Annotated in this window: 394 protein-coding genes, 3 tRNA genes and 5 pseudogenes (2 of these 402 only partly in view); 213 read left to right on the plus strand and 189 right to left on the minus strand. The window is 61.4% G+C overall.

The window, feature by feature from the left end:
* Positions 1-103, minus strand: partial view of a DUF1456 family protein gene (locus tag D7241_RS10170; protein ID WP_408101424.1) — the beginning only. 356 nt of this gene lie to the left of the window's left edge; only the first 103 of its 459 coding nucleotides appear in the window; the start codon lies at positions 101-103; its stop codon lies off the left edge, out of view.
* A 275-nt stretch (positions 104-378) separates the two neighbouring features.
* On the opposite strand from D7241_RS10170, the gene D7241_RS10175 reads away from it, so the two are divergent.
* Together D7241_RS10175 and D7241_RS10180 are read left to right on the plus strand one after the other, a co-directional pair.
* Positions 379-1,110: a carbonic anhydrase gene (locus D7241_RS10175; protein WP_408101425.1), complete on the plus strand. Its 732-nt coding sequence runs from the start codon at positions 379-381 to the stop codon at positions 1,108-1,110.
* A 205-nt stretch (positions 1,111-1,315) separates the two neighbouring features.
* A complete protein-coding gene (locus D7241_RS10180) occupies positions 1,316-2,935 on the plus strand; it encodes an NAD(P)/FAD-dependent oxidoreductase (protein WP_408101426.1) in 1,620 nt (539 codons plus the stop codon).
* 72 nt (positions 2,936-3,007) lie between these two features.
* Here the strand turns inward: D7241_RS10180 and D7241_RS10185 are convergent, their stop codons facing one another.
* On the minus strand, positions 3,008-3,466 hold the full coding sequence (locus D7241_RS10185) for a DUF3859 domain-containing protein (RefSeq protein ID WP_408101427.1): 459 nt from the start codon (positions 3,464-3,466) through the stop codon (positions 3,008-3,010).
* Between the two features lie 195 nt (positions 3,467-3,661).
* On the opposite strand from D7241_RS10185, the gene D7241_RS10190 reads away from it, so the two are divergent.
* The 3 genes from D7241_RS10190 (at position 3,662) to D7241_RS10200 (ending at position 7,734) form a co-directional block, all read left to right on the plus strand.
* On the plus strand, positions 3,662-4,108 hold the full coding sequence (locus D7241_RS10190) for a DUF2147 domain-containing protein (protein ID WP_408101428.1): 447 nt from the start codon (positions 3,662-3,664) through the stop codon (positions 4,106-4,108).
* 108 nt (positions 4,109-4,216) lie between these two features.
* Positions 4,217-5,272, plus strand: a complete 1,056-nt coding sequence (locus tag D7241_RS10195) for a serine hydrolase domain-containing protein (RefSeq protein ID WP_408101429.1) — start codon at positions 4,217-4,219, stop codon at positions 5,270-5,272.
* A 329-nt stretch (positions 5,273-5,601) separates the two neighbouring features.
* Positions 5,602-7,734, plus strand: coding sequence for an autotransporter domain-containing protein (locus D7241_RS10200; protein WP_408101430.1), 2,133 nt, complete (start codon positions 5,602-5,604; stop codon positions 7,732-7,734).
* Positions 7,735-8,255: 521 nt separating this feature from the next.
* Here the strand turns inward: D7241_RS10200 and D7241_RS10205 are convergent.
* The 12 genes and pseudogenes from D7241_RS10205 to thiI all read right to left on the minus strand — a co-directional run bounded on the left by D7241_RS10205 (position 8,256) and on the right by thiI (position 27,962).
* Positions 8,256-8,510, minus strand: a complete 255-nt coding sequence (locus D7241_RS10205; RefSeq protein WP_408101431.1) for a hypothetical protein — start codon at positions 8,508-8,510, stop codon at positions 8,256-8,258.
* Entirely contained in the window at positions 8,507-8,872 is a 366-nt protein-coding gene (locus D7241_RS10210) for a hypothetical protein (protein ID WP_408101432.1), read from the minus strand. Before D7241_RS10210 ends, D7241_RS10205 begins: the two co-directional genes overlap by 4 nt.
* A gap of 200 nt (positions 8,873-9,072) precedes the next feature.
* On the minus strand, positions 9,073-9,375 hold the full coding sequence (locus D7241_RS10215; RefSeq protein WP_408101433.1) for a hypothetical protein: 303 nt from the start codon (positions 9,373-9,375) through the stop codon (positions 9,073-9,075).
* Positions 9,376-10,341: 966 nt separating this feature from the next.
* A protein-coding gene (locus D7241_RS10220; protein WP_408101434.1) for an IS3 family transposase occupies positions 10,342-11,615 on the minus strand; the annotation gives its coding sequence in 2 pieces (ribosomal slippage) (positions 10,342-11,264 and positions 11,264-11,615; 1,275 coding nt in all).
* 482 nt (positions 11,616-12,097) lie between these two features.
* Positions 12,098-12,568, minus strand: a complete 471-nt coding sequence (locus tag D7241_RS10225) for a hypothetical protein (protein WP_408101435.1) — start codon at positions 12,566-12,568, stop codon at positions 12,098-12,100.
* Positions 12,568-13,512 (minus strand): polymorphic toxin type 24 domain-containing protein, encoded by a 945-nt coding sequence (locus D7241_RS10230; protein WP_408102312.1) that lies wholly within the window; start codon positions 13,510-13,512, stop codon positions 12,568-12,570. Before D7241_RS10230 ends, D7241_RS10225 begins: the two co-directional genes overlap by 1 nt.
* A pseudogene (locus tag D7241_RS10235) lies at positions 13,501-18,894 on the minus strand (hemagglutinin repeat-containing protein); the annotation flags it as partial. The pseudogene D7241_RS10235 and the gene D7241_RS10230, both read right to left, overlap by 12 nt.
* A gap of 498 nt (positions 18,895-19,392) precedes the next feature.
* Positions 19,393-19,569: pseudogene (locus D7241_RS10240) on the minus strand (hypothetical protein); the annotation flags it as partial.
* On the minus strand, positions 19,566-22,493 hold the full coding sequence (locus tag D7241_RS10245; protein ID WP_408101436.1) for a filamentous hemagglutinin N-terminal domain-containing protein: 2,928 nt from the start codon (positions 22,491-22,493) through the stop codon (positions 19,566-19,568). The gene D7241_RS10245 and the pseudogene D7241_RS10240, both read right to left, overlap by 4 nt.
* Positions 22,494-22,584: 91 nt before the next feature.
* A complete protein-coding gene (locus D7241_RS10250; protein WP_408101437.1) occupies positions 22,585-24,297 on the minus strand; it encodes a ShlB/FhaC/HecB family hemolysin secretion/activation protein in 1,713 nt (570 codons plus the stop codon).
* A 216-nt stretch (positions 24,298-24,513) separates the two neighbouring features.
* The gene (typA, locus tag D7241_RS10255) at positions 24,514-26,337 is read right to left on the minus strand and encodes a translational GTPase TypA (RefSeq protein WP_255979698.1); all 1,824 of its coding nucleotides are present in this window, start codon (positions 26,335-26,337) and stop codon (positions 24,514-24,516) included.
* 170 nt (positions 26,338-26,507) lie between these two features.
* Entirely contained in the window at positions 26,508-27,962 is a 1,455-nt protein-coding gene (gene thiI, locus D7241_RS10260; protein WP_408101438.1) for a tRNA uracil 4-sulfurtransferase ThiI, read from the minus strand.
* Between the two features lie 341 nt (positions 27,963-28,303).
* On the opposite strand from thiI, the gene glnA reads away from it, so the two are divergent.
* The 5 genes from glnA to ntrC all read left to right on the plus strand — a co-directional run bounded on the left by glnA (position 28,304) and on the right by ntrC (position 33,734).
* A complete protein-coding gene (gene glnA / locus D7241_RS10265) occupies positions 28,304-29,710 on the plus strand; it encodes a glutamate--ammonia ligase (RefSeq protein ID WP_408101439.1) in 1,407 nt (468 codons plus the stop codon).
* A gap of 184 nt (positions 29,711-29,894) precedes the next feature.
* Positions 29,895-30,422, plus strand: coding sequence for a DUF4124 domain-containing protein (locus D7241_RS10270; RefSeq protein WP_408101440.1), 528 nt, complete (start codon positions 29,895-29,897; stop codon positions 30,420-30,422).
* A gap of 8 nt (positions 30,423-30,430) precedes the next feature.
* Positions 30,431-31,051: a DUF4124 domain-containing protein gene (locus tag D7241_RS10275; RefSeq protein ID WP_408101441.1), complete on the plus strand. Its 621-nt coding sequence runs from the start codon at positions 30,431-30,433 to the stop codon at positions 31,049-31,051.
* 167 nt (positions 31,052-31,218) lie between these two features.
* A complete protein-coding gene (glnL, locus tag D7241_RS10280; RefSeq protein WP_408101442.1) occupies positions 31,219-32,301 on the plus strand; it encodes a nitrogen regulation protein NR(II) in 1,083 nt (360 codons plus the stop codon).
* Positions 32,298-33,734, plus strand: coding sequence for a nitrogen regulation protein NR(I) (gene ntrC / locus D7241_RS10285; RefSeq protein ID WP_408101443.1), 1,437 nt, complete (start codon positions 32,298-32,300; stop codon positions 33,732-33,734). Before glnL ends, ntrC begins: the two co-directional genes overlap by 4 nt.
* 32 nt (positions 33,735-33,766) lie before the next feature.
* Here ntrC and D7241_RS10290 read toward each other — a convergent pair whose 3' ends face one another.
* The gene (locus tag D7241_RS10290) at positions 33,767-34,222 is read right to left on the minus strand and encodes a hypothetical protein (RefSeq protein WP_408101444.1); all 456 of its coding nucleotides are present in this window, start codon (positions 34,220-34,222) and stop codon (positions 33,767-33,769) included.
* Between D7241_RS10290 and trmL the strand changes: the two genes are divergently transcribed.
* From trmL to D7241_RS10365, 15 genes are all read left to right on the plus strand, one after another.
* Positions 34,221-34,682 carry a tRNA (uridine(34)/cytosine(34)/5-carboxymethylaminomethyluridine(34)-2'-O)-methyltransferase TrmL gene (gene trmL, locus D7241_RS10295; RefSeq protein WP_255979683.1) on the plus strand — a complete coding sequence of 154 codons (462 nt, stop codon included), beginning with the start codon at positions 34,221-34,223 and terminating at the stop codon, positions 34,680-34,682. The genes D7241_RS10290 and trmL overlap by 2 nt on opposite strands.
* A gap of 146 nt (positions 34,683-34,828) precedes the next feature.
* Complete coding sequence (hslV, locus tag D7241_RS10300) at positions 34,829-35,365, plus strand: ATP-dependent protease subunit HslV (RefSeq protein WP_408102313.1); 537 nt, start codon at positions 34,829-34,831, stop codon at positions 35,363-35,365.
* Between the two features lie 29 nt (positions 35,366-35,394).
* Positions 35,395-36,738 carry an ATP-dependent protease ATPase subunit HslU gene (gene hslU, locus D7241_RS10305; protein ID WP_408101445.1) on the plus strand — a complete coding sequence of 448 codons (1,344 nt, stop codon included), beginning with the start codon at positions 35,395-35,397 and terminating at the stop codon, positions 36,736-36,738.
* Positions 36,739-36,797: 59 nt separating this feature from the next.
* Complete coding sequence (locus tag D7241_RS10310) at positions 36,798-37,172, plus strand: gamma-butyrobetaine hydroxylase-like domain-containing protein (protein WP_408101446.1); 375 nt, start codon at positions 36,798-36,800, stop codon at positions 37,170-37,172.
* Positions 37,173-37,459: 287 nt separating this feature from the next.
* On the plus strand, positions 37,460-38,335 hold the full coding sequence (locus D7241_RS10315) for an alpha/beta fold hydrolase (protein WP_408101447.1): 876 nt from the start codon (positions 37,460-37,462) through the stop codon (positions 38,333-38,335).
* A gap of 271 nt (positions 38,336-38,606) precedes the next feature.
* Positions 38,607-39,377 (plus strand): bifunctional demethylmenaquinone methyltransferase/2-methoxy-6-polyprenyl-1,4-benzoquinol methylase UbiE, encoded by a 771-nt coding sequence (gene ubiE, locus D7241_RS10320; protein ID WP_408101448.1) that lies wholly within the window; start codon positions 38,607-38,609, stop codon positions 39,375-39,377.
* Positions 39,377-40,000 carry an SCP2 domain-containing protein gene (locus D7241_RS10325; protein WP_408101449.1) on the plus strand — a complete coding sequence of 208 codons (624 nt, stop codon included), beginning with the start codon at positions 39,377-39,379 and terminating at the stop codon, positions 39,998-40,000. Before ubiE ends, D7241_RS10325 begins: the two co-directional genes overlap by 1 nt.
* Entirely contained in the window at positions 39,997-41,607 is a 1,611-nt protein-coding gene (gene ubiB / locus D7241_RS10330; RefSeq protein ID WP_408101450.1) for a ubiquinone biosynthesis regulatory protein kinase UbiB, read from the plus strand. Before D7241_RS10325 ends, ubiB begins: the two co-directional genes overlap by 4 nt.
* A gap of 49 nt (positions 41,608-41,656) precedes the next feature.
* The gene (hisI, locus tag D7241_RS10335; protein WP_255979671.1) at positions 41,657-42,052 is read left to right on the plus strand and encodes a phosphoribosyl-AMP cyclohydrolase; all 396 of its coding nucleotides are present in this window, start codon (positions 41,657-41,659) and stop codon (positions 42,050-42,052) included.
* Positions 42,045-42,377 (plus strand): phosphoribosyl-ATP diphosphatase, encoded by a 333-nt coding sequence (locus D7241_RS10340; RefSeq protein ID WP_255979669.1) that lies wholly within the window; start codon positions 42,045-42,047, stop codon positions 42,375-42,377. Before hisI ends, D7241_RS10340 begins: the two co-directional genes overlap by 8 nt.
* A 24-nt stretch (positions 42,378-42,401) precedes the next feature.
* Positions 42,402-42,632, plus strand: coding sequence for a twin-arginine translocase TatA/TatE family subunit (tatA, locus tag D7241_RS10345; RefSeq protein ID WP_255979667.1), 231 nt, complete (start codon positions 42,402-42,404; stop codon positions 42,630-42,632).
* A 6-nt stretch (positions 42,633-42,638) separates the two neighbouring features.
* Complete coding sequence (tatB, locus tag D7241_RS10350; RefSeq protein ID WP_408101451.1) at positions 42,639-43,025, plus strand: Sec-independent protein translocase protein TatB; 387 nt, start codon at positions 42,639-42,641, stop codon at positions 43,023-43,025.
* On the plus strand, positions 43,022-43,822 hold the full coding sequence (tatC, locus tag D7241_RS10355; protein WP_255979664.1) for a twin-arginine translocase subunit TatC: 801 nt from the start codon (positions 43,022-43,024) through the stop codon (positions 43,820-43,822). The genes tatB and tatC overlap by 4 nt, the downstream gene beginning before the upstream one ends.
* A complete protein-coding gene (locus D7241_RS10360; RefSeq protein ID WP_408101452.1) occupies positions 43,819-44,526 on the plus strand; it encodes a 16S rRNA (uracil(1498)-N(3))-methyltransferase in 708 nt (235 codons plus the stop codon). Before tatC ends, D7241_RS10360 begins: the two co-directional genes overlap by 4 nt.
* A 227-nt stretch (positions 44,527-44,753) precedes the next feature.
* Positions 44,754-45,173 carry a UPF0158 family protein gene (locus D7241_RS10365; protein ID WP_408101453.1) on the plus strand — a complete coding sequence of 140 codons (420 nt, stop codon included), beginning with the start codon at positions 44,754-44,756 and terminating at the stop codon, positions 45,171-45,173.
* Positions 45,174-45,195: 22 nt separating this feature from the next.
* Here the strand turns inward: D7241_RS10365 and dtd are convergent, their stop codons facing one another.
* Together dtd and pip are read right to left on the minus strand one after the other, a co-directional pair.
* Complete coding sequence (gene dtd, locus D7241_RS10370) at positions 45,196-45,633, minus strand: D-aminoacyl-tRNA deacylase (RefSeq protein WP_255979658.1); 438 nt, start codon at positions 45,631-45,633, stop codon at positions 45,196-45,198.
* Positions 45,633-46,604, minus strand: coding sequence for a prolyl aminopeptidase (pip, locus tag D7241_RS10375; RefSeq protein WP_408101454.1), 972 nt, complete (start codon positions 46,602-46,604; stop codon positions 45,633-45,635). Before pip ends, dtd begins: the two co-directional genes overlap by 1 nt.
* 78 nt (positions 46,605-46,682) lie before the next feature.
* On the opposite strand from pip, the gene D7241_RS10380 reads away from it, so the two are divergent.
* Entirely contained in the window at positions 46,683-47,114 is a 432-nt protein-coding gene (locus D7241_RS10380) for a hypothetical protein (RefSeq protein WP_408101455.1), read from the plus strand.
* 69 nt (positions 47,115-47,183) lie between these two features.
* Here D7241_RS10380 and D7241_RS10385 read toward each other — a convergent pair whose 3' ends face one another.
* The 5 genes from D7241_RS10385 to D7241_RS10405 all read right to left on the minus strand — a co-directional run bounded on the left by D7241_RS10385 (position 47,184) and on the right by D7241_RS10405 (position 52,423).
* Positions 47,184-47,723 (minus strand): lipocalin family protein, encoded by a 540-nt coding sequence (locus D7241_RS10385; RefSeq protein ID WP_408101456.1) that lies wholly within the window; start codon positions 47,721-47,723, stop codon positions 47,184-47,186.
* Positions 47,724-47,732: 9 nt separating this feature from the next.
* Positions 47,733-47,987, minus strand: coding sequence for a hypothetical protein (locus D7241_RS10390; RefSeq protein WP_408101457.1), 255 nt, complete (start codon positions 47,985-47,987; stop codon positions 47,733-47,735).
* A 98-nt stretch (positions 47,988-48,085) separates the two neighbouring features.
* A complete protein-coding gene (locus tag D7241_RS10395) occupies positions 48,086-48,688 on the minus strand; it encodes a DUF924 family protein (protein ID WP_408101458.1) in 603 nt (200 codons plus the stop codon).
* Positions 48,689-48,691: 3 nt separating this feature from the next.
* Complete coding sequence (locus tag D7241_RS10400; protein ID WP_255979646.1) at positions 48,692-49,702, minus strand: class 1 fructose-bisphosphatase; 1,011 nt, start codon at positions 49,700-49,702, stop codon at positions 48,692-48,694.
* Positions 49,703-49,963: 261 nt separating this feature from the next.
* Positions 49,964-52,423 carry a glycogen/starch/alpha-glucan phosphorylase gene (locus D7241_RS10405; RefSeq protein WP_408101459.1) on the minus strand — a complete coding sequence of 820 codons (2,460 nt, stop codon included), beginning with the start codon at positions 52,421-52,423 and terminating at the stop codon, positions 49,964-49,966.
* Between the two features lie 203 nt (positions 52,424-52,626).
* On the opposite strand from D7241_RS10405, the gene D7241_RS10410 reads away from it, so the two are divergent.
* From D7241_RS10410 to D7241_RS10420, 3 genes are all read left to right on the plus strand, one after another.
* On the plus strand, positions 52,627-53,031 hold the full coding sequence (locus tag D7241_RS10410; RefSeq protein WP_408101460.1) for a YkgJ family cysteine cluster protein: 405 nt from the start codon (positions 52,627-52,629) through the stop codon (positions 53,029-53,031).
* A 132-nt stretch (positions 53,032-53,163) separates the two neighbouring features.
* Positions 53,164-53,616 carry a thioesterase domain-containing protein gene (locus tag D7241_RS10415; RefSeq protein WP_255979640.1) on the plus strand — a complete coding sequence of 151 codons (453 nt, stop codon included), beginning with the start codon at positions 53,164-53,166 and terminating at the stop codon, positions 53,614-53,616.
* A 261-nt stretch (positions 53,617-53,877) separates the two neighbouring features.
* Positions 53,878-54,666: a substrate-binding periplasmic protein gene (locus D7241_RS10420; RefSeq protein ID WP_408101461.1), complete on the plus strand. Its 789-nt coding sequence runs from the start codon at positions 53,878-53,880 to the stop codon at positions 54,664-54,666.
* A gap of 21 nt (positions 54,667-54,687) precedes the next feature.
* Here D7241_RS10420 and D7241_RS10425 read toward each other — a convergent pair whose 3' ends face one another.
* The 3 genes from D7241_RS10425 to D7241_RS10435 all read right to left on the minus strand — a co-directional run bounded on the left by D7241_RS10425 (position 54,688) and on the right by D7241_RS10435 (position 58,860).
* A complete protein-coding gene (locus tag D7241_RS10425) occupies positions 54,688-55,383 on the minus strand; it encodes a carbonic anhydrase (RefSeq protein ID WP_408101462.1) in 696 nt (231 codons plus the stop codon).
* Between the two features lie 236 nt (positions 55,384-55,619).
* A complete protein-coding gene (oadA, locus tag D7241_RS10430) occupies positions 55,620-57,434 on the minus strand; it encodes a sodium-extruding oxaloacetate decarboxylase subunit alpha (protein WP_408101463.1) in 1,815 nt (604 codons plus the stop codon).
* A 10-nt stretch (positions 57,435-57,444) separates the two neighbouring features.
* On the minus strand, positions 57,445-58,860 hold the full coding sequence (locus tag D7241_RS10435; protein ID WP_408101464.1) for an acetyl-CoA carboxylase biotin carboxylase subunit: 1,416 nt from the start codon (positions 58,858-58,860) through the stop codon (positions 57,445-57,447).
* Positions 58,861-59,055: 195 nt separating this feature from the next.
* Here D7241_RS10435 and D7241_RS10440 point away from each other — a divergent pair, with 195 nt between their 5' ends.
* The 18 genes and pseudogenes from D7241_RS10440 (at position 59,056) to D7241_RS10525 (ending at position 76,434) form a co-directional block, all read left to right on the plus strand.
* A complete protein-coding gene (locus D7241_RS10440; protein ID WP_272887306.1) occupies positions 59,056-60,003 on the plus strand; it encodes a LysR family transcriptional regulator in 948 nt (315 codons plus the stop codon).
* A 110-nt stretch (positions 60,004-60,113) separates the two neighbouring features.
* A pseudogene (locus D7241_RS10445) lies at positions 60,114-60,776 on the plus strand (GntR family transcriptional regulator); the annotation flags it as partial.
* Positions 60,777-60,911: 135 nt separating this feature from the next.
* Positions 60,912-61,844 (plus strand): 4-hydroxyproline epimerase, encoded by a 933-nt coding sequence (locus D7241_RS10450; protein WP_408101465.1) that lies wholly within the window; start codon positions 60,912-60,914, stop codon positions 61,842-61,844.
* Complete coding sequence (locus D7241_RS10455) at positions 61,841-62,995, plus strand: NAD(P)/FAD-dependent oxidoreductase (RefSeq protein WP_408101466.1); 1,155 nt, start codon at positions 61,841-61,843, stop codon at positions 62,993-62,995. The genes D7241_RS10450 and D7241_RS10455 overlap by 4 nt, the downstream gene beginning before the upstream one ends.
* Entirely contained in the window at positions 62,988-63,224 is a 237-nt protein-coding gene (locus D7241_RS10460; RefSeq protein ID WP_408101467.1) for a (2Fe-2S)-binding protein, read from the plus strand. Before D7241_RS10455 ends, D7241_RS10460 begins: the two co-directional genes overlap by 8 nt.
* On the plus strand, positions 63,221-64,501 hold the full coding sequence (locus tag D7241_RS10465) for an FAD-dependent oxidoreductase (protein ID WP_408101468.1): 1,281 nt from the start codon (positions 63,221-63,223) through the stop codon (positions 64,499-64,501). Before D7241_RS10460 ends, D7241_RS10465 begins: the two co-directional genes overlap by 4 nt.
* 72 nt (positions 64,502-64,573) lie before the next feature.
* Positions 64,574-65,341, plus strand: coding sequence for a helix-turn-helix domain-containing protein (locus tag D7241_RS10470; protein ID WP_408101469.1), 768 nt, complete (start codon positions 64,574-64,576; stop codon positions 65,339-65,341).
* 252 nt (positions 65,342-65,593) lie between these two features.
* Positions 65,594-66,403, plus strand: coding sequence for a transporter substrate-binding domain-containing protein (locus D7241_RS10475; protein WP_408101470.1), 810 nt, complete (start codon positions 65,594-65,596; stop codon positions 66,401-66,403).
* A 13-nt stretch (positions 66,404-66,416) separates the two neighbouring features.
* Positions 66,417-68,216: an aconitase X gene (locus tag D7241_RS10480; RefSeq protein WP_408101471.1), complete on the plus strand. Its 1,800-nt coding sequence runs from the start codon at positions 66,417-66,419 to the stop codon at positions 68,214-68,216.
* A gap of 3 nt (positions 68,217-68,219) precedes the next feature.
* Complete coding sequence (locus tag D7241_RS10485; protein WP_408101472.1) at positions 68,220-68,885, plus strand: amino acid ABC transporter permease; 666 nt, start codon at positions 68,220-68,222, stop codon at positions 68,883-68,885.
* A 10-nt stretch (positions 68,886-68,895) separates the two neighbouring features.
* The gene (locus D7241_RS10490; RefSeq protein WP_408101473.1) at positions 68,896-69,540 is read left to right on the plus strand and encodes an amino acid ABC transporter permease; all 645 of its coding nucleotides are present in this window, start codon (positions 68,896-68,898) and stop codon (positions 69,538-69,540) included.
* A complete protein-coding gene (locus D7241_RS10495; protein ID WP_408101474.1) occupies positions 69,537-70,259 on the plus strand; it encodes an amino acid ABC transporter ATP-binding protein in 723 nt (240 codons plus the stop codon). The genes D7241_RS10490 and D7241_RS10495 overlap by 4 nt, the downstream gene beginning before the upstream one ends.
* Before the next feature lie 9 nt (positions 70,260-70,268).
* Positions 70,269-71,306 (plus strand): trans-3-hydroxy-L-proline dehydratase, encoded by a 1,038-nt coding sequence (locus D7241_RS10500; protein WP_408101475.1) that lies wholly within the window; start codon positions 70,269-70,271, stop codon positions 71,304-71,306.
* A gap of 136 nt (positions 71,307-71,442) precedes the next feature.
* On the plus strand, positions 71,443-72,360 hold the full coding sequence (locus tag D7241_RS10505) for a dihydrodipicolinate synthase family protein (protein ID WP_408101476.1): 918 nt from the start codon (positions 71,443-71,445) through the stop codon (positions 72,358-72,360).
* A gap of 113 nt (positions 72,361-72,473) precedes the next feature.
* Positions 72,474-73,523, plus strand: a complete 1,050-nt coding sequence (gene dctP / locus D7241_RS10510; RefSeq protein ID WP_408101477.1) for a TRAP transporter substrate-binding protein DctP — start codon at positions 72,474-72,476, stop codon at positions 73,521-73,523.
* Positions 73,524-73,565: 42 nt separating this feature from the next.
* A complete protein-coding gene (locus tag D7241_RS10515) occupies positions 73,566-74,075 on the plus strand; it encodes a TRAP transporter small permease subunit (protein WP_408101478.1) in 510 nt (169 codons plus the stop codon).
* Complete coding sequence (locus D7241_RS10520; RefSeq protein ID WP_408101479.1) at positions 74,072-75,382, plus strand: TRAP transporter large permease subunit; 1,311 nt, start codon at positions 74,072-74,074, stop codon at positions 75,380-75,382. Before D7241_RS10515 ends, D7241_RS10520 begins: the two co-directional genes overlap by 4 nt.
* A 38-nt stretch (positions 75,383-75,420) precedes the next feature.
* Entirely contained in the window at positions 75,421-76,434 is a 1,014-nt protein-coding gene (locus D7241_RS10525) for an Ldh family oxidoreductase (RefSeq protein WP_408101480.1), read from the plus strand.
* Positions 76,435-76,476: 42 nt separating this feature from the next.
* On the opposite strand, the gene D7241_RS10530 is transcribed toward D7241_RS10525, so the two are convergent.
* Positions 76,477-76,665 (minus strand): PA3496 family putative envelope integrity protein, encoded by a 189-nt coding sequence (locus tag D7241_RS10530; RefSeq protein WP_408101481.1) that lies wholly within the window; start codon positions 76,663-76,665, stop codon positions 76,477-76,479.
* 111 nt (positions 76,666-76,776) lie between these two features.
* The gene (gene hexR, locus D7241_RS10535; RefSeq protein ID WP_408101482.1) at positions 76,777-77,643 is read right to left on the minus strand and encodes a transcriptional regulator HexR; all 867 of its coding nucleotides are present in this window, start codon (positions 77,641-77,643) and stop codon (positions 76,777-76,779) included.
* Positions 77,644-77,802: 159 nt separating this feature from the next.
* Here hexR and zwf point away from each other — a divergent pair, with 159 nt between their 5' ends.
* The 6 genes from zwf to D7241_RS10565 all read left to right on the plus strand — a co-directional run bounded on the left by zwf (position 77,803) and on the right by D7241_RS10565 (position 84,633).
* Positions 77,803-79,245, plus strand: coding sequence for a glucose-6-phosphate dehydrogenase (zwf, locus tag D7241_RS10540; RefSeq protein WP_408101483.1), 1,443 nt, complete (start codon positions 77,803-77,805; stop codon positions 79,243-79,245).
* A gap of 655 nt (positions 79,246-79,900) precedes the next feature.
* Positions 79,901-80,434, plus strand: a complete 534-nt coding sequence (gene ectA / locus D7241_RS10545; protein ID WP_408101484.1) for a diaminobutyrate acetyltransferase — start codon at positions 79,901-79,903, stop codon at positions 80,432-80,434.
* Positions 80,431-81,708 (plus strand): diaminobutyrate--2-oxoglutarate transaminase, encoded by a 1,278-nt coding sequence (gene ectB / locus D7241_RS10550; RefSeq protein ID WP_408101485.1) that lies wholly within the window; start codon positions 80,431-80,433, stop codon positions 81,706-81,708. The genes ectA and ectB overlap by 4 nt, the downstream gene beginning before the upstream one ends.
* Positions 81,709-81,718: 10 nt before the next feature.
* Complete coding sequence (locus D7241_RS10555) at positions 81,719-82,117, plus strand: ectoine synthase (protein WP_408101486.1); 399 nt, start codon at positions 81,719-81,721, stop codon at positions 82,115-82,117.
* A gap of 79 nt (positions 82,118-82,196) precedes the next feature.
* Entirely contained in the window at positions 82,197-83,105 is a 909-nt protein-coding gene (thpD, locus tag D7241_RS10560; protein WP_408102314.1) for an ectoine hydroxylase, read from the plus strand.
* 97 nt (positions 83,106-83,202) lie between these two features.
* The gene (locus tag D7241_RS10565; RefSeq protein ID WP_408101487.1) at positions 83,203-84,633 is read left to right on the plus strand and encodes an aspartate kinase; all 1,431 of its coding nucleotides are present in this window, start codon (positions 83,203-83,205) and stop codon (positions 84,631-84,633) included.
* A gap of 61 nt (positions 84,634-84,694) precedes the next feature.
* Here D7241_RS10565 and D7241_RS10570 read toward each other — a convergent pair whose 3' ends face one another.
* The 9 genes from D7241_RS10570 to D7241_RS10610 are packed head-to-tail and all read right to left on the minus strand — an operon-like array spanning position 84,695 to position 92,958.
* Positions 84,695-85,750 (minus strand): chemotaxis response regulator protein-glutamate methylesterase, encoded by a 1,056-nt coding sequence (locus D7241_RS10570; protein ID WP_408101488.1) that lies wholly within the window; start codon positions 85,748-85,750, stop codon positions 84,695-84,697.
* Between the two features lie 29 nt (positions 85,751-85,779).
* Positions 85,780-86,250 carry a chemotaxis protein CheD gene (locus D7241_RS10575; protein WP_408101489.1) on the minus strand — a complete coding sequence of 157 codons (471 nt, stop codon included), beginning with the start codon at positions 86,248-86,250 and terminating at the stop codon, positions 85,780-85,782.
* A 9-nt stretch (positions 86,251-86,259) separates the two neighbouring features.
* Entirely contained in the window at positions 86,260-87,087 is an 828-nt protein-coding gene (locus D7241_RS10580) for a CheR family methyltransferase (protein WP_408101490.1), read from the minus strand.
* A complete protein-coding gene (locus D7241_RS10585) occupies positions 87,080-87,607 on the minus strand; it encodes a chemotaxis protein CheW (RefSeq protein ID WP_255979612.1) in 528 nt (175 codons plus the stop codon). Before D7241_RS10585 ends, D7241_RS10580 begins: the two co-directional genes overlap by 8 nt.
* Positions 87,608-87,616: 9 nt before the next feature.
* The gene (locus D7241_RS10590; RefSeq protein ID WP_408101491.1) at positions 87,617-89,257 is read right to left on the minus strand and encodes a methyl-accepting chemotaxis protein; all 1,641 of its coding nucleotides are present in this window, start codon (positions 89,255-89,257) and stop codon (positions 87,617-87,619) included.
* Positions 89,258-89,259: 2 nt separating this feature from the next.
* Positions 89,260-91,476, minus strand: coding sequence for a chemotaxis protein CheA (locus tag D7241_RS10595; protein ID WP_408102315.1), 2,217 nt, complete (start codon positions 91,474-91,476; stop codon positions 89,260-89,262).
* Positions 91,467-91,796, minus strand: a complete 330-nt coding sequence (locus D7241_RS10600; RefSeq protein ID WP_408101492.1) for a lipid asymmetry maintenance protein MlaB — start codon at positions 91,794-91,796, stop codon at positions 91,467-91,469. The genes D7241_RS10595 and D7241_RS10600 overlap by 10 nt, the downstream gene beginning before the upstream one ends.
* A 2-nt stretch (positions 91,797-91,798) precedes the next feature.
* On the minus strand, positions 91,799-92,167 hold the full coding sequence (locus D7241_RS10605; protein ID WP_408101493.1) for a response regulator: 369 nt from the start codon (positions 92,165-92,167) through the stop codon (positions 91,799-91,801).
* A 47-nt stretch (positions 92,168-92,214) separates the two neighbouring features.
* Positions 92,215-92,958: a methyl-accepting chemotaxis protein gene (locus D7241_RS10610; protein WP_408102316.1), complete on the minus strand. Its 744-nt coding sequence runs from the start codon at positions 92,956-92,958 to the stop codon at positions 92,215-92,217.
* Here D7241_RS10610 and D7241_RS10615 point away from each other — a divergent pair.
* Positions 92,854-93,261, plus strand: a complete 408-nt coding sequence (locus D7241_RS10615; protein WP_408102341.1) for a hypothetical protein — start codon at positions 92,854-92,856, stop codon at positions 93,259-93,261. The two genes, D7241_RS10610 and D7241_RS10615, sit on opposite strands and share 105 nt — an antisense overlap.
* Positions 93,262-94,179: 918 nt before the next feature.
* Here the strand turns inward: D7241_RS10615 and D7241_RS10620 are convergent.
* On the minus strand, positions 94,180-97,026 hold the full coding sequence (locus D7241_RS10620) for a putative bifunctional diguanylate cyclase/phosphodiesterase (protein WP_408101494.1): 2,847 nt from the start codon (positions 97,024-97,026) through the stop codon (positions 94,180-94,182).
* A gap of 264 nt (positions 97,027-97,290) precedes the next feature.
* On the opposite strand from D7241_RS10620, the gene uvrD reads away from it, so the two are divergent.
* The 7 genes from uvrD (at position 97,291) to cfaB (ending at position 107,058) form a co-directional block, all read left to right on the plus strand.
* Positions 97,291-99,483, plus strand: a complete 2,193-nt coding sequence (uvrD, locus tag D7241_RS10625) for a DNA helicase II (protein WP_408101495.1) — start codon at positions 97,291-97,293, stop codon at positions 99,481-99,483.
* A gap of 56 nt (positions 99,484-99,539) precedes the next feature.
* Positions 99,540-100,649 (plus strand): TRAP transporter substrate-binding protein, encoded by a 1,110-nt coding sequence (locus D7241_RS10630; protein WP_255979602.1) that lies wholly within the window; start codon positions 99,540-99,542, stop codon positions 100,647-100,649.
* 141 nt (positions 100,650-100,790) lie between these two features.
* Positions 100,791-101,627, plus strand: coding sequence for a Tim44 domain-containing protein (locus D7241_RS10635; protein WP_255979600.1), 837 nt, complete (start codon positions 100,791-100,793; stop codon positions 101,625-101,627).
* 410 nt (positions 101,628-102,037) lie between these two features.
* The gene (gene selA, locus D7241_RS10640) at positions 102,038-103,447 is read left to right on the plus strand and encodes an L-seryl-tRNA(Sec) selenium transferase (RefSeq protein WP_408101496.1); all 1,410 of its coding nucleotides are present in this window, start codon (positions 102,038-102,040) and stop codon (positions 103,445-103,447) included.
* Positions 103,444-105,360 carry a selenocysteine-specific translation elongation factor gene (gene selB / locus D7241_RS10645; protein ID WP_408101497.1) on the plus strand — a complete coding sequence of 639 codons (1,917 nt, stop codon included), beginning with the start codon at positions 103,444-103,446 and terminating at the stop codon, positions 105,358-105,360. Before selA ends, selB begins: the two co-directional genes overlap by 4 nt.
* A 51-nt stretch (positions 105,361-105,411) precedes the next feature.
* Positions 105,412-105,507: transfer RNA gene (locus D7241_RS10650), tRNA-Sec, on the plus strand.
* A gap of 369 nt (positions 105,508-105,876) precedes the next feature.
* Positions 105,877-107,058 carry a C17 cyclopropane fatty acid synthase CfaB gene (cfaB, locus tag D7241_RS10655; protein WP_408101498.1) on the plus strand — a complete coding sequence of 394 codons (1,182 nt, stop codon included), beginning with the start codon at positions 105,877-105,879 and terminating at the stop codon, positions 107,056-107,058.
* Positions 107,059-107,106: 48 nt separating this feature from the next.
* Here cfaB and D7241_RS10660 read toward each other — a convergent pair whose 3' ends face one another.
* Both D7241_RS10660 and D7241_RS10665 read right to left on the minus strand, forming a co-directional pair.
* Complete coding sequence (locus D7241_RS10660; RefSeq protein WP_408101499.1) at positions 107,107-107,958, minus strand: universal stress protein; 852 nt, start codon at positions 107,956-107,958, stop codon at positions 107,107-107,109.
* Positions 107,959-107,972: 14 nt separating this feature from the next.
* Complete coding sequence (locus D7241_RS10665) at positions 107,973-109,460, minus strand: SulP family inorganic anion transporter (protein ID WP_408101500.1); 1,488 nt, start codon at positions 109,458-109,460, stop codon at positions 107,973-107,975.
* Positions 109,461-109,836: 376 nt separating this feature from the next.
* Here D7241_RS10665 and D7241_RS10670 point away from each other — a divergent pair, with 376 nt between their 5' ends.
* On the plus strand, positions 109,837-111,585 hold the full coding sequence (locus D7241_RS10670; protein ID WP_408101501.1) for an ATP-binding protein: 1,749 nt from the start codon (positions 109,837-109,839) through the stop codon (positions 111,583-111,585).
* 28 nt (positions 111,586-111,613) lie between these two features.
* Positions 111,614-112,972 (plus strand): sigma-54-dependent transcriptional regulator, encoded by a 1,359-nt coding sequence (locus D7241_RS10675; protein WP_408101502.1) that lies wholly within the window; start codon positions 111,614-111,616, stop codon positions 112,970-112,972.
* Between the two features lie 152 nt (positions 112,973-113,124).
* Here D7241_RS10675 and D7241_RS10680 read toward each other — a convergent pair whose 3' ends face one another.
* The 4 genes from D7241_RS10680 to D7241_RS10695 all read right to left on the minus strand — a co-directional run bounded on the left by D7241_RS10680 (position 113,125) and on the right by D7241_RS10695 (position 115,715).
* A complete protein-coding gene (locus D7241_RS10680; RefSeq protein ID WP_408101503.1) occupies positions 113,125-114,384 on the minus strand; it encodes an RNA polymerase sigma factor in 1,260 nt (419 codons plus the stop codon).
* A 17-nt stretch (positions 114,385-114,401) separates the two neighbouring features.
* Positions 114,402-114,758 carry a YciI family protein gene (locus D7241_RS10685; protein ID WP_131649367.1) on the minus strand — a complete coding sequence of 119 codons (357 nt, stop codon included), beginning with the start codon at positions 114,756-114,758 and terminating at the stop codon, positions 114,402-114,404.
* Positions 114,759-114,822: 64 nt separating this feature from the next.
* The gene (locus D7241_RS10690) at positions 114,823-115,293 is read right to left on the minus strand and encodes a YybH family protein (protein ID WP_408101504.1); all 471 of its coding nucleotides are present in this window, start codon (positions 115,291-115,293) and stop codon (positions 114,823-114,825) included.
* A 65-nt stretch (positions 115,294-115,358) separates the two neighbouring features.
* A complete protein-coding gene (locus D7241_RS10695; RefSeq protein WP_408101505.1) occupies positions 115,359-115,715 on the minus strand; it encodes a YciI family protein in 357 nt (118 codons plus the stop codon).
* 147 nt (positions 115,716-115,862) lie between these two features.
* Between D7241_RS10695 and D7241_RS10700 the strand changes: the two genes are divergently transcribed.
* Positions 115,863-117,068 carry a lactonase family protein gene (locus tag D7241_RS10700; RefSeq protein ID WP_408101506.1) on the plus strand — a complete coding sequence of 402 codons (1,206 nt, stop codon included), beginning with the start codon at positions 115,863-115,865 and terminating at the stop codon, positions 117,066-117,068.
* A gap of 13 nt (positions 117,069-117,081) precedes the next feature.
* On the opposite strand, the gene D7241_RS10705 is transcribed toward D7241_RS10700, so the two are convergent.
* Both D7241_RS10705 and D7241_RS10710 read right to left on the minus strand, forming a co-directional pair.
* Positions 117,082-117,777 carry a dienelactone hydrolase family protein gene (locus D7241_RS10705; protein ID WP_408101507.1) on the minus strand — a complete coding sequence of 232 codons (696 nt, stop codon included), beginning with the start codon at positions 117,775-117,777 and terminating at the stop codon, positions 117,082-117,084.
* A gap of 141 nt (positions 117,778-117,918) precedes the next feature.
* Positions 117,919-118,137: a hypothetical protein gene (locus tag D7241_RS10710; RefSeq protein ID WP_408101508.1), complete on the minus strand. Its 219-nt coding sequence runs from the start codon at positions 118,135-118,137 to the stop codon at positions 117,919-117,921.
* Between the two features lie 190 nt (positions 118,138-118,327).
* Between D7241_RS10710 and D7241_RS10715 the strand changes: the two genes are divergently transcribed.
* The gene (locus D7241_RS10715; RefSeq protein ID WP_408101509.1) at positions 118,328-119,779 is read left to right on the plus strand and encodes an iron-containing redox enzyme family protein; all 1,452 of its coding nucleotides are present in this window, start codon (positions 118,328-118,330) and stop codon (positions 119,777-119,779) included.
* Between the two features lie 28 nt (positions 119,780-119,807).
* On the plus strand, positions 119,808-120,755 hold the full coding sequence (locus tag D7241_RS10720) for a methyltransferase (protein ID WP_408101510.1): 948 nt from the start codon (positions 119,808-119,810) through the stop codon (positions 120,753-120,755).
* A gap of 56 nt (positions 120,756-120,811) precedes the next feature.
* On the opposite strand, the gene D7241_RS10725 is transcribed toward D7241_RS10720, so the two are convergent.
* From D7241_RS10725 to D7241_RS10740, 4 genes are all read right to left on the minus strand, one after another.
* Positions 120,812-121,744 (minus strand): AEC family transporter, encoded by a 933-nt coding sequence (locus D7241_RS10725; RefSeq protein WP_408101511.1) that lies wholly within the window; start codon positions 121,742-121,744, stop codon positions 120,812-120,814.
* Between the two features lie 962 nt (positions 121,745-122,706).
* Positions 122,707-123,231, minus strand: a complete 525-nt coding sequence (locus tag D7241_RS10730; RefSeq protein ID WP_255979567.1) for a transcriptional regulator — start codon at positions 123,229-123,231, stop codon at positions 122,707-122,709.
* 71 nt (positions 123,232-123,302) lie between these two features.
* A complete protein-coding gene (locus tag D7241_RS10735) occupies positions 123,303-124,475 on the minus strand; it encodes a zinc-dependent alcohol dehydrogenase (protein ID WP_408101512.1) in 1,173 nt (390 codons plus the stop codon).
* 356 nt (positions 124,476-124,831) lie between these two features.
* The gene (locus tag D7241_RS10740) at positions 124,832-125,692 is read right to left on the minus strand and encodes an NAD-dependent epimerase/dehydratase family protein (protein ID WP_408101513.1); all 861 of its coding nucleotides are present in this window, start codon (positions 125,690-125,692) and stop codon (positions 124,832-124,834) included.
* Between the two features lie 168 nt (positions 125,693-125,860).
* Here D7241_RS10740 and D7241_RS10745 point away from each other — a divergent pair, with 168 nt between their 5' ends.
* From D7241_RS10745 to D7241_RS10755, 3 genes are all read left to right on the plus strand, one after another.
* Entirely contained in the window at positions 125,861-126,781 is a 921-nt protein-coding gene (locus D7241_RS10745) for a hydrogen peroxide-inducible genes activator (RefSeq protein ID WP_408101514.1), read from the plus strand.
* Between the two features lie 3 nt (positions 126,782-126,784).
* On the plus strand, positions 126,785-128,860 hold the full coding sequence (gene recG / locus D7241_RS10750; RefSeq protein WP_408101515.1) for an ATP-dependent DNA helicase RecG: 2,076 nt from the start codon (positions 126,785-126,787) through the stop codon (positions 128,858-128,860).
* Positions 128,861-128,934: 74 nt separating this feature from the next.
* Positions 128,935-130,338 carry an HDOD domain-containing protein gene (locus tag D7241_RS10755; protein WP_408101516.1) on the plus strand — a complete coding sequence of 468 codons (1,404 nt, stop codon included), beginning with the start codon at positions 128,935-128,937 and terminating at the stop codon, positions 130,336-130,338.
* A gap of 81 nt (positions 130,339-130,419) precedes the next feature.
* On the opposite strand, the gene D7241_RS10760 is transcribed toward D7241_RS10755, so the two are convergent.
* The 9 genes from D7241_RS10760 to gspE all read right to left on the minus strand — a co-directional run bounded on the left by D7241_RS10760 (position 130,420) and on the right by gspE (position 137,983).
* On the minus strand, positions 130,420-130,932 hold the full coding sequence (locus D7241_RS10760) for a type II secretion system protein M (RefSeq protein ID WP_408101517.1): 513 nt from the start codon (positions 130,930-130,932) through the stop codon (positions 130,420-130,422).
* Positions 130,929-132,071, minus strand: a complete 1,143-nt coding sequence (gspL, locus tag D7241_RS10765; RefSeq protein WP_408101518.1) for a type II secretion system protein GspL — start codon at positions 132,069-132,071, stop codon at positions 130,929-130,931. Before gspL ends, D7241_RS10760 begins: the two co-directional genes overlap by 4 nt.
* 3 nt (positions 132,072-132,074) lie before the next feature.
* Positions 132,075-133,058, minus strand: coding sequence for a type II secretion system minor pseudopilin GspK (gene gspK, locus D7241_RS10770; RefSeq protein WP_408101519.1), 984 nt, complete (start codon positions 133,056-133,058; stop codon positions 132,075-132,077).
* The gene (gene gspJ / locus D7241_RS10775) at positions 133,055-133,759 is read right to left on the minus strand and encodes a type II secretion system minor pseudopilin GspJ (RefSeq protein WP_408101520.1); all 705 of its coding nucleotides are present in this window, start codon (positions 133,757-133,759) and stop codon (positions 133,055-133,057) included. The genes gspK and gspJ overlap by 4 nt, the downstream gene beginning before the upstream one ends.
* The gene (gspI, locus tag D7241_RS10780) at positions 133,759-134,160 is read right to left on the minus strand and encodes a type II secretion system minor pseudopilin GspI (protein WP_408101521.1); all 402 of its coding nucleotides are present in this window, start codon (positions 134,158-134,160) and stop codon (positions 133,759-133,761) included. The genes gspJ and gspI overlap by 1 nt, the downstream gene beginning before the upstream one ends.
* Entirely contained in the window at positions 134,157-134,732 is a 576-nt protein-coding gene (gspH, locus tag D7241_RS10785; protein WP_408101522.1) for a type II secretion system minor pseudopilin GspH, read from the minus strand. Before gspH ends, gspI begins: the two co-directional genes overlap by 4 nt.
* Before the next feature lie 3 nt (positions 134,733-134,735).
* Positions 134,736-135,170 (minus strand): type II secretion system major pseudopilin GspG, encoded by a 435-nt coding sequence (gene gspG / locus D7241_RS10790; protein WP_408101523.1) that lies wholly within the window; start codon positions 135,168-135,170, stop codon positions 134,736-134,738.
* Positions 135,171-135,175: 5 nt separating this feature from the next.
* Positions 135,176-136,390, minus strand: a complete 1,215-nt coding sequence (gene xcpS / locus D7241_RS10795) for a GspF family T2SS innner membrane protein variant XcpS (RefSeq protein ID WP_255979543.1) — start codon at positions 136,388-136,390, stop codon at positions 135,176-135,178.
* 78 nt (positions 136,391-136,468) lie between these two features.
* The gene (gene gspE, locus D7241_RS10800; RefSeq protein ID WP_408101524.1) at positions 136,469-137,983 is read right to left on the minus strand and encodes a type II secretion system ATPase GspE; all 1,515 of its coding nucleotides are present in this window, start codon (positions 137,981-137,983) and stop codon (positions 136,469-136,471) included.
* A gap of 508 nt (positions 137,984-138,491) precedes the next feature.
* Between gspE and D7241_RS10805 the strand changes: the two genes are divergently transcribed.
* The 3 genes from D7241_RS10805 to D7241_RS10815 are packed head-to-tail and all read left to right on the plus strand — an operon-like array spanning position 138,492 to position 141,395.
* Positions 138,492-139,613 carry a Re/Si-specific NAD(P)(+) transhydrogenase subunit alpha gene (locus D7241_RS10805; protein ID WP_408101525.1) on the plus strand — a complete coding sequence of 374 codons (1,122 nt, stop codon included), beginning with the start codon at positions 138,492-138,494 and terminating at the stop codon, positions 139,611-139,613.
* Between the two features lie 13 nt (positions 139,614-139,626).
* Positions 139,627-139,947: an NAD(P) transhydrogenase subunit alpha gene (locus D7241_RS10810; RefSeq protein ID WP_014851051.1), complete on the plus strand. Its 321-nt coding sequence runs from the start codon at positions 139,627-139,629 to the stop codon at positions 139,945-139,947.
* Positions 139,944-141,395 (plus strand): NAD(P)(+) transhydrogenase (Re/Si-specific) subunit beta, encoded by a 1,452-nt coding sequence (locus D7241_RS10815; RefSeq protein ID WP_408101526.1) that lies wholly within the window; start codon positions 139,944-139,946, stop codon positions 141,393-141,395. The genes D7241_RS10810 and D7241_RS10815 overlap by 4 nt, the downstream gene beginning before the upstream one ends.
* A gap of 66 nt (positions 141,396-141,461) precedes the next feature.
* Here D7241_RS10815 and D7241_RS10820 read toward each other — a convergent pair whose 3' ends face one another.
* Positions 141,462-142,046: an NAD(P)H-dependent oxidoreductase gene (locus D7241_RS10820; RefSeq protein WP_408101527.1), complete on the minus strand. Its 585-nt coding sequence runs from the start codon at positions 142,044-142,046 to the stop codon at positions 141,462-141,464.
* A 167-nt stretch (positions 142,047-142,213) separates the two neighbouring features.
* Here D7241_RS10820 and D7241_RS10825 point away from each other — a divergent pair, with 167 nt between their 5' ends.
* The 6 genes from D7241_RS10825 to D7241_RS10850 all read left to right on the plus strand — a co-directional run bounded on the left by D7241_RS10825 (position 142,214) and on the right by D7241_RS10850 (position 146,006).
* Positions 142,214-142,528: a putative quinol monooxygenase gene (locus D7241_RS10825; protein WP_408101528.1), complete on the plus strand. Its 315-nt coding sequence runs from the start codon at positions 142,214-142,216 to the stop codon at positions 142,526-142,528.
* A 170-nt stretch (positions 142,529-142,698) separates the two neighbouring features.
* On the plus strand, positions 142,699-142,899 hold the full coding sequence (locus D7241_RS10830) for a DUF1127 domain-containing protein (RefSeq protein WP_408101529.1): 201 nt from the start codon (positions 142,699-142,701) through the stop codon (positions 142,897-142,899).
* Between the two features lie 104 nt (positions 142,900-143,003).
* Positions 143,004-143,321, plus strand: coding sequence for a DUF2388 domain-containing protein (locus D7241_RS10835; protein WP_408101530.1), 318 nt, complete (start codon positions 143,004-143,006; stop codon positions 143,319-143,321).
* Positions 143,322-143,411: 90 nt separating this feature from the next.
* Positions 143,412-143,705 carry a DUF2388 domain-containing protein gene (locus D7241_RS10840; protein WP_255979529.1) on the plus strand — a complete coding sequence of 98 codons (294 nt, stop codon included), beginning with the start codon at positions 143,412-143,414 and terminating at the stop codon, positions 143,703-143,705.
* A gap of 25 nt (positions 143,706-143,730) precedes the next feature.
* Positions 143,731-144,051, plus strand: coding sequence for a DUF2388 domain-containing protein (locus D7241_RS10845; protein ID WP_408101531.1), 321 nt, complete (start codon positions 143,731-143,733; stop codon positions 144,049-144,051).
* The gene (locus D7241_RS10850) at positions 144,048-146,006 is read left to right on the plus strand and encodes a DUF4105 domain-containing protein (protein ID WP_408101532.1); all 1,959 of its coding nucleotides are present in this window, start codon (positions 144,048-144,050) and stop codon (positions 146,004-146,006) included. The genes D7241_RS10845 and D7241_RS10850 overlap by 4 nt, the downstream gene beginning before the upstream one ends.
* 487 nt (positions 146,007-146,493) lie before the next feature.
* On the opposite strand, the gene polA is transcribed toward D7241_RS10850, so the two are convergent.
* A complete protein-coding gene (gene polA, locus D7241_RS10855; RefSeq protein WP_408101533.1) occupies positions 146,494-149,238 on the minus strand; it encodes a DNA polymerase I in 2,745 nt (914 codons plus the stop codon).
* Between the two features lie 76 nt (positions 149,239-149,314).
* On the opposite strand from polA, the gene D7241_RS10860 reads away from it, so the two are divergent.
* From D7241_RS10860 to ppnN, 3 genes are all read left to right on the plus strand, one after another.
* Entirely contained in the window at positions 149,315-149,596 is a 282-nt protein-coding gene (locus D7241_RS10860; RefSeq protein WP_255979523.1) for a DUF2782 domain-containing protein, read from the plus strand.
* Positions 149,597-149,626: 30 nt separating this feature from the next.
* Positions 149,627-150,577: a homoserine kinase gene (locus D7241_RS10865; RefSeq protein WP_408101534.1), complete on the plus strand. Its 951-nt coding sequence runs from the start codon at positions 149,627-149,629 to the stop codon at positions 150,575-150,577.
* Positions 150,578-151,001: 424 nt separating this feature from the next.
* The gene (gene ppnN / locus D7241_RS10870; protein ID WP_408101535.1) at positions 151,002-152,375 is read left to right on the plus strand and encodes a nucleotide 5'-monophosphate nucleosidase PpnN; all 1,374 of its coding nucleotides are present in this window, start codon (positions 151,002-151,004) and stop codon (positions 152,373-152,375) included.
* A 137-nt stretch (positions 152,376-152,512) separates the two neighbouring features.
* On the opposite strand, the gene D7241_RS10875 is transcribed toward ppnN, so the two are convergent.
* Positions 152,513-153,295 (minus strand): MBL fold metallo-hydrolase, encoded by a 783-nt coding sequence (locus D7241_RS10875; protein WP_408101536.1) that lies wholly within the window; start codon positions 153,293-153,295, stop codon positions 152,513-152,515.
* 50 nt (positions 153,296-153,345) lie between these two features.
* On the opposite strand from D7241_RS10875, the gene D7241_RS10880 reads away from it, so the two are divergent.
* The gene (locus D7241_RS10880) at positions 153,346-154,350 is read left to right on the plus strand and encodes a GlxA family transcriptional regulator (RefSeq protein ID WP_408101537.1); all 1,005 of its coding nucleotides are present in this window, start codon (positions 153,346-153,348) and stop codon (positions 154,348-154,350) included.
* Positions 154,351-154,375: 25 nt separating this feature from the next.
* Here D7241_RS10880 and D7241_RS10885 read toward each other — a convergent pair whose 3' ends face one another.
* The 3 genes from D7241_RS10885 to D7241_RS10895 form a co-directional block, all read right to left on the minus strand.
* The gene (locus tag D7241_RS10885; protein ID WP_408101538.1) at positions 154,376-155,062 is read right to left on the minus strand and encodes an NrdJb; all 687 of its coding nucleotides are present in this window, start codon (positions 155,060-155,062) and stop codon (positions 154,376-154,378) included.
* A 62-nt stretch (positions 155,063-155,124) separates the two neighbouring features.
* Entirely contained in the window at positions 155,125-157,275 is a 2,151-nt protein-coding gene (locus D7241_RS10890) for an adenosylcobalamin-dependent ribonucleoside-diphosphate reductase (RefSeq protein ID WP_408101539.1), read from the minus strand.
* Between the two features lie 197 nt (positions 157,276-157,472).
* Positions 157,473-158,477 (minus strand): zinc ABC transporter substrate-binding protein, encoded by a 1,005-nt coding sequence (locus D7241_RS10895; protein WP_408101540.1) that lies wholly within the window; start codon positions 158,475-158,477, stop codon positions 157,473-157,475.
* 65 nt (positions 158,478-158,542) lie between these two features.
* Between D7241_RS10895 and zur the strand changes: the two genes are divergently transcribed.
* From zur to D7241_RS10915, 4 genes are read left to right on the plus strand one after another with little or no spacing between them, the layout of a single operon-like run.
* Positions 158,543-159,028: a zinc uptake transcriptional repressor Zur gene (gene zur, locus D7241_RS10900; protein WP_408101541.1), complete on the plus strand. Its 486-nt coding sequence runs from the start codon at positions 158,543-158,545 to the stop codon at positions 159,026-159,028.
* Positions 159,025-159,792, plus strand: a complete 768-nt coding sequence (gene znuC, locus D7241_RS10905; protein ID WP_408101542.1) for a zinc ABC transporter ATP-binding protein ZnuC — start codon at positions 159,025-159,027, stop codon at positions 159,790-159,792. Before zur ends, znuC begins: the two co-directional genes overlap by 4 nt.
* Positions 159,793-159,797: 5 nt before the next feature.
* Entirely contained in the window at positions 159,798-160,586 is a 789-nt protein-coding gene (gene znuB / locus D7241_RS10910) for a zinc ABC transporter permease subunit ZnuB (RefSeq protein ID WP_408101543.1), read from the plus strand.
* Between the two features lie 59 nt (positions 160,587-160,645).
* Positions 160,646-161,146 (plus strand): YgjP-like metallopeptidase domain-containing protein, encoded by a 501-nt coding sequence (locus D7241_RS10915; protein WP_408101544.1) that lies wholly within the window; start codon positions 160,646-160,648, stop codon positions 161,144-161,146.
* A 71-nt stretch (positions 161,147-161,217) separates the two neighbouring features.
* Here the strand turns inward: D7241_RS10915 and katE are convergent, their stop codons facing one another.
* Positions 161,218-163,362: a catalase HPII gene (katE, locus tag D7241_RS10920; RefSeq protein ID WP_408101545.1), complete on the minus strand. Its 2,145-nt coding sequence runs from the start codon at positions 163,360-163,362 to the stop codon at positions 161,218-161,220.
* 259 nt (positions 163,363-163,621) lie between these two features.
* Between katE and D7241_RS10925 the strand changes: the two genes are divergently transcribed.
* From D7241_RS10925 to D7241_RS10935, 3 genes are all read left to right on the plus strand, one after another.
* Complete coding sequence (locus D7241_RS10925; RefSeq protein ID WP_408101546.1) at positions 163,622-164,644, plus strand: methionine ABC transporter ATP-binding protein; 1,023 nt, start codon at positions 163,622-163,624, stop codon at positions 164,642-164,644.
* Complete coding sequence (locus tag D7241_RS10930) at positions 164,644-165,309, plus strand: methionine ABC transporter permease (RefSeq protein ID WP_255979482.1); 666 nt, start codon at positions 164,644-164,646, stop codon at positions 165,307-165,309. Before D7241_RS10925 ends, D7241_RS10930 begins: the two co-directional genes overlap by 1 nt.
* Before the next feature lie 178 nt (positions 165,310-165,487).
* Positions 165,488-166,261 carry a MetQ/NlpA family ABC transporter substrate-binding protein gene (locus D7241_RS10935; protein ID WP_408101547.1) on the plus strand — a complete coding sequence of 258 codons (774 nt, stop codon included), beginning with the start codon at positions 165,488-165,490 and terminating at the stop codon, positions 166,259-166,261.
* A 118-nt stretch (positions 166,262-166,379) separates the two neighbouring features.
* On the opposite strand, the gene D7241_RS10940 is transcribed toward D7241_RS10935, so the two are convergent.
* From D7241_RS10940 to D7241_RS10960, 5 genes are read right to left on the minus strand one after another with little or no spacing between them, the layout of a single operon-like run.
* Positions 166,380-167,012 carry an SCO family protein gene (locus tag D7241_RS10940; protein ID WP_408101548.1) on the minus strand — a complete coding sequence of 211 codons (633 nt, stop codon included), beginning with the start codon at positions 167,010-167,012 and terminating at the stop codon, positions 166,380-166,382.
* Positions 167,013-167,031: 19 nt separating this feature from the next.
* Positions 167,032-167,931: a heme o synthase gene (cyoE, locus tag D7241_RS10945; RefSeq protein WP_408101549.1), complete on the minus strand. Its 900-nt coding sequence runs from the start codon at positions 167,929-167,931 to the stop codon at positions 167,032-167,034.
* 17 nt (positions 167,932-167,948) lie between these two features.
* The gene (locus D7241_RS10950; RefSeq protein ID WP_408101550.1) at positions 167,949-169,016 is read right to left on the minus strand and encodes a COX15/CtaA family protein; all 1,068 of its coding nucleotides are present in this window, start codon (positions 169,014-169,016) and stop codon (positions 167,949-167,951) included.
* Between the two features lie 57 nt (positions 169,017-169,073).
* Positions 169,074-169,649, minus strand: a complete 576-nt coding sequence (locus tag D7241_RS10955) for a hypothetical protein (RefSeq protein ID WP_408101551.1) — start codon at positions 169,647-169,649, stop codon at positions 169,074-169,076.
* 5 nt (positions 169,650-169,654) lie between these two features.
* Positions 169,655-170,362 carry an SURF1 family protein gene (locus D7241_RS10960; RefSeq protein WP_408102317.1) on the minus strand — a complete coding sequence of 236 codons (708 nt, stop codon included), beginning with the start codon at positions 170,360-170,362 and terminating at the stop codon, positions 169,655-169,657.
* An 82-nt stretch (positions 170,363-170,444) separates the two neighbouring features.
* On the opposite strand from D7241_RS10960, the gene D7241_RS10965 reads away from it, so the two are divergent.
* Positions 170,445-170,645, plus strand: a complete 201-nt coding sequence (locus tag D7241_RS10965) for a twin transmembrane helix small protein (RefSeq protein ID WP_408101552.1) — start codon at positions 170,445-170,447, stop codon at positions 170,643-170,645.
* Between the two features lie 108 nt (positions 170,646-170,753).
* Here the strand turns inward: D7241_RS10965 and D7241_RS10970 are convergent, their stop codons facing one another.
* The 10 genes from D7241_RS10970 to D7241_RS11015 form a co-directional block, all read right to left on the minus strand.
* Positions 170,754-171,653 carry a cytochrome c oxidase subunit 3 gene (locus D7241_RS10970; protein WP_408101553.1) on the minus strand — a complete coding sequence of 300 codons (900 nt, stop codon included), beginning with the start codon at positions 171,651-171,653 and terminating at the stop codon, positions 170,754-170,756.
* Positions 171,650-172,231 (minus strand): cytochrome c oxidase assembly protein, encoded by a 582-nt coding sequence (locus tag D7241_RS10975; RefSeq protein ID WP_408101554.1) that lies wholly within the window; start codon positions 172,229-172,231, stop codon positions 171,650-171,652. The genes D7241_RS10970 and D7241_RS10975 overlap by 4 nt, the downstream gene beginning before the upstream one ends.
* Positions 172,232-172,459: 228 nt before the next feature.
* Entirely contained in the window at positions 172,460-174,088 is a 1,629-nt protein-coding gene (ctaD, locus tag D7241_RS10980; protein ID WP_408101555.1) for a cytochrome c oxidase subunit I, read from the minus strand.
* 12 nt (positions 174,089-174,100) lie between these two features.
* Entirely contained in the window at positions 174,101-175,234 is a 1,134-nt protein-coding gene (gene coxB, locus D7241_RS10985) for a cytochrome c oxidase subunit II (protein WP_408101556.1), read from the minus strand.
* Between the two features lie 226 nt (positions 175,235-175,460).
* Entirely contained in the window at positions 175,461-175,682 is a 222-nt protein-coding gene (locus tag D7241_RS10990; RefSeq protein ID WP_408102318.1) for a hypothetical protein, read from the minus strand.
* A gap of 359 nt (positions 175,683-176,041) precedes the next feature.
* Positions 176,042-177,106 (minus strand): PA0069 family radical SAM protein, encoded by a 1,065-nt coding sequence (locus D7241_RS10995; protein ID WP_408101557.1) that lies wholly within the window; start codon positions 177,104-177,106, stop codon positions 176,042-176,044.
* Positions 177,107-177,256: 150 nt separating this feature from the next.
* Complete coding sequence (locus tag D7241_RS11000; RefSeq protein WP_408101558.1) at positions 177,257-178,018, minus strand: DUF3658 domain-containing protein; 762 nt, start codon at positions 178,016-178,018, stop codon at positions 177,257-177,259.
* A gap of 17 nt (positions 178,019-178,035) precedes the next feature.
* The gene (locus tag D7241_RS11005) at positions 178,036-178,317 is read right to left on the minus strand and encodes a YheV family putative zinc ribbon protein (RefSeq protein ID WP_408101559.1); all 282 of its coding nucleotides are present in this window, start codon (positions 178,315-178,317) and stop codon (positions 178,036-178,038) included.
* A complete protein-coding gene (gene prlC, locus D7241_RS11010; RefSeq protein WP_408101560.1) occupies positions 178,314-180,362 on the minus strand; it encodes an oligopeptidase A in 2,049 nt (682 codons plus the stop codon). Before prlC ends, D7241_RS11005 begins: the two co-directional genes overlap by 4 nt.
* Before the next feature lie 132 nt (positions 180,363-180,494).
* Positions 180,495-181,484 (minus strand): bile acid:sodium symporter family protein, encoded by a 990-nt coding sequence (locus D7241_RS11015; RefSeq protein ID WP_408101561.1) that lies wholly within the window; start codon positions 181,482-181,484, stop codon positions 180,495-180,497.
* 82 nt (positions 181,485-181,566) lie between these two features.
* Between D7241_RS11015 and D7241_RS11020 the strand changes: the two genes are divergently transcribed.
* From D7241_RS11020 to D7241_RS11030, 3 genes are all read left to right on the plus strand, one after another.
* Complete coding sequence (locus D7241_RS11020) at positions 181,567-182,388, plus strand: helix-turn-helix transcriptional regulator (protein WP_255979447.1); 822 nt, start codon at positions 181,567-181,569, stop codon at positions 182,386-182,388.
* Between the two features lie 61 nt (positions 182,389-182,449).
* The gene (locus D7241_RS11025; protein WP_408101562.1) at positions 182,450-182,986 is read left to right on the plus strand and encodes a gamma carbonic anhydrase family protein; all 537 of its coding nucleotides are present in this window, start codon (positions 182,450-182,452) and stop codon (positions 182,984-182,986) included.
* Positions 182,987-183,214: 228 nt separating this feature from the next.
* Entirely contained in the window at positions 183,215-183,859 is a 645-nt protein-coding gene (locus D7241_RS11030) for an HAD family hydrolase (protein WP_408102319.1), read from the plus strand.
* 39 nt (positions 183,860-183,898) lie between these two features.
* Here the strand turns inward: D7241_RS11030 and D7241_RS11035 are convergent, their stop codons facing one another.
* Complete coding sequence (locus tag D7241_RS11035) at positions 183,899-185,833, minus strand: alkaline phosphatase D family protein (RefSeq protein ID WP_408101563.1); 1,935 nt, start codon at positions 185,831-185,833, stop codon at positions 183,899-183,901.
* A 239-nt stretch (positions 185,834-186,072) separates the two neighbouring features.
* Between D7241_RS11035 and oscA the strand changes: the two genes are divergently transcribed.
* The 6 genes from oscA to D7241_RS11065 all read left to right on the plus strand — a co-directional run bounded on the left by oscA (position 186,073) and on the right by D7241_RS11065 (position 191,022).
* Positions 186,073-186,252 carry a sulfur starvation response protein OscA gene (oscA, locus tag D7241_RS11040; RefSeq protein ID WP_255979435.1) on the plus strand — a complete coding sequence of 60 codons (180 nt, stop codon included), beginning with the start codon at positions 186,073-186,075 and terminating at the stop codon, positions 186,250-186,252.
* Between the two features lie 198 nt (positions 186,253-186,450).
* Positions 186,451-187,449: a sulfate ABC transporter substrate-binding protein gene (locus D7241_RS11045; protein ID WP_408101564.1), complete on the plus strand. Its 999-nt coding sequence runs from the start codon at positions 186,451-186,453 to the stop codon at positions 187,447-187,449.
* A 116-nt stretch (positions 187,450-187,565) separates the two neighbouring features.
* Entirely contained in the window at positions 187,566-188,384 is an 819-nt protein-coding gene (gene cysT, locus D7241_RS11050) for a sulfate ABC transporter permease subunit CysT (RefSeq protein ID WP_408101565.1), read from the plus strand.
* Between the two features lies 1 nt (position 188,385).
* Entirely contained in the window at positions 188,386-189,255 is an 870-nt protein-coding gene (gene cysW / locus D7241_RS11055; RefSeq protein WP_408102320.1) for a sulfate ABC transporter permease subunit CysW, read from the plus strand.
* 2 nt (positions 189,256-189,257) lie between these two features.
* Complete coding sequence (locus tag D7241_RS11060; protein ID WP_408101566.1) at positions 189,258-190,241, plus strand: sulfate/molybdate ABC transporter ATP-binding protein; 984 nt, start codon at positions 189,258-189,260, stop codon at positions 190,239-190,241.
* 331 nt (positions 190,242-190,572) lie between these two features.
* Entirely contained in the window at positions 190,573-191,022 is a 450-nt protein-coding gene (locus D7241_RS11065; RefSeq protein ID WP_408101567.1) for an REP-associated tyrosine transposase, read from the plus strand.
* Between the two features lie 229 nt (positions 191,023-191,251).
* On the opposite strand, the gene D7241_RS11070 is transcribed toward D7241_RS11065, so the two are convergent.
* The 3 genes from D7241_RS11070 to D7241_RS11080 form a co-directional block, all read right to left on the minus strand.
* Positions 191,252-191,974, minus strand: a complete 723-nt coding sequence (locus tag D7241_RS11070; protein ID WP_408101568.1) for a ferritin-like domain-containing protein — start codon at positions 191,972-191,974, stop codon at positions 191,252-191,254.
* 11 nt (positions 191,975-191,985) lie between these two features.
* Positions 191,986-193,161: a hypothetical protein gene (locus D7241_RS11075; protein ID WP_408101569.1), complete on the minus strand. Its 1,176-nt coding sequence runs from the start codon at positions 193,159-193,161 to the stop codon at positions 191,986-191,988.
* Between the two features lie 252 nt (positions 193,162-193,413).
* Positions 193,414-194,472: an aminopeptidase gene (locus D7241_RS11080; RefSeq protein ID WP_408101570.1), complete on the minus strand. Its 1,059-nt coding sequence runs from the start codon at positions 194,470-194,472 to the stop codon at positions 193,414-193,416.
* A gap of 135 nt (positions 194,473-194,607) precedes the next feature.
* Here D7241_RS11080 and D7241_RS11085 point away from each other — a divergent pair, with 135 nt between their 5' ends.
* The 4 genes from D7241_RS11085 to D7241_RS11100 all read left to right on the plus strand — a co-directional run bounded on the left by D7241_RS11085 (position 194,608) and on the right by D7241_RS11100 (position 198,098).
* A complete protein-coding gene (locus tag D7241_RS11085; protein ID WP_408101571.1) occupies positions 194,608-195,033 on the plus strand; it encodes a hypothetical protein in 426 nt (141 codons plus the stop codon).
* A gap of 113 nt (positions 195,034-195,146) precedes the next feature.
* Positions 195,147-195,557, plus strand: coding sequence for a hypothetical protein (locus D7241_RS11090; RefSeq protein ID WP_408101572.1), 411 nt, complete (start codon positions 195,147-195,149; stop codon positions 195,555-195,557).
* Positions 195,558-195,609: 52 nt separating this feature from the next.
* Complete coding sequence (locus D7241_RS11095) at positions 195,610-196,605, plus strand: LLM class flavin-dependent oxidoreductase (protein ID WP_408101573.1); 996 nt, start codon at positions 195,610-195,612, stop codon at positions 196,603-196,605.
* Between the two features lie 128 nt (positions 196,606-196,733).
* Complete coding sequence (locus tag D7241_RS11100) at positions 196,734-198,098, plus strand: cation:proton antiporter (RefSeq protein ID WP_408101574.1); 1,365 nt, start codon at positions 196,734-196,736, stop codon at positions 198,096-198,098.
* A 69-nt stretch (positions 198,099-198,167) separates the two neighbouring features.
* Here D7241_RS11100 and D7241_RS11105 read toward each other — a convergent pair whose 3' ends face one another.
* The 6 genes from D7241_RS11105 to D7241_RS11130 all read right to left on the minus strand — a co-directional run bounded on the left by D7241_RS11105 (position 198,168) and on the right by D7241_RS11130 (position 204,215).
* Entirely contained in the window at positions 198,168-198,383 is a 216-nt protein-coding gene (locus tag D7241_RS11105; protein WP_255979415.1) for a dodecin, read from the minus strand.
* A 236-nt stretch (positions 198,384-198,619) separates the two neighbouring features.
* Entirely contained in the window at positions 198,620-198,835 is a 216-nt protein-coding gene (locus D7241_RS11110) for a KTSC domain-containing protein (RefSeq protein ID WP_408101575.1), read from the minus strand.
* Complete coding sequence (locus D7241_RS11115; RefSeq protein WP_408101576.1) at positions 198,832-200,637, minus strand: ABC transporter ATP-binding protein; 1,806 nt, start codon at positions 200,635-200,637, stop codon at positions 198,832-198,834. Before D7241_RS11115 ends, D7241_RS11110 begins: the two co-directional genes overlap by 4 nt.
* Complete coding sequence (locus D7241_RS11120) at positions 200,634-201,788, minus strand: beta-glucosidase (protein WP_408101577.1); 1,155 nt, start codon at positions 201,786-201,788, stop codon at positions 200,634-200,636. The genes D7241_RS11115 and D7241_RS11120 overlap by 4 nt, the downstream gene beginning before the upstream one ends.
* 13 nt (positions 201,789-201,801) lie before the next feature.
* Positions 201,802-203,043, minus strand: a complete 1,242-nt coding sequence (gene glf / locus D7241_RS11125; RefSeq protein WP_408101578.1) for a UDP-galactopyranose mutase — start codon at positions 203,041-203,043, stop codon at positions 201,802-201,804.
* Positions 203,031-204,215 carry a glycosyltransferase family 1 protein gene (locus tag D7241_RS11130; RefSeq protein ID WP_408101579.1) on the minus strand — a complete coding sequence of 395 codons (1,185 nt, stop codon included), beginning with the start codon at positions 204,213-204,215 and terminating at the stop codon, positions 203,031-203,033. Before D7241_RS11130 ends, glf begins: the two co-directional genes overlap by 13 nt.
* A 410-nt stretch (positions 204,216-204,625) precedes the next feature.
* Between D7241_RS11130 and galE the strand changes: the two genes are divergently transcribed.
* On the plus strand, positions 204,626-205,690 hold the full coding sequence (gene galE / locus D7241_RS11135) for a UDP-glucose 4-epimerase GalE (protein ID WP_408102321.1): 1,065 nt from the start codon (positions 204,626-204,628) through the stop codon (positions 205,688-205,690).
* A gap of 288 nt (positions 205,691-205,978) precedes the next feature.
* Here galE and D7241_RS11140 read toward each other — a convergent pair whose 3' ends face one another.
* On the minus strand, positions 205,979-206,890 hold the full coding sequence (locus D7241_RS11140) for a LysR family transcriptional regulator (RefSeq protein WP_408101580.1): 912 nt from the start codon (positions 206,888-206,890) through the stop codon (positions 205,979-205,981).
* 122 nt (positions 206,891-207,012) lie between these two features.
* Between D7241_RS11140 and trpB the strand changes: the two genes are divergently transcribed.
* The 5 genes and pseudogenes from trpB to D7241_RS11165 all read left to right on the plus strand — a co-directional run bounded on the left by trpB (position 207,013) and on the right by D7241_RS11165 (position 212,211).
* Positions 207,013-208,230, plus strand: coding sequence for a tryptophan synthase subunit beta (trpB, locus tag D7241_RS11145; protein ID WP_408101581.1), 1,218 nt, complete (start codon positions 207,013-207,015; stop codon positions 208,228-208,230).
* Positions 208,227-209,036 carry a tryptophan synthase subunit alpha gene (trpA, locus tag D7241_RS11150; RefSeq protein WP_408101582.1) on the plus strand — a complete coding sequence of 270 codons (810 nt, stop codon included), beginning with the start codon at positions 208,227-208,229 and terminating at the stop codon, positions 209,034-209,036. The genes trpB and trpA overlap by 4 nt, the downstream gene beginning before the upstream one ends.
* Positions 209,037-209,150: 114 nt before the next feature.
* Positions 209,151-209,671: pseudogene (locus tag D7241_RS11155) on the plus strand (REP-associated tyrosine transposase).
* A 284-nt stretch (positions 209,672-209,955) separates the two neighbouring features.
* Entirely contained in the window at positions 209,956-210,795 is an 840-nt protein-coding gene (gene yghU, locus D7241_RS11160; RefSeq protein WP_408101583.1) for a glutathione-dependent disulfide-bond oxidoreductase, read from the plus strand.
* Between the two features lie 648 nt (positions 210,796-211,443).
* Complete coding sequence (locus D7241_RS11165) at positions 211,444-212,211, plus strand: hypothetical protein (RefSeq protein ID WP_408101584.1); 768 nt, start codon at positions 211,444-211,446, stop codon at positions 212,209-212,211.
* 258 nt (positions 212,212-212,469) lie between these two features.
* Here the strand turns inward: D7241_RS11165 and D7241_RS11170 are convergent, their stop codons facing one another.
* The 10 genes from D7241_RS11170 to D7241_RS11215 form a co-directional block, all read right to left on the minus strand.
* Positions 212,470-212,955 carry a DUF4126 family protein gene (locus D7241_RS11170; RefSeq protein WP_408101585.1) on the minus strand — a complete coding sequence of 162 codons (486 nt, stop codon included), beginning with the start codon at positions 212,953-212,955 and terminating at the stop codon, positions 212,470-212,472.
* A 107-nt stretch (positions 212,956-213,062) separates the two neighbouring features.
* Positions 213,063-213,467: a hypothetical protein gene (locus D7241_RS11175; protein ID WP_408101586.1), complete on the minus strand. Its 405-nt coding sequence runs from the start codon at positions 213,465-213,467 to the stop codon at positions 213,063-213,065.
* 356 nt (positions 213,468-213,823) lie between these two features.
* Positions 213,824-215,659: an ABC transporter ATP-binding protein gene (locus tag D7241_RS11180; RefSeq protein WP_408101587.1), complete on the minus strand. Its 1,836-nt coding sequence runs from the start codon at positions 215,657-215,659 to the stop codon at positions 213,824-213,826.
* 505 nt (positions 215,660-216,164) lie between these two features.
* A complete protein-coding gene (locus D7241_RS11185) occupies positions 216,165-217,565 on the minus strand; it encodes an autotransporter outer membrane beta-barrel domain-containing protein (RefSeq protein WP_408101588.1) in 1,401 nt (466 codons plus the stop codon).
* Positions 217,566-218,115: 550 nt separating this feature from the next.
* Positions 218,116-218,493: a DUF1993 family protein gene (locus D7241_RS11190; RefSeq protein WP_408101589.1), complete on the minus strand. Its 378-nt coding sequence runs from the start codon at positions 218,491-218,493 to the stop codon at positions 218,116-218,118.
* Positions 218,494-218,777: 284 nt separating this feature from the next.
* Complete coding sequence (locus D7241_RS11195; protein ID WP_408101590.1) at positions 218,778-219,206, minus strand: hypothetical protein; 429 nt, start codon at positions 219,204-219,206, stop codon at positions 218,778-218,780.
* Positions 219,207-219,537: 331 nt separating this feature from the next.
* Positions 219,538-220,449: a hypothetical protein gene (locus D7241_RS11200; RefSeq protein ID WP_408101591.1), complete on the minus strand. Its 912-nt coding sequence runs from the start codon at positions 220,447-220,449 to the stop codon at positions 219,538-219,540.
* A gap of 335 nt (positions 220,450-220,784) precedes the next feature.
* A complete protein-coding gene (locus D7241_RS11205) occupies positions 220,785-222,839 on the minus strand; it encodes an ATP-binding protein (protein ID WP_408101592.1) in 2,055 nt (684 codons plus the stop codon).
* 303 nt (positions 222,840-223,142) lie between these two features.
* Positions 223,143-224,141: an NAD(P)H-quinone oxidoreductase gene (locus D7241_RS11210; RefSeq protein WP_408101593.1), complete on the minus strand. Its 999-nt coding sequence runs from the start codon at positions 224,139-224,141 to the stop codon at positions 223,143-223,145.
* A 192-nt stretch (positions 224,142-224,333) separates the two neighbouring features.
* On the minus strand, positions 224,334-224,531 hold the full coding sequence (locus D7241_RS11215) for a DUF2934 domain-containing protein (RefSeq protein WP_408101594.1): 198 nt from the start codon (positions 224,529-224,531) through the stop codon (positions 224,334-224,336).
* Between the two features lie 265 nt (positions 224,532-224,796).
* Between D7241_RS11215 and D7241_RS11220 the strand changes: the two genes are divergently transcribed.
* Both D7241_RS11220 and D7241_RS11225 read left to right on the plus strand, forming a co-directional pair.
* A complete protein-coding gene (locus D7241_RS11220) occupies positions 224,797-225,609 on the plus strand; it encodes an AraC family transcriptional regulator (protein ID WP_408101595.1) in 813 nt (270 codons plus the stop codon).
* A gap of 95 nt (positions 225,610-225,704) precedes the next feature.
* On the plus strand, positions 225,705-226,091 hold the full coding sequence (locus D7241_RS11225) for a cupin domain-containing protein (RefSeq protein WP_408101596.1): 387 nt from the start codon (positions 225,705-225,707) through the stop codon (positions 226,089-226,091).
* A gap of 97 nt (positions 226,092-226,188) precedes the next feature.
* On the opposite strand, the gene treS is transcribed toward D7241_RS11225, so the two are convergent.
* Together treS and pbpG are read right to left on the minus strand one after the other, a co-directional pair.
* Positions 226,189-228,258, minus strand: a complete 2,070-nt coding sequence (gene treS, locus D7241_RS11230) for a maltose alpha-D-glucosyltransferase (protein ID WP_408101597.1) — start codon at positions 228,256-228,258, stop codon at positions 226,189-226,191.
* A 277-nt stretch (positions 228,259-228,535) separates the two neighbouring features.
* Complete coding sequence (gene pbpG / locus D7241_RS11235) at positions 228,536-229,474, minus strand: D-alanyl-D-alanine endopeptidase (protein ID WP_408101598.1); 939 nt, start codon at positions 229,472-229,474, stop codon at positions 228,536-228,538.
* A gap of 466 nt (positions 229,475-229,940) precedes the next feature.
* Here pbpG and D7241_RS11240 point away from each other — a divergent pair, with 466 nt between their 5' ends.
* Both D7241_RS11240 and D7241_RS11245 read left to right on the plus strand, forming a co-directional pair.
* Complete coding sequence (locus D7241_RS11240) at positions 229,941-230,252, plus strand: glycine zipper domain-containing protein (RefSeq protein ID WP_255979363.1); 312 nt, start codon at positions 229,941-229,943, stop codon at positions 230,250-230,252.
* Positions 230,253-230,266: 14 nt separating this feature from the next.
* Entirely contained in the window at positions 230,267-230,878 is a 612-nt protein-coding gene (locus tag D7241_RS11245; RefSeq protein WP_408101599.1) for an NAD(P)-dependent oxidoreductase, read from the plus strand.
* 16 nt (positions 230,879-230,894) lie between these two features.
* On the opposite strand, the gene aroE is transcribed toward D7241_RS11245, so the two are convergent.
* Both aroE and hemF read right to left on the minus strand, forming a co-directional pair.
* Positions 230,895-231,713 carry a shikimate dehydrogenase gene (gene aroE / locus D7241_RS11250; RefSeq protein WP_408101600.1) on the minus strand — a complete coding sequence of 273 codons (819 nt, stop codon included), beginning with the start codon at positions 231,711-231,713 and terminating at the stop codon, positions 230,895-230,897.
* A gap of 50 nt (positions 231,714-231,763) precedes the next feature.
* Entirely contained in the window at positions 231,764-232,681 is a 918-nt protein-coding gene (gene hemF, locus D7241_RS11255) for an oxygen-dependent coproporphyrinogen oxidase (protein ID WP_408101601.1), read from the minus strand.
* A 150-nt stretch (positions 232,682-232,831) separates the two neighbouring features.
* Between hemF and D7241_RS11260 the strand changes: the two genes are divergently transcribed.
* Positions 232,832-233,809 (plus strand): quinone oxidoreductase, encoded by a 978-nt coding sequence (locus D7241_RS11260; RefSeq protein WP_255979355.1) that lies wholly within the window; start codon positions 232,832-232,834, stop codon positions 233,807-233,809.
* Between the two features lie 40 nt (positions 233,810-233,849).
* Here the strand turns inward: D7241_RS11260 and D7241_RS11265 are convergent, their stop codons facing one another.
* From D7241_RS11265 to D7241_RS11275, 3 genes are all read right to left on the minus strand, one after another.
* Positions 233,850-234,407, minus strand: coding sequence for an L-threonylcarbamoyladenylate synthase (locus tag D7241_RS11265; protein WP_408101602.1), 558 nt, complete (start codon positions 234,405-234,407; stop codon positions 233,850-233,852).
* Positions 234,408-234,470: 63 nt separating this feature from the next.
* Entirely contained in the window at positions 234,471-235,562 is a 1,092-nt protein-coding gene (dprA, locus tag D7241_RS11270) for a DNA-processing protein DprA (protein ID WP_408101603.1), read from the minus strand.
* A 260-nt stretch (positions 235,563-235,822) separates the two neighbouring features.
* A complete protein-coding gene (locus D7241_RS11275; protein WP_408101604.1) occupies positions 235,823-236,848 on the minus strand; it encodes a LysM peptidoglycan-binding domain-containing protein in 1,026 nt (341 codons plus the stop codon).
* Positions 236,849-236,996: 148 nt separating this feature from the next.
* Between D7241_RS11275 and def the strand changes: the two genes are divergently transcribed.
* From def to D7241_RS11320, 9 genes are all read left to right on the plus strand, one after another.
* Positions 236,997-237,503 (plus strand): peptide deformylase, encoded by a 507-nt coding sequence (gene def / locus D7241_RS11280; RefSeq protein WP_408101605.1) that lies wholly within the window; start codon positions 236,997-236,999, stop codon positions 237,501-237,503.
* Positions 237,504-237,557: 54 nt separating this feature from the next.
* Complete coding sequence (gene fmt / locus D7241_RS11285) at positions 237,558-238,487, plus strand: methionyl-tRNA formyltransferase (RefSeq protein WP_408101606.1); 930 nt, start codon at positions 237,558-237,560, stop codon at positions 238,485-238,487.
* Positions 238,488-238,492: 5 nt separating this feature from the next.
* Positions 238,493-239,815: a 16S rRNA (cytosine(967)-C(5))-methyltransferase RsmB gene (gene rsmB, locus D7241_RS11290; RefSeq protein ID WP_408102322.1), complete on the plus strand. Its 1,323-nt coding sequence runs from the start codon at positions 238,493-238,495 to the stop codon at positions 239,813-239,815.
* Positions 239,816-240,127: 312 nt separating this feature from the next.
* On the plus strand, positions 240,128-241,501 hold the full coding sequence (trkA, locus tag D7241_RS11295; RefSeq protein WP_255983741.1) for a Trk system potassium transporter TrkA: 1,374 nt from the start codon (positions 240,128-240,130) through the stop codon (positions 241,499-241,501).
* Between the two features lie 334 nt (positions 241,502-241,835).
* Entirely contained in the window at positions 241,836-242,690 is an 855-nt protein-coding gene (gene ehuB, locus D7241_RS11300; RefSeq protein WP_408101607.1) for an ectoine/hydroxyectoine ABC transporter substrate-binding protein EhuB, read from the plus strand.
* A 238-nt stretch (positions 242,691-242,928) separates the two neighbouring features.
* Entirely contained in the window at positions 242,929-243,588 is a 660-nt protein-coding gene (gene ehuC, locus D7241_RS11305; protein ID WP_408101608.1) for an ectoine/hydroxyectoine ABC transporter permease subunit EhuC, read from the plus strand.
* Complete coding sequence (gene ehuD / locus D7241_RS11310) at positions 243,585-244,244, plus strand: ectoine/hydroxyectoine ABC transporter permease subunit EhuD (protein ID WP_408101609.1); 660 nt, start codon at positions 243,585-243,587, stop codon at positions 244,242-244,244. The genes ehuC and ehuD overlap by 4 nt, the downstream gene beginning before the upstream one ends.
* Entirely contained in the window at positions 244,241-245,074 is an 834-nt protein-coding gene (gene ehuA, locus D7241_RS11315; RefSeq protein WP_408101610.1) for an ectoine/hydroxyectoine ABC transporter ATP-binding protein EhuA, read from the plus strand. The genes ehuD and ehuA overlap by 4 nt, the downstream gene beginning before the upstream one ends.
* Positions 245,075-245,153: 79 nt before the next feature.
* Positions 245,154-245,471, plus strand: coding sequence for a tetratricopeptide repeat protein (locus tag D7241_RS11320; RefSeq protein ID WP_408101611.1), 318 nt, complete (start codon positions 245,154-245,156; stop codon positions 245,469-245,471).
* 27 nt (positions 245,472-245,498) lie between these two features.
* Here D7241_RS11320 and D7241_RS11325 read toward each other — a convergent pair whose 3' ends face one another.
* The 3 genes from D7241_RS11325 to D7241_RS11335 all read right to left on the minus strand — a co-directional run bounded on the left by D7241_RS11325 (position 245,499) and on the right by D7241_RS11335 (position 247,380).
* Positions 245,499-245,771 carry a PilZ domain-containing protein gene (locus tag D7241_RS11325; protein WP_408101612.1) on the minus strand — a complete coding sequence of 91 codons (273 nt, stop codon included), beginning with the start codon at positions 245,769-245,771 and terminating at the stop codon, positions 245,499-245,501.
* A 31-nt stretch (positions 245,772-245,802) separates the two neighbouring features.
* A complete protein-coding gene (locus D7241_RS11330) occupies positions 245,803-246,690 on the minus strand; it encodes a lysophospholipid acyltransferase (protein WP_408101613.1) in 888 nt (295 codons plus the stop codon).
* Positions 246,691-246,819: 129 nt separating this feature from the next.
* Positions 246,820-247,380, minus strand: a complete 561-nt coding sequence (locus D7241_RS11335; protein ID WP_255983733.1) for a DNA-3-methyladenine glycosylase I — start codon at positions 247,378-247,380, stop codon at positions 246,820-246,822.
* Positions 247,381-247,507: 127 nt separating this feature from the next.
* Between D7241_RS11335 and glyQ the strand changes: the two genes are divergently transcribed.
* Genes glyQ through D7241_RS11355 form a run of 4 tightly spaced genes read left to right on the plus strand, consistent with a single transcriptional unit; the run spans position 247,508 to position 251,808 of the window.
* Entirely contained in the window at positions 247,508-248,455 is a 948-nt protein-coding gene (gene glyQ, locus D7241_RS11340) for a glycine--tRNA ligase subunit alpha (RefSeq protein WP_408101614.1), read from the plus strand.
* On the plus strand, positions 248,452-250,506 hold the full coding sequence (gene glyS / locus D7241_RS11345; protein ID WP_408101615.1) for a glycine--tRNA ligase subunit beta: 2,055 nt from the start codon (positions 248,452-248,454) through the stop codon (positions 250,504-250,506). Before glyQ ends, glyS begins: the two co-directional genes overlap by 4 nt.
* A gap of 4 nt (positions 250,507-250,510) precedes the next feature.
* Positions 250,511-251,053: a D-glycero-beta-D-manno-heptose 1,7-bisphosphate 7-phosphatase gene (gene gmhB / locus D7241_RS11350; RefSeq protein ID WP_408101616.1), complete on the plus strand. Its 543-nt coding sequence runs from the start codon at positions 250,511-250,513 to the stop codon at positions 251,051-251,053.
* Positions 251,050-251,808: a lysophospholipid acyltransferase family protein gene (locus tag D7241_RS11355; RefSeq protein ID WP_408101617.1), complete on the plus strand. Its 759-nt coding sequence runs from the start codon at positions 251,050-251,052 to the stop codon at positions 251,806-251,808. The genes gmhB and D7241_RS11355 overlap by 4 nt, the downstream gene beginning before the upstream one ends.
* A 55-nt stretch (positions 251,809-251,863) precedes the next feature.
* On the opposite strand, the gene ahpF is transcribed toward D7241_RS11355, so the two are convergent.
* From ahpF to dnaA, 5 genes are all read right to left on the minus strand, one after another.
* Complete coding sequence (ahpF, locus tag D7241_RS11360; RefSeq protein ID WP_408101618.1) at positions 251,864-253,429, minus strand: alkyl hydroperoxide reductase subunit F; 1,566 nt, start codon at positions 253,427-253,429, stop codon at positions 251,864-251,866.
* Between the two features lie 227 nt (positions 253,430-253,656).
* Positions 253,657-256,071 (minus strand): DNA topoisomerase (ATP-hydrolyzing) subunit B, encoded by a 2,415-nt coding sequence (gyrB, locus tag D7241_RS11365; RefSeq protein ID WP_408101619.1) that lies wholly within the window; start codon positions 256,069-256,071, stop codon positions 253,657-253,659.
* A gap of 4 nt (positions 256,072-256,075) precedes the next feature.
* Positions 256,076-257,179 carry a DNA replication/repair protein RecF gene (gene recF, locus D7241_RS11370; RefSeq protein ID WP_408101620.1) on the minus strand — a complete coding sequence of 368 codons (1,104 nt, stop codon included), beginning with the start codon at positions 257,177-257,179 and terminating at the stop codon, positions 256,076-256,078.
* Between the two features lie 10 nt (positions 257,180-257,189).
* Positions 257,190-258,293 carry a DNA polymerase III subunit beta gene (gene dnaN, locus D7241_RS11375; RefSeq protein ID WP_255982986.1) on the minus strand — a complete coding sequence of 368 codons (1,104 nt, stop codon included), beginning with the start codon at positions 258,291-258,293 and terminating at the stop codon, positions 257,190-257,192.
* Positions 258,294-258,329: 36 nt separating this feature from the next.
* Positions 258,330-259,787, minus strand: coding sequence for a chromosomal replication initiator protein DnaA (gene dnaA / locus D7241_RS11380; RefSeq protein WP_408101621.1), 1,458 nt, complete (start codon positions 259,785-259,787; stop codon positions 258,330-258,332).
* A gap of 509 nt (positions 259,788-260,296) precedes the next feature.
* Between dnaA and rpmH the strand changes: the two genes are divergently transcribed.
* From rpmH to glmS, 22 genes are all read left to right on the plus strand, one after another.
* Positions 260,297-260,431, plus strand: coding sequence for a 50S ribosomal protein L34 (gene rpmH, locus D7241_RS11385; RefSeq protein ID WP_019340723.1), 135 nt, complete (start codon positions 260,297-260,299; stop codon positions 260,429-260,431).
* A 17-nt stretch (positions 260,432-260,448) separates the two neighbouring features.
* A complete protein-coding gene (gene rnpA, locus D7241_RS11390) occupies positions 260,449-260,844 on the plus strand; it encodes a ribonuclease P protein component (RefSeq protein ID WP_408101622.1) in 396 nt (131 codons plus the stop codon).
* Complete coding sequence (yidD, locus tag D7241_RS11395; protein ID WP_255982980.1) at positions 260,837-261,082, plus strand: membrane protein insertion efficiency factor YidD; 246 nt, start codon at positions 260,837-260,839, stop codon at positions 261,080-261,082. Before rnpA ends, yidD begins: the two co-directional genes overlap by 8 nt.
* A 2-nt stretch (positions 261,083-261,084) precedes the next feature.
* Positions 261,085-262,761 carry a membrane protein insertase YidC gene (yidC, locus tag D7241_RS11400; RefSeq protein ID WP_408101623.1) on the plus strand — a complete coding sequence of 559 codons (1,677 nt, stop codon included), beginning with the start codon at positions 261,085-261,087 and terminating at the stop codon, positions 262,759-262,761.
* A 70-nt stretch (positions 262,762-262,831) separates the two neighbouring features.
* Positions 262,832-264,199 carry a tRNA uridine-5-carboxymethylaminomethyl(34) synthesis GTPase MnmE gene (gene mnmE / locus D7241_RS11405; RefSeq protein WP_408101624.1) on the plus strand — a complete coding sequence of 456 codons (1,368 nt, stop codon included), beginning with the start codon at positions 262,832-262,834 and terminating at the stop codon, positions 264,197-264,199.
* A 541-nt stretch (positions 264,200-264,740) separates the two neighbouring features.
* On the plus strand, positions 264,741-266,633 hold the full coding sequence (gene mnmG, locus D7241_RS11410) for a tRNA uridine-5-carboxymethylaminomethyl(34) synthesis enzyme MnmG (protein WP_408101625.1): 1,893 nt from the start codon (positions 264,741-264,743) through the stop codon (positions 266,631-266,633).
* Complete coding sequence (gene rsmG / locus D7241_RS11415) at positions 266,633-267,280, plus strand: 16S rRNA (guanine(527)-N(7))-methyltransferase RsmG (RefSeq protein ID WP_408101626.1); 648 nt, start codon at positions 266,633-266,635, stop codon at positions 267,278-267,280. The genes mnmG and rsmG overlap by 1 nt, the downstream gene beginning before the upstream one ends.
* 19 nt (positions 267,281-267,299) lie before the next feature.
* Positions 267,300-268,088 carry a ParA family protein gene (locus D7241_RS11420; RefSeq protein ID WP_255982970.1) on the plus strand — a complete coding sequence of 263 codons (789 nt, stop codon included), beginning with the start codon at positions 267,300-267,302 and terminating at the stop codon, positions 268,086-268,088.
* Between the two features lie 9 nt (positions 268,089-268,097).
* Complete coding sequence (locus tag D7241_RS11425; protein ID WP_255982968.1) at positions 268,098-268,970, plus strand: ParB/RepB/Spo0J family partition protein; 873 nt, start codon at positions 268,098-268,100, stop codon at positions 268,968-268,970.
* A gap of 150 nt (positions 268,971-269,120) precedes the next feature.
* Complete coding sequence (locus D7241_RS11430; protein WP_408101627.1) at positions 269,121-269,525, plus strand: F0F1 ATP synthase subunit I; 405 nt, start codon at positions 269,121-269,123, stop codon at positions 269,523-269,525.
* Positions 269,526-269,540: 15 nt separating this feature from the next.
* Complete coding sequence (gene atpB, locus D7241_RS11435; protein ID WP_408101628.1) at positions 269,541-270,410, plus strand: F0F1 ATP synthase subunit A; 870 nt, start codon at positions 269,541-269,543, stop codon at positions 270,408-270,410.
* 54 nt (positions 270,411-270,464) lie between these two features.
* On the plus strand, positions 270,465-270,722 hold the full coding sequence (atpE, locus tag D7241_RS11440) for a F0F1 ATP synthase subunit C (protein ID WP_002555987.1): 258 nt from the start codon (positions 270,465-270,467) through the stop codon (positions 270,720-270,722).
* Between the two features lie 58 nt (positions 270,723-270,780).
* Entirely contained in the window at positions 270,781-271,251 is a 471-nt protein-coding gene (locus D7241_RS11445) for a F0F1 ATP synthase subunit B (RefSeq protein ID WP_255982961.1), read from the plus strand.
* 15 nt (positions 271,252-271,266) lie between these two features.
* The gene (locus tag D7241_RS11450; protein WP_408101629.1) at positions 271,267-271,803 is read left to right on the plus strand and encodes a F0F1 ATP synthase subunit delta; all 537 of its coding nucleotides are present in this window, start codon (positions 271,267-271,269) and stop codon (positions 271,801-271,803) included.
* Positions 271,804-271,824: 21 nt separating this feature from the next.
* Entirely contained in the window at positions 271,825-273,369 is a 1,545-nt protein-coding gene (atpA, locus tag D7241_RS11455) for a F0F1 ATP synthase subunit alpha (RefSeq protein WP_408101630.1), read from the plus strand.
* A gap of 51 nt (positions 273,370-273,420) precedes the next feature.
* Positions 273,421-274,281, plus strand: coding sequence for a F0F1 ATP synthase subunit gamma (atpG, locus tag D7241_RS11460; RefSeq protein WP_255982955.1), 861 nt, complete (start codon positions 273,421-273,423; stop codon positions 274,279-274,281).
* A 27-nt stretch (positions 274,282-274,308) separates the two neighbouring features.
* Positions 274,309-275,685 (plus strand): F0F1 ATP synthase subunit beta, encoded by a 1,377-nt coding sequence (gene atpD, locus D7241_RS11465; RefSeq protein ID WP_255982953.1) that lies wholly within the window; start codon positions 274,309-274,311, stop codon positions 275,683-275,685.
* A gap of 80 nt (positions 275,686-275,765) precedes the next feature.
* Complete coding sequence (locus tag D7241_RS11470) at positions 275,766-276,191, plus strand: F0F1 ATP synthase subunit epsilon (RefSeq protein ID WP_255982951.1); 426 nt, start codon at positions 275,766-275,768, stop codon at positions 276,189-276,191.
* Between the two features lie 125 nt (positions 276,192-276,316).
* Positions 276,317-277,681 (plus strand): bifunctional UDP-N-acetylglucosamine diphosphorylase/glucosamine-1-phosphate N-acetyltransferase GlmU, encoded by a 1,365-nt coding sequence (gene glmU, locus D7241_RS11475; protein WP_408101631.1) that lies wholly within the window; start codon positions 276,317-276,319, stop codon positions 277,679-277,681.
* Positions 277,682-277,797: 116 nt separating this feature from the next.
* Positions 277,798-279,945, plus strand: a complete 2,148-nt coding sequence (locus D7241_RS11480) for a methyl-accepting chemotaxis protein (RefSeq protein ID WP_408101632.1) — start codon at positions 277,798-277,800, stop codon at positions 279,943-279,945.
* Positions 279,946-280,016: 71 nt separating this feature from the next.
* Entirely contained in the window at positions 280,017-280,802 is a 786-nt protein-coding gene (locus D7241_RS11485) for a DeoR/GlpR family DNA-binding transcription regulator (protein WP_408102323.1), read from the plus strand.
* Between the two features lie 2 nt (positions 280,803-280,804).
* A complete protein-coding gene (gene glmS / locus D7241_RS11490; protein WP_408101633.1) occupies positions 280,805-282,655 on the plus strand; it encodes a glutamine--fructose-6-phosphate transaminase (isomerizing) in 1,851 nt (616 codons plus the stop codon).
* A 284-nt stretch (positions 282,656-282,939) separates the two neighbouring features.
* Here the strand turns inward: glmS and D7241_RS11495 are convergent, their stop codons facing one another.
* The 4 genes from D7241_RS11495 to D7241_RS11510 form a co-directional block, all read right to left on the minus strand.
* On the minus strand, positions 282,940-283,503 hold the full coding sequence (locus tag D7241_RS11495; RefSeq protein WP_408101634.1) for a biliverdin-producing heme oxygenase: 564 nt from the start codon (positions 283,501-283,503) through the stop codon (positions 282,940-282,942).
* A complete protein-coding gene (locus D7241_RS11500; protein ID WP_408101635.1) occupies positions 283,503-285,899 on the minus strand; it encodes a response regulator in 2,397 nt (798 codons plus the stop codon). The genes D7241_RS11495 and D7241_RS11500 overlap by 1 nt, the downstream gene beginning before the upstream one ends.
* A gap of 67 nt (positions 285,900-285,966) precedes the next feature.
* On the minus strand, positions 285,967-286,452 hold the full coding sequence (locus D7241_RS11505; RefSeq protein ID WP_255982939.1) for a response regulator: 486 nt from the start codon (positions 286,450-286,452) through the stop codon (positions 285,967-285,969).
* Between the two features lie 13 nt (positions 286,453-286,465).
* Positions 286,466-288,724 (minus strand): ATP-binding protein, encoded by a 2,259-nt coding sequence (locus D7241_RS11510; RefSeq protein ID WP_408101636.1) that lies wholly within the window; start codon positions 288,722-288,724, stop codon positions 286,466-286,468.
* A 203-nt stretch (positions 288,725-288,927) separates the two neighbouring features.
* Here D7241_RS11510 and D7241_RS11515 point away from each other — a divergent pair, with 203 nt between their 5' ends.
* On the plus strand, positions 288,928-289,335 hold the full coding sequence (locus D7241_RS11515) for an SMI1/KNR4 family protein (protein WP_408101637.1): 408 nt from the start codon (positions 288,928-288,930) through the stop codon (positions 289,333-289,335).
* An 88-nt stretch (positions 289,336-289,423) separates the two neighbouring features.
* Entirely contained in the window at positions 289,424-289,798 is a 375-nt protein-coding gene (locus D7241_RS11520; RefSeq protein ID WP_408101638.1) for a DUF3301 domain-containing protein, read from the plus strand.
* A gap of 9 nt (positions 289,799-289,807) precedes the next feature.
* Here the strand turns inward: D7241_RS11520 and D7241_RS11525 are convergent, their stop codons facing one another.
* The gene (locus tag D7241_RS11525) at positions 289,808-290,767 is read right to left on the minus strand and encodes a CobW family GTP-binding protein (protein ID WP_408101639.1); all 960 of its coding nucleotides are present in this window, start codon (positions 290,765-290,767) and stop codon (positions 289,808-289,810) included.
* A gap of 91 nt (positions 290,768-290,858) precedes the next feature.
* Here D7241_RS11525 and D7241_RS11530 point away from each other — a divergent pair, with 91 nt between their 5' ends.
* Positions 290,859-291,212 carry an NADH:ubiquinone oxidoreductase gene (locus D7241_RS11530; RefSeq protein ID WP_408101640.1) on the plus strand — a complete coding sequence of 118 codons (354 nt, stop codon included), beginning with the start codon at positions 290,859-290,861 and terminating at the stop codon, positions 291,210-291,212.
* A gap of 52 nt (positions 291,213-291,264) precedes the next feature.
* On the opposite strand, the gene D7241_RS11535 is transcribed toward D7241_RS11530, so the two are convergent.
* Positions 291,265-291,789 carry a DUF3617 domain-containing protein gene (locus tag D7241_RS11535; protein ID WP_408101641.1) on the minus strand — a complete coding sequence of 175 codons (525 nt, stop codon included), beginning with the start codon at positions 291,787-291,789 and terminating at the stop codon, positions 291,265-291,267.
* Between the two features lie 153 nt (positions 291,790-291,942).
* Here D7241_RS11535 and D7241_RS11540 point away from each other — a divergent pair, with 153 nt between their 5' ends.
* The 4 genes from D7241_RS11540 to D7241_RS11555 all read left to right on the plus strand — a co-directional run bounded on the left by D7241_RS11540 (position 291,943) and on the right by D7241_RS11555 (position 297,251).
* Positions 291,943-292,461 (plus strand): sigma-70 family RNA polymerase sigma factor, encoded by a 519-nt coding sequence (locus D7241_RS11540; RefSeq protein WP_408101642.1) that lies wholly within the window; start codon positions 291,943-291,945, stop codon positions 292,459-292,461.
* Positions 292,458-293,417, plus strand: coding sequence for a FecR domain-containing protein (locus D7241_RS11545; protein ID WP_408101643.1), 960 nt, complete (start codon positions 292,458-292,460; stop codon positions 293,415-293,417). The genes D7241_RS11540 and D7241_RS11545 overlap by 4 nt, the downstream gene beginning before the upstream one ends.
* 102 nt (positions 293,418-293,519) lie before the next feature.
* Positions 293,520-295,997, plus strand: a complete 2,478-nt coding sequence (locus tag D7241_RS11550; protein WP_408101644.1) for a TonB-dependent siderophore receptor — start codon at positions 293,520-293,522, stop codon at positions 295,995-295,997.
* A gap of 69 nt (positions 295,998-296,066) precedes the next feature.
* Positions 296,067-297,251 (plus strand): PepSY-associated TM helix domain-containing protein, encoded by a 1,185-nt coding sequence (locus D7241_RS11555; RefSeq protein ID WP_408101645.1) that lies wholly within the window; start codon positions 296,067-296,069, stop codon positions 297,249-297,251.
* A 46-nt stretch (positions 297,252-297,297) separates the two neighbouring features.
* Here the strand turns inward: D7241_RS11555 and D7241_RS11560 are convergent, their stop codons facing one another.
* The 3 genes from D7241_RS11560 to D7241_RS11570 form a co-directional block, all read right to left on the minus strand.
* Positions 297,298-297,699, minus strand: coding sequence for a DUF1850 domain-containing protein (locus tag D7241_RS11560; protein ID WP_255982917.1), 402 nt, complete (start codon positions 297,697-297,699; stop codon positions 297,298-297,300).
* Positions 297,696-299,732, minus strand: a complete 2,037-nt coding sequence (locus D7241_RS11565) for a TRAP transporter permease (RefSeq protein WP_408101646.1) — start codon at positions 299,730-299,732, stop codon at positions 297,696-297,698. Before D7241_RS11565 ends, D7241_RS11560 begins: the two co-directional genes overlap by 4 nt.
* A 173-nt stretch (positions 299,733-299,905) precedes the next feature.
* Entirely contained in the window at positions 299,906-300,859 is a 954-nt protein-coding gene (locus D7241_RS11570) for a TAXI family TRAP transporter solute-binding subunit (protein WP_408101647.1), read from the minus strand.
* A gap of 398 nt (positions 300,860-301,257) precedes the next feature.
* On the opposite strand from D7241_RS11570, the gene D7241_RS11575 reads away from it, so the two are divergent.
* From D7241_RS11575 to madM, 12 genes are all read left to right on the plus strand, one after another.
* Positions 301,258-301,686 carry a DNA methylase gene (locus D7241_RS11575; RefSeq protein WP_408101648.1) on the plus strand — a complete coding sequence of 143 codons (429 nt, stop codon included), beginning with the start codon at positions 301,258-301,260 and terminating at the stop codon, positions 301,684-301,686.
* Positions 301,687-301,911: 225 nt separating this feature from the next.
* Positions 301,912-302,154, plus strand: a complete 243-nt coding sequence (locus D7241_RS11580) for a hypothetical protein (RefSeq protein ID WP_408101649.1) — start codon at positions 301,912-301,914, stop codon at positions 302,152-302,154.
* 41 nt (positions 302,155-302,195) lie between these two features.
* Positions 302,196-302,633 carry a YqaA family protein gene (locus tag D7241_RS11585; RefSeq protein ID WP_408101650.1) on the plus strand — a complete coding sequence of 146 codons (438 nt, stop codon included), beginning with the start codon at positions 302,196-302,198 and terminating at the stop codon, positions 302,631-302,633.
* Positions 302,634-302,748: 115 nt separating this feature from the next.
* Positions 302,749-304,425, plus strand: coding sequence for a malonate decarboxylase subunit alpha (gene mdcA, locus D7241_RS11590; protein WP_408101651.1), 1,677 nt, complete (start codon positions 302,749-302,751; stop codon positions 304,423-304,425).
* Positions 304,425-305,300, plus strand: a complete 876-nt coding sequence (locus tag D7241_RS11595; protein ID WP_408101652.1) for a triphosphoribosyl-dephospho-CoA synthase — start codon at positions 304,425-304,427, stop codon at positions 305,298-305,300. The genes mdcA and D7241_RS11595 overlap by 1 nt, the downstream gene beginning before the upstream one ends.
* Positions 305,301-305,302: 2 nt before the next feature.
* Entirely contained in the window at positions 305,303-305,602 is a 300-nt protein-coding gene (locus D7241_RS11600) for a malonate decarboxylase subunit delta (protein WP_003296879.1), read from the plus strand.
* A complete protein-coding gene (locus D7241_RS11605) occupies positions 305,595-306,461 on the plus strand; it encodes a biotin-independent malonate decarboxylase subunit beta (RefSeq protein WP_408101653.1) in 867 nt (288 codons plus the stop codon). The genes D7241_RS11600 and D7241_RS11605 overlap by 8 nt, the downstream gene beginning before the upstream one ends.
* Positions 306,458-307,243, plus strand: a complete 786-nt coding sequence (gene mdcE, locus D7241_RS11610) for a biotin-independent malonate decarboxylase subunit gamma (protein ID WP_408101654.1) — start codon at positions 306,458-306,460, stop codon at positions 307,241-307,243. Before D7241_RS11605 ends, mdcE begins: the two co-directional genes overlap by 4 nt.
* A gap of 111 nt (positions 307,244-307,354) precedes the next feature.
* A complete protein-coding gene (locus tag D7241_RS11615) occupies positions 307,355-307,987 on the plus strand; it encodes a malonate decarboxylase holo-ACP synthase (RefSeq protein ID WP_408101655.1) in 633 nt (210 codons plus the stop codon).
* The gene (gene mdcH, locus D7241_RS11620; protein ID WP_408101656.1) at positions 307,984-308,919 is read left to right on the plus strand and encodes a malonate decarboxylase subunit epsilon; all 936 of its coding nucleotides are present in this window, start codon (positions 307,984-307,986) and stop codon (positions 308,917-308,919) included. Before D7241_RS11615 ends, mdcH begins: the two co-directional genes overlap by 4 nt.
* Before the next feature lie 122 nt (positions 308,920-309,041).
* Entirely contained in the window at positions 309,042-309,440 is a 399-nt protein-coding gene (gene madL, locus D7241_RS11625) for a malonate transporter subunit MadL (protein ID WP_408101657.1), read from the plus strand.
* A 3-nt stretch (positions 309,441-309,443) separates the two neighbouring features.
* Positions 309,444-310,208 carry a malonate transporter subunit MadM gene (gene madM, locus D7241_RS11630; protein ID WP_255982900.1) on the plus strand — a complete coding sequence of 255 codons (765 nt, stop codon included), beginning with the start codon at positions 309,444-309,446 and terminating at the stop codon, positions 310,206-310,208.
* 227 nt (positions 310,209-310,435) lie between these two features.
* On the opposite strand, the gene D7241_RS11635 is transcribed toward madM, so the two are convergent.
* The 4 genes from D7241_RS11635 to D7241_RS11650 all read right to left on the minus strand — a co-directional run bounded on the left by D7241_RS11635 (position 310,436) and on the right by D7241_RS11650 (position 314,517).
* The gene (locus D7241_RS11635; protein ID WP_408101658.1) at positions 310,436-311,752 is read right to left on the minus strand and encodes a TRAP transporter large permease; all 1,317 of its coding nucleotides are present in this window, start codon (positions 311,750-311,752) and stop codon (positions 310,436-310,438) included.
* On the minus strand, positions 311,749-312,318 hold the full coding sequence (locus tag D7241_RS11640; RefSeq protein WP_408101659.1) for a TRAP transporter small permease subunit: 570 nt from the start codon (positions 312,316-312,318) through the stop codon (positions 311,749-311,751). The genes D7241_RS11635 and D7241_RS11640 overlap by 4 nt, the downstream gene beginning before the upstream one ends.
* Positions 312,319-312,409: 91 nt before the next feature.
* A complete protein-coding gene (dctP, locus tag D7241_RS11645; RefSeq protein WP_255982896.1) occupies positions 312,410-313,402 on the minus strand; it encodes a TRAP transporter substrate-binding protein DctP in 993 nt (330 codons plus the stop codon).
* Positions 313,403-313,596: 194 nt separating this feature from the next.
* On the minus strand, positions 313,597-314,517 hold the full coding sequence (locus D7241_RS11650) for a LysR substrate-binding domain-containing protein (RefSeq protein ID WP_408101660.1): 921 nt from the start codon (positions 314,515-314,517) through the stop codon (positions 313,597-313,599).
* A gap of 362 nt (positions 314,518-314,879) precedes the next feature.
* Between D7241_RS11650 and D7241_RS11655 the strand changes: the two genes are divergently transcribed.
* Positions 314,880-315,056 carry a hypothetical protein gene (locus D7241_RS11655; protein ID WP_408101661.1) on the plus strand — a complete coding sequence of 59 codons (177 nt, stop codon included), beginning with the start codon at positions 314,880-314,882 and terminating at the stop codon, positions 315,054-315,056.
* A 96-nt stretch (positions 315,057-315,152) separates the two neighbouring features.
* Here D7241_RS11655 and D7241_RS11660 read toward each other — a convergent pair whose 3' ends face one another.
* Positions 315,153-316,025 carry a helix-turn-helix domain-containing protein gene (locus D7241_RS11660; RefSeq protein ID WP_408101662.1) on the minus strand — a complete coding sequence of 291 codons (873 nt, stop codon included), beginning with the start codon at positions 316,023-316,025 and terminating at the stop codon, positions 315,153-315,155.
* Between the two features lie 158 nt (positions 316,026-316,183).
* On the opposite strand from D7241_RS11660, the gene pobA reads away from it, so the two are divergent.
* Positions 316,184-317,377 (plus strand): 4-hydroxybenzoate 3-monooxygenase, encoded by a 1,194-nt coding sequence (gene pobA / locus D7241_RS11665; protein WP_408101663.1) that lies wholly within the window; start codon positions 316,184-316,186, stop codon positions 317,375-317,377.
* Between the two features lie 78 nt (positions 317,378-317,455).
* On the opposite strand, the gene D7241_RS11670 is transcribed toward pobA, so the two are convergent.
* From D7241_RS11670 to galB, 9 genes are all read right to left on the minus strand, one after another.
* Complete coding sequence (locus D7241_RS11670; protein WP_255982886.1) at positions 317,456-318,715, minus strand: OprD family porin; 1,260 nt, start codon at positions 318,713-318,715, stop codon at positions 317,456-317,458.
* A gap of 114 nt (positions 318,716-318,829) precedes the next feature.
* On the minus strand, positions 318,830-320,152 hold the full coding sequence (locus D7241_RS11675) for a TRAP transporter large permease (RefSeq protein WP_408101664.1): 1,323 nt from the start codon (positions 320,150-320,152) through the stop codon (positions 318,830-318,832).
* A complete protein-coding gene (locus D7241_RS11680) occupies positions 320,149-320,676 on the minus strand; it encodes a TRAP transporter small permease (RefSeq protein WP_255982882.1) in 528 nt (175 codons plus the stop codon). Before D7241_RS11680 ends, D7241_RS11675 begins: the two co-directional genes overlap by 4 nt.
* A gap of 46 nt (positions 320,677-320,722) precedes the next feature.
* Complete coding sequence (locus tag D7241_RS11685) at positions 320,723-321,784, minus strand: TRAP transporter substrate-binding protein (protein ID WP_408101665.1); 1,062 nt, start codon at positions 321,782-321,784, stop codon at positions 320,723-320,725.
* A gap of 234 nt (positions 321,785-322,018) precedes the next feature.
* Positions 322,019-323,074 carry a TRAP transporter substrate-binding protein gene (locus tag D7241_RS11690; RefSeq protein ID WP_408101666.1) on the minus strand — a complete coding sequence of 352 codons (1,056 nt, stop codon included), beginning with the start codon at positions 323,072-323,074 and terminating at the stop codon, positions 322,019-322,021.
* A 355-nt stretch (positions 323,075-323,429) separates the two neighbouring features.
* Positions 323,430-324,329 (minus strand): DUF1932 domain-containing protein, encoded by a 900-nt coding sequence (locus D7241_RS11695; RefSeq protein ID WP_408101667.1) that lies wholly within the window; start codon positions 324,327-324,329, stop codon positions 323,430-323,432.
* The gene (locus D7241_RS11700) at positions 324,326-325,465 is read right to left on the minus strand and encodes a 4-oxalomesaconate tautomerase (RefSeq protein ID WP_408101668.1); all 1,140 of its coding nucleotides are present in this window, start codon (positions 325,463-325,465) and stop codon (positions 324,326-324,328) included. Before D7241_RS11700 ends, D7241_RS11695 begins: the two co-directional genes overlap by 4 nt.
* A gap of 1 nt (position 325,466) precedes the next feature.
* Positions 325,467-326,183, minus strand: coding sequence for a 4-carboxy-4-hydroxy-2-oxoadipate aldolase/oxaloacetate decarboxylase (locus tag D7241_RS11705; RefSeq protein ID WP_408101669.1), 717 nt, complete (start codon positions 326,181-326,183; stop codon positions 325,467-325,469).
* Positions 326,180-326,914 carry a 4-oxalmesaconate hydratase gene (galB, locus tag D7241_RS11710; RefSeq protein ID WP_408101670.1) on the minus strand — a complete coding sequence of 245 codons (735 nt, stop codon included), beginning with the start codon at positions 326,912-326,914 and terminating at the stop codon, positions 326,180-326,182. Before galB ends, D7241_RS11705 begins: the two co-directional genes overlap by 4 nt.
* A gap of 159 nt (positions 326,915-327,073) precedes the next feature.
* Here galB and D7241_RS11715 point away from each other — a divergent pair, with 159 nt between their 5' ends.
* Entirely contained in the window at positions 327,074-328,270 is a 1,197-nt protein-coding gene (locus D7241_RS11715; protein WP_408101671.1) for a LysR family transcriptional regulator, read from the plus strand.
* 393 nt (positions 328,271-328,663) lie between these two features.
* Here the strand turns inward: D7241_RS11715 and D7241_RS11720 are convergent, their stop codons facing one another.
* The 3 genes and pseudogenes from D7241_RS11720 to D7241_RS11730 all read right to left on the minus strand — a co-directional run bounded on the left by D7241_RS11720 (position 328,664) and on the right by D7241_RS11730 (position 331,838).
* On the minus strand, positions 328,664-329,920 hold the full coding sequence (locus D7241_RS11720; protein WP_408101672.1) for a gallate dioxygenase: 1,257 nt from the start codon (positions 329,918-329,920) through the stop codon (positions 328,664-328,666).
* Between the two features lie 17 nt (positions 329,921-329,937).
* Positions 329,938-331,271 (minus strand): annotated as a pseudogene (locus D7241_RS11725) (MFS transporter).
* 490 nt (positions 331,272-331,761) lie between these two features.
* Positions 331,762-331,838 (minus strand) — tRNA-Arg (locus D7241_RS11730).
* A gap of 327 nt (positions 331,839-332,165) precedes the next feature.
* Between D7241_RS11730 and gabD the strand changes: the two genes are divergently transcribed.
* The 4 genes from gabD (at position 332,166) to D7241_RS11750 (ending at position 338,476) form a co-directional block, all read left to right on the plus strand.
* On the plus strand, positions 332,166-333,614 hold the full coding sequence (gene gabD, locus D7241_RS11735; protein WP_408101673.1) for an NADP-dependent succinate-semialdehyde dehydrogenase: 1,449 nt from the start codon (positions 332,166-332,168) through the stop codon (positions 333,612-333,614).
* A 358-nt stretch (positions 333,615-333,972) separates the two neighbouring features.
* Positions 333,973-336,078 (plus strand): 3-hydroxyacyl-CoA dehydrogenase NAD-binding domain-containing protein, encoded by a 2,106-nt coding sequence (locus D7241_RS11740; RefSeq protein WP_408101674.1) that lies wholly within the window; start codon positions 333,973-333,975, stop codon positions 336,076-336,078.
* Positions 336,079-336,124: 46 nt separating this feature from the next.
* Positions 336,125-337,321, plus strand: a complete 1,197-nt coding sequence (locus tag D7241_RS11745) for an acyl-CoA dehydrogenase family protein (RefSeq protein WP_408101675.1) — start codon at positions 336,125-336,127, stop codon at positions 337,319-337,321.
* Positions 337,322-337,333: 12 nt separating this feature from the next.
* A complete protein-coding gene (locus D7241_RS11750; protein ID WP_408101676.1) occupies positions 337,334-338,476 on the plus strand; it encodes an acyl-CoA dehydrogenase family protein in 1,143 nt (380 codons plus the stop codon).
* A gap of 269 nt (positions 338,477-338,745) precedes the next feature.
* Here D7241_RS11750 and D7241_RS11755 read toward each other — a convergent pair whose 3' ends face one another.
* Positions 338,746-339,648: an alpha/beta fold hydrolase gene (locus D7241_RS11755; RefSeq protein ID WP_408101677.1), complete on the minus strand. Its 903-nt coding sequence runs from the start codon at positions 339,646-339,648 to the stop codon at positions 338,746-338,748.
* A gap of 96 nt (positions 339,649-339,744) precedes the next feature.
* On the opposite strand from D7241_RS11755, the gene D7241_RS11760 reads away from it, so the two are divergent.
* A complete protein-coding gene (locus D7241_RS11760; RefSeq protein WP_408101678.1) occupies positions 339,745-340,323 on the plus strand; it encodes a TetR/AcrR family transcriptional regulator in 579 nt (192 codons plus the stop codon).
* Positions 340,324-340,337: 14 nt separating this feature from the next.
* Here the strand turns inward: D7241_RS11760 and D7241_RS11765 are convergent, their stop codons facing one another.
* Positions 340,338-341,123 (minus strand): IclR family transcriptional regulator, encoded by a 786-nt coding sequence (locus D7241_RS11765; RefSeq protein ID WP_408102324.1) that lies wholly within the window; start codon positions 341,121-341,123, stop codon positions 340,338-340,340.
* Positions 341,124-341,700: 577 nt separating this feature from the next.
* Here D7241_RS11765 and rpmB point away from each other — a divergent pair.
* On the plus strand, positions 341,701-341,937 hold the full coding sequence (gene rpmB, locus D7241_RS11770; RefSeq protein ID WP_019339373.1) for a 50S ribosomal protein L28: 237 nt from the start codon (positions 341,701-341,703) through the stop codon (positions 341,935-341,937).
* 11 nt (positions 341,938-341,948) lie between these two features.
* Complete coding sequence (gene rpmG / locus D7241_RS11775; RefSeq protein WP_025243687.1) at positions 341,949-342,104, plus strand: 50S ribosomal protein L33; 156 nt, start codon at positions 341,949-341,951, stop codon at positions 342,102-342,104.
* 68 nt (positions 342,105-342,172) lie between these two features.
* On the opposite strand, the gene D7241_RS11780 is transcribed toward rpmG, so the two are convergent.
* Positions 342,173-343,492 (minus strand): aspartate aminotransferase family protein, encoded by a 1,320-nt coding sequence (locus D7241_RS11780; protein ID WP_408101679.1) that lies wholly within the window; start codon positions 343,490-343,492, stop codon positions 342,173-342,175.
* A 204-nt stretch (positions 343,493-343,696) separates the two neighbouring features.
* Between D7241_RS11780 and D7241_RS11785 the strand changes: the two genes are divergently transcribed.
* Entirely contained in the window at positions 343,697-345,190 is a 1,494-nt protein-coding gene (locus D7241_RS11785) for an aldehyde dehydrogenase (RefSeq protein WP_408101680.1), read from the plus strand.
* A gap of 73 nt (positions 345,191-345,263) precedes the next feature.
* On the opposite strand, the gene D7241_RS11790 is transcribed toward D7241_RS11785, so the two are convergent.
* The 4 genes from D7241_RS11790 to D7241_RS11805 are packed head-to-tail and all read right to left on the minus strand — an operon-like array spanning position 345,264 to position 350,142.
* The gene (locus D7241_RS11790) at positions 345,264-346,925 is read right to left on the minus strand and encodes a diguanylate cyclase (RefSeq protein ID WP_408101681.1); all 1,662 of its coding nucleotides are present in this window, start codon (positions 346,923-346,925) and stop codon (positions 345,264-345,266) included.
* Entirely contained in the window at positions 346,918-347,304 is a 387-nt protein-coding gene (locus D7241_RS11795; RefSeq protein ID WP_408101682.1) for a response regulator, read from the minus strand. Before D7241_RS11795 ends, D7241_RS11790 begins: the two co-directional genes overlap by 8 nt.
* The gene (locus D7241_RS11800; protein ID WP_408101683.1) at positions 347,301-349,709 is read right to left on the minus strand and encodes a PAS domain S-box protein; all 2,409 of its coding nucleotides are present in this window, start codon (positions 349,707-349,709) and stop codon (positions 347,301-347,303) included. The genes D7241_RS11795 and D7241_RS11800 overlap by 4 nt, the downstream gene beginning before the upstream one ends.
* A 46-nt stretch (positions 349,710-349,755) precedes the next feature.
* Positions 349,756-350,142 (minus strand): response regulator, encoded by a 387-nt coding sequence (locus tag D7241_RS11805; protein WP_255982781.1) that lies wholly within the window; start codon positions 350,140-350,142, stop codon positions 349,756-349,758.
* A gap of 341 nt (positions 350,143-350,483) precedes the next feature.
* Between D7241_RS11805 and desA the strand changes: the two genes are divergently transcribed.
* Both desA and D7241_RS11815 read left to right on the plus strand, forming a co-directional pair.
* Positions 350,484-351,674, plus strand: coding sequence for a delta-9 fatty acid desaturase DesA (gene desA, locus D7241_RS11810; RefSeq protein WP_408101684.1), 1,191 nt, complete (start codon positions 350,484-350,486; stop codon positions 351,672-351,674).
* 140 nt (positions 351,675-351,814) lie between these two features.
* Positions 351,815-352,813, plus strand: a complete 999-nt coding sequence (locus D7241_RS11815) for a GGDEF domain-containing protein (protein WP_408101685.1) — start codon at positions 351,815-351,817, stop codon at positions 352,811-352,813.
* A 72-nt stretch (positions 352,814-352,885) separates the two neighbouring features.
* Here D7241_RS11815 and aguA read toward each other — a convergent pair whose 3' ends face one another.
* From aguA to D7241_RS11830, 3 genes are all read right to left on the minus strand, one after another.
* Positions 352,886-354,001 (minus strand): agmatine deiminase, encoded by a 1,116-nt coding sequence (aguA, locus tag D7241_RS11820; RefSeq protein WP_408101686.1) that lies wholly within the window; start codon positions 353,999-354,001, stop codon positions 352,886-352,888.
* Between the two features lie 107 nt (positions 354,002-354,108).
* Positions 354,109-354,987, minus strand: coding sequence for an N-carbamoylputrescine amidase (gene aguB, locus D7241_RS11825; RefSeq protein WP_408101687.1), 879 nt, complete (start codon positions 354,985-354,987; stop codon positions 354,109-354,111).
* Positions 354,988-355,259: 272 nt separating this feature from the next.
* Complete coding sequence (locus D7241_RS11830) at positions 355,260-356,636, minus strand: glutamine synthetase family protein (protein ID WP_408101688.1); 1,377 nt, start codon at positions 356,634-356,636, stop codon at positions 355,260-355,262.
* Positions 356,637-356,887: 251 nt separating this feature from the next.
* Here D7241_RS11830 and D7241_RS11835 point away from each other — a divergent pair, with 251 nt between their 5' ends.
* From D7241_RS11835 to D7241_RS11870, 8 genes are all read left to right on the plus strand, one after another.
* Complete coding sequence (locus D7241_RS11835; protein WP_408101689.1) at positions 356,888-357,634, plus strand: gamma-glutamyl-gamma-aminobutyrate hydrolase family protein; 747 nt, start codon at positions 356,888-356,890, stop codon at positions 357,632-357,634.
* Between the two features lie 44 nt (positions 357,635-357,678).
* Positions 357,679-359,037 carry a glutamine synthetase family protein gene (locus D7241_RS11840; protein WP_408101690.1) on the plus strand — a complete coding sequence of 453 codons (1,359 nt, stop codon included), beginning with the start codon at positions 357,679-357,681 and terminating at the stop codon, positions 359,035-359,037.
* Between the two features lie 161 nt (positions 359,038-359,198).
* On the plus strand, positions 359,199-360,557 hold the full coding sequence (locus tag D7241_RS11845; protein ID WP_408101691.1) for an aspartate aminotransferase family protein: 1,359 nt from the start codon (positions 359,199-359,201) through the stop codon (positions 360,555-360,557).
* 262 nt (positions 360,558-360,819) lie between these two features.
* Complete coding sequence (locus D7241_RS11850) at positions 360,820-361,917, plus strand: polyamine ABC transporter substrate-binding protein (protein WP_408101692.1); 1,098 nt, start codon at positions 360,820-360,822, stop codon at positions 361,915-361,917.
* A gap of 232 nt (positions 361,918-362,149) precedes the next feature.
* A complete protein-coding gene (locus D7241_RS11855; protein ID WP_255982763.1) occupies positions 362,150-363,235 on the plus strand; it encodes a polyamine ABC transporter substrate-binding protein in 1,086 nt (361 codons plus the stop codon).
* 79 nt (positions 363,236-363,314) lie between these two features.
* Positions 363,315-364,466, plus strand: coding sequence for a polyamine ABC transporter ATP-binding protein (potA, locus tag D7241_RS11860; protein ID WP_408101693.1), 1,152 nt, complete (start codon positions 363,315-363,317; stop codon positions 364,464-364,466).
* Positions 364,463-365,359 carry an ABC transporter permease subunit gene (locus D7241_RS11865; RefSeq protein ID WP_408101694.1) on the plus strand — a complete coding sequence of 299 codons (897 nt, stop codon included), beginning with the start codon at positions 364,463-364,465 and terminating at the stop codon, positions 365,357-365,359. Before potA ends, D7241_RS11865 begins: the two co-directional genes overlap by 4 nt.
* A 76-nt stretch (positions 365,360-365,435) precedes the next feature.
* Positions 365,436-366,332 carry an ABC transporter permease subunit gene (locus D7241_RS11870; protein ID WP_408101695.1) on the plus strand — a complete coding sequence of 299 codons (897 nt, stop codon included), beginning with the start codon at positions 365,436-365,438 and terminating at the stop codon, positions 366,330-366,332.
* 17 nt (positions 366,333-366,349) lie between these two features.
* Here D7241_RS11870 and D7241_RS11875 read toward each other — a convergent pair whose 3' ends face one another.
* On the minus strand, positions 366,350-366,928 hold the full coding sequence (locus tag D7241_RS11875; protein WP_408101696.1) for a DUF6436 domain-containing protein: 579 nt from the start codon (positions 366,926-366,928) through the stop codon (positions 366,350-366,352).
* 86 nt (positions 366,929-367,014) lie between these two features.
* Between D7241_RS11875 and D7241_RS11880 the strand changes: the two genes are divergently transcribed.
* Entirely contained in the window at positions 367,015-367,953 is a 939-nt protein-coding gene (locus D7241_RS11880; protein WP_255982753.1) for an alpha/beta hydrolase, read from the plus strand.
* Here the strand turns inward: D7241_RS11880 and D7241_RS11885 are convergent.
* Complete coding sequence (locus D7241_RS11885) at positions 367,909-368,730, minus strand: hypothetical protein (protein ID WP_408101697.1); 822 nt, start codon at positions 368,728-368,730, stop codon at positions 367,909-367,911. The two genes, D7241_RS11880 and D7241_RS11885, sit on opposite strands and share 45 nt — an antisense overlap.
* Positions 368,731-368,883: 153 nt before the next feature.
* Here D7241_RS11885 and D7241_RS11890 point away from each other — a divergent pair, with 153 nt between their 5' ends.
* Positions 368,884-369,492 (plus strand): 2OG-Fe(II) oxygenase, encoded by a 609-nt coding sequence (locus tag D7241_RS11890; RefSeq protein ID WP_408101698.1) that lies wholly within the window; start codon positions 368,884-368,886, stop codon positions 369,490-369,492.
* A 79-nt stretch (positions 369,493-369,571) separates the two neighbouring features.
* Here the strand turns inward: D7241_RS11890 and dctM are convergent, their stop codons facing one another.
* The 9 genes from dctM to rfbB all read right to left on the minus strand — a co-directional run bounded on the left by dctM (position 369,572) and on the right by rfbB (position 379,763).
* Complete coding sequence (dctM, locus tag D7241_RS11895) at positions 369,572-370,852, minus strand: C4-dicarboxylate TRAP transporter large permease protein DctM (protein ID WP_255982747.1); 1,281 nt, start codon at positions 370,850-370,852, stop codon at positions 369,572-369,574.
* Complete coding sequence (locus D7241_RS11900) at positions 370,853-371,479, minus strand: TRAP transporter small permease (RefSeq protein WP_408101699.1); 627 nt, start codon at positions 371,477-371,479, stop codon at positions 370,853-370,855.
* Positions 371,480-371,705: 226 nt separating this feature from the next.
* Positions 371,706-372,698 (minus strand): C4-dicarboxylate TRAP substrate-binding protein DctP, encoded by a 993-nt coding sequence (gene dctP, locus D7241_RS11905; RefSeq protein WP_255982743.1) that lies wholly within the window; start codon positions 372,696-372,698, stop codon positions 371,706-371,708.
* A gap of 381 nt (positions 372,699-373,079) precedes the next feature.
* Complete coding sequence (locus D7241_RS11910; RefSeq protein WP_408101700.1) at positions 373,080-374,471, minus strand: sigma-54-dependent transcriptional regulator; 1,392 nt, start codon at positions 374,469-374,471, stop codon at positions 373,080-373,082.
* Between the two features lies 1 nt (position 374,472).
* Complete coding sequence (locus D7241_RS11915; RefSeq protein ID WP_408101701.1) at positions 374,473-376,272, minus strand: ATP-binding protein; 1,800 nt, start codon at positions 376,270-376,272, stop codon at positions 374,473-374,475.
* 101 nt (positions 376,273-376,373) lie between these two features.
* Positions 376,374-377,285: a dTDP-4-dehydrorhamnose reductase gene (rfbD, locus tag D7241_RS11920; RefSeq protein ID WP_408101702.1), complete on the minus strand. Its 912-nt coding sequence runs from the start codon at positions 377,283-377,285 to the stop codon at positions 376,374-376,376.
* On the minus strand, positions 377,282-377,827 hold the full coding sequence (gene rfbC / locus D7241_RS11925; protein ID WP_255982736.1) for a dTDP-4-dehydrorhamnose 3,5-epimerase: 546 nt from the start codon (positions 377,825-377,827) through the stop codon (positions 377,282-377,284). The genes rfbD and rfbC overlap by 4 nt, the downstream gene beginning before the upstream one ends.
* Complete coding sequence (gene rfbA / locus D7241_RS11930; protein ID WP_408101703.1) at positions 377,824-378,696, minus strand: glucose-1-phosphate thymidylyltransferase RfbA; 873 nt, start codon at positions 378,694-378,696, stop codon at positions 377,824-377,826. Before rfbA ends, rfbC begins: the two co-directional genes overlap by 4 nt.
* The gene (gene rfbB, locus D7241_RS11935; RefSeq protein ID WP_408101704.1) at positions 378,693-379,763 is read right to left on the minus strand and encodes a dTDP-glucose 4,6-dehydratase; all 1,071 of its coding nucleotides are present in this window, start codon (positions 379,761-379,763) and stop codon (positions 378,693-378,695) included. Before rfbB ends, rfbA begins: the two co-directional genes overlap by 4 nt.
* Before the next feature lie 334 nt (positions 379,764-380,097).
* On the opposite strand from rfbB, the gene D7241_RS11940 reads away from it, so the two are divergent.
* Positions 380,098-380,406: a hypothetical protein gene (locus D7241_RS11940; RefSeq protein WP_408101705.1), complete on the plus strand. Its 309-nt coding sequence runs from the start codon at positions 380,098-380,100 to the stop codon at positions 380,404-380,406.
* Between the two features lie 114 nt (positions 380,407-380,520).
* Here the strand turns inward: D7241_RS11940 and D7241_RS11945 are convergent, their stop codons facing one another.
* The 4 genes from D7241_RS11945 to D7241_RS11960 are packed head-to-tail and all read right to left on the minus strand — an operon-like array spanning position 380,521 to position 383,993.
* On the minus strand, positions 380,521-381,150 hold the full coding sequence (locus D7241_RS11945) for an ABC-type transport auxiliary lipoprotein family protein (protein WP_408101706.1): 630 nt from the start codon (positions 381,148-381,150) through the stop codon (positions 380,521-380,523).
* Positions 381,147-382,085, minus strand: a complete 939-nt coding sequence (locus D7241_RS11950; protein WP_255982726.1) for an MlaD family protein — start codon at positions 382,083-382,085, stop codon at positions 381,147-381,149. The genes D7241_RS11945 and D7241_RS11950 overlap by 4 nt, the downstream gene beginning before the upstream one ends.
* A 1-nt stretch (position 382,086) precedes the next feature.
* The gene (locus D7241_RS11955; protein ID WP_255982724.1) at positions 382,087-382,875 is read right to left on the minus strand and encodes an ATP-binding cassette domain-containing protein; all 789 of its coding nucleotides are present in this window, start codon (positions 382,873-382,875) and stop codon (positions 382,087-382,089) included.
* Complete coding sequence (locus tag D7241_RS11960; RefSeq protein WP_255982992.1) at positions 382,872-383,993, minus strand: ABC transporter permease; 1,122 nt, start codon at positions 383,991-383,993, stop codon at positions 382,872-382,874. Before D7241_RS11960 ends, D7241_RS11955 begins: the two co-directional genes overlap by 4 nt.
* 359 nt (positions 383,994-384,352) lie before the next feature.
* Here D7241_RS11960 and D7241_RS11965 point away from each other — a divergent pair, with 359 nt between their 5' ends.
* The gene (locus tag D7241_RS11965) at positions 384,353-384,760 is read left to right on the plus strand and encodes a VanZ family protein (RefSeq protein ID WP_408102325.1); all 408 of its coding nucleotides are present in this window, start codon (positions 384,353-384,355) and stop codon (positions 384,758-384,760) included.
* A 20-nt stretch (positions 384,761-384,780) separates the two neighbouring features.
* Here the strand turns inward: D7241_RS11965 and D7241_RS11970 are convergent, their stop codons facing one another.
* Entirely contained in the window at positions 384,781-385,434 is a 654-nt protein-coding gene (locus D7241_RS11970) for a DUF2238 domain-containing protein (RefSeq protein ID WP_408101707.1), read from the minus strand.
* A 155-nt stretch (positions 385,435-385,589) separates the two neighbouring features.
* Between D7241_RS11970 and coxB (D7241_RS11975) the strand changes: the two genes are divergently transcribed.
* From coxB (D7241_RS11975) to D7241_RS12000, 6 genes are read left to right on the plus strand one after another with little or no spacing between them, the layout of a single operon-like run.
* Positions 385,590-386,600: a cytochrome c oxidase subunit II gene (gene coxB / locus D7241_RS11975; RefSeq protein WP_408101708.1), complete on the plus strand. Its 1,011-nt coding sequence runs from the start codon at positions 385,590-385,592 to the stop codon at positions 386,598-386,600.
* Positions 386,597-389,143, plus strand: coding sequence for a cytochrome c oxidase subunit I (gene ctaD / locus D7241_RS11980; RefSeq protein ID WP_408101709.1), 2,547 nt, complete (start codon positions 386,597-386,599; stop codon positions 389,141-389,143). Before coxB (D7241_RS11975) ends, ctaD (D7241_RS11980) begins: the two co-directional genes overlap by 4 nt.
* Positions 389,140-389,553 carry a hypothetical protein gene (locus D7241_RS11985; RefSeq protein WP_408101710.1) on the plus strand — a complete coding sequence of 138 codons (414 nt, stop codon included), beginning with the start codon at positions 389,140-389,142 and terminating at the stop codon, positions 389,551-389,553. The genes ctaD (D7241_RS11980) and D7241_RS11985 overlap by 4 nt, the downstream gene beginning before the upstream one ends.
* Positions 389,550-390,179 carry a cytochrome c oxidase assembly protein gene (locus D7241_RS11990; RefSeq protein WP_408101711.1) on the plus strand — a complete coding sequence of 210 codons (630 nt, stop codon included), beginning with the start codon at positions 389,550-389,552 and terminating at the stop codon, positions 390,177-390,179. Before D7241_RS11985 ends, D7241_RS11990 begins: the two co-directional genes overlap by 4 nt.
* 4 nt (positions 390,180-390,183) lie before the next feature.
* Entirely contained in the window at positions 390,184-391,401 is a 1,218-nt protein-coding gene (locus D7241_RS11995) for a c-type cytochrome (RefSeq protein WP_408101712.1), read from the plus strand.
* Positions 391,402-391,404: 3 nt separating this feature from the next.
* Complete coding sequence (locus D7241_RS12000) at positions 391,405-392,010, plus strand: DedA family protein (RefSeq protein ID WP_408101713.1); 606 nt, start codon at positions 391,405-391,407, stop codon at positions 392,008-392,010.
* A gap of 175 nt (positions 392,011-392,185) precedes the next feature.
* On the opposite strand, the gene D7241_RS12005 is transcribed toward D7241_RS12000, so the two are convergent.
* The 3 genes from D7241_RS12005 to D7241_RS12015 are packed head-to-tail and all read right to left on the minus strand — an operon-like array spanning position 392,186 to position 395,762.
* Positions 392,186-393,370, minus strand: a complete 1,185-nt coding sequence (locus D7241_RS12005; protein ID WP_408101714.1) for a polysaccharide pyruvyl transferase family protein — start codon at positions 393,368-393,370, stop codon at positions 392,186-392,188.
* Between the two features lie 8 nt (positions 393,371-393,378).
* Entirely contained in the window at positions 393,379-394,437 is a 1,059-nt protein-coding gene (locus tag D7241_RS12010) for a nitroreductase family protein (protein WP_408101715.1), read from the minus strand.
* Complete coding sequence (locus D7241_RS12015; RefSeq protein WP_408101716.1) at positions 394,434-395,762, minus strand: flippase; 1,329 nt, start codon at positions 395,760-395,762, stop codon at positions 394,434-394,436. Before D7241_RS12015 ends, D7241_RS12010 begins: the two co-directional genes overlap by 4 nt.
* A 730-nt stretch (positions 395,763-396,492) precedes the next feature.
* Between D7241_RS12015 and D7241_RS12020 the strand changes: the two genes are divergently transcribed.
* The gene (locus D7241_RS12020; protein WP_408101717.1) at positions 396,493-397,656 is read left to right on the plus strand and encodes an acyl-CoA dehydrogenase family protein; all 1,164 of its coding nucleotides are present in this window, start codon (positions 396,493-396,495) and stop codon (positions 397,654-397,656) included.
* A complete protein-coding gene (locus D7241_RS12025) occupies positions 397,653-400,520 on the plus strand; it encodes a response regulator (RefSeq protein ID WP_408101718.1) in 2,868 nt (955 codons plus the stop codon). Before D7241_RS12020 ends, D7241_RS12025 begins: the two co-directional genes overlap by 4 nt.
* Before the next feature lie 71 nt (positions 400,521-400,591).
* Here the strand turns inward: D7241_RS12025 and D7241_RS12030 are convergent, their stop codons facing one another.
* The 5 genes from D7241_RS12030 to D7241_RS12050 form a co-directional block, all read right to left on the minus strand.
* Positions 400,592-404,071, minus strand: coding sequence for a DEAD/DEAH box helicase family protein (locus D7241_RS12030; protein ID WP_408101719.1), 3,480 nt, complete (start codon positions 404,069-404,071; stop codon positions 400,592-400,594).
* 108 nt (positions 404,072-404,179) lie between these two features.
* On the minus strand, positions 404,180-405,064 hold the full coding sequence (locus tag D7241_RS12035; protein WP_408101720.1) for a DUF3800 domain-containing protein: 885 nt from the start codon (positions 405,062-405,064) through the stop codon (positions 404,180-404,182).
* Between the two features lies 1 nt (position 405,065).
* On the minus strand, positions 405,066-405,371 hold the full coding sequence (locus D7241_RS12040) for a hypothetical protein (protein WP_408101721.1): 306 nt from the start codon (positions 405,369-405,371) through the stop codon (positions 405,066-405,068).
* Between the two features lie 3 nt (positions 405,372-405,374).
* Positions 405,375-406,493, minus strand: a complete 1,119-nt coding sequence (locus D7241_RS12045; protein ID WP_408101722.1) for a restriction endonuclease subunit S — start codon at positions 406,491-406,493, stop codon at positions 405,375-405,377.
* Entirely contained in the window at positions 406,480-407,973 is a 1,494-nt protein-coding gene (locus tag D7241_RS12050; protein WP_408101723.1) for an N-6 DNA methylase, read from the minus strand. Before D7241_RS12050 ends, D7241_RS12045 begins: the two co-directional genes overlap by 14 nt.
* A 444-nt stretch (positions 407,974-408,417) precedes the next feature.
* On the opposite strand from D7241_RS12050, the gene D7241_RS12055 reads away from it, so the two are divergent.
* From D7241_RS12055 to D7241_RS12065, 3 genes are read left to right on the plus strand one after another with little or no spacing between them, the layout of a single operon-like run.
* A complete protein-coding gene (locus D7241_RS12055) occupies positions 408,418-409,128 on the plus strand; it encodes a (2Fe-2S)-binding protein (RefSeq protein WP_408101724.1) in 711 nt (236 codons plus the stop codon).
* 9 nt (positions 409,129-409,137) lie between these two features.
* A complete protein-coding gene (locus D7241_RS12060) occupies positions 409,138-410,124 on the plus strand; it encodes an FAD binding domain-containing protein (RefSeq protein WP_408101725.1) in 987 nt (328 codons plus the stop codon).
* A 26-nt stretch (positions 410,125-410,150) separates the two neighbouring features.
* Positions 410,151-412,382 (plus strand): xanthine dehydrogenase family protein molybdopterin-binding subunit, encoded by a 2,232-nt coding sequence (locus tag D7241_RS12065; protein ID WP_408101726.1) that lies wholly within the window; start codon positions 410,151-410,153, stop codon positions 412,380-412,382.
* Positions 412,383-412,660: 278 nt separating this feature from the next.
* Here the strand turns inward: D7241_RS12065 and D7241_RS12070 are convergent.
* The 4 genes from D7241_RS12070 to D7241_RS12085 all read right to left on the minus strand — a co-directional run bounded on the left by D7241_RS12070 (position 412,661) and on the right by D7241_RS12085 (position 416,051).
* A tRNA-Thr gene (locus D7241_RS12070) sits at positions 412,661-412,736 on the minus strand.
* 75 nt (positions 412,737-412,811) lie between these two features.
* Positions 412,812-414,041, minus strand: coding sequence for a methyltransferase (locus D7241_RS12075; RefSeq protein WP_408101727.1), 1,230 nt, complete (start codon positions 414,039-414,041; stop codon positions 412,812-412,814).
* 95 nt (positions 414,042-414,136) lie between these two features.
* A complete protein-coding gene (locus D7241_RS12080) occupies positions 414,137-415,513 on the minus strand; it encodes a TRAP transporter large permease subunit (RefSeq protein ID WP_408101728.1) in 1,377 nt (458 codons plus the stop codon).
* Positions 415,506-416,051: a TRAP transporter small permease subunit gene (locus tag D7241_RS12085; RefSeq protein WP_408101729.1), complete on the minus strand. Its 546-nt coding sequence runs from the start codon at positions 416,049-416,051 to the stop codon at positions 415,506-415,508. The genes D7241_RS12080 and D7241_RS12085 overlap by 8 nt, the downstream gene beginning before the upstream one ends.
* A 195-nt stretch (positions 416,052-416,246) precedes the next feature.
* Here D7241_RS12085 and D7241_RS12090 point away from each other — a divergent pair, with 195 nt between their 5' ends.
* Positions 416,247-417,347 (plus strand): TRAP transporter substrate-binding protein, encoded by a 1,101-nt coding sequence (locus D7241_RS12090; RefSeq protein WP_408101730.1) that lies wholly within the window; start codon positions 416,247-416,249, stop codon positions 417,345-417,347.
* 62 nt (positions 417,348-417,409) lie between these two features.
* Here D7241_RS12090 and D7241_RS12095 read toward each other — a convergent pair whose 3' ends face one another.
* From D7241_RS12095 to D7241_RS12110, 4 genes are all read right to left on the minus strand, one after another.
* The gene (locus tag D7241_RS12095; protein ID WP_255982667.1) at positions 417,410-417,835 is read right to left on the minus strand and encodes an OsmC family protein; all 426 of its coding nucleotides are present in this window, start codon (positions 417,833-417,835) and stop codon (positions 417,410-417,412) included.
* Positions 417,836-417,931: 96 nt separating this feature from the next.
* The gene (locus tag D7241_RS12100) at positions 417,932-418,240 is read right to left on the minus strand and encodes a DUF2388 domain-containing protein (RefSeq protein ID WP_408101731.1); all 309 of its coding nucleotides are present in this window, start codon (positions 418,238-418,240) and stop codon (positions 417,932-417,934) included.
* A gap of 85 nt (positions 418,241-418,325) precedes the next feature.
* On the minus strand, positions 418,326-423,026 hold the full coding sequence (locus D7241_RS12105) for a PAS domain S-box protein (protein ID WP_408101732.1): 4,701 nt from the start codon (positions 423,024-423,026) through the stop codon (positions 418,326-418,328).
* Positions 423,027-423,254: 228 nt separating this feature from the next.
* Positions 423,255-424,892: a murein L,D-transpeptidase gene (locus tag D7241_RS12110; protein ID WP_408101733.1), complete on the minus strand. Its 1,638-nt coding sequence runs from the start codon at positions 424,890-424,892 to the stop codon at positions 423,255-423,257.
* Positions 424,893-425,122: 230 nt separating this feature from the next.
* Here D7241_RS12110 and D7241_RS12115 point away from each other — a divergent pair, with 230 nt between their 5' ends.
* The gene (locus D7241_RS12115; protein ID WP_408101734.1) at positions 425,123-425,845 is read left to right on the plus strand and encodes a murein L,D-transpeptidase catalytic domain family protein; all 723 of its coding nucleotides are present in this window, start codon (positions 425,123-425,125) and stop codon (positions 425,843-425,845) included.
* A 247-nt stretch (positions 425,846-426,092) separates the two neighbouring features.
* Here the strand turns inward: D7241_RS12115 and D7241_RS12120 are convergent, their stop codons facing one another.
* Both D7241_RS12120 and D7241_RS12125 read right to left on the minus strand, forming a co-directional pair.
* Positions 426,093-427,877, minus strand: coding sequence for a GspE/PulE family protein (locus tag D7241_RS12120; protein ID WP_408101735.1), 1,785 nt, complete (start codon positions 427,875-427,877; stop codon positions 426,093-426,095).
* Between the two features lie 471 nt (positions 427,878-428,348).
* Positions 428,349-429,719, minus strand: a complete 1,371-nt coding sequence (locus tag D7241_RS12125; RefSeq protein WP_408101736.1) for an inorganic triphosphatase — start codon at positions 429,717-429,719, stop codon at positions 428,349-428,351.
* 104 nt (positions 429,720-429,823) lie between these two features.
* On the opposite strand from D7241_RS12125, the gene D7241_RS12130 reads away from it, so the two are divergent.
* The 4 genes from D7241_RS12130 to argA all read left to right on the plus strand — a co-directional run bounded on the left by D7241_RS12130 (position 429,824) and on the right by argA (position 434,475).
* Positions 429,824-430,501 carry a TIGR00153 family protein gene (locus D7241_RS12130; protein WP_255982653.1) on the plus strand — a complete coding sequence of 226 codons (678 nt, stop codon included), beginning with the start codon at positions 429,824-429,826 and terminating at the stop codon, positions 430,499-430,501.
* A gap of 38 nt (positions 430,502-430,539) precedes the next feature.
* A complete protein-coding gene (locus tag D7241_RS12135; RefSeq protein ID WP_408101737.1) occupies positions 430,540-431,805 on the plus strand; it encodes an inorganic phosphate transporter in 1,266 nt (421 codons plus the stop codon).
* Positions 431,806-431,918: 113 nt separating this feature from the next.
* The gene (gene argE / locus D7241_RS12140) at positions 431,919-433,073 is read left to right on the plus strand and encodes an acetylornithine deacetylase (protein ID WP_408101738.1); all 1,155 of its coding nucleotides are present in this window, start codon (positions 431,919-431,921) and stop codon (positions 433,071-433,073) included.
* 100 nt (positions 433,074-433,173) lie between these two features.
* Positions 433,174-434,475 carry an amino-acid N-acetyltransferase gene (gene argA, locus D7241_RS12145; protein WP_408101739.1) on the plus strand — a complete coding sequence of 434 codons (1,302 nt, stop codon included), beginning with the start codon at positions 433,174-433,176 and terminating at the stop codon, positions 434,473-434,475.
* Positions 434,476-434,623: 148 nt separating this feature from the next.
* Here the strand turns inward: argA and gshA are convergent, their stop codons facing one another.
* The 3 genes from gshA to D7241_RS12160 form a co-directional block, all read right to left on the minus strand.
* Positions 434,624-436,213 carry a glutamate--cysteine ligase gene (gshA, locus tag D7241_RS12150; RefSeq protein WP_408101740.1) on the minus strand — a complete coding sequence of 530 codons (1,590 nt, stop codon included), beginning with the start codon at positions 436,211-436,213 and terminating at the stop codon, positions 434,624-434,626.
* A gap of 137 nt (positions 436,214-436,350) precedes the next feature.
* Positions 436,351-436,737, minus strand: a complete 387-nt coding sequence (locus D7241_RS12155; protein WP_255982643.1) for a PaaI family thioesterase — start codon at positions 436,735-436,737, stop codon at positions 436,351-436,353.
* A 1-nt stretch (position 436,738) separates the two neighbouring features.
* Positions 436,739-439,060: a Tex family protein gene (locus D7241_RS12160; protein WP_408101741.1), complete on the minus strand. Its 2,322-nt coding sequence runs from the start codon at positions 439,058-439,060 to the stop codon at positions 436,739-436,741.
* A 228-nt stretch (positions 439,061-439,288) separates the two neighbouring features.
* On the opposite strand from D7241_RS12160, the gene ompR reads away from it, so the two are divergent.
* The 3 genes from ompR to D7241_RS12175 form a co-directional block, all read left to right on the plus strand.
* Positions 439,289-440,023, plus strand: a complete 735-nt coding sequence (ompR, locus tag D7241_RS12165; protein ID WP_408101742.1) for a two-component system response regulator OmpR — start codon at positions 439,289-439,291, stop codon at positions 440,021-440,023.
* Between the two features lie 194 nt (positions 440,024-440,217).
* On the plus strand, positions 440,218-441,534 hold the full coding sequence (locus tag D7241_RS12170; protein WP_255982637.1) for an ATP-binding protein: 1,317 nt from the start codon (positions 440,218-440,220) through the stop codon (positions 441,532-441,534).
* A gap of 137 nt (positions 441,535-441,671) precedes the next feature.
* Positions 441,672-461,373, plus strand: partial view of a leukotoxin LktA family filamentous adhesin gene (locus D7241_RS12175; RefSeq protein ID WP_408101743.1) — the 5' portion only. It continues 329 nt past the right edge of the window; only the first 19,702 of its 20,031 coding nucleotides appear in the window; its start codon is at positions 441,672-441,674; its stop codon lies beyond the right edge, outside the window.

The raw sequence follows: 461,373 nt of genomic DNA on the forward strand, positions 1-461,373 counted from the left end.
CATCGGGGATTTCGCAACCCGTAAGCCGCGTGATCTCGGCGATCTTCGCGTCATTGACGTTGAGGATGTAGCGCAGGCTGCGCAGCACATCGTTATTGACCATGAACAATCCTTTCTTCGTTGTAGAGCGCGCGGCGATGCGCGATTGCGCTGAACTCTTTGATCCAGGCAATGACGGGGCGGCTCGGATGGGCGGGGAGTATAGGGGATAGCACAAATGTTCAGGAAAGCACCGCACGAACGGCATTCGCCCATCACCGGCCTGACCGTCAATCTAGAGCGCCCGAGCAACATGTTGATTCGCTGGTCAGAGTCAGGGTGCGGCGGAGCGGATCGCTTCAGGCCCGCCGCCCTAAGAACAATCAGATGGAGATCAGAATGAAAAGCGCTGCACTTAGCCTTGGCGTATTGATAGCTTGCACCAATGCCTGGGCCGTTACGCCAGGTACTCACTGGGATTATTTCGGCGAGGCGGGGCCGGAAAACTGGGCGAGACTCACGCCGGAATTTGGGTCATGCGCGGGTAAGAATCAGGCGCCGGTCGATCTCAGTGGCTTCATCGAAGCCGACCTGGTCCCGCTGCAACTCAACTACACGGCGGGTGCCAGCAAAGTTGTCAACACCGGGCACACGATACAGGCGGTCTACGAGCCCGGCAGCCATCTGACGCTCGACGGCAAACGGTTCGATCTGCTGCAGTTCCACTTTCATATGCCCAGCGAGAACCAGATAAAAGGCCAGTCCTACCCGCTCGAAGGGCATCTGGTGCACGCGGACGAGAACGGCAATCTCGCGGTAGTCGCATTGATGTTCAAGGACGGCGAGCAGAACGCCGCACTGGCGCGTTTGTGGAGTGCGCTCCCGGCGGTAGGCCAGGCCCAGCCGATCACGCCCGTGGCGAATGTCACCGACCTGCTGCCCGCCGACCTCGATTACTACCGATTCAACGGCTCGCTCACTACGCCGCCCTGCACCGAAGGCGTGCGCTGGCTGGTGCTGAAGCAGCCGGTCGTCGCCTCGCACGAACAGATCGAAGCGCTGCAAAAGGCCGTAGGGCATACCAATAACCGGCCGCTGCAACCACTCAACGCGAGGACCGTTCTTCAGTAGAGACGCGGCGGCATAACTATTCCACGGGGCGGAATCATCGCAGTGATGTTCCGCCTCTGATGCGCACTCCGGCCCACATGACAGCCTCAACCCGCGAAGCTACACTGCGCGCCTTCTCGTCGACGCTCCGATTCGCCTGCCTGCCATGGCCAGCGAATCAGTTTGCCGTCTCTACCTTTGCCGGGGCCACCGGCCAGGACCTGCCATGATTCGCATCAACGAACTGCAATTGCCGCTCGATCACCCCGCCGACGCTCTGCGCCAGGCCATCGTGGCGCGCCTGAAAATCAGCGATACCGAGCTGCTCGGCTTCAACGTCTTCAAGCGCAGCTATGACGCACGCAAGAAGAACAGCGAAATCACCTTCGTCTACATCATCGATGCCGACGTGGCGAACGAAGACCAGGTGCTGCAGCGCCTGGCCAACGACCGCAACATTCGCATCTCGCCGGACACCGGCTACTATCCGGTCGGCCAGGCGCCGGAAGAGTTGAGCGAACGGCCGCTGGTGATCGGCTTCGGCCCGTGCGGTTTGTTCGCCGCGCTGACCCTGGCGCAGATGGGCTTCAAACCGATCGTGCTGGAGCGCGGACGCGACGTGCGCAGCCGCACCAAGGACACCTGGGCGCTGTGGCGCAAAAAGGTGCTGAGCCCGGAATCCAATGTGCAGTTCGGCGAGGGCGGCGCCGGGTTGTTCTCCGACGGCAAGCTCTACAGCCAGATCAAGGACCCCAAGTTCTACGGTCGCAAGGTGATGCACGAGTTCGTCCGCGCCGGCGCGCCGGACGAGATCATGTTCGTCAGCAAGCCCCATATCGGCACCTTCCGCCTGACCGGCGTGGTGTCGACCATGCGCGAGGAAATCAAGGCGCTGGGCGGCGAAGTGCGCTTCGACAGCCGGGTGACCGATTTCATTATCGAAGACGGCCGCATTCAGGGCGTGCGCATGGCTGATGGCGAGGAACTGCGCAGCCGCTACGTCGTACTCGCCCTCGGGCACAGTTCGCGCGATACCTTTCGCGTGCTTCATGAGCGCGGCGTCTATATCGAGGCCAAGCCCTTCGCCGTGGGCTTTCGTATCGAGCATCCGCAGTCGCTGATCGACAACGCGCGGCTGGGCAAGTACGCCGGGCATCCGGAACTAGGCGCCGCCGATTACAAGCTGGTCTATCACGCCACCAACGGCCGCGCCGTTTACAGCTTCTGCATGTGTCCGGGCGGCACGGTGGTTGCGGCCACATCCGAGCCCAACCGCGTGGTCACCAACGGCATGAGCCAGTACTCGCGCAACGAGCGCAACGCCAACGCCGGTATCGTCGTCGGCATCAATCCGGACGAGGATTTTCCCGGCGGCCCACTGGCCGGAGTCGAGCTACAGGAGCAGCTGGAATCGCGCGCCTTCGAGCTGGGCGGCAATGACTACTGCGCGCCGGGGCAGCTGGTCGGCGATTTCATTCGCGGCAAGGCTTCGAGCGAATTCGGCGAGGTCGAGCCGTCCTACAAGCCCGGCGTGCGCCTGGGCGACTTGGCGCCGTCACTGCCCGACTATGTGATCGAGGCCATCCGCGAAGCCTTGCCGGCCTTCGGCAAGCAGATCCGTGGCTTCGACCGCACCGACGCAATTCTCACCGGCATCGAGACGCGCACCTCATCACCGGTGCGGATCAAGCGAGACAACGAGTCCCTGCAAAGCATTAACACCCGCGGGCTGTACCCAGCCGGTGAAGGCGCCGGTTACGCCGGCGGCATCCTTTCCGCAGGAGTCGACGGTATTAAGGTTGCAGAGGCGGTAGCGACGGCGATGTTGGCTGACCTGCAGAGCTGATCGGTTCGGCTGAGCCGCGCCATTGCCGGTGTGGCGCGCTCGGCTTCACAGCACGCCTCTCGACAGTGAAACTCAACGCACTTCGAAGCGCTGTTCAGCCAACTTGCGGTCGCCCTGGAACACCAGGAAATGCCACTCACCTGGCACCAACTCATGTGTTTCGGTGAACTCGAAAGCCATCACGTCCAGCGGCGCATCGGGCACAAGTTTCTGTATGACCTCGTAGCGATCGTGTCGCTGTCCGCTCGGGTCGATTACACCGGGCGTCAGGTACAGCAAGGTAAGAGGCGTATCGTCGGCCCGTTTGCCTTCCAGCCGGTAACGCAGGCCGAACTTGGTGCCGATCTTCAATGGCACGTGATCGGCCTCCAGGATGCGCTGATCGCTACGGACCAGAACGCGCTCGCCGGGTTGCTGGTCCTGATAGCGATTTTCGAATACGCCAGCCTCGATCGGCCCGGCAACTCGCACATCAGCGCAAGCCAAACCGGGCAACAGCAAGGTGAATAGCAGCGGGCGAAGGTTAGGCATAGCGGGCTCCCTGGCAGAAAGCAGCGAGCCTATGACATTGGCGTGACAAACTCGTGACGCAACAATCCGCATCAATGTCGCGCCATCCGGCTGTTGAGTGACGATCGGGTTAGCGACGGCGCAAACTCAACGAGACGCTACCGGTCGAAACCAGATGATAGAGTCGCTGCCGTCGACCACACCGCAGGAGAAACCATGCGCTCACTGTTCACCGCCCTATTGCTGGCATTACCCCTGACCGCCACTTCGCTGGCCTTCGCCGCCGAATCGCCTGCGGGTCGCTGGCAAACCATCGACGATGAAACCGGCAAGCCCACGTCCATCATTGAAATCCAGGAAGCCGCTGACGGCACGCTGAGTGGCAAGGTGGCGAAAATCCTGCGATCGAACCATGGCCCAAACCCGGTGTGCAGCGCTTGCGAGGGCGAGCGCAAAGACCAGCCGATCACCGGTATGACCATCCTCTGGGGCCTCAAGCCCGCCGGCGAACGCGTCTGGAATGGCGGCAACATCCTCGACCCCGGCAAGGGCAAGACGTACCGTGCCAAGGTGACCGTACTCGAAGGCGGTGAAAAGCTGGAAATGCGTGGCTATATCGGCGTCGAAGCGCTCGGCCGTACCCAGACCTGGGTTCGCCAGTAAGCCGGGCGGTACTCCCAGACCAAGCCGGGTCACGCCCGGCTTTGATGCGCCCGACTCCAGGCTCGCCAGGTGACCGCACGGCGCGATGGGTTCAGGGTCAGACGTTGTATGCGTTCATTTCCCTACGGCGCTTATGCGCAAACCCGCCTTCTGTTACGACGCGCAATCTGCGTAGCGTTGCTGCTCGCCATCGGCCCGCTGGCATCAGCCAACTCCGAGCTGAACACGGTTATCGACGAGGCCGAGCGGCTCGATCAGCTGGAAACTCTTATCGTCGCGCAAGATGGCAAGGTGATTGCCGAGCGCGGCTACCGGGGCCACCGCACGAGCGCGCCGACCAATATCAAATCCGCATCCAAGACGGTGATCTCCGCGCTGGCCGGCATCGCCATCGACAGGGGTGTTCTGGAAGGTCCCGACCAGCGCATCGCCGATCTGCTCAAGGCTGATCTTCCCGCCAACCCTGATCCTCGATTGCGGCAGGTAACGGTGGGTCACCTGCTCTCGATGCAGGCCGGACTGGGATCGACTTCTGGCCGCAACTACGGAGCCTGGGTGGCGAGCCGCAACTGGGTGCGAGCCGCGTTGGCACGACCGTTCGAGGCTGAGCCGGGCGGGCCGATGATTTACTCTACCGGGTCGAGCCATCTGCTATCGGCGATCCTGACCCGCCGCACCGGCCAGTCCACCTTGCAGCTGGCACGCCAATGGCTCGCGCCGCTCGATGGCTTCGCCATCACTGCCTGGACGCGCGACCCGCAAGGCGTCTACCTGGGCGGCAACGAAATGGCGATGACGCCGCGCTCACTGTTGGCGTTCGGCGAGCTCTACCGCCGCGGCGGCGTTACTTCATCCGGGGAGCGGCTGCTGTCCGAGGACTGGATCGAGGCGTCCTGGACGCCGCGCGCACGCTCGCGCTACACAGGTCATGGTTACGGCTACGGTTGGTTCATCACACAGCTTGACGGCGAGGACGTGCGCTATGGCTGGGGTTATGGCGGGCAGATGGTCTATGTGGTGCCCGGGCTCGACATGACGGTGGTGATGACCTCGAACACGCAACAGCCGTCCGGCGGCGCCTTGGGGCACCGCGATGCGTTGCATCAGTTGCTTGGCGAAATTATCGAGGCGGTTCGCGAGACGGTGCCGCCTTCGGCGGGATGATGAGAATTGCCGCTGCGATCGGCCGGGTCTGCAGCACGTGGACGGTTGTAAGACCAGGCGATCAATCCCGCTCCAATATATTGGTCGATTGGGCCCGGGCAGCTAAGCACTTAATACAGCAGTCGATGCGATACAGCGGAGCGCGAGAAGCGTTCCGTCGATAACCAGGATTTTTTCGTGACCGGCTTCACGCCGACATGTAAGCCATACGCTAACGCTCGTTGAGCGACCGGAACAGTTACGCCAGGATGCGCGCTCGAAGCGGTAGACCCCCTTCGCAGTATGAAGCAGTAACTGATCAGGCCGAGTCAGGCCAGGGAGCGGAAAAAATGGGAATGGTAAGCAAGCACTCGACCCCACTGCGCGCGGGATTCAAGCGACTAAGTTTGGCGAGCGCCATCATGTGCATCACCGCTGGCCCCGCGTGGGCTAGTAACGGGCTGACCGACTTGGGACTGCTGGGGGACGAGACATTCCTCAGCGCGGACGGTACGACGCTGGGCAGCATCTATCGACTCGGGGCCGATGGGCTCTACCACAGCGATATATGGACGGCTAAAAGCGGCGTGCAAAATATCGGAACGTTGGGTGACGAGACGATACTGAGCGGACTGAGTGCCGATGGCAGCGTGGCCGTTGGAACAGCTCATAATAGAAATGGTGGTTCGCTCGCGTTTCGCTGGGCGACTGGCTCAGGTATTGAATCGCTCAGCGGCTTAGGTGGCGTAAGCTCGGTAGCACACGCCGTAAGTGCCGACGGCAAGGTTATCGTGGGCGCGAGCGACCTAGCTAACGGCGAACAGCGTGCGGTTCGCTGGACGACCCAAGGCGTTACTGACCTAGGTACGCTTGCAGGCGGTAGCGATTCCTATGCCCTAGCGACTAACGCAGACGGCGCCGTTGTAGTCGGCGGCAGCCTGGTAGGCGGCCATGCCCACGCGTTCCGCTGGACGAATGGAGTCATGAGCGATCTTGGCACGCTGGGTGGAAGCTATTCGATTGCAAGCGCCGTCAGCGCTTCAGGCCAGACCGTAGCTGGAGAGTCGTATAACAGTCTCGGCCAGGCTCGTGCATTCGTCTGGACAACCGAAAGCGCCATGCGCGATATCGGCACCCTTGGTGGCACTAGAACTTACTTTGCCGATCTCAGCTCCGATGGCACGGCCGTAGTCGGTGCAAGTGACACGGGCACCGCCACGCATGCATACCGCTGGACAGCGAGTTCCGGTATTAGCAGCCTGGGAACGCTTGGAGATGGCGGCTCCTGGGCATTCGCCGTTAACGCCGATGGAAGCGTGGTGGTCGGTGAGTTCGACCTGGGTCAGCGAAACCGAGGCTTTCGCTGGACGCAAGGGACCGGGATGCAGACGATTGAGCAGTGGCTGGGTGCCAGTGGCGTAAACATCGATCCGTCCTCCTCACAGGTCGCCTACGCAGAAGCCGTCAGCGACGACGGGAGCGTAGTCGCCGGTATTCTCCTGAACGACCACACCTTCATTGCACGCGTCGGCGAGCCTGGGGGCGGGACAAGCGGAATGATCGACCTGCAGGAGTTCAGTGCAAGCCTCGACGCAACAGCAGCCGCGCCGACGGCTGCCTTGGCCAATACCGACATGATCCTTAATGGCGCGCACGGCAGCCCGATGCGCAACCTGGTCCCGGAAGGCCGCTACAGCGTCTGGACCGGCGGTGACTATGGCCAGCAAGACGACGCGGATTCCGATCAGAGTTCTCTAGAAGTAGGCGTGGCGACCAACATTGGAAATGGCGTGCAACTGAACGTTGCGATTGGACGCAGTTATGCCGAGAGCGAAACAGGTCTTGGTGGCGAAACGAAACTACGCGGCACTTACTTGATGCCTGAAGCCATTATCAAGCTGGGTGGCCTCCCGCTCTATGCAACCGTGAGTGGCTTCTACTCAGCGGGCGATGCCGACATCGACCGTGGTTATCGCAACGCTGGGAACATCGTTCAGTCGCATGGCGAAACGGATGTCACCATTGCTGGCGGAAAACTGCGCCTCGATTGGCTCAACGCATTTGCGGTCGGAGCGACCTCATTCACGCCTTATACAAGCGTTGGGCACGTAAAAGCTAAGTTCGACGGATACAGCGAAACGGGAGGTGGTTTCCCGGTCCGCTGGGAGGACCGCACCGAACGAACCACCACCGGCCGCGTCGGCTTAGACGCCGTCCATACCTTCAGCCCGACCGTCAACTTGCTGGGGAGGATTGAAGGCGTTCACCGGTTTGACGACGAGAGCGGCAGCGCAAGCGGTGAGCTGATTGGGCTGTCTACATTCGAGCTTCCGGGCCAGGCCTACCGACAGAACTGGATTCGGGCGGCAATCGGCGCGGAGGCCGCGCTTGGCGGCGGGGTTGGGTCGTTAATGCTCAACGGCACCAGCGAAGGTGGAGACGCCGACTACTGGCTGGCTCTGAACTACAAGTGGTTGCTATAGGCTAGCCGGCATTCAGAACGCCCGATCCTTGCATCGGGCGTTTTCATTTGGAGAGCGAGGAAATATTAGGGGACAGACCACGATTTACCGAAATTAATTGTGGTCTGTCTCCTATTGCTATAGAAACAAGCGCTGCGGTTATTACCGCGCCGTATTAGATATAACGATAACCCAGGCAGCAAAAGCCTTGCTCGACGTGGCATAGGAAATTCCTTTTCCTTCCAGTGGCTCATCATTGAGACAAGTTAACGCTTAGAAAAACGTGGTCTGCCCCCTATTACTCATGTCCCCTATTACTCATGTCCCCTATTACTCAAGAAGATGGTGAGTGAGTCGGTAGCGATCTACAACCGCGAGCGTCCGCACCTGTCTTTGAAATATCAAACGCCCGATGCGATGCACCGGGCGCTTGGGTGAAACAGGTGTAACCCTATTTTAGGACTAGACACCCCCTTTTATTGCAATCTACCCCCTTTTTGTTTCCTTTTTGTTTTTATTCGCTTACAGCATGCAGACTTACTTCATGGCTTAGGAATACGAGCTCCAAGCCACATCAAGATAGCAAGCGCCCCACCTATCTTCACCCCGATTTCTAGAGCTCTATATAACTGCAAGCCCCAATCAAAATAAAACCCTTTCCCTAAAAACCATAAATATATATTAGCTCCTAACGCAGCAAGAAAGACTAGGCAAGCGAAACTCAGAACAAGCACCAACATAAACCGTACAAGAAGTGCAAGCCAGCCTCTAAGACCCTCAAATTTTTGAGTCATCACTTATTAATCTCTTGTTCTACTACTTTACTTAAAACCCCTCCAGATGCACTCCCTATAACATCCGCAACAACCTTAGAAACTTTACCTTCCAGCCCGTCAGCTAATTTCCCTCCCAAGGCCCACCCGGCAGCGCTACCGAGTGCAGCACCAGCTAAAGAGGCACCAACGTTCTCGCCTTTAACAGTTTTATACACGTATTCTCCGCCAGCATTCACCATTACGGTAACCGGCAAGTTCTTTCCTTGGGACAGGCCTCCGATCAAAGAAGCCTTACCAACGCTCATCAAGTCCACATTTCCCGTTTCAATATCGTACTGGTAATAATATTCAATCCCTCCGGGCACTACTGCACCAACAGCCATACTTTCTAGAGTTACCGGAGCACTTAAAACAATGCCAGGAATATTAGAGGAATATTAGGGGACAGACCACGATTTACCGAAATTAATTGAGGTCTGTCCCCTATTGCCTCTCTGTATTGGGCATAGAGCATTCTCCGTTCCTTGGGAAAGCGATAGTTTAGCGAAGGCGCACGAGACGATCTGGGATTCCGCCTCACGAACTAGCCAGAAAAATAAGTTTGTCCTCTCTTCCCATTTATAATAATAGGCGCCGCTATTTCTTTTCCCTTTTTCCTTTCAGAACACTTATCAGAAATGAGACTATCGCCACGACTGTCAGGATCCCCTCCCAACCTCCAAGAATTACTAACTGCAAGCAGAAATCTTTCATAAAAATCGATATCTTTCTGCCCTTTCAACAACCAAACTAAAAAATCTGCAGTCAAGAAAGCTATAAGAGCCGCTAAAGTGAATACCATGTATGCTTTGGCTACCCAACATAGCCACCAACCCTTGCTCTTCATCCGTTATTCCTTTGAGACTATACTGGATACGTTTTCAGAGACAATTGATCCGGTAATCGCACCAGACGCTTCTTTTGTAAGATCTGAAGCTGAACTTGGCAAAGCCCCACCAACAACCTTACCCGCAACAGTCCCAGCGGCAGTTCCCACTCCAGCCCCAATCATCGCGCTCGTCGCATCAGTTCCCTTGATGTGGCTACTGACCAATATTAGGGGACACAATATTAGGGGACAGACCACGATTTCAATCAGTCCAATTACATCAAACGCTTCGGTCGCCCCGCCATCCCGCGTACAGCTCGACGCCTGAGAGCCTGTTCGACCTCCGATGCAAACCGGGCATTGCCCAAGGCATAGTTGCCATTGGTTGCTGACCGAATTTGGTCAACCAAGCCAGGGTCAAGCTGATACCTGAAGAGCTCTCGATAGGCGCTAGCTTGTAGATCGACAGTTTCGCCAAGCGCTCTGTAGAGTGAATGGGGCTCGATCATCTGCGAAGGTAGGCCGTGCGCGTTGGCACCGTAGCTAGACCAGCGATATTCGGCTGGATGTTCGACCATGCTGGCGCGTACTGGATTCATCTCGATGTAGCGATAACACGCCAGTACGTAACTTCCTCTTGCAGCAAACATGACCTAAACCGGCCCTCCCACAGCGTACCGCTACGCTCACAAGTGAGCATGATTAGTCATCAAACACCAAGCATGGATAGCACAGCCATGCTGCTCAGCTTGGAGCCTCAGATGATCCAGATCTTCGTCAGCGTAGAAACAAGCGCTGCGGTTATTACCGCTCTGTATTAGATGTAACGATACCCCAGGCGGCAAAAGCCTTGCTCGACGAGGCATAGGAAATTCCTTTTCCTTCAACTGAAATTCAATCACATCATCATCTAGGAAAACGTGGTCTGTCCCCTATTGCCCTAAAACAAAGATGGCAAACGCGACCCGGAAATGCACCGGTGCATCAGGCGTTTTGGTGAAATAGGTTTACACCTTTTCCGGTCATGCTCCGCACCTCAAACGCCCGATGCACTGCATCGGGCGTTTTGTATTTCAGGGCCAGATGCGGCCGCTCTTGGTTATAAATATCGATGGCCTCACGAACCATGCGTCGAGCCTGTGTCAGGTCCGCCGGGCTTTGCATCAGCAGTTCGTTTTTGAGGATGCCGTTGACTCGCTCCGCCATGGCGTTCTGGTAACAGTCATAGCCGTCGGTCATCGAGCAGGTCACGCCGTGTTGCGCGTGTAGGCGTTGATAGTGGGCTGAGCAGTACTGGATGCCGCGATCCGAGTGATGCACCAGCTCTTTACGGCTTGTGCGTTGCTGCAATGCACGATTAAAAGCTAACGCCACGGCCTCGGTCTTCAGGCCTTGGTGCACGTGGTGGCCGACGATCTTGCGAGAGTAAGCATCGGTTAACAGGCTCAGATACAGCGGGCCATTTTTTGATGGCAGGTAGGTGATATCTGCCACCCACACGTGCTCTGGAGCAGTCGGGGTGATTTGATGGGGGCCAGGCTTGAGCAGGTTGGGATGGCGATAGAAGCGGTGATAGCTATTGGTGGTCTTGTGATAGGCCCGCTTGGGCAACAGCAACAATCGGTGCTCTGCCAACACCCGGAATAGTCGGTCTCTACCAACCTTAAGGTCTGACTCCGTTTGCTCTGTCAGTAGAAAATGCAGCTTGCGCGTACCAAGGCGTGGCTGGCGCATTCGGGCATGCCTTACAAATTGGGCAACCCGACGATCCTGCTCCTGACGCCTGTCCGCCGCCCGATTACGTTGGTAATAGGCCTGGCGACTCAGGCCCATGAACTGGCAAGCCCTGCTGATGCTCAGTCCTTGGACTTTTTCTTGCGTGAGGACTTGCCGGGTCGCTTTTTTGCGACAGAAACACCGTTGTCATTTTTCAGCACATCAACGACCGCTTCGAAGAACTGCGCCTTCTGGTTAGCGATCTCCAACTGCTGTTCCAGCTCTTTGATCCGTTGCTCCGGCGTCGGCGGCAAAGAGGGTTCGGACATAGGAGTACCCCGGGATAAGCGAATAGAAGCGCCCTGACTCCAGTTCTGTCGACCATGCTTGCGTAGCCACGTCAGCACCGTCGACTTCCCTTGAATGCCGTAAACGTCCTGGGCTTGGATGTAACTTAATTCGCCTCTTTCTATCTGGTCTACCACTGCCAATTTAAAAGTCAGCGTGTAATCACGCTGACTTCGCCTCACACCTTCTGCCATGGGCCTCTCCTGAAAAGCGTGGCTAAAGGTGTAAACCCTATTCAGGACGGGACAAAGTCAGCCGAAAAGGGGCTGGACGTGCAGTTTTTATACGAGCCACAGTTCTGTGAACTGGCTTGGACACATTGGCCGCACCGACGTTTCTCCGGGGCGGGGTCCCCGCCAGGGCGGTGCTGAACGACAGCCACCGCTTGATCCATGGGGACTGGAGCGACTCGGTCGTAGCCAAGAGCGAGGAAACGGGCTCGACCGGGTCAACCAATCAGGTTCGGCACTTGAAAACTCTCTGCTGTTGAAAGCAGAGCGGGTTGCTTTGAGTCTTGACGCAGGCCCGGCTAATGGGTGTCCCCTTTTTCTGCCGCAGTTACCCCTGTAGGACGACCTAGCGACTCAAGATCACCCTGAATTACATTGCTAGGCGTAGCTTGACTCGGCCTAGCAAGTGCAGGATAGCCTCCGAAGTTGCTTCTGGACCCTATCGCTTAGATTACCTCATAAAAAGTAACCACCGGTCCGTAACTCTGATCAGAGTTTGAAACTTCGACTTCAAATTTCCTCTTAGCAAATTTATCACTCAACACCATACGCCATGATAAAGCCATCACGTCCGCCAACTGCTCAAATACTCTGTTATCGACTTCTTCGGCACATCCATCAAAAACGTCATACAAATGAATATGATTGACCATCTTTTCAACTGACCGCAAGTCGCCACCGAATTTCTTAAACCAAGAATCAATAACACTACTGTCATATTTACTCTCTAAAAACACTCCATCCCCGACAACAATAAGATCAGGAAAAAATAGCTTGCACGACAACAATACATCCTCGGGATTACATTTGCTGCTTAAGTAAGAAAACTCATCAACATTGTCTTTCTCCACCCACTCCGACTTCCAGGACTCGTAACGAGCCAGACCGACAAGAGGATTAAGTGTCTTAATTTTCATTATGGAATCTCGTCCGACTTAGCGGGCCTTGGTGCTAACTTTGAAGAGGGTGACTGAACTCTTGTCGTCCCATCCGGCAATTGATTTCTACCGTACTCAATCACATGCGGCGTCGATACATTTGCATGCGCGGTCCCAGTAACGTCGACGCGCTTAACAATCATTCCCGCCGAATCATACACAGCATAGCTGGTAATATTTCCTTGGTTATCGGCTCTATATAGCGTTCCATTGACTGGTCCACCATCAAGCTTAAAACGCCCGCTAATCTGGGCTGCATTTTCCAGCGGACCGCCTGCAAGGTTGCTTGCGTTACGTGGTGCTGGAGGAGTATTTGTCCCTTTCGGACCAGAAACAACCCCAATCGCACGTCCCGCAACCTTCCCTCCAAGCGACCCAATCTCACCTGCAACAACGTCAATCAGAAATCGAGACGCTAATACATAGCCGTCACCGTTAAGATAATCCTCGTTCCCCGCCGCGTACTCCTGCTTCGCTTTTTCATGATCTGCTTGAACGGTAGCTTTATCGCTATCAGTGATCCCTGCAGTTATGCCGACAGCTGCACCTTCTTTGAACGCATCAATCTGGTCGCCAAATGCTGCGTTCAGTAACACGCTGCCCGCTAGGCCTATCGCCGCCTTGGCAGGTCCCATCAGCGCCTGCATGCCCAGCATTACTACTTGCGCCTCTGCTACGGGAAGAGTTTGCAAATAGTCCTGTAGCTGCAAAGTTTTCTGCAGGAAACGTTCGCCTGGCTTGACGGTAGCTATGATCGTAGAGCTACCTAAATCTAGCGCGCCATTGTGGTTAGCGGAAGAAGATGACGGCGATTCGGAAGGACCTTGGCCCGCATTCGCACCAGTAGCTGCCTTGTCGAAACCTTCAGCCGCGTCAGCCCAAGCCGTCAGCATCTGAGCTGTTTCAGGCGAAAGAGACCCCATCACATCAGGGCTTAGCCCGTGCCTAACCAGATTCTTGGCTAAGGACACCGCTCGCTCTTCGCCCAGCATCTGTTTGGCAGATGTCGGTATTTGATCAGCACTAACCTGTTGAGCCTGTACTTCTCTTGCGACACGAGACGCTACCGCCTTCACCGCCTCCAGCGAGGACTTGCTCACATACAGATCAGTTCGCTCTTCCTCGTCGTTGGTGACCTCATAGGCCTTGCTGACATCACGGTTCAGTCCAGCGGTGGAATCGCTGCCCGTTTCGGCATCGTCACGGACGATGACTTCACCAGCCCCCACCGTAGCCCGTACGATCTGCTCACGCTCTTTCTCGTACTCGTAGCCTTCAACGCTCCAGCCGCTTTCTCCTTTCTCGCCTTTACCTTCCTGGCTGGGATCTTGCTGAGTGTTGCTGTTGCCTGCTTTATAAGTACCGCCTACGTTGAGGTAGTAGCTACGCTCTTTATCCTCTCCAGCAATATCGCTGAAGCCCAGAGTGCCGGTGTCCACCTTCAGATTTCCGTTGTCGGAGGCGATTAGAGCCCCGTCGAGCTGAGTGTGGTTTTCCGTGCGGATATCCAGCCGATCCCTGGCGGTGATGCGCGTTTGCTCTTCGACCCAGTTGGTCTTGCCAGTGGTTTCGCCGTAACCCACCGAGCCACTGAAGCCCGCCCCTGGGCCAATGGTGACCGTGGCGCTCAGGTCGAATTCCTTGCCCTTCACTTCGCCAGTATCCGGCATTGAAGACACACGAAGATCCCGACCTACCCGGCCAATGACTTCATCGCCACGCAGCTCCGCACCGGCGATGGTGGCGTCCTTGCCGCTGCTGAAACTTAGGCGCTCACCGGCGTACAAATACGCCTCTTGCTGACGTTCGCCCTCACGCTCCAGGTGGCCCTTGCCAAGGTTTACGCTGGCATAGACGCCTACACCTTCGGAACCAAAGGTCAGGCCCACTTCGCCACCAGCGCTGCGACGATCACTATCGCTACTGCTCGCGTTCTGAGCCGCGCTTATGGTCAGGTCGTTACCGGCCTTGAGGTCGATGTCCCGAACCGCCTGAACTTGGGTACCGATCAGACCCAAATCGTTACTGGCTTGAAGATTGATGTCGCGGCCTGCGGCTACTTGCGCGGTCGTGCTAGCGCCCTGCGTCCAATCCTCACTCGCTACGCCGCGACTCCCTCCGATGCCGACCTTGATGCCCCCACTGGTGCCGCCATGAATACCGCCCCAGCTCTGGCTTTGCTGATTCTCTTGGCTCAACTTGCCTTGAGCCACATCGAACGCTACATCCCGACCCTTGACATTGATATCGCGCCCAGCTTCGAGCTGGCCGCCTCTCACAGTCACATCATTGTTCGCCAACAGGTTGAGATCATTGCCCGCGCTCAGGGTCGATGAGCGGTTGCTCTGCTCGATGTACTGTTGGCTAGTGCTTTGCTGGGAATTGCCCAGACGCACATCGGCGGTTGGGCCGGAGATGAACTGACTATAGGCATCAATTGCTTTGAGGGTGCTAGAGCCTTTACTGACGTTGTTATCGCCGTTACCTGCGTTGGCGATAGCGTCCTTGGTGTTGCCGTAGTTGTGGTTGACCGTAACGCCAAGGCCCTGCCGTTCTTCCGAGCGCTGCTGTTCAAGCAGTTGCGTTTCGCGAGCGGCATCAATGTTGATGTTGCGCCCTGCTAACAGGCTCATGTCGTTCGAGGCCAGCAAATCGGAGCCGGTCTGGTTTACATCGCGCCTGGCAGTGATGTCCAAGTCCTGGCCGGCGCTGATCTGGCTAGCCGCGGCGGTGTCTAGTACCAGACGATCCTTTACCTGGGTGCGCTCAGCTCCGGCGAAGAAGCTAACGCCGTTGTCGTCGCCAGAGACGCCGATACCTACCTGCTTGTTCTTTTCCCAGCTCCGCTGCGAGTTGCTGTCTTCGGCTGCCACGACATTTACATCACGCCCGGCACCCAGGCTCACGTTACGTCCAGCGCTGATACCGCTGCCGACAATATTGATATCGCGCTCGGCCTGAAGGGTGGCATCCCGCTCCGCCGCCACCTGGCTGCCGACGCTGGTGCTGCTTTGCGCTTGTTTGCCAGCCTCTTTAGCCGAGGCCACTGAAACAAAACCACCGGACGAAGATAGCCCGACCTTTTTCTTGTACTGCTCGGTCAGGCTGTAGGCCTCGTCGTTGGCCGAGACGAGATTGATATCGCCCGTTTCGGTTACAAGGCCTGCTCGCAGCTCGACATCATTGCCTGCAGCGGCTTCGCTAGCACGCAAGCGAACATCGTTACCGGCGGCGATCACGGCGTCATTGCCCGCCTCCAGTTCGCTCGCCACCTGGCTGGCTGTGGTCTTGAGCTGGCTCTTGCCGCTCTTTGACAGGCCAAGAAAACCGGACTTAGTCTTTTTGCTATAGGAGCCGTGCTCTTCGATGCCGGAAAGTACCGCAACGTCGCCGGTACCGCCGACCAGCAGATCATTGCCTGCCGACAGCTGGCTACCGATCACAGTCACGTCGCGGCCGCCGTTCAGGCTGAGGCTGCCGTCCGCCGCCTTTTGCGTATTGATCGTCAGATCGTTGCCGGCCTCGATGACCGAGGCGACATTGGTGCTGTCGTAGTTCTCCTTCTGCGTGCTCTTGCTTCGCCCGAAGGAGCCCTTGCTTTTCTTGTAATAGAACGAGGCGCTTTCATCCTTGCCGGAGAGGATGTTCACGTCCTGACCGGCTTCAAGCGCGACGTCTTCGGTCGCTTGGATGTTGCTGGCGACCATCGCAACGTCCTAGCCAGCGATTATGGCGACATCGCCACCGCTTTGCAGGCTGCTCGACTGCTGACGCACGCTGTCGGTGCTGCGGGTGACGCGCTTGGTCTTGGAGAAGAAGTGATCCTCGTTGGCAGCCGAGAGGAGGTTTACGTTTTCGCCTGCGCGAAGATCAATGTCACCCGATGCCTTAACCTGACTACCAATTGCACTGATATCAGAACCAGCTTCAATCTTCATCGCACCACCAGCGATCGTTTCGCTAGCGTGCTGGCGAGTGTGCTCGTTCAGATAACGTTTCCCACCCGCGCGGGATTCGAGTGACGTTTCCTCGACTGTGCTAAGCGTAACGTCGCCGCCCGCCAGTAGCGCCATTGCGCCTCCGCTGCGCAACACGCCTCCAGTGTTGGCAATGTCACGTTCTGCCTGTAGGCGCATATCTCCTGTCGATTCGATGCTTGCTGCCTGGTCAACGTAGTCGGTGATGCTTCTACGGCCGCCGTAGCTCACATCGTTCCGGGTCGCTGTACGCTCGTTAACGATATCAGTACCTGCAATCGCACTCACATCCCGCCCCGCAATCAACCCACCCTGCGCGTTGCGAATGCTTCCAGTAGCCAGCAGTTGCAGACGCTCGTTCGCTTCCATCGCGCCGCCGACGTTGAGGATGTTGCTGGCAGTGACGTCTAGGTTCTGGCTAGCGCGCAGCGTGCCGCGGTTGATCAGGTCGCTGCCGGAAATCAGCGCGACGTCCTGGCCCTGGATCAGCGCGCCATTGGGCGCTAGGCGGCCTTCGGCCTGGGCCAGATAAAGCACCGGGACGAGGACCTTCTCGCCCATTACTTCCTGCTCTTCCATCCAGACGATATCGTGAGTCAGCGCGGCAACTTGTTCTGCGCTGAGCGACACGCCCAGGCTGAGATTGAGCGCTTCCTTGCTGGCGATGGCGTTGTCCATCAGGTAGCGGTACATGCCTTCGTCGCTGGTCAACCCGGCGAGGTAGCGCTGACCGGTGCGGGCCACGATGGCTTCGCGGATCAGGCGCTGTTCGTAAAGGCCGTCGCCGAGGCGCTTCTGTGCGGCGTCGGGGTCGTAGCCGAGTTTACCGAGCAGGTAATCCGATCCCATGAACTGCTTGAGGTCGGTCAGCGCAGGGTTGGTTTCGATTAGGTAATGATGAGCGCCCGCTGGGCGCGAAAGGCCCGCATTGACGGCGGCTTGCTGCATGGGCGGGCCGATCAGCGGAGCGGTGCCCGCATCGGTCGTTGCAACACTTGAAGCCGCCTCGCCATTGAGGCGGAACAAGCCGTTCTCGCCCTGCGGCAGGGCGAAGCCCGGCAACGTGATCGGATTGATCTGCTGCTGCGCGAGGTCCGGCGGGAGATTGCTAGTCAGCTCGACGACCAGTGGCTGACCGGTACCGGATGCCGAGGTGCTTCCCACCTGGCTGGCGCCGCGCTGGATAGCGGAGCGAGGGGTGATAACGCTGTTGGTCAGCGTCTGGCTGGCCTGAATGGTTACGTTGCCGCCGGCCTGGACGACGGCGTTCTGTACGTCCGAGCCGCCGCCGCGGACGATTTCGACGTCATTTGCGGGCTCACTATCAGCGAGATCATTCGGAAGTTGTGCCTGCTTCACTGCCTCGGCGTTATAGCGGGAAGAAGGAAGGCCGTCATAGTAGTCGTAAGCAACTGGTACGTGCACACTCTGATGAGTGATGGAGTCGCTCCAATAGGTCACCGACTCGTTGCTACAACCGTCACCCTCGCAGACCGTACCGAGTGTCGGAAGCGCTAGGCGTATTTCTCCAGAATTAGTCCGATAGTAGTAGCCAGGGTACTGAGGATTATACGTGCGGTTATAAGGCTCGACGTGGCCGGAAACAAAACGCCTAACTGTGCCGTCTGTTACCGCCCTACGATAAGTTCTTATCCGCTCAATTGTGCCCCCCGTTGCACCTTGGTTGGCAAAGCTGTCAGCTGCAATATTTATGTTCCGTACCGCCGAGAGTGTGCTGCCCTCGTTGCTGATGGCCCCGCCGACCAGCCGCAAGTCCCGCCCAGATGTAATGTGGGCAGCCGGCGTCGTATCGGTGATTTTGCCCTCGTAAATATCCCGAACGATATAATCGACGGTGAAGTTATCGCCGCTGCAATCGTAGCAATAGATGCCAATAGCGCTCTCTACAAGTGTGCGTTCGAGCGAGAAGACCTCGCGGCGGTTCCTCAGCGTTTTTGCTTGCAAGTAAACGTCACCGGCCGCTTCCAGGCTGCCGGAGATGTTGTCGATTAACACAGCACGTCCGCTCGACAGCCCGCCGATGGTCAACGAGCCCAGGCTATAGATGTCGCCGTAAGTGTTAATGAACCTATCCGCTTCGACCGACAGGTCGGCGCCGCTGAAGATCAGCCCTCGGTCGTTGTTCAATGTGGCCGCGGCCAGCGACACTTGTTCGGCGGCCCCCAGCGTGCCGGTATTAAGGATGCTGCCGGCGACAAGTGCCAGATCAGTGCCCCCTGTGAGTCGCCCACCGTTTGTTAATGCGCCCACAATGCCGAGGTCCAGTTCATCTCCTGCTGTCAAACGTGCCGAGGACCCCAACGTCATCGCACCAACCCGCACGCCCATACCGCCAAGGCTGGTCAGCTGGCCGCTCCCGCTATAGCGACCGGTCAGTTGAAGATCGAGCGCTTCATCGCTCGCAATCACGCCATTGTTGACCCAGTTACCGCCCGTTCCCTTGAGCGTCTCGGAGGCGAGCAGCTTGCCGGTTGCCGTTTGCGTGAAGGCTCCCACGTTGACCGTCAGGTTGCGCGCTTGCAGGATTCCGCTGTGCGTCCAGCTGGCAGCGGTCAGGCTGAAGTCCCCGGTCGTCGTGAGCGTACCGCCCGCCTCGATGGCATTGGCACTGGCCAGCGCCATGCTGCCTGTGCCGACATGGCGCAGGGTGCCATTGGTGTTGAGCAGCCTGCCAAGCGAAAACTGCACGTCGGTATTGGCAGTTTCGAGCAGGCCGGCGCGGTTGTCGAAAGTATCGGTGGCTGTGATGAGCGTCACGCCCGCTCCGCCAAGTACCCGTATGGCTCCGTTGACGTTGGACAGGCGCGCAGCGGTGAGGGCTAAGGTGCTACCGCTCTCGATCAGGCCGGCGTCGTTGTTCAACGTACCTGCCAAGCTGAAGTCGATGGCGTTGGCGCCGATCTTACCGGTGCGGTTATCTAGGTCGCTTCCCTGCACTTTCAGGCTGTCGCGAGCATATAGGCCGCCCGCTGCGTTGTTCACGGTAGCGGCATGATCACCGTGTCGCCTGAGACGGCCGATACGTGGCCGCCGCGGTTGTCGAGCGCACCGGCGTTCAAGACCAACTTATCGGCCTGGATCGTGCCGCCCTGGTTGTCGAACAAACCGTTAGCGGTAGCGGTTATCCAACCTGCCAGACTTGTAAGCAAACCGTCCTGATTGTTTATTGAGTCCGCTTCAATGAAGACATCACCCTGTTCGCCCAGCAGCCGTCCGCTGCGGTTGTCGAGCGCTCCGGCAACTTGTACGTCCAGGCCGGTCTTGCCCTGAATCGAGCCGTCCTGATTGTTCAGTGTCGCCGCCTGAAGAGTCACCGTATCAGTCTGGCTATAGATCAAGCCGTCCTGGCTGTTATCGAGCAGACCGCTGACCTCGAGTCGCAGCGAGCCATTGGCAGCCAGCGTGCCGGCGAGGGAGTTGTCCAGGCGTGAGGTGACCAACTCAAACAGGCGCTGGCTCGCCAGTTGGCCACCACGGTTATCCACCTCCCCAGTTTTCATCAGAAGGTCGCTCGCGCTGCCGAGCTGACCGCCCGTATTTAGGAGCAGCTCGGTGAGTGCGAGCGTGATCGTCTGGTCGCTGCTGAACTGGCCGTTACTGTTGTCCAGATTCCTGCCATCAAGGAGCAAGTCAGCACCGCTGCGAACGCTTGCGGACTGGTTATTTACATCGGATGCTTTGATCGACAAGGCACCGCCCGCATTCACGAGTCCACCGACGGCGTTGTTCAGCGTACCTGCCGTCTGCAAGGACATACTCGCTTCGCTGGAGAGGACCCCGCCTTCGCTGTTATCGATCTCGCCGGACGTGACGGTCAGCGCTTGTTTGCTGACCAAAGCCCCCTCATTACTGTTATTCAATGCACCGGTCAGCTGTGTCGACACGCCACCTTCGCGACTGGAGACGGTGCCCTTTGCGCTGTTATCGAGCGTACCGCCTTGTAGAGTTACTCCCTTCCAACCAGAGAGTAGCCCTCCGTTATGGTTGTCTAGCGCGTCGCTTTGTACGACAAGTTCACCGCCGGCAATGACGCGTCCCGCATCTGCGTTGACCAGGCGCTCGGCTTCGATGTGCAGGTTGCCATTAGTCGACAGCTCGCCGCCCTGGTTGGCCAGATCGCCAGCGTCGGTAATTGCCACGCCGGTTTGTCCCTTAATCAATCCCTGACGGTTGTTCAGCGTGCCGCCTTGAAGGTCGAGTTCAATCCGACCGTCGCTGATCAGGCGCCCCTGCTGCTGAGTTAGAGTTTTTACCGTTACGCGAATATCGCCCCCAGCGGATACCTCGCCGCCACTGCTCGAGTCCAGTTCGCTCGCCTCGAGCGTCAGCGAAGCTTCACTGGCGATCAGTCCGCCGTCGCGGTTGTCTATTTGGTCTCCTTTGAGCGTGAGTGAACCGGCAGCACTGACCACACCGCCACGGTTGTCCAGCGAATCAATCTCCAGACCTGCGACACTACCGGCCATTACTCGGCCTTGCTCGGTGTTATCGAGGGTCAGGATGGATGCGTTCAAGGTGCCGGAGGCGACGACATCGCCGGCCCGATTATTCAGGGTGCTTGCAGCCAGTTGGGCGTCACCACGCGACTGCAATAAACCTGCTCGGTTATCGAGCGCGCCCGTTACGATGCTTAGTCGCTTTTCGGCGAGCACGCGGCCGCCTCCGTTGGCCAGCGAATCGGAGCGAATAGCCGTGACAGCGCCTGCGAAGGTGCCACCACGGTTATCGATCAGCCCCTCGGTTTCGACATCCAGCCGCCCGCTGGCCAGGAGCGTCCCTTCGTTGATCAGGCTGCGGCTCTTTATATCGAGTGCTGCCAAGGTATTGCTGCTGCCATCGGCCTTGATGCCGGCTTCGACGATACCGCGGTTGGTTATTTGATTGGCTGAAAGCACGACGCCCTGCCCGGCCGCCAAGCTTTTCGCGATGCCGAGCGTGTCCGTCGCCTCGACACGCACAGCACCCGAGGCGTACGTATCCGCTCCCAGCTCCACCGATTCGGCTTTAGCGATCAGATTTCCATTCGCCGCAGTGCGCGCCATGCTCAGTTGCCCATTGGCATCGATCTGAATATCCCCCGCGCTGGCGGCCATATCCCCGGCCAGCTTCACGCCTACACCCGCTTCGGTGCCGACCAGGCGGATGGCGCCAGCGTACATGCCGCCGAGCGCGGAGCTGTCGATGGCCAGCAGGGGTTTGTCGCTGCCGTCCGGCGACTTGGCGGTCGCGGCGAGTGTGCTGGCATCGACTTCGTTACGACCGGCGATGATGTTCAGCTTGTCGGCGTGCAGCTCGGCATTGATCTTCGCGCTGCGGGTAATCAGATCGAACTGGTCGATGTTGCTGGCGTTGAGTCCCTGTCCTTCGATGGCGATGCTGCCGCCGTTGACGTCGAAGCGATCGAGACGGCCGTTTTCGATGATTGGCGTGCCGGTGCTCAGCGTCACACGTGGAGTGTTGATGAAGCCGCAGCCGTCGCAGCTGATGCCATGGGGGTTGGCGACGATGACATGGGCCGACTTGCCGGCAACTTCCGTATAGCCCTGCAAGCGGCTGGCGTTGCTGCCGGTGACCTCGTTGAGAATCAGCCCGGCCGCTATCCCATTGAGGTTCGAGTTGCCAAGGATGATGCCGCCCAGCTGGGTTGACTGGGTCCGCTCGGTAGCGTTGTTCAGGATCAGGCCCTGCTGACCAACGTTGTAATCCTTGAATTTGTTGTGCGACAGCCCGTTGCTGTTAGGGGCGGCAATATTGACGACCGGCACGCCATTAGCGGCCTGCCCTACCGTCGCGCCGCTGCCGGCGGCGACTGTCAAATCCGCCGCCGCACTGACGATAGGGTTGAGAAACATGACACCCACCAGCACGGTGGCGACGTTCTGGAAGATGGGGCTGCGTACGTCCATGTCTAAGACTCCGGCTTTGCTTGACTCAAATAAGGGATAGGGAACGAGCTCCGCTCATTCCAGCCCGCTGCGTACGGCAGGCCATGGCTTTTCAGAAGAACAAGTCGACGCGGAAGTACACTGGGTGCTCGCGCTCGGTGATGGCACCCGGGCGCTCCAGCGAGCGGGCCAAGGTGACAGAGGTCGCCATGTGCGCGCCGCGTGCGCTCAGTTCCACGCCATGGCCGGATAGCCGGCCGTGAAGATCGGGGTTGTAGCGCCCGCCGTGGATGACGCCAACGTCATAGGCGTAGGCCAGACCATATTCCTGCAGGAAAGGGCGCAGCGGCTCCCAACCGATCGGCCGGCGCCAGCGCAGCTGGTTGCGCCAGTAACCGCCGGTATCGCCGGACAGCGATTGCTCCTTGAAACCGCGGACGGAGGCCAGCCCGCCAATGCTGATGCGCTGCGGGCTGTAGAGCACGTCTTCGCTTTTCTGGGCGTTGAGCAGCGAATCGAAACTGAAGGACTCGCCCCACAACTGAAACGGCTGCAGCGCGCTCAGTGTCAGGCTGTATTTGTGATAGCGGGCGTCCGGCTCCCCATATTGCGGATCGCCCCGCCGCTGGGCGTCGAAGCTGCCGGTTCGATGTTGCCAACCAAGGTCTGCGTTGACGAAGGCGGTGCCAATGCGGCGCCCGTGGTTCAGGCCAAGTTGCGTCTCGGACAGCCGATGGCTGGAGACATCGAGCAGGCTGTTTTCGATGTAGTTGCGAGTTTGCAGATGAGAGACGCCGAAGCTGATGGCAGTCTTGCTGACTGCATCACGGTGCAGGACGCGCTCGGCGCTCAATTGATGGCTCTTGCTCTCGCCATCCATCTCGAAGAGAAAGCCTGACGTCTCCCCCTGGGTTCTGTAATAGCTCTGGTTGTAGCTGTAGCTAAAGGTCCACCAGCCGTACGGCAAGCTGTAGAACAAACCCTGATTAGCGGAATGGCGATACTTATCGCTTACCGCGTCCCCGCCGCCGTACAGCCTGAGTTGGTCCGCCAGGCCAAGCGGGCTGTCCCAATCGAGCCCTGCGCCCCATTGCTGCTCGCCGGTGCTGGACTCGCCGTTGTTATGCCGGTTGAGGTTCACCCGCCACGGTTTGAGCGGGTTGCCTTTCAAGCTTACCCGGCTCCCACCGACCTGCTCGCCCGGCAACAGCTCCAGCTGGGCGGGACGTGACGGCAGGCGATTCAACTGATCGACCAGCTGCTCCAGCTCTCGCAGATCAACCACCTTGCCCGTCTGGCCCGGAAAAGCCATCGCTAACTCGCGATCGCTGGCTACGGCGGACTGATCAAGCCCTTCAAGACGGCCCTCGACGACCAAGACCTCAAGCTCGCCATCCGCCATGTCCTGCTGAGGCAGATAGGCGCGCGAGGTGACGTAGCCACGGTCGATATAGAACTGGGTAATCGCCTTCAATAATGCATTGAGCTGGTTGGCGCCCAGGCATTTGTCTTGAAAAGGCTGGACCAGCACCGCTTGCTCCTGCGCAGAAATGAGCGAAGCGCCTTTGAGGATGATGGTGTGGATGTCGAAGCAGCGCTGATCTTCCGGTATCGGCTCAACTTCGGTCGCATCGCGGCCAGGCAGTTGCTGGAGTTCTTCCAGGCGTCGACGCTGCTCCTCGAGGAGGCGTTCCTGGCGGTCTCGGATGAGGTCGCGCTCGCCAGGCAACGGCGTATTGGGTGGGGGAACCTGGGCCGAAACTGAGCTGGCAAATGAGACAACGCAGAGGAACGTGGCGAACAACAGCGGGCGCATCGCAACCATCCTTGGTTCGGTAAATCGAGGGATGGCGATGATGGGCGTTGTGCCATCACTGGACAACTACCATTGATCTCAGATACGCAGCGGAAGCGCGAACGGCTTCGCATTTTCGAATTATTGGTCTAATCCTACGGAACTAAAGGAAGTTGGCGCGCAAGATCATATTGAAGGCAGCAAAAAGGCGCCCTAAGGCGCCTTTTTGCTGCAGCTAAGCGAGAATCAAGCCTTGTTGGCTTTCTTCGCAGCGCGGCTACGCTCACCTTCGTCGAGGATCTTCTTGCGAAGACGGATCGACTTCGGCGTGACTTCACACAGCTCGTCGTCCTGGATGAACTCTAGAGCCTGCTCGAGGGTGAAGCGGACCGGCGGGACCAGGGCGATGGTTTCGTCCTTGCCCGAAGCGCGCATGTTGTCGAGCTTCTTGCCCTTGGTGGGGTTTACGCCAAGGTCGTTATCACGGCTGTTCAGACCAACGATCTGACCGTTGTAGATTTCCTGGCCGTGCTCGACGAACAGCTTGCCGCGCGCCTGCAGGGTTTCCAGCGAGTAGGTCAGCGCCTTACCGGTATCGATCGAAACCAGTACGCCGTTCTGACGACCGGACATGTGGCCCGACTTCATCACGTCGTAACGGTCGAAGATTGAGGTCAGGATGCCGGCGCCGTTGGTCAGGGTGAGGAACTGGTTACGGAAACCGATCAGGCCGCGGGCCGGGATGTTGTACTCGAGGCGAACACGGCCCTTGCCATCCGGCACCATGTTGCTCAGGTCGCCCTTACGCAGGCCCATCTCTTCCATGACCTTACCTTGGCTTTCCTCAGGGATGTCGATGGTGACGTTCTCGAACGGCTCGTGCTTGGCGCCGTTAACTTCGCGAATGATCACTTCCGGACGACCCACGGCCATCTCGAAGCCTTCACGACGCATGGTTTCGATCAGTACCGACAGGTGCAGCTCACCACGACCGGAGACTTTGAACTTGTCGGCCGAGTCGCCTTCTTCAACGCGCAGGGCCACGTTGTACAGCAGCTCCTTGTCCAGGCGCTCCTTGATGTTACGGCTGGTGACGAACTTGCCTTCCTTGCCGCAGAACGGCGAATCGTTGACCTGGAAGGTCATGGAAACGGTCGGCTCGTCGACGGTCAGCGGCTTCATCGCTTCGACGTTGTTCTGGTCGCACAGGGTGTCGGAGATGAACAGCTCGTCGAAGCCGCTGATGCAGACGATGTCGCCTGCGGTGGCTTCGTCGACGTCGACGCGGTGCAAACCGTGGTGGCCCATCAGCTTGAGGATACGGCCGTTACGCTTCTTGCCGTGCATGTCGATGGCAGTGACCGGCGTGTTCGGCTTGACGCGACCACGGGCGATGCGGCCGACACCGATAATGCCGAGGAAGCTGTTGTAGTCCAGAGCGGAGATCTGCATCTGGAACGGGCCGTCGATATCGACCTGCGGGGCCGGTACGTGGTCGACGATGGCCTGGTACAGCGGGGTCATGTCTTCGGCCATGTCGGTGTGATCCAGACCGGCGATGCCGTTCAGGGCCGAGGCGTAGACGACCTGGAAGTCCAGCTGCTCTTCGGTGGCGCCGAGGTTGTCGAACAGGTCGAAGATCTGATCCAGAACCCAGTCAGGACGCGCGCCTGGACGGTCGACCTTGTTGATCACCACGATAGGACGCAGGCCGGCTTCAAAGGCCTTCTTGGTCACGAAGCGGGTTTGCGGCATCGGGCCGTCCTGGGCGTCGACCAGCAGCAGCACGGAGTCGACCATCGACATCACGCGCTCTACTTCACCGCCGAAATCGGCGTGGCCGGGGGTATCGACGATGTTGATGCGGTAGTCGTTCCAGCGGATGGCGGTGTTCTTGGCCAGGATGGTGATGCCGCGTTCTTTTTCCTGGTCGTTGGAGTCCATCACGCGCTCGTCGTTGAGCTCGCCGCGCTCCAGGGTGCCGGACTGACGCAGAAGCTTGTCGACCAGAGTGGTTTTGCCATGGTCAACGTGAGCGATGATGGCGATGTTACGTAGATTCTCGATCACAGTAGTGGTCTCGTAGTTGGGTCGGGCTACTCAGCAGATGCATCGAGCGGCTCAACGCGAAAAATCGGATGAAGATAGAAGAAGGTCGCTAACGACGTGTCGCGGCAATACAGCCGCGCAGCGGGTCGGGAGGGCGGTGACGGATACTGCCGCCCAGCAGCCCAGGTTGTTTAACCCGGACGATAAACGCGCACATTGGCATGCCCCTCACTCAACAAATGATGAGCATGCAGGCGACTCATGACACCTTTATCGCAATACAGCAGGTACTGGCGGTTCACATCCAGTTCCTTGAATCGGTTGTTCAGCGCATAGAACGGCAGTGTTTGCACTTCGATGCCCTGCAATTGCAGAGGTTCGTCCTCAGCGGCGTCGGGATGACGAATGTCGATGACCACCTGGCCGGCAGTCGCCTCGACCACCTCTTCAATCTGCAGATCCTGGCCCAGCTCGTCGATCACGCGGTCAATAGGGACCTGACGTGCAGCCTCCAAGGCGCGCTCGAGAACCGCCATGTCGAACTGCTTTTCTTCATGTTCGATACGGTAGCGCTTGGCCTTGGTGGTCGGGTTCTTGGAGATCACGCCGCAATACTCGGGCATGTTCTTGGCGAACTCCGCGGTGCCGATTTCGAACGCCGTGTCGATGATGTCCTGCTTGTGCGCGGCGATCAGCGGACGCAGCACCAGCATGTCAGTGGCAGAATCGATTACCGAAAGGTTGGGCAGCGTCTGACTGGAGACCTGAGAAATCGCCTCGCCGGTGACCAGTGCGTCAATGTGAAGGCGCTCGGCGATCTGCGTCGAGGCGCGAAGCATCATGCGCTTGAGGACAACGCCCATCTGACTGTTGTCGACCTTCTCGAGAATCTCGCCGACCACTTCCTCGAACGGCACGCTGATGAACAGCACCCGGTGCGAGCTGCCGTACTTCTTCCATAAATAGTGGGCGACTTCCATTACGCCCAGCTCGTGGGCGCGTCCGCCGAGATTGAAGAAGCAGAAATGGGTCATCAACCCGCGACGCATCATCTGGTAGGCCGCCACGGTGGAGTCGAAACCACCGGACATCAGCACCAGGGTCTGCTCCAGCGCACCCAGCGGGTAGCCGCCGATGCCGTCATGCTGCGCATGCACAATAAACAGCCGCTGATCGCGGATTTCCATCCGCACTTCGATTTCCGGCGCCTTGAGCGAAATGCCTGCGCCGCCGCATTGAACACGCAGCTCGCTGCCGACGTGGCGCTCGACATCCATCGAACTGAACGGGTGCTTGCCGGCGCGTTTGCAGCGAACGGCGAAAATCTTGCCGGGCAGCCGGTCGGCGAAGTGCGCCCTGCATTTCTCGACGATATCGTCGAGATCGCCCAGCGGATACTCGTGTACTTCCAGGCAATGGGCGATTCCCGGTGTGCAGCGCAGGCGCTCGATCATCTCGTGCAGCAGCTTCGGCTCGCTGAGCGCGGTTTCCACTTCAACGTTGTCCCACACCCCCTCCACCCGCAGATCGGAATCGAGGTCGCGCAGCACGGTGCGGATGTTCTTCGCCAACTGACGAATGAAGCCCTTGCGCACCGGCGGGCTCTTGATGGTGATTTCCGGGAAAACCTTGACGATCAGCTTCATGAAAACGCGCGCGGCAACATGGCGTAAAAAGAGGGGGGCGGAGTATAGCGGAAATTGATCAAGATTTAGGCGCTTTTATCTGAAGAGACCATCGCGCACCAATTCAGGTCTTAATCACAAATTAATGCACCAATTTGATGCATTTGAATGAGCCATCGTGAACCGCGTAACTACGGGAACCCGTATAAAACCCCGATATGCGCGCCCGGACCCAATACAGAGCACTGGCATGCAATTTGCTCCCTTGTGAGGCAGGTCGCCAACGCGGAATATCCGCCGCTGGACTTCATCCCCTGATTTCGGAAGCACCCTGTCTCCGCTTCCACCACTTGGAGAGCACCATGTCGAAGTCGCTTCAACTGATCAAAGATTACGATGTGAAGTGGATTGATCTGCGCTTCACTGACACCAAGGGCAAGCAGCATCACGTGACCATGCCGGCCCGTGACGCCCATGATGAAGATTTCTTCGAGCACGGCAAGATGTTCGACGGCTCGTCCATTCATGGCTGGAAAGGCATCGAAGCCTCCGACATGATCCTGATGCCGGTCGATGAAACCGCCGTGCTGGATCCGTTCACCGAAGAGCCGACCCTGATTCTGGTTTGCGACATCGTCGAGCCGAGCACCATGCAGGGCTACGACCGCGACCCGCGCTCGATTGCCAAGCGCGCCGAGGAATTCCTGAAGTCCACCGGCATTGGCGACACCGTGTTCGTCGGTCCGGAGCCTGAGTTCTTCATCTTCGACGAAGTGAAGTTCAAGTCTGATATCTCCGGCTCGATGTTCAAGATCTATTCCGAGCAGGGCTCCTGGATGACCGACCAGGACGTCGAAGGCGGCAACAAGGGCCACCGCCCAGCCGTGAAAGGCGGCTACTTCCCCGTTCCACCGTGCGACCACGACCACGAAATCCGTACTGCCATGTGCAATGCCATGGAAGAAATGGGCCTGGTCGTTGAAGTGCACCACCACGAAGTGGCGACTGCCGGTCAGAACGAAATCGGCGTCAAGTTCAATACGCTGGTAGCCAAGGCTGACGAAGTCCAGACCCTGAAATACTGCGTACACAACGTCGCCGATGCCTATGGCAAGACCGCGACCTTCATGCCGAAGCCGCTGTATGGCGACAACGGCTCGGGTATGCACGTGCACATGTCCATCTCCAAGGATGGCAAAAACACCTTCTCCGGCGAAGGTTATGCCGGCCTGTCCGATACCGCCCTGTACTTCATCGGCGGCATCATCAAGCACGGCAAGGCGCTGAACGGCTTCACCAACCCATCGACCAACTCCTACAAGCGTCTGGTCCCGGGCTTCGAAGCTCCGGTGATGCTGGCCTACTCGGCTCGCAACCGCTCCGCCTCGATCCGTATCCCGTACGTATCCAGCCCGAAAGCCCGCCGTATCGAAGCGCGCTTCCCGGACCCGGCTGCCAACCCCTACCTGTGCTTCGCCGCACTGCTGATGGCTGGCCTGGACGGCATCCAGAACAAGATTCACCCTGGCGACGCCGCTGACAAGAACCTCTACGATCTGCCGCCGGAAGAAGGCAAGCTGATCCCGCAGGTTTGCGGCAGCCTGAAGGAAGCTCTGGAAGAACTCGACAAGGGCCGCGCGTTCCTGACCAAGGGCGGCGTGTTCAGCGACGACTTCATCGATGCCTACCTCGAGCTGAAGAGCGAGGAAGAGATCAAGGTCCGTACCTTCGTGCATCCGCTGGAATACGACCTGTACTACAGCGTCTAAGCCGGTCCGCGTGACAGAAAAGGCCTCCTTCGGGAGGCTTTTTCGTTCCTGCGATGTCACTAGACAGGAAATCTACGCCCTCGCCAAGCGACCGGAGTGGCGCCGATCCCAAATCGCAACGGCCGTACTTGCCTAGCCGCCCGAGCGGTGCAAGGCTTCCGGCATCCCATCCGCGGAGCTTCCCATGCGCATTGCATTGTTCAGCCTGCTACTCGTTTTCATGGCGCCCGCCATGGCGCAGATTTACAAGTACACCGACGATAAGGGCAACACGGTCTTTACCAATCAACCGCCGGAAGGGGTCGCGGCAGATACCGTCGACCTGCCGCCTGCCAATACTGTTGACATCAAAATGCCTGAAGCCCCGCCGCCCCTGGCCGACGAGCAAAGCGACGAGCGTCAACAGCAGCCTTACCGCAGCCTGTCCATTGGCGGCATTCCGGACGAACAGGCGTTGCGCGCGAACAACGGCACCTTTGTTGTCAATGCCCAGCTCGACCCTCCTCTTAAGCGAGGCCATCAGATCCGCTTTCTGCTCGACGGCGTTCCGCAGGCAGAGCCAGGCAGCACGACGTCACAACAGCTGACCAACGTCGACCGTGGTACGCATCTGCTTGAAGTCGAAGTGTTCAGCGGCGGACGAGTCGTGCAGCGCGCCGAGGAGCAATTCACCGTTCAGCGCGTCCACATCTCCAGCCCGGCCCGCCGATGACGTGCGTCATGCGGCTCGGCCTGCTTGGGCTATTGCTGACGCTCGCACTGCCCGCGAGTGCCGCGATTTATAGCTACGTCGACGCCGAGGGCAATCGGGTCTTCACCGACCGCCCCGGTGGCCGAGCAGCCGTGCCGGTCGAAACCAAACCGACCAACAGCATGGCCGCACAGCCGGTACCGCCAACGAAGACGCCCGTAAAAGTCCTGAAAGCGATCGCTCCAGGTTATGAGCTGCTCGATATCGTGCAGCCGGCACCCGACGCCACGATCCGCAGTAATCCGGGCGAATTGGCGGTTAGTGTCACCAGCAATCCCGCCCTGCAACCCGGCCACCACTATCGCTTGCTGCTCGATGGCGCGCCTGTGGGGACGCCAAGCGAAGGTCCGGTGCTGGTAATCGACAATGTTGATCGAGGCAGCCATCAGTTGGCCGTCGAAGTGATCGACAGCCTGGGTGCAAGCCTGCAGCGAAGCGCGCCGCGCGTGTTTCACATGATGCGCACCTCGCTTGCCCAACGACGGATGGCCAACCCGTGCAAGAAGGGCGATTACGGCGTCCGTCCCGAATGCCCCGTGAAAGACAAACCCAAGGAAAAGAAAGATATTCCCTTCGTGCCCTTTCTGTGACCATCCTACGCACCTGAATGGTGCACAAGCCGGACCAGCCTGATCCGCTTCACTCATTTTTCGCTACGCCCCGCTCTGGAGCGCTAGCGCCTAGAGTGCCGCGCCGAAAAGGAGCGCCTTGGTTTGCTTCTTGCATTTCCTGTCTCACATACCGGATGCAGACAGCCATGATCAACGAAGCCCTACAGCGCCTGCTGATCGAGAACCTGACCACCGCGACCCTGTTGCTCAATTCGCGCTTGCGCCTGGAGTACATGAATCCAGCTGCTGAAATGCTGCTTGCCGTGAGCGGCCAGCGCAGCCACGGCCAATTCATTAGCGAGCTTTTCACCGAATCGCCTGAAGCGCTGGCTGCCCTGCGCCAGGCCGTCGAACAGGCCCACCCCTTCACCAAGCGCGAGGCAACGCTGACTTCTGCCAGCGGCCAGACACTGACGGTCGACTATGCGGTTACACCCGTTCTGACTCGCCAAGAAACCATGTTGCTGCTGGAGGTGTTACCGCGGGACAGACTGCTGCGTATCACCAAGGAAGAGGCGCAGCTGTCTACGCATGAAACCACCAAGATGCTGGTGCGCGGTCTCGCTCATGAGATCAAGAATCCGCTTGGCGGTATTCGCGGTGCTGCGCAGCTGCTGTCACGCGAGTTGCCCGAGGAGCACCTCAAGGACTACACCGAGGTAATCATCGAGGAGGCCGACCGCTTGCGAAATCTGGTCGACCGGATGCTCGGATCGAACAAGCTGCCGTCCCTGTCGATGACCAATATCCATGAGGTGTTGGAGCATGTTGCCAGCCTGATCGAGGCCGAATGTCAGGGCAGCCTCATTTTGGTGCGCGACTATGATCCGAGCATCCCCGAAGTCCTGATGGACCGTGAACAGATGATTCAGGCGGTGCTCAATATCATGCGCAACGCCATGCAGGCGCTCGCCGGGCAGAGCGAACTGGGCCTTAGCCGCCTGACCCTGCGTACCCGCACCCTGCGCCAGTTCACTATTGGCCATATCCGCCATCGCCTGGTCACCCGGATCGAAATCATAGACAACGGCCCAGGAATTCCAGCCGAACTGCAGAACACACTTTTCTACCCGATGGTCAGCGGCCGCCCGGACGGCACCGGCCTCGGCCTGGCCATCACCCAGAACATCATCAGCCAGCATCAGGGCCTGATCGAGTGCGAGAGCCACCCCGGCCACACCGCGTTCTCTATCTTCCTGCCGCTGGAACAAGGAGCCCCATCAGCATGAGCCGAAGCGAAAACGTCTGGATCGTCGATGACGACCGCTCCATCCGCTGGGTACTGGAAAAGGCTCTGCAGCAAGAGGGCATGACCACCCAGAGTTTCGACAGTGCCGACGGCGTGCTTGCGAAACTGGCGCGCCAGCAGCCGGATGTGATCATCTCGGACATCCGCATGCCCGGCACCAGCGGCCTGGACCTGCTGGCGCAGATTCGTGAGCTGTACCCGCGCCTGCCGGTGATCATCATGACCGCCCATTCGGACCTCGATAGCGCGGTGGCTTCGTACCAAGGCGGCGCCTTCGAATATCTGCCCAAGCCGTTCGACGTCGACGACGCAGTGTCTCTGGTAAAACGCGCCAACCAGCACGCACAGGAACAGCAGAACCTGCAGGCGCCGGCCAACCAGCACCATACACCGGAGATCATCGGCGAGGCACCGGCAATGCAGGAGGTGTTCCGCGCCATTGGCCGCCTCAGCCACTCCAACATTACCGTGCTCATCAACGGAGAATCCGGCACCGGTAAGGAGCTGGTCGCGCACGCGCTACACCGTCATAGCCCGCGAGCGGCTTCGCCGTTCATCGCATTGAACATGGCAGCGATTCCCAAGGACCTGATGGAGTCCGAGCTGTTCGGCCATGAGAAAGGCGCCTTTACCGGCGCCGCGAATCAGCGCCGCGGTCGTTTCGAGCAGGCCGACGGCGGCACCCTTTTCCTTGATGAGATCGGCGACATGCCCGCCGATACTCAAACCCGCCTGCTGCGTGTGCTAGCCGACGGCGAGTTCTACCGGGTCGGCGGCCACACGCCCGTGAAAGTCGATGTACGCATCATCGCCGCCACCCACCAGGACCTGGAAACCCTGGTGCAGGCCGGAAAATTTCGCGAAGACCTGTTCCACCGCCTGAACGTCATCCGCATCCACATTCCACGCCTATCCGACCGTCGCGAAGACATCCCAGCACTGGCCGGGCACTTCCTCGCCAGCGCTGCGCAGGAGCTTTCGGTCGAAACCAAGCTGCTCAAGAGCGAAACCGAGGAATATCTAAAGAATCTGCCCTGGCCGGGCAACGTGCGCCAGTTGGAAAACACTTGCCGCTGGATCACCGTCATGGCCTCGGGGCGCGAAGTGCATGTCAGCGACCTGCCACCGGAACTGCTCAACCAGCCCGCCGACACCATGCCGGCAAACAACTGGGAACAAGCACTGCGACACTGGGCTGACCTGGCATTGGGGCGCGGCCAATCGAACCTGCTCGACGAGGCGGTACCGGCTTTCGAGCGGATCATGATCGAGACCGCACTCAAGCACACCGCCGGGCGCCGCCGCGATGCCGCGCTGCTGCTCGGCTGGGGCCGCAATACCCTGACAAGGAAGATCAAGGAACTGGGCATGGGTGTGGACGGCGCTGACGAGGACGAAGGCGAAGAGACCTGACCCTTGCGAATGGCGCATCCACCGGCCGCGCTCTAGCGCGGCCTGACCTGCACCAGCAAGCGCCAGTCGCCACCGATCTTCTCACCCGACCAGCTGGCCGCCAGGGGTCGGGTCGCCACGAAGTGCAGCAGCAAGCCCTTCTCCGTCGCTTGCACGCGCCAGCTGGTATTCGTGCCTTCAACCTCTACACGCCCAGCATCAGCGCTGCCCTTGGCCTGGAACAGCATCCCGACGGCACCGTCGATATCCTGGCTATAGAGCTCCGGCTCGCGGTTGAACCATAGCTGTAACCCGCTGGCTACAGGCTCGACCCGCAACAACTCCACCGGCCCCGGCCGGAAGAAATGTCCGAGAAACGAGCCGAACAACAGCCCGAGCAACACCAGCGAGCCAAAAAAGCGGCGACGCTGACGACGTAGCGGATCGTGCGGCGCAGGGTCGCCTGCCGCAGTAGAATGCCGGTCGTTTTCAGAGTCGGTGACGCGCATGTTCCATGTGATCCTTTTCCAGCCAGAGATTCCGCCGAATACCGGCAACATTATCAGGCTCTGCGCCAATGCCGGCTGCAGCCTGCATTTGATCGAGCCGCTGGGCTTCGAATTGGACGACAAGCGCCTGCGCCGCGCGGGCCTGGATTATCACGAATATGCACCGCTCAAGCGCCACGCTGATCTCGACAGCTGTTTGGAGAGCCTTGGTCAGCCGCGCGTATTCGCCTTTACCACCAAGGGATCGCAGCCCTTTCATCAGGTGCAATTCCAGCGCGGCGATGCCTTTCTCTTCGGCCCGGAGAGTCGCGGCCTGCCGCCGGAAATCCGCGATGCGCTGCCCAACGAGCAACGCCTGCGCCTGCCGATGCGCCCCGACAGTCGCAGCCTGAACCTTTCGAACACCGTCGCGGTTGCCGTCTACGAGGCGTGGCGACAGCTGGATTTCGCGCTGCAATAAGGACCCTCTTCCCAACGAGCCGGTACTGATTGGGCCATGCGTGGCGCCACGGCAGCGAATCCCGTACGCCGGTTGAAATGCTTGGCAGCGTCCCCCATATCAAACGCATTCGGGCATTCATCGCCCCGCTGCGTGGAGATTTTCCTTTGACCACCATCGTTTCAGTGCGCCGCAACGGCAAAGTCGTCATGGGCGGCGACGGCCAGGTTTCCCTGGGCAACACCGTCATGAAAGGCAACGCCAAAAAGGTTCGGCGCCTCTATCACGGCCAGGTGCTGGCCGGCTTCGCCGGCGCCACCGCCGATGCCTTCACACTCTTCGAACGTTTCGAAGGCCAGCTGGAAAAACATCAAGGTCATCTTGTCCGCGCCGCGGTCGAACTGGCCAAGGACTGGCGTACCGACCGTTCGCTGAGCCGTCTGGAAGCCATGCTGGCCGTAGCCAACAAGGACGCCTCGCTGATCATCACCGGCAATGGCGACGTGGTTCAGCCGGAAAACGACCTGATCGCCATGGGCTCCGGCGGCGGGTTCGCCCAAGCCGCCGCGATGGCGTTGATGCAGAAAGGCGGCGAGTCCATGTCGGCTCAAGATATCGCCGAAACCGCGCTGAGCATCGCCGGCAGCATTTGCGTCTTCACCAACCAGAATCTCACCATTGAGGAGCTGGACAGCGCCGTCTGATCCGCCTGCCAGTTCCGGAGTACCGAACAATGTCCATGACGCCCCGCGAGATCGTCCACGAACTCAACCGCCATATCATCGGCCAGGACGACGCCAAGCGTGCCGTCGCCATTGCGCTACGCAACCGCTGGCGGCGCATGCAGCTCTCCGCCGAGTTGCGCCCGGAAGTGACCCCGAAAAACATTCTGATGATTGGCCCAACCGGTGTCGGCAAGACTGAAATCGCCCGCCGTCTGGCCAAGCTGGCTAACGCCCCCTTCATCAAGGTCGAAGCGACCAAATTTACCGAAGTCGGCTATGTAGGGCGCGATGTTGAGTCCATCATTCGCGATCTAGCCGATGCCGCGCTGAAAATGCTGCGCGAACAGGAAGTCGGCAAGATGCGTCACCGCGCAGAGGATGCAGCCGAAGAACGTATTCTCGATGCCCTATTACCTCAGGCACGCCCGGTCGGCTTCAGCGAGGAGCCGATACAGAGCACCGACTCCAACACCCGTCAGTTGTTTCGCAAGCGTCTGCGTGAAGGCCAGCTGGACGACAAGGAAATCGATATCGAGGTCGCCGATAGCCCGGCGGGCGTTGAAATCATGGCCCCGCCCGGCATGGAGGAAATGACCAACCAGCTGCAAAGCCTGTTCTCCAACATGGGCAAGGGCAAGAAGAAGAGCCGCAAGCTGAAAATCAAGGACGCCCTTAAGCTAGTCCGCGACGAGGAAGCCGCGCGCCTGGTCAATGAAGAAGAACTCAAAGCCCGCGCGTTGGAAGCCGTCGAGCAGAACGGCATCGTCTTTATCGACGAAATCGACAAGGTCGCGAAGCGCGGCAACACTGGCGGCGCCGACGTCTCGCGCGAAGGGGTGCAGCGCGACCTGCTGCCGTTGATCGAAGGCAGCACGGTCAACACCAAGCTGGGCATGGTCAAAACCGATCACATCCTCTTCATCGCCAGCGGTGCTTTTCATCTATCCAAGCCCAGCGACCTGGTGCCCGAACTACAGGGTCGCCTGCCGATCCGCGTCGAACTCAAGGCGCTGTCGCCGGAAGACTTCGAACGTATCCTCACCGAGCCGCACGCCTCGCTCACCGAGCAGTATCGCGAGTTGCTGAAGACCGAAGGGCTGGCTATCGAGTTCGCTGATGACGGGATCAAGCGCCTGGCCGAGATTGCCTGGCAGGTCAACGAGAAGACCGAAAACATCGGTGCCCGTCGCCTGCACACGTTGTTGGAGCGCCTGCTGGAGGAAGTCTCGTTCAGCGCTGGCGACCTCGCCGGCCAGCAGAACGGCGAGCCAATTCGGATCGATACCGCCTACGTCAACAGCCACCTCGGCGAGCTGGCCGAAGACGAAGATCTGTCGCGCTACATTCTTTAACGCAAGCGGCTACGCCGGGTTTCTTAGACGAGGCCCGGCGCCTCTGCCAGGAGCATTCGATGCGCATCCCCACCGCGATCAAGCTGCACAAGACGTCGAAAACGCTGGAATTGGAGTATGGCTCCGAGCAGCGCTACGTGCTGCCGGCCGAATTTTTACGCGTGCATTCACCTTCCGCTGAGGTTCAGGGCCACGGCAACCCAATCCTGCAGACAGGCAAGATCAACGTCGCGCTCGAAGGTATCGAGCCGGCCGGGCAGTACGCGTTGAAGCTGACCTTCAGCGATGGCCATGACAGCGGCCTGTACACCTGGGATTACCTCTACCACTTGGCGAGCACTCAGCAACAGCTGTGGGCCGATTACCTCGACGCGCTGGCAAGCGCTGGTAAGTCCCGTGATCCGGATATCTCGCCGGTGCGGCTAATGCTCTGACAAGCAGCTTAGCTTGCGTTGCGCCGCAGCCGACACCGAAGCGGTACAACACCAATCGAAGCGCCCTGCTCGTTGGGTTTCTCACTCGCTTGCTTTTTCGGCGACTCCAACCCGTGCATCGCTACGAAGCATGCCGCTTAGCAGTGCTTTCGCGAAATGTCATCTTGCCCTGCCTTCCCGCCCAACGGCAGCAAAACCGATGAGCGCGTCGATTCGTGCGCGGTCAAAGCACAGGTTCGAACGTAGTCAACAGATCCCGTCACGGACGACTACCGGGAGCCTTCGCCATGTATGCCTGCAGTGTGACCCACCACCGCCTCGACCTCGACGGCCTGGATGTTTTCTACCGCGCCGCCGGTCCGCAGGACGCACCTGTAGTTCTACTGCCTCACGGTTACCCTTGCTCGTCCTATGAATTCAGGTCCTATATGCCGCTGCTTGCCGACCGCTGGCGCCTACTCGCACCGGATTTTCCAGGCTGCGGCTACAGCGCGACGCCGGAGGACTTTGTCTACGATTTCGACGGCTACGCCGAATTTCTCGAGCGTTTCGCTAACCGTCTGGGCATCGAGCGCTTCGCACTCTACCTGCACGACTTCGGCTCGCAGATCGGCCTACGTCTGGCCATTGCCCAGCCGCAGCGCATTGCAGCGCTGATCCTACAAAATGGCGACATCTACGAAGACGAGCTGGGTCCGAAGTACGCCGCGCTGCAACGATTCTTCGCCAACCCGACCCCGCAAGCGCGCGCCGGGCTGGCTGACGGTGTCAGCCTTGAAGGCTTCGAGGAGGAATTTCTCAACGAGGTAGAACCGGAGATTGCCATGCGCATCCCGCCCGATCTCTGGCATCTGCATTGGGCGCTTATGACACCGCGCCGCCGGAAAATCACAGTGAACGTGATCGCCGGGCTCAAGGAAAATCTTGCTTGGTTTCCCCGCTACCAGGCCTACCTGCGCGAACATCAGCCGCCCACTCTGATCATCTGGGGTCCACGTGACGGCTATATGCCCGAAGGTTCGGCACGGGCCTATCTGTGTGACCTGCCGAACGCCGAACTGCACCTGTTCGAGGATGGTGGTCATTGGCTGCTGGAAACCCACCTCGACGAAGTAGCGCGCCTGTCGAGAGATTTTCTGGAGCGGGTGCACGATCATCGCTGATCTCGCCAGGGTACAGCCGCTCATATCATCTGGTGCACCAGTTCGCGGCAACGCTTCATGCTGTGAAAGTCCTATTCGAAGGCGAAACCTGTGATCGCCCCGAAACCAACCCAGCACGACGGATAGTTAGGGTATTTATTCATCACCCATAGGTCTGCGACTCGAAACAACCTCCCCGTCCCGCCTTCAGCGCTTTATCGGCTCTTCGGCATTTATTGGCTTCGCGCTTTTTAGGTTTAGAATGCCGGCACATTCTTCCGGTGACAGTGACATGACCGATCCCCGCAAAGAGCATGACGCAGAGCCCACCACCCACTTCGGCTACAAGAACGTGCCGGAGAGCGAAAAAGCGCAGAAGGTGGCCGAGGTTTTCCATTCTGTAGCCGCCAAATACGACTTGATGAACGACCTGATGTCCGCAGGTGTGCATCGTCTGTGGAAGCGCTTCACTATCGAGCTGTCGGGCGTGCGCCACGGCAACCGAGTATTGGATATCGCTGGCGGCACTGGCGACCTGGCCCGTCAGTTCGCCCGAATCGTCGGACCAACCGGCGAAGTGGTATTGGCTGACATCAATGCCTCGATGCTCAAAGTCGGCCGCGATCGCCTGCTCGACAAAGGTGTGGCTGGCAACGTGAAGTTTGTCCAGGCCGATGCCGAGAAGCTGCCGTTCCCGGACAACCATTTCGACGTTGTCACCATCGCCTTCGGCCTGCGCAACGTCACGCACAAGGAAGACGCGATCGCCTCCATGCTGCGGGTACTCAAGCCCGGCGGCCGGCTGTTGGTGCTGGAGTTCTCCAAGCCGACCAACCAGCTGTTTTCCAGGGCCTACGATGCTTATTCGTTCAGCCTGCTGCCGATGATGGGCAAGTTGATCACCAACGACTCCGAAAGCTACCGCTACCTGGCCGAATCGATCCGCATGCATCCGGATCAGGAAACCCTCAAAGGCATGATGGCGGACGCCGGTTTCGAGCGCGTCACCTATCACAACATGACCGGCGGCATCGTCGCCCTGCACCGCGGCATTAAACCCTGATGCTGCGCGCTGCCCTGCTGGCCGGCGCTGAGCGCGGGATCAATCGCGTGCTGCGCTTGGACCCGACGGCCTTGCCACGGCTGGCCAGGCTCAGCGGCCGGATCATCGAAATCGACTGCACGATGCCCGGCTGGCGGCTGTTCATCCTTGCCGACGCCGATGGCCTACTGTTGGCCGAGCATTGGGGCAGCGAGCCGGATTGCCGTTTGCGCGCGCCCGCAACGAGCCTGCTGCGACTGGCCACCAGCCGCAACAAGACCGCGATCCTGCACGGTCCGGATGTCGAGATCGAAGGCGACAGTGCTGTGCTGATGAGCCTTGCCGAAGTGCTGCAGGACCTCGAGCTGGATTGGGAATATGAAGTCTCGCGCTGGCTGGGTCCGGTCGGGACGCAGATGATCAGCGCCGGTTTGCGCGGGCAGTCCGCCTGGGCCCGGCAGAGCGCCGACAGCTTGCGCCAGGATCTGGCCGATTATCTCAACGAAGAGTCCCGAACGTTGGTCGGCATGGCAGAGGCGGAAACCCGCTTTGCCGAACTCGACCGCCTCAAGCTTGATCTCGACCGACTCGAAGCCCGCATCGAGCGGCTCGCCCACCCCCTGAAACCAGACCGATCCGAATGAAGTTGTTCGCCGCGACCCGCCGCCTGTTTCGCATCCTGCTGGTGGTGATCCGCTACCGCCTGGACGACATCATCCTTGACCTGCCGATGCCTTGGTGGCTGCGCGCGACCAGCTATCTGCTGCCCTGGCGCTGGCTGCCGCGGCGGCGCACCGAATTGTCCCGTGGGGCACGTTTGCGTCTGGCATTGGAAGGCCTCGGTCCGATCTTCATCAAATTCGGCCAGATTCTCTCGACCCGCCGCGATCTGCTGCCGCTGGATATCGCCGAAGAACTGGCGATGCTCCAGGACCGCGTTCCGCCATTCGACTCGGCCGTTGCCACAACTCTGATCGAGCGCCAACTTGGTGCGCCGGTAGGTGAGGTCTTCGCGCGCTTCGACAGCAAACCGCTGGCTTCCGCCTCGGTCGCCCAAGTGCATGCCGCAAAGCTGCGCAGCGGCGAAGAAGTGGTGGTCAAGGTAGTACGACCGAATCTTCGGCCGGTGATCAGCCAGGACATCGCCTGGCTATTTCTGCTGGCCAAGACGGCGGAGCGCGCCTCCACCGAGGCTCGCCGCCTGCATCTGGTGGAAGTGGTCGATGATTACGCCAAGACCATCTACGACGAGCTCGACCTGCTACGCGAGGCCGCCAACGCCAGCCAGCTCAAGCGCAACTTCCAAGGCTCGCCGTTGCTCTACGTCCCGCAGGTGTACTGGGATTTGTGCCGATCCCAGGTATTGGTGATGGAGCGCATCTACGGCGTACCGGTGACCGACATGGCCCGCCTGGCCGAACAGCGCACCGACATGAAGCAGCTGGCCGAACGCGGCGTAGAGATCTTCTTCACCCAGGTGTTCCGCGATAGCTTCTTCCATGCCGACATGCACCCCGGCAACATTTTCGTAAGCACCCACCAGCCTTGGAATCCGCAATACATCGCAGTGGACTTCGGCATCGTCGGCAGTCTGACACCAGAAGATCAGGATTATCTGGCGCGTAACCTGATGGCCTTCTTCAGGCGCGATTATCGCAAGGTCGCACAGCTGCATATCGATTCGGGCTGGGTGCCAGCGGAAACCAAGGTCAACGAATTCGAGGCGGCGATTCGTACGGTCTGCGAGCCGATCTTCGAGAAGCCACTGAAAGACATCTCCTTCGGCCAGTTGCTGGTGCGCCTGTTCCAGGTCGCCCGGCGCTTCAACATGGAAGTCCAGCCGCAGCTGGTGCTGCTGCAAAAGACCCTGCTCAATATTGAAGGCCTGGGCCGCGAACTCTATCCCGAGCTGGACCTCTGGGCCACCGGGCAGCCGTATCTCGAACGCTGGATGCGCGAACGCATGAGCCCCAAGCAGTTGCTAAAAAACGCGCAGGCGCAGATCGAGCAGCTGCCGCACCTGGCAGGCATGACCCGTGAGCTGCTCGAACGCATGTCCAACCCCCACGCGAATAACCCGCCGCCTCCGTGGCAGGAGCATCATCGGTACTGGCCGCTGCGCCTCGTCGGTGCCGTGCTGTTGGGCGGTGGTGCGACGTTGGCCGCCGCTGCCGATAGTTTTACCGCCATGAGCACCTGGCCGGCCTGGGTGATGTTGAGCGCCGGAATCTACATCGTGGTGCGCCGATAGCCAGCAGTCGGTGAGGCTGGCACACTTGGCGCATTGAGCGGAGAATTCGATGAACTGGCTGGACGACATAAACTGGAACGAAGACGGCTTGGTACCGGCTATCGCGCAAGACCATCAGACCGGGCGCATCCTGATGATGGCCTGGATGAATCGCGAAGCGCTGGCACTGACCGCCGCAGAAAACCGCGCCATCTATTGGTCACGCTCACGTGGCAAGCTGTGGCGCAAGGGCGAGGAGTCCGGCCATGTACAGAAACTGCACGAACTGCGCCTGGATTGTGATGCCGACGTCATCGTGCTGATGGTCGAACAGATCGGTGGCATCGCTTGCCACACCGGGCGCGAGAGCTGCTTCTACCGAGTCTTCACGGACGGTGACTGGAAAACCATCGAGCCGGTCCTCAAAGACCCGCAGGCCATCTACGCGGAGCATAAACATGAGTGACACCTTTGCCCGCCTGGCCGAGGTGCTGGAAGCCCGCAAGGGCGCCGCGGCGGACAGCTCTTACGTGGCCAGCCTGTATCACAAGGGGCTGAACAAGATTCTTGAAAAGGTTGGTGAGGAGTCGGTGGAAACCATCCTTGCCGCCAAGGACGCTGCTGTCAGCGGCGACCCCAGCGACCTGATCTATGAAACTGCCGACCTGTGGTTCCACAGCCTGGTGATGTTGGCCGCGCTGGACCAGCATCCACAGGCGGTACTGGACGAACTCGACCGGCGATTCGGTCTTTCTGGGCATGCGGAAAAAGCCGCGCGCCCTCAATCCTGATAATCAACTTCGGAGTACTGCAGCATGGGTTTTGGTGGAATCAGCATCTGGCAACTCCTGATCATTCTGCTCATCGTGGTCATGCTCTTCGGCACCAAGCGCCTTAAAGGCCTGGGGTCGGACCTTGGTGATGCAATCAAGGGTTTTCGCAAGTCCATGGGCACCGATGAGGACAAGCCCAGTGTAGAAGAGAAGCAAAGCCACACCTTCGATGCCGAGGCCCGCAAGGTCGAAGATCCGACGAAGAAGAACTGAGGCGCCATGTTCGATATCGGTTTCACCGAACTTCTATTGATCGGCCTGGTATCGCTGTTCGTACTGGGTCCGGAGCGTCTGCCCGGCGCGGTGCGCACCGCCGGCCTGTGGATTGGCCGGGCGAAGCGCAGCTTTGCCAACATCAAGGCTGAGGTCGAACGGGAAATTGGCGCCGACGAGATTCGCCGTCAGCTGCACAACGAACGCATCCTCGATCTTGAGCGGGAAATGAAGCAGAGCATCATGCCCAGCGCTCCAAGCACCAGCAGCAGCGCCACCCCGCAATCCGTCACGCCGCCGCATCCCAGTAACCTAGACGCGCCGACACCTGCCGAAGCCAAACCCGCCGAAACGGCTCCCGTACCACGCCCGGACAAATCGCCTGAGCCATGAGCAATACCTCCATTGAAGATCAGGAAATGCCGCTGGTCGCCCATCTGACGGAGCTGCGCAAACGTCTGCTGCACTGTGTCGTGGCGATCCTGCTGCTGTTCGGCGGACTGTTCTACTTCTCCCAGCAGATCTATGCTCTCGTGGCAGCGCCGTTGCGGGCATACCTGCCGGAAGGCGCGACGATGATCGCCACCGGCGTCGCCTCGCCGTTCCTGACGCCATTCAAGCTGACCATGATGGTCGCGCTGTTCCTGTCGATGCCGGTAATCCTGCATCAGATTTGGAGCTTCATCGCGCCGGGCCTGTACAAACACGAGAAGCGCATCGCGGTACCGCTGCTGATTTCCAGCATTTTCCTGTTCTATGGCGGCATGGCCTTCGCCTACTTCGTGGTGTTCCCGATCATGTTCGGCTTCTTTGCCAGCGTGACACCGGAAGGCGTGGCGATGATGACCGACATCGGCCAGTACCTGGATTTCGTGTTGACGTTGTTCTTCGCCTTCGGCGTGGCGTTCGAGATTCCGGTCGCAACCTTCTTGCTGATCTGGGTTGGCATCGTCGATGTCGCCACCCTGCGCAAGAGCCGCCCTTATGTAGTGATCGGCTGTTTCGTGGTCGGCATGGTGTTGACGCCGCCGGATGTGTTTTCCCAAACGTTGCTGGCGGTACCGATGTGGCTGCTGTTCGAAGCCGGCCTGCTCTGTGGCAGCAGGGTCAAGAAACGCGAGGAATTCAGCGACGACGCCGACGACCACCAGCCGCACACCGGCGATCAGCCACCCGCACCTCGGCCATGAACCTGCTGCTGCTGGAGACGGCCGATTTCGTTGCCGCCGATCGGGTGATCCTGCGTGACCGTCGGCTCAAGCATATCCAGGACGTGCACCGTGCAGAGGCAGGCGAAAGCCTGCGGATCGGCCTGCTTGGCGGCGACATGGGGCAGGGCCGGCTGCTGCGTTTGGACGCCAACGAGGCGGAGCTCGAAATCGCACTGAATCAGCCACCGCCGGCAAAGCTGCCGATCACCCTATTACTGGCGCTACCACGGCCAAAGATGCTCCGCCGCGTGCTGCAGACGGTCACCACCATGGGCGTGCCGCGGCTGGTATTGCTCAACAGCTACCGGGTGGAAAAGAGCTTCTGGCAAACCCCATTCCTCGAACCGGCGGCGATCCGCGAGCAGCTGCTGCTCGGCCTGGAGCAGGCACGGGATACCGTGCTACCGGACGTTACGATCGAAAAACGCTTCAAACCCTTCGTCGAGGATCGCCTGCCACAACTGGCCAGCGGCACCCGTGGGCTGCTCGGCCATCCGGGCGACTACCCCGCCTGCCCGCGCGCCCTCGACGAACCGGTGACCTTGGCGATCGGGCCGGAAGGCGGCTGGATACCCTACGAAGTCGACAAGCTCGCCGCGGCGGGCCTGCAGCCGGTACAGCTGGGTGAGCGCATCCTGCGTGTAGAAACCGCTGTCAGCGCCCTACTGGCGCGGCTTTTCTAGGCGGCGGCCCTGTCGCCATTGACTGATTACGCCTGCGCCTAATCCGTCCTGCGTTGACCGCTGCTCCATACGTAGGATCGGGTCGGCATAGGCGCTTGCGTCGTTTGCCGCGAACCTGCTGCTTACGATCATCTCGTCAGAATGCGAAACAGTACCGATGAACGTAATGCACGCATCGGGAGCACGCGGGTCAGAGTTCCTGAACCCCAAAAACAGCAGTAACGCCCATGCGACCTTTGACCATTGATCTTCACCGTCTGGAGTACGCCCTGGACAACCGCGACGCCAGCGAACATTACCTCGATTTGGAGTCCGGCCAAATCCGTGCGGTATTTCCCGGCGAGACCGCGCCGGGCGTCAATGAGAAATATGACGTGCAGGACGATCGCTTTCTCCACATCGAGCCGCTCGGGCTGGCGCAAGCGGTCGCCATGCGCGAGGCTTTTTTGTTTACCCAGCACGACCCCAATGCCCATGCGGTGCTGAGCAATGCACTGCAGGGCCGCAAGCCGCTGCGGACCTTCGACTTCAAGCTGGAAGATTTTTCGGACGTTCGCCAGGCCTGGCTGGATTATCAGGCTGTGCAGTTGCGTGAGTACGCGATTACCTGGCTGCACGACAATGACCTGGAGCCGTCGAAGCGCTGACTCCACCGAGCCGGGAATAGACTCAGCTTTCCAACAAAAAGGTCACCGGCCCGTCGTTCTGCAGGTGCACCTGCATGTCAGCACCAAAGCGGCCGCAAGCAACCTGGGAATGTTGCAACCGTGCCTGCCCGAGCAAGTATTCGTAGAGCTCCTCACCCAGTTGGGGCGCGGCAGCGCTGGAAAAGCTCGGGCGCAGGCCGCTACCCGTATCCGCGGCCAGGGTGAACTGGGAAACCAGCAACAGACCGCCGCCGACGTCGGTCAGCGAGCGGTTCATCTTGCCTTGCTCATCGTTGAATACCCGATAGCGCAGCAGTTTATGCAGCAGCTTGTCGGCTCGCGCGCGGTCATCTCCACGTTCAACGCCGACCAGCGCCAGCAGACCCTGGTCGATGGCACCAACCACTTCACCCGCGACCTCGACCCGCGCATGCCGCACGCGCTGGATCAGCGCTTTCATCAGGCTTCTTCTGGCGGCAATTGGAGCAGGCGATGGGCGACGTCGCCGGCGGCGCGCACCAGGGCGTCACAGGTGCCGGGCTCCGACGCGGAGTGGCCGGCTTCGCGGATGATCTGCAGCTCGCTGTTCGGCCAGGCCTCGTGCAACGCCCAGGCGTTATCCAACGGGCAGATGACGTCATAGCGACCATGCACGATGATGCCCGGCAGATGGGCAATCTTGTGCATGTCGCGCAGCAATTGGTCCGGGTCGAGAAACGCCTGATTAACGAAGTAATGACATTCGATGCGTGCCATCGCCAATGCCCGATGGGTGTCGGAGAAGCGATCGACGACCTGGGTGTTAGGCCGTAGCGTGGCGGTACGACCTTCCCAGCAGGACCAGGCTTTGGCTGCGTGCATCTGGGCGATCTGGTCGGTGCCGGTCAGGCGCTTGTAGAACGCTTGCATCAGGTCGCCACGCTCTTCCGGCGGGATCGGCGCAATGAAGTCCTGCCAGTAATCAGGGAACAGCCGGCTGGCACCCTCCTGATAGAACCAGGAAAAATCCTGAGGTCGGCAGAGAAAAATGCCGCGTAGGATCAGCGCATGTACATGCTCGGGAAACGTTTGGGCATAGGCCAGCGACAGCGTCGAGCCCCAGGACCCACCGAACAGCACCCATTTATCGATACCGAGAAATTCGCGGATGCGCTGCATATCGGCGATCAGGTGCGCGGTGGTGTTATTTTCCAGGCTGGCGTGCGGTGTAGAGCGACCGCAGCCGCGCTGGTCGAAGGTGATGATGCGGTACAAATTGGGATCAAAGAAGCGTCGGCTCAGGGCGTCGCAGCCGCCGCCCGGACCGCCATGCACGAACACCACGGGCAGGCCTTCCGGTGATCCACTCTCGTCGACGTAGAGCACATGCGGTTCTTCGACCGCCAGCTCGTGCCGGGCGTAGGGTTTGATCTCCGGATACAAGGTCTGCATGGCACACTCCATGGTCGGTGCGGCGGGCTCGATCCGCCTGACGTTTCCGGCATCATAACGAGGTTCGAGAGGTTCGGCATGCCCGTATGGAAATTAGCCACGGCCATCGTGGCGTTGGCGCTGCTGCTGATCGGTTGCGACCGCGATGATCCACAGGCAGCGCTGGAAATGGCCGTGCAGTCGCTGCAGGAAAGCGTCGAAAACAAGGACAACGGTGAGCTGATGGCTAGGATTCATCCCGAATTCAACGCCAATCAGCGCCTCGACCGGGACTGGGTGCGGCGCACGGCCGCGCTGATGTTCCTGCGTCACAACAACGTGCGGGTAATTGCCCTGAACGCCCGGAGCTGGATTGATCCAGCCTATTCCGACAAGGGCTACAGCGAGGCCCAGGTGGCGCTGACCGGCGCCGAGAGATGGCTGCCGCAACGCGTCGGGCAATATCACGTCAGGCTCGAATGGTGGCTGGAAGACGGCGAATGGCTGCTGGCGCGGCTGGATTGGGAATAACCGCGCCGAATATATGGACGAGGAAATCCCCCACGCCAGCCAGGCAAACAACGGATGACGGGCGACCGATCAGGACGACTCGCCGCGCCAGATCAGTTCGCTGGTGTCATAGCCCCGCTGGCGCGCTTCATCGAGCAGTGTGTCGCGCGTCGCCGCGTCTACTTCCGCCTCCCGCGACAGCAGCCAGAGGTAGTCGCGGTCGGGGCTGCCGACCAGCGCGACGTTGTAGCCCTCGTCGAGGTAGAGAATCCAGTACTGCCCCTTGGTCAGACCCGGGAATAGGTTGCTGAACCAGTTATCGAAGCGCACCCAGAGCTTGTCGGTCTGCCCAGGCTGCTGCGGCACTGCTTCGCCCTTGGCCTGCTCCCATTCGCCATCGCCCGTTTCACAACGGTTGGTCACCGCTACGCTGCCGTCATTCTGCAGCGCATAGTGAGCCTCCGAACGCACACAGTTACGCTGGAAGAACATCGGCAGACGCGCCAACTCATACCAGGTGCCCTGATAGCGCTGCAGGTCGACCTGACCCACCGTTCTTGGCACGCCGTCGGGGCTCGAACCGGCGCAACCGATCAGCAGCAGTGCACATAACGCAACGGCAAGGCGCATGGTTTCTCCTTATTTGAGACCTTGGCCGGAGAACATCATCACCTTGTCTCCGGCGAACTGAATGCTGATGAAGCGGTTTTTCTGCCCCCAGGTGCAGCTGGACATGCCTAACGCACCCGCGCACTCGCCGGGCTTGCCGAGCAGTTTCTCGACTTCCGCGCGAGGCATTCCCGCCTGCAGCTTGGCGAAGTTTTCCTGGGTGACCGGGCTGCAGGCAGCCAGCAGAAATAAAGCGGCGATCAGCGACAAATGGCGCAACGGCATGGCGGGTTCCTTCAAATAGTCGGCAGTTGGCCTTGCTTGGCCTCGCCTTTGCGTTATGAGTTTAGGAAGCGGGCGGACCGGGAGGTTCCTCACAGCGACTAGAAGCGTGACCCAGGCTCGGTAAGGAAAGCCCGCTCCGCCTCGCTGGAGGTTCGGCCAAGCACTTCGTTGCGATGAGGAAAGCGCCCGAACTTAGCGATCACTTGGCGGTGGCGCTCGGCAAAATCGAGGAAATCGGCAAAGAGCTTCTGCTCTTGCGGTTCTGCGATTCCGTGCAAGGTCTCGAACTGCACGACAGCCAAATCTTGCATGCCGAGGTTTTCGGCATGTTCGAGTACCAAATAAACAAACACACGCTGAATCGGGGCGAGCAGCACATCGCCACCGTGAGCCATGCCTTCGCGAACCAGCTGGAGGGCTCGCTCATCGCCAGCGAAGGCTTGCGGCGTGCCGCGGTAGATCATGCGAGGAAGCTGGTCTAGCAGCAGAACCAGCGCCAGCCAGCCATGCGGTGATTCAGCCCAGTCGCAAAGGCCGCCGGCCAGTGCCTGGTCGACCAGATCGCCGAAGCGGGCGCTGGCCTCGGCATCCTGTTCTGGTTTATAGCCGAACCACAGCCCGTGCTTTTCGTCGGCGATCTCACTGATGGTGACGCTTTCGCCGAACCACCAGTTAAGCAATTCCAGCCAAGGCGTGTGCATCGTTCAGCCCTGGTGATAGCCAGTGGCGCGCTCGACTTCTTCCTTGGAGCCCAGGAATACCGGCACGCGCTGATGCAGGGATTCGGGTTGGATATCAAGGATGCGCTGAGTGCCATTGGTGGCGGCGCCGCCGGCCTGTTCGATGATGAAGGACATTGGATTGGCTTCATACATCAGGCGCAGCTTGCCGGGCTTTTCCGGCTCGCGGGAGTCGCGCGGGTACATGAAAACGCCGCCGCGGGTCAGGATGCGATGCACGTCGGCCACCATCGAGGCGATCCAGCGCATGTTGTAGTTCTTGCCCAGCGGGCCTTCCTCACCGGCCAACAATTCGCTGACGTAACGTTGCACTGGCGCTTCCCAGTGGCGCTGGTTGGACATGTTGATGGCGAATTCGGCGGTGCTTTCCGGGACGCGGATATTGTCGTGGGTGAGCACGAAGCTGCCCAGTTCGCGGTCCAGGGTAAAACCCATCACGCCGTTGCCGAGGGTCAGCATCAGCATCGTCTGCGGGCCGTAGATGGCGTAGCCAGCCGCGACCTGCTTGGTGCCAGGCTGAAGGAAGGCCTCTTCACCCAACGCGTCGTTCTGGCTGAAGCATTTATCCGGGCAGCGCAGCACCGAAAAGATCGTGCCCACCGAGACGTTGACGTCGATGTTGCTCGATCCGTCCAGCGGATCGAAGACCAACAGGTAGGCGCCCTTCGGGTACTTCCCGGGGATCTGGTAGGCGTTGTCCATCTCTTCCGACGCCATGCCGGCCAGGTGGCCGCCCCACTCGTTGGCTTCGAGCAGAATCTCGTTGGAAAGCACGTCGAGTTTCTTCTGCACCTCGCCCTGGATGTTCTCGGTTTCGGTCGCACCGAGAACGCCGCCCAGCGCGCCTTTGGAAACGGCGTGGCTGATTTCCTTGCACGCTCGGGCCACTACCTCGATGAGGAAGCGCAAATCCGCAGGGGTGTTGTTGCTGCGAGTCTGCTCGATCAGGTAGCGGCTCAGGGTTACGCGTGACATGGAATGGCTCCGGAGGATGGAAAAACCCGCGCAGTTTAGCAGGCCATGGGGAAACTAACCCTCCCTCAGACCCGCCTACAGGCAGCAGAGTTCAGCGAAGCGGCGAAGTGCCTGCAGCGTTTACGATGCGGCGGTTCTGCCAGCCCGTTTCCGCGGCCGAACGAAACTGAGGCGGCCCTGCAATTTCGCCGATCAAGGCTTCTGTAGGGCGCTTCGTTCGTCTGGTTTCTTCCTGATTGGAGCGCGACGCGAGCAGGGCGCTCAGAGCACCTTCCAGATCTCCTCGGCGTACTCGCGGATCGTCCGGTCCGAAGAGAACCAGCCCGTGCGGGCGGTATTCAGGACTGCGGAACGCCACCAGCTGTCGGCGTCGCGCCAGCGCGCCTCGACTTCCAGCTGCGCCTGCCAATAAGCCTCGAAGTCCGCGCAGACCATAAAGGTGTCGTGCCATTTAAGACCGTCAATCAGCGCCGTGTAACGACCTGGATCATCCGCAGAGAAGGCACCGTTGCGAATCGCCATCAGCACTTCATTGAGCCGTGGCGAGCCGATGATAGTGGCTTCGGCGTTGTACTCGTTCGCCTGCTTGCGAGCCTCGACCTCCTGAGCGGTCATGCCGAAGATGAACATGTGCTCCGCGCCGATCTGCTCGCACATCTCGACATTGGCACCGTCCAAGGTGCCGATGGTGAGCGCGCCATTGAGGGCGAATTTCATATTGCTGGTCCCCGAGGCCTCCAGTCCGGCGGTGGAGATCTGCTCGGACAGGTCGGCGGCCGGAATGATGCGCTCGGCCAGGCTGACGTTGTAATTGGGCAGGAACACAACCTTGAGCAAACCGCGTACCGTCGGGTCGTCATTGATAGTTCGCGCAATATCGTTGGTCAGTTTGATGATCAGCTTGGCCGTGTGATAACTGGCCGCCGCCTTGCCGGCGAAGATCTTCACGCGCGGCACCCAATTGCCGCCCGGATCGGAGCGAATCGCCTGATACAGCGCCACTGTATGCAGCAGGTTGAGCAGCTGTCTCTTGTACTCGTGAATCCGTTTGACATGCACGTCGAACAGCGCGTTCGGGTCAACGCTAATGCCCAGGCGTTCCTGGATCATCTGTGCCAGCAGTTGTTTGTTGGCCAGTCGTTGGACGGCGAAGCGTGCGCGGAAGTTCGGCTGATCGGCGAATGGTTCCAGCTGACGCAGAACGGTTTCCGGCGCGTCGAGCAACTCATCCCCAATATGCTCGACCAGCAACTGGGTCAGCTGCGGGTTGGATTGGTACAACCAGCGCCGGAACGTGATGCCGTTGGTCTTGTTGCTGATGCGTTTCGGATACAGCGAATGCAGATCAGTGAATACCGTTTCACGCATCAGTCCGGTATGCAGGGCTGATACACCGTTAATCGAATGCGAGCCGAGGAAGGCCAGATTGCCCATGCGTACCCGGCGACCATGCCCTTCTTCGATCAGCGAGACTGAGCGCAGCAAGTCCAGATCATGAACGCCGCGCTCGCGTAGCGCATCGAGGTGTTGAGCATTGATCAGGTAGATGATCTGCATGTGCCGCGGCAGCAGGCGCTCCATCAGTCCGACCGGCCAGGTTTCCAGTGCCTCTGGTAGCAGGGTGTGGTTGGTATACGAAAGGGTGCCGACCGTCAGTTCCCACGCCTTGCGCCAGGGTACGTCGTGCACATCGGTAAGCAGCCGCATCAATTCCGCCACCGCGATCGCCGGGTGGGTATCGTTGAGCTGGATGGCAGCGAATTCCGGCAGATTCGTCAGCGTGCCACGCTGCTCCAAGTGCCGCCGCAACAGATCCTGCAACGAGGCGGCAACGAAGAAATATTCCTGGCGCAGGCGCAGCTCCTGGCCGGCCTCGGTGCTGTCGGCCGGGTACAGCACCCGCGAGATGCTTTCGGCGCGGGCCTCTTCGGCGACGGCACCGATATGGTCACCGGCGTTGAAGCGCTCCAGATGGAAATCGGCCTCGGCGCGGGCACGCCACAGCCGCAGCGTATTGACGCTAGCCCCGCGCCAGCCGACCACCGGCGTGTCGTAAGCAATGGCGCGCACACCTTCGGCCCAGTGCCAGAAGTGCTTGGGCTGCTCCTGTCCGCCCGCGTCGTGCGGCATTGCCGTGACGCTGCCGCCAAAGCCGATCAGATAGCTGACCTCGGGTCGCTCGAATTCCCACGGATTGCCGAAATTCAACCAGGTCTCGGTCTGCTCATGCTGCCAGCCATCGACGATGGCCTGGCGGAACAGCCCATGGTCATAGCGAATCCCGTAACCATGGGCGGCGATGCCCAGCGTCGCCATGCTTTCCATGAAACAGGCGGCCAGCCGACCCAGGCCGCCGTTGCCCAGCGCCGCATCCGGCTCGGTGAGGCGAATGCGTTCGAAGTCCACATCGACATCGGCCAGCGCCTGGCGGGCAACGTCAAGCAATCCCAAGTTGCTCAGGCTATCGGTTAGCAATCGGCCGATGAGGAATTCCAGCGAGAGGTAATAGACGCGCTTCTTGCCCTCGCGATAGCTCTGACGCGTACGGTCCATCCATTGATCGATCATGCGGTCGCGGGCCGCCAGCGCTACCGCTTCGAACCAGTCATGATCGGACGCATGTTCAGGATCCTTGCCGATCGCGTAGGTCAGCTTGCTGATGATCGTGTTGCGGAAGGCCGCGACTTCATCGGCGTTAGGAGCAGTCGATTCTTGCGTCATGGACAGACCTCGTGAAGCGGAAATAGGAATGAGGGGTTCATGGCGGCGCTTGGCCACCTCGACAAAAAAGGGCAATACCGACAGGTTTGCAGGTTTCAGTTGAATCTGCGCGACCGTCTGTCCGGCGTTCGACTCGTCGGATTCGCTGGAAATTCCGCGCCGGGTCGTTATGATCGCGCGCCGTCATCACCGATACCGCCGCCGTGAAACCTCGAATAATCGCCTCCGCCGACCCTGACCGCCTGGAAACCTGGGCTCGCTACAGCAATGGCTTGTGCGCCGATTGCCAGGCGACCTGCTGCACACTACCGGTCGAGGTGCGTATCGATGATTTGATCCGCCTGGAAGTGGTCGATGCGTTCGAGCGAGAAGAGCCGGCCAAAAACGTCGCCAAGCGCTTGAGCAAGGCAGGCATCATCGAGCACTTCAATCAGAAGCGCGGCATTTTCACCCTGACTCGCATGACCAACGGCGACTGCCTGTATCTCGACCGGAAGACGCGGCTGTGCACGGTTTACGCCAAGCGTCCGGATACCTGCCGCAATCACCCCAAGATCGGCCCACGGCCTGGTTACTGCGCTTACCAGCAGAAAACCACCGCTCGCTGAAGCAGAGCGTGCGACTGTCGGATTGGCGTCCGGGAAAGCGGCAAAAAAGCGTGTCGGACCTGGCAATATCGTGACTCAGCAGTCATGCTTGACGTCTGCCTGTATCCGCAAACGTTTAGGAATCCACCCGGCATGAGCCGCGATAGCCGCTACCTGGAAGCCCTCCTGCATCACGACATTCCACTGACCCAGGCGCTGGGCCTGCGTGTTGAGCAGTGGGAGAACCATGAGTTGCGCTTGAGCGTCCCGCTGCAAGCGAACATCAACCACAAGAGCAGCATGTTCGGCGGCAGCCTTTATTGCGCATCGGTGCTGGCTGGCTGGGGATGGCTGCACCTGCGCTTGCGTGAAGCAGGGATCGAAGACGGTCATATTGTCATTCATGAAGGTCAGATCGATTACCCGTTGCCAGTGATGGACGATGCCACGGCCATTTGCTCGGCACCGACCGACGAAGCCTGGGATCGCTTCGAAACCATTTACCGCCGTCGTGGCCGCTCTCGCCTCACGCTGAACAGCCGCATTCTTGCCGCCGACGGCCGTGACGCCGTGCGTTTTACCGGCCAGTTCGTCCTGCATAAGTAGGCGCTAGCGCGTCGATCCGCCAGCATGCTGGGTGTGCGCTACTTCCTCGCCACCCTGGCGGTCCGTTTGTCGTTTTTCATACTGTCGGTCCAAGCTACCGGGCCGAGCCGACGCCTGCCTTTTTTGTCCGAGCCGAGCGCAGCCGTTCGGCGTAAACGTGTATCGGCGCACGTCGTGCTACTCGTTTGCTAGCAACAGACGCCCCGCAGGACTACGCTTACGCTGCCAACAACAATAAAACAGCGTCAAGGAGCCGATGCCATGGGCCTGTCCCGTAAAGTCTTCCTATTGCTCAGTGTTCTGCTTGCCAGCATCGGCGTTGCCCATGCCGAGCTGCCTGCTAACTACAAAATCATCCTGCAAACCGACAACTTCCCTCCGTTCAATATGGGGCCGAACCATAAGAATTTCGCTCGCGGTGACGAAGTCCAGGGCATCAGCACCGACACCGTGCGAGAAATTTTCAAACGCGCCGGGATCGATTACAGCCTGACGTTGCGCGCACCCTGGGACCGTATCTATAGCCAGACGCTCGATAGCACTGGTCACGGGCTGTTCTCAGTCGCCCGCACGCCACAGAACCAGGCCCAATTCAAATGGGTGGGACCACTCGCCCGTTATGAGAGCGTTCTGCTCGCCGCACCAGGCAAGAACATCTCGCCAACCGATTTGAGACAAGCCAAAAGCTATGAGATCGGTGCACAGAAGAGCAGCGGAGTGAGTCAATATCTGACAAGCCAGGGACTGCAGCCGATCGACAGCCTGAGCGAGGAAGAGAACCTGCGCAAACTGCTCATCGGCCGTATCGACCTGTGGGCGACCGCCGATCCGAGCTGGCGTTATTACGCCGAACAGCACGGCGCCGAGGGATTGAAGCCGGTGCTGAGCTACCACCCGGCCGATCTTTATCTGGCGTTGAACAAGGATACGCCCGACGAAGCTGTGACGCGGCTGCAAGCTGCGCTGAACGAAGTGATCGGCGAGGGCTATGCCGGGTGCAGCAAAACCCCCGACCTCTGTTACCTGATCCGCGACCGCAAGGTGCCGTAACGGCACCGGGTCGTGTCAGCGTCAAACGTAACGTGACTTCGGAGTGGCCATCGGCAGCGGGCCGTCGCCAATCAGACGGAACTCGCCACATGCCGCATCGTAGGCGCGGATCTCGCTGGTGCCGATGTTATAGACCCAGCCATGGATAAATAGTTGACCGCTGGCAAGCCGTGCCGCCACTGACGGATGGGTGCGCAAGTGATCGAGTTGGGCCAGCACGTTTTCCTCGGTCAGGACACCCAGGGTGTTGTGATCGGCGCAGCCACAGTTTTGCTCCACGACCGTACGCGCCACCTCGACATGGCGCAGCCAGCCCTTGACCGTCGGCATCCCTTCAAGACTCGCCGGGTTCAGCACCGCCTTCATCGCGCCACAATCGGAATGGCCGCAGACAATGATGTGATGGACCCCGAGCGCCATCACCGCGAACTCAATGGCAGTCGACACACCACCATTCATCACGCCATAGGGCGGGACAACATTGCCGACGTTGCGCGTGACGAACAGGTCGCCCGGCGAACTTTGAGTGATCAGCTCAGGCAGGATTCGTGAATCCGCGCAGGTAATGAACATCGCCCGCGGTTTCTGCTCATGGGCAAGCTTCTTGAATAGCTCGCGCTGCTCTGGATAAACATCCTCGCGGAACCGCATGACGCCCGCGACCAGATTATCGAGCGCCTCCTGCGCCGTTTCGTTCGTGTCGTCTTCGAGACTCATGTTCGACAGCCCTCTAGTAATGGGATGAATTCGACGCTGCACAACGCCGTTTCGGCACTGTGCCGACATCAGGCGCTTCCGGGCGAAAGTGTTCGCCGCGCCTGTTATTCGTAGCGTCAGTCATTTTTTAGAATACAGACCTGACCATCTCTGTATGCAAAGCCGGCCCTGCAGACGTTTCCCTGCGAGAAGGCCGCAAAAAAAAGGGAGCCTTGCGGCTCCCGAGGGGACATCGGTCAGGCTTCGATCTCAATCAACAGATCGCCTGGGGTTACCCGGTCACCTTTGGCTACGTGTACCGCTTTCACCGTGCCGGCGATTGGCGCCTGAATTTCGGTTTCCATCTTCATCGCTTCACTGATCAGCACTGCCTGCCCGGCCTTGACCGCGTCGCCCTCCTTGACCAGCACATCGACCACATTGCCCGGCATGCTGGTGCTGACGTCGCCGGGCGCATTGGCTTGCTTGCGTTTGCTGCCACCCTCGCCGACGAAATTGTTCAATGGCTCGAACACCACTTCTTCCGGCATGCCATCGATTGAGAGGAAAAAGTGCCGCTTGCCTTCGCCCTTTACGCCCACGCCGGTAATGTCGACCCGATAGCTCTCACCGTGCACGTCGATGACGAATTCGGTCGGCACGCCCTCCCCGCCGGCTGCACTGACCGCGCTGCCGTCCGGAATCGGCAGCAGCACTTCCGGTTGCAGGGTGCCCGCCTCGCGCTCCTCGAGGAATTTGCGGCCGATGTCGGGGAACATGGCGTAGGTGAGCACGTCCTCCTCGGACTTCGCCAGCGCACCGATTTCCGCGCGCAACTTGTCCAGCTCCGGCTTGATCAGGTCCGCTGGGCGCACATCGATGATCTCTTCGCCGCCAATGGCCTGGCGCTGTAGCTTGGCGTCGATAGCGCCCGGCGCCTTGCCGTAGCGGCCCTGCAGGTAGAGCTTCACTTCATTGGTGATGGTCTTGTAGCGCTCGCCGGCCAGCACATTGAAAAACGCCTGGGTACCGACGATCTGCGAAGTCGGGGTCACCAGCGGCGGGTAGCCCAGGTCCTTGCGCACGCGAGGGATCTCGGCCAATACCTCATCCATGCGGTTGAGAGCGCCCTGCTCCTTGAGCTGGTTGGCCAGGTTGGAAATCATTCCGCCGGGCACCTGATTGACCTGCACACGGGTATCGACGCCAGTGAACTCGCTTTCGAACTGGTGATACTTCTTGCGTACCGCGTAGAAGTACAGGCCGATCTCTTGAATCAATTCCAAGTCGAGGCCCGTGTCGTACGGCGTGCCGCGCAGCGCAGCGACCATCGACTCGGTGCCCGGATGGCTGGTGCCCCAGGCCATGGAGGAAATCGCCGTGTCGATGTGGTCAGCGCCGTTCTCGATGGCTTTCAGCTGGCACATGCTGGCAACGCCAGCGGTGTCGTGGGAATGGATAAACACTGGCAGGTCGACTTCAGCTTTCAGCGCCTTGACCAGATCGCCGGTGGCAAACGGGGTCAGCAGGCCGGCCATGTCCTTGATGGCGATGGAGTCGACACCCATGTCGCGCATGGTCTTGGCCTGCTCGACGAAGAGCTCGATGGTGTGCACCGGGCTGGTGGTGTAGGCGATGGTGCCCTGAGCGTGCTTGCCGGTCTTCTTTACCGCGCGGATGGCAGTTTCCAGATTCCGTACGTCGTTCATCGCATCGAAGATGCGGAATACGTCTATGCCGTTCTCCGCCGCCTTCGCACAGAAGGCCTCGACCACGTCATCGCTGTAGTGGCGATAGCCGAGCAGATTCTGCCCACGCAACAGCATCTGCAGGCGGGTGTTGGGCAGCGCGGCCTTGAGCTGGCGCAGGCGCTCCCAGGGGTCTTCCTTGAGGAAGCGCACGCAGGAGTCGAAAGTCGCACCGCCCCAGACTTCAAGCGACCAGTAGCCGACTCGGTCGAGCTTGTTGCAGATTGGCAGCATGTCTTCCACGCGCATACGAGTAGCGATGAGCGACTGGTGAGCGTCTCGCAGGATGGTGTCGGTAACGGTGATTTTCTTCTGAGCAGTCATGGTTCGTTCCTCACAGTCCTGCGTGGGCGGCGATGGCAGCGGCGATGGCCAGAGCCAGTTCGCTCGGCTTACGCTTGATCGAGTAAGTCATCAATTCCGGATGGTTGTCGACGAAGCTGGTGTTGAACTGCCCGCTGCGAAAATCCGGATTTTCGAGAATCTTCTGGTAGTAGAAGGCCGTGGTCTTAACGCCCTGCACGCGCATATCGTCCAGCGCGCGCGTACCTCGGGCCAGCGCCTCTTCCCAGGTCAGCGCCCAGACGATCAGCTTCAGGCACATGGAGTCGTAATACGGCGGGATGGTGTAGCCGGTGTAAATCGCCGTATCGGTGCGCACGCCCGGGCCGCCCGGCGCGTAGTAGCGGGTGATCTTGCCGAAGCAGGGCAGGAAATTGTTGCGCGGGTCTTCGGCGTTGATGCGGAACTGCAGGGCGAAGCCGCGATACTGGATATCTTCCTGCTTGACCGAGAGCGGCAAGCCGGAGGCGATGCGGATCTGCTCCCGGACGATGTCGATGCCGGTGATTTCCTCGGTGATGGTGTGCTCCACCTGCACCCGAGTGTTCATTTCCATGAAGTACACTTCGCCATCGGCAAGCAGAAACTCCACGGTGCCGGCATTCTCGTAGCCCACTGCCTTAGCCGCGCGCACCGCCAGGTCGCCGATATATGCGCGCTGTTCGGGGGTCAGTTGCGGGCTGGGCGCGATTTCGATGAGTTTCTGGTTGCGCCGCTGGATCGAGCAGTCGCGCTCGAACAGATGTACGGTGCTGCCGAAGGAGTCGGCGAGGATCTGCGCCTCGATGTGCTTGGGCTCGACGATACACTTCTCCAGGAACACATCGGCCGAACCGAAGGCCTTGGTTGCCTCGGAGATCACCCGTGGATAGGCCTGTTCGAGCTCTGCGCGCGAATTGCAGCGGCGGATACCACGGCCACCGCCACCGGAGGTCGCCTTGAGCATCACCGGATACCCGATGCGCTCGGCCTCCGCCAACGCTTCCCCGACATCGGCGACGTTGCCTTCGGTGCCGGGGGTGACCGGCACGCCGGCCTTGATCATGCTGCGCCGTGCTTCGGTCTTGTCGCCCATGCGGCGAATCACTTCGGCGCTTGGCCCGACGAAGCGGATGCCGCGCTCGGCACAGATTTCCGCCAGCTCGGCGTTCTCGGAAAGGAAACCATACCCCGGGTGCAACGCATCGCAGCCGGTCTCCACAGCTAGGTTCACCAGCTTGCGCGGGTTCAGGTAGCCAGCCAGCGGATCTTCGCCAATGAAGTAAGCCTCGTCGGCACGCTTGACGTGTAGCGCGTGGCGATCAGGCTCGGCGAATACCGCCACCGAACGAACGCCCATCTCGGCACAGGCTCGCACGATGCGGACGGCGATTTCCCCGCGGTTGGCGATCAGCAGCTTCTTGATCACGCTGTATCCCTCGGATCAGTGAGCAGAGCGGCCCAGTTCGGACCATGTGATATCGCCGCTTCTGGCGATGCGTTTTACCCTACCCCTTGAGCAACAATTACTGAAAATGAATAATAATTTGGTTACGCATAAGCTATAACTTATATGAGCTGCGCAACCTACCCGTAAGCGCCGTGCCAATCCGTCGGAGTCATCATGAGAAAGTCCCTGATGCGCATGACACTGCGCCAGCTCCGCGTGTTTCGGGCGGTCTGCGACAACCACTCATACAGTCGTGCCGCCGAGGAGATGGCGCTGACGCAGCCAGCGGTCAGCCTGCAGATCCGCCAGTTGGAAGAATTGCTTGGCCAGCCGCTGTTCGAGTACACCGGTAAAAAGCTCTATCTCACTGACGCAGCCGAAGCGCTCAAACGCACCAGCGAGGACATTTTCGGCAGGCTGGAAAGCCTCGATATGCAGCTGTCCACGTTGCAGGGCTCACTGCAAGGTCAACTGAAGCTGGCGGTCGAATCGAGTGCAAAATACTTCGTTTCACACCTGTTCGCTTCATTTCGCGAATTGCACCCCGAGGTGAGCCTGCAGTTGGTGGTGGTCAACCATGCCCAGGCGATCCAACGCTTGAACGCCAATCGCGACGACCTGCTACTGATCTCCCAGGTGCCAGCGGATATGGACTTGGAGTTTCTGCCTTTTCTGGATAACGCAATCATCGCCGTCGCACCGCCCAGTCATCCGCTGTGCCAGAGGCAACAGCTATGCCTGCAGGACCTTACCGCGTGGCCGCTACTGATACGCGAGCCTGGCTCAGGTACTCGGCGCGCTGCCGAGCAGTACTGCGACCAGAAGCGCGCGCACTTCCCGCAGACCATGGAGCTGGGTTCGCTGGAAGCCCAGCGCGAAGGCGTACTGGCCGGTCTGGGGCTGGCACTGCTACCCCGACACGCCGTGCTGCGCGAGTTGGAAAGCGGCGCGCTTCACGAACTCGCGGTCGAAGAACTGCCGCTGATGCGCAGTTGGTGCCTGGTGCATCCTCGCGGCAAATACCTGTCTCCCGTGGCGCAAACCTTCTTCGCTTTCACCCGTAGCGAGCGGCAACGCATCAATGATTTGGAGCGGCAATTCAGCGGGGCCGGCCAGCCCTGAACGTGCGACGTCACATCGGCACAGGGCTTCGCATCCTTCGTCGAAAAACGTGAAGCGTATCGGCGTATACGATATCCTCAAGCACATCCACTCCTGCCGAGCGCACGACCGTGCCCCTTAAATCCTTCAACGCACCGAACCTTGGCATCGTACCCTCGGCTTCCGAAGTGATTGCCAAGCACCTGCGTGAGGCGATCATCAGTGGTCAGTTCGCGGAAGGCGAGCCGGTGCGCCAGGACGATGTGGCACGCCTGTTCAACGTCAGCAAGATCCCGGTACGCGAGGCACTCAAGCGCCTGGAAGCCGAGGGACTGGTGTCGTTCCAGCGCAATAAGGGTGCGGTCGTGACGGTACTCACCGAGCCGGAGCTGGCGCAGATATTCGAAGTGCGGGTGCTGCTGGAAACTCAGATCATCCGCCTCGCCGTACCCAACATGACCGATGACACCTTCGCTCAGGCCGAGTCGATCTGTGCCGAGTTCGTCCACGAAGACAATGCGGCACGCTGGGCCGAGCTGAACTGGGCCTTCCACGCCTGCCTCTACGGACCGGCGGAACGGCCATTCATGATGCAATTGATCCGCTCGATCCACGACAAGGTCGAGCGTTATTTGCGCGTGCAGATGAGCATCCATGAAGGTAAACACGGAGCCGACCTGGAGCATCGCGAGATTCTGCGCGCGTGTCGCAGCGGTGACGCGGAACTGTGTGCCGAGTTGATCGAGCGTCACATCATCGGTGTCTGCCAGGCACTATTCGAGCATTTACCCCATGGCCATCGCTGGGCAGGCATCGAGTCAACCGCCTGGACTATGCCGATTTCGTCATCCGCGCCGACGAAAACAGTCAAGCCGTAAGCAAGCAGCCGTTGGATGCTTGTCACACATCCCTCGTACAGGCAGGCGGCCATGAAGCGCATCCAGGTTCTAGACAGCCATACCGGTGGCGAACCGACCCGGCTAGTCATTGATGGATTTCCGCAACTCGGAACCGGCAGCATGGCCGAACGTCGTCGTCTGCTTGCCGAACGCTTCGATGACTGGCGTGCCGCAACCATGCTCGAGCCGCGCGGCAGCGACGTGTTGGTCGGCGCCTTACTCTGTGAGCCGGTAGACCCAACGGCCTGTGCCGGCGTCATCTTTTTCAATAACAGCGGCTACCTGGGCATGTGCGGCCACGGCACCATTGGGCTGGTGGTTTCGCTGGCGCATCTGGGGCGCATCCAGCCAGGTACTCACCGCATTGAAACGCCGGTAGGTACCGTGCAGGCGACACTGCATGAAGACCGCTCGGTCAGCGTGCGCAACGTGCCTGCCTATCGCTACCGCCAGGCGGTCGATGTCGAGGTGCCAGGCTACGGCACAGTGACCGGTGATATCGCCTGGGGCGGCAACTGGTTCTTCCTCGTTGCCGAGCACGGGCAGCGCATCGCAGCCGATAATATCGAGGCGCTCACCGCTTACACCTGGGCGGTGCGCCAGGCCTTGGACGTAGAAGGGATCCGAGGTGAAGACGGCGGCGACGTCGACCATATCGAGCTGTTCGCCGAAGACCCACAGGCCGACAGCCGCAACTTCGTCCTATGCCCCGGCAAGGCCTATGACCGCTCGCCCTGCGGCACCGGCACCAGCGCCAAGCTGGCCTGTCTTGCGGCGGACGGCAAGTTGCAACCCGGCGAGATCTGGCGGCAAGCCAGCGTCATCGGCAGCGAATTCCTCGCCAGTTACGAGCCGGACGGCGATCGCATCGTGCCCACCATCCGTGGTTGCGCGCATCTGAGCGCCGAAGCCATCCTGCTGATCGAAGACGACGACCCCTTCGGCTGGGGCATTCGGGCGTGAATACCGACGTCATCATCATTGGCGCTGGCATCATTGGTGCGGCATGTGCGCACGAACTGGCGGCCAACGGCGTCGACGTGCTGCTCCTCGATGCCCAGCTCGGTGGCGCAACGGCCGCTGGCATGGGCCATCTGGTGGCGCTGGACGACAACGCCGCCGAGTTGGCGCTAAGCAATTATTCGATCCAACGCTGGCGGGAGCTGGGCCGGCTGATGGACGAAAGCTGCGGCTATCGCAACAACGGCACGCTCTGGCTCGCCGCCAGCGAAGGTGAGATGGCCGTGGCAGAACACAAGCTGAACACCTTGTCCGAACAGGGCCTGAGCTGCGAATTGCTCGGCTCGGCAGCACTGAAAGCAGCCGAGCCGGAATTGCGCAGTGGCCTGCACGGCGCGCTGAAAGTCAGCGGGGACGGCATTCTCTACGCGCCCAATGCGGCACGCTGGTTGATCGCACAGGGCGGCAAGCGTGTCGTCCAGCGGCAGGCGCGCGTAGCGCGGGTACAGGGCCAGCAGGTCGAACTGAGCGATGGCCGCGTCCTGCGGGCGCAGGCGGTGGTGTTGGCCAACGGGATTCACGCAACCGAGCTATGTCCAGAACTGCCGATTCAGCCGAAGAAGGGCCATCTACTGATCACCGACCGTTACCCCGGCAGGATCAGCCACACCCTGGTCGAACTGGGCTACGTCACCAGCGCCCATAACAGCGAAGGGCCGTCGGTGGCCTGCAACATCCAACCGCGCCCGACCGGGCAGCTGTTCATCGGCTCCTCGCGCCAGTTCGGCACCTGCGACCCGGCGATCGATAGCTGGATGCTGGCACGGATGCTCAAGCGCGCCGTTGACTACATGCCGGGGCTGGCCCAACTGAACGCAATTCGCAGCTGGACCGGCTTCCGTGCGGCAAGCCCCGACGGTTTACCGCTGGTGGGTGAGCATCCGCTGCAGCCGGGGCTATGGCTCGCTGTCGGCCACGAAGGGCTGGGCGTAACGACGGCGCCGGGCACTGCGGAGCTCCTGGTCGCACAGTTGCTGGGGCGACAGCCAACGCTGGCCTCCAAGCCCTATTGCCCGGCGCGCCTCTTCCGCGCATCAGACGAGCCCTCGATGCACGCCAATGTCAGTGCCAAAGAGCGCCTCGGCCATGATTGAAATCACGCTCGACGGGCGTGTGCTACAGGTCGCGCCCGGCACCACGGTAGCCGCAGCGCTGTACCTGGGCGGCGATGGCAGCAGTCGAACCTCGGTATCCGGAGAGCGTCGCGCCCCGCTATGCGGCATGGGCATCTGCCAGGAGTGTCGAGTCACCATCGATGGCCAGCGCCGCTTGGCCTGCCAGACCGCCTGCGCAACCGGTATGACCGTGGAAACCCGTCCATGAGATCGCATTACGACATCCTCATCGTTGGCGCCGGTCCTGCCGGGATGGCCGCCGCGCTGGCTGCCGCGCCCAGTGGCGCGAACATCGCCATCCTCGACGACAACCCTGCGGCCGGCGGGCAGATATGGCGAGACGGACCGCAGGTCGATCTGCCGTCCATCGCTCTTCAGCAACGGCAGGCGCTGGCAGACACCGCAAATATCGAGCTACACAACGGTGTAAGGGTGATTGCCGCACCCGGCGGCAAGCAGCTGCTGCTCGAAGATGCCCGGCAGGGGCATCTGGTCGGCTACGACACGCTGATTCTGTGCACCGGCGCGCGCGAACTACTGCTGCCCTTTCCCGGCTGGACGCTGCCCGGCGTGACCGGCGCTGGCGGTCTGCAGGCACTGATAAAGGGCGGCATGCCGGTGGCAGATCAACGGCTGGTCATAGCCGGTAGCGGTCCCTTACTGCTGGCCAGCGCGGCCACTGCCAAGCATGCAGGCGCATGCCTACTGCGCATTGCCGAACAGGCCCCACTGACCGCACTCGCCGGTTTCGCCGCACGCTTGCCAAGGTGGCCGAGCAAAGCGCTGCAGGCCGTGAAACTGAGCGATAGCGGTTATCGCAGCAGTACCCATGTGCTGGCGGCGTTGGGAACCAAACGCCTGGAAGCCGTGCGTTTGAGCCACAACGGCAGGGTTTCGGAAATTGCCTGTGACCGAGTGGCCTGCGGCTTCGGTCTGATTCCGAACACCGAACTCGGTCAGGTTCTAGGCTGTGCGCTCGACGGGCGAGCCATTCAAGTCGATGCCTACCAGACGACGAGCCTGCCGGATCACTTTGCAGCCGGTGAATGCACCGGCTTCGGCGGCAGCGAACTGGCACTGGCCGAAGGCAGCATTGCCGGATACGCCGCCGTTGGCGACCTCAAGCGGGCCAAGGCACGATTCGCCGAGCGCCAGCGCTGGCAGGGTTTCGCCGATCTGCTGGAGCGGACCTTCCGGCTGAACGAGCAGGTGAAAACAATGGCCGCCCCCGAAACGCTGGTCTGCCGCTGCGAAGACGTGCCCTTCTCGGCGATGGTCAGCCACAGCAGCTGGGTCGAGGCCAAGCTCGAGAGTCGCTGCGGCATGGGCGCCTGCCAGGGCCGGATCTGCGGCGCGGCGAGCGACGTCCTGTTCGGTTGGCAACCGCCGAAACCGCGACAGCCGATCAGTCCGGCACGCATCGGGACGCTCATCGCCCTGCCCGATGATGAGCCCATGGCCGAGCGGCGCGAAACGTCGATCTGAGCCACAGCCGTTGCCTAGCATTCGCTGGCCACCGATCGTATCCTCGGATTTCCCCAGCCCGTAGCGTGCCCCATGCACTCGCTGCTTCCGACCGACACACCCAAGGATCTGCCCACGCTGCTCGCTGGCCTGAAACTGATCGCGCCGTTGCTCGATGCCATGCCGGACGTGGTGTTCTTCATCAAGGACATGGACGCCCGCTACAGCCTGGCCAACCAGACACTCGCCGAGCGCTGCGGGCATAGCGATCCGGATGCCCTGATTGGCCTGACCGCCGAGCAGGTGTTTCCAACCGGCTTCGGCGCGCAATACACCGACCAGGACCGCCGGGTGCTCCGTCAGGGGCTGCGTCTGCAGGATCAGCTTGAACTACATCTGTATCCGGCCCGCCAGCCAGGCTGGTGCATGACGCACAAACTGGCTCTGCGCAACCCGGAGGGCATGATCATCGGCATGGCCGGGGTCTCCATCGACCTGCAGGCACCCGAAGCCGGCAATCCGGCCTACCTCAAGCTCGCGGCGGTGGATGCCTATATCCGCGCGAACCATTGCGCGCCCATCAGGCTGTCCGAACTCACGGCCATCGCCGGGCTGTCTGTGGCGCAACTGGAGCGGCTGTGCAAACGAGTATTCCGCCTCACTCCTCGGCAAATGATTCATAAGGTCCGTTTGGACGCTGCAACCGAGCTGCTCGATGGCGAGTTACCTATCACTGAGATTGCGTTGCGTTGTGGTTACGCCGATCACAGCGCATTCAGCCGTCAGTTCCGCGCGCTGACCGGACTGTCACCCAGCGCCTATCGAAACGCCCTACCCACCCATCATCGGGCAGCTAGGTAACGCGCTGCTCCCATTTGTAGCAGGCACGACCCAAATGCACCGACCCTGAAAACCCGACGAACGGTCATTTCATCGCCGCCGACTGCCTCTCTTCCTGAGCACCGCTCTAGCCCGCGCCCTGCGGCAGGCTGGCTCATCCTCCCGTCGCGCTTTAGCTTACCGGCACGGCTATTGCTATGCGGATAACGTATACGAAATCTCGAAACAGCTGCTTGAATCAATTGGACGATCAACCGCATCGACGAGGAAAGTATGAAGAAAACCATAACTATGGCCGTTAGCGCTCTGCTTGCCGCCTCCATGACTTCCATCGCACAGGCTGACAAGCTCGACGACATCATCGGCTCGGGCAAGCTGCGCTGTGCCGTTACCCTCGATTTCCCACCCATGGGATTTCGTGACGAGAGTAACAAGCCGGCCGGCTTCGACGTCGATTATTGCAACGATCTGGCCAAGGTCCTCGGCGTAGAACCGGAGGTGGTCGAAACGCCCTTTCCGGATCGAATCCCCGCCCTCATCTCGGGCCGTGCGGACGTTATCGTCGCCTCCACTTCCGACACCCTCGAGCGCGCCAAGACAGTTGGCATGAGCATCCCCTACTTCGCTTTCAACATGGTGGTGCTGACGCGTGAAGACACCGGCATCGATAACTATGACGACCTCAAGGGGCGTCCGGTCGGCAACACCAGCGGCACCTTTGAAGCCATCGCGCTGGAGAAGGATGTCGACAAATGGGGCGAAGGCAGCTTCCGCGCCTATCAGTCCCAGAACGACACCATTCTCGCCGTCGCCCAGGGCCATGTGGACGCCACCGTGGTCACCAACACGGTGGCCGCATCCACCATCAAGTCGGGCAAGTACAAAGGACTGAAGATTGCCGGCGATGCGCCTTACGTTATCGACTACGTGTCTCTGGCTGCCAAGCGCAGCGAGTACGGCCTGATGAATTATCTGAACCTGTTCGTCAACCAACAGGTGCGCTCCGGACGCTACGCCGAGCTGTATGAGAAGTGGGTGGGTGGCAAGCCAGTCGATCTGACCGTTCCTGGCGTCTACTACTGATCGGCGCGTAACGATGCTTCGTAGTGATCATGCCGTCGCCCCACACCAGCCTGCGCTCAGCTTTTTGGGTCGCAGCCTGGTTCCGGGCAGCGCTCAGGCTGCGCTGCTGCATACGGACGTCGGTCTGAGCTTCTGGGGTGGGGTCGATCCGTTCAGCGGGGAGGTGATCGATCGTCACCACCCGCTCAGCGGTCAGGTCATCGCAGGAAAGGTGTTGGCGATCCCCAGCGGACGCGGCTCCTGCACAGGTAGCAGCGTTCTGCTGGAGCTGATCCTCAACGACCATGCACCGGCCGCCCTGGTTTTCGCTGATCACGAGGAGATTCTCACCCTCGGCGTGCTGGTCGCGGAGCAGCTGTTCGACCGGTCGCTACCGGTGGCATGCATCGATCAAACGGCCTTCGCGGCCCTGCGCGACGCCCGCTACCTACGAATCGAAAACGGTCTGGTGCAAGCCTTCGCCGAGCTGCCGAGTGATGGCCGGCGAGCCTCGGACGACACCGCCGTGACCGGCTGTTCGCCTACGCAAATCGAGCTGACTCAACAGGACCGCGCCATGCTCGACGGCGAGCAGGGCAAAGCCACCCAGGCGGCGATGCAGATCCTCCTGCGTATGGCCGAACTCCAGGGCGCGCATGCGCTGATGGATATCACCCAGGCGCATATCGATGGGTGCATCTACACCGGGCCGGCGAGCCTCAGGTTCGCTCGCCAGCTGGCCGACTGGGGCGGACGGGTGAAGGTGCCGACCACGCTCAATTCAATTTCGGTGGACCAGCGGCACTGGCGCCAGATGGGCGTCGCCGCCGCTTTCGGTGAGCCCGCCAGCCAATTGGCCGACGCCTATGTCGAGATGGGCGCCAGCGCCAGCTTCACTTGCGCGCCCTACCTGCTCGACAGCGCGCCGCACGTTGGCGAACAGATCGTCTGGGCGGAATCCAACGCCGTGGTGTATGCCAACAGCGTGTTGGGTGCCCGCACCTTGAAATACCCGGACTTCCTGGATATCTGCATCGCCCTGACCGGTCGCGCGCCCCTGACCGGTTGCCATCTGGACGATCAGCGCCACGCGACGCTGCGCATCGACCTGCCACCGCTGCAACACCTGGACGACGCCTTCTACCCGCTGCTCGGCTATCACGTTGGCTTGCTCTGCGGCAGCGAGATTCCGGTGATCTGCGGGCTCGAACAAACCGCTCCGACACTCGACGACCTCAAGGCCTTCGGCGCCGCGTTTGCTACGACTTCGGCGGCAGCTATGTTTCATATCGTCGGCGTCACGCCGGAAGCGCCGACGGTCGAGGCTGCCCTGGGCGGGCAGACGCCAGGCCGCACCTTGCAGGTCGAACGCGCTGATCTACTCGACAGCTGGCGCGAGCTGGATAGCGGTGAATCGGCAGACGTCGAACTGATCAGCCTGGGTAACCCGCATTTTTCGCTAAGCGAATTCGCCTATCTGGCGCATCTCTGTGAAGGCAAGGTGAAGCACCCTGATGTCTCCGTGCTGGTTACCTGCGGTCGGGAGATTCAACGTCAGGCCCGCGAAGCCGGTTATCTACCCGCTCTCGAGCGATTCGGCGTGCAGATCATCACCGATACCTGCTGGTGCATGATCGAAGAGCCGGTTATCCCTCGGACAGCCCGCACCCTGATGACCAATTCCGGCAAATATGCCCATTACGCGCCCGGCCTGGTTGGCCGGCAGGTGCGCTTCGGCAATCTTGCCGAATGCGTAGAAACCGCGTGCAGCGGCCAGGCCAGCGGGCGCCTGCCGCGCTGGCTGGCGGCTGCTGGAACTGAAGGAGCGCGCTGAGCGATGTTCGATTACACCTTCCACTGGCGCCCCGCCTTTCGTGCATTGCCGGACATGCTCGCCGGCGCCGTGGTCACTTTCGAAACCGCCGCCCTGTCGATGATCTTTGGCGTGCTCATCGCGTTGACGTTGACGGCGATGCGCGAAACCCGCAACCCGCTGCTCAACGGCATCGGTGGTGTCTGGGTTTCAGTGGCGCGTAATACGCCATCGCTGTTCCAGATCTACGCCCTGTACTTCGGCCTCGGTGCCTTCGGCTGGCATATCAGCTCATGGGCGGCGCTGCTCGCGGGCATTACCTTCAACAATGCCGGCTATCTGGCGGAGAACTTCCGTGGCGGACTCAAGGCCGTGCCGGACACGCAGATGCGCGCCGCCCGCTCGCTAGGCATGAGCGCGCTCCAGGCGTACCGACTGATCGTCATTCCACAGCTGCTGCGCATCGTCTTCCACCCCCTTTCCAACCAGATGGTCTGGGCCGTGCTGATGACGTCGCTGGGCGTGATCGTCGGCCTGAACAACGACCTCACCGGCGTGACTCAGGACTACAACGTCAAGACCTTCCGCACCTTCGAATACTTCGCCCTGGCGGCGGTGATCTATTACCTGATCGCCAAGCTGATCGTAGCGGTGGCCCGGCTGATGGCCTGGCGGCTGTTCCGCTATTGAGGATCCGAGCATGTTTTCTACCAGCCTAACCTCGACCGATCTGCTGTTCCTGCTCAAAGGCGCCGGTGTCACCTTGATGCTGACCTTCTGGGCGATGGTGCTGGGCACCGTCGCCGGTATCGTCTTCGGCGTGATTCGCGCTTTGTTTCCTCGGGCGAGCCTGCCGCTGGCCTGGTTTCTGGACATCTTTCGCAGCGTGCCATTGCTGATCCAGTTCGTCCTGTTCAACGCACTGAAGAGCATCGTCGGCCTGGATTGGAGCGCGTTCACCGTCGGCTGCGTAGTGCTTGGCGTCTACGCCGCGGCCTTCTTCACCGAAGTGGTGCGCGGCGGCGTGTTAGCGGTGCCGGGCAGCCTGCGCCTGGCCAGCCGCTCGCTGGGCCTGACTTACTGGCAGGACCTGCGCTACATCGTCTTGCCGGTCGCGACCCGGGTCGCCTTTCCGGGCTGGGTCAATCTGGTGCTGTCGGTAATGAAGGACACCGCGCTAGTGATGTGGATCGGCATCATCGAGTTGCTGCGCGCCTCGCAGACCATCGTCACGCGTATTCAGGAGCCGCTGCTGGTGCTGTGCATCGCAGGGCTCATCTACTACGTCATGAGCCTGGTGGTGGCCCGCCTGGGCGCCCGGCTGGAAAAAAGGTGGCAGCAATGATTGAGATCGACAAGGTGCATAAATCCTTCGGCGAGCTCGAGGTGATCAAGGGCGTCGACCTGACCGTGAACAAGGGTGAGGTGGTGTCGATCATCGGTGGCTCGGGTTCGGGTAAGTCGACCTTGCTGATGTGCATCAACGGCCTGGAATCGATCAAGAGCGGTTCGATTCGCGTCGATGGCACCGAAGTGCATGCCAAGGGCACCGACATCAACAAACTGCGGCAGAAGATCGGCATCGTGTTTCAGCAGTGGAATGCCTTTCCGCATCTGACGGTGCTGGAGAACGTGATGCTGGCACCGCGCAAGGTACTCGGCAAAAGCCGCGCCGAAGCCGAAGAACTGGCTGTGAAACAGCTGACCCATGTAGGGCTGGCCGACAAGCTCAAGGTATTCCCCAGCAAGCTTTCAGGTGGCCAGCAGCAGCGCATGGCGATCGCCCGTGCGCTGGCCATGTCCCCGGAATACATGCTGTTCGACGAGGCCACCTCGGCACTCGATCCGCAGCTGGTCGGCGAAGTGCTCGATACCATGCGTCTGCTGGCCGACGACGGCATGACAATGGTGTTGGTGACCCACGAAATGGGCTTTGCCCGCGAGGTGTCCGACCGCGTCGCGTTCTTCCGCAACGGCCTGATACATGAGATCGGCACTCCCGATCAGGTCATCAGTAATCCGCAGAAGCCGGAAACTGCGGATTTTCTCAAGTCAGTGATCTAGGGCCAAGCCATGCGATCGAGCAAAGTCATCCATGTAGTCAGCTGCCACGCCGAGGGCGAGGTGGGTGACGTCATCGTCGGCGGCGTCGCCCCGCCGCCCGGCGATACGCTGTGGGAACAATCGCGATGGATCGCCCGTGACCAAACCCTGCGCAATTTCATGCTCAACGAGCCACGCGGCGGCGTGTTCCGCCATGTGAACCTGCTGGTGCCGGCCAAGGACCCACGGGCGCAGATGGGCTGGATCATCATGGAGCCGGCCGACACGCCACCAATGTCCGGTTCCAATTCGCTGTGCGTTTCCACCGTGCTGCTGGACAGCGGCATCCTGCCGATGACCGAGCCGGAAACCCGGCTGACACTCGAAGCACCGGGTGGCCTGATCGAAGCCGTCGCGCAGTGCCGGAACGGCAAGGTCGAGCGGGTCGAGGTGAAGAACGTGCCGTCCTTCGTCGACAAGCTCGACGTCTGGATCGAAGTTGAAGGGCTGGGGTCGCTGCAGGTGGACACAGCCTACGGCGGCGACAGTTTCGTCATCGTCGATGCCAGGCGTCTGGGCTTTTCCCTGAGCGCCGACGAAGCCGCCGATCTGGTAGCGACCGGCTTGAAGATCACCCAGACCGCCAATCAGCAGCTGGGCTTCGTCCACCCGACCAATCCGGACTGGGCACATATCTCCTTCTGCCAGATCGCCGCGCCGGTCGAACGCATCGACGGCGTGCTCACGGCCGCCAACGCCGTGGTGATTCGCCCCGGCAAGATCGACCGTTCCCCCTGCGGCACCGGCTGTTCGGCTCGGATGGCGGTGCTGCACGCGAAAGGTCAGCTGGGAGTCGGCGAGCGCTTCGTCGGCCGCTCAATCATCGGTTCGCAATTTCATTGCCGGATCGACAGCCTGACCGAGCTCGCCGGGCGGCCCGCGATCGTGCCGTGCCTGTCCGGCCGGGCCTGGATCACCGGTACCCATCAACACCTGTTGGACCCGAGCGACCCCTGGCCAGAGGGCTACCGGCTTTCGGATACCTGGCCGGTGGAATTGAAGATCTGATTCAACAGCCGTCGGCCACAAGCCGGCGGCACATGCAACACGGCCAAGCCACGGCCGGATTCACACTGCACCCAGGACCAAGCCGGGCGAGGACAGCCCAAACGCAACGTATACGAAATACATTTGGAGGCTTTTCATGAGCAAACGAGTTAACTGGAGCGGCGTATTCCCCGCCGTTACCACGCAATTCAACGACGACTTTTCCATCAACCTGGAAGAAACGCACAAGGTCATTTCCAACGTCATCCGCGACGGCGTCTCCGGGCTGGTGGTGTGCGGCTCGGTCGGCGAGAACACCTCGCTGAGCGCAGAAGAGAAAATAGCCGTCACGGAAGTTGCCGTGGACGCTTCGGGAGGTCGCGTGCCGGTGATCTGCGGCGTCGCCGAGTTCACCAGCGTGGAGGCGGCCAAGGTGGCCAATGCGGTGAAGAGGGCCGGCGTCGATGGTGTGATGCTGATGCCGGCGCTGGTCTACGGCTCCAAGCCGTTCGAGACCGCCGAGCACTATCGCTATGTGGCCAGGCATGCCGACGTGTCGCTGATGGTCTACAACAACCCGCCCATCTACAAAAACGATGTCACCCCGGACATCCTCATCTCGCTGGCCGATTGCGACAACGTGGTCTGCTTCAAAGACTCCTCCGGCGATACCCGCCGCTTCATCGACGTGCGCAACGAAGTCGGCGACCGCTTCGTACTGTTCGCCGGACTCGACGACGTAGTGCTGGAAAGCATCGCCGTGGGCGCCGAGGGCTGGGTCTCCGGGATGTCCAACGTGTTCCCGAAGGAAGGCGAGACCATCTTCCGCCTGGCCAAGGCCGGCCGTTTTGCCGAAGCCATGCCGATCTACGAATGGCTGATGCCGATCCTGCACCTCGACGCGCGCGCGGATCTGGTGCAATGCATCAAGCTCTGTGAGGCCATCGCCGGCCGTGGCAGTGCACTGACCCGCCCACCGCGCCTGGCCCTGCCGGACGCCGACCGGGTGTACGTCGAGCAGATCATGGCCAAGGCCATGGCCAACCGACCGGAACTGCCTGACGTAGGACTATGAACCGGACCGGACGGACCGGAGCCAAGCCCGGCACGCTCCCTTTCGTCCAACTGCCGCCGCTTGCTCGCGCCGCACCTGCGGCCGGGCGCCTGATTCGCACGAGAGGTTTCGCCATGCAACTGAAAAAAACCAATCTGTTCGCCGCACTCGGCCTGGCTCTTGTCTGCGCCAGTACGCAGGCCGCCGAGACTTACACGGTGCCAACCTCGGTCCCTGAAGGCAGCTTCTTCTTCGAGAACTTTCTGGTGCGTTTCGCCAAGAACGCTGACCTGCTCACCGACGGTGAAGTGAAGATTCGTCCTGTCGGCGCCGGCGTAATCGTGCCGGCCCTGCAAGTGTTCGAATCGGTACAGAACGGCGTGCTCCAGGCCGGTCACTCCACCTCCACTTACCTGGTCAATCAGGACCCGCTCAACAACGTGTTCGCCAGCTATCCCGGCGGCATGTCCGGCGAGGAAACGCTGTCCTGGCTGTACGAGGGCAACGGCCTGAAATACCTGCAGGAATACCGCGAGAAGGAGATGGGCCTGCACTCGATGGTAGTCGGCGTCGGCAGCACGGAAATCCTCGCCCACTCGAACAAGAAGATCGAGAAGCTGGAAGACTTCAAGGGCGTTAAGTACCGCACCGCCGGCGCCTGGGCAGAAGTGGTCAAACAGGTCGGCGCCTCGCCGACCGTAGTGCCGCCGGGCGAGATCTACACCTTGCTACAGCGCAAGGGCGTGGACGCCGTGGAATGGGCGACACCGGGAGCCAACCTCACCGAGGGCTTTCATGAGGTCGCGCCGTACATTCTCACGCCCGGCGTGCACCAGCCTTCCTTCGTCTGGGAATTCTTCATGACCAACGAGACCTGGGACGCGCTGGACAAGGACATCCAAGACAAGCTCGAAGCGGCGGCCAAGCTGACCACCATGCAGAGCTACCTTCATTTCCTCGATGCGGATATGAAGGCCATGCAGACCTATAAGGATGCAGGCATTGAGATCCTCCAGCTCGAACCCGCCGCGATCGAGGACCTCGCCAAGCGTGGCAATCAGCTGGTCACCTCGCAGATCGAGGCACGTAAGCCAGGCAAGACCGACGCCAAGGCGATCCTCAAGGATTACCAGGATTACATGCAGCGCTGGTCCGATAACTCGTCCTACCTGTACCGCCACTAGCAGCGCAGCCGGCCGCCCCGTGACGGCCGGCCTGGAGGTTCGATGAAACGCAACTATTTCGAATGGCCGGCCACCGCCTTGCTCTGGGTGGCAGCCGCAATGGCCGTGTTATTGGTCCTGGCGATGATCCTCGAAGTGTTCTCGCGTTACGTGCTGAACGCACCGACGCTCTGGGCCTTCGACATTTCCTACATGCTCAACGGCGCCATGTTCATCCTCGGTTGCGCCTATGCGCTGAAAGTCGATGCTCATGTGCGTATCGATTTCCTCGCCACGCGGCTCAAGCCGGCCGTCCAGCGCTGGCTCAACGGCACCTTCTACCTGCTGTTATTCGCACCCATCCTCGGCGCGCTGACCTGGACCACCGGCAAGCGCGCCTGGCACGCCTTCGTCATTGGCGAGGTCGAGCACGTCAGCCCCTGGGCGCCGCTGATCTGGCCTTTCTACAGCGCGCTGGCGATCGGCCTGGCGGCGCTGACTCTGCAGGTGCTGGTCGACGCATATCGCTACTTCACCAACCAGAAGCAGCCCAGCGGGGGATCGCCGGAATGATGGATTACGTGCCGCTGTTGATGTTCGCACTGCTGTTTGTCTTCATCTTTGTCGGAATACCGGTCTCCTTCTCGCTGATCACGGTGTCGGCGCTGTTCGGCCTGCTTCTGTTCGGCGAAAACATCTTCCAGCAAATGTTCGGCTCGCTGTTGCAGGCCTCGACCAACTTCTCCCTCTCGGCGATCCCGCTGTTCGTGCTGATGGGCGCGATCCTCGAGCGAAGCGGCCTGGCCCGCCGGCTGTACGAAGCGCTGCAACTCTGGCTGGGCGGTTTTTCCGGCGGACTGGCGATGTCGACCATGCTGATGTGCGGCATTTTCGCCGCCAGCTCGGGCATCGTCGGCGCGGTGGAAATCGTCGTCGGCATGATGGCCATCCCGGCCATGAGCAAATACCACTACGACCGCTCGCTGATTGCCGGCACCATCTGCGCCGGCGGCTCGCTCGGCACCATCATTCCACCCTCGGTGATCGTCGTGGTGTATGCCTCGATGGCGCAGCTGTCGATCGGACAGTTGTTCGCCGCGACGTTGATCCCGGGCATGTTGATGCTGGTGCTGTTCCTGCTCTACATCGGTATACGTTGCTGGGTCACGCCTTCGCTGGCGCCTGCCGTACCGGAAATGCAGGCCACGCCGTTGACGGAAAAACTGACGATCACACTCAAGGCGCTGATCCCGCCGTTCCTGCTGATCTTCGCCGTGCTCGGCTCAATGCTCGCCGGCGTCGCATCGCCCACCGAATCGGCCGCCGTCGGCGCGTTCGGCGCGGCGCTGCTGGCGCTGTGTTTCCGCGAGCTGAGCGTGAGGCGTCTGGCCGAGGCACTGGTCTCTACCATCACCATCACGGCGATGATCATGCTCATCGTCACGGGCGGCACCATGTTCACCGCAATCTTCGCCGCCAGCGGCGGGGGATGGAGGCTCGCCGAGTTCATGACCGAGCTGGAACTGAGCCCCTATCTGCTGATCCTGGCGTTGATGTTCATCGTCCTGATCGCCGGTATGGTGCTGGACTGGATTTCCATCGTGCTGATTTTCGTGCCGGTCTTCATGCCGCTGGTAAAGATGGCCGGGGTCGACCCGATCTGGTTTGCGGTGATGTTCATGGTGGTGATCCAGACGTCATATCTGACGCCGCCGATGGCACCTTCGATCTTCTACCTCCGATCAATCGCACCGCCGGAGATGAGCTACGGTGACATGTACCGTGGGGTCCTGCCCTTCATCGCCATCCAGCTGCTGTTGTTCGTGATCATTCTCGCCCTGCCAGGGATCGCCACCTGGCTGCCTCAGCAACTTTTCTGAGCCTGTCATTCCTGTGGAATTCGTTAGGAGGAGAACGCATGGCCCGCTTATCACTCGATGAAGTACGCGATCTTGCGCAACGCATCCTGCGCCAGTACGGATTCGCCGAACCCTATGTCGTGGCGGTCGCAGAAAGCATGGTCGCGGCGGAGCGCGATGAGTGCAAATCCCACGGTATTTACCGTCTTCTGGGGTGCATTGCCACGCTTAAGGCCGGCAAGGCGATACCCGATGCGGTGCCTGAGGTAGTCGACCATGCGCCATCCATCGTGCGGGTGGACGCCAGGGGTGGCTTCGCCCAGGTGCCATTTCAGGCCGGGCTGCCGCTGCTGTTGAACAAGGCTCGGCAACAAGGCATCGCGCTGCTCGCCATCAGTCATTGCGTGCACTTCTCGGCACTCTGGTCGGAGATGGAGACGCTGACCGCCGCCGGCCTGGTGGCGCTGGCCTGCACGCCGAGCCACGCCTGGGTCGCGCCCGCCGGTGGCAGCAAACCGGTGTTCGGCACCAATCCGATTGCCTTCGGATGGCCGCGCGCAGGGAAACTGCCATTCATATTCGATTTCGCCACCAGTGCCGTTGCGCGTGGCGAAATCGAGCTGCATCGCCGAGCGGACAAACCAATCCCCGAGGGCTGGGGCATAGACGCAGACGGCAAGCCAACCACCGAGGCTGCGCAGGCGCTCAACGGCGCCATGCTGACGTTCGGTGGCCATAAGGGCTCAGCGTTAGCGGCCATGGTCGAACTGCTCGCCGGGCCGCTGATCGGCGACATGACCAGCAGCGAGTCGCTAGCCTTCGACGCAGGCACGAAGTCAGCGCCCTATGGGGGTGAACTGATCATCGTGATCGATCCCAAGCGCATGCTCGGGGAGGCCGCTGACGAGCACCTCGCGCGCGCCGAGACAATGTTCGAATCGATCCAGGGCCAGGGCGCACGGCTGCCGTCACAGCGGCGCTACGAGGCACGTGAGCGGACGCTACGCGACGGCGTGGACATTCCCGATGCGCTGCATGCCGACCTCGTGGCGCTATTGGAACAACCCGCATGAACCGTCGCAGAGTGCGGCGTCGATCAAACCGGTGCGCGGTCGTTAGCGACACTCAGGCGAGGGCGGCAGTAGCGGGCTAGCAACCATAACGTCCGGAAACTCCATCAGCTGCGCATGCAATTGCCGTTGCTCGTCATAGCTTTCGATCGCGCGGCGGAAGTACATGCGGCGCTCGTCCTGCTGTTTGCGGCGGGCACGGGCATCGAGATTGACGTAGTTGTACTGGGCCATGCTGTTCTCCCGAGAAAGGTACTGGGAGAGCCAGCATCGACGTTTTGGGTGACGCTATGGCGTCAGGCTGATGACGCTGCGATGACGATCAACGTGGCGCGGCGAAGGCGCTCAATCTTCGTGAGGTTTCACCGATTTGGGTGACAGACGCAAGCTGCGCAGGCTGCGCTTAACGCTCTTGAGGTGATTTACCAAACTCGGCCCACGCGCCATGGCGACGCCCATCGCCAGCACGTCGATAACCACCAGATGGGCGATACGCGAGGTCAACGGGGTGTAGATTTCAGTATCTTCCTGGACGTCGATGGCCAGGTTGATAGTCGCGAGTTCCGCCAGTGGCGTTTGGCTTGGGCAGAGGGTGATCAGCGTGGCGCCGGATTCACGCACCACGTTGGCGGTGATCAGCAAATCCTTGGAGCGCCCCGACTGGGAGATGCAGATCGCCACGTCGGTGGGTTTCAGCGTGACCGCCGACATCGCTTGCATATGCGGATCGGAATAGGCCGCCGCGCTGAGCAGTAGCCGGAAGAACTTGTGCTGGGCATCGGTCGCCACCGCGCCGGAGGCACCGAATCCGTAGAACTCCACCCGCTCGGCCTTGGCCATGGCCGCGACGGCGCGTTCCAGGGCATCCGAGTCCAGCCGTTCGCGCACATCCATCAAGGTATGCAGGGTCGTGTCGAAGATTTTCAGCGCGAAATCGGTGATCGAATCATTTTCGCTGATGGCGAACTGGCCGAAGCTAGCGCCGGCGGCGAGACTCTGCGCCAGTTTCAGCTTTAGATCTTGAAACCCCAGGCAACCAATGGCGCGACAGAAGCGCACGATAGTCGGCTCGCTGACACCAACTACGTGGGCCAGGTCGGCCATGGAGCTGTGCATCACGGCAGCTGGATCGAGGAGCACATGGTCGGCGACTTTTAGCTCCGACTTGCGTAGCGAACTTCTCGATTGAGCGATGTGTTGCAGCAGGTTCACGTTCCGGACTCGCTATGATCAATAGCTGGCAAGAGTGGTCGAACGCTGCGGGTGCGCTCGCATCCGTCTTGCCGGCTGGCTGTAGTGGGCTTGTAGTTATACTACATGGCTCGCCGCATCGCCCACCTTTGAGTCTGTTCACCTTCTAGGAGTGACGCTGTGTCCATTTCCTGCGACATGCTGGTATTTGGCGGTACCGGCGATCTGGCGCTACGCAAACTCATCCCCGCGCTGTATCACCTGCACCGCGAAGGCCGACTGCACGAAGACGTTCGCATCCTCGCCCTCGCTCGTCAGGACATCGATCGCAATGCCTACCTGACCTTGGTCGAGCGCCACTGCCGTGCCGAAGTCGCACGAAGCGATTTCGAACCTACCGTCTGGCAGGCGTTCAGCCAGCGTCTCGATTACTTCGCCATGGATGCGGTCCAGCGCGGCGAATTTGTCCGTTTGGCGCACCACCTCGGCCAGGCTGAAGGACGCGTGCGGGTGCATTACCTGGCAACCGCACCCAATCTGTTCGAACCCATCGCCTCGAACCTGGAAAGCGCAGGACTCGCCGGCGAGAACGCACGCATCGTGTTGGAAAAGCCCATCGGCCATTCGCTGGATTCGGCGCTGGAGATCAACGAAGCGATAGGCGCGGTATTCCCCGAGTCTCGGATCTATCGGATCGACCATTACCTGGGCAAGGAAACCGTGCAGAACCTCATGGCGCTGCGCTTTGCCAACGCACTGTTCGAACCGATCTGGCGCAGCAGCCATATCGACCACGTGCAGATCACCGTCGCCGAGACGCTCGGTGTGGAGAATCGCGGCAGCTACTACGACCACGCCGGCGCCATGCGCGACATGCTGCAGAATCATCTGTTGCAGCTGCTCTGCCTGGTGGCGATGGAGGCACCGGTGCGCTTCGATGCCAAGTCGGTGCGCGGCGAGAAGGTCAAAGTACTGGAGGCGCTCAAGCCGATCACCGGCAACGACGTACAGGACAAGACCGTGCGCGGCCAGTACGGCGCCGGGCAGATCGGCGGCCATGATGTACAGGCGTATTACTTCGAGAACGACGTCGACAATGACAGCGACACCGAAACCTTCGTTGCGGTGAAGGCTGAAGTCGACAACTGGCGCTGGGCCGGTGTGCCCTTTTACCTACGCACCGGCAAACGCATGGCGAAGAAACGCTCGGAGATCATCATCTCCTTCAAGTCGGTGCCGCACATGCTGTTCCAGAAGGGCGAAACCAATCGCCTGGTGATAAGCCTGCAGCCGGAAGAGAGTATCAGCTTGCAGCTGATGGCCAAGGCACCCGGCAAGGGCATGCAGCTGGAGCCTGTGGAGCTGGACCTGAACCTGGCACACGCATTCAACCGTACGCGCCGCTGGGAGGCCTACGAGCGGCTGCTGCTGGACGTAATCGAAGGCGATTCGACGCTTTTCATGCGCCGCGACGAGGTAGAGGCGGCCTGGAATTGGGTCGACCCGATCCTGCGCGGCTGGCAGAGCCATTACCGCAAACCACGACCTTATCCGGCCGGAACCGATGGCCCGGAACAGGCACGTCAGCTGATCGAGCATCAAGGTCGCCAGTGGTGGCGCTGAGCCATCCGCATGCAGCCAATCGCGGCGCCCGAGGCGGATTCCTTGTGACCGAGCTAGAGCGGCTCGTATCAAGTAGATCAACTAACGCATCGGACGCCCAACAACTAATCGACGAACTTCACAACATCGCAGCTCAATTGGCCTGCCATAAAAATTTCACCGTTGGGATGAAGTCGCTATCTCCACGAAACGGATTGCCGATATCTGCCGACGATATCGGCTATAGAACTCGTTAGTTCTGCCGCTCCATTAGCGCCTATTTCAGACGTAACTTCCGTTACTTCAACTGACAGCGAGACGGGCTGCGATCCGCCGCCGAACCGGTGAACTCCAAACCTGCCAGAAGCCCCATCCCATAAGGGTTCACCTACGATTTATGGCCGCTTCCAGCTGCTCTTCGAATGGGTTCGAATCCACCTGTTTCATTGCGCTAATTACTTGACTCTTGATCCCGTCGAGACTGGGATGGATATGTAGTCGAAATCACGGCGGGATTCAGCGCATGACGAGATAGTTCAACTCTCACGATAAACAGCGAACTTCGGGGATATCAGCGGCGAATCACTGCCTATGATCGGCGACTTGGGTTGAGAATTATTTTTCGATGTGTTTATTCTAATAAAGGATTTCAATCAACAACCCCAAAGGACTTGTTTTGAGTGTTCCTACCGTAACGCTCCGTCGCCCAACCGACGGCGACGGTTATCCCCTCCATGAGCTGGTAGCGCGCTGCCAACCTCTGGATACCAATTCGGTGTATTGCAACCTTCTGCAATGTTCCGATTTCGCCGATACCTCCATTGCCGCCGTCGATGCGGATGGCCATTTGGTAGGTTTCATTTCCGGTTACTGCCCGCCTTCCCGCCCGGACGCTCTGTTCGTTTGGCAGGTCGCGGTAGACGCCTCGATGCGCGGCCAGGGTCTGGCTCTGCGCATGCTGATGGCCCTGATCACACGGGCCGCCAGAGAACAGGGCGTGCGTTACCTGGAAACCACCATCTCGCCGGACAACGGAGCATCGCAGGCGCTATTCAAGAAGGCCTTCGCCAAGCTCGAGGTCGACTACAGCACCCGCACCTTGTTCGCTCGCGCCGAACATTTCGCCGGCAAGCACGAAGACGAAGTGCTCTACCGCGCCGGCCCGTTCGCCGTACCTAATTCAGAAGAAGAACTTGAGGAAAACGCATGAAAACTTTCGAACTGCACGAATCTGGCGTTCGCAGCTACTGCCGCTCCTTTCCAGTGGTCTTCAAGCAGGCCCGCGGTGCTGAACTCATTACCCGCGAAGGCAAGCACTACATCGACTTCCTCGCCGGTGCCGGCACGCTCAACTACGGCCACAACCATCCGGTGCTGAAGCAGGCGCTGCTCGACTACATCACCGCCGACGGCATCACTCACGGCCTGGACATGTATTCCGAGGCGAAGGAGCACTTCCTCTCCACCTTCGATCGGCTGATTCTCAAGCCGCGCAACATGGACTACGTCATGCAGTTCACCGGCCCTACCGGCACCAACGCGGTGGAAGCCGCGCTGAAGCTGGCGCGCAAGGTGACGGGTCGCAATAACATCATCAGCTTCACCAATGGCTTCCACGGCTGCAGCATCGGCGCGCTGGCGGCGACCGGTAACAAGCATCACCGTGGTGCTGCCGGCGTCCCGCTGACCGATGTCAGCCGCATGCCCTACGCCAATTATTTCGGCGACAAGGTCAACACCATCGCAATGATGGACAAGCTGCTGACCGACCCGTCCAGTGGCGTCGACAAGCCAGCAGCGGTAATCGTCGAAGTCGTCCAGGGTGAAGGCGGTCTGAACGCGGCGTCGGCCGAGTGGGTCCGCAAGCTGGAAAAACTCTGCCGCAAGCACGAAATGCTACTGATCATCGACGATATCCAGGCTGGCTGCGGTCGTACCGGCAGCTTCTTCAGCTTCGAAGAAATGGGTATCAAGCCGGACATGATCACCCTGTCCAAGTCGCTGTCGGGCTACGGTCTGCCGTTCGCCATGGTGCTGCTGCGCAAGGAGCTGGACCAGTGGAAGCCGGGCGAGCACAACGGCACCTTCCGCGGCAACAACCACGCCTTCGTCACTGCCGCCGCCGCCATCGAGCACTTCTGGAGCGATGACGAGTTCGCTAACAGCGTCAAAGCCAAGGGCAAGCGCATCGCCGACGGTATGCACAAGATCGTCCGCCGCTACGGCCCGGATTCGTTGTTCGTCAAAGGCCGCGGCATGATGATCGGCATCAGCTGCCCGGACGGTGACACCGCTGCCGCAGTCTGCCGCCACGCCTTCGAGAACGGCCTGGTGATCGAAACCAGCGGCGCCCACAGCGAAGTGGTCAAGTGCCTCTGCCCGCTGATCATCAGCGAAGAACAGATCGACAAGGCCATGAGCATCCTGGACAAGGCGTTCGCCGCCGTGATGTCCGAGCAGGACACCAATCAAGCCGTTTCTTGAGGAGTTGAAAATGATCGTACGTACCCTGGCTGAATGCGAGCAATCCAACCGCAAGATCAAGACAGAGACTTGGGACAGCACCCGCCTGTTGCTCAAGGACGACAAGATGGGTTTCTCGTTCCACATCACCACCATCTACGCCAACACAGAAACGCACATCCACTATCAGAACCATCTGGAGTCGGTGTACTGCATCAGCGGCAACGGCGAGGTCGAGACCATTGCCGACGGCAAGATCTACAAGATCGAGCCCGGCACCCTCTACATTCTCGACAAGCACGACGAGCACCTGCTGCGCGGCGGCAGCGAGGACATGAAGATGGCCTGCGTCTTCAACCCGCCACTCAACGGCAAGGAAGTGCATGACGAAAGCGGTGTTTACCCGCTAGAGGCTGAAACAGTCGCTTGATCTGAGCAAGAAAACGCAGGGCGGGTTGCACTCGCCCTGCATTGCAGAGGAATTGAGAGGAGACCCTAACGTGAACCCCGTGCAAGCCGACCTGTACCCTTCGCGCCAGCACGACGAACCCAGCTGGCAGGAGCGTCTGGATCCGGTTGTCTACAACAGTGACCTGATCAACGCCCCGATCGCACCGGAACTGATCGAACGCTTCGCGCGTGACGGTTATCTGGTCATCCCCAATCTCTTCAGCGCCGAGGAAGTCGCGAAATTTCGCGAAGAACTCGAACGTATGCGCCAGGATCCGGCCGTCGCCGATTCCGGCAAGACCATCAAGGAACCGGACAGCGGCGCGATCCGCTCGGTGTTCGCCATTCACAAGGACAACGACCTGTTCGCCCGCATCGCTGCGGACGAAAGGACCGCAGGCATTGCCCGCTTCATCCTCGGCGGGGACATCTATGTGCATCAGTCGCGGATGAACTTCAAGCCTGGCTTTACCGGCAAAGAGTTCTACTGGCACTCGGATTTCGAGACCTGGCACGTCGAAGATGGCCTGCCGCGGATGCGCACCCTGAGCTGCTCGATTCTGCTCACCGACAACGAACCGCACAACGGCCCACTGATGCTGGTGCCCGGATCGCACAAGCATTTCATCCGTTGCGTCGGTGCGACACCGGAGAATCACTACGAGAAGTCCCTGCGCAAGCAGGAGCTGGGCGTGCCGGACCACGACAGCTTGACCGAGCTGGCAGACCGTTATGGCATCGACACCGCCACCGGCCCAGCGGGCAGCGTGGTGTTCTTCGACTGCAACACGATTCACGGTTCGAACAGCAACATCACTCCCAGCGCGCGCAGCAATCTGTTCTATGTCTACAACAGTGTAGATAATGCCGCGCAGGCCCCGTTTTGCGGGCTCTCGCCACGTCCGGCCTTTGTTGCCGAGCGCGAGGATTTCGAACCGCTACAGATCCAGCCACAACGCTATCTCTGATTTATGTATATCGGGCCCACATTCGGGCCCGGTCTTTGTTGGCGGCCGAAAGGCGGCCCAGGGATGAAAATTCACCCCAAGACGGGACGTTGAATCGATGCATACCGTAGAAAAAATCGGCGGCACATCCATGAGCCGCTTCGAAGAACTGCTGAACAACATCTTTATTGGCAATCGCGAAGGCGATGCGCTTTATCAGCGCGTTTTCGTCGTGTCGGCCTACAGCGGCATGACCAATCTGCTGCTGGAACACAAGAAGACCGGTGAGCCCGGCGTATACCAGCGCTTCGCCGATGCCCGCAACGAAGGCGCCTGGCTCGACGCACTGGAAACCGTCCGCGCGCGCATGCTCAGCAAGAACGCCGAGCTGTTCGCCAGCGAGTTCGAGCTGCGCGCCGCCAACCAGTTCATCAACTCACGCATCGACGATGCCCGCGAGTGCATGAGCAGCCTGCAGCGCCTCTGCGCTTATGGCCACTTCCAGCTCGACGAGCACCTGATGAAGGTTCGCGAAATGCTCGCCTCCCTCGGCGAAGCGCACAGCGCGTTCAACTCGGTATTGGCGCTCAAGCACCGCGGCGTCAACGCGAAGATGGTCGACCTTACCGGCTGGCACCGCGACGCGCCGCTGCCCTTCGAGGAAATGGTCCGCCACAGCTTTGAAGAAGTGGACCTCTCCCGCGAACTGGTCGTCGCCACCGGCTACACGCACTGCAGCGAAGGCCTGATGAATACCTTCGACCGCGGCTACAGCGAGATCACCTTTGCTCAGATCGCGGCAGCGACCGGCGCGCGCGAGGCGATCATCCACAAGGAATTTCACCTCTCCAGCGCCGATCCGAACCTGGTCGGTGCCGACAAGGTGGTCACCATTGGCCGCACCAATTACGACGTCGCTGACCAGCTGTCGAACCTGGGCATGGAAGCGATCCACCCGCGTGCGGCCAAGACCCTGCGCCGCGCTGGCATCGAGCTGCGCATCAAGAACGCCTTCGAGCCGGACCACGCCGGCACGCTCATCAGCCAGGACTACAAGAGCGAGCGGCCCTGCGTCGAGATCATCGCCGGGCGCAAGGACGTCTTCGGCATCGAGGTGTTCGACCAAGACATGCTCGGCGACGTCGGCTACGACATCGAGATCAGCAAGCTGCTCAAGCAGCTGCGCCTTTACGTGGTCAACAAGGACTCCGACGCCAACAGCATCACCTACTACGCCTCGGGCTCGCGCAAGCTGATCAACCGCGCAGCCAAGTTAATCGAAGAGCGCTATTCAGCGGCGGAAGTCACCGTGCACAACGTCGCCATCGTTTCGGCGATCGGCTCCGACCTCAAGGTCAAGGGCATCCTCGCCAAAACCGTGGCGGCGCTGGCCGGCGCCGGCATCAGCATCCAGGCGGTGCACCAGTCGATCCGCCAGGTGGAGATGCAGTGTGTGGTCAATGAGGAGGATTACGATGCGGCAGTGGCTGCCCTGCATCGCGCACTGATCGAGCCGGAAAACCATGGCGATGTGATCGCCGCGGCATAGCACGCTTTTGCCAATCCGTACCAGCGAAGAGGCGTCCGGCCTCTTCGCTGGCGTCATTCGATCAGTGGCCGTGGCCGTGGCCGAGAATGAAGCGGCTGATCTGTGGCAACGTGATGATGTGAGCGGCGGCGCCACGTGCGATGGCTTCCTTGGGCATGCCGAACACCACGCAGCTGGCTTCATCCTGCGCGGCAGTCAGCGCGCCGGCTTCGCGCATTTCGAGAAGACCTCTGGCGCCGTCATCACCCATGCCGGTCATGATCACGCCAATGGCGTTCTTGCCCGCCTCCCGCGCCACCGAGCGAAACAGCACATCGACCGACGGTTTGTGCCGATTAACCGGGGGCCCATCCTGGATGGTCACGTGGTACTGAGCACCACTGCGCTTGAGCTGCATATGGCGCCCACCCGGCGCAATCAACACCCTGCCAGGCCGCACCCGATCGCTATTCTCGGCTTCCTTGACTTCGCAACGACAAATGCGATTGAGCCGATCGGCAAAGGCCGCCGTGAATTTCTCCGGCATATGCTGAACGACCACGATGCCAGGGCAATCTTCCGGCAGGCTCGTCAGCACGGTCTGCAACGCTTGGGTGCCGCCGGTCGACGTACCGAGCGCGATAACGCTTTCGGTTGTTTTGGCCATTGCTCGCTGAGCGACAGGGGCAGTGGCAACGACATGCTCCGTCGCTCGTGCTGGCGCCGAACCCACCCGCGCCCGCGCCGCCGCTTTGACGGCACGGATCAACGCGGCGGACGACTCGTTCAGGAAATCCTTCAGCCCGACCTTCGGCTTGGTGATGATTTCCACCGCACCGGCTGCCAGCGCATCCACACTGGTTTGCGCGCCTTTTTCGGTCAGCGTCGAGCAGATCACCACCGGCGTGGGGCGTTCGCTCATGATTTTCTTCAGGAAGGTGATGCCGTCCATGCGTGGCATTTCGACGTCGAGAAGAATCACGTCCGGCCACTGTGTCTGCATTTTCTGCAGCGCGAACAGTGGATCGGATGCCGAGCCGATGACTTCGATCGACTGGTCCTGCCCCAGCACTGCGGCGACGACTTGGCGGACCACTGCCGAGTCATCGACGATGAAGACACGGATTTTTTTACTCACGGCGGTATCCCTTGTTGCGACGGGGCGAATTAGCGCATCGCGTTGACGTGACGGACCCAGACGTTGCCGCTGGCGATGTCGAAAATCACATTTCGATAACCCACCCCGCCCAAGCTCTCAGAAGTGATATGCAGTCCGTGCGCCGCGATCAAGCTGCGTACTGCTTCAATGTTGCGGCCTGCTACCGTTCGTTCTCGATGTTTATAGTTGGCAAACATATCGCCACCGCCAAATAGCTTGACCTCGTATTGCTCGGGTCGGGTGCCCAGCTTTTTTGCCTCTCGGAGCATCAGCTCAAGCGCCTCATCGGCATATTTGCCACTAAGCGTCTGCTCGGCTCGACGCTTCCTGTATGGCAGCATGTAATGACACATCCCACCGAACCGTCGCTCCCGATGCCATAGAACGATGGACACGCAGGAGCCGAGCGTCGTGCGAATGCAAAAATTTTCATCGGCGAATTCGTATTCGCCTGGATGGATAAACAGGTCAATTGCCAAGGTCGTGAATCAAGTCGGCTTGCGATAGATCGAAGGTCGCACCGCCTCAAGCCCGTCCGCGATGCCATTCAGGCTTTCAGAATGACCGATGAAGAGGTAGCCGCCGGGCTTGAGCAAACCAACAACGCGGCGCACGATCTGGGCCTTGGTCTCCTGCGAAAAGTAGATCATGACGTTGCGCAGGAATATGACATCGAACTGCTCGAGTTTCGGAAGGCTCGTATTCAGGTTGATCTGGCGAAACTCCAAGCGCTCCCGCAACCCCCTTCCCACGAGGAAGGTTCCAACCTGGCTTCCCTTGCCCTTGAGGCAGTACCGCTCCAGCGACGCGCGCGGAATGCCTTCGGTGCGCGCCATGCCGTAGTGACCGCTACGCGCCTTGGCCAGGACATGCGTATTGAGATCCGAACCCATCACCGACCAGCCGTCGCCACCGAACGCGTCGGCCAACACCATCGCGACGCTGTACGCCTCCTCGCCACTTGAGCAGGCCGCGCTCCAGACGCGGAAAGTGCGCCCACTCGCGTGGGCTGGCAGGATCTTTTCGCGCAGGTAATCAAAATGCTTGGGCTCGCGAAAGAAATAGGTTTCGTTGGTGGTCAGCAAGTCGATCGCCCATTGCCACTCTTCTGAATCCTGGCCCAGCAAATCGTAATAAGCCCTGAAGCTCGGACAATCACGCGCCTTGAGGCGCTTGGACAGCCTGCCGTTGACCAGTGCCTTTTTTGAAGGCGCCAAGGTCACTCCGGCCTCGTTGAACATCAATTGCTGGAACAGCCGGAATTCCGAGTCGCTGATGGAAAAAAGGCCACGCCCCGCAACGGCTGCGTCACTCACGGCCGCCCTCCCGGTCGGCCAGGTCCGACAACGCTGCCATCTCTTCGACCGCGAGCACCTTGTCGACATTGAGCAGAATCACGAACCGCCCGCTGACCTTGCCCATGCCGCTGATGAAATCGGCCCGAATCCTGGCGCCGAAGGCCGGCGCCGGCTCGATTTCCGATTGGGGGATATCCAGCACTTCCGAAACTGCATCAACCACAACCCCGAGCTCCTGCTGCGCCCCTTCGTGCTCGATCTCCACGATCACGACGCAGGTGCGCCGATGGATATCGCTGACTCCGCGGCCGAAGCGCGCGGACAGATCAATCACCGGTACCACGCTGCCCCTCAGATTGATCACGCCTCTGACGAAGCGCGGCATCATCGGTACGGTCGTGACATTGCCGTACTCGATGATTTCACGCACCCGCTGGATACCCACCGCGAACATCTCGTCGGCAAGCAGGAAGGTCAGATACTGCTGATCGGCAGCCGCTGCACGCTGCGGCTGCTCGACTTTAGTCAATTCGCTCATAGCCTCCTCCTAGAAGCGCTCGAATTCGGCTTCGTCCGGTTCAGCGACGAGCTTTTTCTTCATCTGCGCGCTGGCGCTCGCTTTGACCAAACCAGTGGAACCCTTTTTGGTCGCACCGGCCCGAGCCGCCTTCGTGGACCCGGAAGCCGCCTGGCTTTCCAGCTTGAAGAAGCTCATCAGATCCTGCAGTTGCTCAGCCTGGGCACTCATTTCCTCCGCGGTCGCCGAAAGCTCTTCGGAAGAGGACGCGTTCTGCTGCGTCAGTTGGTTGAGCTGTTCCATGGCGTCGTTGATCTGGCCCACGCCGGAGGACTGCTCTTCGGAACCGGCCGAAATTTCCTGCACTAGATCAGCGGCTTTCTTGATCGACGGCACGATGGTGCCCAGCAATTGGCCTGCCTTCTCTGCAAGTTCCACGGACGAGCCGGCGACTTCACCGATCTCGCGCGCGGCCACCTGCGAACGCTCGGCCAGCTTACGGACTTCCGCGGCGACCACCGCAAAGCCCTTGCCGTGCTCGCCGGCGCGCGCCGCTTCGATCGCCGCGTTGAGCGCCAACAGATTGGTCTGGTAGGCGATGTCGTCGATGATCGAGATCTTGGCGGCGATGTTTCTCATCGCTGCCACGGTTTTCTCCACTGCTTCGCCGCCTTCGACGGCGTCTTTCGAGGCCTTGGTGGCGATACCGTCGGTAACTTTGGCGTTTTCGGTGTTCTGCTGGATCGAGGCGGTCATCTGCTCCATCGAGGCGGACGTTTCCTCGACCGAGGCGGCCTGTTCGCTGGATGCCTGCGAAAGGCCCTGGCTGGTCGCACTTACTTCTTCAGAAGCGGAGGCCAGGCTGTCAGCGGCGGAGCGGACTTCACCGATGGTCTGGGTCAGCCGGTCGACCATGCTCTGCATCGCAAGCAGCAGCTGGCCGGTTTCGTCCTTCGATGTCGCATCGAGTTTTACCGTCATGTCGCCCTCGGCCAGACGGTCGGCCGCGTCCACCGCTACCCTGAGCGGGCGGGTGATGCTGCGGGTGACTACCCAGGCGGAAAGCACAGCAATCAAGAGAGCACCGGCACCCAGCATGATCATCAGCATCCAGCTGCTGGCATAGCTTTCGGCCGCCGCCTCGCCAGCCTCGTCCATCTGGCCCGCCTGGTATTCCAGCAGTGCATCGACAGTGCCGAAGTAACTGTTCTGCGTAGCCCGTAGGGACCCGGTTAGTACGTTCACCGCCGCATCCCTCAAGCCCTGATTGGCATAGCCAATCAGCTCGTCCTGGGCCGCTTCATACGCTTCACGGGCCTGCGCGATATCTGCAAATAACCGCTGGCCTTCGTCGCTTTCGAGACTCTTCTGGAGCTCATCCAGGCCCTCTTTGATCTGGACCCGCTGCCGTTTGAGCCGTTCTAGCTCCTCTGCCACGTCACTGCCCGTGAGCAACAGCACGTTACGAATGGCGCGGGCCGATTCGTTGAGGTTGTTCTTGATTGAGTTGGCGACTTCCGTCTTGGGGTAACGGTCGTCGATCACGGTCCTGAGACCGCTGTTCAGCGAACCGAGCGAGCTGAGCCCGACGACGATGATGGTTATCAACAAGGTGATCACCAAGCCGAAGCCCAGCCCCATTTTCATGCCGATTTTCAGATTCTTAAGCACGTTTATTTACCCCATGACCGGACAGCACTGTCCGAAGTGACCGATTTGTACCGTTCGCCCACGAACTGGACCGAGCGGGTTTCCTGTTCTACTGCCCGCTGTACAAGCGCGGGTACATCGAGAATCAGCGCCACCTCACCACTACCTAGAATGGTGGAGCCGCTAATACCGCTTAAATTGGCGAAGAGCCGCCCGAGAGGTTTGATTACCGTCTGGTATTCACCCAGTAACGCATCCACGATCAGCCCCGCCTTGTGGCCGCCATAACTCACCACCACGATGTTCTCGCGGCGCCCAACTTGCCCATCAAGATCGAAGTAATCGCGCAAGCGAATGAAGGGCAGCACCTCGCCGCGCAGGTTGATGAAGCTGCACTGGCGCGTTTCCTTGTGTTGTTCTGTCGTGAGTTCTACGCACTCGACCACGCTTTTGAGCGGCACCACATAGCTCGCATCGCCCACTCCGATGAGAAAGCCATCGATGATGGCGAGGGTCAGCGGCAGGCGGATGCGCAGCGTCGTGCCGCGACCCTCCACTGACTCGACATCCACGGTGCCCCGGAGCGCTTCGATGTTGCGCTTCACCACATCCATGCCCACGCCGCGGCCGGAAAGGTTGGTGACCGCATCGGCCGTGGAGAAGCCTGGTTCGAAAATGAGCTGGAAGATCTCGGCTTCCATGAGGCCATCGGTACTCTGGATGACGCCGCGCTCCAGCGCTTTGGCCAAAATCTTTCCGCGGTTGAGTCCGCCACCATCGTCGCCAACTTCGATGACGATGCTGCCGGCCTCGTGATAGGCGTTGAGCCGCACAGTTCCTTGGCTGGGCTTACCCGAGAGTGATCGTCGGTCGGCCGACTCGATGCCGTGGTCCATGGCGTTGCGTACCAGATGCATGAGCGGATCGGCGATCTTTTCCACCACGGTCTTGTCGAGCTCGGTATCCGCGCCGCTGATTTCCAGCCGGATGTCCTTGCCCAACTCTTGGGACACATCCCGTACCACCCGCTGGAAGCGCTGGAACGTCTCGCCAATGGGCACCATCCGAAGCTCCAGCGAGCCGTCCCGAATCTCCTCGACCAAGCCCGTAACCACAGCCACGGCTTCCTGAGTGGGGGTATCGCCGTTGCGCTGGGCGCAAAGCCCGGCGGCAGCGCTGGCGATAACGAGTTCGCCGACCAGGTTGATCAACGCATCCAGCTTGTCCGCCTGCACCCGAATGTATTGGCTCGCCTGCGCCCGCGTTTCACGGGCCTGTTGCTGCTTGCCCAGTGCGACGCTCAATACCTCAGGCGATACGGCGCCGTTTTCCACAAGCACCTGGCCAATGCGTGGAGCATCTTCGGCAGGAGTGTCGGCCGATTGCTGACACGCCAAGCCCGCGTCGAGTTCGGCACGGGTCAGCGCGCCGCTCGCCACCAATATCTCGCCGAGCCGGGCGTCGTTTTCCGGCAACTGCTGGATCAGCGTTATATAGCGCTCTGCCTCGCTGCCCGGCGGGAGAATACGAAGCTGGCAGTCCTCTCGCACGAACTCGAACACCGCCTCGATCGCAGCTTTATCGGTATCGGCCCTGAGGTCGATTTCGAAGCCCAGGTAGCAGCTCTCCGCGTCCATATCATCGGCGGATGGCAGCGCATCGGCTAGCGTGGCGACATTGACGATGTCGCCGAGTGTGCCTAGATAGCGGATGAACCCCATCGGATCCATGCCATGGCGCAGCACGTCTGGGCCGAAGCGCACGGAGATATGCCAGAGGTCAATGCCGCCGCCGCTTCGGGCTGAAGCGACCGCGACAGCCGTGTCATTCACCGCAGGAACAGGCGCGTCCGCTTCCTGATAGTCGGCGAGCGTGAGCAGCAGGATATGGCCCTCGGCTGACAACGCGGAAGGGACGCTGTCGGCATCACAGTCGATGAGCGACGCGATGTGATCGCGTGACTTGAGCAGCAGTGCCGCCAGATCCTGATCGAGCGTGATCTCCCCTTCACGCAGTCGGTCGAGCACGTTCTCCACCACGTGGGTGAACGCCACCACGTGATCGAGCGCGAAAAGCCCAGCCGAGCCTTTGATGGTGTGCACGCAGCGAAACAGCGCGTTGAGTTGTTCCGAGTCCTGAGCACCGGCCTCGATTTCAAGCAGGTAGCGCTCCATGTCCTCGAGCATTTCACGGCTCTCGGCGAGGAACGTACTGAAAACGTCATCCAGGTTCATCGGAATTCTCTTTTTTCTGCGGGCATGAACACCGGATCACCGAAGTCAGGCGCGAGGTTGAGAAGCGTCAGGGCCTCCAACACAGCTTCGCTGTGATTGACGTAGAACAGCCGACCACCCGCCCGTGCCGCCTCACGTTTGGCGAGCAGCAGGAGCTGAACACCGGCGGTATCCACCTCGCTCACCTGTGCGAGATCGATTTCCTGATCGACGCCGGCCGTGGCGATTGCAAGCAACCGAGGCTTGAGCGCTGCGGCATGGAACACACAGAGCTCACCGGCGAGGCTCGAGCGCCCCTCACCCATGACGCTGATTTCGCAGCTCATGGTCAGGGCATGATCAGTTTGGAGACCGCAGCAAGCATCTGCTGCGGCTGGAATGGTTTGACCACCCAGGCTTTAGCACCCGCAGCCTGGCCCTGAGCCTTCTTGCCCTCGGCCGATTCGGTGGTGAGCATGATGACGGGCGTGAACTTGTATTCCGGCCGTGCCTTGACCTGCTTGAGGAACGTGATGCCGTCCATCACCGGCATGTTCACATCCGAAATGATCAGATGGACCCGTTGACCGGTGAGCTTGTTGAGCGCGTTCTGTCCGTCCGTCGCTTCGATAACGTCATAACCCGCGCCTTTCAAGGCGATCCCGACGACCTGCCTGATGGATGCCGAGTCATCGACGATGAGTATTGTCTTGGCCATGCCACTTCCACCTTATTAACAGTTATTCAAGCTTGCGCTTGGGATGCCTAGAAAAACGTAATGCCGTCCGTATCGTCGTCGGCGGTCTTGCCACTGTGAGCGCTGTGCTCGTCCGCCATGGCGTAGGAGTTTTCGATCTCCGCGAGCAATGCCTCGACATCCACTGCGCTGGGCTCGATATCCGGAGCCGCCTGGGCGCGAAGGGCATGCGTGGCACTGCCGATGTTGTCGCGCACATGGCACAGAATCTGGCTGGTGCGGTCCTGGAACTGGAGGGCCACCAGCGCCTGGCTCACTCCGGCCTGAATTTGCGCGTTGGTTTCCTGCAGATGCTGACCCGAGCTGGCAAGGCCTTCGGCCATGTGGCGGAACTCCTCCAGGACCTGGCTGATGGCGCTCTCGGAAAGCTGCACCGATTGGTCGCGCGCCTCGGCTTCGAGGGCTGCATCGCAGGTGCTGCGGATGGCCTCGTTGATGGCGGCGATCTTGACGCCGATGTTTTTGCCGGTCTCGCCGGAGCGGCGCGACAGCTCGCGCACTTCGGTCGCCACTACCGCAAATCCCCGCCCTTGCTCACCGGCGCGCGCCGCCTCGATCGAAGCGTTGAGCGCCAGCAGGTTGGTTTGCGACGCAACAGCCGCTACATCGCCGGCCATATTGTTGAGCTCGTCGATGAATGAGTTCAGATGCTGGATCTGCTCGAGCTGCGCTTGCTTTTCGGTCAGCGCGGTTTTGAGTGCTTGCACTACATTCAGCAAGCGCTCCTCGCTACGTTCGAACAGCGCGCCCATGCCGCGCTCGTCAACTGCCATGCCGGAGAAGAGCTGCGTGGCCTGGTCAAGCTCGACGCTCATCCGCGCAAATTGCCCGGAGAGCTCAACGACCGAATCCTCGGTCTGGCTGCGGGCGTTCTCGATCTGCCGCTCCCAGACTGGGAACAGACGCTCGGCGAAACCCGAAAGAGTTGGACGGTACAAGCGATTCAAAGCGTCCTGAACCGCATCGATGCTTTGCTGCTGGGATTGCGCAGCACTTGCGAGCAGGCGCTGGACCCGGTGTTTTTTCCGCTCGGCCACGACTGCGACCAACCATAGGAAGGCAGATACAGGAGCGGCAACGACAAGAGGAGCGGTAACGAACAGCACGCCCGAGCCTACGCATGCGCCCGCATAAGGAGATATCAGCCAGGACCCGGCCCGACTCGCCAACATAGGTCTTTTCGCCTTCAACGAGCCAAACGGCGGGGACACATCTAGTTGGCTGGCGCGATAGGAATATGGCTTGCCCTGAGCGGGACGCCCGAGTTTCTCAGTCATAATTCCTCGATTGCTGAGAGGGTGAATACCGAGCCAAGCAGCTCGCCAAAACCCTTAGCGGCAATGCAGCCTAAAACATTAAGAAATATTGGCGCCATTTGTCTGGCTCTCTGGCGCGCCGATCACCAGAATCGATAGATAAGCTGAAGCACAGCGTGGGTGCGATAACGGATAGGCTTTTCAAGCCAACGTACCGGTACAGCCGCATCATCCAGGCGACTGGCCTGCACCCTTCTCGTTGGATAGCCGACGTCGCTGTATCTGCAGGTGCGCCTCATGGCTATGCCTTACACGCTGGATAGGCCAAGCGATTGGGCTCGGGCCCGCCAAAGATTATCGACGTAGCGCACCTGGTGCAGGCGCAACAGCTTGTGATCGCCTCAGTAGTTCGCCATCGACTGACGGGGCGAAGTAATCGCCAAGAACCGCTCTGCGGAAGGTGGGCCGGGCGGCGTTCCGCGTAGGTAGGGTGGGCTTCAGCCCACCGCTTGCTCGCAAACACAGCCCTATCGACGCCTCGCCTGGCCTGTTGTCAGCCGGCTCATCTCTGGTGGGCTGAAGCCCACCCTACAAGGCTTGCTCGCAAGCACAGCCTAATCAGCGCCTCGCCGGACCTGGCGCTCGCCGGCTTCGGTAGCTGGTGGGCTAAAGCCCACCCTACAAACTGAAGCCCACCCTACAAGGTAGTCAGCCTTGCTATTCGCTAGCGAACAGTTTTACGAATTCCTCGGCCGGCACTGGACGACTGATCAGGTAGCCCTGTATCTCATCGCACAGATGCGCTTGGAGGAAATCCCTCTGCGCCTGCGTCTCGACGCCTTCGGCCACCACTTTTAACTCCAGGCTATGGACCATGGCGATGATGGCCCGAACGATGGCCGAGTCTTCGCCGACCTGGTCCAGTTCTGAAATGAACGAGCGGTCGATCTTGACGAAATCCACCGGGAAACGCTTCAAATAGCTGAGCGATGAATAACCGGTGCCGAAGTCGTCGATCGCCAGCTTCACGCCCAGTGCGCGCAGCTGATGACTGATGCTGATTGCATTGTCGATATCGTCGAGCAGCTGGCTCTCGGTCAATTCCAGCTCGAGCATATCCGCCGGCAATCTGGTCTCTTCCAGCACCTGACGCACCAGGCTGACGAAGTTACCCTGGCGCAGTTGCTTCGCCGACAAGTTCACCGAAACGCGGATCGTCGCCAGCCCCTCCTGCTGCCACTGACGCGCTTGCAAGCAAGCCTGGCGCAGCACGAACTCACCCAACGGAATGATCAGCCCGGTCTCTTCGGCCAGCGCAATGAACTGACCCGGCGCCAGCAAACCCTGCTGCGGGTGGCGCCAGCGTACCAACGCTTCGGCGGCATCCAGGCGACCGTCCGCCACGTTCAACCGCGGCTGATAGAAAACCTCCAATTGCCCCTCTTCAAGGGCTCGGCGCAGCTGGTTTTCCAGCTTGAGGTTTTCCAGGCTGGAGGCCTGCAAGCGCTCGGTGAAGAACTGCAAGGTACTACCGCCCAGGTGTTTTGCATGCTGCATCGCCATGTTCGCCTGCAGCAGCAGGGATGTAGCTTCACGCGCATTGTCGGGCATCAGGCTCACACCGATGGAAGCACTGACCACCAGTTCCTGGCCATCGACAAGCACCGGCTTGCTGATGCGCGATAGCAGGCGGCTGCCGCTATGCGCCAGCGTCGACAGGCTGCCATAGCTCTCAAGCACCACCGCGAACTCATCGCCGGACAGCCGCGCAATGGTGTCGGCGTTGGAAAACGTATGCGACAGACGACGGGATATCTCGCGCAGCAACTGATCGGCCGCCTCGTGTCCCAGGCTCTGGTTCAGCACCTTAAAGCGGTCAAGGTCGATATAGAGGACCGCCAACCCGCGGCTGCTGTTGCGCGCCCGTTCGCAGGCACTATGCAGGCGCGTCTTGAGCAGGCTGCGATTGGCCAGCCCGGTGAGTTCGTCGAAGTGCGTCAAGTAGCGCAGGCGCTCCTCCACCTGACGCCGAACGCTGAGGTCGGAGACGAACGCCACGACGTGGCTGACGTTGCCCTGGGGATCGCGGACTACACGCAGTTGTGCCCATTGCGGGTAGACCTCGCCGTTCTTGCGGGTCTCGACCAGTTCGCCCTGCCAGCTCCCGTCCCGCAACAGACCGTCGCGAATCGACGCGTATTGCTGACGGCTGTCCTCGGAACTGGCCAACCGCGCCACGCTATGCCCGATGAGCTCTTCGCGGGTATAACCAGACAACGCACAGCAGGCGTCGTTGACCGCCAGCAGGCGAAACTCGGCATCCAGGATCGCCATGCCCTCACCCGCCGCATCGAATACCGTCGCCGCCAGGCGCTGCTGCTCGTCCTGCCGATGAGTCTCGCTGATATCACGACGAGTGCCGATCATCCGCAGCGCGCGCCCGCTGGCGTCGCGCTGAATGACACGCCCGCGATCTTCGATCCAGACGTAGGAGCCGTCGGTCTGTATCGCTCGATAACGAACCGTATAGAGGTCAGTCTCGCCCTTGAGGTGGGCGATCACGTCCATGCGCACCCGCTGCAAGTCGTCCGGGTGGACTTCGGACCGCTGCCGATCGATCAGGCGCAACCGTCCGTTCTTACCGATACCGAAAATTACCTCCATGCGTGAATGGTGGACCTCGTCATGCTCGAGGTCCCAGTCCCATAGGCCCAGCTCGCTGGCTTCGAGCGCCAAGGTCAGCCGCGTCTCGCTTTCGCGTAGCTCCACGGTGCGCTCGGCCACTCGCTGCTCGAGCCCATCGAAAGCTTCGCGCAGTTGGCCTTCAGCATGCCGCCGCTGCTCGACTTCGCGGGCCAGTTCGCCGTTCAACAGGGCCGCCTCGCTGCGCATGTTCTGCAGCCGCTTGATCAGTTGCTGGTTGTGAAAACGCTGTTGCAGGCTTGCAGTCAGCAGGCGTTTGGTCTGCCAGGCGATCATGCTGAGGGTCAGCAGAACGATCACCGTCAGCACGCCCCAGCCCTGCTGCTGCGCCTGATCACTGCTCAATAGCACAAACGCGGCCGGTAACAGACTGGGTAAGGCAAGCGCGAGGAAGGCGCGAAACGAAACGCCGCTGGTCACGCAGCCAGCGACGATCACCGAGCCGGTCGCACCGAAAAGAAGGGTTTGTTGGACGAAGTCGTCGCTGGGCACTAGCGCGACGATCGCGTAGCCGAGTGTGATGGCCGTGACGGCGTTGCCGAGCACAAACGCGCGGAGCCAATACGGACGCTGCTGGTCCCCGGTATCGGCCTTACAGAATGAGTTCGCCTGTTGCAGCCGCAACAGCGCCAGTAGCAGCGTCCAACCTGACCACAGCGCCAGATTCAGCCCTGGCGCCTTGCCCCAGAGAAGCGCGACGAATACCAGACTGGCGAGAATCATCAATATCAGCGATATCTGGGAGCCCTGATAGAGCAGCCGCGTACGCTCGGTCCGTTGGTCGATCTCCGCAAGGTTAATAGCGGCTTGGTCCTCCTTGGCCAATGGCGCCGATTGGGTTGCCTGGGCGAAATTGATCATTGATGCGTTCTTGTTAGGTCTGGAAGGCGTCTTCTGGCACCGGTCGATGATGGCACGCTGCTAGCCTTCGGTAACAGCCCGTTCCGATCAACGAACGAGAACGGCCGCGCAACCGCGTTACAAAGCACCGTGTTAGAGCTGTCAGCCCGCTGCGCATCCGTCTGGTATGTTCAAACCCACCGGCAACCCATTCGAGACGATGCCGCATCGGCGCCCGTCCGTTGTACGAGCGAGCCACTCGGGTTTGCGGATAGAATAGCGCTCATGCATGACGATCTCTCCCTCCTCCTGAATTCTCTCAACGACGCTCAGCGCCAGGCCGTGGCCGCGCCGCTGGGTCGCCAACTTGTGCTTGCCGGTGCCGGCTCGGGCAAAACCCGCGTGCTGGTGCACCGCATCGCCTGGCTACACCAGGTGGAACGCGCCTCGCTGCATTCGATTCTGTCGGTGACCTTCACCAACAAGGCCGCCGCTGAGATGCGCCAGCGTATCGAACAGCTGATGCAGGTCAACCCGCAGGGCATGTGGGTCGGCACCTTCCACGGCCTGGCGCACCGCCTGCTTCGCGCGCATTGGCAGGAAGCCAAGCTGGCGCAGAATTTTCAGATCCTCGACTCCGACGACCAACAACGGCTGGTCAAGCGGGTAATCCGCGAACTGGGCCTCGACGAGCAGCGCTGGCCGGCGCGCCAGGCCCAATGGTGGATCAACGGGCAGAAGGACGAGGGCCTGCGTCCACGGCATATCCAGGCCAGCGGCGATCTGTTTCTGGCTACCATGCTGAGCATCTATGAAGCCTACGAGGCTGCCTGTGCGCGTGCCGGCGTGATCGACTTTTCCGAGCTGCTGCTGCGCGCGCTGGATTTGTGGCGCGACAACCCAGGCCTGCTCGATCACTACCAGCGACGCTTCCGCCACATTCTGGTCGACGAGTTCCAGGACACCAACGCCGTGCAATACGCCTGGCTGCGATTCCTCGCCAAGGGCGGCGAAAGCCTGATGGTAGTGGGTGACGACGACCAGTCGATCTACGGCTGGCGCGGCGCGCGTATCGAAAACCTGCACCAGTTCAGCGAAGACTTCCGCGACGCCGAAACCATCCGCCTGGAACAGAACTACCGCTCCACCGCCTGCATCCTCAAGGCCGCCAACGCCCTGATCGCCAACAACCAGGGCCGCCTCGGCAAGGAACTCTGGACTGAGGGCTGCGAGGGCGAGCCGATCAGTCTCTATGCCGCATTTAACGAACACGACGAAGCACGCTACGTCGTCGAAAGCATCGAGAGCGCGATCAAGAAAGAAGGCCTCGCACGCAGCGAGATCGCCATTCTCTACCGCTCCAACGCCCAGTCGCGGGTGCTGGAAGAAGCGCTGCTACGCGAGCGGATTCCCTATCGTATCTACGGCGGCCAACGCTTCTTCGAGCGCGCCGAGATCAAGAACGCCATGGCGTACCTGCGCCTGATCCAGACTCGCGACAACGACGCGGCGCTGGAGCGGGTGATCAACGTGCCCGCGCGCGGCATCGGAGAGAAGACCGTGGAATGCCTGCGTCAGCTGGCACGCCAGCAGGAAACTTCAATGTGGGCGGCGCTGCATCAGGCAGTCGGTACCAAGGTGGTTTCTGGCCGCGCGGCCAGTGCGCTGAACGCCTTCGTCGAGCTGATCGACACCCTGGCGTTGAAAGTCGAAGGCATGCAATTGCACAACATGGCGCAGCTGGTCATCGAGCAATCCGGGCTGCTCGCCTATCACCGCGACGAGAAGGGCGAAAAAGCCCAGGCAAGGGTAGAAAACCTCGAGGAACTGGTCTCCGCCGCACGCGCCTTCGACAACTACAGCGAAGGCGAAGAAGACGAGCAGACGCCACTGGCCGCCTTCCTCGACCACGCCTCGCTGGAGGCTGGCGAGCAGCAGGCCGGCGATCACGAAGACAGCGTGCAGCTGATGACGCTGCACAGTGCGAAGGGTCTGGAGTTTCCGCTGGTATTCCTGGTCGGCATGGAAGAAGGCCTGTTCCCGCACAAGATGAGCCTGGAAGAATCCGGCCGTCTCGAGGAAGAACGCCGCCTGGCCTACGTCGGCATCACTCGCGCCATGCAACAGCTGATCATCACCTACGCTGAGACCCGGCGGTTGTACGGCACCGAGACCTACAACAAGATCTCTCGCTTCGTTCGCGAACTGCCGCCGGCGCTGGTCAGCGAAGTGCGCCTGAGCAACACCGTCAGTCGCAGCTTCAACAGCCGCGGTATGGGCGGCGGCTCGATATTCGACGGCGCCAACGTGCCGGAAACGCCGTTCAACCTCGGTCAGCGCGTCCGCCATTCACTGTTCGGTGAGGGCACCATCCTCAATTTCGAGGGCTCCGGTGCTCAAGCCCGTGTGCAGGTGAACTTCGAGGACGAAGGAAGCAAGTGGTTGATGCTCAGTTATGCCAAACTCGAAGCGCTATGACGTATACGTCAACCTGTATCGATACTAATAAAATTCGCCAAAGGAAATAGCCACTCATGAAACGCCGTCACTTGTTTGGTGCCGCCGCTGCCCTGCTTGCATCGCTCAGCCTCGCAGGCTGCAACGACGAGAAGAAAGTCGAACCCACCGCTGAGCCGAAGGCCGCAGCCAGCGAAGCACCCAAGACCTACGACTGGAAGATGGTCACCGCCTGGCCGAAGAACTATCCGGGCCTGGGCACAGCCGCCCAGCGCCTGGCCGACCGCGTCAGCGCCATGAGTGACGGCCGGCTGACCATCAAGGTTTATGCCGCCGGTGAGCTGGTGCCGGCGCTGGAGGTGTTCGACGCCGTCTCTCGCGGTACGGCCGAACTCGGCCACGGCGCGGCGTACTACTGGAAAGGCAAGGTCCCCACGGCACAGTTCTTCACATCAGTTCCGTTCGGGCTGTCGACCAGCGAAATGAACGCCTGGCTGACCCGCGGCGACGGGCAGAAATTCTGGGACGAAGCCTACGCCCCCTACGGCGTCAAACCCATGGTTGTGGGCAACACCGGCATGCAAATGGGCGGCTGGTTCAACAAGGAGATCAACTCGCTGCAGGACCTTCAAGGCTTGAAGATCCGCACGCCCGGCCTGGGTGGCGAAGTGCTGAGTCGGCTCGGTGCAACGACCGTCAACATGCCGGGTGGCGAGGTCTTCACTGCGCTGCAGACCGGTGCGATCGATGCTACCGACTGGGTCAGCCCGTACAACGATCTCGCCTTCGGCCTGCACAAGGCAGCGAAGTATTACTACTACCCCGGCTGGCAGGAGCCCCAAGCCGTGCTGGAACTTCTGGTCAATCAGAAGGCCCTCGACAGCCTGCCGGACGATCTGCGCGCGATCCTCACCGAAGCCGCCCTCGCCGCCAGCCGCGACATGATCGACGACTACGTCTACAACAACGCCATGGCGCTCGATCAGCTCAAGCAGCAAGGCACCCAGCTGAGGCGTTTCCCCGATGAGGTGCTGGCCGCCATGCACGAGCAGTCCGATGTAGTACTCGGCGAACTGGCTGCACAGAGCGAGCTGAATGGCCGCATTTGGGCCTCGATGAAAGCGTTCCAGGCCCAGGTCAAACCGATGCATGAGATCTCAGAGAAAGAGCTGTACAACTGGCGCTGAGCCAGGGGACCCTCCCGAAGCTTGCCGGCCCTTTGCCGGCAAGCGCAACGAAGCAAAAGCCGGAAACACTCTGCAGCTGGCGCGCGCGGATCGGGCCGTGCAACATCACACCGTATTTTTCATCCAAACCGGGACTACCAAATGCAACGTGTGCTTAGCATCTTCATGGCGCTGTGTATCGGCCTGACTCTCAGTCTCGACGCCAACGCCAAGCGCTTCGGCGGCGGCAAGAGCTTCGGCTCGGCGCCCAGCCATCAGACCCGTCAGGCGCCACAACAGACCCAGGCTGCGCCGAATCAGGCTGGCCGTCAGACTCCGGCCGCCGCCAGCGGCGCCTCGCGCTGGCTCGGCCCGCTGGCCGGTCTCGCCGCCGGTGGTTTGCTCGCTTCCATGTTCATGGGCGATGGCTTCGAGGGCATCCAGTTCATGGATATCCTGATTTTCGGCCTGATCGCCTTTCTACTGTTCCGCTTCCTCGCCGCACGCCGCCGTCAGCAGCAGCCGGCCGTTGCAGGACATGCGCCGATGCAGCGTGAAATGCCAAAGCAGCAGTCGATCTTCGGCGGCAGCGCCGCTCCGGCAGCTACGGCTCCAGTGATCAATGCGCCCGCCTGGTTCAATGAACAGAGTTTCGTTGGCGCTGCGCGCGAGCATTTCATGTCCCTGCAGCAGCACTGGGACGCCAACGAAATGGACAAGATCGCTGAGTTCGTCACGCCGCAGCTGTTCGAGTTCCTCAAGCGTGAGCGTGCCGAGATTGGCGACGCCTACCAGTCCACCTACATCGATGATCTGCAGATCCAGCTCGATGGCGTGGATGATCAGGCCGAGAAGACCATCGCCACCCTGACCTTCGTCGGCGTGTCGAAGAATTCGCGCTTCGATCAGGGCGAGCCCTTCAGCGAAAGCTGGCGCATGGAGCGAGCCCAAGGCGAAAACCAGCCATGGCTGGTGGCGGGAATCCGTCAAAACGCCTGACACGCGCAGAGGTAACCTAAAAACCCGGGCTTGCCCGGGTTTTTCTTTTTCGACAGAAGAACGATTGAATGACGATGCCCGCGTTAGTCGGAGGACAAGTCGTTGCTTAGAAGGGCCCTTTGGAACGTCCCATGGGGGAGGCCCTGAGTCAGTATCCGCCTTGGCCGCGGCCCGGCTGTATGGGCGTTTCAGCGGATGATGTTGGACGCTCTCCTTCGGGCGAAGCCTTCGACTTGTTGGCAGTCAGAGCTGAACCCTGTGGAGAATTAAGCGTCTCATGCTGCTCGCGAAATACTAAAAAGAACGGAGTCCTGCGTGTCAGGCAACCTTGCAACAGGGCCCAGCGCCGGCGGTACAACCCGTGCTCCCACCGCCATCTCCGCACCGAATCTCCAGCCGGTTCGCCAATCATGAGCAGCGTTCGCCTGCCCTCGATCGATCGTTTGTTGCGCGCACCCGCTTGCGAGCCCTTGCATCAGCGCTACGGCCGCGAAGCCTTGCTCGGCACCCTGCGCGATCTGCTCGACGAGCTGCGTGAACCTGCGCGGCACGGGCAGCTGGCTGCACTGGAGCTGTCCGAAGCGGTACTTGCCGGCCGCGCGGGAGAACGACTAGCCAACCAGCACCGCAGCCGCGTGCGCCGCGTGTTCAACCTGACAGGCACCGTGCTGCATACCAACCTCGGCCGTGCGCTGCTGCCAGACGAGGCCATCGACGCAATCACTCTGGCGGCGCGCTATCCAATGAATCTGGAATTCGACCTCGCCACGGGCAAACGCGGCGATCGCGACGATCTGATCGAAGGCTTGATCCGCGAGCTGACCGGCGCCGAAGCCGTTACCGTGGTCAACAACAACGCCGCCGCCGTGTTGCTGGCGCTCAATAGCCTCGGTGCACGCAAGGAAGGCATCATTTCTCGCGGTGAATTGATCGAGATCGGGGGCGCTTTTCGTATCCCGGACATCATGGCGCGCGCCAGCGTGAAGCTGCATGAGGTGGGCACTACCAATCGCACCCACGCCAAGGATTACGAAGCCGCCATCGGCCCGCGCAGCGGCTTGCTGATGCGCGTGCATACGAGCAATTACAGCGTGCAGGGCTTTACCGCCAGCGTCGCCACCGCCGAACTTGCAGCCATTGCTCATAGCCACGATCTGCCACTGCTCGAAGACCTGGGCAGCGGCAGTCTCGTTGACCTGTCGCAGTGGGGCCTGCCCAAGGAACCCACCGTGCAGGACGCGCTGCGCGACGGCGCCGACATCGTCACCTTCAGTGGCGACAAGCTGCTCGGTGGACCACAGGCAGGGCTGATTGTTGGTCGCCGCGAACTGATCCAGAAGATCAAGAAGAACCCACTCAAGCGCGCCCTGCGGGTAGATAAACTGACCCTGGCGGCGCTGGAAGCGGTGCTCAATCTCTATCGTGATCCCGACCGTCTCGGCGAACGCCTGACCAGCCTGCGCCTGCTCAGCCGCCCGCAGAGCGAAATCCGACAGCAGGCCGCGCGGATCGCGCCGGCGCTGGCTGCCGTGCTTGATGAAACCTGGCAGGTCGCCGTTACCGACGCGCTGGGCATGATCGGCAGCGGCGCGCAGCCGGTGGCCCGGCTACCTAGCGCCGCGTTGTGTATTCGTCCGCAACAGCCCAAGCGGCTGCGCGGCCGTAGCTTGCGCAACCTTGAAGAAGCACTGCGCGGCCTGCCGATCCCGATTCTCGGGCGCGTAGCGGATGATGCCCTCTGGCTCGATCTGCGCCAGCTGGACGACGAGCCGGCATTCCTCGAACAGCTGCCGCACCTGCAACGGGAGCTGGCGACATGATAATTGGCACCGCCGGCCATATCGATCATGGCAAAACCGCGCTGCTCAAGGCCCTGACCGGGCAGGACGGCGATCGCCGCCGCGAGGAGCGCCTGCGTGGCATCACTATCGACCTCGGCTACCTCTATGCCTCGATCGGCGAGCGCGATCTCACCGGTTTTATCGACGTGCCCGGCCATGAGCGTTTTGTGCACAACATGCTCGCCGGCGCCTGCGGCATCGATTGCGTATTGCTGGTCATCGCCGCGGACGACGGCGTGATGCCACAGACCCGCGAGCACCTGGCGATTGTCGAGCTGCTGGGCATTCGCCGCGCGCTGGTAGCGCTGACCAAGATCGACCGAGTCGAGCCCGCGCGTGTAGATGAGGTTCGTCAGCAAATCGAAGCGCTACTGGTACCCGGATCGCTAGCCGGCGCGCCGATATTCCCAGTGTCGAGCATGACTGGTGAAGGTATCGAGGTGCTTCGCGCCGCGTTGATCGAGCAGACGGCAGGTGAGCAAAAGCGCCGCGAAGACGGTTATTTCCGCCTGGCTATCGACCGGGCATTCAGCGTGACCGGCTCCGGCGTGGTAGTCACCGGAACCGCTTTCGCCGGCCAGGTGCGAGTTGGCGATGAACTGACCCTGAGCCCCACCGGACGTAGCGTTCGAGTGCGCGGCTTACATGCGCAAAATCGGGAGGCCCAAGCGGCGCGCGCGGGCCAGCGAGTTGCCCTGAACCTCGCCGGCGAGCGCTTGGCGGTGGCGCAGATCAGCCGCGGCGACTGGCTGGTGGAACCCGCTCTGCAAGCCTCGACCCGGCGCATAGATATCGAGTTCACCCTGTTGCCCAGCGAGGCTCGCGAGCTGCGGCACTGGACGCCCGTTCATATCCATCTGGGCGCGCAGGACGTCACCGGCCGCATCGCCTTGTTGGAAGGCGAATGCCTGGCACCCGGCGGGCATGTGCATGCGCAGTTGTTGCTCAACGCGCCAGCCCACGCCGTGCACGGCGATCGCGTGATCCTGCGTGACCAGTCCGCTCAGCGCACGCTGGGCGGCGGTCGGGTGCTCGATCCCTTCGCTCCGCCCCGCAATCGGCACCGCCAGGCGCGCCTGGCTCAGCTGCGGGCACTAGGCGGCGATACGCTCGAAGACATTCTTCCTGCTCTACTGCCGAGCGCCATCAACGGCCTGGAGCCGGCGCTGCTGGCGCGGCAGTTCAACCGCCCGCGGCAGACCTGGCGCCTGCCGGACGAGGCGCTGGAAGTCGCCACCCGGCTAGGCCCACGACTGTTCGACCGTGGCGTCTGGGATTATCTGGAGCAAAGTCTGGTAGCCGCACTGCAGCGCTTCCATGAAGAGCAACCGGATGAGCTCGGCCCGGATCGCGATCGCCTGCGCCGCTACGCCCTGCCTCAGCTGGAGCGGCCGGTTTTCATCGCCCTGCTGGAACAGACGCTGGCGGCCGGCACGGTGGAAGCCAGCGGCCCCTGGCTGCACCTACCCGGGCACCGGGTACGGCTGAGTGACGACGAAGAGGCATTGAAGGCCCGGTTGTGGCCGCTGCTCAGTTCAGGCCGTTTCGATCCACCCTGGGTGCGTGATCTGGCGCGGGATCTGGAGATCGCCGAAGACCAGGTACGCAATCTGATGCGCAAGCTGGCGCGCATCGGAGCCCTGCAGCAAGTCGTCAAAGACCTGTTCTATCCCAACTCGACCATCCGCCAGCTGGCCGATCAGATACTGCTGATGGAACAGCAATCTGGAGTAATCCGTGCCGCCGCGTTCCGCGATCAGATTCAGCTCGGACGCAAGCGCAGCATTCAATTATTGGAACACTTTGACCGCATCGGCCTTACCCGGCGCTTCGGCAACGAGCGCAAGATCCGGCCGGACAGCGCCCTGGCCTTGGAGGCTGAGTTCAGGTAGGCCGCTAACGATATCTTCTGGCTAGACATTCAACCCGTTCGGAAGACATCTGGAAGGCAATCGCACCCGGTGGTGCGGCCGGGCTTCAAACCCGGTTGGGGACGGCAGCCGTTCCTGGGTGGGTTCGACTCCCACTGCCTTCCGCCATTTCCCTTCTGCAAGCCCCAGGCTACTTATAGGCATGCTCCAGCGCATCAATAAACCAAGCGCGGCCTTGTCGGCTTCTTGTTCTAGGTCGTGCGCGTAGCCTATCAATATCCTTGCTGGCTAGCGCTTCGGAATCACTGGCTTTTGCTTCATCCGCGAGCGCTCCGTTCATGCAAATTCGAATTAATCGGCATCGACCGAACCGCGAACCGACGCAGCTTGCAACGTAACGACGCCTATCAGTGACGGCTCAATGCTCTGTGGATGGCTCGCCGCTATACACCTGATAAAGAAAACCAATCATTCGGACACCTACAGATACAAATTCTTGGTCTAGCCTAACCAGCACGCGTTAATAGGAGATCGAGCATGTTGGCAACTCTGCTTCCGTCCCTGCGAAAATTGGAATTGCCGTTGCGCCTGCGCTTGTGGGACGGCACCGAGATGGATATCGGACCCGATCCCAGCGTAACGCTGGTCATCAAGGATCCGAATCTGGTTCCGCAACTGGCACATCCAAGTCTTGACCTGCTCGGCGGTGCCTATGTCGAGGGCAAGGTCGATTTGCACGGCCCGCTTGAAGAAGTCATCCGCATCGGGGATGAACTCAGCCGCGCGCTGGGTGACGAACATTCGGCGTTGCCGGCACGCGAGGCCCACGACAAGGCCACCGATGCCGAGGCCATTTCCTACCACTACGATCTGTCCAACGATTTCTACCAGCTCTGGCTCGACCGCGACATGGTCTACTCCTGCGGTTACTTTGAAACCGGAACGGAAGATCTCGACCAGGCCCAGCAGGCCAAGCTGCGCCACCTGTGCCGCAAATTGCGCCTCAAACCCGGCGACCGTCTGCTGGATGTCGGCTGCGGCTGGGGTGGGCTGGCGCGATTTGCCGCCCGCGAATTCGGCGCCGAGGTGCTCGGCATCACGCTCAGCCGTGAGCAGCTGAAGCTGGGGGGCGAACGCGTCATTGCCGAGGGGCTGGAAGGTCAAGTTCAGCTGGAGCTGATGGATTACCGCGATCTACCCAAGAACGGTCAGTTCGACAAGGTCGTCAGCGTCGGCATGTTCGAGCACGTCGGTCACGCCAACATGCCGCTTTACTGCAGACAGTTGTCGGAGGTGGTGCGTCCGGGCGGGCTGGTGCTCAATCACGGCATCACTTCGCGACACACTGACGGCCGGCCTGTAGCACATGGCGCGGGCGAGTTCATCGACCACTACGTCTTCCCCCACGGTGAGTTACCGCACCTGATGGAGATCGGCGCTTGTATCAGCGAATCGGGGCTAGAGATCGTCGACGTGGAAAGTCTGCGGCTGCATTACGCGCGCACCCTGCAATTTTGGAGCGAACGGTTGGAGGCGAACTTGGCCGAGGCCCAGCGGATGGTCCCGGAGCGCGCGCTACGTATCTGGCGGGTCTATCTGGCCGGCTGTGCTTATGGCTTTCGCCGCAACTGGATCAACCTGCACCAGATCCTGGCAAGCAAACCGCTGCCGGATGGCTCCCATGAATTGCCATGGTCGCGGGCCGATATCTACCGCTAGCCGAGTTCAGCGAGGGTGCCGGAGCCCTGTCAGACGGAGCGCCGCGTTTCAGCGCAGCAGAAGCAACGGCGTGGTGGTCGAGCGGATCATGCTGGTCGTGGTGCTGCCGACGAAAAACTGCCGAATCCGCGAATGACCGTAAGCGCCCATTACCAGCAGGTCGATAGCGTGCTCGGCCTGGTAAGCATGCAGTGTCGGCTCGACTTCACCGGCTCGAATTGCGATATGCACCTCGAAGCCAGCTGCAGTCAGCGCGTCACGCGCGGACTCCAGCGGCGCGCGACTATCGCTGGTGTCCGCGCCCACCATTACCAAGTGAATCGGAATGCCCTTGAACAACGGGCTGGCCGCAAGCACTTCGACGCCCTTAAAGGTGGTTGCGCTGCCGTCGAAGGCAAGCATCACGCTGGTCGGCACGCTGAAACGAGCCGGCGTGACCAGTATCGGCCGGTGCAACGTGCGGATGACGCTTTCCAATTGGCTACCTATCAGCTGCATGTCGGTACCGCTGTCCTCGCCCTGCTTGCCGATCACCAGTAGCCGGGTATCACCTTCCAAATCATGCAGGCTTTCCACTAGATCGCCATGGCGCTGGCGCACTTCTGGCTGTGCCACGCCAGCATCAATGACGCGCTGCTTCGCCGCGTCGAGCATCATCCGCCCCTCTTCGAGCGCCAGCTTGCTGCGCTTTGCATCTAGTGCAGCGAGCTCTTCGAGCAGGTATTCGCGGCTGCCCAGTCCGATAATGCCGCTGAGATTGCCAGTTGCCGGGTACTGTTGCTGATCGAGTACATGCAGCAACGTCAGCGGTGCTTTCAGTTGCAGACTGGCCCAGGCGGCGCAATCACACACCGCAGCGGCTTGCGGGGAACCATCGATACACGCCAATACCTGCTTCATCATCGTTCTCCTAGTCAGTGATCCATGAGCGTATCGATGGCGTCGGGCTTGCCGTGCACACCGAAGCGATCAACGATGGTGGTGCTGGCTTCATTGAGACCCAGCACATCCACCTCAGTACCTTCGCGGCGGAACTTGAGCACCACTTTGTCCAGCGCGGACACGGCGGTGATGTCCCAGAAGTGCGCGCGGGACAGATCGATGGTGACCTTGCCGAGCGCCTCCTTGAAATCGAACGCTGCGGTGAACTTGTCCGACGAACTGAAAAACACCTGCCCGACCACCTTGTAGGTGCGCTCGTTACCTTCGGCATCCAGCCCCGAGTCGATATGCAGGTAGTGGCCGACCTTGTTGGCGAAGAACAGCGCCGCCAGCAGCACGCCCGCCAATACACCGTAGGCCAGGTTATGGGTGAAGACCACCACCACCACGGTGACCACCATGACGATGTTGGTCGATAGCGGGTAGTGCCTGAGATTGCGCAGCGAATCCCAGCTGAAGGTGCCGATCGAGACCATGATCATTACCGCGACCAAGGCCGCCATAGGGATCTGGCTGACCCAGTCGCTGAGGAAAACCACCAGCAGCAGCAACACCGAGCCGGCGATCAGTGTCGACAGGCGAGTGCGCCCACCGGATTTCACGTTGATCACCGACTGGCCGATCATTGCGCATCCGGCCATGCCGCCGAACAGGCCGGAAGCGATGTTGGCGACGCCCTGGCCCTTGCACTCGCGGTTCTTGTCGCTGCCGGTATCGGTCAGGTCGTCGACGATGGTGGCCGTCATCAGCGATTCCAGCAGGCCGACCACGGCTAGCGCGGCGGAATACGGGAAAATAATCGTCAGAGTTTCGAAGGTCAGCGGTACTTCCGGCCAAAGGAAGATCGGTAGCGTGTCGGGCAGGTCACCCATGTCGCCCACGGTACGGACGTCGAGCCCCAGGTAGATGGCCACTGCGGTCAAGCTCAGGATGCAGACCAGCGGTGACGGGATCACCCGGCCGATCTTCGGCACATAGGGGAACAGGTAAATGATGCCCAGGCCGACCGCGGTCATCGCATAGACATGCCAGGTGACGTTCGTCAGTTCCGGCAGCTGCGCCATGAAAATCAGGATCGCCAGCGCGTTGACGAAGCCGGTGACCACCGAGCGCGAGACGAAGCGCATCAGCAAGCCGAGGCGCAGATAGCCGGCACCGATCTGCAGCACGCCGCAGAGCAGGGTCGCTGCCATCAAATACTGCAGGCCATGATCGCGCACCAGCGTCACCATCAGCAGCGCCATGGCGCCAGTCGCCGCCGAAATCATGCCCGGGCGGCCGCCGACGAAGGCGATCACCACGGCGATACAGAAGGACGCATAAAGACCGACCCGCGGATCGACGCCAGCAATGATGGAAAAGGCGATCGCCTCCGGAATCAGCGCGAGGGCGACGACAAGTCCGGCGAGCACGTCGCCACGAATGTTGCAGAACCAGTTTTGCTTGATCGAGTGGAGCATCGGAATATCCAGAGCAAAGGCGCCGCCGCCGGACCGGGATGCGGTAAGCAGGCTGAAACGAGACCAGTTTTCAAGTTCGAGTATGAGTGCAATTCACACGCATGAGGCGCGGCGCACAGCAGAATACGACCGCACCCATGACAGGCGGTCGCGATCAAGCGAGGGGGTGTTGCGCTATGGCGGACTAGGCAGCCAGGTCATGGAAACAATCGCTCATTTGCACGCTTCGATGCCAACCGGCACCGAAAGGGGCGGTAAGGATACCGAAACCAGCCCGTCGCCGCGACCCACCCTGCCCGAGTGCAGATAACCGACGCGGAAAGCCACCGTTCAAGCACTTTGGCTTACCATGCAAAATCCTCGCAGCGAGCCCGCCATGCCTGCCTTCTACAACCGCCACCGCGTCGCCCTGATCGTCCTGCTGATCCTCGCTGGCCTGCTGCTTAGCATGTACTGGGCCGGGCGCATCGCCGAACAGCGCGCCTGGGATGAGCGCAGCCAGGAGGCGCGCGGCCAGCTGGAACTGTACGCCCAGGCCATCCATACCCAGGTCGAACGGTTCCGTTCGGTACCGGCCTTGCTGGCACTGGACAGCGATATCCAGCGCCTGCTGACCGATCCCGGCGACCAATCCCTGCGTGACCAGCTCAATCAGCGCCTGGAGCAGCAGAATCAGGCGGCTGGTTCTTCCGTCCTGTACCTACTCGACCGCAACGGTGACACCCTCGCCGCGAGCAATTGGCGTGACTGGACCAGCTTCGTAGGCAATAACTACGCATTCCGTCCGTATTTTCTCGATGCACTGGCAAACGACTCGGGGCGCTACTTTGCCGTCGGCGTGACCACCGGCATCCCCGGCTATTTTCTTTCCAGCTCGGTGAAGGACGCTGCCGGCAACGTGATCGGGGTACTGGTGGTCAAGCTCGAATTGGAGGACATGCAGCGCGAGTGGGTCGGGCAGTCGGGCATCTTGCTGATTTCCGATTCGCTGGACATCGTCATCCTGGCTAACCGCCCCGTCTGGCGTTTCCGCTATCTGCGCCCGCTCAGCGACGAGGTGCGCAGCCGGCTGGTCGCCGCGCGACGCTATGCCGAGCAGACCCTGCAGCCGCTGCCGAGCAGGAGCCTGCAGCGCATCGCCGAGAATAGCGAACGGCGCCAGGTGGACGGTCCGGACGGCCGTCGAAACTACCTCTGGCAGCGCCTGGAACTACCGGAGGAAAAGTGGACACTGCACCTGTTGCAGGAGCCGCAATTGATTGCCGCCAATGTGCGTAGCTATCGCCTGGCCGCCGCCGGCGTCTGGATGACCCTCGCCTTCCTGCTGCTCTACCTGGCCCAACGCCGCATGACCCGCCGGGTCGAGCAACGTAGCCGCAGCGAGCTGGAACGTCTGGTGGAAGTCCGCACCCGCGAGCTGAGTACGGCTCAGGACGAATTGGTGCACGCCGCGCGCATGGCGGCGCTGGGGCAGATGTCCGCCGCCCTCGCCCACGAGATCAACCAGCCGCTGACCGCCCTGCGCATGCAGCTGGCGAGCCAGCGCCTGCTGCTCGATAACGGCCGCACCGACGCCGTGCGCGAAGGACTCGGCCAGGTCGAGGGCCTGCTCGAACGCATGGCGGCACTGACCAGCCATTTGAAAACATTCGCCCGTAAGAGTCCCGCCGGGTTACGTCAGCGTTTGAGTCTGGCCGATGTGCTGGAACAGGCGCTGCAGCTACTTGCTCCGCGCATTCGCAACGATAGCGTCGAGGTGCTGCGCCAGGTCCCGGCCGATGCTTGGGTCAGCGGCGACGCCATTCGCCTGGAACAGGTGCTGATCAATCTGCTGACCAACGCCCTTGATGCCATGCTCGACACCGAGGTGCGGCAACTGCGTATCGAGTGCCGTCGTGATCGTGAGGGCTGGACGCTGAGCGTCGCCGACAGCGGCGGCGGCATCGCCAGTGAGCATCTTGATCAGGTCTTCGAGCCCTTCTTCACCACCAAGCCGGTCGGCCAGGGCCTCGGGCTCGGACTGGCGGTTTCTTACGGGATCGTCCGCGATCTGGGCGGCAGCCTGGAGGCGCACAACGATGCGCTTGGCGCGGTGTTCGAACTGAAACTGCCAGCAGCCGAGTAGACTGGGTGTCTGCAGGAAAGGAGTGAATATGAGCGGTCAGGTGATTTTCATCGACGACGAGGCGGCGATACGCCAGGCGGTGCAGCAATGGCTGGAGCTGTCCGGCTTCGCCGTGCGAACCTGTGCCAGCGCGCATGAGGCACTGCGTTTGGTCGATCGGGACTTCCCCGGCGTGCTGATCAGCGACGTGCGCATGCCCGACCTCGACGGCCTTGGCTTGCTGGAGCGGCTGGTGGCACTGGACCCCGAGCTGCCGGTGATCATGGTCACCGGTCACGGCGACGTACCGATGGCTGTGCAGGCGCTGCGTCAGGGTGCCTATGATTTCATCGAGAAGCCCTTCACCCCGGAGCGCCTGCTCGACAGCGTACGCCGCGCCCAGGACAAGCGCCGGCTGGTCTGCGAAAACCGCCAATTGCGTGAACAGTTCACCCGCAAGGGGCGCATCGAATCGATGCTACTGGGCGTCTCGCGAGTCATGGAAAATCTCAGACGCCAGGTGCTGGAGCTGGCCGGCACGGACGTCAACGTGCTGATCCGCGGCGATACTGGCAGCGGTAAGGAGCAGGTTGCGCGCTGCCTTCACGATTTCAGCCCGCGAGCGAGCCATTCTTTCGTTGCACTGAATTGCGCGGCCATCCCCGAAACCATCTTCGAGAGCGAGCTGTTCGGCCACGAAAGCGGCGCTTTTACCGGCGCCCAGGGCAAACGCATCGGCCGCATCGAGCATGCCGCCGGTGGCACGCTGTTTCTCGACGAAATCGAAAGCATGCCCTTGGCGCAGCAGGTCAAACTGTTGCGCGTGTTGCAGGAAAAGTCCCTCGAGCGGCTCGGCTCCAACCGCAGCATCGAGGTGGATCTGCGCGTGATCAGCGCGGCCAAGCCCGACCTGCTGGAAGAAGTACGCGGCGGGCGCTTCCGCGAGGATTTGCTGTATCGCCTGAACGTCGCCGAACTGCGCATTCCTCCACTGCGCGAGCGCCGTGAGGACATCCCGCTATTATTCGAGCACTTCTCCACCCAGGCGGCGCAACGGCATGGGCGCGAGGCGCCACCAGCCAGCCCCGGCGAACTGGCGCAGCTGCTGAGTCATGACTGGCCGGGCAACGTGCGCGAACTGATCAATGCCGCCGAGCGCCATGCGCTGGGCCTGACGCCGCCGCCTTCTAAGAGCACCGCAGCCACTGCGGTGTCCGGTACTTCGCTGGCCGAGCAGATGGAAGCCTTCGAGGCGCAATGCCTTCACAACGCGCTGCAGCAACACAAAGGCAACATCGCCGAGGTGATGAACCAGCTACAGCTACCGCGCCGCACGCTCAACGAAAAGATGCAGCGCCACGGATTGAGTCGCAACGATTACCTACCGGCAGGTAGCAGCGACAGTTAAAGACGCCGTGAAATGCACGTTTCACTGTAGGAGCGAGCTCGCTCACGAACGCGTCCTATACCGCCTCGGATAACGACACGGTGGGCTGAAGCCCACCCTACGCGGATCGGAGATTTGTATCTTGTGAGTGGGTCCGGCGGCGTTCCGCTCCCTCAATCGATCCCGTCCAGCTCATCCAGCCGCTGTTGCAGAAAACGCCGTTCCGGCTCCAGCCGCGTCAGTTGCAAGGCGATTCGGTAGGCGCTGCGAGCGTCGTCGATACGGCCCAGGCGGCGGCAGAAATCGGCACGGGCCGAGTGCAGCAGGTGGTAATCCTGCAACTCACCACGCGCCAACAAGCTTTCGACCAGCAAAAGCCCGACGTCAGGACCGTCGCGCATGGCCACGGCCACGGCGCGATTCAGCTCGATCACCGGCGACGGGCTGACCCGCAACAGCACGTCGTACAGCCCGACGATCTGCGCCCAATCGGTCTGCGCGGCGCTGGGCGCCTCGGCATGCACGGCGACGATGGCAGCTTGCAGGATGTAGGGACCAATACGTCGCGATGCCAGCGCGCGCTGCACCAGCGCCGAGCCTTCGGCGATCTGGGTCTGATCCCAGAGGCTGCGGTCCTGCTCGTCAAGGCGCACCAGTTCACCCGTGCCATCGGTTCGCGCGGCGCGGCGCGAGTCGTGCAGCAGCATCAGCGACAGCAATCCCATCAGCTCCGGGTCCGGCAGCAGTTCAAGCAACAGCCGCCCCAGCCGGATCGCTTCGGCGCTGAGATCGGCGCGGGTCAGCTCGGCGCCGCTGGATGCCGAGTAGCCCTCGTTGAATACCAGATAGATCACCCGCAGCACGTTATCCAGCCGCGCTGGCAGCTCATCGCGAGCGGGCACGCGATAAGGAATCGCCGCATCGCGAATCTTCTGTTTGGCGCGGACGATGCGCTGGGCAATGGTGCTTGGCGAGGCGAGAAAGGCGCGGGCGATTTCCTCGGTCTTCAGGTCGCAGACCTCGCGCAAGGTCAGCGCCACCTGGGCATCGGCCGGCAACGCCGGGTGGCAGCAAGTGAAGATCAGCCTTAGCCGGTCATCTTCCAGATCTTCGCGCTCCCAGTCCGGCTCGTCGTTTTCATCCAACTGATCGGCCAGCAGGTTCAGCGAGGCATTGAACCGCGCCCGTCGACGCAGGCCATCGATGGCCTTGAAACGTCCGACGGATACCAGCCAGGCCCGCGGGTTAGCCGGCAACCCGTCGCGCGGCCACTGCTGCACCGCAGCAATAAACGCATCCTGCAGCGCCTCTTCGGCCAGATCGAAGTCGCCCAGCAGACGGATCAGGGTCGCCAGCACCCGCCGCGACTCGTTGCGGTAGATGGCCTCGATATCTGTCTTGGTCGGTTCGCCACCACCCGGTGTGACGATCAATGGCCTGTCTCGGCCGCTCAACGGTCAGGCAGCTGGCGCAACGGGCGGACCTCGATGCTGCCCAGTTGTGCCGGTGGGATCTTCGCGGCCAGGCGCAGCGCCTCATCCAGGTCCTGCGCTTCCAGCAGGTAAAAACCGGCCAGTTGCTCGCGGGTTTCGGCGAACGGGCCATCGACCACCGAAACCGCGCCCTCGCGGACGCGCACCGTCTTGGCGGTACGCACCGATTGCAGCGGCTCGCCGGCGATGAAGTGCCCGCTCTCCTGCAGGCGTTCGCCATTGGCTATGCATTGCTCAACCAACGCGGCCCACTGCTCGTCGGTCATCGAATCCACGCGCTGCTCGTCGTAATAGACCAGGCACAGATATTTCATTTCAGTCTCCAGTGATGCTCGCCGGCTGCCGCCCTGGCAGCCGTGATACGGACGAAGGTCAAGATCAGCCAACTGCGCCGGTCTGGGGCTCGGGCTCGATTCCGAAGTCGACCTGGCCGCTGACCATGTCGAACGGCATCGAGAAGTGCTCATGGGCAACCTTCCAGTCGCTGCCCTGCCGACGCCAGCAACGGCTGCCGCGCATCCAGCCGGACTGCATTTCACCCTTCTCGTTGGTGCCGCCGCAATGGCTCAGGAAATGACTATAGGCCAGGTCTCCGCTGGCGTGGATGTTCAGCTCGCTGATCTCGAAATAGCCCTCGCCCTGACAGAAGTCGAAGCACTTCTGCCAATGCTGACGGTAGGCCTCGGCGCCCTTGAACTGCAGCGGGCCGACGGCATCGAAGGCCAGCACGTCGGCTGCGTAGTGGGACATGATGCGATCCAGGTCCTTGGTCCCGATCGCGCGCTCCCACTCATTGGTGAGTTCGCGGATACGGGTTTCGCTGGTCTGGTTTTCAGTTGCGTTGTTCATGCGAGTTATCTCTTGGTTGATAGGCTTTTGGTTGTTAACTGACAGGTCGGGGGAAGGCAGACGGGTCAGGGCGGTGCCCGAGGATGCAAGGCACGCACCTCAACGCAGCCCAGCCGCCCGGGAGGAATGCGCGAAGCCAGCCGGATGGCGTCGTTGAGGTCGAGGGCTTCGAGCAGGTAGAAGGCTGCGGGCTGCTCGCAACTGTCGAGCACCGGCCCGTCGCGCAAGGAAAGACGGCCGCCTTCCAGCCGCAGCGTGGTGGTACTCAGAACCGGTTGCAGCGCTTCGCCAATGATCAGCTGGCCGCTGCGCTGCAGGCGCTCACGATAATCGCGGCATTCGGCGTCCAGCGCGGCCTGCGCGCCAGGCAGCAAACCCGCCAGGGCATTCTCATCCAGGTAGACCAGGCACAGATAACGCATCACTGCGTCCTCGACGGCGGTTGCTGTTACCCAATGGTCGAAGCGGAAAACGAAAAATCGACAGCACCGACAAATCTTTTTTCATATGCGGTGCTCAAAGCCAGTCCAGGGCTTAAACAAACTCACCCAGCGAGACAGGAGCGAGCCATGGCCGGTCCACCGCGCGGTCTGCTATTTCATCTGCTACATCATGGTCGCCTCGGCCTTGCCGCGGCATTTCTGGCATTCAGCACATCGGGAGCAGCGGCACCCATGCATCAGTTACTGATCGGCAGCTACACCAGCGAGGGCGGCAGCGAAGGGATCTACCGGATGCAGTTCGATGCCGAGCGCGGCTATATCGAGCCCCAACCCTTGCAAGTAGTGCGCACCCAAAACCCGTCCTGGCTGACGCTGGACCTGAACCGCAACCGGCTTTACGCAGCGAACGAGAACGGCCCGGAGCAGCCCGATCCGGTGGGGCGTGTGAGCGCTTTCATCATGGCGCCGGCCAGCGGGCAACTGTCGCCGCTGGCCCAGCAGATCACCGTCGGCGACGAGCCCACGCACCTGAGCCAGAGCCGCGACGGGCGCTACCTGTTCGTTTCCAACTACGGTTCGAACGCCAATCCCGGCGGCAGCCTGGCGGTGATGCCCACGGCAAAGGACGGCACCCTCTTGCCAGTAACCCAAATCGCCACACACAAGGCCAGCGAGAAGCACCCGGAACGCCAGCAATCGGCGCACGTCCATTCGGCGGTGCTGTCGCCGAATGGAAAGAGGCTGTTCGTCAGCGATCTGGGCGCGGACAAGATTTTCGTCTACCGCTACGACCCAGCCAAAGCCGAACGACCATTAAGCCCAGCAGCCCCCGCGTTTATCAGCCTGCCGGACGGCAGCGGTCCGCGACATCTGACCTTCAGCCCGGACGGCAGCCAGGCCTACGCAACCTTGGAACTCAGTGCCCAGGTCGCACGGTTCGATCATGTCGACGGCAGCCTTGTCCAGCGACAGCTGGTCGACTTGGCCGAGGGCGGCGACATCGCTGCGCATTCGCCGGGCGCCGTTCACCTCTCGCCCGACGGGCGTTTCCTCTATGTCAGCGATCGCGCCGAGACGAACCGCATCATCGTGTATGCCATCGAAGAAAACGGCAGCCTGCGCGAGATCCAGCAGCGCGCCAGCGAAGGCCGCGAGCCACGGGAATTCGCCATCGACCCAAGCGGGCGCTTCATGATCATCGCCAATCAGAAGAGCGATCAGTTGGTAGTGCTGCAACGTGACCCGGACTCCGGCCTGCTCGGCGACACGCTGCAAACGCTACCAATCGGGCGGCCTTCGGACGTCAAGTTCATCGATCGCGCCGGCCGGTGACCGGCGCTATCGCTCAGAGAACGCTGGCCAGAAAGATCAATGAGCGACCATGCGCCAGCGCTGCGGCGGGCTGGTTGTACATGGGCCGCGCCCAGCAGTTGAAGCCGTGGTCGACGCCTGGGTAGGTCTCGATCTGCGCCTGGCCGACTTGGGCCATTTTTTTCTGCACGGCGGCGACCGCATCGCTGTCGATATGCTCATCCTCTTCGGCGAAATGGAACAGCGTCGGGCAGGTAATTCGCTCGGCCTGATCCAGGCGCTTCTCGATGCTGCCGGGGTAGTAGCAGACCGCGGCATCGACGGCGGCATTGGCCGCACTGAGGAACGACAGAACGCCGCCCATGCAGTAGCCCACCGAGGCTACGCGCCCATTGCAGTCATCGCGTCCGCGCAGGATGTCGGCAGTGCGACGCAGGTCGTCGATGGCCAGGTCGAAGTCCAGAGCCTGCATCAGGGAAAACGCGCGCTCCCAGTCGTCGCCGCCGTAGCCGAGCTTGACGCCTGGCTCGCTGCGCCAGAACAGGTCCGGTGCCAGCACCACGTAGCCATCCAGTGCGTACTGGTCGGCCACAGCCTGGATGTGGTCGTTGACGCCGAAGATTTCCTGAATCAGGACGATGCCGGGGCCGTGTCCGGCCGGCGGCAGAGCCAGATAGCCCTTGAACGTGTTGCCGTCCTGCGCGGGGATGTCGATCCACTGTGAAGTCATGCTCGTCTCCGTTGGTTTGCGGGGTTGCCGACTGCTAGCGATGCCGCGTAAAGGCAGCAGGCGATCAAGATTGCGCTCTTGATTAGAGCAGAGGAAAGATTTCAGAACCACGGAGCGGAGCACCGCCCGCCCCGTGATGCGCTAGCGCTCGGGCTTCTGCTGCCGGCGCTGCTTCAGCGCGTCTTCTTCGCTGACCTCGTCAGCCATGCCCGACGGCACGTTGTAGGCACCGCCCGGCACATCGTTGCGATCACCGCCGGCGACTTCACCGTTGCTGGTACCGCTGGCGCGATCGCCGCTCTCGTCGTGACGGCCTTTAATCGTGTCGAGATTTTCTTTGCCGCGCTCCGATGGGTTCATGGAGCCTCCTTCTGATTGGTCATCGGGCACCTTCGGTGCCCCTCAAGGTAGGAAGACCACCAGACGCAGAAGTTGCACCCAGGATCGCCTCACGGATGACCGGCCATTCGGCAGAAACGCTGAACTTATACCGGCCAGGTACGGCCAAAAAACCATCTGGGGGTTTTCCTCACTGCCGCCGTGTGAACCTATGCAATTGACTCGAAGCCTGCCCGTAGACGCCCTGCCCGTTGCACCCGAGACAGCGGCGCCCTCCAGGAATCTCTATTTCGCCCTGCTCGATACGCCGATCAGCGAGACCGTCCGTGCCAGTGCGGCGGACTATCTCAACAGCCAGTTGGAAGCCGCGTCTGCGTGCCCCTGCGACCTGCCGCAGGACCCGGCCGGGCTCGGCGAATGGCTCGACGGCCATACCGCAAAAATCGGCGGCCAGTACCAGACATATCTCGATGGGCGCCGCGCCGGTGCGCCGCGCCGATACTTTTCCAGCAAGGCCCACGCGCTGCACTTTCTACAGGGTGTAGCGCCAACCAAGCTGGTCGATGGCGCCTGGCTCTACGGCCTCTTGCAGCGTTGGGATGATGCGCGCTTCACCGCGCTGATCCAGACTTATCTCGAAGAACTCGGCGAAGGTCAGCCGGAAAAGAACCATGTCGTGCTCTACCGCAAGCTGCTCGCCAGCCAAGGCTGCGACGACTGGCAGAACCTCAATGACGAGAATTTCGTCCAGGGCGCGATTCAGCTGGCGCTGGCCGAACACGCCGAGCAATTCCTGCCCGAGGTGATCGGCTTCAATCTGGGCTATGAACAGCTGCCGCTGCACCTGCTGATCTCGTCCTACGAGCTGACCGAGCTGGGCATCGACCCCTATTACTTCACGCTGCATGTCACCGTCGACAATGCTGACAATGGCCATGCGAAGAAGGCCGTTCAGGCGCTAATGGCCGCCTGGCCGCAGGTCGGCGACAGCGAGGAATTTTATCGACGGGTCATCAACGGTTATCGCCTGAATGATCTGGGTGCCAGCACCCTCTCGGTGATCGCCGGCTTCGATCCCGAGCAAGAGGTATTGCGGGTACTGGAAAAGAAGGCCGCGGTCGGCCAGTTCGTGCATTCGGACTATTGCCGCTTCGACGGCCGCACCGTGAATCAATGGCTGGCGAAGCCGGAGCTGATTCCGCAATTTCTTGACAACCTGCAGCGTCGCAACTGGATCAAGCGTCATGAAGATCCGCAGAACAGCCGCTTTTGGCAGCTAATTACCGGCGAACAGGGACCGATGTTCGGAGTATTCAGCGCGCACGAGCAACAGCTGATTCACGACTGGATCGCTGGCGACTGGCTGGCAGAGCAAGTGCCGACTCACGGCAAGCCGCATCCAGTGCTGGCGCAGCGCCAGGCGCAGTTCAGCGGTCGTCGCCGTACGCTCGCCGAGCAGCCAACCCGGCCCGCGCTAGCACAACCGCAGGGCCAGCCAGTCAGCGACTTCGATCAGGAAACCCAGCTGCTCGAGCAGCAATTGGCGCAGCTGCCGACCCGCGAGGCGCGCATACGCCACCTATTGCCGCTGCTGGCACCGACTCGCCACCACAGCGCCGCGGGACTGCTGGCAACACGCATTTTCACTGGACTGTTCAACTGAGAAGGCGATACCTCGCCAGGGAAATACCATGACTACCGAAACCGCCCAGGACCGTGCACTGCTGCACCTGGCTCATGCAGTGCGCGAGCGCGGCTATCATTTCATCACCCCCACGCCGCTTACCCACGAGCGGGTCAATCAGCGGATCGAAAACGAACTCGCTACCGACATGGCCGGGGTTTTTGGCTGGAGCCGGCCATTTCAGCACGAGCTGCTGCCGCCAGCGGTTTTTAGTCTGATGGACCAGGCCGGCGTCCTCGCCCCCTGCGGCACGCGCTGGCGTAGCCGGGTACGGCTGTCGAGCCTCGATGGCCAGTTGTTCATGCATTCGGCGTACCCCACCGATTCGCCGGATTCGGTGTTTTTTGGCCCGGACACCTACCGCTTCGCCAATGCCATCCAAGCGCATCTGAACAATCACCCTGGGAACATCCGTCGCGCGGTGGACATCGGTTGCGGATCGGGCGCCGGTGCGATTCTTACCGCACTGGCGCGACCCCATGCCGAAGTGCTGGCGGTGGATATCAACCCCTCGGCGCTACGCCTGACTCGCATCAACGCGGCGCTGGCTGGCGCTGACAATCTGCGCGCCAAGCACAGCGACCTGCTCAAGGATGTCGAGGGCGAGTTCGATCTGATCCTGGCCAACCCGCCCTATCTGATCGACCCCAGCGAGCGGGCCTACCGCCACGGCGGCGGGCCGCTGGGCGCGGGGCTGTCGCTGGCGATCTTCGACAGTGCGCTGGAACGCCTGGCTCCGTGCGGCACCCTGCTGCTCTATACCGGCGTGGCGATGGTCGACAATCGGGACCCGTTTCTTCGGGAAATCAGCCAGCGCCTCGAAGGTCGCGGCCTGGAGTGGACCTATCGGGAAGTCGACCCGGACGTATTCGGCGAAGAGCTGCTCGACGGCGTTTACACCGAGTGCGATCGCATCGCCGCCGTGGTGCTGGAAGTGACCCGGCCGGCGGATTGAGTGGCGTGCGGCGCGTTACCCGACACCGCGTGGAAAACGCTTCGCGGTTTTCCACCCTACACCGGCAGCAGCACGAGACACGCCGACAGCGTTATCAGTGAGCCCAGCGTCGAGTACAGCACCACCCGCGACACCCGCGAGCCTTCGCGGCCGTAGAATTCGGCGAGCATGTAAGGACCGGTGCCGGTGGGCAGCGCGCTCAGCAGCAACGCCGAATAAGCCCAGAGCGTCGGCAGTTCGAAGACCTGAAACGCCAAGTACCAGGTTATCAGCGGTTGGACCACCAACTTCAGCGTCACCAGCGGCCAGACCCCAGTGACCTTGCCCGCGGGCTGCGGCTGGGCAAGAAACAATCCTAGCGAGACCAACGCGCAGGGTGCCGCCGCCGCGCCCAGCAACTGAAGCAGCGTTGCCAGCGGCACCGACAGTGCCACCCCGCTCATCGCCCATAGACCACCGAGCAACGGCGCCACCACCAACGGGTTGCGCAGCAGCGCGCCGCTGACCTTGCCCAGCGTACGGATGAATCCCTGCCCGGCGTGCAAGCCGGTTTCCACACAGGCCAGCGCGATGGCGAACAGCACGCAGACCACGATGATCGACGCCACCATGGCCGGCTGCAGCGCCTCGTCGCCGAGCACCAGCATGCACAGCGGGATACCGATGTAGCCAGTGTTGGCGTAGGACCCGCCAAGCGCATCGAGGCTGGCATCGACCAAGGGCTGCTTCTGCAGCAGTCGATAACCCAGGGTGAAACCGAACACTCCAAGGCAGCCGACCGAGAAGGCGATGATGAAGCCGGGCTGCCAGAGCTGCGTCCATGTCGAGGTGGCGACCACGCTGAATAACAGCGCGGGCAGTCCCAGCCAGACCACGAAGCGATTCAGCTCCGATGCAGCGGTTGGTCCCATGCGGCCGGTGCGGCGGCACAGATATCCCAGGAAGATCAGCGCGAAGACCGGCAGGACGACATTGACTACGGCGGACATGGTTTCTCAACGGCAGGCGCGCCGGCAGGAGGCTGGGAGCGCGGGGACGGTGGAGGCCGGAACGAGCCGGCGGCAAACCTTAGCAAAAATTAAGGTCTTCGCGGGTTGTCGAATTAGTGATGGGGCTGGTGGGTTTGCTGCTCGTTTGAACGTTTTGGCTTCAGGCCGCGATTATCGAGCCGTTTGATGGCGCGGTTTCGCCCCGCTGGGCGAGTCACTTTTTCCAGACGCGGAAAAAGTAACCAAAAACGCTGTGCCCCTGCATACGGCCCCGGCTGCGCCGGAGTTCGTTTACTCCATCGCCGCTCCGAGGGTCGCCGTACAAGGGCCATCCATGGCCCATTACGGCTCTCGCCGCATCCATGCGGCTCGCCCCTCTACGCAACGATTCCGCTCACCCTCCTGATGGGGCGTTTCGCGTCGCCTGATATCTAGTGCAAGGAAAACCAAGCAAAAGAGCAAAAGAGCAAAAGAGCAAAAGGGAGCGTCCAGACAACTCGGATTTCGGTCTATCAGGAGCCCGAACGTAAGCGATGCGCAGAAGCAAGCGGCGAGAGAAAGCCAGCGGATGAAGGGGGTTGGCCCAAGTCGTCTGCAAGAGCAATGGAAGCAAGGCACTTCGCCTTTTTTTGCACAATTTATCAGGCGACGCGAAACGCCCCATCAGGAGGGTGAGTAGAATTGCCGTGGAAGGGGTTGAGCGGCATGGATGCCGCGAGAGGCGCGATGGGCCATGGATGGCCCTTCGCGCCGTGCCCCTGGAACGGCAATTATGCGAACGAACCCTGCGCGAAGCGTAGGGCCGTATGCAGGGGCAAGCGTTTTTGGTTACTTTTTCCGCGTCTGGAAAAAGTGACTCGCCCAGCAGGGCGAAACCGCGCCTTCAGGCAGCTCAATAAGCGGCCTGAAATCCAAAATCAAACCAGCATCAAGCATCCCACGCCGCAGCCGTTCACCAAACCTCAGTGCAACATGGTCGACGGACTATACCCATTAGGCTCAGCCCGCATGGCAGCAAACTCCGCCTCGACCCGCCCGCGCATGGCATCGGGCGCCTGGGGGAAACCGCTGCGATCGCTGTAATCCCACTCGGTAACTTCCTGGCTCTCCTCGGCGAGCCCCCTGGCGCAGGCCAGATCCAGCGCGGTAACGCCGACAACGGCACCAGCGGCCAACGCTGCGTTGACCTGTTCGGTGCCGTTTTCGATGCTCAAGCCCAACCCGGCCAAGTCCAATGCATCGCCGCCGATGCGGCCATATATCCAAGGCTTGGGATTGTCTGTCAGCAAAAGCCCGACACCCGTGGCGATCTCGCGCGCACCGCAGGCGCGAATCAGCCCTTCGTGTTCCGGCACGCCAAGAAAGCGTGCCAGTTTGCCGGGCATCAGCACCTCGGCCAGACCGAGTCCAATGCTGAACCAGCCGAGCCCGCGGGCGAGGCTGCGGGCGGAATGATTGGTATGGGTCACGCGGTGTGGAACGCTCATATTCAGTCCCTCCTTCGGGGCTAGGGAATGCCGGCACGCGGTTCCCTGATCAGGGAGCCGCTGCCAAACCCTCAGGGCTTGAGGACGACCTTGATGCAACCGTCGTGCTTGTCGCGGAAGGTCTTGTACATCTCCGGCCCCTGCTCGAGGCTGACGCTGTGGGTGATGACGAAGCTCGGATCGATCTGGCCTTCCTGAATGCGCTTGAGCAGATCGTCGGTCCAGCGGTTGACGTGGGTCTGACCCATGCGGAAGGTCAGCCCCTTGTTCATCGCCGCGCCGAACGGAATTTTGTCGATCAGCCCGCCGTAGACCCCCGGAATAGAGATGATGCCGGCCGGGCGGCAGACGTAGATCATCTCGCGCAGTACGTGCGGGCGGTCGGTTTCCAGCATCAGCGCCTGCTTGGCACGGTCGTACATGGAATCGATGGAACGCGCCGCGTGGGCTTCCATGCCGACCGAATCGATGCACTTCTCCGGGCCTTTGCCGCGGGTCAGTTCCTTGAGCCGTTCGAGCACGCTCTCTTCATCGAAATTGATGGTAATGGCGCCGCCGGCACGGGCCATGGACAGCCGCTCGGGCACGTTGTCGATGCAGATCACCTGTTCAGCGCCCATCATCACCGCGCTGCGGATGGCGAACTGGCCGACCGGCCCGGCGCCCCAGATGGCCACAGTGTCGGTGGGCTGGATGTCGCATTGCGCCGCGGCCTGCCAGCCGGTGGGAAGGATGTCGCCAAGGAACAGTACCTGCTCATCGGTGAGGCCGTCTGGAATGACGACCGGGCCGACATCGGCATAAGGCACACGCACGTATTCGGCCTGGCCACCGGCATAGCCGCCGGTGAGGTGGGTGTAGCCGTAGAGCCCCGCAGTGGTGTGACCGAAGACCTTATCGGCCACGTCCTTGTTGCGGTTGGTGCGCTCGCAGACCGAGAAATTGCCGCGTCGGCACTGGTCGCACTCGCCGCAGACGATGGTGAAGGGCACCACCACGCGGTCGCCGACCTTGAGCTTCTTGTTGGCCGAGCCGACCTCCATCACCTCGCCCATGAACTCGTGGCCCATGATGTCGCCGTGCTGCATGCCGGGCATGAAGCCGTCGTAGAGGTGCAGGTCGGAGCCGCAGATGGCGCAGGAACTGACCTTGATGATGGCGTCGCGCGGATCTTCGATGCTCGGGTCAGGGACGTGATTGTCGCAGCGGATATCGTGCTTGCCATGCCAGCGAAGAGCTCTCATGAAAAATCTCCTGGTTCGGTGTTCGAAAACGCCGCCGTGGTGGTTCTTCCTGATGTCTTCGCCGCGGTGCGGCAGCTGCTCCTGACCCGACTGCTGCCATGTGGCAGGGCGCGCGGCGTGCGTGCTATCAAATTTTTAGTAAGCGCCGCGTCGGCAGAGTTGCCTGAAATGTTGTCGTGATGGCCGAATCACCGACGGGCTGTCGTCGTCGAAGCTTTTCGCGCATCGCAAGAAACGACCGAAAACCCGCTTTTGTAGGAGCTAGCTTGCAGCGAAGCTTTTAGGGACGATTCGCGAGCAGCGACTAGGCGACCTTCATGCCTGCGAGGTGCAACGCGGGCATCTGTCGCCTCGACTCAGCCTTTGCCCGGCCGAACCGCGGCGTAGCCGTTGCGATAGCTCGGATATTGCGGCGTCCAGCCCAGCGCCCGCGCACGGGCATTGCTGCAACGCTTGCTGCCGGCGCGGCGCGTCATCGTCTGCTCGGCCCAGTGCGTCACGCCGAGCCGCTCGCGTAGCCAGTCGACCACTTCGTGCAATGGCGCCGGGTCGTCGTCGACGCCCAGATAGCAATCCTGCAGATCGCCACCACGCAGATCGGTCTGTAGCAGACAGGCCAGAAGCGCTGCGGCGTCGTCGCGATGAACACGATTGCCGTACTGCGGCGGTTCGCGATCGACACGCAGGCCAGCGCGGACCTGATTCTGCATCCACGGGCGGGCGGGATCATAAAGCCCGGCCATACGTACCAGCGTTGTCGGGATACCGCTGCCAAGCGCCAATTGCTCGGCTTCGAGCATCACCTGGCCGGTGTAGCCGGTGGGCTCTGTGGGGGACGTCTCGTCGATCCATTCCCCCTGGCTCTGCGCATAGACGCCAGTGCTGGAAAGGAAGATCAACCGCTTGGGACGCTGACCGCGTTGCTGCAGCCAACCAAGAGCGTTTCGCAAGCCTTCGACATAAGCCTGGCGGTAACCGGCTTCGTCATGCTGACTGGCCGATGCCGCGTACACCAGGTAATCCAGCCGGCCATTGGGCCAACCACGCGGAACGTCGCTGGCGGATAGATCGCCCTTCACTGGCAAGATCGGCACCGGCAGACCCGCGGCCTGACGGCGCAAGCCGTAGACCGTCCAACCCGCTCGGCTCAGCTGCAGGCCAAGACGAATACCGACATCGCCGCAGCCGGCGATCATTACTGAAGGACGATTTGCCATGGTCGGTTGCTCCGTAACCTTGCAGGCCATTCAATTGGCCCGCCTTGCAGGAGTGTACCGCCGCCCCACAAGTTTTGCCCTGGCTCCGCATGCAGTGAACGACTGCGAGCCAGTTGGTTCGAACACGAGCAAAGGCTATGCTAGCCAGCACTCTGATGGAATAACGCTATGACACTGACCGAACTGCGCTACATCGTCACGCTCGCCCAGGAATCACACTTCGGCCGCGCCGCCGAACGTTGCCACGTCAGCCAGCCCACCCTGTCGGTCGGGGTGAAGAAGCTCGAGGACGAGCTTGGCGTGTTGATTTTCGAGCGGACCAAGAGCGCAGTGCGGCTGACGCCGGTCGGCGAAGGCATCGTGACCCAGGCGCAGAAGGTCCTTGAGCAGGCACAGAGCATCCGTGAGCTGGCGCAGGCGGGCAAGAATCAGCTGGCGGCGCCGCTCAAGGTCGGCGCCATCTATACCGTCGGTCCTTACATGTTCCCGCACCTGATCCCGCAGCTGCACCGCGTGGCACCGGACATGCCGCTGTATATCGAGGAAAACTTCACCCATGTCCTGCGCGACAAACTGCGCACCGGCGAGCTGGATGCGATCATCATCGCGCTGCCGTTCCAGGAAGCGGACGTGCTGACGCTGCCGCTGTACGACGAGCCGTTCTACGTGCTGATGCCGGCCAACCATCCGTGGTCCAAAAAAGACACCATCGACGCCGAGATGCTCAACGACAAGAGCCTGCTGCTGCTCGGCGAAGGTCACTGCTTCCGCGATCAGGTCCTCGAAGCTTGCCCAACCACTCGCAAGGGCGAGGCGCCGACCCACACCACGGTGGAATCCTCATCGCTGGAAACCATCCGCCACATGGTTGCCTCGGGGCTCGGCGTGTCGATCCTGCCGCTGTCGGCGGTCGACAGCCATCACTATTCCGCCGGCGTGCTGGACATCCGTCCACTGACGCCGCCTGTGCCGTTCCGCACCGTGGCGATCGCCTGGCGCGCCAGTTTTCCGCGTCCCAGGGCAATCGAAGTGCTGGCCGACTCCATCCGCCTGTGCTCAGTCGCCAAGCCGCCCGTCGCGAAAGACTGATTCATGAGCGAGCTGGCGGCGGTTCCGGTCACCGCACTCAAAGGCGTGGGCGCGGCGCTGGCCGAGAAGCTCGCCAAGGTCGGCCTGGAAACACTTCAGGATGTGCTCTTTCATCTGCCACTGCGTTACCAGGACCGCACCCGTATCGTCCCCATCGGCGCGCTGCGGCCGGGCCAGGATGCAGTGATCGAAGGCACGGTGACCGGAGCCGACGTGGTCATGGGCCGGCGCCGTAGCCTGCTGGTGCGCCTGCATGACGGCAGCGGCATCCTCAGCCTGCGTTTTTACCATTTCAGTCAGGCGCAGAAGGAAGGCCTCAAGCGCGGCACCCAGCTGCGCTGCTATGGCGAAGCCCGACCCGGCGCTTCGGGACTGGAAATTTACCATCCGGAATACCGCGCCCTCAGCGATACCGACGCGGTTGCCGTGGAACAAACCCTGACGCCCATTTACCCGACCACCGAAGGCCTGACCCAGCAGCGCCTACGCCAACTCACGCAGCAAGCACTGGCCCGGCTCGGCCCCCACAGCCTGCCCGACTGGCTACCTGAAGAACTGTCGCGTGACTATCGCTTGGCCCCGCTGGACGAAGCCATCCGCTACCTGCATCGGCCGCCGCCAGACGCCGACCTCGAAGAACTCGCCGAAGGCCGCCATTGGGCTCAGCATCGCCTGGCGTTCGAAGAGCTCCTGACCCATCAGCTGTCGTTGCAACGCTTGCGCGAAAGCGTGCGCGCCCAGCATGCGCCGCCACTGCCTGTGGCGCGCCAGCTTCCGCAACGTTATCTGCACAACCTTGGTTTCCAGCCCACCGGCGCGCAGCAGCGCGTTGGCGCCGAAATCGCCTATGACCTCGCCCAGGACGAGCCGATGCTGCGCCTGGTGCAGGGTGACGTCGGCGCCGGCAAGACGGTGGTCGCCGCGCTCGCGGCGCTACAGGCGCTGGAGGCCGGCTATCAGGTGGCGCTGATGGCACCGACCGAGATTCTCGCCGAGCAGCACTTCATCACCTTCTGCAAATGGCTCGAACCGCTGGGCCTCGAGGTCGCCTGGCTGGCTGGCAAGCTCAAGGGCAAGGCGCGCGCCGCGGCGCTGGAGCGCATCGCCGCAGGCGCACCGATGGTGGTCGGCACTCATGCGCTGTTTCAGGACGACGTGCAGTTCAAGCGACTGGCATTGGTGATCATCGACGAACAGCACCGGTTCGGCGTTCAGCAGCGGCTGGCGCTAAGGCGCAAGGGTGTCGACGGCCGGCTGTGCCCGCATCAGTTGATCATGACCGCGACGCCGATTCCACGAACGCTGGCCATGAGCGCCTATGCCGATCTGGACACCTCCATCCTCGACGAACTGCCGCCCGGGCGCACCCCGGTCAATACCGTACTGGTGGCCGACAGCCGTCGTCTGGAGGTCATCGAGCGAGTGCGTTCGGCGTGTAATGAGGGGCGCCAGGCGTATTGGGTCTGTACCTTGATCGAAGAATCCGAGGAGCTGACCTGCCAGGCAGCGGAAACCACGTTCGAGGATCTTTCGGCGGCGCTCGGCGGGCTCAACGTCGGGCTGATCCATGGCCGCATGAAGCCGGCGGAAAAAGCCGCGGTGATGGCTGAGTTCAAGGAAGGCCGCCTGCAGCTGCTGGTGGCGACCACGGTGATCGAAGTGGGAGTCGATGTACCCAACTCGAGCCTGATGATCATCGAGAACCCCGAACGCCTCGGCCTCGCTCAATTGCATCAGCTGCGCGGACGGGTCGGCCGGGGCAGCGCCGCCAGTCATTGCGTGTTGCTCTATCATCCGCCACTGTCGCAGATCGGCCGCGAACGACTGGCGATCATGCGCGAAACCTGCGACGGCTTCATCATCGCCGAGAAGGACCTGGAGCTACGCGGTCCGGGTGAAATGCTCGGTACGCGGCAAACCGGGCTGTTGCAGTTCAAGGTCGCCGATCTGATGCGCGATGCCGATCTGCTACCGTCCGTGCGCGACGCTGCACAGGCGCTGTTGGCACGCTGGCCGCAACACGTCAGCCCACTGTTGGAGCGTTGGCTGCGCCACGGCCAGCAATATGGGCAAGTTTAACGCTCGTCGGTAAAATCAAACCGCACTAAACCTGCGGCTATACTGCGCCGAACGAGAATAAGACGGATCTGCTCATGAACTCGGCTGTCGATACAACAAAAGAAATTTCGCTTCCGCCAATGATCGTCCAGCTTCTGGACAAACTGGCGCTTCCTTATCGCACCTGTGAAGAGCAGTCGGGACTGGACCCGGCCAGGCGCGTGCAGGCGGTATTGGTTGACGATGCCATCGGCGCGCTGCTGGTGCTTTATCCTCGCGATCATTTGCTCGATCTGCCAGGCCTGGTGGAACTGACCGGGCGCCAGCTGGTAGCCGTCAAACCCGACCGGTTGACACGCATGCTGGCCAAGCACGACCTGCAGGTGCTGCCCGGTCTGCCGCCGCTGACCAGCTCGCCCTGCCTGTATGAGGAACGACTGCTGCAACAGCCGGAGCTATTGATCGAGTCCGGCCAGCCAGGTTTGCTGCTGGCGCTTTCCAGCAGTGATTTCAAGACGCTATTGAGCAAAGCCAGCGCCGGGCACTTCGCCGTGCCGCTGAGCGGCATCCGGCCCAACCTCAACCGCCCGGACGACGACAGCGCAGAGATCACCCAGGCGGTGCAAAGCTTCACGGCGCGACGTATCCAGAAGCGCCTGGAAGAAACGATCGAGATACCGCCGCTGGCGCAGACGGCACAGAAAATCATCAAACTGCGCGTCGATCCCGACGCCACGGTGGACGACATCACCGGCGTGGTCGAAACCGATCCCGCGCTGGCTGCGCAGGTGGTCAGCTGGGCCGCGTCGCCCTACTACGCCGCGCCCGGCAAGATCCGCTCGGTGGAAGACGCCATCGTGCGCGTCCTCGGTTTCGATCTGGTGATCAACCTGGCGCTGGGCCTGGCATTGGGCAAGACCCTGAGCCTGCCCAAGGACCAGCCGCAGCAGGCAACGCCGTACTGGCAGCAGGCGATTTACACGGCAGCGGTAATCGAAGGCCTGAACCGCGCCATCCCGCGCACCCAACGGCCGGAAGCCGGGATCAGCTATCTGGCGGGATTGCTGCACAATTTCGGCTATCTGGTGCTCGCGCATGTGTTCCCGCCGCATTTTTCGCTGATCTGTCGGCATTTGGAGGTCAACCCGCACCTGAACCACAGCGTCATCGAACAGCATCTGTTGGGCATTACGCGCGAGCAGATCGGCGCTTGGCTGATGCGCTACTGGGGCATGCCGGACGAGTTGTCGACCGCGCTGCGCTTCCAGCACGACCCGGATTACCAGGGCGAGCATGCCGGTCACGCCAATCTGGTCTGCCTGGCGATACGCCTGCTGCGCAACCGTGGCATTGGCTCCGGGCCCTACAGCGAGATTCCGCAAGGGCTGTTCGATCGCCTCGGCCTGAGCCGCGAGAAAGCCAACGACGTGGTGAACAAGGTGCTCGATGCCGAAGCCGCGCTGCGCGCCCTGGCGATGCAGATCCATCCGACGCAGTGACCGCCGTACTGATCCAGGCAGCGCGACAGCGCCAATCGACGCTGCCGCGCGGGAACTGGATATCGCCTAGGTGCCACGGCGCTAGCCGCCGGCGCGAAAGCTCACCCGTGCGTCCACCAGACCATCACCAACCTGACTGATGCTGACCTCGGCGAGGCTCGCGCCCGCCGCCTGTAGTTCATCGAACCAGCGCAGCAGTGTCGCGTAGGAAGCGCTGGGCAAGGTCACCTGCAGGCTGCCGTCATTGCCGTTGTCGAAGCTTTCGATGGTCAACCCGCTCTGCTGCGCGCTTTGGGTCACCAGACCTTGCAGCTGCTCGGGCGCCAGCGATACAGGATTGCTTCGCGACATTTGACGGGCCAATTCGGTGTTCTGCTCCAGATAGGCGTACAGCTCACGTTGCTGCTGAAAATACGTTTGCGCGTCGCGCACGCGCTGCTGCGCCGGCTGCCAGAGCAGCACATAAAACAGGACCACCAGCAGGAAGGCACCGAGCAGGGTCAGCGACAGACGCTCGCGGGGCTGCAGACGCTGCCAGCGCAGCCACAATGGCGATTCGGCGAGACGTACCTGCATCTGTTGTTTCAGATTCATCCTCGACCTCCAATCACCACGCGAGCACTGACGGCGTCGCCGTCACGGCTGGCCGAGCCCAGTTGAACGCTTTCACCGGTTTCGCCCAAGCGCTGGCGCAGCTGTTCCAGCGCCGCGAAGTCGCTGGCGCGTACCTGCAAAGCGAGGTCGCCGCGGGCTTCGTTATAGTCAAGCTGACTGATCGACACCGGAATACCCTCGGCCATGGCCAGCGCCACTTCGTCGAGCAGGCGCATGAATCCGGCCGAGGTGCCGGCGCTCTGGCCAATGTGTTCGTCGAACTGCGCGCGCAAGTTGACGATGCGACGGTCCTCGGGGAACAGCTCGGTATAGAGCGCATGGCTAGCTTCGGCGTAGCGCTCGGCCTGGCCGTTCAGCGACCAGGCCTGGATCAGGTTGAACACCAACTGCACCGCCAGGACTAGCGCAAGCACGATCAGCACCGGCTTCCACTGGCCTAGCCCGCTGCCCGCGGCCTGCACGGCAAAATCGCCTTGAGCCAGATTCAACGCACCCGCGCGTCCCGATGCAAGAAAACGGTAGGGGTCGTCCAGTTGCTGGTAATCGTCGAGTGGTTCGGGCGCTTCGGCGTGGGTGCCATGGCCGTGACGAGGCGCGGGACACTGAGCGGCGAGATCCGGCCATTGGTTGCTGTCGAACGCCAGCCTGGCTTCTGGACTGCCACCCAGCAAGGCGCGCCCATCGATAAACAGCAACTGGGTGCCGTCGCGTGGCAGCAGATCGGAATCGACATGAATGGCGACAATGGTCAGCCCCTGCGCTTGTAGATCTTCCAGCCAATCGGCCAGCAGCTGGCGGCGGATCGCGATGACCCTGCGGCGGCCGTCTTCCAACGCATCGCCGTGCGTCAGGTGCAGGTCGTCGACGCTCTCCGCAAGCAGTTCCTCCACGGCGTAGGCCAGCGCCTGGCTGATCCAGCGTGCCTTGCGCGTCGGCAGATTCACCGCAAAGTAGCTGCAAACTTCAGCCGGCAAGACCAGCGTCACCGCGGCGAGCGCCTGCTCGGCACAGGTTGCCAACGATACCCAGCCACCTTCGCCCTCGCCCGGTAGCCAGTAGACCTGAGTATCGGGGCCGAGCCGGGCGCCGCAATCGGCGGGCAGAAACAGGCAGTCCATCGGCTATCGATCTCCGTCATTGGTTGGACGAGGCAGCCGCGGCGGCTGTCCCAGGTTTCGCTGAAGCACGCGTACTTCCCCATTTTCTTCGCGCCGCAGCCGACTCACCAGGGCCAGCCGGCGGTCGGCCAGGCGCACTTCGCTGATGGCCTGGAAGAATTGACTGGTCACCGCGATGTTGGTGCCCTGCAGTTGGACACCGCCAAGCGCCGGTTGCGCCATGAAGGTCGCCACATCGCGAAAACCACCAGCCTGCCGAGCCTGCACCAAACCTTCGGCAGCGCTTGGGCTGAGGTTGTCGGCGAGGCTCGACAGTACCATTGCGCTGGCGGTGTTGACGTTCAATGGGGTATCCGCCGGCAGCACGCTGACATAGGGCGCCAACCGCTGAAAATCCTCGTCGCGCATGTCGAGCAGCAAACGCAGCTCGGACAGATCCTCAAGACGATTCCCGGCCGTGCGGTAAGGGGGATCGAGCAACAGATAGGCATTGTCCTCGGCACCCAATTCGCCGCTGGGCTGCTGATCGCTGTCCAGCCAATCCTGGAGTCGCTCGGCGTAAGGCTCGGTGATCTGCAGACGCAGCAGCAATCGACGGAACTGCGCCAACGCGGCCGCATTCGGCTGTTGCTCCTGCACCAGGCTGTTGAGGTTGAAGCGACCGGCCAAGTCTTCGATACGGATCTGTACCTGGCCTTGGCCCTCGTCGAGATCGTAGGCCGGCTGCGGCAACGCCCAGGGCTCCAGCAAATGATCGACGGCAGGCACGCCGGTGCCGTTGCCGGTCGCCTGCAGATCGCGACGCAGGATCGACTGCGCCAGGGCTTCGCCGCCCAGAGCGTAGTGCCAGGCCTGGCGCGCTTGCGACTGATTGGCGGTGCCGCGGATAGACAGCTGCTGACGGGCAATCATGCCGGCGCAGACCACGGTGACGATGGCCACTACCAGCAATACGGTGATCAGCGCGACGCCGCGCTGGGCCTTCATTGCAGTTCACCCTCGGGCACCGGTTCGGGCACGCCCTGGGAATCCGGCTGGACAAAAACGGGCTCCGATGTCAGGCCGTCGGGTAGACGCAGAAGCCGAGTGATGGTGCCGTAGCGCTGGTGATCGAAGGATACCTCGACCGCAACGGGCAAGCGCCGGGCCTGCTCTTCCGGGTTGCCACGGCCAAAATCGAACGGCGGCCATTCCTCGTGCCAGCTGTTTTCCGCGTCCAGGTAGCGCAAACGCAACTCGAGCACATCGTCCAGCACCCGCTGCACGCGCGGCTGGCTGTCCACATCGCGATCGAGCACGACCCAGTAAAGCCGCTCCAGGTTGTCACCGGTGAGGCGCCAACGCACCCGCTGGAGATTGGCGCGACGCATCCCGGTGGGGTTGCGCCAACCGCTGCGGGTCAGCTCAAGGGCGACGCCGTCCTCGACACCCGCCAACTGGCCAATGAAGGCATTCTGCTGGTCGCCATAACCATCGCGAACCGGCCGCGGCACGGCCTGGATCAGGTCGCGTTCGAGGCTCCAGATCGCGCGGCTGAGCTGGCGCAGCTGAGCATCCTGCGCGCGCACCACTTCATCGCTGCGCAACACGGCTTCGAGCATCCGGTAGGTCGCCAGGCCCAGCAGTGCGAACAGGGCGATGGCAATCAACAGCTCCAGCAGGGTGAAGCCTGCCACGGCACGACGCATCACGGATCGACCCCGACGAAGCCGGTGAGGCTGGTTACTGCGCGCTCGGCGATCGAACCATCGCCGCCGCGCGATTCGGCCGCCGCGACCCAGACGCGGATACGCAACAGGCCGGGCGTTCCGCTGGTTTCCACTTCGCTGAGCGTCTGCCACTGTCGACCACCGAACTCCAGTTCCTGGTCTTCGCGACCGATGTCCGGGGCCGGTTGTTGCAGTTGCAACTCGGTGAGGCGGTTGTCGGCGATCCAGCCCGCAAGGGTCAGCGCTTCCAGCCGTCCGGCGTTGTTCACGCTGCGGCCGGCGGCGGTCAATACGACCGCCGCGACAATGGCGAAGATCGCCAATGCGACCAGCACCTCCAGCAGGGTGAAACCGCGCGATCGCGGCAGGCCTTTGCTCATCGGCGTTCTTCCAGCGGTTCGGCACGGGGCATGCGGAAACCGTCGCTGGAGACGATCCAGCTGCTACCTCCCGGTCGTTGGTCAGACAGTGTCAGGGTGAACGGCGATAACTCGCCGCTCGACAGGATCAACAGCTGCGGCTGCACGCGTGGCGCACGTTGACGCTCGCGGTCTTCGTCGTCGGAAAGGCCAATAGGATCGTCCTCGCGCTTGACCGGCGCCACCAACTTCAGCGGTGTGCCATCGAGTTCCAGTTCCAGACGTATCCACTCTGGCGGCTGGTGCGCCTCGCTGTCGCCGGCATCGCGCCAGCGCGTCTCGGCCTCGTCGTAATGCATCACCCGATAGCCGTCGCGATTGATCAACAGGCCGTATTCACGGCTGTCGAGCACGGCTTCGTCGGCCATCAGGCTGATCAGCGTCGCCAAACGTTGCGCTTCGTCGCGTATTTCACGCGATGAGCTGGTGCTGCCGATGGACAACACAGCCAGGCCCACCAGGCTGCCGAGGATGACGATCACCACCAGCAACTCGATCAGCGTGAAGCCGCCGTCCCGGCGCGCCCGAGGCATCGATTAAAGGTCCCAGCTACCGATATCCGCGTTCAGATCCGAACCGCCCTGCTTGCCATCGGCACCGTAGGAGTACAGGTCGAATTGCCCTTGAGTGCCCGGCGACAGGTATTGGTAGTCGTTGCCCCAAGGATCCTTCGGCACGCGCTTGAGGTAGCCGTCGCGGTTCCAGTTCTTCGGCTGCGGATTGCCGCCGGGCTTTTCCACCAACGCTTCGAGACCTTGCTGGGTGCTGGGGTAGGAGTAGTTATCCAGCTTATACATGTCGAGGGCGGCACCGATAGCCTTGATGTCCCCCTTGGCCACGGTCACCTTGGCCTGATCCGGCCGGTTCATCACCTGCGGCACCACCAGGGCGGCGAGAATCCCGAGGATCACCACCACCACCATGATTTCGATGAGGGTAAAGCCCCTCTGTTTGCGTTCGTTCAACGTCATGCTCACTAGCCCACCAGTTGATTGAGAGAAAGGATCGGCAGCAGGATCGCCAGAACGATCACCAATACCACAGCCCCCATGAATACCAGCATGAAGGGTTCGAAAAGACCCACCAGTAACGAGACCTGCGCCGCCAGGTCGTTTTCCTGATTGCGCGCGGTGCGGGCGAGCATCTGATCGAGCTCGCCGGATTTCTCACCGCTGGCGATCATGTGCAGCATCATCGGCGGGAATTCGCCGGTGGCATCCAGCGCACGGGTCAGACTGCCGCCTTCGCGCACCCGCTGCGCAGCCTCGATGACCTTGTCGCGAATGCGCAGGTTGGCGATTACCGCGGCGGCGATGCCCAGTGCGTCCACCAACGGCACACCGCTGCGGGTGAGGATCGCCAGGGTCGAGGCGAAACGCGCGGTATTGGTCGCCCGGGCCAGGCGCCCCACCAGCGGAATGCGCAGGATGAAGGCGTGCCAGCGGCGCTTGATCTTCTCGTCGCGCAGCGCCTGGCGCATGGCTACGCCAGCCGCGACGATTACGATAAGCATCAGCCAGCCCCAACGCTGCACCGCCTCACTGACGGCGATCAGCCCGGTGGTCAGCGCCGGTAGCGCCTGGCCGGTATTGACGAAAACCTTGACCACATCCGGCACCACATAGCCCAGCAGCAGCACCACGATGGCCAGCGAGGCCACCAGCAGGATCACCGGATACAACAGCGCCAGCTGAATCTTCTGCCGTGATTGCTGGCGCTGATCGGTGTAATCGGCCAGCTGGTCGAGCACCAGCCCGAGATGGCCGGCGTGCTCGCCCGCAGCGACGGTGGCGCGGTACAGCTCGGGAAAGGCCGACGGATACTCGCGCAGCGATCCGGCCAGGCTATGGCCCTCCATCACTCGCGCCCGCACCGCCAACAACATCGATTTGATCTTCTGCGACGTCGATTGCGCAGCCGCGGCACGCAGGGCTTCCTCGATGGGCAGCGCGGCCTGGACAAGGGTGGAAAGTTGGCGGGTCACCAGCGCCAGATCACGTGCCGAAAGCCCACGACCGAAGGCGAAGCCACCGCCGCCGCTGTCCTCCTTGGCCTTGGCCTGCTTGACCTCCAGCGGCGACCATTGTTTCTCACGCAGCAATTGGCGAGCCTGGCGCGGGCTATCGGCCTCGATCAGGCCTTTTTGCTCGCGACCGCGCGGGTCAAGGGCCAGGTATTCGAAGGCGGCCATCAGGCATAGCCTCCGCAAAGCCGGCCATCGCTCCCGTAGCCCGATCCGTTTAGCGCATGCCAATCAATGGCGTTCATCTCATTCCTCGCGCGTCACGCGCAACACTTCTTCGATGGTGGTCACGCCTTCACGCACTTTGCGCAGACCGTCTTCGCGAATGCTCGGCCCGAGGCGCCGGGCATGGCGAAGCATGTCCTGCTCGGGCGCACGGGTATGGATCATGCTGCGCAGGGCGTCGTCGAACATGACCAACTCGTAAATACCGGTCCGCCCGCGATATCCCAGCTGGCGGCAGACGTCGCAACCCTCGGCGTGATACAGCGTCGGCGCCTCGCTCGGCTCGAGGCCGAACAGGGCACATTCGGCCTCGTCGGCGATATAGGCGCGTTTGCAGTCGTTACACAGCACCCGCACGAGGCGCTGGGCCAGTACGCCGAGCAGCGACGAGGAAATCAGGAACGGCTCGACGCCCATATCGACCAGCCGCGTCACCGCACCAATGGCGCTGTTGGTGTGCAGCGTCGACAGCACCAGGTGGCCGGTGAGCGAGGCCTGCACCGCCATGTCAGCAGTTTCCTGATCGCGAATCTCGCCAACCATCACCACGTCCGGGTCTTGACGCAAAATGGCCCGCAAACCGCGGGCGAAGGTCATGTCGACCTTGGTGTTGACCTGGGTCTGGCCGATGCCTTCGAGGTTATATTCGATCGGGTCCTCGACGGTGAGGATGTTTCGCGTGCGGTCGTTGAGCGTGACCAGGCTGGCATACAGCGTGGTGGTCTTGCCCGAGCCGGTCGGGCCGGTGACGAGAATGATGCCGTGGGGTTTCTGTACCGCCTGTTCCATTACTTTCCGGTCGCGGTCGCTCATGCCCAGATGGCGCAAGGTCAGCCGGCCGGCCTGCTTGTCGAGCAGACGCAGCACCACTCGCTCGCCATTGGCCGAAGGCAGCGTCGAGACGCGGATGTCCACTTCGCGACCACCGACGCGCAAGGAAATACGCCCGTCCTGGGGGATGCGCTTCTCGGCGATGTCGAGCCGCGCCATGACCTTGATCCGCGACACCAGCAGCGCCGCCAGCTCGCGCTTGGGCTGCACCACTTCGCGGAGAATGCCGTCGATGCGGAAGCGAATCACCAGACGCTTCTCGAAGGTTTCGACGTGGATATCCGAGGCGTTTTCCTTGATCGCCTCGCCGAGAATGGCGTTGATCAGGCGGATGATCGGCGCATCGTCTTCCTGTTCGAGCAGGTCCTCGGTTTCCTGGATCTGATCGGCCAGGCTGTGCAGGTCCATCTCGTCGCCCAACCCCTCGACCATCAGCATCGCCGCTGACGAGTCGTGCTGGTAGGCCGCGCTCAACGCTTGCTCGAATTCCTCCTGCGCCAACCACTGCATCGCCAACGGACCGCCTGCAACGCGCTGCGCCTCCTGCAGCGCAGTGAGCGGTGCGCCCTCGCGCGCGCATAGGCGCAGGCCTTCGGGGCGATCCAGCAGAATCACTCCATGACGCCGAGCGAAGGCGAAGGGCAGGCGCCGCTGAACAGGGTCCTCCAGCAGAGCGGTCATCTCGTTCACGTCCAATTCGGCCATGCTGAATTTCTCACGAGTAATGCAATCGAAGTTCGTCGGCGTCCAAAGCCGGCGCAACCAACAGCTTTGGACTACAAGGAATGCATGACATTGCAAACCTTCGACAGTTTTTTCCAGGCTGTCGAACCGGGTCAGCCGCGAAACGGCACCTAGGTCGAATATAGACAACGCCTCGGACGAATACCCCGTCTATGGACCGCCATTCATGATTGCGTCGCGCATAACCTGGCATGAAGCCTTAGACGAAGGTCTAACCCAATACCAGCAAGGCCTGCAGCGTTACAAAGCAACCTAACGGTCACGTTTTGAACGGGCCGACACCGCAACGTTCCGATTAAAACGGTTGTTTGATTTGCCAAGCCCTTGCAGAATGCCGCGCCGCAACGGTCTCAACCAGCAGTTACACCCGGTCGCCATACGCAGTGGCCGGGCGAAAAGTAATGCCAGCGTGCAATAGCCGGGTTACCAGGCAGCCCGCTGGTTACGATCAAGCAGGAGAACAAGAACAATGCACATTGGTGTTCCTCTCGAAACCAGGCCCGGTGAAACGCGCGTCGCCGCGACACCGGAAACCATCAAGAAGCTGATCGGCCAAGGGCATCAGGTCACTGTGCAGAGCGGTGCAGGCGTACACGCCAGCGTCCCGGACAGTGCCTTTGAAGCGGCAGGCGCAACCATCGCCGATGCCGCTGCGGCGTTCGCAGCAGAGATCCTGCTGAAGGTGAACGCACCGAACGAAACCGAACTGGCGCAGATGCAGCCAGGAACGGTTCTGATCGGCATGCTCAATCCCTTCGACAACGACAACATCGCACGCATGGCCGAACGCGGTATCACCGCCTTCGCCCTGGAAGCGGCGCCGCGTACCTCGCGCGCGCAGAGCCTCGACGTGCTGTCCTCCCAGGCCAACATTGCCGGCTACAAGGCGGTGATGGTCGCGGCAAACCAGTACCCGCGCTTCATGCCGATGCTGATGACCGCCGCCGGTACGGTGAAAGCCGCACGGGTGTTGATTCTCGGTGCCGGCGTCGCCGGTCTGCAGGCCATCGCCACGGCCAAGCGCCTGGGCGCGGTCATCGAAGCCTCCGACGTGCGTCCGGCGGTGAAGGAGCAGATCGAATCGCTGGGCGCCAAGTTCGTCGACGTGCCGTGCGAGACCGACGAAGAGCGCGAGTGCGCCGAAGGCGTCGGCGGTTACGCCCGGCCGATGCCCGCTTCATGGATGGCGCGTCAGGCCCAGGCCGTGCACGAGCGCGCCAAGCAGGCCGACATCATCATCACCACTGCGCTGATTCCGGGCCGCAAGGCGCCAACGCTGTTGCAGAAAGAAACCGTGCAGCAGATGAAGCCCGGCTCGGTGGTGATCGACCTCGCCGCTTCTCAGGGCGGTAATTGTCCATTGACCGAAGCCGATCAGGTGGTGGTCAAGCACGGCGTGACCCTGGTGGGCTACACCAACCTGGCGACCCTCGTGCCGGCGGATGCTTCGGCGCTATACGCACGCAACCTGCTGGACTTCCTCAAGCTGGTGATCGATGGCGAAGCCAGGTTCCAGCTCAATCTTGAAGACGACATCGTCGCCGCGTGCCTGATGTGCCGCGACGGCCAGGTCGTGCGCACCAACGGTTAAGGGAGCCCGAAACATGGACCTGATTTCTGATGGCATCTACAACCTGATCATCTTCGTGCTGGCGATTTATGTCGGCTACCACGTGGTCTGGAACGTCACCCCCGCGCTGCATACCCCGCTGATGGCGGTCACCAATGCCATCTCGGCGATCGTCATCGTCGGCGCCATGCTCGCCGCCGCCCTGACCGTCACGCCAATGGGCAAGCTGATGGGTACCCTGGCCGTGACCCTGGCCGCGGTCAACGTCTTCGGTGGCTTCCTGGTTACCCGTCGCATGCTGGAAATGTTCAAGAAGAAGGAGCGCGCAGGCGCCAAGGCGGAGTCCAAGCCATGAGCATGAACCTGATCACCCTGCTCTACCTCATCGCTTCGGTGAGCTTCATTCAGGCGTTGAAAGGCCTGTCGCACCCCACCACCTCACGCCGCGGCAACCTGTTCGGCATGATCGGCATGGGCATCGCCGTGGTCACCACGGTGTTTCTGGTATTCAAGCTCGGCGCGCAGCTGGTCGAGAGCGCCAGTCCCTGGGCCGGCCTGGGCTTCATCATTCTCGGCCTGCTGATCGGCGGCACCATCGGCACGCTGATGGCCAAGCGCGTCGAGATGACCAAGATGCCCGAGCTGGTCGCTTTCATGCACAGCATGATCGGCCTGGCCGCGGTGTTCATTGCCATCGCCGCGGTGCTCGAGCCGCAATCGCTGGGCATCGTCCAGGCCATCGGCTATCCGATCCCGGCCGGTAACCGTCTGGAGCTGTTCCTCGGTGCAGCCATCGGCGCCATCACCTTCTCCGGTTCGGTGATCGCCTTCGGCAAGCTGTCAGGCAAGTACAAGTTCCGCCTGTTCCAGGGCGCGCCGGTGGTGTTCGCCAACCAGCACAAGATCAACCTCGCCGTCGGCGTGGCGATTCTGGTGCTGGGCCTGATCTACACCTTCAGCGGCAACTTCACCGCGTTCATGATCCTGGTGGCGCTGGCCTTCGTGATCGGCGTGCTGATCATCATCCCCATCGGCGGGGCCGACATGCCGGTGGTGGTATCGATGCTCAACAGCTACTCGGGCTGGGCGGCGGCCGGTATCGGCTTCTCGCTGAACAACTCGATGCTGATCATCGCCGGCTCGCTGGTAGGTTCTTCCGGCGCGATCCTCTCCTACATCATGTGCAAGGCGATGAACCGCTCGTTCTTCAACGTGATCCTTGGCGGCTTCGGCGGCGCGGCAGATGCCGGCCCGGCCAAGGGCAGCCAGGAACAGCGTCCAGTCAAATCCGGTTCGGCCGACGATGCCTCGTTCCTGCTGGGTAACGCCGACACCGTGATCATCGTCCCCGGCTACGGCCTGGCGGTGGCCCGCGCTCAGCATGCGCTGAAGGAACTGACCGAGAAGCTGGTGGAAAGGGGCGTGACCGTGAAGTATGCGATCCACCCGGTGGCCGGCCGCATGCCCGGACACATGAACGTGCTGCTCGCCGAGGCCGAGGTGCCCTATGACCAGGTGTTCGAGATGGAGGACATCAACTCCGAGTTCGGTCAGGCCGACGTAGTGCTGGTGCTCGGCGCCAACGACGTGGTCAACCCGGCGGCGAAGAACGATCCGAAATCGCCCATCGCCGGCATGCCGATCCTCGAGGCCTACAAGGCCAGGACGATCATCGTCAACAAGCGCTCCATGGCCAGCGGCTATGCCGGCCTGGACAACGAACTGTTCTACATGGACAAGACCATGATGGTCTTTGGCGATGCCAAGAAGGTCGTCGAGGACATGGTCAAGGCTGTGGAATAACAGCACCTCGCAATACCAAAACCCCTCCCGGCGCCGCCGCGAGGGGTTTTGTTTTTTGCGAAGGATTCAGAGACCGAACACTTTGGCCAGATGCGCTTCGTAGCGCTGGATGTCCGCTTCGATGGACGGCCGCTTCATCACATCAACGCTGAGGAAGGTGGGCAACCCGCTCATGCCGAGAAACTCGTTGGCCTTGTGGAACGGGAAATAGACGGCATCGACGCCCTTTCCTTCGAAGAAGTCGCTCGAATCATCGAAGGCCTGCTGAGGCGCATTCCAGGTCGCGGAAATCATGTACTGCTTGCCGTGCAGCAACCCGCCGCTGCCGTACTTTTGCGACGCATCGGAGCGCGTACGGCCATCGTTGGCGTAGAGGCTGCCATGACCTTCGGTGAATACCTCGTCGAGGTACTTCTTCACCGTCCAGGGTGCGCCCATCCACCAGCCGGGCATCTGATAGATGACTACGTCCGCCCAGAGATACTTGGCAACTTCCTCAGCCAAGTCGTAGCCAGCATCGATCTGCGTTTCCTTGACGTCGAAGCCGGCACGGTCGAGAAAGCTCAACGCGGTTTCATGAAGGGTGGCGTTGTAGCGGCCATCGGAGTGGGCGAACTGTTTTCCGCCGTTGAGCAGCAATACGTTTTTCATAGAAGTAGGTGACCTGATCAGTTACGAATGGCGAGCAGCCTAACGATTACTAATCCGGCGAAACAGAGCCTTCGCGACAAAAGCGAATTGACTGAAAGTCACGAATACGCGGTCGGCTCATGCGATAGCTTTCTCAGCCAGACACTTCCCGTACGGAGTAAAACCTCATGAGCGACACCTGCGCCTTCATCCTCCATGCCTACACGAAACCGGAAAAAGCCGAAGAATTCGAAGCGCTGTTCAAAAGCTACGTCGCCCCGAGCCGGGCCGAAGACGGCTGCATCGAATACCACATGCTGCGCGATGGTGAGGACCCGACGCTGTTCATCTTCTACGAGGTCTGGCAATCGCCCGAACATCTGCAGGCGCACAGCGCGCTGCCGCACATGCGGCGCTTCCATGAACAGCGCATGGATTTCCTGACACGCGACTTCGAGATCCGCCCGATCGAAATGATCAGCCCGTCATCCGCAACGGACTGAGTAGCGGCCTTGCGATGAACAGTTCAGCCAATAGAGCAGCAGTACAGTTGGTTGCCGTTCGAAACTGAACCGGCACAATCCATATCGCCTGTGACTGTTACGCAACAGCGCGGCACGCGACTCTATCTGCCCATAACCCATCCCCGCGAAGCAGCGGGAAGGAGAGGCACATGGAGCGCGTACTGCCCCGCACGCTCACCCTTCGTATCGGCACGGCACCGCTACGCCGATTGCTGCAACTGTTGCGGCTCTGGCAGCAACGCGCACGCACGCGCCGCCAACTGGCCGCACTCGACGATCGTCAGCTGGCCGACGTGGGCATCAGCCGCAGCGACCGCATGGATGAGTTGAGCAAGCCCTTCTGGCGCTGACGCCGTGCTTCCCAGCCGAAGCCCCGCGGCCTAAGCTGAACGGCCCCCTGATGCGACGGTCGAAAGAACGTCGGCGGGAAGCCGCGTCTAGCCTGGAGAATCTTATGAACAAGTATCTATTGCCATTTGCCGCTGCCGCCTGGCTGATAGCGGGTACCGCATCGGCCGGCAGCATCACCGGCACCATCGACGCCATCGGCGCTTCGCTGGTCAACACCGTCGAAGGCACCTCCGACATCACCTCGGACCTGGGTGACGACAAGCTGGTGCTTGATGCGCGTGACGATGCGGCCCGCTTCGTTGCCAGCAACGGCGAAACGCGCGGCGCCCAGCTGGAGGCCGCGCTCAGCCACATCCGCAACCAGGCGCCGAGCCTGGAGGCTAGCGACTTGGAACTGGCCGGCGCGATCCTGGCGCTTTAATCGGTCGCACCGAATCCTGGTCCGCGACGCTGGCCGTCGGGCTGGCGTTTCGCTAGCCTTGGCAGCTGATTTTTCGGCACCGGGATTTACATGCGTTCGCTCTACCTTGTACTGGCCGGCTGCTGCTTCTGTGGCAGCGCGCAGGCATTCGACAGCATCTTCGCTGGCACCGTCGCCTCCACCTATGTCGCCAGCCAGGTCACCACGGCCCCCTTCGACAACAAGCTGATTCTCGATTCGCGTGACGAAGCGGCCCGCTTCGTCGCCAGCCAAGGCGAAATCCGCGGCGCGCGGCTGGAAGCGGCGCTGCGCTGGCTGCGTGAACAGCAGCCACAACTTGCCGCAAGCGACCTTGAACTGGCCGAGGCAATCCTCGTCCAATGACCCACCCGATTCACGAGACTCCACTATGAACCTGAAGCTGACTGCCGCGCCTCTGGCGCTGGCCATGCTGGCAACCGGCGTCCAGGCGCAAACCCTGGTCGCAACGAGCAATATCGTCGTCAACGCGCTGGACCGCAGCATCAATTTCACTTCTGACGTCACCAGCCGCATCAGCGATATGAAGATCGTCAGCGAAGCCCGGGACGAGGCCGCAGGCTTCGTTGCCAGCGGTGGCGCGATCCGTGGCGCGAGGCTAGAGGCCGCCTTCGGTAGCCTACGCAGTGAATTCCCCGAAGCCCGACAAGCCAGCGATCTGGCACTGGCTGAAACCATCCTCGCTCAGTGAAATCATCTCGCGCCTGGTGGCTAGCCGTTGCGCTCACTGCGCTCACCAACCTTTGTCAGGCCGACCTGCGGCTGACGCTGGAAGACAGCGATCTGCAACCGGCCGAGAGAGCAGCCAGTCAGGAGCTGCTGGACGAAGCGGTGGCCGCTCTGCCGCCACGGATGATCCAACGACTCGACCGAGACGTTCGCGTTCGTTGGCATGATGGTTTGACCCATGACGTCTACGGCAGTGCGGGCGGCAACCTTCTGCTGCTCAACCGCCGCCTGCTGCCTGAGCTGACCGATGGCAGCGCCGCCAATCAGCGCACCGAGCGCCCACACGGTACGGTGCGACGAGAATTGCTGGCGACGCTGGTCCACGAGGTCGCACACCTGTATGACCGCGCCCGGCTCTGGTCGTCGGAAAACCATCGGCAGTTGGCGTTCTGCGGCCAGCGCGCAGCCAGCCTCGGCTTGGTCGGGCTGCCGGACAGTTGCCGCGGCCAGACTGAACGCCGCTTCACGCTCAGCGACGACCCGCGCCTGCTCGACCTGGCGGGCTGGCCCCAGCGCGTCGGTCAGCGCGGCGAAAGAGAGGCCGAGAATGCCCAGGTTGCACGCAGTCCGGACGCCTACGAGCTGACCAATCCGTTGGAATTCGTTGCGGTGAACCTCGAGTATTTTCTCCTCGACCCCAGCTATGCTTGCCGGCGCCCTTCGCTGTACCGCTACTTCCGTGAGCATTTCAACTGGCAGCCCGCCGACGTAGCGGATTGCGAGCCGGGCCTGCCGATACTCAACGCCGGCCACGATTTCGCCCGCACGCCGCTAGTGGAGCTCGATCCGGAGCGGGTTTACGAAGTGGACTATCTGTTCGCCGAGGCCAACGATGCCTGGGTCAGCCGCTGGGGCCATAGCATGCTTCGTCTGGTGATCTGCGCACCGGGCCGACCGCGCGGGCCGGGCTGCCGGCTGGATCTCGACCATCACCTGGTGCTGTCTTTCCGCGCCTTTGTCGGCGACGTGCAGCTGTCGAGCTGGGACGGCCTCACCGGCGTCTACCCGTCGCGCCTGTTTGTACTGCCACTGGGCCAGGTGATCGACGAATACACCAAGGTGGAGTTGCGCAGCCTGGCCTCGATCCCGCTCAAGCTGCAGCGCGACGAGATCGATATGCTGGTCGAGCGCAGCGCCGAGATGCACTGGAGCTACGACGGCGACTACTACTTCCTGTCCAACAACTGCGCGGTGGAAACCCTCAAGCTGCTGCGCAGCGGCACCGCCCGACCGGAGCTCGATGCCCTGGACAGCATCATGCCCAGCGGCTTGCTGGAAATTCTGATCAGCCGGGGCCTGGCCGATGCAAGCGTGCTCGATGACCCGCGCGAGGCCCTGCGCCTGGGTTATCGCTTCGACTCCTATCGCGACCGCTACCAGGCCATGTTTGCCGTGCTTCGCGAACGTCTAGGGCTACCGCAAGATGACGTCGAGCAGTGGCTGGAACTCAGCGCCGAACAACGCCGCCCCTGGATCGACAAGGCTGACCTGCGCGCCAGCGCGGCGTTGCTGCTGGTGGAACAGGCGGCTCTGCGTCGACATCTGCTGCTTGCACAGGAAGAACTGAAGAAGCGCTACCTGAGCGGCCGCGAGCGCGGCGACGATAGCCTGGCCAAGGCCGACGACGCCTTGCAGGGGATTCTCGCTAACAGTGGCTACCTCAGCCGCCCGGCCGAGCTGCTCGACGGCAGCGGTTACGGCCTGCCGCAGATCAATGAACGGCAACGACTGGAGCAAGAAAGCAGCCAGCGTCAGGCACGACTCAGTCAGCTCACCGAGACCTTGAACGAGGAAGTGCGCCTGTTGCTGGGCGAAGAGCGCCGCCTGGAGCTCGAAAGTGTAGAGGCCAACCTTGCGCAGATCGGCGAGCATTTGCGGGCGTTGCACGAGGCTGGCGGTGGTTTGCAGTTGCCCTGATGCGGTGCGAGCAAGACATCGATTGCTCAGATGCTCCGCTGGAGCGATGCTCTGGACCCAAGAGCGTGAGCGTAGGAACGACCAATCGTTTCGCTCCACGCCATCTAGAGTTCAGCTACACCCACCGCGGTGGGCTGAAGAGAACGCCGCCCGGCCCACCCTACTGCGCCACGCCGGCGAACCGTAGGTTGAGCTGAGAACAGCGACGGAAATTTTCTCGGGGCGAAAAAAAACCTCGAACTTCATTGGGGGAGGGGGAAGTTCGAGGTCCAAATCCGGACCGCTAAGGCGAGGTCCAGATGATCTGCCAACACTTAACACAACAAGGAGCATCGAAGGGCTTCTACACCCTTCGTAGCTAAGACTGGGTATTTGCACCCAAGTTCATCGGAATTTTAATTTTTTTGCTTATGTTCATCGAAGCGCTCTACCACGGAGATTCGCTGAACAATTTGCGCTGCCGATGCACCATGACGTCTAGCCGACATCAGTGCGCCTCGTCCCAGTTGTCGCCGATGCCGGCCTCGACCAGTAGCGGCACATCCAGCTCGGCCGCCTGGCTCATCAGCGGGCAGATGCGCTCACGCACCTGCTCGATCAGATCCTCGCGAACTTCCAGCACCAGTTCGTCGTGCACCTGCAGAATCACCCGCGCATCCAGCCCGCTCTCCTGCAACCAGTTGTCGACGCTGATCATGGCGCGCTTGATGATATCCGCCGCGGTGCCCTGCATCGGCGCATTGATCGCGGTGCGCTCGGCGCCTTTGCGCATGGCGCCGTTCTTCGAGTTGATCTCGGGCAGGTACAGCCGACGCCCGAACAGGGTTTCCACATACCCCTGCTCCGCCGCCTGGGCACGGGTGCGCTCCATGTACGCGAGCACGCCGGGGTAGCGGGCGAAGTAGCGGTCGATATAAGCCTGTGCTTCCCCGCGGCTGACGTCGATCTGCTTGGCCAGGCCGAAGGCGCTCATGCCGTAGATCAGACCGAAGTTGATCGCCTTGGCGCTGCGCCGCTGGTCGTTGCTGACCTGATCCAGCTCCACGCCGAACACCTCGGCCGCGGTGGCACGGTGCACGTCCAGGTCGTTCTGGAAGGCGTAGAGCAAGCCTTCGTCCTGCGCCAGGTGCGCCATGATGCGCAGCTCGATCTGCGAGTAGTCGGCCGCCAGCAGTTTGTAGCCCGGCGCCGCGACGAAGGCCTGGCGGATGCGTCGGCCCTCGGCCGTTCTGATCGGGATGTTCTGCAGGTTCGGGTCGCTGGAGGAAAGGCGCCCGGTAGCTGTCACCGCCTGGTGGTAGCTGGTGTGAATGCGGCCGGTGCGCGGATTGATCTGTTGCGGCAGCTTGTCGGTGTAGGTGCCCTTGAGCTTGCTTAAAGAGCGGTGCTGCGTGATCACCTTGGGCAGCGGGTAGTCACGCTCGGCCAATTCGGCCAGCACGCTTTCGGCCGTCGAAGGCTGGCCACCGGCGGTTTTCGACAGCACCGGGCAACCCAGCTTGTCGTAGAGAATCGCGCAGAGCTGCTTGGGCGAACCGAGATTGAATTCTTCACCGGCGATATCGTAGGCCTCACGCTCCAGCTCGATCAGGCGGTTGCCCAGCTCGAGGCTCTGCAGCCCGAGCAGATTGGCATCCACCAGCGCACCGTTGCGCTCGATGCGCGCCAGCACCGGCACCAGCGGCATTTCGATCTCGTTCAGTACCTTGAGCAGCGAGGGCGTAGCTTCGAGCTTTTTCAGCAATGTCTGGTGCAGGCGCAGGGTGACGTCGGCATCCTCGGCGGCGTAGGGCCCCGCCTGTTCGATGGCGATCTGGTCGAAGGTCAGCTGCTTGGCGCCCTTGCCAGCGATGTCTTCGAAACGGATGGTGCCGCGGCCGAGATATTTCAGCGCCAGGCTGTCCATGTCATGGCGCGTGGCGGTGGCGTCGAGCACGTAGGATTCGAGCATGGTGTCGAAGGTCATACCGCGCATCTCGATGCCGTAATGCATCAGCACATTCATGTCGTATTTGCCGTGCTGGCAAATCTTGCGCTTGGCCGGCTCTTCCAGCAGCGGCTTCAAGGCAGCGAGCACCGCATCACGGTCGAGCTGCTGCGGCACGCCCATGTAGCTATGGCACAACGGCACATAGGCAGCCTTCCCCGTCTCGATCGCAAAGGAAACGCCCACCAACTGCGCCTTCTGCGCGTCGAGACTGGTGGTCTCGGTATCGAAGGCGAAACAGTCGGCGGCCTTGAGCTTTTCCAGCCAGGCGTCGAACTCGCCCTGATCGAGAACGGTGTCGTACTCGGCCTCGGCCTGAATCGAACAACCCTCCGGCTGTACCTCGCAGTTCTCGCCGGCAGCTTTCGCTTCGCGCAGCAGCTCGTCGAGCCAGGCTTTGAACTCCAGCTCGCGATAGAGCGCAATCAGCGCCTCGCGATGCGGTTCACCCGGCATCAGATCGGCGACCTGCACATCCAGCGGCACGTCGATCTTGATCGTCGCCAGCTCATAGGACATGAACGCCGCATCGCGGTGTTCAGCAAGCTTTGCACCCAGCGCTTTGGCGCCGCGGATCGGCAGCGCCGCGACCTGATCGAGGTTTTCGTAGAGGCCCTTAAGGCCACCGGGAATGCCGTTGAGCAAGCCGCAGGCGGTCTTCTCGCCGACGCCGGGCACGCCCGGGATGTTGTCTACCTTGTCGCCCATCAGCGCGAGAAAATCGATGATCAGCTCGGGGCCGACACCGAACTTGGTCCTGACGCCTTCGATGTCATAGACGCTGCCGGTCATGGTGTTGACCAGGGTGACGTGCGGGCAGACCAGCTGCGCCATGTCCTTGTCGCCAGTGGAGATAACCACATCGCGTTTGAGCGCCGCGCATTGGCGCGCCAAAGTACCGATCACGTCGTCGGCCTCCACGCCGTCCACGCACAACAGCGGCATGCCGAGCGCGCGAACGCTGGCGTGCAGCGGCTCGACCTGGCCACGCAGGTCGTCCGGCATCGGTGGGCGATGGGATTTGTATTCGGCGAACAGCGTGTCGCGGAACGTCGGCCCCTTGGCATCGAAAACTACTGCAAACGGGCTGTCCGGATATTGCTTGCGTAGCGACAGCAACATGTTCAGCACACCCTTGACCGCGCCGGTGGGTTTACCGGTGGAGGTGGTCAGCGGCGGCAGGGCGTGGAAGGCGCGATAGAGGTAGGACGAACCGTCCACCAGAACGAGGGGCGCTTGGCTCATGAGCAGGATCAACCTTTTCGGCGGGCCCGCAGCTAGAATGCATCGGACCATCTGAAGACAAAGGGGCAAGGTTATCATGCGAGCAGTCAAACCTCTGATGCTGGCCAGCCTGCTGGCGCTCGTGCCGCTCACCGGTTTTGCCCAGGAGTCGGTCGAGGGCGAGCCCGACGTGACCATCCGCCAGGAAGGTGATCGCACCGTCGAGGAGTACCGGGTCAATGGCTTCCTCTATGCTGTGAAGATCACGCCCAAGACCGGCAAGCCATACTTCCTCGTCCGCGCTGATGGTGACAGTAACTTCATCCGCGCCGACCGCCCGGACATGCTGATTCCGGCCTGGGAAATCTTCAGCTGGTAACGCAGCGCAAAACGTAACGGAAGGCACGTCATGTCTGTATTCACGCCTCTGCAACGCGAAGAGCTGGAAGCCTTTCTCGCACCTTATCAACTGGGGCGCCTACACGACTTCGAAGGCATCGCCGCCGGCAGCGAGAACAGCAATTTCTTTATCAGCCTGGAACAGGGCGAATATGTCCTGACGCTGGTCGAACGCGGCCCGACCCAGGATCTGCCGTTCTTTATCGAACTGCTCGATGTACTGCACCGCGCCGGTTTGCCGGTGCCTTATGCATTGCGCACCGAGGACAATGAAGCCCTGCGTACCCTGGCAGACAAACCCGCCATGCTGCAGCCGCGGTTGCCGGGCAGGCACGTCACCTCACCCAATACCCATCACTGTGCCGAGGTGGGAAGGCTGCTGGCGCGGCTGCATCTGGCGACTCGAGAGCACACGCTCGAACGCCGCAGCGATCGCGGCCTGGACTGGATGCAAGAAGAAGGTCCCAGCCTCGCCATGTCGCTGAGCGAAGACCAACTGCCCTTGTTGCGTGATGGCCTCGCCGAAATCGCCGAATTGAAACCGAAGATTCTGGCCCTGCCGCGGGCCAACCTGCACGCCGACCTGTTCCGCGACAACGTTCTGTTCGAGGGCAGTCACCTCACCGGCGTGATCGACTTCTATAACGCCTGCTCGGGGCCGATGCTCTACGACATCGCGATCACGGTTAACGACTGGTGCTCGCACCCCAACGGCGAAATCGACGACGAGCGCAGCCGGGCATTGCTGGCCGCCTATTCCGCCCTGCGCCGCTTCACCCCGGCCGAAGCCGAGCTATGGAAGCCAATGCTGCGCGTGGCTTGTGTGCGTTTCTGGCTGTCGCGCCTTATCGCCGCGCAGAACTTTGCAGGGCAGCGCGTACTGATCAAGGACCCGGAAGAATTTCGCCATTTGCTCAGCGCCCGCCAGCAGTTTCATAGCGCCCTGCCGTTCGCGTTCTAGACGGGTCCGTGCGGCGACCGCTGGCGCGACAAAGGCCAGCGCAACCATTATCTCGGCGATGCTGGACTTTGCCATAGCGACCGCTAACGAAATCGGTCCTTTCGACGCGAAATCTATCGGCTCCGCTTGCTGTCAAACCAATAGCAGCGGCAGTTGCATGAGATCGGAGCGAGGAACCTTTTTCATGTCGTCGACGTCAAGTAATGCCCGCCGGTGCTCGTCGCGGCGGCTGGTAAGATGCCGGCCTCGGCCATTGGCTTCGATTGCGGATTGATTCCATCCGCTGAGCATTCGCCGTCCAAGGAGCTGGCACGACACCGCTTTCACACCTGCAAAAAAACGCGCAGCCACCCGCACACTGCGCTCACTATCCTGATGCGCCTGACCTGCCTGGCCCGGTGGCATTGTTTTCAGGGAAACAACAATGACCTCACGCTATGTAATCAATGCCTCCGTCAGTCCCAAGGGCAGCCTGGAAACGCTGTCTCAACGGGAAGTCCAACAACTGAGCGAAGCCAGCTCGGGCAGCACCTATACGCTGTTCCGCCAGTGCGCCTTGGCGATCCTCAACACCGGGGCGCGCATCGACAACGCAAAGACCATCCTCGAGGCCTACGACGACTTCGAGGTCCGCATCCATCAGCAGGACCGTGGCGTGCGGCTGGAGCTGCTCAACGCACCCGCCGATGCCTTCGTCGATGGCGAGATGATTGCCAGCACCCGGGAAATGCTCTTCAGCGCGCTGCGCGACATCGTCTACACCGAGAGCGAACTGGGCAGCCCGCGCATCGACCTGAGCAGTTCCCAGGGCATCACCGATTACGTCTTCCACCTGTTGCGCAACGCCCGCACGCTGCGGCCCGGCGCGGAACCGAACATGGTGGTGTGCTGGGGCGGACACTCGATCAGCAGCGAGGAATACAAGTACGCCAAGCGGGTCGGCCACGAGCTGGGCTTGCGCAAACTGAACATCTGCACTGGCTGCGGCCCGGGTGTGATGAAAGGTCCGATGAAGGGCGCAACTATCGCCCATGCCAAGCAGCGCATCGTAGCCGGCCGCTACTTGGGTCTGACCGAGCCAGGCATCATCGCTGCCGAGGCGCCGAACCCGATCGTCAACGAACTGGTGATCCTGCCTGACATCGAAAAGCGTCTGGAAGCCTTCGTCCGTGTCGGTCACGGCATCATCATCTTCCCCGGCGGCGTCGGCACTGCCGAGGAGTTTCTCTACCTGCTGGGCATCCTGCTGCACCCGGACAATCGCGACGTGCCCTTCCCGGTCATTCTCACCGGCCCGGAAAGCGCCGCGCCCTACCTGCGGCAATTGCGCGAATTCGTCGGCGCCACCCTCGGTGAAGAGGCCCAGCAGCACTACCAGATCGTCATCGACGATCCGGCCGAGGTGGCTCGGCAGATGGTCGAGGGGCTGAAGGCGGTCAAGCAGTTCCGTCGCGAGCGCAACGATGCGTTCCATTTCAACTGGCTGTTGAAGATCGAAGAAGGTTTCCAGCATCCATTCGATCCGACTCACGAAAACATGGCCAGCCTGCAACTGACGCGCGACGTGCCACCGCATCTATTGGCGGCAAACCTGCGCCGCGCCTTTTCCGGCATCGTCGCAGGCAACGTCAAAGACAAAGGTATCCGGCGCATCGAGCAATACGGCCGTTACGAGATACATGGTGACGCGGCGATCATGAAGCCACTGGATAGCTTACTGCAGGCCTTCGTCGAACAGCACCGCATGAAGTTGCCCGGCGGCAGGCCATACGTGCCCTGCTATCGGGTGGTCACCTAAGAAACGGGACGTGACTGACAGGTAGCGCTACGCTCCCCGCTGCAGCTCCGGTAAGCACTTCCGTGATGGCTTGATCGATCAGATCATCTCCACTCCATTACTGCAAACGCAGGGCTGAACATTATTGAAAGCCCTGCTTAGCAATTCATGACTAACGTCTGCCCATCGGCCGGAATAAGTAGCTGATGGGCCACGCCAGCGCCAATTGCAGCAGTTGCCAATTCCTCTCGGGTAACAGGACAGTGGCTGATAGCTTCAAGATGGTTGGCGACTACCCTGCCCCGACTCAATCGCGTGAATTCAAGCACCTCATCGACACCCATGATGATGTCGCCGCCGATATCGAAACGGGCACCTCCTGCGGGAACAACGCTGACCTGAGGTTGATGCCGTAGGACAAACTCTCGAACCGCCACAGTGAGAATGGTGTCGCCCGCCAGATACAGGCTGGGCTCGCCAGGTATCTCGATCAGATAGCCAACGCCGTGCTCCATCAACTTCCCGATCAGGCCATTACCATGAGTGCACCTGACCGTACGAATAAGCCCATCCAGGAATGGGCTCGGCTGCTCATGATCATCTGGAAGTGGCTGGGCATTCAGGCCTCGCTGCGCGAGATGCGGCGCATCATGAGGGGTACAGATGACGGGAATCTGCCGCTCTCTAAGCCAGTGCTTGGCGGCCCGGTCGAGGTGGTCGAAATGGCCTTTCTGACAGTGCGTGATCAAGCAGTGGGTTACGCCTTCGAGCGCGTCAGCTGCCGAATCAGGCAGCTCAACCACAGGGTTTCTTTGCCGTGCGGACAACACCCGCAGCGGAGGAAGCGCTCCTTTTTTCGCCAACATGGGATCGACGAGAACGCGGTAAGGACCCAGTTCGAGAATAATTGTGGCGTTGCGGATCTGCTGAATTTTCATCATGAAGCCCCTCAGGTAGGACTTCATGGTGCCGAACAACAACTGCAGCCATAATGGCCAATTTAGACATATTTGGTTCATTTCAAGCCATGTCCAGAACGCTTCGAGTAGGCCTTCTCCTGTTCCCCGGCTGCATGCCAGCCGGACTGCTCGCTTTTGCAGATATGCTGCATGCCGCCAATCGTCGAACCGGCTTACCGCTTTTTGAAGCGCGCTTCATTGCCTTGCAGAGCGGCCCGATTGCATGCGCACATGGCTTGGTTCTGCAAGCAACACATGCCCTCAACGACGGTGCACGCGAAGCCATATTGATACCCGGATTCTGGGCAGAATCAGCACAACATATCGATCAGACACTGGCTGCTAATGCTGACCTCGTGGCCGCCTTATCCAGACAAGGAAAGCGTTGCCAGCTGTGGAGCTACTGTGTGGGTGTTTGCCTGACAGCGGCGAGTGGCCACCTGAACAACCAGTGCGCGACCGTAACCTGGTGGCTGGCTGACACGATGCTCAAGCGTTATCCAAAGATCCGCTGGCAGAGCGAGAAAAATTGCATTTTCAACGAGAGCAACGCCACCGCTACGGGAGTAAACGGCTATCTGCCGATCGCACAGTCGTTGATTGAGCGACACGTCAGTCCCGCGGTTTTTCGCGACCTCATAAAATTGATGGTGCTCCCACGCCCCGCACTGTCGCATGACGCATTTCAGGCCATAAGTCTCATCGAGCAACCCAGCAGGCTGCTGCGTCAGGTTCATGCCCTGGTGGAACGACTGCCAGCCGAACAAATCACCCTGCAAAAGCTGGCGAATGAACTAGGCATGTCCGAACGCACACTGGCGCGCAAGGTGAGAAATGAGACAGGAGTGCCTGCGGCCGCCTATGCACGGCGCATCAAGTTGAGTCAGGTCAGCGAGCGTCTCACCCTGACCTCCACACCGGTCAATACCATCAGCGCGGAGTTGGGTTTTAGCAGCGACTCCAATATGCGGCGAATGTTCAAGGAGCTGACAGCGCTTACTCCGGCAAAGTATCGACAGCGATTTTCTCGCTATTGATATCCCAAGCAACCGCCGCCAACTCTCACCCGCACTTCGAATTCCCGCAGTTCAGACAGGTAGCACAGCCGTCCATTTGCACCACCGCCTGGGTGCTGCACTTGCTGCACAGTTGCGCGCCGGCGGGAAAGCCGTCGCCCGGTTCCAGCGCCGCGGCGCCCTGGCTGGCTTCGTAGGCGGCGCGTTTTTCAGCCAGGTACTTGCGCTGGGTTTCGTCCAGCGACTGGCCTTCGAGCATGCCGATGGCGATGAGATGGCGTTCCACCACGCCGCCGATTTCAGCCACGATGGAAGGCATGTAGACGCCGCCTTTCTTCAGATAGCCGCCACGCGGATCGAAGACCGCTTTCAGCTCCTCCACCAGAAAGGTGCAATCGCCGCCCTTGCGGAACACGGCGGACATGATCCGCGTGAGCGCGACGATCCACTGAAAGTCATCCATGTTCTTCGAGTTGATGAAGATCTCGAATGGCCGGCGCTGTTCATGGGGCGTGCCGGCATTGAGGACCACATCGTTGATAGTGATGAACAGCGCATGCTCGAACAGCGGCGACTTGATCCGGTAGGTGATGCCAATCAGCGCCTCCGGGCGCTGCAGGCTTTCGTCCATCTGCACGACCGAGCCGGCTTTTTCCTCGACGACGACGTGGCGTTCGAGGGCCTCGTCCACCACCTTGAAACCCTTGATGCGCTGCTCGATCTTGATCGCCATGGCTCCCCCGGACTTCAGCGAGGCCAGACACATTGTCAGCCCTCACGCTTGTCGATCCCTAGTCAGTATTTCCCGTAATAACCTTCCTTCAACGCGTCGAACAGGTTGGCGGCGGTGTTCACTTCGCCATCGTATTCGACCTCTTCATTGCCCTTGAGCTCCACCACGCTGCCGTCCTCGAGCGTGAAACGGTAAAGCGTCTTTGCCAGATCCGCTTCTTTCACCAGCACACCCTGAAACGCGGCGGGGTTGAAGCGGAAGGTAGTGCAACCCTTCAGGCCCTGCCGCCAGGCGTAGCGGTAGATGTCCTTGAACGCCTCGAAGGGATAGTCAGTGGGCACGTTGGCCGTCTTGGATATGGATGAGTCGATCCATTTCTGTGCGGCGGCCTGAATGTCTACATGCTGGGTCGGGCTGACGTCATCGGCGGTGATGAAATAGTCCGGCAGCTTGCGCCCCGGATCGACGACGCCCGGCTGCGCTCTGGCGTTGATCCGGCTGCGGTAGGCCAAAAGTTCGTAGCTGAACACCTCCACCTTCTCTTTGGCCTTGCGGCCTGGGCGGATCAGATTGCGTGCATAGTGATGGGCGAAGCTCGGCTCGATGCCATTGGAGGCGTTGTTGGCCAGGCTCAGGCTGATGGTGCCGGTGGGTGCGATGGAGCTGTGGTGGGTGAAGCGCGCGCCCAGCTCGGCCAGCTGTTCGGTCAGTTCGGGCGCGTACTCGGCGATCTTCTGCATATAGCGTGAATACTTGGCGTGCAACACGCGCCCTGCGACCCGATCGCCGATCTGGTAACCGTCTTCCCTCATTTCCGGTCGCTTGCGCAGCATCTCGGCGGTCACTTCGAAGATTTCGGCCAACAGCGGCGCCGGCCCCTTTTCCATCGACAGCTCCAGCGCCTGTTCCCAGCCGACCAGTGCCATCTCCCGCGCGACTTCTTCGGTGAATACGCAGGCCTCGGCGCTGCCATAGCGCAGTTTGAGCAGCGTCAGGGCCGAACCCAGGCCAAGGAAGCCCATGCCGTGGCGCCGCTTGCTCTCGATTTCGTAGCGCTGCTGAGCCAGAGGCAGGCCGTTGATCTCCACCACGTTGTCCAGCATCCGGGTGAACACGCGCACCACTTCACGGTATTTGTCCCAGTCGAAGCGGGCATCGGCGCCGAACGGATCGATAACGAAATGGGTCAAGTTGATCGAGCCCAGCAGGCACGAGCCGTACGGCGGCAATGGCTGTTCGCCACAGGGGTTGGTCGCCCGGATGTCTTCGCACCACCAGTTGTTGTTCAGCTGATTGACCCGGTCGATGAGGATGAAGCCCGGCTCGGCATAGTCGTAAGTGGACACCATGATCATGTCCCACAGATGACGCGCCTTGGCCCGCCCGTAAACCCGGCAAGCGACCAGACCATCCTCCCGGACGATGTAACCCTCATGCACTGGCCATTCGCGCCAGATCACCTGCTGCGGATCGTCCAGGTCCAGTTCGGCCTTTTCCTTGAGATGCAGCGGGAAGAGCAGCGGCCAGTCATCATCGGCTTCGACTGCCTGCATGAACTCGTCGGTGATCAGCAGGCTGAGGTTGAACTGGCGCAGGCGACCGTCCTCGCGCTTGGCGCGGATGAACTCGCGAACATCAGGATGACCGACATCGAAGGTGCCCATTTGCGCGCCGCGTCGGCCACCGGCAGAGCTGACGGTGAAGCACATCTTGTCGAAGATATCCATGAACGACAGCGGGCCACTGGTATGCGCGCCGGCACCGGAGACAAAGGAGCCGCGCGGGCGCAGCGTGCTGAATTCGTAACCGATGCCGCAGCCGGCCTTGAGCGTCAGACCCGCTTCGTGGACCTTGCCGAGGATGTCGTCCATCGAGTCGGTGATGGTGCCGGATACTGTGCAATTGATGGTGGATGTGGCGGGCTTGTAGTCCTGCGCGCCAGCATTGGAAATGATCCGCCCGGCGGGGATGGCACCGTTGCGCAGCGCCCAGAGAAACCGCTGATACCAGTGCTCGCGGGTCTCGCCGGTTTCGACGCCTGCGAGGGCGCGGGCGACCCGCTGCCAAGTGGCGTCAATGTCGGCGTCGACCGCGGTGCCATCCTTGCGGGTCAGGCGGTATTTCTGCGCCCAGATATCTTCCGATGCCGCCTGCAGGGCCATGCTGGAAGTGGTTCCGTTAGCTGCCGCGATGGGCCCCCCCGTCTTCGCCATGCGCCGCGCATCCTCGTGTCGTTGAATAGAACACCAGAACACAAAGCATAGTCACCGATACGAAAAGCACCCACCCACATCCACTTGGCCGACCGGCTACGGCAGAGGCGGGTCGATAGCCGGTTGGCTCGATTCAAGAAACGAGGCGATGCAGTAACCGGCGGAAAAAGCGCCACCGGCATGCGGTTAACGGGTCGTCAGAGCGACTCCAGACATTCAGCGAGCGACGTGCCGAGATTATCGATCAGCCGCTCGTAACCCTCGGCAGTAGCATCGATGCCGTTGCCCATGGCGTCCAGCTCGGCCAGTCTCACCGGCAGTTCTCTAATCAGACTGTCGGCCAGCCGTGGGCGGGTCGGTGGCTCGTGGAATACACAGCTCGGCCCGGCCTGCTCCAGCCGCTGGCGCATTTCGGCCACGTGGCGCGCACCGGGCTGGGCTTCGCCACCGACGCTGAAAACACCGGCGTGCTTGAGGCCGTACGCCGCCTCGAAATAATCGTAGGCTTCATGGAAAACGAAAAAGGGCTTGGCGCTGGTACTGTCTAGGCGCTTATGCAGGCGCTTGTCGAGCGCGCTCAGCCGCTGCTTGAAAGCGGCAAGATTGGCCTGGTAGCGCTGCGCATTGGCCGGATCGATGGCGGCCAAATCCCCGGCCATTTTTTCGGCAATGACCAGCGCGTTGGCCGGTAGCAGCCATAGATGCGCGTCGAGGCTGCCGGGGCGGTGCGCATGGTCGTGCTCGTCATGTTCCGCCGATGCATGCTGTTCGTGGGACTCGTGTTGGTGATCAGCATGCGATTCGTGCGCGTGATCGCCGTGCTCAGCGTGTGCGTCGTGTCCGGATTCAACATGTGTGTCGCCGAAATGGCGCAGGGTCAGGCCCGGCAACGATTGCACGACGAGGCTTGGCCCCTTGCGGCCCTCCAGTACCGGCGCGAGAAAACCCTCCATGTCCGGGCCGATCCAGTAAAACAGGTCGGCGCTACGGATGTGCCGTACGTCGGATGGTCGTAGCGCATAGTGATGGGCGGAAGCGCCGGCAGGGAGCAGCACCGCCGGTTCTCCCACACCATCCTGGACGGCAGCAGCGATCAGCTGCAGAGGTTTGATACTGGTCAGCAAATCCACCTCGGCGCGGGCCGGGGCACTGACGAATAAAGTGATGGTTAGAAGCAGTGGCAACGAAAAAAGACGGTACACAGGCAACACTCGACTGGACTGAATGGGTAACATAATAACGTCTCTCTACAACATCGTCTTTGCATATGCCTAAAACTCCGCTGGCCTGCACGCCCCACGATCATGACCACTGCGTCAGTAACGCGCTGGCCGAAGCCGATACGCTCTGCGCGCGCTCCGGTGTGCGCCTTACCGCGCTGCGCAAACGCGTGCTGGAACTGGTCTGGCAAAGCCACAAGCCGCTCGGCGCTTACGACATTCTTGCCCAACTGACTGAGCAGGATGGCCGCCGCGCCGCGCCGCCGACCGTCTATCGGGCATTGGATTTCCTCTTGGAAAACGGTTTGGTGCATCGCATCGCATCGCTCAACGCTTTCATCGGTTGCAACCATCCGGAACACCCACATCAGGGACAATTCCTGATCTGTCGCAATTGCCATACCGCCATCGAGCTGGAGCACGCGGCCATTAGCGACGCCATCACCAAGGCGGCCGCCAGCGTCGACTTCAGCGTTGAAGGTCATACGGTCGAAGTAGTTGGCCTTTGCGCGCCGTGCCGGAGCGCCGCATGAGCGAGGCGCTGATCCGCCTGGATGACGTCCACGTGCGATTTGCCAAGCAAGCCGTGCTCGAGGGCGCTCAGCTGCAGGTGCATCGCGGCGAGATCGTTACGCTGATCGGGCCCAACGGCGCAGGCAAGACCACACTGGTGCGTGCCGTGCTCGGCTTGCTTCAGCCCGACAGCGGCACGGTCTGGCGCAAACCCAAACTGCGCGTCGGCTATATGCCGCAAAAGCTCCACGTCGATCCTACGCTGCCACTGTCGGTGCTGCGCTTTTTGCGCCTGGTACCCAAAGTGGACCGCGCCAGCGCGCTGACTGCGCTGGCCGAGGTCGGCGCCGAGCATGTTATCGACAGCCCGTTGCAGACCGTCTCTGGCGGCGAAATGCAGCGTGTTTTGCTCGCCCGGGCGCTACTGCGCAAGCCAGAGTTACTGGTGCTGGACGAACCTGTGCAAGGCGTCGACGTGTCCGGCCAGGCCGAACTCTATCGGCTGATCGGCCGTCTGCGGGATCGCTATGGCTGCGGGGTATTGATGGTTTCCCATGATCTGCATCTGGTCATGAGCGCCACCGATCAGGTCGTTTGCCTGAATCGTCATGTTTGCTGCTCGGGCCATCCGGAACAGGTCAGCAACGACCCTGCTTTCGTCGAGCTGTTCGGCCAGGACGCCCGCAGCCTGGCGATTTACCACCACCAGCATGACCACAGCCACGACCTGCACGGCAGCGTGGTGCTCAAACCTCACGTTCACGGCCCCAATTGCAAGCACTAATCAACATGCCAGATTTTCTATTGAACGCCTTGCTCGCCGGCCTGGCCCTGGCACTGGTAGCCGGCCCGCTCGGCTCTTTCGTAGTCTGGCGGCGCATGGCCTATTTTGGCGACACCCTTTCCCATTCAGCGCTGCTTGGTGTCGCATTGGGGCTGATGCTGGAGGTCAATCTCACCCTGGCGGTGATTGTCTGCTGCGTGCTTCTGGCGGTGTTGCTGGTGACCTTGCAACAGCGCCAGCCGCTGGCTTCGGACACCCTGCTTGGCATTCTGGCGCACAGCACTTTGTCGCTGGGTCTGGTTTCGCTGAGTTTCATGCAGGATGTGCGCATCGATCTGATGGGCTACCTGTTCGGTGATTTGCTGGCTGTGAGCCCGACCGATCTCGCCTGGATCGTCGCTGGCAGCGCACTGGTCCTGCTCATGCTGGCGCTGCTGTGGCGGCCGCTGCTGGCGGTCACCGTGCACGAGGAGCTGGCCAGGGTCGAAGGCCTGCCGGTCGCAGGAATCCGTCTGGCGCTGATGCTGCTGATCGCGGTGGTGATTGCGGTGGCGATGAAGATCGTCGGCGTGCTGCTGATTACCTCGCTGTTGATCATCCCCGCCGCGGCTGCCCAGCGTCATGCTCGGACGCCGGAGCAGATGGCCTTCGGCGCCAGTCTGCTGGGCTTGCTGGCGGTGTGCTGTGGATTGGCGCTGTCCTGGTATCAGGACACGCCAGCAGGGCCGTCGATCGTGGTGTCGGCGGCGGGACTGTTCCTACTGAGCTTCGCCTGGCCACGCCGCTCAAACTGAAGCCCGAACGCAGGCGGGTGCAACCCGCCATTTGACGCTAGCCGGTAGAACAAACTGATATGAATCCAACCGCGCCCCTGCGCTATCTCCAGGGCTACCCGGAGGTCCTGCAACAGCAGGTTCGACACCTGATCGCCGAACAGCGCCTGGGCGATTATCTCGCCCAGCGCTATCCCGAGCGCCATCAGATTCAGAGCGACAAGGCGCTGTATGAATTCGTCCAGAAGCTCAGGCAGGCACACCTGAAAAGCGCGCCGGGCGTCGACAAGGTGCTCTACGACAATCGCCTCGACCTGACTCACCGCGCCCTTGGCCTGCACACCGCCGTATCGCGCGTGCAGGGCGGCAAGCTGAAAGCGAAGAAAGAGATCCGCGTCGCCGCGCTGTTCAAGGAGGCGGCACCGCAATTCCTGCAGATGATCGTCGTGCATGAGCTGGCGCACTTGCGCGAGAGCGACCACAACCGCGCTTTCTACAAGCTCTGCGAACACATGATGCCCGGCTATGCGCAAACCGAATTCGACCTGCGCTGCTACCTGCATTGGCGTGAACTCGCTTAACAGCACGCCTCGACAGGCTCAAAAAAAGGCGGGCCGGAATCAACCGGACCGCCTTTTTTACGCTACTGCAATCAAGCCGGCACTTGCTCCGCCGCCGGCTCGCGCGCCCAGATGCGGTGTTGCGCCAGTGCCTGCGCGAACGCCGCAAACACCGTGGTCACATCTGCATCGTCGCCTGTCACCAGGCCGGCATCTTCCGGCAGGTTGAGCGCCGTGAGCAGTTGCCGGGCATCGCCCAGCACTGCGATCGGCTTGAGGTGCTTGTAGGCTTCCAGCAGGTAGTGCTTGGCCACGCCGCTCTTGGCCATGGCCTGCACGCTCTGCGCCCCGCCCGGCACGAAGACCGCGTCGAAAGCAATGGACGGCATGCCGTCCATTGCCGCATCGGGCGTCAGCATCGTGCCGTCGGCGGTCTTGACCGGAGCCGGCGACGGGCCGATCAGCTTGGCCATGGCGCCCTCGTCTGCAAGCTTCTGCTTGAAGGCGTCGATGGCCTTGCCGTCCACGCCGTTGGCGATGAGGATCGCCACCTTGCGCGACTTGATGTTGCCCGGCAGATGATTCATCAGGCTCAGCGCCGGTGAGCTGGCCGGGGTCGGCTGCTTGAGGCTCGCGGTCGGCGCCGTAGGGGGCGTCACACCGATGTTTTCCGCAACCCGGCGCGCCAGCTCCAGATCGATATTGGCGAGAATCTCGTTGACCTGACGCTCGCGGATGAAGACGCGCTCCACCTTGCCCAGCTCGAAGCTGTAGGCACCAATGATGTGCTCCTTTTCCGGGGCGCTCATGCTGTTCCAGAACAGCGTGGCCTGGGAGAAATGGTCTGCGAAAGACGGGCTGCGCTGGCGTACCTTGTGGCCTTCCATGCGTTCCGGATAGCTCTCGAAACCGCCGCCGCTGGCTGCCGGCGGGGTTTCCTTGGGCCAGCCGCTGTCGATGGAGTTGGGCTCGTAGTTGGCGCGGCCCTTGTTGATCGTCTGACGGTGGAAGGCATCACGCTGGTTGTTGTGCACCGGCGCAATCGAACGGTTGATCGGGATTTCGTGGAAGTTCGGCCCGCCGAGGCGCAGCAGCTGGGTGTCGGTGTAGGAAAACAGCCGGCCCTGCAGCAGCGGGTCGTTGGTGAAATCGATGCCCGGCACGATGTGACCGATGTGGAAAGCGGCCTGCTCGGTCTCGGCGAAGAAGTTGTCCGGGTTGCGGTTGAGGGTCATTTTGCCGAGCTTCTGCACCGGCACCAACTCTTCGGGAATGATCTTGGTCGGGTCGAGCAGGTCGAAGTCGAATTTGTGCTCGTCGGCTTCTTCCACGACCTGCACGCCCAGCTCCCACTCGAAGTAGTCGCCCATCTCGATGGACTCCCACAGGTCGCGGCGGTTGAAGTCCGGATCCTTGCCCGCCAGCTTCAGGGTCTCGTCCCAGACCAGCGAGAACGCACCGGCCACCGGCTTCCAGTGGAATTTGACGAAGCGGCTGGTGCCCTCGGCATTGATCAGGCGAAAGGTGTGCACGCCGAAGCCTTCCATGGCGCGCAGGCTGCGGGGGATGCCGCGATCGGACATGGCCCAGATGACCATGTGCGCCGACTCGGGCGTCAGGGAAACGAAATCCCAAAAGCTGTCGTGCGCCGACTGGCCTTGTGGAATCTCGTTGTGCGGCTCGGGTTTGACCGCATGCACGAAGTCGGGAAACTTGATTGCGTCCTGGATGAAAAACACCGGCATGTTGTTGCCAACCAGATCGAAGATGCCCTCGTCGGTGTAGAACTTGGTGGCGAAGCCGCGCACGTCGCGCACGGTATCGGCGGAGCCGCGCGAACCCTGCACGGTGGAAAAGCGCACGAATACCGGTGTTTCCTTGCCCTTGCCGGCGAGGAAGGAGGCCTTGGTCAGCGCGCTATGGTCGTCGTAGCTGACGAATACGCCATGCGCTGCGGAGCCGCGCGCGTGGACGATGCGTTCCGGGATGCGCTCGTGATCGAAGTGCGTCAATTTCTCGCGCATGATGAAGTCTTCGAGCAACGAGGGGCCGCGTGTACCGGCCTTCAGAGTGTTCTGGTTGTCGGCAATCTTCACGCCCTGATTGGTCGTCAGCGCCTCACCGGTGGCGTCACTGCGGGACACCTCGAGGTCATCCAGTTTGGCGTTGTGATTCTTGCGATCGACGGTGTCGGTACCGGCGAGCTCGCTGTGCTTTGGATCTTTCTTGTCCGTCATCTTGGGCCTCGGTTGAGCAGGATGTGCTTAACCGCGAAGGGACCTGGCCGCTCCAGTGCGGCCGGATAGTTGATCGATTCACGGCGTACCGGTTAGTGACCCGTCAAAGCTGTACAAGGTTGCGCGTTCCGATGATTTGCTCGGCCTATCGGCTCAATGGCTTGTCTCAATGACTGCAGCCTCGCTACGCCGTCCGGTTGCAAACGCGTAGAATGCACGCCTTTCGCCGACCATCCCGGCCCACCCACAAGGTTCGCCCGTGATCGAATTTCAGCAAGTCCACAAAACCTATCGGGTCGCCAGCGGCCGCGGCGCTGGTCGTGAAGTGCCTGCGCTCAAGCCGACCGAGCTGACCATCAGCGCCGGTGAGGTGTTCGGCCTGATCGGCCATTCCGGCGCGGGCAAGAGCACCTTGCTGCGCCTGATCAATCGCCTGGAAGAACCGTCCGGCGGACGCATTCTGGTCAATGGCGAAGATGTCACCGCGCTGGATGCCAATGGCCTGCGCCGCTTCCGCCAGCGGGTGGGAATGATCTTTCAGCACTTCAACCTGTTGATGTCCAAGACCGTCTCCGACAACGTCGCCATGCCGCTGCGTCTGGCGGGCAACCATTCGCGCAGCGAGATCGACGACCGCGTCGCTGCCCTGCTTGAGCGCGTCGGCCTGAAAGACCAGGCGCGCAAGTATCCAGCGCAACTTTCCGGCGGTCAGAAGCAGCGCGTCGGCATTGCCCGCGCGCTGGCTACCGAGCCGGACATCCTGCTCTGCGACGAGGCCACCAGCGCCCTCGACCCGCAGACCACCGCCTCGGTGCTGCAGCTGTTGGCGGAAATTAACCGCGAGCTGAAGTTGACCATTGTGCTCATCACTCACGAGATGGACGTGATTCGTCGCGTCTGCGACCGCGTCGCCGTGATGGATGGCGGAGAGATCGTCGAGCAGGGGCTGGTCACCGAAGTGTTCCTGCATCCCAAACATCCCACTACACAGCGCTTCGTGCTTGAGGACGAAGCCGTCGACGAGGGCGAACAGCGTGACGATTTCGCCCACGTTCCCGGCCGCATCCTGCGCCTGACCTTCCAGGGCGAAGCCACCTACAAGCCGCTGCTAGGCACCGTCGCGCGGGAAACCGGGGTCGACTTCAGCATCCTCTCGGGGCGCATCGACCGCATCAAGGACACGCCCTATGGCCAACTGACCCTGGCCTTGGTCGGCGGCGACATGGCAGCCGCGCTGGCCCGTCTGGATGCTGCTGACGTTCACGTGGAGGTGGTGCGCTGATGGAAGCCTTGCTGACAAACGTTGACTGGTACGAGATCTGGCTGGCAACGCTGGACACGCTGCTGATGCTCGGCGGCTCGCTGCTGTTCACCATTGTTCTCGGCCTGCCGCTGGGCGTGCTGCTATTCCTTAGCGGCCCGCGCCAGCTGTTCGAAAACCGCCCGCTGTACGCCTTCCTCTCGTTCGTGGTGAACGTGCTGCGATCGCTGCCGTTCATCATCCTGTTGATCGTGATGATTCCTTTCACGGTGCTGATCACCGGTACTTCGCTGGGCGTTGCCGGGGCGATTCCGCCGCTGGTGGTGGGCGCTGCACCGTTCTTTGCGCGCCTGGTGGAAACCGCATTGCGCGAAGTGGACCGCGGCATCATCGAGGCGACTCAGGCGATGGGCGCCACGACTCGGCAGATCATCTTCAGCGCGCTGCTACCTGAAGCGCGTCCGGGAATCATCGCCGCCATTACCGTTACGGCAATCACCCTGGTGTCCTACACCGCCATGGCTGGTGTGGTGGGCGCCGGCGGGCTCGGCGACCTGGCAATCCGCTTCGGCTACCAGCGCTTCCAGACCGACGTCATGGTGGTCACCGTAATCCTGCTGTTGGTGCTGGTGCAGGTGCTGCAGAGCGTCGGAGACAAGCTGGTGACGCATTTTTCCCGCAAATAACTGCCTAACCGGCAAGAAACTACTGCGCTCCGCTATGCAGCGTTGAAATAAGCTGAAAAATGCTCATTTACATACGTAAACTCCGCTTTTTCAGCTTATTTCGCCTTGCCTAGCCATCGCTCGCTACGTTTCTAACAACAGATGTTCGGCGTGTGTCGTCGACCCCAAGGAGCCTTCCATGAAAAAACTGCTTGCCGCCTTCGCCGCTGTTGCGGCCTTTTCCGCCCAGGCCGCTGACGAACTGAACGTCGCCGCCACCGCCGTCCCGCACGCGGAAATTCTCGAATTCGTCAAACCGCAACTTGCCGAGCAAGGCGTGGAGCTGAACGTAAAAGTCTTCACCGACTACGTGCAGCCGAACATCCAGGTTTCCGAGGAGCGTCTGGACGCCAACTTCTTTCAGCACCAGCCGTACCTGGACGAATTCAACAAGGGCAAGGGTACCGAGCTGGTCAGCGTCGTCGGCGTACATATCGAGCCCTTCGGTGCCTATTCCAGCAAGCTGAAGTCACTGGACGAGCTACCAAATGGCGCCACCGTGGTCATCCCCAACGACGCCACCAATGGCGGTCGCGCCCTGCTGCTGCTGCAGAAAGCCGGCGTGATCACCCTGAAAGAAGGCGCCGGCATCACCGCCACGCCGAGGGATATCGCCGAAAACCCGAAGAACATCAAGATCCGCGAACTGGAAGCCGCGACCCTGCCGCGCGTCCTGACCCAGGTCGACCTGGCGCTGATCAATACCAACTACGCGTTGGAAGCCAAACTCAACCCCACCGAAGATGCCCTGATCATCGAAGGCAGCGACTCGCCCTACGTGAACATCCTCGTCGCCCGTCCAGACAACAAGGACAGCGCCGCCATGCAGAAGCTGGTAAAGGCGCTGCACAGCGACGCAGTGAAGCAGTTCATCAAAGAGAAGTACAAGGGCGCGGTCGTACCGGCGTTCTAAGTCTTTGCAGACAGCTGGCGGCAACAGCCGTCAGCCCCGCCACGAAAAGACCCGCGATATGCGGGCCTTTTCGTTTAAGCCGATAGGACGAGCCGTGCAGGTGAGGATCGCCGCGCCGTTACTTCTGCGCGAGCACTACGGGCAATTGCTCGGCAAGTTTCTCGGGGCGCAGCGGGGCGCGGATAAAGCCGCGTAGGCGACCATCGGGGCCGATGAGTGCAAGGTTGCCGCCGTGATCGACGGTGTAGTTTTCCTTCGAGGTATCGGCCGGGATGAACGGGACACCGACGGCGTTGGCCAAGGTCTGGATGTCATCCAGCGGGCCGGTCAGACCGATAAAGTTGGCGCCGAAATAGTCCAGATACTTTTTCAACTGTTCCGGGGTGTCACGCTCGGGATCGACGCTGACCAGGATCGGCTGCATTCGCTGTTTCGCTTCTTCGGGCAGTTTGCTGCGCAGCTGCCGCAGTTCCGCGAGGGTTGCGGGGCAGATGTCCGGGCAGAACGTATAGCCGAAGAACAGGAGGTTCCAGCGCCCTTCGAGCTGCTCCATCGATACCGATTCGCCGTCCTGGTTGGTCAGCGTCAGGTCTGGCACATCACGCCCCTGCGGCAGCATGACGATGCCTGCATCCAGCAGCTCGGCAGTATCGAGCTGTTGCTCGGTATTGAGCACCTTGTAAACCGTCAGGCCGATGACCAGCGCAACCAACGCTACGAGAATGAATACGGTTTTCTGGATGCGTGTCATGAAGGTCCTTGGCGGCTGGCTAGATGTTCAGCAGCAGATAATGATCAACCAGCAGCGCGATGAACAGCGCGAAGAGATACCAGATGCTGAATTTGAAGGTCTTGATGGCCGCATAAGGCCGGCTGTCGCGGTAAAGCACGACAGCCCAGAACAGGAAGCGTGCACCCAACAGAACGGCCGCTGCCAGATAGAGCGGGCCGCTCATGTGAATGGCGAACGGCATGAAGCTCACGGCCAGCAGCACGGCGGTATAGAGCAGGATGTGCACCTTGGTGTAGTGCTCGCCGTGGGTCACCGGCAGCATGGGCACGTTGACCTTGGCGTATTCGGCCTTGCGGTGGATCGCCAGAGCCCAGAAGTGCGGCGGCGTCCAGGCGAAGATGATCAGCACCAGCAGCAGCGGCTCGGCAGTAATCTGGCCGGTCACCGCGACCCAGCCGAGCAGCGGCGGCGCAGCGCCGGCCAACCCGCCGATGACGATGTTCTGCGGCGTGGCGCGTTTGAGAAAACCGGTGTAGATCACCGCATAGCCGATCAGCGAAGCCAACGTCAGCCAGGCCGCAAGTGCGTTCGTGAAGGCGAGTAACAAGCCCATGCCAGCCACGCTGAGAAATAGCGCGAACAGCAGCGCGGCAGCAGGCGAGACTCGCCCTTCGGCCAGCGGTCGTTTGTGGGTCCGCGCCATGACCGAATCGATGCGGCGGTCCACCACATGGTTGACTGCCGCCGCACCACCAGCACAGAGCGCGATCCCGAGATTGCCGAATAGCAGCACAGTCCAGGGCACGCCGGCGCGGGTGGCGAGGAACATGCCCACCAGTGAGGTGATGAGCATCAGCAGCACCACTTTCGGCTTGGTCAGCTCGAGATAATCGCGCCAGCTTGCCTGGGCGCCGCGTTCGCTGAGTAGAGTCGCCATGGGGATTCTCCTTCTGGTCAAGCGCGGGGCAGGTCGAGCCCGCCCGTGGTGTTCGAATGGGTTCGTGGCGTCGCGTGCGGCTGAGCCATGGCATGAGGCCGGTGCGCCACGTAGAGGCGATGGTTGACCAACACGCAGACCAGCAGCAGCAGCGCGCCACCGGCGTTGTGGGCGACGGCCACTGCCAGTGGCAGATTGAGCAGTACGTTGCTGATACCCAGCCCGACTTGCAGCACCAGCGCCCCCAACAACAGCCCGGCCAGACGCCCCAGGCCGTGGCGCCAGAGCTGCCAGGCGAGTGCCAGCAGCACCAACGCCACGCTCAACGCGCCAAGACGGTGGGTGACATGGATAGCGGTGCGCGCCTCGCCGTAAAGCATGCCGCCAAGGTAGTTCGGGCCGATGTCATGCTGGGCCAGATTGAAGGCATTAGCGAAATCCATCTGCGGCCACCATTCGCCGTGGCATGTAGGGAAATCAGTGCACGCGACCGCCGCATAGTTGCTGCTGACCCAGCCGCCAAGGGTGATCTGACCGATCACCAACAACAGCGCACCGGCGGCCAGCGCGCGCAGCCTGGCCGGCATCACGGGCACGTCGATGCGCATGCCCGACAACCGCAGGCTCAGCAGAAACAGCAAGCTCAAAGTGGTGAAGCCGCCAAGCAGATGTGCAGTAACCACTTGTGGCCAGAGTTGCAGGGTGACCGTCCACATACCGAACGCGGCCTGGGCGATTACGACCGCCAGTAGCAACAGGGGGAGCTTTAACGGCTGGCCCGGCTGCGCGCGCCGCCGCACCGCTTGTACGGCAAGCCCGAGAATCACCAGTCCCAGCGCTCCTGCGAAGTAACGGTGCACCATCTCGTTCCAGCCCTTATGCACCTCCAACGGCGCTTCGGGAAAACGCAGCGCGGCGAGGCTCTGTTTGTGCTCGCTCATTGGCACGCTAAGGAAGCCATAGCAGCCGGGCCAATCAGGGCAGCCGAGCCCGGCATGGGTCAGCCGCGTATAGGCACCGAGCAGGACCACCACAACGGCCAAAAGCGTGGCGGCGAGAGCGAGACGGTATCCGGGTTTTGCCATCTTGTTCTCCTTGGGCAGCCTGGTTGGGACTACAGCGAGGCGGCCTAGTGCCTTGGTTCAGCCGATTTGGGAGATTTTCAACAAGTGCTTCAGGTCGTCGAGGATGGCCTTGCCGTTGGCTTTCGCGTCGTAGCGCAGGACCAGATTGCCGTGCGGATCGACGATCCACAGCTGCGCGCCGCGGGGTGCCTCGGGGTGACGGCCATATACTGCTGGGTCCAGGGAATAGCGCTGCAGTTGCGGATATTCACGCTGAAGACGCTGATCGTAATCTGCGGTCAGCGCCTGCCCGCTGGCGAGCGCATGACTGGCGCGTCCGGCTTCACGCGCCAGGCCGATGTTGATCTGCCGCGCCAGATAGACGAGTTGCTGGCAATCTTCGGCGCAGCCTTCCGGCGCCGTAACCAGCAGCTCCCAGCGCGCTTCGGCCGCTGCCGGCACGGTCACGCCGAGCGCATCGCGGCCCTGGCCGGTTGCGACCAGAGCGCCATCGTAGGTTCGGGTTTCCGGCACCCAGAAATTGAAACGGTACATCGCCGAGGCCAGCAGCATGGGGCCGATCACCACGGCCAGGATCAGCAGCAGCTGAAGCCGCCCGCGACGCCGTTGGGCAGGATAGATCGTCGGATTCATCGCATTCACTGCTTGCCCCCCCGTGCCTGATGCACGCCGAAGTAAATGAACAACGCCAGCAACGCTGCCGCCAGCGCAAACCACTGCACGGCGTAACCCAGATGCTGCTGCGGACGCATACTGGTGATCGGCCAGTCGGCGCGGTAGGCCGTCGGGCCCGGCTCCAGCCGTAACTCGTAGGCGACACCGTCGCGGCCGAGCAACTGCCAAAGCGCCTCGACATCGACGTGATTGATCAACCGTGGCCAACCCTCCGCCATTCGGCTATTGAGAATGAAGGGCTTTCCGCTGGGTGCGTAGGTCCAGGCAGCCAGCTTCAGCGGGCGATCCGGCGTGTCGAATTTCGGTGGGATTCGCCGATCCGGCCAAGGTATCCAGCCACGATTCACCAAGACCCAGCGACCGCTGGGCTGATCCTGAAAGGGTTGCAATAGCTCGACACCGACCTGTCCGTCGCGCGTGCGGCTGTCCAGCAGAAAGCTGTGCTCGGAATCGAAGCTGCCCTGCAAATGGATTCGACTGTAGGCGGGATCGGCAAGCTGTTCGATCTGCTCGGGCCCCACGGGCGCGGCCTGTTGGCGAGCCTCCTGGCGCGCCAGCATGTCGCGCTTCTGCTCCCCGCGCTCCAGCTGCCAAAAGCCCAGCCAGACCAGCACCGGTAGCAAGGTCAGCACCACCAACGTTGGCACCAGACCGGGTTTGAAGCCGTTCATGCCATGCCCTGCGGCGTATCGATCCGGCTGGCTATACTGCACCCCCACTTCCCCCAGTTCACCTGTCACGGCGGACCCGCTCATGCTCAAGGCGGCGATTGTTCTGTTATTAGTAGCCACGCTGGTCAGTCTGTTCAGTGGTTTGTTCTTTCTGGTCAAGGACGAAGGTCGTTCGTCTCGCATGGTCACTGCACTATTCGTTCGCGTCTCGCTCTCGGCCCTGACGATTGCGCTGATCGCCTGGGGTTTCTATACCGGCCAGTTGCGGCCGGGGTTCGGTTAAGACATATCGGCAAAACACCATGATGGGTTTCTTCCCATCGTACGAACCCTGACCACTGTTGCGACCGTCGGCGCTCTGCGCGAATAGCCGCCAGCCCTGATCCCGGTGCTACAGCACATAAACGAAGATGAACAGGCCGATCCACACCACGTCGACAAAATGCCAGTACCACGCCGCGGCCTCGAAACCGAAGTGCTGCTCAGGCGTAAAGTGGCCGCGAAAGCTGCGTACCAGCATTACCGTCAGAATAATTGCGCCCATCGTCACGTGAGCGCCGTGAAAGCCAGTGAGCATGAAGAAGGTTGCGCCGTAGATGCCCGAGCCAAGCGTCAGCCCGAGTTCGGTATAAGCGTGCACGTATTCCTCAACTTGCAGGGCTAGAAACGAGGCGCCGAGGAGCACGGTCAAACCCAGCCCCAGCTTGAGGTGCTTGCGATTTCCCTTGCGCAGTGCGTGATGCGCCCAGGTCACGGTAAAGCTGGAGCTGACCAGCAAGAGGGTGTTGATCAACGGCAATCCCCAAGGACTGATGGTGCCTTCAGGCGCTGGATAGAGCTGGGGATCCGGGTTGTTCAGCAGCGGCCAGGTGTATTCGAAATTGGGCCAGAGCATGTTGCTGACGCCTTTGTCGCCACCGCCACCGAGCCAGGGACCCGCCCAATAGCGGACGTAGAAAAGAACGCCGAAAAAGGCAAGAAAGAACATCACCTCAGAGAAGATGAACCAGCTCATGCCCCAGCGGAACGAGCGATCCATCTGCGCGCTGTAGAGCCCGGCACGGCCCTCGCGCACTACCGAGCCGAACCAGCCGAACATCATGTAGGCGATCAGCAACGCGCCGATGAAGAAGATCAGCGGGCCATTGGATTCTGCGCGCTCGGCCTTGAGGTCGTTGAACCAGCTGCCGAGGCCATAAACAGTGACCAATAGCGCGATCGTGGCGATGATCGGCCATTTGCTCTGGGCTGGAACGTAGTAATTCTCGTGCGTGGTGGTCTGTTGGCTCATTGCAGACTCTCCTTCGCCGCCACCGCGGACGCCTGATCAACGACGGCGACAGGGGGTTGGCGAGACGTGATGTCGAACAGGGTGTAGGCGAGCGTCAGGTGACGCACGTCGGCGGGCAGATCACGATCGACGATGAAGCGCACCGGCATCTCGATGCGTTCACCGGGTTGCAGCACTTGCTGGGTAAAGCAGAAGCACTCGGTTTTGTGAAAAAAAGCAGCCGCCTTGGATGGCGACACACTGGGCACCGCCTGCGCCGTCATCGGCTTGTCGGTGGGGTTGTAGGCAACGAAGCGCATTTCCCGGCTGGAACCGGGGTTCACGCTGATCTGATCGGCCACGGGCTTGAATTCCCAGACCATTCCCGCGGCATTGGTGGCAAGGAACTGCACCCGCACCTGGCGAGCCTCGTCCACCGTCTGCGTACCCTCGTAGGCGCCAGCAGTCTTGCCGTTAATGCCGAATGCCTTGCACATCACGTCGTAGATCGGCACCAGAGCGAAGCCGAAAGCGAACATTGCTACGACGATGAGCAGCAGACGGCGCACCAAGCGGGCGGTGGGCAGGGAATCGCTCATCGCATCGTCCTCGCATTGGGCCGTTTACCGAGCAAAACGGGCTTCGGCTTGGCACTCTTGCACTGGTGGGCTGAAGCCCACCCTACTCGGCTCGAAGTATGAATCTTCTGTAGGGTGGGCTGCAGCCCACCACCGTAGCCAGCAGCCAACTCCCGAGCAGCCGCAGCGCACGTCATTGAAGCCACCGTTCGTCCAGCTTCCGGCCTACAGCCTTCAACGGCCCTAACGCTACTCATGTTTCGGCCCCGTGCGGTGCTCGTGCAGTTCCTCCACGCTCGGCGGCACGCTGAAGGTATGGTAGGGCGCGGGCGATGGCACGCTCCACTCCAGTCCCTCGGCACCGTCCCAGGGTTTGGCCGCAGCAGCCGGGCCGCCGCGGATGCACTTGATGACGATGAACAAGAACAAGAGCTGAGTGGTACCGAACATGAAGGCGCCGATGCTCGAGACCATGTTGAAGTTGGCGAACATCATGTTGTAGTCGGGGATCCGTCGCGGCATGCCGGCCAGCCCGACGAAGTGCATCGGGAAGAACGCCAGGTTCATGCCGATGAAACTCATCCAGAAATGCAGCTTGGCCAACGTCTCGTCGTACATGTGCCCGGTCCACTTGGGCAGCCAATAGTAGGCCGAGGCGAAGATGCCGAAGATCGCACCGGGCACCAGCACATAATGGAAGTGCGCCACCACGAAATAGGTGTCGTGGTACTGGAAGTCCGCCGGGGCGATGGCCAGCATCAACCCGGAGAAGCCGCCGATGCTGAACAGGATGACGAAGGCCACGGCGAACAGCATCGGCGTCTCGAAGGTCAACGAGCCACGCCACATGGTCGAGACCCAGTTGAACACCTTCACTCCGGTCGGCACTGCAATCAGCATGGTCGCGTACATGAAGAACAGCTCGCCGGTCAGCGGGATGCCGACGGTGAACATGTGGTGCGACCAGACGATGAACGAGAGGAAGGCGATAGCGCCGGTGGCGTAAACCATCGAGGTGTAGCCGAACAGCGGCTTGCGGCTGAATGCCGGGATAATCGAGCTGACCGCACCGAACGCCGGCAGGATCATGATGTACACCTCGGGATGGCCGAAGAACCAGAACACATGCTGGAACAGCACCGGGTCGCCACCGCCCGCCGCACTGAAGAAACTGGTGCCGAAGTGGATGTCCATCAGCATCATGGTTACCACCCCAGCCAGCACCGGCATCACTGCGATCAGCAGGAAGGCGGTGATCAGCCAGGTCCAGACGAACAGCGGCATCTTCATCAACGTCATGCCTGGCGCGCGCAGGTTGAGGATGGTGGCGACCACGTTGATCGCGCCCATGATCGAGCTGATGCCCATCAGGTGGATGGCGAAGATGAAAAAGGTCACCGACTCAGGCGCATACGTGGTCGATAGCGGTGCATAGAAGGTCCAGCCGAAATTCGGCCCGCCGCCCTCCATGAAGAGAGTCGAAACCAGCAGACCAAAGGCTGCGGGCAACAGCCAGAAGCTGAAGTTGTTCATCCGCGGCAAGGCCATGTCCGGCGCGCCGATCATCAGCGGAATCATCCAGTTGGCCAGGCCGACGAACGCGGGCATCACCGCGCCGAAGACCATGATCAGCCCGTGCATGGTCGTCATCTGGTTGAAGAATTCCGGCTGCACAATTTGCAGGCCTGGCTGGAACAGCTCGGCGCGGATGACCATGGCCATCGAACCGCCCAGCAAGAAGGCGCAGAAGCTGAACCACAGGTACATCGAGCCGATGTCCTTGTGGTTGGTGGTCAGCACCCAGCGCATGAGGCCCTTGGCTGGGCCGTGGTGATGGTCATGCCCGACATGACCATGATCGTCGATCACTGCACTCATCGCCTGATCCTCTTACTGGGTGGCTTCTTCGGCCTGTTTGAAGACGAGCACGTCTTTCGGCGTGACCATGTCGCCCTTGTCGTTGCCCCACGCGTTGCGTTCGTAGGTCACCACCGCAGCGAGATCGACCTCCGACAGCTGCGGCCCGAAAGCTGGCATCGAAGTACCCGGCGAACCTTTAACGACGATGCTGATGTGGTCTTCCACTTCGCCAGTGGCGATGGGAGAGCCTTTGAGCGCCGGGAACATCGGTGGCAGGCCTTCACCGGTCGGCTGGTGGCAGGACGCGCAGTTGGTCTGGTAAACCGTCTCGCCGCGGGCGACCAGCTCTTCGAGCGTCCATTCCTTGCTGGTCAGCTCGGCGAGTTTGGCCGCCTCGGCCTTCTTCTCGCCCAACCAGGCGGCGTAGTCTTCCTGCGACTTCACATCCACGACCACCGGCATGAAGCCGTGGTCCTTTCCGCACAGTTCGGTGCACTGGCCGCGGTAGATGCCGGGCTCGTCGATGCGGGTCCAGGATTCGTTGATGAAGCCGGGGATCGCGTCCTTTTTCACTGCCAGGTCTGGCACCCACCAGGAATGAATGACGTCCGCCGAGGTGATCAGGAAGCGCACCTTGGCGCCGACCGGAATCACCAGCGGTTGATCTACCTCAAGCAGGTAGTGCTCGCCCTTGGGCGCAAGGTTGTTGATCTGGTCGCGCGGCGTGGTGAGGTTGCTGAAGAACTCGACATCCTCGCCCAGGTATTTGTAGTGCCACTTCCACTGATAGCCGGTGACCTGGATATCGACGTCCGATTCGGACGCGTCGTAGATGTGGATCAGCGTACGGGTCGCTGGCACTGCCATGCCGACAAGGATCAGCAGCGGAATGATGGTCCAGAGCACCTCGACCTTGGTGTTCTCGTGGAAGTGCGCCGACTCCAGCCGCTTGGAGCGGCGATGAGCGAACATCGACCAGAACATCACCGCGAACACCAGAACGCCGATGATCACACAGATCCAGAAGATGGTCATGTGCAGATCGAAAACGGAGCGACTGACTTCTGTGGCACCGGAGCGCATATTCACGTCCCAGGCCGCCTGGGCCTGATTGAATAGCGACCACAGCCCAATCCCCATCCAGACTCGTGGATGTCGCGACATTGCGGGTTCCCCTTATGGTTCTTGTTATCCCGCCGACTGCTTCGGTCCGGTCGCGAACGAGCAACACGCTCGGTTCAACGACCTGATCAGGCTCCGATCTGGCTCCCCCCAATTCCTGGTTGCCAGGCTTCGCTTTGCATGGACAGTCGGATTCAATCGGTACGCTTACGAACGGAGTATAGACAGCGATCCCGGACTGGCAATTTCGTCAGATTCTCCATCGGGTTCAGGCACTGGCTTCGGCTTCTGCGGGGTGATCGTTCTTCTTCACACCGCGAATATTCATCAGTGCCAGACACACCTGCAGCGTGATCAGCGCCCATGCTTGAGCGTGCCAACCCCAAATCACCCAAAGCAGGTTGCTCAGCAGAAAGCACCAGAAGCCCACCGTGCGACGGCCCGGTTTCAGCGAGCCGATCAGCCACGCCGCCAGAACCGTGACCACCATTGCCGGCCATTGCAGAAAATCGATCCAGTCCACGATACCTCCGGTGCGGGAATACAGGGATTGGTGCGGCGGCCGCCGGGGATAGTTCCTGCGTGGGCCCGCTTGCCGACGGGCGCGAGGGCCATGCGGGCCGACCGACGCTCAGTCCCGTAGGGTGGGCTTTAGCCCACCGAAGATGTTTCGCTACCGAGAGGCGATACCCTCCGGCATGAGCCTGGAGACGCTCTGCTCTGGCGCATTGACAGGCCCGGCGCCAAGTTTCGCTGGACTGAAGCGGAGCGCCGCCCGGCCCACCCTACGAATGCCTGGCAGGCGGGCGCGATGGACGTGCGGGGGTCCCACCCATTCGCCGCGGCAGCTCAAAGCAGATTCATCTGCTGTCCCGGCGGGGCGAAACGGCTGCAGTCAAGGCCGTAGTTTTGGTCGCGGCGGTTGTAGCCCAGCCGCTTGCAGGCTAGCTGGAAGCGCTGGGCGAGCAGCTGCGCGAACTGCCCTTCGCCGCGCATGCGACTGCCGAAGCGGCTGTCGTAGTCCTTACCGCCACGCGATTGCCGCACCAGGCTCATGACATGGGCGGCACGCTGCGGGAAGTGCTCTTGCAGCCACTCATCGAACAGCGTTGCGACTTCATGGGGCAGCCGCAGCAGCACATAGCCGGCCGAGCGCGCGCCGGCTTCCCGTGCGGCTTCGAGCATGCGCTCCAGCTCCATGTCGTTGATCATCGGAATCATCGGCGCGCACATCACGCTGACCGGCACGCCCGCTTCGTGCAGGGTGCGCAATACCCGCAGCCGCGCCGAGGGCGACGCCGCGCGTGGCTCCATGACGCGTTTGAGCTCGTCGTCCAGGGTGGTCAGGCTGACCGAGACACTGACCAGCCGCTGTTCGGCCAGCGGCACCAGCAGATCAAGATCGCGCAACACCAGCGAGCCCTTGGTGATGATGTGCACCGGGTGCTTGAAGCGCAGCAGGATCTCCAGCGCCTGGCGTGTCAGTCGCTGCTCGCGCTCCAGCGGTTGATAGGCATCGGTGTTGACTCCTAGCGCAATGGGCTGCGGCACGTAGCCGGGCTTGCTCAGCTCCTGCTCCAGGCGCTCGGCAAGGTTGGTCTTGGCGATCAGGCGGGTCTCGAAATCGATCCCCGGCGACATATCCCAATACGCATGGCTGGGCCGCGCGAAGCAGTAGATGCAGCCGTGTTCGCAACCACGATAGGGATTTACCGAACGATCGAAACCAACGTCCGGCGACTGGTTGCGGGTGAGCACGCTCTTCGCTGTCTCGAAACGCACCTCGGTGGCGCGGGTCGGCGGTACGTCCTGCTCCCAGCCGTCGTCATACGCCTCGCTGCGGGTAGGGGCGAAACGATTGTCAGGATTGATCGCGGTGCCGCGGCCGCGCGGCGTGCTTTTCGGCGGCAACATGGGAGACTCCAATAGCTGTATATAGATACAGTATCAGACCCGAGCGATTCATCGCCAACCCGCCATGCCCGCCCGTCGCCGTGCGTGCCGTAGGTTGGCTTCGGCCGAAGCGATACCCATCGCAACAGCTGCCAGGATCGCGGTGTCAGATCAGAGCCGACGCACCTGCACCGTGGCGTAGCCGTCTCCACGATCACCGGTCAGCTGGATAACGCCGCGCTGCGCCAGTTCACGTGCGCGCCAGTAGAGAAATAGATCGGTGGGAAAGAACCCATCGCAATGGCCCATGACTTCGGCCATGGCACGGGCCAAGGGCATCTCGGCGTGGCTGCAGGCGTCAGTCAGTTCTCGGTCGATTCGCTGATGATCTTCGCCGACGAAACGCCCATCGATCCAGCGCCGTATCGCTGCGTTTTCCGTCATGGCGGCGCGCCACTGGCTGGCGAGGCCGGCGATCCTGACTGGCTCGACAGCACGTGGCTGGTTCAACGCTGCAAGATCGTCCAGCGGGTGCATGGATACCGCCATTCGCTTGCCGACCCGGCTGTCACCGGTGCCACAAACAACTTCATAGAAGGGCAGCGAGGAGCCTTCCAGAGCCGCCGCCACGCGGGCCAGCATCAGCTGTTCGGAGGCACTGTCGCCGTGCCAGACGCTCACCGAACGTGACTGGCTGCTTAGTCTCGCCAGCCACTCGGCATCGTCGACAATCCCGGAGATATCTGGGCGAGGCTCCAATCCGACAGGCCAGACGCCTTCCCAGAACGCCACGCGCTCTGAGCAAGGTGGAGATTCGATATCGGCAAGCGGCCCGACGGCGAGGTCATCGCGTAGGACACGAATCTCGTCGCCCTCGTCCAGCAGTTGCCGGACGCTGTCAGCGGCGAGGTCGCCACAGGTGAGATGCCACATGGCGCGCCTCCAATCGATCAGTCGGGTTTTTTCTTCAGCTTCGGATTAGGGAAGAACTGCACGGCCTGCACCTGCGGGTCGGGCGCTTTCGGCTTGGCCTGATTGACCCGCGTGCCCAGCTCCGATGGCACAGACTGGCCCTGGGCGTTGAGAGTGTCGGCGTAGCCGCACTCGACGCACTCGCGATGAGGAACGCCGTCGACGTCCCACATTTTGATGCTGTCGCTGGCGCTGCACGCCGGGCACACGGCGCCGGCGATGAAGCGCTTGGTTGTCGTTACCTTCGCATCGCCGCTCATGCCACTTCCTCGGTCAAACCGAGGTGGCGTAGCAGCGCGTCGGTAGACGGCTCGCGGCCTCGGAAATCGACGAACAACACCATCGGCTCCTGTGAGCCGCCACGGGCAAGAATTGCCTCGCGGAAGGCGCGACCGGTTTCGGCGTTAAACACGCCTTCTTCCTCGAAACGCGAGAAGGCGTCGGAGGACAGCACCTCGGCCCACTTGTAGCTGTAGTAACCAGCCGCGTAACCACCGGAGAAGATGTGCGCGAAGCTGTTGGGGAAGCGGTTGCTGGCTGGCGGACGCATTACCGAGACCTCGTCGCGGATGCTTTCTAGCACTTCCAGCACGCTGCGGCCGTCGCCATGGGTGGCGTGGAGCTCGAAGTCGAACAACGAGAATTCCAGCTGGCGCACCATCATCAGGCCAGACTGGAAGTTCTTCGCCGCCAGCATCTGATCCAGCTTGTCCTGTGGCAGGCGCTCGCCAGTCTGGTAGTGACCGGAGATCAGCGCCAGGCCTTCCGGCTCCCAGCACCAGTTCTCCATGAACTGGCTCGGCAACTCGACCGCGTCCCAGGCCACGCCGTTGATGCCCGACGCGCCGGCATGCTCGACCTGGGTCAGCAGGTGATGCAGGCCATGGCCGAACTCATGGAACAGCGTGGTGACTTCATCGTGGGTCAGCAGCGCCGGACGTTCGCCCACCGGCGGGGTGAAATTGCAGACCAGGTTGGCGACCGGCGTCTGCAGCGTGCCAAGGCAAGTACGGCGTTTGTCGCGGGCACCGTCCATCCAGGCGCCACCGCGTTTGTTGGAGCGGGCGTAAAGGTCGAAGAAGAACCGCCCGACGTGCTCGCCCTTCTCGCGAATCTCGAACAGGCGAACGTCCGGATGCCAGCTGTCGAACTCTTCCAGCTCGTGGATTTCGATGCCGTACAGCCGCTTGACGATGGCGAACAGGCCGGACAGCACCTTGTCCACCGGAAAATAAGCGCGCAGCTCTTCCTGGCTCAGGCTGTAGCGCGCCTGGCGCAGCTTCTCGCCGAAGTAATTGACGTCCCAGCTCTGCAGGTCCGTAACGCCCTGTTCGGCGGCGAAGGCGCGCAGTTCCTTGAGATCGCGTTCGGCGAACGGCTTGCTGCGCTTGCCCAGATCGCGCAGGAAGCCCAGCACCTGATCGGTGCTTTCGGCCATTTTGGTAGCCAGCGACAGCTCGGCGTAATTGCCGAAGCCCAGCAGCTTGGCCAGCTCCTGGCGCAGGTCGAGGATTTGTTCCATTACCGGGCCGTTGTCGAACTGGCCGGCATTCGGGCCCTGATCGGAGGCGCGGGTGGAGTAAGCGACATAAACCTCTTCACGCAGCTCGCGGCTGTCGGCGTAGGTCATCACTGCGTAGTAGCTGGGGAATTCCAGGCTGATCAGCCAGCCGTCTAGGTTCTTAGCCTTGGCGGCTTCAGCCATCTGAGCCTTGGCCGAATCGGTGATGCCGGCCAGCAGGCTTTCGTCAGTGACGTGCTTGGTCCACGCCTGCGTCGCATCGAGCAGTTGATTGGAAAACTTGCTGCCCAGCTCGGCGAGCTTCATGCGGATCGCGCCGAAACGCTGCTGCTCGGCTGGCGGCAGATCGATACCGGACAGGCGGAAGTCGCGCAGTGCGTGCTCGATGATGGTGTTCTGCGCCACATCGAAGCCGTCGGCTTCTGGGCTCAGCGACAACGCTTGGTAGGCAGCGAACAGGTCGGCGTTCTGCCCGAGTTCGGTGGCGTACGCCGACAGTTTCGGCAGACACGCCTCGTAGGCGGCGCGCAGCTCGGGATTGTTGCGTACGGCATTGAGGTGGCTGACCGGGCCCCAGGCGCGGCTGAGGCGCTCGTTCATCTCGTCCAGGCCGATCACCAGACTGGACCAGTCGAGGCTTTCGGCCGGGCGGCTGAGCAATTCCTGCAAGGCGACGCGGTTGTCGCCGAGGATGGTGTCCACCGCCGGCTCGACATGCTCCGGGCGAATCTCGGAATAGGGCGGCAGGTCGAAATCCTGAAGCAGCGGATTGGTATCGGTCACGGCGTTGCCCCTTCTGAATAAATGATTACCGACGCATGTTAAAGACAAATGCCCGACCGCGCAGCCTGGAAACGAGGCGATAGAGCGGCTCTATGCACGACGAAACGGCGCAGTTTGCGGGCATCCGTACCGCTATTGGACAGCCGCCTGCTCGGGCAATTCGGGGCGTCGCGCATAACGCTGGGCGAGCACCGCGCAGACCATCAGCTGAATCTGATGGAAGATCATCAGCGGCAGAATGATCATGCCCACCGCGCTACTGGCAAACAGCACCTGGGCCATCGGTACGCCGGTGGCGAGGCTTTTCTTCGAGCCGGCGAAGATGATGGTGATGCGGTCTTCCAGATCGAAGCCCAGCCGTTTGGCGAGAAACTGCGTCAGCCACAGCACGATCGCCAGCAACAGGCAGCACGCCAGCAGCAGGCCGAGCAAGTGAGTAAGCGGCACCAGCTGCCAGAGCCCTTCGACCACCGCACCGCTGAATGCGACATAGATCACCAGCAGAATCGAGCCCTGATCGACGGTTTTCAGCCAGCCCTTGTTGCGCGCCACCCAGGCCCCGATCCAGCGCCTCGCGATCTGCCCGGCGACGAAAGGCACCAGCAACTGCATGACGATCTTGCCGATGGAATCCAGCGTCGAGCCGGCCTCGCCCTCGACACCCATCAGCAGCAACACCAGCAGCGGCGTAAGGAAGATACCGATCAGGCTGGAGGCGGCCGCACTGCAGATCGCTGCCGGAATGTTGCCACGCGCCAGCGAGGTGAAGGCGATGGCCGACTGCACCGTGGCCGGCAACGCGCAGAGATAAAGCATGCCCAGATACAGCTCATCGCCCACCAACGGAGTCAGCACCGGCTTGAGCGCCAGCCCCAGCAGCGGGAACATGACGAAGGTGCAGGCAAACACCAGCAGATGCAGACGCCAGTGGCCGGCGCCCGCCAGGATCGCCTCGCGGGACAGCTTGGCGCCGTGCATGAAGAAAAGCAGCGCGATCGCCAGCGTGGTCAGCCACTCGAAGAACACCGCGCCCCGGCCTTCGCACGGGAACACCGTAGCGATCGCCATGACCGCGAGCAGGGCGAGGGTGAAGTTGTCGAACAATATGCGGAGCTTGGACATCTCTGAATCCTTGGTCTTGCGGGCAACGAGGATCGACCTTAACGTGGGCGCTATCTTCCGGCTAACGCCAAGCAGGCACTAAATGTCGCCAACCGGACAAAACATCGCATTGATCACCCGCCTCGGCGAGCTCAAGCAGCTGCCACGACCGGTATACGGCCAACTGGATTCGCCGCCCAACCTCAAGCTCGGCTACCGTCACAGTCACCCTTGGGTGCAGCTGTCTCATGCGGTGGAAGGCGTGCTCGAGGTGCGCACCGACAGGGGTCGATTCATCGCGCCGCCACTGCGGGCAGTGTGGATTCCCGCTGGAATTACCCATCAAGTGTTCTGCGCGCCGGATACCTGCATTCGCAGCCTGTACATCGATCGTAGCGTGGCAGGCGATGCGTCCGAGCATTGCCGGGTCCTGCAGGTCAGCCCGCTGCTGCGCGAACTGATCCGCCACTTCAGCACTCTGCCCGAAGCTTACGCCGAAGAGGGCGCAGATGGACGACTGGTGCAGGTATTGCTGGACCAACTGGACAGCGCGCCGGAAGTCGAATTGGTACTGCCGCTGCCGGCCGAACCGCGTCTGCACCGACTGTGCAAGAGCCTGCAAGCACGGCCCGATTCACAGGAGGGCCTGGCCGACTGGAGCCAGACCCTGGGCGTGTCCGAGCGCACCCTGAGCCGGCTGTTCCTGCGCGAAACCGGACTGACCTTCCGGGCTTGGCGTCAGCGCATGCGTCTGCTCAGCGCGTTGCCAGCGCTGGAGCGCGGCGAGCGGGTGACCGACGTGGCGCTGGGCTGCGGTTATGAGTCTCTGTCGGCCTTCATCGCCGCGTTCCGCGAGCAATTCGGGGCGACGCCTGGCGAGTTCTTCCGCCCCGGCGTTCAGGGCGCGGATAGCCGTGCCAGTTGACGCGATCAATGAATCTTTTCGCCGGAAGCTTCCACGCTTACCGGCCCATCAGGAGACAAGCATGAACATCAGAAGCCACCAGGGACTTACTCCGAAGCTCGGCGAGCGTGTCTTTGTCGATCCCAGCGCCGTGCTCATCGGCGATATCGAGATCGGCGAAGACAGCTCCGTCTGGCCGCTGACCGTGATCCGCGGCGATATGCACCGCATTCGTATCGGCGCACGCAGCAGCATCCAGGACGGCAGTGTGCTGCATATCACCCACGCTGGTCCGTTCAACCCGGACGGCTTCCCACTGACCATCGGCGACGAAGTCACCGTCGGGCACAAGGTGACCCTGCACGGCTGTACGCTGGGCAGCCGCATCCTGGTGGGCATGGGCTCGATCGTGATGGACGGCGCCGTGGTGGAAGACGAGGTGATCATCGGCGCAGGCAGTCTGGTACCGCCGGGCAAGACGCTGCAAAGCGGCTTTCTCTATGTCGGCAGTCCTGCCAAGCAGGCGCGCCCGCTGACCGACAAGGAGCGCAGCTTTTTCAGCTATACCGCCGGGAATTATGTGAAGTTGAAGGATCAGCATCTGGCGGAAGGCGTCTGAAATCACCGCTGCACCACCACCGGATCAGGGGGAAAAGCCAAGCGGGCGTTGGAGCTTCGGTAGACGCAAGGAGCTAAAAGCTTCGCGAGCAAGCTCGCTCCTACAGGTTCGGTGTGGTATCGCGCTCTTGTAGGAGCGAGCTTGCTCGCGAACCGCTCGCCGGTCGCCGTTTGCCCTGACGCCGATTGGTACGGGACAATCGACAACCACCCAGCCGCTGGCCTCACCATGCACCATTCCACGATCCTCTTCGACCTCGACGGCACCCTCACCGACCCTCGCGAGGGCATTACCCGTTCGATCCAGTACGCGCTGGCCAGGCTCGATATCGACGAACCGGACCTGAGCAAGCTTGAGCCCTTCATTGGCCCGCCTTTGTTACAGGCTTTCATGCAGTTCTATGGCTTCGACGAGGCGCGGGCGTGGGAAGCGGTGGGGCATTACCGTGAGCGCTTCAAGGCCACCGGCCTTTACGAGAATCTGCTGTTCGACGGCGTGCTGAACATGCTCGAACACCTGCGCGGACAGGGCCGTACGCTCTACGTGGCGACTTCCAAGCCTTCGGTATTCGCTCGCGAGATCGCTCGGCATTTCGCTTTCGATCATCACTTCAAGGTCATCTACGGCAGCGAGCTGGACGGCACCCGCACCAACAAGGTCGAGCTGATCGCTCATCTGCTGAAAGAAGAGAAGCTGGAGGCAGGCCACACGCTCATGATCGGTGACCGCAAGCATGACCTGATCGGCGCCAGGGAAAACGGTCTGCAGGCCGCCGCGGTGGGCTATGGCTTCGGCAGTCACGCCGAATTGATGGCCGAGTCGCCCGCCTATTACTACGCCACGCTGCCGGAGTTGCGCACGGCGTTCGCCTGATTCCGGAAGCCACCGAGCCGCGCTTCAGGCGATCCGCAGCTAATCACGCTCGGGGCCAAAGCTCACCGGAGGCGAGCCATCGGAGTTGACCTGCTCGACGCGCGCCGGGCGACCTTCGGCATCGAGTCGAACCCGCCCGATACCCGCCCCGTTCCACAATCGCTCACCGGATCGGCTACGACTCGGCAGCCACGGCTGGACCCGCACACGCCGGCGCTTGGTGAACCAGTTCAGCGGTGAGCGCGGCGAATAAAGCCAGCGGTTGAGCCGGTCGAAGATATCCAGCAGGCGGCGCGGAAATTCGTTCTTCACGCCGCTGCTGGTGATTTGCCACAGCCGAGGCCCCTCATCCCGGCCGCGAATATGCACCTCGTAGGCGAAGGAGTAATGCACGTCGCCGGAAAGGATCACATAGTTACCCGGCGTGCGGGTATGGCGAAAAATGTTGAGCATGACCTGGGCAGCGCCCCGGTGGGCCATCCAGTTCTCGGCATCGACCAGCAGCGACTGCCCCGCCCAGCTGAACACCCGCTGCACGGTCTCGATCAGCTTCACGCCGAACATCGGCGCTGGCGAGACGATAATAACCGAGCGGTGGTCGAGCAGATGCTGCTGGAAGTCAGTCAGCGCTTCCCAATCCATCAGGCCCGAGGGGCGGCTGAGGTTGCGCTCGTTGCGCCAGCGTCTGGTACGAGTGTCGAGCACCACCAGCGCCGGCTCGCTGGGCAGCACGTAGCCCCAGTCGCCACGCCGCAGCAGCTCATCGATCACCTCGTTGTGCAAGCTGCAATCGAGTCGTCCATCCTCTCCAGTCGTCAGCAGATATTCGACCGCTTGCAGCGCTGTGCCGTAAGCCTCGGGCTCGTTGCCCCAGGCCTGGCACAGGAGATAGCCGAGCAGCGCGTTGCCAATGATTCGCCGGGAAAAGGGATGGCCGTATGCGGTTTGCTCCCAGCGGGCGCTGAGATTCCAGTCGTCGGTGATGTCGTGATCGTCGAAAATCATCAGCGATGGCAAATGCGCCAGCACCCGCGCGACCTTCGGCAGCCCGACTTGAAATGCTTCCAGGCAGCGCGCTTCGCGGGCGTACCGCTCGGCCAGTTCCTCGTCGAGTTCGGGTGTAGGTATTTCGATCAGCTTCCAGGGCTCCGGCGACCAGACCAACAGGTACATGGCCAGCACTTCGGCCAGCGAAACCAGATGATTGTGCGCACTGGAGGTGGTGAAAACAGGCTTCTCGACGCCGCCGAAGAAACGCTCGCGCAACGCCTCGTTGGACTTGAACGCTGGCAGCAATTGTTCACGCCGATAGTAGGTCGCCGGGTGGGCCATCAGCTCGTCGCTGTCAGCCACCACCGCGCCCTCCAGGCACTCGCTGTACAGCCCGAGGCGGCGGATCAGCGCATGAATCGCCACCAGCGTCGGCCCTGCCACGTCGTCGACATAGACCTGATCGCCGGTCATCAGCAACGCCGCCGGCCAGCGCTCGGGGGTCTGGCGCGCCTCGCCCAGCAGGGCGTCGGCCGCCGCCAGCCCGTCTGCCGCCGGGTGGTGCGGTTTGCGGCAGGAGCCATGCAGCAGATCGTCGTACCGCGAGCGGACAACGAACGCTGGCCGACGGGCACCGTCGTAAATCAGCTGTGGCGCCCACTCGGCCACGCGCTGCTCTAAACCCCCGCGGATGATCAGCAGGTCGTATTCGATCAGTTGGTCGCAGGGCAGCGGTGCGTCGAGGCGTACATCGATCAGATGCAGCCACGCCTCGGTCCCGATACGCAGATAACGGCAAGCATCGTCATCCAGACTCAGCAGGCGCGGCGGCTCGCCGTCAGGGTGCAGTTCCAGGCGTAACTTCAGCGGCTCGCTGCCGACCAGCCACAGCACCAGCCGGTCCGCCTCCAGCCGGCGCAGCAAGGGACCGGCGAGAACTGGCGGAAGGGATAGCGGCGCTTGGGATACAGCGGAATCGTTCATTCAGCGGCTCGTTGAACTGCGGGCGAGGCTTGGAGTGTACCGAACGCCCCGCGCCACTCTCTAATTAGGGAGAGACTGATGAATAGCTAATACGAAGGCTATAGCCACTTTTTTATTCTTTAAAGATATATAAATGTTCTTAAACGATATTTTTAAGAATATCGCGTCTTGCCTAGTATCCGCTCTACGCCTCCTCACGCACCGGACCTTCGACCAGCAGGGAGACACGGAGAAAAACAATGAACACGCGCCTTCGCAACACAGAAGATCAGGACGAAGCCGGCATTCTGCGCGAAATCCAGCGCGCACTGACCGGCCTGATGTTCGGCTCGGTTGAAATTACCGTACACAACGGTCAAGCCGTGCAGATCGAGAGAAAGGAAAAACTACGCCTGCAGCCATCCGGCAAGCAGGCCTGACCCAACCCCCACCCCCGACCGGACCACCGGAGGGCGTGACATGAGCCAAGCCAGGAAAGCCAAAGCATGTACACGCCGACCCCGAACATCCTTCCGACGCACCGCTGTCGTTGCCGAATGCGTTCCTGACGCACCTCAGCCACACGCCAGCCACCTCGTTACGTCAACGCGTCCGCACGGATGCGAGAAGGAGCAATCATGTCTATCGGAAAATTCGCACTGGCCGTTCTGGCCAGTACTGTCATCGCTGGCCCAGCGGCCGCCGCCAGCGAACTGCTCAACGTGTCCTACGACCCGACCCGCGAGCTCTATGTCGATTTCAACGCCGCCTTCAACAAGCAGTGGCAGGCGCAGGGCCACGAGCCGCTGCGCGTCCAGCAATCGCACGGTGGCTCGGGCAAGCAGGCCCGCGCGGTCATCGACGGCCTGCGTGCCGATGTGGTGACACTGGCGCTGGCCGGCGACATCGACGAGTTGCACCGGATCGGCAAGCTGATCCCCGCCGACTGGCAGAGCCGCCTGCCGGATGCCAGTACGCCCTATACCTCGACCATCGTGTTCCTGGTGCGCAAGGGCAACCCGAAGGGCATCCAGGACTGGGCCGACCTGATCGAGCCCGGCGTCGAAGTGATCACCCCAAATCCGAAAACATCCGGCGGCGCGCGCTGGAACTTCCTCGCCGCCTGGGCTTGGGCCCGGCAGGAATACGGCAGCGAGGAAAAAGCCAAGGAGTACGTGACGCAGCTCTACAAACAGGTTCCGGTGCTTGATACCGGCGCGCGCGGCGCGACCATCACCTTCGTCAACAACGGCATCGGCGATGTGCTGCTGGCTTGGGAGAACGAGGCCTTCCTGGCGCTCAAGGAGCAAGGCGGCGACCAGTTGGAAATCGTCGCGCCGTCGCTGTCGATCCTTGCCGAGCCACCGGTTGCGGTGGTCGACAAGAACGTCGAGCGCAAGGGCACCCGTGAAGTCGCCGAGGCCTACCTGAACTACCTCTACAGCGACGAGGGCCAGCGCATCGCCGCCAAGCACTTCTATCGCCCACGCAACCAGGCGATCGCGGCCGAATTCGCCGAGCAGTTCCCCGCGCTGAAGCTGGTGACCATCGATGACGACTTCGACGGCTGGAAGACCGCGCAGCCGAAGTTCTTCAACGATGGCGGCCTCTTCGACCAGATCTATCAGACCGAATGAAGCGACTGCGCTTGCTCCTACTGCGTTGAAGACCGGTCCTCGCCGGCCTTCGCCTTGCCTGAGCTGCGCTCGTGACGCTTCAGCCGACACATTGTTCGAATAGACAAGGCCGATTCATGTCCCGTCAAACATCCCCCGTCATACCCGGCTTTGGGCTGACGCTGGGTTACACCCTGGTGTACCTCAGCCTGTTAGTGCTGATACCCCTGGGTGCCATGTTCGTCCATGCGGCGCAGCTTACCTGGGCCGAGTTCTGGGCGATCATCACCGCGCCGCGCGTGGTCGCCGCGTTGAAGCTGAGCTTCACGACCGCCTTTATCGCCGCCCTGATCAATGGCGTGATCGGCTCGCTGCTGGCCTGGGTGCTGGTGCGTTATCGCTTCCCCGGCCGCAAGATCATCGAGGCGATGATCGACCTGCCCTTCGCACTGCCCACCGCCGTGGCCGGCATCGCCCTTACCGCGCTTTATGCGCCGAACGGGATGATCGGCCGGCTGGCCGCCGAACTGGGTTTCAAGATCGCCTACACCCCGATCGGCATCACCCTGGCGCTGACCTTCGTCACCCTGCCCTTCGTGGTTCGCACGCTGCAGCCGGTGCTTGCCGACATTCCGCGTGAAGTCGAGGAAGCCGCTGCGTGCCTGGGCGCCAAGCCGCTGCAGATCGCCCGTCACGTGCTGTTGCCGGCGCTGCTGCCGGCCTGGCTGACGGGGTTTTCCCTGGCCTTTGCCCGTGGCGTCGGTGAATACGGCTCGGTGATCTTCATCGCCGGCAACATGCCGATGAAGACCGAGATCCTGCCGCTGCTGATCATGGTCAAGCTCGACCAGTACGACTACCACGGCGCCACGGCCATCGGCGTGCTGATGCTGCTGGTGTCCTTCGTTCTGCTGCTGGCGATCAATCTGCTGCAACGGAGGATTGCCCATGGCTGAGATGACCACCACGACCCTGTCCGCCCCGCTGGCCGTCAAAACACGCCCGGGCAACCCGCTGGCGCGGCGCCTGCTGATCGTCGCCGCCTGGCTGACTTTCGCGCTGTTTCTACTGTTGCCGCTGCTGATAGTGCTGAGCGAAGCCCTGAAGCTCGGCCTGGGTACCTTCTTTGGCGCGATCTTCGAAACCGACGCCCTCGCCGCGCTGAAACTCACCCTGCTCGCAGTCGGCATTTCGGTGCCGCTCAATCTGGTCTTCGGCGTGGCCGCAGCCTGGTGCGTGAGCAAGTACGAGTTCACCGGCAAAAGCCTGCTGGTGACGCTGATCGACCTGCCTTTCTCGGTCTCGCCGGTGATCGCCGGTCTGATCTACGTGCTGCTGTTCGGCGCCCAGGGCTTCTTCGGCGAATGGCTGGCCGACCGCGACATCCAGATCATCTTCGCACTGCCCGGCATTGTGCTGGCCACGGTGTTCGTCACCGTGCCCTTCGTCGCTCGCGAGCTGATTCCACTGATGCAGGAACAGGGCACGCAGGAGGAGGAAGCGGCGCGACTGCTTGGCGCCAATGGCTGGCAGATGTTCTGGCATGTGACCCTGCCCAACATCCGCTGGGGCCTGGTCTACGGCGTGGTGCTCTGCACCGCGCGGGCGATGGGCGAGTTCGGCGCGGTGTCGGTGGTATCCGGACATATCCGCGGCTACACCAACACCCTGCCGCTGCACGTCGAGATTCTCTACAACGAATACAACCACGTCGCCGCCTTCAGCGTGGCCAGCCTGCTGTTGCTGCTGGCGCTGCTGATCCTGCTGCTCAAGCAGTGGAGCGAGTCCCGTCTTCAACGCCTCAAAGCCAACGCTGGCGAGGAATAGCCATGTCCATAGAAGTGAGCAATGTCAGCAAGCAGTTCAACCAGTTCAAGGCCCTGAACGAGATCGACCTGAACATCGCCAGCGGCGAACTGGTCGCCCTGCTCGGTCCATCCGGCTGCGGCAAGACCACGCTGCTGCGGATCATCGCCGGGCTGGAAAACCCCGACAGCGGTCGCATCGTTTTTCACGGCGAGGACGTTTCCGGACGCGATGTGCGCGATCGCAACGTCGGCTTCGTGTTCCAGCACTACGCGCTGTTCCGCCACATGACGGTGTTCGACAACGTCGCCTTCGGCCTGCGCATGAAGCCGCGCCGCGAGCGCCCCACCGAAAGCCTGATGAAGCAGAAGGTCCACGAGCTGCTCGACCTGGTGCAGCTCGACTGGCTCGCCGATCGCTACCCGGACCAGCTTTCCGGCGGCCAGCGCCAGCGAATCGCCCTGGCCCGTGCGCTGGCAGTCGAGCCCAAGGTGCTGCTGCTCGACGAGCCGTTCGGCGCGCTGGACGCCAAGGTGCGTAAGGAATTGCGCCGCTGGCTGGCACGCCTGCATGAAGAAGTGCATCTGACCAGCGTGTTCGTCACCCACGATCAGGAAGAGGCGATGGAAGTGGCCGACCGCATCGTGGTGATGAACAAAGGTGTAGTCGAACAGATCGGCTCGCCGGCCGAGGTGTACCGGCAGCCGGCCAGCGATTTCGTCTATCACTTCTTGGGCGACGCCAATCAGTTGCAGATCGGCGAGCGGCAGGTGCTCTTCCGCCCGCACGAGATTCACCTGTCTCGGGACAGGGTCAACGACCACCAACCGGCAGAAGTCCGCGACATCCGGCCGCTGGGCGCCGTCACCCGTGTCACGCTCAGGGTTGCGAATCAACCACAGCCCATCGAAGCGGAAGTCGCCCATGATCACGCCAGCCTGACCGACCTCACCCGGGGCGCAACGCTGTTCTTCAAGCCGGCCATCGCGGTGGCGCCGCCGCGCTGAATGACTGCGGCGATGCCCGCCACCCCTTCGCGTGACACCGCTTCGCGATCAAGACCGCTCCCACGAAGTCGCGATACCTGTGGGAGCGGTCTTGACCGCGAGCTTTTTAGTCAATCATGCCGACCCACCAACGTCTGACGGGAGCGCGCCACTCCTTTCCCAGATCGCACAAAGCGGCAACAGCGTCTGACCATTACGCCGCGTGACACCCCTTCGCGGTCAAGACCGCTCCTACGAAGTCGCGATATCTGTGGGAGCGGTCTTGACGGCGAATGACTGGATTTAGTCAGCTATCTCGACATCTGTCTTAACGCCGGCAAAGGATTGCCCCATGTATCGTTCGAACCGCTTGCGCACGGGACGCCACTCCCAACGTGGCAACCTCTATCTGCTCACCACAACCACATCGAACCGCTACCCCGTATTTAGGGACGTCGCGCTCGGCAGGCTGGTGGTCGCGGAGTTCAAGGCGGCGCATATGGATGGCTGGTTGAATTCATTGGCCTGGGTGGTAATGCCAGATCATTTCCACTGGCTGATCGAACTGGGCGACAGCTCGCTAGAGCAGCTGATGCGCAGGGTAAAAACCAACAGTGCGCGCGGCATCAATCGTCAGCGCAATTCATCGGGCCCGCTTTGGCAAGCGGGCTATCACGACCGGGCGTTGCGCCAGGAAGATGATCTGCGGGCCGTCGCTCGGTATGTGGTAGCAAATCCGCTAAGAGCGCGGCTGGTCAACCGCTTGGGCGACTATCCCTTGTGGGATGCCGTCTGGCTTTGAAGAGCTCGCGGCCGAGACCGCTCCCACTAAACTAGCGCGCGCCCTAGGTGCGGTGTTGGCCTCCTAAAGATCGACCCCGTGGGGGCGGTCTTGACCGCGAGCTTTTGCATTTCGATTCAGGTCCGCCATGCAGGAAATCTCTGCCTGGCGCCACCGTCGTATGCCCGATGGCTAAGCCATAAAAAAGACGCGCCCAAGAGGCGCGCCAAGTTTCAAGCGCACGCGCTGTCTATTTGATCTGGCTTATCAGATCCCGACGGATCAGCGTCTTGATCTTCACCAGATGGTCGTCTTCCTGGTCCTTCGCCTTTTTAAAGCCTTTGGCGATGTTCGGATGGCCGCCTGCTTCGGCCAGCTCGATGAGCAGCTCCCAGGCGGCGTTGTCTTCAAGCTCGATAGTGAGCAGCGCCCCCATACCCTGCGCAATATTGGTGCGCGGATCGGTAAGCACTTGCATGACGCCCATGGACTTCACCGCCGCGACATCGGCGCAAGGCGTCTGCGCCGTCGGGTCGGCGCCCAACGTCTCGATCGCCTCGGCGACCATGTTCATGTGCTCGAACTCTTCGTCACGAATGTGCTGCAGAACCTGGATCAAATCGGATTCCGCTGTGCCTAGAGCCTTCGCCTTGGCGATCATCGCGTCATACAGACGCACGCCGCTGCGCTCGAACGCCAACCGCTCGCCGAGCTTGTCGACCAGCAACTCCGGGCTCTTGCCCAGCGCCATGTCGAAGGTGGACTTGAGCATGCCCTTGGCCGAACCGGGGACCGGAACCGAACCGATGCGGTCCGCCTCTTCGGCACGGGTGGCGCGCTCCAGCATGATTCCTTTGGAGTCGCCCGGTACGTCCGGATGGATTTCGTTGACGGCGTCGAGCAAGAGCTTGGTGTCCTTCGGGGACATTTGTACGCCGGTGACGTTGGAGCCTAATTTAGCTGCAGTTGCCATGTCGGTTCTCCTCAAGAAGCCTTGCGCATGCGCATGAGTTCACCACCCGGGGCCCATTGGTATCCGGCCGATACGATGTTCGACGCGATGCCCTCAGAGTTGAGCTGGTTACGGTAATCGAGCGAGTTCTGCGGCTCTTCGCTCTTGTCGACGTACTGCGTGCCGCTGGTGCGCAGGTTGACCTCAGCAGCGAGGACCTGACGGACGAACTCGCGCTGGCTCTTGAACTCGATCATTTTCGGCAACGGACCGCCAAGGATCTCTGCCGGGTCGCGGCGCTCGATGTTCTTGAAGTGCTCGCAAGCGATGTTGAGGTGGCCCAACTCGTAGTCGAGGAAGCGTTCCCACATGGCCTTGATGCGCGGATTGGTTTCCTGCTCGGCGCAGCTGGCGTAGGCATAGACCTCCATGGCCTCGTGCACCAGCCACTTCTCCATGAACGACTCCTGCGGATCGGCCAGTGAGCCGTACTGGGTCACGTGCTGTTCTTCCACCGAGGCAATTTCGGCGTAGAGCTGACGAGCCAGCGGATCGGCGAACAGCGGCCCGACGTTCATGTAGTAATCATGGGTCTGAAATTCCGCCGCGGTGATCATCGCGCAGTGAATCTTGGTGATCAGTGCGGCCTCTTCCTTCGCGTAGCTGTCGCGCAGGTCGTTGGTCGGATGGCGATGATGTTCGGACGTCTGCCGGCCGGGGACAATGTCGGTGTAGCCCTGCAGGATATTGTTGGCATCCTTGCCTTCGAGGCGGTCAAGCATCGCCGAATAGCGGTACAGATGGTCGAAATCCTCCAGCAGGCCGAAACGATAGGTTTGCGCCTGGTAAGGATCGGGCTCGGTCTGCGCTACCGCAGCGGTAACCTCAATGGCGACCTGCTCGTACGCCACGGTTGTTTCCAGCGGCGAGTGGTCGGCAGAGATCAGCCAGTTGATCATCGTCGCCTGGTGTTGCTCGACGCGACGAATCTCGGCGAGCGGGCCGCGCAATTGGCCGGTTATACGCGCAATGCCGTGCTTGAGGCGTAGCGCATCGATCTCGATACCGTTCATCAGGATGATCCGCACCCGAGTAAAGGCGTCATCGTCGAGCTTGCTGATCGGCTTGCCGGCCATTTCTTTCCAGGTGAACTTTTGCTTTTCGAGCGGCGTGCCTTTGTTATCAAGAATGCCGGATAGGTTGTCCATGGAGCCTCCGTTTGAACGGCTTGTATTGGCTAGGCGTACGCATCCGTACGGCTGAATCACGGGTTCAGCTGAGCTGACGACCTAAAAAATGGACGGAGGTAAGCGGAAAACAATTCCGCAGACTCAGGGCTGAAAAAGCCAGAAGACGACAAGCGGCAGTCGCTAACCCCTGCGAACAGGCACAGATCTGTCGAGGTGCAATCGGCCGCGGCGCCTTGCCCGAGCGGGGCTGAAACGAAGCGGCGGAAGGTTTCAGTGAAGCGCTTCGAGAAGACGCTTCCGCTCGTCGGCGGGCAAGCGGCCCATGGCTTCGACACGTGCGTAAAAACGCTGCCAGTCGCTGCCGACCTGCTCGAATAACGCCGCGAACGCCGGCACCCAACGATCATAGAGGCCGAACGGCACCAGGCTGGCGTTGTTCAATGGCTGGGCCATCCAGCGATCGAAACGGCCATCGCCCTTCCAGGGACCATCGCGCAGCCGCCGATAGGCCTGACGCATCCGTGTGAATTCCCCGCGCTTGGCGGTCCGCATCTCGGATTCGCTCAGATCGGTCGCATACAAAGCGGTCAAGCGTTCACGGGTCGCCAGCACCAGCCTGCTGAGGTCTGCATAGTGGTTGCGCGCCGCATCGTTTTGCGATGACAGGCCGCGACTGGTGCGCCATTGGCGCAGTCCTTCACGCTCGACGAAGGATGCGAAGGATTCGTTGAAGGCGGTGTCGTCGGTGACATACAGCTGCTGGTGCGCCAGCTCATGGAAGATCAGCCCAGCCAGGCGCTCATCATCCCAGCGCAGCATGGAACTGAGCAGCGGATCGTCGAACCAGCCCAGCGTCGAATAGGCCTGCACACCGCTCACCATCGTGTCGTAGCCCTCGGCCTTGAGCAGCGCAGCCGCACCCCGAGCGCGGCCATGCTGGTAGTAGCCGCGGTAGGCCACGCAGCCGGCGATAGGGAAACAGTGGGTCAGCGGCGCCACCGAAAACTCTTCGGTGGCAAAGACATTCCAGACGACATACGGCCGCTGGATGTCGGCATAGATCCGATAACTGTCGTTATCCGGTAGCGCCAATGCGGTACTGGCGAAACGGCGAGCCTGCAGGACTTGATTCAGACGTTCTCGCAACTGCGGATCGCGCTGCTGGTCATCGACAATTTCACTGATGGGTTCGCGCTGGCGCAGCAGATCGAACTGACCGACGGCGAGCTGGCCGTAATAGGTGCTGCAGCCGTTCAGACCGACGGCCAGCAGAAACGGAAACCAATGCCAGAGGCGGCTGTCGACTAAGGCGGTTTTGAATTTCAACATTTGGCACGCGCTGACGGATGACCGACCGGGTCGATGCACCGCAGCCTACAACGACAATGAAGTGCACCCAACCGTTGGGCGGCAGTTTCCGCCTTCTCAGCCAGACCGGCCAATAGCCGGTCGGAGAGTCCATACATGCGAATCCTGATCTTTGCTCTAGCGCTGTCCACCTTGGGCGGTTGCGCCCTGTGGATGCCCAAGCCGGACCCGAACCAGGCCTGGGTCGAACTGGCCCCGCATGACGAAACCGAACTGGTGGCCGTCGCGGTGGATGAAAAGCCGCTGGACGATGACCGCTACTTCCAAGTGACACCCGGTAGCCATCAGTTGGGCATGCGCTACCGCTTCGAAGTGGGGCCGGCCGATGTCGGCCGCGACAGCGAGGCACTGGAACGAGACTGCCGTCTGACGCTGAGTTACGACAGCTTCGACGCCGGTGCCCGCTATCGCCTGGTTGCCGGGGGTTACGGATTCCGCCCCTGGGCCAAACTCTATGACCAGCACGACCAGTTGCTGGCCAAGGCAAGCGAACGCGGCTGCGGTGGCGTCGCCACCCGCTGACCGGCACGGCCTGTTAGCCGCAGCCCGTTGAAAAATCGGCCAGGCTGGCTCAGTCTCATCAGATGACCGCGGCAGCGCAATGCTGAGCCTGCGGGCTTGCCGAGGAATCGTTCATGCGACTGCCGCTTGCTCTATCCGTGGCGTTTGGCCTGTCCGGCTGCGCCGGCCCGCTGCCCGCCCCCGATCCGAACATGGCCTGGGTCGATCTGACCGCGCAACCCAGCGACATCTTCATGTCCGACCGTCTGGACGATAAACGCACGCCCGATGGCCGCTATTTCCAGGTCAGCCCCGGCGCGCATGAACTCGAGGCGCGCTACGAATTCGAAATCAGCAGCGGCGGCTTCGGCATTTTCGGCGAAACTCAATACCTACGCTGTACTATGGTGATCCGCTACGACGATTTCCAGCCCGGGCGGCGCTATTTATTCCAGGCGCGCTCGCTGGGCTTCACGCCGCAGGGTTGGCTGCGCGACGAACAGCACAACGTGCTGGCGCGAGCCGAGGCCGAGCACTGTTACTGAGTCGCTCTGCCAAACATCCCTGTCAGCAAACCCGACAGCAAAGAGAGAAACGATGTCCCGTATCGAAAACACCCGTTTTTCAGCACTCGATCTGGCGCCGATCCGTGATGACGGCGACGCCGGCCTCGCCCTGCGCAACTCTCTCGCGCTGGCCCAGCATGTCGAAAAGCTCGGCTTCGAGCGCTTCTGGGTCGCCGAGCACCACAACATGGACGGCATCGCCAGCGCCGCCACCTCGGTGCTGATCGGCTACCTGGCCGCCGGCACGTCGCGGATCCGCCTGGGTGCCGGCGGCGTGATGCTGCCCAACCACGCGCCATTGGTCATCGCCGAGCAGTTCGGCACGCTGGAGGCGCTCTACCCCGGCCGCATCGAGCTGGGGCTGGGCCGCGCGCCGGGCGCCGACCAGTTCACTGCCCACGCCCTGCGCCGCGATCGCATGGGCAGCGCCGACGACTTTCCAGCCGATGTCGAGGAATTGCAGCTGCTGCTAGGGCCGCGTCAACGGAATCAGCGCGTGATCGCCATGCCGGGAGTCGGCAGCAATGTGCCGATCTGGCTGCTCGGCTCCAGCCTGTTCAGTGCACAGCTGGCAGCCGCCAAGGGCTTGCCCTACGCCTTCGCCTCACACTTCGCACCGCGTTACGCCCATGAGGCGATTCGCCTGTATCGCGAGAATTTCCAGCCTTCCGAAGCGCTCGAAAAACCCTACGTAATGCTCGGCGTACCGCTGATGACCGCCGACACCGATGAGCAGGCCGAGTACTTGGCGACCACCGCCTATCAACGCATCCTCGCGCTGATCCGTGGCCAGAGCCTGGTGCTGGTCCCACCGGTGCAGAGCATGCAAGGCAAGTGGCTGCCGCACGAGCAGGACGCCGTAGGCAACTTCCTCGGCATGGCGCTGATCGGCGGGCCAGAGAAGATCCGTGCACGGCTGGATGTTCTGCTCGAGCAAACCCAGGCCGACGAATTGATCTTCACCTGCGATTTCTATGAGACCGCCGATCGTCATCGCGCCTTCGAGATCCTTGCCGGGCTGCGGTGAGAGTTGGAGGGTCGCGCAGGGAGGCGCCGCCTTGCCTGTTTCCGTTCGGCGAATGCGGCTGAACCCCGTCGAGCCACGCAGTTCGAACTTTCATGCGCACCTCAGCGCGTCTCGCTTCGGAAGACTGCATGAATTTTCTCGAATGGATGGCCGTGCTTGGCGTCTTGCTGTTAATCCTCGCCCTGGCGTCGGCTTATTTGCGCTGGCTGCCGGTCACCACATCGCTGATCTATCTCGGCTTCGGCCTGTTGATCGGGCAGCTCGGCATCGGCCTGTGGGAGATGAACTTCATCCAGATCGCCGGCTGGATGGTGCACCTCACAGAAATCGCCGTGCTGGTGTCGCTGTTCGTTAGCGGTCTGAAACTGCGTATGCCGCTGCGCCATCCAGCCTGGAAAAGCGCTTACGTATTGGCCGGGCCCGTGATGCTCGCCTGCATCGCCGGGGTGGCGTTGTTCTGTCACTACCTGCTGGGTCTGAGCTGGGGCATTTCGGTACTGATCGGCGCGATACTGGCCCCCACCGACCCGGTGCTCGCAAGCCTGGTGCAAGTAAACAATTCTCGCGACAGCGACCACCTGCGCTACGGCTTGTCCGGCGAGGCCGGTTTCAACGACGGCACCGCCTTCCCCTTCGTGGTGTTCGGCCTGCTGCTCATTGAACAGGGAACGCTGGCGACTGGCTGGGTCGGTGAATGGGCGGTGCATCGCGTGCTTTGGGCCGTCCCGGCGGGGCTGGTGTTCGGCTACCTGCTGGGCAAGCTGATCGGCAAGCTGGCGATCAATCTACGCGCACGGTATGCCGACACATCGATATCACCGAACGACTCGTTGGCGCTGGCGCTGATCGCTCTGGCCTACGTCGGCGCCGAGCTGATCGGAGCCTGGGGCTTTCTTGCGGTATTCGCCGCCGGCTTGGGTCTGCGCCATGCAGAGATATCCGTCGCAAAAAGATCAGAGACGCCTTCCGAAGAATTGATAGCCCACGCCGTACCGCACTTGGCAGAAGGTGGCCTGGTACCGCGTGAGCTGCCGTTGGAGAGCGGAAGCATCGCCGAACCCAAGGTCGCCGCTGGCGTGATGATGGGCGACATTCTGACCTTTGGCGGACAATTGGAACGCAGCCTGGAAGTGCTGCTGGTAACCATGCTCGGTGTACTGGTGTCGGTGCATTGGGACTGGCGCGCGGTACCTTTGGCACTGGCGCTGTTTCTCCTCATCAGGCCACTGAGCGTGTGGCTGCTGATGCCTCGCAGCTATCTGGATCGCACCCAGCGGCTGACGGCTGGCTGGTTCGGTATCCGCGGTATCGGTAGCCTTTACTACCTGAGCTACGCCGTGACCCACGGTCTGCTGCCGGACGAGGCCGACGACCTTATCCAACTGGTGATTTCGGTGGTGGTGTTGAGCATCATCGTGCATGGGCTGAGCACCCAGCCGCTATTGCGACGCTATGAACGCAGCCGCGGCCAGGCGCCAACGAACCATGTCTGATGCAGCGAGCGAGGCAGGCGCGCCGGGCAGCCGAATGGACCGCCGCTGCCGGGTGGCCTGAGCGATGACTCAGCTATCGGCGAGACGGAAGCCGACCTTCATGGTGACCTGAAAATGGCCGATCTTGCCGTTCTCGACATGACCGCGAATTTCGCCGACCTCGAACCACTCGACGTTTCGCAGCGTTTTGCTGGCTTCGGCGATACCGTTCTGAATCGCCTCGTCCACGCTGGTGCGCGAAGAGCCGACAATCTCGATCTTCTTGTAGATGTGATGATCCGACATAGATTTCCCCTTCCGATCTGAAGAGCCTCCGCTCGGTAGTGACGCATCCTGTCTGCTTGAGGCCCGCGTAGCGTCCCGGAAGTTCAGCGCAACGGATCGATCGAGGCGTCAATAAGCGAAGTCGCAGGACCGCCGGGTAGATAACCCGTGCTGGCAGAGGGCAGAGCCCCTCCGGCCTACGCCGCTTCAGCCCGTAGGGTGGGCTTCAGCCCACCCTACCTGGCTACCTGGCTGAATCAATCGATCCGGCGATACGGAAAGTCGCAGGCCTTAAACACCTGATTGAAATACCGTCCCAGCGAGTCCGCTTCGAGCAGCGCCTGTACCACCTCGGCCGGCACACGTTCGTAGCGGTACACCGAGCCGTTGTGGAATTCGACCTCCAGCGCCTGCTCGTCCGGGTCGTAACCCAGCGAGCGCAGGCTGCGGGAAGTCACTGCGACGCGCTTCATTTGGCGATATCGGGCTGCCGCTTGAAGCCTTCGGCCTGCATTCGCCACAAGGCATCGAACTCACCGCCACGGCTGCGCAGTTCATGCGGCGGACCGTCCTCGACAATGCGTCCGTCACGCAGAACGATGACCCGGTCGAAGCTCGCCAGGGTCGATAGCCGGTGCGCCACCGCGACCACGGTACGGTTATGCACCAGGTCGTTGAGTGCAACCTGGATTTCGGCCTCAGAATGGGTATCGAGCGCCGATGTGGCCTCGTCGAGGATCAGGATCGGTGCATCCTTGAGAAACGCTCGTGCAATGCCGAGACGTTGACGCTGGCCGCCGGACAGCATCACACCACGCTCACCGACCAGCGTGTCGTAGCCCTGCGGCAACTCGCGGATGAAGGCGTCGCAAAAGGCGCTGCGTGCGGCGGCAATCACTTCTTCATCGGTCGCGCCAGGGCGGCCATAGCGGATGTTCTCGCGAATGCTGCGGTTGAACAGCGCGGTTTCCTGCGGAACCACTGCAATTTTCTCGCGCAGGCTGTCCTGGCTGACGCCACGGATGTCCTGTCCATCGATAAGAATGCGCCCGTCGTGCACGTCATCGAGGCGCTGGATGAGGTTGATCAGGGTCGACTTGCCAGCCCCGGAAGAGCCCACCACACCGACTTTCTGCCCGGCCGGGATATGCAGGTCGAGATGCTCGAACACCGCGCCGCGATCTGGATAGCGGAAGCTGATGTGCTCGAAGGTGATATCACCTTCGGCCAGCAACAGCTGGGCGTCGCTATCTTCCAGGCCATGCGGCTGGACGATGATGCGCAGAGTGTCGTCAATGGCACCGATCTGCTGAGTGGTGTCCACCAGCGCCAGCGCCAAATCGCGCGAGCCATGCAGGATGCGAAAGGTCAGCGCGCTGACCAGTACCACGTCGCCGGCCGTTACCGAGCCGCCGATCCATAGGTTAATCGCCCAGATCAGCATGCCGCCAGCCATGACCGACAAGCAGATGTCATGCATGACCCGCGCTTTCTCCAGATACATCCAGCTGCGGCGCTGAGCGCGGGCTTCATAGCCAATCTCTTGCGCCAGCCGTTCGGCCTCGCGGTAGCGCGCGGAGAAGGCCTTGATCGTCCATACATTGGAGACGGCATCGACCAGCTCACCGCCAACCCGCGCCGACTGCGCGGCGAAGCGTTGATGCTTGGCGCGGCCGCGAATGCCGAAACCGGTGATCAGCGCGGCGACGATGGCGACGAACAGGATCAGCGCCACCGCCATGCGCACGTCGACGGTGAGCAGCACCACCACGGCCCCGATGAAGTCAACGATGGGCGGCACGATCTTCCACGCCAGGCCACCATAGATCGCTCCGGCGGCCTGCCCCAGTGCCGATATGCGATTGCCCAGCGAGCCGGCAAAATGCTCGGTGAAATAGCGCATCGGGTGGCCGGTCAGGTGCTTGAACAGGTCGACACGGATATCCACCATACTGGCCACCACCGTGCGGCATCCAAGCCAACCACCGAGACGCCAGAACACGTTTTCGGTGACGATCAATCCTATGAACAACCCCAGCGGATGCCAGACATCGGCAGCGCCTCGGTTGGCGCTGCCGTGGGCCATCGCATCTACCAGCAGCTTCATGCCGTACTGCACCGCTACCGCACAACTAGCGGCGCCGACGATGAGCGCTAGCAAACCACTGAAATGCCATGGGCGCGCACAAATGTAGTGCCACAGAAAAGCGACCGGCCGACTCGGAAGCGGCGCCTCTTGAGGCTTCGCTTTAGGCGGCTGGGCCGGTACGTTCATGGCAGGGCGTCGGCGAGCTGCAGCGCGGGGCTGAACTGGCTGAACCTCAATTGCTGCAGGCGCAGTTCGTCAGCGAGACCTTCATGCACGCAGCGGTTGCCATTGTCATCCGGGAAGCCCAGCAACCCCACCGGGCAATGCCGGTCATCGGTCCAACCTGGGTAATCCAGTACCGGATATAGGCAAATGCCTTCGACCGGAACCCCGCGCTGCATGGCGAGGCCCGCCTGCTCGCTGACATAGCGCAGCCAGTCCCCGCGCACGTCACCCTCGGCACCGGTTTCGGCGATCAGCAATGGTCGTTTGTAACGCTGCCAGATCTCGCTGAGGATGCCCTTGAAAGGACGATAATCCGGGTTGTCGCGCTCGATGGTGCGGCCGTCGCCGAGGTACCACTGGTTGTCGGAGTAGTAGTTGACGCCCAGCACGTCGAGGTACTCCGGCGCGCCGCCCAGGCCGGGCCAGACCTCACCGCAGAGCATGTCCCATGCCTCGAACTGCGACTGACGGAAACGCTCGGCTTCGCGTTGCGGACCGGGCCGGTCATTGGGTGCGACGACATGGATCGCCGGATCGACCTGGACGAATCGTGCCCGCGGTTCGACGTCCCGGATCGCCTCCATGGCAGCGATGGTCGCGCGCACCAGCTGATGCTTGAGCTCGAAGCCACGCCCGCGCGCCATGGGGTTGAAGTAGGCCTCGTCACCGCCGGCCCACGCCCAGAAGGAGATTTCATTGAGCGGCGCATAGAAGGGCGCCGCATCGGTTTCATCCTTGATCAGCTGCGCCGCCGCCGCGGCGTAGCAGGCGAAGCGTTCGACGAACTGCGGCCGCCAGATGTCTATATCGTCCGGCCAACCGTAATGACAAAGATCCCAGATCACCTGGGTGCCATGGCGCTGCGCCGCGTGCAGCATCGGCAGAAAGCTCGACCAGTCGTACTGGCCCGCCGTCTTTTCGATCAGATGCCAACGCAGACCGTCGCGCGCGCTACGCAGGCCGTGACGCTGGAGCACCGAGTAGTCATGCGCCGCCCAACGATCATGGCCGGTCGCCGCCAGCAGATCGAGACGGCGGCCATCGCTGCGGCGATGATTCGAGCATTCGAAGCCACCCATGAAGAAACTCTTGAACAGTGTTGGCTGATGCATCGTCTGCCTCGCCTCAAGGTGCCTGTTCGGCCAGCGACTGGCTGTGTTCGGCGCTTTCATCGGCCAGCGGACCACGCTCGGCTTCTTCGATGCGCTTGTATAGCGCCAGCGCCTGGCCGACCACCTGATCCATGTTGTAGTACTTGTAGGTGCCGAGTCGGCCGACGAAGGTGACGCCAGGCGTTTCGTCGGCGAGCTTCTGGTAGCGCTTGTACAGCTCGGCGTTCTCCGGCCGCGGGATCGGATAGTAGGGGTCGCCCTCGGCCGAGGGGTATTCGTAGGTGATGCTGGTCTTCGGATGCACTTGCCCGGTGAGGTGCTTGTACTCGCTGATGCGCGTGTAGGGCACGTCTTCGCTCGGGTAGTTGACCGTACCGACCGCCTGGAACTGCTCCTGATCCAGCTGCTTGTGCTCGAACTTCAGCGAGCGATACGGCAGCTTGCCGAAGCGATAATCGAAGTATTCGTCGATCGGGCCGCAGAAGATCAGGTGGTCGTATTGCACCTCGTCGCGGATTTCCCGGTAGTCGGTATTGAGCATGACCTTGATGTTCGGGTGGGCGAGCATCTTCTCGAACATCTTGGTGTAGCCATGCTTGGGCATCTGCTGGAAGGTGTCGGTGAAATAGCGGTCATCGGTGTTGGTTCGCGTGGGGATGCGCGAAGTCACCGATTTATCCAGCTGCGACGGATCGAGGCCCCACTGCTTACGCGTGTAACCGCGGAAGAATTTCCGGTACAGCTCGCGGCCGATGCCGTTGATCACCACGTCTTCACTGGTCTGGATGTGAGCCACCGGCTCGGCGCGGCTGGCGAGAAAGGTCGCCGCTTCCTCTTCGGTGGTCATGTTCAGACCGTAGAGCTTGTTCAGCGTGGTCATGTTGATCGGGATCGGCACCTCCTGTCCGTCCACCTGCGCCAGTACCCGATGCTCGTAGGGCCGCCATTCGGTGAACCGCGAAAGGTAGTCGACGATGCGCTGGGCGTTGGTGTGGAAGATATGCGGGCCGTAACGATGGATCAGCACGCCGGCTTCGTCGTAGTGATCGTAGGCATTGCCGCCGATGTGCGGCCGACGGTCGACCACCAGCACGCGCTTGTTCAGCCCGGCGGCAAGGCGCTCGGCGAGCACGCTACCGGCGAACCCGGCACCGACGATCAGGTAGTCGAAGCCGCGCCGACGACGTGCGGGATGATCGCTGGCGCCACCGCCTGCGTGTTCGGGATTGCTGTCTCGCAGACTTAGATCGCGCATTGCATCTTCTCCTTCATCAGCGCCCAGGTGTGATCCCAGGACATGTCGCCGAGAATTTCGTCTGCGATCTTCAATAGACGGTCCCGGTCTTCGGTATCGGCGAGGGCGCGCTCCACCGCGGCCATGAACGCGTCGGGAGAATCGGCGATATGGACGATCTCGGTATCACCATAAGTGCGCACCACATCCTTGATCGGTGTGGATACCACTGGGCAGCCGCCGGCGAGGTATTCAGGGGTTTTGGTCGGGCTGATGAAACGAGTCGACTCATTCATCGCGAAAGGCATGATCGCCACGTCCCAGCCCGACAGATACCCCGGGAGCTCGTCGTAGGTCTTGGCGCCCAGGTAGTGAATGTTGTCGCGCTGCGGCAGGTCCGCCGGATCGATTTTGACCACCGGCCCGACCAGCACGAACTGCCAGTCGGGACGCTTCTGCGCGACCTCGGCGATCAGCTGGATATCGAAGCGCTCGTCGATCACGCCATAGAAGCCCAGCCGTGGATGCGGGATCTCGGCCTGGTCATCGGGATCGGCCTGCGTCCGGCGTGCCTCCGCGAAATGCGCTACGTCGACACTGCTGGGGAAGGCGTGAGCGTTGTCATGCAACTCGCGCTTGGCCTCCCAGATGCTGTAACCGCCGGTAAATACCAAATCGGCACGCTGGAGTAGCTCCCGCTCGCGCTGCACCAATTCAGGCGGCGCGCCGCGGAATGCGGAAAGTTCGTCCATGCAGTCGTAGACGGTGAGCTTGGGCTTCAGGTGGCCGGCATAGCCCAGTGCCATCGGCGTGTAGTACCAGAGCATCAATTCGCCGACGCCGAGTTTTTCCAGGTAGCCATCGAGCAGGTCACGCTGCACGCGCAACGCCGTCTCGCCGTCACAGCCCTGAGGCAGGCGCGGCACCAGCACTTGCACGCCGTTTTCCTCGGGCCGCACTTCGAGCCAGGGCTGGGCGTCCTCGGTGGGGATCGGTTCTTCGAAGAACAGCACGTTGAAATCCCGCGCGAAACGCGACATCAGGTGCTGCGGGCGCTGGTAGACGAAGCTCCAGCGAAGATGCGAAAGGCACAGCAGGGTTGGAACCAGCTCATCGAAGATGACTTCGGGCGGCGTTTCCTGCTTGTCGGGGGATTTTCCGATCTCGTATTGGTAAGGGCCGGCCCAGCTCATGGCAACCTCTTGCAGATGGCGAAGTCCTCCAGAGTCCCTTCTGCCGCATCGCATAAGCCCGCGCAGCCTGCGCAGGGAGCAGAAAAGTCGGGGCCTGCTTGATCATTACGACCGTCGCGATACCAAGCGCAACCCGCCGGCTATGGACGACACCGGGTGAGCCAAGGTTCCCTTTGACGCAGCAAGCAGGTCGGTCATCGGCTGACCGTCGTCTCGTTGGAACTTGGCCGAGCCTTCTCCGTCCTTATCACAGGACGCCTGATTTACCCCGGCAGCGGCGCTGCATGCCCCGGCAGTAAAAGCACCGCCGATTCGCCGAACCCACCTTGGAGATGCATGCAGCGGCCGCGCTCATACGGTCAGCCGCAGACTCCGTGTGCGTCGAAAGAACTGCCATGCGAGGTCGAAACATGATTCTGGTAACGGGAGGTGCTGGTTATATCGGGTCCCACGCTGTACTGGAGCTCTTGCTGGCCGGCCACGAAGTGCTGGTGCTGGACAACCTTTGCAACAGCTCGAAGATCGCATTGGATCGCGTCGAAACCCTGGCTGGCCGCAAGGCGCAATTCGTCAAGGGCGACGTACGCAATCGCTCGCTGCTCAACGCATTATTCGCGTCGTATCCGGTCACTGCCGTGCTGCACTTCGCCGGCCTCAAGGCCGTTGGCGAAAGCGTGCGCGAGCCGCTGCGCTATTACGAAACCAACGTCAGCGGCAGCATCGCGCTGTGCCAGGCGATGGCCGAAGCCGGCATTTTCAAGCTGGTGTTCAGCTCATCGGCGACCGTCTACGGCGATTCACCGAAGATGCCGATCACCGAGCATTGCCCGACCGGCATTCCGACCAACCCCTACGGCCAGTCCAAGCTGATGGCGGAAAATGTGTTGAAAGGGCTGGCCGAATCCGACCCGCGCTGGTCGATCGCCCTGCTGCGCTACTTCAACCCCATTGGTGCGCACGAGTCCGGGCTAATCGGCGAGGACCCTAACGGCATTCCCAACAATCTGCTGCCCTACATGCTTCAGGTCGCCGTGGGTCGCCGCAAACAGTTGAACGTTTACGGCGCCGACTACCCGACCCCGGATGGCACCGGCGTGCGCGACTACATCCACGTGGTCGATTTGGCCAAGGGACACCTGAAGGCGCTGGAGCGGCTGAACCTGGTTCACGGTGTTTCCACGTGGAACCTGGGCACCGGCCGCGGCTACTCGGTGCGGCAGATGGTCACCGCATTCGAGGAAGTGATCGGGCGACGGTTACCGCACGTATTCAAAGCGCGCCGCCCGGGCGACATCGCGCAGTGCTGGTCGGACCCGACCAAGGCCCGCGAAGAACTGGGCTGGAAGGCGGAACGCGACTTGTTGACCATGCTGACCGATGCCTGGCGCTGGCAGAGTCGTAACCCGCAAGGGTATGCCGTGGAAAAGCCCGCCGCGGCAACGGGCGCAACGGCGGACACCGCGCTGGCCAGCTGATGCGGCTACTCATGGCCGCGCTATGCGGTCCGAATAGCATCAGGCCGTTGCGGTGCTGCTAGATCTGTAAGGTGGGCTGAAGCCCACCCTACATGCTGCGGAGCGCCGCCAGGCCCACCCTACACAGCCGCTACGTGGTTACTTCCCCGCTCAGCAAGCCGATCGAGACCGTAGGGTGGGCTTTAGCCCACCGTTGCTAGCACTTTGCGGGTCGTCAGCCCTTTCCCTCCGGCAAGCCTCTTCGGTGGGCTGAAGCGGAGCGCCGCCCGGCCCACCCTACGGCCCACCCTACATAGTCGCTACGTGGTTTACCTTTCCGCTCAACTCGTTGCGTAACCACTCGGCCAGTCGCTCCGCACGGCGATCCAGGCGGCGAGCCGGCACCCAGAGGGCCAGCCTGGCGCGGGTCTCGATAAATCCCCAAGGCGCCAGCAAGCGGCCCTGGCGTAGATCGTCAGCCACGAGCTGTTGCGGAGCAATGGCCACGCCGAGACCCGCCAATGCCGCCTCCAATAAAAAATAAAGGTGCTCAAACCCTTGCCCCATCTGCAATCTCGCCGAGTCGAGGCCGCTGCCGTTCGCCCAGGCGGGCCAGGCTTGGGGACGGGATATGGTATGCAGCAAAGGCTCACCGAGCAGCTCGTCCGGCCGCGCCTGGCTTAATGCCGCATAGCGCGGATGGTGCGGACTCAGCACGGGTCCAATGCGCTCGACGGTTAGTTCATGCACCTGCATGTCCGCAGGCCAAGGCGGCTCGGCGTATAACAGCGTGGCGTCCAGGCCAGGTTTGCGTGGGTCCAGATCGCCCTCGCTGGCGGATAGCTGAAGATGTAGGTCCGGCAGTTCGCGATTGAGCCGATCCAGCCGCGGAATGAACCAGCGCGCCAAAAGGCTGCCCGGGCAACCGAGCACGAACGGCGCGTCCACTGTTTGTTGACGTAGTTCGGCGCAGGTGCTGCGCAGCCGTTCGAAGGCCTCGCCCGCCGAGTCGCGCAGCCGCAGCCCTGCATCGGTGAGTTTTACGCCGCGCCCTTCCTTGCTGAACAGGGCCAGACCGAGGTCATCTTCGAGCAGGCGGATCTGCCGGCTGACGGCACCGTGGGTCACGCTTAGCTCGGCTGCCGCTTGGCTCACGCTCTGCAGGCGAGCAGCCGCTTCGAAGGCGCGCAACGCATTGAGTGGAGGAAGACCTTGGCTCATCGGTGAGATTTCCTGACAGATTGCGGCGATCTTATCGCTTTTTATCCGGGCGCAACTCGGTTAATTTCCAGCCCATCGCGCAATTTCTGGAATCGATTGCCGCCACCCATTGCCCGTAGGAGATGACCATGACCTCATTCCGCAGCGGCCCTGATGCCAAGGGCCTGTTCGGCCACTTCGGCGGTCAGTACGTCGCCGAAACCCTGATGCCGCTCATTCACGAGCTGGCCGCCGAATATGAAAAAGCCAAGCAGGACCCCGAGTTCGCCAAAGAGCTGGCCTACTTCCAGCGCGACTACGTCGGCCGTCCTTCCCCGCTGTATTTCGCCGAGCGCCTGACCGAGGCCTGCGGCGGCGCGAAGATCTACTTGAAGCGCGAAGAACTCAATCACACCGGCGCGCACAAGATCAACAACTGCATCGGCCAGATCCTCCTGGCGCGGCGCATGGGCAAGCAGCGCATCATCGCCGAGACCGGTGCCGGCATGCACGGCGTGGCCACCGCCACCGTCGCCGCGCGCTTCGGCATGCAATGCGTGATCTACATGGGCACCACCGACATCGACCGGCAGCAGGCCAACGTCTTTCGCATGAAGCTGCTCGGCGCCGAAGTGATCCCGGTCACCGCCGGCACCGGCACCCTTAAAGACGCGATGAACGAAGCCCTACGCGACTGGGTGACCAACGTCCACAACACCTTCTACCTGATCGGCACCGTCGCCGGCCCGCACCCCTATCCGGCCATGGTCCGCGACTTCCAGGCCGTGATCGGCAAGGAAACCCGCGATCAGTTGCAAGCCCAGGAAGGCCGCCTGCCCGACTCGCTGGTTGCCTGCATCGGCGGCGGCTCTAACGCCATGGGCCTGTTCCACCCCTTCCTCGATGACCAGAGCGTGAAGATCATCGGCGTCGAGGCGGCCGGTCACGGCATCGAATCCGGCAAGCATGCCGCCAGCCTCAACGGCGGCGTGCCCGGCGTGCTGCACGGCAACCGTACCTTTCTCTTGCAGGACGACGACGGCCAGATCATCGACGCCCACTCGATCTCCGCCGGGCTGGATTACCCCGGCATCGGCCCGGAACACGCCTGGCTGCACGACATCGGCCGCGTCGAATACACCTCGGTGACCGACGACGAAGCCTTGGCCGCGTTCCACAAATGCTGCCGCCTGGAAGGCATCATCCCGGCCCTGGAAAGCGCCCACGCGCTGGCCGAAGTCTTCAAGCGCGCCCCTGGCCTGCCGAAGGATCACCTGATGGTGGTCAACCTCTCCGGCCGCGGCGACAAGGACATGCAGACCGTCATGCACCACTACGACGAACAGGAAGAACATATATGAGCCGCCTGCAGACGCGCTTTGCCGAACTCAAACAACAGAACCGTGCCGCGCTGGTGACCTTCGTCACTGGCGGCGATCCTGATTACGCCACCTCGCTGGCCATCCTCAAGGGCCTGCCGGAGGCCGGCGCCGACGTGATCGAACTGGGCATGCCCTTCACCGACCCAATGGCCGATGGCCCGGCGATTCAGCTGGCCAACATCCGCGCCCTGGCCGCCAAGCAGGACCTGGCCAAGACGCTGCAGATGGTGCGCGAATTCCGTCAGGACAACCAAACCACGCCAATCGTGCTGATGGGCTACTTCAACCCCATCCACAAGATGGGCGTCGAGCGCTTCATCCGTGAGGCCGTGGACGCTGGCGTCGATGGCCTGATCGTCGTCGACCTGCCACCGGAACATAACGAAGACCTCTGCGACCCGGCCCAGGCCGCGGGCCTCGACTTCATCCGCCTGACCACCCCGACCACCGATGACAAGCGCCTGCCCACCGTGCTCAACGGCAGCTCGGGCTTCGTCTACTACGTCTCGGTGGCCGGCGTGACCGGTGCCGGCTCCGCGACCCTGGAACACGTCGAGGAAGCCGTCGCGCGTCTGAAGCGCCACACCGACCTGCCCGTCGCCATCGGCTTCGGCATCCGCACACCAGATCAGGCCGCAGCGATCGCTCGCCTGGCTGATGGCGTCGTAGTCGGCTCCGCCCTGATCGACCAGATCGCCAATGCCAAGAGCAGCGAGCAAGCGGTCGAAGGCGTATTGGGTTTGTGTCGAGAGCTGAGCGAAGGAGTTCGGAAAGCTCGCGGCTGAAGGCTTTGGTGGGCTGAAGCCCACCCTACAGGAGCATCATGTGCGTGCTCCAAACCGTAGGGTGGGCTTCAGCCCACCACAAATTATGTACACCCATGAAGGCAAGGAGGCCTCATGTCCAACTACCGCCGCAGCCAGGTGCCCGGCGGCACGGGTTTTTCACCGTGACCTTGGCCGACCGCCGCTCTCGATTGTTGATCGAAGAAATCGCACTACTTCGCCATGCCTACCGCCAGGCTCAACGCTCCCGCCCCTTTCAAACCCTCGCCATTTGCATCTTGCCCGACACCTGCACGCCATCTGGACGCTCCCCGAAGGCGACGCCGACTTCGCCGGTCGCTGGAACCTGCTCAAAAGTATTTTCTCCCGCCAGCTTCCCACAGCCGTCCAAAGCCCCAGCAAGACGCGCAAACGAGAGAAAGGCATCTGGCAGCGCCGCTATTGGGAACACCAGATTCGAGACGAATCGGATCTGCAGCGACACGCCGATTATCCACTACAACCCGATCAAGCACGGACTGGTAAAACGCGGCGCAGACTGGCCCTATTCGAGCTTCAATCGGTACGTGGAGAAAGGGCTATTGCCAAGCGATTGGGCATGCAGCGCCGTGGCGGACGGCCTATTCGGAGAGTAAAACGCCAATCCGTGAACGGCTCGGCATTGGGGATACGCCACCGTAGGGTGGGCTTTAGCCCACCGTTTGACGCCACCTACCGAGGTCTGGAGCGATCAACGCTCTGTCTCGCCTTTGCAGTCGTCGTTATCTGGTGGGCTGAAGCCCACCCTACAGTGGCGGATCCAGGCTCAAAGCAAGTCATCGACCATCGATGACCAATATCGACCAGCTTGATTTCGACCGCGCGGGCTGAACGCGTAGCATGCTGCGCACGTCATTAGTTTCAACCCGAGGAGATCACCATGCCTGATACCACCTATGCACCGCCAAAGGTCTGGACGCACGACGCACCGTCGGGCGGCAAGTTCGCCAGTATCAATGCCCCGACCGCCGGCGCGCGGGAGGAGCGGGCGCTCCCGGTCGGCAAGCATCCGTTGCAGCTCTACTCGCTGGCCACGCCCAACGGCGTGAAGGTCACCATCATGCTCGAAGAGTTGCTCGCCCTCGGTCATACCGGTGCCGAGTACGACGCCTGGCTGATCAAGATCGGCGACGGCGATCAGTTCGGGAGCGGCTTCGTCGAGATCAACCCGAACTCCAAAATCCCCGCGTTGACCGACCACAGCCTCGACACACCGGTACGCGTGTTCGAGTCCGGCTCGATCCTCGTCTACCTCGCTGAGAAATTCGGCGCTTTCCTGCCCACGGAAACCCGCGCACGGACCGAAACCCTGAACTGGCTGTTCTGGCAGATGGGTTCGGCGCCCTTCCTCGGCGGCGGTTTCGGGCATTTCTATGCCTACGCGCCGGAAAAGTACGAGTATCCGATCAACCGCTACGCGATGGAGGTCAAGCGCCAGCTCGACGTACTGGACCGCCAGCTGGCCGAAAACCGCTACATCGCGGGCGACGAATACACCATCGCGGACATGGCGATCTGGCCTTGGTATGGCGTGCTGGCGCGCGGCGAGCTGTATAACGCTGCCGAATTTCTCTCGGTGCAGGACTACAAGCATGTGCAGCGCTGGGCCGCTGAAGTGGCCGAACGCCCTGCCGTAATCCGCGGCCGCAAGGTCAATCGTACCTGGGGCGACGAGTCGGAACAGGCGCCTGAACGGCATAGCGCCTCGGACCTCGACTGATTGGCCCGATCGACGCGGAGGGTGGTAAACGGCAGCGCCTTTTCCACCGTCACCCCGGGCCTCGCCGTAGCCAAGAGAACGTAAGATGGGCCGTGCGGCGTTCCGCTTCAGCCCACCAATGCGTCTACCTCTGGTGGGCTGAAGCCCACCCTACCCTTACCACTAGCACCGCTCGCCTCGGCGGCCGGCCGACGCTCATCGCAACCGGCGTTGCCTGCCGCCAACCCCAGGCAATCTTCGACAAAAACACCTACGCCACTAGCCAAGCCAGTCGCGTAGTGTGGGCCGGGCGGCGTTCCGCTTCAGCCCACCAACATCCCGTTCACCGCTGATGGACTACGGCCCTCCATAGAGGATCGCTCGGTCAGGGTTTAAACCAAGGCAGTGGCTCGATGGGTTGCACCCAACCTACGGAGCGGGTGTCCGAGCCAGCGAACTGCCATAGCGCTCGTGCAAGGCGAGTCTGACCGCTGATCCTCCAGTTCTGAACTATGGCAGTACGGCCTGACCCAATGTTCATGAGCGTTGCACGTGAGACCGGTGACGCAGCCATCATTCATGGCTGCTCCACCCGGACCTCTCGTCAGGCCACCCTGATAAGCGCAGCGCTCCAGATACCTAGTTGTTCAACACAACGCGAGGTGAACCATGAAACACACACTGGTAGCAGCGTTCGCAACACCAACCGACGCCAGCCGCACCTACGGCGACCTGATGTCGAGAGGCATTCCTCAGGAGCAGATTCATACCGTGGGCGCCGATAGCGCAGAAATCCATGGCTACGACGCACCCTACTCCACCGCCAACAGCACGGTAGACCGGACACATCACGAGTCCAAAGTAGCCCACTTCTTCAAGTCGCTTTTTGGCCATGAGCCTCACGAAGATCATCGCCGCCACGCCACGGCCTATCCGGAGGCTGTGCGCCGAGGCGCCACGGTGATCGCAGTCGACGTGCACGACGACGATCAGTTGGTCAGGGCGCGCGATGCGCTGGAGTACAACGGCGCCATTAGCATTGACGAGAGCGGAACCGGTGCCAGCGGTACGGCGGGCACGCAGGGCTATGCCGGGCCGACCAGCCCTTATGCCGGTGCGACCGGCGGTGACAGTCATCTCGACAAGCATTTCGTCGGGTCAACCACCACGATCTCCAATACCCATTCCGACAGCGAGCGCCTCGCCCACGCGGCGGGCGCCGGCCCGACTGGCGACCCGTCCGCTACCAACCATGGCAGGACAGCTACTGTCGATACGGACCGATACGATGTCGGCAGCAGCGCCAAACGAGCCGGTACGGATTTTCCAGACACCTTGGCGACCAACCCCGTGACCGGCGGCGGAAACACTGTGCACGAATCCGGACAGGCCAGGACCTGCAGTGACCGAATCTGTGTGATCCAGCGACCAAGCTGATTCCCGACGTGAACCCTGTGCTGCACGATGCACGCCGCGGCTCGAGAAGACTTTCGAGCCGCGGCGTACGTAGGGGCGCCTTTGTGCGACATCCGATGGAATGGTCGTGATGAGTGTCGGCAGCAACGTCATCCAATTGCGGACTCCAGAGAATAGGGAGCCCGTGATTGGCCGCTTATCCACGACAGGACGGGTGGCAACGCTACCGCCTGCCGCTCCGTTGCGCGCGGGCACATTCCGCTCTGCTTTCAGCGCCGTTCAGCCCAAAGCGCGTCGTAATCCAGCGCTCCCGATCGTCCACGCCACACAATCTTCAGTCAGCCCCAACGCGGCATTGGCCAGCGAATTGCTCTGGTAAGGCTTGCGCAGCTTGAGTCCGATCTCTGACGCGACCAGCGCTGCCGTCGCGCCGATCAGCGCGGGTAGCCAGATCGGCTCCCGCCGTGCGCCAGCCAATGCCGCCGCGGTCACGCCACCCGACAACGCACGAAACATCATCGAAGGCAAAATCGTCCGATCCGGCGCAAAGGGCATCTTGTCGCCCAGCAGCTCGGCAGCGGCCATGGGCATCAGAAATTGCTGGGCGCGGTGCGAGGCCAGCGTACGAGCCGGCTCGTCTGCTTCATCAATGTCGTCATGCGTGGCCAGCGCTCGGCTGGTCATCGCTGGCGCCACCGTGCTGCGCATGCCTGTCACCAAGCCCAGCGCCAGGGCACCCCAAAACAGATTGCTGGATATCGTCATCTTCAAATCTCCCGGTGGTTGTTAATACCGACCGGCCTCGCACCGCAGGCGTTCACCTGGGGGGATCGACTGTCGATTCAACCCAACCGCTACCTACTGGTCAGCTATCACCATTGGTAGAACCCATAGATCACCACGCCAAGGCCGAACCCCATCTGCGCCAGTAGCAGCGCACGGATAGCGAAGGTATAGCTGATGACCGGGTTCTGCCCCTGCGCATCGTTGGCAAAGAGTCGGTAGCTCGCCGGAAACTCGGACTCGATCTCCCTCAGCGCCGTAATGGTCAGTTGCAACAGCTGGCGGCTACGCGCATCGACGAGCCAAAAGACCGCGGCCAGCAAGACGGTGAAGGCGCCCAGCAATACCAGCAGCCCTGGCGAGAAACCCCGCTCCAACGCGGCCAGCACACCGCCATCAGCAAAGATCGCCAGCACGACGAAGAAGTTGAAGCCACGCAGACGTTGCTCGGCATTGAGTTTGAAATGCGCCCAAACGAACCCTCGACTATCCACGCGATTCCCCTCCATCGAAAGGTCGGCCATGTGACCCGTTCAAGCCGTGCCGTGCAGGATCGCTTTATCGGCCGTCAAGCCCGTGGCAACCCGGACGTGCACATCAATCCTGACCCAAGGATGGCATCGAGCGAAGCGTACCCACCGGGGCAAACCTAAGCCCTGCCCGTCTTACCGATACCGGTAATCTTCAATCATTCATATGAGAGCGTCGCCGTGACGATAAATCCCATCGACAGCGGTTGGATAGCAGAGCAAGGGCTTCCCGGTAGGGTGGGCTTCAGCCCACCGCGCACAACGGCACCGCCCCGGTGGGCTAAAGCCCACCCTACGTGCCGATCTTCCATCCTCGTCGGTCACTCGACGCCGACAAACCCGCCCGTCTGGTGCTGCCACAGGCGCGCATAGAGGCCGCCGCGCTCGATCAGTTCGGCGTGGGTGCCGGTCTCGATCACCTGACCCTTGTCGATCACCACCAGGCGATCCATGCGCGCGATGGTCGACAGCCGGTGCGCGATGGCGATGACCGTCTTGCCTTCCATCAGGGTATCCAGGCTCTCCTGGATCGCCGCTTCGACTTCCGAATCCAGTGCCGAGGTTGCTTCGTCGAGCACCAAAATCGGCGCGTCCTTGAGCAGCACCCGGGCGATGGCGATGCGTTGGCGCTGGCCACCGGAGAGTTTGACGCCCCGTTCGCCAACCATGGCCTCGAAGCCTAAGCCACCCTGGCTGTCGTCCAGCATTTTGATGAACTCGTCCGCACGGGCCTTGCGCGCCGCTGCCCAAAGTTGTTCTTCGCTGGCGTCAGGCTTGCCGTAGCGCAGGTTGTCGCGAATCGAGCGGTGCAGCAGCGAGGTGTCTTGCGTGACCACGCCGATATTGGCGCGCAGGCTTTCCTGATTAATGTCGGCGATGTCCTGGCCGTCAATCAGGATGCGTCCGCTTTCCAGGTCATAGAGGCGCAGCAGCAGGTTGACCAGCGTGGACTTGCCGGCGCCTGAAGGCCCGACCAGGCCGATCTTCTCGCCGGGGCGAATGTCGATGGTCAGGCCGCTGATCACGCCGCCCTTTTTGCCGTAATGGAAATGCACGTCTTCGAAACGCACGCCGCCCTTCTCCACCTGCAGCGGCTTGGCGTCCTCAGGGTCGAGCACGTCGCGGGGCCGGACGATGCTCTTCATGCCGTCCTGCACGGTGCCGACGTTCTCGAAGATGCCGTTGACCACCCACATGATCCACTCGGCCATGTTGTTGATGCGGATCACCAGGCCCAGCGCCAGGGCGATGGCACCGGTGCTGATCAGCGCCTCGCTCCACAGCCACAGCGCCAGCGCGCCGGTGCCAACGATCAGCAAGCCGTTCAGGCAGGTGATCAGGAAATCCAAGCTGGTGATGGTGCGCGACTGCAGGCGGAATTTGCCGAGCAGCTCCTGCATCGCCTCACGGGCGTAGCTTTCCTCTTCCCTAGAATGGGCAAACAGCTTGAGCGTGGCGACGTTGCTGTAACCATCGACCACCCGCCCCATGACCTTGGAGCGCGCGGATGAGGCAGCCGCCGAACGCGCCCGAATGCGCGGCACGAAATACCAGAGCGCGGCGCTGTAGCCGACGATCCACAGGACCAATGGCACGATCAGCCGCACATCGGCGGCGGCGAACAGATACAGCGCGCTGCCGGCGTAGACCACCACATGCCACAGCGCGTCGATCACCTGCATGGCCGAATCGCGCAACGATGGGCCCGTCTGCATGACGCGCTGGGCGATGCGCCCGGCAAAGTCGTTCTGGAAGAAATTCAGGCTCTGCTTGAGCACATAACGGTGGTTCTGCCAGCGAACCAGATTGGTCAGCCCCGGATTGATCGCCTGATGGGTGAGCAAGTTATGCAGGCCGAACACCAAGGGCCGGATGATCAGCGCCACCAACGCCATCCACAGCAGTTCGTTGCGGTGTTCGGCGAAGAACGTCCGCGCATCGCTCGTTGTCTGCGCCATATCGATCAACTGGCCGAGAAAGCTGAACAGCGCCACCTCGATCAACGCCGCGAAAAAGCCGATCACCAGCACAGCGGTCATCAACGGCCAAACCTGCTTCAGGTAATGCGCGTAGAACCGCAGCATGCCGGCGGGCGGCGCGACGTCAGGGCTGGGCTTGAAGACATCGATCAGGTTTTCGAAACGGCGGAACAACATGGGGTGAGGTCTGCTTTGGCGGGTGGGCGGGATTGACGCGTCTTGCTGGCGACAGATAGAGCCGGTCGTGGAAACGGCATCCGGGGCCGTCCGCTTGGAGATGGTTAGAGCTCTGGCACGCGGATTTAGCCGATGCAGCGTAGCAGTACCGACGCACCTGACGCCGAGCACGACCGACGGCCCGCTGCATGTTTGTTGGACGCTAACAGCCCGGCAGAGTTACCGCATTCGCATGCTGAACCTGTTTCTACCTGTCGATTCGGCTGCGTTCAGCACTCGTAGGGTGGGCTTCAGCCCACCGCTAATGTTCGTCCGTTCCGGTGGGCTAAAGCCCACCCTACATATCTGAGCCTGCTCCCACCTGTCGATTCGGCTGCGCCAGGCGCCGCGTCTTGGTGATCACCACACTGAACCGAACAGCACCAGTCACGACGCTACCCGCCATGTCTGGCGCACCAAATAAAGAAGCCCGCACTAGGCGGGCTTCCAGTAGTACAACGATTTATTAGAACGCGAGCTGGTAAGAGGCAGCTATCCAAAGGTTGGGCATGTCACTGCGCGAGGTGCCGTTCAACATGAACGAAACGGTACCGGGACCAACCAAGCCCTCCACACCGGCGCCAGCCTTCACCCAGTCATTGGTGACTTCCTCTCCCTTCACCTTGAAAGTGAAAAGACCAGTCACATCACCGCTGACGCCAGCGGTACGGTCTTCAAACCGATGCGCGCCTTCTAGGTTCGTGACGAAGTCGAAACCTGGAATTGGAAGAGGCGTTTTGGTGTTGAAGCCAAGGCGAGCTTCAGTGTATCGGTCAGTCTGGCTATCAAAACGAGCAGGAGCATTGCCGCTCTTTTCGATGTACCCGTCGACCCGGGCATTCGTATAGCTAAAGTCCACATATGGGCTGATGCCAGTTTTATGAAGGGTAAGCGCATTTACCCAATCCAAACGAGCGCGAGCACCCCAAGTATCGGTATCGGCTTTGCCGCGGGACGAGTCAAGGGCGTCGCCATAAATGTAGCCACGGCGAATTTCACTCTCACCCCAATGGCCGAAACCGCCAAACGTTGCATACACGCTGTGCTGCTCAGATACTGGGATGATCGCTTCCAGCATCACGTATTGGCCATCTGCATCGATGTCGCCGCTGTATGCGAGATTCTGCTTCGCCCAGGTCTGGCCAATGGAAACGTTGATCTGCGCAAAGCCGAAGTTCCTACCAAGCCCAAACTCAGCTACGCCATTGGAGCCATCGCGTTCGCCGTGGTCATCATGACCCCAGTCTCCGCCTATCCAGAAGGTATTCTTGCCAGGCTCGACTAAGCGTGCAATTGGGCGGCTATGTGCGCCGTTAATCAGGACGTTGACGTTACTGGTAACGGAATTGATACCAGAGGAGGCAGAGATCAGGCTGTCTACAGAGGACGCTAGCGTGATCATCTCTTTCTCAATTACCTCCGGCGGCAACGGCGCTTCAGGTGCCTCGGGCGTTTCTGGAATTTCAGGCGTTACTGGCGATAGAGCAGTTCTCGTGGCGGTCGCGTAGGAATACGGGTCATCTACCCTCGGACAACTAGTTGGGCAGTTGATAACTGATCCTTGGTAGTAGTCGATCGAGACGTATCCGTTGTTCAATCCATAGCCGAACAGTAGAAAAGGCGCGCCTGGTAGCTGGTCGGTAATCAATCCGGACAACGCAAACGACAATGACTGGTTTCCCCACCAGTATTGGGATTCAAGCAGAGACGGCATATCGGTATAGGACGTGTATGCGGACCCAATGGTGTATTTGTAACCATCGTATTCAACGTCCATGGTACCGGGGGCAGCGTGAGCGGCAGATATGCAACCCATCAACAGCGCGCTAAAGATAGTGTTGGGCAAAAGCTTGTTGAAGCGACGCATGAAAATCCTCTCCGAAAAAACGCCCCAAAACAGATCGCGACTCGCCATCCAGCGAGCGGCGCGGAAATCTATGCCTCGCAGAGGCTAAACGCCATCAAAATCTTACAGGCGGTAACGCCTCAAAGACTTATCGGCGTTCAGTAGCCCATCTGAAGGTAAAACGAAGCTTGGCGACATACGGTACGTTGCAGGGACATTTGCGGTACCTGTATTGGCACACCGAAACCTGCACAGGTTAAGGAGCTAATGCGTATGTCTCAGCCGGTGTTTTCATGCCGAGAGCCGGATGCGGTCTGCGGTTGTTATCAAGCCTTTTATCGCTCTGTCGGCGTGCTGTAGCGTCTCAAACCGATTCTGGGGAGAAAATAAATCTGTCCCCTTTTCGATTTGATCCGACGTTCGAGAGAGTTGGTACGGCGCGTGGAAGTTGCTTTTGCGTGATAAGACGAACGAGCGGACAGCAAAGTGAACGATGTTTGAATTTGAGTGAGAACGACCAGCAAGCAGAGAGGACGGATAAATAAATCCGCCTCCCCTTTCTGCGACCTCGCTAGCCCTTTGGAATCGACTCAGGACGCAGATAAGGCAGCATATGAGCCACGTAGTCCGCTTTGCCGAGATTGATCCCTTCTTTACGCAATATCGAATAGGCGGTCATGACGTGGAAATAGAACTGAGCCAGCGTCCAATCACGGGCGTATTGCTCCGCCGTCAGGTCGAAAATCATCCCGTTTGCCAGTTCGTGGGCGATTGGCTTATCCGCGTTTGCATCCAGCGCATCGGCTGTGAGCCCGTCGAGCAACGCGACCGTCTCATCGATCCGGGCATAAGCATCAGCAAGAGAACCTGGCCGCTCGCCAGCCTGCCGCCCCTCATCCAACAGCTCGTGGATGGCAGCCGGGAACGCCTCTCCTCTCAGACGACACATGGCTTCTCTGGCCTGCACACACGCAAAGCGAACCTGAGTCGACAACGGAAACATCGGGCGCCAGCCGCGCGGATAACAACGCCTGCGCCTCTGCTTCCGGCAGCTGGGTCTGCGCCTTTTTTAGCCAGCCTGAGAGGTTTTGAGCATTTGTGTATAGGTTGGGATGAGGAGTGTCGTTAGCTGCATGGCTTCTTACCTTATGGGATTGAGGGCTGCGCCGAAGGAAGTGACAGGGTGCTATGAGGATAGTCATCTGAAAGATAAAAAATCCGTCCATTCTTCGCTCAGACGGACGCTGAGGGAGAGATCCTGAAATCTGACAGGATGAATACCGTCTCGCTGTGTAGAACCGCTTCTACCTCGGATAAAGACGCGAGCCTTTTATGGATCAGCCTTTCCATCTCTGTGCCGGATGTGATCTTTACGTCTAGTACATACGCTTGTTGATCGAATTTCAGTCGAGCTGAATGCTTGGTTAACGTCTTACCCGTTTCAATCAGCGCAGTTGCCGAAAGCTCATGGTCAATCAGAGTCCGGGTGGTTTGGCTATTCAGCCTTTTCTTATTGCCTCTCAGCTCCTGGGCTGCCAGCCAGCCACCTACCCATATGGCCACTATAACAACCCAAACCCAACCATACGGTGGCGGACGCCTAACAGAATAGCCATGACGACTACCCAGCCATTCGACGATGGCACTAACAACTTCTTCCATGTGGCTCCCTCAAATCGTCGATTCGGGCCAAGTCACTAGTTCGTCATGACGGTCTATCGCGGGCAAAATCAGCGGGCCGCCTTTGGGCACTTTGTCAAAGAGCCTCGATTCCCTACCTGCCTGCTGTATATCGAAATGCCAAGCGGTAGTTCAAGCCCGCTCACAAGGCTAAAGGCCCAGCGCCGGGCGGCCCGGCGAAACATCCGGCGGAAAATAAATCTGCCCCCCCTTTTTCCACGGAAAAATCAATCTGTTCCCTTTTCCCCCAGCTAAAATTCCTAGCTCAATAAAAAACAATAGCGAAGCGATAACCCTGCCGTGAAATTATTTGTTAGTTTTTTTCTTCTATTATTTCACGAAGAAAAACTAGCTTAGGAATTTTGTTGTATTCTTTGTCGTGCCCGAAAATTACGGTGACGCTTGCATTTACTTTACGTTTATCAAGTAGGTCTTCTGGATTTATAGTCGGATCTATCTGCAATCGCACTCTTTTCTTGTGAAGCTCTGGAACAACTACTGCCCAACCTCGTTTTGTGCTGTCGAGATCTATTGCTCGGATTTCAAGCTCGATATTGCTGTAGTCCTCTATATATTCTTCGTCTTCAGGCTCCTGAACAAAACGCGGCATAGCTTTAACAGATTCATTTTGAATCCGCAGCTTTTCATTGCCGTTAAAAGTTATACTTGCTTCAGAATCACGTTTTGCTGGACTAACCACTCTGATGGCATTTTTTGCCAGTTTTTCTTTGTCGTTTATTGCATTATCAATTATTGCCTTAAAATCTTCAGAGCTTAGCTCAACCATTCCAGCCCCAATTTGAATGATTGTATTATTGTTGGCTTCAATTGTTGCCTTCTGCTCAGGAGTGGCAGATTTATCCTTACCAAGATAATAAGCCCCACCACTCAAAATCATAGCCAAGAGGATAGAAGATAAGAGCTGTGGATTATTCATAATATTATCCATGCCAACGCGCTCACGCACATTAGCTATAAATTCATCGAACCTCTGTTGGTTTCCAAAAACAAACTTCACTACGATATCTTCCCAGATACTGTCAGATTTCAGCTCGTTTATGTAGACTTCAACTGACTGTATTTTGGTTCCTGGGAACATCGCCTCTAACACATCAGGCGATTGACGAATTATTGCTTCGAGTGCGAGAAGAGACTCAGCAACATCCTTGATCGGAACCAGATCTTTATTAGAGTAGTAAATTTGTTGGTGGATAGATAATTCCATGCTCATTCCTTTGTTGTGTTAATGATTAAGCCATGGCGCCGGCTTTAGCTAACCCAGTGAGCGAAGCGAACGATCTGAATCACTAGTTCACTTCAACGTAAGGAAAAGGAGTGCCATCTGTACCTGTCCTTGGTTCAAGCGTGATGCCCGCTGGGCTTAAGCCGGGGCGGGGCGTGTGATTGAGTGCGCAATCCTGATGCGTTTGGCCACGTTACCGGCGGTGCCGAATCCGGTAAAGCATCCGATAGGCTTAATCACCGAATTATGGGTTACTGGAACGGCTTCGCTTAGCGGACGGCGAGGGTGGGGAACGCTGGGAAGGCGGGACGCAGACCTTAGCCGGCTTGAACCCCCAACATCTCTCTTACCTTGGCGGCGAGGGCATCGATGGCGAAGGGTTTGGTAATCACGGCCATGTCTGGCCCGAGAAAGCCGCCGGCGGTGGCGCTTTCGGCGTAGCCGGTGGCGAACAGCACTTTCAGACCGGGGCGGTGTTGGCGGGCGATTTCTGCAAGCTGACGGCCGTTCATGCCGGGCAGGCCGACATCGCTGACCAGCAGGTCGATGCGTTGGGCGCCTTCGATGATGGGCAGCGCTTCGACGGCGTCGCCGGCTTCGAGGGTTTGGTAGCCGAGATCGTCGAGCACTTCGATTACGAGGGAGCGGACTACGGGTTCGTCCTCGACGACCAGGATGGTTTCGCCCATGCCTTGGGTGGCCAATACCGGCTCCGCCGTCATGGGTGCTGTCTCGCCCTTGTAGACAGGAAGGTACAGGTAGACGCTCGTTCCGCTGCCGGGCTTGGATTTGATGTGGACGTAGCCTTTGGCTTGCTTGATGTAGCCGTACACCATGGACAGCCCGAGCCCGGTGCCCTGACCGATGGGTTTGGTGGTGTAGAAGGGCTCGAATGCCCTGTCTCTGACTTCCGGTGTCATGCCCGTACCGGTGTCGGTTACGGTCAGAAGGATGTAGTCGCCTTCTGCCAGGACTCGCTTTTGCGGATCAGGCTTTTTACCCATGTGAAAGCTGCTTGTCGCGAGGGTGATCTTGCCCCCCTGAGGCATGGCGTCCCGTGCGTTGATGACCAGGTTGAGCAGGGCACTTTCAAGCTGGTTGATATCCATGCAGGCGGGCCGCAAATTGGGGGCCAGCGCCGTGACGATGGTGATGTTTTCGCCCGTGGTGCGATGCAGCAGGTCTTCGAGCGAGGCCACCATCTGGTTGACGTCAATCGGTTTGAGATCCAGTGCCTGCCGGCGGGAAAAGGCCAGCAGCCGTTGCGTCAGGGCCGCAGCACGCTGGGCGGAGCTGGCCGCGGCGTTGATGTAGCGGTCGAGATCCAGCGGCTCGCCGCGGCGGTGGCGCCGCTGCATGAGGTCGAGGCTGCCGATGATGCCGGTGAGCAGGTTGTTGAAGTCATGGGCGATGCCGCCAGTGAGCTGACCCACGGCTTCCATCTTTTGTGCCTGATGTAGCGCTTCTTCTGTCCTACTGCGCTCGGCCAGTTCGGCCGCTACCCGCGCTTCCAGGTTCTCGTTGAGCTGCCGCAGACGGTGCTCGCCGATGCGCAGGGCCTCTTCGGCATGCCAGCGTGCACTGATGTCAGTACAGGCCCCGGCCACATGGGTGGGATCGCCCACCGCATTGCGGAACACCTTGGCCTTGCACGCCAGCCATTGCTCGGGGCCGGCGCGCGCCAACCGAAACTCCACCGAGAAGTCCTGGCGGTCGGCGTAATGCTCCATTGCCTGGCATATCCGTTGTCGGTCGTCAGGGTGAACATGCTGCAGAAAGGCCTCGACGGTATCGAGCTTCTGGCCCAACGGGAGATTGAAAATCTGCTCCATGGCGCTATCGAAGTGAAGGATGCCGTCCGGCAGGTACCAGTTGAAGGTGCCGGTCCCAGAGGCTAGCAGCGCGGCGCGAAAGCGCTCGTCGAGATAGTCCATCCGCTGCCTGGACTCTTCTCGGCTGAGGAGCTGCTCAGTCACGTCCTCGGTCTTGTGGACGATGCAGTACATCTTTCCCTTTTTGTCGAAGACCGGAAGGTTGGTGGGGCTCCAGTACCGCGCTTCGTAGTTTTGGCCTTCAAGTGCGGGGCTGGGGACGTCGTATTTGATGATTGCCATGCGGTCGGGCATCCCGGTTTGCAGGACGCGATCCAGCGAAGCGCGTAATGCGCAGCTACCGAACTCATCCGGCTCGTCCGGATTCTTGCCGAACACGTCGAATATCGAACGGCCGACGCAATTTTCGCGGCGCTTGTTGATGGCAAGCAGGTGGGCGTCGCTGGCCGCCAGAATGATGAAGTCCGGGTTGGCGGACAGGACCAGATGAAGCACGGGCAGGGCTTCGAATATCGCCTTGAAATCCAGTTCTTGCTTCATCAGCTTCAGCATCGACCCCCGCGGAGGGCACCCTCTATTGAGACAGATGCTGTATTCGGAGGTGCGGTGCGATAAGCCACACCACCGCGTGAAACGACCCATTTTACGGGCCGAAACGGGCTGGAAGCGGCTGATTAAAGCGGTCGCACCGACTGTCGGCTGCGTTGCGCAACCGCAGCCGGACGACGGCCGGCACAGGCGAAGGCTACCGAAAAGCCGTCTGACCCGGCAGCGCGCTATGACGCGTCTGTCGAATGCTCGACCGCTCCGGTACGAGAACCGAAACGATCTGCAATGTAGAGGTTACGGCTCGACCTTCAGCATGATCTTGCCGATGTGCCGGCTACTTTCCATCAGCCGATGGGCTTCGGCGACCTCTTCGAGGGGGAAGGTGGCGTGAATCACGGGGTGGCACAGGCCCTGGTCCAGCAGTGGCCAGACCTTGTCGTGCAGTGCCTTGGCGATGTCTGCCTTTTCCTCGCGGCTGCGGGGGCGCAGAGTGGAACCGGTGAAGGTCAGGCGTTTGCGCATGACGGGCGAGGTGTCGAGTTCGACGCGGCTGCCTTTGAGGAAGGCGATCTGCACCAGTCGCCCTTCCACGGCGAGGGATTTGACGTTGCGGGGGATGTAGTCACCGCCCACCATGTCGAGGATGACGTTGACGCCGTTGCCGTCGGTGGCTTGCGCCACGGCTTCGACGAAATCCTCTTCGTGGTAGTTGATGACCCGATCCGCTCCGGCGCGCACGCAGGCCTCGGCCTTCTCGCTGTTGCCGACGGTGGTTAACACGGTGGCACCGAATTGCTTGGCCAGCTGGATCGCAGTCAGGCCGATGCCGCTGGAGCCGCCATGTACCAGAAAGATTTCACCGGGCTGCAGGCCGCCACGCTCGAACACGTTGCTCCATACCGTGAAATAGGTTTCCGGTAACGCCGCCGCCTCCAGCAGGGAAAGCCCTTCGGGCACCGGCAGGCAGTGTTCAGCCGGCGCCACACAGTATTCGGCGTAGCCACCGCCCGGCGTCAGGGCGCAGACCTGATCGCCCAGTTTCCAGCCGCTCACTTCAGTACCGAGCGCGACGATCTCGCCTGAGACTTCCAGGCCGAGCAGGGGCGACGCGTCCGGCGGAGGCGGGTAGCTGCCGGAGCGCTGGAACACGTCTGGCCGGTTGATCCCGGCGTAGGCCACTCGCACCAGCACATCGTGCGGGCCCGGTTCGGGAATCGGTCCTTCGACCAACTTCAGACATTCTGCAGCGCCACCCGGACGATGCTCCACATGACGCATGGTTTCCGTAGTCATCAGTTCGTGTTCCTCCAAAATCAAGACAGCCGCGCTTTACGGGCGGCTCGCCGTAACACGGTAGTGCGCGCCGACCGCAGCGCCAACCCCTCGCTGGGGCAAGGTATGGATTTGTTTCGCTGAGGCAGCCATCGGCCCGAGCGGGTCGACGGCTGTTCTGATCGGCCGATGCAGTCGTTCGGCGCGGCAACCTCACTCCTTCGAGGGTTTCGGCATCGGAATCGCCACGCTGCTTTCTACGCCGCCAGCAGTGGGGTCACCTTCTTTATAAAAGGGCTCCATCTCATCGCGGGCCTGCTTCCAGTGCTCGCCTTCCTGGCCTTCAGGCCGGCCTTTGGCTTCCCATATTTCGTATGCCCTGTCACGAATACGTTGTTCGTCGTCGTTCATGTTGGTCACCTCTTTTTATACGGATTAAGCCGGAGCGCGTCGGTCGCCAGCAGCGCTCGGCTGCCTTGACGTGACGACCCAGCTTTTCAGCAGAGGCGGGTAGCGTGAGGATGGTTCCGGCATTCCTTTCGCAGCCGACGAATCGACTGTTCGGTAGCAGGCTATTCGGGCTCAGCGCGGTTGCGGTTGGCGAAAGCAAAGGGTGCGAGACCTTCTTCCGCCTCGATGGGTATATTCCACTCTCGGCACTCGGATGGCCTCACCGATGAAAAGAATCAGCACTGACCGCGATTGGCTTGCGCGCGCGACCCCGTCGACGAAGATGGAGCGCATCGAAGCCTATTTTCGTGGGCACGGCTATACGCCCCATCGGCACGACACCTATGCCATCGGACGCACGCTATCGGGTGTACAGAGCTTCCATTACCGGCAATCGAAACGGCATAGCTTGCCGGGCGGCACGATGGTGCTGCATCCAGACGAGATCCGTGATGGCGAGGCAGGCACCCAGGCCGGCTTCCACTACCGAATGCTCTACATCGAACCCTCCTTGATTCAAGAAGTGCTGGGCGGCGAGCCGTTGCCTTTCATACCAGGCGGGCTGTCGCAGGATGCTCGGCTGTTTTCGGCTACCAGTCGTTTGCTGTACAGCATGGAAAGCGCACTCGATCCGCTCGAGGAAGATGACGCGATTTACGATCTGGCGCAGGCACTCAGGCTGGCTGCGGGCAAGCGTTGTGGCCGCCAGGCGGTGGATTACGCGGCGGCAGAGCGGGCACGCGCATTCATTCATGACGCCCTTGACCGTCCCATTACGCTGGATGATCTGGTACAGGCGAGCGGTCGCGACCGCTGGAGCCTGTCGCGGGATTTCCGTGCGCTGTACGGCACCAGCCCGTATCGCTACATCACCCAACGGCGCCTGGCAGAGGTGCGCAATCGGCTGGCGGCAGGTCAGTCGCTGACCGATGCGGCGTTGGAGAGCGGTTTTTTCGACCAAAGCCACATGACCCGTCTGTACACGCAAACCTACGGCATATCGCCTGCACGCTGGCTGAAAATGCTCAGGAGCCAGTAGCCGCTACAGGCGGGACTTGCACGATCATGCAAGACGGGCGACGGGCGCGACGCTAGCGTGGTGGTCATTCACCGCAACCGAGAGCGAGCCACGCCATGGATTCCCAAGAGACGCGCACTAGCTATACCGCCATCAACTTCGCCCAGAAATATGCGCTGTTCCATGAGCAGTGGGCGCCGAAGGTCGTGACCGAGATGAACGACTACCAATTCAAAATCGTCCGGCTCGAGGGCGATTTCGTCTGGCACACCCACGCCGATACCGATGAAACCTTCATCGTGCTGGAAGGCGAATTGGTCATCCACTTTCGTGACGGCGAAGTAACCGTGGGAGCCGGCGAGATGTTTGTGGTGAAGAAGGGAATAGAGCACAAACCCAGCGCGGCGCAGGAGACCAAGCTGCTGTTGATCGAACCGCAGGGCGTGTTGAACACCGGCGATGAGACCAACGACCGGACCGCCGTGAACGATATCTGGATCTGAACTACTGCGCCGTCTGCACGCGAACGGTGCCGTTCGGCGCGCACTATAGCCGCGCCGGACAGCGCGGCGAAGGGCCAGTCACGCCCATTCGCCGGCCTTAAAGCACCGGTGACGCAGCGCTCACCACCCGCAGCGCCAGCCCTTCATAGGGATCGAGATTGAAGGTCATCTCGCCATTTTCGGTCAGGTCGCCCTCGATGCTTTCATGAATGATATCCACCACCGGGCCGGGAGCGACGCCAGGGAGGGTAATCGTTTCGCTGATGATCTCCGCGCTGAAGTTCAGCGCGGTGATTTGCACACCCTTGCCGGCAGGCAGCTCATGAACCATCACCAGCAGACCCGGCGACTGCACATCCGGAATCATGATCTGCTTGCTCGCCGCGATGTCGTAGGCCCGGCGCACGCTGAGGATGTGCTTGAGCTGACAGGCGAAGGAGCCGGATGTCTGCAATTGCTCGACCAGACTGCCGTAAAGCGAGCGCGCCCGCGGCAAGCCTTCGGCGGAGGTTTCGGCTTCGGGAGCAAGGTCGGCCAGGTCGTAGGCGCCGCGGTGCAGCCAGCGGGTGTCGCCATCGCCCATCAGGTGCTCGACCTGTTCTGCCTCAAGCGGCAGTGCGCCAACAAGGTCCCAGCCGGAGAGGGCGAAGACGCCGGGCTGCATGGCGTTGAACATCACCAGCAGGATATGCAGCCGCTGGATCTGCTCGATCTCGGCGGCGCCGATAGCGTTCAGGTCGCGAATACCCAGCGCGGCGGTGATGACGCTGACGGTGGTACAGGCCACCCCATTGGTGACGAACTTGAGGTTGTAGGGCGCGTGTTCGCCGGTCAGGCGTTCGTACATTTCCTCGCGAATGTGCTCGCGCAGAATGCCGCCCGGCAGCGTCTGGCCATGGTAGTGATAGTGGTCGTAGGCGTGCAGCGTCCAGAAATGCACGAGCTCGAGGGTCAGCTCGTCGTGATTCTGCATGGCATGTATCAAGGAGGCTGGATCGATCCCGAACGCATGCACCTCGCGCAGCATCAGCCGCAGGAACTCGGTGTCGCCGGTCAGCAGCGCATGGTGATAGGCGGGGCGGGTGATGAAGTCGTAGGACAGGTCAGCACCGCCATGGGACATGCTGGCAATGTCGTCGATGGTCAGGTTCAGTTCCTGGAAACTGAAACCGCCAGCCTTGCGGATAGTGCTGGCGATCAGCTGGTTGCCGGTCACCGACAGCGGATGGCTCTCGGACCAGGCGGTGCCCTCGGCGCGGCGCTCGACGCCAAGGAAGCCATTGGCATCCAGGCGCAGCACGCGCGCACCGGACACGTCGATGGCGTGCAGGGCATCGCCGATGATGAGTTGCTGGGCGGCAAAGGTCGGGTCCAGCCAGTTCAGCGAGGGCTGACCCTCCTTGAAGTAGTGCAGATAGACCCAGCGTCGGCGCTTGCCGTCTACGCCCGTCACAACGCCGGTCGCGCTCCAATCGGTGTCCTTGATGCCGGGCTCGAAGAAAATCACCCGCTGCAGTTGGCCGACTATGTAGTGCTTGTCCTTGAGTTGGTCGACCACGACTGGCGACAGGTTGACCGAGTCGCGCCCTTTGGACACTTCGGGCAGCAAGGGCCAGTCTTCTTCATTGATCTCGACCATGTGGTACAGGCCCGGGTAATCGCCATAGGCCATTTCTGCGAGACGGAAATCGGCGCCTTTGCCGGTATGCGCCGGGACGATGTCGTCGATGACGATGGCGTTGTGCGCAGCGGCCATGCGGCTGAGCTGCAACATCTCCGCCTCGGTGCCGAGGTTGGGGTCGATGTCGAAGCTGATGCGGTCGAAGTTGCCATCAATGGTCGGGGTGAATTCGCGCCCTCGCAGGCCGCCGGAGCGTTTCATCGGGCCGTTGTGGATGCCCTGGACGCCCAGCTCGGACAGGGCACTCCAAAGACGATCGTCGCCCAGCGCCTGGAGCACCGAGCCACCCTCGGGGGTCATGATCGCGGCGGGGTAGGCGGTGAACCACACGGATGAGATTGCACTGGCGTCGCGCGGTCGGGCCTGGGCGTAGGGCCGTTGCCAAAGCCGGGCCTGGCCTGCGTAAAGCCGGGCCCGCTGGCGGGCGGCGTGAAGCATGGACTGGCTTTCCAGCCATTCGATATAGGTGTTGTCTGGTGTGCTCATACGACGTTAGGTTCCCGGTGCGCTGAGGGAAGATGTAGTCGTTTGAGTCGGACGCACCGGCATCGTTGCATTGAGCGATGCGTCGATGCGGTGGAGAGGCGGTTTTTAGCTCAACGCCTTGCTCAGCCAGGGGTGAGATTGCTGGCGGGGTGCGACGTGCGGTCCTGTTCGCGAGCAAGCTCGCCCCTACGGGGCGATTGCGTTTGTTGTAGATCCGCCTTCGTCTTAGCCCGACGCGTTTCGCCAGCGAGCGGGTGTTCCAGCTCGTCGTGCCGCTTCAACGCGCTTCGGCCACCGCAGCGTTGCCCGGTTGCCCGGCCAGCTGGCGCTGCGCCATTTTCTGCTGTTTGTAGGCCAGCGCGGCGGGTGCCACGGGCGTCACCTTGCCGGTCTCCAGCCATTTCTTCAGACGGCTGGCATCGGCCATGTGGGTGTATTTGCCAAAGGCATCGAGCACCACGAAGGCCACCGGGCGCTGGTTCATCACGGTGCGCATCACCAAGCAATGCCCGGCGGCGTTGGTGAAACCGGTCTTGGTCAGCTGGATGCTCCAGTTCGGTTTGCGTACCAGCGCGTTGGTGTTGCGAAAGCCCTCCGTGTAGTTGGGCTTGCGGAACGCCACGGTCTTTTCCTTGGTGGTGCTGAACTGCTCGATCAGCGGGTAGGCCTGGCTGGCTTTGAGCAATTTGACCAGGTCGTTGGCGCTGGAGACGTTCTGCTCGGACAGGCCGGTGGGCTCGACGTAGTGGGTGTGAGCCATGCCCAACGTCCGAGCTTTGGTGTTCATCGCCTGAATGAAAGCGCGATAGCCGCCCGGATAATGGTGGGCCAGGCTCGCGGCGGCGCGGTTTTCGGAAGACATCAGGGTCAGCAGAAGCATTTCCCGGCGGCTGATTTCGCTGCCGATTCGCACCCGGGAAAAGACACCCTGCATTTCCTTCGCTTCACGGATAGTGACGGGAAGATGCTGATCGAGCGGCAACTTGGCATCGAGCACGACCATCGCCGTCATCAGCTTGGTCACCGAAGCGATGGGCACCACCATGTCCGGGTTGCTGGAATAGAGCACTTCGTTGGTCTTGAGGTCTACGAGCAGTGCGCTGCCGGAGGCCAGCACCTGCTGCGGCAAAACCTTGGGTGCAGCCGTTACGGAGGGAGACAGCATGACGCTGCCGCATGCGAGCAGCAGGCCGAGGATGGAATGACGAAATTTCAAAATAGACACCGATGAATTGGCAGTTGAAAAAGACGCACCGATACAGACGGGACGCAGCGCGCATTATAGGTAAACGCAGGTCTCAAATAAGACCCTGACGGCTTTTATTTCGGTGCGTTCGGCTCCGGTTCGGCTCCTTTCGGGGCAAGCCGCTACGCTCGTTTTACACAGGGCGCCCGAGCAATCTCTGTGATTCCGCAGCGCGCAAGCGCCTCTGAAGAGCATCAGTTGCCCTGCTTCAACGCCGGCTCGCGCGAGCCATGCAAGTTTCCAACGTCAATTGCGAGGCGCTTATCGTGCTATCGGCAGACGGGGCGCTTATACGCAATCAGGCCGACGGACGGGAACCTCGCACGTGCTGTGCTGGTCCGCTACCTACCAGACTTGGCCGTATCGAAGGCGCAACAGGCCGCACCTTCGGTAGATCAAGAGGTCCAAACAGCACATTCAAAAGGGGAGAACGATCATGTCCCGCTTCAGCCGCAAGCCCACCACACGCGACGAGATAGAGCGCGAAATTCACGACCTGATGGCCGCCCTCGACGAGCTCAAGCACGACGCGAACCGTGGAGCACGGCATCGCTTCGACTCCCTGCGCGCACGCGCCGAATCACTGTGGAACGACGCCAATTGGGACGAGCACTGCCGCGATCTGTCCAAGCGAAGCCGCGATGCCGGCCGCATGGCCAAGGATTGCGCGCGCGAGCATCCGCTGAGCACCGTGGCGCTGGCAGCCGGCGCTGTCGCGCTGATTGGCTATCTGGTCACGCGCCGTTAATCGGATCACCGCTCATGCTCAACGCCGAGACACCGAGACTCAAGTTCGCCCTGTACGGGGCGCACTCGAGCCTTGGCAATGCCTTGATGTGCGAGTTTCTGAGCCGACAGCACGAAGTCGTGGCACTGGTCGACGATTTCAATTCGATGACGGCACGCCCAGGTCTGCGCACCAAGACCGGCGACCTGTTCGATGCCATCAGCGTGTCGCAGAGCGTCGCCGGGATGGATGCGGTGATCTGTCTATACGGCAGTCCATCTGTGCCCACCGCATCGGGCGCTGCAGCAGAACAGCCGCCGCACGATCTGTATCAGGCGGTCGACGCGTTGTTGTCCGGGCTACCGAAAGTAGACGTCGAGCGGCTGATGCTGGTCGCCGACTTTTCCGCAACGGGTGATGAACCGAACGTCGCCGCCGCGCTGCAGCGCATCGCCGGACATCCGCTGCGATGGACGCTGGTGGATGCCGACGCTGAGGGTGACGATCTATCAATCGAGGATTTCAGCAATCTCGAAGATCTCGACACCAGCGATCGGCGTGTTCAGCTAAGGCGGGTTGCCGCCGGAATCGTCGACGAGCTGGAAACGCCGCAGCATCTGCATCAGCAGATTCACTTCCGCCTCTGATCCGATTTATTCAGGCTCAGCCCGCGAGCTGACGGCGCAGCTCCGATAACACCTGCGCCGATTCGGGCCGTACACCACGCCACAGCTCGAAGGCGGCGGCGGCTTGCTCGACCAGCATGCCAAGACCATCGCGCGTCGTCGCGCCCAGGGCGACAGCCCACTGGCAGAACGGCGTCGGCGCCGCGCCGTACATCATGTCGTAGCAGAAGGTCACGCCAGGGTTGATCAACCCCTCGGCCAGTGGCGGCAGTTCGCCGCTAAGACTCGCCGAGGTGCCGTTGATGATCAGATCGAAGGGGCCTTGGAGCTGCTCAAAGGCAGCGGCCGTCACAGGTCCCAGTTCGGCGAATTCGCCCGCCAGCTGTTCGGCCTTGGCCAGCGTGCGATTGGCGATGACCAGTGCGCTCGGGCGCTGCGCCAGCAAGGGCTCGAGCACACCACGCACCGCGCCGCCTGCACCCAGCAGCAGGATGCGCTTGCCTTGCAGCGCGACGCCGGCATTGTCGAGCAGGTCGCGGACCAGACCGACGCCGTCGGTGTTGTCGCCTAGCAGCGTGCCGTCTTCGAGTTTCTTCAACGTGTTCACCGCACCGGCACGCCGGGCACGGTCGGTCAGTTGGTCTGCCAGTCGGTAGGCCTGTTCTTTGAACGGCACGGTGACGTTGGCGCCCAGGCCCTGTGCGAAGAACTCGTAAGCGAAGCCGGTAAAATCATCCAGCGGCGCCAGCAAGGGTTCGTAATTGAGCGTTTGGCCAGTCTGCTGTGCGAACAGGCGATGGATCTGCGGCGATTTACTGTGGCCGATGGGGTTGCCGAAGACGCCGTAGCGGTCCATGAGTATTTCCTCGAAACTCGTCAGCGATTACAGGCGGTGGCGTGGAACGGTCAGAGCTGCTCGCCCAGCCAGTCGCGGTCCTGTAGAAAGTATTCGGTCAACCGCGCCTCCGGCGTGCCGGGCTCGGGGTGCTTGTCGTAGCCCCAGCTGACCTGTGGCGGCAGCGACATCAGGATCGATTCGGTACGTCCACCCGATTGCAGACCGAACAGGGTGCCGCGGTCGTAGACCAGGTTGTATTCCACATAGCGACCGCGACGCAGCGCCTGGAATTCGCGCTCGCGCTCTCCGAACGGCGTCGCCTTGCGCTTGCGGATAATCGGCAGATACGCCTCGAGATAGGCATCGCCGACGGCGCGCATGAAGGCGAAGCTGGTATCGAAGTCCCACTCATTCAGATCGTCGAAGAAAAGCCCGCCAACCCCACGCGGCTCGTTGCGGTGCTTGATGTGGAAATAGCGGTCACACCATTCCTTGTAGCGCGGGTAGACGTCCGCACCGAAGGGCGCGCATGCGTCGCGGGCGACGCGGTGCCAATGCACGCAGTCTTCTTCGTTGCCGTAGTAGGGCGTCAGGTCGAAGCCGCCACCGAACCACCAGACCGGCGCTTCGCCTTCCTTTTCGGCAATAAAGAACCGCACGTTTGCATGGGACGTCGGTACGTAGGGGTTTTCCGGATGGATCACCAGCGACACGCCGAGCGCCTCGAAGCCGCGACCGGCCAGCTCGGGGCGCTGGGCGCTGGCCGAGGGCGGAAGGCCGGTGCCATGTACGTGAGAGAAGTTCACGCCGCCCTTTTCGATCAGCGCGCCGTTCTCGATCACTCGAGTCCGACCACCGCCGCCAGCCGGGCGGGTCCAGGCGTCTTCGACGAAGCGGGCGCCGCCGTCTTCAGCTTCGAGGGCGGTGCAGATACGGTCCTGCAGGTCGAGCAAATAGGCTTTGACGGCTTCGGTACGCTCGTTCACGAATTCACCTTGGCAAGTAACGGCACCACTCGTGGCAATGATCAGCCCAGCAGTGCTTCAGCAAAAGGGCCGGCAAGCATATCACCCAGCCGATTGACGGATGCGCTCTGGAAGCGTTGGATAGGCTCTTTGCATAAGCCAGGAGTCGATATGTCGCAGCGCATCCAGTTCAGTCAGCATGGTGGTCCCGAGGTTCTCGAGCGGATCGACGCACCCATTACCGCCCCCGGCACTGGTGAAGTCCGGGTTCGCAATCACGCGGTTGGCCTGAATTTCATCGACACTTATTTCCGCAGCGGGCTCTACGTTCCGCCGAGTCTGCCGTCGGGACTGGGCACCGAGGGTGCCGGAGTGGTCGAAGCGGTGGGCGAGGGCGTCCAGGACTTCCAGATCGGTGACCGTGTCGCCTATGCCACCGGCCCGCTGGGCGCCTATGGCGAGCACCACACACTACCGGCGCGGCATCTGGTGAAACTGCCGGAAGCCATCAGCTACGAACAGGCCGCGGCCGTCATGCTCAAGGGCCTGACCACGCAGTATCTGCTACGCCAGACGCACGAACTGAAAGCAGGCGAAACCGTGCTGTTCCACGCAGCGGCCGGTGGCGTCGGTTCGATCGCCTGCCAGTGGGCCAAGGCCATCGGCGCCAAACTGATCGGTGTGGTTGGTTCGGCGGAAAAAGCCGAGCGGGCCAAATCACTCGGTGCCTGGGCGACCATCGACCGCACCCGGGAAGACGTCGCGCAGCGGGTGCTGGAACTCACCGATGGCAAGAAGTGCCCGGTAGTCTACGACTCGGTGGGCAAAAGCAGCTGGGAGATTTCGCTGGATTGCGTGGCGCCACGCGGCCTGCTGGTCAGCTTCGGCAATGCCTCAGGCGCGGTGACTGGGGTCAATCTAGGGGTGCTGTCGCAGAAAGGTTCGCTGTATGTCACCCGACCGACGCTCGCCGGCTACGCGGATACCGCCGAGCGCCTGCAGACCATGGCTGCCGAGCTGTTCGAGATGATCGCCAGCGGCAAGGTCACCGTGGAGATCGGTCAGCGCTATCCGCTCGCCGAAGCGGCCGAGGCACAGCGCCAGCTCGCGGCGGGCAAGACTACCGGCTCAACCATCCTGCTGCCCTGAGGCTGTGTCAGCTAGCCCAGCTCCCTGACGCCGGTGGGCGTCAGGACGCGCGAATGACCTCGCCGTCGCGTATATCGCGAATGATACTAGGGTTGCGTCGCCCACCCAGGCGGCCACCAAGCACTCCATCCAGTTCGCCGGGGAAGTATTGCTCGACGCGCAGACGCGACCGCGCCGAAGGACGGCCGGCCGGGTTGGCAGACGTGGACACCACCGGGCCGGTCAAGGCGCAAAGCCTGGCCACCAGCGGATGATCGGTGACGCGCAGGGCCACGCTGTCGTGTTTGCCGGTAATCCAGTCCGGCAGACGGTCGCGGTGCGGCACCAGCCAGGTGTTCGGCCCCGGCCACGTACCGGCGAGCCGATCCAGCCAACGCTCGGGCAGATCTTCCAGAAGGAAATCGAACTGTTCGATACGGCCAGCCACCAGGATCAAACCTTTCTCCACCGGACGCTCTTTAAGCGCGAGTAATCGGTGCACTGCCTCGCTATCCCAAGGATCGCAACCCAGCCCCCACACGGCTTCGGTCGGATAGGCGATCACCCCGCCGTTTCTGACGACCCGGGCTGCCTGCTGCACGCGCCAGTTACCGACCATTGCGACCTCCACCAAGACTGATCGGCGCAGTTTACCCAAGCGCTTATGGCTGCACAGCTGCGCTTAGCTTGCTCGTGCGATCCAAAAGCCGTTTTCGCATGCGACCAGCCCCTCAATTTCCAACTCGGTCAGTTCCGCCAGCACCTGCGCCAGCGGTTGCGCGACCGCACCGGCGAGGGTCTCGCTGCTCATCGGCGCAGCGTGCAGCTGGTCGAGGAGTGCATGTGCAGGTCTGGCAGGCTTCGGTTGGCTCGCTGCAGTCGTCTGCTGCCAGCCGCGTAACGCCTGGAGTATGTCCTCGACACTTTCCACTAACGCTGCGCCCTGGCGGATCAATCGATGGCAACCGCGCGCACCGGGATGGTGAATCGAGCCCGGTATCGCATAGACCTCGCGGCCCTGTTCGGCCGCGAGCCGGGCGGTGATCAGCGAACCGCTAGACGGACTGGCCTCGACCACCAGTACACCCAGCGATAGGCCACTGATGATGCGGTTGCGACGCGGAAAGTTGGAGGCATGCGGCGCGCAATCCAGCGGCAGCTCGGAAACCAGCGCGCCACCAGCTTCGACGATGCGTGCGGCAAGGCCCAGATGGCGACGCGGATAAAGCTGCTGCAGACCCGTTCCGAGCACGGCGATAGTCTTGCCGCCGACATCCAATGCGCCCTGGTGCGCTGCGCCATCGATACCCAGCGCCAGACCGCTGGTGATCACGAATCCGCCGGCGGCCAGGCTTCGCGCGAAGGCCTGAGCATTGTCCAAGCCCGGCCGCGAAGCGCGGCGACTGCCCACCATGGCCAGTTGCGGAAGCTCCAGCAGGCTTGGGGCACCTTCGACGAACAGCAGCGGGGGAGCATCTGGCAATTCCGCGAGCAACGCAGGATATCCAGGATCGTCCCACATCAGCAGGTGGTGGTCGGGTTGTTCCAGCCAACTCAGCGCCGCGCCGGCTCGCTCACGTATCGCCGGGCTACGCCTGGGTTCGGCACAGCTGGCCGGCAGCCCCAGCGCTCGCCAGGCAGTAGCCGGCGCGCTGAGCGCGGACGAAGCGTCGGGAAAGGCACTGAGCAATTTGTGCAGACGCCGCGGTCCCAACTCCGGCAGCAGATGCAGGCGCAGGCGGGCTTCAAGTTCGGCAGGAGAAATTGCAGGCATGGTGAACATTCCTTGTCTTGTCGCACCGCATCCATGCGGTGGTAACCGGCAGAAAGAACGAGCCCCGCATTCAGGCTGCGTGAAAACGTAGCGAGCGAAGGTTAGGCAAGGCAAAAACAGGCGGGAAGCGGACTGGGCTCGCACTCGAGTTTACGAGCTGTAAATGAGCATTCCGACTGGGCTCGCATCCGAGCCTGTTTTTAACGCGGCATAACCGAGCGCAGTAGTTTTCACACAGTCTGAGCAGCGGGGCACGAAACTCAGGGATTGCGGACCTTGTCCATCACGGCCAGGGAGCGAGTGGCCTGCAGCACCAGGCCGTAGCTCAGCTTGTCGTAGGTGCGGAAGACCATCAGCAGCCCCGAACGCTCATCGGGAATTTTGACGTTCTCGCCGGTCACCCGATCGCGTACGGTTTCACCGGTCTTGTAAACGGCCAGTACGTTGCCGATCTTGAGGCCGTCACGCGCGCCCTTGTTCAGGGTCACCACGTCGAACTGGCCGATCTGGGTGACGCCGCGTGGTACGTCGAGGATTACGCCCTTGATTTCGCCTTCCGGCTCGCTCGGCATGAAGGTTGAATTCACCGCACGTTCCTCGCTGGGGAACATGCGATCGCCGATGCGCGCTTCCTGGGTGACTCGGGTCAACATCATGGTGGCGATATCGCCCTCCATGTCGATGAGTTCGGCGGTACCGACGTCATCGGCATTGATACCAAGGAATTCCTCTGTCTCAGGATCCACATAGGCCTTGCCCTGACGGAAGATTCCGTAGACGGCGATTCCGTCCTCGAACTCGCCACGTCCGTATACACGGTCACCGGAGCCGCTGATGACGCGCTCGGCGTTGCCAGCGACGATGTATGGCGCGGCCTCGAACTCGGCAGCGCTGTCGACGATGCGGTTGCTCAGCAGAAAGCTGTTGATTGCTTCCAGCGGGATGGTGCTAATCGCTTCGGCGATTGGCGTGGTGCGTACGGTTGGGGAAAGCTTGATGGTCCCGCGCGATGCGCCGCGGTTGAGCATGATGCGCGGCTGGCCGTCGATATAGACCAGGCTCAGGCTGTCGCCGGGATAGATCAGATGCGGGTTTTCCACCTGCGGGTTGGCGTGCCAGAGCTCCGGCCATTTCCAGGGTTCGCTGAGGAAGCGACCGGAAATATCCCAGAGTGTGTCGCCTTTCACTACGGTGTACTGCTCCGGATGGTCATCCTTTAGCTGTACAGCGGCTTGTGCCATGCTGCCAACCGCCACCAGCAGCAGGGCGAGTAGTGATTTCCTCATGTGGTGAATCCCTTTATGATGTGCTTTCACGTAAAGCGCCCTAGCGCCGCAGAAACCCTTGTGGAAAGCGGCGTTAAGCCGTTTACAAGCTGCTCGGCATCTTAGCAGCGGCTTTTGACTTTATTCCATAAGTGCATCACAAACGCATATGGCAATCCTGAACATCCTTGAATTTCCCGATCCGCGCCTGCGCACCATCGCCAAACCGGTGGATGTGGTCGATGACGGCCTTCGCCAATTGATCGACGACATGTTCGAGACCATGTACGACGCACCGGGCATCGGCTTGGCCGCGACGCAGGTCAACGTGCACAAGCGTGTGGTGGTAATGGACCTGTCCGAGGACAAGTCCGAGCCGCGCGTATTCATCAATCCTGAGTTCGAGTTCCTCACCGAGGAGATGGAGCAGTACCAGGAAGGCTGCCTGTCGGTGCCCGGCTTCTACGAGAACGTGGACCGCCCGCAGAAGGTCAAGGTCAAGGCGCTGGACCGCGACGGCCAACCCTACGAGCTGATCGCCGAAGGCCTGCTAGCCGTGTGCATCCAGCACGAGTGCGATCACCTCAACGGCAAATTGTTCGTCGACTATCTGTCCAACCTCAAGCGCGACCGGATCAAGAAGAAGCTGGAAAAGATTCACCGCCAGCAGGCTTGATCACCGCTCCGAAGGCTTGCAGCAGCAAGCCTTTTTTATTGATGAGTCCTTTCCATGCGCATCGTTTTTGCCGGTACTCCTGAATTCGCCGCTCAGCATCTGCAAGCCCTGCTCGACGCAAAGCGGCAGATAGTTGCGGTTTATACGCAGCCGGATCGACCAGCCGGACGTGGGCAAAAGCTGATGCCCAGCCCGGTCAAGCAACTCGCGTTGCAGCACGACATTCCGGTGTATCAGCCGCAGACGCTGCGCGATCCAGCTGCGCAAGCGGAATTGGCTGGGCTGCAGACCGATCTGATGGTCGTGGTCGCCTATGGATTAATTCTTCCGCAGACTGTGCTCGACCTGCCGCGCCTGGGTTGCATCAACAGTCACGCCTCGCTGCTTCCGCGCTGGCGCGGCGCAGCGCCGATTCAGCGCGCGGTCGAAGCCGGCGACGCCGAATCCGGCGTGACCGTGATGCAGATGGAAGCAGGGCTGGATACCGGGCCGATGCTGCTCAAGGTCACCACGCCCATTACCCGCGACGACACCGGCGGCACCCTGCATGACCGCCTTGCCGAACTCGGTTCGCGCGCAGTGGTTGAAGCGATCGCGGCGCTGGAGGCCGGGACGCTGCAAGGCGAGGTACAGGACGACAGTCTGGCTACCTATGCGCACAAGCTGAACAAGGACGAGGCGCGCATCGACTGGCGCCGCCCGGCTGTCGAGCTTGAGCGCCTGATACGCGCTTTTCATCCCTGGCCGATTTGCCACAGCAGCCTGGACGGGGCCACCGTGAAGATTCACGACGCACGTTTGGTTGAGGGGCAGGGCGCGCCGGGCCAGATCATCGGTGCCGGCAAGGACGGTTTACAAGTCGCGTGCGGCGAAGGCTTGCTGCTGCTTACTCGTCTGCAGCTGCCGAACGGAAAACCGTTGAGTTTCAGCGATCTATATAACAGCCGACGTGAGCAATTCGCGCCTGGCAAGGTGTTCGAATAATGTCGATGAATCCGCGCCTCGCCGCGGCCCGCGCGCTGAGCGTGGTGCTCTCCGGCAAGGCCTCGCTGGGCAGCAGCCTGCCCGAGGTGTTGGGCAAAGTCGATGGGCGTGATCGCGGCCTGACCCAAGAGCTGGCCTTTGGCGCTGCGCGTTGGCAACCGCGACTGGCCGGTCTCGCCGATCGGTTGTTGCAGAAACCGTTCAAGGCCGCTGATCGTGATGTCGAGGCATTATTGCTGGTCGGTCTCTATCAGCTGTTTTACACCCGCATTCCGCCGCATGCAGCCATTGGCGAGACCGTTGGCTGCGCCGACAAGCTGAAGAAGTCCTGGGCCAAAGGCCTGCTCAACGCGGTGCTGCGCAACGCCCAGCGCGACAGCGAGGCACTGTTCGCCGAACTGGAGCGTGATCCAGTCATCCGCTTCGCCCACCCGCGCTGGTTGCAAAAGTCATTAAAGGCGCACTGGCCCGAACACTGGCAAGCAATCTGCACCGCGAACAACGCGCATCCGCCGATGATGCTGCGGGTCAATCACCGCCAGGTCGGCCGTGATATCTACCTGGGCGAATTACAGGCGGCGGGCATCGAAGCGTTTCCATGCGGTCACAGCCAGGATGGCATTCGTCTGGCTGAGGCCTGCGACGTCAACCAACTGCCGGGCTTTTCCGAAGGCCGCGTCAGTGTGCAGGACGAAGCAGCCCAGCTGGCCGCTGGGCTGCTCGATCTCGCACCGGGCCAACGCGTTTTGGACGCTTGCTGCGCGCCTGGCGGCAAGACCTGTCACATCCTTGAGCGCGAGCCGAACCTGAAAGAAATCATCGCGCTGGATCTGGAGCCGAAGCGATTGCAGCGCGTACAAGAAAACCTCGACCGGCTGAGATTGCAGGCAACACTGGTTGCCGCCGATGCGCGTGCGACCGGCCAATGGTGGGATGGTCGGCCATTCCAGCGCATTCTCCTCGACGCCCCTTGCTCGGCGACCGGCGTGATCCGCCGCCATCCGGACATCAAGCTTGCCCGGCAGGCCGAAGACATCGCGCCATTGGCAACCCTCCAAAGCGAAATGCTCGACGCGCTCTGGCCAACCTTGGCGGTCGGCGGTGTGCTGCTGTACGCCACTTGTTCGGTATTGCCCACCGAGAATCGTGAGGTGATCGAGGCGTTCCTTGCGCGAACGCCGGGCGCTCGCGAACTGGACCTACCGAGTGGTTTCGGCGTCGAACAGTCTCATGGTCGTCAGCTGCTGCCGCAGGAAGAGGGCCATGATGGCTTCTATTACGCCAAACTGATAAAAATCGCGGCCCAACCCAACGGCAAGCGTATCTAAATGAGACAGCGGAGCACTTCGGCGAGGCGGAATCAGGGTGGTGGTGACGGCGGTGAGCCGCGGTGGGCTAAAGCCCACCCTACGGATTTGCGATGAGCGGCATCAGCTTTGTAGGGTGGGCCGGGCGACTGTCAGCCCACCAATATGTAATCAACAAGCACCGTAGGGTGGGCTTCAGCCCACCGAGAGGCGCCGGCATCATTCGATTGCGGTGGGCTAATGCGGAACGTCGCCCGGTCCACCCTACGGATTTGTAATCGATAAGTTTGGCCAATCATGGGCGGCCGAAAGCTGCCCTTCAGGAGCGACTTCGTGAAGATCATCATTCTCGGCGCAGGGCAGGTGGGCGGCACGCTTGCCGAGAACCTCGCCAGCGAAGCCAACGACATCACCGTGGTAGATACCGACGCCGATCGCCTGCGTGATCTTGGAGATCGCCTGGACATTCGCACCGTAGTCGGTCGCGGCTCGTTTCCCACGGTTTTACGTCAGGCCGGTGCGGATGATGCCGACATGCTGGTGGCCGTGACCAACAGCGATGAGACCAATATGGTTGCCTGTCAGGTCGCCTATACGCTGTTCCGCACTCCGACCAAGATCGCCCGGGTGCGCGAGTCGGTGTACCTGACCCGTTCCGGCCTGTTCAGCAACGAGGCGATTCCGGTCGACGTGCTGATCAGCCCCGAGCAGGTTGTCACCAACTACATCAAACGCCTGATCGAGCATCCCGGTTCCCTGCAGGTAATCGACTTCGCCGGGGGCAAGGCGCAGCTGGTAGCGGTACGGGCTTATTACGGCGGCCCGCTGGTGGGACAGGAACTGCGCCAGATTCGCAAACACATGCCTCACATCGATACACGCGTGGCAGCTATCTTTCGTCGCAACCAGGCCATCCTGCCGCAGGGCGATACGGTTATCGAAGCCGATGACGAAGTTTTCTTCATCGCCGCACGCGGGCATATCCGCGCTGTGATGAGTGAGATGCGCCGACTCGATGAAAACTACAAACGCATCGTGATCGCCGGCGGCGGGCATATAGGCGAACGCCTCGCGGAAGCTATCGAAAGCCGTTATCAGGTGAAGATCATCGAGACGAATCCGGTACGCTGCCGCTACCTCTCGGACACCCTCGACAGCACCATCATTCTCCAGGGCAGCGCCTCGGATCGCGATTTGCTAGTGGAAGAAAATATCAACGACGCCGATGTCTTCCTCGCGCTGACCAACGACGACGAAGCCAACATCATGTCGTCGCTGCTCGCCAAGCGCCTCGGCGCACGCAAAGTGATGTGCATCATCAACAACCCGGCCTATGTCGATCTGGTCCAGGGCGGCGAGATCGATATCGCCATCAGCCCACAGCTGGCCACCATTGGTACTTTGCTGACCCACGTACGCCGTGGGGACATCGTCAGCGCCCACTCGCTGCGCCGCGGTGCAGCCGAAGCAATCGAGGTAATCGCCCACGGCGATCCGCGGTCAAGCAAGGTGGTCGGCCGTGAAATCGGCAAAATCGCCCTACCGCCGGGAACCACCATCGGCGCGGTAATTCGTGACGAAGAGGTGCTGATCGCCCATGACAACACGGTGATCGAGTCGGGCGACCATGTGATTTTGTTCCTCGTCGACAAGAAGCAGATTCGCGACGTGGAACGCCTGTTCCAAGCTGGGCTTACCTTTTTCTGATTCGATTCATTCCCGTCCATCCCAGCACCCGCGACGCTATCGCGGGTGCCGTGCGGCTTAAGCCAGTTCGTACGAACCCCATTCTTTCCTCCTGAATCGAATCAATTCGACTCAGATGCCCGCTAAATTTCCGTTAAGCTCCCAGGTTTTGTATGCTCGGGTAGGGTTACGAAGCCGCTTTGTCTAGCGAAGGCCTTCCGTTAACTCACGGTGATGGATAAGAACAACGAGGCAACATCATCGTAAGACAGGTTTGACTACGTTCGCCCCTGGCAACTGCCTCCTAAAGCTAATGATCCGTTACCGGATTTCAAAGGAACAAAGGAGAGACACCATGAGGAATTTCAGCATCTCACCCATTGCCCGGCTACTGATCGGTTGCACCGCACTCGCGAGTGTCACGATCAGCAGCCTGGTCCAGGCCGATACCCTGGAAGACATCAAGGACAGCAGCAGCGTCCGCATCGGCTATGCCAACGAAACACCCTTCGCATACACCGCCACCGACGGCAGTGTCACCGGCGAATCCCCTGAAATCGTAGAGAAGATTTTCCAGCGGATGGGTATCGAGACCATCAAACCCGTCCTGACCGAATGGGGTTCGTTGATCCCCGGCCTGCGCGCCAGCCGCTTCGATTTGATCGCAGCCGGCATGTACATCACTCCCGATCGTTGCAAGCAAGTGCTGTTTACCGATCCGCACTATCAATTGCCAGATACCCTGCTGGTTCTCGCTGGCAATCCAGAAAACCTGCGCAGTTACGAAGACATCGCCAATAATCCCGATGTGAAACTGGCCATCATGTCCGGCACGGTCAACCTTGCCTATGCACGCGAAGCCGGCATCAAGGACTCGCAAATCGTCCAGGTCCCGGACACCACCTCGCAGCTGCAGGCCGTGCGCACCGGACGTGCCGATGCCGCCATCGGCACCCAGTTGACCATGAAGGGTCTGGCTGACAAGGCGGGCGATAAGGTCGAGGCTACTACTGACTTCAAGGATGACCCTGCCCACACCGGCTACGGTGCGCTGGCCTTCCGTCCAGAAGACAAGGCGCTGCGTGACGCAGTCAACGCCGAGCTGAAAAAGTGGCTTGGCAGCGAAGAGCACTTGAAGACCGTCGCCCCCTTCGGCTTCGATCGCTCGAACGTCACGGACAAAACTGCCGAAGAGCTCTGCAGCGCCTGATCGAGTCGATGCGGCCGCTCTTCGCGCCGCGCCGGCTTCACTCCAGTGAACGATCCTTCGATAGCTCCCTCGCCTCTGCTTGGATGCACCGCTTCATCGCGGTACATCAGTCAGCGGCTGGCTGCTTCTCGCTGCCCCGCGTGTAAAGACTGGAACGCAGCCCACTTACGCAGCCAGGCCTTACCGGATGGCTTGCGATCTCAGCTCCGATTTTCCTGGAGCCAACCGGAAACCCAAGATGAACGAACTACTCCCTCTCCTGCTGCAAGGCGCCTGGGTGACCGTGCAGGTCACCTTCTGGGGCTCCTTGCTGGCGATAGTCGCCGCGCTGATCGGCGCGTTAGGACGACTCTCGCCGATCGCCCCGCTGCGCTGGCTAGCCATCGCCTACATCGAGCTGTTTCGCGGCAGTTCGCTGTTGGTCCAGCTGTTCTGGCTCTATTTCGTGCTGCCGATGCCGCCATTCAATATTTCCATGAGCGCGTTCAATGTCGCGGTAATCGGCCTCGGCCTGAATATCGGCGCCTACGGTGCAGAAGTGCTGCGCGGCGCCATACGCTCAGTACACGAGGGCCAGCGCGAGGCTTGCCTGGCCCTGAACATGACTGCCTGGCAACGGCTTCGAAGGATCATCCTGCCGCAGGCGTTGCTGGCAGCGATTCCTCCGGGCACCAACTTGCTGATCGAATTGCTGAAAAATACCTCGCTGGTCTCGCTCATCACATTGTCTGATCTGGCCTTCCGCGCACGCCAGCTGGACCAGGCAACGCTGATGACCATGGAAATTTTCGGCCTGGCACTGGTGATGTACTTCGTCCTGGCGCAGATCATCAACTTCTCCATGCGCATGCTGGAACGCCGCCTGGGCCGCGGTCGCATGCGCGGAGGGTTGACATGAACTTCTTCGACTGGGAATTCGCCTGGGACATCCTGCCCAGGCTGCTGGACGCTTCGCTGAAGACCATCGGCATCACCCTGGCTGGATTTGCCATCGCCATCGTTCTGGGGCTGTTTCTCGCGGTGGGTCGGCGCAGCCGACATCGCTGGCTGTCGTGGCCGATGACCGGTCTTATCGAGTTCATCCGCAGCACACCGCTGCTGATTCAGGTGTACTTCCTGTTCTTCGTGTTGCCCAACTTCGGTCTCAACCTGTCGGCGCTGCAGGCCGGGATCATCGGCATCGCGCTGCACTACGCCTGCTACACCGCCGAGGTCTATCGCGCCGGGCTCGATGCCGTGCCGCGTGCGCAATGGGAGGCGGTGACTGCGTTGAACATGAAGCCGCTCAACGCCTACCGCAAGATCATCCTGCCGCAGGCCCTGCGGCCCATTCTGCCAGCGCTGGGCAACTACCTGATCTCGATGCTGAAGGACACGCCGGTGCTGTCCGCAATCACCGTGGTGGAGATCATGCAGCGAGCCAAGAACATTGGCTCGGAACATTTCCGCTACCTGGAGCCGATCACCATGGTTGGCCTGTTTTTCCTCATTCTCAGTCTCGGCCTCGCCTGGTTCGTGCGCCGTCTGGAAAACCGTATGGAGCTAGCCCGATGAACGCATTGATGCCTGCCGCCGAGGCCTCGAACCCGACCGACGCTACCACCGAGCCGGAAATCATGGTGCAGTTCCGCGACGTGACCAAGCGCTACGGCGACCTGACCGTGCTCAATCACCTCGATCTGGATGTGCGAAACGGTGAAAAGGTCGCCATCATCGGTCCCAGCGGCTCGGGCAAATCCACCCTGCTGCGTGCATTGATGACGCTGGAAGATATCGATGAAGGGGTGATCATGGTCGATGACGAACCGCTGACGCATATGCCCGGCGCCAACGGCGATCTGGTCCGCGCCAATGCCCGACACTTGCGCCGAGTGCGCGGCAAGGTAGGCATGGTGTTCCAAAGCTTCAATCTGTTTCCGCACATGAGCACCCGGCAGAACGTAATGGAAGCGCCGGTGCAAGTGCTGGGCCTGTCGAAAGCCGAAGCGCGCGAGCGCGCCGAAGAGCTGCTAGCCATGGTCGGATTGGAAGATAAGCTCGATCATTACCCGTCGCAGCTGTCCGGCGGCCAGCAGCAGCGTGTGGCGATTGCCCGCGCGTTGGCGATGCGGCCAAAAGTGATGCTGTTCGACGAGGTGACCTCGGCGCTGGATCCGGAGCTCTGTGGCGAGGTGCTCAATGTCATTCGCCGGTTGGGCGATGCACATAGCCTGACGATGCTGATGGTCACTCACCAGATGGGATTCGCGCGCGAGTTTGCCGACCGCATATGCTTCTTCAACGAGGGCCGCATTCATGAACAAGGCACGCCGGACGAGCTGTTTGGCAATCCTCGCGAGGAGCGTACCCAGGAATTTCTCAGTGCCGTGAACCAGGCGAGCTAGGCGGATCGCGAGCGGCAGCCCGAATCGTCTCGCTGCCGTTAGCCAGCCTTACGGTACTCACCGTCGAAGGGGAGAGCAGATGCTCGAATCACTGGAAAAGATGCTGGCCAAAGGCATGGACAATCCCATGCTGCGCTTCGGCCTTGGCAAGGGTTACCTAGACGCAGATGACGCGGCTCAGGCCGCCGTGCATCTGCAGCGCTGCGTCGAGCAGGATCCCAAGTACTCGGCTGCCTGGAAGCTGCTCGGCAAGGCGCTGCAGGTTAACGGTGACCTTGATGGCGCGCGCCAGGCATGGGAGAAGGGGTTGCTCGCAGCACAGGCGCACGGAGATAAACAGGCCGAGAAAGAAATGGGGGTGTTCCTGCGCAAGCTAAACAAGCAGCTGTCCAGCTAGCGCGCGGCAGGAGCAGAGCGTGTTGCCTCAGTCCTCGTGGATGAAGCGCAAGCCGGCACCCTCGGCATCGACGCGCATCACTTCCATCTGCAGCTCCGGTGCCGGGATCGGCAGATCCTGCACCTGGCCGCGGACGATCATGCCCGGCTGAAGCTCGGTCAGTTGTGGATGTTTGACGTACACACCGCCATCGGACAGGTCGCGCGTGTGGGCGAAGACCTCTCCAAAGGACTCATGACTGATGCGAATGCGGCACTTCATAGATGCTCGCGGGTACTGTCGCTGATTGGCGTTTCCCATGACTTTCCTTGTTGTTATGCGTTGGATGTCGTCAGTACCAGCGCGTTTCGCCGACGGGGCGTTTCTTGAAACGCTTCATGGTCCACATGTACTGGCTCGGCCATGTACGGACATAGCGTTCGACAACGCCGCTCATGGCGGCTACCGCGACTTCGATGTCCTCGTCATACATCGCTGACGGTGCCGCTTCGAGAATCACTTTGTAGCCTGAACCATCCTCCAGGCGCAACGCATGAAGAAACACGCCGATCGCCTTGCCGCCGGTGAGCATACCGGGCACGAACTTGCTGGTCAGTGCCTGGGTTCCGAGAAAAGGTACGAATACGCCAGCGCCCTCGCTGGGCTCCGGATCAGCGGGAATCCCCACGGCGCCGCCGCGGCGAACTTCCTTGATTACGCTGATGATGCCCTCACGGGTCGAAGGCGCGACCTTGTTGCCCAGCTGCACGCGCTGGCGCTGCAACAGGTCGTCTACCGCCTTGAGTTTCGGCGGGCGATAGAAAATGATCGGTTTGCACTGCGCGCAATAGAAGTGATTGAGCACTTCCCAGTTGCCAAGGTGGCTGGTAATGCCGACGACCCCCTTGCCGGAGGCCAGCGCCTGTTCCAGCACCTCCAACCCCTCGACTTCCTTGACCAGACGCAGCGTTTTGTCCGCTGGCCAGATCCAGGCGCAGGCACTTTCGGTAAAGGTCTTACCGATCTGCTGCAGGCTTTGCTTGAGCAGGCGCTCCTGCTGGGCAGCATCGAGCTCGGGAAAACACTTGGCCAGGTTGGTCCGGGCGACTTCGCGCGAGCGGTTGGGCAGTTTCCACATCAACCAGCCGATGAGCCCGCCCAGCCCTTGTACCGCACGCCAGGGCAGCAGGGCGAACAGGCGCAGGAAACCGACCACCAACGCACCTTTGAACTTTTCCACGCGACACTCCGAAGAAAACCAGTCGCCTAGTGTACCTGCAACAATCGCCTGTCTTCAGTGGCGTAGGTGGTACGACACGCCATAAACCGGTCGTAACCACCGGCCTGTGGCCAGGCGGTGGTATACGTCCTACGCCTTGCCTGCCGTCAGTTCCGCATGCCGCTCGCAATCGAGTACATGGTCCATGACCATGCCGCAGGCCTGCATATAGGCGTAGCAGATGGTGGGGCCGACGAAGCTGAACCCGGCCTTCTTTAACGCTCGGCTCATGGCCTCGGCCTCCGCCGTCACGGCCGGCACCTGCTTGATCGACTCGAAACGATTGATCTTCGGTTGGCCACCGACGAACGACCACAACCAGCCAACCGGATCTTCCAATTCCAGCCAGCGTTGAGCATTGCGCCGTGCGGCTTCGAGTTTGCGCCGGTTGCGGATGATGCCTGGATCAAGCATGCGCTCGTCAATTTCGGCATCGGTCATCCGCGCCAGACGTTGCGGATCGAAGCCGAACAGCACTTGGCGATAGCGCTCGCGCTTTCGCAGCACGGTTATCCATGACAGCCCGGCCTGAAACGCCTCGAGTATCAAGAATTCGAAAAGAACCTGTGGATCGCGAGTCGGCACACCCCACTCGCTGTCGTGATAATCGATGTACAGCGGGTCATCGCTGCACCAGGCGCAACGCGGCATTTCCTTGTCCTTGAAAAGGGCGACGAACTCGCCTCAAAGCATAACCCGAAGGTGCGCGCCACGCCGGGCCGGGGCTGTTATCAGGTATACTCCGAGGCTTTCTGTCGAAGCCAGCACAGGTGAAATTTTGACCCAGCCTACGCCTGCCGTGCGCACCTTCCAAGACCTGATCCTCGCCCTGCAAAGCTACTGGGCGGAGCAGGGCTGCGTGGTTCTGCAGCCCTATGACATGGAAATGGGCGCCGGTACCTTCCACACCGCCACCTTCCTGCGCGCCATCGGTCCCGAGACCTGGAACGCCGCTTATGTGCAACCCTCGCGCCGTCCAGCCGATGGCCGCTATGGCGAAAACCCCAACCGTCTGCAGCACTACTATCAATTCCAGGTGGTGCTGAAACCCAATCCGGACAACATCCAGGACCTTTATCTCGGCTCGCTGCGCCACATCGGTGTGGATACTTTGGTGCACGACGTGCGCTTCGTCGAGGACAACTGGGAATCGCCAACGCTGGGCGCGTGGGGGCTAGGCTGGGAGGTCTGGCTGAACGGCATGGAAGTCACCCAGTTCACCTATTTCCAGCAGGTCGGCGGTATCGAGTGCTATCCGGTGACTGGCGAGATCACCTACGGCCTGGAACGACTGGCCATGTATCTGCAAGGCGTCGACTCGGTTTACGACCTGATCTGGGCCGACGGCCCGTTCGGCACCGTCACCTACGGCGACGTGTTCCATCAGAACGAGGTGGAGCAGTCTACCTACAACTTCGAGCACGCCAACGTCGAAAAGCTGTTCGAACTGTTCGATTTCTATGAGTCGGAAGCCAATCGGCTTATCGAGCTGCAACTGCCTTTGCCGACCTACGAAATGGTGGTCAAGGCCTCGCACACGTTCAACCTGCTTGATGCCCGCCGGGCCATCTCGGTTACCGCTCGCCAACAGTACATTTTGCGTGTGCGTGCGCTGGCTCGTGCCGTGGCGCAGAGCTACCTGCAGGCGCGCGCCAAGCTCGGCTTTCCCATGGCCACCCCCGACCTGCGTGATGAAGTACTGGCCAAGCTGGAGGCTGCAGAATGAGTGCACTGGATTTCCTGGTCGAGCTCGGCACCGAAGAGCTGCCGCCCAAGGCGCTCGGCAAGCTTTCCGACGCGTTTCGCGTCGGCATTGAAAAGGGCCTGAAAGACGCCGGCCTCACGCATGCACGTGTACGGGCGTTTGCCGCACCGCGTCGCCTCGCGGTGCTGGTTGAGCAACTCGAGACCGAGCAACCTGATCGCAGCATCAATCTCGACGGCCCGCCTCTGCAGGCAGCCTTCGACGCCGAAGGCGAGCCAACCCAGGCAGCGCTGGGCTTCGCCCGCAAGTGCGGTGTAGACCTGGCGGAGATCGATCGCAGCGGTCCAAAGCTGAAATACAGTCGCTCAATTCCCGGCCAGCCGACCACCGAATTGCTGCCCGGCATCATCGAGACATCGCTGAGCGAGCTGCCAATTCCCAAGCGCATGCGCTGGGCCGCGCGCAAGGAAGAGTTCGTTCGCCCAACCCAATGGCTGGTCATGCTGTTTGGCGATCAGGTGGTCGATTGCACCATCCTCGCTCAACGTGCCGGCCGCGAATCGCGCGGTCATCGCTTTCACAGCCCAGCCCCGGTGCGCATTTCCAAACCGACCAGTTACCTGGAAGATCTGCGTGGCGCTCATGTGATTGCCGATTTCGCCGAGCGCCGCGAGCTGATTGCCAAGCGCGTCGAGCAACTGGCTGCAGAGCAGAACGGCAGCGCCATCGTGCCGCCGGCCCTGCTGGACGAAGTCACTGCTCTGGTCGAGTGGCCGGTGCCTCTGGTCTGCTCGTTCGAGGAACGTTTCCTTGAAGTGCCGCAGGAAGCGCTGATTACCACCATGCAGGACAACCAGAAGTACTTCTGCCTGCTGGACGCCAACGGCAAGCTGCTGCCGCGTTTCATTACCGTGGCCAACATCGAATCGAAGGACCCGGCGCAGATCGTCGCTGGTAACGAGAAGGTGGTGCGTCCGCGTCTCACCGATGCCGAGTTCTTCTTCAAGCAGGACAAGAAGCACCCGCTGGAAAGCTTCAACGAGCGACTGCAGAACGTCGTGTTCCAGGCGCAGCTGGGCACCGTGTACGACAAGGCGGTAAGGGTTTCCCGGCTCGCCGCATTTATCGCCGAACATACCGAGGGCAATGCGCAATGGGCGGCCCGTGCCGGCTTGCTGAGCAAGTGCGACCTGGCCACCGAGATGGTTGGTGAATTCCCGGAAATGCAGGGTATCGCCGGCTACTACTACGCGGTCAACGACGGCGAGCCCGTCGATGTTGCTCATGCATTGAATGAGCAGTACATGCCGCGTGGCGCTGGCGCTGAGCTGCCAGCCACTCAGACCGGCTCTATTCTCGCAGTAGCCGATAAGCTCGACACGCTGGTCGGCATATTTGGCATCGGCATGCTGCCCACCGGCAGTAAAGACCCATATGCGCTGCGCCGCGCTGCGCTCGGGATCCTGCGCATCCTGATCGAAAAACGACTGGATCTGGATCTGGTGCAGGCCGTGAATTTCACCATCGCCCAGTTTGGTACGCAGGTGAAGGCTGCGGGTCTGGCCGATCAGGTGCTGGAGTTCATCTTCGACCGCCTGCGCGCGCGCTACGAAGACGAGGGCGTCGAGGTCGCGTCCTATTTGTCGGTACGTGCCGTGCAACCGGGCTCTGCGCTGGACTTCGATCAGCGTGTGCAGGCGGTGCAGGCATTCCGCACGCTACCGGAAGCAGAGGCGCTGGCGGCGGCAAACAAGCGTGTCTCGAACCTGTTAAGCAAGTTCGAAGCTAAGCTGCCGGAAACCGTCGAGCCTCGTTGGTTCGACAACGCCACCGAGTTCTCGCTGTATTCGGCGCTGCAACAGGCCGAACAGGCCGTGCAGCCGCTCGCGGCGACGCGCCAGTATCGTGAGGCGCTCGAGCGCCTCGCGCATCTGCGCGGCCCTGTGGATGCCTTCTTCGAGGCGGTACTGGTCAATGCCGAAGACGCTTCGGTACGCGCCAACCGCTATGCCTTGCTTGCCCGGTTGAGAGGACTGTTCCTTGGCGTCGCCGATATTTCCGCACTTGGCTAAACCGGTGAAACTGATAGTGCTGGACCGCGACGGGGTCATCAACGAAGACTCCGACACCTATGTGAAAACCGTAGATGAATGGGTTCCGATCCCGGGTTCGCTCGAAGCCATTGCTCGGTTGTACAAGGCCGGCTGGACGGTGGCGGTTGCCACCAACCAGTCCGGTCTGGCGCGCGGCATGTTCGATGCGACGACGCTCGGGGACATGCATTTCAAGATGCAGCAGCTGGTGATGGAGCAGGGCGGGTGCATCGATCTGATCGTTCATTGCCCGCATGGCCCGGAAGACGATTGTGACTGCCGCAAACCATTGCCTGGGCTGTTTCAGCGGATAGCCGAGCACTTCCATCTGGCCGACCTCAAAGGCGTGCCGGTTGTAGGTGACAGCCATCGCGATCTCCACGCTGGCATGCGTCTGGGTGGCGTGCCTTATCTGGTGCGGACCGGCAAGGGCATGCGAACGCTGGAAGGTACACTGCCGCCGGGCACGCAGGTATTCGATGACCTGGCTGCAGTGGTTGATTGCCTGTTGAGAGGCTCACGATGAGAATCCTGCTACCCATACGGATTGCGCTGTTCTATCTGCTACTGGCCTTCACGGCGTTCGCCTGGTGTTTGGTCAGCTTGGTCTTTGCGCCTTTCATGTCGTTCCGCAGCCGTTATCGATTCGTGGTCCAGACCTGGTGCCTCAGTGCCGTCTGGCTGGCAAAAACCATAGTTGGTTTGCGCTACGAAGTGAGCGGCCAAGCGAACATCCCGGATAAACCCTGCGTGATCCTCTCCAAGCATCAGAGTACCTGGGAAACGTTCTTTCTCTCGGCATACTTCGAGCCGCTGAGCCAGGTGCTCAAGCGCGAACTGCTTTATGTACCGTTCTTCGGCTGGGCGATCATGCTGCTCAAGCCCATCGCCATCGATCGCGAGAACCCCAAGGCGGCGCTGCGCCAATTGGCCAAGCAAGGCCATGAACGACTGATGCAGGGTGCCTGGGTGCTGGTTTTCCCAGAGGGTACCCGCGTACCAGTGGGGCAGACAGGCAAGTTCTCTCGCGGCGGCGCGGCATTGGCGGTAAACGCCGACTTGCCGGTACTACCTGTGGCGCATAATGCGGGCCTGTTCTGGCCTAAGGCAGGCTGGGGCAAGCGCCCCGGCACCATTCAAGTGGTCATCGGACCGGCGATGCGTGCCGAGAGCGAAGGGCCCCGTGCGGTGGCCGAGCTCAACCAGCGTGCCGAAGACTGGATCAACGCGAAAGTAACGGAGCTGGAAAAGGACGCCTTAGCCGTCATATCAGACGAGTAGATACACGAAGGGGGAGCAGACCGAAGTCTGCTCCCCCTTTTCGTTACCGCTGCGCTCAGTCTTCGACGGAGCTGCGGATCAGGTGGTCGAAGGCACTCAGCGAAGCCTTGGCGCCTTCGCCAACCGCGATGACGATCTGCTTGTACGGCACGGTGGTGACGTCGCCGGCGGCGAAGATGCCCGGCAGCGAGGTCTCGCCACGCGCATCGACGATGATCTCGCCGCGCGAGGTCAACTCCACCGTGCCTTTCAGCCAGTCGGTGTTGGGCAGCAGGCCAATTTGCACGAAGATCCCTTCGAGCTCCAGATTGTGGAACTCGCTGGAGTTGCGGTCCTTGTAGACCAGGCCGTTGACCTTCTGCCCATCACCGGTGACTTCGCTGGTCAGCGCACTGGTGATCACGGTGACGTTAGGCAGGCTGTAGAGCTTCTTCTGCAGCACGGCATCGGCACGCAGCTGGCTGTCGAACTCGAGCAGTGTCACCTCAGCGACAATGCCGGCCAGATCGATGGCCGCTTCCACGCCGGAGTTGCCGCCACCGATCACCGCCACGCGCTTGCCCTTGAACAGCGGGCCATCGCAGTGCGGGCAGTAAGCGACACCGCGACCGCGGTATTCCTGCTCGCCCGGCACGTTCATTTCGCGCCAGCGGGCGCCCGTGGCAAGAATCAGCGCCTTGGCCTTGAGCGAGCCGCCGTTTTCCAGCTTGATCTCGTGCAGTCCGCCTTCGCCGTTAGCCGGTATCAGAGCCGCAGCGCGCTGCAGATTCATGATGTCGACGTCGTATTCGCGCACATGGTTTTCCAGCGCACGGGCCAGCTTCGGGCCTTCGGTCTCGTTGACCGAGATGAAATTCTCGATGGCCATGGTGTCGAGCACCTGACCGCCGAAGCGCTCGGCGGCGACACCGGTGCGGATGCCCTTACGCGCCGCGTAGATGGCCGCTGCGGCGCCAGCCGGCCCACCGCCAACAACAAGCACGTCAAAGGCGTCCTTGGCGCTGAGTTTTTCGGCATCGCGTGCCGAGGCGCCGGTGTCGAGCTTGGCGAGAATTTCTTCTTCGCCCATGCGGCCCTGGCCGAACAGCTCGCCGTTGAGGTAGATGCTCGGCACGGACATGACCTGACGGCGCTCGACTTCATCCTGAAACAGCGCGCCATCGATGGCGACATGGCGGATGTTCGGGTTGAGCACGGCCATCAGATTCAGCGCCTGGACCACGTCCGGGCAGTTCTGGCAGGACAGCGAGAAATAGGTTTCGAAGTGGTATTCGCCTTCGATGCTCTTGATCTGTTCGATCACGTCCGCCGCGGTCTTCGGCGGATGACCGCCGACCTGCAACAGGGCGAGCACCAATGAGGTGAATTCGTGCCCCATCGGGATACCGGCGAAACGCAGGCTGATGTTGCCACCGATACGATTGAGCGCGAACGACGGGCGACGCGCATCGTCACCATCGGTGCGCAGCGTGATTTTGTCGCTCAGGCCGGTGATGTCTTCCAGCAAGGCGAGCATTTCCTGGGATTTCTCGCCGTCATCGAGGGACGCGACGATCTCGAACGGCTGAGTGACCTTTTCCAGGTAGGTTTTCAATTGCGATTTCAAGTTGCTGTCAAGCATATGGAATTCCCCGTTTAACTATTCCGATCCACCAAGGCAGATCAAGTGGAAGGTTGAAAGCTTTATGGAAGGAAGCTTACGGGGTGCAGGGATATTCCTAAAATTGATTAAAACATCCGTCGCTATGGTTTAAAGCTATCGACGATCTACGTAGCCGATTGTTCCACGTGGAACAAAAAACCCGGCGAGGCCGGGTTTTTGCGTAGCAACTAAGCGAACACTATTAATCAGAAATCTAAATTAGATACGGCCAAAGCATTGGACTCGATGAAATCTCGTCTAGGTTCGACCGCATCGCCCATTAATGTATTGAATATCTGATCAGCGGCGATCGCATCGTCAATGGTCACCTTGAGCATCCGCCGAACAGCAGGATCCATAGTCGTTTCCCACAGCTGATCCGGGTTCATCTCACCGAGCCCCTTGTACCGCTGGACACTGTGGCGACGGGTGCCCTCCGTCATCAACCATTCAAGGGCCTGCTTGAACGTCGTCACTTGCTTCTTACGCTCGCCACGCTGCACGTAAGCGTCGTCCTCAAGTAGGCTATTGAGCTTATCGCCAAGCACTGTGACGGTTTTGTAATCGTTGCTGCCGAAGAAGTCACGGTTGAAAGTGATGTAGCTGGCCAGACCGTGGGAAACGACCTCTACTTCCGGCAACCACAGGTTGCGCTCCTTATCCTCACGCAGGTTCGCTTTGTAGGCCAATCCAGACCTTTCGACGTCTTTCAACAGGGCGGCATAGGATTCCAGCCAAACCTGCATCGCAGCCCGATCGCCAAGTTGATCAACAGTTACTCTCGGCAAATAAATGAGGTGCTCGGTCAGTTCCTGCGGGTAAAGGCGGGACAGCCGCTGCAGTGTTTTCATTACGGTGCGGTAGTCGTTGACCAGACGCTCCAGCGCCTCGCCTGAAAGACCAGGCGCATCTTCATTGACGTGCAAGCTGGCATCTTCGAGTGCCGACTGGGTGAGGTACTCATCCATCGCCTCGTCGTCCTTGATGTATTGCTCCTGCTTGCCGCGCTTCACCTTATAGAGTGGCGGCTGGGCGATGTAGACATAGCCTCGCTCAATCAACTCAGGCAGCTGACGGAAGAAGAAGGTCAACAGCAGGGTGCGAATGTGCGAACCGTCGACGTCGGCGTCGGTCATGATGATGATGTTGTGATAACGCAGTTTGTCGATGTTGTACTCTTCGCGACCGATACCGCAGCCGAGAGCAGTGATCAGCGTACCGACTTCTTGTGAAGAGATCATCTTGTCGAATCGAGCCTTTTCGACGTTGAGGATCTTGCCCTTGAGCGGCAGGATGGCTTGAGTTCTACGGTTGCGGCCTTGTTTGGCAGAGCCGCCCGCGGAGTCACCCTCCACTATGTAGAGTTCGGAAAGGGCTGGGTCCTTTTCTTGGCAGTCCGCTAGTTTGCCTGGCAGGCCTGCGATGTCCAACGCTCCCTTGCGTCTCGTCATCTCACGAGCTTTACGGGCCGCCTCGCGGGCACGCGCCGCGTCGATCATCTTGCCAACAACAGCCTTCGCTTCATTGGGGTGCTCAAGCAGGAAATCAGCAAAATGCTTGCCCATTTCCTGTTCAACGGCCGTCTTCACTTCGGATGAGACGAGCTTGTCCTTGGTCTGCGAGCTGAACTTCGGATCCGGAACCTTTACAGAAATAATTGCCGTCAGGCCTTCGCGTGCATCGTCACCGGTGGTCGCCACCTTGTGCTTCTTCGCAAGCCCTTCCTGCTCAATGTAGTTGTTCAAGTTGCGCGTCAACGCCGAGCGGAACCCCGCCAAGTGAGTCCCGCCGTCGCGCTGGGGGATATTATTGGTGAAGCAAAGCAGATTTTCATTGAAGCTATCATTCCACTGCAGAGCCACTTCAACGCCGACGCCGTCGTCACGCTGGACATTGAAATGAAACACCTCATTGACTGGCGTCTTGTTGGTATTGAGATAACCGACAAACGCACTGAGACCGCCTTCGTACTTGAAAAGCTCTTCCTTGGCGTTTCGCTCGTCACGCAGCACGATTCCCACACCGGAGTTCAGGAATGAAAGCTCGCGTAGTCGTTTGGCCAGGATGTCCCAGCTGAAATGGATATTCTGAAAAGTCTCGGCCGAAGGTTTGAAGTGAATCTGAGTACCTGAACCTTCGGTTTCGCCGACGGCGGTCAGAGGTGCTTGCGGCACACCGTGACGGTAAATTTGCTCCCAGACCTTGCCCTCTCGGCGGATGGTTAGCACGAGCTCCTCGGACAAGGCATTTACAACCGATACACCTACACCGTGAAGGCCGCCGGATACCTTGTAGGAGTTGTCATCGAACTTTCCCCCCGCGTGAAGTACGGTCATGATAACTTCAGCCGCGGACACGCCTTCTTCGTGGATATCGACTGGAATACCACGACCGTTATCGCGAACGCTAATGGATTCGTCAACATGGATGGTGATGGATATCTCGGAGCAATGGCCAGCCAGCGCTTCGTCGATAGAGTTATCGACCACCTCGAAGACCATATGGTGCAGGCCGGTGCCGTCGTCCGTATCGCCAATATACATACCGGGGCGCTTACGTACCGCATCGAGGCCCTTCAGAACCTTGATGCTGGACGAATCGTACGTGTGGTTTTCGCTCATGCCTTCACTCCCGAGGGTCGTGGACTTGGGCTATCGCACCATGTTCCACGTGAAACAATGAGACCGGCGTATCGTCACGCCAGCCTTCTCGCAATACGTTCGAATCAACACAGGTAATGAAGACCTGGCAATTCAACTGTTCCAGCAACCGACACAGCGCAAGCCGGTGCTGATCGTCCAATTCGGACGGTAGATCATCGACCAGATAGATACACTGGCCGCGCTTGGCCGCGCTGACCAGGTGTCCTTGAGCAATCCGCAACGCACATACAACGAGTTTTTGCTGACCCCGAGACAGGGTCTCCGCCGCATTATGATTAGCGATCCGTAAGCGAAGATCAGCTCGTTGCGGGCCCGCCTGGGTATGCCCCATGAGCTTGTCGCGCTCAATCGAGGCCGTCAGCACTTCCTCCAAGGTTCGGTCTTTATCCCAGCCGCGGTAATAGCTCAGCTGGAAACCTTCGAGGTCAAGCAACGACGCTAGCGTGCCTTCGAATACCGGTTTCAGCAATTGAATATAGGCACGTCGATACTCGTCTATTTCATCGCTCGCAGAGCTCAGCTCGCGACTCCAAGCCGCCTGCGAAGCGCCGTCCAGTGTACCATGCCGAAGCCATGAATTCCGTTGCCTGAGCGCCTGCTGGAGCCGTTGCCACGCCTGCAGAAAGCGAGGTTCCACGTGGAACACGCCCCAATCGAGAAATTGTCGTCGGAGTTTCGGTGCGCCTTCCAGTAAACGGAAGCTGTCAGGATTGATGAGTTGTAGCGGCAGCGCGTCGGCAAGCTCCGCAGCGCTCTTTACGTTCTGGCCGTTAATGCGGATTCGCACCTCGCCGGAGCGATCCCTGGAAATACCCAGCGCGCTGAATTGCTCATCAGTCAATCGGACCTGGCCAAAAACCGTGCAGCTGGTCTGCTCGTGACTTATAACTGGGTTCAGACGGGTACTGCGAAACGAACGTGCCATTCCCAACAAATGAATGGCCTCGAGAAGACTGGTCTTCCCGCTGCCATTGTCGCCATGGAGAATATTTATCCGAGGGGAGGGGTTTAACGTCACCGGCTGCAGATTGCGCACGCCAGTGACGGAGATACGGCTAAGGGACATTCAGCGAATTTTATAGGCGCATCGGCATAACGACATAAGCCGAATCATCGTTGTCGAATTCTTGGACCAGCGCGCTGCTATTCGCATCCGAAAGAATCAAGCGAACCTGATCAGTAGTCATCACACCCAACACGTCGAGCAGATAGCTAACGTTGAAGCCAATCTCCAGAGCTCCACCCGAATAGTCGACGGCGACTTCTTCCTCCGCTTCCTCCTGTTCAGGGTTGTTCGCCTGGATCTTCAACAAACCGCTTTCCAGCTGAAGACGAATGCCTCGGTATTTCTCATTGGAGAGAATCGCCGTACGGCTGAACGCCTCGCGGAGAGTTTGCCGTTCACCAACGACCAGCTTGTCACCGCCACGGGGCAATACACGCTCGTAGTCAGGGAATTTTCCGTCCACCAGCTTAGAAGTGAAGGTAAATTCGCCAGTTGTCGCCCGGATGTGATGCTGACCAAGCACGATGCCAACTTCACCATCCTGATCGGTAAGCAAGCGGGCCAATTCGAGAATACCTTTGCGCGGGACAATCACCTGATGGCGGTCCGGCTGGTCGATGCCGGCCTGCATGGAACACATCGCCAGCCGATGCCCATCCGTGGCTACTGCGCGTAGCATGCCGCTGGAAACTTCGATCAGCATGCCGTTCAGGTAATAGCGCACGTCCTGCTGGGCCATGGCAAAGCTGCTGCGCTCGATCAGGCGGCGCATCTTGCCTTGGTTGACGCTGAAGTTCAGCGAACCAGGGCCTTCTTCGACAGTAGGAAAGTCGTTCGCAGGCAAGGTCGATAAGGAAAACCGACTGCGCCCCGACTTGATCACGACTTTTTGATCATCCAGACGGATATCGATTAGCGCGTCAGGCTGCAGGCTTTTACAAATATCCATCAGCTTGCGCGCCGGTACGGTGATCTCCCCAGGCTCGGATGCATCTTCCAGCGCAACACGGCCGACCAGTTCAACTTCCAGATCGGTGCCTGTAAGAGACAACTGATGGTCTTGGACCACCAGCAATACGTTGGATAGCACCGGCAAGGTTTGGCGCCTCTCGACGACGCCGGCAACCAGCTGCAGAGGTTTCAACAGGGCTTCGCGCTGAATAGTGAAATGCATGATCTGGTCCCTTGCCTATAATTGGCCGCAATCTTTTCAGGTAGTCAAAGTGCGCAGTAGATTTTTGTAATCTTCGCGAATATCTGCATCCAATTCTCGAAGTTCGGCAATTTTACGACAGGCATGCAGCACCGTCGTGTGATCACGCCCACCAAATGCATCGCCGATCTCCGGCAGGCTGTGATTGGTGAGTTCCTTGGATAATGCCATCGCGACCTGACGCGGCCGCGCTACGGAGCGTGAGCGTCTCTTCGACAGCAGATCGGATATCTTGATTTTGTAATATTCAGCGACAGTACGCTGGATATTATCGACGCTCACCAGCTTGTCCTGCAGCGCTAACAAGTCTTTCAACGATTCGCGAATAAGCTCGATGGTGATGTCGCGCCCCATGAAGTGAGCATGGGCAATCACGCGCTTCAGTGCGCCTTCCAGCTCGCGGACGTTCGAGCGTATCCGCTGGGCTATGAAGAACGCAGCATCGTGGGGCAGATCTACGTTAGCCTGGTCAGCCTTTTTCATCAGAATCGCTACACGCGTCTCGAGTTCCGGCGGCTCCACTGCCACAGTGAGGCCCCAGCCGAAGCGAGACTTCAGCCTTTCCTCGAGACCATCGATTTCCTTCGGGTAGCGGTCGCTGGTCAGAATCACCTGCTGACCACCCTCGAGCAGCGCGTTAAATGTATGAAAGAACTCTTCCTGCGAGCGTTCCTTTTTGGCAAAGAACTGGATGTCGTCAATTAAAAGAGCGTCCACGGAGCGATAGAAACGCTTGAATTCATTAATAGCGTTGAGCTGTAACGCCTTCACCATGTCGGCAACGAATCGCTCCGAATGAAGATAGACCACTTTAGCATTGGGGTTTTTCTTCAGCAGATGATTACCCACGGCGTGCATGAGGTGGGTCTTGCCGAGACCGACACCGCCATACAGAAACAGAGGGTTATAGCCATGCTTCGGATTGTCGGCGACCTGCCAGGCGGCAGCGCGGGCCAACTGGTTCGACTTACCCTCGACGAAGTTCTCGAAAGTAAAAGTGCGATTGAGATAGCTGGTGTGCTTGAGCCCACCTTCTACCTGTACGTTGCGCTCTACACGTGCAGGCGGGGGGGTGACAGCGGGTTCTGGCGAGGTGGCCATCGCCGAGGGCGATGACAGCGAAGCTTGCACCGGCGTCGCTGCCGCAGCTGAGGTCGACTGTGCCTGCGTGCGGGCCATAGACGCGGATGGAAGCGCCGCGGCGGCTGTTCGCTTGCTTCCGATCAGCAGAGATAATGCCGGCGCCAAGTCGGTGGCCCGTTCGGATAGCAACTCCAGCAACCTAGACAGGTACTTCTCATTAACCCAATCAAGGACGAAGCGGTTGGGCGCGTAGACGCGAAGCTCATCGCCCTCCACCTCAACCTGAAGCGGACGGATCCATGTGTTGAATTGCTGAGCTGGCAGTTCATCCCTCAAGAGGTCAACGCACTGCTGCCAAAGTTCCACCGACACGGAATCTCCTAGACGCTGTCGAGCTTTAAACGGCGGCTATTGTAGCCTTCGACAACTCAGTTATCCACAATCGGCGAGCCTTCTTAGGCCAAAAGAAAACGCTGCGAATCGTTTTTGTTAACCAAGCTTTACAGCTAAGCGCTGTTGATAACTGTCCACGAGCTAGGCGTGTAATCGTGTGTATATCTTTGCCATAACCTCGCCTGTTGATAACTCAACAATTTATCCACAGCAAATCCAGCACATGCCCACGTTCAGTGCACGGCTTGTACAGAGCGTTAGAAAGCGTTGCGATAGCCGCCACGCCTGAGCTTAAGCCACTTATGCACAGAAAGTGGCGGCACCATCTATAAGCTCTGTATTAAGAAGATCTTAATATCTTTCTATCTATTAATTTCCTCATGAATGCCATTGGTTGGAAATTGACCTGACAGCCTGGCTTCTCTACAATCGCCGGTCTCTTAAAAGGGGGCCATTCCGGCCCGCAGTGGATCACCAGGTAAAGCATCATGAAACGCACTTTCCAACCCAGCACCCTCAAGCGCGCTCGCACCCACGGTTTCCGTGCTCGTATGGCCACCAAGAACGGCCGTGCCGTCCTGTCGCGCCGTCGCGCCAAAGGTCGTAAGCGCCTGGCAGTCTGAATACGTCGGGACAGGTAGTGAGTCGAGACTTCGGTCGGGAAAAGCGATTGCTGACCCCGCGCCAGTTCAAAGCGGTCTTCGACTCCCCTTCCGGCAAGTTACCGGGCAGGAATGTCCTGCTACTGGTGCGCGAAAATGAACTGCCACATCCCCGTATCGGGCTGGTGATCGGCAAGAAGAGCGTCAAGCTCTCGGTGGAGCGCAACCGCATCAAGCGACAACTGCGCGAAACCTTTCGTCTTCACCAGACAGAACTGACGGGATGGGACATCGTGGTTATCGCGCGCAAGGGATTGGCAGAGCTGGATAATCCCGAACTGGCACGGCAATTCGCCAAGCTCTGGAGGCGGTTGTCTCGCACCCCTTCTCAAGCAGTCAGCAATCTTGAACAGGGCACATCCGCCCATGCGTGAACTGGCCTTGGTCCCGATCCGGATCTACCGGTACGCCATCAGTCCCATGATGGCCAGTCACTGTCGTTTCTACCCAAGTTGTTCCTGCTATGCACTAGAAGCCATTGAAATCCATGGCCTGGTGCGCGGTGGCTGGTTGAGTCTGCGCAGGCTCGGCCGTTGCCATCCATGGAATCCGGGCGGCTATGATCCCGTGCCTTCCAACAACACCTCCAATTCATCTTCGATGACCGAGTAACCATGGATATCAAACGCTCGATCCTGCTTGTCGCATTGGCAGTCGTTGCCTACCTGATGGTTCTTCAGTGGAACCAGGACTATGGCCAAGCCGCCATGCCTGCTGAAACACGCCAGGAACAGCCTTCAGCTCAGCTTCCCGATACGCCGATACCTGCCACCAGTGCCGACGGTACACAGGCAGACATCCCTGCCCTAGGCGGCGAGCAGCAAGCGAATGCGCTCCCCGAAGCCCAGAGCAACTCGCAGCTGATCCATGTGCGTACCGACGTTCTGGACGTGGCGATCGATCCACACGGTGGTGACATCGTCGATCTGCGGCTGCCACAGTTTCCGCGTCGCCAAGATCGTCCGGACGTTCCTTTCCAGCTTTTCGAGCGCAGTGGCGAGCGAACCTATGAGGCTCAGAGCGGCTTGATTGGTGACGGTCCGGACAAGGCCAGTGGACGTCCGCTGTACAGTAGCGAGCAACGGCAGTACCAACTGGCCGAAGGTCAAGACCAGTTGGTGGTCGATCTGAAATACAGCGAAGACGGTGTCAACTACACAAAGCGTTTTACATTCGATCGTGGCAACTACGATCTTGGCGTGCGTTATCTGATCGACAATCAGAGTGGCGAACCCTGGACCGGTCATATGTTCGGTCAGCTGAAGCGTGACGACAGTGGTGATCCGTCTTCCAGCACCGCGACCGGAACGGCAACCTACCTGGGTGCTGCACTCTGGACCCAGGACGAGCCGTACACCAAGGTGTCCATGGGCGACATGGACGACAAGAACCTGAAGATAACTGTAGAAGGCGGGTGGATCGCCTGGTTGCAGCACTACTTCGTGACTGCTTGGATTCCGTCTGCCGACCAGACCAACCAGGTACAGACCCGCAAGGACAGCCAGGGCAACTACATCATCGGCTTCACCGGCCCCGCGATCTCGGTCGCTCCCGGAAGCCAGGGTGAAGCAGCTGCGACGCTGTATGCCGGCCCCAAGAGCCAGGATCAGCTGGAGGAACTGTCCCCCGGTCTGCGTTTGACCGTCGACTACGGCATTCTCTGGTTCATCGCGCAGCCGATCTTCTGGCTGTTGCAGAACATCCACGCACTGCTGGGCAACTGGGGCTGGTCGATCATTGCGCTGACGGTAATCATCAAACTTGCATTTTTCCCGCTTTCGGCTGCCAGTTACAAATCTATGGCCCGCATGCGCGCCGTGTCGCCGAAAATGCAGGCGCTGAAGGAGCAATTTGGCGATGACCGCCAGAAAATGTCCCAAGCGATGATGGAGCTGTACAAGAAGGAGAAGATCAATCCACTGGGTGGCTGCCTGCCAATCCTGGTACAGATGCCGGTATTCCTCGCGCTTTACTGGGTGTTGCTGGAAAGCGTCGAAATGCGCCAAGCACCATGGATGTTCTGGATCACCGACCTGTCGATCAAAGATCCGTTCTTCATCCTTCCGATCATCATGGGCCTGACCATGTTCGTTCAGCAGCAGCTGAATCCGACACCGCCGGACCCGATGCAGGCCAAGGTGATGAAGTTGCTACCAATCATCTTTACCTTCTTCTTCCTCTGGTTCCCTGCAGGCCTGGTGCTGTATTGGGTAGTCAACAACTGCTTGTCGATTGCGCAGCAGTGGTACATTACCCGCAAGATCGAAAGGCAGAATGCTGCCACCGCCTGATCTTTCGACGTGAACAGAACGCCCCTTGATTGGGGCGTTTTGCATTTTTCGTCCTGCCTGGGAGAGACGCATGAGTCAAGATCGCGAAACCATCGCTGCAGTCGCCACTGCCCCGGGACGAGGCGGCATCGGCGTTGTGCGTATTTCCGGGCCGCGAGCGAAAGCAGTGGCCATCACCCTTAGCGGTCGGGAACCTGTTGCCCGCCATGCGCATTACGGCCCGTTCCACGCCGACGACGGCGAGGTAATTGATGAAGGGCTGATGCTGTTCTTTCCTGGTCCACATTCCTTTACTGGCGAAGATGTACTGGAACTGCAAGGCCACGGCGGGCCGGTCGTCATGGACATGCTGCTGCGTCGCTGCGTGGAACTGGGTGCTCGCCTTGCTCGGCCAGGTGAGTTCAGCGAGCGGGCATTTCTCAACGACAAACTGGATCTGGCCCAGGCGGAAGCGATCGCCGACCTGATCGAGGCGAGCTCCGCTCAGGCCGCCCGCAACGCCGTACGTTCATTGCAGGGCGAGTTCTCACGCCGGGTACACCAGCTCACCGAAAAAATGATTCAGCTGAGGATCTATGTCGAGGCGGCAATCGACTTTCCCGAAGAGGAAATCGACTTTCTCGCCGACGGCCGCGTGCTGGCGTTGCTGGAGGCAGTCAGAGAAGAGTTGTCCAAGGTCATCCATGAAGCCGGCCAGGGCGCTTTGCTTCGCGAAGGGATGAACGTGGTGATTGCCGGTCGGCCAAATGCCGGCAAGTCGAGCTTGCTGAATGCACTGGCGGGCCGCGACGCGGCAATCGTTACCGATATCGCCGGTACCACGCGCGACGTGCTGCGCGAACACATCCATATCGATGGCATGCCCTTGCACGTTATCGATACCGCCGGCCTTCGCGACACCGACGATCAGGTTGAACGGATCGGTGTCGAGCGTGCTATCAAGGCCATCGACGATGCCGACCGAATATTGCTGGTGGTGGACGCCAGCGCGTCATCATCCGACGCCGAAGAGTTCGGTTGGCCAGATTTCCTTGTCGTCAAACCGGATCCCAACAAGACGACGTTGATCCGCAACAAGGCCGACATCACCGGCGAAAGTGCAGCCCTTTCGGTCGATATTGACGGCCACAGCACGTTGAGTCTCTCCGCTCGATCGGGCGACGGGCTGCAGCTGCTCCGCGAACATCTGAAGGCCTGCATGGGCTACGACCAGACTGCGGAAAGCGGCTTTAGCGCGCGTCGCAGGCATCTGGATGCCTTGCGACAGGCTGCAGAGCACCTTGAGCATGGCCATATGCAACTTACCCTGGCAGGAGCGGGCGAGCTTCTTGCCGAAGATCTGCGACAGGCCCAGCACGCGCTCGGAGAAATCACCGGCGCATTCAGCTCCGATGATCTACTCGGGCGTATCTTTTCCAGCTTCTGCATCGGTAAATAGCGTCACGCTTAGCTGTCGCCAGTTTCCGGCCAAAGCGGGACGTCTGTGCCGACTCGATCATCGAGCAGCGCTTGTCCAGGTTTTGAGCGCGCTGTCTGTCAAGCAAGCATGGCGCCTACTCCCGGTGCGGCGGTGGCTACTGCAAAATACTGCACGCGATAACCCTGTGGAAAACCAAGCCCAAGCTCGGTCCATAACCCGTTCACAACAAGGTGGTTAAACAGCTCTGTGTATAAGTGGCGATTTCATGCACAGGTTTTGAACGGGTATCACACTGCCAGCGCCCAGAATCAACACAGCCTTCGCTTATGATCCAGCCCTTGCAGACAGGCCGCTGTAGCCATCTATCCACAGATATCTGCGTCCTAGTTATAAACATAAAAATAGGCTTTAAATAATTCTTTTCTTTTTATCTATTTCCAAGGCTTCAACTGCCTACGCGCAGCTGGTCATTTTTTGTGCAAAGGCCTTCTTTCACACGCCGCGAATCCCTATACTTGCGCGTTTCTCAGAACTCATCTGAACAGGCACGAGGTGCGTGGTGGATTTCCCTTCTCGTTTTGATGTCATCGTTATCGGCGGTGGCCATGCCGGTACCGAGGCTGCCCTGGCAGCAGCCCGAATCGGCGTGAAGACCTTGCTGCTCACGCATAATGTCGAGACGCTTGGGCAGATGAGTTGCAATCCGGCCATCGGCGGCATAGGCAAGAGCCATCTGGTCAAGGAAATCGATGCACTCGGCGGCGCCATGGCTAGCGCCACCGACCTGAGTGGCATTCAGTTCCGTGTGCTCAACAGCCGCAAAGGCCCCGCAGTCCGCGCGACTCGAGCCCAGGCAGACCGCGTTCTGTACAAGGCAGCCATTCGCGAGACGTTGGAAAACCAGACCAACCTGTGGATATTCCAGCAGGCAGCGGACGATTTGATCGTAGAAGCAGACCGGGTAAAAGGCGTGGTCACCCAGATGGGACTACGTTTCTTCGCGGAGTCAGTGGTGCTCACCACCGGTACCTTTCTCGGCGGACTTATCCACATAGGTCTGCAGAACTATTCCGGAGGTCGCGCCGGCGACCCGCCTTCAACTGCCCTGGCGAAGCGTTTGCGTGAGTTGCCGCTGCGTGTCGGCCGGCTGAAGACCGGGACGCCGCCACGTATCGACGGGCGAAGCGTCGATTTCTCGGTGATGACAGAGCAGCCTGGTGACACGCCTATACCGCCGATGTCGTTCCTTGGCGACGGTGCACAACACCCGCGACAGGTCAGTTGCTGGATCACCCATACCAATGCACGGACCCATGAGATCATTGCCGCCAACCTCGATCGCTCGCCGATGTACTCCGGCGTCATCGAAGGCGTAGGCCCGCGTTACTGCCCGTCAATCGAAGACAAGATTCATCGTTTCGCCGACAAGGACAGCCATCAGGTATTCATCGAACCCGAGGGCCTGACGACTCATGAACTCTATCCAAACGGAATTTCCACCTCGCTTCCATTCGATGTCCAGTTGCAGATCGTGCAGAGCATCCGCGGCATGGAGCAGGCGCACATCGTTCGACCAGGCTACGCCATCGAATACGATTATTTCGATCCGCGTGATTTGAAGTACAGCCTGGAAACCAAGGTCATTGCTGGACTGTTCTTTGCGGGTCAGATCAATGGCACCACCGGTTACGAAGAAGCGGGCGCACAGGGGCTGCTCGCCGGAACCAATGCCGCGTTGCGCGCGCAGGGCCGCGACAGCTGGTGTCCGCGCCGGGATGAGGCCTACCTCGGCGTTCTGGTCGACGATCTGATTACCCTGGGCACCCAGGAGCCGTACCGCATGTTCACCTCGCGCGCCGAGTATCGGTTGATTCTCCGTGAGGACAATGCGGACCTGCGGTTGACCGAGAAGGGCCGTGAGCTGGGGCTGGTGGATGATGTTCGCTGGGCGGCTTTCGAGCGTAAGCGCGAGCGCATCGTTCAAGAGGAACAGCGGCTGAAAAGCACTTGGGTGCGGCCCGGAACACCCGAGGGAGACGCCATCGCCGAACGCTTCGGGACGCCGCTGACCCATGAGTACAACCTGCTCAATCTCCTTGCCCGCCCGGAGATCGACTATCGCAATCTGGTTCAGCTCACCGGTACAGGCGTCGAGGATTCGCAGGTCGCAGAGCAGGTAGAGATCAAGACCAAGTACGCTGGCTATATCGATCGCCAGCAAGACGAGATCGCTCGCCTTCGTGCCAGTGAAAATGTCGTACTACCGGCAGAGCTGGATTATTCAAAGATTTCGGGGCTTTCCAAGGAAATCCAGCACAAGCTCTCGCTCGCTCGCCCTGAGACGCTTGGCCAGGCCTCGCGAATTCCAGGCGTGACTCCTGCTGCCGTATCACTGTTGATGATCCACCTGAAAAAGCGCAGTGCCGGGCAGAAGCTGGAGCAAACCGCCTGATGGAGCCCGGAGACGTCAGCTACGCGGCAGAGCTGGAACAGGGCGCGACCCAACTGGGCATCGAGTTGAGCGAGACTCAGCAACAGCAGCTTCTCGCCTATCTCGCTCTGCTGAACAAATGGAACAAGGCCTACAACCTGACTGCGGTGCGTGATCCAGCGGAAATGGTTTCTCGTCATCTGCTTGATAGCCTCAGCGTCGTGCCGCATGCGGAGCAGGGCGGTTCACGCTGGCTCGATGTGGGAAGCGGTGGAGGTATGCCCGGCATACCTCTGGCCATCCTGTTCCCAAAGCGGAGCTTTACCCTGCTCGACTCGAATGGCAAGAAGACCCGCTTTCTCACCCAAGTGAAGCTGGAGCTGAAACTCGCCAACGTCGAGGTTGTCCACAGCCGCGTCGAGCAGTTCAAACCCGAGCAGCCATACACTGACATAACCTCTAGGGCTTTCAGTTCGCTAGACGACTTTGCCAACTGGACGCGTCATCTGGGTGATATGGAGACTCGCTGGCTTGCCATGAAAGGTGTGCAGCCGGACGATGAGCTGCAGGCTCTGCCTGAAGACTTCCAGCTGGAGCACTGCCTAGTTCTCAAGGTTCCTGGTTGCCAAGGGCAACGCCATCTGTTGATACTGCGCCGCACTTCATGACTCCGGACAGACACTGACCATGGCTAAAGTATTTGCCATCGCCAACCAGAAAGGCGGTGTCGCCAAGACCACCACCTGCATAAACCTCGCCGCCTCGCTCGTTGCGACGCGTCGTCGTGTGCTGCTCATCGATCTCGATCCACAGGGCAATGCCACGACCGGAAGTGGTGTGGATAAGTTGAGCCTTGAATATTCGATCTATGACGTTCTGATCGGTGAGTGCAACCTAGTCGACGCCATGCAGTTTTCCGAACACGGTGGCTATCAACTGCTTCCGGCCAACCGTGACCTGACCGCCGCAGAAGTTGCGCTTCTGAATCTGCCGGCCAAGGAAAACCGCTTGCGTGAGGCGCTCGCCCCTGTACGGGAAAACTACGATTACATTCTTATAGATTGCCCACCTTCGCTGTCGATGCTGACCATCAACGCGTTGACTGCGGCTGATGGCGTAATCATTCCGATGCAGTGCGAATATTACGCGCTCGAAGGGCTGACCGACTTGGTCAATTCAATCCAGCGCATCGCACAGGCGTTGAACCCGTCGCTGAAGATCGAGGGCCTGTTGCGCACCATGTACGATCCGCGAAGCAGCCTGACCAACGATGTCACCGAACAGCTGAAGGCGCATTTCGGCGAAAAACTTTACGACACCGTTATCCCGCGCAATGTGCGGCTGGCAGAAGCGCCCAGTCACGGCATGCCGGTGTTGGTCTATGACAAGCAATCCAAGGGTGCCTTGGCCTATCTGGCACTGGCGGGCGAGCTGTCGCGTCGCCAGCGGCGAGCCGCCCGCAGCGTAACCGCATAAGGAATTTTCATGGCGACCAAAAAACGAGGCCTAGGACGCGGACTGGATGCCCTGCTCGGCGGCGCCAACGTAACGGCAATGCAGGAAGAAGCCGTTCAGGTCGATGAGCGCGAACTGCAACAGTTGCCCCTCGATCTGATTCAACGGGGCAAATATCAACCGCGGCGTGACATTGACCCAGTGACCCTCGAAGAGCTGGCGCAATCGATCCGCACCCAGGGTGTGATGCAGCCAATTGTGGTCCGCTCGATAGGTTCGGGACGCTACGAAATCATTGCTGGCGAGCGCCGCTGGCGCGCCAGCCAGCAAGCTGGCCTGGAGAAGATTCCAGCGATGGTGCGCGAAGTCTCCGATGAGACTGCCATTGCCATGGCGCTGATCGAGAATATCCAGCGCGAGGATCTCAATCCAATCGAGGAAGCCGTGGCACTGCAACGGTTGCAGCAGGAATTCCAACTGACCCAGCAACAGGTTGCAGACGCCGTGGGCAAGTCCCGTGTGACCGTTAGCAATCTGCTGCGTCTGATTGCCTTGCCGGAAGAAATCAAAACCCTGCTTTCCCACGGCGATCTGGAAATGGGACACGCGCGGGCCTTACTGGGCTTGCCTGTCGAACAGCAGGTTGAAGGCGCGCGGCATGTTGTCGCACGAGGGCTGACCGTTCGCCAGACGGAGGCTCTGGTACGGCAGTGGCTGAGTGGTAAAGAAGGCTCTAAAACCGAGCCGAAGAACGATCCTGACATTGTTCGTCTAGAGCAGCGGCTGGCCGAGCGGCTGGGTTCGCCGGTGCAAATCAAGCATGGCGAGAAAGGCAAGGGTCAGTTGGTGATCCGCTACAATTCGCTGGATGAACTGCAGGGCGTTCTCGCCCATATACGCTGAAACAATTACAAACGTATGAGGTTGTAGTACCGCTTGGTAATCACTACCAAACGGTTGTACCTGGCTCTAACGCCACATATAATCTGCGCGCATTTTAAAGACACATGGCATGACGATTGAATGGCGTGCCGGCGAAGCCAAGGGAAATAATTGGTCGACTACGAGCGAAAACGCCTACCGCTCCATCGGATAGCGGTCTTTCCGGTTCTGTTGACACAGTTGGCGTTGTTGCTCGCCGCAGCGGTTGTGTTGTGGCAATGGATCGATCACGTAGCAGGTTACTCTGGGTTGCTTGGCGGTTTGATAGCTTTGCTTCCAAACATTTATTTCGCTCATAAGGCTTTTCGCTTTAGCGGCGCTCGAGGTGCTCAAGCTATCGTTCGGTCATTCTACGCCGGCGAAGCGGGGAAACTGATCTTTACGTCAGTGCTGTTCGCGCTGGCATTCGCAGGGGTGAAACCGCTGAACCCGCTTTCATTGTTCGGTGTGTTCATACTGACTCAAGGGGTCGGTTGGTTTGCTCCTCTGCTGATTAAGAAAAGAATTTCAAATTGATTCATTGAGGCAATCATGGCAGCAGAGAACGCTTCGGGATACATACAGCACCACCTGTCGAATCTAACCTACGGCCGGTTACCCACCGGGGAATGGGGATTCGCCCATTCTGCTGAACAAGCCAAGGAAATGGGATTCTGGGCATTCCATGTTGATACTCTTGGAGTTTCCGTGGTGCTCGGTCTGGTATTTATCCTGCTGTTCTGGGCAGTTGCTAGAAAGGCCACGTCCGGTCAGCCGGGCGGCGCGCAAAACTTCGTCGAAATGATGGTGGAATTCGTTGACGGTAGCGTGAAGGACACGTTCCACGGCCGCAACGCGCTAATCGCACCCTTGGCCCTGACCATTTTCGTCTGGGTATTCTTAATGAACTTCATGGATCTCATCCCGGTAGATTGGTTGCCTATGTTGGCTGCCAGCATCGCCGGCAATGAGCATCTATTCTTCCGCGTGGTCCCGACCACCGATCCTAACGCTACGCTTGGCCTTGCACTTTCCGTGTTTGCGCTTCTGCTGTTTTATAGCGTCAAGGTCAAAGGTTTGGGTGGGTTTTTCGGCGAGCTTACGCTGCATCCTTTCAGCAGTAAGAATATGGCCGTGCAGGTCCTGCTCATCCCGATCAACTTTCTTCTCGAATTCGTTACCCTGATTGCCAAGCCTGTTTCGCTGGCGCTGCGTCTGTTCGGCAACCTTTATGCTGGCGAACTGATCTTCATCCTGATCGCCATCATGTTCGCTAATGGGGTGATACTGGGTGGACTGGGTATTGTTCTGCAGTGGGCGTGGGCTGTGTTCCACATCCTGATCATCGTGCTGCAGGCTTTCATCTTTATGATGCTCACAATCGTCTACCTGTCGATGGCTCATGAAGAAAACGATCACTGATTCGATTCGCTATACCTAAACCCTTAACCAATACGACATTAAGTCGGAGGAAAAATGGAAACTGTAGTTGGACTGACTGCTATCGCTGTAGCTCTGCTGATCGGCCTGGGTGCCCTGGGTACTGCAATCGGCTTCGGCCTGCTGGGCGGAAAGTTTCTGGAAGGCGCAGCGCGTCAGCCGGAGATGGTACCGATGCTGCAGGTGAAGATGTTCATCGTCGCCGGCTTGCTCGATGCGGTAACCATGATCGGTGTCGGTATTGCGCTGTTCTTCACTTTCGCGAACCCCTTCGTTGGTCAATTGGCAGGCTGATCCATTCGATTTTCCGAATGGGTAGGTTTGACGGACAACGAACGAGCGAGGTGTTGGCGTGAACATTAATGCAACCCTGATTGGCCAGTCCGTTGCGTTCTTCATTTTTGTGCTGTTCTGCATGAAGTTCGTGTGGCCTCCGGTCATAGCAGCTCTGCGGGAACGCCAGAAGAAGATCGCTGATGGCCTGGACGCTGCCAGTCGCGGTGCTCGTGATCTGGAGTTGGCTCAGGATAAAGCGAGCCAGCAACTGCGCGAAGCCAAGACGCAGGCAGCTGAAATCATCGAGCAAGCCAAAAAGCGCGCTAACCAGATCGTTGACGAAGCTCGCGATCAGGCCCGTGTCGAGGGTGAGCGGCTTAAGATCCAGGCTCAGGCCGAGATCGAGCAGGAATTGAACGGAGTCAAGGACGCTTTGCGTGCCCAACTGGGCAGTCTGGCCGTCAGTGGCGCCGAGAAAATCCTGGGCGCTTCCATCGATCAGAACGCGCATGCGGAGCTGGTTTCCAAATTGGCAGCCGAAATTTAAGCGAGGGGCGCGATCATGGCAGAACTGACCACGCTGGCCCGACCTTACGCCAAGGCTGCCTTCGAGTACGCACAGGTCCATCAGCAACTGGCCCAATGGTCAGCCATGCTCGGTCTGGCTGCAGCGGTGTCGCAAGACGACACCATGCAGCGCGTGCTCAAGGCCCCGCGTATGACGAGAAACGACAAGGCCACCACCTTCGTTGAGGTGTGTGGTGAAAAGTTTGACGCTCAGGCACGCAATTTCATTCACGTATTGTCCGCTAACGACCGTTTGCCGTTGTTGCCGGAGGTCTCCGAATTGTTCGAGCTGTACAAGGCCGAGCAGGAAAAAACGGTAGATGTGGATGTGACCAGCGCCTTCGCGTTGAGCAACGAACAGCAAGACAAACTCGCCAAGGTTCTCAGTGCACGGCTCGGCCGGGAAGTGCGCCTGCATGCCGCGGAAGACGCCTCCCTTTTGGGGGGGGTATTGATCCGCGCCGGCGACCTGGTTATCGATGGCTCAGTCCGCGGCAAGATCGCGAAACTGGCCGAAGCATTGAAATCTTGAGTTTGAAGGGGCAGCAGAGCAATGCAGCAACTCAATCCTTCCGAAATAAGTGAAATCATCAAGGGGCGCATCGAGAAACTCGATATCGCCTCTCAAGCCCGTAACGAAGGCACTGTCGTCAGCGTATCGGACGGTATTGTGCGGATTCATGGTCTGGCCGACGTTATGTATGGCGAGATGATCGAATTCCCAGATGGCGTCTACGGTATGGCCATGAACCTGGAACGCGACTCTGTCGGTGCCGTGGTTCTGGGCGCTTACCAGACGCTTGCCGAAGGCATGAGCGCCAAGTGCACTGGTCGCATCCTTGAAGTACCGGTGGGCCCTGAGCTGCTCGGCCGCGTGGTCGACGCTCTGGGTAATCCGGTCGACGGTAAAGGCCCGCTGAACAATGTCGCTACCGATGCGGTCGAAAAGGTTGCGCCGGGCGTGATCTGGCGTAAGTCAGTCGATCAGCCGGTCCAGACCGGTTACAAGGCAGTTGACGCCATGATTCCCGTTGGCCGCGGCCAGCGTGAGTTGATCATTGGCGACCGTCAGATCGGTAAGACCGCTTTGGCGATTGATGCGATCATCAACCAGAAAAACAGCGGTATTTTCTGCGTATATGTTGCCATCGGCCAAAAGCAGTCGACCATTGCCAACGTGGTACGCAAGCTTGAGCAGAACGGCGCTCTGGCTAACACCATCATCGTTGCTGCGAGTGCTTCAGAATCCGCCGCGTTGCAGTTTATTGCACCATACGCTGGCTGCACCATGGGCGAATACTTCCGTGACCGCGGCGAAGACGCCCTGATCGTCTATGACGATCTGTCCAAGCAAGCAGTTGCTTATCGCCAGATTTCCCTGCTGCTGCGCCGTCCGCCAGGACGCGAGGCATACCCAGGCGACGTGTTCTATCTCCACAGCCGTCTGCTGGAGCGTGCATCACGCGTTTCTGAAGAGTACGTCGAGAAGTTCACCAACGGCACTGTGACTGGCAAAACCGGCTCTCTGACTGCTCTGCCGATCATCGAAACCCAGGCGGGCGACGTTTCCGCGTTCGTTCCGACCAACGTGATTTCCATCACTGACGGTCAGATCTTCCTGGAATCAGCGATGTTCAATTCGGGTATCCGTCCGGCCGTCAACGCCGGCGTATCGGTTTCCCGTGTGGGCGGTGCTGCTCAGACCAAGATCATCAAGAAGCTGTCCGGTGGTATTCGTACTGCATTGGCGCAATACCGTGAGCTGGCGGCTTTCGCCCAGTTCGCTTCCGATCTGGACGAGGCGACCCGCAAGCAGCTCGAGCATGGTCAGCGCGTTACAGAGCTGATGAAGCAGAAGCAGTACGCGCCGATGTCGATTGCCGACATGTCACTGTCGCTGTATGCCGCTGAGCGTGGTTTCCTGACCGACGTCGAAATAAACAAGGTCGGTAGCTTCGAGCAGGCCCTGATCGCCTACTTCAACCGTGATCACGCCGATTTGATGGCGAAGATTAACGTGAAGGGTGACTTCAACGACGAAATCGATGCGGGCCTCAAAGCCGGCCTCGAGAAGTTCAAGGCCACCCAAACCTGGTAAGCCGCAGCGGAGGCCATAAGGCCTCCGCCTGCTTAACCCGATAGGTGTGAAATGGCAGGCGCAAAAGAGATTCGCAGCAAGATTGCGAGCATCAAAAGCACGCAAAAGATCACCAGCGCCATGGAAAAGGTGGCCGTCAGCAAGATGCGCAAGGCTCAAATGCGCATGGCTGCCAGCCGTCCCTACGCGGAGCGTATCCGGCAGGTCATTGGCCATCTGGCCAACGCTAATCCGGAATATCGTCACCCCTTTATGCAGGAGCGCACCGTCAAGCGCGCCGGCTATGTAGTGGTGAGTTCCGACCGTGGTCTGTGCGGTGGCTTGAACACAAACTTGTTCAAGGCGCTGGTCAAAGACATGGCGATGAACCGTGAGAACGGCGTGGAGATTGATCTCTGCGTGATCGGCAGCAAAGGTGCGGCATTCTTCCGCAACTTCGGTGGTAACGTCGTCGCGGCAATTAGCCACTTGGGCGAGGAACCATCGATCAATGATCTGATCGGCAGCGTGAAGGTCATGCTGGACGCCTATTTGGACGGTCGGATCGATCGTCTGTCGGTGGTTTCGAACAAGTTCATCAATACCATGACGCAACAGCCAAAAGTGGAACAGTTGGTTCCGCTGGTGGCCGATCCGGATCAAGAACTCAAGCATCACTGGGACTATCTGTACGAACCCGATGCCAAGGAGCTGCTCGACGGCCTGATGGTGCGCTACGTGGAGTCGCAGGTGTACCAGGCGGTGGTCGAGAACGGCGCAGCCGAACAGGCCGCGCGGATGATCGCGATGAAGAACGCAACTGACAACGCCGGTGATTTGATCAGCGATTTGCAACTGATCTACAACAAGGCGCGTCAGGCCGCGATCACACAAGAGATCTCGGAAATCGTCGGCGGCGCTGCCGCGGTTTAACGGTTCAAATATTCAGAGGAACCAGCTATGAGTAGCGGACGTATCGTTCAAATCATCGGCGCCGTGATCGACGTGGAATTCCCACGCGACCAGGTCCCGAGCATTTATGACGCGCTGAAAGTGCAAGGCGCCGAAACCACTCTGGAAGTTCAGCAGCAACTGGGCGATGGCGTGGTTCGTACCATTGCGATGGGCTCCACCGAGGGCCTGAAGCGCGGCCTGGACGTCAACAACACCGGTGCCGCGATTTCGGTTCCGGTCGGTAAGGCGACCCTGGGCCGCATCATGGACGTCCTCGGCAACCCGATCGACGAAGCCGGTCCGATCGGCGAAGAAGAGCGCTGGGGCATTCACCGCCCAGCACCATCCTTCGCTGAACAGGCGGGCGGCAATGATCTGCTGGAAACCGGTATCAAGGTCATCGACCTGATCTGCCCGTTCGCTAAAGGCGGCAAGGTCGGTCTGTTCGGCGGCGCCGGTGTCGGCAAGACCGTGAACATGATGGAACTGATCCGTAACATCGCCATCGAGCACAGCGGTTATTCCGTATTCGCCGGTGTGGGCGAGCGTACTCGTGAGGGTAACGACTTTTACCACGAGATGAAGGATTCCAACGTTCTCGACAAGGTAGCCCTGGTCTACGGTCAGATGAACGAGCCGCCAGGCAACCGTCTGCGTGTAGCGCTGACTGGCCTGACCATGGCCGAGAAGTTCCGTGACGAAGGTAACGACGTTCTGCTGTTCGTCGACAACATCTACCGTTACACCCTGGCCGGTACCGAAGTGTCCGCACTGCTCGGCCGTATGCCGTCGGCGGTGGGCTATCAGCCGACCCTGGCCGAAGAAATGGGCGTTCTGCAAGAGCGCATCACCTCGACCAAGAGCGGTTCCATCACCTCGATTCAGGCCGTATATGTGCCTGCGGATGACTTGACCGACCCGAGCCCGGCGACCACCTTCGCCCACTTGGATGCCACCGTTGTACTGTCGCGTGACATCGCCTCGCTGGGTATTTACCCGGCCGTCGATCCGCTCGATTCGACTTCGCGTCAGCTCGACCCGAACGTGATCGGCAACGAACACTACGAGACTGCTCGTGGCGTTCAGTATGTTCTGCAGCGTTACAAGGAGCTGAAGGACATCATCGCCATTCTGGGTATGGACGAGTTGTCGGAAACCGACAAGCAGCTTGTATCCCGCGCGCGTAAAATTCAGCGTTTCCTGTCACAGCCGTTCTTCGTGGCAGAAGTTTTCACTGGCTCTCCAGGGAAGTACGTTTCGCTGAAAGATACCATTGCAGGTTTTAAGGGCATCCTTAACGGCGACTACGATCACCTGCCGGAACAAGCGTTCTACATGGTTGGTGGTATCGAAGAAGCCATCGAGAAAGCCAAGAAACTGTAATCCGTGCGCCCGGGGACGGGCGCTCACCAGGCAGCGAGACTGGCATTACCAATCTCGCTGTTTGATACGTGAGGCTAGATATGGCTATGACAGTCCATTGCGATATCGTCAGCGCAGAAGGCGAGATCTTTTCAGGTCTGGTCGAGATGGTGATTGCCCATGGCAACCTCGGTGACATCGGTATTGCACCGGGCCACGCGCCGTTGATCACCGATCTGAAGCCGGGTCCGATTCGTCTGACCAAGCAAGGTGGCGAAACTGAGGTGTTTTACATCTCTGGTGGGTACCTGGAAGTTCAACCGAACATGGTCAAGGTACTTGCCGATACTGTGCAGCGTGCCAGCGACATCGATGAAGCGTCTGCCCTGGAAGCGGTCAAGGCTGCCGAAAAAGCCCTGAACCAGAAAGGCTCGGAGTTCGATTACGGGTCTGCGGCGGCACGTCTGGCCGAAGCAGCAGCGCAATTGCGGACGATTCAGCAGATGCGTAAGAAGTTCGGCGGTTAAGCCATCAGCTTCTTCATCGCAACTGATTAAGAGGGTAGCCTTGGCTACCCTTTTTTTATTTTCAGGCTTGGAAAGCTCGTTGCCCTCATCGGCCACGCATCGGTCCAAGAATGTCAGGACTTACCATGTCTCTCGATATCGTCATTCTCGCCGCTGGCCAGGGCACCCGCATGCGTTCGGCTCTGCCCAAGGTTCTTCATCCGGTCGCCGGCCAGTCCATGCTTGGCCATGTCATCGATACTGCCCGTGCATTGAAACCACAGGCCATTCATGTGGTGATTGGCCATGGCGCTGAGCAGGTTCGTGAGCGCCTGGCCGCGGATGACCTGAATTTCGTCGTGCAAGCCGAACAGCTCGGCACCGGTCATGCGGTTGCCCAAGCAATGCCGGCCATTTCCGCTGAGCGTGTGCTGATCCTCTATGGTGACGTACCGCTTATCGAGGCGCAGACGCTGGAGCGTTTGCTGGAAAACGTCGGCCCACAGCAGCTCGCATTACTCACCGTGAATCTTGCCGATCCGACCGGCTATGGTCGAATCGTCCGCGATGGGCAGGGCGTGGTCCAGGCGATCGTCGAACACAAGGACGCTTCGCCCGAACAGAAGCTGATCGCGGAAGGCAATACCGGCATTCTGGCGGTGCCGGGGGAGCGGCTTGGCGATTGGTTGGGGCGGCTATCCAACAGCAACGCGCAGGGCGAATACTATCTGACCGATGTGATCGCCATGGCCGTTGCCGATAATTTGGTGGTCGCTACAGAACAACCACAGGATGCGATGGAAGTGCAGGGCGCCAATGACCGCATTCAACTGGCCGAACTCGAGCGCCATTATCAGCAGCGCGCAGCGCGCCGCCTGATGGCGCAGGGGGTGACCCTGCGCGATCCCGCACGTTTCGATCTGCGCGGCGATGTGTCGGTCGGCCGCGATGTGCTGATCGACGTGAACGTAATTCTCGAAGGCCAGGTGGTAATCGAGGATGGTGTCGAGATTGGACCGAACTGTGTGATTCGTGACAGCACGCTGCGCCGCGGCTCGGTGGTCAAGGCCAACAGTCATCTCGAAGGTGCCGAACTGGGCGAAGGCGCCGATTGCGGGCCGTTCGCACGTCTACGTCCCGGTGCGGTGCTGGGCGCCAATGCGCACGTCGGCAACTTCGTCGAAGTCAAGAATTCGCGCCTGGGTGAAGGTGCGAAGGCTGGCCATCTGGCCTATCTCGGTGATGCCGAGATCGGTGCGCGGACCAACATTGGTGCCGGAACCATCACCTGCAACTACGACGGTGCCAACAAGTCCCGCACGGTCATGGGTGAGGATGTCTTCATCGGCTCCAACAGCTCGTTGGTTGCCCCGCTGACACTGGGCGACGGTGCCACCACAGGCGCTGGTTCGGTGATCACGTCGGATGTGCCGGCCGCCACTCTGGCGCTCGGGCGGGCTCGGCAGGTGTCGATTCAGGGCTGGCAGCGTCCGCAGAAGTCTCACAAGTAACCCTGTCGGCGCTGAGGCCTCGCGCGCTTGGGGCACTGCGACATTTTTCCCGGTGGGCATTCAAGAGATCGTACATCCGGCCGATCTATCAGGGCATAACGACAAAGGAAGCGATTATGCCCTCCCTTACCCGCCTGTCCATCCAGTGGAAGCTCACTTTACTGGCTGGCCTCTGCCTATTACTCATTGTTGGCCTGCTGGTCGGCGCTTCGCTCTATCAATCGCGTCAGGCGGTGGCTCTGGTCAGCGCCTCGAGTAGCGCCATGCTCGAGGAGTCGGCGCGCAGCAATCTGCAGGCGCGGGGCCTGGCGCAAGCCCTGCGCATCGAGCGCCAATTCAACGATGCCTATCAATACGGTCAGGGCTTCGTCCGCCAAGTGCTGTCGCTGCGTGCACAGTCCATCGAGCGCATGTCCAACGCCTTCGAGGTCCGTGAGGATCTGCATCGGCAGATCAAGAATGCACTGCAAGCCAATCCCGACCTGATCGGCCTGTACGTGGTGTTCGAGACCGACGCGCTGGACGATAAGGATGGCATGTTCATCGGCAACGAAGAGATGGGTGGAAATGACAGCGGGCGCTTCTCGCTGTACTGGTCGCAGCGCTCACCTGGCCAGCTCATGGCGGAGACTATAAGCGAGTCAATGCTTGCCGATACCTCCCCAAGCATCAGTGGCGCTCCCTACAACGCCTGGTACAGCTGCCCGCGCGACAGCGCCCGAGTCTGTCTTCTCGATCCTTATTTCGACGAGGTGGAAGGCCAGCCGTTGCTGATGACCAGCGTTGCCTTTCCCATGATCAAAGACGGCAAGGTGATCGGCGTGGTGGGCGTCGATATTAGTCTGGCCTCGCTGCAGCAGCATAGCGAACAGGCACATCAGGAGCTGTATCAGGGAGAGGGTCACTTGAGTGTGATCAGTCCGGCCAAGCTATTGGCCGGCCACAGCCGCGATGCCGGTCTGCTCGGCAAGCCGCTAAGTACCGCCTTCAATGCCGATAGCGAAGCGATCGGCCGCGCTGTCGATACCGGTCAGAAAGCACTGCTCGAAAACGGCGAGATGCTTCGGGTGCTGCAGCCTGTGCAGCCGATACCCGAACTCAAGCCTTGGGCGATCCTGCTGGAAGTGCCGAAGCCGGTGCTGCTCGGCCCGGCGCTGCAGCTTGAACAGACGCTGCATGCACAAAGCCGTCAGGACAGCATAATCGCCTTGGCCATTGGCCTTGGTGCCGTGTTGTTGGGCCTGGCACTGATGTGGCTGACCGCCCGTGGCGTTACCCGACCCATCGAAGGGGTCGCGGCGATGCTCAAGGACATCGCCAGTGGCGAAGGCGATCTTACACGCCGGTTGGAATACAACCGCGAAGATGAACTTGGCGCGCTGGCCGGTTGGTTCAATCGCTTCCTCGATAAGCTGCAGCCAACCATCGCCGATGTGAAGCGCTCGGTGCAGGATGCCCGCAGCAGCGCTGACCAGTCCGCAGCCATTGCGACACAGACCAGCGCCGGCATGCAGCAACAGTTCCGCGAAGTCGATCAGGTGGCCACCGCGTCCCAGGAGATGAGCGCCACTGCTCAGGACGTCGCGCGCAACGCGGCACAAGCGGCTGAGGCGGCACGCGGCGCGGATCAGGCCACCCATGAAGGCCTGAGTGTGATCGACCACACCACCCGCAGCATCGGTAGCCTCGCCGACGAACTCAACAAGGCCATGACTCAGGTCGAAAGTCTGGCTGCCAGCAGCGAGCAGATCGGCTCGGTCCTGGAGGTGATTCGCGCGATCGCCGAACAGACCAACCTGCTGGCGCTCAATGCCGCTATCGAGGCGGCACGAGCAGGCGAGGCCGGACGCGGCTTCGCCGTGGTGGCCGACGAGGTGCGCAGCCTGGCTCGGCGTACCCAGGAATCCATCGAAGAGATTCGCCAGGTCATCGAACGTCTGCAGAACGGCACTCGCGACGTAGTGACGGCAATGCAGGACAGTCGCAGTCAGGCACAGGGCAGCGTCGATCAGGTAGGTAATGCGGTTGCGGCGCTGCGCAAGATTGGCGACGCGGTGGCGGTGATTTCCGACATGAACCTGCAGATCGCTAGCGCGGCTGAGGAGCAGAGCGCTGTCGCGGAAGAAATCAATCGCAACGTGGCAGGCATTCGTGACGTCACCGAATCGCTTTCCGGGCAGGCCGACGAATCGGCACGGGTCAGTCAGGCGCTCAACCAGTTGGCAAATCATCAACAGAGCCTGATGGGCTATTTCCGCGTCTGATGCCAAGCGGGAGTTGACGGAGCCGACGGATTAAGTTTTGATTCGCGAAATTTCTTTCGAACCGAAACTTAATTATGTCGAAACGCAACACGCCACAGCGACGCCACGCCATACTCGCCTTGCTCAACGAGCAGGGCGAAGTGGGCGTCGATGAGCTGTCTAGGCGTTTCGAGACGTCCGAGGTCACCATCCGCAAGGACCTCGCTGCACTGGAAAAGAACGGCCTTCTGCTGCGCCGCTACGGTGGCGCGGTGCCCTTGCCCCAAGAACTTATCGGCGACAGTGCGCAACCGGTTTCGCCCTGGAAGCAGGCCATCGCCCGCGCAGCCGTTGACTGCATTCGTGAGCACGCGCGCATCATCATCGACAGCGGCACCACCACCGCCGCGATGATCCCTGAGCTGGGTCATAAGCATGGACTGCTGGTAATGACCAATTCTCTGAGTGTCGCCAACGCCTTACGTGAGCTGGAACACGAACCGACCTTGCTGATGACCGGCGGAACCTGGGATCCGCACTCCGAGTCGTTCCAGGGGCAAGTAGCGGAACAGGTGCTGCGCTCCTACGATTTCGATCAATTATTCATCGGTGCCGACGGTATCGACCTGCAGCGCGGCACCACCACCTTCAATGAATTGCTGGGCCTGTCGCGGGTCATGGCTGAAGTGGCCCGTGAAGTTATCGTGCTCGCCGAATCCGACAAGATCGGTCGACGCATACCCAATCTGGAGTTGCCCTGGGGCGACATCCACACTCTCATAACGGACGAACGCCTCACCGCCGAGGCGCGTTCAAGCATTCAAGCCCGCGGCATCAAGCTGATCTGCGTGGCCGTCGAACCCTCGCAGGAGACCTGATCATGTGTGGCATCGTTGGCGCTGTCGCTGAACGCAACATCACTGCAATTTTGCTCGAAGGCCTCAAACGTCTGGAATACCGAGGTTATGACAGCGCCGGCATTGCCGTGCTGGATGCCGGCGGCACGCTGCATCGCCTGCGTCGTTCCGGCAAGGTGGCCGAGTTGGAGCAGGCGCAACAGCAAGAACAGCTTGCCGGGCGTTTGGGTATTGCCCATACCCGTTGGGCCACCCATGGCGCGCCCTGCGAACGCAACGCTCACCCGCATTTTTCCGGTGAAGACTTAGCCGTGGTGCACAACGGCATCATCGAGAACCACGAAGCCCTGCGCCAGCAATTGAAAGCGTTGGGTTACGTATTCGTCTCCGATACCGATACCGAAGTCATCGTGCATCTGCTGCGGCACAAGCTCGACGAATATGGAGATCTGACCGTGGCCCTAAAGGCGGCCGTCAAGGAACTTCATGGTGCCTATGGTCTGGCCGTGGTCAGCGCCAAGCAGCCCGATCGTCTGCTCGCCGCTCGCAGCGGCAGCCCTTTGGTGATCGGGCTGGGCATGGGAGAGAATTTTCTGGCCTCGGATCAGTTGGCGCTGCGTCAGGTGACCGACCGCTTCATGTATTTGGAAGAGGGCGATATCGCCGAAATCCGCCGTGACAGCGTGCAGATCTGGGCCGTGGATGGCCAGACCGTGGAGCGCGAAAGCGTGCAATACCACGAGGGCGCGGAAGCCGCGGACAAAGGCGAGTACCGCCACTTCATGCTCAAGGAAATCCACGAGCAGCCCAAGGTCGTGCAGCGCACTCTGGAAGGTCGACTCGGTGATCACCAAGTGCTGGTGCAGGCGTTCGGTCCGCAGGCTGCCGAGCTATTCGCCAAGGTGCGCAACGTGCAGATCGTCGCCTGCGGTACTAGCTACCACGCCGGTATGGTGGCGCGTTACTGGCTGGAGGAGCTGGCCGGCATTCCCTGCCAAGTCGAGGTCGCCAGCGAGTTTCGCTATCGCAAGGTCGTGGTTCAGCCTGACACGCTATTCGTCACCATCTCTCAGTCCGGCGAGACGGCCGATTCGCTCGCTGCGCTGCGAAACGCAAAGGCCCGCACGAACGAGGAGGGACGTTATCTGGCCAGCCTGGCGATCTGCAACGTCGGTATCAGCTCGCTGGTGCGCGAATCCGATCTCACCTTGCTAACCCAGGCTGGTCCCGAAATCGGTGTGGCGTCGACCAAGGCCTTCACCACCCAACTGGTCGGTTTGTTGCTGCTGACTCTATCGTTGGGACAGGTACGTGGCACGCTGGCCCCGGCTCTGGAGGCCGAGCTGGTCGACGAGCTGCGTCGCCTGCCAACCCGGCTGGGTGAGGCCTTGGCAATGGATACCGCGGTGGAGAAGATCGCCGAGCACTTCGCCGAGAAGCACCACACGCTGTTCCTTGGGCGCGGTGCGCAATACCCGGTGGCGATGGAGGGAGCGCTCAAGCTCAAGGAGATCTCCTACATCCATGCCGAGGCTTACCCCGCCGGTGAACTCAAGCACGGCCCGCTGGCACTGGTGGACGCCGATATGCCGGTCGTCACCGTGGCGCCGAACAACGAGTTGCTGGAAAAGCTCAAATCCAATCTGCAGGAAGTGCGCGCTCGTGGTGGTGAGCTGATCGTGTTCGCCGACCGCGAGGCGGGCATCGAGAACGGCGAAGGTACCTTCATCGTCAGCATGCCGCATATCCATGACGTGCTGGCACCGATTCTCTATACGCTGCCGTTGCAGCTGCTGTCGTACTACGTCGCCGTGCTGCGCGGCACCGATGTCGACCAGCCGCGTAACTTGGCCAAGAGTGTGACAGTGGAGTAAACGGCGCGGGCTGGGCGAGTAGTAGAAGAATATAGTGCGGTCGAAACGCTTGCCGATGATGGCCAGTCGCATTGCTGCAACCGCTGACAGTCCCGACAGGGCGGAGCGAACCTTGCGCCGCGGCGCTAGTTCGCTCACGAATATGGCTGTCTGGGGCCTGACCGTGAAGCGACCACCGAAACGGCGATTGCTGCCCTGTTGTGACTCGCGTTACTTGCCCAGGGAAGGGCAGACGCATCGGTTAGGGGGAGGATAGACGGCGGGACGGAAGCGGCCGGGCAGCGCTAGGGCTGTGCCGAGGTGGCGGTCTGTAACTCATGCTCGGCCGCGCAAAGAAACTGTCCGAACGCCAGCTGCACGCCAGCAAGCAGCTGATCCCGGTCGACCGTTTTCGCTCGATGCTCGAACTGCGCCAGAAAGCGCGGCCATAGCGGAGTGCCTTCGCCATGACCGAGGTAGCGCAGCGGGCCGATGGAGCCACCCTCGCGGACACGCTGGGACAGCACTCGACCGCCTATCCGTGACCCCTCCAGCACATAGGCTACGCCCCAAGACCAGCCTTCGCCGGTTCCCGGTTCAAGGCTCAGCGGAGTCGGTAGGGCAATCTTGAGCGTCTGTAGGTCTTCACGTAACGCCGCACTTCGGCGTCGTTCGGGCCAATCCGTCAGCAGGCGCGAAATCCCGCCTTGTTCCAGCGTAGCTTCCAGGCTGAACAGGGCAGCGCCGTGGGCGCGCAGAAACCGTCCATAATCGTGGCGATCGCTCAGCTCAAAGCGGGAATATGCCGCATCGACACGCTCGTGCATTGGCGCGCTCGCTTCGCGAATCCATTGACGCAACGATGACATCAGGCTGGACTCGCTTCGGCGAGCGCTCCGAGGATCTTGCTGGCCAGGTCGTCTTCGCGGAAGGGCTTCTGGATAATCGTCGAACTGCCCATGCCTAGCTCTCCAAGCTCGGCGTACCCGGTGATGAACACCACGGGCAGCTTCGGATAACTCGACAGAACGGCTCTGGCCAGTTCGCCACCATTCATCCCCGGCATGGCGAAATCCGCCAGAAGCAGATCCACCATCGTACCGTCGTTGAGCAGTTGCAGTGCCCTGTGGCCGCTCTCCGCCTGGATCACCGTGTAACCAAGGTTGACCAGCATTTGTGCAGTCACTTCGCGCACGCTTTGATCATCGTCGACCAGCAAGACGGTATTCGATGCATCACCGATCGGCGTGCTGGGGGGGCGCTCCGGCGCTCCGATCGGCAGTTCGGGGGCCTGAACCCGCGGCAGATAGACTTTGACGGTAGTGCCCACTCCCACTTCGGTCTCTATCCGCGCACCGCCGCCGGACTGTTTGGCGAAGCCGAACACTTGCGCCAAACCGAGTCCTGAGCCCTTACCCACTTCCTTGGTGGTGAAAAACGGCTCGAAAGCCTTCTGCAGTACTTCATCGCTCATGCCTATGCCGGTGTCCCTGACCGACAGAACCACGTACTCGCCAGGGCCGGGCTCTTCTGCTCGCAGCGCTGGCGTGTCTATCACCGCGTTCGCGGTGCTGAGGGACAAGCGCCCACCCGAACCCATGGCGTCGCGCGCGTTGATCGCCAGGTTGAGGATGATCATTTCGATCTGGGTTGGATCGACCAGGGCGTGCCAGAGCCCGGCGCAGGTATCGGTCTCGATGGTGACGGCACCGCCAAGCGTGCTGTGCAACAGACTGAGCAAGCCGACCAGAGTGTCGTTGAGGTCCACCGCCTTCGGGGCTAGCTGCTGACGACGAGCGAACGCCAGCAATTGACTGGTTAAGGTCGCGCCGCGCTCGCCAGACTCCTGAATGTATTGCAGGCGGCTCAATGACTTGGACAGCGGCGCGCCCCTTTCCAAATCGTTCTTGAGAAAGCTGGCACTGGTGAGGATCACCGTGAGCAGATTATTGAAGTCATGCGCGACGCCGGCGGTGAGCTGGCCGACGGCCTCGAGACGCTGCATCTGCTGCAGAGTGGCTTCGATGCGCTCGCGCTCTTTGATCTGCTCCGTCAACTCGCGGTTGGCCGCCGCTAGCCGGTCGACCGCAGCGATCTCGCTGGTGATGTCGCGCCCCGCGGCGTACATCCTTTCGCCTTCAGGCACGGCCGTCCACGAGAGCCAGCGATAGCCTCCATCACGGTGTCGCATACGATTGACGAAGCGATCGGTGAAGTTGCCCCGGCAGATCCGATCGGTCTCTTCGAGCGTTGCGCTGATATCGTCCGGGTGGACGAGCGACCAGAGGGGCTGGTCGATGAGCGTTTCGCGCGGCCAGCCGAGCGTGTCTTCCCAGACTGGATTGAGGGCGACGACCGTAGTATCGAAACGCATCACTGCAAGCAGGTCGCGAGACAGCTCCCAGGTGCGGTCGCGCTCACGGGTACGGGCCTCGACGCGCTCGCCGAGCGTTTCGTTCATGCGTTTGAGCGCTTCGGTCGCCAGCTTCTGTTCGGTGATATCCATCACCACGCCAATGAAGCGCTGGCATGCATCATTCTCGAAGAAGCCCTGACCACGTGTCTCCACCCAGCGCACCCGTCCGTCATCGAGCAATATCCGGTAGTCGATGGTGAATTCCTTGTCACCCTCGGAAAGGGCATCCTGGATCTTCTCGCGTATACGCTGCAGATCATCGGGATGGCAGAGCGAGCCGAGCACTCCGATGTTCACCGCAGCGTCGTCGGGCAGGCCGAGCATCGTGCGGCAGCGATGATCGAGAATCATCGTGCCGCTTTGCAGCTCGTAGTCCCACATACCCAGGCCCGCCGCATCGATGGCCAGACGCGCGCGCACTTCTACCTCGCGCAGCGCCTCCTCGGCGCGAAGCCGCCCGTGGCGCTCCTGAACTTCGCTCAATGCGCGCTCGATTGCCTTGGGCAGGAAATTCAAATTCTGTTTGAGTACGTAGTCGACGGCGCCGGACCGCATCATGTTGACGGCGTGTTCTTCGCCAAACACGCCGGACAGAAAGATAAAAGGCGTTTCGGGGGCCAGTTGCCTGGCGTCCTGGAGTGCCTGGCTGCCCGAGTAGCCAGGCAGAATGAGGTCCGAAAGGATCAGATCGAAGCGTCGTCGTTGCAGTGCTTCGATGACACCGGCACGGTCGTAGACGATTTCCGTGTCGACGGCGTAATGGGTCCGTTCCAGCGTCAGGAGTGCCAGCTCGGCGTCGTGCGGACTGTCTTCAACGAACAGGAGGCTGATATTTTTTTTCGGTGACATAACCTTCCTGTCGCGGGTGTCGCACTGCTTGATAGAAGACTGCTGCCCAGTCGTTCAGAGCCGCCTTTCAGCTCGGCTCCTCGTCGCCTTGAGCGCCGCGGCGTTGGCGCTTTAACCGAAACGACCCCGGTGGCGGCTCGTTGAGAACAGCCCAGAAGATACCCAGGTCGGAAATCGCCGCGACAAAGTCCCGGAATTCGACCGGCTTGACCACGTATGCGTTCACCCCAAGTTCGTAGGCCTTCACCAGATCCGGTTCTTCACGCGAGGAAGTCAGCATCACGACCGGGATACTGCGTAGTTCCGGAGTTTCGCGGACGATCTTCAGCACCTCCAGGCCGTCCACCTTAGGCAGCTTGAGGTCGAGCAACAACACGGCCGGATTGCCATCGGCGCGATGGGCATATTCGCCGCGACGCAACAGGTAATCGAGCGACTCGGCACCGTCGCGCATGACAATCACATCGTTGGCCAGCTGGCTGCGCTCGAGCGCGACCAGTGTCAGTTCCAGATCGTGAGGGTTGTCTTCTACCAAAAGAATCGGCTTGAGCATCGAAGGTCCCGTACTAAATAGATGATGCATAGGTGAGTCTGGGCAGCGAAAAGAAGAACGTCGCGCCCTGGTTGACTTCACCGTTTGCCCAAACTTGCCCATCATGGCGCTCGACGATACGTCGTACGCTGGCCAGGCCGATTCCGGTGCCTTCGAACTCTTCCATTCGATGCAGGCGCTGAAATACACCGAATAGCTTGTTGGCGTACTGCATATTGAAGCCCACGCCATTATCGCGGACGTAGACGATGGTTTCCTCGGCGCGTTGCTCGGCCCCAATCTCGATCGTTGCATGCTCGCGTGTGCGGCTGTATTTGATGGCGTTCGAGATCAGGTTGCGCAGGGCCATATGGATAAAAGCGGCATCGGCCACGACCACAGGCATTGCTCGAACCTGCCATTCTATCCGCCGGTCTTCGCAGTCCGGCGCCAGTTCCTGACGAATGGATTCGACCAGCGCATGGAGATTAACGTCAGACAGACGCAGTGCCGCGCGGCCCATCTGGGAAAAGCTCAGCAAGTTGTCCACCAGCGTGCCCGCGAAACGGGCCGCATCGCTGATGTTGTCGAGAAAACGCACTCCGCGGTCGCTCAACTTGCTTCCTTCCAGCTCCCCTAACAGCTCCGCGTAACCGGCGATGTGCCGCAGAGGTGCACGCAAGTCATGCGAGACGCTGTAGGAAAAAGATTCCAGCTCCTTGTTGCTTTCACGCAGCTCGCCGGCGAGCTGGGCCATTTCCTCAGCTTTGCGCAGGACGATGCCGAGCACGGCGGTGCGTAGCTCGAGCGCACCTTCCATCTCCACTTGCTGCCAGGGTCGGGCATAGCCCCTAACCGTCTCGCGCCAGCTTTCGAAACTGTCGCGAGGGGTGAGCCCGCCACGATCGTCGCGTTGTTTGTCTGCCTGACCGGCCCAGTTCACCGTCTTGATCTGCTCCCGGCGGAACCAGAGCAGGTAGTGCGGATGTAGACGCGAAATCGAAATCGCCAGCAACCCTGCGCCGTGTTCGGCCAATTCAGGCACGGCCGGGATATCGCGCGTCACGCAATCAGTACTGAACACCAAGCGCTCGTGCTGCTGTGACAGCCACAGGGTCAGGCGGGTCAGGAGCTCGGGGGGTGGAGTTTCACCGATGGTTTCGTGATGTTCGCCGGAGATGATCGCGGCGCCGCTAGCGCTGGCGAAATCGAGCACCACGGCCGGCAAGCTCTTGAATCCTTCGATGACGCTGTCCCTGTCGGCCATGGCAGAAAGCATCTCGACGATCTGCCGACGCAGTTCCAGCTTGCGCTGAGCCAATGCAGCCGCCTCTTTGGCTTCGATCTGCAGCGACAGGATGCGCCCCAACAGCTCGCATGCCGTACGGGTCTGGTAGCCCACCGCGCGCGGCGAGGCGTCGTGACAGGAAATCATGCCCCACAGCTCGCCCTGAATGACGATCGAAATGGACATCGATGCGAGCGTGCCCATGTTGCGCATGTATTGCAGGTGCACCGGCGACACGCTACGGAGCGAGGCGAAACTCAGGTCCAGCGGTTTACCGGTGTCCGGATTGATCGGCGGGAGCAGAGGGCACGGCTTGTAATTGGCATCCTGTATCACGCGGATCAGGTTGTTGCGATAGAGCTGACGCGCCTGCGGCGGAATATCCGAGGCTGGAAAATGCAGCCCGAGATAGCGCGGATACCCGTCATCGGCTTCTTCGGCCAGTACCAGGCCGTTGCCCTGCGCATCGAAGCGATAAGCCTTGACCCGCCCGAAACCGGTGATGCGCTTGACCTCGCGTACGGCCAGTTGGCAGATCAGTTCAAGATCCTGTGCTTCCTGCAATTGCACGACAAAGGTCCGCATCAGCGGATACAGCGTGTCGTAGGCTTTTCCGGAACTGCCCGCACGCTCGAACTCGACGATAAGCCGACCGTCATAGCGGTGCGCCATCAAGGCGAATGACGGCTGGTCGACACGCTCCGGCAGGCTGAAGCTGATATCGCTGAGGTGGAACGGATTGTGGTCGTCCTCAGCCAGCGCAGCCAGGCGTTCGGCGAAACCGCATTCTCCGATCAGTTCGGTGAGCGGGCGTCCGAGCAGTGCCTGCGCGTCCACGCCGAGCCAGTGCAAGACGTTTTCGCTGGCTTGGACGATGATCAGCTGAGGCTCTTTGAGCACCAGCAGAAACCCATGAGGCTGAATGCTTCCGGGAATGTGGATGGGTTCTTCACCACATAGGGCGACGGCCCGTGCAAGGCTGTCGCGTTCGTTGGAGGATGTCACGATATCTCCTGGTCGAGCCCAAGCGGGCTGAACGCCGAGCGAACACTCATGCGGTTATCAGGGTGGCTGCATCGTTGCGCTTGCGCGCGGCGGGATGCGGCTTTCCTGAGCGATCGCGCACTTTAGCGCGACTGGTACTGGCTAGCCAATGCACGGGCTTGTATAAACGGCGCATTCCTGGCGACTGTAGAAGGGGGACTGTCATGGAAGAGGTTATCGAGCAGCTGCGTGAACTCAATGAGCCGGTGCCGGTGCCGTTGGAACTGCCGGACGATGACCGTCTGGTCGAAATCGAAGAAGAGTTGCTGATCAACTTGCCGTACGGCTTGCGCGAATTCCTGCTACTGGTCAGCGATGTGGTGTACGGCCGGCTCGAGCCGGTCACTGCCGTCGATCCGCAATCGCATACCTATCTGCCGGAAGTGGCGGCGAACGCCTGGGATGCCGGCGTATCGCGCGATCTGTTGCCGATCTGCCAGGATGGCCCCGACTATTATGTGGTGGATCTGGAGGGTGAGGTCATGTTGTTCGATGGCGACGAGCACGAGCTCACCGATGAGAGCTGGGAGTCGGTTTGGCATTGGGTTCGTGACGTCTGGTTGGAAAGTTGAGCAGCTTGGCTACGGTCGTTAAAGCGCCGTTGTTCGACGCATGGAGCACGTATGCATCCGCCGGTCAGCGGCTTGGGTTGCTCAATCTATGGTGACGCTTGGCAACCTGTTCATCTTTCTCCTGCTGACCACCGCTTGCGCGTGGCTCTGGCATTCCCATGGAATACGCGAGCGCGCGCTGGCGGCGGTGCGACAGCATTGCAAAAAGATGGACGTCGAGTTGCTCGATGGCAACGTCGCGTTTCGTCGGCTAGGGTTGATCCGCGATGCGCGCGGCCAGCGCCGCTTCGCGCGGGTGTATGGCTTCGAATTCACGGTGACAGGCGAACAGCGGCACCAAGGCAGCATCGTCATGTTCGGTGCCCGCCCCGGGCCGATCGAGATGGATGCACACCCGTTTCATGCTCGGCCGGATTCGGGCCAGGTGATCCAGATGGACGACTGGCGGCGACGCGGCGAATGAGTCGTTGCGCTACAGCCGACAGGTAACCATCGCCGTCTTCAGAAGTTGTTCATCCTGCGGCTCGCTGAAGATCAGTTCGAGCCGCGAATCCTTTCGCCATTCACTGACCACGAAGACGATCGGCTCCCCAGCCAGCGCATTGGCCGAGCGCCATCCCTCAGGGCCGTGTAGTACCAACTTGGCACGTCTCCAGCCCAACCCGCCGAGCCACTGCGCGACGCGCTGCAGATCAAAACGCTGACTCGGATGCCAACGCCAGCCAATGCTCCAGCCCTCATCGCTTCCCTGGCTCTGGCAGAAAGCTTGTTGCGGATCCAGCCAGACATCGCCCAGAACCACAGCGGAGTCGGGTGATGGCGCTAAAGCGCGAGGACCGGCTCGCTGATCGATTCCCGGCAGTTCGGCGATCGGCAGATGGCTCTGGTGCGTCCAGCGCAATGGCAATGACGGCAACCGCTCGATGATGCGGTGGCGATCCGCTTGATTCAGCGTTTCGCTTTTGTTCAGTAATAACAACCCACAACGAGGCAGCGCTTGTTGCTGGCTCGGCGGCAATGTTTCGTCACGCGCTAGCGCTGGTGCGTCGAGTACCGCGACGCAAGGCTGTAACGCGAGTACCTCTTGCCACGGCGGCGCGCCGAGTTGCGCAAGCAGTTCGGTCGGATGACCAAGGCCCGAGGGCTCGATCAATAGCCGATCTGGTTTGGCCTTGCGTAGCAACCGAGTTAGGCCGACCTGAAACGGCACGCCATTGACGCAGCACAGGCAGCCACCGGCGACTTCGGCGAGGCTAACGCCGTCTTTATCTGTACTGAGCAGTGCAGCATCGAGACCGATCTGGCCGAACTCATTGATCAGCACAGCCCAGCGCTCGTTCGTCGGCTTCTGCGCCAGTAATGAACGGATCAGGCTGGTCTTGCCGGCACCAAGCGGCCCGGTAATCAGGTGGGTAGGAATATGGGTCAACATGCCGCTATGGTGCGTAATCGGCGGATCGGATGAAAGCGATTTTCGGAGGCGCGTGCTAGAGTCGCGACGGTTCACCGGGAGGGCCAGATGGATGCGTTCTGTGTGTTTTTTATTGTTGTTGGGCTTTGCCGGGCAGGCACTGGCCGAGGGCTGTGTTGTTCACAGCCAGGACGATCGAATCGAGGTGAAGATCTGCCAGCAGAACCGCACAATCCCTACCGAACTGTTTCGTTCCGGCTTCTGCCAGCCGGAACTCAAGAACCAGAAGGTAGAAGTGACATTTGTCGAGCAGTGCCCCGGCGGCGCCTTTGGCATTTGCCGCAATGCCCACGTATCGAACATGCCCTATCGGCAGGACATTCACTACTACGGGGTTGCCAGTGATGCACGCTTCCTCCAGCCCGCCTGCGAACAAAACAGCGCTGGCGATTGGGTGACCGAATAGCGACCCGCTTAGGCCGACATACTGGGGTTCCACGTGAAACCTCTACAAATCGTCACTCTTTCGGCTTGAGCGTCCCACAATCCTCGCTCAGCCATTTGCCGTGTGATTGCATGCGACTGCTGCCTTGCTGATTGCCGACCCGGTAATCACTCTCGATGACGCTGGTCACTTCGCGCTCGCTGATCAGCCGGGTTTCGCCCTGTCCCGTGGCGTCCGGGCATTTGAAGCTGAACTTCCACAGGCTGTCGGTCTGCTCGGTGATTTCCTGAGTGCATCCGTGCTCGTCCTGAAACGGTAACTTGCGGGACTTCACCTGCGCCTCGCTCAGACACATCCGTATACCGCCGGAACCCAACTCGACGCCCTGTGCAGCAAGCATATCCTCCATCATCTTTCTCTGATCCCCAGACAGGCTCTTCATCTGTTCGACCATCTCCGCCACGCCCGGCATCTGCATGCCATCCACTTCGATGTCGTCGCTGGAAAATTCCCAAAGGCCGGGCAGCATCTCGACGGCCTGGACTGGCGGTACGCTGAAGAGCAGTATGGCGGCAGCCAGCTGAACGATGTATTTCATTTCGACCTCCGAAAGCGGTTTCAGCTGAGCCTAGTCGAGGTATGGATAAACGACGATGAGCGCCGTAGAAATTCACGCATGCGCTGGGATGACCATAGCTTGCGATGTTGAGAAGCGTTAGCATTAGCGTCTCGACGGTGAAGGGCAACAACCATGGCGACCGAGGGTCTGGTGCGGCAACAACTGGTGCATCGGCTCTATGTCGATCATCAGGGCTGGTTGAACGGTTGGCTGCGCCGCCAGCTCGGCTGCAGCCAGAGGGCCGCCGACCTGGCGCAGGATACCTTTGTTCGTGTGCTGATGAAGGATCAGGGCCTGGAGGCGATCCGCGAGCCACGCGCTTATCTTCATACCATCGCCAGGGGGCTGCTGATCAACCATTGGCGACGCCGGCAAATCGAACAGGCCTACCTGGACGCGATCGCATTACAGCCAGAGGCCGTTATGCCTTCACCCGAATCTCAGGCGTTGGTCATCGAAACACTGTTGCAGGTCGATGCGATGCTGGCGCGGTTGCCACAGAAGGTACGCCGCGCGTTTCTGCTTTCGCAGCTCCATGGGATGACCTATGCGGTTATCGCCGTCGAGCTCCAAGTGTCTGAGCGGATGATCAAGAAGTACATGGCGCAGGCCATGTTGCACTGTCTGACACTGATCGAAGACGAAGCATGAGCCTCGATTACGCAGTGTTGCAGGCCGCGGCGCAGTGGTTCGCCGTGATGAAATCAGGCTCCGTCAGCGAAGCGGATCGTCAGGCGTGGCACGATTGGCTCGCCGTTCCCGAACATGCGCGGGCCTGGCAGCGGGTGGAACAGATCAGCGGGCGTTTCGAACCATTGGCCGGCGATCCCTTCAGTCCTGTGGCGTCTGCTCTATTGGAGCGCCGTCAGCCCAATCGACGCCAGGCGCTGAAAACACTTTCCGTTCTGTGTGGCGGTGGCGCTTTGGCGCTGGCTTGCGGTGCGGTGCCCTGGCGTAGCTGGGCGGCGGATCAGCGCACAGCGGTCGGTGAAGTACGTAACTGGCGCCTGGAGGATGGCACGCAGCTGTGGCTGAACACCAATAGCGCGATGGACATCGCCTACGACGATGAAACCCGAAGTCTGTCGCTGTACCGTGGCGAATTGCTGATCCAAGTGCCTGCCGAGCGACGGCCTCTGGTGTTGCGCACCGCCGAAGGTCGTCTACAAACGCGTGATGCGGCTAGATTTTCGGTGCTTCAACGTGACGGCAGTACGCAGCTCAGTGTGTTCGACGGTGCGGTGGATGTTCAGCCAGCCGGGCAGGGAGGCTCGCGAACGGCTATGCGCGGTCAGCAAGTTGTGTTCAGCAGCCGCCATATCGAACCCGATCGTCCCGTTCAGGCTGGCCGTCAGGCATGGACAAGCGGCGTTCTGCTGGCCGATAACCTGCGCTTGGATGAGTTCGTCGCTGAACTGGCACGCTATCGGCCGGGCTTTCTCGGTTGCGATCCGCGTGTGGCGGGCCTGCGCGTCGTGGGTGCTTATCCGTTGGCGGATACCGAGCGGGTGCTGGAGGTGGTGGCGAGCACGCTGGCGTTGCGTATCAATAGGCGGTTGCCTTGGTGGGTGAGTCTGGAGCCGCTGCAACACGGCACAGGCGCTTGATTAACACGAATGTAAAAAATTCTTATCTGCAGTTCCCCTTTTGCGGCCTCGCTGGGCATAACGGCAACGATCACGATTTTGCCTTCGCAAAAAGGATGACCCATGCGTTCTGTTGCTCTGCCGCTTCGCCGTTCCTGCACGCTTACTCAGGCCGTTCGCGCCGCCATGCTCTGTCTGCCCCTGGCAGCGCTCGCCACTTCGCCTATGGCCTTGGCGCAGTCAGCCAGCCAACAGGCAGTGCGCGGTTACGATATTCCCGCGGGTCCACTGTCCAGTGCGCTTAGCCGCTTTGCTGGCGAGGCGGGGGTTATGTTGTCCGTTGACGGCAGTCTGCTCGAGGGGCGCCAATCGAGCGGCCTGCAAGGTCAATACGGGATTGAGGACGGCTTCGCAGCACTGTTGCAGGGCAGCGGATTGCAGGCGGTGCGCGATAAGCAAGGCACTTACTCGCTGGCGCCGCGTCGTGAGCAGGCTGATGCGCTCGAACTGAAGCCGATGGTGGTCGAGGGCTTCGCTCTGGGTAACGCGCTGGGTGAGATGCAGGGGTACAGTGCGACCCACAGCAGCGTGGCGACCAAGACCAGTATGCCGTTGGCCGAGACTTCTCAGACTGTCTCCGTAGTCACGCGCCAGCAGATCGAGGATCAGGGATCACGCTCCATCGCTCAGGCAGTTCGCTATACCCCGGGATTGATGAGCACCCCTTACGGCGCTACCACCCGTTACGACTATGTCGCCATGCGCGGCATCACCGATGGCTCGGTGGACAATCTCTATCTCGATGGCCAGAAGCTGCTGGGTGACAGCGGCACCTACAGTAGCCTGCAGGTCGACCCCTATTTCATCGAGCGCATCGACATTCTCAAGGGCCCATCATCTGTGCTCTACGGACGCAGCTTGCCCGGCGGGCTGGTGGCGATGACCAGCAAGAAGCCGCAATACGAAGCCAGTCGTCAGATCCAGTTGTCCTACGGCAGCGAGGACAACAAGCAGGCCGCCTTCGACTTCACCGGGCCGCTGGATGATGAGCGAATCGCCTATCGGCTCGTCGGCGTCGTCAGGGATGCGGACAATCAGGTCGATGGAGTCGAGGAAAAGCGCTATGCGGTGATGCCGTCGCTGAGTATCGATTTCACCGAGGACACGCGCCTGACCTTGCTGGCCATGCTTCAGCATGATCCCGAGAGCGGCTATCACGGCGGACTGCCGGCAGACGGCACCATCACTTCGCACAATGGGCAACGCATCTCGCGTAGCTTCTTCGAAGGCGACGAGGACTACGAGAAATTCGAGCGCGACCAGCAGATGATCGGCTATCAGTTGGAGCATCGCTTCAACGACGTGGTGTCGGCCCGTCAGAATTTCCAATATCTCGATTCGACGGTGGAGTCCGGGCAGGTCTACCAGTACGGCTATGCCACCCCGGATGAGCTGGTGCGCTACTACACCGGTGCCGACGAAGTGCTGCATGCGTGGACCATCGATAACCAACTGCAGTTTCTCTTCGATACCGGCGTGCTCAGCCATACCCTGGTGACCGGCCTGGACTATCAGCGCCGCAAGGCCAAGGTCGACTACGACGCGGGTACCGGATTGAGCAACATCAACCCGTACACCGGCAGCGTCAGTGCCGGTAGCCCTACCTTCTATCACCAGTACGATGAATCGCGTGAGCTGGAACAGACCGGACTCTACGTGCAGGACCTGATCAGCCTGGGCAACTGGCGATTCTCTCTAGGGGCGCGGCAGGATTGGGTCGATGTCTCGTTCGATCAGACCGAATCGATCTACGGCGATCAGTCCGATCAGTCGAAACTCGAGCAATTCACCGGACGCGTCGGGGTGCTCTATGCCTTTGACAACGGCTTGTCTCCCTACGTCAGTTATTCCGAGTCGTTCAATCCCAACGCCACTGGTGCCTATAACTTCGATGGCAGCGCCTACGACATCAGCTTGCTTGATCCCACCGAAGGCGAGCAGGTGGAACTCGGGTTGAAGTACCAGCCTCTCGGTACCGATGACCTTTATACGATTTCGCTGTTCGACCTGAAGCAGTCCAACCTGTCGAGCAAAGACTCCAACGAGAACTTCTTCCGTTCCGTCGGTGAAATCACCTCCCGTGGCGTGGAACTGGAAGCGCGTTTGAACCCGCTGGAAAACGTCAACGTGCTGGCCAGCTACACCTACATGGATGTCGAGTACAGCAAAGACTATGTCGGCACGGCCGGCGTCAACAACCGCGGCAATACACCCAATGCGGTGGCGCGCAACATGGCGTCGTTGTGGACGGATTACACCTTCGATCAGGGTTTTATCGCCGGCCTACAGATCGGCGGTGGCGTGCGCTACTTCGGCAAGAGCTGGGCGGACGCTGAGAACACGCTGCGTATTCCTTCCTACACCTTGTATGACGCCATGCTGGGTTATGACCTGACGCGCGTCGGGCTGAACGGTGTCAGTGCACGCCTGAACTTGAACAACCTGACCGATGAGAAATACGTGGCGGCCTGTAACAGTCTCAACCAGTGCTATTACGGCGAAGAGCGCAACGTCATGGCGACCTTGACCTACGACTTCTGACAACGAGCGCTGCGCCGCCGGCCCTGACAGGCCGGCGGCTTTGTGCTTTCTGCAAAACGGAAATTTACGATGCGTTCGATCCTGGTTCTTCTGCACCGTTACATCGGCCTGGCAACGGCGCTGTTACTGTTCCTAGCCGGTATCACGGGCAGCATTCTGGCCTTTCACCACGAGCTGGACGAATGGCTGAATCCACAGTTCTACCACACCACCAGCGAAGGCCCGGTGCTGGCGCCGGGGACGCTGGTCGATCGCGTCCAGCAGGCCAATCCGCGGATGCAGGTCTGGTACATGGAGTTTCCCGACGAGCCGGGTCACGCCGCGCTGATGGCGCTGGTGCCGCGCAACGATCCGGCAACCGGCAAGCCGTTCGATGAAAAGCCCGTCGTGCAGTATCTCGACGCAGTTACCGGCGAGGTCGTTGGCACGCGCTATTGGGGTGAGTGCTGCTTCTCCCGCGAAAACTTCGTGCCCTTCATGCTGGAATTCCACTACAACCTGTCGCTGCCCGGCAATTGGGGACTTTGGCTGATGGGCGTGATAGCGATCTTCTGGACCCTCGACTGCTTCGTCTCATTGCTGCTGACCTTTCCGCGTGGGCGACCGTTTTTCGGCAAATGGTGGACGGCCTGGAAGATCAAGCGTCAGCGACTCAACCATGATGTGCACCGTGCCGGCGGGCTCTGGTTGTGGTTATTGCTCACCCCGGTGGCGATCAGCAGCATCGCGATGAATTTGCCGGAGCAGGTGTTCAAACCGGTGGTTTCGCTATTTTCGCCGGTCGAACCGAGTGTCTACGAGGCACGCGGCAGGCTGCCGAAGGACCAGCTGGGCGTAACTCAGTACGACTTCCACCAAGCCTACGATTACGCCATGCAGCACGCCGCCGATCTGAATCTGAGCGAGCCCATCGGCGAGCTGTACTACAGCTTCGAATACAACTTCTATGGCGCCGGCTTCGGTGATCACGACAGCAACCAGGGCAATGCCTGGCTGTTCTTCCATGGCAGCGATGGGACGCAATTGCTGGGGCAGGAAATACCGGGTCAGGGCACGTTGGGTGAGCAGTTCCACATGCTGCAGCCGGCGATCCATGGCGGCCGGATTCTCGGTATGCCGGGGCGGATCCTGATCGCCATTCTTGGCGTGGCGATTGCCGTGCTGTCGGTGACCGGTGTGGTGATCTGGTGGCGCAAGTCGCGGGCACGGCGGAGCGCGGCCGTCAGGCGAGACGTGCTGTTGGAAGCGAATTGATTAGAAGCGCAGGGGAGAGTGAGGCGGCCGGAAAACCGGCCGCTGTTCACCGTGAACCGGCCACTTGCGTGGCGCAGCTCCAGAGTTCCAGCGAGGGCTGGTCCGCTTTTGGCGGACCGAGCCATTCGCTCATCGCGTGGCAACGCTGGTCGAAACACAGTTGGTAATCCCCTGCCTCGGGGGTTCGCCCCACAAGCAGCGGTTGCAACGGCGGGACCTGACGCTGGTAGTGCCAGGTGCCGTCACGCAGTTCGGCGTCATCCGGGATTTCCATCCCGGCGCCTGAACCCTTGACCCGCGCTTCGCCGAGCAGCAGCCCTTCCGGCGTCACGCGGTAATCCTCTTCCCAACGAATCTTCTCGATCGTGTGGGACCAGGCCAGGGTGAAGTCGGCTGTAGGCACTTGTGCCCACACCACCCCAGCCAGTCCCAGGCAGAGCCCTATCATGCCGTTGCGACTTGTGCAGCGCGGCGGGCGCGCCAGAAGTGCTGAGCAAAGAACAGCGCCGCCAACGCAAAGCCAACCTCATCGCTCATTGGCGAGGCGAGGATCAGGCTTACCCCTGCCGCGAAGCCAAGCAGCCGCTCCCACCAGGTCAGCTTGCTTTGCAGGAAGCCGGTGAACACCGCCCCCCAGAGTCCAATCGCCAGGGCAGCCTTGATCAGCATGTAGATCGTCGCCACCCAGCTGTCGCCTTGCATCATCAACGCTGGGTCGTATACCGCCATAAACGGCACGACGAAACCGGCAACGGCGATGCGCACCGCCCAAAAGCTGATCTTCAGCCCCGTCTCCTTGGCAATCGGCGAAGCGGCAAAGCAGGCCAGCGCCACTGGAGGCGTGAGGTCGGCCATGATGCCGAAGTAGAAGACGAACATGTGCGAAACGATCAGCGGCACACCAAGGTCCAGCAATGCTGGTGCGGCGATCGAGCTGGTGATGATGTAGTTGGGGATGGTCGGAATGCCCATGCCCAGCACAAGACAGGTCAGCATGGTCAGAAGCAGCGACAGGAACAGATTGTTCTCACCAACCGCCAGAATGTAACCGGCAAAGGTCGAGGCCACGCCGGTCAGCGAAACCACACCGATGATTACGCCAACCAGGGCGCAGGCGATACCGACCGGTACGGCGTGGCGGGCACCTTCAACCAGCGCGTGCAGGCAGATCACCAGCGTGTCACGGCCACCTTTGATGAACCAACATACGGCCACCAGTACGGCGATGACGCCAAAGATCACCCCTATCCCGAGCTGGAAGAACCCCGCGCAGAGCAGACCCAGAGCGATCCAGAAGGCGATCCGTAACCCGAACGAAGAGACCTTCAAGATGATTGCAGAGCCTAGAATCACGATGGCTGTCAGCGCGAGACCGATGGTGCCGGCGAACATGGGCGTACGCCCAGAGAACAGCAGCCAGACCAGCACGAACAGCGGAATCAGCAGGTACCAGCGCTCTTTCACCGCCGCCCAGGCGCTTGGGCACTCGTCCTTCGGCAGGCCCTTGAGGTCGGCGCGCTTGGCTTCCAGGTGAACCATCCAGAACGTCGAGCCGAAGTAGAGCAGAGCGGGAATCAATGCGGCTTTGGCCACTTCGACGAAGGGCACGTTGATGGTTTCAGCCATGATGAAAGCTACGGCGCCCATAACTGGCGGCATGATTTGGCTACCCATGCTGGAGGTCGCCTCTACGCCACCAGCGAAGGCGGCCCTGTAGCCGAAGCGTTTCATCAACGGGATGGTGAATTGGCCGGTGGTCACTACGTTGGCCACACCGGAACCGGTGATGGTGCCCATCAACGCTGAAGACACCACCGAAACCTTGGCCGGGCCGCCGAGCTTGTGGCCGAACAGGCCCATGGCGAAGTCGGTGAACAGCTTGATCATGCCGGCTTGTTCGAGAAATGCACCGAACAGAATGAACAGAAAGATATAAGTGGCCGACACGTAGGTCGGTGTTCCGTATAGGCCCTCGGTGCCAAATGCCAGCTGATTGACCAGTTGGTCGACGCCATAGCCGCGGTGCGCAAGGTCACCGGGCAGATATTCGCCCAGCAGGCCATAAGCAAGGAACATTGCGCAGATGATTGGCAGCGCAATGCCCATCACCCGTCGCGCGGCCTCGAAGATCAATGCAATTAGCGTTACGCCGACGACGAAGTCGAAGGTGGTCAGGTCGCCGGAGCGCTGAATCAGATCGGCTTCGAAATACCACTGATAAAACGCCGTTCCCATACCGGCCAGAGCGAGCACCCATGCCAGCGGCTGCCACGGGCGGCCTTTGCCGTTCGCCGGGAAGCTCAAATACACAAGCATCAGCAAAAAGCCGACGTGTCCCGCCCGTAGCACCTGGCTCGATACTGGGTGAAATGCCGCCATGATGATCTGATAGATGGAAAACAGCAGGGCGACATAGAACAGGGCCTTTGGCCAATCGGCAGGGTTACTTGCCAATCCTTGTTCTTGTTGTAGTTCGCTCATGGAATGCCTCGAGCTAGTGAATCGTGGACGCGTAGAGTCGCTAATAAAACCTGCCGTGAACACACGCTGGTTTTACTAGCGCCTCTGTAGATAAGGTCTGTTTATGGACCGATTGGCGAACGCGGGTAGCGCCCGCCAATCGGATCGGGGCGGCACCGGCCGCCCCAAGGTAGTCAGAGCGCGCCGACTTCCTTGTAGTAACGCTCGGCACCCGGATGCAGCGGGATCGGCAGATTCTTGGCTGCGTTTTCCAGCTTGATGTCCTTTGCTGCCGAATGAGCATTGCTCAGCTTATCGAGGTTTTCGAACAGCAGCTTGGTCATCTGGTAGGCCACGTCGTCGGACACGCCTTCATGGGTAACCAGAATGTTGGTGATGGCAACTGTCGGCACGTCGGCTTCCTGGCCGTCGTAGGTGCCGGCAGGGATGCTGGCCGACTGGTAGGCCGGGTTGTTGATTTTGGCGACCACGTCTGCCGGTACTTCCACGTAGTTCAGCGGCATGGTCGAAGCCAGGTCACGGATCGCGGCCATGCCCAGGCCGGCGGACTGCAGGGTGGCATCGAGCTGGCGGTTCTTGATCAGCTCGACCGACTCGGCGAACGGAAGGTATTCCACCTTACCCATGTCTTCGTAGCTCAGGCCTGCGGCCTTGAGAATGGCGCGGGCGTTGAGCTCGGTGCCGGATTTCGGCGCGCCGACGGAAATCGATTTGCCTTTGAGATCTGCCAGGGTCTTGATCCCCGATTCCTGGCTGGCAACGATCTGGATGTAGTTCGGGTAGCTGCCGCCGATGGCGCGCAGTTTCTTCAGCGGCGCCTTAAAGCCTGCGTCTTCCACGCCGTTCCAGGCGTCAGCCACGGAGTCGCCGAGGGCGAAGCCCAGCTCGCCGCGACCGGCCTGCAGCAGATTGAGGTTTTCGACCGAAGCCTTGGTCGCCTGTACGGACGTCTTCGAGCCGTCAATGCCCTTGCTGTACAGCTGGGAGACGGCTACGCCGATCGGGTAGTACACACCGCTGGTGCCGCCAGTGAGGATATTGATGAAGGTCGGCGCGGCCACCGCGGCGGTGCTGGCAGTGAAGGCCGCTGCGGCAGCGAGCAGGCTGAAGCGTTTGGTCAGTCTCATTGTGTAACTCCGTTTCGTTGTTATTGGTTTTCGCAACCCTAAACGATAGACGATCGGCTGCAGCTACAAGGCTACTAGCGGACAAGAAAGGCGGATACGGCAACGGGTAAGCTTTCGCAGAGAAAACGGGGCGCGCTGTGCGGCTTTCTTGTCTTGGTAATCGCATCGGGCGAAACAGAATAAAGCACGAGCCGTGCCATATGTCTGCAGGGCTCTGCCACGTTGAGTTAACGCGCCAGTTCGCTTGCCGTTGGCAATAAATCGCTCACCATGCACAAGTGATAGGCGGAATTTTGCCGACGCTATGGCGAGCCGGTCGATTAGTTCGACGGAAAACCCCGAACCTGGCGCCATCACCGGCGTCGCATGAGGGATGACTGCTTAAAGTGAGGTCGCCAATGGCGAGCGAAATCAGCGCAAAGGACCTGGGTATCGAAATCGAGAAAGGCGAAGGCGAGCTGTTCAAGTGGTTCATCGCCAGCTTCCTGTTCGGCAAGCGCATCCAGCAGGACATCGCCGCCGAGGCTTATCGGGTCATCGTCGACCAGCACAAGCGCGACACTCCTCGAAAAGTCTGCAATTGCAGTTGGCAGGACTTGGTGAACATGCTCGGCGAAGCACATTACGTGCGTTACGACGAATCGACCGCCGAACGCCTGCTCAAGCTGTGCGCCAAGCTCAACAGCGACTACGACGGCAAGCTCGGCAACATCCGTGAGCAGAGCAAGGACCGCAAGGAGCTGGAGAAACGCCTGGCCGAGTTCGAGGGTATCGGGCCGAAGACGGTGGAAATCTTCATGCGCGAGGCGGCGAAGGTCTGGTATTGAACAGTGCCTGCCGATGCTATTCGCGAGCAAGGACTCGGCGTCCCCCTCGCTCCTACAGGGGTGCGGGCGGCTGCTTTTTGTAGAAGCCGGGAGACACCGATTTCTTGCCGACGAAGTTATGGGCGAGCCGCGGCTTGCTTTGTAGGAGCCCAGCTTGCTGGCGAAGCTTTGCGCTTTGAACCGATCCGGCTACAGTGGCTCCAGCTCCCTGTCGAAGTCCGTCCCATGCGCGCCGTATTGCTTGCGTTCAGCCTGTTTCTGCCGCTATTGGCCTCTGCCGGCCCCGCGCCTTATTACCAGTGGCAGAGCAAGGCGGACGGCACCGTCATTTGCCGACAAACGCCGCCTGGTCATGGCTGGGAACTGCTCAATGGCCAGCCCTTTCGCGACCTCAACTGCACGCAGCCCGCTACGCGTGTCGATCGTCCCAGCGCGGTGCCGGGCTTCCGCGCGCAACCGGGGCGCTGAGCCCAGGCTTCGCGCCGCGGCTCAGCTGGCTTGCAGCGATCATGTTCGAGTTGTCCGGTTACTTCGGCCTTTTTCTCGCGGCTTTTGCTGCTGCCACGTTGTTGCCGGCACAGTCCGAGGCGGTGCTGGTCGGGTTACTGCTGAGCGAGTCGTTCTCGCCATGGATGTTGCTGGGCGTGGCCACGTTCGGCAACGTCCTGGGTTCGCTGGCGAACTGGTTGATCGGTCGGTATATCGAGCGTCTGCGCGGCAAGCGCTGGTTTCCGGTGAGCGAAAAACAACTCGACAAGGCCCAGCGCGCCTATCACCGCTACGGCTGTTGGTCGCTGCTGCTGAGCTGGGTGCCGATCATTGGGGATCCGTTGACCGTGGTCGCCGGCACCCTGCGCGAACCGCTTTGGAGTTTCCTGTTGCTCGTGACGCTGGCCAAGGGTGGCCGGTATCTCCTGCTAGCTGGCGTCACGCTCGGCTGGTTCTGAAGGGCCTGGAAGTATCGTTAACTTCAGCGTAACGAAACGGTCCGCTGCTTGATTGATGACCTTCGTGGTCATGTTTCACTGTGCGCTCCACAAAGCGGAAACCTGTGGAGTCAGCATGACAACAACAATATCCCCACCGCCGCAGTGGTCGCGTCGTCGCGCTGAAAAAGCCCGACGTCTCGACCAGGTGCGCAACCTCGCCGATGGCGTGGTGTTGCCGAGCGACAAGATTGTCGCGGCGCTCGAAGCGCTGATCGCACCTGGTGATCGGGTGGTGCTCGAAGGCAACAACCAGAAGCAGGCGGATTTCCTCTCGCGCTCGTTGGCTCAGGTCGATCCCGGCAAGCTGCATGATCTGCACATGATCATGCCCAGCGTCAGCCGCGCCGAGCATCTGGACCTGTTCGAGCGGCAGATCGCCCGCAAGCTCGACTTCTCATTTGCCGGCCCGCAGAGCCTGCGCATCAGCCAACTGCTCGAAGACGGCCTGCTGGAAGTCGGCGCCATCCACACTTACATCGAACTCTATTCGCGCCTGCTGGTGGACCTGATCCCCAACGTCGCGCTGGTGGCCGGCTTCACTGCCGACCGCGAGGGCAACATCTACACCGGCCCTAGCACCGAAGACACCCCGGCGCTGGTTGAGCCCACCGCCTTCTCCGACGGTATCGTCATCGTCCAGGTCAATCAGATCGTCGATGATCCGCGCGACCTGCCGCGCGTCGACATCCCGGCCAGCTGGGTCGATTTCGTCGTGGTGGCCGACAAGCCGTTCTATATCGAGCCGCTGTTCACCCGCGACCCGCGTCATATCAAGCCAGTGCATGTGCTGATGGCGATGATGGCGATCCGCGGCATCTACGAGAAACACAACGTCCAGTCGCTCAACCACGGCATCGGCTTCAACACCGCCGCCATCGAGCTGATCCTGCCGACCTACGGTGAATCCCTGGGCCTCAAAGGCAAGATCTGCCGCAACTGGACGCTCAACCCGCACCCGACACTGATCCCGGCGATCGAAACCGGCTGGGTCGAGAGCGTGCATTGCTTCGGCACCGAGCTGGGTATGGAAAACTACATCGCCCAGCGCCCAGACGTGTTCTTCACCGGCCGCGACGGCTCGATGCGCTCCAACCGCATGATGTGCCAGCTCGCCGGCCAGTACGCAGTGGACCTGTTCATCGGCGCTACTTTGCAGGTCGATGGCGACGGCCATTCCTCCACCGTCACCCGTGGGCGGCTGGCCGGTTTCGGCGGTGCGCCGAACATGGGTCACGACCCGCGCGGTCGCCGCCATCCGACCCCGGCCTGGCTGGACATGGCCATGCCCGGTGGCGAAGCCCCGGTAACCATGCTCGAGCGCGGCAAGAAGCTCGTCGTGCAGATGGTCGAGACCTTCCAGGAAGGCGGCAAACCCACCTTCGTCGAGCAGCTCGATGCGGTGGAGGTGGCAAAGAAGAGCGGCATGCCGCTGGCGCCGATCATGATTTACGGCGACGACGTTACCCACCTGCTCACTGAAGAAGGCATCGCCTATCTATATAAGGCGCGCTCGCTGGAAGAACGCCAGGCAATGATCGCCGCGGTGGCGGGCGTCACCAGCATCGGGCTGCGCCACAACCCCAAGGACACCGAGCGCATGCGCCGCGAAGGGCTGATTGCGCTGCCGGAAGACCTCGGCATCCGCCGCAACGACGCCAGCCGCGAGCTGCTGGCGGCCAAGAGCATTGCCGAGCTGGTCGAGTGGTCCGGCGGGCTCTACAACCCGCCGGCGAAATTCAGGAGCTGGTGATGAGCGCTCTTATTGCAAGACAGCTGCAGCCCTCGCTGGCTGAACGCTTGGCGGACCTGGCGGTGCAAGCGCTGATTGACGAAGCCGACCTGTCGCCCAAGCCGGGTCTCGTCGACCGGCGTGGCAATGGAGCCCACAACGACCTGCACCTGGGTCTGATGCACGCCTCGGCGCATGCGTTGTGGCCGACGTTCAAGGCCATGGCCGACGCGGCACAGTCATTGAATGTGGTTGGTCAGCCGCTGCGCGAGACGCTCGGGCAACTGGGGCGCGACGGCGAGGCGGAGATGCTGCGGGTCACCGATGGCGTGAATACCCACCGTGGCGCGATCTGGGCGCTGGGGCTGCTCACGGCAGCGGCGGCGCTCCATGCCGACGTACCCGAGGCACGGCGTATTGCCGATACCGCTGCGGCACTGGCGCGGCTGAGCGATTCCGCCGCACCGGGCAACCCCGACAGCCACGGCGCGCGGGTCTGCCGCCGCTACGGTGTGCTTGGCGCGCGCGAACAGGCGCAGCACGGCTTTCCCGCCGTTATCGAACACGGTCTGCCGCAGCTCAACGCCAGCCGTCGCGCCGGCGCTGGCGAGCAGAACGCTTGGCTCGATGCGCTACTGGCGATCATGAGCACGCTTTCCGACACTTGTGTGCTGCATCGTGCCGGGCGCGATGGCCTGAACCGTATGCAACAGGACGCCCGCGCCGTGCTCGAAGCCGGCGGTTGCGCCAGCCTTTCCGGTCGCCGCCAGCTGCGTGAACTTGACCGCGACATGCTCGCCCTCAACGCCTCGCCAGGCGGCGCCGCCGACCTGCTCGCCGCCACCTTATTCCTCGACCGCCTGACGCCCCCACCGGCGCCGATTGGGAGCAATTGAACATGGAAACCCTGTCTTTCGAATTCGCCGCCGGGCAACCCGCCCGCGGCAAAGCCCTGGTCGGCGTGGTCGGTTCGGGCGATCTGGAAGTGCTGCTCGAGCCCGGCCAGGCCGGCAAGCTGGCGATCCAGGTAGTCACTTCGGTCAACGGTGCCGAGCAGCGCTGGCAGCAACTGTTCGAGCGGATGTTCCGCGAGCAGACGCCGCCAGCCTTGAACATCGACATTCACGATTTTGGGGCCACACCCGGCGTAGTGCGTTTGCGCCTGGAGCAGGGGTTGGAGGAGGTCGGCCATGACTGATTCGTCTGCTAACAACGTGGCCCGTTTACTCAAGTCGCGTAGCTTCGTCGAGCTCGGCGCTCGCCAGCGGGCCCGTGCGCTGCTGGATGAAGGCAGCTTCCGCGAACTGCTCGACCCCTTCGCCCGCGTCACCTCGCCGTGGCTGCCGAAGCAGGGCATCGTCACTCAGGCCGACGACGGCGTGGTGGTCGCGAAAGGAACCATCGACGGCCAGCCGGCTGTGATCGCCGCGATCGAAGGCGCCTTTCAGGGCGGCAGCATGGGCGAAGTCGGCGGCGCGAAGATCGCAGGCGCCCTGGAACTGGCCGTCGAAGACAACCGCAACGGCATCCCGACCCGCGCCGTACTGCTGCTGGAAACCGGCGGCGTGCGCCTGCAGGAAGCCAATCTGGGGCTGGCGGCCATCGCCGAGATCCAGGCCGCCATCGTCGAGTTGCGTGAACACCAACCGGTAATCGGCGTGGTGGCGGGTTCGGTCGGCTGCTTCGGCGGCATGTCCATCGCCGCCGGGCTGTGCAGCTATCTCGTCGTCACCCGTGAAGCGCGCGTTGGCCTCAACGGCCCGCAGGTGATCGAGCAGGAAGCCGGGCTCGACGAATACGATTCGCGTGACCGTCCGTTCATCTGGAGCCTGACCGGTGGCGAGCAGCGCTACGCCAGCGGCCTGGTGGACGCTTACGTCGCCGACGACACCGACGCCATCCGTGACGAGCTGCATTCGCTGTTCGCCCTGGGTAAACCCGCGCAGCCACGCAGCCAGCGCCACGCCTGGTTCCTGCAACGTCTGGCCGACGCCGACACCCGCACCCAGCTCGATGCCGCCGCGGTGCGTGCCCTCTATGAAGGAGATGCCCAATGAGCCGTGGACTGAACTGGTTGCAAGCCCTGGCCGGTGGTCAGGCCCTGGCTGGCTATCCGGCCTCGGTGAAGGTCATCGATGGTCAGCTCGGCGAACGCGCCGCGCGTTTCATCGCCGTGGTCCCGGATGCTGAGAGCCCGTTTCCGCGCGCGCGCAATGGCGAGGTCGGCCTGCTGGAAGGCTGGGCGCTGGGCAAGGCTGTGGACGAAATCATCGAAGCCGATCGTGACAAGGCCGAGAAGCGCGTGCTGGTCGCCGTGGTGGACGTGCCGAGCCAGGCCTATGGCCGCCGCGAGGAAGCCCTGGGCATCCATCAGGCGTTGGCCGGTGCGGTGGACGGTTATGCCCGCGCCCGCCTGGCCGGGCATCCGGTGGTCGCGCTGCTGGTGGGCAAGGCCATGTCCGGTGCCTTCCTCGCCCACGGCTACCAGGCCCAGCGGATCATCGCCCTGCGCGATCCGGGCGTGATGGTGCATGCCATGGGCAAGGCCGCGGCGGCGCGCATCACCCTGCGCAGCGTCGAGGAACTCGAAGCCCTGGCTGAATCGGTGCCTCCGATGGCCTACGACATCGACAACTACGCGACGCTCGGTCTGCTCTGGGAAACCCTCTCGGTTGAGAACATCGAGCAACCCGCCGGCGCCGACCTGTCACGGGTGCGCGATTGCCTGCAAAAGGCCGTCGAGGACATCGGCAGCAGTACCGATCTGCGTGGGCGCCTCGGTGCGCCGAATCGCGAGGCGTCGTCGCGAGTCCGCGAGCTACTGCGAGAGCAGTGGTGAGCTGTTCTCCCCTCGCCGCCTGGGGAAGAGGGGCCGGGGGTGAGGGGCAACGGTAATACCGACGCCACGGAACCCCACCCCTCCACAACAACAATCACGAGGAGGCTGTAGATGCACGCCACGCCACGCCCCCATGACCTGCTCTGGGGCATGACTCCAGAGCAGCTGCTCGCTGACGCACCGGAGTGGGCGCGACAAATGCTCGCCACCGGCCAGCCGGTGGTGGTGCGCCGTGCGCTTACGGCGGTCGGTCAGATAGCGGTGGGCCTGCGAGGCACCAGCCGCGATCAGCGCTACGCCACGGTCATGGATGTGGGCCGCGTATTACGTTGCGTGAGCCCGGAACAATTGATCGAGACGCTGCCGTCCAGCGAGCTTCCAGCTTTCAAGGCGCTGGCGGCGATCAAGCCCTTCCTCGATGACCTGGGGCGCAGCTGGGGCGTGACCGGTTCGGTCGGCTACCAATTGGCCACTGGGCTGCCGACTGCGCATGCCGACAGCGATCTCGATCTGCTGCTGCTCGTGCCCTGCGAACTCCCACGCCATGAAGCGCACGAACTGCAGCGGCTACTGGACCAGGCATGCTGCCGCGTCGACATGCAATTGGAAACACCAGCCGGTGCCGTTGCCTTGCGCGAGTGGGCAGGCGCTGCGAGCCGCGTACTGCTCAAGTGTCCCAGCGGTGCGCGACTGGTCGGCAATCCCTGGCGTGACTCCTTGGATCAGCCGGAACTGGTCGCATGAGCAGCCTCTTCGCCTTTCCCGGCCAGGGCGCGCAGAAGCCCGGCATGCTGCATCGTCTGCCCCAGGAGCCCGAGGCGCTCGACTGTCTGCAACAGGCCGGCGAAGCGCTCGGCGAGGATGCCCTCGCGCTGGACAGCGAAGCCGCCTTGGCCTCGACTCGCGCCGTGCAGCTCTGCCTGTTAATTGCCGGTGTCGCTGGCGCGCGTCTGCTGATGCGCGGCGGGCGGGCGCCAGACTATGTGGCGGGACTGTCCATCGGCGCCTACGCGGCGGCCGTGGTTGCCGGTTCGCTCGATTACCGTGATGCCGTGCGGCTGGTCGCGCTGCGCGGCGAACTGATGCAGAACGCCTATCCGCAAGGCTTCGGCATGACTGCGATCCTCGGCCTTGATCTCGGCACCGTCGAGCGACTGCTGGCCGAGGTGCATGGCCAGCAATCCCCGGTTCACCTGGCCAATATCAACGCCGACAACCAGATCGTGATCGCCGGCGCGGACCACGCCATGATGGAGGTCGCGCAGCGCGCCAAGGCCTTGGGCGCATCTTGCACCAGGCGGCTGGCAGTGAGCGTGCCGTCTCACAGCGCCTTGCTGGAGGCGCCAGCCGCACAGCTCGCCGATGCCTTTGCCAGTGTCGAGCTTCGCGCGCCACGCATCCGTTATCTCAGCAGCACCACGGCGCGGCCAGTCGCCGATCCGCAGCGTCTGCGCGACGACCTGGCTTTCAACATGTGCCGCGTCGTCGACTGGCACGGCACGCTGCGCACCGCCTACGAGCGCGGCGTGCGGCTGCATATCGAACTACCGCCCGGCTCGGTACTGACCGGGCTGGCTAGGCGTGTATTTGAACAAGGTACGCTGATCACCTTTGACGGTGCCCGGCTGGACACAGTGGACGCCTTGCTGCGTCAGGAGGGCAGCCGTAGCCGATGACCGCGTGAACTGAAGAGCGAGCCGAACTCGCTACTGTTCGATGGATAAAAATAACGACCTCGACAACACGCGCATTCAAGCCGGCAACGCCGAGCCTTGAGCGCAACCCCAAAAGGACAATAATGATTATCTTCGGTGTGGCCTTCCTGGCCTTATGCACCCTGGCAGGCATCTTCGTGGGTGAATTGCTGGGGAAACTCATCGGCGTACCAGCCAATGTCGGCGGCGTCGGTATCGCCATGGTGCTGCTGATTCTGCTTGGCAGCTCTCTCAAAAAGCGCGGCCTGTTCACGATGGATTCGGAGCAGGGCGTCAAGTTCTGGAGCGCCGTCTACATCCCGATCGTGGTGGCCATGGCTGCCCAGCAGAACGTCTTCGGCGCCCTCAGCGGCGGCCCGATGGCAATCCTTGCCGGTATCGCCGCGGTGGCGATCGCTTTTGCTCTGGTGCCGCTGCTCGATCGGATCGGCCGAAAAGAGCTTGAAGCCGATGAAGCCAAACCACTGACCACCGAGGGCTGAGCCATGTATGAATCTCTACTCAAGGTCGTCTCCGGCTACGGCCTGATCAGCGGCTTCGCCATCATCGGCGCGACCATGTGGTTCTCCTACTGGCTATCGGACAAGCTCACCAAAGGCCGTCTGCACGGCTCGGCGGTGGCCATTCTGATCGGCCTGTTACTGTCGTATATCGGCGGCGTTGTGACTGGCGGACAGAAGGGGCTGGTGGACATCGCGTTGTTCTCCGGCATCGGCCTGCTCGGCGGCTCCATGCTGCGGGACTTCGCCATCGTTGCCACCGGCTTCGGCGTTAGTGTCGAGGAGCTCAAGCGCGCCGGAATGGTGGGCGTGCTGGCGCTATTCATCGGCGTTTTCTCGTCCTTTATCGCGGGCGTTTCGGTGGCTATGGCCTTCGGCTACACCGATGCGGTAAGCCTGACCACCATCGGCACGGGTGCGGTGACCTACATCGTCGGCCCGGTAACCGGTGCCGCGATTGGCGCCAGCTCCGAAGTGATGGCGCTGTCCATCGCCGCCGGCCTGGTCAAGGCGATCCTGGTGATGATCGCGACGCCCTTCGTTGCGCCCATGATCGGCTTGAACAACCCGCGTGCCGCTGTGATCTTCGGCGGTCTGATCGGCACGTCCAGTGGCGTCGCGGGTGGTCTGGCGGCGACCGATGCCAGGCTGGTGCCTTACGGCTGTCTGACCGCGGCGTTCTATACCGCGCTGGGCTGCCTGCTTGGCCCGTCACTGCTGTTCTTCATCATGCGCGGCCTGCTCGGTTGAATCGACTTGGGGTGGGAAGCGGATTGCCGTTTTCCATCCTGCAATGTCCCAACTGGGTTGAACCAAACGCCTATCGGAAACCGCTTACTCAGGTTTTGCAGTGCTAGGTAAACGAAGCAGCCTCCAGCACCGGTGCACTGTTCGTCCGTTGCTGAACTAATGAAGCGATCGTGAAGCAAAAAAAACGGGCTTCCGAGGGAAGCCCGCCAGACGGCCAACATCTCCTCCTAGTCGGCTTTACCCATGACATAGTCAGGCAGGACGGTAGCGATCTGTGGGAACAGGCACAGCACGACTATCGCCAGAATCATGACCAGCGCATAAGGAAGGGCTCCCCAGAGAATGTCCCGCGTCGGAACCTGCGGTGCGATCCCATTGATGACAAACAGGTTCAGGCCCAGCGGCGGGGTGATCAGGCCGATCTCCATATTGATGGTAAGCACCACCGCAAACCAGTAAGGATCGAAGCCGGCTTGCACCACGATGGGGAAGAGTAAAGGCGCGGACATCACGATTACTGCCACCGGTGGCAGAAACATCCCGGCCACCAACAGAAACACGTTGATCACACCCATCAGCACCCAGCGGTTGACTTCCAGACTGGCTATCGTCTCGGCCACCGATTGGGTGATGTATAGCGAGGACAGCGCGAAGGCGAACAGTTCGGCGGAAGCCAGGATCATCATGATCATGACGCTTTCGCGCATGCCGGTGCCGAAGATGTCGCGAAAGGTGCCCAGCTTGAACAGCCGGTACGCCAGCACTACCACCACCAGCGTAAGCATGGCGCCTGCGCCAGCTGCTTCGGAAGGCGTGGCCACACCACCATAAAGTACGTAGAGAACGCCCAGGATGATCAACATCAGCGGCAGTATTCGGGGCAGCGCCGCCAGCTTGTCGCGCAAGCTGTAGTGCACCCCTTCGGCGCCGAAGCGAAAACCCTTGCGGCGGGCATCGAACATTGCCCAGCACATGAACATGGCGGTCAGCATCAGGCCGGGTAGTACGCCCGCGAGGAAGAGCCGGCCGATGGATGTTTCCGTGGCAATGCCGTAGATGATCATCGTTACCGACGGCGGCAACAGGATGCCGAGCGTGCCGCCTGCGGCGATCGAGCCGGTCGCCACCGAAGTGGGGTAGCCGCGGTTGATCATTTCAGGGATGCCGAGCTTGCCGATCGCTGCGCAGGTTGCCGGGCTGGAGCCCGTCATGCCGGAAAATACGGCGCAGGCGCCAATGTTCGACAGCACCAGGCCGCCCGGAACCTTGTACATCCAGCGATCCAGGGCACGGTAAAGGTCGGCTCCGGCGGGCGTGCCGGCAACGATGGCACCCATCAGCACGAACATCGGAATCGATACGAAGGCCAGGTTGCCGATGCCGGCGAACATGGTTTCGGCCACCACGCCGATGACTTCCGGACCCATCGCCATGAACAGACCACCCATGGCCGCCAGGCCGAGGGCGAAGGCAATCGGCATGCCGGTGGCGAGGAATAACAGCAAGGCACAGATCAGCAGCACACCTGCAAGGGACGGAGTCATCGTACTTCTCCCAGATTCTGATGGCTTTGCAAGGTGGTTTCGTTCTTCTCCGCCTCAGCGTTTTGTGGCTCTGGAATGCTCAACTCGGGGCGAATCAGTTTCATCAGCTCCACCACGTATTGCAGACACAGCAGGCCGAAGCCCACCAGCATTGGAGTTGCGGGAATCCACAGCGGAATGGCGGCGATAGTCGGAGTGGTCCAGCCACCTTCCCAGGCCTCGTAAACATAGATGCCGCTAGCCACGCTCATCAGCAGGCAGAAGATCAGGCCTAGCACTGCACCGAGACACTGCATGCGCCGTCGGTTTGGCGACGACATCATCAGCTCTATTACATCGACGCCGACGTGACCCTTCTTCATCAGCACATAGGGCGCGCCAATGAATATTGCCGCGGTCGCTGCGAATACCACGACCTCGGTCTGCCAGATAGTGGGCGCTCGGAACAGGTAACGCATGAGGATCATCTGGCACATGACCACCATGGCGATGATCAGCAGGACAACGGCGCTGACACCACCAAGGCGCGATAGCGTCTCGATCGAGAGAATAAAACGTCTGGACATGGGGACTCCTTGGAACCCGCGCCTTCAGCAGAAGCCGCGGCGCGAGCTCGAACGCAGCGAAGGCCGCTGAGGAAGCGGCCGCAATGGGGCATCACTGCACGGCGAGGGCCTTGTCCAGAAGCTCTTTGCCGCCTTTAACCTTATCGGAGAAGTACTGGTAGGAGGATGCACGGGCTACCTGCATCCAGGCGTCGTGTTCTTCCTTGCTCAGGTTTACCACCTTCACTCCGGCCTTGGCGAAGGTCTCCTTCATGCGCTGTTCGCCTTTAGGGCCTTCCTCGGCGAAGTAGGCCTCGGCCTTGCTTGCTGCTGCCAGGATGACCTCCTTCTGTTCCGGAGTAAGACGATCGAAGGTGCGCTTGGACATCAGTACGGGCTCATACATGAACCACAGGGCGTTATCGCCCGGTGCGGTCAGGCATTTCACCTGCTCATACAGGCGGTACGAGACAAAGCTGTCATTGGAGGTGTTGGCTGCGTCCAGTACGCCGGTCTGCATGCCGGTGTATATCTCGGATGACGGCATCGACGATATCGAGGCACCCGCGGCGGCGAGCATGTTTTCGAACGCCGGCCCGGCGGCGCGGATAACCTGTCCCTTGATGCTCTCGGGTGAGGTGATGCAGTGTTCCTTGGAGGCGAATCCGCCGGCCAGCCAGGCGTCAGCGAGAATAACCGCGCCGTTCTTCTCAGCCAGAGCATGTATCTCTTTTATGAAATCGGACTGGTTCAGGCGCTGGGCATGTTCATAGTTCTTGACCAGTCCCGGCATCAGCGTGGCGGAGAACTGCGGTACGCGGCCGGACGCATAGTCCAGTGGCAGAGCCGTCATGTCGAGCTGCCCCCGAGTCAGGGCGCCCCATTGCTCGTTGGCTTTGTATAACGATGACGCAGGGTAGATCTGGAGCTTCAGGCCAACATCGGCGGCGGCGACTTCGCGGGCAATGATCTGCACCATTTCATCGCGGGGGTCGCCCTGGTTGCCGGGAAACTGATGGGATGCGCGCAGGACGGTCTCGGCGAAGCTGGGGATGCTGGCGACCAGCAGTGCAGCCGCAACCGAGGTACGGAGTAGGGCTTTCATTGGAATTCTCCTGAATTGACACATCAGAACCGCGCCATGCGGCTCATAATTATTTTTATTACGTCATAGGACTTTTCTTCTTGTTGTTCGGGCTTCCATGCTCGATCCGAATGCAGGCTAGCGCGCGCAGGGGGGCGGATCAATTAAGACCCACCCTCCATCGTTACGGAAAAGTTAATGATTCTCTGGGGGCGTCAAGAGGAGTTCGATTGAGGACGGTACATGCGGCATTCCGCTACAAGCGCAAGCAGATTGGGATCGCGCTCCTTGGATTTCAGGAATACCACACCGATCTGCTGTTGCAGGCGGTATCGGGGCTGCAAGGGAATCAGGCGGATGCGGTTTTCGTACACCGCTGCGACCCGGCCAGGCAGCAGGGCGTAGCCAACCCCAGAACTGACCATGCTGAGCAGAGTGAAAATGTCGTTGACCTGCATGCCCACATTCGGCTCGAAGCCTGCCTGGTTGAATACCCGAGCACTGTCGCGATGCGTGGCAAAACCCTGCGTGAGGGTGATGAAGGTGGCATCGCGAAGGTCGGCCAGATCCACCTCTGCCTGCTCGGCGAAGGGTGAATTAGTGGGTACCGCTAGAAAAATGTCATCGGCGAAAAGCAGCAATTGCTCGCAGTCAGGGTTTATGAGGCTGTCGTCGAGAGAGATCAGGATGGCGTCCAGCTCCATATTCTTCAATTTGTAGAGCAGGTCGACGTTGGAGCCGAGGATCAGGTCGATGTTGAGCTCGCTGCGGCGCAGCTTCAGTCCCATGATCAGCTGCGGCACCGTCTTGACTGTCAACGAATACAGCGCACCGAGCTTGAAGCGCTCAGCTGAGAAACCGGCGGCCTCGCGGGTCTGGCGTACCGTTTCCAGCACGTCCTGCACCAGCTTCTGAGCCTTTTCTTCCAGTACGTAGGCGCTTTCCAGCGGAATCAGGTTGCGTCCTTCATGTTTGAACAAAGGACAGCGTAAGGCGCTTTCCAGCGAATGGATGGCCCGGTGAACGCTGACATTGCTGGTGTTCAGCTCGGCAGCCGCCTTGCTCAGATTTCCGCTGCGCATGAAGGCCAGAAAGACTTCCAGCTTTTTCAGGGTGAGTTCTTCGTCGATTTGCATGGCGAATGCTCGGGGCATGGCAGTCGATTATGCCTAATGGCGAACGCGCTTCGGGCGCGGTTATGGGACTTTTGTCAGTGGTTGTTCTTTTTGTTGATTGCCCTGTTGTTTTGGCCGTTCGGCTGGGAGCGTGTTCAGCCATCGGGCCGTAGGTCGTGCATGCACATCGCATGGTGACTATTTGATGACTGTGCAACTTGCATGAGCTCCTGGATCTTTCTGATTTTATAAGTGATTGAAATATAAAAGAAAAATAATAAGTCAAATGATGGCACGTTCGATGCTGTAGTTGCATATTGCTATCCAGGCGGCTAACAGCCCGAACGTAATGGCTGGTTGATCCAGCCTCAAGAGGCCCGAAAATGGTTAACAAGCTGAACGGCGCAACGCAGGTATGGGCCGATGGGTATTCCTTCCGGGAAGTCACCGAGGCGCTGGCGACAGCGTTGGGGATTTGCGTTGACGACTGCCAGTCCGCGAAACCGGAGACCAATCCGACGGCACATCATCCGTCAAACGGCGAACCGGCCGATGAGTAGGTCGGTCATGGGTGCAAAATGATTCGTTAATGTCGCCGTCCTTTCAACGCCCGTCTGCTGTTCAACGGCCCGCAGCAGACGGCTCATCCGCTCCCGTCAGCGCCGATTGCGAAACTCCCGCGGCGGCAAACCGGTCAGCCGTTTGAAGAAGCGAGAGAAATAGGCTGCTTCGGAAAATCCAAGATTGTCCGAGATCTGGCTCACGGTCATCGTCGTGTAGATCAGCTGTCGCTTGGCCTCCAGCAGTACCCGTTCATGCACCACACCCTGGGCTGTCTGGCCGGTAAAACGACGCGCCAGGGTGTTCAGGTAAGCGGGAGTGATGTCGAGCCGATGGGCATAATCTTCAACCGAATGCCGCCGGCAGAAGTCGGTTTCGACAAGCCGGGTAAACGCGACAAGTAATGCCTGGCCCCGCAGCGGATGAGTGTTCGTCTGCCGCACCAGCATTTGCCGCCCGACCCAGACCGCGAGCACGCCGACCAGCGATTGCAGCAACAGATCGCGTGCAGGTGCCGGTGTTCGGTATTCCCGGTCGATGGCGTCGAACAGCGTATCCAGATAGCGACGGTCTTTGCCAGCAGCATGCAGGCCGGCTATACCGAGCGGCGCCTGATGCCCGCCGAGTGCCGCCTCCAGCCGCGCCAATAGCGGTGCAGCGAGGGTCAGCACGTAGCCTTCGACGCGCTCGGAAAAGCGGAACCCATGCACGCACAGCGGCGGCAGTACCTGCACAGCCGCTTCATCGATGCGCGTCTGCACGCCTTCCACTTCTACTAGAGCCCATCCCCGACGGATGTAGAGCAGCTGCGTCAGGTCGGCGTGGCGGTGCGGGCTGATCTCCCAGTCATGCATGCGGCTGCGTTCGGGGATCGACTCGCAATGCAGCAGGTCCGGGGTCGGCCAATCGAGTGAGTCGCCATAGAGTTTGTAGACCGGAATGGCGGCGGTGGGGCGGGTTGAGCTCACGGCGGAATCCTTTGGGCGGTAATCGAACCGAGTTTATAAAAGTCCAAGTTTGCAGCGGTTGAATGCATTATCACCAAGCTCTGCCGAGCAGAACATGGGGTATCTCGAAGCAGTCCGGCGGACCGCCGCGACGCGACAACAACAAAACGAGGATTCCCATGAAAACAGGTGTCGCCATCATCGGTGCCGGGCCGTCCGGCCTGTTGCTCGGCCAGCTGCTGCACAACGCCGGTATCGCCAACGTGATCATCGAACGCCAAACCCCCGAATACGTGCTGGGGCGCATCCGTGCCGGAGTACTGGAACAGGGCATGGTCGATCTGATGCGCGAGGCGGGGGTATCTGAGCGCATGGACCGTGAAGGACAGATTCACGATGGCGTCGAGCTGGCGTTTGCCGACCGTCGCGTGCGCATCGACCTGAAGGCGCTGACGGGTGGCGACACCGTAATGGTCTACGGCCAGACCGAGGTTACCCGCGACTTGATGGCAGCGCGCGAGGCGTCCGACGCAGTCTCGCTCTATGGCGTGTCGGACGTTCAGCTACACGAGGTGAAGGGCGAAACGCCTCACGTGACCTTCACCCACAACGCCGAAACGGTGCGCCTGGATTGCGACTACATCGCCGGTTGCGATGGCTTTCATGGCGTGTCTCGCAAAAGCATCCCCGCCGAAGTGCTCACCGAATTCGAGCGCGTCTATCCCTTTGGCTGGCTCGGTGTGCTCAGCGATACGCCGCCGGTAAGCCACGAGCTGATCTACGCCAACCATGCGCGCGGTTTCGCCCTGTGCAGCATGCGCTCATCCACACGCTCGCGGTATTACGTGCAGGTCGGGCTGGAAGAAAGGGTCGAGGATTGGTCCGACGAGCGCTTCTGGGCCGAGCTCAAAAGCCGGCTGCCCGAAGACGTCGCCGCCCGGCTGGTCACCGGCCCGTCGCTGGAGAAAAGCATCGCGCCGCTGCGCAGTTTCGTGGTCGAGCCGATGCAGTACGGGCGATTATTCCTGGTTGGCGATGCCGCTCATATCGTGCCGCCCACCGGCGCCAAAGGCCTCAACCTGGCGGCCAGCGATGTCAGCACCCTGTATCGCATTCTGCTTAAGGTCTACCGCGAAGGCCGGATTGATCTGCTGGAAAAGTATTCGCCGATCTGCCTGAGGCGCGTATGGAAAGCCGAGCGCTTTTCCTGGTGGATGACCAGCCTGCTGCATCGTTTTCCCGATACCGACGCCTTCGGCCGGCGCATCCAGCAGAGCGAGCAGGACTACTTCACCAGCACCCAGGCGGGCCTGACCACCATCGCCGAGAATTACGTCGGGCTGCCGTACGAGCCGATCGAGAACGGCGGCTGAAAAAAGGCCCGTCCATGGACGGGCCGAAGCATCACGCGCAGGAGGAGGGCGCGTACAACGGGAGCAAAACGTCAGCGTTTACAGGATCGACAGCGGGTAGTTGATGATGATGCGGTTCTCGTCCAGGTCGCGGGTGTTGGCCTCGGAGCGGAAGCTCGAGTTGCGCCATTTGATGTTGAGGCTCTTCGCCGGGCCGCTCTGGATGGTGTAAGCCACTTCGGTCTCGCGACCCCATTCCTCGGCGTCGTCGGTGGTCGCTGTCCGGATGTTGTCACCGCTGATATAACGGTTCATCAGGGTCAGGCCCGGGATGCCCATGGCGGCGAAGTTATAGTCGTGACGCAGTTGCCAGGAGCGTTCCTCGGCATTTTCGTAGCTGTTGTTGAAGCTGTCGTTGGCTAGCGAACCGCCGCTGGTGCCGTTGACGCGCATCCAGGTGTCGCCACTGACTTTCTGTAAGCCGACGTAGAAGGTGTTGCCGCCAGTCTTCAATCCGAACAGACCCGAGTAGGTTTTGTTGTCCAGCTCGCCGCCCAGCGCGCTGCCGTCCTCGTCGCCCTGGAAGTAGCCGAGGTTGGCGGTCAGCGCCACGTCCTCGCTCAGCGGCTGGGTGTGCAGCAGCTGCACGTACTGTTGTTCGTAGACATCCTTCAGCTCAGCCGTCCACAGGCCTACGGTGGTGCGCTTGTCATTGAAGGCGTATTCACCGCCAATGAAGTTGAAGCGGTCGGACGCGCCTCCGGCGAAGCTCATGTCTTCCATGCTGGCGTCGTCGCGTGGGCTGTTCTGGCGGAACTGGCCGGCGGTGAGCATCAAGCCGTCGATTTCACGCGAAGTGATCATGCCGCCCTCGAAGGTCTGTGGCAGCGAGCGGCCATCGTCCGAGCGCAGGATCGGAAGGACCGGCATCATCTCGCCGACCTTCAGCTCGGTGTTGGAGATCTTCGCCTTGGCGGCAACGCCGAAGCGGCCGTAATCGTCGGCCGGGCGGCCATCGTCGTGGCGTGGCAGCAGGGCGGTGCCGTAGGTGCCGCCACCGCCATCGAGCTTGACCGCCAGACCGGCGAGCACGTCGACGCCAAAGCCGACCGGGCCAGGTGTGTAGCCGGACTGGATGTTGAGGATGAAGCTCTGGGTCCACTCTTCGGCCTTGCTGCGATCGGTGATCGAGTCGTCGCGAAATTCACGGCCGATGTAGAAGTTGCGCGCGTTCACCGTGATCTTGGTGTCTTCGACGAAGCCTTCGGCGCTGGCGGCCAGCGGGACGAGGGCAGCGATGGACGCGGCGAGCAGGGTGGGTGCGAGGATGCGGCTTGCTTGGGTGGTGTGGTGTTTCATTGTTGTTGTTTTCCTTTTTCAAGGTTGAGGGCTCCCCTCCGCCGTTGCGGATGTTCGAAAGCGAGGGGGAGTGAAGCAGCCGCCGCCGGCGGCAATTCGATTAGCCGGTCGGGGTCATGTCAGCCACCGCACCAGGCAGAGGGTGATGGAGGGGAACAGCACCAGAATCACCACGCGAACGATGTCGGAAATGAGGAAGGGCACCACGCCGCGAAAGGCGTCGCGCAGGGTCACGTCGCGGGCCATGCTGCTGATCACATAGACGTTCATCCCCACCGGCGGGGTGATCATGCCGATTTCCACCACCATCAGCGCGAGGATGCCGAACCAGATGGCCTTCTCGGTCTGGTCCAGGCCGTAGAAGTCCAGGCCCATGATCAGCGGGAAGAAGATCGGAATAGTCAGCAGGATCATCGACATGGTGTCCATCACACAGCCGAGGATCAGGTACAGGATCAGGATCCCGGCGAGCACCACGAAGGGGCCGACACCGCTGTTGGTGATGGCCTCGGCCAATGCCACCGGCAGCTGAGAGACAGCGAGAAAGGAGTTCATGACGTCGGCGCCGAGCAGGATCATGAAGATCATTCCTGTCGTCACCGCCGTGCCGTAGAGCACTTCCTTGAACCCTGCCCAACGCATGCCGCCCAGCACCACGGCGAAGAATCCGGTGCCCACGGTGCCGATTGCTGCGGCCTCGGTTGGCGTGAACCAGCCGCTATAGATGCCACCGAGAACCAGCAGGAATATAAGCAGCACCGGCCATACGCCTTTCTGCGCGGCCAGCCGTTGACGCCAGCTCATGCGTGGCTGCGCCGGGCCTGCATCGGGGTTCATGCGTACGTAGATGGCGATCGCGATCATGTAACCGATTGCCGCGAGAATCCCCGGAATGAAGGCGGCCATGAACAGCGCCGAAATGTTTTCCTGGGCCAGGATGGCGTAGATCACCAGCACCACCGAAGGCGGAATGAGAATGCCCAGGGTGCCGCCAGCGGCCAGGCTGCCGACCGCGAGCGAGCCGGAGTAGTTGTACTTCTTCAGTTCGGGCAGGGCGACCTGGCCCATGGTGGCTGCGGTGGCTATGGAGGAGCCGCAGACCGCGCCAAAGGCCGCACAAGAACCTATCGCCGCCATTGCCAGGCCGCCGCGCCAGTGGCCGACCATCGCCGCCGCGGAGCGGAACAGGCCGGTCGCCAGGCCACCGCGAGAGGCAAACTGGCCCATCAGCAGAAAGAGAGGAATCACCGAAAGGTCATAGACGGTGAACCGTCCGTAGGCGACGGTCTTGATGTAGCTCAGCAACGGCGACCAGCCGCTGATGGCCACGTAGCCGCCGATGCCGGTCAGCAGCATGGCGATGGCGATCGGTATACGCACCACCAGCAATACCAGAAGGATGGCGAGGAATAATCCGCCGATTTCAACACTGCTCATGCGGGTTTACCCTCACCACGAAAATCCTGCCAGGCGGTATACAGCGACACCACCGCCAACAATGCGAAGCCTGGGGCGAAGGCGGTCATCGACCACCAGATCGGCAACCCCATGATGATCGACTCCTCGCCGGTGCCGTAGGCATCGACAGTGCCGATCGCCGAGCGCCATGCCAACAGGGCTGCGGCCAGTGCCATCAGCACCCCGCCGAGGGTGTCCAGTGTGCGACGCACCCGTTCAGAAGCATGCAGAGTGAATACGTCGACGATCACGTTGCCCCGATGCAGCTGGCACAGCGGCAGAAAGAACACGATGGCGATGCCGCAGCCCATCTGCACCAGCTCGACGTCGCCAAGCAGCGGCTCGTCGAATACGGCGCGCATGGCGATGCTGTATGTCGCCATCAGCGTCATTGCTACCAACAGCAGGCCGCCGATGAAGGCGAGCAGACGCGAAAGGGCATTGAGCAGGCGGCCGACGGCATCTACAGGCGCGACGGCGACCTGAACTACAGGTTCACTCATTTAATTCTCCAGGGCGGCACCGTCACTGCAGTACCGCTTGCTTCGCTCAGCGGGGTAGCTGGGCGTTGTAGTGCTCGATCAATTGGCGGGCGTCTTCGAGCAGCGCTTCGCCGTTCTCGTAACCTTTGTCCTCGACTTCCTCGATCCAGCCCTCACTCACGCGGCTGGTGGCCTTCATCCACTTTGCCTGCTCCTCGGGCGACAGCACGTAGATCTCGTTACCCCGGGATTCGGCGAGCTTGTGGCCGGTCTCGACCACCTGGTTGTCCCAGATGCGGCCGGCCTCTCGGGAAAGCGCGCGGCCGCTGTTGTTGTCGATGACCTTCTTCAAGTCGTCCGGCAGGTTTTCATAGGTGTTCTTGTTCATTGCCACCACCAACGCGGTGTGCATCAGCGCAGGCATGCCGGGGGCGGTTTCGGTGTGGTACTTCACCAGCTCGTGCAGCTTGAGCGCCGGGACCACGTCCCAGGGCAGCACGGCGCCATCGACCACGCCTTTAGAGAGGGCTTCGGGAACCTGCGGCACCGGCATTGCCACTGGCGTCGCGCCGAGCAGGGAGATGGTCTTGGTCGCGGTACGGTTGGCCGCGCGCAGCTTGAGGCCGCGGAAGTCCGCCATTTTCTTGATCGGCTTGTCGGTGGTATGCACCAACGCGCCATCGGTCAAATGGGTCGCCAACAAATGCATGTCGGCGAACTCCTTCTGCCCGTGCTTTTCGAGAAAGTCCCACATGGCCTGGCTGCTGGCCTCGGAGGAACGGCTCATGAAGGGCAATTCAAACGCCGCGGTCAGCGGGAAACGGCCGCTGGTGTAGCCGGGCAGCGTCCAGACGATATCGGCGACGCCGTCACGGACCTGATCGACCAATTGCGGAGGCGTGCCGCCGAGCTGCATCGAAGGATAGAACTGGAATTGGATGCGGCCGTTGGATTCCTCGGTGACCTTCTCGGTCCAGGGCTTGAGGAAATCCGCCTGCGTCACCGAGTGTGCCGGAAGAAAGTGCGCCAGCTTGAGCGTAACCACCGGCTCGTCGGCCTGGGCAGGGGCGTGCAAGGCGAGGGAGCCGAGCGCGAACAAGGAGAGCAGCGCCTTGGGGAGCTTGAGCATCGCGTAGTCCTTTTTATTCATTGTTTTTATGTGCGATCTGCGCGACCCGAGGCGAGGGCGGTTGGCCGGCGGACCGCAGATCGTGTCGCGGTTGAATCCTGATAGCTCCCGTCCGGCTATTCAATTGGACATTCCGCTTAGTGTGCGATTATCGAACGGCATCCTTTCCGTTGCGTCCTGATTGGGCGATTATCGGACAGTCGTGAGCGCAGCCCATCGTTCACTGGTAGCGCGTCAATCGGGTAATTGCTCGCTGTACTTGTCGACCAACTGGCGAGCGTCTTCGAGCAGGGCGGCGCCGTTGTCGTAGCCCTTACTCTCGACTTCCTTGATCCAATCCTGGTCGAGGCGTTTGGCTACCTTCATCCACTTCTGTTGCTCGTCCTCGGGCAGGACATAGATCTGGTTGCCTTGGCTCTTGGCCAGTTTGTGTCCGGTCTCGACCACCTGGGTATCGAACAGATGTCCGGCCTGGCGCGACAGCTCCAGGCCGCTGTTGTTGTCGATGATCTGCTTCAGATCGGCGGGCAGCTTGTCGTAGGTAGCCGGGTTCATCGCGATGATCACGGTTGTGTACATCAGCGCCGGCTGCCCAGGCGCCATTTCGGTGTGGTACTTGACCAACTCGTGCAGTTTCAGCGCGGGCACCACATCCCAAGGCACGATGGCGCCGTCAACGACACCCTTGGACAGCGCTTCGGGAATCTGCGGGACCGGCATGGCAACCGGTGTTCCGCCGAGCAGCGCGATGAGCTTGGTCGAAGTGCGGTTGGCCGCACGGATTTTCAAACCGCGGAAATCGGACATCTTCTTGATGGGCTTCTCGGTGGTATGCACCAACGCGCCGTCAGTCACGTGGGTAGCCAGTAAGCGCATGCCCTCGAATTCCTTCTGCCCATGCTTCTGCAGGAATTCCCACATTGCCTGACTGCTCGCCTCGGCGGACCGGCTCATGAACGGTTGCTCGAAGGCGGAGATCAGCGGGAAGCGGCCACTGTTGTATCCCGGCAGCGTCCAGACGATATCCGCGACGCCATCGCGTACCTGATCGACCAATTGCGGCGGCGTGCCGCCCAGCTGCATGGAGGGGTAGAACTGGAATTGGATGCGGCCGTCGGACTCTTTGGTGATTTTCTCTGCCCAGGGCTTGAGCAGGTCGGCCTGGGTGACCGAGTGTGCCGGAAGCTGGTGATGCACCTTGAGCGTCACGACCGGTTCGGCCGCCTGTACAGCCGGGCCAACCGATCCGGCGACAAACAGTGCGAGCAGCAATCTGGAAACTTTCGTCATTGCGATTTCCTTTTGTTGTTGTTTTAAGCCGTGCTGGCGACAGCGATCGTCATGCAGCGGCTCGGACCGGCCGCGCACTTGGCCAGCACTGCCAATACAGTGCAGAGCAAGGCGCTAGCGCGTCAGTCGTCAGGAATGGTTGCACGCAGCCTTGCGTGGCGAACAATGCATAACAGCTACCTGCCTATGCGTATTGTTTATGGGTAGTGGCGCAGGAAGCCTGCGGTGTTCTGCGGACTCGTTAAAAGTGTGGTTATCGCGGCACGCGCGTTCTCGCTTCGGAAAACGCTGATACGCATAGGGTCGCTCGACTGCAGCCGAACGGGTCTACATGCAGCCCCGTCAAGGCATTCGGTCAGTCGCTCGGTCCGGCCCTGAGCAGGGCGTCCAGATGCTGCCAGTCGAAAGGCTCGAGGTCGATGTAACGCAAGCCGCGCGCGGCGATTGCGCCGACCAGCCCGCGTTGGGTCTGCACGATCGCCTGGCTCATTTGCGGCTCGATGCCGGCGGCGCGCACCGTCTCGGCGACTTCTTCCATTTCCTCTGCGCGGCGCCGGCCGTGTTCGGCCACGCGACTGATCAGGTAGTGCGGCAGCTCGGCATCCCAACCCATCGACGGGAAGCTCTTGTGCAACGAGGCCAGCACTTCCGTTTCGGCACCGTAATGCTGCGCCGTGCGCAGGCATTCGGTAGTCAAGGCTTCGAGGCCCTTGATCATTACGCTGCGGCACATCTTGATCGCCGAGGCGACACCGATTTCGTCGGCCACCACGCAGGTGGCGAAACCGCAGGCATTCAGCGCGGCGGAGAGTTCGGCGGCATCGCGACCGCCGAGCAGGATCGGCGTCTGCAAACGCTTTGGCGGTACCGGCGCCATGACCGCGGCGTCGACGTAGCGCCCGCCAGCGGCGTCGATGGTCTCTGCCGCCGCCTGCTTGGTCGCCGGCGCCACCGAGTTGATGTCCATGAACAGCTGCCCGGGTTGCAGCGTGCGTGCCGCCGTCTTCGCCACGTCCAGCGCACTACCGGCGGTCACCGCCGAGATGACCAGCGCCGCGCCAGCGATGGCTTCTGCCGCGCTATCGCAGAGCCGTACGCCTGCGTTGGTGGCCTTGGTCTCCAGCGCCGGGCGTTGCGTCGGGTTATCCAGCAGACGGTCATAAACCTGAACGGCGACGCCTTTGGCCGCGAGATCGCTTGCGAGGATGCCGCCCGCTTCGCCGAAGCCGATCAGAGCGATGCAATCGAGTGTCATGGTGTGTTCTCCGTATGGCCCGACCGAACGTGGCCCGACCGAGTGCGGCCCAACTGAACGCAGCCCGACCAGACCGCGCCGGGAATGCAGACGAAACCATCAAACAATAGCCGGGCGGTGCGCACCAGCCCGCAGCCGGCCAGTTGGCCGTCCTGCAGCCGCAGCTCGACGGTAAATTCACCGGTGGGATGCTCCACTGACAGTCGCCGCAGGTCGCCTTTGCCGGTAACAGCGAGCCCCGCCGTCACCGAGCCCTCGACCAGGCAGGCGCTGGCCGCGCTGACCGCGCCGAATACGCCGATCGAGGCGTGGCAACGGTGCGGAATGAATGTCCTCGTATTCAGCGCGCCACCGGCACGCGGCGCGGCGATCAGGCACATCTTCGGCACCGTGCGCTGGCGGACGTCGCCGAGCTTCATCAGCGGCCCGGCCTTGAGGCGAATCGATTCCAGCCGTGCCTTGAGTTCGCTGTTGTCGTTCAGCGCCGCGGGCAGCTCGTAACCACTGAGGTCGAAATCTTCAGCGCGCAGCAGGATCACCGGCATGCCGTTGTCGATGCAGGTCAGCTCGATGCCGTCGATCCTGTCGAGGGCGTTGCCGGTGGGCAGCAGCGCGCCGCAACTAGATCCGGCAACATCCTCGAATTCGATCACCAGCGGTGCGGCGCTGCCGGGCACGCCATCGATCTGGGTGTCGCCGTCGTAACGCACCTGGCCGTCGGGCGTCGGCACATGCGCGACCGCGATCTGGCCGGTGTTCTCCATGAAGATACGCACCGCTGTTTCTTCACCCACGACCGGTACCAGTCCACGCTCGATGGCGAACGGGCCGACGCCGGCGAGAATGTTGCCGCAGTTCTGGCCGTAGTCGACACGCGGTTCGTCCACGACCACCTGGGCGAAGAGATAGTCGACGTCGGCGTCGGCCCGCTGCGAGAGTTGCACGATGGCGACTTTGCTGGTCAGCGAGTCGGCACCGCCGATGCCGTCGATCTGCCGCGCATCCGGCGAGCCCATCACTGCCAGCAACACCTGATCGCGCAGCGCCGGGTCGGCCGGCAGATCCTCGGCGAGAAAGTACGCCCCTTTAGAGGTGCCGCCGCGCATCTGTAGACAAGGGATGCGGGTCTGGTGCATATCAGCCGTCCAGCTCGTCGAGGTTATCGACGTAGCGCAGGCCCTTCTCAGCCAGACGCGGACGCATGTTGTAGATGTCCAGACCCAGCTCGCCCTTTGCCAGGCGCACGCGCTTGGCTTCTTCGGCGTCGGCGCGCTTGCGGGTGGCCTCGACGACTTGAACAACCTCGTCGCGGCGCACCACGACCACGCCATCGTCGTCTGCCACTACTACGTCACCGGCATTGATCAGTTGGCCGCCGCAGACCAGCGGCAGGTTCACCGAGCCGAGGGTTTCCTTCACCGTACCCTGGGCGTTGACCGCCGCCGACCACACCGGAAAGCCCATTTCACGCAGTGTATGGGTGTCGCGCACGCCGGCATCGATCACCAGCGCACGAACCGCCCGCGCCTTGAGCGAAGTCGCCAGAAGATCGCCAAAATAGCCATCGGTACAGGGCGAACTCGCCGCCACGATCAACAGGTCGCCTGGGCGGCATTGCTCGACCGCGACATGGAACATCCAGTTGTCGCCCGGCGCTACCAGCACGGTAATGGCCGAGCCGGCCAGCGATACACCTTGCTGGATCGGGCGAATATTCGACGCGAGCAACCCTTTGCGACCCTGCGCCTCGTGCACCGTGGCGACGCCATAGCGGCCCAGTTCGTTGATCAGGTCGCGGTCGGCGCGCTCGACGTTGCGCACGACGATTCCGGTCTTGCCAACGAGCCCGCTCATGCCAGGTTCTCCGTCACACGTGGGAAGACGCTCTGGAAGCCTTCGGCGTAAATGATGTTCTTGCTCGCGGTAATGCCGATGTTGCGCTTGGCCTGCACGCCGCGCTGCAGGGCCACGCGGGTGTAGTACTCCCACAGGTGTTCCTGGCCGGCCATGCACTGAATGGCGGCGTACTTCTTGTCCCAGACCTCGGTGATATCGAGGAAGGTGTCGGGGCGCCACTCGCACTGTTCCGGCTGGTGCGGCTCGAAGGCGTAAACCGGCGGCGCGCCGACGATCTTCTCGCCCGGCCGGTAGCCTTCGGCCTGGGCGATGATGCGCGCCTCCTGGGTCAGGTTCATGGCCAGCGGGTGATCGTAGTTGTACGGGTCCTTGATCGAGTGGCTGAGTACGAATTCCGGCTGCACGCGGCGGAACACGTCGGCCAGGCGGAACAGCGTGTCTTTATCGGCGCGCATCGGGTAGTCGCCGATATCGAAGAACTCGACCGTAGCACCCAGCACCTCGGCGGCGGCTTCGGCCTCGCTGCGGCGGGCGGCCTTGACCTTCTCTTCGGTCATCTCGCCCTTGCGCCACAGTTTGGCGGACTCGCCGCGCTCGCCGAAGGACAGACAAACGATGTGCACGGCGTAGCCCAGCTTGACGTGCTGAGCGATGGCGCCGCCCGCGCGCCAAACGAAATCGGCGGAATGGGCGCTGACGACGAGGGCGGTTTTTTGTTGTTGCGACATGGTTGAGTGGCTCCTCTTGCGATGACGAGAGCATGTCACCGGCACTTGCGCGGGTTGTAATGCAATAGACGGCTCGGGCTATACCTTTTATTTATTGCCCGTCTTTGCACCGGGGCGGCATAGTGGCGTGGTTCGTCGATTTGCGGAGCCGCAAGCCATATGAGTCACGATCTTCCGAACCTGATGCAGGTACGTGCCTTCGTCCGCGTTGCCGACCACGGCAGCGTCTCGAAAGCATCGGCAGTGCTCTACCGCGCGCAGTCGGTGGTGACCCGCGCCATCGCCGATCTGGAAGTGCGGCTCGGGGTCACGCTGTTCGAACGTCATGCCAATGGCATGCGCCTGACCGATCCGGGCGAACGGGTGCTGCCTCGCGCACGACGCGTATTGGCGGAGCTGGAAAGCGTGCCCGCGCAACTCGGCACCGATGCGACACGCATGACCGAACCGCTGTATCTCTATCAGGCGCGGCGCCTGCAGTTGTTCGTCAAACTCTGCGAGACGCACCATATGCAGACGGTCGCCAGTCTGTTCGGGCTCAGCCAGCCGGCGGTCAGCGCGGCGCTCAAAGTGCTCGAGGAAGGCTGCGGGCAAGGCCTGTTCGAGCGCACGCCGCGCGGGTTGCAGCCGACGCGTGCCAGTCTCGACATTCTCTTTCCGATCCGCCGGGCGCTGAACGAACTGCGCCGCCTGGAAGCCGATCTCGCGGCGCTTGAGGGCGAGCTGCGCGGCGTGGTGCATGTCGGTGCGTTGCCGCTGGGGCGCACACGCATCCTGCCCGAAGCCATCGTCCGGCTCACCGCCACGCACCCCGGTGTGCAGGTGGTCACCAATGAAAGCCCCTTTGACCTGCTGGCGACCGAATTGCGCTCTGGCGATCTGGACTTCATCTTCGGCGCGCTGCGGTCGGCAGCCTATGCAAGCGATCTGCACGGCGATGCGTTGCTGACCGAGGAAATGCTCATTCTGGTGCGCGACGGTCATCCGTTGCTGAGCGGCACCGTCGATCATTCCCACCTGCAGCATGCGCGCTGGGTTCTGCCGCGCGCCGGCTCGCCTGCACGGAAACTGCTCGATGCCTGCTTCGCCGATGCCGGCATGGCGTCGCCCTGGCCAGTGGTGGAAAGCGGTGACCTGGCCATCATTCGCGGCCTGCTGTTGCGCTCGGACATTCTTGCCGCCGTCTCGGCGCACCAACTGGAAGAGGAAATTCAGTCCGGCGAGCTGCGCGTCCTGCCTTGGCCACTGCAACACACCACCCGCGCAATCGGCCTGACCTACCGCACCGCCAGCTTGCATACGCCTGCCGCCCGCGCGCTGATGGACGCCATCCACGACGCCGCCGGCCAGTCCTAACCGCACACACCGACGTAGGGTGGGCTTCAGCCCACCGCCTGTCGCAGCCGAGCCGCAATTACCGCTCCGTGGTCACCTTCGATGGGTTGCACCCATCCTACGGAAGCGGGACAGCTATGTAGGGTGGGCTTTAGCCCACCAAAAAACGTGTCAGAAACTAAAACCGGTTGCGAGGCACGTCGACCAATTCTCCGGGCCATACGGTGGGCTGAAGCCCACCCTACTTGCCGAGCCGAGGCCACGAAAACACCGGAAGCCACGCGACCGTAGGGTGGGCTTTAGCCCACCAAGAAACGCGTCAGAAAACCAAGCCGGTTGCGCGGCGCTCCGAGCCATGCGGTGGGCTGAAGCCCACCTTACTTGCCGTACCACAGGGCCAAATGGTCGGGCGGGTCAGCTCTTGCGAGCGACCCCGTACAACACTTGCTGATTGCGGGTCTTCTGGAATTCTTCGAGCGTCTGTCCGCGCATGGCGGAATAGATATCGAGATTGGAAACGCCGACCACCGCGCCGAGCTTTTCCAGGCCAAAGAAGATCGCGCCGTACTGGATCAGCGCACGCCAGTCGCGGCGGCGCAGCATGTCGCGTTCCTCTTCGGTCAGGCCGCCTTCTTCATAGAGAGCCTCGGGCTCGCTGAGGAAGCGCTCGCGCCAGGAGGGCTCGATCATCCGCCGCAGAAACTTGTTCAGCCGATAGCCCTTGGCGCTGCGGGCCAGCGTGAAGGGATAGGTGCCCTCGAGCTTCTCGACGCCGTCCAGCTGATGTTGCATGTGCGCGCGATGGCGTTCGATGGCGGCGACCGGCAGCGGCTGGTCCCGGTTTTCCAGCAGCAGGGTGGCGATGGCCGTCATCGATGGCAGGTAGTAGCCCTGGTGCAGCGTGTTCACCTGTGCCGAGAGCGCGCCGCGCATGATCAGCCAGGTGATCACCTCGGAGCCCTCCAAGCCACCGAGGGTGGCGTACTCGGCGACGGTCATCTCGGTCAGCTTGATCGGATCGTTGATCAGCAAGTCGGTGAATTGCTTGTCCCACTCGGTGTTGTTGAAGCCGCAGCGCTCGCCATGAACCTGATGAGACTGGCCGCCGGTGGCGACGATGGCCACCTTTAGATCCTCTGGATAGCTCTCGATGGCGCGGCGCAGCGCCTGGCCCAGCTTGTAGCAGCGCGCTGCGCTAGGAATCGGGAACTGCAATACGCCGACCTGCAACGGGACGATCTCGACCGGCCAGCCGCCATCATGCGGCAGCAACGCGGACATCGGCGAGAAGAAGCCGTGGTCCAGCGGTTTGTCGCGGAAGAAACTCATGTCGAACTCGTCGGCCATCAAACTCTCGCCGATGTGGCGCGAGAGCGCGGCGTGTCCGCCGATGCCCGGCAAATCGCGGGCATGGCCACCCTCGTCGGCGACATCGTAGTGCTCATCGACACCCAGCGAGAACGCGCCGTAATGGTCAAAGAAGAACGAGGTGACGTGGTCGTTGAAGATGTAGAACAAGACGTCGGGCTTTTTCTCGCTCAGCCAGGCTTTGATCGGCTCGAAGCTCTCGAAGATCGGCGCCCAAGCCGCTTCTTCCTGCTTGTCGTGATCCACCGCGAAGCCGATGGTGGGGGTGTGGGAGACGGCGAGGCCACCGATGATGCGTGCCATGAAATCAATCCTTTCTATCAATGCGCCGCGACGGCGCGGTTGGCTTGGCGGGCGGCATGACTATTGGCGAGGATCGCCACGGCGGCGATGAACGCCGGCAGGCCGAGCAATGTGAACAGGGTAGGCAGGCCCAGGCCGAGACTCAGCACCACACCACCGATCAGTGAACCGAAGATGGCGCCGAAGCGGCCGATACCGAGCATCCAGCTCACGCCAGTGGCGCGAAATTCGGTCGGATAGTATCCCGGCGCGAAGGCGTTCAGGCCCGTCTGCGCGCCGCTCATGCAGAAGCCGGCGGCGATTACGCCCAAAGTCAGCAGGCTGGATTCCAGGCTGAAAGCGCCCAGCAACAGGATGCAGGCGCCGCCCAGCGCATAGGAGCCGGCGATGACGCGGTTCGGGTTGCGCCGGTCCATCAGCCAGCCAACTACCAGCGCGCCCACGGTACCGCCAATCTGGAACAGTCCGGTGATGGTCGCGGCGCGTTCGATCGAGACGCCGCCGTCGCGCAACAGCGTCGGCAGCCAGCCCATCATCAGATAGATGACCAGCAGGCCCATGAAATAGGTCAGCCAAAGTGCCAGGGTGCCGAAGCGATAGCGTTGAACAGCATACGCACCGGCGTTTTGGTCGGCTCGCTGGCATCGGTGGTGACAAAGCGGGTATCGGCATCGAAGTGCCCACCAAGCTTGTTCAGCACGGCGGCGATGCGATGTGCCGGAGCATTGCGTGCGGCGAGGAAGCGGGCCGACTCGGGTAGAAACAGCCAGATGAAGGGCAGCAGTAGTAGCGGCAGCACGCCGCCGGCGGCCAGCACCGCTTCCCAGCCATAGTTCGGAATCAGCCAGGCGGCGAGAAATCCGCCGCAGCCGGAGCCAAGATTGAAGCCGGTGAACATCAGCGTGATCAGCAGCGCACGTTTGCCTTCGGGCAGGTATTCAGACGCTAGCGTCGTGGTATTCGGCAACGCAGCGCCGAGCGCGATACCGATCAACAGGCGCAGGCCGGCAAGCTCGTAGGGGTTGCGGGCGAAGGCACAACCCAGGCTCAGCACGCTGAAGACCGTGACAGCGGCGAGTAACACCGTCTTGCGCCCAAAGCGGTCGGCGTAAGGTCCGGCCGCGAGCGCGCCAATGGCGAGCCCGACCATGCCGGCACTCATCACCGGGCCGAAGGCGGCACGTGATAGATCCCATTCCTGCATCAGAGAGGGGGCGATAAAGCCCATGACAGCGACATCGAAACCATCGAACACAACAACCAGAAAGCACAGGCCGAGGATCAGCCACTGGTATCGGGAGATGGGGCGATCGTCGATCCACGTCTTCACATCGACTGTGGCGTTACCCATAGCATTCACCTTTTGTTTTTGTAGACGAGGGCGATGCCGGAAGAACCGGCGAGCCCACTTTTGGTGGCCTGACTCTAAGCGCACCCAGGTGAATAAGCGTCTGGTAAATCGTTAAGCAGGTATCCGTTTTATTTATCCAGGCAGAGCTCACTGACGTTAGAGCTCGTGGGGTTCATAGGGCGAGTAGAAATCCGATTCGCGCCAGCTAGGGTTGGTGCATTGGTCAGCGGCGCGCCACGCTTGTAATGACTGCAACGACCAGCGACGGCGTTCGACGCTTATGCGTCCAGGGCCGAGCAAGTGACGGCCAGATCAGAGAGTGGGGGAGCTGCAGGCTTACAGTCGTCGAGCCGTGGCGGCAATGCAGGCGTTAACGCGGCTGAACATGAGCGTACGGACCACCAGCATGCGCTGCTGGGCTTGCGCTAGTTGTTCGCATTCCGAAAAGACAAAGGGCCTAGGTTTTCACCTAAGCCCTTTGTTTTGTATATGGCGCACCAGGCGGGATTCGAACCCACGACCCCTGCCTTCGGAGGGCAGTACTCTATCCAGCTGAGCTACTGGTGCGTTGCGGGGGGCAATCATACGCATGTCGTCTGCGGTCGTCCATGGCGGTTCGGCGGCTGCCAGGCGGGCGGATCCGGGCGTGCAGTGGCGATTCGATTTGCCATCAGGCTGAGCTATAGCGCGTTAGTTTTTTCGAACATGATGTTGCCTGTTATCAGGCGATAGGCCTAGCATCGTTCGAGATTTCAAACGTTCTGTCATGCAGCAGGAACCCAGGGGCTATCCCTCGTTCTGACCTAGGTCGGGCGGTTCCACTGCCAACTGCCCCGTATCGGCCTGACGGCCTTGGATCATTTCCGGCGCCGCGCCGGCTCTTAGGAGACTGCCATGCAACTCAAAGATTCTTCACTGTTCCGCCAGCAGGCTTATATAGATGGCAACTGGCAGGACGCCGACGGCGGCGAGACGATCAAGGTGAACAACCCGGCCAGCAACGAAATTCTCGGCACCGTGCCGAAGATGGGTGCCGCCGAAACTCGTCGCGCGATCGAAGCGGCTGAGCGTGCATTGCCGGCCTGGCGTGACCTGACCGCCAAGGAGCGTTCGCAGAAGCTGCGGCGCTGGTTCGAGCTGATGATGGAAAACCAGGACGATCTGGGCCGTCTGATGACGCTGGAACAGGGCAAGCCGCTGGCCGAGTCCAAGGGCGAGATCGCCTACGCCGCCTCCTTTATCGAATGGTTCGCCGAGGAAGCCAAGCGCGTTTATGGCGACACCATTCCTGGCCATCAGAAAGACAAGCGCATCATCGTCATCAAGCAGCCGATCGGCGTAACCGCGGCTATTACTCCGTGGAATTTCCCGGCGGCGATGATCACGCGCAAGGCCGGCCCGGCCCTCGCGGCGGGTTGCACCATGGTAGTCAAGCCCGCCAGCCAGACGCCGTTCTCGGCACTGGCCTTGGCCGAGTTGGCCGAGCGCGCCGGCATTCCCAAAGGCGTATTCAGTGTCATCACCGGTTCGGCGGGCGACATCGGCGACGAGCTGACCGCCAACCCCACCGTGCGCAAGATTACCTTCACCGGGTCGACCGAGGTCGGCGCCAAGCTGATGGCGCAGTGCGCGCCGGGCATCAAGAAGGTCTCGCTGGAGTTGGGCGGCAACGCGCCGTTCATCGTCTTCGACGATGCTGATCTGGATGAGGCCGTCAAAGGCGCCATGCAGTCCAAGTACCGCAATGCCGGGCAGACCTGCGTCTGCGTCAACCGTATTTACGTGCAGGACGGCGTCTACGATGCCTTCGCCAGTAAATTCCAGGCGGCGGTGGAAAAGCTGAAGATCGGCAATGGCCTCGATGAAGGTGTCGACATCGGCCCGCTGATCGACGACCGCGCTGCGGCAAAGGTCAAAGAGCATATCGAGGATGCCGTAGCCAATGGCGCTCAGGTGGTTACCGGGGGCAAAGCGCATGAGCTAGGTGGCAGTTACTTCGAGCCGACCCTGATGATCAATGTGCCGCACAGCGCCAAGGTCGCCAAGGAGGAAACCTTCGGCCCGCTGGCACCGCTGTTCCGTTTCAAGGATGAGGCCGAAGGTATCGCCCTGGCCAACGACACCGAGTTCGGTCTGGCCGCGTATTTTTACGCCCGCGATCTGGGACGGGTGTTCCGCGTCGCCGAAGCGTTGGAATCGGGGATGGTTGGGGTCAATACCGGAATGATTTCTACCGAGGTGGCGCCTTTCGGCGGCGTGAAGTCATCTGGGCTGGGCCGTGAAGGCTCCAAGTACGGCATCGAGGATTATCTGGAGATCAAGTATCTCTGCCTCGGGTTGTAACAGCGCTGTGGTTGTTGGGGCCGTACTTCTATAGCGGCCCCAGGGTTCCGCTTTTGATCTGTAGGGCGCGCTTGCTCGCGATCCGCAACCGTTCGCGAGCAAGCTCGCTCCTACAGATGGCGTTCGCTCTTAGGCCTGTTTGATGCCCGTCAGGCTGATCCGCTCCGGGTTTTACCCTTCCGTCTTCCGCTCTTCATTTTCAACGCACATCGTCCGGGTGCCCTCTATGGTTATCCGAGCAGATTCACACCATGGCTTACCCTCGACATACGGAAATGACTCAACTATTCTGCTGTGCGAAACCTGATTCCGTGAAATAACAAATCCAATTCATCATTTCACAAAGCGGAGGCCAATCATGACGGATGTCGTACGGCTCGAACTTCAAGGCGAGATTGCCCTGATCACGGTCAACAACCCACCGGTCAACGCCCTCGGCCATGCCGTGCGCCAAGGGCTGCTACAGGCCTTCCAGAACGCCGAAGCAGACCCGCAGATACGCGCCGTGGTGCTGGTTTGCGAGGGCAACACCTTTATTGCCGGTGCCGACATCAAAGAATTCGGCAAGCCGCCGCAGGCGCCGAGCCTGCCCGAGGTGATTGAGGTTATCGAGGGCAGCAGCAAGCCGAGCGTTGCGGTGATTCACGGCACTGCATTGGGTGGCGGGTTGGAGGTCGCGCTTGGCTGCCATTACCGCATCGCGCGCCGCGACGCCAAGGTCGGCCTGCCGGAAGTGAAGCTGGGCCTGTTGCCGGGTGCCGGCGGTACGCAACGGTTGCCACGTCTGGCCGGCGTCGCCAAGGCGCTGGACATGATCGTCAGCGGCACGCCGATCGGCGCAGCGGAAGCGGTGGAACACAGCATCGTCGATGAGCTGTTCGACGGCGACCTGAGAGAAGCCGGCCTGGCCTATGCTCGTCGCATAGTCGAAGAAGGCCGCGCCCCGCGCCGCAGCGGTGAACAGACCCGCGGTCTGGAAGACGCCGACAATGAGGCGCTGATCCGCGCCAAGCACGCCGAGGTAGCCAAGCGTATGCCCGGGCTGTTCTCGCCGCTGCGTTGCATCGCTGCGGTTGAGGCAGCGACCAAGCTGCCACTGGCCGAGGGCCTCAAGCGCGAACGCGAGCTGTTTGCCGAGTGTCTGAACTCCTCGCAACGCGGCGCGCTGGTCCACTCCTTCTTTGCCGAGCGCCAGGCGAGCAAGATCAACGATCTGCCGGCTGACGTGAAACCGCGTGCGATCAAGAGCGCCGCGGTCATTGGCGGCGGCACCATGGGTGTCGGTATCGCCCTGTGCTTCGCCAATGCCGGTGTGCCGGTGAAGCTGTTGGAGATCAATGAGGAAGCGCTGCAACGCGGTCTGCAGCGTGCCCGCGACACCTACGCCGCGAGCGTCAAGCGCGGCAGCCTGACCGAGGAGGCAATGGAAAAGCGTCTGAAGCTGGTCACCGGCGTCACCGATTACGGCGCGCTGGCCGACGCTGACGTGGTGGTCGAAGCGGTGTTCGAAGAGATGGGCGTCAAGCAGCAGGTCTTCGAGCAGCTGGATGCAGTGTGCAAGCCCGGCGCGATCCTCGCCTCCAACACCTCGTCGCTGGACCTGAATGCCATCGCCGCCTTTACCAAACGTCCTGAAGACGTGGTCGGCCTGCATTTCTTCAGCCCGGCCAATGTCATGCGTCTGCTGGAAGTGGTGCGCGGTGAGAAGACCAGCCATGAGGTACTCGCCACCGCCATGGCCATCGGGAAGCAGCTGAAGAAGGTTTCGGTGGTGGTCGGCGTCTGCGACGGCTTCGTCGGCAACCGCATGGTCTTCCAGTACGGCCGCGAGGCGGAATTCCTGCTGGAAGAGGGCGCCACGCCACAGCAGGTCGACGGTGCGCTGCGCAACTTCGGCATGGCCATGGGGCCGTTCGCCATGCGCGACCTGTCCGGTCTCGACATCGGCCAGGCGATCCGCAAACGCCAGCGTGCCGACTTGCCGGCCGATCGCGATTTCCCCACCGTTTCGGACAAGCTTTGCGAAGCCGGCATGCTGGGGCAAAAGACCGGGGCCGGCTATTACCGCTACGAGCCAGGCACCCGCACGCCGCTGGATAACCCTGAGCTGGCTTCTATGCTCGAAGCAGCCTCGAGGGAAAAGGGTATCGAACGCCGCGAGCTGGACGAGCAATACATCATCGAGCGGACGATCTACGCGCTGGTCAACGAGGGCGCGAAGATCCTCGAGGAAGGCGTCGCCCAGCGTTCCAGCGACATCGACATCATCTACCTCAACGGATACGGCTTTCCGGCCTTCCGTGGCGGCCCGATGTATTACGCCGACAGCGTTGGCCTGGACAAGGTGCTGGCACGGGTTCGCGAGCTGCATGCCCGTTGCGGCGACTGGTGGAAGCCCGCGCCGCTACTGGAAAAACTGGCCGCTGAAGGCCGCACCTTCACCGAATGGCAGGCCGGGCAATGAGCGCCGCCCGCCTGCAATCTGCCGATCGGACATCGAGGAACCATCCATGAACGTGAATTACACGGCCGAAGAGCTCGCCTTCCGCGATGAAGTGCGCGCCTTTCTGACTAACGAGCTGCCGGCGGACATCGCCGCCAAGGTCAAGCTCGGCAAGCACATGTCCAAAGAGGACCACCAGCGCTGGCAGCAGATTCTGGTCAAGCGCGGCTGGTACGCGCCGGGCTGGCCGGTGGAACTGGGCGGCACCACCTGGGGCCCGGTGGAAAAGCACATCTTTGACGAGGAGTGCGCCGCCTTCGGTGCGCCGCGTACCGTGCCGTTCGGCGTCAACATGGTCGCGCCGGTGATCATCAAGTTCGGCAGCCAGCAGCAGAAGGACCATTACCTGCCGCGCATCCTTTCGGGTGAAGACTGGTGGTGCCAGGGCTATTCCGAGCCCGGCGCCGGCTCCGATCTCGCGAGCCTCAAGACCCGCGCCGTGCGTGACGGCGACCATTACGTGGTCAACGGCCAGAAGACCTGGACCACCCTCGGCCAGCACGCCAACATGATTTTCTGTCTGGTGCGCACCGACCCCGAAGCCCAGCAGCAGCGTGGTATCAGCTTCTTGTTGATCGACATGAGCACGCCGGGCATCAGCGTGCGGCCGATCATCACCCTGGACGGGGACCATGAGGTCAACGAGGTTTTCTTCGACAACGTCCGCGTGCCGGTGGAAAACCTTGTCGGCGAAGAAAACCAGGGCTGGACCTGCGCCAAGTACCTGCTGACCCACGAGCGCACCGGCCTGGCCGGCATTGGCGCCTCGAAAGCCGCGCTGGCGCACCTCAAGCGCATCGCCATGAAGGAAGTCTGCGACGGCCGGCCAATGCTGGAAGACCCACTATTCCGCGCTCAGGTGGCCGAGGTCGAGATGCAACTGATGGCCATCGAAATGAGCACCCTGCGCATCCTCGCGGCAGCGAAGGAGGGCGGTGTGCCCGGCGCCGAGTCCTCGATCCTCAAGGTCAAGGGCACCGAGATCCGTCAGGCCATCACCAGCCTGCTGCGCAAGGTCATCGGCCCTTATGCGTTGCCGTTCCTCGATGAAGAGTTGCAGCTGAACTACGAAGGCGAGCTGCTGCACGCCGACTACAGCGCGTCGCTGGCCGGCGACTACTTCAACATGCGCAAGCTGTCGATCTTCGGCGGCTCCAACGAAATCCAGAAGAACATCGTCTCGAAGATGATTCTCGAGCTGTAAGGGGGCACCGCAATGGACTTCAAACTGACCGAAGAGCAGCAAATGCTGCAAGACACCGCGGCGCGCCTGGTGCGCGACGCCTACCCGTTCGAGCAGCGCGAGAAATTCAGCGAGTCGGAACTGGGTTTTTCTGCCGAGTTCTGGGCGCAGCTGGGCGAGCTGGGCCTGACCGCCGTCCCGTTCGCCGAAGAGATCGGTGGCTTTGGCGGTGGCGGCGTGGAAACCATGCTGGTGATGACCGAGCTGGGCCGCGGCCTGACGCTGGAGCCTTACCTGCAATCGGTGATCTTCGGCGGCGGATTGCTCAATCAACTGGGCCGCGAGGCGCAGAAGCAGGATTTGCTGCCCCAGGTAGCGGCCGGTTCGCTGCAACTGGCGGTCGCGTTCGAAGAGCCGCAGAGCCACTACAACCTCAACGACGTGCAGACCAAAGCCGAGGTGGTCGACGGCGGCTATCGCTTGTCCGGGCGCAAGGCGGTGGTCATCGGCGGGCACAGCGCCGGTAAGATTGTCGTCTCGGCGCGCAGCTCGGGCGACAGCCGTGACGAGACCGGCGTCAGCCTGTTCCTCATAGACCCGAATGCTCAGGGCGTCAGCCGCCGGGTCTACCCGACCATCGACGGGCGCAAGGGCTGCGAGCTGTTCCTCGACAATGTTCAGGTCGGCGCCGATGCACTACTCGGTGAGGTGGGCAACGCCTTGCCCGCGCTGCGCTACCAGCAGGGCCGCGCCATCGCCGCGCAGTGCGCCGACGCCCTGGGCAGCATGGACGAAGCCTGCAAGCTGACCCTCGACTACCTGAAGACGCGCAAGCAGTTCGGTGTGCCGATCGGCAAGTTCCAGGTCCTGCAGCACCGCATGGTCGACATGCAGACCGAGCTGGAGCAGGCCACCAGCATGGCGATCCTCGCCGCGACCTTCGCTGATGGTGAAGACAACGATGACCGTAGTCGCATCATCGCAGCCGCCAAATACATCTGCGCCCGCGCTGCGCGCAAGGTCGCCGAGGAAGCGATCCAGCTGCACGGCGGCATCGGGATGACCTGGGAATACAACCTCGCTCACCACGCCAAGCGCTTGGTGATGATCGCCCACCAGTTCGGTGACGACGACCATCACCTGAAGGCGTACGCCAAGCTTATGCAGGTAGCGTGATCGCCTGATCGCGGCACAGCAACCGGGCCCATGGCCCGGTTTTGCTTTTACAGGCATGTCCCCGGCGCTAAGGCATCCCCCATAGGTAAGGAGGCAGAACGGCGCTTTTGTAGGTGGGGATTCGCGAGCAAGCTCGCTCCTACAGTCAAGAATTTCCCCAGACGGTAATTGCCTCGTTCCACCGCATTTGTAGGAGCGAGCTTGCTCGCGAAGGGACAACTGCAGTGGGTATGGCCTAAGACGTATTTCCTTTCATATCCAGGTGTCGGCTACCTCGCCGCTTCCAATGCAATCGCCTGGTCACGGCTGGCGCATTCGAGCTCCGGTAGCAGGTACTTCGACCAGAGCGTCGGTGTGAAGGTCTCGCGAAAGAACCCGAAGTGACCGATGCGATCTGCCCCGACTTCACTGGGGGCGATGCGCTGCATGCTCTTCGGTGCGCCAGCATAGAAGCCGTGCAACGACTCGGTGTTGCGCGCAGACATCATTTCGTCGTCGGTGAAGGAGAGCGAAGTCATCGGCGTTCGCACGGCGTCGAAAGCGCGTTGCATGGGCTCGCCTTCGACGCCGACCAGATATTCCGGATGCAGACACCAGCGACGCCACTGGCGTATCACGCCTGCCGGCAGATCACCGACCGCACCGATGCGATCGCCGGGAAAGTAGCCCGTCAGCGCCGTGAGCAGCGGAGCCAGCCCGTGCCAGAGCAGCCACGCCTTGCGGCGAATCTGTGGGCTGTTTTCGCGCCAGTAGCCGCTGCCGGCCGCGATGGTGACGATACGGGTAAGCCGTTCATGACCTTTTACCAGCGGTAGGATTTGCGCGCCGACGCTGTGGCCGATCCAGTACAGCGGTAGATCGTCAGCAGCTTCGGCCACTGCTGCGAGTACTGCGCTGCAGTCGTGCCGCGCCCAGTCGAGAATGTCGACCTGGAGCTTGCGCAGCGGCATCCGGCGGGAGCGGCCCATGCCCAGGTAATCGAAGGTGACAACCAGATAGCCGCGGTCGGCCAGCCAGCGGGCGAAATCGGCGTAGAAACGTTGCTTCACACCCATCGCCGGTGCGATCAGCACGGCGCCGCGTGGCGCGCTGCTCGGTAGGTACCAGTAACTGGACAGAAGGTGGCCGTTGCCGTTGTCGATCGAACGCTCATCAGCCTGTATCGTCGCCATTTTGTTGTTCTCCGCACTATTTGAATTGCCCTGAACCAGTATACGAACGGCAGAATATAATTCTAGAAAATTATTCTAGTAAGCTTTGGAGCCCGAATGGCCCGTAGTAGTCGCAAGCAGGAAATTCTTCAGGCCGCGCTGGCCTGTTTTACCGAGCATGGGGTGGAGGCCACCACCATCGAAATGATCCGCGACCGTTCCGGCGCGAGCATCGGCAGCCTCTATCACCACTTTGGGAACCGCGAGCGAATCATTGCTGCGCTGTATCTGGAAGGCATCGGTGAGTATGCCGCGCTGCTCGAGGCCGGGCTGATCGAGACGCTGGATGCCGAGGCATGCGTCAGGCTGTTCGTCACCAGCTATATTGACTGGGTCGTCGCGAACCCGGATTGGGCACGCTTCGTCCTGCACAACCGTGGGCGGGTCGAGGCCGGGGAGATGGGTGAACGACTGCGTGAGGTCAATCATGCCCATGGCGAGCGGGTCGGGGCGATCCTGCGGCGCCACCGTGAAAGCGGGGCCTTTCGACGGATGCCGGGCGATTGCTTTCTAGCGGTGGTAATCGGACCCTGTCATGACATGGCGCGCAATTGGCTAGCCGGGCGTTCGCGAACGCAATTGGCCGACTGTCGCGATCTGCTCGCCGAGATCGCTTGGGCCAGCGTCAGGGTCTAGTGGCAGCGCTAGGCTCAGACGCCCAGACTTTCGATATCGCGCGCGAGCATTTCCAGCTGGTGCGCCAGGGATCCCTTCAGGGTTTCCTCGCTGAGCTGGAACGACGGTGCACCGCAGGTCAGCGCCATGATGCTGCCATCGGCCAGGTGCAGCGGCACACCAGCGGCTTTCACGTTGCGGTCCCAATCGCCCAGTGACAGGCAGAAGCCGTGCTGACGGAACTCCCTGAACGATTCCTCCAACGACTGCTGCATCGCCGGCCAGTCGTCGCCATACTTGGTTTCCAGCGCCGCCATCAAATGCTCGCGCTCTTTTTCCGGGGTGGCTGCTAGAAAGGCGCGACCAGCGGAGGTGGTGGCCAGTGGCAGGCGCACGCCGGCATCCATGCGCAGCGTCGAAACTTCGGCGGGGCGACAGTTTTCGATATAAATCATCGACAAACGATCGCGGCAGGTCAGGCCCACCGTCGTATTGGTACGACGGGCGAACTCGTCCATGTAGGGCTTGGCCAGCTGGCGCACACGCAGGTTGGAAACGTAGGCGTAGCCCAATGCGAGCACGCCGGAGTCGAGCTGGTACTTCTCCAGCTGCTGCGAGTAGCTGAGGTAGCCGAGCTTGGTCAGCGTGTAGGTCATGCGCGACACGGTGGGTTTGGGCAGCCCAGTGATCCGAGCGATGTCCTGATTGCCCATCACCACCGAGCCGTGGGTAAAGGCGCGCAGCACATCCAGGCCGCGGGAAAGAGCCTCGACGAATTTGCGGTCCTTGGGGCTCTCGGTATCTTCGATGTCGCTCATGATGGTATCGGTTCTGTCTGGTAGTGGGCAGCGGGGGCGAACGATAGCAGATCGCCTTATTGGCTGGCAGATGCCGCGCGCTGAAGCTGGCGTCGTCGTTATTGATGTACAAAAGTTAGCGCATAGTATCGTTTAACGACACAACATTTCGCACAGTAAAATGATAATTCACCCATGGTCCCGACAAGCTAACTTAACGGCTTGAAAAGCCGTTGCACCGAAGGGGTTGTGGCGAAGCGTGGCCCTCGATGGTTCAGGCGACAGTTCGATGTCATCCTTTCCTTATATTAAGGAAGCTAACCGTCTGCAGCGCGACGAACGGCAGATCGCCGCAAGCCTGGCACAAGCGCCGTCTGCGGCGCGTTTGGGTTTGCACAGCTAGCAAGGAAAAGTCACTCCGCGCTTGTTGCTCAGGGGGCTTTCTGATATAAAGCAGCGCTCTTTTCTAGGGGCCCGGTTTCTTCGCTTGCAGCGTAGCCGGTAAGACCCCAATGAAACGTGGCGCTGAGCGCCAAATGACTAGTGAATTCAAGCGGCCAACCCATGCCGGGTTGGGCATGTGGTTTTAGAGGGCTGAGGCATGTCGAGAGTCTGTCAAGTTACCGGTAAGGGTCCGGTAACCGGGAACAACATTTCCCACGCGAACAACAAAACCCGTCGTCGTTTTCTGCCGAACCTGCAGCATCATCGCTTCTGGGTCGAGTCCGAGAACCGCTTCGTACGTCTGCGTCTGACCGCCAAGGGCATGCGCGTTATCGACAAGCGCGGCATCGACGCCGTTCTGGCTGAACTCCGCGCTCGCGGCGAGAAGGTTTAAGGAGAACTATCATGCGTGACCTGATCCGTTTGGTGTCCAGCGCCGGTACCGGCCATTTCTACACCACCGACAAGAACAAGCGCACCACCCCCGACAAGCTCGAAATCAAGAAATTCGATCCAGTCGTACGCAAGCACGTGATGTACAAGGAAGCCAAGATCAAGTAATTGATCGGCCCTTGAAGGAAAAACCCGCCTCTCGGCGGGTTTTTTCGTTTTTGGCGTTGCGGTTTCGGTCACCCCGCCTTGCGAATGGCATCGGCCAGGCGCTCGATCATCGCATCGATGTTCTCGCGCTCGACAATCAGCGCCGGCGACAAAGCAATGGTGTCGCCACTGGCGCGGGCCAGCAATCCATCCTCGAAACACTGACGGAACACCTCGTAGCCGCGTTTGCCGACGCCATCGGCGTGAGCGGCAAACTGGATGCCCGCCACCAGGCCGACGGTGCGGATATCGGTCACGTTGGGCAGCCCCTGCAGGCTGAATAGCGCATCCTGCCAGTAGCTCTCGATTTCGATGGCTTTCTGGAACAGGTTCTCCCGCTGATAGATCTCCTGAGTCGCAAGCGCGGCGGCGCAGGCCACCGGGTGGCCGGAATAGGTGTAGCCGTGGAAAAACTCGATGACGCTTTCCGGGCCGTGCATGAATGCGTCATGGATCTTCTCATCGACGAACACCGCGCCCATGGGAATCGCGCCATTGGTCAGACCTTTGGCGCAGGTAAGAATGTCCGGCGTGACGCCCCAGCGCTGGGCGGCAAAAGCCTCACCGACCCGCCCGAAGCCGGTGATCACTTCGTCGAAGATCAGCACAATGCCGTGTTTGGCAGTGATCTCGCGCAAGCGTTGCAGATAGCCCAGCGGCGGCAGGACCACCCCGGCCGAGCCGGACATCGGTTCGACGATTACCGCCGCGATGTTTTCCGCACCGTGCAGAGTAATCAGCCGCTCCAGCTCTTCGGCCTTTTCCACGCCGTGCTGCGGCAGGCCCTTGCTGAACGCGTTGCGCTGTAGGTCAAGGGTGTGCGGCAGATGATCGACGCCCGGTAACAGCGCGCCGAAAGCCTTGCGGTTGTTGGCCATGCCGCCCACCGAGATGCCGCCGAAGCCGACCCCGTGATAGGCCAGTTCGCGACCGATAAGGCGGGTGCGGCTGCCTTGGCCTATCGCTCGCTGATAGGCCAGCGCGACTTTCAAGGCGGTATCGGCCGATTCGGAACCAGAGTTGGTGAAGAACACACGATTGAGCCCGGCCGGGCTTATCTGCGCCAGACGTTCGGCCAGTTCGAATGGCAGCGGATGTCCCATCTGAAAGGTCGGCGCGAAATCCATTCTAGCGATCTGCTTGCTCACCGCCTCGGTGATTTCCCGCCTGCCGTGGCCGGCGTTGCAGCACCAGAGCCCCGCCGTTGCATCGATTACCCGGCGCCCGTCGGTATCCGTGTAATACATGCCTTCGGCACTTTCCAATAGACGCGGACTACCTTTGAATTGACGATTGGCAGTGAAGGGCATCCAGAAATGATCGGCAGATGCGGCGGGATCGTTGGCCATGGCTCGCTCCGGGAAATTCGTGGGTTCGGTGTTCTATGCTCTGAGGAGGCACATGCCGCTCGCTTCGCGGCTCCATCGAGTCTATGTTTAATAAAACGAACAAAACAAGGCTGAAACCGCCATTTCGTAAAAAATATTGATAGGTCTGGTATCGCTGGTTTAGGGTGCCTTTTTTGATTATTCGACAGATACCGAGGACGCCCCATGACCACCCTGACACTCGCCGATTGGCAACAGCGTGCCCGCGACCTGCGCATCGAAGGGCGGGCCTTTATCCAAGGCGAATACACCGCATCCAGCGCGGCTGTCAGTTTCGACTGCATCAGCCCGGTCGATGGGCGGGTGCTGACGCAGGTCGCGAGCTGTGACCAAGCCGATGCTGACCGTGCCGTGATCAGCGCGCGCATGGCGTTCGAATCTGGCATCTGGTCGCGTTTGGCGCCGGCCAAGCGCAAGGCGGTGATGATCCACTTTGCCGATTTGCTCGAAACTAATGCCGAGGAGCTGGCGCTGCTGGAAACCCTCGATATGGGCAAGCCGATCAGCGATGCACTGAGCGTGGATATTCCGGGTGCAGCACGAGCGCTGCGCTGGAGTGGCGAGGCGATCGACAAGATCTACGACGAAGTGGCAGCGACGCCACATAACCAACTGGGCCTGGTCACGCGCGAACCCGTTGGGGTAGTGGCGGCCATCGTGCCGTGGAATTTTCCGTTGATGATGGCCTGTTGGAAGCTTGGTCCAGCGTTGTCCTCCGGCAACTCGGTGGTGCTCAAGCCCTCCGAGAAGTCGCCGTTGACCGCGATCCGCGTGGCGCAGCTGGCTATCGAGGCCGGTATCCCACCAGGCGTGCTCAACGTGCTGCCGGGCTATGGACACACCGTGGGCAAGGCGCTGGCGTTGCATATGGATGTCGACACCCTGGTCTTCACCGGCTCCACACGAGTGGCTAAGCAGCTGATGATTTATGCCGGCGAGTCGAACATGAAGCGCGTCTGGCTGGAGGCGGGCGGCAAGAGCCCGAACATCGTCTTCGCCGATGCGCCCGATCTCGAAGCCGCGGCACAATCCGCCGCTGGTGCCATCGCTTTCAACCAAGGGGAAGTCTGCACCGCCGGCTCGCGCCTGCTAGTGGAAAGCGCGGTGAAGGAGCGTTTTCTGCCGCTGGTGGTCGAGGCGCTCAAGGGTTGGAAGCCTGGCAATCCGCTGGACCCGGCCACGAATGTCGGCGCACTGGTCGATACCCAGCAACTCGATACCGTACTCGGTTATATCCAGGCCGGTCGTAACGATGGCGCTCAGGTGCTCATCGGCGGCCAGCGGACCATGGAAGACACGGGCGGCCTGTATGTCGAGCCGACCATTTTCGACGGTGTTAGCAATGCGATGAAGATCGCTCAGGAAGAAATCTTCGGCCCGGTACTGTCAGTGATCACCTTCGATACCGCTGCGGAAGCTGTCGCTATCGCCAATGACACCCCGTACGGCCTCGCCGCTGCGGTATGGACGGCGGACCTGTCCAAGGCGCACCTGACGGCCAAGGCGCTGCGGGCCGGCAGTGTCTGGGTCAATCAGTACGATGGCGGCGATATGACCGCACCGTTCGGTGGCTTCAAGCAGTCCGGCAATGGCCGCGACAAGTCGCTGCATGCCTTCGACAAGTACACCGAACTGAAAGCTACCTGGATAAAGCTTTAAGAAGCAGCTGGAAGCTGAAGCCGGAGCGTAAGTAGGGTGGATGTCGCTTTACATCCAATGAGCTTCTCGCCGATCAGACCGATTCGCGTCCAGCTTCCGGCTGTTGTGCAATTTGAACCTGATTGCGGCCCTTGTGCTTGGAAACGTAAAGGGCCTGATCGGCGTGCTCCAATAGTGCGCTGGCGCTGGCGTGTCCATCGGTCGCGCTGATGCCGGCGCTGAGGGACACGGTGAATGTCTGCGCGCCTGCATGGAAACGCAACGCCGAGAAGCGCTGGCGGATTTCGTCGAAAATCTGCCAGGCTTGCTCGGTGGTGCAATCGGGCAGTACCGCCACGAACTCTTCGCCGCCGTAGCGGCCGAGGCTGTCGATCCGGCGCAACCGTTGGTGCATCAGATTGGCCAGCGAGCGAATCACGTTATCGCCGGCGGCATGACCGTACTGGTCGTTGACCTGCTTGAAATGATCGAGATCGACCATCACCACGCTTGCTGGCTTGCCGTTGCGCAGCGAGCGTTCCACCTCCAGCGCCACCTGTTCTTTGATGTCGGCGTGCTTGAGCAGGCCGGTGAGGCTGTCACGCGACAGTGCCGTGCTCAGTGATCGTGCGCGCTGAGCATGGGAGTACACGGCGGCGATCAGCGCGTTGTCGCTGATGGGTTTGGTAATGAAATCGTCGCCAGCCTTCAGCAAGGCGGCCATCTGCCGGTTGATGTCAGTTTCGGCAGACAAGTAGATGATCGTCACCCGCAGCCACTCGTCGTTCAGGCGGATCATCTGCGCCAGCTCCGGGCCAGAGCAGCCGGGCATATTCACGTCGAGTAGCAGTACTTCCGGGTTGAACGCATGCATGACCTCGAATAGCTTGCTGGGGTCGCTCAAGGTCTGCACCAGCATCTGTGAATTGCGCAGCACCAAGCTATAACGTGCCGCGAGGTCGGCATCGTCATCGATGATCAGAATTCGGTACGGCTCGCTCAATTGACGGTTGAGGCAGTGTTCGAGGCTGCTTTCCAGCTGAGTAATGTTCACCGGCCGGGTGAAGTAGCCTTGCGCGCCGGCGCGAACCGCCGCCAGCTGGCTGTCGAAATCGATGCGATGGTTGATCACCAGCAGCGGCAAGGGTGTTTCCAGCCGCTGCTGAAGCGCGCTCACCGCGGCCAACTCATCGTCGTGCTGGCTGACGATCAGCGCGTCCGGCGGCTGCCCGTTGATGGCGGTTTGCAACAACGCAATCTCCGGGAATTGCAGCACGTCATAGCCAAAGTTATTCAGGGTCTGACACATTTCCTGTCCGGCATCGGAGTCCTTCTCCAGCAAATAGACGCGGCAGCCGGCGTTCAATTGCCCGCGCCCGTCGTGGTGCTCTAGGGTCTTTCTTTCAAGTGCGCCGGATAGCGCTTCGGCGACCAGTTGGCGGATCGCCGGGACCAGCGTGGTGAGTGCTTGGCTGCTGGGTCTGGCCGCATCTAGCCAGTGGTCGGCCCGCTGTTCGAGCAATCGCGATTGCTGCCCGAGCGCGGTGAAACCGAAGGTGCCGGCCGTACCGGCCAGGCGATGCAACCGCTCGCGGATATCGAGCACTAACGCCCGGCGCTGCTCGCGTTCACGGGTGTGCTGCAGTTGCTCGGCGACTTGTTCGAGTTCAGGAAGCTCCTGCTGCAGCCGCTCGGCAAATTTATCGGTTAGTGCTTGCAGCTGGCTCTGCAGCGCGTCGCTGCCGCCATTAGTCATGCTCGGTTTCCCATATTTCGTTCAATTGTGCCGCCAGTTGCAAGGGATCGAAGGGTTTTTGCAGCAGTCTTCGCACGCCAAGCCGTTTCAGTTCGGCTAGATCGGCGGGCTCCTGCTGCCCTGTCAGCAGTACTACCGGCGTCTGGGGGAGATCAATCTGCAGCGCGAGCTGACGCAGCAGTTCCAGGCCGCTCATCTGCGGCAGCATCACGTCCAGCAGGATCATGTCCGGGACGAATTGCTGGGCCTGGTCCAGCGCATCCTGGCCAGAGGCGCAGCTGAGCACCTGAAAGCCGCCGAGCTTTTCCAGGGCAATACGGGTCACCACCTGAATCGATGGCACATCCTCGACATGCAGGATGCGCTGCAACGGTCTCACGGTTGCAGCTCTTCAGCGGGCTCGCAAGGCAGCTCGAACCAAAAACAGGCACCTTCGCCAGGCGTCGAATCGAAACCGATCTGTCCATCCATATGCTCGATCAACTCCTTGCTGATGGCCAGGCCAAGGCCGGTGCCGCCTTGCTGGCGAGTATCCGACGAGTCCGCCTGCGCAAACTTGCTGAAGATCCGCTCGCGGAACGCCTCGGTGATTCCCGGACCTTTGTCGCGAACGCTTACACGTACTCGGCAATCGCCCACCGCTTCGCTCCACAACTCGATGGTTTGGCCGGCTGGTGAAAATTTAGATGCGTTGGAGAGTAGATTGCTCAATACCTGTTCCAGACGCATCGTATCGACATTGATCAGGACCGCAGGGCACGCGCCTAGCTCGATAGTCACAGCGTAGCTATCGGCGTAGCCCTGGTTGCTGCGAAGCGCCTGTTCCAGCAACGGCTGCAGCGGCTGCAGCTCCAGCTCGAAGCGCATCTTGCCGGCGTAGAGCTTGTCAATATCCAGCAGGTCGTCAATCAGCACACTCAGGCGTTTGCTGTTCTGGTGGGCGATATCCAGCAGTTCCTGCAGGTGCTCAGGCACTTCGCCCATTACCTGTCCGCAGATCAGTCCCAGCGAGGCGGTAATGGAGGTCAACGGAGTGCGCAGCTCATGGCTGACGGTAGAGACGAAGTCGCGCTGCAAGATCTCGATCTGCTTGCGTTCAGTGATGTCGTGCAGCACCACCACAGCGCCGTTCTGCTGGCCATTGGAACCAAACATCGGATCGGCATTGGCCAGCACGTGTCGTGTCGTGCCGTGAGTCACGATGGTCATCTCGACGTTGCGGATGTGCTCGCCGTGAAGGGCGCGCATCAGCGGGACCTCTTCCAGCGACATTGGCGTCACGCCGTCGGCGTGGAAGAGGTGGTAGATAAGCGGCCACTGTTCCGGCGCCAACTGTTGCGCGTCGAGGCCGTGCCAGAGCCGGGCGGTGTTGTTGAATAAGGTCAGATTGCCTTCGGCATCGCAGGCGATAACGGCTTCGGACAGGGCTTCGAGCAGACGCCGATTGATTTCCTGCTGCTTGTCCAGCTCGAGCTGTTCGGCCTTGCGCTCGGTGATGTCGGTCACCAGACCGTGCCAGAGCACGGAGCCATCGGCCTGGCGCATCGGCGTCGCACGTGCTTCGACCCAGATGAGACCCTTGCGCGGGTGATCGATTCGGTGCTCGAAATGCCAGGGTGTCAGGGTAGTAGCGGCGTGACGAATACTCGCCAGCACGCGCACCCGATCACCTGGATGAACCATGGAGTAGATCGGGCCGATGCCCGGTGCCATTTCGGCGGCGCTGAGACCGTAGATATCTTCGACGCCTTCGCTGAGGTAGGGGAAGGAGCTGTTGCCATCGGGCCGCCAGCAGAACTGAAATAGCATCCCTGGCACCTGCGCAGCGATCTGCTGCAGTCGCAGCTGCAAGTGCTCCTGGTGGGCCAGGTCATAGGCACTGACGATGTACCCGCGCAGCAGCTCGCGTTCGTCATGGATCGCCGAGACGTTCAGCAGCACCGGTACGCTGTCGCCGTTTCGGTGCAGCAGGCGCCACTCACGCATTTCCCGCCGCCCTTCGAGCAGTGGCGCGATCAGCACAGCGAACCCCGGCTCGATGGCCGTGCCCAATTCATTGCTGAGAATGGCGGCGCGCCGGGCCAGGGTTTCCAGAGGGAACAGTGCTGAGGTCAGCGGATGGCCGACCAGCATCTGCTCGGTGTAGCCGAACAGGCGTTCGGCGGTCGGGTTGATGCCCGAGATACATCCTTCGGCGGTGGTGACCAGCATGGCGCTCGCGGCGCTGTTGAGCAGGGCCTGTTGCAAGGCTGCCTGCTCAGCGTAACGGTGAGCCTGCAGGCGTTGTTCGAAGAGCCTCATGATCTGCCGACTTAGACGTACCAGTGCCTCGCGCTGCGCGTCGCTGAGCTGCCTTGGCTGGCGGTCGATCACACAAAGGGTGCCGAGGTTGTAGCCATCCGGCGTCGTCAGGGGGGCGCCAGCGTAAAAGCGAATGCCCGGATCGCTGGTCACCAGTGGATTGTTGCAGAAGCGCCGGTCCTGTTGTGCGTCGGTGACCTCGAAGATGCCCTGGCCTTCGATGGCATGAGTGCAGAAGGATATCTCGCGCGGGGTTTCGCTGACGTTCAGACCGAGTCGGCTTTTGAACCATTGGCGACGGTCATCGACCAACGAGATCAATGCGATAGGGGTGTCGCAGATGTACGAGGCCAGCTGGGTAAAATCGTCGAAGGCGGAATCGTCGGGAGTGTCCAGAATCTCGTAACGCAATAGCGCGGCGAGCCGTGACAATTCGCGGGTTGGCGGAGGGGAGGGTGCCCGCATCGCTTTCGGTGAATCCATCTGGCTAGCCTATCTCGCTGGGTGAAGGGGCAGGTTGCCGGCGCGCCTATTGTAGGCTGGCTTCCCAGATTGCCTGGATCTGACCGGCCAGGCGCATCGGATCGAACGGCTTGACGATCACATCACGCGCGCCCAGGTTACGCAGGTGTTCGATTTCGACGGGCTGGACCTTCGCGGTCATGAATGCCACCGGCACCTGTGTCAGATCGATCCGCTCGCTGAGCCTGGTCAGGGTTTCCGTGCCGCCCATGCCGGGCATCATCACATCGAGCAGGATGAAGTGTGGGACGAATCGTTCGACTTCTTCCAACGCCTGCTGGCCGGACGAGCAGGACAGCACCTGGTAACCGCCGACTGCCTCCAGCGCCACTTTTACAACCGCCTGGATGGACGGATCGTCCTCGACATGCAGAATCCGTTTTAACTCGATCATGCGGTGCCTCCGTCGACAGGTGGGTTATCAATCGGTCGAAAGTGGGCAGTTTGCCAGCTTGCTAGGCTGCTGACGTAGCGTTCGATGAAAATAGCCCACCGAATATATGTCGCGGCAGGACGCCGACGCTTGCCGTCCAAGTTCGACTTTGCCCCCCGGCAATAATTCTCATGGCTAGTCGAGGTGCGGCTGCATTCACCCGCCCGGTACGCGTTCCGTGGCACCTGTCGACAAACCACTCTTGTGCGACGGGCGGGTGCGGCAATACGCCGCCGTGAGAAGATAATGTCGTTGGCTGGCATCTGCCGACCATGGTTCCTTCACTGCGAGGCTGCAGCACTATGTGGTACACCGGTTTTCTCGATCTTTCTGCCTGGCAGGTGGTTGCGGCCACCTTGCTTATGACGCACGTGACCATCGTCGCCGTCACCGTTTATCTGCACCGTTATTCGGCACATCGCTCGCTCGAGCTGAACACTGGGCTCAAGCACTTTTTCCGTTTCTGGCTGTGGCTGACCACGGCGATGAACACCCGCGAGTGGACTGCGATTCATCGCAAGCACCACGCTAAATGCGAAACCCCCGATGATCCGCACAGCCCGGTACAAAAGGGGCTGATCACCGTTTTGCGCAAAGGCGCCGAGCTTTATCAGGAAGAGTCGAAGAATCCCGAGACCCTGCGCATCTACGGCAAGAACTGCCCGGACGACTGGATCGAGCGCAACCTCTATTCGCTCTACCCCAATCTCGGCATCGTGCTGATGCTTGGTCTCGACCTGGCGCTGTTCGGCGTTATCGGCCTGACCGTCTGGGCCGTGCAAATGATTTGGATCCCGTTCTGGGCCGCCGGGGTGGTCAACGGGTTGGGGCATGCGGTGGGCTATCGCAACTTCGAGTGTCGCGACGCGGCCACCAACCTGTTGCCCTGGGGCATCCTTATCGGTGGCGAAGAGCTGCACAACAATCACCACACCTACCCGAACTCGGCCAAGTTGTCCGTGCGCAAATGGGAGTTCGACATGGGCTGGGCCTGGATCAAGCTGTTCAGTCTGTTCGGGTTGGCGACGGTAAACCGCACCGCACCCATCGCGCACCGCGTCACGCCCAAGCATCAGCTGGACATGGACAGCGCCATGGCGATTCTCAACAACCGTTTTCAGATCATGGCGCAGTACCGCAAGTTGGTGATCAAGCCGCTGGTGCGCCTGGAGTTGCAGCGCGCCGATGCGTCGGTACGTCATCAGTTCCGCCGAGCCAAACGCCTGCTGGCGCGGGAGCCGAGCCTTCTGCAGCATGAGCAACAGGCGCGCATTGCCGTGATTCTCGAGCAGAGCCAATCGCTGCGGGTGATCTACGAGCATCGTCTTGCGCTGCAGCAGATCTGGACCCGCACCAGCGCCAACGGCCACGAAATGCTCGCGGCGATCAAACAATGGGTGCAGGACGCCGAAACCAGCGGTATTCAGTCGCTGCGCGAATTCGCCGATCACCTGAAAACCTATTCGCTCAGGCCGGCCGCCGCCCACGCGTGACCTTCCATCGGCGCGACCATCGGCTGGCGCGCCGTCTGGAACTTTGCTCAACCGGCACTCTCTGAACTGCATTCTAGTGCTGTAGCGACAGTTCTCAGCGGGTCTCCGCCGGTGCCTGGCGCTCTTTTTGGAACGCAGGTATGAATCTGGTGAAGCAGCGAAGCGAAACGGGGGTTGGCATTCTTCCCCCGACCGAGGCGCAGACCCTTTTAGCATTGATGCATGCTCGCGCCGAGGCCGATCGTCTAAGCGAGCGCGAGCAGCTGTTCAGCACACTGATGGGCGCCGTCAATGCGGTGCTCTGGGCCTTCGATTGGCAGGCCCAGCAGATGATTTACGTCAGCCCCGCCTACGAGCAGATTTTTGGCCGCTCTGCCGCGCTATTGCTGTCGGACTTCGGTGAATGGCGCAACAGCATCTATCCGGATGACCTGGAATACGCGCAGAAAAGCATGCTAGACGTGCTCGACAAGGGCGCTGTCGAGGAGCGCGAGTACCGCATCATCCGCGCTGACGGGCAGCTGCGTTGGCTCAGCGATAAGTGCTTTGTCGCGCGCAACGCAGACAGCACGCACGGGCCGATTATCGTTGGTATTGCCGAAGACATCACCGAAAAGAAGCAGCTCGAAGGCGAGCTGCAGCGCTTGGCCACCATTGATGTACTGACCCAGAGCAGCAACCGCCGGCATTTCTTCGAATGCGCCCAGCGCGAATTCGACCTGGCCCGGCAGTACGCCACGCCGCTGGCGTTCCAGTTGCTGGACATCGACGATTTCAAGCGGATCAACGATACCCATGGTCATCAGATGGGCGATCAGGTGCTGCAACGCGTCGCCCAGTGCGGCTCGTCGGTGCTGCGTCGAGGCGACCTGTTCGGACGCATCGGTGGTGAGGAGTTCGCGCTGCTGTTACCGGGCTGCCAACCGGACCTCGCCGAGCAGATCGCCGAACGCTTGCAGCGCGAGATTCAGCGCTTGGTCTTCACCAGTCCCGACGGGCAGCGTTTCGGCGTCACCGTCAGCCTAGGCGTGACCTATCTCAGGGCCAGCGATCCAGATCTCAGTTCGCTTTTTGCGCGCGCCGATGCGGCGATGTATACCGCCAAGCGTCTGGGCAAAAATCAGGTGATTGTTGCCTGACGCTATCTATGAGGTACAAAAAACCGCGGCGTAGCTGAGGCTCGCCGCGGTTTTTCGTTTGCCTGAGAGCGCTCAACCCTTGTGAGTCAGTGTCGCGATTGGTTGCTGCTGGGTAATGCAATGGATATTGCCCCCGCCCAACAGGATTTCGCGACCCGGCACCATGACCACTTGGTGATCGGGGAACAGTCTGGCGAGAATCGCCTCGGCTTCGGCATCCAGCGGGTCGTCGAAAGATGGCGCGATGATGCCGCCGTTGACGATCAGGAAATTGACGTAGCTGCCGGCCAGGCGGATCGATGGATCGCGCGGCTGGCTGCCAATCAGCGGGACCACGCCGGCGCATTCTTCCTCGGTGGCATGCAGCGGCCCGGGGATCGGCATCTTGTGCACGACTAGCTGGCGATCCCAAGCATCGTGTGTCTGCTCAAGCACCTGCATGGCAGCCTGGCAGCGTTCGTAGTTGGGGTTGTCGCGATCATCGGTCCAGGCTAGCAGCACTTCGCCGGGACGCACGAAGCAACAGAAGTTATCGACGTGACCGTCGGTTTCATCGTTGTACAGGCCGTGCGGCAGCCAGATCACCTTATCGATCGCCAGGTAATCGGCAAGGACCGCTTCGATCTGTTCCCGGGAGAGGTGCGGATTGCGGTTGCGGTTGAGCAGGCACTCTTCGGTGGTGATCAACGTGCCTTCGCCATCGACATGAATCGAGCCGCCTTCAAGCACGAAACCTTCGGTACGGTAGCGATCGCAGCGCTCGATTTCGAGAATCTTCTGCGCAACCTCGTCGTCGCGCTGCCACTCGCTGTAGAGCCCGCCTTCCAGCCCGCCCCAGGCATTGAATGTCCAGTCAACGCCGCGCAGCCCGCCCTTGCCATTGATCAAGAATGTCGGTCCGGTGTCGCGCACCCAGGCGTCATCGGTGCTGACTTCAACCAGGCGAACACGCGGATCGTCCAGCTGCGCCCGTGCCGCCTGGTAGTGCTGCGCCGCGGCACACACCGTAACCGGTTCGAAGCGCGCGATCGCCTTGGCGACCGCGGTAAACGCTGCCTGTGCCCGCGTGCCCTGGTCGCGCCAGTTGTCGGGACGCTGCGGCCAGACCATCCAGGTCTGGCTGTGCGGCGCCCATTCGGCAGGCATGTGATAGTCGTCTGCACGCGGCGTAGTTTTGAGGGTGGTCATCGGTATTTTCCGTGAGAGCGCTTTGTAGGAGCTAGCTTGCTCGCGAACAGCTTGCATAGCCAAATTCGCGAGCAAGCTCGCTCCTACAACGATGGATCAATCTTCGGTCAGGATTCCAGCGAGCCATCCAGCGTCTTGATCGGGCTGTACAGGTTCGGTCGGCGATCGCGGAACACGCCCCAGGCGCTGCGGATGTGCTCCAGCTTGGCCAGGTCGAATTCGTGCACCAAAACGCCCTCGCTGGTTTCGTCCATCTCTTCGACCTTGGCGCCGAATTGGTCGGCAATGAACGAGGAGCCATAGAAGGTAATGTCGTAGCCGTCCTGCTCTTCGGTGCCGATGCGATTGCTGGCGATCAGCGGCATCAGGTTGGCACCGGCGTGGCCTTGTTGCACGCGCTGCCAGTGGTCGCGCGAGGTGATGCTCGAATCATGCGGCTCGCTGCCAATCGCGGTCGGGTAGAACAGTAGCTCGGCTCCCATCAGCGCCATGCTGCGGGCAGTTTCGGGGAACCACTGGTCCCAGCAGATCGCCACGCCGATTTTGGCATAGCGGGTATTCCATACCTTGAAGCCGGTGTCGCCGGGGTTGAAGTAATACTTCTCGTGATAGCCCGGGCCGTCCGGGATATGGCTCTTGCGGTAGACGCCGAGCATCTTGCCGTCAGCATCAATGATGGCGATGGAGTTGAAACGCGCGCGGCCGGCGACTTCGAAGAAGCTGATCGGCAGCACCACCTGCAACTCGGCGGCGACTTTCTGAAAGTGCTGAATGGCCGGATTTTGCTCGACCGAGGTGGCGAGCTGCAGGTATTCCGGATTCGGCTTCTGGCAGAAGTAGGGCGTCTCGAACAGTTCCTGAATCAGGATGATTTGCGCGCCCTTGGCGGCCGCTTCACGGACCAGCTTGTCGGCATTGGCGATGTTAGCTTCGCGATCCCAGGAACAAGCCATCTGGGTGGCGGCGACGGTGACGATACGGGACATGACGGCCTCGCTGAATGTGCGTTACAGAAATGGAGTAATTCTATGCGATGTCGTTCGAGGGAAGAGCGGAAAAGCCGATGAGTGCGCTGGAGGCGGGAAGGCTAGAAGAGAAAAGCGGCCTGCAACTGCTAGTTAGTGTCGTAGGGTGGGCTTCAGCCCACCGTTGGTAGATATCCGGTGGCTGAATTGGTGGGCTGAAGCGGGGCGCCGCCCGGCCCACCTACACTGGTGCCTTTCGTTCAGCCTAAAGCACTCCTGTCGGCTTTCGGCCGTTAAACCGTATGCAGATACCAGTTGTATTCGAGATCGGAGATCGAGTGTTCGAACTCGGCCAGCTCGCTTTCCTTACAGGCGACGAAAATATCGATGTAGGTTGAGTCGATGTAGCGCGCCATGATTTCGCTGTCGTCCAGCTCACGCAGGGCGTCGCGCAGATTGGTCGGTAGGCTTTGCTCGACCTGCTCGTAGGAGTTGCCCTCGATCGGCTCGTCCGGCGCAATCTTGTTCGTCAGACCGTGGTGGATGCCCGCTAGCACACCGGCCAGCAGCAGATAGGGGTTGGCGTCGGCGCCGGCTACGCGATGCTCGATGCGCACGGCGTCCGGGCTGTCGGTTGGAACGCGTAGCGCCACGGTGCGGTTGTCCAGGCCCCAGCAGGGTGCGTTGGGCACATAGAACTGCGCGCCGAAGCGGCGATAGGAATTGACGTTGGGGCAGAGGAAGGCCATCGATGCGGCCATGGTTTGCTGAATGCCTCCGATGGCGTGACGCAGCGTTTCGCTTTCCAGCGGGTTGTCGGTGGCGAAGATATTGTTGCCATTCTTGTCGAGTAGCGAGATGTGCACGTGCAGCCCGTTGCCGGCCTGGCCCGGATAGGGCTTGGCCATAAAGGTGGTGTCCATCTCGTGGTCGTAAGCGATGTTCTTGATCAGGCGCTTGAGCAACACCGCATAGTCGCAGGCCTTGATCGGATCGGCGACGTGATGGAGGTTGACCTCGAATTGCGCCGGGGCGCTTTCCTTGACGATGGCATCGGCGGGAATGCCCTGTTCCTTGGCGCCTTCGAGGACGTCCTGCAGACAGTCGACATATTCGTCGAGGTCATCGATCAGATAGACCTGAGTGGAATGCGGACGTTTGCCGGAGATCGGCGAACGTGGCGGCTGAGGCCGGCCGTTTACGTTTTCCTGGTCGATCAGGTAGAACTCAAGTTCGAACGCGGCGCAGATGGTCAAACCCAGCTCATCGAACTTGCTCACTACTTGACGCAGCACTTCGCGAGGATCGGCGAAGAACGGCGAGCCGTCGCGCTCGTGCATGGTCATCAACAGCTGAGCGGTGGGACGCTTTTGCCAGGGTTCGTTGCTTAGGGTGTTGGGAATAGGGAAGCAGGTCCGGTCCGAGTCACCGATGTCCATGCCTAGCCCGGTGCTTTCCACGGTGATGCCGTTGATGTCGAGGGCGAATAGCGAGGCGGGCAGATTGATACCCTTTTCATAGACCTTGTGCAGACTGGCGCGCTCGATGCGCTTGCCTCGAACGACACCGTTCATGTCTGCGATCAACAGGTCGATGTACTGGACCTCCGGATGTTCCTTGAGAAATGCGTTAGCTTCGTTGAGCTGAACGGCTCGCGGCTGCGGGAGCATGATGAAGCACCTTAATTGTTAAAAATTTCAATCATCAGACAGCTTGCCTTGGAGTCAATCGAAAAGCCCTGTCGCTGTCAATAGCGCTTGAAAAAGCGCTATGAGGGCCCGCTTTGGGCACTTTTGGGGCATTCGGGGTCGTTACCACGATGAGCGAACGCGACTTTGCGTTCAAGATTCCGTCGGCTATTGTCTATAAAAACGAACAAGACTACTCTCCGACGAGCCCCATCAGGAAAGACGAGTATCCCATGCCTCGCGTGCCATTGATCGGCGTTTCCGCCTGTACCAGGCAGATCGGCCACCACAACTTTCATATCGCTGGCGACAAGTACCTGCGAGCGGCGGCAATCGCAGGTATGCCGCTGGTCATTCCGGCGCTGGACGATCTGATAGACCCCATTGCTCTTCTAGATAGCGTAGACGGCCTGCTCTTTACCGGCTCACCCTCCAATGTTGAGCCTCATCATTACGGCGGCCCGGCCAGCGCTGAGGGCACTCCACATGATCCGTCGCGTGATCGCCTGACGCTGCCGCTGATTCGTGCGGCGGTGGAAGTGGGTATTCCGGTATTCGGTGTCTGCCGCGGCTTTCAGGAAATGAACGTGGCCTTTGGCGGCAGTCTGCACCAGAAGGTGCACGAAGCAGGTCCTTATGCCGATCATCGCGAGCGCGCTGAAGATCCGCTGGAGGTGCAGTACGGCCTCAGTCATGCCTTGCATGTTCAACCCGGTGGGTTGCTTGAGCGGCTCGGGTTGCCGCCGCAGATCGAGGTGAATTCGGTGCACGGCCAAGGTGTCGAACGGCTCGGCAACGGGCTGCGTATCGAGGCGCTGGCGCCCGACGGGTTGATCGAAGCCTTTTCCGTTGAGGCCGCGCGTACGTTCGCACTTGGCGTGCAGTGGCATCCGGAATGGAAGGTGCATGAATACCCGCATTACCTGGCGCTGTTTCAGGGCTTCGCCCAAGCCTGCCAGGAACGCGCCGAGCGGCGCTGAACGCAGGCCGGCACGGCGCTCGTCCCAATAGTCCCGAGGTTGATATGTCCAGCAAGCTCGACCAGCTCACCGGCTGGCTGAAAGAACGCAAGATTACCGAGGTGGAATGCCTGATCAGCGACCTGACCGGCATCGCCCGCGGCAAGATCTCACCTACAAACAAGTTTCTCGACGAGAAGGGCATGCGCCTGCCGGAGAGCGTGCTGTTGCAGACGGTTACCGGCGACTACGTCGAGGATGACATCTATTACGAGCTGCTCGACCCGGCGGACATCGACATGTTCTGTCGGCCCGATGCAGATGCGGTGTTCCTCGTTCCCTGGGCTATCGAGCCCACCGCTCAAGTGATCCACGATACCTACGACAAGATGGGCAACCCCATCGAGATATCTCCACGCAACATCCTCAAGCGGGTGCTGAAGATGTATGCCGATAAGGGCTGGCAGCCCATCGTCGCGCCGGAGATGGAGTTCTACCTGACCAAGCGTTGCGAAGATCCGGACCTGCCGTTCCAGCCGCCAATCGGCCGTTCGGGCCGTCAGGAAACCGGGCGGCAGTCGTTCTCCATCGACGCGGCCAACGAGTTCGATCCGTTGTTCGAAGATATGTACGACTGGTGCGAGGCTCAGGGGCTCGATCTGGATACCCTGATTCACGAGGAAGGCACCGCGCAGATGGAAATCAACTTCCGTCACGGCGAGGCGTTGCATCTGGCCGACCAGATCCTGGTGTTCAAGCGCACCATGCGCGAGGCCGCGCTCAAGCACAACGTCGCCGCCACCTTCATGGCCAAGCCCATGACGGGAGAGCCTGGCAGCGCCATGCATTTGCACCAGAGCGTTGTGGACCTTGAAACCGGGCGCAACATCTTTTCCAACAGCGACGGCACCATGAGCCAGCTTTTTCTGCACCACGTTGGCGGCCTGCAGAAATACATACCCGAGCTGCTGCCGCTGTTTGCGCCGAACGTGAACTCCTTTCGCCGATTCCTGCCGGATACCTCGGCGCCGGTGAATGTCGAGTGGGGCGAAGAGAACCGTACCGTCGGCCTGCGGGTGCCGGATTCCGACCCCCAGAACCGTCGCGTCGAGAACCGGCTGCCGGGCGCCGATGCCAACCCCTATCTGGCTATCGCCGCCAGCCTGCTCTGTGGCTACATCGGCATGATCGAAGAGCTGCCACCGAGCCAGCCGGTCAAGGGCCGTGGCTATGAGCGGCGCAACCTGCGTCTACCGCTGACACTCGATGCAGCGTTGGAAAGGATGGAGAACTGTAGGCAGCTGGAGAAGTATCTGAGCCCCAAATTCATCACCGGTTATATAGCGGTCAAGCGCGCCGAGCAGGAGAACTACCACCGAGTGATCAGTTCATGGGAGCGTGAGTTCCTGATGCTCTCGGTATAAAGCGGTCGTAGGGTGGATGCGCATTTTTCATCCACCATGGCTCCGTTCGGTGGAGCGCCACCCGGTGGATCGATGAAGCGTGATCCACCCTACGTTTGGCTGGAGGCTTCGGGTGGATGAGTTTTTCATCCATCGAAAATCACGGATAAAAGAGGTGCCCGATGAGCGATTCGCAAACCCTGCATTGGCAAGCCCTGAGCCGCGACCATCATTTGCCGCCGTTCACTGATTTCAAGGCGCTGAACGCCAAGGGCACGCGCATCATCACCCGCGGCGAGGGTGTCTATCTCTGGGACAGCGAAGGCCACAAGATCCTTGATGCCATGGCCGGACTCTGGTGCGTCAATCTCGGCTATGGGCGCGAAGAACTGGTCGAAGCGGCGACCCGGCAGATGCGTGAGCTGCCATACTACAACCTGTTTTTCCAGACCGCCCATCCGCCGGCCCTGGCGCTGGCCAAGGCCATAGCCGAGATCGCGCCGGACGGCATGAACCATGTCTTCTTCACCGGCTCTGGCTCGGAAGCCAACGACACCGTACTGCGCATGGTGCGCCATTACTGGGCAACCAAGGGGCAGCCTTCGAAGAAGGTCGTGATTGGTCGCTGGAATGGCTACCACGGCTCGACCATCGCCGGCGCCAGCCTCGGCGGTATGAAGGCGATGCACGACCAGAGCGACGGCCCGATTCCCGGTATCGAGCATATCGACCAGCCCTACTGGTTCGGCGAGGGCGATGATCTCGATCCAGAGGAATTCGGCGTTCGCGTGGCCGAGCAGCTGGAGCGCAAGATTCTCGAAGTCGGCGAAGACAAGATAGCCGCCTTCATTGCCGAACCGATCCAGGGCGCAGGCGGTGTAATCATTCCGCCGGACAGCTACTGGCCGAAGATTCGCGAAATCCTCGCTCGCTACGAAATTCTCTTCATTGCCGACGAAGTCATCTGTGGCTTCGGCCGTACCGGTGAATGGTTCGGCAGCGACTATTACGGTAACGCGCCGGATCTGATGCCCATCGCCAAAGGCCTGACCTCCGGTTATTTACCCATGGGCGGCGTGGTGGTGCGCGACGAAGTGGTGCACACGCTCAACGAAGGCGGCGAGTTCTATCACGGCTTCACTTACTCCGGGCATCCGGTGGCTGCAGCGGTGGCGCTGGAGAACATTCGCATCATGCGCGAAGAGAAGCTCGTCGAGCGGGTCAAGACGAAGACGGCACCTTACTTGCAGTCACGGTGGCAGGAGCTGGTCGAGCATCCGCTGGTGGGCGAAGCCCGCGGCGTCGGCATGCTCGGCGCGCTGGAGCTGGTGAAGAACAAGAAAACCCGCGAGCGCTTCGCCGATCCGGGCGTGGGCATGCTCTGTCGCGAGCATTGTTTCCGCAACGGTTTAGTGATGCGCGCGGTGGGCGACACCATGATCATTTCGCCACCGCTGGTGATAAACGAGGAGCAGATCGACGAGCTGATCGGCAAGGTTCGGCAATGCCTGGATGCAACCGCCAAGGATGCTCTGGCTTGACCGGCAAGGGTGCTGGTCGCGGCGCTCTCCGAGCGGCATGTACTAATGTTACGAACGTATGTGCAAAGCTCGTTCGGGTTGTTGAAAAACAGCCATTGACCTTGCCAGACTGCGCGCGTGCTTTGGCCTGACTTACCGAGGGGTGTGTCGATGCCGGCACAGCCACTTAACTGTCCAGGAGCGGTGAGACCGGCGTTGATCGCCGCCCCAGCGTGACCTGTTCCTAGCCCCGACATAAACGATGACAACAGGAGCTGCACGGATGAAACCCTTTGCCAAGACTCTACTTGCACTGACGCTGACGGGCGCGGTCGCCAGCGCTGCCCAGGCCGAAGACAAGGTGCTGCACGTTTTCAACTGGTCCGACTATATCGCCGAAGACACCTTGGAGAACTTCACCAAGGAAACTGGCATCGAGGTGGTTTACGACGTTTTCGACAGCAACGAGGTGCTGGAAGCCAAGCTGCTCGCCGGTAGCTCCGGTTATGACGTGGTAGTCCCGTCGAATCCCTTCCTGGCCAAGCAGATCAAGGCCGGCGTGTTCCAGAAGCTCGACAAGAGCAAGCTGCCGAACTGGGAGAACCTGGACAAAGACCTGCTCAAGGCGTTGCAGCCGAGCGATCCGGGCAACCAGTACGCCGTGCCTTACATGTGGGGCACCATCGGCATCGGCTACAACCCTGCGAAGGTCAAGGAAGTTTTGGGTGAGGACGCGCCGGTCGACTCCTGGGATCTGGTGTTCAAGCCTGAGAACATGGAAAAGCTGAAAGCTTGCGGCGTGTCCTTCCTTGATTCGCCCACCGAAATTCTTCCAGCTGCGCTGCATTACCTCGGCTACGCACCGGACAGTACCAAGTCCGATGAGCTGAAGAAGGCCGAAGAGCTGTTCATGCAGATCCGCCCGAACGTAGCCTATTTCCACTCTTCCAAATACATCTCGGACCTGGCCAACGGCAACGTCTGCGTCGCTATCGGCTATTCCGGCGACATTTACCAGGCCAAGGCGCGTGCGGAAGAGGCGGGCAACAACGTCACGGTCAGCTACAACATTCCCAAGGAAGGCGCAGGCACCTTCTTCGACATGCTGGCCGTACCGGCCGACGCGAAGAACGTCGACAACGCCCATGTGTTCCTCAACTACCTGATGAAGCCCGAAGTGATGGCGTCCATCACTGACTACGTGCAATTCCCCAACGGCAACGCCGCAGCCACCCCGCTGGTGGATGAAGCGATTCGCACTGACCCGGGCATCTACCCGAGCCAGGCCGTGCTGCAGAAGCTCTACACCTTCCCGGACCTCGATCCCAAGACCCAGCGCACCATGACCCGCAGCTGGACCAAGATCAAATCGGGCCGTTGATACCGAAACCGTCTTGCCAGGCCCGATTGCGGGTCTGTGCAAGTCGGCACCAGACCCTGAAGGGAGCTACGTACGAACCCGCAGCGCTGGCTTGCGATCCGCGTGCAGCACCTCTCTTCGGGCGTGGCCGCATCGCCAGTTGCGTCTTGCCAGTTGATTTTTAGAGGTTTTTCCAATAAATAGCCCGCCTTTCGCCCGCTGATCGCGCGGCCTGCATCAAGAGGACACTCTCATGCGCTCGACATTGAAGTCACTTCTTATCGCCGCTGCGGTCAGCGGTGCTGCATCCGCTCAGGCTGCCACGGTGCATATCTACAACTGGTCGGATTACATCGGTGAAACGACGCTGGAAGAGTTCGAAAAGGAGACCGGCATCAAGCCCGTCTACGACGTCTTCGACTCCAACGAAACCCTTGAAGGCAAACTGCTCGCCGGCCGCACCGGTTACGACGTCGTTGTGCCTTCCAACCATTTTCTCGGCAAGCAGATCCGCGCCGGCGCTTTCCAGAAACTGGACAAGAGCAAACTGCCGAATTGGAAGAATCTTGATCCGGCGTTGCTCAAGCAGCTGGAAAAGAACGATCCGGGCAATGTCTACGCCGCGCCTTATCTCTGGGGCACCAATGGCATCGGCTACAACGTCGAGAAAGTAACCGCCGCGCTGGGCATCGAGAAGGTCGATTCCTGGGCCGTACTGTTCGAGCCGGAAAACGCCAAGAAGCTCGCCGACTGCGGCATCGCATTTCTCGATTCGGCCGATGAAATGATTCCGGCCATGCTCAACTACCTGGGACTGGATCCCAACAGCACCGATCCGGACGACTACGCCAAGGCCGAGGCCAAACTGCTCGAAGTGCGTCCCTATGTACGGTATTTCCACTCGTCCAAATACATTTCGGACCTGGCCAACGGCAATATCTGCATCGCCGCCGGGTTCTCCGGTGATGTCTTCCAGGCTGCGGCCCGCGCTGATGAAGCGGGCAAGGGAATCGACATCGCTTATTCGATTCCCAAGGAAGGCGGCAACCTCTGGTTCGACATGCTGGCCATTCCGGCGGACGCGCAGAATGTCGACGAAGCCCATACGTTCATCAACTACCTGCTGAAGCCGGAGGTAATCGCTTCGGTCAGTGACTATGTCGGCTACGCCAATCCCAACCTCAAGGCCGGCGAGCTCATGGATCAAGAAGTGCGTAACGACGCTTCGGTTTATCCGCCGCAGGAAGTGCTGGACCGGCTGTATGTATCGGCTGAGTTGCCGCCGAAGGTGATGCGCCTGATGACCCGGACCTGGACGAAGGTCAAGTCCGGCCAATAGCAGGCTGTTGAAAAACTAGCTGCGTTGCCACCATTTCCCGGCACCGTCCGGGCCCATTTTTCCAATCGGGAGTTCGCGCATGGCTGTTGCCTCCAGCGCCTACAAAAAGGCCCTCACCGGTGAGAGCCAGAACAAGCAGGTGCTGCTGAAGATCGACCGCGTCACCAAGAAGTTCGACGAAACGGTGGCGGTCGATGATGTCTCGCTGAGCATCCACCAGGGCGAGATATTTGCGCTGCTGGGTGGCTCTGGCTCGGGCAAATCCACGCTGCTGCGCATGCTCGCGGGATTCGAGCGGCCCACCGAGGGGCGCATTTTTCTCGACGGTCAGGACATCACCGACATGCCGCCTTACGAGCGGCCGATCAACATGATGTTCCAGTCCTATGCGCTGTTCCCGCATATGACCGTCGCGCAGAACATCGCCTTCGGCCTCAAGCAGGACGGCCTGTCCAAAGACGAGGTGCAGACGCGCGTCGATGAGATGCTGACGCTGGTGCAGATGAGCCAGTACGCCAAGCGCAAGCCGCATCAGCTCTCCGGTGGCCAACGGCAACGTGTGGCTCTGGCCCGATCGTTGGCCAAGCGGCCCAAGCTGTTGCTGCTCGACGAGCCCATGGGCGCGCTGGACAAAAAGCTGCGCTCGCAGATGCAACTGGAGCTGGTGCAGATCATCGAGCGGGTCGGTGTGACCTGCGTAATGGTCACTCACGACCAGGAAGAAGCCATGACCATGGCCGAGCGCATCGCCATCATGCACCTGGGCTGGATCGCCCAAGTCGGCAGCCCGATGGACATTTACGAGACGCCCGCGAGCCGTCTGGTCTGCGAGTTCATCGGCAACGTCAATCTGTTCGATGGTGAGCTCGTCGAAGACATGGAAGACCATGCCGTGATCGCCTGCCCTGGCCTGGAAAATCCGATCTACGTGGGCCACGGCATCAGCACGCGCGCCCAGGATAAGCAGATTACGTATGCACTTCGCCCCGAAAAGCTGCTGATCGGCACCGAGCTGCCTGATCTGCAGCGGCCCGGCTACAACTGGGCCAAGGGCGTCGTTTACGACATCGCTTACCTGGGCGGGCATTCGGTCTACTACATTCAGATGCCGTCCGGCGGCATCCTGCAGGCGTTTATGGCCAATGCCGAACGTCACGTGAAGCTGCCGACCTGGGAGGAAGAAGTGTTCGTCTACTGGTGGGACGACAGCGGCGTGGTGCTGCAGGCATGAGCCGCTCACGCCTGAACGCGGGGCGCCGCCTGGTCATCGGCGTACCCTTCCTGTGGCTCGCGCTGTTTTTCCTGCTGCCATTCATCATCGTACTGAAGATCAGCTTCGCGGCTGCAGACGTGGCGATTCCGCCCTACACGGAGATTTTTGCCTACGCCGAGCAGCAACTGCAGGTGGTGATCAATCTCGGCAATTACATCTTTCTCAGCGAGGATGATCTGTACTGGGCAGCCTATGCAGGCTCGCTGAAGATCGCCTTTTTCAGCACCTTGATGTGCCTGCTGATCGGCTATCCGATGGCCTACGCCATCGCCCGCGCGCGCAAGGATCTGCAAACCGTGTTGTTGCTGCTGATCATGATGCCGACCTGGACCGCGATTCTGATCCGTGTCTACGCCTGGATGGGTATTCTCAGCAGCAACGGCATCCTCAACGGATTGCTGCAGGGCATGGGACTGATCGACGAGCCGCTGCGCATTCTCAACACCGATCTGGCGGTATACATCGGGGTGGTCTACTCCTACCTGCCGTTCATGATCCTGCCGCTCTACGCCAACCTGGTGAAGCACGACCTCAGCCTGCTGGAGGCGGCTTCCGACCTTGGCGCGCGTAACCTCACCAGCTTCTGGAAAATCACCGTGCCGTTGTCGAAAAACGGCATCATCGCCGGCTGCATGCTGGTATTCATTCCGGTGGTGGGTGAGTTCGTGATCCCCGAACTGCTTGGCGGGCCGGAGACACTGATGATCGGCAAGGTGCTCTGGCAGGAATTCTTCAACAATCGCGATTGGCCGGTGGCGTCGGCGCTGGCGGTAGTGATGCTGGCGATCCTGTTGGTGCCGATCATTCTGTTCAACCGCAACCAAGCCAAAGAATTAGAGGGCAAGCTATGACTCACCTGAGTGGCTGGCTGCCCTGTTCAACAGGCTTTCTACCCACAAGAATGGCCAAAGAGCTGGAGGGCACGCTATGAAGCGCTGGAGCTTTTCCAACGTGATCCTGGTGCTCGGGTTGCTATTCATCTACCTGCCGATGGTGCTGCTGGTCATCTACTCGTTCAACGCCTCGCGGCTGGTGACGGTGTGGGGCGGCTGGTCGTTGAAGTGGTATGCCGGGCTGCTCGATAACAGCCAGCTGATGGGCGCAGTGATGCGCTCGCTGGAAGTGGCGACCTATACCGCGATCGCTGCGGTCGCATTAGGGACCATGGCGGCTTTCGTGCTTACGCGGGTCCCGGTGTTTCGCGGCCGTACGCTGTTCGGTGGGTTGGTTACCGCACCACTGGTGATGCCGGAGGTGATCACCGGCCTGTCGTTGCTGTTGTTGTTCGTGGCCATGGCGCAACTGATTGGCTGGCCGGCACAGCGGGGCATCGTCACCATCTGGATCGCGCATACTACCTTCTGCTCGGCCTATGTCGCCGTGGTGGTGATGGCGCGACTGCGTGAGCTCGACCTGTCCATCGAGGAAGCGGCGATGGACCTCGGCGCACGGCCGTGGAAGGTATTCTTTCTGATTACCATGCCGATGATCGCGCCGTCGCTGGCCGCTGGCGGCATGCTGTCGTTCGCCCTGTCGCTGGACGATCTGGTACTGGCCAGCTTCGTTTCCGGACCGGGCTCGACCACGCTGCCGATGGAGATCTTTTCCGCCGTACGCCTGGGCGTGAAGCCGGAAATCAACGCCGTTGCCAGCCTGATTCTGCTGGTGGTGTCGCTGGCGACTTTCATCGCCTGGTACACCACCCGCCGTGCCGAGAAGCGTCGCGTTCGCGCGATGCGCCAAGCCATGGATGACGGTGGAGATCGAAACTGGCGGCCGGCGATCGATAACACGGTCGCGGCACCGCCATCGGCGCATAGCTGATCCCAGGCAGGCGCGCCTTACAGCGTGCCTGCCTGCCAATCACAGAAACACGCCACCGCCAGCGAGTGAGTCGCACGAACCTGGCGGCCCGCCAGTATGGCTTCGAGAATCGGTTCGACGAAGCTGTTGTCAGAACTGCAGACAGCGCCTTCGCTGTACGGGCCGATATAGGCAAGCCGACCGCGTCTGTCCCAGATTCCAACCGCCGGGCTGGCTGGCAATTTCTCCGAGCCTGCCAGGCCGCTCAGCGGCTTAAGCGCGGCGAGCTGCTGCGGCAACCGGCCATTGCTGCCCGGTTTCTGCACCACGTAGAACTCCACATCGAGCGCTGCGAAGCGCTCCAGCAACTCCTGCAGGTGTTGCTGATTACCAACGTTGCACGGGCAGCCCGGATCCCAGAAATGCACGAAACGCACTGGCCCCGGTCCTTGGAGCTCCGTCGGCAGCTGCAAGGCGTCACCGGAGAACAGCTCGGCACGTTCGTTTTCGAAGGGGCGCAGGTAGCGCGCCTCGAACCACCAGAAGGCAGCGAGCATGGCACCGCCCCAAAGCAGGGCGATGAGCGCTGCGATCAGATATTTGTTGCGTAAGGACATAGCGGCGCTCGTCAATGGGGGCGCCAGCTTGCCATGCTGCGCGACAGAGCTGAATATCCTACCCAACCAGAGCAAGAAAACCCGCTATGCCCTCGCGAATCGATCCCGACGCCCTGCGCGCCCAACTGCGCCCTTTCAGTCAGGGCGCCGAACTCACCCCCGACGCACGCTTCTACCAAGCTTTCTACGGTCTGGACCTGCCTCACTACGGTGATATCCAGCGGCGTCTGGGTTGCTTCCCGGTGCACGATTACGAGCTGGTCGCGCAGGCGTGGTGTCCTGACCAGCCAGTGGCAACGTTGCTGATCCTGCATGGCTACTACGACCATATGGGGCTCTACCGGCACGTGGTGGATTGGGGGCTGCAGATGGGCTTCGCCGTGCTTGCCTGCGATTTACCCGGGCATGGTTTGTCCAGCGGACCGCGGGCGAGCATCAACGAGTTCGACGAATATCAGGCGGTGCTACAGGGCCTGCTCGGCGAAGCCGAGAAGCTCGGGCTGCCGCGGCCCTGGCATCTGCTGGGGCAAAGCACCGGCGCGGCGATCATCCTGGATTATCTGCTGTGCCAGCCGAAACATTCGCAGCTAGGGCGCAGCATTCTGCTGGCACCGCTGGTGCGGCCGTGTGCCTGGGGCTGGTCACGGTTCAGCTATGAGGTGGTGCGCCGCTTCGTCAAGCAGATCCCTCGGCGCTTCAGTGAAAACTCGGGCGACCCAGCGTTTCTCAAGTTCATCCAGTCGGGCGATCCGCTGCAACCGATTATCCTGCCGACCGCCTGGGTGGGCGCTCTGTCGCGCTGGATACCGCGTATCGAAGGTGCGCCTGCCAGTCCACACAGTCCGATCATCATTCAGGGTGAAGCCGACATGACCGTTGACTGGCGACACAATCTCCCGCTTCTCGAGCGCAAATTCGCAGCGCCCGAGATTCTCCGTCTGCCCGGCGCGCGCCACCATTTGGTCAACGAACGCGAGGCTCTACGCCGCGAGTACTTCGATTTTCTCAGCCAGCAGTTGAAGTAGTTCAGCCGATTGGGCAGCAGTTCCTGCTGCCTGAATATCGGCGCTGCTTATGCCGACCGCAAGGCCCGCACGCAGGGCTTGCAGAGCGGCCTGGTAGTAGTTTTGGCCCGCTTGCGATTGGGCGAACTCGACGAACTCTTGCAGTTCGGCATCGGAAAGGTCGCGGTAGATGTACAGCAGCGTGTTGTCCAGGTCGCTTTCGACCTGCTGCTGCAAGCGCTCGCGCTGGCCGTCCAGCAGTCCCTGGGCCTGGTTGCCACCGAGCAGCCCGGGGATCATCTGACTGAGACTGTCCGCTGCGACTCCGGCGAGCGCAAGGCTGACCTCGGCCCCGGCCTCGGCGGCTGGCAATGCTTGGGCCAGATGACGAATCAGCAATTGTCGATTGCTGCCGGCTTCCATTCGCGGCAGGCCGTTCTCGTAGCGGGCAAGCTGCTCGCGGCGGGCTGCCAGCGTTTCGGCCGCGACCACCTTATGGCCCAGCGGCGACTGAAAGAACTCCAGCGCTGCTTGGGGATCCGGCAGATTCTGCCGCAGCGCCTGCTTGGCGCGCTGATCGATGGCGTTAACGGCGAAGCGTCGGTTGCTGTTGGTCACCAGCGCTTGATAAACCGCCGGTGGCAGGCTGTTCTTGTAACGTTGTTGCGCAGCCGTCAGGGCATCGGAAAAGTTGGTGCGTTGTTCGGTCCAGCCAGCGGTCTCATAAAGTTCGTCGTAGGTATCGGCGAGACTGTTCAGGCTGAAGGCGAGTAATACACATGTAAGTAGGGCGCGCATGGAAGCTCCTGTTTGGCGGGCGGTTTATTTTCGGCGCCACGACATGGGCTTGTCGAGGAGCGAAAGCGCGGCTGCTAGACTCCGCTGCTGTTCCAGAGCGGGCCCGCCAAAGGCTGCAATGAAACGTCATAAGACCCCATCGGAGTCACTTCCTTGCCGTTCTCTACGATTATCGACGACCTGGCCGAGCGTGGCTGGTCGCTGCAGAGTTCCTTTCTTTCCAGTGATGTGACCCGAAAGCTGGCCGACGAGTGCCGCAGACGAGACACCGAGGGCGCATTGGCGCCCGCCGGAGTCGGGCGCGGCGAAGAGCAGACAGTGCGTGAAGGCATTCGTGGCGACCATATTCACTGGTTGGAGGCGGGACAGGCCGAGGTCTGCGATGCCTATCTGGCTCTGATGGACGAGCTGCGGCAGACGCTCAATCGCGAGCTGTTCCTCGGTCTGGAAGAGTTCGAGTGCCACTTTGCCCTTTATCCGCCCGGAGCCTTCTACCAGACCCACCTCGATCGCTTCCGCGACGACGACAGCCGCTGCATCAGCGCAGTGCTCTATCTCAATCCACACTGGCAGCCATCCGATGGCGGCGAGTTGCGCATGCACTTCGGCGACGGTTCGAAGCTGGATATTCCTCCGCTGGCTGGCGATCTGCTGATGTTTCTGTCCGCCGACTTCCCGCATGAAGTACTGGTCACCCATGCCGACCGCCTTTCCCTGACCGGTTGGTTCCGTCGTCGCCCGGCGGATGTGCTGGCGCTTTGATTTCTGGATAGTAACGGCAGCGCAAAAAAAAGCCCGGCACAAAGGCCGGGCAGAAAAAAAGCTAGCTTGCTGGTACGTGTTACATACCCAGCAGGTTCGGCAGCGCCAAGGAAATCCACGGCACATAGGTGATGAGAATCAGGAAGGCCAACATCAGCGCCAGCCACGGCATTACGGCGCGGATCACCTGAGTCACCGGCATGCCGGTCACGGCCGAGGCAACGAACAGGTTCAATCCCACCGGCGGTGTTATCAGGCCGATCTCCATGTTCACTACCATGATGATGCCCAGGTGGATCGGATCGATGCCCAGCTGCACGGCGATCGGGAACAGGATCGGCGCCAGGATCAGGATGATCGCCGACGGTTCCATGAAAGCTCCGGCGACCAGCAGCACGATGTTGACGACCAGCAGGAACATCCATGGCTGCAGTCCGGCCTCGAGCACCATGGCGGTGATCTGTTGCGGAATCTGCTCGGTGGTCAGCACGTGGGCGAAGAGCATCGCGTTGGCGATGATAAACATCAACATGATGGTGAGCTTGCCCGACTCCAGCAGCACCTTCGGGCAATCGCGAATGGTGATGTCCTTGTAGACGAACAGTGCGATGAAGGCCGAGTACACCGCCGCCACCGCCGCCGCTTCGGTCGGGGTGAACATGCCGGAGTAAATCCCGCCGAGGATGATCACCATCAGCAGCAGGCCCCATACCGCCTTGCGTGCGGATGACAGCCACTCACGGAAGGTCGCCCGCGGCATGGCCGGCAGGTTTTTCTTCACTGCGATGATGTAGATCGCGATCATCAGCCCGACGCCCAGCAGAATGCCTGGCACCACACCGGCCATGAACAGCTTGCCGACCGAAGTTTCGGTAGCGGCTGCATAGACCACCATGACGATGGAGGGTGGGATCAGAATGCCCAGCGTACCGGCGTTACAGACGATGCCGGCACCGAAGGCCTGCGGGTAGCCGGAGCGGACCATGCCGGCGATGGCGATAGAGCCGACCGCAGCCACGGTTGCTGGTGACGAGCCCGAAAGCGCAGCGAACAGCATGCACGCCATGACCGCACCGATGGCCAGGCCACCACGGATATGGCCGACGGTGGCGTTGGCGAAGTCGATCAGACGCCGTGCTACGCCACCGGTGGTCATGAAGGCGCCGGCCAGCAGGAAGAACGGAATGGCCAGCAGCGTGTAGTGCTCGGAGGTCTCGAACAGCTTGATCGCCAATGACGTGACCGAATCCGGGCTGAACAGCAGAATGGTCAGCGAGCCGGCGAGGCCGAGAGAAACGGCCACCGGCACACCGATGAACATCAGCACGAAAAGCGCCACGAAGAGGAACAGGATAGTCATTTATTTCGGCTCCTCTTCACCGAGCTTGAGCGCGTCGGCTGCCTCATCGGCGAGCCCCAGTCCGGTTTGTTCGTTGCGCAGGATGCGCACGAGGATTTCGGCGAAACGGATAAACACCATGGCAAAACCAATGGGCACGATCATGCCGATATGCCATTGCTTGATGCCGAAATGACCAAGGTCCTCGGCGCCGATGTTGGCGGTGAACAGGGCCTGGATCCATTCGAAGCTGGCGATCGACAGCAAGCCCGCATAGCCGAGGCAGAACAGACAAGCGACGATACCGATGTAACGCTGTACCGGTCGCGATGCGAGCTTGACCAGCGCATCGACACCGATGTGGCCGGCGGTACGCACACCGTAGGCCAGGCCGGAGAAGATCAGCCAGGCGAACAGGGCCTTGGTCAGCGCGGTACTCCAGGTCATCGCCTGAGCGAAGCCGATAACGAAATCGCCGATGGCGAAAAAGAAGTCTTCAGCCTGTGGAAAGCTGTCCGCCAGGCTGTAGAAAACGGTGTAGAGGTTGTTCAGAACCACGTAAACGAAGGTCACCAACGTCATGGCGGCCAGCAGGAAGGCGATAAAAGCCTCCTCGAAGTGGTCCCAGACGCGCCAGAGGGCGTTCATGGATGGCATCTCCCGATGGAGCATTGTGTTTGTTGACGGGCGTACAGAGCGTGCGCCATGAACCGGTCTGGTGACCGGGTTATAGAGCAATGAAAAACTGTTGTTTCGTCCAAGCGCCGAATCGTCTCGCCTTGATAACCGCCTGGTTGGTTTTGTTTTTCACTGATCTATCGGTGTGCAACTACCGGAACGGAGAGGGCGGGTTATGCCCGCCCTCTCGACAGGCTTACTGAGCGTTGGACGCCTCGGCGGCCTTGATCAGGTCAGCACCGATGTCGTTCTCGAATTTCTTCCAGACCGGCTTCATGGCTTCACGCCACTTGGCACGCTCTTCCGGAGTCAGCACCAGGATTTCGGTGGTGCCGGCTGCCAGAATGTCCGCCTTGGCCTTCTGGTTCAGCGCATCGGCCTGCTTGTTCACCTCGACGGTTACCTCTTCCAGAATGCTTTCCAGCTCGCCGCGAACATCATCCGGCAGGCCGTTCCAGAACTTGGTGTTGGTGATCAGCATGTAGTCGAGCAGACCGTGGTCAGACTCGGTGATGTGCTTCTGAACTTCGTGCATCTTCTGCGAGTAGATGTTCGAGTAGGGGTTCTCGGCACCATTTACTACGCCAGTCTGCAGACCCTGATAAACCTCGGCGAAGCTCATCTTGCGCGGGTTGGCGCGCAGGGCCTTGAACTGCTCGTCCAGTACGGCGGAAGCCTGAACGCGGAACTTCAGACCACGGGCGTCTGACGGCTCGCGCAGCTCCTTGTTGGCGGACAGCTGCTTCATGCCGTTGTGCCAGTAGCCCAGGCCGGTAATGTTCTTGTCTTCCATGGAGTGCAGCAGCTTTTGGCCGGCATCGCTCTGCTGGAAGCGGTCAACCGCCTGGATGTTGTCGAACAGGAACGGCAGGTCGAATACCTGAACGCCCTTGGAGTAATGCTCGAACTTTGCCAGCGAAGGTGCGATCAGTTGGACATCGCCCAGCAGCAGCGCTTCCATTTCCTTGCCATCGCCGAACAGCGACGAGTTCGGGTAGACCTGAACTTCGACCTTGCCGGGCAGACGCTCTTCCACCAGCTTCTTGAACAGGTTGGCGCCCTGGCCTTTCGGCGTGTTTTCGGCAACTACGTGGGAGAACTTGATCAGGATCGGGTCGGCGGCTTGGGCCAGACCGGCGATACCCAGGGACAGCGCGCAGGCAAGCGCCGTGGCAGTCAGCTTGAACATTGTTGTGTTTCCTCTTGTTGTGGATGAGCCGCCGCACTGGAGCAGCAGCTCGGCTGTAGCCAGCAAAGACAAGTCTAGGCGTCATCGAAGAAGTCGTTGCGCCAACTACTGACTTGTTTCACTGGCTCATCGGGTTAGCGGGAGCAAGTGCTGTGCCAGAAGCGCAGAACCTTCACCCGTGACGCGTGAGTTTACCGGTGTAGTGGCGAAATGCTGACGAATAATTCTCAAGCAACGCCTCTAGCTCGCAGGCTCCGTTAATCAGTTGGGGTTGATGGGGCGAGAAACATCTAGCCGGACGATTATTGCAAAACCGCTGCAGTCGACCGCAGCAGCGGAAAAAGCAGTTCCCTTGAGGTGCGATTGGCGGAAACCCGCCAGCTATTCGCCGTCTTCCGGCGAGGTTCCGCCAGCATCGTTGAACACCAATCCATGCTTGCGCAGCTTGTCATGCAGGGTCTTGCGCGGCAGCCCGAGTGCCTCGGCAACGCTGCGCAACGAGCTGTGCGGGCGCGCCAGCTCGGCGGCAATCAGGGCTCGTTCGAAGGCATCGACCTGCTCGTTGAGCGCGCTGCCAGCGTTGCTGGGCGTGCCTTCGACGAGGCGTGCCGGATCGTCGAGCCCCAGCTGAAGCCCCAGGGCGAAACGCTCCGCGGTGTTCTGCAGTTCTCGCACGTTGCCGGGCCAGGTGTGACGCAGCAGATGAGCACGCTGCTCCGGACGCAGCTCGCGAATCGGCAAGCCGTGGCGGCTGGCGGCGGTTTCGGCGAAATGCTGAAACAGGAACAAGAGGTCCTCGCTGCGCTCTCGAAGCGGCGGGATACGCAAGGGTGCGACATTCAGCCGGTAGTAGAGGTCTGCGCGGAAACGGCCCTGGTCAGCAGCTTGACGCAGATCTTCCTTGGTGGCGGCGATAACGCGGATGTCCAGCGGGATCGACTGATTGCCACCGAGGCGCTCAACGATCCGCTCCTGCAACATGCGTAGCAGCTTGACCTGCACGTCCAGGCTCATGCTTTCAATTTCATCGAGGAACAGCGTGCCGCCATTGGCGAACTCGAACTTGCCGATGCGGCGCTTTTGCGCGCCGGTGAACGCGCCGGCTTCATGGCCGAAAAGTTCGCTTTCCACCACCGATTCGGCCAGTGCACCGGCATTGATGGCAACGAACGGGCCGCTTCGGCGGCTGGATAGATCATGCAGTGCACGCGCGACGACTTCCTTGCCCGCGCCGGTTTCGCCGAGGATCAGCACATCGGCCTGCGTTCCGGCGAGCGCGCCGATCTGTTCGCGTAGGGCCCGCATTGCCGGCGATTGCCCCAGCAGGCGCGTCGATAACTGCTGACGGTCGGCCAGGGCCAGGCGCAGGCTGCGGTTGTCCAACACCAGCTGACGCAGGGCGAGGGCGCGACGCACGCTGTCGAGCAGGGCCTCGCTGGGAAAGGGTTTTTCGAGAAAATCATAGGCCCCGGCGCGCATCGCCTGCACAGCCAGCTGGATATCGCCATGACCGGTGATCAGCAGCACCGGCAGCTCGCTGTCGATGGTGTGCAGTTGTTGCTGCAGTTCGAGGCCATCGATACCTGGCATACGGATATCGCTGACCACCACGCCGGGCCAGCCCATCGGTAGTAGCGATGCTAGACCGCGTGCATCGCCCAGACTGAGTACCTTGAGCCCGGCGAGATCGAGCGTCTGGCTCAGCGCCTTGCGTAAATGGGGATCGTCGTCGACCAGAATTACCTGAGTCTGCGGGTCGATCTGGCTGGTCATGCTAGTCCTCGCTCGGGAAGGCGACGCCGGGATCGGCGGATTGCAGATAGAGGCTGAGCTGGGCGCCGCCCTCGGGATGGTTGGCGATGATCAGCTCGCCGCCCAGGGCGCGTGTCAGCGTATCGCAGATGGCCAGGCCCAGGCCTAGCCCCTGTGCGCTGGTCTTGGTGGTGAAGAAGGGTTCTCGGGAGCGCTGCAATGCCTCGGCGGAAAACCCCGAGCCATTGTCGCGCAAAGTCAACAGCACGCCATCGCCCTGGCGCTCGGCGCGCAGCCAGATGCGCCGTACCGGCGGTCGCTCGTTGAGCGCGTCGAGCGCATTGGCCAGCAGGTTGGAAAGAATCTGCCGCAGCCGCGTTTCGCCGGCCTGAACCCAGAGCGTGGCTTCCGGTAGGTCGCGGATCAGCTCGACACCCATTGCCTGCCGTCTTTTGGCCAACAGCGCCAGCGCATCATCGAGTGCCGGTTGCAGCGCCACCCGCTCCGGCGCATGACGGTCGCGGCGGGCGAAGGCACGTAGATGCGCGATGATCGACGCCATGCGCGCCGTTAGCTCGCTGATCAGCCTGAGGTTGTCGCGAGCCTCCTCGTTGCGCTGTTGGTCGAGCAGCACCCGGGCATTGTCCGCATAGCTGCGGATAGCCCCCAGCGGCTGATTGAGCTCATGGCTGATACTCGCCGACATCGTGCCAAGCGCCGACAGCTTGCCGGCTTGTAGCAGCTCATCCTGGGCGCGGACCAATTCCTGTTGCGCCTGCTCGCGCTCGAGCACCTCCAGCTTGAGTCTGCTATTGAGCGCTTCCAGATCCTGGGTCCGCTCCTGTACGCGGCGCTCCAGCTGCTGGCGCGCCTTGGCGTCCAGCGCAATGCGCTCGAGATAATGCCGACGTCGCTGCATCATTAACCCGATCAACAGCAACAGCGTCGCCAGGGTTGCCGCACCGATCGCTTCGACGGTCTGTACCGGCCGCTCGACCAGGCTGATCGGCGCCAGGATGCGTACCGTCCAGCCGATTTCCTTGAGTTCTCGGCTCTGGATCAACCAGGCGTCGATATCGAGTGTCAGGTCCAGGGGCTCGAGGGTCGGGTATGGGCGGTCGGATGCGATCTGCTCGCGGTCGTCGGCATCCAATGCTCGGCTCGCGCGGAAACGCCATTCGGGCTGCGACGTCAGAATCACCACACCGAGGTTATCGGTCACCATGAGTTGCTCCGGGGTGCTGCCCCACAGCGTCTCGGTATGGTCCAGTTCGACTTTGACCACCAGCACGCCGAGCACCTCTGTGCCGTCGCGCACGGCCGCGCCGAAATAATAGCCACGCTTGCCGGAGGTGGTACCCAGGCCAAAGAAGCGCCCCAGCCCGCCGGCCATGGCCTCCCTGAAATAGGGGCGAAACGCGAAGTTTCGATCGACGAAGCTGTCTTCATCGTTCCAGTTCGACGCTGCCAGTGTATTGCCGTCCGGTGCCATCAGGTAGATCACGTCGGCACCGGTTTCCTTGCGTAACCGGTTCAACAGGCGATTGGCCTGATCCTTGGCGGTTGGGTTGTCGGCCTGGCGAAGAGCGGTACGCAGAGTCGGCAGGTCGCCGAGGATGCGCGGCAGCACTTCGTAGCGCCGCAATGAGCCGAGCAGATTGGCCACATAGAGATCGAGTGTCTGCCGATTCTGTTCGATCAGCTCGTTGCTGTAGTACCGCTCGGCCAGATGCTGCAACGGCCACAGCAGTGGTGCGAGCAACAAGGCCAGCAAGGCCAGGTTGCGCCAGCGTGGACGACGAGGAGATTCAGGAGGAGTCATGCGGATGCGCCTGTGATTCGGGCACATTATGCACGTTCAGGGAATTATGGGCGCCACCAGGACGGGGGCTGGACGGCTTGCCTCAGCAGCGCCGGCCCCAATCAAACACCCTGTGTAGCCTCGAAACTGTGCTCTGCCGGGCTGTTGCGCGGGTTGTCGAGACACTGATGCAGAGCGGTTTCCCAGTCCGGCAGTTCAACGTTCCACTCACGCTGCAAGCGTGCGCAGCTAAGGCGCGAATTGAGCGGGCGCTGAGCGGCTGTGGGGTAGTCCTTGGACATGATGGGCTCGAGTGTGGCGCGCAGGCGACCTTGCTGATCCAACTGCTCGGCGATGCAGCAGGCGAAACCGTACCAGGACGTCTCGCCAGTGGCGGACAGATGATACAACCCACTGGGTCCGCCGCTACCGTCACGCCACTTGCGCACCATATCAGCCGTAACCGCGGCGATGGTGCCGGCCCAGGTCGGTGCGCCGATCTCGTCGTCGACAACCGACAGCGAGTCGCGTTCCTGCAACAGGCGCTGCATTGTCAGCAGGAAGTTGCGACCGTGCAGCGAGTAGACCCAGCTGGTGCGCAGAATCAGGTGCTGGCCGCCAATCGCCTGGATCGCCTGTTCACCGGCCAGCTTGCTTGCGCCATAAACGCTCAACGGGGCTGGCTGATCCTCTTCGTCATACGGCTCGAGCTTGCGTCCATCGAAGACATAGTCGGTGGAATAGTGAATCAGCGGCACGCCAAGAGCTGCAGCTTCCTCTGCGAGCACGCCAGGGCCGGTGGCGTTCACCGCGAAGGCCTGATCACGATCGCCCTGTGCTGGGTCGACGGCCGTGTAGGCGGCTGCGTTGATGATCATGTCAGGGCGTAGCAGGCGCACTTGCTGGCGAATCTGCTTGGGCTCGGCCAAGTCCAGCGCCTTGTGTCCCAAGGCGAGCACTCTCCCTTCACCGGCAAGCGCCAGTTGCAGCTCCTGAGACAGTTGCCCCTTGCTACCGGTGATGAGGATTTTCATGCAAACAGCTCCGCTTCGCTGAGTATCTTGCCCGCGGCGTCTTTCTGCGATAGCTGCGGTAGTTCCTGAAACGGCCACTCGATGCCGATCTGCGGGTCGTTCCAGAGCAGCGAGCGTTCATGGGCCGGTGCGTAGTAATCGGTGGTCTTGTAAAGGAACTCGGCGCTTTCGCTGAGTACCACGAAGCCGTGGGCGAAACCCTCGGGAATCCACAGCATCCGCTGGTTCTGGGCGCTCAGGCGGGTACCGACCCAACGTCCGAAGCTCGGCGAGCTGCGGCGCAGATCCACGGCTACGTCGAACACTTCGCCAGCTACGACCCGCACCAGCTTCCCCTGCGGCTGCTGGATTTGGTAATGCAGCCCGCGCAGTACGCCGCGCTGGGACTTGGAATGGTTGTCCTGAACAAAGGTGCGCTTGAGGCCGGTTGCGGCCTCGAAGGCGGCGGCGTTGAAGCTTTCGTAGAAAAAGCCGCGCTCATCACCGAACACCTTGGGCTCGATGATCAGCACGTCGGGAATGTCGGTTTCGATGATCTTCATGCGTCTTCACCGGCCAGCTTGAACAGATACTGGCCATAGCCGGTCTTGCCCAGGGCATCGGCGCGTTGTAGCAGTTGCTCGCGGTCGATCCACTTGTGCTGGTAGGCGATTTCTTCCAGGCAGGCGACCTTCAGGCCTTGGCGGTGCTCGATGGTCTGCACGTACTGCGAAGCTTCTAGCAGACTGTCGTGGGTGCCGGTGTCGAGCCAGGCGAAGCCGCGGCCGAAGCGTTCGACGTTGAGGTCGCCGCGCTTGAGGTAGGCATTGTTGACGTCCGTGATTTCCAGCTCGCCACGCGGCGACGGTTTGATCGACTTGGCGATCTCGATCACGTCGTTGTCGTAGAAGTACAGACCGGTGACGGCATAGCTGGATTTCGGCTTCGCCGGCTTCTCTTCGATCGACAACGCCTTGCCTGACTCGTCGAAATCGATAACGCCGAAACGCTCCGGATCCTTGACCCAGTAGCCGAACACCGTGGCGCCCTTTTTCTGCGCCGACGCGCGCTGCAGCTTCTCGGTGAAGTGCTGGCCGTGGAAGATGTTGTCGCCGAGGATCAGGCACACCGAGTCGTTGCCGATGAATTCTTCACCGATCAGGAAAGCCTGGGCCAGACCGTCTGGCGAAGGTTGTTCGGCGTAGCTGAAGTTGACCCCGAACTGGCTGCCGTCGCCCAGCAGGTTGCGGTATTGCGGCAGGTCCTGCGGTGTGGAGATCAGCAGAATGTCGCGGATGCCGGCGAGCATCAGTACCGAAATCGGGTAGTAGGCCATCGGCTTGTCGTAGATCGGCAGTAATTGCTTGGATACGCCCAGGGTGATGGGATGCAGACGGGTGCCGGAGCCTCCGGCGAGGATGATTCCTTTCATGCGTTCTCCAGTGCGCCAAGGCGCTCACGTTGATAGCTGCCGTCCTGAACGCGACGGCACCATTCGAGGTTGTTGAGGTACCACTGCACCGTCTTGCGCAGGCCGGTCTCGAAGGTTTCCTGCGGGACCCAGCCCAGCTCGCGCTCGATCTTGCTGGCGTCGATGGCATAACGCAGATCGTGGCCAGGGCGGTCTTTGACGAAGGTGATCAGGTCCTCATAACGCGCCAAACCTTCCGGCTTCTGCGGCGCCAGTTCTTCGAGCAGGGCGCAGATGCCGCGCACCACGTCGATGTTCTTCTGCTCGTTGTGGCCGCCGATGTTGTAGGTCTCGCCGACTTCACCTTTGCTGACGACCTTGAACAGGGCGCGGGCGTGATCCTCAACGAACAGCCAGTCGCGTACTTGGGCGCCATCGCCATAGACGGGCAGCGGCTTGCCATCCAGTGCGTTGAGAATAACCAGCGGGATCAGCTTCTCGGGGAAGTGATAGGGGCCGTAGTTGTTCGAGCAATTGGTGATCAGGACCGGCAGCCCGTAGGTGCGCTGCCAAGCGCGAACCAAGTGGTCGGAAGAGGCCTTGCTGGCCGAATACGGCGAGCTGGGCGCATAGGGCGTGGTCTCGGTGAACAGGTCGTCGACACCGTGCAGGTCGCCGTAGACCTCATCGGTAGAGATGTGATGGAAACGAAAGGCCTGGCGGCGGCCTTCGGGCAGTGTCTGCCAGTAAGCACGAGTCGCTTCCAGCAATTGGTAGGTGCCGACGATGTTGGTTTGAATGAATTCGGCCGGGCCGTCGATTGAACGATCGACGTGGGATTCGGCGGCCAGGTGCATGATGGCGTCCGGTTGGAATTCCAGCAGCGCTTCGCTTACCCGCTCGCGATCGGCGATGTCGGCCTGAAGAAACTGATAGCGATCGCTGCTCTGCACTTCAGCCAGCGACTCGAGATTGCCGGCATAGGTCAGCTTGTCCAGGTTGAGGACGCTGTGCTCGGTGTCTTGGATGAGATGGCGGATCAGTGCAGAGCCGATGAATCCGGCTCCGCCGGTGACGAGAATGCGCATGATGATAGGCTTCCTTGGCGCGCTACAGAGCAACGGGCTCTTTGGCATGTCGGCAGGATAGACCTGCCGAAAATATAAAAATTCCCAGCTGTGGGCTGGAGAGGATAAGGCTTCGGCGAAAGTCTGCCGCGGCGCTGCCTGACAGACAATGACGACGATAGATCGGACGCATGTAACGGCCCGGACGCGGCGAAGTCGGCCGCTCTTTTTGTGCAGATTTTGCGCAGAGCAGCACACTGGCTCGCTCAGCGGTCCTCACGATACAAAGGGATGGGTGGCGCAGTTGGCGCAAATGAGTAATATCGCCTCGGAATTCACGACAGGTAGCAATGGAATGCCCACCCGTAACGCACAGCTCGCCGAGTTGCTTAGCCTCACTGCGCAGAGTATTTCCCAATTATCCGAAGCGCTGACGACCTTTTCGTTCGAACTCATGGCCAGCGAGGATCCCGCTGCGCGCATCGCCAGCCGCCGCATGGTGTCCCGAGTCTCGACAATCCAATCGACCTTCGACCAGAAGTGGCGCGAGCTCAGCGCTGTCGCTGGGATTGCGCCGAACACATCTGGCTCGGAACCCGGGGTGGTCACGCACTCTTCGCCTGAGAACCCTGGTTCCGCCAAGTCTACTCGTAGCGAAGGCTAGCGCCGCCAGGCGTGTTGACGTAGCCAACTCAATCCGTGAACCCCGGCTATGACGAACTGCTCGGGTCTCTAGACTCCCGGCGAACAACTGCTGGGAAGTGAGGCGGTGAACGCTTCAGCCTTGCGGCATTTGCTTTGCGTGGGAAAGGGTCCATTCGAGAACCTCTTGGCTCAACGTGTCGCTGGCCTGACCGAACGCCTCGACCACACTTTCGACGCTCGGATCGGCGCTGGCCTGGCGAACCTCGAAACGCCGGCTGGCCAGGGTGTGCTGGTTCTGGCGGTTCACCAGGCGCGCATCGAGTCGAATCAGTACCTGCGGCTCGCCGTCGACGTATTCACTCTGGAACGCGCGCAAATCGCTGTGCAAGCTGATATCGGCATAAAGATTGACATCCTCGTTGCTCACCGAAGGCATGCGCCCGTCACGCTGGAACGCTTCGATCAGACGGTCGCGCAGCAGCACTGGCGCCGCATCGCTCCAGCGTGCGCCCTGGTAGGCGCTGATCTGATTGCCCTGCGGGACCACGGCAATGCGCTGGCCGGACAGAATGCGGCTGGCCTGTGGAGTATTGATGCGCAACGCGTGCTGCAGCGTCGGCTCGCTGGCCCGCTGCGGTGTCGTCGCGGTAGGCAGGAGGAAAATTCGCAACGGCTCGGAGTCCGGCAATATCGAACATGCCGAGAGCACTGCGAACAGCCCGAACAGAGCGAGGCGGGGCAGAGGACTACGGCGAAGGCTCATGGGTTGAACTCCTGCAGTTTGTCACGGCCGAGCAGGAACGCGCTCGGGTTGTCTTCCAGGCGCTGGGTGACCCGGCGCAGCGCGCCGAGGGTCGAGCGCAGCTCGTTGATCGCCGGCCCCAGTTCGTTGAAACCCTGCATGCCGTTATTCAGCGCGCCCTGGTTTTCTTCGAGCAGCGTATCCAGGCGGGAGGTGGTGCGATCCAGCGCACTCATCGACTGCGCAGCACTGTCGAGCACGCTGCGGCCTTGTTCATCAAGCAATCCATTGGCGTTGCGTGCCAAAGTCGATAGCTCACCCATGACGGTATTGGCCTGCTGGCTGAGTTGATTGAATTGCTGCAGCGTCTGGGCTAGGTCGCCGCGCTGGTCGGACAGCACGCTCGTCGCTTGCTCCAAATGTTCCAAGGTGCTGCTCAGGCGCGTTGTGTTTTCCTCGGAGAAGACCTTGTTGGCGCTGAGCAGCAGGTTGTTGATATTACTCATCAGGTCCTCGCCGTTTTCCAGCAGCGCGCTGAGCGAGGACGGGTCGGCTACAATCAGCGGCGGGTTGTCGGAATCGCCTTCCAGGCGCGGGCTTTCCGGGGTGCCGCCGTGCAGCTGGATGACCATGCTGCCGGTGATGTTGGCCAATGCCAGGCGCGCCTGGGTGTCCGTCTTGATTGGCGTGCCGCCATAGACGCGAATGCGTGCGCGGACCTTGCGTGGATCATCCGGCTCCAGCCACAGCTGGGTCACGTCGCCAACCTTGATGCCGCTGTATTCCACCGAACTGCCGCTGGACAGCCCGCTTACCGCCTGGCTGAAACCGATGTCGTAGTAGCTGTATTCGCGGTCCATGCTGGACTTGCCCAGCCACAGCGCGAAAACCAGCGCGCAGCCGACTGCGATAACGGTGAACAGTCCGATCAATACATGATGGGCACGGGTTTCCATCTTAAAAATTCTCCAGCTTTAGCGCCGCTTCGTGCGCCGCGCGGCCACGCGGGCCGTGAAAATATTCACGAATCCAGTCATCGTCGGTAGCGGCGACCGCTTCCAGTGTATCGACCACCAATACGCGCTTTTGCGCCAGCACCGCGACGCGGTCGCAGATGGTATAGAGCGTATCCAGATCATGAGTGACCAGAAATACGCTGAAGCCCAGGGCATCGCGCAGGGTTAGGATCAGCTGATCGAACGCTGCGGCGCCGATGGGATCCAGCCCCGCGGTTGGCTCGTCGAGAAACAGCACTTCCGGGTCCAACGCCAATGCGCGGGCCAGCGCGGCACGCTTGACCATGCCGCCGGACAACTCGTCGGGATACTTGCAGGCAGCTTCCGGTGGCAGGCCAGCTAGCGCCAGCTTCTGCCGCGCCAGGTGTTCGGCATCGGCACGCTTGAGCCCGGCGTGTTCGATCAGCGGCAGCGCGACGTTTTCCTGCAGATTCAGCGAGGTGAACAGGGCGCCGCGCTGGAACAGGACGCCGAAGCGGCGCTCGACCTCTGAACGGCGCTGCGTAGAAAGCTTCAGCAGGTTCTCGCCGAATACCTTGACGCTGCCGGCGTTGGGCCGACGCAGGCCGACGATGCTGCGCAGCAACACCGACTTACCAGTGCCGGAGCCGCCTACCACGCCGAGAATCTCACCGCGGCGGATGTCCAGGTCGAGGTTGACGTGCACCGCCTGGCTGCCGAAACGGTTGACCAGACCGCGGACCTGAATCACGGGTTCGTCTGATTTCACCAGCCCATCTCCATGAAAAACAGCGCGGCGATGGCATCGAGCAGGATCACCATGAAGATCGATTGCACCACGCTGGAAGTGGTGTGCTCGCCCACCGACTGCGCGCTGCCGCTGGCCTTGAAACCTTCCAGACAGCCGATCACAGCGATCAGGAAAGCGAACACCGGCGCCTTGCCGATGCCGACTAGAAAGTGATTGAGCGGAATGTCGCGCTGCAGGATGGTGAAGAACATCGCCGGCGAGATATCCAGCGCCAGCGAACAGACCACCAGCCCGCCAACGATGCCACTGAGTATCCCGATAAAGGTCAGGATTGGCAGCGTGATCAGCATCGCCAGCACCCGCGGCAGCACCAGCAATTCGATCGGGCTGAGGCCAAGGGTACGGATCGCGTCTATTTCCTCGTTGGATTTCATCGCGCCGATCTGCGCGGCGAAGGCGCTGGCGGTGCGCCCGGCGAGCAGGATCGCAGCCAACAACACACCGAATTCCCGTAAGAAAGAGAACGCTACCAGGTTGACCGTGTAGATGGTCGCGCCGAAATCGGCCAACACTGTGGCGCCGAGAAAGGCCACCACCGCACCGACCAGAAAAGTCAGCAGCGCGACGATAGGGATGGCGTCCAGGCCGGTCTGCTCGATATGCGCCACCAGTGCGGTCACGCGCCAGCGCCGTGGGTTGAGGATGACCGTGAACAGCGTCTGCAGAGTCAGGCCGATGAAGCCGAGCAGGGTGCGCTGCTGATTCCAGACGGCGGCCACGGTGCGCCCGACATGCGCCAGAACATCGGTCAGGCCATTGGTATCCGGGGTCTGCTCGGCTTCCGGCTGGTCCAACGCCACGGCGACTGTCTTCAGCAAAGCCTGGCGCTCAGGGGCAAGTTGCGGCGCCCACTCGTTCAGCCGGGCGATTCGAGCGGGACCGAGCAGTTCGACCAGCAGACCGGCGCCAGCGGTATCCAGCTCGCCAATGGCATCGAGCTCAATTCTGTCGGTCTCGGTTACCTGGCGGTGCGTCCGCTCGATCTCTCGCCGGAGTGTCGCGTAGTGCTGCAGCGTCCAGTCGCCGCCGATGGCCAGGGTGGCGGCCTGCGCGTCGCTAGTCGGTTGCCGCTGCAGACTGCCCGGCGGCGAAGTGGATTGCGTCAAGGGTTGGGTCCCGTTTACGTGTGGCGTGCGAGGCTCGTGCCTGTCGCCGCGGCTTTGGCGAATGCTATCAGTTCGACCAGATTCTGGTGGTTCCGTTTTGCCAACCGGCCTGGTTGTGGCAACGAGCCCGTCGGCGAGGTGCATTTTGTTACAGCGCGCCGCGAACTATCGCACCTGTTCGGCCTCATAGCGTGCAAGCCGCATTCGACGGCGTACGCATCGCGTCATGCGCTGGTAGCTCAAGCGGCCAGTCTTCCGTAAAGGCCCTGTTTAGGGCCCTGTCGTTCGTATCTCTCATCTACCGACCCGCGAGAGCTTTTAATTTGTCGATGAATAATCTGCGCTATCTGCCATTTCTCGCTGTGCTGGCGGTGATCCTTTTTACCGGGCTGCGTCCGGACCCCATTCCACAGGCGTTCGATCAACAGGACAAACTGCACCACCTGCTCGGTTTTGCTGCATTGATGTTCACCATGCGGCTGGCATTCCCGCAGTGGCGCCTGCTCTGGCCGATCGTGCTGAGCCTCACCGCAGCGTTGATGATCGAGATTGCACAGGGATTGCTGCCGAATCGGCAGGCGTCGCTGGCAGACATGCTGGCCAACACCTTGGGCGTGCTGCTTGGCTGGGCCAGTTCGTCCCTGGCGTATCGCTGGTACCTGCGGCGTATCGGCGTGACTACCGATCCGGAAGCATCGGAGCAGGTTGAGCGCGCCGCGGAAGCCACGCGACCCTGAAGCGTGGTCGGCGTAGCGCATCAGCTGGCCGAATCGTTGTGTGAGCGCTGTGTTTTGACGACAAGCGCAGTGACGATCATGGCGACAATCGCTCCGGCTGTCGCCAGAGCCATATCCTTTTGCGGGTCCCATCTATCGTTCTGTGTCGCCAGGAAGGTGCGTCCCAGCCCACCGCCGAGCATCTCGGCGCCAAACCATTCGATCAGCTCGTAGACCGCTGAGGTCGAGAGCACGATATCTACTGGCAGCACCAGGCTCCAGAACCCTGGGCGCAGGCCCAGGCGGATCAGCACTTCGCGGATGGGATAGGCCAGCAGCAGCCCATAGCTGAAGTGCGCCAGCCGGTCGAACTGGTTGCGTTCCCAGCCCATCTGGTCGTTCAGGCTCTCTCCGGTCAGCGTCTGCCACCAGGCGTCGTAAGGAACGTTGGCATAGGTGTAGTGCGCGCCTAACTGATGGACACAAAGGTAGAGAAAAATCAGCGTTGCTGCGCTACGCGATGGCAGGTAGTGCTTGTGACCAAACAGCAGGGCGGCAACCAGGGCCAGCACCAGCAGGTTTTCCAGCAGCCAATCGTGGCGGTTGAACGGTGCGATGGCGAGCGCCCCCCAAACCATCAGAAAGAGCCCAGCCAGCGTCAGTAGGAAGCGTCGGTGGCTTCGGTCTGTCTCCATGTTCTCTCCTGATCGATCACTGTCTCCTTTGTGGGACCAGCGCAGCGGCAAGAGGGTCCGTCCAGCGGCCGGGGCCGATATCGTAGCCGGCCGCTATCCAACTTTTTCCGCCTGAGAGGGGTCACAAAAGCTGGACCCTTAGCGAGGCGGACTATGTGCCCACTCTGACCGGCAGCATCCGAGCGAGGCTATCGCCGCATGGCCTCGGGCTGGCGCTGCTCACGCTGCTGGCTGGCTGTGACGGACAACAGTCCGCGCTGAATCCCGCCGGCGTGGGTGCACAGAGCATCGCCGAGCTGTTTTGGTGGATGAGCGGTGGCGCGCTCGTCATCTGGGCGGCGGTGATGGGCATCGCCATCTACGCGACCCAGGCGCACCCGGAAGCGCACGGTATTCGCGGTGCACGCTGGCTGATCATCGGCGGCGGGATCATTTTCCCGGTGGTGGTGCTGACCGGCCTGCTGATCTACGGGCTGATGCTGATGCCACAGCTGCGCTCCACCGAGGCTATCGGCCTCAGAGTCGACGTGGCCGGCGAGCAGTGGTGGTGGCGCGTGCGCTATCAGACTGAGGCGGGCGACAAGGTGGAGCTGGCCAATGAGATTCGCCTGCCGGTGGGCCGGCGGGTGGCCTTCAGCCTGACCAGCCCGGACGTAATCCACTCGTTCTGGATTCCTTCGCTTGGCGGCAAGGTCGACATGATTCCCGGCCGCACCAACGAGCTTGTGCTGGAGCCAACACGCACCGGCACTTTCCGCGGCGCCTGCGCCGAATACTGCGGCGCGTCCCATGCGCTGATGAATTTCGCCGTGGTGGTGATGGAGCCGGAAGCCTTTACCGACTGGCTTGCGGGGCAGGCGCAGCCGGCACGGGCGCCAGATTCGGCTTTGCAGCAAGCAGGCCAGCGCGCTTTTCTCAGCAACGGCTGCGGCGCCTGCCACAGCGTGCGCGGCACCGAGGCCGACGGCACGGTCGGGCCGGATCTGACCCACGTTGGCAGCCGCCTGAGCCTCGCGGCCGGGACGCTGCCGGTCGATGTCGAGGCGTTCCAGCGCTGGATCGGCCACACCGGCGAGATCAAACCGGATGTAAGAATGCCCGCTTTCGGCATGTTGCCCGGTGAGCAGCTGAACGCCATGGCCCACTACCTGAGCGGACTGAAATGAGCGAGCCGATGGACGTGACCGAGCCGGAGAGCAATCGCAACCCGCAGGAAGAAGCCCATGCCAAGGCGCAAGCCGAACGCCTTGCCGCCGCCTGGAAAACACCCACCGGCTGGCGCTATTGGTCGGCGGTGAATAACACCGAAGTGGGCCTCTGGTACACCGGCGTAGCGTTCCTGTTCTTCCTCTTTGCCGGCGTGCTGGCGATGCTGATCCGTGCCCAGCTGGCGGTGCCGAACAACGACCTGCTGTCTGCCGACACCTACAACCAGGTCTTCACCCTGCACGGCTCGGTGATGATGTTCCTGTTCGGCGTGCCGATCTTCGAGGCGTTTTCGATCCTGATCCTGCCGCAGATGCTCGGCGCGCGAGACCTGCCGTTTCCGCGGCTGTCGGCCTACGGGTTCTGGTGCTTCATCATCGGCGGTGTGTTCGTCTGCGGCTCGATCTTCTTCGGCGTCGCGCCCCAGGGTGGATGGTTCATGTATCCGCCGTTGACCACCAGCTATCAGGAAGGACTCGGCGCGGATATCTGGCTGCTCGGGCTGTCGTTCATCGAGGTATCGTCGATCGCGGCGGCAGTGGAGCTGATCGTCGGTGTGCTGAAGACGCGACCGCCAGGGATGCGCATCAACCTGATCCCGCTGTATTCCTGGTACATCCTGGTGGTGGCCGGGATGATTCTGTTCGCCTTCCCGCCGTTGATCGCCGGGGACCTGCTGTTCGAGCTGGAGCGCGCGTTCGACTGGCCGTTCTTCGACCACACTCGCGGCGGCGATCCGCTGCTCTGGCAGCACCTGTTCTGGATATTCGGCCATCCGGAGGTGTACATCATCTTCCTGCCGGCGGTGGCGCTGGTGGCGACCATCGTACCCACCGCCGCCCAGCGGCCCATCGTCGGATACAGCTTCATCGTTCTGGCGGCAGTGGGCACCGGCTTTATCAGCTTCGGGCTGTGGGTGCACCACATGTTCACCACCGGCATGCCGGGCATATCGCTGGCATTCTTCTCGGCGGCGTCCGAGGCGGTGGCGATACCCACTGGTGTACAAATTTTCTGCTTTCTCGCCACGGCGCTGGCGGGGCGGTTCGTCAAATCGGTGCCGATGCTGTTCGTCGCCGGCGCGCTGGCGATCTTCGTCCTCGGCGGCTTGACCGGCGTGATGGTGGCGCTGGCGCCGTTCGACTTTCAGGCGCACGACACCTACTTCATCGTCGCCCACCTGCATTACGTGCTGATCGGCGGGATGCTGTTCCCGGTCATCGCCGGGCTGTACTACTTCTTCCCGCTGGCGATGAGCAAAACGCTCTCGGACCGCCTCGGACGCATCGCCTTCTGGCTGATGTTCATCGGCTTCAACATCGCCTTTCTGCCGATGCATTTCACTGGGCTTCTGGGCATGCCGCGGCGGGTCTATACCTATGCGCCGGACATGGGCTTCGACGTGCTCAACATGGTCTCCACGGTCGGCGCCTTCATTCTCGCCGCCGGGGTCGCGGTGCTGGTCTGGGATGTGCTGCGGCCCAAGGGCAAGCAGCCTTACAGCAAGCGCAACCCGTGGAACGCCGGCACTCTGGAATGGCTAGCGGAAATGCCCGGCAAGTCCTGGGGCGTGCGCTCGATTCCGATCATCAAGAGCCGCTACCCACTGTGGGACCAGCCGAATCTGATGCGCGACGTCGATGCCGGGCGCTTTTATCTGCCCGATGCCGAAGAGGGCAAGCGCGAGACGCTGATCAGCAGCATCATCGATGCCGAGCCGATCCAATGCCTGCGGGTGCCCGGGCCGACCTTTCTCAGCTTCTGGGCGGCGGTCTTCACTGGCGGCCTGTTTATCTTCGCCACCTACAGCTGGTACGTCGCAGCGCTGACCAGCGGCTTTCTAGCCCTGGTAACCATTCTTATCTGGCTGTGGACGGGCACTGCGGTGATTCCGGAGAAGCCGCGAAAAGACATCGGCCTGAACGTGTCGGCGCCGCTCTATGCCTCAGGCGCCAAGTCGGTGGGCTGGTGGGCGATGTTCATCACCATGATCGGTGACATGAGCGCCTTCGCCAGCCTGGTGTTCGGCTACTTCTTCTTCTGGACGGTGCATGAGGATTTCCCACCCGCGGACGCCGCCGGTCCCGGTGTGGTCTGGCCGTTGATCGCGTTGGGTCTAATCCTCGCCTCCTGGGGTTTGACGCTGCTGGCACGCCGCTGCAATGACCGCGATCAGGCGACGGGCTTCTACCTCGCGCTGGGGCTGGCCGTCTTGCTGACCCTGGCGGGCGCCTACTCGCTGTGGGCCGGGCCGCATTTCAGCGGGCTCGATCCGACCAGCAACGTATACCCAGCGACCGTCTGGGTGCTGGTGCTCTGGTGCCTGCTGCACCTGGGCATCGGTCTGATCATGCAGCTGTACTGCCTGGCGCGCCGGGCTGCCGGGCGGATGACCGCCGAGCACGATATCGATATCCGTAATGTCGCGCTCTACTGGCATTTCATGGCGATTACCTTGGTCGTGACCGTCGCGGTCATTGCCGGCTTCCCGGAGGTCGCATGAGCGAGCGAACCGAAATCCGGCCGGAAGATAACGCCGAAGCGCCGCCTGACGAGCGGGTTACGCTCTGGCTACTAACCTTCGGGCCGGCCATCTGGGCGGTGCACTTCGTGCTGTCCTATGCGGCGGCCGCGGTCTGGTGCGCCAAGGTCGCGGGGCGTACGGGACCGTTGGCTGACGTGCGCATCGTCATCGGTGTGCTAACGCTGCTAGCGCTCATCGGTATAGCCGCGACCGGCTGGCGCGGTTGGCGTATGCACAGCTTTGGTAACGCCACCGCACCGCATGATTTCGATACGCCCGCCGACCGCCATCGGTTTCTGGGCTTTTCGACACTGCTGCTTAGCGGTCTTAGTTTTGTCGCGACGGTTTTCGTCGCCCTCTGTGTGGTCTTCATCCGGAGTTGCGCATGATCTGGCGCCCGCTGTCATTGATGCTGGGCCTGACCACGCTGGCGGCGGTGTGGCTCGGCCCGCTACCGGCGATGGCCGATCGGTTGTTCGTCGGGCACATGCTGATGCACGTGATGGTGGTGGCGGTCGCGGCGCCGCTGCTGGCGATCGGCCTCGCTGGCAGCCGGTTGGATTTCTCCAGCCGAATCCCATTTCTGTTCTCGCCGGTTCTGGCGTCGGTGATCGAGCTATTCGTGGTCTGGGCCTGGCATATGCCGGCTCTGCACCATGCCGCACGCACATCGCAGTCCGCCGAGTTGCTGGAGCAAGGCAGCTATTTGGTCGTCGGTCTGCTGGTGTGGCTCGCGGCGTTCGGCGGCGTCCGGCATCAGCGTGCGCTGGCCGGCATCGCCGGGTTGCTGCTGACCTCGATGCACATGACGCTGCTTGGCGTGCTGCTGACGATGGCGAACCGACCGCTGTTCGAGCACACCGGCTCAGCGTTGTCGGGCCTCGGCCCGCTTGAGGATCAGCAGCTGGGCGGCGTGATCATGCTGATATTCGGCGGCACGTCCTACCTGATCGGCGGGTTGTATCTGCTGAGTGGCCTTCTACAGGACAAGCGCCATGCCGTTTCGGTCAGCTAGGCGAATGCAGCGACTCTCGACGCCCCTGCGCCGGTGGCTGCGCTGGTTGACGGGCGGCTCGTGGAAACGCGTTCTGGCGGCAGTGGCGCTGATGATTGCGGTCGCAGGCTCCGGCGGCTTCTTGCTGATCTCGCTGGGGTTGGTGTCGATCAGCGCCAGCTCCGGCCACTGGGCGGCGACCGGCTGGGTGCTGCATTACGCCATGCGCCGCGCGGTGAGCACCCAGTCGATGGGCATCGAGGTGCCGCCGCTCGACGATCCGGCACTGGTGCTCAAGGGCGCCGGCCACTACGAAACCGGCTGCGTTACTTGTCATGGCGCGCCGGGGCGTGAGCGATCGCTGATCGCGCTGCAGATGACCCCGGAACCACCCTTCCTGCCGCCGCGTATCGAGCGCTGGGAGCCGCAGGAGCTGTTCTGGATCGTCAAGAACGGCGTCAAGTACACCGCCATGCCAGCCTGGCCGGCGTCCAAGCGTGAGGATGAAGTCTGGGCCATGGTGGCGTTTCTCCAGGCGCTGCCGGAGATGTCCACCGCGCGCTACCGGGAGCTTGCGCTGGGCGAGCGCGCCGCTGATGCCGCCGAGCCGGTGACGCCTGATCATTTGCGCTCGCTTGGTGATCCGCTGGGCCCGGTGTTGGCCAACTGCAATCGCTGCCATGCCGAAGACGGCGGCGGACGTGGGCAAGGCGCCTTCCCGCGGCTGGCCGGGCAGAGCGAGGCCTATCTGCTTGGCACGTTGCAGGCTTACGCCAATGGAAAACGCCATAGCGGCATCATGCAACCGATTGCCGCCGGGCTTGAGCCGCCGGTGCTGCAGGCGCTGGCCAGGCACTTCGCCGAGTTGCCGACGGTCAGCCGGACGGACGCTCCAGCGCCAACGCCCGCTGTGCTTGCTGAGGGCAAGACACTTGCCAAACGCGGCGTGCCTGAGCGCGGCATCCCCTCCTGCGTGCATTGCCACGGTCCGAAGACCGGTCCGCGCAACCCGATGTACCCCAACATCGCCGGACAGTACGCCAGCTATCTAAAGCAGCAGCTGGAGCTGTTCAACTCCGGCACGCGTGGCGGCGGCGAATACGCGCAGATCATGCATAGCGCCGCGCAGCGGTTGACGCCTGAGCAAATGCAGGCGCTGGCGGATTACTATGCATCGTTGCCGCAGCAGGTGGCATCGACATTGGCTACCAAACCGGCCGCCGTATCACCACAACAGAGGTAACCGATGTACGACAAAATCGTGGAAGTGGTTTCGGCGTTTGGCTATGTGGGCGTGTTCGCGCTGATGCTGTTGGAGAATATCTTTCCGCCGATTCCGTCCGAGCTGATCATGCCGCTCGCGGGCTTCGTGGCGGCGCGCGGCGAGCTGAATTTTGCCGGGGTGATTGCTGCTGGCACCGCTGGCTCGGTGGTGGGTGCGCTGCCCTGGTATTACGCCGGCGCCAAGCTCGGCAAGGAACGCATGAAGCGCCTCGCCAAGCGTTGGGGGCATTGGCTGACCCTGTCGCCGGAAGACGTCGACAAAGCGAGCAACTGGTTCGACCGGCACGGCAAGGGCGCGGTGTTTTTTGGCCGTCTGATGCCAGCGGTGCGCACGCTGATTTCCGTGCCGGCCGGTATCGTCGGCATGCCGATGACGCTGTTCCTGATTTATTCGACGCTGGGGTCGTTGCTCTGGACGGCGCTGCTGGCATTGGCGGGCTTTCTGCTCGAATCGCAGTATGAAAAGGTTTCCGAATACCTTGATCCGATTTCCACCGGTGTGGTGGTGTTGTTCGTGCTCTTTTACCTGTACAGGCTGCTCCGCCAGCGCTTCGCGCGGCGTGACTGAGCAGGTGGGCTGAAGCGGAACGCCGCCAGGCCTGTTGCCGCTGACTCCGATTGTTGGTGGGCTGAAGCCCACCCTACAAGACTGATTCGTCAGAGACCCGTAGGGTGGGCTTTAGCCCACCGCTTGCTAGCACAAGCAGCTTTTCAGTACCTCGCCAGGCCTGTTTCCGTGAGGCTCAGGCGGCGCCGGCGGTGTGGTGCTGCGTCTGGCGCGCGCGCTCGCACTGGTCGATCACGGCATACACCCGCTGCCACATTTGCTCGGATTGCTGTTTGAGCTGCGCAGTGCGAGCTTGAATCAGTGCCTCGATCCGCGCGCTTTCGTCGGTGACCAGATCGATCTTGCGCTTGATCTCCGCTTCGTCGGTGGTCACCTCGACCAATCCATCTGGGAAGCCGTAATCCTCGAAGAGCATCTGGTATTTGTGACTCCAGCCGGTCGCCAGCGCCGGCACGCCCTGCGATAACGCACTGACCAGGCCATGGAAGCGACTGCCCAGCGTGCCGCTGCAGGCACCGAGGATGCCCTTGATTTCCAGCGCACCGCTTTCCCTGACGATCGGGATACCGCCAACGGCCGCCGAGAGTTTCTCGGCCAGCATCAGGTCGTCCTTGCCCTCGTGAACCAGCACGAACGGCTTGGCATCCTTCTCCAGCAAATAGCGGGTGCACGTGATGAGGAAGGGCAGGTAGGCGTCGCGCGTCTTCTGGTCGGTCTTGTCCAGCATTCGGCAGTTGGGAACGATGCAGAAGCGGTTCTGCACGGCGTCGAAATTGGGCGGAATCACGCCGGAGATCAGATTGGTGAAATCGGGCGACTGGCGAATCTTGCTCTGCTCACCGACCAACCCGGTCAGATGCTCGTAGGAGATGCGCTCGCGCGGAAAGATCAGATCGACGTTATCGACAACGGTCTTCATCGCCGCCTGGTTCTTCTCCAACTTGAACGGGCCCAGCGCCTGCGGCAACAAAATCACTCGAGTGCCGTGCTTGCTCCAGCGTTTGGCCGATTGCGCCAGCTCTGCGCAAGGGCTTTCCCCCCACTGATCGCTGTAGGCGAAGCCGGCCGCGTCGATGACTACGTCAACTTCCTTGTCCAGCACCACGCCGTACATTTCGCGTAGCGGACGCGGCGCGAAATTCGCCAGGCCGCCCCACTGGATGCCGTAGCGCCACAGCCATGCCTTCGGATAGAAACCCAGCTGAACGAGTTTGTGGAACGGTTGTTCAGCCTTTTTAGGTGTCGGTGCCATGACGTAGGTAGCGTCGGGATACCGGGTCTTCAGCTTCTGCAACGCCGCGTGCAACATGAGCTCGGCGCCTTTATTGACGAAGCCTGCCTTTCTGATCTCGATAATCATCGCTTACCTCAGTTGAATACAATCAAGTCTTGCTCGGTCTTCTTGTCCGAATAGGGAATCCCTCCAGTTGGATCGGCATAGCCCACCGCCAGTAGCATCACGGTGCGTTCGTGGTAGGCCAGGCCTAGTTTTTTCGCCAGCAATCGTTCCTTTTCTTCCACGTCCGGCCAGTTGATCGAGCAGGTGGAAAGGCCGAGGCTTTCGCACGCCAGCATCAGCTGCATGGCTGCTAGCGAGCCGTCGATATAGACGACGTGGCGGTCGCGCGCTTCCGGGTAGCAGCTCAGATCGCCCACCACAGCGATTACACAGGGCAGGTTGTCGTGGAAACCCGCCGTGCCGCCAGCGCACTTGGCGACATCGGCAGCCTTGGCGGGGTCATTGCTGACATAGAAACGAAATGGCTGTCGATTACAGGCAGAGGGGGCCAATGCGGCGGCCCTGACTGCCTGCTCGATCAGCTCGTTGCTGACCGGCTTGTCCTGATACCAGCGCACCGAGCGCCGACGGCGGAACAGCGTCATCAGCTCTTCGTAGCTGACCGGACATTCCGGCAACTGGCTATGCGGGTACGGCACGCGGCGGTTCGATTCATCGGGGTTCTGCGCACTGGAAAACGCGCGCTTGGCCGAATCGATGCGCGGCGTACTACCGACCGCGGAGAAATAGTCGGTGAGCACGTCGTTGGCCCAGCGCTGCTGGCCATTGACCTCTCCGGTCTGCGCCGCATCGGCATAGCAGCGGACCGTCGGGCCGATGTAATCCTCGGCAAAGGTGCTGCGGCGGGGTCGCATGATCAGGCCCTTCTCCAGCCGGTGCACGTTGCGCCGCAGAAAGGCGTCGTTCTCGCCCTTGCTACGCATCAGCCTGGCGAATTGCAGGCGGCCGAGCAGTACGGCACGGTGCTCGCGGTCGAACTCGCGGCTGATAAAGCAGTAGTACAGCGAAGACAGGAAACCGTTGCCGGAAAACAGCCGGACCATAGCCAGCCCAGTATTGTCCCGAGTGGCTTTGATCGCCGTCTTCACTGGGTCGGGCAGGGCGCGGGCAAGGGACATGAGGCTCATCGGGTGGCTCCTACGGCGCTGAATGCATAGCGAAATGGACTGAAGATGGATCGGGTCATCATGTAAAACACCGGCCGGGTTTTCTTGTGCACCAGCAGCGCGGCGTAGGAAGCGATTGCGTATGAAATCAGCGTCGCCATGGCTGCGCCCTCACCGCCGTAATGCGGAATCAGCAGCAGGTTAAGGCCAATATTGGCCAGGGCGCCGAGGCCTTGTGTGACCAAGGAAAACATCAGCGCGCCCTCTATGAGGATCCAGCGGCTGAACAGCGCGCGCATGAAGATGAACACGCCACCCCAAATATGGATAACGAGGATTGAGGCGGAGTTCTGGTATTCGGCACCGAACAGCAGCGAAATCAGCGGCCCGGCGACGAGCGTCACCAGCACCGCAACGGCGACGGCGAGGAGGAACAAAACATCGAACAGTTGCTGTAAACGCTGGTTGAATCTCGTCGTGTCGGCGGCGTGCAGTTTGATCAGCTTGGGAAAGAAAGACGCGACGATGGCGGTCGGCAGGAAGTACCAGGCTTCCGATAGTTGCGCCGCGACTGCATAGACTCCGACCTCTTCGGCGCCAACCATCCACTTGAGCATCACCTGATCGATCTTCATGTAGATCACCGCGAAGATCGAACCGACATAGATGATCCAGCCTTGGCTGAGCAGCTCCTTGGCCTTGGCGAAGCTGGCTTTCCAGCTCATCACCGAGACGGTCGTGGTGCCTTTGTAGAGGATCGCCAGTATCGCTGCGGCCAGCATGAATTGCGCGGTGTGGGCGAAGGCGAAGGCCACCACCCCCGCGCCGCTGAGCACCAGCAATAGCTTGAGCCCGGCCGAAAGCAGGATCGCGCTGGACTTGGCGATGGCTGGGTATTTGGCCTGTACCTGCGACTGGAACCAGTACTCCACCACGTCGAAGGTCTGGAAGAAGATCGCCGAGGCGACGATCAGCAGCATCCAGAACTCGGTGCCGCCGATCTCTTCGAACAACAGCGAATAGATCAGGATCAGGATGAAGCCGAGCGTCATCCCGGTCAGCTTCAAAAGAAAGGTGGTGCCGAGGGTTTCCGGGACCTTTTCCGGCTTCCTCACCACCTCGCGCACCACCAGACCGGCTAACCCCATATGTCCGGCCGAGGCGAAGATGGCGGTCATCGAAATCGCATAGGAGAGGATGCCGAACTGCTCCGGGCCCAGATACCGCGCCAGCAAGATTGCCGTGAGAAAGCCCACGCCGATATGCAGCAGCCGTTCCGCCATCATCCACGAGGCGTTGAATAGATAGAGCTTGAGTTTGTTGAAGAGGGTAGTAACTGCGGTCATCGAGTAGCCCGGCTCCCAAGGCTGGCTCCGTGGTGGCAAGCTTGCCTTCAGTTGCGCTGGAGTGTGGCGACGGACAGCTGACCGCGATTCGCTCGGCATGTTCCGGCTACAAATAGCGCGAAATATATCGAGGTCGTTACCTTTGGTTCGCCTCGGCGAAAGGCCATCAGCGGCCGAATTACGCCGAGACGCGGTCTGGCGGGGCTTTGGCGAATTCACTGCGGCCGCGAAAGCGTGGGGTCTGAAAACTACGCAAGGCGACCTGTGGCACACGCCTCGCCCAGCTGCATTTACTGACGTTTGGCTAGGTCACACTTAATCTGATGGCGTTTTCATTTCAAAAGTGGAACTTTTGCCATCACGACCGCTCATAACCCTGCTGCCGTTGCTGGCCGATCGATGACCCATCTTGATGCGTCACTGATCGCCTAGCACGGCGCGCCCACGACTCTCGGGTTGTCGGTTGTGGCTGCCGCGAAGGATGTCGCAAGCGCCTGGACTGGCGTGAGGGAAATGCCGCTTGGAGCGGCTAAAGGGATAGGACTCAGCCTTACACAGAAAAGCCCCGCATCGCTCGATGCGGGGCTTTTTTGTGTTTGTTGACCTCGGCGCTCGATGCCCGGTCTGCCGAGTACTTTGTGGACTTTTCCGCCGGTCCAAGGAGTCGGTAGCGGGGATGCGGTGTCCATGCACTGTATGACCTCAACACTCCGACCAGGATCTTCACTGCATGCCAACCACTCTCACGCCCAAGCTCTCGGCGCTCAAGGCGACCACCGAACAGCTGGTCGACCAGGTCGTCGCTCCCAACGCCGAGCGCGTGGACCGAGAATGTCTATGGCCGGCACATACTCTTGAAGCGCTGGCGCAAGCCGGGCTGTTCGGTCTGCAGGTGCCCGTCGCGCAAGGCGGCCACGGCCAGGGCCTGTTGGCACTGAGTGTACTCACCGAAACGTTGAGCAAGGCCTGCCCGTCTTCGGCGCTGTGTTTTGGCATGCATTGCGTTGGCACGGCGGTGATTGCAGCCAAGGCGACATCTCATCACCGCCAGCATTACCTCGAAGCCATCGCATCGGGTGAACATCTCACCACGCTGGCACTGTCGGAAGCCGGCTCCGGTGCGCACTTGTACCTGCCGGGCACGACACTGCGCACCGACGGCGAGCATTTCCTCCTCGACGGCACCAAGCAGTTCGTGACCAACGGCGGGCATGCCGACTCCTATGTGGTCTCGACGGTAGCCGGCGGCGCAGACAATGAAACCGGCGACTTCAGTTGTGTGATTCTCGACCGCGACACCAGTGGTATGACTTGGCTCGAACCTTGGGCGGGCTTCGGCATGCGCGGCAATTCCTCGCGGGGACTTCGGCTCGACAATGTTCGGGTGCCCCGCGCCAACCTGCTGGGCGAGGCCGGCGATCAGGTCTGGTACGTATTCGAAGTGGTAGCGCCGTTCTTCCTCATGGCGATGGCTGGCACTTACCTGGGCATCGCCCAGTCGGCGCTGGACGCGACCGGCGACCACCTGCGCAATCGTCGCTATGCCCATTCGGGCGCCGCGCTGCGTGAAGCGGAAGCCTTGCAGATTCGCTTCGGCGAAATGTGGGTCGCGCTGGAAAAATGCAGAGCGCTGGTGCGCGAAGCCGCGCGGCTGGGTGATAGCGGCCATGCAGACGCGCTGCCCTATATTCTCGCGTGCAAGGCCGACGCCGGCGAAACGGCGATCATGCTGGCCAACGAGGCCATGACCCTCTGTGGTGGAAGTGCCTATCGGGAAAACAGCCGCGTCGCCCAAATGTTGCGCGACGCTCGGGCCAGTCATGTGATGTCGCCGACGACCGATCTGCTCAAACTGTGGACCGGACGCAACCTACTGGGCCTGCCGCTGCTATGACCGTCGCAGCACCGCTCCAGTCGATCATCATCGTCGCGACGGGCGAGGCCGAGCGCGATCGGATCGACGACATTCATGCGCTGGCCCGCCGGCATGCCAGCGAAACGCATTTGCTGAGCGAACAGGCGCTGGCCGACTGGCTCGGCCGGGCCGACGCCGTCGAGATCGAGCCCGCCGTACTGGTCTTCGCGCCTTCGCTCGAGCGTCCCGCGGGTCTGGCTCGAACCGCCCGGCAACGTTGGTCACGTTGCGAGCTGCTGTTCGTGCGCGAGCCATCGACCTTGGCGGACTTCAGGCGGCAGCTGGGCATGGCGCCGATGCTCGGCATTCATTGGGCGGTGGTGCCCGATGACGACACCCTGGAAGACGTCCTTGCGCTCGCCAGCCAAACCGCCCGGCGCCGCGCGCGGCTGCGTACCACGTTGGACACTGCCAATCTCAGCCTGCCCGCACGGCCAGATAGCCAGACGCAGAAGCGTCAGGCGATGGCCGATCATTACCTGGCGAGCTTCATCGACTTCGCCCAGGAAGCGATGGTCGGTCTCGATGCCGGCCAACAGGTGATGTTCTGGAGCGCTGGTGCCGAAGAGCTGTTCGGCCTGCCTTCGGCCGCTGCTGTCGGTCAGGACGTGCGAGATCTGCACTTCTGGAATCCGGATCTGGACGAGGCCCTGCGGGCGCTGAGCGCCGGTAAGCGCTCGGTGCTGGTCGAAAGCACCTGGTTGCAGGACGCTCAGCCGATAGCGCTGGAAATACTTTGCTCGGCCGTCCGCGACGAGACCCAGGCGCTGATCGGCGTTTCGTTGACGATCCGCGATGTGTCCGCTATCGCCACGCAACGATCTGCCCACCAGGCCGAGCTGCAGGCGGAACGACAATACCTGTACCAGCTGTTCCAGCAAGCGCCCGGTTTCGTCGCCGTCACCCAGGGGCCGCGGCACTTGGTAGAGCTGGCCAACCGCGCGTTCTATCAGTTGGTCGGTCATCGCGATGTCATCGGTCGGCCCGCTGGCGAGGCCTTTCCAGAGATGGAAAGCCAGCCGGTGCGCGACCTGCTCGACCGCGTCTATGCCACTCGCCGTCCCTTTGTCGGACGCGGCGTGGCGGTGCATGCCCCGCGTGCGCGGCAGGCCGCGCGCCAGCTGCGCTATGTCGACTTCGTGTTCCAGCCGGTGCTGTCCGAGCATGGGTTGATCACCGGTATCTTTTGTCAGGGCCATGACGTCACCGCGCAGCGATTGGCGCAGGAGCAACTGCAGCGCTCCGAGGAGCATCTGCAGGCGCTGGTCGACCAGCGCACCTGCGAGCTCGAGCGCAGCCAGCAGGCTCTGCATCAATCGCAGAAACTGGAGGCGATCGGCAAGCTGACCGGTGGTGTGGCGCATGATTTCAATAACGTGCTGCAAATCATCGGCGCCAACCTGCAATTGGTACGTGCGGCGGTTTCGCAAGACGAGCGTCTCGGCGGTCGGATCGACCTGGCCTCGGCCGCGGTGGAGCGTGGCGCCAAGCTTTCCTCCCAACTGCTGGCCTTCGCTCGTCGGCAGCCGCTGAGCCCGGCACCGACCAATCTGGCCCGCCTGCTACGCGACATGGACGGCTTGCTGCGCCGCGCGCTGGGTGAATATGTGGAGATCGAAACGGTTGTCGCTGGCGGCCTGTGGACCACCCTGGTGGACCCGAACCAGCTGGAAAACGTGGTGCTCAATCTGGCCATCAATGCCCGCGATGCAATGCGTGGCGGTGGCCGGCTGACGCTCGAGCTGAGCAACGCCATGCTCGACGATGAGTACGCCCAGGCCGCCGGCGACGTGACCCCTGGGCAATATGTGCTGCTGGCGGTATCCGATACCGGCATCGGCATGTCCGCCGAGGTGGCCGAGCGCGTATTCGAACCCTTCTTCACCACCAAGCCTGAAGGCGAAGGCACCGGCCTTGGATTGTCGATGGCCTACGGCTTCGCCAAGCAAAGCGGAGGGCACATTCGGCTGTACAGCGAGGTCGGCCACGGAACCACGGTCAAGGTCTATCTGCCGCGCACGTTGCAGGCGGAGCGGGCACCGGCACCGCTGCCGAGCGGGCCGATCACCGGCGGGAACGAAACCGTGCTGGTGGTTGAGGACGACCTGGCGGTGCAGGCGACCGTCGTCGATCAGTTGAGTAGCCTCGGCTACGGTGTGCTGCGCGCCAACGATGCGCAGAGTGCTTTGAGCATCCTGCAGAGCGGGCTGGCGATCGACCTGCTGTTTACCGACGTGGTGATGCCAGGCCCGCTGCGCAGCCCCGAGCTGGCGCGCCAGGCCCAGCAGCTGTTGCCGAACATCGTGGTGTTGTTCACCTCCGGTTACACGCAGAACGCCATCGTTCACGGCGGCCGGCTCGACCCCGGTGTCGAGCTGATCAGCAAGCCGTATCGCCTCGAGCAGCTGGCGCGAAAACTGCGGCATCTGCTGGCCAGCCGGCCCCAGCGACAACAGCCGTCAATCTCGAGCGGCGTCTTCGAGGCAGTCGCCTCGACGGCAACGTCGCCGCAGGTTCTGGTCGTCGAAGACGAACCGGCGATACTCGAAATGACCTGCGAAATGCTCGACGTGCTCGGACATCAGGCGACAGGCGCCGCCGATGCGGAAACGGCTCTGCAGCTATTGGGCAGACAACGCTTCGAGATCCTGCTGACCGACGTCACGCTACCCGGCCAGTCAGGGCTTGAACTGGCAGCGCAGGCGCGTGATATGCAGCCGGGCCTGAAGGTGGTGTACGTGTCCGGTTACGGCGCGACGGTTGGCGAACCTGGCACCCCGACACTGGCCAAGCCGTTTTCCATGCAGCAGCTCGAAGAACTGCTCGGCCATCTGCTGGCTTGAGCCGGCGGAAAGGGTTCATGGGCGGAATAATGCGCTGTCGGGGCGAATTTTTCTTGCAGCTTGCAGCTGCCCTATGCGGCCGCGCCCTGGTTGATCTCGACGATCACCGCCACGATGCCATCGGCGTCCGCGTCGCTGAATGCGCCATCCAGCCCTTCGTGGTGAACCGCCGTAAACGGCGGTTCATAGAGCTGCCCCGGCTCGATGGTGCCGTGCCGGGTCAGGCGCTCGATGATCATCTCGACAAAGCGGATCTGCTGGCTGTTGTAGCGGCTGCCGTCGAGGAACTTGCCGAACGCCTCCAGCGCCGCGTTTCGATCCAGTCCCACCAGCGAGCGGATGAACAGCGGCAACGGCTGTTCATCGCCGTAGCATTCGATGAAGCGCTCGCGGCTTTCCACCGGCTCCGACCCGTAGACGAAACGTTCCAGCTCTTGCAGATCGGTCGGCGTCAGTGGCCGGTTGTGCTTGAGCTTGGCGATGGCAAGGTGATTCTCGTTGGCGCGAATGTAGGCTTCGACCTTTTTGCGGTACTGCGCCAGATTGATGCCGGTGCTGAAATCCTTGAGGACGATTTCGCTGGCCTCGCCGATCTGGTCGGTCAGCAGGGTATAGACCGGATTGGAAGCCGTGCGCTCGATCAGCTGAATCAAGCCGCGCAATCTACGTCGCGCCCGCTCGATCATCGGCAGGGTGATGTCCTGCCAGTAATCTTCGCCTTGCACGTCCTGAATCAGCGGCAATTCGGCGCGCACCGCCGGGATGCTTTCCATGACCTCCAGCTGGCTGGCCAGCTCTCGAATGCGGTCGCGATTGGCGACGAAATCATTGCTGGCGCGCAGTACCGCCAATTGCAGATTGGTGCACAGCAGGTCGAACAGCCTGGCGCTGATGTGCTCGGCCTCGCGCTCGCTGGGCAGGCCGGCGACGTGCTCACGCAGATCCCCCAGCGCGGCATCGTCCAGCTCATTCCAGACAATGCGCTCGGCATAGCGCACCACATGCTCGCGTTCGGTACGCACGATGAAGTTGTCCAGGTTCATCGCCGCAACTTCACCGTGCAGTTCATCCGTCACGCCCTGCCTGAGGGTCGCGAGCCTGTCGTAGCCGCCGATGGATTCTGCGAGGCCATCCGAAACCCGCGTGTCCTTGCCAGATAGCAGCGACAACAGATCGAGCCGCGCCTTGAACAGGCGTTTGCCGACCGGCTCGGCCACGCTGCCCAGCGCGCCCTTTGGATGTTCGTTGAAGTATTCGAAGTTGCCGCAGAAGTCGAAGATCAGGAACTCTGTCTTGTCCACGCCCGGTGCGAACAGATTCGGGCACAAGCGCGTGCCGCGCCCGATCATCTGCAGAAATTTCACCTTCGAGCGCACCGCCTTGAAGAACACCAGATTCAGCACTTGCGGCACGTCGATGCCTGTGTCGAGCATGTCCACCGAGATGGCGATCTGCGGCAGCTTGTTCTGCTTGCTGCTGAACTCATCGATCAGGCTCTGTGCGTAGGTCACCGCGTGGGTAATCACGCGGGCGAAGTCGCCCTTATGGTGCGGGTAATTGTGGTCGAAGCGCCGGGCGATGAACTCGGCGTGCTTCTGGTTGACCGCAAAGATGATGGTCTTGCCCAGCTTGTCGCCGCCGTCCACCTTCAGGCCGTTCTGCATCAGATGCTGCAGCATCAGGTCCACAGTGTGTTCGTTGAACAGCTGCTTGTTCACCTCGCCTGCCAGCACCTCGGTGGGCGCATCGCCATCCTCGGCCGCGCGGTCGCCCCAGTCCAGCGACTCCCAGTGCTCCTTTTCCGCGTCGCTCAGCTCGTCATAGCGGATGCCCTCGCGGACGAACCGGATCGGCACCGAATGGGCTCTGGGCGGCACCAGGTAATTCGCCGCGACCGCTTCATCGAGGCTGTAGGCATCAGTCGGCACACCGGTTTCCAGGCCGAATAGGTGATAAGTGTCGCGATCCACCTCGTCGCGTGGGGTCGCGGTCAGGCCAACGAGGTAACTGTCGAAGTAGCGGAAAATCGCCCCGTACTTCTGGTAAACGCTGCGGTGCGCCTCGTCGATGATCACCAGATCGAAATGGCCAATGCCATAGCGGCGCTGCTCACCGTCCATCTCGTCGATCAGGCCCATCATCGTTGGGTAGGTGGAGAGATAAACGCGGCCCTGGCCGTTCTTTTCGGTGACCAGATTGACCGGGCTGGAATCCGGCAGGTGCGCCTTGAACGCACCGGTCGCCTGCTTGACCAGCGCCACGCGGTCGGCCAGAAAGAGCACGCGCTTGACCCAGTTGGCGCGCATCAGCAGCTCGACCAGGGCGATGGCGGTGCGGGTCTTGCCGGTGCCGGTGGCCATGGTCAACAGGCCGGCGCGACGACCCTGACTGAACGCCTCGGCCATGGCGCGGATGGCGCGCTGCTGATACGGACGGCCGGCAATCTCGGGATTGATCGGCAGGCTGCCCAGATCAGTCTGCAACTGGCGGCGCTGCACGGCCAGCTCCAGCTCATCGCGGGTGTAGAAACCCTGCACCTCGCGCGGTGGCGCGCGACGGTCGTCCCAAAGCCAGGTGTGGTTGCCGTTGGAGTAGAAGATCAGCGGCCGCTGGCCTTTTTCGGCTTCCAGGCAATCGGCATAGAGCTTGGCCTGCTGCCGGCCAATGTCCGGGTCTTTCAGGCTGCGCTTGGCTTCCACCACCGCCAGGGGCTTGCCGTCGGCACCCCACAACACATAGTCGGCAAAACCTTCGCCTTTGGCATTGGGCATGCCCGTGAGCGGCACCTCGGCGGACATGTTCCGGCCCGCCTCCCAGCCCGCTTCGCGCAACAGCACATCGATGAACAAGCGGCGCGTGTCCGCCTCGTCGTAGTCGTGGGTATCCGGCACCGCGATATTGGCCGACTTGGCGTTGGCCAGCTCAGCGCGTTTGGCGGCGAGTTCGGCATCCAGTTGGGCCAGTAGCGCTTCGCGTTCGGCCAACGTCGCGGCCTGCTCGGCAATGGCGGCTTCACGCTTTTCCAGCTCTGCATGTTGGTTCTTGAGCTGCTGCTGGAAGCGCTCTTCCTGCTTCTTCAGCTCGGTGCGGGTAAAGGCGGCGGCATCGGTGGTGCTGACCAGCTGCGGCACGCGCTTCTCATCGAAACTGGCGGCGATGTGCTTCGGGTCACTGTTACGGGTGTAGGTACGCGCCAGCCAGAACAGGATGTGGAACAGCTCGCGGACCAGCTTGATGGCATCACTGAAACCGAGCGCGCCTTTGCCGTGCACCGCCTGATTACCCATGCGCTGGATCAGGCGCATCTTCTGATGCACCTGCACCGGCACCAGTTCCTCGAAATCCCGATCCGTCAGCAGCACGTTGAGGCTGCGATCATACGGCATGCGCAGGTCGCGGTCGTTCTCGTACAACCAGTGCACCACCTGCTCCAATGCATGGCGGGTGCGCATGCAACAGGCGCGCGGGTCGGAATAGACCAGTTGCTCGGCGCCCCTGGCCGGTTCGAGAAGGGCTTTGAATTCGGGGTCGAGAAACTGGAAATTGGTCATTGTCTTATCACTTCCTTGGTACGGCAGGCTTGCGCCTTCCTCAGGTCGAACCTACAATCGCCGCAAATGGACTGGGGGTTCCCGGTCGGCGTCATGGCCTCGGTGCGATCACCGGGGCCTTTCGCTTTCTAAAGGTGGATGAATCTTCAAACCCCACCCCTCGAAGCCGATACCCACCTGCATACGCCCTCCGCTGCAGAAAAATTTCCGCTTCAGGAGCTCGAATGCCCGGTTCGGTTGCTCGGGCTTCACAACAGACAAGCCAATGGGCCGTGCTACCAGATCAGCCAGCTGCAAGCCCGATGAGTTGGTTTTCTTATCAGCGAACACGATCTCGAAAGGCAGCGTTTTACCGAACTTATTGTCGCCGGCACAGATCCGCCTGAATTCCAGCTCCAACTCTGCATCCTCTCGTTTACCCCTGCATTCCACCACAACGTGCGTTGTCGGTTGATGCTGATGTTTCTCCTCGACAAATTCGCAGAGCGTTTCCAGGCAGAAGCCGAGCGCAAGATGGTATGGATTGCTGCCCCGCTCCCGTAGCCGGCGCTTGTCGATAACACAGCCGATCAGAATGAAGTTGCTGGTTTCGATAATGTCGGTCAGCTCACCCAGGAAGCGCTGCCTATGCTGCCGGCCGTTGAATCTAAAGCCGCCCTTTTCCTTGCGGATATCGGTTTCGTGCAGCACGACGAGGTCGTGCCCGAAATGCTTGAACTTGAAGGTTTCGATGGCCGGAACGACCTGCTGCGCATAATGGACCTTGTGGAACACACAAAAGGCCAGGACGAACACCGGGTAGTTGGGGTCGATGTTCTCCAACCCGTGATCGCCGCTTTCATCCACATACACAACGTATTTGCTAAACGACTTTTCCGTTGATTCAGGCGCAGGGCCCGTCGCAGGCGTGACCGTTTCGCCAGGAAACAGAGGCATCTGCCGCGAGGCTGCGGCTATGGGCGTTTCGGTCAGGCAGGCGGGTTTGTCTGTCATCTTATTCAGGTAGCCAGTGAAGGGTATGTGTTGAGCTGTCGGCCAAATGGGTGGAGCTGTTCGGCAAATGTGTGGAGCTACCTTCGCGCAAATGTTCGGAGCTGCCGGCCAAGTATTCGGAGCTATCCCGCAAGTGTTCGGAGCTACCTCGTAAATGTTCGGAGTTGCTTGGCCAATATCCGAAGCTGCTGCCAACGGCATTTTCCAGCAAGGCGCCTTTTCCGTCACGACCGGCTGCGAGCTTGCATTCGAGGTCGATGGACTCGCGGAGGAGGTCGAGGTCGGCGGGGGAGTGGAGGGTGATCATGGGTTAGAGCGTTCCTCGTGTTCCGAATGCGTTAGCTTGCAGCGCAGAAAACAAGCTATCGGTAGACTCGGAAAAAGCTAGAAGCCTCATTTTTTGCTTATTCAGTTCGGCGCAGATAGCGTTAAATCTAGTCTGCTCCCGAAGGGGCGGCAGAGGGATGGTGGCCTCAGTAATGTTTCCTTTCTTTATGTATTTAATGATTCCTCCGATGCTTTGCTTTCTGAGCTCAACAAGGTAAGCATCCATAAAGTGAAACAGATAATTTGTAGTGAGCCGTTGCTTATCTAATGACTCAAGAATGTATGTGCGCTGGTAGGCGTCAAATTTTCCTGAGTACTGCTTAACATTAAGGTCTCCGTTGCCAGCAACCAAAACGCATTCGCAGTCATAGCTATAAGTGGATATGCGAAGAGGGTCGCGGGCGCAGGTGAAAAATGGATATGCACCATTTTCGCTGCTTGCGTTAGCATCCAACTTGCCTGTTTTTAGCTGGATCAAGCCCCCAAGGGGAACCGATGGTATGGCTTTAGTGTTTCTCACCGGGTCACCGAACATTTCCAGGAATACGGATTGCAGCAACTGATCGAGCTTGGCGATAGCTTCGCGGCGCTTGGCACGCAAGGCGTCGGCCTTGTCCAGAATTGCCGCGATGCGGCGTTGTTCGGGGAGGGGCGGGAGTGGGATTTTTAGTTCCGAAAACCGAGATTTATTGACGATAGGAATAGTTGTCGAGGGCGCCATAGCCTCTAATTTTGGCTTTAGTGTTCTGCAGAAGTGGAACCCGTATCGTGGCTCTACAAATGACGCATCGAACACAAGCGAGTTAATCTGCTGGTTCGTGCACAATTCGATTTCTGCGATTCCAACTTTCCCGAGCGATCCAATGCAAGAGACCATAACTGAGCCAGCAGGAATGCGCGCCACAGAATCGGCCCCATCCTCACTTAGATGTGTCGTTGTGGAGTAAACGCTTGCATCTGTCAGATCTGCGGGCGTTACGAATGGGATAGCTCCGCCGTAAAGGTCTCTGTTGGAAGTTACTGGTGTTTTACCTGTAACCACGCGAGCGACAGAGGATAGTGTTTGAGATGGCCAGAGGGGATGGTCTCTATAGGCTGGCATGACACATTCCCTCCAACTCTTCCATGCCCCGCATAATCTCCGCCTCCAGCGCTTTCAACTCCGCCAGTATCTTCTGCGGTGGTTCATGCTCGACCTGCTCGTAAACCACCTGTTTGTAGCGGTTGATGGAGAGGTCGTAGTCGTTGCCGACGATTTCCGACTTGGGTACGAGAAAACTCTGCTCGGTGCGTTCGCGCGCCGTTTCGCCATCGTGGTTCTGCCAGCGAATCAGCAGGTCTGGCAGGTTGTTGCATTCGTGCTTGCTGGCATCCAGCGGGTTGCGTTTGTCGTCCAGCGAAAAACCATCGGCCTGCATCTTGTAGAACCAGACGTTATCGGTGCCGCCGGAATTGGTCTTGGTAAACAGCAGGATGGCGGTGGAGACGCCGGCGTAGGGGCGGAACACACCGGAGGGCATGGAAACGATGCCGTCCAGCTTGTGGTCTTCCACCAGCAGTTTGCGCAGGGTCTTGTGCGCCTTGGATGACCCGAACAGCACGCCGTCCGGCACGATCACCGCGGCGCGGCCGCCGGTTTTCAGCAGGCGCAGGAACAGGGCAAGGAACAGCAGTTCGGTCTTCTTGGTCTTGACGATGTCCTGCAGGTCCTTGGCGCAGCTTTCGTAATCCAGACTGCCGGCGAACGGCGGATTGGCGAGGATCAGGCTGAACTGGCCTTCGACGCCGGCGTGGCCTTCGCTGAGGGAATCGCGGTTTTCGATGGCGGGGTTTTCTACGCCGTGCAGCAGCATGTTCATGGAGCCGACGCGCAGCATGGTGCTGTCGAAGTCGAAGCCGTGGAAGGTTTCGTGGTTGAAGCGTTTGGCCGCTTCCGCGTCGCGATAGATCTCGTCGCGGTGGTGCTGATCCAGATACTCCGCTGCCGCCACGAGAAAGCCCGCCGTACCGCAGGCCGGGTCGCAGATGGTGTCGCTGGGGCGCGGCGCCATCATTTCCACCATCAGCTTGATAACGTGGCGCGGGGTGCGGAACTGACCGTTCTGCCCGGCGCTGGCGATCTTGCCGAGCATGTATTCGTAGAGGTCGCCCTTGGTGTCGCGGTCCTCCATCGGGATGGCGCCGAGCATGTCCACCACCTTGGCCAGCAGGCCCGGCGTCGGGATGGTGAAGCGCGCATCCTTCATATGGGCGGAGTAGGTAGATTCACCGTCTTCACTGCCGAGGCTCTTGATAAAGGGAAACACCTTCTCCGAGATCAGCGTGTAAAGGCTGCCCGGATCGCCAAGCAGCTTGAATTGCGACCAGCGCAGGTGTGCCTGGTAGGGGTTGAAGATCGGGTTCTCGATGGGCTTGCCGGTGCGCGCGGCTTTCTTTTCCTTCACCGTTTGCAGCTCGTCGAGGCGCTTGATGAATAGCAGGTAGGTCATCTGCTCGATGACTTCCATGGGGTTCGAAATGCCGCCGCTCCAGAAGGCGTTCCAGATCTGGTCGATTTGCGTCTTGATGGTGCCGGTGATCATTGGGCTACTTCATGTGAAGAAAGGTAATGGTGCGTGAGCTTAAGCCGCTTGGTTTAGCAAACCAACACTGGCGGAACATACACGTCGAGAAAACGAGCGGATCGCGCAGCGCCCATGGGACTTTCAGGCCGTGCTGTTCAGCCAGAACGTCACGAACCGCCCATTGGATACCTGGTGAAGCGTCGAGATGCCGTTGCGTAACGGTGCTGCGCAGTCCCGCGCATGCGGTGTGTCAGTGTTGTCCCGAGCCGGGTTGTTACACAGCTCCGGCCAGATCGCGGGAATTATCTCAATCGTCAGTGATCGGACGAATCACGGAGTAAATGTTGGTCGCAGGGAATTAGGAGAAGTCGGGGTAAGGCTCGCATTCGCGCTACAGGCGAAATGCGAGGCGCTCAGTCCAGCAAATCCGCTGCCTCAAGGCAGCCCAGCGATGAGGCAACCATGGCAGACGATAACCGTAATTCTCCTGGGCAGAGCGCCGAGAACAAGGACGACAGCGAGGTGGGGATCCGTGATCCCGACACTGCCTCCAGGTCGCGCCGTGCCTTTCTCAAGGCAGTCGGGGCCACAGGCCTGGCAGCAGCCGCTGTGCCAGCCTGGGCACGGGTCGGATACGCCAATGACGCCGAGGAGCCAGCAGCACAGCGCCCCGATGGCGAGGCGGCCCCGGCGGCAGGCCACCAGCGCATCACCCTCAAGGTCAACGGTCAACCCCACACGCTCGATGTCACGGCCAACATGGTACTGCTCGACGTGCTGCGTCACCCGCTCGGTCTTACCGGTACCAAGAAGGGCTGCGACCATGGCCAGTGCGGGGCGTGCACCCTCCATGTCAACGGCCAGGCGGTCAATTCCTGCCTGAGCCTGGCCATCGCTCATGACGGCGATGAGATCACTACGGTCGAAGGGCTCGAACGCAACGGCCAGCTGCATCCCATCCAGCAGGCGTTTCTCGAACACGACGCCTATCAGTGCGGCTACTGCACCTCGGGCCAGATGATGATGGCGGTAGCCATCCTCAACGATCCCAGCGTCGGCAAGGACGATCTCTCCGTGCGCGAAGCAATGAGCGGCAACATCTGCCGTTGCGGTGCCTACAAGAACATCCTCAGCGCCGTCCAGTCGGCGCGCAAGCAGATGAAGCTCGCCTAGGAGGTCGACATGCGCCATTTCGATTACAGCCGCGCCGAGAGCGTCGACCAGGCGGTAGCCACTTATGCTGGCGCCAAGGGAGCCTCATTCCTGGCCGGTGGCACCAACCTGCTGGACATGGTCAAGCTCGACATCATGCGCCCTGAGCTGATGGTCGACGTCAATCGACTGCAACTCAATCAGGTCGAGGAACTCGATGATGGACGCCTGAAGATCGGGGCGATGGTCAGCAACGCTGCGCTGGCCCGCCATCCGCGTGTTGAGAAGCACTACACCGTGCTTTCCGAAGCGCTGCTCTCCGGGGCCTCGACCCAACTGCGTAACAAGGCTACCACTGGTGGCAACGTCATGCAGCGGGTGCGCTGCCCCTACTTTCGCGACGGCCACTCGGCGTGCAACAAGCGCGACCCGGGTTCGGGCTGCTCGGCCATCGGCGGCTTCAACCGCTCGGTGCACGCTGTGCTGGGCACCAGCGATCAGTGCATCGCCAGCCATCCGTCCGACATGTGTGTGGGGATGGCAGCCATCGGCGCCACGGTCAGCGTGATCGGTCCCGATGGTCCGCGCGACATCGACTTTCTCGATTTTCACCTGCTGCCAGGCGACAAGCCCTGGGAAGAGTTCGCGCTCAAGGACGATGAGCTGATTACCCACGTCACCCTCGAGGCGCCGATCCAGGGCGCCAAATCGGCCTACCTGAAGCTGCGCGATCGCTCGTCATATCAGTTTGCGCTGGCCTCCAGCGCGGCAATCGTGGCACTCGACGGCCATATCATCCGCGATGCGCGCCTGGCACTCGGCGGTGTCGGCACCAAGCCGTGGCGAGCACGGGAAGCTGAACAGGCACTCAAGGGGCAACCGGCGAATATTGCCACTTTCGAAAAAGCCGCGCGCATCGCCATGCAAGGGGCCAAGGGCTACGAGCACAACGCATTCAAGATTCCGCTAGGACAGCAGGCCATCGTGCGCACGCTGACCGACCTCACCGCGGGTTGACGGATAGCCAAGACAGGACTGCAACCATGAGCGAAAAGATCATCGGTGCTGCCAAGCCACGCATCGACGGGCCGCTGAAGCTGACCGGCCGTGCCAAGTACTCTTCGGACAACAACCTCGACGGGATGGTGCATGCCTACGGCGTGTTCAGCACCATCGCCCGCGGCGAGATCACCAATATCGATACCAGCGTGGCGAAACAGTCGCCCGGCGTGATCGATATCTTTCACCACGGCCACTTTCCGAAGCTTTATCACACGCCGAGCAGCATGGCGCAGGAAAACAAGGTCGACGAGGTGCGCCTGCCGTTCGAGGATAACCACGTCTATTACGCCGGCCAGTTCGTCGCGCTGGTGGTCGCCGATACCTTCGAGAATGCGCGTGCGGCCGCTTACAAGGTCAAGGTCGATTATCAGCAAAGTCCGGCCATCGCCAATCTCGACCAGGCCGTCGAGCAAGGCGGCACGCAGATGCAGGAAAAATCCAACCATACCCGAGGCAATCCCGAGCAGGCCTTCCAGAGCGCTGCCCATACCATCGATGCGACCTACTACACGCCCGTCGAGACCCATAACCCGATGGAAATGCACGCCACGGTGGCGGCCTGGAACGATGGCAAGCTGACCATGTACGACACCACCCAGGGCGTGGTGAACGCACGTAACGTCTACGCAAAGGTGTTCGGCCTGTCGCCGGATCGTGTCGAGGTGCTGACGCCGTTTCTCGGTTCGGGATTCGGCGGAAAGCTGTGGCCATGGCCGCACGGCATCGCTGCGGCCGCGGCAGCCCGTGAGATCGGGCGGCCGGTGCAGGTGGTCGTGCCTCGACAGCAGATGTTCACCACGACCGGCCACCGCCCCGAGACCCGCCAGCGTCTGCGGCTGGGCACCGATGGCGATGGTCGCTTGGTGTCGGTGCGCCACGAGACGACTTACACGACATCCACGATCGACCAGATGCAGACGTACGTGGAATCGTGCGGAAAGATGACCCAGGCCCTGTACAGTTGCGAAAACCTGAGCGTTACCCACGCCGCTGCCCGTACCAACCGTGGCACGCCAACATCGATGCGCGCCCCCGGTGCGGCGCCGGGCCTGTTTGCGCTGGAGTCCGCGATGGATGAAATGGCGCTAAAGCTCGGCATGGACCCACTCGAATTGCGCCGTCGCAACTATGCCGATTCTGACGAGAGCAAAGGCTTGCCCTGGTCGAGCAACCATATCCGTGATGCCTACGACCAGGCTGCCGAGCGCTTCGGCTGGGCCAAGCGCAACCCGAAGGTCGGCTCGATGCGCGACGGTAACGAAATCATTGGCTGGGGCATGGCGAGCTGCAACTGGGAGGCGATCCGCCGGCCATGCGATGCACGCGTTTCGCTGCGTGCCGATGGCTCAGCCTTCGCTTCTTGCGCCACTCAGGATATCGGTACCGGCACCTACACCATCGTGGCCCAGGCGGTCAGTGATGTTACCGGCGTGCCATTGGACAAGGTCGAGGTCGAGCTGGGCGACTCTTCCTATCCCTCGGGGCCGATCTCTGGTGGTTCGTGGGCCACGGCGACCACCCTGCCGGCAATCGCCGCGGCCGGGCGCAAGGCCATCGACGCGCTCAAGGAATACGCCACGTTGGAAGGCGGCGCCTTCCCCGATGCCAAGCCAGAAGACCTTACTTACGAAAACGGCCAGCTCAAAAGCAGTGATGGTAAGGCGGTCGGCTTCGCCGAGGTGCTCAAGGCCCGTCAGCTCGCCAGTGCTGACGGCGAAGCCCACACCGAAGGCGCGTCCACCGATACCTATGCCTTTCGCTCGTTCGGGGCGCATTTCGTCGAGGTGCGCTGGGACCCAGGCGTTTCCAATTTGCGCGTTACCCGCGTGGTCAGCGCCATCGACGTTGGGCGCGCCATCAACAAGCTGACCTCGCTCAATCAGGTCGAGGGTGGCATTGTCATGGGGATCGGCATGGCGCTCTTCGAGCAGACCGAATACGACCCCCGTGATGGGCGCCCGGTCAACAACAACTATGCTGAGTATCTGGTGCCGGTACATGCCGACCAGCCAGAGATCGACGTTATCCTGCTCGACCACCCAGACTTCAAATTCAACGAGTTCGGCGCGCGCGGTATCGGTGAGATCGGCATCACCGGTGTGCCTGCCGCCATTGCCAACGCGGTCTACCATGCCACCGGCAAGCGCATTCGCGACCTGCCGATCACCCTGGACAAGTTGATGGACGTTGGGGCGGCGACCCAGCGGGCATGAATGCATGTGGTGCCAAAAGGCAAGCTGTCTGGAAGAGGCAGCTAGGCTACAACATGGGGCTCTGGTACTTGCGCCAGAGCCTTGTGTATTTGGCACCGCAGTGGCTGCACACGATCCTCATGGCGCAGGCCATACGCGAAAAGCCAATTTCAGTACAGAGACCGCCATCTGCCGAATCCACGACCGCAATGACACTTCACAATGGCGCGCGGCTGGTCAACTTAGGGGCAAGGCCTGAAACGAAAAAAGCCCGCATCGCTGCGGGCCTTTCGTTTGTATGGTGCCGGCACCAAGAGTCGAACTCGGGACCTACTGATTACAAGTCAGTTGCTCTACCAGCTGAGCTATACCGGCTAAAAGATGGGCGCCATTATAGCCATTGCTCGCGGCGAGTAAACTGTTTGTTGCCAGTTACTTGCAATGACCTCATCAACTCGCGGTGCGAACATCGAGCTCAGCAATCAGTAGCAGGTTACGTGGGGTCAACTCTGTCGGGCAGAAGGTGCCCAGACGCACCGCATAACCGTTCTCGGCGAGCAATAGTGCGCGGTCGAGCAGCAGCCAAAGCTCCAGCGGTCGGCGGAACAGGCCGCGCAATAATTCAAGGTTGCGCACTTCGGCGAGGCGCTGCCAGCCACGTCGTTCGAGTTGGGACCATGCCTCGTTCTGCGGCGGGGGAAGACCTTTGAGCGTGGCGAGGTCGCGGCAGTATTGCTCGAAGCTTTTTTTCAGCCAGATGCTTGGGAGCGAGGGTGTGGGTAGATAGCTATCTTCCCCGCGCAGCGCTCGTTGCAGCAGATCGAAGGCCAGGCGCCAGGCCATCGAATGGTCGCGTTGACGGCGCTCGCGGGCACCGGCGGTGACCGTTTCGCTGAGTGGCAGGCCGAGATCCTGTCGCGACAAGGTAAGCGATGACCGCCGCGCGATGCCGGATAGCGCCTGGTAGTTGTCGTCCTGAATGCGGTTGTAGCAACACGGTGCGACCGCGAGTTGACGGCAGCCTTGCTCGATGCCGAGCCGGAGCAAACGTACATGCAGGTCGCCACACGCGTGCAGGGCAATCGGTGTGTGTGCTGGGCCCAAATGCTGCGCCACCGCATCGCTCATTACATCCTGCTGCCGATGGTTCGCCTCGATCCCTAACCGCTGACTCAAGCGGGCACCCGCCTCGACCAGCCTGACGTCACGCTCCAGACAAGTCAGGGTTCCTCCGAGCGCGGCCAACTGGCGACCCAGATGGCCTTTGCCGGCGCACCAGTCCAGCCAGTGCTGCGGGCGTTCGCTGAAATTGAGCGCCGAGCCGAAAGCCTGGATCTGCGACCATTTGCGCCCGGGTACGTCCACGGCTTGGCGGGCATCGATGCTTGGGTTTCGTAGCGTGGGCAATTGATCTACGCGACCGAGCGCCATCGCTTGTTCGGCCAGTTCCGGGAATGGGGCAGGCGCTGCGAGCTCGGCGGGATGGTTGTGGGCGGCTTCGGCGTCATCCAGCGAACGGCTGCGCAGCCATTGGGCCAGATGCGGGTGGTCCGCTTCCCACGGTAGTTGCATATGGGTGAAGGGTCGCGGCCGCCACAGTGCTTGATGCCGCACAAGAAACGCGTCGAGCTGCCGGAAACGTTCGGCGAGTTGCGAGTAGCTGAAGGAATTGGAGGACATTGAAGATGTTCGATTGGCGACTTCGAACTATATGATCGCGCTGAAACCGCTGGCCGAAAAGCGAGACGCCCGTCGAAACGGGCGTCTGCGTGCTGCTATTTGCCGTAAATCTGTTCTGGCAGCCAGGTGATCAGGCCCGGGAACTGGTAAGCGATCACCAGCAACAGGAGCTGAATCAGGATGAACGGCACCACACCTTTATAAATGGTGCTGGTAGGAACCGACTTCGGCGTGACCCCGCGCAGGTAGAACAGGGCGAAACCGAAGGGCGGTGTAAGGAACGAAGTCTGCAGGTTCAGCGCGATCATCACGCCAAGCCACACCGGGTCCAGCCCCATGGCCAGCAACACCGGGCCGACGATCGGCACCACCACGAAGGTGATCTCGATGAAGTCGAGGATGAAGCCGAGCAGGAAGATCACCAGCATCACCAAGAAGAACGCCCCAAGGACGCCGCCTGGCAGTTGAGCGAAGACGTCTTCGATTAACACCTCGCCACCGAAGCCGCGGAACACCAGCGAGAACAGCGACGCCCCAATCAGGATCAGGAACACCATGGCGCTGATTTCGGTTGTGCCGTAGGCCACGTCGCGCAGTTGGCCGAAGTTCAGCTTGCCCTTGTAGAACGCCAGAACCATCGCACCCAAGGCGCCTAGCGCGGCGGCTTCGGTCGGGGTTGCGTAGCCGGCGAGGATTGAGCCAAGTACGGCGCTGATCAGCAGTAGCGGAGGCACCAGCGCTTTGATCAGCTTGCCCCACTCGATCGGCCCGAGTTCTTCCTGCGGCAGGGCCGGCAGTTTCTTCGGCTGAAAGATCGCCACGCCGATGATGTAGAGAATATACAGGCCGACCAGCAGCAGGCCGGGGAGGAATGCGCCGACGAAAAGATCACCGACCGATACCGTCTTCGGCGAGAAGATGCCCATTTTCAGCTGCGCCTGCTGATAGGCGCTGGACATCACGTCACCCAGCAGAACCAGCACGATCGAAGGTGGAATGATCTGTCCCAGCGTGCCGGTAGCGGCGAGTGTGCCGGTGGAGATTGCCGGGTCGTAGCCGCGGCGCAGCATCGTCGGCAACGCCAGCAGGCCCATGGTCACCACGGTGGCACCGACGATACCAGTGCTGGCGGCGAGCAGTGCGCCGACCACGCAAACGGAAATCGCCAAGCCGCCGCGCAGGGTGCCGAACAGCCGCGACATGGATTCGAGCAAATCCTCGGCCACCCGGCTTTTTTCCAGCATCACACCCATGAACACGAACAGTGGCACTGCCAGCATCGTCTGGTTGTTCATGATGCCGAACAGGCGGTTTGGCAATGCACTCAGGAAGCTACCGTCAAACGTGCCGGTGAGTACGCCAATGCCGGCGAACAGCAGCGAGACGCCACCCAGCGTAAAGGCCACCGGATAGCCGGCCATCAACGCCGCGCAGATACCGACGAATAGCAGGATCGCCATCAACTCAGCCATGCTTCACCTCCGGCTCCGGCAGGCGTCCGGCAACGATGTAGGCAGCCTTGATGATTTCGGAAATGCCTTGCAGCGTCAGAGAGAAAACCAGAACCAGGATGATGCTTTTCTGTACGAAAACGAACTTCAGACCACCCGTTTCGCTGGAAGCTTCCAGCGTCGCCCAGGAGTTGCCGACGTAATCCCAGCTGGCCCAGCCGAGAAACAGGCAGACCGGAAGCAGAAACAGCAGCGTGCCGAGTACTTCGACCAATGCCTGGTAGCGGGCGCTGAAACGCTGGTAGAAGATGTCGACGCGAACATGGCCGTTGCGTTGCAGGACCCAGGCGGCTGTGCCCATGAAGACCAGCGCGTGAGCGTAGAGAACGGCCTCCTGAAGTGCGGTTGCGCCGATGCCGAAGCCATAGCGCAGCACTACCACCAAGGCGGTACCGACGACCAAAAACATGGTTAGCCAGGCGCAGGCCTGACCGAAGCGGGCATTCGCAGCATCGATAAGGTGTGCGACACCTAGCAAGGGAGGGGCGTGTTTCAACATGGCAGATCCTTTATTGTTATGGCCCAGACGGCCCGCGATTCTAGGCGGCTGCACGCTGGCGTCGCAACCGGCAGTACTACGTACGTAGTCTTTGTACGTAGTCACGGTGCTTGAGTGATAGATAGCCATATGATAGCTAGAACTACCTGAATTCGGGGTTCCGGTATTCAGCCATACAACAACAAGGAGTTACTCATGAAACGTCGTCAAATTCTGGCCGCCGCGGGTGTTGGTCTGGCCGCTACCGCATTGGCCGGTTGCAACAAGGAAGCCGAAACCGCTACTAAGTCCGAAGGCAGCGCAAGCGCCGAAAAATTCACCTGGAAGATGGTCACCTCCTGGCCGAAGAACTTCCCAGGTGTGGGCGTCGGCGCTGAGAATTTCGCCAAACTGGTCAATGAGATGAGCGCTGGCCGTCTGACGGTCAAAGTCTATGCTGCTGGCGAGCTGGTACCGGCGTTGGAAGTGTTCGATGCGGTATCCCGTGGCACCGCCGAGATGGGTCACGGCGCGCCGTATTACTGGAAGGGTAAGGTTCCCGCCGCGCAATTCTTCTGCGCGCTGCCATTCGGCCCCAACGCCCAGGAAATGAACGCCTGGCTGCATTACGGCGGCGGTATGGAACTTTGGGAAGAGGTTTACAAGCCGTACGGCGTTCTACCGATGGCGTGCGGCGCGACCGGTGTGCAGACTGCTGGCTGGTTCAACAAGGAAATCAACTCGGTCCAGGATTTCCAGGGCCTGAAGATGCGTACCCCGGGTCTTGGCGGCGAAGTGCTGACCAAGATGGGCGGCACCGTGGTCAACATGCCCGCTGGTGAAATCTTCACCGCACTGCAGACCGGCGCCATCGACGCCACTGAGTGGATCGGCCCGTACAACGATCTCGCCCTAGGTCTGCACAAGGCATCGAAGTACTACTACACGCCGGGCTGGCAGGAGCCGAACGTCACGTTCGAGCTGGACGTCAACCTCAAGGCCTGGGAAACCCTGCCGGAAGACCTCAAGGCGATCGTTCGGGCTGCTGCCCGCGCCGTCAACGGCGACATGCTCGACGACTACAACGCCAAGAACATGGAAGCGATGGAGCAACTGCGCGAGCAGGGTGTTGAAGTTCGCCGTCTGCCGGACGACGTGCTGGCTCGTTTGAAGGAAGTCGCTGCCGAAGTGGTAGACGCGTCCGCCGCCGCCGATCCGGTCGCAACCAAAGTCTGGGAGCAGCAGAGCGCCTATCTCAACCGTCTGTACGAATACGCCGAGCTGAACGAGAAAGACATCTACAACATTCGCGGCTGATTCGCGCGAGACGCAACACGAAAACGCCGCCCAACCGGGCGGCGTTTTTCATTTCTGGGTAATCAGCTTTCCAGGGTCGCGCTCAGGCTGATCTGCGCATTGAGCACTTTGGACACCGGGCAACCTTCCTTCGCCTGATTGGCGATCTGCTGGAACTGGTTGTCGTCTGCGCCTGGAACTTTGGCCTTCAGGGTCAAGGCGATCGCGGTGATGGAAAAGCCCTCGCCATCCTTATCCAGCGTGACTTCCGCGGTGGTGTCGATACGCTCGGCGGTGAGCCCGGCCTGGCCGAGCATCATCGACAGCGCCATCGAAAAGCAACCGGCATGAGCCGCGCCGATCAGCTCTTCGGGGTTAGTCCCAGGCGCGCCTTCGAATCGAGTATTGAAGCCGTAGGGATTGTCCTTCAGCGCGCCACTCTGGGTGCTGATGGTGCCTTTGCCGCTTTTCAAGTCGCCTTGCCAGACAGCGGATGCGGTTTTCTTCATGATTCCTCCGAGTTCTTCGAATGAGCGGCGGTGGTTGGTCGACGCGTGAATGATCGCGGCAGCGCGGCCGCTTGCCGGCCGGCCCTGCTTCGGCGGCTACTGCTGTTCGGCGGCAAGAAGTGCGCTCGCCAGCTCCATGTCGCTGGCTTGGAGCTGCGGCTGCTCGCTACGCACTTTCAGGAGCATGGCTTCGAGGTAGGGGCCCCGGATGGCGCCATCGCTGGCGACGAAGCTACCGGCGTCCTCGCGTGCGGCAGTGACCTGTTTGTCGTCGCGAAAGGTCATGTAGGTCGAGGCGGTGGTCGCTCCCGACGAAAGAATCTGACGGACGAAGCCGTCGTCCGCCATCACCGTGCCGAAGGGAATGCAACTCAACGCTACGGTTGCCAGTATCGTTTTACGCATGGTCGATGCCTCCGCTTGATCGTTCTCTAACTTGATCGTCCATTAGAAGAGTATCGAGCGATCAGCAGAGTTCCTTGGCGGGGCGCTATCCGCTGCGCTCGATCAGCTGGCGAACCTTGGATGCAAGCATGTCGATGCTGAAGGGTTTGGCGAGCAGATCCATGCCAGGTGCGAGGAATTCGCCGCGAACCTCAGCGTTCGGTGCATAACCGGAGATGAACAGTACCCTCAGGTCAGGCCGGTGCTGACGGGCGATTTCCGCCAATTGACGGCCGTTTATGCCTGGTAGGCCGATGTCGCTGACTAGCAAATCGATACGCCTGTCGCTCTGCAGAAAGGGCAGCGCGGTGTCGCCGTCCAATGCTTCGAGCACTCGATAGCCGAGCTCCACCAGTACCTCGACTACGAGCATGCGCACCGCGGCTTCATCTTCCACCACCAGCACGGTTTCGTTGGCCTGCGCGCCCTGTGCCGTCACCTCGGTACTTTCGCACTCAACGAGCTGTTCCGGCTGTGCCTGATTGCGCGGTAGCAACAAGGTGATCAGCGTGCCCTGGCCGAGCGTGCTATCGATGCGCACATGGCCGCCGGTCTGCTTGACGAAGCCATATACCATCGACAGTCCTAGACCAGTGCCTTGGCCGATGGGTTTGGTGGTGAAGAACGGATCGAAGGCCTTGGCAGCCACTTCCGCCGGCATGCCGGAGCCAGTGTCCGCCACGCTGAGGACGACGTAATCGCCCGGCTCGGGGCTGTCGGGTTGTGAGCCGTTGATCCGCACACAGTCGGTCTGAATGGTCAGCCGGCCGCCGTCGCTCATGGCATCGCGGGCATTGATCACCAGATTGAGCAGGGCGTTTTCCAGTTGATGAGCATCGGTATAGGCCAACCAGGGTTCCGGTTGTAGGCGGGTCTCGAATTGGATGTGCTCGGCCATGGTACGGCGCAGCATTTCCTCCATCGACTGCACCAGTTGGTTAACGTCCACCGGCTTCGGGTCCAGCGATTGGCGACGGGCGAAGGCCAGCAGGCGGTGGGTCAGGGCTGCGGCGCGGTTGGCCGAGCTGGTGGCGGCATCGACATAGCGGCCGAGATCGTTCACGCGACCGCTGGCGACACGGCGCTGGATCAGATCGAGCGCGCCCAGTACGCCAGTCAGCATGTTGTTGAAATCGTGCGCCAGGCCACCGGTTAGCTGGCCGATGGCTTCCATTTTCTGTGCATGACGCAGGGTTTCCTCGGCACGCTCACGCTCACCCATTTCCAGATGCAGCAGGTGGTTGATTTCCGCCAGCTCGCGTGTGCGCTCGGCGACGCGTCGTTCGAGGTTATCGTTCAGCTCGCGCAGCGCTTCTTCGGCTGCCACCTGAGCGGTGATGTCGGTGTTGGTGCCGAACCAGTGGATGACTTGGCCGAAGTCGTCGCGAATGGGCAGGGCGCGCGAAAGGAACCAGCGATACTGGCCGTCTTTGCCACGCAGTGGGAAGGTTTCCTCCCAGATCGAGCCAATGGCCACGGCGCGCTTCATCGATGCGCTGACCCGCACGTGATGATCGGGGTGATGCACTGACCGCCAGCCCAAGGCGCGCATGGCTTCCAGCGTGGTGCCGGTATAGTCGTACCAGCGCTTGTTGTACCAGTAGATGCGGCCCGCCGGATCGGCCATCCAGGCGAACTGGCTCATGTTGTCGGCGAGGGTACGGAACTGCTCTTCGCTGGCGCGCAGCGCACGTTCGGCACGCATGCGCTCGTCGGCGGTCCAGGCGCGGTCGGCGACTTCGCGGATGAAGGAGATATCTTCCTCAGCCCATTGCCGCGGGTGGTCCTGCAGCAGGATCAAGGCGGCGCTCAAGCGGCCCTGTTCCTGCAGCGGCACACAGACCAGGCTCTGGATGCGCCGCAGCCGAAGGCTTGAGGCCTGCGCGGCGGTGCGGGTGTCGTGCAGCACGTCTTCGACGACCACCAGCTCGTCGTTTTGCAGGTCGTAGATGAAATCACCGTATTCGGCGAAGCACATGCGCTCGCTGTAGTCGCCCAGCGCGCCATCGCTCCAGTAACGCTCGACGGTGGCGTATTGGCCGCCGGGATCGATACTCAGGAAGGCCGCTCGGGTCACGTTCAACGTCATCCCTAGCGCACGCACGGCAGCGGTGACGATGGTGATGCTGTCCGGTTGGCCGCGCAGCAGATCGCCCAACTCCATCAGCACCGATTGGCGCTGCTCGGCCTGCTGGCGTTCTCTGATCTGCTCCTCGAGCAGGGCATTCATGCGCAGCAGTTTCAGTGCCGCGTTGCGCTCGGCGGTGATTTCCCGCGCGGTGCCAAGCAGACGGGCCTTGCCGTCGGCATCGAGCAGGCGGCGGCCTCGGTTGGTCAGCCAGCGGAACTGGTCGATGGCCTCGTCATAGACCCGATAGTCGAGATTAAGCTCGCCGCCACCGACGCCTTCGAGGGCGTTGCGGAACGCGTCGAGCAGAGTGCGCCGATCATCTGCATGCACGCGCGCGAGGAATTCATCGACGGTCAGTTCCGCTTCGTTCGGGGCGACGCCGGCGAGTGCCTTGAGCTGTGCATCCCAATGCAGGGAGTTACGCTCGAAGTCGTATTCCCAGACGCCGATCGAGGCGATTTCGTTGGCCAGGCTGACCCGCTGTTCGGCTTCGAGCAGGGCCTTGCGCGCCCGCGCGCGGTCGGCGGCGGCACGGATGCGTTCGGCCATTTCGCGGACAAGCGAAGTATCCGTCTGGCTCCAGGATCGCGGTCGTTTGCTGCCGAAAAGCAGGAAAGTGCAGTCCGAAGTCTGCTCCAACAGGGGGGCCAACAGCAGGCTTCGATGGCCGAGGTGCTCATGCAGGGCGCCGCAATTATCGCGGCAGCCGGTTTCATCGAGCAGGTCCTCGAAGGGCACGACGAGGCCTTGCGATAGGCGCAGGCGCAGGGCCTGCGCGCAACCGCCGAGCGGGTATGGTCTGGTTCGATCGGCTTTCGTTGCTTGAGGCCACTGCTGTTCGATGATGAAGCTATCGTGCTCGTCGAGATGACCACGGGCAATGCACTCGACGCCGATCAGCTCGGCTAGCCGCTCGGCCATCACATCCGTCAATTCGATGCGATCGCCAGCGTCCTGTAAGTGATCGCTGAGTTCGAGCAGATAGCTCTGCTGCGCTTCGCCGCGGGCCCGTTCGCTGATGTCGGTAAAGGTGCAGATTGCGCCCTGCAGCACCCCGTCGCGGTACAGCGGTGCGACCCGGTACTCCACCGGCAGACTGCTGCCGTCCTGGCGAAAAAACAGCTCGTATTTGATATGTGCCGGCTCGCCAGTCCTGGCGGTACGCTGAATCGGGCAGTCTTGCTCCGCATAGGGCGAACCGTCCGGATGACTATGGTGGATGACTCGGTGCAGCTGGCGGCCCAATACCTGATTCTTGCTGGGAAAGCCGAGCAGCCTGACGAACGCCTCATTGCACAGCGTGACAAGGCCGCCGGTATCGATGGAATAAAAGCCCTCGCTCGCCGAGTCCAACAACCGACGGGTGAACGCCTCGCTCTCGAGCCGCTCGATCTCGGCACGGCGCCGCTCATGTATGTCCTGAGCAACCAGCACCCAGTGCAGCAGCTGCCCGTCGCAGTCGTATACCGGTGCGCCACTGCCCTGGAACCAGCGAGGATCGCCATCGACTCCAAGCAGCGGTACTTCGAAGTTGCCGGGCTTACCGCTTTTCAGTGCACCGCGCCATTGCTGCATTACAGCGTCGCGGTGATCCTGCGCGACCGCTGCCAGCCAGCCCATGCCGGCCGACTCTGCTGCCGACAGGCCGGTGAATTCGCACCAGTAGCGATTGCAGAAAATCAGCGAACCGCCGGCGTCGCATTGCCAGATCACCTGGGGGCTTAGGTCGACCAATGCGCGGTAGCGCTCTTCGGCCTCGCGAACCGTTGCTCGCTCGTGCAGCCGTTCGGTCAGGTCGCGCAGGATTTTGACGAAGCCCTGACGTTGGCCCTGCTCATTCTTGAGCGGCATCAGCACGCCGCTGGCCCAGAATTGGCTGCCATCCTTGCGTCGATGCCAGCGTTCGTCGATCGCCGAGCCGTCTTGGACTGCCGTCTCCATCTCGCCTTCCGGCACGCCTTTGGCGATGTCTTCCTCGGTGAATATCCGGCTGGTATGACGGCCGATGATCTCCTCTTGCCGCCAGCCGAGGATTAGCTCGGCGCCCTGATTCCAGCAACTGATGATGCCTTGGGAATCGGTGGTGAGAATCGCGTAGTCCACCGCGCTGTCGAGGATCTGCCGGTTGCGCTCGTTGTGGTCACGGCTGCGGCGCAGCTCGAGCAACGCCATGACCTGACGGGCCAGCGCCTGCAGGTGCGCCAGCTGCCGCTCCGACAGTTGCCGCGGCTGGTTGTCCATCACGCATAGGATGCCGAGCGGAATACCTTCCGGGGTGCGCAGCACCACAGCGGCATAGAAGCCGGACAGACCATCTGCGGACGGCTCGTCGGCGAGATTCTCGATGACCAGCGGTTGCGAGCAGGTGATCGCGCGGGCGCAGAGCGCTTGATTGAGCGAACCGACGATGTCGTCGACGCCGACGAAGGCCTTGGTCCACTGGCGTTCCTTGTCGATGAATACAATGGCCGCGGCGGAGCTGCCACACAGCTCCGTCGCGAGCAGTGCCAGGTCGTCGAAGGCCTGTTCCGACGAGGTATCGCGAATGCGATAACGGGCTAGCGCTGCCAGTCGGTCAGCTTCGTTCCATGTGTTGACACTGTTTTCGGCGTTCACTTCTGCTCGTCTATCCGTGGCGGCAAGAGGGCGGTGTCCCAGGCGGGAGCACCGGTATGTGGCGGGTGCAATTATCTGCAGGCTGTTGTCGTTGCGAAAGATACCTGGAGCGGAACTTGTAGTAAGTAGACCTCGGTCTACGGGCCGTATGCCAGAGCCGTCGGTCTGGTCGTGAACGGCTGTGGTCCTGGCTGATTTTAGTCCGGTTGGCAGGCCTGCCAGCATCGTTCATCGCAGCGGCTCTTCGAGTAGTTGATGTCGGTCGGCAGCCTGGAGCGCGGCCAGCAGATCGGGGTCGCGGCTGTAGATGTCCGGACGATAGCGCGGCTGACCCGTGCTGTCCGCTTCGGCTGTCCAGTAGGCGAGCAATATCGGCGTCGGCTCGGCCAACCGAAACTCATGGGTCTGGCCTGATTCGAGCAGGCGGGCGAAGCGTTCGCGCTCGCCGTCCGTGATTAACAGGTCGACCAGCTGCATCACCGATTCGACCCGGACACAGCCGGAGCTGAACGCCCGCTGCGAACGGGCGAACAGGCCTTGGCTCGGGGTGTCGTGCAGGTAGATCGAGTAGGGATTGGCGAAGCGAATGACCAGACGACCGAGCGGGTTGTCCGGCCCTGCCGCCTGACGCAGAAGAATGCCGCCGGGGTTGCTCCAGTCGATCTGCGACGGGTCGAGCAGGTTGCCCTGGTAGTCGAGGACCTGCATGTTCTGTTGCGCGAGATAATCCAGGTTCTCGCGGATCTTCGGTAGCTTGTCCTCGCGCTGGATCGTCGGCGGCACTGTCCAGGTTGGGTTGAGCGTAAGCCGGGTGACACTCGACTTGATCGCCGGGGTTTGCCGTGTATCCCGGCCGACCTGGCTTCGCGCCTCCCATTGCGGCCGGTTGTTGCGAAAGTAAATGACACGTCCGCCGGCAATATCCACCAGCAGCGAACGCGCCTCGATATCGCGAGACAACCAGCGAAACCGCTCGAGATTGATCTTCAATTGGTTCAGCCGATCGCTTGGTGTGGCGTTCAGCGCGGCAAGGGTGTCGGCGCCCAGCACCCCGTCGTCCTTCAGTGCATGGCGGCTCTGGAACGCCATGAGCGCATGCTCCATGGATTGGCTATAGAGCGACTCAGGGTCGCCTGCGGAGAGGCTGTCGTCACGCAGATAACCATCGCTAACCAGCCGCTGGCGCAGCAGGGGCACTCGCGGATCCAGCATACCGGGGCGCAAGGTCTTGCCTGGCGGGATCGGCAGCCACTGCGGCGGGTCTTCGGTACGTAGCCGGGAGTGGGCTTTGCGCAGGTTGTGGTACTGCTCAAGGGAAGGGCGCGCCTTGGCGAAGGCTTGCTCGATGTGTTGCAGCCCGTCGTCAGCGATATTCAGCAACTGCGCGTCCGCCTCCTGCTTGGCCGCTGCGTCGGCGCTGCGCCAGACCGGTTCGAGGCGATCCTGCGGCAGGCGGCCATGGGCCAGGTGTTGTAGCGCCAGAAGATAAGCATGGGTGGCGAGCATGTCGCTGCACTCGCGATGCAGCGGCTCGGTCGTGGCGGTCTGCATCGCCCGACGAATGGCTTCGGGGTGGTAGATCGCCGGGTTCAGGCCGTCGTCGACCATCCCGTCGAGTTGGGTGAGCAGTTCGTCGAGCTGCGCGTAAGAGGTCCACAGCGCCTCGAAATGATGTCGGTGGTAGAGCTCGGTTAGCCGTTGCAGAGCGGTTTGGTCGAGATCGGCGAGCGGTTTTCCGCAGGCGCTGGGTAGCATCTCGAGTGCGTTACGGATGGGGCTGATCTGTTCACTGCTGGGCTCTGCCGCTGCCAGCAAGGGCGCAAGCAGCAGGACGCTAAATAGACGAAATGCATGTTTTTTGTACAACGCTTCGCTCCCGGCCATCCCACCGACTGCTAGACTGCGCCGCTGATCCGGCTGCGGCTTCTGGGAAAACCAGGCCCATTCGGGCCCTACAACATGTTCTGTCAGACGTAGTGGGACCGTTTTCGGTCCCGTCTGACCTGTTTCGCTATTGCCTGCTCGGGCCTGGTAGCGAGTATGGGCGTCGGTCGAAAGGGAAGTTCGGCATTGGCGTCGGTGAGGTAGTTCAACACATGATGGTTTCGCTCCGACGCCTCTGCCTTATGGCAGGCCTGCTTTTGTCAGCTCCGCTTCTGGCCGCCAATTCTTCCTCTTCAACCCCTTCGTATCAGCCCCTCGTGGACGATTTGTCCAAGGTGGCGCCAACCTTGAATCTCCAGGTTCTTACCCACGCTGTGGCGGCCATGCAGTGCGCCGTAAACAATGGTGCCAGCCCGGCACAGCGGCTGGCGGTGATCGATTTTTCCCTGCCGTCCTCAAAACGCCGGCTCTGGATCTTTGACCTGCAGCGGGGGCGATTGTTGCTGAAAGATTTCGTCGCGCACGGAATGAAGTCTGGTGAGAACCTCGCTACCCGCTTCTCCAATGTAGTCGGTAGCCATCAATCGAGCATCGGTCTGTTCCGCACCGCCGAAAGCTATAGCGGCAAGCACGGCTACTCGCTGCGCATGGATGGTCTCGAGCCCGGCGTGAACGATCTGGCCCGCGAACGCGCCATCGTCATTCACCCGGCCGATTACGTGAATCCTGCCTGGATCGCCACCCAGGGCCGCATCGGCCGCAGCCAGGGCTGCCCGGCGGTCCGCCCGGAAGTGGCACGGATGGTGGTCGATAGCCTCAAGGGTGGGCAGTTCATGTTTTCCTGGTATCCGGATCAACAATGGCTGCGGTCATCGGCGTACCTGAATTGCGAGCCATCGCGGGTCGCGGGGATATTGGCGGCGAGGCAGGGGTGACTCAGCGGCGAGGCTGGTAGGGTCGAATTCGTTCGACTTTCGCAAAGCTCGGCCGAATGAATTCGGCCCTACGGTGACGGCAAGACGGCGAACGAAGCGCCCGTCTGGCGTAGGGTGGATCACGCTACATCGATCCATCGGGTGGCGATCCACCGGGGCGGAGTCTCGGTGGATGTAAAAAGCGACATCCACCCTACGATTTGTCCAGCCTCCAGCCTCCAGCCTCCAGCCTCCAGCCTCCAGCTGCTTACTTTTGTTCACTCTGCGGTGTCACCCGCAGCACTTCTTCCAAGGTTGTCAGCCCTGCCGCAATTTTCTGCGCGCCGGACAGGCGAAGGCTGTGCATGCCGTCCTTGAACGCCTGGCGGCGCAGGGCGATGAGGTCGGTGTCAGCGGTAATCAGCGGCTTGATCGCATCGTTGAGCAGCATGATCTCGTAAACGCCCGCACGTCCTCGATAGCCGGTATCGCGGCACTCGATACAGCCGACCGCCTGTTGCGCATGGCTCGGCAGCGGCGCGTTCCAGGGCTTGGTCAGAGCTTGCCAGTCATCCGCGTCGAGCTGTATCGGCGCCTTGCAGTGCGGGCATAGCGTACGCACCAGGCGCTGGGCCATCACGCCGAGCAAGGTGGCGCGCAACAGATAATGCGGCACGCCCAGTTCCAGTAAGCGAGTAATGGCACTCGGCGCGTCGTTGGTGTGCAGGGTGGACAACACGAGGTGCCCGGTCAGCGCTGCCTGTATCGCCATCTCCGCGGTTTCCAGGTCGCGGATCTCGCCGACCATGATGATGTCCGGGTCTTGGCGCATCAGCGCGCGCACGCCACTGGCGAATGTCAGGTCGATGTTGTGTTGCACCTGCATCTGGTTGAAGGCGCCCTCGATCATCTCGATCGGATCTTCGATGGTGCAGACGTTCACTTCCGGCGTCGCCAGTTGCTTGAGCGTGGTGTAAAGCGTCGTGGTCTTGCCCGAGCCGGTGGGGCCGGTGACCAGGATGATGCCGTTGGGCTGGCCGGTCATGCTTTGCCAGCGACGCAGATCCTCGGCGGAAAAGCCCAGCTGGTCGAAGCCCTTGAGCAACACGTCCGGGTCGAAGATTCGCATCACCATTTTCTCGCCGAAAGCAGTCGGCAAGGTCGACAGCCGCAGCTCCACTTCGCCGCCATCCGGGGTTTTGGTCTTGACCCGGCCGTCCTGCGGCTTGCGCTTCTCGGCGACATTCATCCGACCCAGGGTCTTCAGCCGGCTGACCACCGCCATCGCCACTTGCGGCGGGAATTGATAGACGTTGTGCAATACGCCATCGATGCGAAAGCGCACCGTACCCTGCTCGCGCCGCGGCTCGATGTGGATGTCGCTGGCGCGCTGGTCGAACGCGTACTGGAACAGCCAGTCGACGATGTTCACCACATGCGCGTCGTTGGCGTCCGGCTCCTGGTCGCTGGCGCCGAGGTTGAGCAATTGCTCGAAATTGCCGGCGCCGCTGACCTTCTGGTCGTTGGCCGAAGCGCCGCTGACCGACTTGGCCAGCCGGTAGAACTCCACGGTGAAACGCTGCAGGTCCACCGGGTTGACCACCACCCGCTTGATCGGCCGCTTCAGTACGTGAGTGAGGTTCGCTTCCCAGCTTTTTACGAAGGGCTGGCTGCTGGCGATGGTCACCGCCGAGCTGTCCACTGCTACGGCGAGGATCTTGTGCCGCTGGGCGAACGCATAGGACATTAACGGGGTGACGGCTGCGACGTTGATCTTCAGCGGGTCGATGCGCAAATAGGGCTGCCCGGCCCGCTCGGCGAGCCAAGCGGTAAGCGTTTCCAGGTCGAGCTTCTTGCCCGGGCGCGTCAAGTCATCGAATTGCTGCGCGGCGAGAAACTCCAACGGATGCTGCTGGCTGGCCGCCGTGCTGCGTCGCAAGGTCAGGCACTGCTCGGCTGTCTCCTGGAGCAGGCGCCCCTCGGCGACCAGGTCGCGCAGCAGGTCGTTGAGGTCGAGGAAGCGATCCTGAGCAGCTGAGTTCAATACGGACATGGGCTCTTCGGTCGTGGCTGGAGCGAAGGTCAAGCTTGCCGCGAAACGTGCGTTCTGTCTCTCTAGCAGTTCAGCTTTGCGGATTCGTCGGTGCGTCGCCGATGAATGACGGCACCCGAGGGATGCCGAATCGGAGACAGGAGTTTCGTGGGGTGGGCCGGGTGGCGTTCCGCTTCAGCCCACCAGAATCGCGGCGGGCCTGTAACAGGCAGGCGAGGCTTTGGTACCGGCAGCGTGTGCGAACAGTGGTGGGCTAAAGCCCACCCTACGCTTTGGCCCCCACACAGTTTCGTAGGGTGGGCTTCAGCCCACCAAACCGGGCCGGCGGGCAGGTCAAGCCAGGTAGGGTGGGCTTTAGCCCACAAGAGACGGGGGCATAGGTCAGGTGCCGATAAGGGCGCTTTACGATAAACGGTGGGCTAAAGCGGAACGCCGCCCGGCCCACCCTACGCTTAGCGCCAGTCTCTAGCGCTACGCCTTCTTGAGCAACTGCTTCCAGGGTTTGAGCGTCCACACCGTGCGGGCTTGTTCGATGCGTGCTTCGAGCAGCTCGTCGCTCAGCGGCTGCTGAGCCAAGTCGTAGAGCTTGGCCAACTCTCCATAGAGACGATCGGCTTCCGGCAATTCCAACGTCGTGCGGGCCAGATGCAGCCAGACCAGCAGCCGCTCCATGCGCGGACGCTGCTCCGCCAGGTCCTCCGGTTGCTGCTGGTAGCGTTGCAGCTGCAGTGCCTCGGCTTCTTCGCCCAGATGGCGTGGCAGCCAGTTGCCCAGCTCGGCAGCGCCCTGGCGATTACCGCGGTTGTTACGTTCAGCGGTCCAGCCACGTTGAAGCAGCCACAGCGATGCTGTCAGCGAAAACAGGCCCCAGCGCGGCTGCTGGAGTTCGCTGATGAATTCGGCCGGTGCGGCCTGGCGAATGGTTTCGTCGTCCTGGCCGGCTTCGATGCGCGGGCGCCAATCCTGAATCAGCGCGTCAAGTTGTTCGCGCAGCTCGCGACTAGTAGCTCGCGGTGCGGCCTGGCCGAGGCTGCCGAGCAGGGCGCGAAGCTCGACGAGCTGCTGCAGCCAATCTCCGAGTAGTTTCCAGTGACCATTGAAGCGATATTGCTCGGCCAACCGTTGGCTATTGCCCAGCAGCTGCCAGGCCAGCGCGGCGAAGGCGTCATCCAGCGGCATCGTCGCCTCGAGCTGCGGTGACGGCAGGCTCAGCGAGTAGCTGCCGGCGTCATACAGCCGGTAGCCGCGCTCGGCCTTGCTGATGTCGCAGGGCATCAGCGGCAGGTCAGCAGCAAGTTCGGCTGCCAATTCCAGCAGCGCGTCGGGTTCGCCCTGACGCAACTCCAGCTCCAATTCGCAGATTTCCTCGCTCTGCTTGCCGACCACGACCTTGCCCAAATCCAGCGCCGCCTCGATGACCACCTTCGACTTGCCTCGCCCCCAGGCTATTTCGGCCTTCTCGCGGACGAAATCGGTAGTGAAGATCGGCTTCAGGGTCTTCTTGTCCAGCTCGGCAAGGCTGACCGGCCAGCAGTCGTCGGCGAGCTTCTTCACGTCGAGCTTGGCCTTTTCCAGGTACCAGTCCCACTCGTTACGCTCGGAGAGGCCGGCGACACTCTGACCGCGGCTCTTGAGGGTCTGAATGAACTGCTCGCCGTCGCGGCGTAGGCGCAGTGCGACCTTGGCCTGAGCAAGTTCGCGCTCGGGTGTGTCGAAGTACTGGTTGAACAGTTCGTGCCGCTGCCAGCCGCTCTTGTTGCGTTTTTTCAGCAGCGGATGGTCACGCAGCGCCGCAAGCGTTTCGCGACTGACGCGCAGTTTGATTTCAGTTTCTTTCTGCATGGTGCCGAGATGATGCCTATGTTTGAGTGTGACCGTTGTCACGCGGTAGCGGCCCTTTGAGGTCATCCGTATACTTGCCGCCTTCTGAAGCCGGGGTGTTCCCTATGCCAATCAATCCTTTCGTCAGCCTGTTCGGCCGTTCGCCAATCGGTCCGATGCAACAGCATATGGCCAAGTCCCACGAATGTGCCGCCAACTTGGTGCCGCTGTTCCAGGCCATTACGGCAGAAGACTGGGAACGGGTCGAGCAGATCCAGAAAGAGATGGCCCAACTGGAAAACGAGGCCGACAAGCTCAAGAAGAGCGTGCGTCAACACCTGCCGAAAAGCCTGTTTTTGCCGGTGCCGCGCTCGGATCTGCTGGAGCTGCTGAGTGTACAGGACAAAATTGCCAACCGCGCCAAGGACATTGCCGGGTTGATGCTGGGTCGCTGCATGACCGTACCGCCGGCCATGCAGCCTGAAATGCTGGCCTTTGTGCAGCGCAGTGTGGATGCCAGCTGTCAGGCCTTGAAGGCGCTCAAGGAGCTGGATTCGCTGCTGGAAACCGGCTTCAGCGGTCGCGAAGCCACGTTGGTGGAAAGCATGGTCGAAGAAATCGGCGAAATCGAACGTGAGACCGACCGCATGCAAATCACGGTGCGCCGTGCGCTGTTCAAGCTGGAAAAGGAATTGCCGCCGGTAGACGTAATGTTCCTCTACAAGATCATCGAATGGATCGGTGATGTGGCCGACCGCGCCGAGCGCGTCGGCAACCGTCTGGAACAACTGCTGGCGCGCTGAGGCGCCAGATCCTTTCTGGGTCCCAAAGGTAATTTTTTATGTCTCTTATTTCGGACTACGGCCTCGTACTCCTGATCCTCGCCTGCGCCTTCGGTTTCTTCATGGCCTGGGGCGTTGGTGCTAACGATGTGGCCAATGCCATGGGGACCTCGGTTGGCTCCCGTGCGTTGACTATCAAACAGGCGATCCTGGTCGCCATGATTTTCGAGTTCTGCGGGGCCTATCTGGCTGGCGGCGAGGTGACCGAAACCATCAAGAACGGGATCGTCGATGCGGAAGTCATTTCGCCGGACTTGATGGTGCTGGGCATGATGTCGGCTCTGCTGGCAGCTGGGACCTGGTTGTTGATCGCCACCACAAAAGGTTGGCCGGTTTCTACCACCCATTCCATCGTCGGCGCGGTGATCGGCTTTGCCGCAGTCGGCGTATCCTCGGATGCGGTGCATTGGGACGCCATCGGCCCGATCGTTGCCAGTTGGGTTATAACGCCCCTGCTGTCTGGTATTGCTGCTTTTGGCCTGTTCATGAGCGTGCAGAAGCTGATCATCAATACTGATGAGCCGTTTCTTAACGCCAAGCGCTTCGTGCCGCTGTACATGTTTCTCACAGGTTTCATGGTCGCGCTAATGACCGTGACCAAGGGCCTCAAGCACGTCGGCCTTGAACTGAGCAGCAATCAGGGCGTCCTGCTGGCGTTTGGCATAGGCCTGCTGGTCATGCTGGTCGGCATCGCGTTGTTGTCGCGTATCAAGGTCGATGTCGAGGCGGACAAGACCTTCCACTACGCCAGCGTAGAGAAGGTCTTCGCCATTCTGATGATATTCACTGCCTGCTCCATGGCCTTCGCTCACGGCGCGAATGATGTCGCGAACGCAGTTGGCCCGCTGGCGGCGGTCGTCGGTGTGATTCAATCTGGAGGCGCGGCCGAGATTGCCGCAAAGTCCGCGGTGCCGGGTTGGGTGCTGCTGCTCGGCGCCATTGGTATCGTGGTTGGCTTGGCCACCTATGGCTACAAGGTTATCGCCACTATCGGCAAGGAAATCACCGAATTGACGCCCAGCCGTGGCTTTGCCGCCGAGCTGGCGACCGCGACCACCGTAGTTGGTGCCTCGGCAATTGGCCTGCCGGTCTCAACCACCCACACGCTGGTTGGTGCAGTACTGGGTATCGGCATTGCGCGTGGTATCGGTGCGTTGAATCTTGGTGTGGTCGGCTCGATTTTCATGTCCTGGATCATTACCCTGCCGGCCGGCGCCATTCTTTCGATCATTTTCTTCACTATTCTTCAGGCGATCTTCGTCTGATCTCCCGATCAGTCTCGGTCCGCCACGGCAGTTTTTACCCGAATGGGCACGCTGCCGTGGCGTATTTCATGTTTCACTGAGCGCCTTCGTTTCCGTCTTTCAGGAGGCTGTCGGTGCCCATCCCCTCGATCAAAGACCAATTTGCCGCGCTTGTGGCCGCGCCCTCGGTGAGTTGCACCCAGGCGCACTGGGACCAGACCAATCGGCCCGTGATCGACCTGCTCGCTAGTTGGTTGGGCGATCTCGGTTTCAGCTGCGAAGTCCAGCAAGTCGCGCCCGGCAAGTTCAACCTGCTCGCCAGCTATGGCAGCGGGCCGGGCGGCCTGGTCCTGGCTGGGCACAGCGATACCGTGCCATTCGATGCCCAGCTATGGTCGGGCGACCCGCTGCAACTGCGCGAGGCCGATGACCGCTGGTACGGCCTTGGCAGCTGCGACATGAAGGGTTTCTTCGCGCTGATCATCGAAGCCGTGTTGCCGCTGCTCGATCAGCCGTTCAGACAGCCACTGCTGATCCTCGCTACCTGCGACGAGGAAAGTTCGATGTCTGGCGCTCGGGCTCTGGCCGATGCCGGAAGGCCGCTAGGGCGCGCCGCGGTAATCGGCGAGCCTACCGGTTTACGGCCGGTGCGCCTGCACAAGGGCATCATGATGGAAGGCATAGAAATTCATGGGCAGAGCGGCCATTCCTCTAATCCCGCTTTCGGCCACAGCGCGCTGGAAGCCATGCATGACGCCATAAGCGAACTGATTGCGCTGCGGCGCGAGTGGCAGGCGCGTTATCACAACCCGCTATTCGACGTGCCTCAGCCGACCTTGAATCTCGGCTGCATCCACGGCGGCGATAACCCCAACCGCATCTGCGGCCACTGCGCGCTGGAATATGACCTGCGGCCTCTGCCCGGCATGGAGCCGGAAGAGTTGCGCGCCGCCATTTCCAAGCGTCTGCGCCCCGTGGCCGAAAAGCATCAGGTGAAGATCGACCTGGCGCCGCTGTTTCCCAGCGTGCCGGCGTTCGAGCAGCCAGCAAGCGGCGAGCTGGTCAAGCTGGCCGAGCGCCTGACCGGCCACGCCGCCGAGGCAGTGGCCTTCGCCACCGAAGCGCCTTATCTTCAGCAGCTTGGCTGCGAGACGCTGGTGCTTGGCCCTGGCGATATCGCCTGTGCCCACCAGCCGGACGAATACCTGGATCTCGACCGAATCGAACCCACCGTGAGGCTTTTGCGCGGGATGATCGAACACTACTGCTTGCAACCAAGCCGAGGATAGGAGCAGGTTTTAGCGATCTGATCGCAGCCTGAACCTGCTCCTTGCATACATTCTCGACCCGGCTTCCAGACTGAACAAGCAGTTATCTAAGGCTTCTGTAATGCACGATTACGTCACTTGGCTTCGCGACTCAACGCCCTACATCAATGCACACCGCGACGGTACCTTCGTGGTCATGCTGCCAGGCGATGGCCTGGAGCACCCTAATTTCGCCAACATCGTTCACGACTTGGTACTGCTGCACAGCCTTGGCGTGCGCCTGGTACTGGTGTTCGGCTCGCGCCCACAGATCGAAGCGCGCTTGACCGCTCGTGGCATCGAACCGCGCTTCTACCGCGACCTGCGCATCACCGATTCGGCGACATTGGAATGCGTGATCGATGCCGTTGGCCATATGCGCATCGCCCTCGAAGCACGTCTGTCGATGGATATGGCTGCCTCGCCGATGCAGGGCGCACGGCTGCGTGTGGCCAGTGGCAATTTCGTCACGGCGCGCCCGATCGGCGTAGTCGATGGTGTGGACTTCCACCATACCGGCGAAGTCCGCCGCGTCGATCGCAAGGGCATCGGACGTCTTCTCGACGAACGCACCATCGTATTGCTTTCCCCGCTGGGCTATTCGCCTACCGGAGAAATCTTCAACATCGCCTGCGAAGACATCGCCACCCGCGCCGCCATCGATCTGCAGGCCGACAAGCTGGTGCTCTACGGCTCCGAGCGCGGTCTGCGCGACGCGAGCGGCAAGCTGGTGCGTGAGCTGCGCCTGCAGCAGATTCCGGCCTATATCGAACGCCTCATCGGGACCTATCAGGCCGAGCTGCTCGACGCCGCGGCACAGGCGTGCAAGGGTGGCGTGCGCCGCAGCCACATGATCAGCTATGCCGAGGACGGCTCGCTGCTGAACGAGCTGTTCACCCGCGACGGCGGTGACGGCACATTGGTCACCCAGGAGCAGTTCGAACAGCTGCGCGAGGCGACCATCGAAGACGTCGGCGGCTTGATCGATCTGATCACGCCACTGGAAGAGCAGGGCATTCTGGTGCGCCGCTCACGTGAGGTGCTGGAGCGCGAGGTGGAGCAGTTCAGCATCGTCGAGCGCGACGGATTGATAATCGCCTGCGCCGCGCTCTATCCGATCGCCGATTCCGACTCCGGTGAGCTGGCCTGTCTGGCAGTCAATCCCGAGTACCGCCATGGTGGCCGCGGCGACGAACTGCTGGAGCGCATCGAAGCGCGGGCGCGCCAGCTGGGGCTGAAAACCCTTTTTGTGCTCACCACCCGCACCGCCCACTGGTTCCGCGAGCGTGGTTTCGAGCCCAGCGGCGTTGAAAGGTTACCGGCGGCGCGAGCCTCGCTGTACAACTTCCAGCGCAACTCGAAGATATTCGAGAAGAAGCTGTAAAAAAGCAGCGGCAAGCTTCAAGCCTGTAGGGTGGGCTTCAGCCCACCAGGAATCGCTGCCGGCGGCAACAGGCCGGGCGAGGCGTTAATAGGTGCGTGAAAGCACGCGGTGGGCTGAAGCGGAGCGCCGCCCGGCCCACCCTACACGCCTATGACGTGCTCAGGCTCGTCAAACTGCGCTGGTAATCCTCGACGAAACTGTCGAAATCCTGCGCATCTCCAGCTTCCATCTCGGCTTGCTGTGCCAGCGAGTCGTGTGCGGTGGTGTCGAACCAAGCCATGTCGGCTTCGGGCAACGCTTGGCTGCGGAAGTATTCGGCGTGCTGGCGGGTTTGGCGCAACGAGAACTGGCTGAAACTTTCGCCGCCACGGCGCAGCTCTTCGAGCACCCGAGCCGAAGGAGTCAGGTTGCTATCAGCGACCTTCGCCTGTTGCTCGGCGAGCGCCTGCGCGTGGTGATCGCCGCCATGGCTTCGATCCAGCAGCTCGGCCACCTTGCCGATCTCGCCGATAAGCTCGGTCGCCCAAGCCTGCAGGCCGACGTTTTCATCACCGCGGCGCAGTTCCAGTCCTGGTTTGCGGCCTTCCTTGACCACCTTGAGGAAGTTGTCGTTGCTGGCGCCGCACTCGCCTTCGACCAGGCAGGGGCTCTGCTGTAGCGTGCAAAACAGCAGGAAGGCATCGAGAAAGCGCGCTTCGTTGACGTCGATACCCAGAGGAAGAAAGGGATTGATGTCCAGACAGCGCACTTCAATGTACTGGATGCCCCGGGCACGCAGTGCATGCAACGGACGCTCGCCGGTTGCGGTAACGCGCTTGGGGCGGATGTTCGAGTAGTACTCGTTCTCGATCTGCAAGATGTTGGTGTTGAGCTGCTGCCAATGGCCTCCGGCGTCCTTGGTGCCCAGCGCCACGTACTCGGGGTAGGGCGTCGAGACCGCCTTGTGCAAGCTGGTCGTGTAGCTCGGCAGATCGTCGTAGCAGGGCGTCAAGCCGGCCTGGGCATTGCTCTGGTAGCCCAGATCACTCATGCGCAGGCTGGTGGCGTACGGTAGATAGAGGGTCTGGTCGTCGAGCTGCTCAAGCTGGTGCGGACGGCCGCGCATGAAGCTGGCATCCAGCGCCGGCGAGGCGCCGAACAGATACATCAGCAACCAACTGTAGCGGCGGAAATTGCGAATTAGCGCGATATAGCGCCAGGACTGGTAGTCCTGCTGCGGACGGTCGTCCCCCTCATCGGCTTGCAAAACGGACCACAACGCCTCGGGCAGCGAGAAGTTGTAATGGATGCCGGCAATGCACTGCATGGTCTTGCCATAGCGTAGCGCCAGGCCTTGGCGGTAGACGTGCTTGAGCCGGCCGATGTTCGAGGTGCCGTATTCGGCGATCGGAATCTGTTCCTCTTCCGGCAGATGCCCGGGCATCGACGGACTCCAGAGGAATTCGTCGCTCAGCTTGCTATAGGTGTAGCGGTGAATGGCGTCGAGCTCGGCCAATGTCCGCTGCGGATCGGTTTCGGTGCCGGTGATGAACTCCAGCAGCGCTTCGGAATAGTCGGTGGTGATCTTCGGGTGTGTCAGCGCCGATCCCAGCGTGCGCGGATGCGGAGTCATGGCGAGTTCGCCGTCGCCATCCACGCGCAGACATTCGCGTTCGATCCCGTGCAGGCATTGCGAGAGCAGCGACAGGTTATGGTGCTCGGCCAGCAACGCCAGGCGGTGGGAGAGAAGATCGCTCAATTGGGAATTCCTTCACGCGTCAGTCGGCACAATATGAGGGTGGATCGAACGCTCTACAAGGGCCCGCAATACTTCGACCGCGCACCGCTGCAGAGCGTTTCCAACGCAACCCCACGCCAGGCGTGCCGGCGCACGTATCAAAGGCAGGCGAAGGTCGATTGTGCCTTGGCTACGAGCTTCTCGCCTTGGTGTACTTCGGCCTCCAATACCTGGGTACGACGCCCGCTATGCACCACCCAGGCGCGGCAGGTCAGCTCGCCCTCGGTGACCGGGCGGATGTAGTTGACCTTGCATTCGAGCGTAACGCTGTTCGGCTCGCCATCATTGAGGCTGTGGCTGGCCTGGCCCATGGCCGTGTCGATCAGCGAAAACAGCGCGCCACCGTGCAGCTTGCCGTGCAGGTTGCGTAAGCCGTCGTGCATCTCCAGGCGTAGCACCGCTTCTCCATTCTCGGCTTTAAGAATTTCCAGGCCCAGCAGGCGCCCAAAGGCGCTGCTGCTTCCTATCTTTTCGACTTCGCGCATGTCACTTCCTCAGGCTCTTGGCGTTGGCGAACAATGCCGCCATCGCGTTGTTTGCAGGTGCCGGCTTGGTTTCCGGTTTGGCTGGCTTGCGCTCGCCGCGCGCCTGGCCACCACGGTTGTTGCCACCGCCACGCATGTTGTCCGCTTTCTCACCGGGGGTGTCGCTCATGCGCATGGACAGGCCGACGCGTTGACGTGGGATGTCCACTTCCATGACCTTGACCTTGACGATATCGCCGGCCTTGACCACTTCGTAGGGATCTTTGACGAACTTCTCCGACAGCGCCGAGATGTGCACCAGACCATCCTGATGCACGCCGATGTCGACGAACGCACCGAAGTTGGTCACATTGGTCACGACGCCTTCGAGCACCATGCCGGGTGTCAGGTCGCTGAGCTTCTCCACACCTTCCTGAAACTCGGCGGTCTTGAACTCGGGACGCGGATCGCGGCCGGGTTTTTCCAATTCTTGAAGGATGTCACTGACAGTGACCAGACCGAAGCTCTCATCGGTGAACTGCTTCGGATCGAGGCGCTTGAGGAAGGTTGAATCGCCGATCAGCGAGCGGATATCGCGGCCAGTGTCGGTGGCGATGCGCTTGACCAACGGATAGGTTTCCGGATGGACGGCGGAGGCATCCAGCGGATTCTCGCCATTCATTACGCGGAGAAAGCCAGCGGCCTGTTCGAAGGTCTTGTCGCCCAGGCGCGGTACCTTCTTCAGCTCGCTGCGCGCGGTGAACGCGCCATTGGCATCACGGTAGGCGACGATGTTCTGCGCTAGTGTGGTGTTCAGACCGGAGATGCGCGCCAACAGCGCCACCGAGGCGGTGTTGACGTCGACGCCGACGGCGTTCACGCAATCTTCGACCACCGCATCCAGCGAGCGCGCCAGTTTGAGCTGGGACACGTCGTGCTGGTACTGGCCAACGCCGATGGCCTTGGGCTCGATCTTCACCAGCTCGGCGAGCGGGTCCTGCAGGCGCCGCGCGATGGACACCGCGCCGCGAATCGAGACGTCCAGATCGGGGAATTCCTTGGCCGCGAGTTCCGAGGCCGAATACACCGAGGCGCCGGCTTCGGAGACCATCACCTTGGTCAGCTTGAGGCCGGGCACCTGCTTGATCAGGTCGGCCGCCAGCTTGTCACTCTCGCGGCTGGCCGTGCCGTTGCCGATGGCGATCAGATCGACGCTGTGCTTGGCGCAGAGCTTGGCGAGGACGGCCAGCGTGCCGTCCCAGTCGTTGCGTGGTGCGTGCGGGTAGACGGTGGCGGTATCCAGCAATTTGCCGGTGGCGTCGACCACGGCGACCTTGCAGCCGGTACGCAGACCCGGATCGAGACCAAGGGTGGCGCGCGGGCCGGCCGGCGCGGCCAGCAGCAGGTCGTGCATGTTACGGGCGAAGACGCCGATGGCATCGTCTTCGGCCTTGTCACGCAGCTCACCGAGCAGGTCGGTTTCCAGATGAGTGTAGAGCTTGACCTTCCAAGTCCAGCGCACCACTTCGCCGAGCCACTTGTCTGCGGCACGGCCATGGTTGGCGATGCCGAAGCGCTCACCGATCATTACCTCGCCCGGGTGCATGGTTCCAGGCGCCTCGTCGCCGACTTTCAGGCTGACGCTGAGCACGCCTTCGTTGCGTCCGCGGAAGATCGCCAGGGCGCGGTGCGACGGCGCGCTCTTGAGCGGCTCGTCGTGCTCGAAGTAGTCGCTGAACTTGGCGCCTTCGGCTTCCTTATCCGGAACGACGCGAGCGCTCAGGGTCGCGTTGTGGGTGAGGAAATCGCGCAGTTTGGCCAGCAGATCGGCGTCTTCGGCGAAGCGTTCCATGAGGATGTACTTGGCGCCTTCCAATACCGCTTTGACGTCGGCGAAACCTTTTTCGGCATCGACGAAACGCGCGGCTTCGCTTTCGGGATTCAGTTCGGGATTGGCAAATATCGCGTCAGCCAATTCGCCGAGGCCGGCTTCCAAGGCGATCTGGCCTTTGGTGCGGCGCTTCTGCTTGTAAGGCAGATAGAGGTCTTCGAGGCGGGTTTTTGTATCGGCGAGGTCGATCTCGCGCTTCAGCTCAGGGGTCAGTTTGCCCTGCTCCTCGATGCTGGCAAGGATCGACGCGCGGCGGTCATCCAGTTCGCGCAGGTAGCGCAGGCGCTCTTCGAGCAGGCGCAACTGGGTATCGTCGAGGCTGCCGGTGACTTCCTTGCGGTAACGGGCGATGAAGGGCACGGTGGAACCTTCGTCGAGCAGCGCTACGGTGGCGGCAACCTGTTGCGGGCGCACGCCCAGTTCAGCGGCGATACGGGAATTGATGCTGTCCATGAACCTACCTGGGTCAGTCAAACCATGCAGGCCGAGCCTGCGCGAAAGGGCGGGATTAAAGCAGCGGCGAGCCGCCAGCGGCAAGCGCGGAATGACCAGCGCAGGCGCTTGAGGACGAGCCGTGAATGACGCTGCCTGCTTGCTGACGAAAAATCTGCTAACAATGGCCGTCAGTTGCGCTGTCACTACTGTGCGCATAATGCGCCGTTGATATTTCTGGGAGTTTCCATGAGCAGCACTGCGCCCGCCAGCGAAGGCGAAAAAATCCTGATTGTCGATGACGACGCGCGACTGCGTCGTTTGCTCGAACGCTTTCTCGAGGAGCAGGGCTATCGCGTGCGAACCGTGGAAAGCGCCGAGCAGATGGACCGCCTGCTCAGTCGAGAGCTGTTCCATCTGGTCGTGCTGGATTTGATGATGCCGGGTGAGGATGGCCTGTCGGCTTGCGCCCGCCTACGTGAAAGCGGCAACCAAATTCCGATCATCATGCTCACCGCCAAGGGCGACGAGGCCAGCCGCATACACGGACTGGAGCAGGGGGCCGATGATTACCTGGCCAAGCCCTTCAATCCTCGCGAGCTGCTGGCGCGCATCCGTGCGGTGCTGCGTCGACAGGCGCCGCAGGTGCCGGGCGCACCGGGCAGCGAGGACGAGACGGTGCCCTTCGGTGAATACGAATTGTTCCTCGGCACCCGCGAATTGAAGAAGGGCGACCAGGTACATATGCTCACCACCGGCGAATTCGCCGTGCTCAAGGCGCTGGTGCAGCACGCACGCGAACCATTGACCCGCGACAAGCTGATGAATCTCGCGCGTGGCCGTGAATGGGACGCGCTGGAACGTTCCATCGACGTGCAGATTTCCCGTCTGCGCCGGTTGATCGAGCCCGACCCGTCCAAGCCGCGATACATCCAGACGGTCTGGGGCGTGGGTTACGTGTTCGTGCCGGACGGCAACAAGTAGGTCGGCCGCTTCATGTTCGTAGGGCCGTTCCGACGTGGCTCCAGTATGAAAGTTTCGTAGGGTGGGCTTCAGCCCACCGCGTCCGCTCGACTTGGTGGGCTGAAGCGGAGCGCCGCCCAGCCCACCCTACACGTGGAGGCCCAGCCGCTGTGCTTTTTCGCACAGCTTCCAGCGCTCTTAATCGGCTTTTATTTATGAAAACCCCGCTCTGGTTCCCGCAAAGTTTCTTCGCCCGCACCCTATGGATGGTGCTGATCGTCGTGCTGTTCTCCAAGGTACTGATGCTGGTGTACCTGATGATGAACGAAGACGTCATGGTCGATCGCCAGTACAGCCACGGCGCCGCGCTGACCCTGCGAGCCTATTGGGCGGCCGACGAAGAGAACCGCGAGCGCATCGCCGAGGCGGCCGGGCTGCAGCGGGTAACGACCGAGGAGGTGCCGCCCAGCGAATACCACTGGCCCTACACGGAAATTTTCCAGAGACAAATGCAGGCCGAGCTTGGTGTCGAAACCGATGTGCGGGTGCGTATCCAGCCGCAGACGGCGATCTGGGTGCGCGCGCCGAGTTTGGGGCCGGACTGGCTCCAGGTTCCGCTCTATGCCTATCCACTGCGTGGGCAGCGGATCTGGAGCGTACTCGGCTGGTTCCTCGGCATCGGCCTGCTATCCACCGCGGCGGCGTGGATTTTCGTCAGTCAGCTCAACCTGCCCCTCAAGCGCCTGGTCTACGCAGCCCGGCAGATCGGCAAGGGCCGCAGCGTGCGGCTGCCCATCAGCGACACACCGAGTGAGATGACTGAGGTCTACCGCGCTTTCAACCAGATGGCCGAGGATGTCGAACAGGCCGGTCGCGAGCGCGAACTGATGCTTGCGGGGGTCTCCCACGACTTGCGGACACCTCTGACCCGCCTGCGCTTGTCGCTGGAGCTGATGACCAGCGAAGCCGAGCTCACCGAAGACATGGTCCGTGATATCGAAGACATGAACGCGATTCTCGACCAGTTCCTCGCCTTTATCCGCGACGGCAGTGACGAGCCGGTGGAAAGCGTCGATCTCGGAGAGCTGGTTCGCGAAGTGGTAGTGCCCTACAACCAGTATGGAGAGACCGTGCGCCTGTGCGTCGAGCCGATGCCGCAACTCGCGCTGCGACGAGTATCGATCAAGCGCCTGCTGGTTAATCTCATCGAAAACGCTTTGCGTTACGGCGGACACGGCGTCGAGGTCGCCGCGCATGTGTCCGGCGACAGCAACGCCCCGTACGTGGTACTCAGCGTGCTCGACCGTGGCACCGGCATCGATCCGAACGAGCTGGGGGAAATCTTCAACCCCTTCATCCGCGGCGATCGTGCGCGCGGCGGCCAGGGCGCCGGCCTGGGGTTGGCGATCGTCAAACGCATCGCTTCGCAGCATGGCGGTGTGATCGAGCTACGCAACCGCGAGGGCGGCGGGCTGGAGGCGCGGGTCAGTTTACCGCTCGGGCTAGTGCTGCCTCGCCAGGCGCGACCCTGAACGCCAAAAATCAGGCGCCATTAATAACTTCATTCATGATGCCAATGTAATGTCAATATAATGGCAAAATGATCTTCCTGAATTTGTAAAGTTCCTAGAGAATACGCTGCCCAGGGGACGGATCAGCGAGACTCACCATGGCTGTCAAGCGTAATTCTTCGTTTCGTCGCAACAGTCGCGGTATTAATTCTCAACGGTTTGCACCTAATCGCATTACCGCTGCGTTGATCGCTTCTTTCGGAGCGTTCCCTGTCGGAGCCCTTGCTGGCAACACCATCACCCTGCATAACGGCAGCTATGCCAACCCCAATACGGGCGTTCTGCTCAACGATCTCAAGACCCAGACGACCATAACCGTTTCAGGTGCGGTGACCGATATCACCACTCAGTCGGTGCGCGGTCAGACCGGCTTCAATTCCTTCGGTCGCTTCGAAGTCGACACCGGCAACACCGTTAATCTGCATGTGCCGGGCGGTGCGTCCAACCTCGTCAACCTGGTGCATGACGCCAAGGCTGTGGTTAACGGTACGCTTAACGGCCTGAAGGACGGCAAGATCGGCGGCAATATCATCTTTGCCGACCCGCACGGCATGGTCGTCGGGGCCAGCGGCGTAGTGAATGTCGGATCGCTTACCGTGACCACCCCGAGCACCCAGGCGATGACCGACCTGATGCTCGCCGCAACGGGTGCGAAAGTGGGTGGCGCCAATATGGTCAGCGACAGCGCAACCGCCGATCTGGTCGATGCGCTCAAGGACGGCACCCTGGACCGCTCCTCCAATGGTGCGGTCGAAATCCAGGGCCAGGTCAACAGCAACGCCAGCATTAATCTGTTCGCTGCATCCGCAGTGATCGGTGCTGCCGCTCAGCTCCAAGCAGGCACCGATGTGGCCGCTGCCGTCTTCGCCAGCACCGTGAACGTCGACGACGTCGCCATCGGTGCCGGCGTCGCTCGGGAAAACGGCACGATCAAGATCGTTGCCGCTGACAGTGTGGAGATCAGCGGCGAGCTGGCCGCGTTGATGGCCGACAACAGTGGCGGCAGCGTTCAGGTCAAAGCCGGCAAGCGCGTTGAACTCAAGGGCGACGCCAAGCTGTTGGCCAATGGTGAGTTCAACAAGAACGGCGGTAACGTCACCGTCGAGGCACCGTCGATCACCCTCAGCGATCGAGCCCAGATCAACACCCGCACCACCGGTACCGGCAAGTCCGGGAATATCACCCTGACCGCCAACAGCGACCAGAGTTTTTCCGGCGACGAAGCGCAGACCGTCGAGGAGCTGAAAACCCAGCTAGCCGATCAGGCCAAAGTCATCCTGGCTGCCCACCTGGGCAAGGCCGAAGTGATGATCGGCAAGGACGCCAAGCTCGACGCCGGCCATGCCAACGGCACGGCCAACGCTGGTGACGTTACTGTGACCGCGGTCGGCTTCGACAAGCAGATGAGCGGTTACGCCGATGCGGCGGCCTCCATCGACGTTGCCGGCAGCATCACCGGTCGCGACGTCATCCTGCGTGCGGCCAGCGAATCCCGCGTCACCGGTAGCCTGCTGGGCAGCCTGTTCAGCAGCGACGCATTGGCCGCCGATTTCGCCAAGCTCAAAGAGGCCAACAACTGGAGCGACGCCGAAACCTGGTCGAACATCATCGATACGCTCGGCGATGCCAGCAGCCAGACTGCTCAAGCCACTGATCTGGGCACCCTCGGCCTCGACCCAAGCAACTGGAGCGAACTGGCCGCGCTGTTGCCGTTCCTGACGGCGGCCATCGCCAACGCCGATGCCGATGTGAAGGTCGACTCCACCGCAGTCATCCAATCCTTCCGCGACATCAAGATCCAGGCCGACAGCACCCGCTACGTCGACACTTCCACCGGTGCGATTCCGGGACTCAGCGGCAAGCTGCCGTTTAACCTCGGCGCTGCCTACGGTCGCCTGAGTGGCACCACCCAAGTCGATGTCGCCAGCGGCGCCCGCCTGACCGCTGGCCAGGATCTGGTCATCAACGCGCTGAGCGACAACACCCTCAAGCTCGAGTCGACTGCCACCAATTCCAAGGATGGCGACGGCAAGCAGACCAGCACCGCCGGCTTCGCCTTCGGCATGGCCCACACGGACATCGACACCCTCGCCACGGTGAACAAGGGCGCAGTACTGAGCGTCGGCCGTGATGCCTCGCTGACCGCGCTGACCGAGCAGGAGCTGAGCAACCAGGTCACCTTCAAGTCCATCGGCGAAGGCGCCGTCGGCGGCCCAGCGATCGCGCTGACGCTGTTCGACAGCACCACCCGTGCGGTCTGGAATGCGGACCTTGCCGGCACGCGCAATCTCGACGTGTCGGCCATCAACATGGTCTACGAGCAGAGCAACAGCTCGAGCGTGCAGGCCGGAAAAGCCCTGGAAAATTTCGTCACCACCAAGGCGATCAATACCGCCAAACCGCTTACTGACTACCTTGCAAGCAAGGTAAAGCCGCTGTTCGGGATGAACCCCAATCCCAGCGAAACCAAGCCGACAGAGAGCAAATTCCGCCTCGCTTCGGCGCTGGCCATCGGTATCGCCGATCACGAGGCCGAGGCGATCATCGGCAGCAACGGTACGGCGCCGACCCTGTCGCTGACTGGCGATCTCAGCGTGCAGGCGCTGCAGCAGCAGAGCGCGCTGCACAACTCAGCGGAGAGCACCGTCAACGCCAATGCCGACAAGGACGACGGCACCAAGGTCTCGCTCAGCGTCGCCGCGGTGTACAGCCAGCTGCAGCAGCAAACCCGTGCACTCATTGGCGACGGCAGCACCATCACTGCCGGGCGCATCGGCCTTGGCGCGCAGAATATCCAGCTGCTCGACCTCAACGGCCTGGACCGCTGGGGTTCGCTGAACGACATCTACAGCAACCTCAAGCTGCTCGCCGGCAGCCTGCCAGACGTGCCCGGCATGCTGTCCACCAGCTACGCCAACTCCACCGGCGAAGCCGACAAGCTATCGATGACCGGCTCCTTCTCGGTGCTGATCAACGACCTCGATGCCACCGCCTGGGTCGGCGACAACGTCAAGCTGACCGCTACCAATACCAGCGCGGACAGCTGGAGCAACAAGCCGCTCGATGTGCTCGACAAGCTGTACGACGAAGACGGCGATGAGCTCGACCGCCGCAAGGACCTGCGGGACCTTAGCTGGTCCTGGGCCGGCCCGCTGGCTGTACAAGCCAAGAACGAGGTGCAGCAGCTCGGCATCACCGGCAACCTTTGGTGGTCACTGTTCAACAACAATTCTGACGGCGGCGCGGTCGGTGCCGGCGTTAACGTCCAGGTCTCAGGCAACCAGGCCATTGCCGGCATCGGTGCCAACGGTACGCTCAAAGCCAAACGGATTACGGTAAACGCCGAACAGGACGAGCTGCTGATCGGCATCAGCCCATCGGCGGGCAAGGGCGCCAGCGTCGCCGGCAATGGCGCGGTGGTGGTCAACGTGGCTGATGCCACCGTCCATGCCTCGATCCACAACAGCACCGCCGTCGATGCCGATCAGGTCGGTGTCGAAGCCAATCACAAGCTGGGCATGTGGAGTGCCGCCGGGGCGCTGTCCTCGTCTGAAAACACCGGCGTCGGTGCAAGCGTGGCGGTCAATTACCTCGACACCGATGTGCTCGCGCTGGTTGGTGACAACCGGGCCTGGCGTCCGTCCGACGTGCTCGGTTCAGGGACCAACAGCCTGACCAAGGCCACTTGGAAAGTCGACGAAGTGCTGGTCAACGCCGAGAGCACCGGACAGGTCGGCGCCTTCTCGGTGGCCGGCGCGATGGCCAAGACCGAAGAAGAAAAGAAACAACAGGAAGAGCTGGCGGCAAAGGACGGCGGTGGGGATTCCGGCTCGACGCAACTGGCCAGCGGCCTGGGCGATGCGTTGCTACAAACCCTGACCAACGGAATCTCCGGAGTCACCGATGGCCTCACCGCCGCGAAGACCGAGGCGACGAAGGTCAAGGACACCATCGTCGACGTGCCGGACAAGCTCAAGGGCTACTGGGACAAGTTCACCGGACTGTTCAGCAAGGACAGCGGCGGCAGCGACTCCGGCGGGCAGGAACCCGGCAGCAAGCTGACCCTGGCGATCGCAGGCTCCGGCAGCGTCAACGTGTCCGGACAGAAGACCCGCGCTCATCTCGGCGACATCGTGCTCGATCCGCGTGACCCGGCCAAGGGCAGCAAGGTTACCGTGCTGTCGCTGAACCAGACCAACCAGTTCAGCGGTTCGGGCGCCGGTGCGCTGACCCTGGCGGGCGGCAAGAAGAGCGAATTCAGTTCGGCCATTTCCGGCGCTGTCGCCTACAACCACCTGTTCAACGTCACCGAGGCGCTGCTGACCGGCGCCACGTTGCACAGCAACGACCTGCTCAAGGTGCAGGCGGCCAGCGGTGGCGACCAGATCGCCATGGGCCTTGGGTTGTCGGTATCCACGGGCGGCAACACAAATGTCGCCGTGGCGCTTTCCGGCTCCGGCGCGGTGGTCGCCAATACCACCCGTGCGGCGGTGGAAAGTAGCCGCGTCGAGCAGCGCAGCGCGTCGGTCGACGGCATCGCTGTAACCGCCTACGACCGCTCGCGCCTGCTGATCGGCGGCGGCGCGTTCGCCGGCAGCAATGGCAAGGGTGGCAGCGCCGGCGGTGCCCTGGCGCTGGGCCTGGTGTTAAATAAGTTGCAGGCTGAATGGCTGGGGAGCACGGCGACCGGCTTCAAGCGCCTCGATGTCTCCGCAAACAGTGCCTCGCGTGTACTCGCCGGTGCCGTCGGCGCGGCGATCTCCACCGGGCAGGAAAGCGGCGCCGGCTCCGGCGCACTGTTCGTCGTGGTGATGAACAGCGACGTCACCGCCAAGGTGGACGCCAAGAACGGCAACGCCTCGTCGCTCACCGGCGGTGCGGTGAATGTGAACGCTCAAAGTGTGTCCGGTGCACAGGCGCTGGACAGCCTGTTCAGCACGGCCGCGCAGACCTCGCTGGCCGACGCCGGGCTGGACCTCGATGGTTCGAGCACTACCGAGGGCATCGATGGCCAGGTGGCCACCGACGACGACCTGTTCGATGAAGGTGGCGACGCCGGCACTACCAGTTCACACAACCTGTTCACTGGCGAGCTGGCCGGCGAAGCGGTGCTCGGCATCGCCGGCAACCTCGCAGCCACCGGTGGCAAGGCCGCGGTCGGCGGCGCGTTGGGCGTGGTCTACACCGGCAGCGATTACAGCGCCAGCGTGGCCGATACCGCCATCGACCTGACCGGCGACCTGAATATCGCCGCCAGCAACAATACCGACGTGCTCGCGGCCGCCATCGGCGCGGCCGGTGGCAACGGCACCGCAGTATCCGGTTCGGGCACCATCGTCATCGCGCGCGGCAGTGTCGAGGCCACACTCGACATGACGGGGCGCACGCTCAAGGCCGACGACCTGAGCGTCACGGCGGTGAAGAGCGGTGGCTCCTATTCGCTGGCTGGCAACATCACCGGCAGCAGCCAGAATGCATCGGTCGGCGGCGCCTTCAGCCTCAGTGACATGCAGCAGACGGTCAACGCGGAAATCGCCAACGGCACCTACACCCTGACCGGCGATGCCTCCCTGCGTGCCGGTATGGAGAGCCGCATCATCACCGCCGCATTGTCCGGCGCAGTCTCCGGCAGCGGTGTCGCCGTGGGCGGCGCGCTGACTTACAACCGCATCGCCGATACCACCACAGCGCTGTTGCAGAACGCCAGCATGAGCGCGCGCAACCTGGCCATCGCCGCCAGCCAGCCGAATCTCGGCGCGAGCATCTGGTCGGTCGCTTTCAATCTCGCCGCGGCCGGCGGTAGCGCTGGGGTCGGCGCGGCTGTGGCGGTCAACCTGATCGATGCCGAGCGCACGGCCAAGCTGGCGGATAGCACCGTCAACCTCACCGGCGACGCCACCTTGAGCTCCGCGCTGGATGGCGAAATCTGGGGCCTGGGCGTCGACGCGGCCGGCGGCAACACCGCGGGCGTCGGCGGTTCCTTCGTGGTCAACAATATCGGCGGCAGCGACACCGTATCGGTGGAAAACAGCACGCTGACCACCAGTGGCAGCGGCAAGGCGCTGACCGTGGATGCCAGCGGCGGCAATGGTCTGACCATCGCCTCGCTGACCGGCTCGATCACCGGCGGTGGCACGGCCGCGGTGGGCGGCGCGATTTCGGTCAACCGCATCGGCGCCGACCGTACTGCGTTGGTGAAAGACAGCACCATCAGCGGCTTCTCCAGCGCCAGCCTGCTCAGCGGCGTCGAACAGACGATCTATGCCATCGCGGTGGCTGGCGGCGGTGCGGGTACCGTGGCGGTGAACGGGTCGTCGACCAGCAACATTCTCGAGGGCGACGAGCGCGCGGCCATCGAGGGCGGCACCTTTACCGTCGGCTCGCTGAACGTATCCGCCGCCGAGGGTGAACGCACCATCTGGAGCCTGGCCGGGGCCATCAGCGGCGCAGGCACCACGGCAGTTGGCGTGGCCAATGCCAACAACATCATCCTGGCCAAGCGCGACGCGGAGATCCTCAATGCCACGCTGAACCTGACGAGCTCATTGCTACTGGAAAGCGGCGGGGCGGCACACATTCGTTCGGCGGCGGTCGGTGGCGGTGGTGCGGGCACGGCGGCGGCGGGTGCCTCCATCGCGGTCAATGTCATTCAGGGTGAAGAGAACGCCCTGCTCAGCGGCAGCACGGTCAGCGGCGCCACGGCGGTCAATGTCGAGGTGATCGAGGGTGACGCCGACATCAAGACCCTGGCCGGTAACGTACAGGGCGCCGGTACGGGTGCCGGGGCCGGCGCAGTCGCCGTCAGCACCATCGAGCAGAAGCGTCAGGCCAGGGTCGTCAACAGCCTGCTGACCCTGTCGGCTGCTGCACCAATGGTGGTACAGGCGGCCACTCGCGCCCGCATCGACACCATCGCGGTGTCCGGCGCAGGTGCCGGGACCGGCGCGGCCGTGTTCTCCAACACCAGCAACAATATTGGCGCGGTCACGCTGGCGAGCGTTGAGAACAGTGGCGGCACGGCCGGCAAGCTGAGCCTGCTGAGCAGTGATAGCTCCACCATCAATGCACTGGCCGGCGGCGCCGCCGGCGCTGGCACCGCCGCAGTCGGCGCGGCTACGGCGATCAACCGGGTCGCCAGCGAGATCGAATCCAGGCTGACCGGCAGCAAGGGCACCGGCTGGGGCCTGTCGACGCTGCTGGTGGATGCCGATTCCGCAGCGACCATCCGCTCGGCGGCCATCAGCGGCGGCGGCGCCGGCAACGTCGCGGTGCTCGGCTCGTTCGCCACCAACATCATCCAGACCCAGGCCCGCGCCCACCTCGGCGGCGGCGCCAAGGTCATCGCGCAGAACAACCTCGGCGTCAGCGCCAGCAATATCGACAGCATCATTGGCATTGCCGGCGCCGCGGCCGGTAGCGGCAACGCCAGCGTCGGCGCCTCGGTCACCGTCAACCTGATCGAAAGCCAGACCACCGCCTATATCGACGGCAGCACCACCGAGGTCAGCGCCCTCGGCAAGGACGCCAGCGACACCCTGGAAATCGACAGCGGCGAGCTGCTCAACGCGCCGTCTGACGATCACGAATACTGGGCCAGCAGCGGCCAGTTCAACCCGGTACCGAACCTCGGAATCGGCAAGCGCAACATCACCGGCCTTGCAGTGCAGGCCAGCTCGCTGCAGCAGGTCGGACAGATGTCGGTGACCGCCTCGGCGTCCTTCGTGCCGCTCTACAGCGGCGCCGTCGCCGGCCTGAGCAACACCAGCGTGATCGCCGGCAGCACCAGCGCCTACATCGATTCGGCCAAGGTCAACCAAGCCAGCGGCGCGGGCAGCGCGCAAAACGTGCGCGTCGGCGCCAACAGCCACAGCTTCGGCGCCAGCTACCTGGCCAGCCTGTCGTTCTCGCTGGGCGTCACCGCGTTGTCCGGCACTCTCGACAGCACCGTAATCAGCCGCGAAACCCGCGCTTACCTGCGCGGCACCACGCTGGCCAGCAAGGGTGCCACCGAGGTCAACGCCGGCTCCAGCCAGTACGCCAGCAGCGTGATCGCCAGCGCTGCCGGGGGCATCACCGGTGGCGCCGGCAGCGCCGGCCTGCTGGTGCTCAAGGGCACCACCGAGGCGCTGGTCGATGGCGGCAGTGCGCTGACCGTGGGATCGCTCAAGGTGAAGGCCTCGGCACTGCAACAACTTTCGCCGAACGCCGTGGCCATCGCCGGCGGCGCGGTGGGGGCGGGCGGCACCTTCGTCATGGTCTACAACCAGAGCCAGACCCGCGCCTGGGTCGGCGAAGCGCTGACGGCGCCGTTGACCAACGCCAACACCACGGTGCAGGGCGCCGGTGCGGCGGTGAACATCGAGGCCAGCAACGATACCCGTCTGCTGCTCAACGCGGCCGGCGCCAGCGGCGGCGGTGCCGCACTGGCCGGTTCGGCGGCCATCAGCGTAATCGAAACCACCACCGAAGCCGGCGCCAGTCAGGCCGACTTCGGCACTGACGCAGCCAAGCTCGGCAGCCTCACCGTTAATGCCAAGGACAGCGTCAGGGCGATGAGCAATGCCGGCGCCGTCTCGGTCGGCGGCATGTCCATCGGCGGCAGCGCCAACGTGCTGGTCGCCAACAGCGCCACCCGCGCGCTGTTCGATCGCAGCAGTCTGAAGGCCACCGGCGCGTTCAACGTCAAGGCGCTGCGCGAAGGCGATTTCCAGCTCAACACCGTCACCGCCGGCGCCGGGTCCACCGCGCTCGGTGGCAGCATCGGCCTGTTGCTGCTCGGCTCCGGCTCGACCACCGTGACGGCCGGCGGCCAGACCAGCAACCCGCTGGACGAACTGGACAAGGGCGGTAACGGCACTCTGAGTCAGGCCAACAGCTTGGGCAACGCCGACAAGTCCGGCGATCTCAGCTATCAGGATTACGTGTGGAACTCGACCAGCCAGGAGTACGAGCTGGTCACGGTCAAGGACAGCGCTGCGAAAACCTCGGTCAATAGCAGCAGTAAGAACGATCTGGGTGATCGCTTCAGCGCCACCAGCACGCGCAAGCACGAGACGGTGGCGCGGGTCAGCGACAGCAGCATCTCCGTCGGCGGCGCCAGCGAGGTCAGCGCCCAGGACAAGCTCTACAGCCGGAACCTGGCTGGCAACGCCGTGCTCGGCATGGAGGCAGCCGCCGGTGGTGCGTTCGCCTTCACGCTATCGAATGCACTGGTCACGGCGGAAATCCTGTCCAGCACGCTGAACACCGGCAGCCTCTCGGTGAAAGCCGAAGCGCTGGGCCTGAAGAGCGATCCGGCAGTGACCGTACAGAGCCTGAGCGGCAGCGCGGGCTTCGGCGTCGGCCTTGGCGCCTCGGTCGGCGTCGCGGTGATGAACAACAAGGTCAACACCAATCTTGGCGGCACCCTGACCGCCAGCGGCGCGCTGAATGGCAGCGCCAGCGATACCCAGGCCGTCAAAGTCGATGCACTCGGCGCAGCAGCCGGCGTCGGGGTCGGCGCGGGGTTGGTGCTCGGCGTCGCCGCGCATGACAGCCAGGTCGGCCTCAGCGTCAGCCCGAACGCGGTACTCACCGCCAACAGCATCAACCTGTCCGCCACCTCGGCCGGCCCGGCGACGCTGACTGCACGCGGCGCGGCCGGTGGCATCCTCGCCGGCGTCAATGCCAGCATTCTGGTCGCCCGCGATCAGAGCAAGGCGAAAGTGGAGGTCGGCACCAACGCGCGCCTGCTGGCCAGCAATGGGCTGACGCTGAAGGCGCTGGCGATGCCGAAGGTCAGCGCCGAGGCGCTGGGGGTTTCCCTCGGCGGCTATCTATCCGCCGGTGCCACGGTGATCGATGCCCTGGCTAAGTCCGAAGCGCTGCTCAAGCTGGGCGCCGGTGCGCGCCTGCAGGCGGCGCAAGCCAGCCTCACCAGTCAGGTGGCCCGCAATGGCAATGCCGATTCGGTGAATGTGGACGGCCTCGGTGTGGCCGGCGGTATCGGCGTTTCCGCCAACGCGGTGGTGGCCAAGGCCCGTAACGAGAGCTCCAGCCAGCTGATCAGCACCGACTCCACGGAGTTCGTCGGCGTAGGCAACGCCAGCCAGTGGAGCTTCCTGGCCGCTATCGACATCCGTCAGTACGCGGAAACCACCGGCGCGGCACTCGGCCTGCTCACCCTCGGTGCGCATGTCGCCGAAGCCAGCGCCAACGCCACCACCCAGGCGCTCGTCGGTGGTCGCTTCAGCGGCGGCATCGGCAAACTCAGCGTGGCCGCCAGCGCCTCGGTGGACAACGAAGCCCATTCCACCGCCGGTCAGGGCGGTCTGGTCAGCGGTGCGGCGTCCATCGCCAACACCGATGACAACAGCACCACCAAGGCTTACCTGTACGCGCGCGGCACCGGCAGCAGCCAGTCCAGCCTCGGCGCGGTCACCCTGTCGGCGCTGCATCAGTCGCGCTTCAACGCCTTCGTCAACAGCGTCAATGCTGCGCTGGTCGGCGCCAGCGGCGCCCATGCGCAGAACCGCCTGGACCTGAAGACCAGCGCCGAACTGGCGAGCAATTCCTACCTGACCAGCAGCGCCTACGACCAGAGCGCGCGCGCCGAGGTCACCAAACCCGACAGCGGCTACAACGTCGAATCCGGCTCCGGTGGCGTGGTCGATGCCGCGGCGGCGCTGAGCACCACCACCATCAAGCTGACCACTCAGAGTCTGGTCGGCAGCAACGTGCGCCTGCGCCTCGATGGCGACTGGCGCAACCCGGAACATCTGCGCATCCAGGCGTTCAACAGCGTGTTCGCCCGCGACAAGGTCAAGCTCGACAGCGGTGGCGCCATTTCCATTGCCAAGGCGGTCTCGCAGATCGATGTCAGCCAGGCCAATGCCAAGGTCGACATTGCCAGCAGTGCGGATGTCTACAGCGTCGGCGATCTGATCCTCTCGGCCAGCGGGAACTACGACATCGACGCTCGCGCCAACGCCAAGACTTACGGTTTGGCCGGCGCCGCCATGGGCGAGAGCCTGGCCAGGGTCAGCGCCCAGTACGACGTGCTGGTGGGCAGCAACGCCAAGCTGTTCAGCTATGGCGACACCAAGTTCTATGCCGGCTACAGCGTCGCCGGAACCATGAACAAGGCGACCCTGACCGCGCGCACCGACCTGTGGAACAACACCGCCTTCCCGGTGGTGAACGACCCCGAAGCCGACGCCACCTACATTCGCAACAGCAACGTAACCGTCGCCAGCGGCGTCAGCGCGCGCAGCGTGGGCGACATCTACGCTTATGCCGGCAAGGGCTACAGCGTGCTGGTCGGCCAGGGCGTGGGCAAGGACCTCTACCGTGAAGCAGCCGCAGCGCTGCTCAATGCTCTGGGCGGCAACGTATCGCTGGACATCACCGGCGGCTCGACCAACAACGGCGGCACCGCCACCGTGACGGTCAACGGCCAGTTCGATACCGGCGTCTACAGCAAGCAGAGCCTGCAAATCGACGGGCTGAAGTATTACGTCAACGGAGTCGAGATCAATCCCGCCAACGCTGACAGCATCAATCTGCAGGATTCGGACGTGGTCACCGTCGCGCCGATTGTGTCGAAGATCAGCGACGGCATCACCTACAGCATGCGCAGCGGGGAATACTCGCAGCTGATCAGCTCGCGCATCGAAACGCTGCGCGCGCAGATGGCCAACTACGGCCTGTCGCCGTTCGAGAAGGCCGCCTTCCAGGCGGAGCTGAACCTGCTGCAGCAGACGCTGGCGAAGATTTACAAGCAGATGGGCGGCAACCCAGCCACTGGCTCGCTGCCAGGCCAATTGCAGGTGTGGATCCTCGACGTCGACCCGATCCTGGCGCGGCCGGGCAACATCTATGTCACCGGCGACGCGCTGGTCGGCTCCGGCAAGCTCAACGCACCGGGCGACGCGAAAATCGAGATCGTCAACAACAGCGCCGCTTTCCTCAGCCTCAAGGGGCTGGAAATTCCGGATCGCGAAGGCGGGCAACTGCTGTTCAACGACGTCAAGGTCGGCAGCAACGCCAACATCAACGCGCTGAACAAGACCCTCTCGGGTGCCGGCTTCAGCAGCATCCAGGTTGCCGAGAACTCGCCCAGCCCGCAGATTACCGTCATCAACACCTACAACCCGGCGAACGGCGTCAGCGATGCCGGCGGTTTGAAGGCGCCGGCGCCAGACATCTACGTCAACGGCCAGATACTCAACAAGCGCGGCGAGATCGCCCTGACCGCCGCCTACGGCAGCATCTACGCCAACGCCGACATTCGCGGCCAAACGCTCAAGCTCAGTGCCGGTCAGGACTTCGTCCTCAACAACACCGACGGCTTCACCCATATCGGCGGCGACCCGGCGAAGAACAACAACGGCAGCACGCTGAACGGTTCCGCCTCCAGTACCGTGGCCGGCAACAACGTGGTCATCAACGCGCTGTACCTGAACATCAACGGCCTGGTGCAGAGCGGTGTCGCCGACTGGAAAGTCACCATCAACGATGCCGACCTAGCCAGCCTCAACAGCCTGCGCAACGCTTGGAAGAGCGGCGGCGCGGCCGTCGTGCAACTGGTACAGACCGATGCCCGCACCGGCACCGTGGGCTACAGCTACGACTTCCGCAACGAGAGCCTGGTGCTCGACAAGGTCGAGGTCGCCGGCGGCTACATGGAACTGACCGGGCACATCCTCAGCACCGGCAACGGCCAGCTGAAGGTACTCGACGGCTACAACCAGGTCGCGGTGGTGAACAACACCGGCAGCCAGCTGCGCATCAGCGGCATCGACCTGGGCAGTGGCGTGGAGGGCACGTTGCGGATTAACGATGTCGGCCGCGTGTCCGGCTCCACCGATGGCGTGTGGTCGACCATCTACACCCATGTCGGCGACCAGGTGCAGCGCTACGAAGGCTGGAGCGACGCGGTGAAGACCACCTCGGCCTTCCTCAAGGGCACCAGCAACGGTCGCGACACCACTTACAGCACCACCGCCGGGCGCACCTACGTCTGGCTGCAGGGCCGCGACACCAGCGAGACGACGACCAAGGTCGAGTACTGGGACAAGTTCTGGGACTTCATCCCGACCGGAGACGGCACGCTGCTCAGCCTGGACGTCAAGAAAGGGGATAGCACGCCGATTGCTGGCGCCGAGTACATGGGCTCGTCGCCGTTCTATATCGACTACGCCAAGTTCCCTTTGGGCGACATCGCTACCACGATGCGCCTGGTCAATCTGGCACTGAAGGATCCGAACAACGCCGAGCTGGTCGCCTACCGCAGTTATTACTCGCTCAGCGAAGGCCAGGTGCTGTCGCAGAAGGATCAGCGCTACACCACCGATGCCAAAGAGCTGATCAACGAAAGCATGGGTGGCTACTGCAAGAAACATTTCATCTGGTGTCAGGTGTACCGCACCACGCGTACCCGCGTGTATCTGGAAGGCTTCAAGGAGATCGACCGCTACACCGTTCGCGCCGACTCGCCGATCAATATCAGCTTCATCGGCTATGAGGCCGGCAAGGTCGACCTGACCTCGAACGGCAGCGTGACGATGTTGGGTTCGATCTACAACCAGAACGGTGCGACCAATATCACGGTCAGGAACGGCGGGAGCCTCACCCAGGCCAACGACAGCGCGATGATCGCCGCCAGGGACCTGACCCTGAACGTCGCCAACGGCATCGGCGACAGCATCCAGGCGCTGCGCGTGCAGGTGGGCAACAACCTCTCGGCCTACGCGGCGACGGGCAACATCAACCTGCAAGCGCTCAAGTACACCGCCAACCAGGGCGTCAATCTGAGCCGCCTGGAAGCGGCCAATGGCAACGTCAGCCTGGCGGCGCAGGGCAACATCAGCGCCAACGGTGGCGTGGTGGTAAAGGGCAAGTCGATCACCCTGGACGCGTCCGGCAGCATCGGCAGCAGCACCGCGCTGCTCAACCTCGATACCGGCAGCCCCAGCAGCGACAACCCGGCCCTGCTCAAGGCGTCCGGCACTACCGGGGTGTTCGTCGAGGAAGTCAGCGGCGACCTCTGGCTCGACCAGATCGTTTCCACCGGCGGTGACGTGGCGATCAAGGTCCGCAACGGCGACCTGCTCGACGGCAACAGTGACGTCAGCTACGACGAGCGCGGCCTGAGCGAGTTGCAGGACCTCTGGGACAGCATGGGCCTGACCGGCAGCCAGGCCAGCGCGGCCCTGGCCGAGCAGAAGCAAACCCTGATCGACGCCGGCAACCAGCGCTACGCCCGTTACTGGCAGCTGCGTCAGCTGACCCAGAATCCGGACGGCAGCTGGCAGGCGGCCATCTTCGACGAAAACCAGGCCAAGCTCGGCGCGGCACAAGTCGATCAGCTCAAGGCCTTGGGCTGGAGCGACGCTAAGATCACCGCTGAGCAGACCCGCCGAATCGACGACTACAAGGCGATGAACGCCGAGTTCGGCGCCCAGGCGTACAGCGCGTCCTACCAGTACGCGCTCGAGGCCGGCGACAGCCAGGCGCTGGACAGCACCGCCGCCTGGACCAGTGACCAGCTGCGCTATTCGATCGCCTCCAGCCTGCTCAACCGCGGCAGCGGCTCAAGCGCGACCAACGAGACGATGAACGTCCAGGGCCGCAACGTCAGCCTCGATGCCAACCGCATCGGCAAGCTGCTCGACGCCGACGTGGTCATCGACCTCAGCGGCGGGGCAGCCAGCCTGACCACCGCCCAGCGTGCCGCGCTGGCCGGGGCCGAACAGGATGACATCTACTTCGACGCGTCCAACCCGCTGCGTTTCAGCATCGCCCAGCGCGACGACGTCAACGTCACCGCCACCGGCACCATCAGCGCCACCGCGGACGGCGACATCTACCTGGGCGGCCAGCAGGACTTCAACATCTACAACGTCGACGGCCAGACCGTGCGCATCAAGACCGATGGCAACATCGAAAGCGCCAACGGCGGCAACGTGGTGGTGAAGGGGCATGACGTGGTGCTGGAAGCCGGCAACGGCTCGATCGGCGCCAACGGCGGACTGCACACTCAGGTCACCGGCAACCTGACGGCACGCGCCGACCTGCTGCACCTGATCAACCACGGCAACCTGAGCATTCAGCGACTGACAGGCGTCGATTCGCTGACGCTGAAGGTACTCGGCAACCTGAGCTCCGCCAGCCAGTTGGGCGAGAACCTGCTGGGCGGCGCGGTCAACCTCACGGTTAGCGGCGACGTCGGTAGCGAAGACGATCGCGTGCAGATCGGCACGGGCGGGGTCAACGACGAGATCGTTCTGGATATCGACGGCAACGCCTGGATCGGCGGCCTGCAAGGCACGGCCAGCAGCGCGGGCATTCTGCGCCTGGGCGATGCAACCGTCGGTGGCACCCTGGACATCGGCCAGACCCGCGACCTGACGCAAACCGGCGACTGGAGCCTCGGCGGCCTGTACGCCACCCTCGGCGGCAACTGGACCATGGCTGACGGAAGCTCGGTAACGGCCGCCAACGGGCTGTTCGCCCGGGTCAACGGCGCGGCCACGCTGGCCGACCTGGTCACCACCGGCACCAACGCCAGCCTCGATATCGAGGCCTACACCCTGGCCACCACCTCGGCGGGCAGCACCTGGACTAGCGCCAACACGCTGCGCCTGCGCGGTTATGGCGATATCGGCAGCAGCGCGCTCTACGCCACGCTGGCCGGCCAGAACCTGGACATCGGCAGCACCACCGGGCGGCTCTACGCCAATCTGACGGCCGGCATCCGGGGCGGCTCGCTGGTCACCGCGGGCGATCAGTTCCTGGTGAGCCGAGGCACGCTGGAGCTGACCTCGGTGAGCAGCCTCGCCGGCGCGGTGCAACTGCGTGGTGCCGGGCTGGTGGACATCGCCAGCCTCAGCGCGCGCGACGATCTCGACCTTGCTGGCGCCAGCCTGCGGCTCGGCAATGCACAGAGCCTCGAAGGCGGGCTGCTGATCGACCTCTCCGGCGACCTCGAAGCGGACACCCTGGCCGCCCACGGCAACTGGATGCTCGACGCGGCGAGTGCAACGGTCGGCAGCGCCACCGTTGGCGGCAACGTGCAGCACACCCTGAGCGGCGACCTGCAGTTGGGCACGCTGGACGGCGAAGGCAACTGGAACCTGACGGCGGCCAGCGCCACCATCGGCAGCGCCGACCTGGCGGGCAATGTGGTGCAGACCATCACCGGCGCGCTGGACATGGCCAGCCTCAAGGCGGGCGGCCTGTGGACACTGAACGGCGGCAAGACCACCGTCGACACAGCGAATGTCACCGGTGCCGCTAATCTGACCCTGACCGATCTGCTGACGCTGACCAGTTTTACCGGTGGCAACAGCTGGACCCTTAAGGGCACCAATGCCAACCTCGGCCAGGCGACTGTTCAGGGGCTGTTCGACATGGACCTGAGCGGCGATCTGCAACAGCTGACTCAACTGACCGGCCAGCAAGGCTGGGCGCTCAAGGCGGTGAACGCCAACGTCACCGATGCGGATCTGGTCGGCAACGTACAGCACACCCTGTCCGGCGACCTGCAACTGGGCAATCTGGACGGCGAAGGCAACTGGAACCTGACAGCCGCCAGCGCCACCGTCGGCAGCGCCGACTTGGCGGGCAGTGTGGTGCAGACCATCACCGGCGCACTGGACATGACCAGCCTCAAGGCGGGCGGCCTGTGGACACTGAACGGCGGCAAGACCATCGTCGACACAGCGAATATCACCGGTGCGGCCAGCCTGACCCTGACCGACCTGCTGACGCTGAACAGCTTCACCGGCGGCAACAGCTGGACCCTCAAGGGCACCGACGCCAGCCTCGGTGTTGCCACCGTCCAGGGCCTGGTCGACATGGACCTGAGCGGCAACCTGCAACAGCTGACCCAACTGACCGGCCAGCAAGGCTGGACGCTGAAGGCGGTGAACGCCAACATCACCGACGCCGATCTGGTCGGCAACATGCAGCACACCCTGACGGGCAACCTGCAGCTCGGCACGCTGGAAGGTGAAGGTAGCTGGAACCTGACGGCGGCCAGCGCCACTGTCGACAGCGCCGACCTGGCGGGCAATGTGGTGCAGACCGTAACCGGCGAGCTGAACATGACCAGCCTCAAGGCGGGCGGCCTGTGGACACTGAACGGCGGCAAGACCACCGTCGACACAGCGAATGTCACCGGTGCGGCCAACCTGACCCTGACCGATCTGCTGACGCTGAACAGCTTCACCGGTGGCAACAGCTGGACGCTCAAGGGCACCGACGCCAGCCTCGGGGACGCCACCGTCCAGGGGCAGGTCGACATGGGCCTGAGCGGCGACCTGTTGAAACTGACCCAGCTCAGCGGCCAGCAGGGCTGGACGCTGAAGGCGGTGAACGCCAACGTCACGGATGCCGACCTGGTCGGCGACGTGCAGCACACCCTGAGCGGCGACCTGCAACTGGGTTCGCTGACCACCGACGACGGTGATGCCACCTTCACCCTGGGCAGCGCCACTCGGATCGACGCGTTGGACATCATCGGCGATCTCGACCTGGACGTCACCGGGCCGATGAGCCTCGCCCTGGCTGACGTCAGTGGCAATACCGATCTGACCCACCGCGGTGTCGCCGGCACCCTGCTGCAATACGGCACGCTGAATGTCGACGGGACACTCGCCGTCAGCGGTGCGGGCGACTGGATCGGTGCCACCGCCCACGTCGGCGGCGATGTCACCTACGATGTCGGCAGCGCCGAACTTGGCCTGCTCGACAGCGCCACCGGCGTGCTGTCGCTGAAGGCGGCCGGCCTGTTCGCCGCGGATACGCTGACCAGCGCGCAGCGCTGGGTACGCCTGGACGCCGGCAGTTCCGTTCTCGGCGACGTGACGGCCTTCGATACCCTGACCGTGGAAACCAACGGTGATCTGAGCATCCTCAGTGGCCGCTCGGGTGGGGATCTCAGCCTGACCACCGTCGCCGGCTCGTTGGGTACCATTCGCTTCGGCGTCTTGGCCGATCCGAACGACCCGAACGTGCTGGTGCCGGCGCACCTGTATTCCGATCAGAACCTGTTGGTGAAAACCGACGGAGATGTGTTCGGTGGCAATGCCGAGGCGAAGCAGCTGGTCACGCTGATCGGCCGCAACCTGTTCTTCGGCCGCGCCCAGAGCCTGGACGAAGACGTGTTCCTGCAGAGCACCGGCCTGCTCGACGATCAGCAGGGCAACATCACCGGCCTGTTGGTCGACGCCAAGCGCGACGTGTCGATCATTGCCAACGGCGACCTCAACATGCCGACCGTGAAGTTCGGCGGCACCTACTCGCTGAAGGCCGGGCGCGACCTCACCGTGGGCGTGGGCCGCGACCTCAACGTCAGCGGTTACGCCGAAGCAGGCCGGGACCTGAAGTTCATCATCGCCGGCAAGGTCGACCTCAAGGGCGTGCGTGCCGGTCGCCATGCCAGTATCGAATCGGGTCAGTACATCAATATCGGCGAAAGCGTGACCGCCGGCGGCAATATCACCTTGATTGCAGCCAACGGCGACGTCACGGTCGGCGACGGTATCGTCTCCACTGGCTTGCCGTACGAAGGCCAGATGCTGCACGGCGACGTCGTGGTCAGCGCCTCGGGCAATGTGGTCACGCCGGTAATCAGCGCAGCCAACGGCAAGATCGAAGTCCAGGGCCAGAACCTGCTGATAGACGATCTGCAGGCCAGCGAGCAGATCGACCTGTTGGCGCGCGGCCTGATCAAGGTCGCCGGCACCAGCACGAGCCTGGGCTACCAGCACTGGGATGCGGCGCAGACCATCGACTTCGGCAACCTGCTCGCCGGCGGCGATGGGCGTCTGTCGGCCGGGGGCGATATCGTCGGCGAGCGCATGGAGGCCAGCGAGATCCGAGTCGACGGCCACAGCCTGCGCTTCACCAACCTGACCTCGGGCAGCGACACCGATCTGCAGGCGCGCGGCTTGATCAAAGTCACCGGCACCAGCACGAGCCAGGGCTACCAGCACTGGGATGCGGCACAGACCATCGACTTCGGCAACCTGCTCGCCGGCGGCGATGGGCGTCTGTCGGCTGGTGGGGACATCACCGGCGAGCGCATGGAGGCCAGCGATATAGAGGTCGACGGCCACAGCCTGCGCTTCACCAACCTGAGCTCGGGCAGCGACATCGATCTGCTGGCGCGCGGCCTGGTCAATATCGCTGGCACCAGCCAGAGCCTGGGCTCGCAGCACTGGCACGTGGACGAAAGCGTTTTCTTCAACCGCCTGCTGGCCAACGGCCAGGCGCTGCTCGACAGCCTGATGACCACCCGGGGCAACGTGCTGCGCGCCGACCAGGGCGCGACCGTAAATGCCGGCTGGCGCAATCAGGTAGCGGGCAACGCCGACGTGCTGCTCGGCCAGGTCACTGCACCGACGCTAAGCCTGTGGGCCGGCAACCTGATCCGCGTGGCTGATGCCAATCTTGGGCAGTCCGTTGACCTGCACGGCCAGGACATCGAGCTCTATGGCCGTCACACCGGTTCGGGTCAGCTGAACATGTGGGTGGAAGGTAGCGACGAGGCGCTGGCCCGTCGGTTCACCACGCACCTGAGCGCGGCAGACATCCTTTCTCCACGCCTGTACGCCATCGACAGCGTAATCCGCACCGATGGCAGCCGCATCGATCTTCAGGACGCCATGGGCGTCGACCATCTGTCGCTGTACACCGCAGAAGCCACAGTCATTGCCGATAACCTGACGCCTGCCTATCGCGCCGACGCCGATGTGCAGTTGTACGAGTTGGACAAGGCGTTCCAGCTCAAGCAAGACGCCTTGACCAGTACGA

Origin of the sequence: Stutzerimonas sp. VN223-3 (assembly GCF_045999685.1) — a bacterium.
Lineage (GTDB): Bacteria > Pseudomonadota > Gammaproteobacteria > Pseudomonadales > Pseudomonadaceae > Stutzerimonas > Stutzerimonas stutzeri_AR.

Excerpts from the sequence above, each read along its gene's own strand:
- D7241_RS10915 (WP_408101544.1), top strand. The coding sequence starts at position 160,646 with ATGAATCCAACCGCGCCCCTGCGCTATCTCCAGGGCTACCCGGAGGTC.
- thiI (WP_408101438.1), bottom strand. The coding sequence starts at position 27,962 with ATGAAGCTGATCGTCAAGGTTTTCCCGGAAATCACCATCAAGAGCCCG.
- D7241_RS10970 (WP_408101553.1), bottom strand. The coding sequence starts at position 171,653 with ATGAGCCAACAGACCACCACGCACGAGAATTACTACGTTCCAGCCCAG.
- desA (WP_408101684.1), top strand. The coding sequence starts at position 350,484 with ATGTGGTACACCGGTTTTCTCGATCTTTCTGCCTGGCAGGTGGTTGCG.
- D7241_RS10930 (WP_255979482.1), top strand. The coding sequence starts at position 164,644 with ATGGAAGCCTTGCTGACAAACGTTGACTGGTACGAGATCTGGCTGGCA.
- D7241_RS10190 (WP_408101428.1), top strand. The coding sequence starts at position 3,662 with ATGCGCTCACTGTTCACCGCCCTATTGCTGGCATTACCCCTGACCGCC.
- pobA (WP_408101663.1), top strand. The coding sequence starts at position 316,184 with ATGAAAACAGGTGTCGCCATCATCGGTGCCGGGCCGTCCGGCCTGTTG.
- D7241_RS11140 (WP_408101580.1), bottom strand. The coding sequence starts at position 206,890 with ATGAGCCAAGGTCTTCCTCCACTCAATGCGTTGCGCGCCTTCGAAGCG.
- tatA (WP_255979667.1), top strand. The coding sequence starts at position 42,402 with ATGGGTTTTGGTGGAATCAGCATCTGGCAACTCCTGATCATTCTGCTC.
- potA (WP_408101693.1), top strand. The coding sequence starts at position 363,315 with ATGGCTGTTGCCTCCAGCGCCTACAAAAAGGCCCTCACCGGTGAGAGC.
- D7241_RS11585 (WP_408101650.1), top strand. The coding sequence starts at position 302,196 with ATGTTCGAGTTGTCCGGTTACTTCGGCCTTTTTCTCGCGGCTTTTGCT.
- D7241_RS11180 (WP_408101587.1), bottom strand. The coding sequence starts at position 215,659 with ATGTTGTTCCGCCGTTTCGAAAACCTGATCGATGTCTTCAAGCCCAGC.
- D7241_RS11805 (WP_255982781.1), bottom strand. The coding sequence starts at position 350,142 with ATGATCGAGTTAAAACGGATTCTGCATGTCGAGGACGATCCGTCCATC.
- D7241_RS11085 (WP_408101571.1), top strand. The coding sequence starts at position 194,608 with ATGCGAATCCTGATCTTTGCTCTAGCGCTGTCCACCTTGGGCGGTTGC.
- yidD (WP_255982980.1), top strand. The coding sequence starts at position 260,837 with ATGCGTGAACTGGCCTTGGTCCCGATCCGGATCTACCGGTACGCCATC.
- D7241_RS11760 (WP_408101678.1), top strand. The coding sequence starts at position 339,745 with ATGGCCCGTAGTAGTCGCAAGCAGGAAATTCTTCAGGCCGCGCTGGCC.
- D7241_RS10200 (WP_408101430.1), top strand. The coding sequence starts at position 5,602 with ATGGGAATGGTAAGCAAGCACTCGACCCCACTGCGCGCGGGATTCAAG.
- D7241_RS11950 (WP_255982726.1), bottom strand. The coding sequence starts at position 382,085 with ATGGAAACCCGTGCCCATCATGTATTGATCGGACTGTTCACCGTTATC.
- galB (WP_408101670.1), bottom strand. The coding sequence starts at position 326,914 with ATGTCGCAACAACAAAAAACCGCCCTCGTCGTCAGCGCCCATTCCGCC.
- ehuD (WP_408101609.1), top strand. The coding sequence starts at position 243,585 with ATGAACTTCTTCGACTGGGAATTCGCCTGGGACATCCTGCCCAGGCTG.
- mnmE (WP_408101624.1), top strand. The coding sequence starts at position 262,832 with ATGAGTCAAGATCGCGAAACCATCGCTGCAGTCGCCACTGCCCCGGGA.
- D7241_RS12095 (WP_255982667.1), bottom strand. The coding sequence starts at position 417,835 with ATGAAGAAAACCGCATCCGCTGTCTGGCAAGGCGACTTGAAAAGCGGC.
- D7241_RS10390 (WP_408101457.1), bottom strand. The coding sequence starts at position 47,987 with ATGCCGTTGCGCCATTTGTCGCTGATCGCCGCTTTATTTCTGCTGGCT.
- D7241_RS11060 (WP_408101566.1), top strand. The coding sequence starts at position 189,258 with ATGTCCATAGAAGTGAGCAATGTCAGCAAGCAGTTCAACCAGTTCAAG.
- D7241_RS11555 (WP_408101645.1), top strand. The coding sequence starts at position 296,067 with ATGCGTTCGATCCTGGTTCTTCTGCACCGTTACATCGGCCTGGCAACG.
- D7241_RS11105 (WP_255979415.1), bottom strand. The coding sequence starts at position 198,383 with ATGTCGGATCATCACATCTACAAGAAGATCGAGATTGTCGGCTCTTCG.
- D7241_RS10690 (WP_408101504.1), bottom strand. The coding sequence starts at position 115,293 with ATGAACAACGCAACTGAAAACCAGACCAGCGAAACCCGTATCCGCGAA.
- glmS (WP_408101633.1), top strand. The coding sequence starts at position 280,805 with ATGTGTGGCATCGTTGGCGCTGTCGCTGAACGCAACATCACTGCAATT.
- D7241_RS12040 (WP_408101721.1), bottom strand. The coding sequence starts at position 405,371 with ATGATCACCCTCCACTCCCCCGCCGACCTCGACCTCCTCCGCGAGTCC.
- D7241_RS12085 (WP_408101729.1), bottom strand. The coding sequence starts at position 416,051 with ATGTTGAAACACGCCCCTCCCTTGCTAGGTGTCGCACACCTTATCGAT.
- D7241_RS11220 (WP_408101595.1), top strand. The coding sequence starts at position 224,797 with ATGAAAAGAATCAGCACTGACCGCGATTGGCTTGCGCGCGCGACCCCG.
- D7241_RS10965 (WP_408101552.1), top strand. The coding sequence starts at position 170,445 with ATGCTCAAGGCGGCGATTGTTCTGTTATTAGTAGCCACGCTGGTCAGT.
- D7241_RS10470 (WP_408101469.1), top strand. The coding sequence starts at position 64,574 with ATGCACTCGCTGCTTCCGACCGACACACCCAAGGATCTGCCCACGCTG.
- D7241_RS10210 (WP_408101432.1), bottom strand. The coding sequence starts at position 8,872 with ATGGCTGTTGGTGCAGTAGTGCCCGGAGGGATTGAATATTATTACCAG.
- D7241_RS10505 (WP_408101476.1), top strand. The coding sequence starts at position 71,443 with ATGAGCAAACGAGTTAACTGGAGCGGCGTATTCCCCGCCGTTACCACG.
- D7241_RS10745 (WP_408101514.1), top strand. The coding sequence starts at position 125,861 with ATGACACTGACCGAACTGCGCTACATCGTCACGCTCGCCCAGGAATCA.
- znuB (WP_408101543.1), top strand. The coding sequence starts at position 159,798 with ATGCCAGATTTTCTATTGAACGCCTTGCTCGCCGGCCTGGCCCTGGCA.
- D7241_RS10415 (WP_255979640.1), top strand. The coding sequence starts at position 53,164 with ATGAGCCGCGATAGCCGCTACCTGGAAGCCCTCCTGCATCACGACATT.
- dprA (WP_408101603.1), bottom strand. The coding sequence starts at position 235,562 with ATGCCTGCAATTTCTCCTGCCGAACTTGAAGCCCGCCTGCGCCTGCAT.
- D7241_RS12090 (WP_408101730.1), top strand. The coding sequence starts at position 416,247 with ATGAAACGTCGTCAAATTCTGGCCGCCGCGGGTGTTGGTCTGGCCGCT.
- D7241_RS11080 (WP_408101570.1), bottom strand. The coding sequence starts at position 194,472 with ATGTTGAAATTCAAAACCGCCTTAGTCGACAGCCGCCTCTGGCATTGG.
- D7241_RS10940 (WP_408101548.1), bottom strand. The coding sequence starts at position 167,012 with ATGACACGCATCCAGAAAACCGTATTCATTCTCGTAGCGTTGGTTGCG.
- D7241_RS11780 (WP_408101679.1), bottom strand. The coding sequence starts at position 343,492 with ATGGCCAACGATCCCGCCGCATCTGCCGATCATTTCTGGATGCCCTTC.
- D7241_RS11030 (WP_408102319.1), top strand. The coding sequence starts at position 183,215 with ATGCACCATTCCACGATCCTCTTCGACCTCGACGGCACCCTCACCGAC.
- rpmH (WP_019340723.1), top strand. The coding sequence starts at position 260,297 with ATGAAACGCACTTTCCAACCCAGCACCCTCAAGCGCGCTCGCACCCAC.
- D7241_RS11695 (WP_408101667.1), bottom strand. The coding sequence starts at position 324,329 with ATGACACTCGATTGCATCGCTCTGATCGGCTTCGGCGAAGCGGGCGGC.
- D7241_RS11700 (WP_408101668.1), bottom strand. The coding sequence starts at position 325,465 with ATGCACCAGACCCGCATCCCTTGTCTACAGATGCGCGGCGGCACCTCT.
- D7241_RS11745 (WP_408101675.1), top strand. The coding sequence starts at position 336,125 with ATGAACGTGAATTACACGGCCGAAGAGCTCGCCTTCCGCGATGAAGTG.
- uvrD (WP_408101495.1), top strand. The coding sequence starts at position 97,291 with ATGCATGACGATCTCTCCCTCCTCCTGAATTCTCTCAACGACGCTCAG.
- fmt (WP_408101606.1), top strand. The coding sequence starts at position 237,558 with ATGCGCATCGTTTTTGCCGGTACTCCTGAATTCGCCGCTCAGCATCTG.
- D7241_RS11120 (WP_408101577.1), bottom strand. The coding sequence starts at position 201,788 with ATGCATCAGCCAACACTGTTCAAGAGTTTCTTCATGGGTGGCTTCGAA.
- D7241_RS10315 (WP_408101447.1), top strand. The coding sequence starts at position 37,460 with ATGTATGCCTGCAGTGTGACCCACCACCGCCTCGACCTCGACGGCCTG.
- D7241_RS10325 (WP_408101449.1), top strand. The coding sequence starts at position 39,377 with ATGCTGCGCGCTGCCCTGCTGGCCGGCGCTGAGCGCGGGATCAATCGC.
- D7241_RS11540 (WP_408101642.1), top strand. The coding sequence starts at position 291,943 with ATGGCGACCGAGGGTCTGGTGCGGCAACAACTGGTGCATCGGCTCTAT.
- D7241_RS11880 (WP_255982753.1), top strand. The coding sequence starts at position 367,015 with ATGCCCTCGCGAATCGATCCCGACGCCCTGCGCGCCCAACTGCGCCCT.
- D7241_RS11210 (WP_408101593.1), bottom strand. The coding sequence starts at position 224,141 with ATGACTACGGAAACCATGCGTCATGTGGAGCATCGTCCGGGTGGCGCT.
- D7241_RS10605 (WP_408101493.1), bottom strand. The coding sequence starts at position 92,167 with ATGGCCAAGACAATACTCATCGTCGATGACTCGGCATCCATCAGGCAG.
- glf (WP_408101578.1), bottom strand. The coding sequence starts at position 203,043 with ATGCGCGATCTAAGTCTGCGAGACAGCAATCCCGAACACGCAGGCGGT.
- D7241_RS10420 (WP_408101461.1), top strand. The coding sequence starts at position 53,878 with ATGGGCCTGTCCCGTAAAGTCTTCCTATTGCTCAGTGTTCTGCTTGCC.
- D7241_RS11600 (WP_003296879.1), top strand. The coding sequence starts at position 305,303 with ATGGAAACCCTGTCTTTCGAATTCGCCGCCGGGCAACCCGCCCGCGGC.
- D7241_RS10630 (WP_255979602.1), top strand. The coding sequence starts at position 99,540 with ATGAAACGCCGTCACTTGTTTGGTGCCGCCGCTGCCCTGCTTGCATCG.
- ctaD (WP_408101709.1), top strand. The coding sequence starts at position 386,597 with ATGAGCGAGCCGATGGACGTGACCGAGCCGGAGAGCAATCGCAACCCG.
- D7241_RS11170 (WP_408101585.1), bottom strand. The coding sequence starts at position 212,955 with ATGACGATATCCAGCAATCTGTTTTGGGGTGCCCTGGCGCTGGGCTTG.
- D7241_RS10620 (WP_408101494.1), bottom strand. The coding sequence starts at position 97,026 with ATGATCAATTTCGCCCAGGCAACCCAATCGGCGCCATTGGCCAAGGAG.
- katE (WP_408101545.1), bottom strand. The coding sequence starts at position 163,362 with ATGACGGACAAGAAAGATCCAAAGCACAGCGAGCTCGCCGGTACCGAC.
- D7241_RS10835 (WP_408101530.1), top strand. The coding sequence starts at position 143,004 with ATGAACAAGTATCTATTGCCATTTGCCGCTGCCGCCTGGCTGATAGCG.
- D7241_RS11985 (WP_408101710.1), top strand. The coding sequence starts at position 389,140 with ATGAGCGAGCGAACCGAAATCCGGCCGGAAGATAACGCCGAAGCGCCG.
- D7241_RS10815 (WP_408101526.1), top strand. The coding sequence starts at position 139,944 with ATGAGCATGAACCTGATCACCCTGCTCTACCTCATCGCTTCGGTGAGC.
- D7241_RS12155 (WP_255982643.1), bottom strand. The coding sequence starts at position 436,737 with ATGCGCGAAGTCGAAAAGATAGGAAGCAGCAGCGCCTTTGGGCGCCTG.
- oscA (WP_255979435.1), top strand. The coding sequence starts at position 186,073 with ATGAACACGCGCCTTCGCAACACAGAAGATCAGGACGAAGCCGGCATT.
- gabD (WP_408101673.1), top strand. The coding sequence starts at position 332,166 with ATGCAACTCAAAGATTCTTCACTGTTCCGCCAGCAGGCTTATATAGAT.
- D7241_RS11505 (WP_255982939.1), bottom strand. The coding sequence starts at position 286,452 with ATGCTCAAGCCGATTCTTTTGGTAGAAGACAACCCTCACGATCTGGAA.
- ompR (WP_408101742.1), top strand. The coding sequence starts at position 439,289 with ATGAGCAGCACTGCGCCCGCCAGCGAAGGCGAAAAAATCCTGATTGTC.
- D7241_RS10830 (WP_408101529.1), top strand. The coding sequence starts at position 142,699 with ATGGAGCGCGTACTGCCCCGCACGCTCACCCTTCGTATCGGCACGGCA.
- D7241_RS11520 (WP_408101638.1), top strand. The coding sequence starts at position 289,424 with ATGGTGACGCTTGGCAACCTGTTCATCTTTCTCCTGCTGACCACCGCT.
- D7241_RS11835 (WP_408101689.1), top strand. The coding sequence starts at position 356,888 with ATGCCTCGCGTGCCATTGATCGGCGTTTCCGCCTGTACCAGGCAGATC.
- D7241_RS10735 (WP_408101512.1), bottom strand. The coding sequence starts at position 124,475 with ATGAGAGCTCTTCGCTGGCATGGCAAGCACGATATCCGCTGCGACAAT.
- D7241_RS11240 (WP_255979363.1), top strand. The coding sequence starts at position 229,941 with ATGTCCCGCTTCAGCCGCAAGCCCACCACACGCGACGAGATAGAGCGC.
- dctP (WP_255982896.1), bottom strand. The coding sequence starts at position 313,402 with ATGAAAGCCCTACTCCGTACCTCGGTTGCGGCTGCACTGCTGGTCGCC.
- madM (WP_255982900.1), top strand. The coding sequence starts at position 309,444 with ATGTATGAATCTCTACTCAAGGTCGTCTCCGGCTACGGCCTGATCAGC.
- D7241_RS11260 (WP_255979355.1), top strand. The coding sequence starts at position 232,832 with ATGTCGCAGCGCATCCAGTTCAGTCAGCATGGTGGTCCCGAGGTTCTC.
- D7241_RS10565 (WP_408101487.1), top strand. The coding sequence starts at position 83,203 with ATGCATACCGTAGAAAAAATCGGCGGCACATCCATGAGCCGCTTCGAA.
- tatB (WP_408101451.1), top strand. The coding sequence starts at position 42,639 with ATGTTCGATATCGGTTTCACCGAACTTCTATTGATCGGCCTGGTATCG.
- D7241_RS10805 (WP_408101525.1), top strand. The coding sequence starts at position 138,492 with ATGCACATTGGTGTTCCTCTCGAAACCAGGCCCGGTGAAACGCGCGTC.
- D7241_RS11635 (WP_408101658.1), bottom strand. The coding sequence starts at position 311,752 with ATGACTCCGTCCCTTGCAGGTGTGCTGCTGATCTGTGCCTTGCTGTTA.
- D7241_RS11420 (WP_255982970.1), top strand. The coding sequence starts at position 267,300 with ATGGCTAAAGTATTTGCCATCGCCAACCAGAAAGGCGGTGTCGCCAAG.
- D7241_RS11550 (WP_408101644.1), top strand. The coding sequence starts at position 293,520 with ATGCGTTCTGTTGCTCTGCCGCTTCGCCGTTCCTGCACGCTTACTCAG.
- atpA (WP_408101630.1), top strand. The coding sequence starts at position 271,825 with ATGCAGCAACTCAATCCTTCCGAAATAAGTGAAATCATCAAGGGGCGC.
- D7241_RS10360 (WP_408101452.1), top strand. The coding sequence starts at position 43,819 with ATGAACCTGCTGCTGCTGGAGACGGCCGATTTCGTTGCCGCCGATCGG.
- cyoE (WP_408101549.1), bottom strand. The coding sequence starts at position 167,931 with ATGGCGACTCTACTCAGCGAACGCGGCGCCCAGGCAAGCTGGCGCGAT.
- D7241_RS11090 (WP_408101572.1), top strand. The coding sequence starts at position 195,147 with ATGCGACTGCCGCTTGCTCTATCCGTGGCGTTTGGCCTGTCCGGCTGC.
- D7241_RS11560 (WP_255982917.1), bottom strand. The coding sequence starts at position 297,699 with ATGATAGGGCTCTGCCTGGGACTGGCTGGGGTGGTGTGGGCACAAGTG.
- ppnN (WP_408101535.1), top strand. The coding sequence starts at position 151,002 with ATGACCTCACGCTATGTAATCAATGCCTCCGTCAGTCCCAAGGGCAGC.
- D7241_RS11740 (WP_408101674.1), top strand. The coding sequence starts at position 333,973 with ATGACGGATGTCGTACGGCTCGAACTTCAAGGCGAGATTGCCCTGATC.
- rsmG (WP_408101626.1), top strand. The coding sequence starts at position 266,633 with ATGGAGCCCGGAGACGTCAGCTACGCGGCAGAGCTGGAACAGGGCGCG.
- D7241_RS10685 (WP_131649367.1), bottom strand. The coding sequence starts at position 114,758 with ATGAAATATCTGTGCCTGGTCTATTACGACGAGCAGCGCGTGGATTCG.
- D7241_RS11450 (WP_408101629.1), top strand. The coding sequence starts at position 271,267 with ATGGCAGAACTGACCACGCTGGCCCGACCTTACGCCAAGGCTGCCTTC.
- cfaB (WP_408101498.1), top strand. The coding sequence starts at position 105,877 with ATGTTGGCAACTCTGCTTCCGTCCCTGCGAAAATTGGAATTGCCGTTG.
- D7241_RS10310 (WP_408101446.1), top strand. The coding sequence starts at position 36,798 with ATGCGCATCCCCACCGCGATCAAGCTGCACAAGACGTCGAAAACGCTG.
- D7241_RS11915 (WP_408101701.1), bottom strand. The coding sequence starts at position 376,272 with ATGACTCCTCCTGAATCTCCTCGTCGTCCACGCTGGCGCAACCTGGCC.
- dctM (WP_255982747.1), bottom strand. The coding sequence starts at position 370,852 with ATGACTATCCTGTTCCTCTTCGTGGCGCTTTTCGTGCTGATGTTCATC.
- D7241_RS11750 (WP_408101676.1), top strand. The coding sequence starts at position 337,334 with ATGGACTTCAAACTGACCGAAGAGCAGCAAATGCTGCAAGACACCGCG.
- D7241_RS11685 (WP_408101665.1), bottom strand. The coding sequence starts at position 321,784 with ATGCTCAAGCTCCCCAAGGCGCTGCTCTCCTTGTTCGCGCTCGGCTCC.
- D7241_RS10180 (WP_408101426.1), top strand. The coding sequence starts at position 1,316 with ATGATTCGCATCAACGAACTGCAATTGCCGCTCGATCACCCCGCCGAC.
- dnaN (WP_255982986.1), bottom strand. The coding sequence starts at position 258,293 with ATGCATTTCACTATTCAGCGCGAAGCCCTGTTGAAACCTCTGCAGCTG.
- D7241_RS12100 (WP_408101731.1), bottom strand. The coding sequence starts at position 418,240 with ATGCGTAAAACGATACTGGCAACCGTAGCGTTGAGTTGCATTCCCTTC.
- D7241_RS11215 (WP_408101594.1), bottom strand. The coding sequence starts at position 224,531 with ATGAACGACGACGAACAACGTATTCGTGACAGGGCATACGAAATATGG.
- polA (WP_408101533.1), bottom strand. The coding sequence starts at position 149,238 with ATGAGCCAAGCGCCCCTCGTTCTGGTGGACGGTTCGTCCTACCTCTAT.
- D7241_RS10525 (WP_408101480.1), top strand. The coding sequence starts at position 75,421 with ATGGCCCGCTTATCACTCGATGAAGTACGCGATCTTGCGCAACGCATC.
- glmU (WP_408101631.1), top strand. The coding sequence starts at position 276,317 with ATGTCTCTCGATATCGTCATTCTCGCCGCTGGCCAGGGCACCCGCATG.
- gyrB (WP_408101619.1), bottom strand. The coding sequence starts at position 256,071 with ATGAGCGAAAACCACACGTACGATTCGTCCAGCATCAAGGTTCTGAAG.
- selB (WP_408101497.1), top strand. The coding sequence starts at position 103,444 with ATGATAATTGGCACCGCCGGCCATATCGATCATGGCAAAACCGCGCTG.
- D7241_RS11595 (WP_408101652.1), top strand. The coding sequence starts at position 304,425 with ATGAGCGCTCTTATTGCAAGACAGCTGCAGCCCTCGCTGGCTGAACGC.
- gspG (WP_408101523.1), bottom strand. The coding sequence starts at position 135,170 with ATGACGTTGAACGAACGCAAACAGAGGGGCTTTACCCTCATCGAAATC.
- D7241_RS11100 (WP_408101574.1), top strand. The coding sequence starts at position 196,734 with ATGAATTTTCTCGAATGGATGGCCGTGCTTGGCGTCTTGCTGTTAATC.
- D7241_RS11165 (WP_408101584.1), top strand. The coding sequence starts at position 211,444 with ATGAAACACACACTGGTAGCAGCGTTCGCAACACCAACCGACGCCAGC.
- gspK (WP_408101519.1), bottom strand. The coding sequence starts at position 133,058 with ATGAAGGCCCAGCGCGGCGTCGCGCTGATCACCGTATTGCTGGTAGTG.
- D7241_RS10485 (WP_408101472.1), top strand. The coding sequence starts at position 68,220 with ATGTTCGATTACACCTTCCACTGGCGCCCCGCCTTTCGTGCATTGCCG.
- D7241_RS11325 (WP_408101612.1), bottom strand. The coding sequence starts at position 245,771 with ATGGGAAACGCCAATCAGCGACAGTACCCGCGAGCATCTATGAAGTGC.
- D7241_RS11265 (WP_408101602.1), bottom strand. The coding sequence starts at position 234,407 with ATGGTCGGTAACTGGCGCGTGCAGCAGGCAGCCCGGGTCGTCAGAAAC.
- D7241_RS11850 (WP_408101692.1), top strand. The coding sequence starts at position 360,820 with ATGAAACCCTTTGCCAAGACTCTACTTGCACTGACGCTGACGGGCGCG.
- D7241_RS11195 (WP_408101590.1), bottom strand. The coding sequence starts at position 219,206 with ATGGAAGAAGTTGTTAGTGCCATCGTCGAATGGCTGGGTAGTCGTCAT.
- D7241_RS10960 (WP_408102317.1), bottom strand. The coding sequence starts at position 170,362 with ATGAACGGCTTCAAACCCGGTCTGGTGCCAACGTTGGTGGTGCTGACC.
- ehuB (WP_408101607.1), top strand. The coding sequence starts at position 241,836 with ATGAGGAATTTCAGCATCTCACCCATTGCCCGGCTACTGATCGGTTGC.
- madL (WP_408101657.1), top strand. The coding sequence starts at position 309,042 with ATGATTATCTTCGGTGTGGCCTTCCTGGCCTTATGCACCCTGGCAGGC.
- D7241_RS10755 (WP_408101516.1), top strand. The coding sequence starts at position 128,935 with ATGAACTCGGCTGTCGATACAACAAAAGAAATTTCGCTTCCGCCAATG.
- D7241_RS12065 (WP_408101726.1), top strand. The coding sequence starts at position 410,151 with ATGAGCGAAAAGATCATCGGTGCTGCCAAGCCACGCATCGACGGGCCG.
- D7241_RS11020 (WP_255979447.1), top strand. The coding sequence starts at position 181,567 with ATGTCGCCAACCGGACAAAACATCGCATTGATCACCCGCCTCGGCGAG.
- D7241_RS10380 (WP_408101455.1), top strand. The coding sequence starts at position 46,683 with ATGCCCGTATGGAAATTAGCCACGGCCATCGTGGCGTTGGCGCTGCTG.
- D7241_RS10880 (WP_408101537.1), top strand. The coding sequence starts at position 153,346 with ATGGCCAATTTAGACATATTTGGTTCATTTCAAGCCATGTCCAGAACG.
- galE (WP_408102321.1), top strand. The coding sequence starts at position 204,626 with ATGATTCTGGTAACGGGAGGTGCTGGTTATATCGGGTCCCACGCTGTA.
- D7241_RS11500 (WP_408101635.1), bottom strand. The coding sequence starts at position 285,899 with ATGTCACCGAAAAAAAATATCAGCCTCCTGTTCGTTGAAGACAGTCCG.
- D7241_RS11545 (WP_408101643.1), top strand. The coding sequence starts at position 292,458 with ATGAGCCTCGATTACGCAGTGTTGCAGGCCGCGGCGCAGTGGTTCGCC.
- D7241_RS10395 (WP_408101458.1), bottom strand. The coding sequence starts at position 48,688 with ATGCACACGCCTTGGCTGGAATTGCTTAACTGGTGGTTCGGCGAAAGC.
- D7241_RS11855 (WP_255982763.1), top strand. The coding sequence starts at position 362,150 with ATGCGCTCGACATTGAAGTCACTTCTTATCGCCGCTGCGGTCAGCGGT.
- rfbC (WP_255982736.1), bottom strand. The coding sequence starts at position 377,827 with ATGAAGATCATCGAAACCGACATTCCCGACGTGCTGATCATCGAGCCC.
- D7241_RS10230 (WP_408102312.1), bottom strand. The coding sequence starts at position 13,512 with ATGGGGTCTCTTTCGCCTGAAACAGCTCAGATGCTGACGGCTTGGGCT.
- D7241_RS11945 (WP_408101706.1), bottom strand. The coding sequence starts at position 381,150 with ATGAGCCTTCGCCGTAGTCCTCTGCCCCGCCTCGCTCTGTTCGGGCTG.
- znuC (WP_408101542.1), top strand. The coding sequence starts at position 159,025 with ATGAGCGAGGCGCTGATCCGCCTGGATGACGTCCACGTGCGATTTGCC.
- D7241_RS11200 (WP_408101591.1), bottom strand. The coding sequence starts at position 220,449 with ATGGAATTATCTATCCACCAACAAATTTACTACTCTAATAAAGATCTG.
- D7241_RS12060 (WP_408101725.1), top strand. The coding sequence starts at position 409,138 with ATGCGCCATTTCGATTACAGCCGCGCCGAGAGCGTCGACCAGGCGGTA.
- oadA (WP_408101463.1), bottom strand. The coding sequence starts at position 57,434 with ATGACTGCTCAGAAGAAAATCACCGTTACCGACACCATCCTGCGAGAC.
- D7241_RS10725 (WP_408101511.1), bottom strand. The coding sequence starts at position 121,744 with ATGTCCGCCGTAGTCAATGTCGTCCTGCCGGTCTTCGCGCTGATCTTC.
- D7241_RS10425 (WP_408101462.1), bottom strand. The coding sequence starts at position 55,383 with ATGAGTCTCGAAGACGACACGAACGAAACGGCGCAGGAGGCGCTCGAT.
- D7241_RS12045 (WP_408101722.1), bottom strand. The coding sequence starts at position 406,493 with ATGCCAGCCTATAGAGACCATCCCCTCTGGCCATCTCAAACACTATCC.
- D7241_RS12020 (WP_408101717.1), top strand. The coding sequence starts at position 396,493 with ATGCCAACCACTCTCACGCCCAAGCTCTCGGCGCTCAAGGCGACCACC.
- D7241_RS11875 (WP_408101696.1), bottom strand. The coding sequence starts at position 366,928 with ATGTCCTTACGCAACAAATATCTGATCGCAGCGCTCATCGCCCTGCTT.
- D7241_RS11470 (WP_255982951.1), top strand. The coding sequence starts at position 275,766 with ATGGCTATGACAGTCCATTGCGATATCGTCAGCGCAGAAGGCGAGATC.
- glyS (WP_408101615.1), top strand. The coding sequence starts at position 248,452 with ATGAGTGCACTGGATTTCCTGGTCGAGCTCGGCACCGAAGAGCTGCCG.
- D7241_RS11320 (WP_408101611.1), top strand. The coding sequence starts at position 245,154 with ATGCTCGAATCACTGGAAAAGATGCTGGCCAAAGGCATGGACAATCCC.
- D7241_RS11355 (WP_408101617.1), top strand. The coding sequence starts at position 251,050 with ATGAGAATCCTGCTACCCATACGGATTGCGCTGTTCTATCTGCTACTG.
- D7241_RS10215 (WP_408101433.1), bottom strand. The coding sequence starts at position 9,375 with ATGAAGAGCAAGGGTTGGTGGCTATGTTGGGTAGCCAAAGCATACATG.
- D7241_RS10385 (WP_408101456.1), bottom strand. The coding sequence starts at position 47,723 with ATGCGCCTTGCCGTTGCGTTATGTGCACTGCTGCTGATCGGTTGCGCC.
- D7241_RS11115 (WP_408101576.1), bottom strand. The coding sequence starts at position 200,637 with ATGAACGTACCGGCCCAGCCGCCTAAAGCGAAGCCTCAAGAGGCGCCG.
- D7241_RS10495 (WP_408101474.1), top strand. The coding sequence starts at position 69,537 with ATGATTGAGATCGACAAGGTGCATAAATCCTTCGGCGAGCTCGAGGTG.
- selA (WP_408101496.1), top strand. The coding sequence starts at position 102,038 with ATGAGCAGCGTTCGCCTGCCCTCGATCGATCGTTTGTTGCGCGCACCC.
- D7241_RS10760 (WP_408101517.1), bottom strand. The coding sequence starts at position 130,932 with ATGAATCTGAAACAACAGATGCAGGTACGTCTCGCCGAATCGCCATTG.
- D7241_RS10610 (WP_408102316.1), bottom strand. The coding sequence starts at position 92,958 with ATGGGCGCGCTGTTCGAACGTAGCGAGGAGCGCTTGCTGAATGTAGTG.
- D7241_RS11755 (WP_408101677.1), bottom strand. The coding sequence starts at position 339,648 with ATGGCGACGATACAGGCTGATGAGCGTTCGATCGACAACGGCAACGGC.
- ubiE (WP_408101448.1), top strand. The coding sequence starts at position 38,607 with ATGACCGATCCCCGCAAAGAGCATGACGCAGAGCCCACCACCCACTTC.
- D7241_RS11205 (WP_408101592.1), bottom strand. The coding sequence starts at position 222,839 with ATGAAGCAAGAACTGGATTTCAAGGCGATATTCGAAGCCCTGCCCGTG.
- D7241_RS11870 (WP_408101695.1), top strand. The coding sequence starts at position 365,436 with ATGAAGCGCTGGAGCTTTTCCAACGTGATCCTGGTGCTCGGGTTGCTA.
- ehuA (WP_408101610.1), top strand. The coding sequence starts at position 244,241 with ATGAACGCATTGATGCCTGCCGCCGAGGCCTCGAACCCGACCGACGCT.
- D7241_RS11045 (WP_408101564.1), top strand. The coding sequence starts at position 186,451 with ATGTCTATCGGAAAATTCGCACTGGCCGTTCTGGCCAGTACTGTCATC.
- D7241_RS10660 (WP_408101499.1), bottom strand. The coding sequence starts at position 107,958 with ATGAAGCAGGTATTGGCGTGTATCGATGGTTCCCCGCAAGCCGCTGCG.
- D7241_RS11075 (WP_408101569.1), bottom strand. The coding sequence starts at position 193,161 with ATGGACAACCTATCCGGCATTCTTGATAACAAAGGCACGCCGCTCGAA.
- D7241_RS10615 (WP_408102341.1), top strand. The coding sequence starts at position 92,854 with ATGCTGGATCTGCTCGAGCTGCGCTTGCTTTTCGGTCAGCGCGGTTTT.
- D7241_RS10600 (WP_408101492.1), bottom strand. The coding sequence starts at position 91,796 with ATGAGCTGCGAAATCAGCGTCATGGGTGAGGGGCGCTCGAGCCTCGCC.
- atpD (WP_255982953.1), top strand. The coding sequence starts at position 274,309 with ATGAGTAGCGGACGTATCGTTCAAATCATCGGCGCCGTGATCGACGTG.
- D7241_RS10400 (WP_255979646.1), bottom strand. The coding sequence starts at position 49,702 with ATGTCACGCGTAACCCTGAGCCGCTACCTGATCGAGCAGACTCGCAGC.
- D7241_RS10730 (WP_255979567.1), bottom strand. The coding sequence starts at position 123,231 with ATGAGCGTTCCACACCGCGTGACCCATACCAATCATTCCGCCCGCAGC.
- D7241_RS12125 (WP_408101736.1), bottom strand. The coding sequence starts at position 429,719 with ATGCAGAAAGAAACTGAAATCAAACTGCGCGTCAGTCGCGAAACGCTT.
- D7241_RS11515 (WP_408101637.1), top strand. The coding sequence starts at position 288,928 with ATGGAAGAGGTTATCGAGCAGCTGCGTGAACTCAATGAGCCGGTGCCG.
- yghU (WP_408101583.1), top strand. The coding sequence starts at position 209,956 with ATGCCTGATACCACCTATGCACCGCCAAAGGTCTGGACGCACGACGCA.
- D7241_RS11335 (WP_255983733.1), bottom strand. The coding sequence starts at position 247,380 with ATGCCGCGTTGCGCCTGGTGCAGCGATGACCCGCTGTACATCGATTAT.
- D7241_RS10275 (WP_408101441.1), top strand. The coding sequence starts at position 30,431 with ATGCGGCTCGGCCTGCTTGGGCTATTGCTGACGCTCGCACTGCCCGCG.
- D7241_RS10460 (WP_408101467.1), top strand. The coding sequence starts at position 62,988 with ATGATTGAAATCACGCTCGACGGGCGTGTGCTACAGGTCGCGCCCGGC.
- recG (WP_408101515.1), top strand. The coding sequence starts at position 126,785 with ATGAGCGAGCTGGCGGCGGTTCCGGTCACCGCACTCAAAGGCGTGGGC.
- D7241_RS10865 (WP_408101534.1), top strand. The coding sequence starts at position 149,627 with ATGTCTGTATTCACGCCTCTGCAACGCGAAGAGCTGGAAGCCTTTCTC.
- D7241_RS11940 (WP_408101705.1), top strand. The coding sequence starts at position 380,098 with ATGCCCACCCGTAACGCACAGCTCGCCGAGTTGCTTAGCCTCACTGCG.
- D7241_RS10840 (WP_255979529.1), top strand. The coding sequence starts at position 143,412 with ATGCGTTCGCTCTACCTTGTACTGGCCGGCTGCTGCTTCTGTGGCAGC.
- def (WP_408101605.1), top strand. The coding sequence starts at position 236,997 with ATGGCAATCCTGAACATCCTTGAATTTCCCGATCCGCGCCTGCGCACC.
- mdcH (WP_408101656.1), top strand. The coding sequence starts at position 307,984 with ATGAGCAGCCTCTTCGCCTTTCCCGGCCAGGGCGCGCAGAAGCCCGGC.
- D7241_RS10175 (WP_408101425.1), top strand. The coding sequence starts at position 379 with ATGAAAAGCGCTGCACTTAGCCTTGGCGTATTGATAGCTTGCACCAAT.
- D7241_RS10715 (WP_408101509.1), top strand. The coding sequence starts at position 118,328 with ATGCAATTGACTCGAAGCCTGCCCGTAGACGCCCTGCCCGTTGCACCC.
- D7241_RS10740 (WP_408101513.1), bottom strand. The coding sequence starts at position 125,692 with ATGGCAAATCGTCCTTCAGTAATGATCGCCGGCTGCGGCGATGTCGGT.
- aguA (WP_408101686.1), bottom strand. The coding sequence starts at position 354,001 with ATGACCACCCTCAAAACTACGCCGCGTGCAGACGACTATCACATGCCT.
- rfbB (WP_408101704.1), bottom strand. The coding sequence starts at position 379,763 with ATGCGCATTCTCGTCACCGGCGGAGCCGGATTCATCGGCTCTGCACTG.
- cysT (WP_408101565.1), top strand. The coding sequence starts at position 187,566 with ATGTCCCGTCAAACATCCCCCGTCATACCCGGCTTTGGGCTGACGCTG.
- D7241_RS12130 (WP_255982653.1), top strand. The coding sequence starts at position 429,824 with ATGCCAATCAATCCTTTCGTCAGCCTGTTCGGCCGTTCGCCAATCGGT.
- D7241_RS10695 (WP_408101505.1), bottom strand. The coding sequence starts at position 115,715 with ATGCGTTATCTGTGCCTGGTCTACCTGGATGAGAATGCCCTGGCGGGT.
- gspE (WP_408101524.1), bottom strand. The coding sequence starts at position 137,983 with ATGGCCGAATTGGACGTGAACGAGATGACCGCTCTGCTGGAGGACCCT.
- D7241_RS10450 (WP_408101465.1), top strand. The coding sequence starts at position 60,912 with ATGAAGCGCATCCAGGTTCTAGACAGCCATACCGGTGGCGAACCGACC.
- D7241_RS10705 (WP_408101507.1), bottom strand. The coding sequence starts at position 117,777 with ATGACTTCACAGTGGATCGACATCCCCGCGCAGGACGGCAACACGTTC.
- D7241_RS11830 (WP_408101688.1), bottom strand. The coding sequence starts at position 356,636 with ATGCTCCCGCAGCCGCGAGCCGTTCAGCTCAACGAAGCTAACGCATTT.
- D7241_RS10875 (WP_408101536.1), bottom strand. The coding sequence starts at position 153,295 with ATGATGAAAATTCAGCAGATCCGCAACGCCACAATTATTCTCGAACTG.
- ahpF (WP_408101618.1), bottom strand. The coding sequence starts at position 253,429 with ATGCTTGACAGCAACTTGAAATCGCAATTGAAAACCTACCTGGAAAAG.
- trpB (WP_408101581.1), top strand. The coding sequence starts at position 207,013 with ATGACCATGACCTCATTCCGCAGCGGCCCTGATGCCAAGGGCCTGTTC.
- D7241_RS10995 (WP_408101557.1), bottom strand. The coding sequence starts at position 177,106 with ATGTTGCCGCCGAAAAGCACGCCGCGCGGCCGCGGCACCGCGATCAAT.
- D7241_RS12135 (WP_408101737.1), top strand. The coding sequence starts at position 430,540 with ATGTCTCTTATTTCGGACTACGGCCTCGTACTCCTGATCCTCGCCTGC.
- D7241_RS11570 (WP_408101647.1), bottom strand. The coding sequence starts at position 300,859 with ATGAGACTGACCAAACGCTTCAGCCTGCTCGCTGCCGCAGCGGCCTTC.
- rfbA (WP_408101703.1), bottom strand. The coding sequence starts at position 378,696 with ATGAAAGGAATCATCCTCGCCGGAGGCTCCGGCACCCGTCTGCATCCC.
- D7241_RS11675 (WP_408101664.1), bottom strand. The coding sequence starts at position 320,152 with ATGAGCAGTGTTGAAATCGGCGGATTATTCCTCGCCATCCTTCTGGTA.
- D7241_RS11845 (WP_408101691.1), top strand. The coding sequence starts at position 359,199 with ATGAGCGATTCGCAAACCCTGCATTGGCAAGCCCTGAGCCGCGACCAT.
- D7241_RS10490 (WP_408101473.1), top strand. The coding sequence starts at position 68,896 with ATGTTTTCTACCAGCCTAACCTCGACCGATCTGCTGTTCCTGCTCAAA.
- D7241_RS11715 (WP_408101671.1), top strand. The coding sequence starts at position 327,074 with ATGAGTCACGATCTTCCGAACCTGATGCAGGTACGTGCCTTCGTCCGC.
- D7241_RS10365 (WP_408101453.1), top strand. The coding sequence starts at position 44,754 with ATGCGACCTTTGACCATTGATCTTCACCGTCTGGAGTACGCCCTGGAC.
- pip (WP_408101454.1), bottom strand. The coding sequence starts at position 46,604 with ATGCAGACCTTGTATCCGGAGATCAAACCCTACGCCCGGCACGAGCTG.
- D7241_RS10975 (WP_408101554.1), bottom strand. The coding sequence starts at position 172,231 with ATGAGCGATTCCCTGCCCACCGCCCGCTTGGTGCGCCGTCTGCTGCTC.
- D7241_RS10530 (WP_408101481.1), bottom strand. The coding sequence starts at position 76,665 with ATGGCCCAGTACAACTACGTCAATCTCGATGCCCGTGCCCGCCGCAAA.
- D7241_RS11965 (WP_408102325.1), top strand. The coding sequence starts at position 384,353 with ATGAATAATCTGCGCTATCTGCCATTTCTCGCTGTGCTGGCGGTGATC.
- D7241_RS10440 (WP_272887306.1), top strand. The coding sequence starts at position 59,056 with ATGAGAAAGTCCCTGATGCGCATGACACTGCGCCAGCTCCGCGTGTTT.
- D7241_RS12030 (WP_408101719.1), bottom strand. The coding sequence starts at position 404,071 with ATGACCAATTTCCAGTTTCTCGACCCCGAATTCAAAGCCCTTCTCGAA.
- D7241_RS10290 (WP_408101444.1), bottom strand. The coding sequence starts at position 34,222 with ATGCGCGTCACCGACTCTGAAAACGACCGGCATTCTACTGCGGCAGGC.
- dctP (WP_255982743.1), bottom strand. The coding sequence starts at position 372,698 with ATGTTCAAGCTGACTGCCACGGCGCTTGCCTGCGCGCTGTCCCTGGGT.
- D7241_RS11185 (WP_408101588.1), bottom strand. The coding sequence starts at position 217,565 with ATGCGTCGCTTCAACAAGCTTTTGCCCAACACTATCTTTAGCGCGCTG.
- D7241_RS11690 (WP_408101666.1), bottom strand. The coding sequence starts at position 323,074 with ATGACGAAAGTTTCCAGATTGCTGCTCGCACTGTTTGTCGCCGGATCG.
- D7241_RS10270 (WP_408101440.1), top strand. The coding sequence starts at position 29,895 with ATGCGCATTGCATTGTTCAGCCTGCTACTCGTTTTCATGGCGCCCGCC.
- D7241_RS12075 (WP_408101727.1), bottom strand. The coding sequence starts at position 414,041 with ATGTCCTCCAATTCCTTCAGCTACTCGCAACTCGCCGAACGTTTCCGG.
- D7241_RS10465 (WP_408101468.1), top strand. The coding sequence starts at position 63,221 with ATGAGATCGCATTACGACATCCTCATCGTTGGCGCCGGTCCTGCCGGG.
- D7241_RS10195 (WP_408101429.1), top strand. The coding sequence starts at position 4,217 with ATGCGTTCATTTCCCTACGGCGCTTATGCGCAAACCCGCCTTCTGTTA.
- D7241_RS10500 (WP_408101475.1), top strand. The coding sequence starts at position 70,269 with ATGCGATCGAGCAAAGTCATCCATGTAGTCAGCTGCCACGCCGAGGGC.
- D7241_RS10675 (WP_408101502.1), top strand. The coding sequence starts at position 111,614 with ATGAGCGGTCAGGTGATTTTCATCGACGACGAGGCGGCGATACGCCAG.
- D7241_RS10825 (WP_408101528.1), top strand. The coding sequence starts at position 142,214 with ATGAGCGACACCTGCGCCTTCATCCTCCATGCCTACACGAAACCGGAA.
- D7241_RS11650 (WP_408101660.1), bottom strand. The coding sequence starts at position 314,517 with ATGCAAATCGACGAAGAACTCACCCTGAAAAAGCTGGAAGTCTTTCTG.
- D7241_RS11425 (WP_255982968.1), top strand. The coding sequence starts at position 268,098 with ATGGCGACCAAAAAACGAGGCCTAGGACGCGGACTGGATGCCCTGCTC.
- D7241_RS10480 (WP_408101471.1), top strand. The coding sequence starts at position 66,417 with ATGCTTCGTAGTGATCATGCCGTCGCCCCACACCAGCCTGCGCTCAGC.
- D7241_RS11885 (WP_408101697.1), bottom strand. The coding sequence starts at position 368,730 with ATGCGCGCCCTACTTACATGTGTATTACTCGCCTTCAGCCTGAACAGT.
- D7241_RS11525 (WP_408101639.1), bottom strand. The coding sequence starts at position 290,767 with ATGTTGACCCATATTCCTACCCACCTGATTACCGGGCCGCTTGGTGCC.
- D7241_RS11110 (WP_408101575.1), bottom strand. The coding sequence starts at position 198,835 with ATGAAGCGCGTCGCAGTGACTTCCCGCAGCCTGCGCTCGCTGGGTTAC.
- D7241_RS10405 (WP_408101459.1), bottom strand. The coding sequence starts at position 52,423 with ATGACGCAAGAATCGACTGCTCCTAACGCCGATGAAGTCGCGGCCTTC.
- D7241_RS11095 (WP_408101573.1), top strand. The coding sequence starts at position 195,610 with ATGTCCCGTATCGAAAACACCCGTTTTTCAGCACTCGATCTGGCGCCG.
- glnL (WP_408101442.1), top strand. The coding sequence starts at position 31,219 with ATGATCAACGAAGCCCTACAGCGCCTGCTGATCGAGAACCTGACCACC.
- mdcA (WP_408101651.1), top strand. The coding sequence starts at position 302,749 with ATGACAACAACAATATCCCCACCGCCGCAGTGGTCGCGTCGTCGCGCT.
- atpE (WP_002555987.1), top strand. The coding sequence starts at position 270,465 with ATGGAAACTGTAGTTGGACTGACTGCTATCGCTGTAGCTCTGCTGATC.
- D7241_RS11225 (WP_408101596.1), top strand. The coding sequence starts at position 225,705 with ATGGATTCCCAAGAGACGCGCACTAGCTATACCGCCATCAACTTCGCC.
- D7241_RS10710 (WP_408101508.1), bottom strand. The coding sequence starts at position 118,137 with ATGAACCCATCGGAGCGCGGCAAAGAAAATCTCGACACGATTAAAGGC.
- D7241_RS11275 (WP_408101604.1), bottom strand. The coding sequence starts at position 236,848 with ATGAGGAAATCACTACTCGCCCTGCTGCTGGTGGCGGTTGGCAGCATG.
- D7241_RS11670 (WP_255982886.1), bottom strand. The coding sequence starts at position 318,715 with ATGAAACACCACACCACCCAAGCAAGCCGCATCCTCGCACCCACCCTG.
- ectB (WP_408101485.1), top strand. The coding sequence starts at position 80,431 with ATGAAAACTTTCGAACTGCACGAATCTGGCGTTCGCAGCTACTGCCGC.
- D7241_RS12015 (WP_408101716.1), bottom strand. The coding sequence starts at position 395,762 with ATGACCGCAGTTACTACCCTCTTCAACAAACTCAAGCTCTATCTATTC.
- D7241_RS10585 (WP_255979612.1), bottom strand. The coding sequence starts at position 87,607 with ATGAGCGAATTGACTAAAGTCGAGCAGCCGCAGCGTGCAGCGGCTGCC.
- D7241_RS10520 (WP_408101479.1), top strand. The coding sequence starts at position 74,072 with ATGATGGATTACGTGCCGCTGTTGATGTTCGCACTGCTGTTTGTCTTC.
- D7241_RS10860 (WP_255979523.1), top strand. The coding sequence starts at position 149,315 with ATGCGAGCAGTCAAACCTCTGATGCTGGCCAGCCTGCTGGCGCTCGTG.
- D7241_RS10990 (WP_408102318.1), bottom strand. The coding sequence starts at position 175,682 with ATGGTGGTCACGGTTCTGGCGGCGTGGCTGATCGGCTCGCTGAAACCG.
- D7241_RS10885 (WP_408101538.1), bottom strand. The coding sequence starts at position 155,062 with ATGGCGATCAAGATCGAGCAGCGCATCAAGGGTTTCAAGGTGGTGGAC.
- aroE (WP_408101600.1), bottom strand. The coding sequence starts at position 231,713 with ATGGACCGCTACGGCGTCTTCGGCAACCCCATCGGCCACAGTAAATCG.
- D7241_RS10935 (WP_408101547.1), top strand. The coding sequence starts at position 165,488 with ATGAAAAAACTGCTTGCCGCCTTCGCCGCTGTTGCGGCCTTTTCCGCC.
- rpmG (WP_025243687.1), top strand. The coding sequence starts at position 341,949 with ATGCGTGACCTGATCCGTTTGGTGTCCAGCGCCGGTACCGGCCATTTC.
- tatC (WP_255979664.1), top strand. The coding sequence starts at position 43,022 with ATGAGCAATACCTCCATTGAAGATCAGGAAATGCCGCTGGTCGCCCAT.
- D7241_RS11840 (WP_408101690.1), top strand. The coding sequence starts at position 357,679 with ATGTCCAGCAAGCTCGACCAGCTCACCGGCTGGCTGAAAGAACGCAAG.
- D7241_RS11680 (WP_255982882.1), bottom strand. The coding sequence starts at position 320,676 with ATGAGTGAACCTGTAGTTCAGGTCGCCGTCGCGCCTGTAGATGCCGTC.
- D7241_RS10515 (WP_408101478.1), top strand. The coding sequence starts at position 73,566 with ATGAAACGCAACTATTTCGAATGGCCGGCCACCGCCTTGCTCTGGGTG.
- D7241_RS11480 (WP_408101632.1), top strand. The coding sequence starts at position 277,798 with ATGCCCTCCCTTACCCGCCTGTCCATCCAGTGGAAGCTCACTTTACTG.
- D7241_RS11575 (WP_408101648.1), top strand. The coding sequence starts at position 301,258 with ATGGCGAGCGAAATCAGCGCAAAGGACCTGGGTATCGAAATCGAGAAA.
- D7241_RS11655 (WP_408101661.1), top strand. The coding sequence starts at position 314,880 with ATGGTTAACAAGCTGAACGGCGCAACGCAGGTATGGGCCGATGGGTAT.
- D7241_RS12035 (WP_408101720.1), bottom strand. The coding sequence starts at position 405,064 with ATGACAGACAAACCCGCCTGCCTGACCGAAACGCCCATAGCCGCAGCC.
- D7241_RS10225 (WP_408101435.1), bottom strand. The coding sequence starts at position 12,568 with ATGAAAATTAAGACACTTAATCCTCTTGTCGGTCTGGCTCGTTACGAG.
- D7241_RS12120 (WP_408101735.1), bottom strand. The coding sequence starts at position 427,877 with ATGTCCGTATTGAACTCAGCTGCTCAGGATCGCTTCCTCGACCTCAAC.
- ntrC (WP_408101443.1), top strand. The coding sequence starts at position 32,298 with ATGAGCCGAAGCGAAAACGTCTGGATCGTCGATGACGACCGCTCCATC.
- D7241_RS11495 (WP_408101634.1), bottom strand. The coding sequence starts at position 283,503 with ATGTCATCGTTGCGTCAATGGATTCGCGAAGCGAGCGCGCCAATGCAC.
- D7241_RS10700 (WP_408101506.1), top strand. The coding sequence starts at position 115,863 with ATGGCCGGTCCACCGCGCGGTCTGCTATTTCATCTGCTACATCATGGT.
- D7241_RS11705 (WP_408101669.1), bottom strand. The coding sequence starts at position 326,183 with ATGAGCGGGCTCGTTGGCAAGACCGGAATCGTCGTGCGCAACGTCGAG.
- D7241_RS11530 (WP_408101640.1), top strand. The coding sequence starts at position 290,859 with ATGCGTTCTGTGTGTTTTTTATTGTTGTTGGGCTTTGCCGGGCAGGCA.
- aguB (WP_408101687.1), bottom strand. The coding sequence starts at position 354,987 with ATGTCCCGTATCGTCACCGTCGCCGCCACCCAGATGGCTTGTTCCTGG.
- D7241_RS10720 (WP_408101510.1), top strand. The coding sequence starts at position 119,808 with ATGACTACCGAAACCGCCCAGGACCGTGCACTGCTGCACCTGGCTCAT.
- D7241_RS11245 (WP_408101599.1), top strand. The coding sequence starts at position 230,267 with ATGCTCAACGCCGAGACACCGAGACTCAAGTTCGCCCTGTACGGGGCG.
- rfbD (WP_408101702.1), bottom strand. The coding sequence starts at position 377,285 with ATGAAAATCCTCATCACCGGTAGCAAGGGGCAACTGTCTCAGGAGCTG.
- D7241_RS11000 (WP_408101558.1), bottom strand. The coding sequence starts at position 178,018 with ATGTGGCATCTCACCTGTGGCGACCTCGCCGCTGACAGCGTCCGGCAA.
- ehuC (WP_408101608.1), top strand. The coding sequence starts at position 242,929 with ATGAACGAACTACTCCCTCTCCTGCTGCAAGGCGCCTGGGTGACCGTG.
- D7241_RS10635 (WP_255979600.1), top strand. The coding sequence starts at position 100,791 with ATGCAACGTGTGCTTAGCATCTTCATGGCGCTGTGTATCGGCCTGACT.
- argA (WP_408101739.1), top strand. The coding sequence starts at position 433,174 with ATGCACGATTACGTCACTTGGCTTCGCGACTCAACGCCCTACATCAAT.
- trpA (WP_408101582.1), top strand. The coding sequence starts at position 208,227 with ATGAGCCGCCTGCAGACGCGCTTTGCCGAACTCAAACAACAGAACCGT.
- atpG (WP_255982955.1), top strand. The coding sequence starts at position 273,421 with ATGGCAGGCGCAAAAGAGATTCGCAGCAAGATTGCGAGCATCAAAAGC.
- D7241_RS11865 (WP_408101694.1), top strand. The coding sequence starts at position 364,463 with ATGAGCCGCTCACGCCTGAACGCGGGGCGCCGCCTGGTCATCGGCGTA.
- D7241_RS11970 (WP_408101707.1), bottom strand. The coding sequence starts at position 385,434 with ATGGAGACAGACCGAAGCCACCGACGCTTCCTACTGACGCTGGCTGGG.
- D7241_RS11720 (WP_408101672.1), bottom strand. The coding sequence starts at position 329,920 with ATGGCACGCATCATCGGTGGCCTCGCCGTCTCCCACACCCCCACCATC.
- D7241_RS11910 (WP_408101700.1), bottom strand. The coding sequence starts at position 374,471 with ATGACCAGCCAGATCGACCCGCAGACTCAGGTAATTCTGGTCGACGAC.
- D7241_RS11615 (WP_408101655.1), top strand. The coding sequence starts at position 307,355 with ATGCACGCCACGCCACGCCCCCATGACCTGCTCTGGGGCATGACTCCA.
- D7241_RS12050 (WP_408101723.1), bottom strand. The coding sequence starts at position 407,973 with ATGATCACCGGCACCATCAAGACGCAAATCGACCAGATCTGGAACGCC.
- D7241_RS11070 (WP_408101568.1), bottom strand. The coding sequence starts at position 191,974 with ATGGCAACTGCAGCTAAATTAGGCTCCAACGTCACCGGCGTACAAATG.
- yidC (WP_408101623.1), top strand. The coding sequence starts at position 261,085 with ATGGATATCAAACGCTCGATCCTGCTTGTCGCATTGGCAGTCGTTGCC.
- D7241_RS11190 (WP_408101589.1), bottom strand. The coding sequence starts at position 218,493 with ATGTGTCGTCTGAGAGGAGAGGCGTTCCCGGCTGCCATCCACGAGCTG.
- D7241_RS10810 (WP_014851051.1), top strand. The coding sequence starts at position 139,627 with ATGGACCTGATTTCTGATGGCATCTACAACCTGATCATCTTCGTGCTG.
- D7241_RS10665 (WP_408101500.1), bottom strand. The coding sequence starts at position 109,460 with ATGCTCCACTCGATCAAGCAAAACTGGTTCTGCAACATTCGTGGCGAC.
- D7241_RS10475 (WP_408101470.1), top strand. The coding sequence starts at position 65,594 with ATGAAGAAAACCATAACTATGGCCGTTAGCGCTCTGCTTGCCGCCTCC.
- D7241_RS11815 (WP_408101685.1), top strand. The coding sequence starts at position 351,815 with ATGAATCTGGTGAAGCAGCGAAGCGAAACGGGGGTTGGCATTCTTCCC.
- gspH (WP_408101522.1), bottom strand. The coding sequence starts at position 134,732 with ATGCCTCGGGCGCGCCGGGACGGCGGCTTCACGCTGATCGAGTTGCTG.
- D7241_RS12170 (WP_255982637.1), top strand. The coding sequence starts at position 440,218 with ATGAAAACCCCGCTCTGGTTCCCGCAAAGTTTCTTCGCCCGCACCCTA.
- D7241_RS11015 (WP_408101561.1), bottom strand. The coding sequence starts at position 181,484 with ATGTCCAAGCTCCGCATATTGTTCGACAACTTCACCCTCGCCCTGCTC.
- treS (WP_408101597.1), bottom strand. The coding sequence starts at position 228,258 with ATGAGCACACCAGACAACACCTATATCGAATGGCTGGAAAGCCAGTCC.
- D7241_RS10890 (WP_408101539.1), bottom strand. The coding sequence starts at position 157,275 with ATGGCGAAGACGGGGGGGCCCATCGCGGCAGCTAACGGAACCACTTCC.
- D7241_RS12000 (WP_408101713.1), top strand. The coding sequence starts at position 391,405 with ATGTACGACAAAATCGTGGAAGTGGTTTCGGCGTTTGGCTATGTGGGC.
- D7241_RS10670 (WP_408101501.1), top strand. The coding sequence starts at position 109,837 with ATGCCTGCCTTCTACAACCGCCACCGCGTCGCCCTGATCGTCCTGCTG.
- D7241_RS10950 (WP_408101550.1), bottom strand. The coding sequence starts at position 169,016 with ATGGCAAAACCCGGATACCGTCTCGCTCTCGCCGCCACGCTTTTGGCC.
- D7241_RS10245 (WP_408101436.1), bottom strand. The coding sequence starts at position 22,493 with ATGGACGTACGCAGCCCCATCTTCCAGAACGTCGCCACCGTGCTGGTG.
- gspI (WP_408101521.1), bottom strand. The coding sequence starts at position 134,160 with ATGAGCAAAGGCCTGCCGCGATCGCGCGGTTTCACCCTGCTGGAGGTG.
- dctP (WP_408101477.1), top strand. The coding sequence starts at position 72,474 with ATGCAACTGAAAAAAACCAATCTGTTCGCCGCACTCGGCCTGGCTCTT.
- D7241_RS12055 (WP_408101724.1), top strand. The coding sequence starts at position 408,418 with ATGGCAGACGATAACCGTAATTCTCCTGGGCAGAGCGCCGAGAACAAG.
- D7241_RS11605 (WP_408101653.1), top strand. The coding sequence starts at position 305,595 with ATGACTGATTCGTCTGCTAACAACGTGGCCCGTTTACTCAAGTCGCGT.
- D7241_RS12005 (WP_408101714.1), bottom strand. The coding sequence starts at position 393,370 with ATGATTATCGAGATCAGAAAGGCAGGCTTCGTCAATAAAGGCGCCGAG.
- zur (WP_408101541.1), top strand. The coding sequence starts at position 158,543 with ATGCCTAAAACTCCGCTGGCCTGCACGCCCCACGATCATGACCACTGC.
- D7241_RS11790 (WP_408101681.1), bottom strand. The coding sequence starts at position 346,925 with ATGACTAATGGCGGCAGCGACGCGCTGCAGAGCCAGCTGCAAGCACTA.
- atpB (WP_408101628.1), top strand. The coding sequence starts at position 269,541 with ATGGCAGCAGAGAACGCTTCGGGATACATACAGCACCACCTGTCGAAT.
- D7241_RS11035 (WP_408101563.1), bottom strand. The coding sequence starts at position 185,833 with ATGAACGATTCCGCTGTATCCCAAGCGCCGCTATCCCTTCCGCCAGTT.
- D7241_RS11990 (WP_408101711.1), top strand. The coding sequence starts at position 389,550 with ATGATCTGGCGCCCGCTGTCATTGATGCTGGGCCTGACCACGCTGGCG.
- rpmB (WP_019339373.1), top strand. The coding sequence starts at position 341,701 with ATGTCGAGAGTCTGTCAAGTTACCGGTAAGGGTCCGGTAACCGGGAAC.
- D7241_RS11565 (WP_408101646.1), bottom strand. The coding sequence starts at position 299,732 with ATGAGCGAACTACAACAAGAACAAGGATTGGCAAGTAACCCTGCCGAT.
- hslU (WP_408101445.1), top strand. The coding sequence starts at position 35,395 with ATGTCCATGACGCCCCGCGAGATCGTCCACGAACTCAACCGCCATATC.
- D7241_RS11800 (WP_408101683.1), bottom strand. The coding sequence starts at position 349,709 with ATGGATTCACCGAAAGCGATGCGGGCACCCTCCCCTCCGCCAACCCGC.
- D7241_RS10555 (WP_408101486.1), top strand. The coding sequence starts at position 81,719 with ATGATCGTACGTACCCTGGCTGAATGCGAGCAATCCAACCGCAAGATC.
- D7241_RS11640 (WP_408101659.1), bottom strand. The coding sequence starts at position 312,318 with ATGTCCAGACGTTTTATTCTCTCGATCGAGACGCTATCGCGCCTTGGT.
- D7241_RS11130 (WP_408101579.1), bottom strand. The coding sequence starts at position 204,215 with ATGAGCTGGGCCGGCCCTTACCAATACGAGATCGGAAAATCCCCCGAC.
- D7241_RS10820 (WP_408101527.1), bottom strand. The coding sequence starts at position 142,046 with ATGAAAAACGTATTGCTGCTCAACGGCGGAAAACAGTTCGCCCACTCC.
- D7241_RS11785 (WP_408101680.1), top strand. The coding sequence starts at position 343,697 with ATGACCACCCTGACACTCGCCGATTGGCAACAGCGTGCCCGCGACCTG.
- D7241_RS12025 (WP_408101718.1), top strand. The coding sequence starts at position 397,653 with ATGACCGTCGCAGCACCGCTCCAGTCGATCATCATCGTCGCGACGGGC.
- D7241_RS12080 (WP_408101728.1), bottom strand. The coding sequence starts at position 415,513 with ATGGCTGAGTTGATGGCGATCCTGCTATTCGTCGGTATCTGCGCGGCG.
- glnA (WP_408101439.1), top strand. The coding sequence starts at position 28,304 with ATGTCGAAGTCGCTTCAACTGATCAAAGATTACGATGTGAAGTGGATT.
- gspJ (WP_408101520.1), bottom strand. The coding sequence starts at position 133,759 with ATGCGTCGTGCCGTGGCAGGCTTCACCCTGCTGGAGCTGTTGATTGCC.
- recF (WP_408101620.1), bottom strand. The coding sequence starts at position 257,179 with ATGTCCCTTAGCCGTATCTCCGTCACTGGCGTGCGCAATCTGCAGCCG.
- D7241_RS10250 (WP_408101437.1), bottom strand. The coding sequence starts at position 24,297 with ATGGTTGCGATGCGCCCGCTGTTGTTCGCCACGTTCCTCTGCGTTGTC.
- D7241_RS10185 (WP_408101427.1), bottom strand. The coding sequence starts at position 3,466 with ATGCCTAACCTTCGCCCGCTGCTATTCACCTTGCTGTTGCCCGGTTTG.
- D7241_RS11900 (WP_408101699.1), bottom strand. The coding sequence starts at position 371,479 with ATGAACGCCCTCTGGCGCGTCTGGGACCACTTCGAGGAGGCTTTTATC.
- D7241_RS10340 (WP_255979669.1), top strand. The coding sequence starts at position 42,045 with ATGAGTGACACCTTTGCCCGCCTGGCCGAGGTGCTGGAAGCCCGCAAG.
- coxB (WP_408101556.1), bottom strand. The coding sequence starts at position 175,234 with ATGTCGCGACATCCACGAGTCTGGATGGGGATTGGGCTGTGGTCGCTA.
- hisI (WP_255979671.1), top strand. The coding sequence starts at position 41,657 with ATGAACTGGCTGGACGACATAAACTGGAACGAAGACGGCTTGGTACCG.
- D7241_RS10845 (WP_408101531.1), top strand. The coding sequence starts at position 143,731 with ATGAACCTGAAGCTGACTGCCGCGCCTCTGGCGCTGGCCATGCTGGCA.
- ctaD (WP_408101555.1), bottom strand. The coding sequence starts at position 174,088 with ATGAGTGCAGTGATCGACGATCATGGTCATGTCGGGCATGACCATCAC.
- dtd (WP_255979658.1), bottom strand. The coding sequence starts at position 45,633 with ATGAAAGCGCTGATCCAGCGCGTGCGGCATGCGCGGGTCGAGGTCGCG.
- gspL (WP_408101518.1), bottom strand. The coding sequence starts at position 132,071 with ATGGACTGCCTGTTTCTGCCCGCCGATTGCGGCGCCCGGCTCGGCCCC.
- mdcE (WP_408101654.1), top strand. The coding sequence starts at position 306,458 with ATGAGCCGTGGACTGAACTGGTTGCAAGCCCTGGCCGGTGGTCAGGCC.
- D7241_RS12160 (WP_408101741.1), bottom strand. The coding sequence starts at position 439,060 with ATGGACAGCATCAATTCCCGTATCGCCGCTGAACTGGGCGTGCGCCCG.
- D7241_RS12010 (WP_408101715.1), bottom strand. The coding sequence starts at position 394,437 with ATGAGCCTCATGTCCCTTGCCCGCGCCCTGCCCGACCCAGTGAAGACG.
- D7241_RS11005 (WP_408101559.1), bottom strand. The coding sequence starts at position 178,317 with ATGAGCGGCGATGCGAAGGTAACGACAACCAAGCGCTTCATCGCCGGC.
- trmL (WP_255979683.1), top strand. The coding sequence starts at position 34,221 with ATGTTCCATGTGATCCTTTTCCAGCCAGAGATTCCGCCGAATACCGGC.
- D7241_RS11535 (WP_408101641.1), bottom strand. The coding sequence starts at position 291,789 with ATGAAATACATCGTTCAGCTGGCTGCCGCCATACTGCTCTTCAGCGTA.
- D7241_RS12115 (WP_408101734.1), top strand. The coding sequence starts at position 425,123 with ATGATGGTTTCGCTCCGACGCCTCTGCCTTATGGCAGGCCTGCTTTTG.
- cysW (WP_408102320.1), top strand. The coding sequence starts at position 188,386 with ATGACCACCACGACCCTGTCCGCCCCGCTGGCCGTCAAAACACGCCCG.
- D7241_RS11580 (WP_408101649.1), top strand. The coding sequence starts at position 301,912 with ATGCGCGCCGTATTGCTTGCGTTCAGCCTGTTTCTGCCGCTATTGGCC.
- ubiB (WP_408101450.1), top strand. The coding sequence starts at position 39,997 with ATGAAGTTGTTCGCCGCGACCCGCCGCCTGTTTCGCATCCTGCTGGTG.
- rsmB (WP_408102322.1), top strand. The coding sequence starts at position 238,493 with ATGAATCCGCGCCTCGCCGCGGCCCGCGCGCTGAGCGTGGTGCTCTCC.
- D7241_RS10955 (WP_408101551.1), bottom strand. The coding sequence starts at position 169,649 with ATGAATCCGACGATCTATCCTGCCCAACGGCGTCGCGGGCGGCTTCAG.
- D7241_RS11065 (WP_408101567.1), top strand. The coding sequence starts at position 190,573 with ATGTATCGTTCGAACCGCTTGCGCACGGGACGCCACTCCCAACGTGGC.
- D7241_RS11995 (WP_408101712.1), top strand. The coding sequence starts at position 390,184 with ATGCAGCGACTCTCGACGCCCCTGCGCCGGTGGCTGCGCTGGTTGACG.
- D7241_RS11025 (WP_408101562.1), top strand. The coding sequence starts at position 182,450 with ATGAACATCAGAAGCCACCAGGGACTTACTCCGAAGCTCGGCGAGCGT.
- xcpS (WP_255979543.1), bottom strand. The coding sequence starts at position 136,390 with ATGGCCGCCTTCGAATACCTGGCCCTTGACCCGCGCGGTCGCGAGCAA.